Here is a 433,940-nt window from a genome sequence, read left to right on the forward strand (position 1 = left end):
TCTGTGTTCGGTGCAATGGCACCGTCTGGGAAAGGGGGTCTTGAATGGAATTCAACATAAGAGGGAGGATCGAAAAAAGATCCAAAAAAGACGTTGGCATAACTTCCGTCCTCGAGCTTGTATTGAAAACCATTCTTGCTGAGTTGTGCCTTGTCTTCTCGACTGAAAATGGATTTGATTCTGTTGTCACCCTCGTACGGATCGTTGCCCGGGATGGATTGCCCTGCTGGGACTAATCCCGTGATCTGATCTCCATTGTGCGAGCCAACGATGGCGAGGATTTCATGCCATCCCTCACCATCATGATCGAAATCTGTTGCGATTTTTCCATGCGCTCTGATCAACTGGTCATCGTCATCATTCCTTGTTTGGTAGCTCCAATCCCAGATCAGTACAGATTGAGTTAGCCATGGTGATGCTCTTAAAGCAGAAAAAACGCAGTTGATTGGAAATGTAGGTGTCTCTGGGGCATTCTTGGGCATTGTTCAATCATCCCGTGGCTCTGAAAGTGGAACTTGGGTTGGGTTCCGTTCCTGCCTGTGGAACTTGAATCCACCGCTCAGTCCTTTGAGCTCTTCTTCGGTCAGCTCTTCATGGGGCAGGTTGCTGCTGTCCGTCTCGTGTTCGGTACCTGTTTCAGACATTGCTATGGCCATGACCTCCCTAGTGATAGCAGCTTTGTCTGCTGGCAGACTCCTGTACGCACGCAGCGGCCAGAGGTAATGGCCTCATGCAGTGGTTGGGGCTCGTCTTTCCAATAGTCTTCCGCTTCTTTAGCGATGTCTCTGGACGTGTTCTCATGATCACTTTGCCTGATCTTGGCACCACTGTTGCCTACACCTCGAAGCTTTCCATTGAGCTTGAGCCTCCTGGGCGTTTGATTTCAACGGGACGAGGAAGGACCGAGGGAGGCTTTATTCATAAGCTTTTCAAAGGTCGGTGTGTTGAAGTCGGTGAATGAGTGTTTAAGGAAGTTGCTGATCATGATGATCGCGATCTGCAAAGAGTCTTACCCGCCACTGGATTAGTTCGCGACTCGATGATGTTCTTAAGTGCGTTCTTCGATAGAGGCTTGTCGATTTGCGGTTCTCGTTTTTTGTAAAGCCTTTCTGCGAAAGTCTGCCCCCTCTTTGCCACTATGAACTCCCCATAATCCTTCCCAATAAAAGCACCCCCTGAGGTGAGGAGTGCCTTCTGAACTGAAAGGGATAACCTTTTCCTCTCATTCAAGGAACATCCTCTAACACTGTTGTATCACCCATTTTTCAGGTTCTTTCTCTCCTGACTCTGCTGCTTTTCTCCAATCATCACATGCACCCTGAAGATCATTCATCAATTCTCTTGCAATGCCACGGTTTACATAAGCAGAAGTATTCTGAGGATTAATCTCTAGTGCCTTGTTGTAATCAGCAACTGCTCCCTGATAATCACCCAAATTTGACTTAGAATTGCCACGGCTCTCGTAGGCATCGCTATATCTAGGATTGATTTCAATTGACTTGTTATAATCAGCAATTGCCCCTTGATGATCTTCTAGATTGGACTTGGCATTTCCTCTATTGTAATAGGCAAGGGCAAGCTTGGGATTAATCTCTAGTGCCTTTTTGTAATCAGCAATTGCTCCCTGATCATCACCCAAAATAGACTTAGCATTACCGCGATTGTAATAAGCAACAGCATCTTTGGGATCCACTTCTATTGCCTTGTTGTAATCAGCAATTGCCCCCTGATAATCTCCTAATGCAGCCTTGGCAGCGCCGCGGTTGTGGAGCGCATAAGCATACTGAGGATTGATCTCAAGTGCCTTCGTGAAATCTGCAATGGACCCTGGATAATCTCCTGATTTAGTCTTGGCGACACCACGATTAAGGAAAGCAGAGGCATCCTGAGGATTGATCTCTATTGCCTTGCTGAAATCAGCTATTGCTCCTTGATAATCACCTTGTTCATATTTGTCTACTCCACTGTTGAACGAATTGTTTGCCAATGGGTTCGCATAAGCGGTAATCACTGACGACCCAAGCGCAAGCAAAGACAGTGCCGCAGCAATGACATTGGTTTTACGAGACATCAAATAGGTCTTCTTCTTTCACCAGGATAAGAAGGATCCTGGAACAGACATGAAAAAGGCACCCCCTGAGGAGTGCCGGCTGAACTGAGTTGAATTAGAGGATCACTCCTCTTCGCCTTCCTCATCTTCAGCTCCCATAGGAACCAGAGTTACACCCTTCTTCTTAGAAAGCTTGATAGTGAATTCATCACCCACTTGAAGGTCTAGGAGTTGGGTATAAGCCTTTCCAATCAGAAGGTTTCCATTGCCCTGAACCACTGCCTTGTAGGAGAGCTTCCTGCCTCCCTTACCCATCTTCTCTGAACCACCTAGTTCTAGGCCTTTGGCTTCTAGGAGAGCGAGATAGAAATCAGTGAAGTTGATTCTTTCGCCACCATCCTTCTTTGTGGAGACATATCCACAGGCCTTTGCCATCTCACCCTTCGAGGCATCTGAAAGTGCCTTTACCTGCGCGAGTAGATCAGCTCCAGTGAGCATTGTTTGGGTGGGTGATGGGGATATCTAAAAGGTGCCATATCCCTCATCTGAAACAAGTGTTCCTGGTGTTACTCCCCACCAAACCGAATCCCAGTAGCACTTATTGAAACTCACTATCAAGAAGAGATTTGAGTGAGATAGATTGGATTCTCAATCAGGAGTTGTCTGATTCCTGATATGAATCCATATCACTGGTTATCTGGGTTGGTTTCCCTCTCGTAGTCACCCTTCAGGCACCCTCTGTAACCCTTCCAGAATCCTCTGCAACACCCCTTTTTTGGGGGTTATGTGTTGAGTGTTGTGACCAGTTTCTTTCCGTTTTTCCGTTCCTCTTCCCTCTGGCTCCAGTGTGACTCCTCTTTTGAGTTGTTCTAAAGATATAAACAATTAGTTCTGAGAACCCAGTTGCTTTAGGGCTTTTCTCCTGTATTCAGAACCTTCTTTCCCTGAGTGAACACCCCACAATCCTTCCCAATAAAAGTAGATTACGCCGTAACCTTGTTCATTGCTCAGTCGTTTTTTCTCGGCAAGAACTGGAATTGGTGTTGTGCGTTTGCCGAAACCCGCGAGCACGCCAATTTGCACAGGAAGTCCCCACTGTCGGGCTTTGCGTATAGCAGGCTGATTCAGGTCTTTGGCAAAACCTTGCAAGGAATAGGCGTAGTTCTGAACGACCAGATCATCGATCAGTTCGCCCACAGCCCACAGCTCCCAGTCTTGGAGCCAGTGGTTGTAGGCAAAACGAAAGGGGCCCGGCGACAGGCTGATGCGCTGAGGTATGGATTCTTGTTTGAGTCGCTGGCGCAGTTCACGCAGCAAGCCGGTGAGTTGGCGTCGCCTCCATGTCATCCAGTAGCGGTTGGTGTGATCTTGTGGGGGTGGTGCTCCTGTCTCCTGTTCGTACAGGGTGGAGGTGTAAGCGTCGTAGCCAAATTCCACAGGCCACGCGAAGTGATCATCCAGCTGAAGGCCATTCACGCGACAGCGTTGCATCACTTCCATGACCAACCCGATGAAGCGTTCTCGCACGTCCGGATGCGCTGGATTCAGCCATGACATCTGCTTGCCGTGCATGGTCATGCTGCGGCTGCCGTCCGCTTTGGCGAGTACCCATTCGGGGTTGTCTTGAACCACGGCTGCGTCGGCCGGTTCCATCAGGCCATATTCGAACCAGGGAATGATCTTCATGCCTCTCTGGCGCGCTTCTTTCGCCAGGGTGCAGATGGGATCGAGCTCAATACCAGCTTTGATCAAGGCTGGTTCGACGGGGGCAAAACGGCTGCGGTGGAAGGTGGTGCCTCGACTCCAAACGTTCGGATAGATGGCGGTGAACCCTGCAGCTTGCAGTTCGTTCAAAGCCCGAGTCATTTCCGCACGGTCGTAATACAACCGGCTTGGGCTGTTGGTGAGCCAGACCCCGAGAGTTCGCTTGCGTTGAACAGTGGGCAGACCGGCTGCAACAGGTGCACCCATCCACACTGCGAGCAACCCTGCAAGCACACCCGTCAGTCGCCGATGCACATGCCGTTGAGGTCGGATTGCTGGTTCAGCGGAACATGGAGCTGACAGAACTCTCCTCATGGATGCGCCAAATGGCTTCTCCGAGCATGTTGGCGACGGAGAGCACTTGCAGCTGCGGGAATGTGCGGTCTGCAGGAATTGGAATGGAATTGGTCACCACGACCTGTTCAAACAGTCCTTCTTCCGACAGGCGCTCTGCGGCTGGAGGAGAAAACACCGGATGGGTCGCACAGGCGATCACACGGCGTGCTCCTTGCTGACGAAGCAGACGTGCGCCGGCGCAGATGGTGCCACCGGTGTCGATCATGTCGTCGATGAGGATGGCGGTACGTCCTTCCACATCACCGATCACGGTGAGACTTTCGGCCATGTTGTGGCCGGTGCGTCGTTTGTCGATGATGGCCAGCGGCGCATCATTCATCTGTTTGGCGAAGGCGCGCGCCCGCGCAACACCACCGACATCAGGAGACACCACAACCAAATCACCCAGATCCTGATCGGAGAGGTAATCCGCCAGCACAGGTGAACCGTAGATGTGATCGCAGGGGATGTCGAAATAACCCTGGATCTGAGCTGAGTGGAGGTCCATGGCCAGCACCCGGTCCACTCCGGAGGTCACCAGCAGGTTGGCCGTGAGCTTCGCAGTGATGGACTCACGTCCAGCTGTTTTGCGGTCAGCCCTGGCGTATCCGTAGTAAGGGACCACTGCGGTGATCTGCCGTGCTGAGGCGCGTCGGCAGGCATCCACCATGATCAGCAGCTCCATGAGGTGATCGTTCACCGGAGCGCAAGTGGGCTGGATCAGGAAGACATCACAGCCGCGAATGGATTCCTGGATCTGGACGTAGAGCTCGCCATCGGCAAAGCGCTTGCAGACCCTTGGACCATCCGGGACGCCCAAATAAGCGGCGATCTCACGGGAGAGTCCCGGGTTGGAAGTGCCGCTGAACAACCTCAGACGACGGGTGTCGTGCTGAATCTTCTCCTGTTCGGCGCGGGCTGCAGTCAGGAATCCGGTCACGATGCCCGCGAACGAGAAACTCGGCAACCCGATCGTAGTGCTGCGTGGTCCCGACGACCCACAGGCGCTTGTCAAACTGAGCCCCCTAGGCTGATTTCATGCTTCAGAACCTCCTGGTGGTGGTCGGTGCCGGTGCCCTGCCGGAGTTACCGATGTCAGCCGCATGCCACGACCTCGCCAGCGCCCTTGATGCCGTTCTGGTGCAAGAGGGTTGTGGTCAGCCGCCCCATCCTTTGCTGCACACGCTGACGAGCTCGTCTGCATCCGATCACATCACGCTGCTGCGGCTCAGTGGTGACGCGGCTGTCGATGAGTCGGGTCAGGGCAGCTGGCTGGACGCGCTAGCGGCTTGGCGTTGTCCAGTGTTGATGCTCGCTGAACCCCGGCCCGATGGCCGTTTTGCCGGCATCGTTCCTGCCTCTGTGGCGTTGGCTCGCGAGCTCAACCTTTCTCTGATGGGTTTGGCACAGCTAGGTGGCACTTGGTCGCCAGAGCTTCGCCGCACCGATGGACTTCCCTGGTGCGGCTGTCTACAGGGGCCAGATGATGATCCTGCAGGGCTGGTCAGTTGCCTGCGCCTTCGTTGGCAGGCAACGGCCAGAGCGGCAGTGGCTGGTCAGGCTTGAGTTCGCGAAGCAGTTGTCGAGCGGCACGCGGTGCTAGCTCGAGCTGACTGATCACCGGAGCCTGTGGGCTGCTCAGGACTGCAGCAGCGAGGCTGAGCATTTCTGAAGAGGTCAGATCCGTCTCGATCTGCATCGAGACTTCACCGATCACCGTTGGCAGCAAGGTGATGGCATTCGGTTGATTCAACTGATCGTGGATTCCACTCACCAACTTCTGCTGACGCCTGCGCCGGTCTTCTTCGTCGCCTGGACTGGGTTTATGACGCGCCAACTGCTCTGCTTGCTGACCGTTCAGGCTCTGTCGGCCCGCTTGAAGGTTGACGGTGTAGTTCTGGGCGAGATCCTTGCGCGAATAGGTCTGATTCAGGGTGACGTCCACCTCCCCCAGACCATCCACCAGGGTTCTGAGTGCTTCACGGGGCATCACCACGTAGCGATCTGGTTGCCCTGGATTGAGCCCCACCACTTCGGCAATCACATCAGCCGTGAGGGAGACACCTCCCTGGCGGTAGGCCGCTGAGAGAGCTTGAAGCTCGTCTTGACCAGGCAGGTTCACCGCCAACTCTGTCGGCAGTTGGAGCACTTGCAGGGGAGCCTTGGCACTGACGTTCAGCAGCATCAGGCTGTCAGCATTGGCGGGTCCGCGAGGCGCCGCTCGATTGCTCGGGTCATTGAGACCGTCGCTATCGAGTCCCACCACGAGCACCATCACCGACTGTTTGGGAAGCGGTGCCAGGCTGGCCGGATCATCGGCAGTCGGCGGTGTTTCCGCCATCGGATCGGGTTCAGGCCAGATGAGTCCCAAGCCTCCTGCGATCAGAGCGGCACCGCCCACAGCAGCAGAAATACGGAGGATGGTGCGGAAAGGGCGGCTACCCAGCCAGCGCTTGCGCTGTTTCGAGGACGCTTCGCTCCCCGCTGCCTCACCCTTCATTGCGATGCGTCGACCAAAACTGGCTCGCAGTCTGGCTTGGTTTTCCGCGAATAATGGGAGGTGTTGACGATATGCCAATGCTTTCAAACGACGCGTTCCGTGACCGATCGCCCGACCAGGTGCGCGTTGTGGTGTTCGGTGCCACCGGTTACATCGGACGCTTTGTGGTCAAGGAGCTAGTGCAGCGCGGCTACAACGTTGTGGCCTTCGCCCGCGAGCGCAGTGGCATTGGTGGTCGCCAGGAGCAAGAGAGCGTGGTCGCTGATTTCCCCGGCGCTGAGGTTCGCTTCGGCGATGTCACTCAGCCGGATTCATTGGCAGATCAGGCTTTTGATCAACCCACCGATGTGGTGATCAGCTGCTTGGCATCACGGACGGGTGGCCGTAAGGATTCATGGGCGATTGACTATGAAGCCACCCTGAACACCTATGAGCAGGGCCGCAAGGCGGGTATGGCTCACTTTGTGTTGTTGTCCGCCATCTGCGTGCAGAAACCGCTGCTGGAATTTCAAAAAGCGAAACTGGCGTTAGAAGCCAAGTTGCGTGAAGGCGAAGGCGTCAGTTACTCGATCGTGCGACCAACCGCCTTTTTCAAAAGCCTCGGTGCTCAGGTCGAAAGCTGTCGCAAGGGCGCTCCCTATGTGATGTTTGAGGGAGGAGAACTCGCCAGTTGCAAACCCATCAGCGAGGCCGATCTGGCCTGCTTCATCGCTGACTGCGTCACGGATCGCGACAAGGCCAATCAGGTGTTGCCGATCGGGGGACCTGGAGACGCCTTGAGTGCTCGCCAGCAGGGAGAAATGCTGTTCAAGGCTCTCGGCAAAAAGCCCTGGATGATTTCACTGCCAATCGCTCTGATGGACGTTCCCGTAGGCGTTCTGGAGTTCCTTTCACAACGGTTTCCAGCGCTGCAAGACACTGCCGAATTTGGAAAGATCGGCCGTTACTACGCCGCGGAGTCCATGTTGGTGTGGGACGAACAGCGCCAGCAGTACGACAGTGCGGCGACGCCGTCCTATGGGACAGACACCCTGGAGCAGTTCTTCGAGCGGGTTGTGCGCGATGGCATGGAAGGCCAGGATCTCGGTGATGCGGCACTGTTCTGATGACGCCAGTTCCTGGGGGTAATCAGTGATGGCGCAGCCGCAATCCACCGGCTTGCAGTCGCGCCGCAGGGTCGGCGTGCTTCTGCATCCGACCGCACTGCCCGGGAGCCCCATCTGTGGAGGTCTGGGCGCTTCGGCGCGGCAGTGGATCCAGGCGCTGGCACGGCATGGCATTGCGGTCTGGCAGGTATTGCCCCTGGCTCCCCCGGATGGCACGGGATCGCCCTACAGCTCTCCATCCAGCTTTGCCCTGAATCCCTGGTTGCTCGACGCGACGGACCTCGTGGATGAGGGGTTTTTGTCGCGCGCGGATGATGCGGCGTTGCCTGGTGCTGGCATCGTCCAACCCAAGCTCGACTTTCAGCTGGCCCAGGAGCGAGCGGTCGGCCTCGCTCGCGGCCTGCAGCGGTGCTGGTCACAGCAAGACCCTGCGAGACACCGAGCCTTTCAAATCTGGCGTAACGATCAGGCCCGTTGGCTGGAGGACCATGCGGCCTTCATGGTGCTGCGGGAGCAGCACAACCATCAGCCCTGGTGGCAGTGGTCATCAGGGTTGGCTCGTCACGATCCGGATGCGTTGCAGGCCTGGAAACGCGATCATCAGGATGCGTTGCTGGAGCAGGAGTTGCTCCAGTGGCACCTCGATCGCCAGTGGCAGCGTCTTCGCCGTCTTGGCGCGGAACTGGGTGTGGAGATCCTCGGCGATCTGCCCTTTTATGTCGCCCGCGACAGCGCCGATGTCTGGAGTCATCGCACCCTGTTTTCGATCGCAGCCGATGGATGCCTGCGTGAGCAGAGCGGTGTTCCGCCGGATTACTTCTCTGCGACCGGTCAACTCTGGGGGACGCCGGTCTACAGCTGGGGACGTCACCGGCGCACGGGATTCCGTTGGTGGCGTGATCGGCTGAAGCGTCAGTGGGCGCTGGTGGATCAACTGCGCCTGGACCATTTTCGTGCCCTGGCGTCCTACTGGTCCGTTCCCGGTCGCGATGACACCGCCATGCAGGGGCGATGGCGCCGTTCACCAGGTGCAGAGCTGCTCGCGCTGCTCAGACGTGATGCGGGGGGGCGGTTGCCACTGGTGGCTGAAGATCTGGGTGTGATCACGCCGGATGTGGAGCGGTTGCGGGATCGCTTTCACCTTCCAGGGATGAAGGTGCTGCAGTTTGCTTTTGATGGAAATTCCAATAATCCCTATTTTCCCGCCAACATTCAGGGGTCTCAGTGGGTCGTCTACCCGGGAACCCATGACAACCCCACCAGCCTGGGTTGGTGGCAGCAGCTGGATGAGGGGTCCCGACAGCGCTTTGCCGCTTGTCTGGATGCTCCAGTCGAAGCGCCTGGATGGCAATTGCTGGAGCTCGGCATGGCCTCCACCGCGCAGCTTGTGATTGCTCCGCTGCAGGACTTATTGCATCTGGATGATGCGGCCCGTTTCAACACGCCGGGCACGGTCGGTGGCAACTGGGACTGGCGGCTGGTGTCGTTGGATGAAGCCGTTGATGGTGCGCTTTTGGGCTATGGGTTGCGTGCCGAGGTTTGGTCGAGGCGATAGATCCCGGCGGCATCCTCTGTGGGCGGCTGGGGTCGTCCGTTCCATTGCACTGTGCCCTCAACGGGTGCCGGTTCCACCCTTAACTCCAGCGGCGGAAGCAGTTGCAATTTCAGTTCACCGGTCACACCGCGCAAGGTGCTGGCATCGCCACTCGCACTGCTGAGAGTGATGGTGCTGGGTTTCAGCAGGCTCAGTTCCAGCAAGCCCGGTGCCGGCAGGGATGCATCCTGCTTTTCCGGCTTCTGCAGGTTGAGGGCCACCGGGGTGAAGGATTTGGTGTTGTTGATCGCCAGTTGGCGCTGCTGCTGGTTCAACGCCAGCAGTGAGACCGTGATCACAACGCCGTACACCACGCTGCCCTGCCAGGTGGTGAAGATGTCGATGCTGCCCAGCGTGAAGCGAGTGCGCCGTTGATCTTGAGGCAGTTGTTGCTGAAAGCCGTGTTCGGGCAGCGCACCGCTCAGACTTTCCGGCTCAAGATCGAGGTATTGCTCCAACCGGTGAAGCATGGCCACCAGGTAGGCCGGCTCCGGGAGTCGATCAGACCAGCCCCGCTCCAAGGCTTCCAGCACCGGTGTGGTGATGCGCACTTCACGGGATAAATCCCGCAGGCTCAAGCCACGCTGTTCACGATGCTCTCGCAAGCGCAGCCCTGCTTCGAACAGAGGGTCAGCCGCGGGGGAGAGGTCCACGCCCGCTGACTCCTGCTTGCGCCGCCTCCACCCCATCCAGGGGAATGAACGTTGAATCAGAGCCATAGCTGCTTGGCGCCTCGCCTCATGCATTGCGGATCAGGCTGCGCCATTCTTGCTCGGGGATCTCTCTCCAGCACCCCTCTGGTAAAGATCCCAGCGAAAGGCGACCGATCGCGATCCTCTTCAGATCGATCACCGGATGTCCCAGCTTCGCTGCAGTTCTGCGGATCTGTCGGTTCCGTCCTTCTCTGAGCGTCACCTCCAGCTTGCTGTGACCACGCCGGCTGGAGATCAGGTGCACCGAGGCCGGCAGCGTGCGCGATCCATCAAGTTCGATGCCCTCTCGCCAGCGTTGCAAGCTTTCCTGGCTCGGTGTGCCTGCAACCGTCACCCGATACGTCTTCTGATGCTCGTAGCGGGGATGCGTGAGTTTCAGGGTGAGGTCGCCATGGTTGCTCAGCAGCAGTGCCCCTCGGCTGTCCGCATCTAGACGGCCCACCGGGTGCAGTCCCTGCCTCAACGCTGTCGGGATCAGTTCCAGAACGGTTGGCCGCCCCTGGGGGTCATGGCAACTGCTGATCACCCCCATCGGCTTGTGCAGCAACAGCACGCGTGACGCGGTTCCCCTCGGAAGGGGCTTGCCATCAACCGTGATCTGGTCGCAGGCGGGGTCAGCCTGATCTCCAGGTGATGCCACTTGGCCGTTCACGGCAACACGCCCCTGCAGCATCCACTCCTCCGCCCGACGTCGCGAGCAGAGTCCTGCGGAGGCGATCAGTTTCTGCAGTCGCTGTTGCATCAAGCTTCGGTTTTGCCTCAGTGCATACCGCGGGGAAGCAGCATTTCGATGGAGGTTCCACCATCCGGGTGATTTCTGGCTTGCACCCTGCCGCCGTGATTCACGGCGATTTGCTGCACGATCGAGAGACCCAGACCACTGCCGCTGCGATTGGAGCGGGCGCGGGACGGGTCGCCGCGATAGAAGCGCTGGAACATGTTGCTGAGGTCACGCTCGCTCAAGCCGGGGCCGTGATCTCGAACGGAGAGCAACCACCACCCGCCACTGGGGAGAATCTCCACCTCAACACAGTTCCCATCGGGTGAGTAACGCAGGGCGTTGTCGAGGAGGTTGAGGACGGCGCGATGCAACCGGCTCTGTTCTCCCAGCAGCGGTCCCGGCTCCTCGGTGTTGCAAATGAGCGAGACCTGGCGTTGATCCGCGAGGGGGCGAATGCTGTTCCAGGCCGCCTCCACCAGCTGATCCAGACAGACCGGTGAGTAGCTCCCCTGTTCATGCGGAAGCACGTTCTCCAGCCGGGACAACTCCAGCAGATCCTCCACCATCAGTTGCAGGCGTTTCAGTTCCCGTTGCAGCCGCTCCACTAGCACCGCGTCCTGATCGGACACGGATCCCTCAAGGCGGTCGCTGACCAGCATCAGAGCTGTGAGAGGCGTCTTCAATTCATGGGCGACATCGCTCACCCAGCGCTCCTGCTGTTGTTGCTGTGCTTCCAGGGACTGGCGACTCTGCAGGAGCACCAGCAGCCATTCATCTGAGCCCGGCAGAACAATCGCTTCGAGAGGAGCGCCTTGTTGATCCCATTCGCAGCGTTGCGGTCGCTGCTGATGGCGCACGCTGACGATCGCCTCTTCAAGCTGAGGGACGGACAACACATCGTCGAGGGGTTGGCCGCGCACCAGAAGATTGCTGGAGAAACGCAGCAGGCGTTCGGCCCTGGAATTGATGTAGCCAATGGTCAGATCCGGCGTGAGGATCAGCCATCCCTGGGTGGCGGCGTCGATCCAGGCCAGCAGCTGGGCTGTACTCAGTGAATAGCCTGAGATCACCGGTGGGGTTTGGCCGGCTTTCGATCGTTTTCGCTCTTGGCCTGGCCAGCGATCACGCAGCGCCCAGCTGCTCAAAACACCGATCGTGATGCCAACAAGAAGCGATGCGCCTGAGCTCACGGTGATCAGCCGAACCGGTAGCCGAAACCACGCACGGTTCGGATGTGGTGGGGTGCCGATGGTGTGGCTTCAATCTTTTCCCTCAGCCATCGGATGTGCACATCCACCGTTTTGGTGTCACCCACGTAGTCGATGCCCCAGATGCGCTCCAGCAGCTGGTCGCGACTCCAGACCCTCTTGGGGTTGCGCATCAGCAATTCCAAAATGCGGAATTCCTTGGGCGACAGATTCAAATCCTGGCCGTCCCGTGTGATTCGGCATTCCCTGCTGTAGAGGCAGAGATTGTCGTGTTCGATGGTTTCCTGCTCTTCCTCGGGGCTGGGTTGGTTCTGCTGTGATCGGCGCAGCAGGGCTCGGCAGCGGGCAACCAACTCTCGCAGCCCAAACGGTTTCACAAGGTAGTCATCCGCTCCAACCTCGAGTCCGAGCACGCGATCGGTTTCGCTGTCCCGGGCACTCACCACCAGGATCGGCGTGGTAATTCCGCGTTTGCGCAATTCTCTGCAAAGGTCGAGCCCGCCCATGCCCGGCAGCATCAGGTCGAGCACCAGGGCATCAATGCCTTCTTCGGCTGTTGTGGTGAGTTGCGTCAGAGCATCGCTGCCGTTCTGACAGGTGGTGACATCAAATCCCTCGGCTTTGAGGGCTTCCTGCATGGTTTCTCTGATCGAGTCATCGTCTTCAACGACCAGAAGACGCGCAGTGCTGACGGCACTGGCGGAGGCAACAGTCACCAGCAAACTCAGAATTACTCACATTCTGCCCTCATCGATTCACTTTGCGGTTGGACGGAAATCCTTTAATCAGTGGTAAATTAAGAAACACCTTGGTTTCGTAATAAGCCGATGGCGCCCTTGTCTCTGCTACCTGATGCGGACCTGGTGCGCTCTTATTTGCGGGACATCGGCCGTGTGCCGCTGCTGAGCCATCAGCAGGAGATCACCCTCGGCCGTCAGGTGCAGGAACTGATGGATCTGGAAGCGCAGGAAGCGGAGCTCAGCGATCAGCGTGGCGGCGAAGCGGTGCCTGCAGCAGAGCTGGCCAAGGCTGCTGGATTGAGCCCAGTACAACTGAAGCGCAAGCTGCAGGCGGGCCGTCGCGCCAAGGAGCGGATGGTGGCTGCGAACCTGCGCCTGGTGGTGAGCGTCGCCAAGAAATACACCAAGCGGAATATGGAACTGCTGGATCTGATCCAGGAGGGAACCATCGGTCTGGTGCGGGGTGTGGAGAAGTTCGACCCGACCCGTGGCTACAAGTTCAGCACCTATGCGTACTGGTGGATTCGTCAGGGGATCACGCGGGCGATTGCTGAGAAGAGCCGCACGATCCGGCTGCCGATTCACATCACCGAGATGCTGAACAAGCTGAAGAAAGGTCAGCGAGAGTTGAGTCAAGAACTGGGCCGCACGCCTTCAGTGACGGAACTGGCGGCATTCGTGGAACTGCCGGAAGACGACGTGAAGGACCTGATGTGCCGTGCGCGTCAGCCGGTGAGCCTGGAGATGAAGGTGGGCGACGGTGATGACACCGAGCTGCTGGATCTGCTGGCCGGTGAAGGCGAATTGCCGAGCGAACAGGTGGAGGGCGAATGCCTGAAGGGCGACCTGCGGGATCTGCTGGGTCAGCTGCCGGAACTACAGGAGCGTGTGCTGCGGATGCGTTACGGGATGGATGGCGAGGATCCGATGAGCCTCACCGCGATCGCCAAGTCGTTGAAGATGAGTCGCGATCGGACGCGCAAGCTGGAACGAGAAGGACTGGAGTTGCTGCGTCGTGGTGATGCTCAGCTCGACGCGTATGTGGTGAGCTGAAAGATCAGTTTTTCAACCCAATTCTTCCCTCGTCTCAGAAGAATTCGTCGAAGTTGTCGAAATCAACCGCCTTGAAGTTGCCTGTTTCCACCTGGGTCATCAGCCTTTCCAGCTGAACCCAGAGGGCGCCGCCCGTGAGCAGTGACAGCAGCATGGCGATTAGGTAAGCCGCACCCGAAGCGAAGCCGAACACCTGCAGGGATCCACCGATGAAGAGTGTGATGCCTAGCAGGGTTCCCGAGAAGCTGATGGTGGTTTCAGCTGTGCCTAAAGGAAGCATGGCTAGCCGGTCCGCTTTCCATCCATCAAGCCGGTTCTGCACCAATTTTGAGAAGGTCAGTCCGCAGAGAATTCCAATGGCCAGACCCAGGCCTGCCACGAGATATGGCGGTTGCTGAATCCTCGCGAACTCCAGCAGGATCTCGTCAGCGTTGAGATCACCGAAAGCTCCGGTGAGCATATCGAGCTCGGCCTGGTCGAGATCGACCGGGGCATAGTCCGGAGCAAGCGACATCGAAAGCGGTCAGAAATTGCGGATCGCCATTATGGCGATGTCATGCAGCCAGTGGATTCAGCCGCTGCAACATTCCTTCTGCGATTTTTCTTGGGCCGAAGGTTCTCCGGATCAGGGAGCTCAGCTCCCTGAGGTCCGAAATGTTCAGGCGATCGTCCTTGATCAGTGTCAGCAACAGTCGCTGTCTGAGATCACCGCCATCACGACTGAATAGCAGACGCAGTCCCGCCCCAGCCACTGGCAGCAAGTCGCCACCGCTCTGGATGCTGGTGTCGTTGCCCACCACCTCCAGCAAACTTTCCAGTCGTTCCACCCGGAGACTGCCCGACTCATCAAAGATCACATCGAGAAGCTTTTCGCGCATTTCACGGGTGTCACCCGCCAGCAATCGCTTGGCCACATAGGGGTAAGCCACCGCGATGATCCGGAAGTCAGGATCCAGCCTTAGGGCCAAACCCTCCTGGCTGACCACCGCACGGATGATCAGCGCGAAGCGCGCCGGAACCCGGAAGGGATAGTCGTACATCAACTCCGAGAAGCGATCCGTGATCGCTTTGAAGTTGAAGGAGCCCACGGAATCGCCGAGGCTGCCTCCCAGGACGTCCTCCAACGCCGGAACAATCGGCGTGAGATCGGCATCGGGTGCGAGAAACCCCATTTGCTGAAAATCGCGAGCAACGGCCTCAAAGTCGCGATTGATCAAGTGCACCACTGCGCCCGTGAGGGTGAGACGGTCGTCATCGCTGATCGAATCCATCATCCCGAAGTCCACGTAGGCCACATGGCCCAGCTCACCGGTGCGACCGCTGAGCGCAAAGAGATTGCCGGGGTGGGGATCAGCGTGGAAGTAGCCGAACTCCAGCAGTTGTTGCAGGCCGCTGATCACCCCCGTTCGGATCAGAGCTGATGGATCGAGCCGTTGAGCTTTCAGCTCCTGTGGGTCGCGCAGCTTGGTGCCTTGGATCCAGGTGGTGGTGAGCACCCGACGGCTCGAAAGACCATCGTCCACCTCAGGAATAGTGACAGCGGGATTGTCGGCAAACAGACCGGAGAAGCGTTTGGCGTTGTCCGCTTCGCAGCAGTAGTCAATCTCTTCGAACAGGCTGCGCCCGAATTCGTCGATGATTTCACCGAGGCCGAACCCCAGGTTCAGAGGCAGGAAGGGCGCTGCCAGTACGCCAAGACTGCGGATCAGCACCATGTCGCGCCGCAGGATGAAGACCAGATTGGGCCGTTGCACCTTGACCGCAACCCAGTGCTGATCGCGAACTCTGGCTTTGTAAACCTGGCCGAGGCTGGCGGCGGCCACCGGTGAATCCGGAAACTCCTCAAACAGTGCATCGACTGGAGCCCCCAGCTCCTCTTCGATCGTTTTGAGAGCAATGGCGTGCTTGAAGGCCGGCAGATCGTCCTGGAGTCGGGTCAGTTCATCCAGCCAATCGCGGCGAATCAGATCCGGACGGGTGGAGAGAGCCTGGCCGACCTTGATGAAGCACGGTCCGAGATTGGTCAGGGTACGCAGCAGGGTGCGTGCCAGGTTGCGTTGCACGCGCGGATCACTGCTGTTGCCGCGGAGCAGAACACTCAGCACCAACCCAAGTAGTGCCCAGAGAATATGAATGAGCCGCGGAATGCCGATCCAGGGACGAAGCAGCAGCCAGCGAGCGTCGCGGCCAGGGTTGTAACGAAGAGGTTCCAAGCGCAGCGGCGCTGTCAGGGGCCTGATCCTAGAAAGTCTCCACCGCGCTCGTCCCCATTGTTTTGAGATGACGTCGCTCCTTTCGCTGCTTGGCTCGATTAATGGACGGTCGCTGCATCTGCCTGTTCATGGCCGAGGCGCTGCCCTGCCACCGTCGTTGCAACGTCTGTTGCGGCAACCACCGGGCCGCTGGGATCTTCCGGAGCTTCCGGAGGTCGGCGGTCCCCTGGAGGCGGAAGGGGCGGTGGCCGCCAGTCAGGCGCGTCTGGCCGCTGCGCTGGATGTGGATCGTTGTTGGTTTGGCGTCAATGGAGCCACGGGGCTGCTTCAGGCTGCGCTTCTAGGCATCGCCCAGCCCGGTGAAGCGGTGCTGCTGCCTCGCAATACCCACCGTTCGCTCATTGCTGCCTGCGAACTTGGGGGGGTGTTGCCGGTGTTTCTACCGGTGCCGTTTCGCACCGACCGCGGCCATCCAGGCGCCATGACCGCCGCGGGTCTGCGTCGATCTCTGGACGCCTTGCCTGACCCCGGCCGTCGCATCGCCGCTGCGGTGCTGGTGCACCCCACGTATCACGGTTACGCCGCTGAGATCAGCGGCTTGCTCGAGCTGCTGCATGCGCGGGGACTGCCGGTGCTGGTGGATGAAGCCCATGGCACCCATCTGGCCTTTCCGTCGCACTCGGAGCTTCCGACCTCAGCGGTGCACGCCGGTGCGGATCTCGTGGTGCATTCCCTGCACAAGTCTGCTCCCGGCTTGGCCCAGACCGCTGTGCTCTGGCAACGCAACGGGCGCATTGATCCGGTACGGCTGCAAGCGGCCTTGCAACGACTTCAGACCACTAGCCCCAGTGCCCTGCTGCTGGCGTCCTGTGAAGCCACCCTCGATTGGATGCTGTCGCCGCGCTGGCCGCTGCTGCTGGAGGCTCGTCGTCGTGACGCCACCACCCTGGCGACGGTTCTCGCGCGTGCTGGGGTGCCACTCCATTCCAGCGACGATCCGCTGCGGCTGATCCTGGCGACAGGCCAGGCGGGGATCAGTGGTCTGCAGGCTGATGACTGGTTCATGCAGCGGGGGTTGATTGCTGAATTGCCGGAACCGCTTTGCCTCACCTTTTGCCTTGGTTTCGCGCAGCATCGAGGCCTCAGCAGGCAGTTCAGGCATCTCTGGAAGCACCTGCTTGCGGAGGCGGGGGGTGAGCCTCTGGCCCCGATTCCGGCACCGCCGTGCGATCGCGTTTCGATTCCCGTGCTTCCGCCGGATCAAGCGCTGCGCCGACCGCTCACCCCGTCTGCCTGTAGCTCGCTGCATCGATCGCATTGCAGCCGAGCTGATCTGTCCCTATCCCCCGGGCGTGCCCCTGCTCGTGCCAGGCGAGCGGATGGATGCGCAACGCTGTGCCTGGCTCGACCAGCAACATCGGCGGTGGCCCGATCAGGTGCCCGGTAAGGTGATGGTTCTGGCCTGAAAGGCCTTGGGATAAGGCCGGTGATTGCAGACGTCACAACCGGGGAAGGCCCCAGCAAACGGCGGGCTTCGGATCAAAAACGTCTGGTCAGCGGGCTGCTTGTGGGCCTGTTCGGTCTGGTGGTTGTGGGCTCGGGCGGCTGGTGGTTCACCATCGCCCTTGGCGTGATGGTGCATCTCGGCCTTCTGGAGTTTTTCCGGATGGCGCAGTTCAAGGGCATGCGACCCGCCACCAAAACGACTCTGGTGGCTTGCCAGCTGCTGTTGATCTGCACCCAGTGGTCCGTGAATGGAGGCATTGGGTTGCATCTCGCTGATGCGGTGCTGCCCTTGTCCGGAGCCGCCATCTGCGGATGGCTGTTGTTGCAGCCGATCACTGGCTCCATCGCCGATATCGCTGCCTCAATCTTCGGACTCTTCTATCTGGGCTTTCTGCCCAGCCACTGGCTGAGGCTGCGCAACCTCACCGATGTAGACCTTGCCCCAACACTCGCGCAACTGCCGGCGTGGTTGAGCGACTGGATCACACCGGGATTGGCGATCACCTTGATGGCCTGTCTGATGGTGGTGGCCACCGATATTGGTTCCTTTGTGATTGGCCGCCGTTTCGGTCGTCATCAGCTGTCTCCCGTGTCGCCGGCCAAGACGATGGAAGGGGCCTATGGCGGATTGGCCTCATCTGTGTTGCTGGGCGTGGTGGCCGGTCCGCTGCTGGGCTGGCCCTATGGAGCTCTCACTGGTGGTTGTCTCGGTGCCCTGGTCGCGTTGTTTGCGCTCGTGGGTGATCTCACCGAATCGATGATGAAACGGGATGCCGGTGTGAAAGATTCCGGTGATGCCTTACCGGGTCATGGCGGACGCGGCGCTCTGGTGAGCCGCCAAGCGGCGGTTAGGAGTTGCCGCCGTGTCCAGCGTTTCCGCCAGGCCCTGGGATTGCCGCGCCTGGATTGGGTGGTGCTCTTGGATCCTGTCGCCGCAGTTGACCCGGCTGTTGGCAGCAGTTGAGCCCGCAGGTGCAGGTGCTGCCCCGTGGTGAGCTCAGCAGTCCAGGCTTGGTTTTTCGCAGTGCGCCCAATCGCCCGGGTGTCGTGCAGCTAGAAGTGGGACGCTGCTGCTACTGCCTCGGTAACCAGGGCGTGAGCGCCAACATGGGCCTTCTTGCGGCTTGCGGCCGATGACCATCACGAAGGCAGGCCCACAAAAACTTGCGCCCAGCGCGGTCGCCCCTTTCAGTCGCGCAAAAAGTTGAAGGCCGTGTGGGATGAGGTTCGTTACTGCTCAGAGCGCTGCCGGTGCGCGAGCAAGCGCAGCGCTACTAGGCCCTAACTTGCGCCTACAGGGCTTTGCTCTGTTTGAAGAGGTGGCTGAGTGGTCGAAATCGAACGGCTCGAAATAGTTTGAAGGGCAACCCTTCGTAGGTTCGAATCCCACCCTCTCCGTTTAAGTTTTTCTAGACTAATCAAAGACTTTTATTTTCATTGTGGGGAAATTGGCCTAGATATTTTTCTTCCCTTAGGACTTCTCTCTAGAGATCCTGTCGTCTCATAAATGTGTTGGGTTCACGCCCTTCGCATTTTTTACATAAATGGGTGTTGGCATGCTTTTCCACTTTTGGAACAAGGAAGTCCTTGATAGAAGCTTGAAAGCGACCTTGAATCGCAAGCAGTGCCTCATTCATCCAGCTCGATTCATATAGCAAGGATGTGTGGAGATATTTTTAGATGTAGGGTTGGTTCTAGGGCCTGGAAAAGTCGGATTGATGTTAAGGTTCGTCTCCAAATGTAGAAGATTAAGCTAGTGCCTTTTAAGAGTAAGTTGTTAGCAGGAACGGCCTCTCCTGCAAGGAGCTAATCCAGGGATAGTGGGAGGTTCCGATACAGCTAAAGAAAGAGTATGCGCAGTAGTACAAATAAATAAAGCTCGCTTCGATGTCGATCTTTTGTTGACGTATTGGTAAGCTTTGATTCTGCATTGAAAGGATTATTTATGTGATTTCAGCCTCATTGATTTGTGCGACCCAGGCAGTCTAACGTGAAAGTTTGTGCTAATTACTCGTATTGAATTGCCTAGATAATTTTTGCCGCTATTAGCTGGAGATTGCATGCGTAAGAGTGTCTTAGCGGGAAAATTTCGCTTTTCAAAATCTTGAAACCGTTGTCCTCGAGCTTTTTAATGTAATTATGGTGGTAATTCATGTACATTCCGCCGCAATAGGGATTCATGGGGTTAACTTGTTCTGGTCGAAGTATTCTGCATGGGAAAAAGGTTTTTGCTTTTGGGAACCAAGGCTCGTTCAATACAATGAATTTTGCTGATTTTGATAACTCTGAAAAATATAAATCTAATTCTTTGTTGTTGAAAAGAATGCTTGTGGATGTCATGAAATATACATCAGCGGAAACTTCTTTCCTTTCCAGGATCTCTAGTGCGTAGCCCGATCGAAAGTTCCAGTTGCTTTTGGGGGGAAGAACAAAATGGTTGCATTGGGAGATGTTTTCTTGGAAGTCTATTGACCAAAAGTTAATCTCTGAGTACTTACTGCTTAGGTAAGAACTTATGGTGTCAAGCCTACTCCCAATGTTGGCAACGGACTTTATACTATTATGGTATTTAGACAAAGTCTGATCTAAAAGTCTTGCGCCATTGATTTGAAATGTGGAGAACTCCCTTTCTGTATCTAGTAATTCTTTATTGACTTTGGCTTTGTTTAGATATTCTTGAGCTGAATCAGGGGTGCTGAGCTTGGATTCCTGGAAGCTCTTCAATTGGCTTATATCTTGAGAGCTTAATCTGCCTTTTTGTTTGACCTTGGACTTGTTCTTGAAGCTTATTCCAAGTGAATTGTTAGTTAGTAGTCCAAGTTTTTGCCTCAAGTCAAATTTAAGCATCCTGAACCAGTCTCTCCATGAAATGCTTAAAGATGTAACCTGATCTTTTTTATCACTTTTTGGTTTCATTTTGGTTGATCTGCTAAATCTATTGCAATATTAGCACGTTTAAAAATGCAAAGTTATAAATCTCGATCTTGCTTGATGGTTTCTGCGTTTCTCCTATCGAGTTTGCTTTTGTCTGTTTTGGCTGTTTGGTTGTCCTTGAAAAGGCAAAGATGACTTCAGAATGACACTTGACTTTTTGTTAGTTCTTTCTGTGTTGCCTGGAGAATTGTTTCTGTCTCGAGTAAGGCTTTCCTTTTTGGTAAGGGATTAGATCTTAATATGGTTGGTAATGCTTCTGGTTTTGTTTCCAGTAAATAGAGTCTAAATCGGTTGGTAAATATAAGCCCCTGGCGCTCGTCCCCATTGTTTTGAGATGACGTCGCTCCTTTCGCTGCTTGGCTCGGTTGGTGGACGGTCGCTGCATCTGCCTGTTCATGGTCGAGGCGCTGCCCTGCCACCGTCGTTGCAACGTCTGTTGCGGCAACCACCGGGCCGCTGGGATCTTCCGGAGCTTCCGGAGGTCGGCGGTCCCCTGGAGGCGGAAGGGGCGGTGGCCGCCAGTCAGGCGCGTCTGGCCGCTGCGCTGGATGTGGATCGTTGTTGGTTTGGCGTCAATGGAGCCACGGGGCTGCTTCAGGCTGCGCTTCTAGGCATCGCCCAGCCCGGTGAAGCGGTGCTGCTGCCTCGCAATACCCACCGTTCGCTCATTGCTGCCTGCGAACTTGGGGGGGTGTTGCCGGTGTTTCTACCGGTGCCGTTTCGCACCGACCGCGGCCATCCAGGCGCCATGACCGCCGCGGGTCTGCGTCGATCTCTGGACGCCTTGCCTGACCCCGGCCGTCGCATCGCCGCTGCGGTGCTGGTGCACCCCACGTATCACGGTTACGCCGCTGAGATCAGCGGCTTGCTCGAGCTGCTGCATGCGCGGGGACTGCCGGTGCTGGTGGATGAAGCCCATGGCACCCATCTGGCCTTTCCGTCGCACTCGGAGCTTCCGACCTCAGCGGTGCACGCCGGTGCGGATCTCGTGGTGCATTCCCTGCACAAGTCTGCTCCCGGCTTGGCCCAGACCGCTGTGCTCTGGCAACGCAACGGGCGCATTGATCCGGTACGGCTGCAAGCGGCCTTGCAACGACTTCAGACCACTAGCCCCAGTGCCCTGCTGCTGGCGTCCTGTGAAGCCACCCTCGATTGGATGCTGTCGCCGCGCTGGCCGCTGCTGCTGGAGGCTCGTCGTCGTGACGCCACCACCCTGGCGACGGTTCTCGCGCGTGCTGGGGTGCCACTCCATTCCAGCGACGATCCGCTGCGGCTGATCCTGGCGACAGGCCAGGCGGGGATCAGTGGTCTGCAGGCTGATGACTGGTTCATGCAGCGGGGGTTGATTGCTGAATTGCCGGAACCGCTTTGCCTCACCTTTTGCCTTGGTTTCGCGCAGCATCGAGGCCTCAGCAGGCAGTTCAGGCATCTCTGGAAGCACCTGCTTGCGGAGGCGGGGGGTGAGCCTCTGGCCCCGATTCCGGCACCGCCGTGCGATCGCGTTTCGATTCCCGTGCTTCCGCCGGATCAAGCGCTGCGCCGACCGCTCACCCCGTCTGCCTGTAGCTCGCTGCATCGATCGCATTGCAGCCGAGCTGATCTGTCCCTATCCCCCGGGCGTGCCCCTGCTCGTGCCAGGCGAGCGGATGGATGCGCAACGCTGTGCCTGGCTCGACCAGCAACATCGGCGGTGGCCCGATCAGGTGCCCGGTAAGGTGATGGTTCTGGCCTGAAAGGCCTTGGGATAAGGCCGGTGATTGCAGACGTCACAACCGGGGAAGGCCCCAGCAAACGGCGGGCTTCGGATCAAAAACGTCTGGTCAGCGGGCTGCTTGTGGGCCTGTTCGGTCTGGTGGTTGTGGGCTCGGGCGGCTGGTGGTTCACCATCGCCCTTGGCGTGATGGTGCATCTCGGCCTTCTGGAGTTTTTCCGGATGGCGCAGTTCAAGGGCATGCGACCCGCCACCAAAACGACTCTGGTGGCTTGCCAGCTGCTGTTGATCTGCACCCAGTGGTCCGTGAATGGAGGCATTGGGTTGCATCTCGCTGATGCGGTGCTGCCCTTGTCCGGAGCCGCCATCTGCGGATGGCTGTTGTTGCAGCCGATCACTGGCTCCATCGCCGATATCGCTGCCTCAATCTTCGGACTCTTCTATCTGGGCTTTCTGCCCAGCCACTGGCTGAGGCTGCGCAACCTCACCGATGTAGACCTTGCCCCAACACTCGCGCAACTGCCGGCGTGGTTGAGCGACTGGATCACACCGGGATTGGCGATCACCTTGATGGCCTGTCTGATGGTGGTGGCCACCGATATTGGTTCCTTTGTGATTGGCCGCCGTTTCGGTCGTCATCAGCTGTCTCCCGTGTCGCCGGCCAAGACGATGGAAGGGGCCTATGGCGGATTGGCCTCATCTGTGTTGCTGGGCGTGGTGGCCGGTCCGCTGCTGGGCTGGCCCTATGGAGCTCTCACTGGTGGTTGTCTCGGTGCCCTGGTCGCGTTGTTTGCGCTCGTGGGTGATCTCACCGAATCGATGATGAAACGGGATGCCGGTGTGAAAGATTCCGGTGATGCCTTACCGGGCCATGGCGGCATCCTCGACCGCATCGACAGTTTTCTATTCACTCCAGCGGTGGTCTTCTACGGCGTCACCCTGCTTCTCCCGGTTCTTGGACGCAGCTGAGCTTCTCAGGGTTGAGTTTTTTTAGGGCTGAACTGTCTCAGGGCTGAACGGTGGCTTGTCCGTTGAGAACCAGTTGGCCTCCCTGCAGACGGGCTGCATTGATCTGAATGTTGGGATCCATGGGAAGCAAGAGCGATTCCTCGGCATCGCAGTGGTCGACGCGGATGGTGCCCTGGTCCGCGCACAGCCGGAACCTTCGCTTTATCGGATCCTTGCCGGTGATCACATCGGCGGTGAGGACCAGTTGGTCGTTGTCGATGACCAGTGACCGCAATGGTGTCAAACCCATCAGTTGTTCGGCCAGCAGATCCCCAAGCCAGCGCCAGCGGTCGCTTGCCAAAGCCTGATTCAGATCCTGGCCCGCCAGCACCACTTCTCCTTCGATTGAGAACGGGTCCTGCAGCTGCACGGGCTGATTGGGCTGCCCCGGCCGGAGCGTTGCTTTTAAGGCACCGCATTCGATCTCCGCGCGCATCAGGGGGAGCTGTTCAAAACTCACTTTCCTGGCCTCCAGTGAGACCCCTTGCAGTCGACCGCGCAGCAGTTCCAGGGCGGATCCCTTCAGCGCCAGGTTGATCTCTTCGGCTGAATCGCACTGACTGCGGATCCAGCGTTGAAGACCACTGGCCAGGAGCTGGAGAACAGGTCCGGAGCTGGACTGGGGCATGAACGCTTCAGGCCTCGAGGCTGGATCGACGCTGCATCATCCGATGTATTCGCGCGATCAGGCGGCCGAAGCGATCGCTTGGAACCAAGTGAGACAGCGGTCGGCGACCCTTTGGGGCTGGTCGATGTGCGGCAGGTGTCCGCAAGCGTCGAATTCTTCGACGCCATCCTTGAGGATTGCTGCTGCGGCTTGTTTCTGCGGTGCTCGCAGAATGCGGTCATTGGCTCCCCAGATCACATGCAGCGGTTGCTGGGGCAAGGGCGTTCCGCAGCCAGAGAAGCCACCGCTGCGAGCAAATGCAGCCAGGGCATCCGCCCAGCCCGGGCACTGCAGATGTAGCGAAGCGATTTGTTCTTCGGGAGCGCCGACATCAGCATCAGGATCCGCAAAGGCCTGGCGGCACAGACTTTTGCGGACTCCGGGGCGCGCCAGGAACCAGGCCCCCAGTCGATCCAGCAGGGGCGGAACCGGCATCGGGCGTCCCGTAAGACCGGCGGGGGCCAGCAACAGCAGCGCGTGAATCCGCTCCGGTTGTCGTCGTGCCATTTCCACAGCCACGGACCCACCCATGGAGGCTCCAATCACACCGACTGGTTGCGCTGGCATGCGTTGCAGCAGGGCATCCAGATGGGCGAGAACAGCATCAGGGCCATAGCTCGCTTCCATGGGGCGAGGTGAAAAGCCGAAGCCGAACAGATCGGGGATGAACAGTTGAAACCGTTCGCTCAGCAGCGGTGCCATACGCCGGTATTCAAGAAAGCTGCTGTCGAAACCATGGAGCAATAACAGGGGCTCACCTTCACCGACGACGCTGACGGGAAACGGATCCTTGACACCAAGCTCCGGCATTGACCACCACTGAAGGTCGTCGACCAGAGCTTGAGCGCTTGGATCAAGTAGCTCGGGTCTTAGCGTGTCAAGCAGTGACTTCAAGGCAGCACCGGACTGACTTCGGCTGCGCCCACAAGGGCTTCCAGCAGTGCGCCGGGTGTGACCGAGAAGGGAAGGTGGTGCAGATCCGAGCTGTCCCTGCAGGCGAACTCACACACCTGTTGAAGATCCTTGAGGCTTGCCTCGCCCAGGCCGAGATCATCCAAGCTGACTGGTAGTTCTAGCGCCTGCAACAAGGGAAGAAGCTGTCGATGAGCCTGGGCTGCCAGACGATTGCCCCCCAACCGTTCTTCCAGACGCAGTTGCACGAGCACGCCGAAGCCCACCTTCTCTCCATGGAGAACGGAGTGACAGGCTTGCAGCTGGGTCAGACCGTTGTGCACGGCATGGGCAGCTACCGTGCGGCAACGTGCTCCCCCCAGTCCGCCGATCACCCCCGCTGTGAGTCCGCAGGCCTCCACCACGCGCTGCCAGGCTTCGCCGCCAGGGTTCGCCATCGCATCGAGACTGTCGAGCAGCAATTGATCACGCAACACGCGTGCCATCTGCACAGCCTGCTGAATCAAGCCATCCGTGCTGGAGCCGCTGCTGACTGACGCTTCATACCATTTGGCCAGGGCATCGGCGATGCCGCTGGCCAAGGTTCGTGCCGGTGCGCGCAGTAATAAGTCGTGGTCGAAGATCAGTAGATCAGGGCAGCGATCGAGGGCTTGATCCCCTTCAAAAGCACCCACCGGGCTGTAGAGATTGGAGAGGGCCGTCCAACCAGCACAGGTGGCTGCACTGAGCGGAACGGTGATGCAGGCCACCCCGGCGCGGTGAGCCAACAGCTTGCCGGCATCGAGCACTTTGCCGCCACCAGCAGCAATCACAGCGTCGCATCCGTGGGAGCTCAACGCAGATTGCAAACGCTGTAAGTCCTGCTCACAGCAGTCGTGATCCAGGGTTTGAGGAATCACGCTTAGGCCGAGCTTCCTCAGGTCGCGGCTGAGTTCCTCACGCAATGGCTGGGTTGCAGCACTGCGGCCCAGAAGCAACGGACGTTGGGTGAGCGAATGAATCGCTGTTAGAGATTGATTCCAGGCTCCAGCACCACGGATGACTTGGGCTGGAGCGATGGAGTGGGTCGAAACCCTGCCGTCACGGATGGCTGATTGGATCATCCAGGTCAGAGACCGGCTCCAGCCAATTCGGGCGTCCCGCTGACTGTGCCGGTGAGGTGCTTCACCACCACCTTGCCATCTTCAACATCCACTTGCGCGGAGTCGCCGTCCTTGATGCGCCCGGAGAGAACTTCCTCGGCCAGGCTGTCTTCGAGAAGACGCATCACGGCACGACGCAGGGGGCGTGCGCCATAGGCAGGGTTGTAACCCTCCTCGACCAGACGTTCCTTGAAGGCATCGGACACGGTGAGGGTGATGCCTTTCTCTCCGATGCGATTGAACACCTCGCGCAGCATGATCTCGGCGATTTCCTTGACCTCTTCGCGATTCAGTTGCCTGAACACGATGATCTCGTCGAGACGATTCAGGAACTCTGGGCGGAAGTACTGCTTCAACTCCTCATTCACGAGGGAGCGGATGCGGTTGTACTGATTTTCTTCAGCGTTCTCTCCAGAGAACTCGAATCCGAGTCCACCGCCGCCTTTCTCAATCACCTTCGAACCGATGTTCGAGGTCATGATGATCAGCGTGTTTTTGAAGTCGACGGTACGACCTTTGGAGTCGGTCAGGCGACCGTCTTCCAGCAGCTGCAGCAACAGGTTGAAGACATCGGGGTGCGCCTTTTCGATTTCGTCGAAGAGCACCACGGTGTAAGGACGACGGCGGACAGCTTCGGTGAGCTGACCCCCCTCGTTGAAGCCCACATAGCCCGGAGGCGAACCGATCAATTTGCTGACCGTATGGCGCTCCATGAATTCCGACATGTCGAGTCGGATCATCGCTTCTTCGCTGCCGAAGAAATAAGCGGCAAGCGCTTTGGTGAGCTCGGTCTTGCCCACACCCGTCGGGCCGGAGAAGATGAAGCTGGCGATCGGGCGGTTGGGGTTCTTCAGACCGACCCGTGCACGGCGAATGGCTTTGGACACGGCTTTGACTGCTTCGTCCTGACCGATGAGGCGTTTGTGAAGCGTCTCTTCCATGTTGAGCAACTTCACCGATTCGCTTTCGGTGAGCTTCTGAACCGGCACACCAGTCCAAGACGCCACGATCTGGGCAATGTCTTCTTCGCTGACCACCGGAGTGGTGGAAGCAGAATCAGTACTGGTTGCTGTTTCAGATGTGGCAACAGCTGTTGCCTCTCCAGCCTCGGCTGTGACGGCTTGGTCGTTGGGTGCGTCCTGACGGCTGGATTGCAGCAGGGTGCGGATCTTCTCGCGAAGCTCCACCTCTTTGTCGCGCAACTCACCAGCTTTGGTGAAGTCCTGATCGCGAACGGCATCCTCCTTTTCCTTCTGGACGGAACGGAGCTCTTTGTCGACTTCCTTGGCTTCAGGCGGGAGCTTGGAGTTGAGAAGCCGCACGCGGCTACCTGCCTCATCGATCAGGTCGATGGCCTTGTCGGGAAGGAAACGATCGGAGATGTAGCGATCCCCGAGGGTTGCAGCCGCCTCAAGCGCTTCATCCGTGATCCGCAGGCGGTGATGCTGCTCGTAGCGCTCGCGCAGGCCGCGCAAGATTTCGATGGTGTCTTCAATGGAAGGCTCACCGACGTTAACCGGTTGGAAACGACGTTCCAGAGCGGCATCTCGTTCGATGTGCTTTCTGTATTCATCAAGGGTTGTGGCGCCGATGCATTGCAGTTCGCCACGTGCCAGAGCCGGCTTGAGGATGTTGGCTGCGTCGATGGCACCTTCGGCGGCACCAGCGCCAATCAGGGTGTGCACCTCGTCGATCACCAAGATCACATTGCCTGCGGCCTTGATCTCCTCCATGATCTTTTTGAGACGTTCCTCGAATTCGCCTCGGTACTTGGTGCCTGCTACAAGAAGACCGATATCAAGAGTGAGTACACGCTTGTCTTCGAGAATGTCAGGAATGTCTCCTGTCTGAATTCGTTGTGCGAGACCTTCGGCAATAGCGGTCTTGCCGACTCCAGGCTCGCCAATCAGCACTGGGTTGTTCTTGGTGCGGCGGCCGAGGATCTGAATCACCCGGTCGATTTCGTTGTGACGTCCGACGACGGGATCAAGCTTGGCTTCACTGGCAAGCTGGGTGAGGTTGTTGCCGAATTCGTCGAGGGTGGGGGTCTTGGTGGAACCCTTGGCACCAGATCCGCTGCTACCGCCAGCACCGACCTCAGCGGTCTCGCCGAGCATGCGGATCACTTGAGTACGCACCTTTGCCAGGTCGACTCCGAGATTTTCCAAAACGCGTGCGGCGACGCCCTCACCTTCCCGGATCAGACCAAGAAGAAGGTGTTCTGTACCTATGTAGTTGTGTCCCAGTTGACGGGCTTCTTCGAGAGACAGCTCCAAAACACGCTTGGCGCGCGGTGTGAAGGGGATTTCGACTGCAAAAAACCCAGAGCCCCTGCCGATGATTTTTTCGACTTCAACCCGAGCGTCCTTGAGATTGACTCCCATGGACTTGAGAACCTTGGCGGCAACCCCGGTTCCTTCGCCGATCAAGCCAAGAAGAATCTGCTCGGTGCCAACGAAGTTGTGACCCAGGCGGCGAGCCTCTTCTTGGGCCAGCATGATCACCTTGATGGCCTTCTCGGTAAACCTCTCAAACATCGTTTAGGCCGACAGCTGATGAGCACCAACCTATCAGGGCTGAAGGGCTGTTGTGGTTTCATCGAGCACAACTCACATCCCAGTGCTGCCGGGGGTTGGTTGCTTCAGAAAGTATTAAACAATGCCGAAATGTATCCCTTTATTCATTTCGATCAGTGCGGGAATCCCTACCCGATGCTGATTGGTCGCCGTTGCAACAGGGCATCGCTTCCATCGCTGTAATACCTCTTTCTCAGGCCGCAGTTCGCGAAGCCGCAGCGGTCGTAAAGCTTTTGCGCTGCCGAGTTGGTTGATGCCACCTCGAGGGTGGCTGTGAGTGCTCCACGGGTCTGGCCCAGGTGCATCAGTGCACCTAGCAGTCGTGAACCAATGCCCTGGCGCTGATGGGTTGGGGCGACGGCAACGACCATGATCTGCAGCTCGTCGACCACGAGCCAGGCCGAGGCCACGCCCGCCAAGGTTTTGTGGTCCAAGACTGCCCCCAGCACCAGTCGATCGCGATCGGCCAGCTCCCGTGCCCACTGCTCCCGGGTCCAGAAATCATCCAGTGCCTGGTGATCGAGGCTCATGCAGCCCTCGAGATCGCCGCTGTCGAGTTCGCGGATTGAGAGGTCGCCGTTGCTTAGTTCGCGGTTGACGATGCCGCGTTCACCTGTCATGCCTGCGCTGTCCCGAGGAGGTGCCTCCTTACATTGCCTACCGAGCGCGTTCAAGGTTTCATGCCCCAGCCCTACGAATCCGGCTGCGATCAGAACAGTCCGAACCGCAACCTTGCGCCAATCACGGCTGAGCTTGATGACCAGGGCCGTCTGGCGGTGGGTGGCTGCACGCTCAGTGAGCTGGCTGAACGGTATGGAACGCCGCTTTACGTTCTTGATGAATCCAGCATCCGTCAGGCCTGCCAGGCCTATCGCGAGTCGCTGGAGCGTCACTACCCAGGCGATTCCCTGGCGATCTACGCCTCCAAGGCCAATAGTTCCTTGGCGTTGACGGCTGTTGTGGCGTCCGAACAGTTGGGTTTGGATGCCGTCTCGGCCGGAGAGCTCATCACCGCGCTGGATGGCGGCATGCCGGCTGAGCGGATCGTGCTGCATGGCAACAACAAATCCGTGGACGAGCTTGCGCTCGCTTACCGCCATGGCGTGATGGTGGTGGCTGACAACCAGCACGATCTGGATCGACTCGAGGAAATTGTTCCGGCTGGAGGCGCGCCTGCTCGTCTGATGCTCCGGTTCACCCCGGGGATCGAATGCCACACGCACGAATACATCCGCACTGGACATCTCGACAGCAAATTCGGTTTCGATCCCGATCAACTGGAGCCCGTACTGCGTCAGTTGCAGAACGCCAGCTGGGCACGGGTGGAGGGCCTGCATGCCCATATCGGCTCCCAGATTTTCGAGCTGGAACCCCATCGCGATCTCGCTGCGGTGATGGCCGATGCCCTGCGCCTGGCCCGTGAGCTCGGCCATCCAGTGCGCGACCTCAACGTCGGGGGAGGCCTCGGTATTCGCTATGTCGCCAGCGATGATCCCCCGTCCATCGATGCCTGGGTGAAGGTGGTGGCGGAAGCCGTTGCCACGGCTTGCCGTGACCGCAACCTCGACCTGCCGCGTCTGATGTGCGAGCCGGGCCGATCCCTGGTGGCGCCAGCAGGGGTGACTGTTTACACGGTCGGTTCCCGCAAGGTGGTTCCCGGTGTGCGGACCTATCTCTCCGTCGACGGGGGCATGAGCGACAACCCCAGACCGATCACCTACCAGTCGCTTTACACCACCTGTCTGGTGGACCGACCCCTGGCTGCTGCCGAGGAGACCGTCACGCTCGCCGGCAAACACTGTGAGTCGGGGGACGTGCTGCTCAAGGATCTTGCGTTCCCTGCTTGCAGCAGCGGCGAAGTGCTGGCGGTGTTTGCAACAGGCGCCTACAACGCTTCGATGAGTTCCAACTACAACCGCATCCCCAGACCAGCTGCCGTGTTGGTGCACGACGGTCATGCGGAACTGGTGCAACGCCGGGAGCAGCCGGAGGATTTACTCCGTTACGACCTGCTGCCCGAACGATTGACGTCGGTAGTCTGAGGAGACTTCGGGGTGTGATTGAACGTGTTGGCGGTGTTGCAACTGCGCCTGCTCTTTGACGTTCTTTGCGCTTCACTATTTGGATTTTTACTGTTTACCCGCGTCAACGAGCAACGCACGCTCTGGCTGCTGCGCGGGTATCTATTTCTGGTGGCGTTGGCGTGGTTCGTCAAACGCTTCTTCAATCTGCCACTCACATCAACACTGATTGATGCGTTGGTGCTGGCCTGCTCGCTCTCTCTGGCCATTCTTTGGCAAGGGGAACTGCGACGGCTGATGGAGTTGCTTGGCACTGGCCGTCTGGCGGTGTTGCTTGGCAATCCGCAGAGCAAAATGCGCTCCACGGCAAGCACGGTGGCGCAGCTCACCGATGCGGCCGGTCGACTCTCGAAGAGTCGGCGAGGCGCGCTGATTGTGGTCGATCTCGGCAGCGACCTCAGACCTGAGGACTTTCTCAATCCTGGCATCACCGTCGATGCGCAATTGAGCAGTGAACTGCTGCTCAACCTGTTTGCGTCCGATACGCCGCTGCACGATGGCGCGGTGCTGATCAAGGGTAACCGGATCGTCTCGGCGGGGGTGATCCTGCCCCTGTCACGGCAGGGAATCAGTCGCTATGGAACCCGTCACCTTGCAGCGCTCGGGATCACCGAACGCTTCGATCGCTGCATTTGTGTAGTGATCTCTGAGGAGACAGGAACCCTCTCATTGGCCAATCAGGGGCGTTTGGAACGACCGATCACCAGCTCCCGTTTGCAAGATCTGCTCACGGAACTGATTGTCTCTTCTGTGTCATCGGCGCCGGTGAAATCACCATCTGCGCGTAGCGTGAACTCTGGCACTCAGGAATCCTTGCCTTGAGCCGTCGTCTGGCCATCAGTGCGGAACAACTCTCCTCACGGTGTTGTCCGCAAGGACTTGACCCCCATCGGATTCCGGCTCACGTCGCCGTGATCATGGATGGCAATGGACGCTGGGCCAAATCCCGCGGTCTTCCGCGCGTAATGGGGCACCGCGCCGGTGTGGAGGCCTTGAAGTCAACGCTCAGGCTCTGCAGTGACTGGGGGGTTGAGGCCCTGACCGCTTACGCCTTCTCCACCGAAAACTGGTCGAGGCCTGGCGATGAGGTGAACTTTTTGATGACGCTGTTCGAGAGTGTGCTGCAGCGTGAGTTGCAGGCTCTGGAACACGAGCAGGTGCGAATCCGTTTCCTCGGCGACCTGGAGGCCCTTCCCGCCAAGCTGCAGGCCTTGATTGCCGATGCCACGGAGCGCACGGCTTGCAACACAGGAATTCATTTCAACGTGTGCACCAACTACGGCGGTCGTCGCGAGCTGGTGCGTGCCAGTCAGCGATTGGCGGAACGTGTCGCCAATGGCGAGCTGATGCCGTCTCAGATCGATGAACAGGCCCTGGCCGCAGAGTTGTTCACGGCGGGTGAGCGCGATCCCGATCTGCTGATCCGTACCAGCGGTGAACGCCGCATCAGCAATTTCCTGCTCTGGCAGCTGGCCTATGCCGAGATTCATGTGACGGATCTGTTCTGGCCTGATTTCGATGCGGAAGCCCTGCGCTCTGCCATCGAGGACTACCAGGGTCGTCAGCGCCGATTCGGTGGGTTGCAAACGGTGGAGACCCACGCTCTGGGATCCTGAAGGCTGCAGAAGCGGTGGTTGGTTCGATGACGGACACGGTGGACCTTCGCCATGACTGGAGCCTGGAGGAGATCGAAGACCTCCTGACGCTTCCCCTGATGGACCTGCTCTGGCGTGCCCAGGGGGTTCATCGCGCAGCCAATCCCGGTTACCGGGTCCAGCTGGCCTCTCTGCTAAGCGTGAAGACTGGTGGATGCGAGGAAGACTGCGCTTACTGCCCGCAGTCGATGCATCACAGCAGTGATGTCACCGGCCAGCCGGATCTGGAAGTGAAAGCTGTGCTCGATCGCGCACGGGCTGCCGCCGATGCCGGAGCCGATCGTTTCTGCATGGGTTGGGCCTGGCGGGAAATCCGTGAGGGTCCGGCGTTTGAGTCGATGTTGAAGATGGTCCGCGGCGTGCGGGAGCTGGGCCTGGAAGCCTGCGTGACTGCTGGGATGCTCACCGACGACCAGGCTGAACGCCTGGCTGAAGCGGGCTTGACGGCTTACAACCACAACCTCGACACCAGTCCCGAGCATTACGACCGGATCATCACCACCCGCACCTATCAGGAGCGGCTTGAAACGCTTCAGCGGGTGCGTCGTGCCGGTGTGACGCTGTGCTGCGGGGGCATCATCGGCATGGGCGAGTCACTCAGGGATCGTGCCTCGATGCTGCAGGTGCTGGCTTGCATCGACCCGCATCCCGAGAGCGTGCCGATCAATGGCCTCGTGGCGGTGGAGGGCACGCCGCTGGAATCGCTTCCTTCCGTGGACCCCCTGGAACTGGTCCGCATGGTGGCCGTGACGCGCATCCTGATGCCCTTCAGCCGTGTGCGTCTCAGCGCCGGCCGTGAACAGTTGAACCGCGAGGCCCAGATTCTCTGCCTGCAGGCCGGTGCGGATTCCATTTTCTACGGCGACACGCTGCTCACGACCGGTAATCCCGCTGTGGAGGCCGATCGCGCTCTGCTGGCGGCGGCCGGTGTTCAGGCGCGCTGGCAGGAGACGGCTGCCGCATGACGGCCTCCCGGGAGGCCGCACCCTTTCTGGTGGCTGCGTTCTACGCCTTCACGCCTCTGGATTTGGAGCGGCTGGAGGGGTTGCTGGCGGATCTGCCGCTGATGGCACGCCACGCGGATGTGGTCGGATCGATTCTGATCGCTCCGGAGGGGGTGAATGGCACCATCAGCGGTCCCGATGCCGGGGTGCAGGAGTTACTGGATCGATTGCATGCCGATCTCTGCCTGGGAGAGGAGCATTTCGAGCGTCTGCAGGTGAAGCGCAGTCGCAGCCCGAAGCAGGTGTTTCGGCGTTTCAAGGCGCGTCGCAAGCGGGAGATCGTCACCCTTGGCCAACCCTGTGCGGATCCCCGGCAAAGCGTTGGCACCTATGTGGAGCCCAGGGACTGGAATGCCCTGGTCGATGATCCCGACACCCTCGTGATTGACACCCGCAACAGTTACGAAGTGGCGATTGGCAGCTTCAGCGGCTCTCTAGATCCAGGGACCGAGAGTTTCCGCGACTTCCCCGATTGGGTAGAAAGCGACCTGCGTCCGCTGGTGGAGCAGACCTCGCCGGCACGCATTGCCATGTTCTGTACTGGTGGCATTCGCTGTGAGAAGGCCAGCAGTTTCTTGCAACAACGGGGTTTCCCTGAGGTCCATCACCTCAAGGGCGGAATCCTCAGTTACCTCGAACAGGTGCCGGAGGACCAGAGCCGCTGGCAGGGCGAATGCTTTGTGTTCGATCAGCGTGTGGCGGTCAATCATCAGCTCGAGCCTGGTGAGCACCGGCTCTGTCATGCCTGCGGTCTGCCATTGACACCCGCCCAACGGCAACTGGAGAGTTACCTGCGTGGTGTTCAGTGCCTCCATTGCCAGGATCGATTCACGGACGCGGACCGTGCGCGTTTTGCCATGCGTCAGCGGCAGTTGGATGAGGCCCGGGGATGACAGAGGCTCCTGTGCTGTACAGCTTTCGGCGATGTCCCTACGCCATGCGTGCCCGCTGGGCGCTGCTGCAGGCTGGAGTCATCGTGCAGTGGCGGGAAGTGGCGCTCAAGGCCAAGCCGGCCGAGATGCTTGCGCGTTCTCCCAAGGGAACCGTGCCGGTGCTGGTGCTCGTTGATGGCACGGTCATCGACGAAAGCCTGGCGGTGATGGAGTGGGCTCTGGCCCAGGCCGATCCATGCGATTGGCGTCGCCAGAATTGTGCTGAGGACCAGCGTCAGATTCAGGAGCTGATCGCTTGCAACGATGGCGCGTTCAAGCATCATCTCGATCGCTTCAAATACACCGACCGCTACCCCGGCGAATCCAAGCAGGAGCATGATCAGGCGGGTCTGGCCATCCTCCGTGGCTGGTCGGACCGGATTCAGACTTGTGGTGGTTGGTTGCTGGATGGCCGTTGTTCCCTCGCGGATGCGGCACTCTGGCCCTTTGTGCGTCAGTGGCGGAATGCGGACCCTGAGGCGTTTGATGGCGATGAGTCGTTGGCACCTCTGCGCCAGTGGCTGGAGCGCTTTCTCGCGGATCCGCTCTTTGAACGTTTGATGCAGCGCGCTGATCCCTGGGATTCGGGTGGGCTGCAGCCGCATTTCCCCGCGGATGCCGTTGCTGTTCCCGCCGATCAACCCCTGTTCCATCTGGCACTCACTGAGGACTGGCATGCCGCTCAGGGAGAGGGGGTCTATGAGATCTCAACCCGAGGTTTGGCCGTTGACCAGGTGGGATTTATGCATCTCTCCTGGCAGGAGCAGGTGGCAGCCACCTATGAAAAGTTCTACGCCGATGCTGGTGCGGTGATGCTGCTCACCATTGACCCGAAGGCGCTCACGGCCCCCTTGCGCGCCGATGCCATTCCCAGCGGTGAACTGTTTCCCCATCTCTACGGCCTTCTGCCGCTGACAGCGGTGACCGCCGCGTGCCCCTACCCCGCCACAGAAAGCTGATGTTGGATCAATTGGAGAAGGAAGCGCGTGAGCGGGACCTGCTGTTGCGCCTCCAGGTCGGACGCCCATTGGGGTTGTGGAGCCTGCGCCTGGTGGTGGCCCGTTCTCAGCCTCAGAGCCTGCAGCTGCTCGGGGAGATGAAGGCCTGGGCTTACAGCGGTGCCAACGGTTTGCAGCTCGACACCATGCGCGTGCTTCCCGGCGCACCTGCGGGGTGTGGTGACCTGATCTGGGCCGCAACGATGGCCTGGGCTCTGGAGGTCACGCCATGCCGCAGGGCCAGGCTGCTGGCCATCCGCGATGACGAACGCCAGCATCGCCGCCTAGTGCGTTATTTCCAACAACGCGGCTTCGAACCCGTCCGTGAGGTGCAGGCAGCGCTGTGGGATCTGCCCCTGCGCATGGTGTGGGGCGGTGCCGGTGCACTGATGGTCGGCAGCTGTGAGCGGGTGCAGGCGCGGGCTGTGGATCGCTGGCGTCAGGTCGCTGCGTGATAACTGCTGCGCACCAGCGGTCCGCTGCGCACCACTGCAAAGCCCAGCTCGCGGGCAATGGCTCCCAGCTCGTCGAATTCATCGGGATGCCAGTAGCGATCCACGGGGAGATGGGCCAGCGATGGACGCAAGTACTGGCCGAGGGTCAGGCGCTGGCAGTCCACGCCTCTGAGATCGCGCAGGGTTGCGATCACTTCATCACGCGTCTCCCCAAGTCCCAGCATCAGCCCGCTCTTGGTCGGGATGTCGGGTGCCAGGGCCCGTGACGCTGCGAGCAGGGCAAGCGAGCGCTCGTAGGTGGCGCCGCGGCGCACGATCCCCTGGAGACGCTGCACGGTTTCCAGGTTGTGGTTGAAACACACCGGCTCCGCGTTCAGCACGGTCTGCAACCGTTGCCGCTGGGCGGAAACAGCTGCCCCGTGATCAGCATGTCCCCCCCAGAAATCGGGGGTCAGCACCTCGATGGCAATCAGCGGGTTGCGTTCCCGGATCGCTGCCATGGCGGAGGTGAACAACGAGGCCCCGTGGTCGTCGAGATCATCCCGGGCCACGGCAGTGAGCACCACGTAGCGCAGGTTCATCGCGATGACGGCATCGGCCACGCGCTCGGATTCCTGCGTGTTGACCGGCTCTGGAGCCTGGCCTTTGTCTACCTGACAGAACGCGCAGCTGCGGGTGCAGATCGCACCCCCCAATAGAAACGTGGCCGTGCCGGCTGCATAGCACTCGCCCCGGTTCGGGCAGCGACCTTCCTCACAGATGGTGTGCAAGCCATTGCGCTTCACCAGGCCCTGGACCCGTTCCACCGCGGAGGCATCTCCCAGCGGGCGGCGCAGCCATTCCGGCAGGCGTTCCTTCGGTGGAATGGCGGAGTACCGACTCATTCCACAACCCGTCGCCCTTCAAGGGCCCGGCTGAGGGTGACGTCGTCGGCGTATTCGAGCTCGCTTCCCACCGGCAGGCCGTAGGCGATCCGGCTGACCCGGGTGAAGGGCTTTAGCAGCCGGGCGACATACAGGCTGGTGGTGTCGCCTTCCACGCTGGGGGTCAGGGCCAGGATGACTTCTTCGACGTTGTCCTCGGCGACGCGTTTCACCAGGCTGCTGATCTGGAGAAGATCCGGACCGATGCCATCCATCGGCGAGATCAGGCCCCCCAGCACGTGATAGCGCCCACTGAATTCCCGGGTGCGTTCCAGGGCCAGCAAATCGCGGGAATCGGCCACCACGCAGATCTGACCATTGGAACGTTCGGGGTTTCGGCAGATCTCACAGGTGGGCTCAGCGCTGAGATGAAAGCAGGTCTGGCATTGACCCACCTGGGTCCGCGCCGCCAGCAGTGCGTCTGCAAAGCTGCGGATCTGTTCCTCCGGCTGCCTGAGCAGATGCAAGGCCAGTCGTTGTGCGGTGCGGGGACCGATCCCCGGCAATCGCTCGAACTGATCAATCAGCCGAGCCAGGGGTCGGGTGAAGCCGCTCAGAGCTCTTTGGCAGTTGGCGAAAATCTAGGCAGGGGATGGGACGGGCAGAATGCGCGCATCCGGCCCTTCTCTTCATGCGCTCCATGCTGCGACGTCCACTCCGGTCCCTACTCGTTCTGCTCTGTGTCCTCACGCTCAGTGCCTGTGGTGGTGCCGCTGCCGGTCTGAACTCGTTCAAGAGTCCTGATGGCCGTTATGCCTTCCTATATCCGACCGGTTGGACGCGTGTGGCGGTCACCGGAGGCCCCGCGGTGGTCTTTCACGATCTGATCAACAGTGATGAAACGGTGAGCCTGGTGGTTTCGGACGTCAATGCCGACGAAGACCTGGAGAGTCTCGGCAGCGCCGTGGCGGTTGGTGAGCGGCTCCGGCGGGAGGTGATCGCACCGGATGGCAGTGGGCGCGATGCCGATCTGATCGAGGCCAGCGAGCGGGATTCCGAGGGGCACACCTTCTACGACCTTGAGTTCGCTGTTCACCTGCAAGACCGTGATCGCCATGAACTGGCCACGGTGGTGGTGGATCGCGGCCGCCTTTACACGCTGGCCACCAGCACCAATGAAGAGCGCTGGCCCAAGGTGAAGGGCCTGTTCGAATCGGTGATTCATTCCTTCACCCTGCTGATCTGAATCACCGGACCGTTGCCCAGAACTGTCCTCCGCTGAACGGCAATGGCTGTCCATCGCCAGCAAGATGACGGCCATGACCACCTCTTCCCGCGTTGCGCGACTCAAGAGCCGATGGAACGGGCTCTCGGATCACCACCAGGTGGGTGCCGCGTTGGCAGGGGTTGGCGGCCTGTTCGGGGTCTGGCTGCTGTTCTGGCCCGTTCCCACGCAGGTGGAAGGCCGCGGCGTCCTGATCTATCCCGATAACGCCGGCATTCTCAATGCCCGTTCGGGCGGGCAGGTGTTGCGGATCAATACCAAAGTGGGCGATCGTGTGCGCAAGGGGCAGGTGCTGATGACCTTGTATCTCCCCGTTCTGGAACGGCAGCTGGATCAGCAGCAAGGCAATCTGCGTCAGTTGGAGCGCCAGAACGACGAGTTGAATGCGCGCGACGCGCTGCGGATTCAAACCGCCCAGGCGGCGCTCGACATTGCCCTGGCCAAGCTTGATGACGATCAGAAGCGGCTGACCAGCCTGCAGTCCACTTACAACGCCAAAGTGGAGAACCTCAGCTGGCTGGCCCAGCGCGAGGTGGTGGCACCGCTCTCCAGGGCTGTGGTGTCAGCTGAACAGGGGCTGACCACCACCAGCGTTCAGTTGGATGACATCAAAATCCAGCGCAAGGACGAGATCACAGCCTTCCAGCAGATCAAGCTGGAGATCGAGACCGAACGGTTGGATCGACGCTTCCAGATCGATGATCTCAAGCGCGAAATCGCCGTGACCGAGGCTCGCATTGCCTTCGATGGCAATGTCACCGCTGAGCGCAGTGGCGCCGTGCTGGATCTGCAGGTCATCCAGGGCCAAACCGTTAAAACCGGTGACCGCCTCGGCACCCTCGGCCGCAGTGCCAGCCCCGATGCGGATCAGAGCAAAACCGGTGGTGATCTGATGGCCGTTGCCTACTTCCCGCCCGCCGATGCCCGCCGCTTGCCGATCGGGTTGCCTGTGGAGGTGGTGCCGTTGTGGAACCAGCGCGGACGTTTCGGTGGGATTGAAGGAACGGTCAGCAGCGTGCTCAGCCTTCCCGCGACGCGAGAGGACATTGCCACCACCGTCGGCAATAGCCAGTTGGCCGAAGCCCTCGTCAAGGACGGTCCGGTGATGCGCGCCGAGATTCAATTGGATCGCGATAGTCGCAGCGACGATGGCTACCGCTGGACCCTCTCCAATGGCAGCGGGGTCTTCCCGATCCGTGACGGACTCACCATCGACACCTTCGCCTATGTGGAGTGGCGTTCACCGGTCACGTACGTCATTCCCGGTCTGCGCTCGCTCACCGGTGGCTTCCGCACCCTGCGCATCGATCGACTCTGGGATCTGCCGTTCCTGCGGCAGCCCGGAACCATTCAGTAAGCCTCTGCGCCTTCCATGACTCTTCGTCCCTTGTTGCGTCAGGAGTTGCCCTGGCTGATCGCTGAACTGGTGCTCCTGGTGATTCTTCTCAATGCCAACCCACCGGAGCTGTGGTTCTGGCTCGTCGTGTTTCTGGTGATTTTCGGCTATCGCGTCGAACGCTGGTGGGCGTCACGCCCTAATGCCTGAGACGAGAATCCTTCGAGAGTGATGGTCGTTGGCACAGCGAGCTCAGGATCCCGCGGCATCGGCAGCAATTCACGCAGCAGCTTGGCGTAGGTCACATTCACATCCACGGTGGCCGTTAACCGATTCACCAGCGCTTCCACCAGTTGGGTCTGCGTGACTGAAAGATCCACTTCATTGCTCAGCCCCGTTTTGTAACGCAGGGAGCTGTCGCGGAAGGCTTCCTTGCCAGCTCCCACCGCGCGTCGGGCCGAGACCAGCTTGGCGAGGCTGGCTTCATGGTTGAGAAAGGCGCGCTCCAGGCGAAGACGAATCTGATTGCGTGTCGCCGCATAGGCCTGGCTTGCGGCGTCCTCCTGCAGGGCTAAAGCCTTGATGGCATTGGAGGTCGCGCCGGCGTTGAAAATCATCCAGTTGAATGCCAGTCCGACCGACCAGTCGTAGCCAGCGACCTGTTCCAGGGGCAGGAAGGTGGAGCCGCAACATCCGCCTCCACTGATGGAGAGGTCGAAGAGTCGTTCCACGGATGCCAGGCCTCCCACGGAGGCAAACAGACTCAGTTGGGGCAGGAGCTGCGCTGCAGTCTCATTCTGTTGCAGAGCCAGAGCCCGCCTTGTGGCCAGGATTGCATCCAGCTCCGGATTGTTGTCGTAGGCCGCAAGCAGTGATTGCTCGAGGTTCAAGGGCCAGGCAGGTGCCAGGGTGATCGCATCCGCTGCGCTCGGTGTGACATCGGCTGGAAGATTCATCACGGTCCAGAGCGCGCGCCTGGCGATGGCACGGTTCGCCAGGGCCTGAATCAGGATTTCCTGGTCGATCGACAGGGTGGCGCTGCGGCGCAGCAGATCCACCCGTGGCACCAGGCCGGCTTGCTTGAGATTGAGGGTGTCTTCCAGCACGATCAGGTCAGTGCGCACCACGGCATCGCGGATGCGCACCAACTGCTCATCGCGCTGCAGCTGGTAGTACGCCTCACTCACCTCCAGCTGCAGGGCCCTGAGCTGGTTGGCGTATTGCTGTTGAAACTGCTCCAGCCTTGCTTCTGCTGCTCGGACCCGTGGGGTGCGGGCAAAGTCGACCACGGCGTAGCTGAGTTGCAGTCCTGCTTCGGCATCCACCCCATTGGCGACCGCATCAAGACTGCCGCCAGCGGGCACATAGAAGGGACCAGCGGATGAATTGCTGACGCTGCTGCCGTTCTCGGTGAGTGCGACGTTCTCGCCCTGCCCTTGGGCCGCAAACATCGGCCCGAAGCCGTAGGTGTTGTTGTCGTAGGGCGAATAGGTGCTGCTGCCGCTCTGGAATGCTTCGGTATCGGCAAACACACTGACGGTGGGCCAGTAAGCCCCCGACAGCGAGGCCACCGTGGCTGCTTGCGCCGCAATCTGCTTGCGTTGGATCTCCAGGTTGGGGCTGTTGCGGAAGGCGATGGCGATCGCCTGCTCCAGGCTGACCGCGCGGATGCCTCCGGCGGCTGCATCCTGCGCCGTCGGCAGTTGCAGGGGGGCATCTGGGAGGCTTTGGTCGTCGCTCAGTGATCCACTGGCCGGTTCATTGGCCCGAAGCAAACGGCCAGGAAGCTCGGGACTGCGCAGGTCATCGGAGGCATCAAGCGCAGGAGCCGGACCGAGCAGCGTATCCAGACTGTCGAGCTGCTGGTTCAACTGATTCCAGCTGCGCTCCAGCTGGCGGGTGTTGCCGCCTTCGTTCAGGCTTGGAGCCGCATCAATCTGGGTTTGTGCCTTGGCCACGACTTGGCACAGCATGCCCATCACGGGAATCACGAGGGAACCCTTGATGAGTGAGCCGATCAAGAAGTGAAGCTGCATTCTGGTTTGGCTGATCTTGCCGCTACAACCGGGCTTCAGCGATTGGCAGTGACAGGCTGCGATCCGGCCATGCCGGGCAGGCAGTCATGCAACACGGAGGCTCCATGGCGGATCAGTGAGCTGCGTTGAACGATCTGCCGCATGCGCGCCGTTGGCACTGTGCTGAGGGCTTCGCTGCCCACGCGATTCTCCAGGTTGGTGGTCATCTGTCTGGCCGCGGCTGCCAGGCTGTGATCCAGCGGCTTCAAGCCCACCAGGTCCAGCGATTGGTGTGCCCCTGGATCGAGCTGTCGCAGCAGCGCGGCTAAGCGCGATAGCAGCTCGATCTGTTGTCTGAGCACCTGTGCTTCCTCGTGGTGGAGCGTCTTGATCGCGGGCGGCGATTGGATCGGAGCCGGCAGGCCGCGCAGGCCATCCAGCACCGACATCAGCTGGGAGAGCAGCAGTTCCAGTTCAGCCCAGAGCCGATGCAGGGGATGCATCTCGGGATTCACACCGAGCTCCACTTGCGCTGTGGCCTGGAGCACTCGCACGGCATTGATTTTTGTCAGCAGCTGGGAGCGCCGCTCTCGGCGTTCCTGCATCGACAGTCGTGTGGGCACATCCGCTTCCAGGCGACCCACCTCCAGGCTGAAGTCCTGGATGATCGCGTCGATGAACGCTGCGAACTGGCGGTGCAGGGAAGGGATTGCTGCGCTGGGCCACACGTAGCGGGTCGCCCAGAGCGAAATCAGAATGCCGATCGCGGTCCAGAACAGTCGAGTGAATCCCCAGGTGGTTTCTTCAGCGCTGTGCACCAGCCAGCCCATGACCACGATGTTGCCCGCGACCTTGTAACCCACCTGCAGTCCCAGGGCTCCACCAAGCAGGCGCACGCTGGCCATGGCCAGGCCGATCCCCAGGGGGAGTGGCCACTCCAGGCCTCGGGAAAAGATGACCACGATCACCACTCCCATGAGCGATCCCAGCAAGCGCTGGATGCTCAGTCGCAGAGAGTTCCCATAGCTGCCGGAGAGCACCGCGGCGGTGGTGAGGGCGATGTAGTAGCCAAAGGGAATGCTGCTCAGCAAGCCGAATGCCGCCCCGAGGCCGGTCACCAGCGCGAGACGCAGGTCGGAGCGAACGAACCAGGGTCTAGAGGTTGGCGGAGAGGATCTCATCACAGTCCCCGTGCCCGATCCAGCCGTTGCTGGCTGTTCAGCAGCCTGCCGAATCGCGTCACCTGTTCCTCGAGGGCGATGCGTTGCGCCAGGGACAGTCCTGCTTCGTTCGAGTCGAGGCTCAAGCGGTCTGGGCTTCGAGGCTGGGCCCCTAGGTAGCGACCTAAGGCCGGGAGTTCATTGGCTGCGTGGTCTTTGTGCAGTCGCTCGATCAGCCGCTCCACCAGCATCCAGCGCACCTGTTGACAGCGCCACAGGCTCACGCACTGACGCCAGCGACCTTGATTGAGCCGCCTGACATGCCGCGGCCCCAGACTTTGTTCCACCGAGAGGATGCTCTGCATCTCGAGCACCAGCCGGGTGATCAAGGCGGGTTCGATGGGTGTGGGCGCTGCTGCTTGTCCCTGCAAAGCCAGGCTGTGGGCCTTCACGCGAGCGTGTAGGAGGGCATGCAGTTGCGCATGCACCGCTTGCAAGCGCGACATCCTGTTTTTGGGCCAGAGCAGACGGCCCACGATCAGCGCCACGAGGATGCCCACCAGGGTGTCGAGGCTGCGATTGAACACGTAGGTCCAATCGAGCTTGGTGTAAGCATCAATGCTCAGGAACATCACTGTGACCACCACAGCGGTGGACAGTCCGTTGCTCCAGCCCAGGCGTCGCAGCAGGGGGATGGTGATCAGCAGGCTCACGAGAATGCCGATCCAGCCGGACATGATCGTGTGCACCAGAAAGGTGATCAAGCCGCCGGCGATCGTTCCCAGGATCCGTCCACGTGCCGCCCGCAGACTGTTCTCATCTTGGTCGTCGATGACGAAGGTGACTGCGAGCAGCGGATACCAGGCGAAGGCAATGCGATCAAAGTGCTGCGCGATCGCACAGGTGATCAGGATGCTCAACCCGAGCCTGAGGCTCTGTTTCAGCAGATTCCCGTTCACGGATCGAGGCGGTGGATCAATACAGGAACTGCTGACGCTGACTGCTGGAATCGCTGTCGTCGCGACCACCCTGGTACACCGGCCATTCCGTGTCGAGATAACTGATGCCGTCTTCGTAGAAAGGGCGTGCGGGCAGGCGTTCAGTCTCGAGTTCCGTGATCCCCATCGCGGTGATCAGTCCACCCAGTTCCATCGCACCCAGATCGGTGTCGAGGTTCTGACCCGCGGCCTGAATCAGCGCAGGCAGGCGCACCAAGTTTTCCGGTCGGGTCATCGAGCCAAACAGACTTTTCAGCACGAGTTGCTGGCGGGCCAGGCGCCCTAAATCACCCTCCTCGTCGTGGCGCCAGCGCAGAAAACCCTCCAGGTCTTCACCCTGAAGCACCTGCGGACCTGGCTGGAGATCAATCAGCAGCCCCTGGCTTCTGTCGCGGTAATACAAACGTTTGGGGACGTCGACTTCGACGCCACCGACGAGATCGCTCAGGGTGCGAATGCCGTTGAGATTGACCAGGATGTGATGGTTGATCGGACGCCCCATCAACCGCGACAGTTCGGATTTGACGGCGTCCAAGCCGCCATAGGCATAGAGAGCGTTGGCTTTGACAGGCCCAAAGCTGTAGGAGTTGATGTAGCTGTCTCGGGGGATCTGCGTGATGGAGGTTCGGCCCCCTTCCACACGCAAAGTGAAAATGGCATCGGTGTTCCCACCACCCTCGTCGACACCAAGAACAAGAATTTCGCGGTTATCAAAAACAGACCAGGCGGAAAAGGGATTGCTTACCGGCAGCAGCGGCGGAGCATCAGCGTCTGTCGTCAAGGATCGGCTCAGCGGAATGGCCAGCAGGAAACCGCCAGTCAGCCCAATAGCAGCTGAGAGAAGGAGGGTTCCCGGGCGAACTTTTTTCGCTTGATCCATCACTTCAGGCTAGCCCAGTATTTGCGTTTTCTTAAGCATTTGGTTGCGCTGGTTTGCGGTCACGTCAATGGTTCGCTGATCACCATCGAAGCGCAATTCAGCAGCGAAACCAGGTTGCTGGTTCGATCACTGGCAGGGATCGGAAGTCCTGCCACCTGACGCCGTTGCGAGCGCAGGATCACCAGATCATGATCAAGGCTTTGGCGTTCGATCATCGTTTCCACACCCGGTCCCCGTTCCAGCTGGATCTGGATGCTGGTGCCCTGGCCATGGGTCGGTTGCCAGCGTCGTAGTTCCCGCTCGATCCTTGCCCGATCGGTGCGGTTGAACCGGGGATCAACGATGTGCAGCAAGGTGATCAGGCCGGCATCCGGTGAGGTGCTCGCCAGCACCCGCTGCGCCAGTTCGAACTGCTCTCGGGCGCTGGCGGACAGGTCTTTGATTGGAACGAGAATCCTTTGAAGATCCTCAACCTTGCGGTTGGCAAGATTGACCACGACGACAGGACAGTGCGCCGTACGACAGACACCATCCACCAGGTCGCCGAAGAACCAGCGCCTCAGGTTGTCCGGACGCCCCGCACCGATCACCAACAGGTCCGCGCTCTGTTCACGTGCACTGCGGCTCATCCCTGCGGCAATGTCTTCATCCAGGCGCAACAGGCAGCGGGTTCTGACCTTGAGCTGTTCACCGATCACTGCCGCCTGCGCGAGGCGTTCCCTGGCGGATGCCACGGCGTGGTTCACACCACCCCTGGCTTCTTCGAGGCTCGGACAGACCAGTGCCAAGGGCAGCAGACGCCCTTGCGTCTCGGCTCCGCCACTGAGCAGTCGTGAGGCGATATCCAGCAGTCCTTGTTCTGTCGAGGGATTGGCGATCGGCACCACGATGTTCAACGGTCGCCGCGCCACAGTCAGCGAGGTGTCGTCGCCGATGGCTGATGGTGCGTCGCTCAGGGGCGTTGCGTCGCGCGGACGGGTGGGTTCCACCAGCTGTCGCACGGAGCGTGCCGTCAGCAGAGGACCGAGGGTTGCCGTCACCACCATCATCGCGAGCACGGCATTGAGCACCGTTCGATCGAGCAATCCCGCTTCGTATCCGATGAAGGCTGTGGCCAGGGTCGCCGCCACCTGCGGCATAGCCAAGGACCACATCATCACCGTCTGACTGCCGTTGTAGTGAAAGGTTCGACCTGCAATCAGGCTGACCAAACCCTTGCAGGCGATCACGCCAAGCACCATCAGCAGCGGCATCTGGAAGTGGGTGATCGAGCTGCCAAGGCTGTCCAGATCAAGCAGCAGCCCGAGGTGGATGAAAAAGATGGGGATGAATAGAGAGGCTCCAACCAGGATCACTTGCTGCTTCGACTTGCCTTCCGGAAGAACCGAATTCACGGCAAGTCCAGCCAGAAATGCACCCACGATCTTTTCAACGCCCGCCACTTCCGCACCCAGCGATGCAATGAAAAGAATCAACAGAATCGTCAGGAAAATGCGACTTTCGTCATTGATGCTTCGCCTGAAAATTCGTCGCCCGACGATCCGGATCACGGTGACAATCGTGAGCGCGAAGATTCCCACGCTGGCGATCAAACCGAAGAGATTGCCCCATGAAAATGTCTGCTGGCCAAGGCCGATGGCAATGGCCAGCACCACCAGTGAGGCGATGTCCGTGAGGATCGTGCTCCCCACGCTGACCACCACGGCTTCATCGCGCTGGGCTCCATAACTGCGAACAATCGGATAGCCCAAGGGTGTGTGGGAGGCGATCAGCGTGCCGATCAGCAGGCAAGGAACTAGTGGGAAGCCAAAGACGAAACCGATGAGACCGCCTGTGGCCATGCCGAACAGGAAGTGGAGGATGCCGATGGTCAGCGATCGGCTGCGCACGCGGTTGAATTCTTCAAGGTCGATCTCCAGTCCAACGATGAACAGCAGATAAATGGCTCCGATGTCGGACACCAGCTGCAACGTTTCACCATCGGGCTGCAGCAGGTTCAGCACATCGGGTCCCATCAGGATCCCGGCCAGGAGCAGGCCAATTAGGTCAGGAAGTCCTGTGCGCCGGAAGAGAGGTGGCACCAGCATGGCGAGCGCCACGAGCAGGGCGAACGTCCCCAGGGGTTGATGAATCAGCTGCGCCAGCGACGCATGCCCCGGTGCTGCCGCCGCGAACGGTTGGATCATCAAAGGGTCAGTGCTTCATCTCGGCGCAACCCTGCCTGCACGCGCCAAAGATCGGCGTAGGCGCCGCCCTGATGCAGCAATTGGTCATGGGTGCCGTCTTCGACGATCCTTCCGTGATCCATGACAACAATGCGATCAGCATGGCGAACCGTGCTGAGGCGATGGGCAATCACCAGTGTGGTGCGGTTCTCCGTGATGTGCATCAAGGAGCGCTGAATGGCCGCCTCGGTGTCATTGTCGACGGCGGCTGTGGCCTCGTCGAGCACCAGCACTGGTGCATCTTTGAGGATCGCTCTGGCCAGAGCGATGCGCTGACGTTGGCCACCGGAGAGGCGCTGTCCGCGTTCCCCCACCACCGTGTCGAACCCTTGCGGCAAGGCTTCGATGAATGTGAGGGCTTCAGCCTGACGTGCCGCTTCGCGAACGGCTGATGCTGTCGCATCCGGTGCGCCATAGGCAATGTTGTCCCCCACGCTGCCGTGGAACAGGTAGATGTCTTGGCTCACCAGTGCAATCGCACGGCGCAGATCGCCAAGCTGCAATTGGTCAATGGCGATGCCATCCAGCAGGATCCTGCCTCGATTGAGGGGATACAGCCTCAGTAGCAATTTCACGAGAGAGCTCTTGCCCGAGCCGGTGGCGCCCACGATGCCAATGGTGTGACCCGCTGCGATGCTCAGATTGAAATTTTGCAGCAGTTCCGGACGGTCTCGATAGGCGAAGCAGACCGACTCGTAGCGAATCTCTCCCTGAATGTCTTGTGGATTCAGGCGCCGTTCTCCTCCGGCAATCAGCACCGGGGTGTCAATCAGGTCGAGCACCCGATTGGTCGAGGCCATGGAGCGCTGGTATTCGTTCAGGGTGCGGCCGAGGGTGGTGAGCGGCCAGAGCAGGCGCTGGGTGATGAAGACCAAAAAGCTGTAGGTGCCAACCCCAATGACACCGTTGAAGGCCTGCAGTCCTCCGATCAGCAGAATTGCCAGGAAGGCAAACAGGATGGCGAAGCGGATCAGTGGAATGAATGCTGCTGAGATGCGAATCGCCTGACGGTTGGATTGTCTGTAGGCCTCGCTTTCGCACCTGAGCTGTTCCAGTTCCCAGGATTCCCGAGCAAAACTCTTGATCGTGAGCATGCCTCCCAGATTGTTGGTGAGTCTGCTGGCCATGTCTCCGGCCCGTTGGCGCACTTCGCGGTACCGCGGTGCGAGCTGACGTTGAAAGCGGAGCGATCCCCAGAGAATCACTGGAATCGGCAGGAAGGCAAAGATGGCCACCTTCGGAGCCAGAACGGTCATGGCACCCCCCACCAGCAGCACTGTGGTGATCAGATGCAGCAGTTCGTTGGCCCCATGGTCGAGGAACCGCTCCAGCTGGTTGATGTCATCGTTCAACACCGTGAGCAGTCGACCACTGCTGTCCCGTTCGAAGAAATCCATCTCCAGCTTCTGGAGATGGTCATAGGCCTCCAGCCGCAGGCTGTGTTGCGCGCTCTGGGCCAGATTGCGCCAGAGGATTCCGTAGAGGTATTCGAACAACGATTCCGCTGTCCACACCAGAAACGACAGCACCGCCAGCGTGATCAGCTGGCTGGCCACCGTGGTGGCGCCAAGTTGGGAGAGCCAGGAGGTGTCCTGTTCCGCTACCACGTCAACGGCCAGTCCGATTAGCACCGGTGGAGCCAGATCAAACACCTTGTTGATCACGGAGCAGGTTGCAGCGAGCCAGACCCGCCGTCGGTAAGGCCGCAGGTGCTGAATCAGTCGTTTCAGCGGCGAAGCTGTTGTGCTCGAGACCTGAGCATTGGTTTGAAGCTTGGCTTGAACGTTTGCTGAGGCCATCCGCGCTGGTTGTCCAGGCGTTTATTCAAGCGTTGTGTTGCTGATGCACTGTTCTGACCCGTCAGAGGCGATAGACCGGAATCAGGAGCTGAGGAGTTTGTATGGCCCGAACACGCGCAATGAATCGCTTCCACCGCTATTTGGCTCGACGTCACCGCCACGATCTGCGTTGCAATGTTCCAATGCTGCGTCCCGAACTCGTCGAGTCCGAACCCCTGGACGTCAGTGGGCGTTTGATTCAGCGAGCCCTGAGTCGTGATGAACGACTGGACCTGATGCTGGTGGAGGAGCCAGCTCTCTGAGCTGACTCCCCTTGGTGATTAGATCACCAGCGGTTGCCGCCGCCACCGCCGTAGCCGCCGTCACCACCGCGACCGCCGCCGCCACCGCCGTAACCACCGCGGCCGCCACCGCCACCGGTGCGCTCACGAGGGGTGGCTTTGTTCACGCGAATCATGCGACCCATCCACTCCACGTTCTGGAGATCGTCGATGGCTTTTTGCTCATCATCATCGCTGTTCATTTCGACGAAGCCAAAGCCGCGCTTGCGACCGGTTTCGCGGTCGAGGGGAAGGCTGGCGCTCTTCACTTCGCCGTACTGGCTGAACAGGTCAAGCAGGTCTTCCTGCTCAGCCTGGAAGGAGAGGTTGCCGATGTAAATGGTCATTTCCTGTTGGGACCGAGGGGGGTGTGATCAGTGAAGCCGTGGTCCGAAAAGGAAAGTCCTTGATGCTGAAGCCAAAAAGCTGAAGCCTGGGGGAGCGAGCCGATCAGAGCCGAACGTTGATGCTGAACCTTTCCAAGCTACAGCCCTGTCGGAGCCAAACAGGGGGATGGTGGGGGCGATCTGACGAGTGACCTTTGACGCAATCAGCACTCGAAGGGCGATCTCGCCCGTGGGCTGCTGACGATTTCGGGCCAAACCCAGCCCCCTGATGAATCACATCTTGAACTGCTCGGCGGCTTTCTGCTTGCAGGTCTCCTGCGCCGTCTGGATCGAACGGCCCTCATTCACTTGCTTGAGAAAGCAGTTACAGGTGAAATCACCCATGCCTTCTGGCGGTGTCTCGCCAGCCTGGGCCATGGCGGCATGGAAACCAGCAAGGCACAGACGGGTGATGGTGCTTTCCCCTTCCGCGGCCCCGGCAGGAAGAGACGGTGTGATCAGCAGGCCGAGAGCCATGCTGATCAACGAAAGGCGGCCGACCATTGCGTTCAGGAGGCTTGGGTGATCTGGAGCTCCCGGTTCATGACCTTCAGTCGCCGGAGAGAGTTATAGACATCCTCGGGCATCCCTTTGGGAAGGTCCACAAGGCTGTGATTATCGAAAATCTGGATGCGTCCGATCATCCGGCCCTGAAGCCCTGATTCGTTGGCAATCGCACCCACAAGGTTGCCGGGTTTGACACGGTCGCGATGGCCGACTTCAACCCGGTAGCGGGTCATGTTGTCTTCCGGAGGGCGGGATTCGCGATCCACGCGGCGGCGATCACGGCCGCGATCCCCACGACGGTCGTCGCGACGATCGCCTCGGATCGGCATTTTCAGCCAGCTTTCGTCGCCCTGCACCAGCAATGGCTGATCACCGACAGCCATTTTGAGGGCGGCGACAGCCAGCTGTTCCATCCCCAGCTCATGCTCGAGACCCACGCGCTGGATCAGCTCTCTGAGCAGCTCGGTTTCTTCATTGGCTTCTGCTGTGGCTTGCTCACTGAGGCGACCGCGCAGCCGATCCAGACGGCTCTGGTTGATCTCGGCATTGTTGGGGATGTCCATCGGCTCGATGGCCTGCCCCACAGCCCGTTCGAGGTTGCCGACGAAGCGACGTTCACGCGGCGTGATGAACAAGATGGCTTCGCCGGTGCGTCCAGCGCGTCCTGTTCGTCCGATGCGGTGCACATACGCCTCGCTGTCGAAGGGCATGTCGTAGTTGATCACCAAGCCGATGCGATCAACGTCGAGTCCACGGGCTGCCACGTCGGTGGCCACCAGGATGTTCACCGTGCCCTTGCGCAGGCGGTCCACGGTCCGTTCGCGTTGGTTCTGAGGCACATCGCCGTTCAGAACCGCAACGTCGTGGCCAGCGGCCTCCAGGGATTCGGCGACGGTGAGTGTGATCGCCTTGGTGCGGGCGAAAATGATCACGCCTTCCCCAGTGACCGCCTCCAGCACACGGTTCAGTGCTTCCAGCTTGTGTGAGTTCTGGAGCGTGATCGAGCGTTGTCGAATCCGCTTCGCTTCACGATCCTTGGTCTTGATCGTGATCTCAGCAGGTTCGCTGAGGTAACGCTTGGAGAGTCGACGGATTTCATTCGGCATGGTGGCCGAGAACAGCACCACCTGACGCTCTTCGGGCAGTTGATCGAGGATCCACTCCACATCGTCGATGAAGCCCATGCGCAGCATTTCATCGGCTTCATCCAGCACCAGGCTGCGCAGTCCTGAGGTGTTCAGGGTGCCCTGGCGCATGTGATCCATCACCCGACCTGGGGTGCCGACCACCACGTCGACGCCCCGTTTGAGGGCGTGGATCTGGGAGCGGAAATCCGAGCCTCCGTAGATCGCCAGCACATTCAGATGAGGATGTCCCGCGGCATAGGCCTTGAAGGAATCAGCCACCTGCATGGCCAGCTCGCGGGTTGGGGCCAGCACCAGCACCCGCGGGTCAGGGCTGCGGCCTTCCAGGCGCTCCAGCAGCGGCAGTGCGAATGCGGCCGTCTTGCCGGTGCCGGTCTGGGCCTGTCCCACCAGATCGCGGCCCAGCATCAACTCAGGGAAGGCTGCCTTCTGAATCGGTGAAGGTTCCTTGTATCCCTTGGCTTCAAGAGTTTTCAGCAGTGCATCACTGAAGCCGAAGCCGGCAAAGCCGGATACTTCAGCAGCGTCCTGGTTGGTGTCGGAGCTGCTCGATTCGGCGCTGCTGGTGTCAACCGTGGGTTCGATCACGGTGGTGAACAGTTCCGACTCGCTCTCGGCTTTCGCGGACTCGGGGAGTTCAGAAACAGTGAGATCCACGGCGCAGGGCTCAGTGGCCTGCGATTGCATCTGGGTCATGTCGTAGAGGCTTGCCGCCTGATTGATCCTTCAAATCAGGCTTGCAACGTCCAATCGGCAAATGCCGCGCTGTATTGCTTGCCTTCTGTTCAAAGGTGAAGAGTCAAGGTATCACCCTCCCGAAGTCATCTTCCAACCGTTCGATGTCGGATTCCCGCAAAACGGTGCCGCGTTGCACTTCGATGATCAACAGATCGCCCACACCTCCACGGGCCCGATGAAGGGCACCAACGGGAATCTCGAAGGTGGTGCCAGCGCTTGCATCCAGCCATTTGCCGTCGCAGTAGAGCGACCCGTGACCGGCCGCCACCACCCAGTGCTCGCTGCGATGGCGATGCCGCTGCAGGCTGAGCCGTGCGTTCTCCTTCACCAGCAAACGTTTGACCTTGTAGCCAGGTCCTTCCGTCAGGTTTTCGTACCAGCCCCAGGGACGCTCGACCCGTGTTGTCACGTCTTGCTCCCCTGTTGAACGATGTCTCCAGGATGCCGCTGTTAAGCGTCGCTGCCAGTGACTGTGCTTCCAGTGACCGTGGCAGCCAGTCGCACGATGGTCAGATGGCGACGCGCGCGGGTCATCGCGGTGTAAAGCAGCGATGTGGTCGGCCGATCGTCCTGGGGTGGCCAGAGCAGGATCACGTCATCCGCTTCGCTCCCCTGCGCTTTGTGGATCGTCAGCGCCAGGGCGGGCTGGAGCTGTTTGACGCGCGCTGGATGTAGCAGGCGACAGGAACTGTTGCCCGCATCATCACTGCAGCGGAACAACAGCCTGCGGCTGGCGCCTTGGCCGATGCAGATTCCGAGATCACCATTGGCGAGCCCTAGTTCCGTCTGGTTGTCACTGCAGAGCACCGGCAGTCCTTCCGGCCATGCGTCTGGACCTTGGCCCGCCACCAGCTGCCGGTGCAGCGTCTCGACACCCCAGAGTCCCCGACGCCGTGGGCACAACACCATCAGGGAGTCGAGTTGCTCCAGCAGTGCATGCGCCTGGTGCGGGTCAGGCTCGCCTTCGGCGGAGATGCTCAGCGCCTGAGAGGCCTTTCTCAATGCGTTCATGTGTTGATGGAGGGCCTTCAGCACGGGGTCGGGTAGTCGCGTTGATGGCGTGAGGATCGGCTTGACGTTCGAGGCGTCATCCAGTGCCGATACGCCTTGCCAGAAGGCGTCCGGCCCGTCTTGGCAGAGCCCGTGGCTCAAACGAGCCAGATCGCCACGGTTGCGGTACACCGCTTGGAGACGGATGGATGCCTGCCCGAATCGCTGGTGGAGGCCCTCTGACTGCAGTTTCTGCCAGACCGCGCCCACCCCGATCGGTGGAAGTTGATTTTCATCGCCGACTAGCACCAGTTGTGCGCTGTCAGGCAGGGCATCCATCAGTGCCTGGGCCAGGTTGAGATCCACCATCGACATCTCATCCACCACCAGCAGATCGAGGCCTAAGGGGTGTCTGCGGTTGCGGCCGAATCCTCCCGGTCTGGACTGGAGCAATCGGTGCAGCGTGGTGCAGGGGAGTCCGGCGGTGGTCGGATCGCGTCGCACGGCCTCCTGCAGGCGGCGGGCCGCCTTGCCCGTTGGTGCGGCGAGATGGATGCGCAGCTCACCACGGTCGTGGATCGCCCGCAGCAACATGGCCTTCACGGTGCTGGTTTTGCCCGTGCCTGGACCTCCGCTGAGCAACACCAGCCGGTGACGGCTGATGGCTTCCACCGCTGCCTGCTGTTCGTTGTTGAGCTGCGCATTGCTGTTGCTGTGGGAGCTGAGGGAGCTGTGGCGTGGTGGCTGGTGCGTCGAACGCTGTCCCGTGGGGCTCAGCCGGCTTCGCTGCACAAGGCAGTTCTCCAGCGCGGTCATGCCCTGATGCCAGCGCTGCCACAGCAGCTGGTCGCCGTTCAACACCATCAGGGCGGGGTCTTCGCTGAGCCAGCCGCTGCGGTCCAGGGCCTGGCGGTGGGTGGAGGGCCACCCCGCGGCCGACAGGCCTTCGGGCTCGGGCGCACGATCGCCGAGGTTCACGCTCATTTCACCGCGACCGAGGGCGTGGGTGAGTGCCTGCACGAGATCCTGCAGCGCTGTCTGCTCTAGGGGTGTCAGTTGCTTGGGCAAGGGACGGCGGCGGGTCAGCATCGCCATCAGTCCCCGGCTGAGGGCTTGTGCTGCAGCGTTGTCCAGCGGTTGTTGGCTCACGCGTCACCTCGCAGCACAGCGTCGAGCTTCTGCAGGCGCTGCAGGGGTGCCTGTTCGAGAACGACACCGCCTCCGTGCTGTGGGGAGACTCCCCTCAGGAACACGTAGGCGTAGCCACCCAGATGGCGATCCGGCTGGTAGTCGTCCAGTCGCCATTGCAGGAATCGGTGTAGGGCGACGAGATACAGATGAGCTTGAAGCGGGTAGTGATGCAGCCGCATCTGATCCTCCATCGCGGCCTGGGTGTAATGGCGTGGACCGCAATGCAGGGGGCGTCCAGCACTGTCGCGCTCGCCGATCCAGTTGCTCTTCCAGTCAGCAACCCACCAGCGTGCGGTTCTGAGATCCTCGCCATCGGTGAACACCAGATCAATGGAGCCCGTGAGAAAGCCGCGGCTGATGAACGCAAGCTCTTCCAGGGCGTTGGCGTAGTCCGCTCCGAAACGCTGTTTGGGTTCGGTGCAGAAGGCTGCTGCGAGATGTTGAGGGCGAACGGCTCGTCCTTGGTGTGCCACCGGTAGATCGAAGCTCAGTTCATGTAGGCGGCGGCCAGGATGCAAGTCCTGGAGACGGAGGTCTCCCAGAGGACCGCCGAGCGGTGTCTGCAGCAGGGTGGTCAGTCCCTCCAGAACGGCACCTGTCAGGTCGGTGTCGAGACCGGAACGACGCAGTTCGCGCTGCACAAGTTCCTCGTTCTCGGGTCGCGCAACCGGTTGCTCGAAGGGAATCTGCTCGAGGATGCGATGCAGACAGTCCCCGGCGTTGGCACCACGGGGAAAGCTGCCGAGGGGGCTGTCCTTGCTATCGCCTTCAGGGCTGGGTGTTTCAGCAGCAAGGCTGCTGAGGTCGTCACCGGTGCGGGCATCCATATCGCGTCCCTCTTCGACACTGCGCGGGTCTTGGCGGTTGATGGGAGGGGTCGCGTGGTTGGCAATCCAGGCGGAGTAGCTGCTCCGGCCCCAGCTGCGGTCGAAGCCTCGGGTGGGGATGGGGCCGCATTCCAGATCCTGCGTGCTGACGCGTGGACGCCAGCGACCAGGCTGAGGACAGGGTTCGGCAGCATGGACGCTGATCCATGGGGACGGTGATTCCGCCTGCCCCTCCAGCCAGGGCGCGAGCGGGTTGCCGTCCTGTTGGGCCGCTTGGGCCTGGAACAGCACGAGATGCCGTTCCGCACGTGTCACGGCGACATAGGCGAGGCGTTCAGCCTCAGCGCGCTGTTCTCGCGCTTCATCCATGGCGAGACGGTGGCCCATTCCCCAGTGGGTGTTGAGCGCCACGCACCAGCCGCTGGTGGACTCATCCGCTTGGTTGCGCCACAACGGCCCTTTGGCGGGTGAGGGTGCCTCCCAGAGGTAAGGACAAATCACCACGGGGTATTGCAGCCCTTTGCTGCGGTGCACCGTGACAACGGCAATGGCGCTGGCGGCGAGATCGCTGTAGGGCTGACGTTCGTCTGGAACGGAGTCCGGGGGATGCAGGCGTTGTCGTCGCAGCCAGTCCGCACCACTGGCGGCATCGAGGCCCTGGCGATGCATGGCGTCCTGCACCAGGCGTGCGCATTGCTGCAGGTCTCCGAGCAGCCGGCCGCGGCTGGAGAGATCGGCCACGGTTTGGCCGTCTATCACTTGGGCCAGACACCCCATTAACCCGAGTGTTGGCAGCTCCTGCGCAAGCTGCTGAATCTGGGCCGCCAGCTGGTCAAGTCGACCGTTGCTCTCCGCGACGTCCAGGTCGTCATGGCGCCATTGCAGCAAGGACGACACGGCCAGTTCGCGCAGTCCGCTGGAGTGCGCCGGGCGTGCCAGGGCATCCAGGAACGTCTGGAGGTCTGTCGCGCCCTGGCTGCTGAACACGTCCCCCTGACTGACCAGACGACTGGGTAATCCCGATGCCGCCAGCTGACGGCGAATGGCCTCGGCTTGGCGATGACGGCTGACGAGAATGCAGATATCCGACGGGTCGAGCTCCGGCACGTCCGACATGGTCGTGAGGATCAGCGCAGCGGTGATGGCCGGGATGCGCTCCTCAAGCGTTGTTCGACTGGTCTGTTCTGCATCCTCTTCAGGATTGATCTCAAAAAGCTGTAGAGATTGGTTTCCCTCACTGAGCGGCAGTGGGCTGACGGAGGCTCGAGGGGTCACCGCCGGCACGTGCAGTTCCGAGTGCTGCAGTCCAGGAGCCATCAGGTCATTCATCCCCTCCATCAGGGGCGATGTGGTGCGTCGGTTGTCGAGCAAGTCATCGATGCGCTCCACAGCACGACGGGCGCGCTTGTAGGTGTTGAGATCTCCACCCCTGAAGCGATAGATCGCCTGTTTGGGGTCACCCACCATCAGCAGCAGGTGTTCCGGCGTGCTGAAGGCCGTCTGCATCAGCCTCCATTGCAGTGGATCGGTGTCTTGGAACTCGTCGATCAGAGCGACGCGGTAGCGCGCTCGCAGCGGTTGGATCCAGGCGCCCGCATGTGCCGACTGTTTGGGGTCGAGGGCATCCAGCAGACCTGAAAATCCGATCACTCCCCGTTGACGGCGTCGTTCCGTGATCTGCTGCAGCCCGCGACTCAGCAACAGTCGCCAGGTCTGCTCGGCGGGACCATCCCACAGATCGGCGATGGCCTCCTGCAGATCCGGTGCGGGGGTGCTGGGGTTGGTTTCTCCGCAGGCGCGAGCGGTTTTTTCGAAGCTCCCGGGATGAAAGTAGCTCCCTAGTAGTGCCTGACTGCGCACGTCAGCGTAACTTGGACGTTCCTGTTCTGAAACGAGAACGTGCTGAAGCCAGGTATCGAGCTCCTGGCTGCGATCCTTCCTCGGCTTCGGGCTGAAGGGTTTGGTCTCCTTGCAGCCATGGTCTCGCCATTCGGCGGCGCAGGCTCGGAAGGCTTGCTCTAAGGCACTGCCGCCGTCCCTCCACTGTTCGCAGAATCGACTCCAGCGCCGTTGCATCCACCCTTCAAAGGCTTCAGTCAGGGGCTGCTCCGCCTCGATCGGCTCCGCGTCGGAGCCGATGCTCACCGCGCAGTCTCCATCCAAGCGTTGCAGTTGCATGGTCAATGCATCGGCGTTGAGCCCCGCTTTCAGCAATCCCGCCAGATCGCCTGGGGCCAGTGCGAGAACGTGCTCTCGCCAGAGGTCATGGGCCACGTTCTGGGCCAGGGTCCAAGGATCGTCGTCAAGGCTCAGTTCCAGAGCCTGTCCGCTCTGCAAGGCCTGCCGGCGCAAGGTGCGCCGGCAAAACCCATGGATGGTGGTGATGTCTGCGCGTTCCAGGGCTTCCAGTGCTTCCAGCAACCGGCTCGCCAGAGTCCTGCGCTGACCGGAGTTGTGCCCGTGCCGCTCCAGCCATTCCGCCAGCACCGCATCTGTGCTGTTCAGCTCTGCCTGATTGCTCTCCCGTTGCAGCAGGCCCTGCAGTGCGCCATCGAGACGGCGGCCGATCCTGTCGCGTAGTTCATCGGCCGCGGCTTCGGTGAAGGTCACCACCAGCAGCTGGTCCAGAGGCAGCTGCTCTTCCACCACCAGTCGCAGCACAAGGTGTGCGAGAGCGAAGGTTTTTCCCGTGCCTGCACTCGCTTCCAGCAGGCGCACCCCAGGCGTCAGGGGATAGCTGTTGGGGTCAAAGCGCTGGTTGGCTGCCGCTGCGTTCGGACTCATCGACAGCGGGCCTCGAGCAAGGGCTGATACAGCGCCGCAAAGGCTGTTTCAAACCTTGGATCCTGCAGCAGCAGTTGCGCGTCACAACCGTCGCCGAAGCAAAGGCTCAGTTCGGACTGATCGCGCTCCGCCCAGAGGCTGAAGCCCCCTTGCCAGCGATTGGTGAAAGCCCGGTTCGCGGCGTCCTTGCCCTTCGCCAGCGACAGGGCTCGCGCCAGGCCGCTCTCTGGCGGAACGGGCCAGCACTGCTCCATGCCCTGTGTCGCCAGCCCCTGCAGCATCCCGATCTGATGCATCGCCTCGTCCGGTGTCATCGTCTGCCAGCGCATCGCGATCTGAAATTGATCCGCCTTGGCACTGCCTTCAGGCCTGCAGATCACGGCACTGCTGCAGGGGGCATCACCCAGCTGCACGCAGAGATGCTGAAGCCACGCCTGCAGCAGCGTTCTGGCGCGCAGTTTCGACGTGCTGATGTGCACGGCAATCTCGCCGGCCATCAGTTGGCTGGTGTTTAGCGGAGTGGTATCTGACTGGCGGTGATGCACCGGGCCGAGGCTGAACAGGGTTTGCTGCAGGTTCTGCCAGCGTTGTTCAAGCTTGTCCTGATCCAGTTGTGCCGCCGCGCCTGGAGGCATCAGGCCCTGGCCACAGCACCGCGCCCGCCAGTCCACGTGGTCGAGCTGCTCCCAGCGTGTGTCTGGATGGTCAGCGAGCTGATCCAGTTGTTCGGCCAACCGTTCCCTGATCAATTGATGGCGATTCAGCTCGTCCATCGACAGAGGCGAGAGATCGTCGACCGCATCGCACCATTCGCCCGCTTCGATGCCCTGCCGTTTGAGCCAGTCGCTTTGAGGTGCGTGCAGCCAAAGGTTGAGGGTTTCGATCGCTTCAGGCTTGAGCACAGCCTTGGCCTGCATCTCCGCTTGTCGCCATTGCAAGGGCATCGCCAACCCCAAGCTGGGCCGCTGGGGTTGACCTTGCAGCTGCACCTCGAGGTTTCGGCGCGCATCCAGCAGCCGACGGTCGCGAGAGATCGCAGCCGTTGTGGCTGTGGCTTGAAAATTGCCAGCATCCAGCGGATTGGCCGGTGGCTCGATCTTCAGCTCCTCCATGGCCTGGGTTCCCAGCTGCTCTTCCAGCAGGCTCAGCCACTGCTGGACGGGTGGACAAGGGGGAAGCGCGTCGCCGCGGCGTTCATCGCGACTGTTCCAGCTAATCAGCAGGTGTTGCCGCGCTGACATCAACGCCTCCAGCAACACGTAGCGGTCTTGATCGGTGCTGCTGGGATCGCCGAGTCGCCGTTGCAGTTCCAACAGATGAAAACCTGCCCGCTCCTGATGGCGTGGGAACGACGCGGCGTCCAGTCCCATCAGCACGATCGCCCGGTGGGGAATGGCCCGCATCGGCTCCAAGGCGCTCACGGTCAGGGCCCCGCTGCGATGGCCAAACCGGCCGCTGTCTGCGGAGAGCGCTTCCTCCAGCACTTGGATCACCACAGCCACATCCAAATGCAGGGAGCAATCAGCTGCCTTTTGTTGCCAGGTGTCCAGGCTTTGCTGGATCGCCTGCCATTCCCAGTCCCAATCTCCACCGTCGAGAAACAGATCCTGAAGCAGGCCCCGTAGACGTTCCACCCATACCGGACATGGCGCACTGACGCGTAATCGGCTGATCCAAGCCGCCAGGCGGTCCAGTAAGGGCCACCAGAGTTCCAGCTCCTGAAGGCTCACATCGGTTAATGCCGGTGCACAGTCACCCAAGGCCAGTCCCGGTTGCTCTGGAAGGGTGAGGCCCAGCAGCCAGCGGTCGAGGCACCATCGCAGGCTGTGGCTGTCGTCTCCCCTGCGCTCGCTGGCATCGAGGCCCCAGCGAAAGCCACTGCGCTGCAGCGCTGAGGTGATGGCCATCGCATCGTTGGAGCTGATGCTCTGCAGGGCCTGCAGCGCCGGATTGCCCAGCAGGGTTTCGAGTCCACTGGCGGTGAGCCGATCGGCACTGAGACGCAGCAGGGTCATGAAAGCCTGCTGCAGCCCTGGGCAACTCTGCTGGCTGCGGTCGGTCAAGCGCCAGGGCAGGTCCACCCCGGTGGCATCCTGATCGGAGAACACCGAGGCCAGCAGCGGTGCATAACGCTCCACATCGGGTGTCATCACCAGAACATCGCGGGGCTGAAGGGTGGGATCGTCAGCCATCCAGCCGAGGATGCGGTCACGCACCAGCTGCACTTCCCGCCAGGGTCCTGCACAGCCCATGAATTGGAGCGATTGATCACGCTCAGGCATGAACAGCTGGCTTGGCTCAGCCTCTCCAGCGGCCAGCTGGCGCTGCAGCTGCTCCAGCAGGGTTGGAGCAGCGGGATCACCGTTGTTCATGGCGGTGGGATCGGCGAAGAGATCGCCCTGCTCCCAGCTGCCGAGCATGCAGTCACCGCTGCCCTCCAGCAGTAGCTGGAATTCAGCTCCCATGCGGCCCAGGATTCCCTCCAGGCGTGGGGCTTCGATCAGCCAAGAACCATTCGGTGAGTCCGTCCAGTTGTCGCCTAGCTGACGTCGGCGCCGTTGCGAGCGCTGCCAAAGATCCGGGCAGGGGGTCAGCAGGAAGAGTTCCACGCTGATGTGGCCAGCAAGGGCCTGCAACAGATTCACCTGAACCGGCGCCAGATTGCTGACGCCGAAAAGACGCAGGCGGGGCGGCAGAGGTTGAGCCGGCTGCTGGCCATTGCGCAGTTTCAGAACCGCCTGTTGCACCTGGAGGCCAAACGGTTGGCAGGGCAACTGCTTGGCGATGGCCCGGGCCAGAACGGGTTGCCATTGCAGTCCCTCAGGCAGCGTTGTGCCGCTCTCACCAGCCAGCCATTCGGCAAGTTCCTGCGGCCTATACAGCGCATAGTCGTCCATCGCATCGGCGAGGCCCCGCGCCAGTTGCCATTGGTCTCTGTTGAGCTGTCCAGGCGCGCTGTGATGGCGTTCCCACCACTGACGCAGGCTGGCGGCACTGTCGTGCTCCAGCAGGTCTGGCAACACTTTCAGAACGGTCCATACCAGGCGTTCCGCGCGCCATGGATCGTCACTGGCTTCGTCGGCACTGAGCACGGCGTGCACCAGTTGCCGCAGCCGGCTTCCTGGGAAAGGGAAACGCACCAAGGCGCTGATGCCATTGACGGCGGCGAGCTGCTCCCCCAGCCAGCGGCTTGTGGGCCAGGTGTTCACCACCACCTCGAGTTGTTCGAAGGGCCCCGGGGCGTCAAGCCTCAGCTCATGGGCCAGCAGCTGGGCCAGCAGCTCTGCCCGATTGCTGCGGTAAACCTTCAGCAAGGCACCCCGGTGGTCAGGGGCCGCTGTGGGCGATGGACGGCTTGGTCCTCGGGCTGTCCGATCACTTGCACAACGGCACGGGTTTCAGGGCAAAACGCTGTGAGCAAGCCTCCATAGACCGCGCCCGTGTCGATCATCACGATCTGGCCACGATGTTCCACCGCAGGTCGGGGGGTATGCCCCACCACGACTGTTCCGTAACGGCCGTCGTAACGCTCCCAGAACGACTCACGCACATCCAGATCCGGTTGGCCTTGCTCGTCGAAACCGGCATGGGTGGCCACCCATCCATGGCCGCGATACACGCTTGGAAGTGTGCTGAGTCGTTGCAACCATTCCCGCGTCTGTTCCTCTCCGAGCTGGCGGTAGGTCTCGATGGTCAGCAGATCAGCGCAGCTTGCTGTTGGCCCTGCCTTGAGACTGTCGATCAAGGTCTGCTCGTGGTTGCCCCGCAGCCAGGTGGCGCGTCCACTGCTCACCAGATTCCAAACGCGATGGATGCAATCCGCGATGTTCGGGCCTCTGTTGATCACATCACCGCAGAACACCAAATGATCCGTGGTGGGAAGCACCGCCAGCAGACGCTCCAACGCGTCATCGCAACCGTGAACGTCGCCAATCACCCAGTGGTGGCCGCGGGGGGACGCCATTGCGATTGCTTCGCTCCGGAGGATCTGAACTGCCTGGCGAGGCTTTTCAGAAATATCCACTACGTTAAAGCCCCGCTAAGCCGAGCCATGGACCCTCGTTCATTGTCACCCTTGCGCCGGGTTCAGTTGCTTGTGCAAGCGCTCGACGGCGCTAAAAAAACGAACGAGGCTCTTGCACACTGCACGGACGGTGAAGAGATGCTGGACGTGCTGCTGGGCGCGTCTCAAAAGCTGGGGCTAGGTCTGACGCGGGAACAGCTGCGCAACACACCGCCAATTCGCGACTGGGTGTGGTGGAAAAACAAAGAAGCCCTGGTCACGATTGGTAATTAATCGCGCGTTCATCGGATTCAATGAATCCGATGAACAGCATCACTATCTCGTGTCGCACTCTTGCTGAAGTGCAATACATTGGCCATACTCAATAAGCTTTTTGTTTTTTGGAATGTCCAGAGAAGTTCCCATATTTGTGAAGCCTACAAATCCATACTATCTTTTGATCGAAATATATTCTGGGACCCAGATTCAGGCCGGAGAAGTTGTTGACGGCATACCGATTGGACCTGGCGTGCAGGCACAAAACCTTGATCTGAAGGGGGCTTATCTCCAAGGAGGTTTCCTTGCATTCAGTGATTTCTCCGGGAGCAATCTTGATGATGTGAACCTGCAGGCGGGTTCGATTTCTTACGGAGATTTCAGTGATGTCTCCTTTCGGAATGCCTTGTTGTCGATCACGTCATTCGCGCAGGCGGATCTCGCGGGAGCTGATCTGCGCGCAGCTCAGATGGTGTTGATGGATAACGCCAGTGTTGATCTTCGAAGTGCCGACCTCCGTGGCGCCGAAATTGTTGGAAGCACTTTTGATTTCGGTAATCTGAGGAACGCCAATTTCACTGATTCAATTATTCAGAACACTGGATTTCAATTCTCCGACCTGCGCGGGACCAGTTTTCAAGGTGTTGTGCTCAGCGGATGCACATTTTATGGGACCAAGTTTGATCGAGACACGTTCAAAGGCGCGATTTTTGATGAAACAATCCTGCCCAATGGCAGCGTTCTGAGCTCTTTCAATCATCCACAGGATCAGGTGTTGTTTGGTGCGAAAGACTCGGTTCTGGAAGTGGATCCTGACAGTGTGGTCTACACCGCCGCACTGCAAGAGCAAACACCTGGACGGTTCGCCTATGGAACCAGATTTGGCGGCCTGGAGTTGGTCTCTGGTACCAGTGCACGTGGACTCAATCTCTCTGGGCTCAACCTCAGTGATCTCTCACTCGACGGCAGCGATTTTCGTGATGTTGATCTCACTGGTGCTGATCTGGGTGGAACATCGTTTGTCGCATCACAGTTGGATGACCTAATTGCAATTGGTGCTGACTTTGTCAATGGGTCGATCTCAGGTTCTTCAGCTCAGGGCGCTGTTTTTGACGACACCAACTGGAATTTCTCCAGTCTGGCCAACGCTGATCTCGTGGACGCCAGTTTTTTAAATGCTGATCTTCGCTTCACCAACTTACTGGCCACGGATTTCAGGAATGCGGATCTCAGAGGTGCGAATCTCACAGACGCCAATGCCATCAATTGTGATTTTCGTGGCGCGGATTTGCGTGGGGCGAACCTGACCAACCTTGATTTAACTGACGCCGATCTTCGTGGTGCCTTGACGGATGCGTCGACGATCTTCTGCAATACCGTGATGCCTGACGGCTCAGTTGAGGACCCCATCAACGGTCTTTGTCCTGGTCAGCCCACCTTCGTATTTGATCCAGTTCCGATGTGAACGTTGAAGGCGCCTGATGTGGCTCTCTGATGCCATCTCCGTTGACGCCTGATGACTCATGGGCTCCCATCGGTAACCCTTGCTGATGGGAGTTTTTGTTATGGCATCCCTAGGGGGATCACATCATCTTGATGATTCTGCGTTCGGTTCAATCTGATCACGTTGTTGTCGGATCTCTTGTTTGAGCCTCCTTCGTGGTGGGCTGATGAGCAGCTGAATCCACATGGATGCATGAACCACTCCACTTCGAATCACGATGGGTTGCCTGCCGTACAGACATCAGACGTCACGGCGAGCATGCCCAGTGTTGCTTGATCGGATCTGACTGCCCTGGACTCGCTTTAGTCGCGGCGCTGGGAATTACTCGGCTGCTCCACGGATGTTGGCGCCGACTCCTCAAGCCCAAGATTCAGCTCACCAATCCAAGCGACGATCCCAATCAGGCCAAGAATGCTGCCGATCAGCACAACCAGTCGATTGACGGTCATGGTTCCTTTGTCATGGACTTGACCCTAATGGGTTGTGGACTTTGTTTGTGCTTTGTTCTTCTTGGTTGTGTTCTGGTCGCTGGACGCCGCTGAGTGCTTCGCTCATGACAACAGGGTTGGACCGTCGCGTGGATCGTTGTTGATCGGGCAAAGTTATTGGCTCGCGTGCCTGGCTCGGTTGGTCAACGACACTGATGGCGACTCAGCATGTCACTACCTTTCTTCAAGGATCTGAATAAAAAGCGTATCCACGAGATACGAAATTCCAAAAAAAATTCCAAATTCGTGCACTTGTTGATACAGAAGCACTTGCGGGCTGATGGCCCAATGTCATGTTGTTGTCGTTGATTCATTCGGCCCCCCACCCACCCACCCAATGACGACTTGCATTTATCGCGGCATTCGCTATCAAACAGCGCAAACACCCACCAAGGCTCAAGTGCTGTCTTTTGAGCGCAAGACCTATCAAGAGAATGTGGAGGCGGCTCGCCAACAGTTGACCAAGACCTACCGCATGGTCAAGTACTGATTCATCAGGTCAGAAGAGGGGGAGACTGTTCCAACCCCCTCTTCTGTCAAGGGTTTAACCCTGTCTTCAAATCAGTTGATACGCCAGAATTGTGGTTTGTCCTCTGATATTTTTGGACGTGCGTGCTGATATAAACACCTGATCCCAATCAGAATCTTTCGTTTTAGAGAGATATCTTCTCTGTTCAAGCATGCTGAGTGCATCACGTTGATTGCTTGTCTTGCTGATTTGCATTATCAATGCAGCTCAGACCTTTTTGAGCAATTAGCTCACTGTTGGTGTTCAGAGAAAGATGAAATTTCAACTTGTCGGTTTTGATTCCTGGACGTTTCAGTTGGTCTTCTGTGGGAGCTTGTTGGTTCTTGAAGCTGAACGCGATGGGGTTTTGCTCAGCACGATCCTGCAGCCGATGGACTGTACGCGCACGCGTATTCACGAGCTGATTCGCCAACCGTCGTGCACATTGGCCAATCATTGACCGCTCGACCTGTTTCCGGCCTCTGTCGCTAGGCCTCAGTTGAGCGATCAGCGATTGAGGCTCAAAGTCCGGGATACGCGTTGGCCAGCCCCCAGGTTGCAAGCGCTGTGATGCAGGCAAAGGTCAGTGCAGCCCATGCGGCCGTGCTTGAACTGGTGCTTTGCGAGAGAGGGAGCTGGAGTTTGCGTGCCATCCGTTCAAGCCTGCTCTGACTTCTTGATGTCCTAGGTAGACCGACGATGTCCACTGATGTTGGTAAATCCACACCAGTCGGTGTCTTGCTCAGACGTTTGCTTGCTTCAGAAAAATGCTTTTTTGAATGGTATTGATGAATGCTGAATTGGTATAGGTAGATATTCTCGACCAGTGCTGTTGGTTGTGATTGCTGCATCTTTTAATCAAGTTGATCGATTATCAAGAGATTTCATCGCTCTTGATCAATGGAAATGATCACGATTGCCATTCTTTCGCTTCTCGTAGGTTCCTCGTCTTTGGCTGCGTATCGCCTCACACCGAAGAAGGAGGCCAACCAATGACTTACACCGCTACCTCGCTTGCGATTGCTTTTGTCGTCACTAGTTTCTGTTACTGGTTGATGATGCCGCTGATGCGATAGCGGATGGTTCGGATAGCTTGGTCAGGATGGTTCTAATCCATGAATCATCCTGCCAATGAATCGAGGGTGTTCCCTCGGTATGTATGTCCAGTCAGTGTTCATTGAATGCAAGTGATGCATCGACTGGTTCGCTGAACTGCGCTGATCCCATCACAGAGGCCAAGATGGCGATGTGCCTTTCATTCGGATCGAGGGGAGCCGTAATGTCCGCTTGTTCTGCGCTGGTCATGCGTACTTGAAAAGCAGTTATAGAGCTCCGTTTGGACATCACGAGGCAACAGTCGTGCCTGATGTTCATCCCAGCGAATATTTAGAGAATCGTTTGCATTCATTGGCTGTGATCAAACTGAATGCCACCTGCGAGGGCTTTTGAACACAAAAAAGCCCAGTCTTTGACTGGGCTTTTAAACGGAGAGGGTGGGATTCGAACCCACGGTGCCCGTGAAGACACGCTGGTTTTCAAGACCAGAGCCATAAACCACTCGACCACCTCTCCAGGTTGCGGTGCGTTGCTGCGGTCCGTGACGCCACTTTATAAGGAGCCGCCCCTTGGGGCGACTCCATCGTGATCAGTTCTCAGGCTTCGCCAGTGGCAGCAGGCACTTGTCGGAATCGCAGCCAGCTGGTCCAGCCTCGCTGATCTCACCCATGTCGTAGCGCTGAAGCGCTTCGAAGAAGTCGGAGCTCACCCGGCGTTGCATCACGTCGGATTGCATCCGCTCGTAGGTTTCGGCATCGATCGGTTCGAAAGGCAAACGCGGGAAGGTGGCGTTGGCATCGAAACGGGCAAGCAGTGCGGCCGAGATGTAGCCCTCGCCTCTCTCGATGGTTCCGTGCAGGGCATCGGTGAGTTCCTCGATCTCGTGCTCGCGGAATTCGATCGTGGCTGAAGTGTTGTGTGCGGTGTAGTGGGTCTGCACCTGCATGTAGAAGTCGAACTGGGCCATCGCGGAGAAGGCATTGATGTCGACCGCATCGGCACCGGGCAGATTGGCCCAGCTGACTTCGGTGGGGATTTCCACCAGCCATTCGGTGCAGCGAGGATCGAATGGATCGTCCAGCAAGCGCCCCTGCTCGTCTTTATCCGACTGAGAGGGGACAATGGTGTAGCCGTAATCCATGCAAGCCATGGCCACGGGATCGTTCTTGCGGAAGGTGATCCGGCGGATGAAACGCTGGGCCTTGGGGGGATGCCAGCCCGGAGCAGCACCGGTGAGCAGGCTCTTGGTGCCTGCGGGTTGAACGGTGGTGCAGCGGTTCGGGCGACGCAGGCCGTGGCGATCGCAGTATTCCCAGACAGCCTCATTGACGGTCGCTTTCCAGCGACTCAGGTACTCCGCCTCACGCTGTTTGAACGCAACACCTTCTTCGGTGTTGGGACGACCTGCTTCCCACCACTGCAACCAGGGGGTACCGAAGGCATGCACGAAGAAGTCGAACAGTCCGGTGAAGCTCACACCAACGATGGGATCCCACGCCCGGCTCTGGCGGTACCGCTCCACTTCAAACTGGTGATTGAGGAGGCACGCCACTGAGAGGGCTCCTGCACGGAAGGCATCGCGTTGACCTTCGTCGTCGCTGGGATCGATCTGATTGAGGTGCACCTCGGCGAGGTTGCAGTGGAAATCCGCACCGAGAATTTCGCCACATGGGTTGAGGCCATAGCGGCCGAGACGATGCTCAAGCTCATCCTCAGCAATGGGGCCGTGGTTGAGGTTCAGCCAACGGCCAGCCTCCTCTTTGCCTTGATCGCAGTAGATGTCGATGAATTCGCGGCGCAGCTCGGGTGTGCTCAGCAGGTCCGCGTTGGAGCGGGCGATGGCCTCGGGGGCGAACTGGATAGCGCCTTCACCACTATGGAACTGGCGGGTCACCGCTTCCAGCAGCACCTCACGGCTAGGCCGTGTGTGATACACGCGGGTGTGATTGGCCATGCGCAAGGCGTCACGCTCAGGATCAATCCGCCAGTTGCCTTCGTCGTCTTGCTGCCAGAGGTTGTCTTTTGCTCCTGCAGCGCTGGTGTCAGCGGAAGCGAACTGACGCATGCCCGCACTGCGCCGGATGTTGCCCGCGACGATGGTCACAGCCGCTTCATCGATCAGCAGGCAGCACTCCACTGACGTGAGTTTGCGCCCAACGGCCTTGCCAAGCAGACGAGCGACCCTGGCATAGAGATCCTTCAGCTTCACAGGGTTGGCCATCCCGCCGAATCCCTTAAGCGTTTCCCCAACAGGACGGACATCCGAGAGGTCAACTTGAACCTTGACCGTGCGACCAGCGAAGCGCTCGTCGCTGCTCAGTTCAAGCATCAACTGATAGCTGTCAACCCAGCCGCGTCTGGTGTCGCCAACACGAATGGAAACAGTGTCCTCGTTAATCGTGTAGGTGGTCTTCTCCTGGCGCTGACCAGCCGGTGTCACGCCGATGTCAGAAACCCCCAGCACCTCAATGGGGTTGGTGACCACCGGTAAGCGTTCGATCAGGTGGGGCTCGATGATGGCCCCGGTTCCACACCCCATCATCGCCAGGTCCATCATCAGACCGAAGGCTTCCCAATCCACAAGATTTGTGGAGGTGCAGTTGTAGGCACCCGAGAAATTGTCCTGGCGTTCAATCCAGGGTGTGCCTCCGATCCAAAGCCAACGTCCTGAAGGCAGCGCCTTTTTTTCGGCTTGCATGCGGGCAAGCAGGGCGACTTCCTCACCGGTGAGACGACCGAGCGTCTCCAACCCACCAAGGTTGCGACGTCCCACTTCGCTCCAGCTCTCGCGTCCCGTGCTGCTGCGACGGCTGTAGGTCCGGTAGAAAACCGGGTTGGCAGCAGGTGCAGTGGCAGGGAAATCGCCGTTGCTGGACACAGCTTTGAGTGTGTCCTCGGTGCCACTGCGAGTTGGAGACAGGGTCACGTTTTGAGACAGGTCAGTGAATGCACCCTAACGCCAGCAATGGGGGTCGCAAGTGATTGAAGGCACTATCTGCAGTGTCGTTGCCTGTGGGCTTCTGTCGCTGCCACCATGCCCGCATCGTCTGAATCGGGATTCATGGCCAGCCCCCGGGCTTTGACACGAGGGATGTTTCGCCGAGTTCTCCGTCCTGGTTTGCTCGCTGCCCTTGGGCTACTCATCTGCTTCGTGACGGCATGGCCTTACCCCTCGGCGCTGGCCGGTTCATCCGCAAATGAGGAGAACTATCAACCCTTATCTAGCGCTGTGATTCCCATCGAGCAGCAGCCGTTTTATGAGGCCTTGGTCGAGAAAGCGGCAGCCTGGGATGAGGTGGTGCTTGATCACGTGGTGGGGGATAGCCCGAAAGCCACGTTGCTCAATTTCTATGCCGTGATGTCCGACGTGGCCTTGCGTGCCGATTTGCTTGGGTTTTCCGCCTCCACCGGCCAGGCGATGCGACGTGAAGCCATCGACGACACGAATCTGCTGTTCGGGTTGGCGGTCGATGCTTTGGATGCGAGTGGTTTCTCAGAAAGTGTTCGAGAAGATATGGCCGATGAGGCGGCGATTCAGTTAAAGATGGTTCTTGATTATGTCTTGTCCAATAGTCGAGAGCCAATTCATATTCCTGATCAGGCGGGAATGAAAAATCGCAATGACTCGCGATCCAATCCGACAGCCTCATGGCGTATTCCTGGTACGGCCATCACCCTCACCTCTGACATCAAAGGTGATCCAGAAAATGAAAGTTTTTATTTTTCTGCTTCAACCGTTTCGTCTGTTCGTTCGATGTATGAAGAGATCCGTGATGTTTCCAGAGTCGATCAACCGTATGCTTCACCAAATTTTTATTCAGACTTCATCTACACGCCTGGATTTCTTGTTCCTCCTGACTGGTATTTGTCGCTTCCGCTTGGTTGGAGGGCCTGGCTCGAGTGGCCGGTTGGCGATCAAACGCTATTTCAGATCGTCAGTGCTGTTCTGCTGATTTTGATTTACGCCTACATCAGTTTGCGTTTGATGCGCCTTCTGTTTAAGTCGTATCAAGAAGTTGGTGATGATGAAAATGATTATGAGTCGATGAATCGACGTCTTTTTAGTGTTGATACTTTGGCTTGGAGGCGTGTTCTGATCGTCGCTCCTGTATTGCCTACGACTTACCTAATGGAGCAGCTTGTTGACAATGTTATTAATTTCACTGGCACGCCATTGGTGGTCGCGATTTATGTGTTTTACGTGATCTGGTATGTCTCGGCAAGCGTTCTTGTTTTCTTCTTGTTCGAGGCCTTGGGGCGTAGTGCTGCCGAGTTCATGGCTCAAATTCGGCGTAATCGTTCTCCTATTCAGCTTCGTCGCATTACGAGCTTTGTAATGCCTGCAAGTCGTGCAGTGGGGATGTTGATCTCTGTGGTTTTGATTTACCGCCTGTTGTTGCTGCTTGGGTTGCCTTCGAACACTGTGCTTGCTTTTTCGGCAGTGCCTGGCCTCGCGATTGGTCTTGGTGCCACCAAGCTGATCGGGAATCTTTTCGCGGGTTTGTCGATTCAGACCGATCGTCCTCTTCGGGTCGGTGAGTTTTGCGAAGTAGACGGAAAAATTGGATTCGTGACCAAAATCGGTCTTCGCTCGATGGAGCTCCAGACCCTGGAAAGTCGCGTCACGATTCCCAATTCCGTGGCCGATGAAGCCACCATTGTGAATTATTCAAGGCGGGGCCAGAGTGTTGAGCGTCAGCCAATGCAGGGGCTTGAGCTCAGGCTGCCAATACGAGATCCAATGTCTCCGTTCCAGCTTGAGGAATTAATTCGAATTACAAAGACTATTTTGGAGTCGCCTTCTTTTCTTGATCAAGAAGTTGAACTCTATGAGCCAGTTGTGAGTCTGGAGTCACTTGAAGACGGTACTAGTCAACTGATCGTCTTTGTGATGGTGGAACTGCACGGATGGAAACCGTTCTTGAAGGTGCGTGAAAAACTCCTGGTGGCTCTAGAAGAAGTGCTTGAACGCATTTCACTCTGCGAGATTGTTGTCGGTGTCTCTTACAGCACCACTCCCGACCAACTGCAACTCATCCCTCAGTTGCTGAAAGACATTGTGAGCGAAGACGCGCAACTTGAGTTTGAGGCAGCGCGACTCGTACGAATTTCAGCCTTTAGCTACGACTATGAATTGGAAATTCGCTCACTCCACCTGGTGCATGACGCTTTCGAAGACAGTGTCCACCGGTTGAATTGCAGAATTCTTGAGGTTCTTGCGGATCATCAGATCCAGATTCCCTACCCCACGCAAACGCTTGAACTGCAATCCAACCCGACGACCTGATGATCCCGCGTGTTCTTGAACCTGAGGTCATGAATGACCCGCTGCAGGTGGATGCTTACGCCGCGGCTGATTTCAACGCTTCCGATCAGTCCGTGCTTGACCGGATTGAGCAACTGCTTGGCCTCGATGATTTCCATTTCCGCACTCAGGCGCGTCTCGTTGATCTCGGTTGTGGTCCCGGCAATATCAGCCTGCGGCTGGCCCAGCGCTGGACGGACTGCTCTGTGGTGGGGGTGGATGCTGCTGATCGCATGCTTCAAGTGGCCGAGGCCCGGCGTCGTGATGCCGGTGTGACGTCAGAGCGCTTGCGCTATCAACAGCAGGCACTGCCCTTGCCAGCGTCTTTAATCCAGGCGGATCTGGTGGTCAGCAACAGCCTGCTCCATCATCTCCATGAACCGATGCATCTCTGGTCATCGGTGAAATGTCTTGCTTCATCGCGCTGCCTCGTTCTGCATCGGGATCTCAAGCGTCCAGACAGCGAGGCCGGCATTGAAAAACTTTGCCGGGAGCATGTGGCCCATGCACCTGAGGTGCTTCAACGTGATTACCGAGCCTCCTTGCATGCGGCATTCACCGTCGCAGAGGTGAATGCGCAGCTTGCGCTTGCTGGTCTGTCCCAGCTCCAGGTGCTGGAGGTCGAGGACCGATACCTGGAAGTGTGTGGCTGGATCACGGGCTGTCAGGCTGGTGTCGATCAGCGCAGCCCATGAGCACGGAATCAGCACTTCAAGATGGACGTGAGCTGCTTGATGCAGTGGCACGTCGTCGCAATTTCGCGATCATTTCCCACCCTGACGCTGGCAAAACAACGCTGACAGAGAAGTTGTTGCTGTACGGCGGTGCCATTCAGCAGGCCGGTGCTGTGAAAGCACGAGGTGAACAACGCAAAGTCACATCTGACTGGATGGAGCTGGAGAAACAGCGCGGAATCTCCATCACTTCGACCGTTCTTCAGTTCGATTACACCGGCAACACAATCAATCTGCTTGACACTCCGGGTCACCAGGACTTTTCAGAAGACACGTATCGAACTCTGGCCGCTGCTGACAATGCTGTGATGCTCGAGGATGCCGCCAAAGGACTCGAGCCTCAGACCCGAAAACTTTTTGAGGTCTGTCGGATGCGGCAGATCCCCATTTTCACGTTCATCAACAAGATGGACCGTCCCGGTCGTGACCCGCTCTCATTGCTCGATGAAATCGAGTCTGAGCTAGAGCTCACACCTTGGGCTGTGAACTGGCCGATCGGGAGTGGTGAACAGTTCCGTGGGGTGATCGATCGCCGCACTCGCGAGGTGATTTTGTTTTCGCGGGCTGAACGTGGCCGTCAATCGGAGGAACGGCACCTGTCACTCGATGACCCTGAGTTGCTCGATCTTGTTGAAGCAGATCTGTTGGAGCAGGCGGTTGAGGAAATGGATCTGCTGGAGGCGGCAGGTGCGGAACTGGATCTGGAGTTGGTGCATGCCGGCGAGCTGACACCGGTGTTCTTCGGATCTGCGATGACCAATTTTGGTGTTCGCCCGTTCCTGAATGCATTTTTGGAAATGGCGCAGAAGCCCGTTGCACGCAATGGCCATGACGGCCCTGTGGATCCCCTGCGGCCGGACTTCAGTGGTTTTGTTTTCAAATTGCAAGCCAACATGGATCCCCGTCACCGGGACCGTGTTGCGTTTGTGCGGGTCTGTAGTGGCCGATTTGAGAAAGACATGACCGTGCGCCATGCCCGAACCGGTAAGGCGATTCGTCTGTCACGCCCGCAGAAACTGTTTGGACAAGACCGGGCCGTTGTGGAAGATGCCTATCCAGGTGACGTCATTGGTCTGAACAACCCAGGCATGTTCTCGATCGGGGACACCCTCTACACCGGAACGAAAGTTGAGTACGAGGGCATTCCATGCTTCAGCCCTGAGATCTTCAGTTGGCTGCGCAACCCCAATCCTTCCGCTTTCAAGAATTTCCGCAAAGGCGTGAATGAACTGCGTGAGGAAGGTGCGGTGCAGATCCTGTACGACACCGATGAAAGCAAGCGCGATCCCATTCTCGCGGCGGTTGGTCAGTTGCAGCTTGAGGTGGTGCAACACCGGTTGCAAAACGAATATGGCGTTGAAACGCGGCTCGAGCCACTGGGATTTCAAGTGGCTCGATGGGTGACGGGTGGTTGGTCTTCCCTCGACCAGGTGGGACGGATCTTCAATTGCAAAACCGTTAGGGATGCTTGGAATCGCCCCGTTCTGCTGTTCAAGAACGATTGGAACCTCAACCAGCTCAACGAGGAACATCCTGATTTGGAGCTCAGTGCTGTTGCACCTGTGGTGAGTGGAGTAGAGCCGATCAGCCTTTAACCGGTCATCGTCATCGGTAAGGCCAAGCCGCTTCGATCGGTCGTTGGCAACAAAAAAGCCCCACTCATTGAGTGGGGCTTTCGATTGGAGTCAATGTTCAGCACTTGCTGTTTTGAGTGCTGAGCAGTTTTCACTCTTCGCCTTCTTCGTCGGTGCCGCCAACAGGGATCAAGCGGATGGCTTTGCGGCCAAGCTTGATTTCAAACTCATCACCAGGATTGAGATCGAGCATGGCGGTGTAGGCCTTGCCAACCAAGAGGTTTCCATTGCCTTGCACTTTTGCGGTGTAGCTGAGCTTGCGGCCGCCTTTGCCAATGCCGGCAGAACCACCACCAAGTTCCACGCCTTTGGCGCTCAGCAGAGCCTCATAGAAAGCAGTGAAGTTCACTCGCTGGCCGCCATCCTTTTTGTCGGTGACATAGCCGCAAGCGGTGGCCAAATCGGTTTTGGACACATCGCCAAGCTCTTTAACCTTGGCAAGAAGATCAGATCCGGTGAGCATTGATAGTCCCTATCTCAATTCATTTATGCATTACGCCCATCGGTTCGTCAACTGTTCAATCCGTCTTTTCTGGATCAATTCTTCTCTTCGATGCTGCGCGTGTTGTTGCTCAGGGGCTGAGCGTCCTTTGTTCTGATCACAGTGAGTCCAATCCGCGTCCAATAGGCAGAGCGTTGCATTGCACTTCGCGTGGTTGTGTTCAGCGTCTTGGCTTGATCAGGAATGGGCGTGTTAGGGAAATTTTCGTCTGTTTGAGAACCGATTTGGTGGTTCGCTGTTGGCTGAAGGCGAGCGTGACTGGAGCAAGCGTTCGCTTTGAGATGTGATCACTCACGCTTTCACGCGTCTCTCTGCTGTTGCAATGAAGGTCTCAGCGGCTAGTCGGATCACGGACGCCATGTGCACCAACCATGGGCTGACTTCTTGATTGAACTCCCCTGCACCATGAGGCCCTTGATCAGGTTCAATGCTGCTGTGGGGCTTTCGCTCAATTCGAGCCTGGATCTCACGCACGACGCCATGGAAGTTGATGACACCGACAGGCATGCGAAACCTCTTTGGAATCGTTTGGCGATGCCCGGCGCACTGATGACAATGCAATGAAGTGGGAGGTCTATTCCTTCAAGCTCGGTCGTCCGACGGTGATTGTTGGTCTGCATGCAGACAATTGCCAAGAGGAGTCACTCGTTTTCCACTGCTTCAGCTGTCTCGACTCCTGGTGTGCGTCTTCCGATCGCGCGGAGTCATGTCGCGATTGGATTTGAAATGTCAGACGCTCAGAGGCTTTGGTTCGCACCTTGTGATCGCAATCGCCAGACTGTCGACCTCCAGCGGTCTGCCATGGACACTCTCTGGCTGCTTCGCCCCTGCTCTGATGGAGGGACGGATTACATCTGCTTCCGTGATCATCGTGATCATGTGGAGGTACTCGAGGGCTATCACCTGCCCCCTCAGATGCCATTGATTAAGCACCGTCAGCTTCTGCTCAGCGCAGATGTACCGCGCTGTCGGCATCGTTTTGAGCGGCAGCAGGGTTTTCGGCATGGCCCGCCGCTGTTCTAAGCACCGTCTTGCCGAAACATCCTGCGCTTTTCAATTGATAATTCCTCCTTTGGGCTCGATTTGAGGAGTCTGTCGATACGCTTGAAGAAGAACATCGACGCTTCAATGGCTGCAGGGTTGAATCCAGGACAGGATTCGGATTCTCAGGATCCTTATTCTCTGCTCGGCATTAGTCCTGATGCAGGCTTTGAAGAAGTTCAAAGGGCCCGCGAACGTGTTGTTGCTGGCTGCGGAGATGACGCCATTGCCAAAGCGCGCGTGGAAGCGGCTTACGACGCCGTGCTGATGGCGCGTCTTCGTGATCGTCAGTCGGGTCGGGTGAGTTCTGAAGCCGTCACAGCCTCGCGGATTGAACGTGAGCAGGGATCGACGGAATCGCTCCAATCCTCCAACGGTCCGGCTGCGTTGCTCACGCGTCTTCGCAGTTTCTCTCTACCAACGCCTTCCCTGAGTGGTTCAGGCGTCATGCCTGATTTTCAGTTGGTGGAAGGTCAGGGATTCACGGTGCGGTGCCTTGCAGGTGCAGCGGCATTGCTGCTGCTTTTGGTCGCTCCACTGACCGTGGAGCTCCTACTTGCACTCTCCACCATTGGTGTGTTCATCAGCCAGGTGAAACGCGGCCGTCGCCCACTCGGCTCATTGGGGTGGACATTGTTATTGCTCATCGCTGGCTTGAGCCTTGGTGCGTTGCTCAGCATGGTGATGGCTTCGACTGCGTTGCCGTTGTCGGTGGAGCAGTGGCAAGCACTGCCCGCTCTGGTGGTGCTTCTGGTGGGAGCTCTATTTCTGGCTTGAACCTGAAATCTCGTTGATCAGGTCCTGCAGTTCTGCTTCGGTGACCTGATACACCTCACTGCAGAAGTGACAGGTGAGCTCAGCGCCTTTGTCTTCCTTCAGCATGGATTGAAGCTCTTCAGGTCCCAGCAGGGTGAGGGCTCCCAGGCTGCGCTCGCGACTGCAGGGACAGAAAAACTGCACCGGCTGCATGGGTTCACTGCTCGGAATCGGCTGTGGATCGAGGTCTGGGAACACCTCCCTTAGCAATCGTTCGGGATGGTCGCCGCAGGCATGCAGCTGTTGGCTGAAGTTTTGAATCTCTCGGCAACGTTCCTCAAGCAGGGCCACCAGTGCAGGCTCTTCTGCAGCCTTTGGCAGCACTTGCACCAACAATCCGCCGCTGCTTTGCAAGCCTTCGCTGTTGATTGTTTCCCCTACAAACACAGCAGACGGTGTTTGTTCCGAGTGCACCAGATAGGACGCCACGTCTTCACCGATGCCTCCGCTCACGAGCTCAACCGTGCTGCTAAACGGTTCCCCTTTGCCGTCGTCGCGGACGACATGCAGGTAGCCCGTGCCCGCTGCACCAGCGAAGTCAAAGCTTGCTTGACCATCTGCCCCCACGATGGGGTCCAGCTCGAGAGACGGATTTCCGACGTATCCCCGAACGCGGCCATCACGACCAGCGTCAACACTCAACCCGTTGATGGGGCCATCGGAGCCCAGTCGCAGATTGACGCGTCCATGGCGCACCTTCATGGAACTGGCCAGCAGCAAGCCGGCGCTCATGGCACGTCCCAGCATCACGGTGGTGAGGTACGAAAGTCCGTGGCGGGTTCGAGCTGTGCGCGTGGTGTCGCTGGTGGTGACAGCCACCAGTCTGATTCCCCCACCTGCAGCGGTGGCCCGCACGAGGCGATCAGCCATGACGCTTCAACAATCAGGCGTCATGGTGACAGAGCGTGTAGGCGGCCGTTGTGCAGCCGCAGTTGATCGCAGTTCCAGCCATGAAACAGTTCCGGTTCATGGGTCACCACGATCAGCAGGCGGTCGCGACTGAGCTGGTCTAGGAGTTCCAGCACTTCAGTGCGAACTGACCAATCAAGACCAGCCGTTGGTTCATCCAGCAGCAGTACATCCGGTTTGCGCAGCAGCTGAACAGCGAGGGCCAATCGTCGCTGCTGTCCGCCGCTGAGACGTTCCGGAGCCTGACGTCCGTCCACCCCACTCAGGCCCACCTGACGTAGGGCTGCAGCCTGGTCTTCGCTGCTGAGACGACGATGACCCAGTTTCAGTTCCTGGCTCACGGTGAGGCCCAGAAAGTGGCGCTCCGGAAACTGAAACACAACCCCGCATAACCATCGCCGTTGTCGCTGGTTCAGCACTTTTTCCTGCCAGCAGATGCGTCCCGTGTTGGCGCTGGCCATGCCGCTGATCACATCCAGCAGGCTGGTTTTGCCGCTGCCGCTGTCACCGGAAATCAATAAGGGTCTCCCACGGGAGGCCTTCAGCTGAATGCCGTTAAGCACCAGCTGTTCTGCGGTGGCCGGCCTGTAGTGAACATCGTGCAGTTCCAGCATTCCAATCGAATGCCCTTGAGGGGGCTGCCATGGCGCTCCAGCATGGTCGATCGTTCCTTTGGCGGCGATGATGTCATCGATGCCGGTGGCTCATGCAGGTTCGTTTTCGAGAGATTGATCCTTTCAATTGCTGGATCTGGCTGCGTTTCGCTGAGGTCCCCAGCCAGGGAGAGCGAAATTACGTTGATGGCATCTTCGACAGTTGGTATGTGCTGGGGCGCTTGGGGGGATTCAACGCTGAAAACCTTCAGGTGCATGAGGAAGGCGATCAGCTCAGCTGGATGAGCTACGAGAACGACGATGCGGGCTCAGCGATGCCCGCTTTGATGCACAACATGGGGCAGCTGGAGTACCAGCAGGAGTGGGCACGGTGTTGGATTGACCTCGGGACCAGTGATGGGATCGCGCTGGATGTGTTGATCAATGCCCTGCGGCAGCTGGATTCAGACCTGGTTCAACTGGAAGAACTTCTGATCGGTGGTGCGAACGAAGACTGGCCTGTGGAAGAACACCCTGACAGTGTTTTTCCAGGCATGGGCTGATCGCGGTCGTGGCTGAACGACGACGCCTGCTCATTGATGCCAGCAGGCTTCCCCCTTCTGGGGAGCATCGCTGTTTCCATCTGAATGACCAGGAAGTGCGCTACCTGCGCAAAGTGTTGCGTCTGAAGCCTGGTGGCCAGGTGGACGTGGTGGATGGCCGCGGACATCTCTGGACTGCACTGCTGATCGCTGGTGATCAGTTGGAGCTGACCAGCGATCGTGCACAACCTCATGGAACGGAGCTGAAGCCCATGCCTCAGCTGGGCTTAGCCATGGCGCTGGTTCGTCGCGGCATGGACGATGTGATGCGCATGACGTGCGAACTGGGTGTGGATCACGTCCAGCCCCTCCAGGCTGATCGCAGTGTGCCGCAGGCGGAGCATCGGCCCGAGCGCTGGGGCGTGATTCTTCAAGAGGCTGTTGAGCAGAGCGAAAGGCTTTGGATGCCGGACCTGCAGCCCCGTCTGGTGAGCGGAGCGTGGTGGATGACACCAGCTTCAGATGACCTGCGTCTGATTGCCGTCACCCGGGATGCTGGTTGTCCTCATCTGGAAGCATGGCTCGATCAGGCTGCAGCGCTAGCACCGCGGATCTGGCTGGCGATCGGACCTGAGGGGGGCTGGAGTGAGGGCGAGGTGGCCCAAGCCCTCGCCTCCGGTTGGATTGGGGTCACGCTCGGGGACACCATTCTGCGCAGCTCAACTGCGGCGGTCGCCGGCGTCAGTGCCCTCTGCTCCTGGCGAACGCTCAGCGCTTGATGCCGTCGAGACGAAAGGCATTCATCAGTGGACGCCCCTTGACGTGCATGCGCCGCAGCAAGGTTGTTTGCACACTGATGGGTGGTTGTTTCGCCGCTATGGAGCGAGCGCGAAACAGCGACGACGGCCCTTGCAACTTCGTCGCTGATGGTTCGCTCGAAGCGGATGCCTTGCGCAAGCGGCGTCCAATCCGGCTTAACAGGCTCTTTGGACCGTTCACGAAAACCTTCCTGGGCAGGGTTGGCAGACGTCGGTTAACGCCTTATCTCACAATCCTGTCACTTCGTGCGAAAGCTCTTTTTCTTATCGGTGGCTCGATCAACTTGAACGGTTGTCCTGCTCAGTCGCTGGCACGATGACTTGCAGCACCAGAGACGGCTGTGGACGTTCTTGATCTGTTTCCGCGTTCGATCCTCAAGGGCCAGCTCCCGGATCCTCTGCTCAAGCAGCTGATTGCGCTCGGCGAGCAAGTGATGACAGCGCCGCATCACAGTCCTGATGCATCCGCCAAGCTTGCTGGCCAGTTGAGTGAGCAGCGTGAGCTAACCCCGGATTTGCCCGGAGTGCAGCAACTCATGAATGAGCAGCTTCTGCCTGCCTGCGAACGCTGGATTCGTCATGTGATCGATCGACAGCCACCGCAAGGGCGTGGCCCCTGGGTTCCGGGGCGCTACAGGCTTCAGCCCGTGGATCTGTGGTTGAACTGCCAGCGAGCTGGTGACTACAACCCGATCCACACCCATGGCGGCAGTTTTTCAGGGGTGATTTTTCTGAAGGTGCCCCCCCAGATCAATGGCAACAGTTTTGATGGCCAGCTCTGTTTTCATGGCCCCGAGGACTGGCATATCCAGTCGTTTCGTACGGGGATGTCCCAATACATGCTGCCCGTGCCTGGGGATTTTTATGTCTTTCCTGCCTGGCAACCCCATTCCGTGATGCCGTTTCGGGGTGAAGGTGAGCGCTGGTCATTGGCGTTCAACGCCATGGCGATTCCTCATCAGAAAGGTGCTGCTGCCAGAGAAGCAGCCAACCCTTCAAGCGCTGCCGCTCCGATGGGCAACGTGTCGCTGTCCAGCCAACGACCTTCGCCGAAGGGGTTTTGAGGCTTGTCGGCCTTACTTGCTCTTGAACAGCTCGGAGGCCATGGAGCGAAACCCCGACAGGTTGCTTCCAGGCCGGCGCTTGCCAGGGCGCACTGCGTTCCCGGGTGTGAAAGCGTCGGGCGCGAAATTGACGAGTTCAACTGTGGGCTTGGAGGCCTCTGCAGCCGCGAGTTCTGCTGCAATGGCTTCCGCCGTTGTCAGCGATGGTTTGACCTCGGTGCTGGTTGGGCCCGGTGCTGGTTGGTCTTTGTCGGCTTGAACAGGCTCCGCGGTCGCGGAAGCAGTCGATGGTTTTTTGCTCTCCTTCGCCGCAGCTTTGGTCCTGGCAGCGTTGGCTTCTGCGTACTTGGCTGCGACAGCGGGGTCCGGCTCTCCAAGCTCGAGGAAGAAGCCCTTGCGGTTCAGCACCATGCCGGAGAGGGGAAATCACCTGAGCTGATTATCCGCGGCAAAGCCCCCTTCAGCGTCGATGCTTAGAGCAGTGCAACACAGCCTGATGCTTTTCGCGTCCGCGGCCATTCCCGCTCAGAGTGTTTCCATCTGGATCACGGCGTTGGTTTTCAACGCCGTTTTGATTGGCTTGGCTCAGCGTCTCCCCCTGCTGACGCCAGCGGGATGGTGCCACGCTGGCATCCTCGGCACCGTTCTCTGGGGAGCTGTCGGTTGGCGCGGTTGGCTGGCTGTGGTGGCTTATCTGGCCTTTGGATCCCTCGTCACCAAGCTGGGTTTTGCACGCAAGCAGGATCTCGGTTTGGCAGAAGCGCGCGGTGGTCGTCGAGGGCCAGAAAATGTGTGGGGGTCGGCGTTGACCGGACTGGTGTTGGCCCTCTTGATCGCGGCGCGCCTGGGCCCAACCCAGGGGCTTCTGATTGGTTTCGCTGCCAGTTTTGCCGCCAAGTTGGCGGACACCTTCGGCAGTGAGATCGGGAAGCGGTGGGGGCGAACCACGCTGCTGATCACCAGTTTGCGACCGGTGCCGCCCGGAACCGAAGGTGCGGTGAGCTTGGAGGGCACGGCTGCCAGCGCCCTCGGCAGCCTGTTGATGACCCTGGTGATGGTTGCTTTGGGATTGATCCCCTCCGCTGAAGCGGCTGCAGTTGTGGTTGTGGTTGGGTTCATTGCCACCCTGCTCGAGAGCCTTTTGGGTGCTGTTGGCCAGGGCCGTTGGCCCTGGCTCAGCAATGAGCTCGTCAATGGTTTGCAGACGGCCTGGGCTGCAGGCCTGGCCATGTTTGTGGCATGGCCGCTTGGTCTTAGCTCGTAGCCGCGACCGCTTGCCTCCGCAGGTCGCGGAGGCTGTCGTTTAGGAGGCGTTGCAGCGTGCGTCGATCGATGCCTTCGAGGCGTGCGATCGCCGTGATGGACAGTCCGTCGATCCAGTGCGCACAAAGCCAGCGTCTGCGCACAGGGTCCAGGCTTTTTAAAGCTGTTTTCAGCCATGACAGCTGAAGGTCGTTGTGATGGGTTGACCGGGCTGGGAGTGACTCGAGATGTGTGCTGACTGGATGGGGGCTTGTGACCGTTGCCTGTTTCGGTGCCTGCAACGACACCAGATGACGATGCTGGTGGGCGATGCAGGCCTGTTGCCAACGCTGGGGAGTCACACCAAGTGCGTCGGCTAGGCCTGCTGCATCCAAGGCTTGCTGGCCATGCTGTATTCGATCCGTTTGGAGTCTCATTCCCTTGGCATGCAGGTCGTTCAAGCGCCAGGGAACGCGCAGGGTGCGCAGGCGATCACGCCGGTAATGCAGGATTTCGCCCGTAATTCTCGGCATGGCGTAGCTGCTGATGCGATGACCTCGCGTCGGCTCGAATCGATCGAGGGCGCGGATCAGGCCCATTCGCCCTTCTTGGATGAGATCGTCCCGCTCGCCATCGCCTCGGTTGAGTTGACGCTGAGCACCGAGGTGGGCGAGACCTAGGTGCTTGAGAACAGCGTCGTTGCGTTCAAGAATGGTCCGCGGAAGTGCTCTGCGGGCTTCGCGACGGCGATGAAGGGTGGATTGGTTTTTGCAGGATGTTGATGGAGATTGAGAGATCATGGGATTGAACCATTGAGCTGTCTTCAAACTCTCCAAATCCCTGGCTATGCCGCTTCCCCCCTGCGAGTGAAGTGTTTCCCTCCCAAGAGTGAGGTGAGCAAATCCCAGTTTGCGTTACTGCACTTGACGACATGGTTGTTGCCTACATGCAGCTGTGAACGATCGAAACTTTTTTAAAATATTGAGGTGACAATCTGTATCATTTCACTGATATTGGTGGCGGGAATCTGATGATCCTGCTTCTCAATTCAATGGATGAGAAACGGCATTTTTTTCATCAGTCTGATGGATGGATCAAAGCGAACGTAAGGAATGATCTCGTTCATCAGCCAGCAACTTGTATTGAGTCGACAATCAAGATCGATCGTTGCTTTTCAAGCGATGCCTTTGCTCTGGGAGAATCTCGCCGCACAACTGGACAGCGTGCGTGCAGGTGGTGGGTTTGACTACAGCGCTTGGGCTTCCCCTGCCGCTGCTCCGCTTCAAGGGAGCCGTGAAGAAAGACTCAAGATTGCGCTGAATGCCATTAAAGACAGTGGCAACACTCAGATGATCGAATCGCTGAATGCGGCTCTTGAGGGACGTGAGGCTTCTTTTGAGCTGCCGCCCTTGGAGAGTGGACCAGAGGCTTTTCTCAAAACGTTGAATCAAAAAGCCTTCTAAGTGCACGCGCTTTGAAGGTCATGCCTGTGAAGGCATTGCGTTTTCACAGGCGATCGGCTTCTCTCGTCGCCCTGCCGGGAAGCGTTCATCGATGACACCTGGGACCCTTGTTCTGGTGTCAGGCTGGATGATCGATCCGATTGATTGCCATCCGCCATGCTCTTCCGTTTTTCGGGGCTCGCAGCCTCTCTGTTGCTGCTTTCGGCTGGTGCGGTTCAGGCCACTCCCAAGCCAGTGATGCAGGAACTGTTCAGTTCCAGTCGCACCTTGGGTGGAAGGGTCGTGGCTTATCCGGCTGGCACGCCGGAAATGAGGATCTATCGGATCACGCTTCCTTCCGGGGCCAAAATCCCCTTGCATACCCACCCTTCCCCTGTCGTGGTTTTGGTGGAGAAGGGTGCTTTGACCAATGTTCGGGTTGTTGATGGTGTGGAAGAGACCAGTGTGGTGAAAGCTGGAGATGGCTTTTTGGAGGGGCACCCCGGTGAACCTCATTACGTGGTCAATCAGGGAGATGAGCCTGTCGTCAGCCTGGTGACCTTCGCCAGTGTCGAGGGCATGCCGAACATGATTCGGATGGAATGATTTCACCGAAGCGCTGACACCAAGCCGAAAAACACGTCATGGATGCGTATTAGTACTTATTTGCGGCTCTAAATTTCAGGCTTTCTGCCTATTTGTGTGAGTCCGCTGACTTTATGGTGCCTGATATGGGATCGCACGGATGACGGCTATGGAACGAATTGTGGCGCCTCTGTCTTGCTTGAAGTGGGGTGAGGATGGGGAGTTGTCAGCGCATGATGCTGAAATGATGGTCAACCTCCTGGCCTCTTGCGAAAAGTCGCGTCGGGGATTTAAGACTCATTTTCAGCGTCGTCGCAGGGGGCCTCTGAGCGCGCAAGGGAGACGGATGCGCAACGGTGATCTTGGCTCTCGTTGAGAGCAGGTGATTTCACGTTGGATCGATTTGCTGAGCTCAATAAGCTGTTGAGGTGAGCATGACCTGCGGGATCTCAGCATGTTTGAAATCCCTTCCCCCGTTCATCGCTGGTGGTTTCGACGGTTGGTCGGTCGGGAGCTCTTTATTCTCAAACGCAAATTGCGTTGGTATCGATCTTGGAACATCTGGGCTGATCAGCGGAGTGCATTATGTCCTGCGTTCATGAAATTCCAGCATCGTTCAGTTGTCTTGAGGCCTTTGCCAGGTGTTGATCCCATCTTGCAGCTGAATAAGCGTCGAAATTTGGAGCTGGCGATTGCTCGCATTGATCAGATCGTGATTCGCCCAGGCGAGACTTTTTCTTTTTGGAAACTTGTGGGGCGACCGACGCGGAGAAAGGGTTATTTGAAGGGATTGGTGTTGCGCCATGGGGTGATTGCTGAAGGGATTGGAGGTGGTCTTTGTCAGCTTGGCAATCTTCTTTTTTGGATCGCGGCTCACAGTCCCTTGATGATCACTGAACGATGGCGCCATGGTTACGATGTTTTTCCAGATCTCAATCGATCAGTGCCCTTTGGTGCCGGAGCGACGCTCGCCTATAACTACATCGATCTTCAGATCACCAACACAACTCCCTATTGTTTTTCACTCCGTCTTTGGCTTGATCCAACGTGCCTAAACGGAGCGCTCTACTGTGATTTTGATTATCAGTCGACCTATTCTGTTGAGGAACGGTCGCATGCAATCAAGCAACAAATTTGGGGAGGCTATTCGAGGCATAACCAGATTTATCGCGTTGAGCATGATCAACGTGGGGTGATCTCAGAGCAAATGCTGGTTGAGAATCATGCGTTGATGATGTACGAACCACTACTTCCCTCGTCGTGATCAGCACAGTCTGCGAGCTTTCTTCCTTGTGCAGCCCGCTTGTACAAGACTGACACTCGCGTTTGGGATTGCTATCTCCTTGGAGGAGAGTTGTTGCCTTCTGGATGGACTGGTTGTTTCCCGTGGTTGTTGTGGTGACCCATGTGGTCAGCGCCTGTTTTGCCAAGACCATCGCTGCACAGAAAGCTCGCAGCAGCATGAAGTGGTTCTGGGCGGGGCTGATCTTTGGTTGGTTAGGCCTGATTGCTGCTGCAGGCCTTCCCGACCGGCACCAAATCGTGTATCTGAGGTATCTGGCGGAATCTCAGGGATATCAGCCACGACATGCCTGCGGTGGCAACACAGATGATTCGATTAATTCCTGAAATCACTTTGACAGCGTTGGAAGCAGACGATGCTCCGTGTTAACCCTTTTTCTGGCCAGTTTGGCATCACACGCCAAGGCGTCTGGACCACGAGTTTGTCGCCCTCAATCAGAAAGTAGCGGGTTTGTTCTGTTCCGACCCATTGAGGGTTCCAGGCAGCATCCACACGGGTGACCCATTGATTGCCATCGAGTTGATACGTCCCTGTGTAGGCAATCATGCTGTTGAACAAATCGGCACTGTCTTGGACACACTCAGGTGCTTGCCGATTTTCAGCTGTCAGTGTGAATGAAACACGACCCTCAGGGGTGAAAATAACGTAACCACTCGGTTTCTGACCCATTGGATTGAACATCAAACCGGTGGATTTGACCTCCACTCCATAGCTCACCAGTTGCCATGCACCGTAGATCGATAAGCCCGAGACCAGTTGTCGTTGTTGCGTCGAGGATTGGCTCAAAACACTGTCAGGACCTCAAACGAAGCTAACAATCTTGCTCTGCCTGTACACCCACCTTGGGGGGTGATTCGGCTGATTCTTTCCAATTGGTCTTGTGAACCGTTGCCATGGTTACCGTTCACCGTCCACCATCTCAATGGCTTGTTCAATTGGTCGCTGATCACACATCTGCTTGATGCACGCCGCGGTGTCATGCCTGCATTCGCAACGCGTTCATGCCTGCTCCATTGCCTCCTCTGGGCTCCAGTGTTGAACCTCAGCTCAGCGCATTCTCCGGTGATCTGGTGGCGGTTCCCTTTTGGATGAATGGTTGTGCTCAGGTGGCTCACGTCAGTCGAGAGGGGCTGCGTCGTTGCCGTCAGGACCTTTTGGCCACCGGTGCCGTGTTGCTCAACTGAGGGCAGGACTGTTGCGATCGTCCCGATCATGAAGAAGCCCGCCCCGTCCTCAAGGTGATTTGCTGGGGTGTGTGTGCTTGCCGATCACTTGACCCCGCTGCTTCCTTTTGCATTGCTGTTGACCGCTGCGTTGGTCGCGGCCTGCATCGGGCTTCTGATCTTGCAGCTTGGCTTGATGCGTGTGTTTGCCGCTGCACCGTCATTGCAACCCGCGTTTGAGGCTGATGTGCCGGAGACATCGATTTGTGTGGTGATCCCCGCTTACAACGAGGCTCTCAACGTTGGACCATGCCTGACCAGTGTTCTCCGCAGTGCCACTCCCTGCCGCGACTGGCGTGTGTTGCTGGTCGATGACGCCTCTACTGACAACACGATTCAACAGGCTCAACTCACGGTTTCAGCCTTGGATGCCAATGTTTCCAGGTTTGATCTGTTGCAGGCTGGGCCGCGTCCGGACGGTGAACGTTGGGTCGGCAAGAATTGGGCCTGTGCCCGTGCCATGCAGCAGGTCCAGGCCGAATGGGTGCTGTTCCTTGATGCTGATGTTCAGTTAAGACCGCAGGCTCTTCATCGCGCCTTGCATCAGGCCATTCACGACAAGGCTGATTTGCTCAGCCTTGCCCCCCGTTTGCGGTGCGGCTGTCTTGCTGAATGGATGGTTCAGCCAATCATGGCCAGTCTGCTGGGGCTTGGTTTTCCAATCGAAGCCGCGAACGATCCTGACTCTGATGTGGCCTTCGCAGCAGGCCCCTTCATGTTGTTTCGACGGAGCGCTTACGAGCAGATCGGTGGTCATCAAGGCCTCGCCGCTGAAGTCGTGGAGGATCTCGCTTTGGCTCGGCTGATCAAACGACAGGGATTGCGTTTGCGTTATTTGCTGGGTCTTGATGCAGTGGATTTACGGATGTATGTCGACCTCGCTTCGCTGTGGGAAGGCTGGACTAAAAACTGGTTGCTCGGCTTGGATGGTGACCCGATTAAGGCGCTTGGTGCATCGGCTGTGGTGGTGCTGATGTTCAGCCTGCCTTGGTTGCTTTTGCCCGCATCACTGTTGCTGCTCAGTTTGATCCCTTCCCACGCAGTCTGGTGGTTTGCTTCCGTGATCCTTTCGGTGACGGCGATCGTTCAGCAGTTCTTGATTCGTCGTTGGAACTGTCAACGCTTCGAGATGCCGCTCACGTACTGGTGGCTGATGGGAGCAGGAGGCTTGCTCGTTGGTGCGATTGGCCCGGTCTCTGTGTGGCGCACGCTCACAGGGCGTGGTTGGACCTGGAAAGGACGTCAGCTGACATGATCCCGTGGATTCTTTTGGGATGCCTGGTGAAGCTCATGCTCTGAAGTGTGGAGTCCGGTGGTCCAGGCTTCCACCACTTCAGGGAAATGTTCTTCAATACAGCTGTCGCAGATTCCATGGGAAAAATTCAGATTGGTGCGCTGAGAGAGGAATTGATCCAGATAAATCCAATGTCCTCGTTCATCTCTGGCTTTGCGGCAGTAGCTGCAGGTGGAGATCATGCCAGGGGGCTTATCTGATGAGCAGAACGATTCCAACAACTTGATCGAACGCTTGCGCAGATCGAGAAAGACCACGACCTGGCGCGCCAGCGCCTCCATGATCTGCATCTGATCCTCAGAGAGATGGTTGGGTCTTCGGTCGATCACACACAGTGTGCCGATCCGATGCGCTTCATCGTTGTTCAGCGGAAAACCTGCATAAAAGCGGATTTTTGGATCGCCACAAACCAACGGATTATCGACAAATCGCTCATCTTTGAGTGCATCGGTCACGATCAATGGTTGGTCGTTATGGATGGCATGGGCGCAGAAGGACCAATCGCGGGGCGTTTCGTCTGCGGTGATGCCGACCTTTGATTTGAACCACTGGCGCTTGGAGTCGACAAGGCTTATCAAGGAAATCGGTGTGCGGCATACCAAGGACGCCATACGAGTGATGTCGTCATAGGACTGCTCAGGCCGCGTCCCGAGAATTCTGTATTCACTCAGTGCTTTCAAGCGCTCTTGCTCGTTCTCAGGAATGAGCGCTGGTTGCATCGATCGGGCCTTTCCTACAACCTATGCCTGAATATGGGATGCCGCTCAAGTGGCAATGGAAATTCACTTGATAGCTCAACGTGTGTAAAGATTCGATGATTTCCATTCTTCTTATGAAGTGGCCCGAAGGAACGCATTCATTCTCGACACGCGGGCTCAAGGGTTCCTAAAGCTCAGACCACATCAATGATTGAGGGTCGTTTGGTTCCTGCTTAATAGTGTGTGATATCGCAATCATGTTGTAACGAACGAACGTTGGATGCTTCTGATCTGGGATCCATCATCACGGCAAGCCATCAGGCAGATTTCAATGCAACGTGCATCTCCTGGTTTCTGCTGATCGTCATTCCATGCCAAGCAACCACCGTCATCAAGGGTGACGCGATGAGTGTTCAAAACCCGAGGTACACCGAAAGAGCATCTCAAGATCGATCAATCTCATCGTGGAGTAGTACCTCCATGATGTGGTCGATGTCGGACCTTGTTCCGCGGGTTCGCTCGAATGAACAAGAACCATTGACGTTCAAGCCAGTCAGTCTCTGATCACGCTCAAGCTTCGGTTCAACAACGTTCTTGTGATGCAGGATGTCTGAAGAACCTGCATCCATTCGCTGCGCAATTGGTGAAAGGTTGACGAGAGGACCTCTCTCAATGAGAACTCCCCTCGACGGGGAGCTGACGACCAAGCGAATGCTCGAGTCAGAACCCCAGAGGTGTGCTTCGGCCGTCTGTCTCCGCCTTATTCGTCGAAGACCTTGCACTCAGGGGAGCCGGGGTGTGTATCGCAGATCTGGTCGAGCACCTTGTCACGGTGACGGCTCTCAGGGTTGTTGACGCCCGCATCTTTTTTGGGGTCGAATTCGTCGGGAGAGTGCTTCTCGTTGGTGCCGTAGGGGAGTTCGTACTCCTCAAACTTGTGCTTTCCTTCAGTCATTGCGCAATTCCTCCGGGAGAACGAATTTCTGATGGTCTGACATTAGGAGCGCTGCTTCAAGAACGCTGCATCTTTGTCAATTTTTCGGGCCTCTCGCTTTTGAAAGGTCATGGTCGCGGTTTTTCGCCAGCGAGTGATGAGCAGCCTGGCTTTGAAGGCGGTTGTGCCGTGAAGTCGCCCGCATCAGTGCATTCAGCAAAGAGCTGCGATCGCCATGCAGTCGAACCATGGTCTTGCTCTTGAGATTCACTTGCAATAAAGCATGGTTTTGGCTTTGGTGCAACTCATTCTCAATAGGAAGGTGGTTGGTGGTGGTGGCTTGCTGCTGACCGCTTCGGCGTGGCTCAATATTTCGTTACATTGCGTTTGACGCTTAGCGCTCTCCTCGGCTGCCGCTGATGACCTTGCTTCTCCCTTCAACAGCGAAAGATCTTGAAGGAACATCCCCTTCATCGTCTGCTCCTGCATTTCTCGAGGCCAAAGACACCATTGAGGAGATGCGTTGGAGTGAGTTTGACCGAGCTGTTGCCCTTTTCGAGCAACCCGAACACTGACCCCGTTCCTCCCCTTCACAATGTCGTCGCAGTTTTTGTCCACGCAAGACATCGACAGGGTGATCGAAATGGCTTGGGAAGATCGAACTCCTTTTGAAGCCATTGAATTTCAATTTGGGCTTTCTGAATCAGCTGTCATCGCTCTAATGCGTGCGGAACTGAAGAGCGCGTCTTTTCGTGCTTGGCGGCGGCGAGTGTCTGGTCGCAAAAGCAAGCATGGACGCAGCAATATCTCGGATCGCTTCAAAGCTGCCTGTCACCGTTGATTGCGGCTTTCCTGCCATCCACTCCTTCAAACAGACTCCATTGCCATGGATTTCATGACGAGCTCTGGTCGCACAGTGTTGATCACGGGAGCTTCCAGCGGCATTGGCCTCGCAAGTGCCCACCGGTTATTGGATCGTGGCTGGCGCGTGTTTGCCGCTGCTCGCCGACTGGAGAACATGGAATCACTGCGCCAGCGTGGTGCTGAGGTTCTGCCTTTGGATGTTGCTTCAGAGGCCTCACGGCGCCAATTGGCTGATGCCATTTCCACTCGCGTTGGAGTGCTAGATGCGCTTGTCAATAATGCGGGATTCGGTGAAGTCGGACCTGTGGAGACCATGGCTCTGGATCAAGCTCGCCAGATGTTTGAAGTGAATCTTTTTGGGCTGATCGGTCTGACGCAATTGTTGCTCCCTCAGATGCGAGAGCAACGCTCTGGGCGAATCGTCAATGTGTCATCCATCGCCGGCAGGTTTGTCACTCCTGGAGCAGGTTGGTACGGCGCAAGCAAGCATGCACTCGAAGGCATCAGTGATGCGCTGAGGCTGGAAATGCATCGTTTTGGTGTTCAGGTGGTGCTTGTGGAGCCCGGTCTGATTCGGACGGGCTTTGAAGCGGTCGCTGATGACTCAATGCAAAAGCATTGCGCAGACCCGATTTGGGGTTCGATGATGCGGAACGTCTCGGCTGGATGGTCCGAGGGTTTCCTAAAGGGGTCGTCCCCGGATGTTGTGGCCAACACGATTGTGACTGCCTTGGAAGCCGATCGTCCGAAAGCGCGTTATCGATGCGGTCGGGAATCGGAGTCGGTGTTAGTGCAGCGCTTCATGCCAACGGCGGTTTGGGATGCGTTGGTGCGCAAACGCATGATTGGTTAATGGATCGATAGATCCCATTCATAGCTCCCAAGAATGGCAAGGAGCGCTCGGCTGCGGCTGTGGTGCTGGTTGAGAAGGGCAAGCATCTCGTCAAGTCGTTGACCGAAACAACCTGGGATGTGGACAGGCTCCCCGTCAGCTGTGGTTGGCTGGATCTGATTTCGAAATGATCCACCTCATGCCATCTAAAGGTCTGCATCCGTTTCCATTGATCGAAGTCACTGCCTCGGTTGTGACTTACGACGCGTGAAGCCTTCGTCACTCTTGCTGGAGGAAATTCGGGATGAGTCGAGCCTTGTAATCGCGAGGATCAACTGGGCCATGGCGTTGGATGGCATTCACCAACCCCACGCTTTCACTGGTGCGGTTGATCGCTGCATGGGGGATGCAGGGCGGGATCCTGACCCAAAGACGATCTGTGTCGCAGAGATGAATGCACTCGAAAGCTTTGTTCTGCAAAATCATCAGGTCGAGGCTGCCACGCAGAACCATCAGTTGATCGGTTTGATTGCGATAGCAATAAAGATCAGAATTGGGACTTGGTTTGACTTCGGCGGTTAGAATTTGAATTTCGATTCTGCATTGGTCTGATTATTGATGGCTCGGTTATGATGAAATTACAACCTGGAGAGATGCAATCATTGCCACGAATTGCTTTGTTTGTGAGCAATAGATGATGTGAATCATCCATTGTTGGATTGGTGATGCCGTTACGGAGCTGCGACAGGAATCAGCATTGATGGTGACATCAGCTGGAATCCCTCGTTTTTTAGCTTTGAATTGGAGACGCGGGCATTCATGTTCCGTTCGGTTTGTGATGGGGTGTGACTCCAGAGCACTGGTGGGAGTCCATCAAGATCACAAATCATCGTTGAAAGTTCTCGGCGGCTGAGTTGCATGTCATCCACCAGGTTGTAAATCCCTTCCAATTGGCGCTCGTAGGCAAAATAAATTCCCCGTGTGATGTCAACAATGTTGCTCCAGGCCGTGACTGCATTTCCATACTTCGGCACATGTTGACCAGCCGCTTGACGAATCATGGACACCATGTCTCGTCCGGGGCCGTAAATGCCCCCTAGCCTGAAAACGCAAATTTTGAGGTTGTCGCTGCTGAGATTCAAGACAAGCTCTTCGGCTGCTCCCAGCAATGCATTGACCGGCGAGTGAGCGTCTACGGCTGACTCTTCCGTTACCAACGCTCCCCCTTGGTCTCCGTAGAGTCCGGCGCTGCTGATGTAGGTGATGTGAAGAGGACTTTGCCTTGGTCGTTGGCGCAGCGCGTGGGTGAGATTCCGAATTCCGCGGGCGAACACACTGCTGTATCCCTCTCCTTTCATGGTCGGTGCCACGCTGATCAAGAGCCCGTCGAGTCGCTCTGTAAAGCTCAGATCCAGGGTGGCATCGGTGATATCTAAGAGGTGAGCGCTATGTAGAAGCTCCTGCAACTCTCCAAGTCTTGCTTTGGAGCGTGTCGTGCCGACGACGTGGTGGTTGGCGTACTTGAGGCGAATGGCAGTGTCCATGCCGACGTAGCCACAGCCGATCACTCCAAATCGCATGCTCTTCGGGCACGTTAGTCAATGAATGTTTACAGCTCTTGACCTTTGGTTGGTGCAGCGGTCCCTACCGTTCAGCGGTTCCTGTGTTCGTGGATGCTGACGCTGAGCTCGCCATGATTGGCTCGATACCAGAGGAGTCTCTGTTGGATGGATCAGGATCAGCAGTCTCAACTGGAGCGATTGCGCATCGTGTTGGATGTGGCTCGGCGCAACGGCAATCAGCTGTTCATCGAGAATATTGAAAGGGAGATTTCGGCCCTCGAGCGTGGCGCTTGTTCTCCCATCGTTGAGGAGTATTTGACGGATGAAGAGCGGGGCGGATGATCACTCCATGCGTTGCCGGCAGTGCTGTTCCAAGACGGCAAGAAAATCCTCTTTCTTGGGTTGTGTCTGGAAGCGGCTGCTGCTCTTTACGCAGAAACGAATCCATGTTTTTGCGGCTTTGTAGCCAGAGGCGATGACTTCGGCATAGGCCTGCTCGAAGTTTTGCTGAAGGCTCATTTTTGAGGCAATAGCTTGGTAAAGGTCCTCCATCCCGTCTACCTGCGGATCGGCATAGACAGCTTTGATGGATTGGCGCTCAGTGCTCACAACGTCTGGCGGGAACCACTGTCATTCCAACCGGAGCCAGGGCAATCAATGCGAGCTTGAGATGTTGAATTCCGAAAGGGATTCCAACAATGGTGATAAAGCAGGCCAGCGCTGAAGAGATGTGGCCGATGGCGAGCCACCATCCCGCCACAAGGAACCAAATGATATTGCCGATCAATCCCAGTGGACCTGTTCCTAGATCGCTGCGGCCTGAATGGTCTCTGCGGTTGATCGCTTCTTGCCCAAAAGGCCAAAGCGAGAAACGCCCGATCACAAAGCATGACCGCGCCCACGGCAGTCCAACGATGGTGATGGCACAGAGGAGGCCTGCGAGCCACCAGCCCATGGCCATCACGAGGCCGCCCAGTACCACCCACAGAATGTTGAGCAGAGAACTGATCATTCCTCCACGATCGTGTGCCATTCAGCGCCATTTTGGCTCGGTTTGAGCCTCTTTCTCCGACAGGCGATCATGAATTGCTTTCTTTCACCGGCGTGACCTCGTGACCAAGACGCCTGTTCAGCGTTTTCTGGAGCATCTGGGACGTGACCCTGTGCTCCAGGTGCAGGTTGAGGCCGCGGTGACCGCGGATGAAGTGGCTTTGCTTGCTCAGCAGCTTGGCTATGCCGTCTCAGGAAGCGACCTGTTGATGCTGTCGCGTCGCCATGCACCCGGTGTTCGTGTCACTCGCGTCGATCATCCTGGTGAATACCCAGGCCGTTACTACTGAACGCATCAGGTCAAAGCCATGGCAAGACTGTCTCGACTCGCCACGCTGGTCTCCACTACAGGAGGAAAGAGCAGGAATGCCAGGCAGGTGAGGATCTCATCCAGGCCGTCATCATCGAGAGCCTGTCGGGTGTTGTTGCCGGAAATGCAGAGCCAGGCCAACAGGGTGGATCCATCGCTGTGAATCACCCTGGTCACCTCCCCCAAACGTTCACTGCTGGGAATCGTTTCCATCCCGTGTCTGTCCTCGAGAGTCGCAACGACCCTTGCGAGTAGGTGTTGGCGGTTGAGGCCTGCTTCGGCTTCCAGTTCAACAAACAAATCCGCGCCTTCTGTTTCAAACCGCACGCTGTAGAGCTGTTGAGTCATGCACCGCTCCATCGTTGGCCCCATCAGGGTGTGCAGGCAGTATCGGCACTTGCCCTTAGCTTGCAACGGGTGAAGACCATGGGCTCACCTTTCTTGACATCGGCCCGTCATTGCGTGCTGCGAACTTCAGCTCTATGACCTGTGCGTGGCCTTGATCCCGCTCATGCACTGCTCAGGGGAGACACCTGGACGGAATACACCCCAGAATCAGTTTTCGATGCCGCGACCAATGCCGTGATGCCCGACCCCATGCAGTCGATCAGGATCGTGCGAGATGACGGCCAACAGGATGCAATCACACGTCGTCACTTCAGTCATTACGACGAGGCGTATGACGTCCTGGAACGCTTTTATGCAGATCTTTGCTGTTCGGACGAACGCATCGAGTATTCAATTGTGGATGCCGCTACGACAGCATCAGAGTCCTGAATCGAGTGGGGTTGGGCTTGAATTCTCCTGAATGAGGTATTGCTCAGTCTTCAATCAGATCGACCATGATGACGGCTTTGTGGGGGCTACCACCATTTATCAATGTCGACTTGATGTGGTGATTCAAGTGTTGTTTCAGGACTGCATGCGATCCATTTCACGCTCAATATCTTGGTCGCTGATCGGGTTGTCAGGATGCTCAAAAGACCATGCTTGATAAGCCAGGGCTAGCCCCCAGAAAGCAATCGACCAGGCCGGCCAGAAGTCGCCTTGACCTGACATCGCCCAGATCACGATCAGCGTCAAGTTTGTGATGACATAAGTTTTGAACTGTTTTTTCAGGCCTTTTCGATGTTTGAGGCGAGCGAGAGCTTCGTCTCTAAGCTTTTCGGTGCTCATGGTAAATGTTTCGTGATTTTCCCACTAATTTTGCCACGGCGATTGAAATCAAATCAAAGAGCGTTACAGGAATGAATCCGTAGGCATGAGCATTGTTGATGCATGGGTTGCTGATGCTTTTGCTCAGCAGTTAAAGAAGCTCTCTGAGCTGCTTCCGCGTTTGGGCCGGATCTATGGTTCTTGCTTAGGAGAAGATGGATTGCAGTAGCGACTCACCATGGCTCTTGAACAGCTAAAGGCGTTTCTGGTGCGCATGCAGGACGATCCCGATCTCAAGGCTCGTGTGTTGGCGGCTGCGACTGCCGATGATGTGGCCAAAATTGCGACTGGTTTGGGTTATGAGTTTGCCGGCGACGAGTTGCTTCGCTTCTCCGGGCAGAAGGTGGGGCGTGTCACCGTCTCCAAGCAGGAAACGCCCGGTGAATACAACTAATGTTGTATGCCTCATTAGCGCTAGAGCTTTGACCCTTCGCTTGAGGTGCGGATGAAGCGTCTTCCAGGCCGCAGTCGGCCTCGGTGGCTTCAGCAGCTGCTTGGATTGGGTGTGTTGGTGATCGCGACAATATGGATGATCACCTTGATCCCTCTTCTTTTGGTGGTGGGATTGATTGCTGCAGTTCTGTTGATCCCTGTCCTGCGGCAGATGCGTAAGGAGATTGATCGGTTAGAGCGAAGTCAGCGTGGTGACCCAGAACCACCACATGATGTCACTCCTTGGCATCGACGCGCTTGGAATCGATGGCAAAACCGATAAAGGCTTGGTTGAAGCTTAGGCATGACTGAAGTAATCCCAATTTTATGAATCGTTTTTGTCTGCCATTGATGCAAGCCGCTGCTATCGATTGATTGTATTTCTCCGGTCCTCCAACATCAGAAGAGCAGCTCAAGGCACTCCAAGAAGCCTTCAAGACTGATGGAGCTCTTAAGGAGAAGCTCAAAGCAGCGACTGATCCTGATGCCGTATTGACAATTGCCAAGCCTGCTTCAATCACCCCAAAAAGACCATCAATCAGCCTTTAATGCCTGGCACTATCGCCCGTACTTAGTGGTTTTTTGTGCCGATTATCCATACAGGTTGAAGCTGCTTTTTTTAATCGAAAATTGAAATAAAGCTCTATTTTATCCATGGGTATTCTGAAAGAACGCGTCGCAGAGAACACAGCATGGCAATCACATCGTGCTGTCCGATTCTTCGATTGCTACCCGCGTCCTGTGGGTGTCCCATCCAATTCCCGAAGGTCCGAACCTGGTGCATGCAACTCAGTAGCCAGGGGTCCATTCCTAAGAGTCTGAGTTGTTGGATCCCTTGATTCAGCCCGCGTAGCTCATGATCACCATGGCATCGCAAGTTATGGCTGACCAATCGTTCCAGCAGTCGTCGTGCGTGCATCCCGAGTGAGATGGGCGAGAACTCATCGCTTTCGAGCAGCCGCAGAAGTTCGCTGAGATCAGGTGTGATTCGTAGTGGTTGCAGGCTTTCATCGTCAAGGAGTCCCCTAAGCAGCCGACGGAGTTGTTCAAGGCTCGCCATGTCATTGGGGCGTTCAATCAGTGTGTGATGGGGATCCTGCCTTTGAATGGCACAGTCTATGGTTTGACCCAGCGGTCGCATCACGGCATCTTCAGCGTCGAACAGGATCAAGCGGTGCAGTTCGGGCAGATGTCGGAAGCCCTGGCGGCAAAGCTCCAGCAATCTGGAGTAATCGCGCTTTTCCTCATGGCTGGTCGGGTGCAGGCCAAATAACGGAGCAGCGACGGTGTGGCAACGAATGCCCTGCATCGGCAGGATCGCCAGCAGTGAAAACAGGCGGTTGAAGGCATCCCATGGTTTGTTGGCCTGAGGACCTGCTTCTAAACCTGCAGCGACGACAGCCACCCGTTGAAAATGGCTGCTGGTCCTTCGACCGTCTTTGTTGGTTGCCACTGGATGCAGCTTCAGCGGTTGGCTGACCCAGCTGTTCAGCAGGCTTCCGCTGAGGTCCACAGCTTTGGGGATGCTCTCAAGCTGTAGGCCAAAACTGCTCTGCAGCTCCATCATCGAGCTGTTGTGATGGCTCTCCTCATCCAGGTCAGTGGCCGAGATCGCGAGCAGATCCACATCCAGACCCATCTCGGGAAATAAGCCCGCCCTCAGTTCCAGATTGCGTGCGCCGTTGCTCGTTTCCAGATCAAACGCATTGAGGAACATGTGCGGAAGCAACCACCCGATGATCTTCGGTCAGACCGCGTTGATCCGATGCAGGATGGTTGCAGTCATCCATGCAGCGTCGCTGCCGCGAGATCCCTTGGATTCCATCGATCCTCTTCTGCAAGCAGCTTCCATTGCGGATGCAATCGAGCTTTTGTCAGACCAACTCACCCCGGCTGTGATCCGTGCAGCGCGATCGGATGCCAAGGGTCGCGCTGAGCTGGATCGGATCGAATATGCGCTTGGAACGATTGGCAAGGCGTTAATCCTCACTGATTACACCATCGATGAGGAGAAGGACATGGACAAACTCCAGGCGTTCCGGGAATCGCAGCAACGTTGATCAAGTCGCGTCCGTGACGTCTCAGGGTTGATGACAGCGACGCCTTGTTGGGTTGTGCTGGCCCTCAGCGGAGAACACCCATACCCTGAAAAACCTTGCTTCGGGTCTTATGGCAGTCCTGGGACGACAGGCCATTTTGAGCGCGATTGATCGTGGTGCGATCACGATTTCGCCTTTTGATCCAGCAAAGGTAGGCCCCGCTTCGGTTGATCTCACCCTGGCCAACAGCTTTCGGGTGTTCCGGAAGGTTCATGAAGTGGTCGATGTGGACGAGGACACCGATTACCGCTCATTTACCGACAAGGTTGATGTGAAGGATGGCGATCACATTCTGATCATGCCCGGGGAGACGATTCTTGGAATCACTCAGGAGCGCCTACGCCTCAGCCCGGGTCTTTGTGGATGGTTAGAAGGACGGAGTCGTTTTGCTCGGCTCGGCTTGATGGTTCATATCAGTGCACCATTCATGGGCCCTGGCATTGATAGCCAGCAAGTGCTCGAAATGAGCAATTTCGGGCCTGCCCCGTTGGCTGTGCATCCCGGTACGGCGATCTGTCAGTTCATCTTTCAGACGCTGGATGGAGAAGAGCACTACCAGGGCCGTTTTGCCGGTCAAAGCCAGGAGAGCTTCTGATCGGATGTGGTGTTAATTCGCCACACCGCAGGCGACACGGGCACCGCCACCGCCAAGCGACGGTGTATCGCTGTAGGTGTCGCCCCCGGCATGCACAATCAGCGCATGACCTGAGAGGTCTGCGGTGTTAAGTCGAGGTGCAACGACATCGGTACGTGTGACGCCATCTGCATCCACGATCAACCGGCTTAAATCACCGCGATGTCCTTCGCCGAACGGGCCCTGGTGTGTATTGGTCTGATCGGGATCCCAGTGGCCAAGGGCTGCGAGCCCTGCAATAGCGATCCCTTCATCATTCCGAGCGATTTCGCATGATTCACCCGCATGCAGATGGAATCCATGCTCCCCTTCGCGCAAGCCTTGAAGTGAGGGTCTGATCACCAAGCCGTCGGGTCCGTCCTCTGCCTGAATGGTTCCGATCGACTCGCCGATGCCTTGATTGCTGATGCTGTTCATCGTGATTGTGATGTTGTTCGCCATGGCGGCACTAGGCCACAGCAAAAGGCAGCACAGGGATAGGAGGGGGACGAGTCGATGCATTCGGCGCTGATCAAGTTCAAGCATTCTGAAGTGACCAAAGCATGGGTGTGACCCTGCGTGCTTAAAGCTGCCTGTGTTGTTCCGTGTGTGTGGACGTTGGTTGGTTGAGCTGCATTCCTCCCATCATTCCGTTCAAAGCCTTTGCATCTCGGTTGAACAGATTATTGTCCTTGACATTGCTGGACAATGAACCTGTAGCTCTCACGATCGGTCATGCGAATTGCTGACTTCCTGTATCGAAAGTTCGGACTCAATATTTATAAAGCTGCTCCAAACTTGCGTGCTCAACCACTTGAGCAAGATGCGCCTCCACGCTCTCAAAAGAGTGCCGAGGAGCCTGAAGTACCCAGCCAACTAGCAGTCTCGTCCTCCGAGGTCATTCATATCGGTCCGCGTGGTGGTCGTTACAAAGTTGACTCCAAAGGTCGCAAGGTCTATCTCAAGGCCAGCTGAAGCGGATGTTTTGGCTCTTGACCGCTGCATGTTGCGATCGGACTGTTGAAGTCCTGGTTTGAATGCGCAGCGGCCTGCGTCACAATCATTTGAGTTCTGACAGGCAAGATGCAGGCGATTTTTAATGGAACGGTTCTCGCCGAGAGCGATGACATCGTGGTCGTGGATGGGAATCCGTATTTCCCTCGCGAAGCAATGCGCGCGGAGTTTTTTCGTGCGTCCTCGCACTCCACAGTTTGTGGCTGGAAAGGTGAGGCTCGCTACTGGGATGTGGTGGTGGAAGGTCAAGAGCTTCCCAATGTGGTTTGGAGTTACGACTCCCCGAAGCCTGATGCTGAGCGCATCCGTGAGCGGTTCGCCTTCTACCGCGGCCGGGGAATTGTGGTGAATTGAGCCTTCAGCGATTGCGGCTTCGCCGGTTGGCCTTCCGGGTGCCGCCATATTGGTAACCCGGTTGGGACTTCAGCTTCGGCCAGCATTCAGGGCAAACCATCAACCACGTCTTCAGCCTTTGCGTTCGCACGCGGTAGTGCAACGGCCCTGAAGTCCTACAGAGCTCACAGTCGATTGTTTGGTGACTGATGTCATGTTTTGGCATGGCTCGACGTTTGTCTCCACTCAGCGTCCGAGAGCTGCATCCCGCCATGGATACCGCCCATGTCTGAGGAGACATTCTCGGTTGCGACGTGCCACATCTGCCGTCGCCTGATCCACCCATTGCTCCATCAGCGGGATGACGCGTTCCACGCGGATCAGGCACTCCGCATGCAGCTGGGGCATCAGCCAGAACTGACGCCGTGCCTTCAGGGGTTCTTGCTGCAGCCAGCCTTTCTTCAGGGCAAGGTCACTCAACTGTTGTGCGCGTGCATCACCGTTGAAGGCCTGCGCTTCATCTCGCCAGATCTGACGAGAAAACTGATCCAGAAGCAAGACCAGTGCCAGGGCTGACTCGAAATGATCTTCCCAATGTTTGAGACCGCCCGACTGTGCTGTTTCGGACAAGGCCCCAAAGCGATGACGCAGCTGCAAGTCCCGTGCATCGCTCCGCCGGAACCATTGCCATGGTTTTGACTCGTTGAACCAGAAGTTGAGGATCTCTCTGGACTGATTGCTGTTGTCAGCTGGCATCACGCACACGCTTGACGGCCAGACCGGCTTCAGTCGCTGTCACCGCAGCAAGCGCGATTAAGCCGAGCAGACCAACCCATTGGTTGCGCGTCTCAAGAGCTGTAGCAGCATTTTGGCCGAGGACGGCGCCTGCAAGGAACCACGTTGTGGCAAGCACGGACGTGATCCAGTACGCCTTCCAACGGCGTTGGTACAGATACCCGGCACCGAGACCCGGGATCACGTTCAAGACCACAGCCACCCAGCCGGCGGAGGACGCTAAGACCTGCTTTTTGGTGGGTTGGGCAGAAGTCTCTGGTGCGGAAGGCGTCATGCGTTTTTCTGACTTGCGGCGTAGGCCACGGCACCACCGGCAACCAGGGTCAGAAGACCGGTGCTCAACAGAAAACCGGTCAACATGATCAGCCCCAGGAAGGAGCCCAACAACGACATTTTCACCCGCAGTAATTTGGATTTCATCAGCATCACCAGCAAAAGCAGCACGGTGGCTTTCAGGCCTGCGATCTTGGCTGCACTGATCGGACAGAACGGAATGAGTGGTGGAAGCATGGGTGCGTTGCTGCGCAGGGGTGCGACGCTGTCACTCTGACGTTTCCAACGTTCTCCTGTGGATCAGCGTGGTCAAGAGCTGTTGAATCGGATTTCGCGTGGGCTGTTTTCACTTCTGCTGCTGAGTTCGCTTTGGCTGGGTTTCAAAGCTGAGCCCGTGGCGGCGGCATGGATCTGTGACGGTGATCGACTCACCGCAGAAACGATTCATCTGGGCCGTGATGCGATCGGCACAACCATGGAACCGATTCCCAACATCAGCGATGGCACTTCACCCGGTGATTTGATTCTGCTCACTTGGCGCGGTATGACGCTCCAGTTACCGCGTACGAACAACGCAGGGGTTCCCAGCTACACCGATGGACGTTGGTGGTGGCAGGTGGAGGATCTGGACCACCCCGATTTCCGCCAGAGGCGATCGACCATCACGCAGTACAAATGCGAAGCAGAGCCATCCTGATCGTTGGTCAGGCTGCGGATGCCAACCCTTGAAGCAGCATGTATTCATAGGCCGCTGCGGCAAGCAGCAACACACCAATCACACCGATCAGCACGCGACCATCCATGACGTCGACGGCTCTCAGCCGCAAAGTGATTGCATCAGCAAGCTAGTCGCGATCACTGCTGTTGGCTTCAGGCGTTGTTGCGTTTTCGACGTTGCTCCTCTTCTTCAAACCGATCGGTTTCTTCAAGGATCCAACCGTCATCCCTCATCATTGAGTTGATGACCTGATCGCGGTAGTCAACCTCAAGTGCGCCGTTGTTGCCAAAAGCTGCCATCACCTTGTGGCGATCGCTGATGATTTCTTCACGGAACAGCTCGTAGAGATCTGGGTTTTCGATGAGTACAGGGTCTGGCTTGCCATCCATCCGCCACAGCCATCGGTAGAAGAACGGTTTGTGCTTCGCCTTCATCTGCACGACACGCATGAGCTCGCTGGTTGACAGCAGATCACAGCGAGTTTGTGTGTCCCAGATCTCTTCGTTACTGAGCATTCCTGCTGCATGTTTGCAGTGATCGAAGAGGGCTTTGATGGTCTGCTGGGGTGTGAGCTTGAAGGACAGGGATTCAGGATCAATACCCTCTTGCACCAGATACACCATCCGGTTGAGGGCGTCTTTGCTGAATGTGCCCGTCAAGGCATAAACAGCTGCGGCCTTGCGGATGTCCCAGAACCAGCCGGGATTGTCGCGGCAGGCAGTGGCGATCAGGTCGTCAAATGCGTTCTGGGCATCTGCGCTGATGTGGATGGATAAAGCCTGGATTGCTGCAGCGAATGCATCCTCCAATTTTTGAGAAAAGTGTTGTTGATAGGTCTGGTAAGTGGAACTACTGCGCCATTCCTCTGCAGTGCTGCTCCATTGCGGCGGAGGCTCTGGGCACCGGTACATCTGAAAGCGTTCCTTGCCCTCCAGACTCCAGTTGTAAGCCCTCAGGTCTTCGGCATTCACTCCTTCCACAAGGTGAAAATCAACGTCCTGGCCAGACGTCACGAGACGCACAACCGCGAGTGTGCTTTGTGGAGGGTCGATGGTGTCGATGGCGATCACGCCTCTCCCCTCGCTCGACAGTTCAATGAAGCGTCCGTCGTTGCGGTGGCTGAAACTATGCAAGCAGTTCCCTTGCGCGCGTTCGCTTCGAAGTTTCTTGGTGATCGGATCAATGCTGGTGGTGTATGACCCGATCGGAGCGCCCTGAATGCCGTTGGGTCTCCAGGCGCTTTCATCATCCCGGCAGATGAACACAACGCGGTTGTCGATCTGCTGGCTCAAGGTCATCGTTCCGGGGGCTCAATCATGACTGTCTGTGCTGCCCCTGAATGATGTGCTCAATCCTTTACTGATCTCGGGGATGAGATTCTCTGCTCGGTCAGAGTCAGCCTGCACTCAGTCAGGCGTGCTTCAAATGCTCCATTCTAATCTTCACATTGTCAAGATTCTCTGTAGGTGTTTCTTCTTGCCCGGAAAGAAAAGCGCCAATTACAGCAATTGAAAACAGAATAATCAAGAGAAATAAATATTTCATGGATTGGATTTGGTTGGTTGATATTCGGATGTGCCTGGGCGATGATTTTCTCGGAATGCATATGCAATTAGAAAACCACGCCTAAACGGGTATTTCCTTAGACATGAAGTGTGGCTTGATTGCAAAAAGTTGCTTCTAGTGAGATGATTGATTGGTGATTTAAATTTAATCAGGATTCGATTCATTCATGACTCTTCTGTTTTTTCGGGGGCTTCGTCCACGCGGCAGAGCCATTCAGGCAAAGGCTTTCCATCCTTGTCTTTGCAGTCCTTAATGCTGTCAACATTGACGTTGCAACCTACAACGATGACGGACAAGATGAGAATGGATGAGATTCGCCGGGCCATGGGTTTATCTGCATTTCAAATCCAATTTAATTGATTTGTGGCTACCAGTCGAACGGGTTGCTTTTGATTCAATCGTTGTCCCAATAGGCTGTTGCGTGCTTTTGGCGTTGTTCTGAGCTTTGGCCATTGGGCTTCTCGGCCGTTGTGGAATGCCGATGGTTGTCCTCCCTTGTCGTTTCGGATTGCTTGCAGAGCCGTCACCGGGGCAGTTCACTCAGAGATGATGGGCCTTCAAGGGGAAAGCTTTTTGCTTGTTCCCGATCGCTAGCAGCATGAAGGCTTTGTGATGCATTGGGATGATCCGCGCTGGATTCTTGTGGCTTGGCTTGTAGTGGCTGTTGCCAGTGCGCTGCGCTTCTGGCGAATCACAGGACCATTCCGTGCTCGCTTGCGCAGTCAGCAACGGCTGGCAGAGCTCAACCCGGATCAGGCAAGACAGTCGCTCGAGCGCTCTTGGAGAAAGCGTGATGCGTCTAACCCGCACTGAATAAAATTGCTTGATGGTGAATCCCATCTCTCGAGAACAACTGGAACAGGACTTGGCCCAGGCCCAGGACCTAGGTCGTTGGCTCAGCGATGATGAACGTCTTGAACGGCAGCGCGCAGAGGAGCAGGTGCTTGTCGCTCAGCAAGAGCAAGAACAACATCGGCGCAAGCTGGTGGCGTTAACCGTAGTTTGTGTGGTGATCCCCCCGTTATGGCCACTTGCTTTTGGTCTGACCCTGCATCTTCTGTTTCCGAAGACCTTTCGTCAGTTGCTGTGGATTGCTGGCGGAAGTGCGGTGTTGTTAGCAGTGCTGACGGCCGGTGTCGGTTTGGCAATTGCGTCGCTTCTGTGGGTGCTGATTCAATAAATGGATCCGAAAACAATGTGACGTAGGGCACATAATGCGAATTATGCATGCATAATTACATTGCTCGTGCGTGTGGTGACACAGACCGCGGGCGAAGACTCGTCAGCTGATCGCGACAGCTGGATGAGTCTTCATGGCTTGTTGAAGTTCTGGATCAGACATGGAGAATGAGCCATGTCAGGGAGCAACCTATTAAGAGGGACACCAGTCCGAGGATTGCTTTCCAAAAACGTGGGTCGTTGGGCTCAAACAAAAAATGATCTGATCAACCGATCAGTCTGATGGAACCTTTGTCAACTTGGCGTAGTAGATCAGTCCTTAACTTGAGATCTTGGTCGTCAAGGTCTTGAAGCATCAAGACAGACCGATAGGCGTCGACGCTGATGCTGCTGTGGAGCTTGGCGTTGAGGTACAGCTCAACCATCCTGTTTACCAGAGTTCAATGACCCTAGTGCCCGTCGGAGGAGAGCGGGGCTCCCCGGCCTCTAATCAGTGTTTCTGGGAGAACGGAGGTTCTGGAGGTGGTGGGCTTGCGTCTGTGCTGACGTCTGGTGCTTTAGCAATCAGTGCTGTTGATCGGTGGAATCCCCTGCTTCATCACCCAGCTGGTGGCTGCCTTTTGCGTTTGCCATGCCTTCATGAGTTGTCTGGCTAGTTGACGCAGCTGTTCAGGGTCGGTTGTCGTTTCCAGGGTGCGATTGAATTGTTCGATCTGAAAGCGCTGCTCGATGGTGAGTTGAATGCTGCCGTTCATGTCGATCTCCATGAGGGAGTGATTGCAAGGTATCGGCAGAAAACAAACAATTTGTTGCAGATCGCACGGTTAAGCCGTTTTTTTAGGAACCTCTCACTTAACGCCTGCTCTTTGAACTACGTCTGTCGTTGGTGCGGAACATTCAGTAGATCAGTTGATCAGTGAATTGATCCATCTGTGGATGCCATAGGCATGCCACCAAGGCGGATGGTGGGTGGCAGGCTTCGTCGATTGTGTTTAGGCCAGGGCTTGAGAGGCCATAGCTGATTCGCTCCCAAGGCCGTGTGCCAGGGCAGACACATAACGGCGTCCGGCACGATTGGCATCCTCGACAGATCGATAATTGCCCACATGCGTGTATTCCTTTCCGTTGGTTGTCGCGGAAACGGAATAGAGGTGCTTGGTGACGCGTTGAACGCTCCAGTGCATGAAACAGGCTGGTGCTGACTCGTGGCTTGTCATGCTCACCTCGTCGCTGAATGTGTGCAATTTATGACAAACGTGGGATCCTGAGACATGGGCTTCTTGTTTCGCAAATAAGTATTTATTTTTGCTTAATAAAAATGCCTCGTTGACTTTTGCCTCAAAGCATTTTTTGTTGTTTTTCATCTCGGATTTGGGTGGCCATGGCGTCTTGACGCTTCTGGCATTGCCTTGGGCGAGACTCTTTTGCTTGCCGAGGCTGGCCATCATGGTCTACCCCTTACGTCGCAACGGCCTGGATGCGTCCAAGTGATCGCCCCACCAAGATCTGCCCCGTCTGTGGAAGGCCGTTTCAATGGCGCAAGAAATGGAAGGACGTCTGGGACGACGTTCGTTACTGCTCGGAGCGGTGCAGGCGCCATAAAAAAACCTCCGATCGAAGATCAGAGGGTTGAAAACTGGTGCCAAAGCTCCCATCACCCGGCCCGTGACAGTCAACAGGGCACTACGAAATGCGCTCTGTTCACCACACCATCAATAGGTCTGGTGTGCGGCTTTGCGCAAGCCCCAGATCTAGCGTCTCCAGTGGTGTGAAGGGGGAGTTTGTGCGGGTGCAGGGTGAGCACAGCGCGCGACAAGTTGACTTGGCAACACTAGATCTAGTGTGTGACGATCTGAAATTGTCTTTTCTTGTTTTTGCAAGAAAAGCCCCCTGCCGAAGGCGGGGGGTGGCTGAGGTGGTTCCGCAAACGTCTTGCCTTGTTTCGACGGCGCGCTCCCACCGCGTTCCTCACTCGCAGACGATCGCGAGGAAACTGTCACTGTGCCAGTTGCTCTTGGACGCTTGGTCTGCTGGCCGTAGAGGTCTTGCGTCGGTTTTGCAGTCAGCAATCGGCCCCTTTGTCATCGCCATTCAACGAAGGCCTGATGGTTCTTCCTGGCTTGGAGTCCGTGAAGGGTTGGGGCATCCCTTTCTCGGTCTCAATCCATGAAAACCCTGTGCTTCTGTTGAGCCTGCGTGAATGATGATTACGCGACGGATGATTGGGGTGCCGAACACTTTTTTCTTGTTTTTGAAGTCGTCTGTCTTCTTGTTATTCCGGTCATGTTGTGTTGAGTATTTGATGGTTTATTTCCCGCGTTGTTGTTCATTGCACCAGTCTGGAAAGCTTTGCTGGTCTAAGGTTTTATAGAGGAAGCAATCAGCACATACGATCAAGATTTAGGTGAGGAAGTTGTTTTAGGCTTTGGATTGGTTCGCCGATCGAAGCCTGGAGTTCCGAAGAATTTTGGGTTTTTGTGGTTATGGCTGTGCTCTGGCTGCCGCTTGATGGGATTTCCGCCCTGCCCTAGAGCAAGAGATTGGTTTCCTAGTGTTCTTGCCATTCATCATCCGGGAGCTTTACTGATTGGCGACGCGTCACATGCCCCTTCCCGCCGTGGTTGTTGGACTGCTGGCGCTGCTGATGGCCTGCTCAGGACCAAATCGTGTTCCCTCCACTGATCGTGACGCCACAACTGATGCTCGCCCGAAGGTTCTGACCACCTTCACCATCCTTGCCGACATGGCGAGCAATGTTGCGGGAGGTCGCCTGCAGGTGGAGTCGATTACGAAGCCTGGTGCTGAAATTCATGGCTATGAATTCACGCCCAGCGACATCGAGCGGGCCTCCGGAGCCGATCTCATTGTCGAGAACGGTTTGGGATTGGAACTGTGGGCCAGGCGGTTTACAGCTGCTGCCGGCCAGGTTCCGACTGTGACGCTGACCAATGGACTCCAACCTCTGTTGATTGAAGAGGATGCTTATGCGGGGCGCCCCAACCCCCATGCCTGGATGTCGCCCAAGACGGCTCAGCACTATGTCGATCAACTCGTGCTGGCTTTCTCTGAATTGGACCCTGAGGGCGCTGAGGCTTATCGGAGCAACGGTGAGCTCTACAAGGCCCGTCTGCGAACCCTTGATGCGGAGTTGCGCCAGAGCCTGGCGACCTTGCCTGAAAGCCAACGGTTGCTGGTCAGTTGTGAAGGTGCTTTGAGCTACCTCGCACGGGATTACGGATTGCAAGAGGCCTATCTCTGGCCGGTCAACGCGGAAAGCCAGATCACGCCACGCCGGATGGCCAGGCTGATCGATCGCGTCAAACAGGATCAGGTGCCAGCGGTGTTCTGCGAAACCACGGTGAGCGATCAGCCGCAGCGTGAGGTTGCCCGAGCCGCGGGAAGTCGCTTCGGAGGCAGTTTCTTTGTTGATTCTTTGTCAGATGACAACGGTCCAGCTCCCACTCTGCTCGATCTGCATCGCCACAATGTGAAACTCATTCGAGCTGGTCTTGGCTCCCCCGCCGATCCAACCCCATGACGATCCGGATCGCAGCAGAGCAGGTCTGCGTCGACTACAACGGCTCCGTCGCGCTGTACGACGCGTCCCTGTCCCTTCCTGCTGGTTGCATCTGCGGGCTGGTGGGCATGAATGGCGCAGGCAAATCGACGCTGTTTAAGGCCCTCACAGGATTTGTGCGTCCTTCCAGAGGTCGGATTCGCATCAATGGGGTCAAAGTGGCGGCAGCACAACGGGAGCAGGCTGTTGCTTACGTGCCCCAAAGTGAGGGCATCGACTGCGATTTCCCCGTTTCCGTCTGGGATGTCGTGATGATGGGGCGCTACGGCGCCATGAATTGCTTGCGAATCCCGCGTCAGTCGGATCGGATTGCTGTTCGTGCCGCACTGGAGCGCGTTGATCTGCTCGATTTACGCGATCGACCTCTGGCCGCACTGTCCGGTGGACAACGCAAGCGTGCCTTCCTTGCCCGCGCTATTGCCCAGCGCGCTTCGGTGTTGTTGCTCGATGAGCCTTTCAATGGCGTGGACGTTCGCACAGAAAAGCTGATGGCGGAACTCTTCTTGCAGTTCCGCCGTCAGGGTTGCTCGATTCTGATCTCCACCCATGACCTCAGTCACGTGCGTGATTTCTGCGATCTCGTTGTCTTGATCAACAAGACGGTGCTGGCCTACGGCGAGACCTCCGAAGTGTTCACTCCCGAGAACCTGTCGCTGGCATTTGGTGGTGTTCCGCCTGATCTGCTGCGTGGCCATCCGCAGTGATTGGAAGGACAGTTGTGTTCGATCAGGCGTGGTCCATGCGTCTTTCTTGCGCAATCTGCTGAGACAATGGTGGTGAACTGAGATCTCGGATTTGCTGGAGTTGCTGCTGGAACCGCTGCGCCATGACTTCATGGTGCGTGCGCTGTTGATCAGCGCACTCGTGGGTGGTGTCTGTGGATTGCTCTCTTGTTACATGACCCTCAAGGGCTGGGCCCTGATGGGGGATGCTGTTTCCCACGCCGTGCTGCCAGGAGTCGTGCTGGCTTATGCCCTCGGCTTGCCGTTTTCACTTGGTGCCTTCGTGTTCGGTGTCGGCTCGGTGGCAACGATCGGTTTTGTGAAGCAGAAATCGCGGATCAAGGAAGACACCGTGATCGGCTTGGTTTTCACAGGCTTTTTTGCGCTGGGGTTGGTGTTGGTCTCGAAGACCCGCAGCAACATTGATCTCACCCACGTGTTGTTCGGAAACGTTCTGGGCATCTCAGCGGCAGACATCAGTCAGACCTGGTGGATTTGCTCCGCCGTTGTGGCGTTGTTGTTGCTTTTCCGGCGAGACCTGCTGCTGTTCTGTTTCGACCCGACCCACGCTCGCTCGATCGGCATCAACACCGGTTTCCTTCACTACCTGCTGCTGTCTGTGTTGTCTCTCGCTGCTGTGGCCGGTTTGCAGACCGTGGGCATCATTCTGGTGGTGGCGATGCTGGTGACTCCAGGCGCGACGGCCTACCTGCTCACGGATCGCTTTGATCGCATGACCTGGCTCGCTATTGGCAGCAGTGTCTTGTCGAGTTTGGTTGGTGTGTATGTGAGCTACTGGACCGACAGTTCGACCGCTGGTTGCATCGTGCTGGTGCAGACCGGACTGTTTTTGCTGGCGTTTCTGCTGGCTCCGCAGCATGGGATTCTGCGCCGCTCCTCACCATGAACGTGTCGTCGGTTGCCGCCGGATTGGACCGTGGCTAAGGACGATTTATCGTCCCCCTCCCTTCAACTTCAAATGGTGCGTTCCTTCTGGATCGGCAGCGTCTGTGCCGTGGCGTCTCTGTTTGCAGCGCCGGTGGCAGCAGAGACCGACAAGGTTCAAATTTTCAACACTCAGATCATGCAGAGCGAGGTTGAACAGGCTCAGCAGGGGTGGTGTGATGCTCTGCTCACCATCAGCGCGGCATATCAAACCGGAGGTTTCGAGGCGGCGAAGGTTGAGGCGGCGGCTGTGATTGATACGGCCTATGCCTTTGACATTGGCCCCGTCGCGTTCAAACCCACTTACACAACAGGCCCTGAAACGTTCCGGACCACCAGAGAAGGAGCCATTGCGTATTTCGTCGGTCCGGATCCATCCATTGCACTGTTTGGAAGTGATCAAGGGTTTGCCACCTATCGCCATTGGGTCGACTGCGAGGTGGACAACTACGTGATTCAACTAATGGGCAACACGGCCAACACCATGGGTCTGTTCAGATTCAAAGATTCCAATGGGCAACGTGCGCTGGTGGAGAAGACGCTGACCTATCTGCGTGACCGTGACGGTCAGCTTGAGATCGTGCTGCATCACTCCTCAGCACCCTTCGATGCCCGCTGATGACCGACCGGTCGTCAAAGGCCGCTCCCATGGTGGAGAATGAACGCATCACCCCCTTGTTGATCAGCCTGATGCTCCTGTCCAACCGTGCCATCATCCGGGGCTCCTTGGCCGTTGCAGCTGCTTTCACCCTTGTGGGAGCACAGTCGGTGAGCGCTCACCACGTTCCCGGCGACGACCACACCGGAACACTGCTGACCGTTGATCCCTCTGCGACAGCTCAGGGTCAGAAAACCATGTTCACCACCCGCTCTGAAGCCGAAGCTGCTGCTGTCAACTTCGACTGTGAAGGCGCTCACCAGATGGGAGACATGTGGATGCCTTGCGCTGAGCACTGAGTCACTGATATCAACGCTTTTCAGAAAGCGACCCATCGACCTCAACTCCTGGATGACCGGGAGTTGAGGTTTTTTTGTCTCAGGCTCCCAAGACTGCGCCTCAGCCTGGGTAAGGGCCAGACACAACAAGAGATCAAGTTGCCTGTTTATGCAACGTTGGTGACGATGGCTGCAGAGCGGGGAAGGATCAGCCAATAATCGGTTCATTGATGTCGATGGCTATGCGCTGCCTGCTTTCGCTTGCTCTCGCTCTTCTGATCAGTTTTTGGTCTCCGGTTCAGGTGATGGCCGCTGATCTCACCCGTGGCGGTCAGCTGTTCAATCTCAACTGCGCTGCTTGCCATGCGGGTGGCGCCAATGTGCTCAAGAGCGAACGCTCCCTTAGCCAGGATGATCTTCAGGCCTACCTCCCCAACTATCTGAAGGGGCATGAAACCGCGATCGTTGCCCAGGTGACTTACGGCCGCAATGCGATGCCCGCCTTCCTGGACATTTTGAGTGAGAAGGAAATCGAAGATGTTGCTGCTTACGTTGAAGATCAGTCCATGAAGGGCTGGAGTTGAGCAGCATTTCTCCAACGGTTGGAGCTGATCCTTCGGGTCAATGACGCGTCTCGCTACCGGATGGGCCATTTTTCAAGGCCTGCTGATTGAGGCGCTTCCCTTTCTGTTGCTGGGGGTGACCATTGCTGGGCTGGCCCGCTGGCTTGTCCCCCAGTCCACCTGGGTGCGGCGTCTTCCACGCCATCCTCTGCTCGCTCCACTGGTTGGAGCTCTCTTGGGTTTTGCTTTGCCGGCCTGTGAATGCGGCAACGTTCCCGTGGCACGACGTCTTCTGGCCAGTGGTGCTCCGCTGGGCACCGGGTTTGGCTTTTTGTTTGCGGCGCCTGTTCTCAACCCGATTGTGTTAGCCAGCACCTGGGCTGCCTTCCCTGACAAGACCTGGCTGCTGTGGGCGAGGCCAGCTGGTGCCTTTTTGATCGCGCTGTCCTTAAGTGCACTTCTGGGGTTGCTACCCGAAGCCAAGCTGCTGGAAACGGCGTTGCTGGAAGAGCGCCGCATGAGTCAGCCCCTGTCCAGTGTTGGCCTGCTCGAACGTCGTGGCGGGGTGCTGGGATCTGCTCCGGTTTCGTCTGAGCAACGGGACGACACTCCAGGCATCAGTCCCCGCCTGCTGATTCAGCACAGCACCCGAGAATTCCTCAGCCTGCTCACTTTGCTGGTGTTGGGGAGTGCCTTGGCTGCGTTGGTTCAGACCTGGCTGCCGCGCAGTTGGCTGCTGGCCCTCGGTAGTGCACCGACGTTGTCGGTGATTGCGCTCATGCTCCTGGCTTTGGTGGTGTCGGTCTGCTCGAGCGTCGATGCTTTCCTGGCGCTTGGGTTTGCCGCTCAGGTCACCCCCGGGGCTCTGTTGGCCTTCCTGTTGCTTGGGCCTGTGGTGGATCTCAAGCTTGCTGGGTTGTTCACGGTGTTGCTGACGCCAAGAGCCATCGCGATCACCGCGGCATCAGCCTCGCTGATGGTGTTGTTGATCGGTCAGTGGGTGAATCTCCTTCAGCTGTGATGTCGTGATGGCCCCAATGACACGAAAGCCGCGATTTCTGCGTTCTCCTCTGCTTCCACCCCTGGTTGTGGGGCTCTGGGGATGGGTGCTGTTGTGGAGCACGCTTTCGGGACGACTTGATCTCCTCTTGAATGCGGCCTTTCATCCCGTCGTTGGCATTGCCGGGGTGGTGTTGCTTGTTCTGTCCGTCCTGCAGTTGCGCTGGGCCATCAAGCAACGCAACGTGATGGCATCCAGGGGGTGGTTGTTTTCAGGTCTGGTGGCTGTCGCGATTCTGGTGGTGCCTCCTGAACCGTCCTTCAGCGATCTGGCGGCTAGTCGTCCTGACAGTCTTCCGGAGGCACCTCAACTCAGCTTTTTCCTGCCGCCTGAACAGCGAACGCTGACGGAATGGGTGCGGTTGCTGCGCAGCCAGCCCGATCCTGAACTGCATGCGGGTGACCCGGTGCGCATCAGTGGCTTTGTGCTGAAGCGTCCTGGAGAAACTCCCGAATTGGCCCGCCTCACGGTGCGTTGCTGCCTCGCGGATGCCACACCGGCAGGGATTCCCATTCTCTGGCCGGAGGATGCCAACCCTGAAGCGGATCAGTGGCTTGAGATCGAGGGAACCTTGGTCGTGCAGGAACGTGATGGCGTGCCAGTGAATGTGGTCCAGCCCACCAGCATTGAGGAGATTCCCCGTCCAGAGAGGCCGCTGGAGCCATGACGTCACCGCGTCCGATCGCTCCCATGCGTCTGCTGTTGGGGTGTCTTGCCGCTCTATCCGCGCTGGCTGTTGTGCAACAGCAGGTTCTGTTGCGACGACCGCCTCGCTTGCAGTCGGTGGGCATTCAGCCGATTCGATCCGGAGCGGCGGCCTTGGACGTGGTGTTCAGCCGGCCGATGAATCCAGATTCTGTTGCTCAGAGTGGGTTGCTTCCTGATGTCGCTCACCGCTGGTTTGGCGTTCAGGACCGACTTCGACTGCTGGTCGCTCCAGGGCAGGCGTTGCAGAGTCCTCTGCGATTGAACCTGTTGGGCCGGGATCTCAGGCAGCTGTCGTTGCCTCCCCAGCAACTCTGGTGGGACCCGCGACCTCATCTCCTTGCTGTGGTGCCCTCGGAGGAGGGTGAGAGCCTGCAGATGCAGTTGCGAGATGGGCAGTGGCAGGCCCTGGCCCCTGCTCAGCAGACCATCCTTCAGATCGAACCGCTTGGCAATGGTGCGGGTGTTGCCTTAGTCAGTGATGACGATGAAGCGCGTCAGCGCGTGCTCTTGCGTGCGTTGGATCAGCGCGCCTTGAGTGCCCGTCGGACTGGGCTGCGTGACCCGCAGCTTGGATCCCTGGAGGAGCTTGAATCCGGCGCATCGGGGGCGTTGTTGTTTGCTCATTTGAGTAGCAACCAACGCGGAGATCTGCTGGTGCAATTGGGGGGCTTCGATCCCGTCAGCGATCGCATCTGGATTCAGTCGGCGCAGCAAAAGACGCGTGTCCTGGATCTTGAACCCAGTGGTGCCTTGCGCTTGCTTCCCGATGGAGGTGGTTTGGTGATGCCGTCGTACGACGGGTTGGAACTGCTGGCGCTTGATGCTCGCGATGCGGCATCCACCCGACAGTCCTTGCCTGGACGTCGTGAGGTCAAAGCATTCTGTTCCGGTTCCGGGCGCGCATTGTTGATCCGTCATTGGCCGGATTACAGGCGATCCATTGAGCTGGTGATTCCTTCTCGACCGCCGCGTGAAGTGTGGTTAGGCGACGCCGGCGTGATGGCAGCGGCCTGCAACACCGCGGGGGACCGGCTGTGGGTGGTGCTCAGGGAAGCGGGCCGCAGCACAGATGATCGCTTGCTGCTGTTGGATAGCGAGGGCAACCAACTCAACAGTGTGTCCCTGGGGACATGGCGTCTGACGTCAGGAGCTGAACTCGATTACGACCCGGTGAGCAACCGTCTGCTCACCGTGGTGAAACAGTCGGATGCCGCCGATGGCCGGGTGGCTTTGATCGATGCCGGCACCCTGAAGCTCGAGGTGCTCAATCAGCCGGCTGTGCTGGCGCGTTGGTTGCCGGCCGGCGGAGAGCTCACTGACGTTTCCTCCCCCTCTCGATAGGTTGAGTGGGAATCGTTCTCATGCCCTATGGGGGTTGCCCCCCTTGTTGCGCAGGGCCTGACTGTGGCCTACGGCGAGCGCACCGTTCTTGATGATGTGTCGCTCACGCTGCAGAGCGGAACGCTGACGGCGCTTGTCGGTGCCAATGGAGCCGGGAAGTCCACCTTGCTGCACTTGCTGCAGGGGCGTCTCACCCCCACTGCTGGACAGGTCGCCTGCGATGGGATGCCGATTCAGGGGTGCCGCGATCGGGTGGTGTTGATGCCTCAGCGCGGCCGGATCGACTGGTCGTTTCCCATCACCGTGCGGGAGTTCGTGGCGCTTGGAGCGATGTCGCGTCGATCGTTTGCGTGTTGCGATCGTGATGCGGCCTTGCAACGGGTCGGCCTTGGGTCCCTGGCCGACCGACGTTTGGATGCACTCTCTGGAGGCCAGCAGCAACGGGCCCTTCTGGCAAGGACGCTCGTGCAGCCCTCGCGTGTGCTGCTGTTGGATGAACCCTGTGCGGCCATTGATCCGCCAACGCGCGATCAGTTGCTCTCACTGATGCGTCAGCTTGCCGATGCGGGGCAGACCCTGCTTGTCAGTAGTCATGACTGGGGCACGGCCTTGGATCACTACGACCGGGTGATCGTTCTGGATGGCCGTGTGCTGGCCGATGGTCCCCCTGAACAAGTGCGCCAGTTGCTGGGCCAGCAGATCAATCCAGGAGCGCAATGCCATGACTGCGCTTGATCTCTGGCTGATTCCGTTGCTGATGGCGTTGCTTGTGGGCATTGTGTGTCCCGTCACTGGCACCTTGCTGGTGACGCAGCGGCGCGTGCTGCAGGCCAATTTGATTTCACACGCTGTTCTTCCTGGTGTGGCAGTCGCTGTGGCGATGGGAATTGACCCTGCCATTGGCGGAGTGGTCAGTGGTTTGTTGGGCTCCTTGATGTCTGAGCGCATGCAGCGAGCGCAACCGGCTGGACAGGAAGCCGTGATCAACACCGTGCTTGCCGGTTTCTTGGGCCTTGGGGTGCTGTTGATCCCTTTGCTGGACCTGCGCCTCGATCTCGAAGCTCTGTTGTTCGGTGATCTGCTGATCGTCGATTGGTACGACTTGGTGCGGGTGTTGGTGGCTGCGGCGGCGTTGCTGCTGCTGCTGCTCACCCGTTACTCCCAGCTCGTGTTTGTTGGGGTGGATCCCGATGGAGCCGTTGCCGCTGGCTTGCCAGTGAAGACCCTGCAGTTGGTGCAGGCGCTGGTGACCTCCATGGTGATCGTCAGCGCCATGGCAGCCGTGGGCGTGATTCTCGTGATCGGTCTGCTGTGTGCCCCAGTGCTGCCAGGGCTCTGGCGGGTGAGCAGTCTGCGGGCCGCGATGCTGCAGTCGGCGTTGGTGGGATTGGCGTTGAGCGCCGTTGGCTTTTTGCTGGCTGTGCCGCTGAATCTGCCTCCAGGGCCTCTGATCGGCGTGGTTTGCATGCTGCTGCTGTGCATACCTCGCCTCAGGCCAGCGAATTCGTAGCGTGCTGGACGACGCCGTGAGAATGATTATCATTCGTGGAGTGATAATCATTCTCATGTCTGTCGCGGTCATCACCTCAGCGGCAGGGGTGCTGCTGGCAGCGGCGACCTCCACCCCCACCATCGTTGCCGCGGATGGCATCCTTTGCGATCTCACCAAGAAGTTGGTGGCGAACGACGCCAAGGTGATCTGCTTGATCCCCGCCGGCGCGGATCCCCACACCCTGGCCTTGCGTCCGGCAGACCGCACCAGCCTGGGGAAAGCCAATCTGGTGCTTCTCAACGGTTACAACCTGACGCCGGCATTGAAAGGCGTCAAAGCGGGTGGTCCCGTGGTGTCGTTGGGTGAGATCGCTCTGCCCAACAATCCTCAGAACGATCCCCACCTGTGGCATGACCCGGCCAACGTCGCGGCGATGGCCAACGTCAGCGTGCTCAAGTTCAAGCCCTTGTTCAGCGGTCAGCAAATCGCAGCGATTAACCAGCGGCGTACGGCCATGGCTGGGGTGTTGAACTCTCTGGGGAGTTGGACGGCCCAACAGGTCGCAACGGTTCCCGAGCCCCAGAGGGTTCTGGTGACGGGGCACCGTGCCTATTCGTTTCTCTCGAAACGCTATGGCATTCGTGAGCTGCCAGTGATCGATGAGTACGCCACAGGCGGGCGCATGCGCCCCTCCAGCTTGAACGCCATCAGCAAAGCGATTAAAGCTTCGGGAACCAAGGTGATTTTTCCGGAATCCCTACCTCCTTCGAAAACCATGCGGCGCATCAGTCGTGCCAGCGGCATTCCCTTGGCGAGCAAAGCGTTGGTGGCTGACGGCCTGGCCCCTGGCAAAAGCCTGATCCAAACGGCAACCAGCAATGTCTGCACCTTCGTGGTGGCTCAGGGAGGACGCTGTGACCAGCAAGCTGCAGCGCAGCTTCAACAGCGCTGGTCTGCGATTCGCTGACTAAAGAGCACTTTTAAACCCACCACTTCTCCCCCTCTTTTGTGATGAACAGCTTCAAGTTCAAGTTGCTGAAAGCTGCCTCTTTTTTGGCCCTGCTTGCAGCCGGAGATTCAGCTCTCCAGCAGGTTCGTGCTCATGGTTCCGCCGGCGGCGAAGAGCCTTTGCCTCCCGGAGAGTTTCGTGCCATTCCTGTGATGACGATCGAGGGGCATGGAGGTTTTGAGAACAATCTGGAGGGGCACCCTGAGCATTACGCCATCGATGGGCAATTCGGTGTTGTTTTGGAGTGGGGGCTTCCCAATGAGGGAAGTTTCGCCATTGAAGCGTCTCTTGGCCCTGCGCTTGTCTGGGGAGAAGCGGAACATTTCTATGGCCGTGTTCACGTGGAGTCCGGCGATCACGATGCTCACGAAGGCAGTGATGAACACGAAGGCCACGATGATCACGAGGAGCATGAGGAACATGCGGGCGATCATGGCGACCACGACGATCACGACGAGCATGAAGACCATGCGGAAGAACATGGTGATCACGAAGGCCACGAGGATCACGACGAGCATGAAGATCATGCGGAAGAGCATGATGATCACGAGGATCACGACGATGGCCATGACGACCACGCGGGTCATGCAGGCCATGGCCATGGATCAGGGGCTCCATTCCGTCGCACGGACATCAAGGGGTATCTCCAAGCCCGATACCAACCCAACGACCGCTTGGAGTTATCCCTCGCCTGGATGCCTTACTACGTCACTGGCGAAGGCGAGGATTTCGGCACTGGTCTGAAAAATGAGGTGGGTGCCAAGGTGGTCTACGCCTTTGGCGATGGCGATGTGAATTTCGCTCTGGGTGATGGTCTTCAGGATGTGATTGACGGTGTTTTTGTGTCGGTTGAAAACCGCACGGGCTGGGAATCGGATGGCACCTACATCGGGAACTACACCGACCTGTGGCCTGGATTTGGTTTCAACATCGACCTTCTGAACATCACCCTGTCCGGTGGTCCTCGCTTCTACATGCCTGGTGATTATTCAGGATTGTCTCAGCGCACTGACTGGGGTGGTGAGATTGAGTTGGAATATCCAGTGGCTGAAAATGTTGTTCTCTTCGCTCATTGGGAACCCGTTTACAGCACTGAGGGTGGTTCAGGATGGGGCGTTGGCTTCCAGCATCATGTGGGTACAGGCGTCACGATTGCATTCTGATTGCCGCCATATTTTTGATTTGGTGATTGAACTCCCGTGACTTTTTAAGTCACTCGACTGCTTAAAGAGACGCGACCTCGATTGACCTCTTGATGGGGTTGATCGAGGTTTTTTGTTGATGCTTGATGGGTCTGGAAGGATAGTTTGCTTTGTCTGACTCGGTTTTAAAAGTTGGTTTTTGATGGTTGCTTGCCCTGGTGTGTGTGTGGGTGCAAGTGTTCAGCATTCATTTCGTTTGGAAGGCGCGTCGGACGCAAAAAAGTCCTGCCAACACCCGTTGGCAGGACTTTTGAGTGATCTCTGATCCGTTGGATGGATGTAATCGTCAGTCGACGAGAGCGACCCAGGAAAACGCCAAGCCAATACCAATCCAGATGCCGGCGCCAAGGCGTTGACCCTGGACTCCCAAGCGTTCAATTAGCCCTTTCGACCAAGCGGTGACGAGAAGCAGCAGAGCTCCCTGCCCCAGAAGAAGTCCAAGGAAATACGTGGTGAGGGGTGTGGCTTCAGCCCCCACAATCGTGCTGCCAAGCAGGAAGCCGTGCAAGGCAATCAGCGGCAGCAGCCATGCTGCGGAAAGCACCGTCAGTGCAATCAGGCCCTCCGCGGCAAGACTCAGGGACACCAGGGCTTCTGCCCAGGGTGCGATGGCTTCAGGAAGAGGAACGAATTGCGACAGCACACTGCCGAATAGGCCCACGGCGAGAAGGGGCAGCACCCAGGCCAGGGGGCGCTTCAGACCAATGAAGGCAATGGCCACCAGAAACAGCAGGTGGTCAGGGCCCAGCAGGGGATGGCCAATGCCACTCAGCAGCCCCTGCCAAGCCGACAGGTTGGCACTGTCACCCATGCCAAAGGGGTGATGAGCGCTTGCGGGAGCGGCAAGTGATGCAGCCAGCACAACAGGAAGTGCAATGGCGCTGACCCTTTTCAAGGTCTTGGGTGCATGCAAAGAGAGCAAGTCGATCCTCGTCGAGTTGTATTTCTGGCGGGCGTTCTGACTTTCTCCACCAATGGGGGAGCATCACAGCTGCGGGACAGTGACGGATTTTCACCGTGCTTTCCCCGTTTCCATCAGCGGCTGATCCCCGCTGAAACCAGACAGACACTTGTAGCACGATGGCTCGGCATCAAATTCTTCTTTTCTTTTTATCGCGATGACTAGCTGTCGTTGTTGCAGTCTTGATTTCCAGGGATTTTTGATTTACGGCTCATGAATTGCTTCGTCTTGGTGATGAAATCACCTTTCTTTTTTTTGATTCTTGAACGACTTAAGAATCCTGATGTTGACCGCTTCGATTGGTTTTGGAGTTGGTTGGGCTGCTGCGATCAGCGCGTGCCCAGCTCTTCGCTGGGGTGATGCTGCTCAGGTGGTCTCATCGCTGTTGAGAACGAATGGCCCACCAACGCTCTCCGTCTGGCTGCGGATTGGGTCTTCAGGGACAGAAGCACTCGAGAAGCGCCCTGTTGAGCGTTTCGATTCTTTGATGTTGTGGGGTTGGGAGTGGATGCGGTTTGACAGGGCGATTGCAGCAGCTTTGTCGTTCGAATCCCGCAGCAGGCCTTGCATTTAGATGCCTGTGCCCATGCATAGATCACGCGTTTGTGTTGCTGTCAGGGGGGCTTGGCTGTGCGCTTATTGCAACTGCTGCTGAGAATCGCTTGCAGCAAGCCCCGTTTTCCCTCTATAGTTGCACTCGATTCTCAATAGCAGGATGCCTGTCATCCATGACCCTCTCGGCCTACCGATTTCTGCCTGACGCTCCCGTGGCGCTGATGTCCATGCCGCGGCATCAGACCGTGCTGATCGACCCGGCATCGGCGGGTCAGGGCAGCATCCTTGAAGTGCACGAGGGTTTTTGCAGGGTGTATTGCCCCTGTGAGGACACCGAGGGCATGACTTTGGCTTTCCTCCAGGCAGGAGATCGGTTGCGTACCGATCGTCTCTGCAGTGAGGGCATCTGCGTGGAGGCCTTGACGGATCTGCGTCTTGCTCGCAGTGCCGCCTCCGATCAGGAGGTTGGGATGGATGCTGTGAATGAGTGGACGCTTCAGCTGCTTCGCATTCGTCATTACGGTCAAGCTGAAAAGCGTCTTCATGCACTCTTCGCTCTGTTGGTGAACCGGTTGGGTAAGCGCTGCAGCGATTGTTTCCAGCTGCCCTTTCGCCTCACCCATGACCGTCTTGGCGAGCTCATCGGTGCAACCCGGGTGACGACAACCCGTCAAGTGTCGAAGTGGCGAAATCTCGATGAAATGAATTGCTCAGGCGGCGAGTTCACCATGAATTTCTCCGTCGACATGATCAACTCGGCACCCTTCTCGCACCTCTGATGCCAATGAATCGTTTGGGTGGTGAGAATTTAATGGTTGCGCTGTGTCGTGACCTTGATCAGTGTCGTCGTCGTCATTTGCAAATTGAGTATCAGTGTGGTCATGCGCTGAGCCGTTGTCTTGTTGACCGTCTCAGGATTGAGCAGCGTTCTCTGGCGATGAGAGTTCGAGAGCTGCAGCGGTCCGTCGCAGAGATCAAGCGGCACGCGAGCCTCGATCCAATGTCTGTGGCCTTTCTGAGCGAAGTGGCTCGTCGTTCCTGGGGACCGATGCGCTGTTCGCTCGGTTGATCGGCTGGATTTCCCTTGTGGATCTGGGTGGCGGTCCGCTTTTGCATGCCTCGATGCAGGGTCTGAGCAGCTGCCTGGCTGCTGCAGGTGGTGGATTGCCCTTGTATCAAATGTACCTTCGTTGCTCGATTTACCAGTGATTGCTTGGTTTCTCGGGAATGATCGCTATAGAATGAGACGCATTCGCATTAAGGCGAGCCGTGCCGGTTACCCAGCCTCAGAAGAAAAAAGGGTGCAAAAAGTCGAAGTGCTCGAAGTGGAAAGGCGGCCAGTGCAAGTGCGGTCGGGGTTGACCCCGCGGTCAATCGCTCAGGGCTAAATCCGCACCTTTCCGACCTCCGCTCTCAGGGGAGCGCGCCCTGTGCCAATAAGGATGGGTTGTCGCGTGAAAATTTCGACGCGGATTCCAGAACGTGCCACTGCAATTACGGCTCTGCTGGCCACCAGCGTCGAAAGGATCACGGCAATGGGCCAGCGCCAAGCTGTGAGCAAGCTGATGGTCTCTGCCATGGCGTGTTGGGGTGTCGTTTCTTTCTGGTTAGCAAGGCTTGGCTTTGGCTTCGCCGTCGCGGGTTTCAAGGGGTGACGGATGGGTCACTTCCAGGCACGATGAATCACCCATTCCGGTTCTCATGCGACGCATCGGTTTGCTGTTGGGGCTCGTCTCGCTGGTGGCCATGCCCGTCTCAGCGGCGGGTCTGATGGAGTTGCTCGACAGCATGCAACCCGTCAGAGAGCAGAGGTTGGTTCCACAGCTGCCACCAGTTCCACGCATTCCAGGCCGCGGCAAAAACTGGACAGGCGATCGAATGCCGAAGGAAGGTGTGCCGATTCTCGTGCTTGCCGGTCATGCGGATTCGCAGCGCATGTATGGCTCCGGTACTCCAGGTCAGGCTGTTGGTGTCGCAGGTGCAGCTCCGATGCAGAGAGGCATCACTGATGAGTTGTATTGGAATCTGCTCACGGCAAAGGCTGTGGTGGCGGAAGGCACCCGGCAGGGATTGGACATCACCTTTTACGACCCGGGTGTGCGCACCATTCGCAACGAAAAGGATCCCCGCACCAACTGGTCGGTGGGATATGAGCATGCATCAAAAGGTGGCTATGCGTTTGAAATTCACTACGACGCGTATGCACCCCACGGCATCGGACCGGGGGTCATCCCCGCGGTTGCCTTTGGTTTTTCGGTGATGGATGAAGCCTTAGCCAAAGAGTTTGGTGCCTATCCCTACGACTATCGAGGCATGCTCGGTGCTCCCCGACGTGGTGTCTCCATGTTGGAAATCGGCTTGCTCGATGGTGCCCTGGAGCGGAATCTGCGTGACCCCAACCAGCGTGATGCCACGCTGAATCGCATCGCTAAGCGTGTCGTGTTTGCGTTGCGCCAGGGACTTGAGCAGGGCCCATCGCTGAAGGCCAGCTGCACCGCCTCCGCTGCCATCAACGCTGTCTGTCGATGACATCGGTATGAATCTGATCCTGCTCCGCGCCGATGATGCCTGGACAGGCGATCGGTTGGTGCGTCTGACTGATCGGCGGGCGGACCATATTCGCGCTGTGCTTCGGGCCCAAGTGGGCGATGCGCTGCGCGTGGGCTTGTTGTCGGGGAACCAAGGTCGTGCCGAGGTTCAATCCATCGATGCCGCTGGCGTCGTGCTGTCGGTGCAGCTTTCGGATCCACCTCCGTTGCGGCACCGCTTTGATGTGGTGTTGGCCTTGCCGCGTCCCAAAATGCTGCGCCGCATTCTGCGCACCGTTGCGGAGTTCGGTGTTGGACATCTGTATCTGATCAACAGTGCCCGCGTGGATAAGAGTTACTGGCAAAGTCCACTGCTTGCGGATCACAAGCTTGAAGAAGCGCTGTTGGCAGGCATGGAGAGGTCGCGCGACACGATTCAACCCGAGGTGCATCGCCATCAGCGCTTTCGCCCCTTCGTTGAGGATCAGTTGTCTTTGATTTGTGCCGGTCGGCCCTGCTGGATCGCCGATCATGGTGCGCCTCTGGCGTTGAGTCACACACCACCCGGGCCAGCAATTGTGATGATCGGTCCAGAGGGGGGGTTTGTCCCTTTCGAGATTGAATTGGCCTGCGCTATGGGTGCCCAACGCGCGCATCTGGGAGAGCGGATCCTCAGTGTGGACACGGCTGTTCCATCGGCTCTGGCCCAAGGATTGATGGCTGCTTGATGAAAAGCTGCTTGATGGAAAGCTCCTGGATCACAAGCCGCCTCCTGGAGGTCAGTCGTTAGTTCCAGTTCAGGTTGATGTCGATCTGTGGATCCAGGCTGCGTTTGACCGGGCATTGGGCGGCCACCCGCTGCAGCAATAAGCGTTGCTCGCTGTTGAGTCCGGTGGGAAGCGTCAGATTCACCGTCAGGCTCTCCACTCGGCGAGGTCCCTCCTGGGTCATGCGTTTCTCTACGTCAGCCTGGGTTCCCTCCATCGACCATCCCCTGCTTTTTGCCGTGATGCCCATGATCGTGAGGATGCAGGTGGCCAGTGCGGTGGCCAACAGATCGGTTGGAGAAAACTGCTCGCCGAGTCCTTGATTGTCGATCGGGGCATCCGTGCTCAGCAGAGCCCCCGATGCTGTGTGAATGGCTTCGCAGTGAAGGTTGCCGGTGTAACGGCAGGACACAGTGGCCATGGGCGGTTTGTCGCTGGCCCCATTCTTTCTCCTGACTCAAGTTGATTCCTGATCAAGGCTGATCGGGATGGTGTGTGCTGCGAAAATCGTCGTGGTTTCGGCTGAATATCCTTTGCTCTCACTAAAATCCGGGACCTGTCTTGTCTGTTGAATTGGACGCTGAAAGCCTCGCTGGACTCCAGGCCCTTGTTGCCGATGTGGGGACGGGCAATGTGATTGATGCTGAGTTGCTCGACGGTTGTCCCGTTGAAGCCCATGAGCTGGACGAGATGGATGAAGCTCAGGCAGCAACAGTGGCGGCCCATTGCTTTGCCGTGCTGTTTGACCATCGTGTTCAAGACAGTGTCGGCGCTGAGGCTGATCAGGTGTCCGGCATTTGGCGCGGAACCTTGGATGGTTTTGCTTACGTGATTCGGCGCGATGATCTCGGCGATTTAGTGCTCGACTTCTCTGTGCCTGCTTGATGGGAATTGATGATCTTCGGCAGGACTTGTCCGAGCGTCTCGGCAAGCGCGTCGCCACGTTGTTGACGCGTGATGGCGCTCCTGTTTCCGAGATGGTCGACCTGTATCAACCCTCTCCTGCCGGCTTTGGTGGACGTTTGGTTCTGCGCGATGGGACGGTGATGACTTGGGAGCTTTGGCATGAAGACCGTGAAGCTTGGAACTTTCATGCGTCGGTGCTGCCTGATCGTTCTGAATGATCTTTGCCTGATTGTTGGACAACAAATTCAACTCACCTGTTGATCATGTCTTCCAGGTTTTGCATGAGTGGGTTGCTGTTGGTCCAAGCCTGATTGGGTTCGCAGCAAAGGCAGGATTCACCTTCATCGCAGCCGACCGAAGCACGTTGTTCCGCATCCAGTTTCAGAAGCTCTTTGGTGTATGGCGCCCTGAGGTCCCATTCGCTCCAGGTTTTGACACCTTGCTCATCCACATCTTCTGGGAAAGCAATTTGAAGGTGAAGCCAGCGTTTCTGGCTGACTGGTTTGAAACTTACAAGCCAGTCTTGATCTGGATCTGATCCCTGGCCTCTGGCGGCATTCAACATCGCATCCATGGCGTGTTGCGCCCCTGGTTCGCGTCTTTCGCGCCACTGGCGCAGCGGTTTGATGCAGGCATCGTCGGCCGCGACCCCTACGCGTAAGAGACCATTGGATCTGTCGGCAATTTCTTGTTCAGAGGCCATCGTCCTGCGGATGCCGTTGGCATCGGCCCAGCTGGGATAGGCCATTGGTTCATAGAACTCTGCCTTGGTGAACCAGACCACCGGTTGCGTTCGCGGATCCAAACCGATGCACAATGGCTTGAGCGCGCGTGTCTTGATTAAGGGAAGTAATCGAGTGGCCGTTGTGTAGTGCCAGGCAATCTCAATCTTGCGGCCAAATCCTTTCATCTAGCCAATCTAGATCAGGCGATTCGCTGGAAAAAGAAATGAGAATCATTCTCGCATCGGTTCTTGGCTGTGCCTGCGTGAGGCAGCCCTTCAGGGATCGAATTGTATGAGAATGATTCTCGTGTTTTGTGTTGATTGGTGCGTTTGGTCTTGCAATTGGCGATGCGATATTGATGATGACGTCTGATCGTTGCCTTGAATAATGTCTCCCTCCATGCGTTGCGCTTGTCCTGAATGCGTGTGTGAAGTCGAGCACTCCACAGCTGTTGTACGGGAGGGTCAGAGCTTCTGTTCGGATGCCTGTGCAACGGGGCATCCCAACCATGAGCCCTGTCATGGAACTGGTTCCTGTGGATGCAAGTGCTCTGACTGAGGCTTCAGCAGCGCCCTATTAGGGGTGCAAACCAGCCATCCAGAACGGATGGCTGGTTGTTTTATTTGCTCTTTTATTGCTTGAAAGCTTCGATCTCCAGTGAGCAATAGGTGACATCAGGCGTCTGTCCTTGTTCTCGCAACGCCTTCACTTCCAATGCTGCTGCACGTAGATCGGCTCTGAACACAGGATCGGTGTGAAGCTGTGCCACAGCGGCCGAGCCGATGATTTGGCTGGCCTGCACATCACTGAGCCAGTGCACATTGCAGATGCTACGGCTTTTGCCGTACTCGATTCCGCGGGCCACCAATTGATCTCGCCGTTCGGGTGCCACCTCACTCAAGACCAATGCCCAAGCCCAGCCGGCTGCGGTGTGACCTGAGGGATAAGACCCATCATTTCGGAGGCCCTTTTCATCCTCAGGAGTGCACATGGGCTGATTGTTGACCGTGAAGGGGCGTGGGCGTTGGTAGTGATTTTTTGCGCTGTAGGTGGCTAGCCCGGCATCGGTGAGCACCCGACGCAACAGCGTATAAAGCCGCGGTGTCTCCTCTTTGGAGATGGGAACACCCAAGGCACAGGAATAGATGGATGCGGCAGCAGGAAAATTCAAGTTGGCATCACGTGCCGATAGCTCCCAGCGCGGTGTGCCCCGCAGCGGAAACGTGGCTTCTGCTGTTTCCACATCCAGTGCATAGGCAGTGGAGCCGGGTTTGGGTGGAGCTGGCAGCAGTTCAAGTGAATTGGGAAGTGAGCTGGGGGGCAGATAACCCTCCACCAGACCATGCTTCAGCTCTTTGAGAGTGTCTGGAGAACCAACATTGGATTCGCAGTGCTGTGCTGGCTCGGCTGCAGCTGGACCTCCCAAGAGGGTGATCGTTGCTGCGATGGCAAGCATGCTGCCGGCGATGCGGTTCAAAGCCATGGTCTGGCAATTCACTTCTGTGTAGGTAGCAATGCCTGGCTGCATTGCCTACATGTGCAGGTGAACGAGCCGAGATGCGTACAAAAAAAACGCTCCTCTGCCGAGGAGCGCCGTCCGTGTTGTGGGTGTATTTAAAGCCCTACCTCCGCATCAGCCAAGCGCTCACTCATGACCAACCATGACTCAAGCCCTGGCCTCCGGCGGTGGTACCCGTTGCCCTTCTCTACTCAGCCATCCAGCGGGTGATCACGGTGCCGTCATAGACATGGCCTGATGCTTCGACGATGGGCTTGGTTTCAGGTGCCATGAAGATGTCGTACAGCACGTTTTCGGGGCCTTGAAACATCACAGTTGCTCGGGTTGGATCGTCATGACTCACACCGATGTAGAAGATCTTGACGCCCATGGTTTTGAACATGGCTTGCTGTTCTGGCGCATGCATGTGAGCGCGATAGCTTTCGAATGTGGTGCTGAGCTTGAAGTCCAGAACCGTGGTTTCTGTCATGAGATTGTCGAGCGATAGAAAAATTGGATCACACCCTGTCAATGGATGGGCATGGGTTGGCGGGGTTGGGGCGCTAATGCTTTCGGTGTTGTTTTGGTCCTCCCCGCCCGTTATGGCGCATGGCACCAGCGGTGGACCGGAATCCATGCCCAACACGACCCATGCCGACGGTCCAGAAATCACGGTCTATCGCTCAGCCAGCTGTGGGTGTTGCGCCCAGTGGGGATCACACCTTGCCGCAGCTGGGTTCCGCATCGATGACCAGGTGACGGAAGCCATCGATGGTGTAAAGGAGCAGCACGGCATCGAACCGGATCGCGCGTCCTGTCACACGGCCATTGTTGAGGGCTACGTCATTGAGGGGCATGTACCCGTCGCTTCCATTCAACGGTTGTTGACTGAGCGTCCTGAGATTCGAGGGCTCGTGGTGCCAGGCATGCCCATGGGTTCCCCCGGCATGGAAATGGAGGGAGTGAAGGCTGAGCGCTTTGACGTGATGGCCATCGCCCATGACGGCAGCATGGCGCTGTTTGATCGCTACTGAGATCGCAGCCGCAAGTTCAACGTCAACGCTGCGGCTTCAACAACATGGCGAGGCCTGAAGCAGTCACCACGATGGTGAGTACTCCGAGCAGGATGGGATACACCGGTTGGAGATTGATCCAGCCAAACTGGCCTGTGTGCAGCTTGAGCAACCAGAAAGCATCAATCCCCTGCTCCAGCAACAAGCTGTAGATCGAACCTGTGCTGGCTGTGATCAAGAGCGGTAGGGCCGCGATCGGGACGAGCCAGCGATGCAGCTTTCGAGCTTGGCGTTGGGACGTCGCTCTTGATTTCATTGCTTTCGCAGCTGCTGGTGCAGTTCCTGTTCATTCGCACAGGGCATCCAACGATTGTTGTTTTGATGCGTGCTGCTGCAGCCCAGTTGTTCTGCGCGTTCCTGGGCTTCGGCTTCAGTGGCATACAACCCTTTGCCGTGGGTGAGGCCTGGAGAACCGCTGAGGAACAGGGCAATCAGTGACAGGACCAATGGGGAGAACGCCATGATCTCAAGACAGTGATCTCTAAGAGCCCTCGCAGAGTTCGACGGCGTCTAGATCCTCATCTTGCCTTGGCTGCTCTGACTCTGGGCATGGGCTGCGGAATTCTCCGTTTGGCTCAACCAAACCCTCGACCGCTTTGAGCGCGACTCGGGTCGACATTCAGGAACGCGAGGTGATCTGTGGCTGGGTCATAGAGGGTGTAGTGATCGCCTCCTCCAATGCCGATCACGCTGCGCTTGGGCACGGCCTGTTCGGCTTTGTGCTCACCGCTGTGATCGGTCACCTTGGATTGAATCTGACCGCCGGTCAGCTCCAGCCGGAATTGACGACCGCTGCGGGCTGTGAATAGACGGTTGACGTCGAGACGTGTGAGCCGATCCATCAGGATCAGCGGTGAAGTGGCTTCCGTCAGGCGATCAGCCACATCGGCTGAGCTGCCATGGATGAGCGCGCAGTCGAGTTCGATGAATCCGAATTGCAGTGATGCCAGCCAATCGAGATGGTCGGGATCCACGGCTGCCAACAAGTTGGACACGGAAGCCTCACCTTCTTGTTGTTTCAAGTCATCCGCCTTGCGCTCACCGCGGTAACCGCACTCGGCCAACAATTGGTCGTCTCTCCAGCCGTAGATGCAGTCCGGCGCAAGATCACTTGGCCTGGGTCGCCTCAACCGCTCCAGCAAACCGTTGCAAGACGGGTGGGCTCCCACCAGGTCACCCAACACAAACAAGCTGGCGACGCCACGCTGACGTTTGAGGTCGCGTTGGATCCGCTCATACAGATCAAGGTCTCCGTTCAGACCACTCACCAGTGCCCAGCGTTCCATCAGCGCTCACACACGTGGCTGGCATCATCGGCTCGTTCGGCATATTCAAAGCCGTGGCTGAGCCTCCAGGCAAAGACCTCTGGTAGGCCTGCATCGACGATGGCGCGGCATGTTTTGGCGACGTCGTACGCCACTTCGCGGATGCTGACTTCTCCTGTGGTGTCGTTGTGAATCACATAGGTGGCTTTGGTGCTTCCATGACGTGGTTCACCGACGGAACCTGCATTGACGATGCGGCGCATTGGCAATGTGAGTTCCTCATCCCTGACTGGTTGGTTCTCGTTTCCTTGCTGGACTCTGACGCGGATGCTGCCGCCACTGAGCTCTCGCACGTAGGGCTGATGGGTGTGCCCGCAAAACAGGGTTTCCGCTCCTGCTGTTTCCACGCGTTCCAGCGCGGCGAACGCATTCATGTCAGGCAGCAGGTATTCATGCTGGCTGTTGGGACTGCCATGAACAAACAGTGATGCTCCTCTGCGCAGCGTCATGGGTAGCTCGGCCAGAAAAGCCTTGTTGGATTCCGTCAGGGTTGCGGCTGTCCAGTGATGCGCTCGGTGACCGCGGCGTTCCGCCAATTGGGAGGGATAGCTGCATTCGCAGGCGTTTAAGCCATCGATGATGTCTTCGTCCCAACAGCCTTGGCAGGACGCAATTCCCCGCTCTCTCACGAGCTCCACCACTTCGTTGGGCTGTGGCCCGTAGCCGACCAGATCGCCCAGGCAAGTAATGGTTTGAATTCCTTGAGAGTCGATGTCTGCGAGCACCGCCTCAAGAGCCGCCAGGTTTGCGTGTAAGCAGGAGATCACTGCTTGGTTCATGGTGAATCAGCCTTGGGTTGAGGGTTCGGGGAGTTGGTGTTGCTGCATGGCCAGCACGTCATCGCTGAGCAAACAGTCGTCAATCGTGGATTGGATTCCACCTGGATCAAGCGCTTTGCCCTGGACGACCAAGGCAGAGGGGCGCTCTGGTCGTCCTGAGGCAGGAGCGACGCTGTTCAAGGGCAGAAACTGTGACTCCTGCTGGCTAACCATCCAGTTGCAGAAAAACGCTCGACCATCCGGAAGATTCATCAAGCCCTTGGCGCGATACACATCGCCGTAGGCCCCATTGACGAGCTCAAACCAGAAACTGCTGAGGCTGTTGGGATCCCAGACGATGCGCTCAAGGTTGACGTGCCAAGCCTCGAGTTTGGAGAACTCCAGAGTGTCGTGAGTGGGCAACACTGAATCCCGGCCGAAGTGCAAGATCTGATCCGGTTGCAGGTTGAGTGCATCCAATCGCTCACGGATGCTGGCTGAGAAGCCATCCAGGTCATGCGTTTCTGGAGCGCGAAACTGTTGGACCTCGATCAAGGTGAGTGGGGCCTCAGGGTGGAGCGCCTCTCCGGCTGGAGATGGCTTTAGCGCAATCAGTTCAGGGATCTGATCCTTGAGCCAAGCCAGATCGATCCCGCCATCGACACCTTGTTCCAGACCCTCAAGACGATCTCCCTCCAGGCGCAGGAAAGCGCAAGCTCCCTGGTGCTGTTTCAAGGTTTCAAGCACCCATGTGGTTTTGCCGCATCCGGGAGGACCTGAAACCAGGCACACCTGACCCATACGCCAACCTTCCTCTGGAAGTGGGAATCATTCTCATGATGGCCTGCTGGACGCTGGCCCGTCCACCCCAGTCGCGATCAGCTCCGGCAGCATCGGGCACAGGCGGGACCTGAAACCCTCGCTAGGGTCACTGCACGTCGGGTGATCTCTGATGCAGGCAATGGAACTCCTTGCTCTGGTGCTGGTGAACCTCGCTCTTTTGATTCACCTCTCCGAAAAAGCGTCCGGGTGGTGGAAAGAACGGCGTCGCTTGGACCGGCTGGTGAATGATCATCCGGAGATGAAGGGGATTCATCCCGATGAAGAAAGTCTGTTCGTCTTTGAAAGCGACGACTCTCTGAAAGCGTTGGTTCTGAGTAATGACGAGCCTGGCTCGAGTGAACCTTTTTACGTTTCTGACGAAGATTTCGATCAGGATTAAGGCTTAGTTTTTGCAGAAGTCGCTTGATTTTTATAGTTTCTCGTTTTTTGTATTCGCGACCTTTGTCTTGACAATATTTCAACCGTAGAAGTTTTGATGAATTGCTCCTTGTAGGCCTGGATGACTTGAGGGGGGCTTGTTCAGAAGGCGCCCTCATTGCCATTCGATGCTGAAGGCAGTGAAGCATCAGGTGTTGTTGTCTGATGCATGGTTTCGATGACCTCCTCGGCGAGAGGTTGACTTTCTTCAGCAGGAATCATCACCTCAAGATAGGCAGCTCCTTGATGTGCATTGATGGCGGCCAATGATTGCTCCAGTTCAGCAACGGTCGTCGCCCTTCCGCACCACCATCCTTGGCATCCCAGTGCTGCAGGAATGTCTGCATAACGCCAAGCTGGCAACACGTTGTAGGCATGCCCTGTCTCACTGATCAAGGCCTCCACCCCATAGAGCCCATTGTTGAGCACGATCACGACAGGTTTGATCTGCATGAATCCCATGACGCCCACTTCTTGCACCGTGAGTTGGTGGGCTCCATCACCCGTGACCAGTACGACGCGTCGCTCGGGGTCTGCCAGCGCACAGCCCAGCGCTGCCGGTGTGCCCCATCCAATTGAAGACCAGAGCGTTTGGCTTTCCATGTCGACGCCTGACGGTAGTCGTATGGCATTCAGTTTCAGTAGGCAGGTGCCTGTGTCTGACACCAGGACATCGTTGGGCCGAAGGAATCCCTGCAGGCGTGGATAAAAGCTCGATGAATCGGTGGGTTGATGCTGCTCTCCCTGAAGGGGAAGGATCGGATCGGGATGGACGGGGCGATGGTCATCCCATAGGCAGTGTCGTGTTGATGATTGCTCCAAACGCTTGGTGATGCCTATCAGCACATCACTGATGCTGACGCTCGTGAACACTTGATGGCCGGCTTGGACCCAGTCGGCATGCATGGCAATGATTGTCTTGGGATCGAGTGATCCACTCCAGAGCCCTGTGTTCAGATCCTCCAGAACCAACCCGCCGAAGTCGACGACAAGATCGGCGTCTTCCACCACGCCACGTAAGGCTGCGGGTGTTGACCGAGCACCGTTGTACATCCCCAAGAAGGCGGGGTGCTCTTCGCTGAGCAGTCCCTTATCCATGGGAGTTGTTGCATAGGCCAGCCCCGAGGCGTTCAAAAAGCGTTCGAAGGTCTTGACGAGTCCGAAACGCTTCAAGGTGATGGTTGGCAGCACCACCGGCTTGGATGCAGCCCTGATCCGCGTTTCGAGGAGATCGAGTACTGCTTCGAGTTCTCCTTCAACACTGGCGTGCTGATGAATCGCTCCAATCGGAGAGCCTTGAATTGGCGTGCCGGTGATGGGCATGAGTGCCAGATCCATCGGAAAGGTGAGATAAGCCGGTCTGGATTCCTCCAAGGCCTTATCGATCACGCGTTCCAATTCGACGACGACATTGTCGGGTGTGAGCCTTGCGCTGACGCAGCTGGCGGAGGCGGAGATCGCTTCGAAGCGGTCATAGGCACGATCGCCAAGGGTGTGATGGCAGATCAGCCCTTGACGCACAATCCTCAGGCTCGGTGTTCCCACGAGGTGAAACACGGGTAGACGCTCTGCCATGGCTCCCATCAGGCCATTCAGTGCACTCAGTTCACCAACTCCATAGGTGGTGCACACCACGGCAGCCCCTCGACGGCGGGCATAACCATCCGCTGCGTAAGCCGCGTTCAGCTCATTGGCTGATGGCACCCAGCTCAACCGGGGATGCACCTCCACTGCATCGTTGATGGGAAAGGAGTAATCACCTGGCACTCCAAACACGTGGCCAATGCCGAGATCAGCGAGACGATCAAGGGCGTAAGTCACCACAGATGGTGTCATTTGGCCTTTTTGAATAACCATGACTCGATTCTGAGGCGGGTCGTCTCATCGAGCCATCGACCGGCGGTTTGTGCAGTCACGAGACTCACTGTTCAGGGCGATTCGTTGAGATTGTGGTGATCAGGAGCAGCCACTGTTTTGGTCCTGGCTCGAACCATGTGTCGGACGGATCCAGTGATCGAATACGGCTTGGGCTGACCAACGAATGATGTGATTGACGCAGCCGCATGGCTCCTTGCCGGCTGGCAGAGAGGGCATTCCTACTTACTGACGCCTTTTCAAGCGCTCAATAGGTTTGAAGCGTTGGTGTCGCGCCAACACCGTTTTGATGCATTCAGGCCATGACAAAGTCCGAACAGCAGTCATCGGGTATGAGCAGGCGCCAGAGCCTTCAGCTCGGAGCCTTGTCGATGCTGGGACTGCTCACGACGGGAGGTGCAAAAGCTGCTGACGCGGCGTCTTCGGCGACGGCGACTGGCAATGGCGCCACGACCGGTGATGCTCACAAGCTCGTCCCCGACCAGGGGGTGCGTGTCACCGAACGCCCGAAGGATTACATCACACCCAAGGGGCTCAAGGTTGAGCGTGAAATTGTCAATATCAGTGATCTCAAATTCAATCTGAATGGTTACGACCTGGGCAATCGCATTCTTGTGATGCCGCAGAAGATGGGTGGAGGTGTCAATCTGCTCGATCTCGGCACTGGCCGTGCTTTGGCATCACTCTGGTATTGGAACTATGGGGATTACAACCCCATCAGTCACCATATTCAGGCTTTCCCGAGCAAGAACCCTTATCAGGAGTTTGAGTTCATCAACAGCTGCCAGGGCGGCATGAACTCCCTGATCTACGGGATGCCCACCTCGGTCACCGATCCCCCTCCCGGATTCAATATGTACCGCGTTCGCTTTAATGGCGATGTGATGGAGCTGGAGGAGAACATTTCCGAGACCACTGGACTTGGCTTGGGAGTGCACACCACCATTCGTCCCTCCGATGCGAAGAGTTACTGCATCTCCGATGGTCAGAAGGATATCTTTGCCTGGTTTGATCGCGCTTCAACCAAGGTTCTTCAAGCTTTCCGTTATGACTGGGAGGGTAGTTCCTCCGATCTGGCTGATAACTGGAGTGGTGGTGGTGTTTTGAAGATCCACCGCATTAAACCCAACCCGCTGACGGATCAATTTGATCTTCGTGGCACGAAAGGGATCAAGATCAACTGGGAAATGGTTCCCATGGGTGAACTCTTCGTGCCGGAAGGGAAAATCCCCGGACCGAATGTGCGAGCACTCACAGGTGCTGACGCATTTGTGTGGCATCCCAGTGGGAAATGGGGAGCCGAAATCATTCGAATGCTTGGTGGGTGTGTGATTCACGAGGTCGAGAATGGGATGACGCCTGTGGCCTACTGCGCCTTCCCGAGCGAGTCTCCAGACACCTACCCCGTTGAACAAATTGATGAAGACACATGGCAGGTGGTGATCGATAAGGTCTATTCACCAGGACATGAGCTTGGCTTCTCACCCGATGGCAATCATCTCGTGATGATGAATAACGGACTTGAGAACAGCGTCGGCATTTTTGACAGCTCAGATCCTGATCCCACCCAATGGAAAAAGATCAAGCAGATCATTGATCCCACCTGGGGGAAGCGCTACCCAAGCCCCTTCCATATGGCCTTCACTCCGGATAGCAAAAAGATGTACTTGGTGGTGCTGAATCCTGCACCAGGTCGCAGTGGAATCATGGTGGTGGATACAGCCACTTGGACTCCGATCAAAGAACTGCAGAACATCACGCAAGACATGCAGTCCTGCACGGTGACACCAGACGGAAAGTTTCTCCTCGTCGCTGTGGGTGGTTTCCAGCGCTACGCCTCAGGGGTGTTTGTGTTGGATGTGGAGAAGGATGAGCCTGTGGGCTTCATTCCCAACCCTGGAGGTCATCACGACCTCACCCTGGTGCCGACCAGCGTGAACCAGTTGCCCTTCTCCCGTTCCTGCGCCATGTGAACGTCGCTCGGGTGTTTTTCGTACGACTCGTTCTCCGAAACATCAGCCGCCGCCTGGTCCGATCGATGGTGTTGATCACCGCGGTCGGACTCGTGGCGGCTATGGGGTTTCTCAGCGTGCTCGATCTGGGGGGATTGCAGCAATCCATGGAGCTCGGTTTCGAGCGTCTTGGCGCCGACTTGCTGGTGGTCGATCGCACCGCCAAGGTCAATCTCACGCAAGCGCTGTTGGCTGTTGAGCCCGATACGCCTGCTTTGCCAATGGAGGTGTTGGAGGCCGCAGCGCAACTGCCGCCGTCGATCCTTTTGAGCACTCAACGCGCTGTGCGAGGCGATGCCGAGTTCGCCACCAATATGGGCTTGTCTCACGGGGCCAGCATCCCGCTCTATGGAATCGACCCGGAGCACGACAGCACTGTGCAGCCCTGGCTGAATGAGCAGCGTGGCATTGACTTTCAAGATGGCCAGGTGATTCTCGGCCACCGATTGCGGGGGCGTCTCGGAGATCGACTTCGCTTGCAGGGGCAAACATTCCAGATCTACGGCCACTTGGCAGCAAGCGGTGTTCCTTCCCACGAGCATGGCCTGTTTTTCACACTCCGCGATCTCAACAACCTTGTTCCGAGTGGTGATCCGGACACCCTCGGCATCAACGGTCTGCTGGTGCAGGCGCCTCCGGAGTTCACGATTGAGCGATTGCGTTTCAGCTTGTTAGCTCAACTTCCTGATGCCTCGGTGACAGGAGGGCGGACCCTGCTGGCGATGGTGCGCCAGGGGGGGCAGTTGAGCCTGAAGCTGGTGAGTGCTTTCAGCGTCCCTTTGCTGAGCAGCGTTTTGCTGTTGATCAGCCTTTACAGCTTTGGCATCGCCGCTGAACGGCGGCAAGAGCTGGGGTTGCTGCTCAGTCTTGGGGCGACACCTCGGCAGTTGATGGGGTTACTCACCGCTGAGACCAGTCTTCTTTGCGCTGCGGGCAGTGGGTTGGGCATCGGGCTCGCTTCGCTCCTGCGTCAGCCGCTGGAGCAACTGCTTGCACTGCGCCTGCTCGAAGCAGGTCTCACGTTGCCCCATCCCTCCCCCGCGCAACTGGTTCGCGATGGGCTTGTGATCTGGCTTTTGATCACCGCGGTTGGGACCATCGCCTCGGCGCTGTCGGCGTTGGTGTTGGTGGGTTCCGATCCGCTGCGGTTGGTGCAGAGCGATGGGTGAGTGTGTGCTGGAGGCCAGCGGTCTGCGGCGTCGTTACGACACTGTTGGTGTGCTCGATGCCAGCATCAACGTCGCCGCCTGCGAGTCGGTGGCGGTGCTCGGTCGATCAGGCTCTGGCAAGTCCACGCTTGTGGCCATGCTGGCGGGACTGTGCCGGCCGCAATCGGGAACAGTGACGCTGCACATCGATCAACCTTGTGATCTGTGGAGCCTCACAACGGCTGAGCGCTGTCGGTTAAGGCGCGGTCCCATCGGGTTTGTCAGCCAGTTCACCAGCCTGTTGCCGGCCTTCACCACGCTTGAAAACCTCATGCTCCCGGCCCAACTGGCCGGAAAGGACGGCCAATTAGACCTTCAGGCCATGGCCTTGGATGGGCTGAAGGCCGTGGGTCTCGAGCATCGGCGTGACACCTTGGCATCTCAGCTCTCCGGGGGTGAGCAGAGACGAGCCATCGTTGCTCGTGGCTTGATGGCTCGACCGCGGCTGTTGCTAGCTGATGAACCCACCAGCAACCTGGATGAAGCCAGCGAAGAAGACGTGTTTCGCTGCATACAGCAGCTTTGCACCAGCGCAGGCACGGCACTGGTGATGGTGACCCACAACCAGGAGTTGGCGAAGCGCTGTGATCGCATGTTGATCTTGGATCAAGGTGTGTTGCGCGAGCCCGGCAGCGCCTGTGTTCCTGCACCCGCCAGAGCAACCAAACACCCCGATGGAGTTCACAAGGATGTTGCCGATCCGCAGCGACGTCGTCTGCTATTGGGAGGCTTCACCGTTGCCATGGCACTGACGGGAGCCACCGGGTTGGCAACGCGTGCTCTTGAGCAGCGGAAGGAGGTGGCTCACCAAGCTGGCAATCAAATTCAGCGTTTGGCTTTCAGTGGTCTCTCCGCTGAACTGACCAGCGTGGAACGGATGGGATCCAATGGGTACCGGGGCACGATCGCGGTGGAGAACCTTGATGCTCTGCAGTCGCTCTATCTGCTGCCCTTAGACGTGCAGATCTACGTCCAGCAGGGCAACCGATGGAATCCTTTTGCGGCCACCTGGAGTGACGCCAGCCGTGGAGTTGTGCAGCTGCGTCAACCTGAAGTCCTGCAATTTGAACTGCGCGAGCTGCCGGCGCAATTCACGGAATTGGTTCCGGGCTACCTCCATGTTCGCGTCGACGTCACCTATGCCATCGCCGATGGTCCTGATCCTGAACAGAACCCCGTCGAGCGACGGGACTCGTTCTTCGTTTACCTGCTGCCACTCCGGCCTGATGCTGAAAAACTGGCCCAGAACAATTTTCCAGGGGATCCTCCACTGTTCATTCCGATGCCTCCCCATTAACCACTGGCCCAACATGCCGAGACCGTTGTCCTCGATGTGACAACGGCACCATTGACAGTTTGGGATGTCGTGATCTGCTCAGCAGTCGTTTTGCCTTCGGGTGGTTCTGTTCGGCGCCGAAGGAGTGGTTCGCCGCTGGCCTGATCCATTCCTCTGCAGGATCACTGCATTGATGGGGAGTGTGGTGGCTGGAGCTGGTGTGAATCCTGCTGATCAACGCTGGGGTTTCTGGCCGCTGCTGCCACTTAGCTCCCAGTTGCAGGAATAGGTCTGAGGGGCTTGTCCATGAGTTGTCCCTGGAATCTTGTGCAACTGGATTTGACGATGTGCAACTGAGGTTTCCTTCGCAGGTTGTTGAGTCCCATCAATCAGCCGAGAATTGGGCGTCGTCTGCTCTTTGAGCGCATGCGTGCGTTCGTTCTCAGCTGTGCAATGCTCTGCGGTGGTGTTCAGGGCTTTGTTGTTACCCCTGCCGCGCTGGGCCATTCCGGCCATGGCGATGAGTTCGTTCAGAACGGCGAGGTCGGTCAAGTGAAGGCCTCGCCTGAGCAGGATCAGCTCTTGGGCATCACCACTGCTGCACCGCAGAGCGAGCTTGATGGGCAGTTGACACTGCCGACTGTTGCCATCGTTGATGCAAATGGAAAATCACTGGTGTTCGTTCGCAGTGGCAACACCTATGACCCGGTCTTCGTCGTTCTTGGAGCTGTAAAGGGAGATCGCACGGTTGTTCTGGAGGGCGTCAGCGCCAATGAACAGGTGGTTGTTTCAGGTGCTCTCTCGCTTTATGCCGAGTCTCAGAAGAAGGATCGCGTTCCTGTTGAGGCAAGCCCAGCAAGCACCGCTTCGGCCAAGCCAGCTCAGGCTGACGATCAATCGGCACAAACCAGGACTCCGGCATGGCTACTCCCGGGAGGTGTTGGTGTTGCTGTGCTCGTGATCCTTGCTGTGGGATTGAGCCTTCGCAGCCGTGGTTCTGGATCCAAGCAAAGCTGATCGGACACCCCGATGTTGACCAGGCTGCTGAATGCCATCTTGCGTGCTTCGATTGCGCGCCGCTGGCTGGTTGTTTTCTGCTCGCTGTTGATCAGTGTTTGGGGTGTTCTGAACCTTGTTCAGATGCCCCTGGATGTGTTTCCTCCCTTCGCGCCGCCGCAGGTGGAAATCCAAACAGCTGCTCCTGGTTTGGCACCGGAGCAGGTTGAGCGGCAGATCAGTGCGCCGATTGAGGCAGCTGTGAATGGTTTGCCAGGTGTGGAGGTGGTGCGCTCAGCATCCAAACCTGGCCTCTCGATGGTGCAGGTGGTGTTCCGCGATGCCGCGCAGTTGCAGAACGCCCGCCAGTTGGTGTCTGAACGGTTGCAGCAGCTCCGCACACAGTTGCCAGCCTCGGCCGATTCGCCGGACATTTCCCCACCGCTTTCGCCCCTCGGCACCGTTCTCCAATAAGCCTTCACCCTGCCGGATTCGGCGACGGCAGATGAGCAATTGCGACTGCGCTCATTGGTTCAAACCACCTATGAGAACGCTTTGCTTGCCATCCCTGGCGTAGCCCAGGTGACGATCTACGGCGGTGACCTGCCGCAGACACAAGTGCAGCTGAACCTTGCGGCACTGCAGCAGCGCGATCTTGCTCTCGCTGATGTTGTTCAGGCGATTCGCGATTCTCTGTTCAACGGCCGCGGTGGTGTTCAGGTTGCTGGCGGTCAAGAACGTTTGATCCTTCCTCCCACCTTCAGCACGAGCAGTGCTGATCTGGAACGGGCACCGGTGCGTTCAGCAACTGGTGAGATCAGCTCGTTAGGCGATGTTGCCGAGATTCGCTCCGGTTCAGCCATGCGGCGTGGGGAAGCCACATTCAATGCCAAGCCCGCTGTGGTGTTGATGATCAACAAACAGCCCGATGTGGATACCCCGCGGCTGACGCGGGCTGTGGAACAACGGGTTGAACAGCTCAATGCATCCCTGCCGGAGGGTGTGCAGGTGCATCAGACCTTCCGGCAGGCCCAGTTCATCGACATTGCCATCCGCAATGTGAGTGAGTCACTGCTGCTCGGCGTAGTGATCGTGGCGGCCGTGTTGGTGCTGTTTCTGATGAATTGGCGCACAGCCTTGATCACCCTCAGCGCCATTCCGTTGTCGTTGTTGGTGGGTTTGTTGTTGATGCGCTGGCTCGGGCTGCAGCTCAACACCATGACCCTTGGTGGTTTGGTGGTTGCCATTGGGTCGGTGGTCGATGACGCCATCGTCGACATGGAGAACTGCTACCGGGGCCTGCGCCGCAATCGCCAGTTGCCCTCACCCCAAGACTCTTTGGAGGTGGTGTTTCGCACGTCAGTTGAGGTGCGTCAGCCGGTGCTGTTCTCCACCTTGATCATCGTGGTGGTGTTTGCCCCGATCTTCACGCTCACGGGCGTGGAAGGGCGCATTTTTATGCCGATGGGCATTGCCTACGTGCTGTCGATTGTGGCGTCGACGCTGGTGGCGCTCACCCTTTCACCAGCCCTCTGTGCTTTGTTGCTGAGTCGGGCTCCGCTGCCAGCTGAAAGCTCTTGGATTGAGCACACGGCAGCACGGCTCTACACACCGATCCTCAATCTGGCTTTGGCCACGCCGCGCCGTGTTTTGGCCCTTGCCCTGGCAACGGTGGTGGCGGCTGTCTTGATTCTCCCTGGGCTTGGGCGGGTGTTCTTGCCGGAGTTCCGCGAGCAATCCCTGGTGAACTCGATGGTGCTCTACCCGGGTGTGTCGCTCGAGATGACCAGCCGCGCCGGCACAGTTCTCTCAGAACGCCTCCAGTCCAGCGACGATGTCGACTGGATTCAGGTGCGCTCCGGGCGCGCCCCAGGAGATGCCGATGGTGCGGGCGTGAACATCGCCCATGTGGATCTTGAACTGAGTGATCAGGCCATGGCTGATCGCCCGGCTGCCATTACGCGGATCCGTGAGGCCTTTCTCGCGCTGCCTGGTGTGGCCCCCAACATCGGTGGGTTCATCTCCCATCGGATGGATGAAGTGCTTTCTGGCGTACGCAGTGCCATCGCCATCAAGATTTCCGGCCCTGATCTCAATGAACTGCGCCGTCTTGGTGAACAGGTTCGTGATGTGGTGGCGGATGTGCCAGGTGTGGTCGATCTTCAGCTTGAGCCTCTGCTGCCTGTGCCCCAGATCCAGCTGACGCTTGATCGTGAACGGGCGCTGCAGGACGGAGTCAGCCTTGCCTCGCTAGCCGAAGCGATCGACGTTGCTCTGCACGGTGCAGGCATCAGTCCAGCTGAGCCCGCCAGTGGCCGTGATCCCCTGGTTGTGACGCTCCCTCCTGAGCAACGCAGTGATTTGGATGCGTTGCGAAGCCTGCCGATTCGAACCGCCTCCGGCGTGCTCAAACCGCTTGGCGATTTCGTCTTGGTGGCCTCGACCCGTGGCCCGAATGAGATCAACCGTGAGGACGTGGCTCGCCGGATCGTGGTGTCGGCCAATGTGTCCGGCCGCCCTTTGGGCCCTGTGGTGAACGACATTCGCAGCCAGGTGGCCAAGGACATCCGGCTTCCGGTTGGCTACAGCATTCGCTACGGAGGTCAATTCGAATCAGAGCAACGCGCAACCCGTGCCTTGGTTCTCTACAGCCTTGTGGCCGCTGTGGTGATTGCGGGTTTGATGCTGGTGGCGGTGCGTTCCTGGCCGGCCACGGTGGCCATCCTGATCAATCTGCCCTTGGCCCTGGTTGGTGGGCTCGTCGCCGTTTTGATCAGTGGTGGGGTGCTGTCGGTGGCGTCCTTGATCGGTTTCATCACCTTGTTCGGAGTGGCCGTTCGCAATGGCCTGTTGCTGGTGGACAACTTCAATCGGCGTCATCAAAACGGTGAGCCACCAATGGAGTTGATCCGGAACGGCAGCCTCGAAAGGCTCAATGCGATCTTGATGACGGCACTGACCTCATCCCTTGGCATGGTGCCGTTGGCGCTTGCTTTTGGCGCCGGCAATGAAATCCTTCAGCCTCTCGCCATCGTTGTGCTCGGAGGGTTGATCACCTCAACTCTGCTCACGTTGGTGGTGATTCCGGCGTTGTATGCATCCTATGGGCGATGGCTTCTGCCTTCTGAGGCTCGTTAAACCACGGGTGCCTGCAGAATCACGGCAGTGAAAGGGCGATCTCGGTGGCTGGAGCTGGTGTAAATCCTGCTGATCAGTACTGGGGTTTTTGGCCGCTGCTGCCGTTGTATCCCTACGGCCGCCGTGCCACGCACTTTGAAGAGCTGATTCCTGGCCAGGTCTGGAGCTTCGAGCAGCTTCAGGGGGTGTATTACGTCGCCGTGCCGATTCGGCTCACAGTGGTGAAGGTGCCAGGCGGCTTGATGCTGGTGAATCCATTGCCGCCGACACGGGAACTTCGCGCTGGCATTGCTGCTCTAGAAGCTGAATATGGATCGGTGCGCACGATCGTCCTTCCCACCGCTTCAGGGTTGGAGCACAAGCTTCCCCTTGGTCCCCTGGCCCGCGCTTTCCCGAATGCGGAGGTGTGGGTGTGTCCAGGCCAGTGGAGTTTCCCGCTGCAGCTACCCCTGTCATGGCTTGGGGTGCCGGCCCGTCGCACCAAGGTGTTGCTCGACGATGGCGTTCCCCATGGCGATGTCTGCCGCTGGATCTCCCTTGGACCTCTTGATCTGGGCGTTGGTCGCTTTCAGGAGATCAGCTGTCTGCATCGCCCTTCGGGTGCCCTGCTGGTGACCGATGCCCTGGTGGGCATTGCTGCCGAACCTCCCGCTGTGTTTGATGCCGATCCCGCTCCCTTGCTGTTTCACGCCCGTGATCGGGGTGATCAACCGTTGGTTGACACACCGGCCAACAGGCAGAGGGGCTGGGCGCGCTTGGTGCTGTTTGCCTCGTATCTGCGTCCGGAACCCCTTGAGGTGCCTGGGATTCTTGATGTGATTCGCCAGGCGTTCAAGCCTGGGTTGCGTTCAGCACGGGCTCACTTCGGTTTGTATCCCTTCGCCTGGACACCGGGCTGGCAGGACGCTGCGGCCGTTCTGATCGGCGATCACAGCCCCAAACTGCAGGTGGCACCTGTGTTGGAACGGCTTGTGTTGCCGCGTGCCCGTGAAGCCCTGTTGGAGTGGCTGCTGGAGCTCGAGCAACAGCTGGATTTGCGGTGGCTGGTTCCAGCCCACTATTCAGCTCCGCTGGCCTTCACGCCGCAAGTGGTGTTTGAGCTTCGCCAACAGATTGAGGCGAGAATCTGGGCTCCCAGTGATGGCAACTGGGAATTCCTGGGGGGAATTGATCAAAAACTGCTGGATCTCGGTGTGGTTCCTCAGAATCCCCGCTAGCCGAGATCAGCGATTCGGCTCAAGTCAGAGCTTGATGTCGTCGTCGATGACCATGTCGTCATCACCAAAGAGGGTTTCCTCCAGCTCCTTGCGCTGCTCCATCTGGCGCAGGAAATAACCGGTCATCATCGCCGAGGCCAACATGTTGGCCAGGTTGTCGCGGTTGGCCGTCACCTTCACTTCAAACTGTTCGCCGGGGAGCATGCCCAGCAAGCCCTGAACGTTGTGGCGAATGATGTCTTGAATGTCGTTGCTTGCAGACTTAGCGACCCGTTGCAGCACATCAGGAGATTGATCCTGGAGGTACTGAATCAAGCCATTCACAGGCTGGCCGTCTTGGTTGTCGGTGGTCAAAAACTCAGGGTTGAACATCCCACCGCTCCGTCATGTCACAGACCTTATCGCAGCTGGGCTCATCGTCACAGTTGATGACGGTTGGGAGAACCGTATTGGACCGAACCGTTGGAGGGGCCAATAACGCCAAACCGCGGTGCCAATGACATCGTCTTCTGGCAGCGGGCCCCAAAGGTGAGAATCCAGGCTGGCATTGCGGTTGTCTCCCATCACCCACAGTTCACCCTGGGGCACTTCAACGGGAGCCATGGCGTAATCAATCGGCTCCGCGATCCACGGTTCCTCAACGAGGCTTCCGTTTCTAAACAGCTGTCCCTCTTTCACCTCCAGCTGGTCACCCGGTCGACCCACCACCCGTTTGATCAAGGCTGCGTCTGGGTCATAGCCCGCCTGCACCAGCTGTTCGGGGACGCGGAACACCACGACGCTGTTGAGCGGCAAGGCTTGATGCCGCAGGCGCTCAAGCCGTGGACGCAGTTTCTCCACCAGGATTCGGTCCTGCAGTTGCAGGGTCGGCAGCATCGAGCCGGAGGGAATCCAGCGTGGCTCCATCACCTGCCAGCGCAGCAGCAGAGCCAGCAGCACCCACACCAGCAGCGATCGCCAGCCACCGCGGTGTTGATTCGATTGCGTGGACTGATCGCTCATCAAGGGTCCTGGTTGGGCAAGGTGGTGGTGCCTGATCGAGGATCGCATCAGCACCGATGTCTGGCCTGAGCCTCGCCACCGACAACCTGAGAGCAGCCATCCGACTGTTGCTGCAACTCCAGCAGCTTGGTCTTCAACACGTGGTGCTGTGCCCTGGTAGCCGATCAGCACCGCTGGCCCTCGCCGCCGGTGGACTGGCTGAGCGGGGCTTGCTGGATCTGGTGACGGCCATTGATGAGCGCTCAGCAGGGTTTCACGCCCTGGGTTTGGCAGCGGCTTCAGGCCGGCCTGTGGCCGTGATCACCACCTCCGGCACAGCGGTCGCCAACCTGCTGCCCGCAGCAGTCGAGGCCGACCGTTCCAGCATTCCCCTGCTGTTCCTGACGGGCGATCGCCCGGAACGTCTCAAGAACTGTGGCGCCAATCAGACGGTCAATCAGGAGGACTTTCTCACCAGTGCCTGCCGTTGGATGGCGAGTGGTCCCGTCGATGGTTTGCATGGACTGCTTGCTGAGGAGCTGCGCTCTTTGACAGCCCAGGCCTGGGAGCGGTCACTCCAACCCCCCGGTCCTGTGCATCTCAATCTTCCTTTTGAGGAGCCGCTGCATCCGAGTGCAGAGCAACAGCAGCAGCTCTGGTCGAGGATGGCGATGCCAAGCGATGCCCGGGTGCCCTTGTCTCGCCCGGCCATCACCCCACATCGCTCTGGCGTTTTGAGAGGTCCCGACTGGTCCCGCCCAGGTGTGGTGGTGGCAGGTCCATGGCGGGGACTGGCTGCAGATCTGCCGGCCTACCAGCAGGCCTTGCAAGAGCTGATGGACCGCACTGGCTGGCCGCTGCTGGCGGATCCGCTGGCTGCAGTCCCTTACCAGCTCTCTGGATTGATTCGCCACTGGGATCTACTGCTGCCCACTGATCTCGGTGATCAATTCGGTTCCCTTCAGGTGCTGCGCCTCGGACCTCTTCCGGCTAGCCGCCGGCTTGAGGCCTGGCTGCGCTTTCAGGGTTCGGGGCAATGGTTGATCACAGAGGGCGACGCCCGTTGCCTCGACCCACTCGGACTCAGCCACCAAGACAGCCATGGGCTTGCGCGCTGGTGGCAGGCCAACCGTGATGGTGTTCGCTTTGCACCGCAGCGCTCTGCTGACCTGCTCCGCGGTTGGCAGCAAGCCGATCACCGCCTTCACACCAGGCTGCAATCGCTGCTGCCTCCTGCAGGCGCCATCAGCGAGCCAGCGTTGATGACTGCTCTGCCGGATTGTCTGCCGAAGCGGCTGCCAGTGATGCTCGCAGCGAGTAGCCCAGTGCGGGATTGGCAGGCTTTTGCCGCAGCCGACATCGGCGCACGTCGTTGTTACAGCTTTCGTGGTGCCTCCGGCATTGATGGCACGTTGTCGCTGGCGCTTGGGTTGGCGAAAGTTCTTGGCCCGACTCTGTTGATTAGCGGAGATCTGGCCCTCCAGCACGACAGCAACGGTTGGTTGCTGGCCAGTGCATCGGTGCTGCCGCTGGTGGTGCTGCTGATCGACAACGGTGGCGGCGGCATCTTCGGCCAGCTGCCCATCCCTGCGACATCGCCTGCTGCGTTCGATCAACTGTTTGCGATGCCGCAACGCTGCGATCCGCTGGCTCTGGCTGCCGCCCATGGTGTGCCAGGCAGGCAGATCAGCTGTCTGGATGATCTCCCTGCAGCGCTCGAGTGGGGCTTGGCGCAGCAGTCCACCGTGCTGCTGCGGGTCTGCACCGACCGTGTTGACGATGCTGAGCTTCGTCGCCATTGGCGTGATGCGCTCATCAACGCATCAGCGCGGGGGGGTACAACGGATGGCTGATCGACGTCCTCGTCATGGCTGATCCGGTCTCATCCCCTGTGCTTCCCGGCGATCCTGGTGTGATCTGGCATCCCTGGACGCAATACGAGGACATCCGGCTGGATCGCGCCGAGCCAGGCATCGCCCGTGTGGCCATCGATCGCCCCCAGAAACGCAATGCCTTCCGCCCACGCACCGTGGCTGAGCTTTGCGATGCCTTCGCGCGCATCCGTGATGACAGCAGTATCGGGGTGGTGCTGCTCACCGGGGTCGGACCCGCGGATGACGGCGGCTATGCCTTCTGTGCCGGAGGTGATCAAAGCGTTCGCGGCGATGGTGGTTACCTCGATGAGCAGGGACTGCCACGCCTAAATGTGTTGGATCTGCAGCGTCTGATCCGCAGCCTTCCCAAGGTGGTGATCGCATTAGTGGCGGGCTATGCCATCGGCGGTGGACAGGTGCTGCACCTGCTCTGTGACCTCAGCCTGGCGGCGGACAACGCTGTGTTCGGGCAGACCGGACCGCGGGTGGGAAGCTTCGATGGAGGATTCGGCGCCGGGTATTTGGCTCGGGTGGTCGGACAGCGCAAAGCGAGGGAGATCTGGTTTCTCTGCCGCCGCTACGGCGCTGAGCAAGCACTGGAGATGGGTCTGGTGAATGCGGTGGTTCCCCTTGAGCAGCTTGAGGCTGAAGGCGTGCGTTGGGCCAAAGAGGTGCTGCAACACAGTCCAACGGCCATTCGTTGCCTGAAAGCCGCCTTCAATGCGGAAACCGATGGTTTGGCCGGCATCCAGGAGTTGGCAGGACAAGCCACCCACCTCTTCTATCGAACGGAGGAGGGGCAGGAGGGACGCAATGCCTTCCTGGAAAAACGAGATCCTGACTTCTCGTCCTCACCCTGGTTGCCGTAGCTAGATAACGGTTGGGGTGTGCAATCGCATCAGAATGTCTGTCCGCAATCGTTCATGGCTTGGGCTGTCCGCTCTTGCTGCGTTGGCATGCCTGACTCCGAGTGGAGTGCTGGCTGAGACGGTCGAGCGCGAACCCGACCCCATTCCCCCCCTGGCGGAACCGGTGACCGATGCGGAATCGATGGCCAGGGTTCCCAATGATCTGCGGCTCAGTGTGGGGTTGCAGCTGGTGCTGGATCGTCAGCACCGCCAACTGCTGGTGCTCAACGATGGTGTGTTGACGCGGAGGTTCCCCGCGGCTGTTGGCACGGTGGGTTGGGAAACCCCAGCGGGGCGTTTTCGGGTCATGCAGAAGGTGAAGGAGCCGGTCTGGACCCATCCAGTGAGCGGCCAGAAACGTGGTCCTGAGGATGCGACCAATCCTCTCGGCAGCCGTTGGATTGGCTTCTATCGCGATTGCAAGGGGCGTGAAGGTTGGGATGGCGAGCAGTACCTCGATATTGAGGGCTGCACGGTGGCTGGGTTCCACGGAACGCCCTACCGCTGGACGGTGGGACGAGCGGTCTCCCACGGTTGTGTGCGTCTTTACGAGGAAAACGTTCAGGAGATTTTTGAAATGGTGCGCGTTGGCACTCCCGTGACCGTCTTGCCGTAATGCTTCTGATCCCAGGCGATTGCGCTTAAAGTCGCGCCGCCGAACGGGTTTGATCGTCCATGCGTGTGCTGTTTGCCGCCGCCGAATGTGCACCGATGGTGAAGGTTGGCGGTATGGGCGATGTGGTCGGATCCCTGCCGCCGGCCTTGGCTGCGCTCGATCACGACGTGCGGCTGATCATGCCCGGCTACAGCAAGCTCTGGAGCCAGCTCGACATTCCGCCTGAGCCCATCTGGCGTGCTCAGACCATGGGCACTGAATTTGCGGTGTTCGAAACCCGGCACCCCACCAATGGTCTTCCGCTCTATTTGGTGGGCCACCCTGTTTTCGATCCGGAGCGGATCTACGGCGGCGAAGACGAAGACTGGCGCTTCACCTTCTTTGCCAGTGCCGTTGCGGAATTCTCCTGGAACATGTGGAAGCCGCAGGTTCTGCACTGCCATGACTGGCACACCGGCATGATTCCAGTGTGGATGCATCAAGACCCTGAGATCAGCACGGTCTTCACCATCCACAACCTCAAATACCAGGGCCCCTGGCGCTGGAAGCTGGACCGCATGACTTGGTGCCCCTGGTACATGCAGGGTGATCACACCATGGCCGCGGCATTGCTTTACGCCGATCGCGTCAATGCGGTGTCCCCCACCTATGCCCAGGAGATCCGCACGTCTGAATACGGCGAAAAGCTTGAGGGATTGCTGAACTACATCTCCGGCAAGTTGCGCGGCATCCTCAACGGCATCGATCTGGAGGCCTGGAATCCAGCCACTGATAAGACCCTGCCTGCCAATTACGACGCTCAGGATCTGTCCGGCAAGGCCGTGTGCAAAAAGGTCTTGCAGGAGCGCATGGGCCTGGAGATGCGTGACGACGCCTTTGTGCTCGGCATGGTGAGCCGACTCGTCGATCAGAAAGGTGTCGATCTGCTTCTGCAGGTCGCCGATCGACTGCTTGCCTACACCGATACCCAGATCGTGGTGCTTGGCACCGGTGATCGTGGGCTCGAGTCAGGGCTCTGGCAGCTCGCCTCCCGCCATCCTGGCCGAGTGTCGGTGTTCCTCACCTACGACGATGCCCTGTCGCGCTTGATCTACGCCGGTAGTGATGCGTTCCTGATGCCCAGTCGCTTCGAGCCCTGCGGGATCAGTCAGCTCAATGCGATGCGCTACGGCTGCGTTCCGGTCGTGCGCAAAGTCGGTGGTCTGGTCGACACCGTGCCGCCCCATGACCCGCGCAACCAGGTTGGTACAGGCTTCTGCTTCGACCGTTTCGAGCCGGTGGATTTCTATACCGCCCTCGTGCGTGCCTGGGAGGCTTACCGCCATCAGGAGAGTTGGATGCAGCTGCAACGTCGCGGCATGCTCCAGGACTACAGCTGGGATCGTTCAGCGCTGGAGTACGACCGCATGTACCGGGATGTCTGCGGAATCAAGGAACCCGGACCGGACGCTGCTGAAGTGGAACAGTTCTCCCAGGGACAAGACGCAGACCCTTCGCGCAATGGAGCCCTGCCGCTTGAAGCCAGCAAGGATGCTCCCAAAGAGAAGGCTGCTCCCGAAGAGAGCTCTGAACGCAACAGCCGCAATCCCCTGGCGCGCCTCCTGCGTCAATCGAGAAAATGAGACCTGACCCCTGTCGTCTCACGCTGTCCTCGGGCAACGTGGGACGAGCAGAGCTTTCCCAGTGATGCCGGATCCGTCCTCGTCTGACGAGCGCTCTCTACCGGTGCCTTACCAGAGTCCCTGGGAGGCACTGCGGGAGGACATTCCGGCAGCTGTTGCTGACCTGCGCTTGCGTCTACAAGAGCTCTGGCGCCGCAACCGAGAGGGGGATTTGTCCACCCCGGGGTTTTGGCCCACGGATCTGGCTCCGCTGTTCTGGCCGGTGGTGCTCGCTTTGACGCTGATCGTTGCGGCCTTGGGCGTGATCCAGCTGACACTGGCCTTGCAGGCCACTGACGACACACCGGCACCGGGCATCGAGACGATTCGCACCACACCGCTCCCTGAGGCTCGCACCCTCCGGGCAGACCCTGAACCAGCTTTGGAGGCACCCCAGCTCCCTGGGCAACCCATGGCGAAGGAGCTGGATCCACCGTCGCTGAGGACTGAGCAGGCTCCTGCCGAGCCTGAATCCCCCGAACCGCAGCCATCGCCACCACCGACTCTTCAGGTGGACCCGTTGCTCAGCCTGCTGGCTCAGGCTGATGCGGATGTCTCAGTCCCTGAGGGGTTGTTGCTTGCGGCACGCCCCTTGCCTGAGCGCAACGCTGCCGTGTTGGTGCTGGATGCAGTGTTGTGGGAGGGCCTGTCCGCGGCCTCACGCCGAAGCTCTGCAGAGATGTGGTGGGACATGCTCGACGATCAGGGCTACGACGACATCTCCCTGGAAGATGCGGATCACCGTTTACTGGCGCGGCCAGCTCGCGTCGGTGGGGGCATGATCATGTTCGATCCGCCGCAATTGTGATGACGCTGCAGCTTGCCCAGCTCGCAGAGCTCTGGGGGCCGCCGGTGCTCAAAAACGGTCAGCATCCAGACCTGTCGGTAGCGGTGGGTCCGGTCTGTACGGACAGTCGTGAACTCCAGGCTGGAGCTCTGTTCATTCCGCTTCGGGGTGAACGGTTCGATGGTCATACGTTTCTGGAGCGCGCATCAGAGCTGGGTGCCCAGGCCGCCCTGGTGGCAAGCGACTGGGATCAGCCTCTGCCGGATGGATTGCTGCACTGGCGAGTCGAAAACACCCTCTGGGCTTATCAGCAACTGGCCACCTTGCATCGACGTCAGCTGGCTGCAAGGGTTGTGGCGGTGACGGGCTCAGCGGGCAAGACCACCACGCGAGAGCTGATTCGTGCTGCATTGCGCCCCCTGGGCGAAGTGCAGGCCAGCATCAGCAACAACAACAACGATGTTGGTGTGCCCCTCACCTTGATGGGTGCTGAGCCTCACCATCGAGCGGTGGTGGTGGAGATGGGCATGCGCGGCCTCGGTGAGATTGAGCGGTTGTCGCGTTGCGCCGAACCCGACATTGCTGTGATCACGAACATCGGCACGGCCCACATCGGTCGCCTTGGCAGCAGGGCTGCCATTGCCACAGCCAAGTGCGAGATCACGTCTGCTCTGGCAACTCGTGGGGTTGTGGTGATTCCAGCAGGCGATGCGCTTCTTGAGGATGCCTTGGCGCGTTGCTGGACAGGTCGCATCGTGCGTGTGGCCTTGGAGGGCGACAGACCACTGGATGGACCTGATGTGGTGGGGCTTGAGGCCAGCGCCTTACCCGCCGCCGATTGGGTCGGTGTTCACGATCCAACCGCGGGGGTGCTCGTTGTGGATGGTGTGTGCGTGAGCTGTCCTCTGGACGGTCGGCACAACGCCCGCAATCTGATGCTGGCGCTCGCGGTTGCAGCTGAATTGGGTGTGCCGCTGACGGAGCTTCAATCCATTGCGGTGGAGGTGCCGGGTGGACGCAACCGCCGTCTCAGCGTCGGCAGCCTCAAGGTGTTGGATGAGACCTACAACGCCTCTCCTGAGGCAGTGTTGGCGGCGCTGGAGCTGCTGGCGCAGCAGCCCGGTCGCCGTTTTGCTGTGCTTGGCACGATGCTTGAACTTGGCGACAGCAGTGTTGCGCTTCACCGGGCTGTGGTGGAGAGGGCCGTTGCGCTCAATCTGGATGGACTGGTGGCTGTGGCATCGGGGGCTGAGGGTGCTGCCATGGAGGTCGCTGCTGCGTCGCTGGGCTGCTTTGAGCGTGTGGATGCTCCTGAACAGGCGGCTGACCCACTGCGACGCTGGTTGCGCCCCCACGACACCGTGCTGCTCAAGGCCAGCCGAGGTGTGGCATTGGAGCGTTTGATGCCTTTATTGCCATCGCTTTAAGGCGCGCCGTCACGCCGTCATCCGCGCGGTCTGATCGTCCTCGCAGCGGATCAGATCGATGGCGTTTGGATGAGTTTTGATGAAGGGAATGCCCTCCATGGCCAGCACCCTGGCCTCAAATGCATCGCCTGCATAGAGACATTCTTCCACTCGCTGACTGCCGGCATCGCGATAGCGCACCGTGTAGCGCTTCTTGTTCGGCATGGCTCTGCAGACTGAATGCACCCAAGCTCCCGCAGTTTCAACGTCTGACCATCAGAGGTGTCTGAAGAGAATCCGTGGATTGAACGGCACCGCTTTTCCTCTACAGCGGCAGGTCGATGGTGTCCATCGCGTGTTGGGTCCATTCCTGGTCTTGACGACTCGAAACCAGCGGCGTCAAACGGATCTTCAGCGGACGACCGGAGCTGATGTCGACGCGTAGCGCGCTGTAGGCCGCCCCGCCGCCGCTCTCAGCCTGTGGCCAGCCACGGCCGATATAGAGCTCGCTGCGGGCCATCAGCTTCTGCTCACCTTGAGACTCGCTTTCTTTGATCTCAGGACCTTCCTTTCTTTGGTTGCGCAGGCTGTAACCGCTGCCACCGCAGACCACCCAGTTGGTGTGGGCATCACCGTGCCCGGTGTCGTGGGTGCGCAGCACCTCCAGGCAATGGGCATGGCCGCTCAGCACAAGATCAACGATGCGCGACTTTTCTCCCTCGCCCTCCAGTTGGGTTTGCACGTCATCGAGTACAGCTCGCAATCGATGGCGAACCGCCAACGTGTCGGCTTGAGACCACTTGGTTCGCTCCGTCACGTAGGGCGGGTGATGCAGCGTCAGGATTCGTCCGCGTGCCTGGGAGTCTCGGTGCGACGCGATCAGCCCGTCACGCAACCAATTGAGTTGTTGGCTGTCGACCGGTTGCGATGGTTGCAAGCGTCGCTGCAGATCCAGCTGTTCTTCCTGAAGTGTTTCCAGGTCTTCGAGCAAGCCATCACGCTCAGTTTCGTTCTGACTTGCATTGGAGAGGGCTTTCAGGCAGCGCAGCTGCTCGGTCTCGAGTGATTTCAGCCGCTGTTGCAGCAACCAACGATCGCCCGCCGACGTCACCGGAGCAATCAGGGTGTTGGAGTCGAGGGCAAACACGTCGACACCGGCGTGGCGAAACCGGTAGTAGCGGTTCGGAAGACGGGTATGGAGATTCGGTTGATAGCGCAGGCAGCGCTGACCATCCCATTCGGCGGTGTAGTGGTGGTCGAGATGGGCTTCCAGCTGATTGGCCGGTATGTCCGACAACACATCCAGAAAGGCTTGGGCAAAGGCCCCGCCTTGATCGGACCCTTGCCAGCCGGTGTCCACGTCATGAAGCCATTGAAGACGGGAACGCAACGGCAGAGTGATCGCTGCTACGGCCGAGATCAGAGGATGTAGGTCGTAGTAGTCGTGATTGCCCAGCACTGGCAGAAATGGCTGGTTGAACAGCAGGCCCTGTGGGCTGAGTTGCTGCCATTGCTCGCCATGGCTGAGCCATTCGCGATAGGGCCGCAGGAAGTTGTTGCGGTACTGAGCGGCAGCACCGACGAGGTAGACGACGTCTCCGGTGTGGAGCAGAAAGGCCGCGGCGCTTTTGTGCTCGAGCAGGCGTTCGGCCACGTGCCGCGGTGGACTGTGGCGTCGATGGCGGCCGGTGCCGCTGTCGCCCAGCACCAGAAAATGAAAGCCCCCCTCATCGAGGGTTCCTGCATTGGTCGAGTCCAGCACCAAGCGCGTCTGGTCGATGTTGCGGGATTGAATCGCAGGATGCCCCTGTCGGATGCGAGTCGCCATCCGCGCCATCTTGCGTGTGATTGGTGGATCGGAAGCGAGGTTCAAGGGGTCAGGCGAATCGGCGCGACGACGGTTAGCGCACCCTGGATCACCGACACCTCCAGGTGTTCCGTTTCCGTGATCTCTCCATCCACCACCATGGTTTGTGCGGTTGGCAGCTTGATGCTCAGCTGCGGTGTCCGCAGACAGAGGATGTCGGCATTGTTGGCGCTGTTCTTGAGCATGGCGGAGCGAGCCAGGCTGGAAAGCATCGAGAGGCCACCCATGCGACCGCGTGGTGAGGCGATGATCACTTCCAGCTGACCATCGTCGGGAATCACCTGCCCGAAGCCCTGTGCCATTACTGATGTGGCCGGTGCGGCATTGGCCACGGTGATGGCACTGGCGTGCACGTTCATCGCTTCGCCGTCGATGACGACATGGGCATCAAAGGGCTGCTGGGCCATCAGCTGCCTGGCACCGGAAAAGATGTAAGCCATCGGACCCAAGACATTCTTCAGTTCACGACTGGCCTTATTCACCATCCCTGCTTCAAAGCCAATGCCGGCCAGCAGGATCATGGGTGTGTCATTGCAGAGCGCCACATCCACTTGACGGGTGTTGCCCAGCAGAAGGTTCGTGCAGGCTGCTTTCAGTCCTGTGGGGATCCCTAGCGCGACCGAGAAGGCATTGGCTGTTCCGCGCGGAATGATGCCCAGGGGAATGCCGGTGCCCTGCAAGGCGCTGGCCACAGCACCAACGGTGCCGTCTCCACCTGAGGCAATAAGAATCGACTCGCCGCCCCCATCACGTTCGAAGGCTCGGATTTCCTCGATTAGTTGACGGGCCTGTTCTCCCGGATCCAGCTCCGGTTTGGTCATCCATACCTGCAGCATGATCTGGGGTTCCAGATGGCTGCGGATCTCTGCGAGTTCACTGACGGGGTCCCCTTGTCCCGAAATCGGATTGAAGATCAGATAGCCCCGCCGTGTTCCCTTGATGCCGCGCACCAGTGCCGAAGCGCTGGCCGGATTGAGAGCGATCGGCAGATTGCTCAGCAGTGCAGCGCGCAGCAGGGGTGCCGTTAAGACATCACCCGCTCGATCACCGCTGGGCGCCGGGAAATGAATCAGTCCGCTGACGTCGCCTTCGAGAATCGTTGAGGCCAGCTCGATGTCGCCACCCTCAACGATGGCTCGGGATGGGGTGACCTTGAGTTGTCCGAGCTCCCCATAGCTGTTCAGCTTGCTCAGAACATCCGAGGCGATCCTCAGTTCAAACCCTTTGAGCAGCTCTCGGTTGTTGCCGATCCAGGTTCGAAGTGCCGGGGCAACGCTGAGGTCGGCATTCAGAACGAGGTTGGACGGCATGGTTGTTCGGCGCTGACAACAGTCGTCAGGAGCCGGATGGCGCACTGCGCGAATTCCAGCCTTCTCTCACGTTCTGGCGGGCGCGACCGATGGCGAGAGATCCATCACTGACATCCTTGGTGATAGTGGATCCTGCAGCGATCGTCACCTCCTGCCCGATGCTGACGGGGGCGACAAGGACGGAATTGGCGCCTGTCTTGCTGCGCGCGCCGATCACCGTGCGGTGCTTGTTCACACCGTCGTAATTGGCGGTAATGGTGCCGGCACCCACATTGACGTGTTCACCCAGCTCGGCATCGCCGATGTAGCTGAGGTGATTCACTTTGCTGCCAGCAGCGATCGTGCTCTTCTTCACTTCAACGAAGTTGCCGATCTTGCAGTCGTCGCCGATGTTGGCGGCAGGGCGGAGATGAGCAAACGGGCCGATCGCCACCTGGTGACCGACGCACGCCTGCTGAATCACGGAGTGCAGCACGGTGACGCCATCACCGATGTCAGCGTCTTGAATCAAACTGCCGGGTCCAAGCCTGCAGTTGTTGCCCACATTGCAGACTCCTCGCAGATGAGTCTGTGGCTCGATCACCACATCACGACCGAAGCGGCAGTCTTCACTCAGCGTGCAGCTGCCTGGATCCACGAAGGTGACACCTTCATCCATCCAGTGGTCTCGAAGCCGTTGCTGAAGGAGTGCCTCGCACTGCGCCAGTTGGCGTCGGTTATTGATGCCGTTCACTTCATCAGCATCGGCCACTTCCACATGCATGGCCCGTTCGAGCATGGCCACAGTGTCGGTGAGATAAAGCTCTCCCTGGTCGTTGTCGGTGCTCAGTTGCGGTAAGACTGCGGCGAGGCGCTCCCAGTTGAAGCAGTAGATGCCTGCATTAGTGAGGTTGTTGTTGCGTTGCTGCTCACTGCAGTCGCGATGCTCAACGATGGCGCTGACGCAGCCTTCGCCATCCACAAACACACGGCCATATCCCGTTGGATCGTCCAGCCGGGCGGTTAACAAGGTGACGTCCGCGCCGCTGCTGCGATGGGTGCTGACGAGCTGATCGATGGTTTCGGCCCTTAACAGCGGCACATCCCCATTCAGCACCAGTAATTCGCCAGAAAATCCCTCCAGAGGATGCATCAACTGCTGAACAGCATGTCCGGTGCCGTTTTGCGGTTGCTGCAACACGAATTCGAGTCCTTCAACGTGGCTCAGCTGCTGTTCGACCCGCTCGGCCTGGTGGCCCACGATCAAGACCCGACGCTCTGGCTCAAGGTTGCGGGCGCTCGCCAGGACGCGTTCTACGAGGGTGGCCCCTGCCAAGGGCTGCAGCACCTTGGGGAGGGCGCTTTTCATGCGCGTGCCTTTTCCTGCGGCCAGAACGGCGACGGCGAGCATGAACACACAAGCGGAACGGCCGGAATCTACCGGGACTTGCTGACGCAGCCCAGAACTGCATGTGATCTCTTGTTCAGTGACCGAGGAGGGTGCAACTGGGTTGCCGGATCAAGGCATGGGCCCGCTGCCTAGTGCAGTCCATCGGTTGCAGCACCGTGCTGAGGCGTTCACCGTCGCGCCGCAGTGCTTCGAGGACGAGGAGGCTTCCGCAACACACGATCTGAAAGGTCCAGGCATCAAAGCCAGAGAGCGTGAATGTCATGGCTGAAATGTCCAGCACCTTCACCAGCGTGCTCCCCCACCGCTCCAATGCATGTGACCATCTGAACCTTTCTGGCTGATTCCTCGCCCAACTCAGCTGACAGTTGTGTTTTTGCTTTCTGCCTTGACCATTGTCCCGGTGAATGGACTGCTGAGCTGCGCACTTCCTGCTGATTGGCCCGAGCATGGTGCGCTTGATTGTGGATTGGAGTCTGACCAGTCATGCGATGACTTGGATCAGGATGGAGGCTGGGGGTTGATCGATGCCCGTGAGTATGTGTTTGCTCAATCATGTTGAATAGCCCACCTCAGGGACTATTCGTTTTCCATCTGGCATCGGCCTGATGTGTGCTGGCATCAGGCGATCCGTGCAGACAAGATGAATCCGGATAGCGTCGATTCGTCGTGAGCTCATTTCGAGAGAAACTTTTCCAAGCGTTGTATGGCGAGGAGGACAAGCGCAAAGCAACAGTGACTGTGCAGGTCCTGGGATTGCTGATCGGCTTCTCGATTGTTCTGGCGATTGTTGCGACTGAGCCCGTCGTTCGATCCTCACAGGGTGATCTGCTCGTCAACCTCGACATTGCAGTTGCAGTTATTTTCCTGATCGAATATTTCTCCAGGATGTGGGTTGCACCTTTGAAGAAAGGTGCAAGACGAGGCCTTCGTGGTGCTTGCGACTTTGCGCTGACGCCTTTAGCAATCCTGGATCTGATTGCCATTGCTCCAACCATCCTCGGTTTTATTACGCCTGAACTGTATTTACTCAGGATCGTTCGTTTGGTCAGAATCGGTCGTGTGGGTCGTTCAAAACGTTTTCGTCAAAGCATTAAGTACTTCAATCGGGCGATTGCCGCGAAGAAAGAAGCATTACTCATCTCCGCTGTGTATTCAGGTATTGTCATCACTATCAGCAGTATTTTGATGTTCCTGGCAGAAGGAAGCATCCAGAATGAGCAGTTCGGCTCTATCCCTCGTTGTCTCTGGTGGTCGATTATCACTGTTACTACCGTTGGCTATGGCGATACTTATCCTGTTACCGCATTAGGGAAAATCATTGCATCCTTGACAGCGATTTGCGGAATCGCTGTTATTGCAATTCCCATTGGAATTATTTCCGCAGGCTTTACGGAATCACTTGGTTCGGAGACGTGCAATGAAGAGGTATGAATCTTTCCTGACGAAAACTCAGGGTCTCACTCACGATGCTTCTCTATGAAATTGTCACACATCTTGTTAGGTTAATCCCGATCTATAGAATCTCGGCCAACTTCCTATATCTCTCTTCAATCAGTCCATCGTTGATCAGTCACTCAATAACCCTGGATCCTCACCAAATGATTGGATCATTTTGATGCACTTTGAAGTAGGCTTGCTCAATCGCTCGAAACATCTAATGCAGATAGTGCAGTATCTAAAGGATAAATTCAATCCCTCTAGGCCTATGGGGAGAAAGAATTTTGTTTGGAGCTATCTTCTTACCATATGTGTCTATGCACCCATCGCGTGGAACTTGCCTGGCATGGATGAAATGCCAGCCTCTGCTACTACGATTCTGTTGCTTCAATTGATCAGTATCCCTCAAAACTTACTGCTCTTTCGACGGTCTAGTGCTGCGGGAATTCCAACAGCACTTGTGATTTTATGTTGGTTCCTTACGCCGATTCATCTTATGGCAGAAGGAGGCTTGCTCGAATTTGCTATCCATTGGTATCAATTTGTGCTGATGCTGTTCATTTTATTTAAAAAGAACATAGTAGATCCGGTTGCTCCATGAAGCTGATTTTTTCACACATCATCCATTCAATTCTTTTATCCTCTAATATCTTTGAGGTTCTGTTCAGTAGGTTTTCAAGGTTTGGCTCTCTTGGTGGCCTGAATCTATGTCTTGCGAGTTTCATCTGAATGATCCAGGAGACTAGGCTAAGCTCCTTGGTTAATCAGCTTCTTGATGAGAACAGCTTTATATCTTTAAATGTTCCTGTCTTCAATCTCTTCTAACTTAAAGTATTGGAGACAGTGATAGTCCCGGTACTCGCGACTTCGGATGACATCAGTCAGAAAGCTCTTCCAGGTGTTCAGAATGTCTTGTACTGGATCGGTTACCATTCGATGGTTTCCAACAGGACGACGACGAGGGGTTTGAGTTGTCTGTGAGTTACTGATTTCAATACTTGTTTAGAGATCACCTAAATAACAGTGGTTATCACGATATGACGCCTACAAATCCAGGGTTGGGCTATTGGCACACAAGAGGGGGGATTGAATTTCCTCTATAGGTCAGTCCCCTTTTGTGTGTCTACATTCGGGTAGTGGTTGCTTCACAACCCTGGATCTCTAGGATGAGCTTTTGAGTAATCAAGGTTTAATGTTTGCAGTAATCCTTCTTCCTCCACTTCTCTTTGCGGTTGTGGGTGGTCTCGGTGTTTCCATCCTTGCAGTTGGGTTTTTAGGTCAAAAGAAGCCGTGGTTCGGCAAAAACGACCTGCTTTGTTTCTTGGGGATCTGTCTTGGTGCTTTTATCTGGGTGTTATTGATCGCGTTGATTCCTGTTGGTCAGGTCGGTTCAAACAGCTTGGAAGGTTATCCAGCACTGTTGCTGAAAGCTTTAATGCTTGGCCTGGCACCTGTATCTGCACTACCCGCACTTATGGCTTACGGCCCTAGAAAGAAATAACTTAATACTTTTGTGCTCCAAAGACTAGGGATATGGTTTTAACATATCAAGCAAATCGGATACAAGAAAGAATGTGGTTAGAAGAAGGCATCGAGACCTTGACGATAGTTTTGTAGAGTAGAATCAATGTTTTCCTGACTACCTGAGCGAGAAATATCCCCATTACGTTGAAGAGTCATATATGAATATTCCTCGTCATGAAGGTGGAATCCTCCACATCTGATATCAGGGCTTTAGACGATAGTCACCGGAAGTTGTGTTGTAGTAGAGAGCACCTGCTGCAACATCACCAGTCCCTGCTGTCGAGTCATCAGAATATTCACCAATACCCAAAAGGGTTCTGGTTGCCGATGCCTAGCCTCCAGCACACAATCTAGTCGACATCGCAAAACTCATACCATTCCATGCTGACTTATTTGCAGGCGTCGGGATTGCTTTCAAGGATTCCGATTGCCACTGGATCACCAAGTGATGCTGCTTTCTTGAAGTCTTTGCAGGCGTCAGTGACATTGCCTTGCCTGTTGTAGTTCTTTGCGCGATGTAGGTAAGCGCGTTCGTAATTGGGATCTATTTCTATCGCCTTGTTCAAATCGATAAGTGCTTCATCATAGTTCCCAAGCGCTGACTTCATTTCGCCTCGGTTGCTATAAGCACTTGTAAAGTTTTCATTGAGGCCAATTGCTTTATTCATGTCAAGGATTGCACCGCCTGGATTATCCAGCATTGCCTTTGCAACGCCACGCGTTTCATACGCCTCTGGGATGTTTGGATCAAGTTCTATTGCTTTGTTGGCGTCACCCAGCGCTTCTTGTGGTTTATTTAACCCTAATAGCGCTGATGCTCGTGAGAAGTATGCATACCCATTATTGGGTTCTTCCTTGATGAGTTCGTTGAAATCTTCTAGTGCACCTTGGTAGTCACCTGAGTGCCATTTCTCTTCACCGCTTATTTGCAAAGGGTTCAGTTCCTTTGAAGGGAAATTGAACCAAGGCGTTTTAATCGATGGACCCTCGAAGGTTATGGATGTATTCCCGCAACCCGTTGTGCTCAAAGTGCAGAGTGCCAGTGCGAGTGCTGCCAGGGATCTATGGAGAGGCATCTGCTTAGGTGTCCGCTGTTCCTAAGGTAGGAAGGATCTTGAATCAGGCATGCAAGTGCTCTTGAGGCGCTTTTACTCAAAGACCTCTTTCTGCGGAGCCTCGTATGCAGATTTGTTTGATGCTTCACAACTACCGCGGAAACTGCCTGAGTCTTCAATAAAGCGGTCTCTATCATTTTGGTAGATAGTTCCAACTACTCCTCCTGGAGTTTCGTATTGAAGATGTGTTGTGTATTCTTCATAGATACTTCCACTCTCCTTCACTGTTTTCCAAGCAATTTGCCTTTGGTTTATATCCGTCGTGAATTCATTTGCAACCTCTGGTTCAGTTGAGTCAAACACTACATCCTCCTTGGTGTCGATTTTGTAATGGATTACATCATCTGTCTCCCTTTTGGATATCTGTTCGCCGAGGTTCCAGTCAAATACAGTTCTCTCGATAGTTACTTCGCATTTCAGGTATAAAAAGTCATCAGCAAGCGCAGGTGATGTTGTAAGAAGCAGGGTTGTGATGAGTAGTGGGAGTTTCATTCTCAGAGTCTAGGTAAAGGAATTGGGTTTGTTTGTGGATGGATCATGCTGAACACCGTGCTTTGTCCTGTTTGAAGGAGAAAGGGGAATGCTTTAGATAGTCACATGACACCCAAGGACCAATGACATCTTGATGACCCTCTACATCTTGGAGAACTGGTTTCAGCGCAACGAGCCAATGCCCCCAGAGGCTTAAGCCCTGGCTTTCCATTGGTCGCCGAGACCTAGGGGAAACCGGCAGTGGAGGTGATAAGACTGGACTGGATCGACTCCGTGATGACCGAGGCAGAGTCAGACTGACCTACAGCCTGGAGCCTAGGAGTCTGTATGTGATCGGTATCCTCATATGGGGGATGTAGTTTTGGAGCCCCATAAGAGACAATCCACCAATGCAATTGCCTTCTGCCTTCGGTTTGAAGTGTTGCGATTCCGCCTACTAAAACTGGAAGGTTGTTTTGACGTGCACGAAACCATCATCAGGGTCTGTGACAGTGGTGGTTACTGGCAAACCATTTAACATTTTCGTATCACACATCGGCCCTATCTCTATAGGTGTTCCATCCTTTATCTCAAAAAAGATTCGCCCCCTGCACTGATAGTCAGTTCTGCGACCTTTGAAGTTGCCCTTGCTAAACACTTCGTAGAAAGTGACGGTGTTTGTCTCTGAGTTCCAAGTCGCATCATTACCTGTTGTTGTGCTGGGTTCAGAATTCAGGAAGTAATAAATGCTGACAAACGAACCCTTTACAGCTGGAACTGGATCTACTGCTACTGCAGGAGCTGATACGAGTGCCCATAGGGCAAGGAGAATTCCTGTCTTCACTGGGTTCTGCCTCAAAGACTCCTTAAGTGATACCCGCTATCTAGGGTCAGTGGGCACCAACTTCCACTGGGCGTTAGCAGGGACCTCAGGTCCAGCGTTCATGTTCTCTGGTTCCTTGAAGGTGACCCTCCAGTCAGCAACCCTGCAAGGGACGTAATCACCACGCTCAATACGGACGCCGCCCAGGACAGAAGGGGCTCCCTGGAAACCGCCGATCCATTCGCTATCAACACCCAGTCCACCACGGAACCAGACCCAGCACCTGGCGTTGGGCTGTGTTGTGGATTGCTTGGCTGCCACGTGGGCTCCCGTTGTGAGCAGACCTTAATGAGCATTAGTCAATGAGCGGTCTTTCTCAGGTATTTGTTCCCAGTCCTATGCCAGAACAAAAGGGTCCACGGTGAGTGGATTCCAAATGGGTTGGGAGGTCGACCACGGGGGTGGTCGGCTCTTTTTTATGAATTGCGGTGGTTGTCAAGGATCAATTCTGAATAGGAATTCAGACAATAAAAAAGCCCGCTAAATGCGGGCGATGGTGCCAGGTATTGACGGCTGATTGATGGGGTTAATCAGACGATTGAAGCAATAAAAACCCCTGTCAATGCAGGGGCTTTGGGAGCGTAGGATCTCAAAAACCGCCGCTGCACCTCCCCACTAGTCTCTCAGCGATCCTGCTGTCCTGGGTAGCCAGCCATAGGTAAATCAAAACACCCAAAAATCTCAACCTCCAAGACGCTTAAATGACCGCCACCAGCTGCAGCTTCCAGCTCATCGTCTGACACTTCTCCCGATTGCGATTGCATTGATTGAATATCTTCTGCGGTAATTGAAAATCCAGCTTCTTTGGCGATTTGAAGAGCAGCTTCAGGAGTGGTTGCTGCCTTGAGCTTTTCCTGCAATTCGGTATCAGATTTAACCTTTTCTGGAAATGCCTTGAGTTGCTCTTCTGGCATTGGAAGGTGTGGAGCTACAGGCTTGTCATAGCAACAGTCGGCAGCAATGTCAGTTGGCAATAAATAAGCCCGCTAAGTGCGGGCGTGTGGCACCTCTGCTACATCGTATATGGGCTTCAAAGATTTTTGTTATTTTTTATCGGGACTAATGCTGACTTCATTGACATAATTCCGATTCCGATGGTCTAATAATCCAAATACCACCAGCCGCTGCTTCTAGTTCGGCGTCAGAGACTTCTGATTGAGCCTTCTTCAAGTCATCAGCTGAAATCATAAAGCCAGCGTCTTTTGCCATCGCCACAACAGCATCGGCATCAGCAGCTGCCTTGAGCTTCTCCTGAAGACCAGTGTCTCCTTTGACTTTTTCCAGGAACGCTCTGAGTTGCTCTTCTGACATTGGAGGGCGTGGAGCTACAGCCTTGTCATAGCAACGGTCGGCAGCAGTATTCAGCCCTAGTGCGTCAATGCTCAGGCAGGAATGAGCTGATCTCCAAAACAAGGCCAAGTGCCGATATTCATGCTGCCGTCCGGGCAGGTTGTTCGGTAATAAATCGCCGAAAATGCATTACGTGCTTGACCCAAATTGAACGCACGCCACAGGTCCGCATCCCTCAGGTCTGCACGCTCCAGGTCCGCACCCCTCAGGTCCGCACTCCTCAGGTCCGCACGCCACAGGTCCGCACCCCTCAGGTCCGCCTCCCTCAGGTCCGCATGTATTAGGAACGCATTCCTCAGGTCCGCCTCCCTAAGGTCCGCCCAGCTCAGGTTTGCATCAAAGAAATTTCTCCGTGCGCCATCTGGGAACCATTCAGGTTGCCATCTCACACCAGGTCCTTGATAAGTGGTCGGAAGGCTTTCGGCACCAATGATCTCGTCGTCTTCTGCCTCTTTGCCAAAGAAGCTTTCAAGAGGCCCGATCAGGGAGTCGGTGGGGGTCCCTGGCTTATCGCAATCACAATCTTCTGCTTTCTCTATTGGCGTCGTCTCTGAAAAGGGATCCGAATCGAAGTAGTAGAACCAGTTGGCATTTGCCATAACAGGCAACAGACAATCAATAGCGATTTGATAGCAGTGTTGGATGTCTGCTGAAGCCGATTGTCAGCTAACGGGCTTGGGTCTGGCTGGCAGCGGCTGCAACGACTCAAACGCTCTGGGGTGAGCCACCAAAGAGCCATTCCCTCATCGGACGCATGCCAGGGCAACGCCCCCAGGGCTCGTCATGGGCGCATGTGATTGCTTCTCATTCGACTACCAGCCATGGCAGCGAGAGCTACAGCATTCAGCTCGTTGTCATCGCACTTGTCGTCGTCGTTCATTTGCCTGAGGAAGCCCCTCACCTCATCTGAGGTCACCGTCATCCCTTTCTCTGCAGCGATCTTCACCATGCGGCGAATCGAGGCATCAGGGTCAGCGGTCATCAGCTTGTACAGCTCACCTTGCACCGCAGTAGGCACCCCATCACGCAGTGCCTTGAACTCTTCAAGCGTTGCCATCAGTGGAACTGCAGCGGAACGGTCAGAAAGCTTGTCCTAGCTCGGACATACGACATAGAAAAAGAGCCAACCCCAACAGGTGACCCTTGGAGTACGAACATCTTTATGGCCAAAAAAAATAGGGCCAGCTCGACGCTGACCCCAAGTGCAAAATGCTTACAACGATTAGGACATCTTGGCGAAAAGCTTCTTGTGGTAATCAACCACATCCTGACAACCGATTACAGGAGTGAAGTCCATTTCAATGCCGAACTGAGCACGCCATGGCGCGAAGTGCTCAAAGATTTGAGCATCACTTTCAGCTTTGAAGAGGATGGTCACTCGGCCAGCGCCAGGGGCGTGCACGCGGAACAACATTTCAAAGCCATCAAAGTTGTCCAGCTTTGCCATTTCGCCTGAATCCCACAGCTCACAGAAGCTCTTGTAAGCAGCCAGTTGGCCTTCAATCTCAGGGAAAACGCAATCCGCGAGATACATCTGCATGGGAGCCCAAAAGATAAGGGAACAACCATGTCGTAGCCATCCCCAAGGGTTGCAACTGTTCAGGTGCTCAGGTCGTAACAGGAGGGCTATGCGATTGCGCCCTGAATCGCAGAACAGAGGCCAAAGAGGGAGGCCGCCCCTCCTGGATAGGAGAGACGGCCTAGCGCGCTCGTTTGTGCATCGTTCAACCCATCACGTTTGGAACGACAGAAAGGGTCGAAGCTTCTGGCTTGAGGCGCCCTGGGGCCATGCGCTCTAGGAATTGGGTCGTCTTCTCCGAGGGCACCTCGGGCGGTGCAAGTGGAGCGTCGATTGGCGTGGCTTACCTCTGCGTGCCTACCAAAGGACCGACCCGGATCGTTGTTGAGACTGTTGGAGCAGGGGCCAGAAAGTCAGTCTGCTTCTTTGTTCTGCTGTGTTGGACCGTCGTCTTGCATGGACGCCTCCGATCTCGTTGGGCTTACTTTCCACCCTTGAGGCGCGTGTTGGCATCGGTCAAATCGCGCATTGCCTTCTGAGGGGAAAAAGCCGAAAGTCAGAACGGCGTGCCAAACGCGGCGCCTTGAGGCCATCGATCTGCATGTCGTGCCTGCGTCTTGCCGATCTCCAATGGTTTTGGAAAACGTGACAAGTCTGCGCTGCTCAGCCATGTGCAGTTGCCACAGCAGCAATCGTGGACGCCACATCTTGTGGGCAAGTGGTCAGCGCACTTCGGTCGTGAGTTCTTCTTGGGCGGATGGAATTGATCCCTGTGTCATTCCTAAGGCAATGAGACCTGTGATCATGCAGATATTGATCAATGCGTAGCGTTTCATGGATTCGAGCATCGACCAACGGTTGTTCTAAATTACAGCCCTGAACGGAAATAGAATGTCTGATCTATTACAGCGTGCTTAGGGACGCTCGGTGATGAAACGGGTGTCGAGGCAAGGCACCCCAAGCCGTGCGCTTGATGAGCTCTGTGATCAAAATCACAGAGTGAAATAATCTCGATCACAACATGCATCATCAGTCTGGGGCATCTTGTGATGATTAACAGGACATGTTCATGGAAGATTTCAAGAATGTGATCTCGTTCGCAGCCGATTCCATCATTGTTGTGAGTCTTTCCGTTGTTGTGGGTGTTGCCTTTGGACAGGCTTACCCTCAAGCTCCAAGCCAACTTGAAATCCTTCAATATCCGATAACAACCAGTTCTGCTCATGATTGAGCCGTTCTTCAATTCACAGCAGATTGAATGATCTCTTGATCACTCGTTATTTGAGCATGTTGTTGCGCCACCTGCGCTGCCAGGCGCTGGTGCTTTCACTTCTGCAAGTTTGTTGCTCTTGTACACGTCTTATCCGAATCTGCTTTGCATCATCGTGACCATCGGGATCTCGATAGGGCACCGCTGCTCTGGTGTTGAGATGTTCTTCCTCCATCGTGCACAGCGGGTTCCATCCGGGGCCTCTGTAGGCGAGAGGTTTTGGTCCACCCGGTTTTGTGGCCAGAGTTCCGGAACTCCACTCCAGCCGTTGTCCAGGGGCTGGTTGTAAGGAGCGCAGCTCCAGCCCAGCGCGACGCAAGCTCCCTCGGATCGCCGCCGATCTGGAATACGTCAACAGCCTTCCTCCAGCGGCCAGTCGCTTGGCGAGGGCACCGAGAAACTCTTCGCTCCAGAGTTCAGGGCATCGCCCGGGCGAGAAGGCATCCATCAGGATCAAGTCTGCCTGCCACTGCTCAGGAAGGTCCTTCACGGTGCTTCGGGCATCGCCCCAGAGAACGGTTCCCTCTGATTGCCTGTCGGTCCAGCTGCTGTTCCTGTTGAGCTGCTCGAGTCGCCTCAACACTTCTGGGGACCAGAGCGTGCAAAAAGAGTGGTGAGTCAGCGCCAAAGACAGAGGGCGTGGATCCAACTCCAGTCCCCACCATTGAAGGGCTGGTGCATTCTGCTTGGGCAGTGCGTTCATCACTGCGGCGCTGTTATATCCGAGTCCGACGCACACATCGAGAACCCGCAAGCTGCCCGCTCCGCAAAACCGTTCCAGTTGGGATGGTCGGACAAATTTGGCTTCTGCTTCAGCGAGCGCGCCTACGGAACTGTGAAAGGCTTCGTCAAATCGCTCGCTATGAAGACTCAGGCTTCCATCTGCTGTCTGCAGCGCGCTGAGCTCACCGAGCGGGTGGCTCAACGGTGCAGCCTTTTGAGGTCATCCCAAAACGTGGGGTAACTCACGGCTGCGGCGTCACTGCGCATCAGGGTTGAATCACCTTCCGCCAACAATGCCGCCACCGCCAGACTCATGGCCACGCGGTGATCAGTTTCGCTGTCGAGGGATACCCCCCTCAGCGGACGGCCACCCCGGATGGTGAGCCCATCGTCGTGTTCATCGATGTCGGCACCCATCGCTTTGAGCTGTCGTGCCATCACAGCCAGTCGGTCTGTTTCCTTGACCCGCAGTTCTGAAGCGCCCGTGATGCGGCTTTCTCCGTCACAGAAGCATGCTGCAACGCTGAGGATCGGCACTTCATCCACCAGGCGGGGCATGATTTCCTCCCCGAACACGAAGGGCTTGAGGGGGCCATGGGTGACTCTGAGATCACCTACAGGTTCCCCTGCGACATCCCGCTCATTGAGCACTTCAATCTGTGCTCCCATTTGCTGAAGCACCTCGAGGACTCCAGTGCGGGTGGGATTCAAGCCCACGTTTTCGACCGTCAAATCGGCGCCGGGCACCAAAGCACCGGCCACCAGCCAGAAGGCTGCTGAACTGATGTCACCCGGTACCACAACATGCTGGCCCGTGAGGGTTGCGCCTGGCCGAACGCTGATGTGACGCCCCATTTCTCCCCCCACCTCGAGGTCCGCCCCGAAGGCTTTCAGCATCCGTTCGCTGTGGTCCCTGGAATGAGCCGGTTCGATCACGGTGGTCGCCCCATCAGCGGTCAGTGCCGCTAGCAACAACGCTGACTTCACTTGCGCACTGGCGACGGGGGTACCGACGATGGCCCCTCTCAGCTTGCGACCAGCGACTGCCAGCGGGGCGAAGTTTCCGCCTCCGCGGCCTCGGACTTCGGCTCCAAGCATGGACAGGGGCTGGCCGACCCGTTGCATGGGTCGCCGGCGCAGGGATGCATCACCGCTCAGAACGAAATGGCGGCCATCCCTGCCGGCCAGCAAACCCAGCATCAGACGCATGGTGGTGCCGGAATTTCCGCAATCGAGCACCTCCGAGGGCTCTTGCAGCCCATCAAGGCCAACCCCCTGCACGGTGATGGTTTCTCCATCTTTGATGGGGCTGATGGTCACCCCCATTGCTCTCAGGCAAGCAGCGGTGCTGATCGGGTCTTCCGCTGGCAACAAACCTTCGATCGTTGTTTGTCCTTCAGCAATGGCACCGAACAGCAATGCACGGTGTGAGATGGATTTATCCCCAGGAACTCTCACGTGACCGCTGAGGGAGCCACCGGATTTGAGTGGACGGGCCTCTTCAGTGGTTCCCGGCACAGCGTCTGAACAGATGTGAGGCGAGTCTATTCAGTCACCTGTGCCCGACTTTCCTCGGCTTGGCTCATCCTTCAATGGAGTGGCCGTAGTCCGGAGTTTTGAGCATTAATCAATTTTTCAGATCCAGGCTTTTGTTAGTGCCGTGACTCTCACTGCTGAACCAAGAGCCGATCATTCAATTTGCTTGTCTTGCGATTCCGTTGGCTGTCTCAGTGAGTGTTGCTCAACTTGGCTGTGACCGACTGAATCAATCCCAACGATTTACCTCTCTTGAAAGCTGCTGCAGAACTATCCAACAAACTGTTAAGTGTGGTGGGTTTGAATTCTTGATGGTTCAGTCATTGATGTGAGAAAGGGGCAGATGTTATTTGCAATGCGCCCTGATCGCGTTGCAATGTCTGATCAGTGTGCCTTCAGTTCTGGTCATGGATCTGGCGCAACCACTGGGAGCCATTGCCTGTTCTCCATCTCCAGGGTTAAGGGCTGGTTAGTCCAGGTAATGAAAACTTTAAGGAGCTGTAAATTGCATCTCAAGAGCTCTTGATTGTCAGCTTTTGGTTCAATTTGGGTCCACTTTTCGAGTTGACACTCGTGATGCTCGGGGTTCGCGATTCGATCAAGTGGTGATGCGGCTTTTCAGCGGTGAAATGGTGTGATCGAATGCAGTTTCGGTTGGTTTGCTCCTTTGGCGCCTTCGTTTTGTGTGGCATTCGAGCAAGTCCAGCCGCTTGAATGCCCTCGAGGTCAAAGGCCTCTTCCTCTTCTCTCGGTGTGAGGGCTTCCATGAAACTTTTCAAGCAACTGCTGGTTGCTCCCGCTGCCCTGGGTCTTCTGGCTCCTGTGGCCGCCGGTGCGACTGAAGTCAACGTTGCCGGTGTTGCCGACTACGCCTCGAGCTCTTCAGGGAGCAGCCTCGAGCAGGTCACCAGCATCACTCAGTTCTCTGATGTCTATCCGACGGACTGGGCTTATCAGGCTCTGAGCAACCTGATCGAGCGCTATGGCTGCGTCGCTGGCTATCCCAACGGCACCTACCGCGGCAACCGTGCGATGACCCGCTTTGAAGCGGCCGCACTGCTGAACGCTTGTCTCGACCGCGTCACCGAAGTGACCGATGAGCTGAAGCGCCTGATGAAGGAGTTCGAAAAGGAGCTCGCCATCCTCAAGGGCCGCGTGGACGGTCTGGAAGCGCGCGTGGGCGAACTGGAAGCAACCCAGTTCTCCACCACCACCAAGCTGAGAGGCAAGGTGGACTTCGTGATGGGTGGCGTCAGCTACACCGGTGAGGATTACGACCTGGGCGAAGGCAAGGACTATCGCGGTGAAGATGCGGTCACTTTCAACTACCGCACCACCCTGAATCTCAACACCAGCTTCACGGGTAAGGATCTGCTTTATACCCGTCTGCGCGCTGGTAACTTCGGCGAGGGTGCTTTCTCCGGTAAGGGTTACACCGGCAACCAAACGCAGTTGGATGTAGCCAAGGAAACTGGCAACACCCTCAAGGTCGACAAGCTCTGGTATCAATTCCCAGTCGGTGATGACCTTCAGGTTTTTGTTGGTCCTCTGATTGAGAACTACTACATGCTCGGTGCTGCTCCGAGTGTGTATCGCCAGATTCTCAAGCAGTTCAAGCTTGGTGGTTATTACGGCGTTTATGGCGCTTCCACAGCTCCCGGTGCTGGTGTCGTCTGGAAACCGAATAGCAACGTCAATCCTTTCGATCCCAAGTTCAGCATTTCTCTGAATTACACCGCTAAAGGGGGTGCAAGCTCAGATCCTCAAAAAGGTGGTATTGGCACCGATGCCTCCAGGGGTAAGTTCTTGGCGCAGGTGGCTTATGGCGGCCCACAGTGGTCTCTCTCTGCGGCCTATGCCTACATTCAAAACGGTGCAACGGTTGGCTACGGAACCCCTCTGGGTGCTTCGACCACCGTTGTTGGTGGCAGTGACTCCTCCTTCTCCCGTGGCTTTAAAGATGCCAACGCCGTTGCTCTGCGTGCCTGGTGGCAGCCTCAGGAGTCGGGTTGGATTCCCAGCATCAGTGCTGGTTGGGGTCTGACATCGTTCAACAGCAATGATTACGACCTGACTGAATTTGAGATTTCCCCGAAGGAAACATCGCAAGATTGGATGGTGGGTCTTGGTTGGAAGGATGCTTTCATCAAGGGCAACCTGCTGGGATTTGCCATTGGCCAGCCTCAGTTCGAGACAGCTCGCGATAGTGGTACTCCCGATGATGGTAACTACGCCATGGAGCTGTTCTATCAGTTCCAGGTGACTGACAACATCTCAGTCACTCCGGCCGCCTTCTATGTCTCCCGTCCATTCGGTGAACTGACAGGCACCAATGACAGCTACGGTGGCAAGGGTGCTGAATCTTTTGGCACCTTTGGCTATCTGGTGAAGACCTCCTTCAAGTTCTGATCGGAAGGTCCTTTCAAGTATTGGATCGGCTCCCTCAATGAGGGAGTTTTTTTATGCGCAAAAAAAAGAGGGGTGTGAACCCCCTTTTTTCGACTCTTGGCTGGTTTTAGCGAATCACCAGCAGTTCTCTCCTTCACCAATTGGGATGCAAATATCCTCTTCCGCCGCCTTGTCGGCTGCTCGTTGTGCATCAGCATCCTTCACTGCTTCAGCATCAAGATCCTGATCAGTGCTCCATTCAGTGAGGCCACCACTAGGGGTGTCGGTATCAGCCAGACTTGCAGGTGTCGTGACTGCGCTGCTGAGTGCTGCGGCACCCGCAAGAAAAATAGAAAGGGTTGTGGAGCGCTTCATCGCAGGCAATTGTTTCAACGTTATCCCCACGATTTTAGGGTGAAAGGTGCCTGTCTTCTAGGTTCCTAATGATCTCAGTAAATTTGTATACGCGAGAAACACTTGATCCAATTCATCACTGCGTCCGTGCTTGGCGAGCAGTCCACGTGCACCACTGTCGAGTTGAAACAAAGTGACGCGATCGGTCTCGCTTTTGATGTAACTCTCGATCCAGCCAACGCAGACAATTCTTTCACCGTCGGTGACCTTTTTGACTCGATGCAATGTCGTGCTGGGGTAAATCACGATCTCACCTTGCTGAAGCGCTAGCTCGGTGGAGTCGCTGATGCTATCAACTTCAAGACTTCCCCCTTTGTAGCTGTTGGCATCGGAAAGGCAGAGTGTGAAGGAGAGATCGCTTCTTCCGCTGCTCATGTAGGCGTTGTCGACATGGGTTTCATAGCCACCACCTTTACTTGTTTTACTTATCTGAAAACGATGCAGTTTTCGTGGCAAGCAGAAGCTTTTAATGGCTGGATTCTTCCACATTTCTGTTTGGGCGATGGTTTGAATTTCGATGCGTTCTGGTGATGAATGCTCGACTTGTTTGTTGATCTTTCCCGTGCTCGCTTGAGCGCCAGCTGTGGTTCGGCCATCGACCCATTCAGCTTGATTGAGCAGGTTGATGATTGATTCGCATTGCTCTCGTGAAAGTAGTGGAAGTTTGAGGTGATTCATGGCAGAGCAAGCATTGGTATCAAATGATCATGTGGCCCGTATCGGCTGCACACGACGTGTGGTCGTCGCGTGAACAGCATTGGGTGGGCTTTTGTGTTTTATGAAGTTTCTCGCTGCCTCCCTGCTCGCGTCGCTCGCCTTCATGCCGCTATCGATTCATGCACGGGAAGTTCGTGTTTATTCAGGGCGTCACTACAATACGGACCGGCAGAGTTATAAGGCTTTTACAGAACAAACAGGCATCAAGGTTCGCCTGATTGAAGCCTCGGGGATCTCGCTTGTTGAACGTCTTAAGCGTGAGGGCTCCAACACGAAGGCCGATGTGATCATCCTTGTGGATGCCGCGCGCATCAACAATGCGGCAAAAGCCGGTCTGTTTCAGCCGATTGCATCGAGCAAACTTAAATCTGAGGTCCCTTCTCGCTATCGAGATCCGGGCAATCGTTGGTTCGGCCTGACGCGCAGGGTTCGGGCGATTGTTGTCAATCCAAACGTCGTAAATCCAGCCAAGGTGCGGACCTATGCCCAGCTGGCATCCCCGGATTTGAAGGGCAAGCTCTGCCTCAGGAATCGCAAAAATGTCTACAACCAGTCCTTAGTGGCTGATCAGCTCGCACTCAGAGGTGAAGCGTCAACCAAGGCTTGGTTGAAAGGGGTGACAGCGAATGTCGCGCAGCCCTATTTCTCGGGAGATATTGGGCTGATTCGTGCGGTTGCCCAAGGCAAGTGTGGCGTGGGCGTCGTCAATCACTACTACTTGGCCCGCATGTTGTCAGGTGTGAATGGCACCAAAGATCAGCAGCTTGCGCGCCAGGTGTCGATCGTGATGCCCAATCCTGCTCACGTGAACATCAGTGCAGCAGCCGTCTCTCGCTACGCCAAAAACAAACCTGAAGCGATTCAGCTGATTGAATTTCTGGCATCGCCCAATGGCAGCGCTGGTCTTGCTGGACCGACATATGAATTTCCCCTTCGTGGCGTGGGTTCGTCGACTTACCTGAAGGGCATGACCAAATTCACGCCCGACAACGTCACCGTCTCTCAGCTGAGCGCCTTCAACCCCCAGGCGATTCGGCTCATGGCCCAGGCCGGTTGGAAATGAGTTGATCCAGCAGGTAGCCGAACAACTCTGGATTCGGCTCCTGGTTGCTGATGTCACTTAACCCGAGTTCCTCAAGGCGATCCGTCACCTTCTGCTCGAGCTCCTCAGGCCGACTCAGCGGTTCGCCCCACTCATGATTTTTCTCCGGTCCGATCTTGGTGGTGGCATCGATGGCCAACCGACCGCCGAGCCCCAGTTGTTCGCTGGCGAAATCCAGAGTGTCGAAGGGCGTGTTTTCGAGGGTGAATAGATCGCGTTGAGGATCCACCTGTGCGGCGATGGCCCACACCACCTGGCGTGGGTCTCGAACGTTGATGTGGCTGTCGACCACCACCACGAATTTGGTGTAGGTGAACTGCGGCAAGGCACTCCAGAACGCCATGGCTGCGCGTTTGGCTTGCCCTGGATAGGCCTTGTCGATGGAGATCACGGCGAGCTTGTAGCTCAAGGCTTCCATGGGCAGGAAGAAGTCCTTGATCTCGGGAATCTGCTGCCGAAGAATCGGCGTGTAGATCCTGTTCAGGGCGATCGCCAGCATTGCCTCTTCCTTGGGAGGGCGGCCGCTGAACGTGGTCAAAAACATTGGGTCGCGCCGCTGCGTCATGCAGTGAAAGCGCACTAAGGGCGAATCCTCGACGCCGCCGTAGAACCCCATGTGATCACCGAAGGGACCATCGGGGAGCACTTCTCCGGGAGTGATCGTTCCCTCCAGCACAACTTCGCTGTGGCTGGGCACTTTGAGATCCAGGGTTTTGCAACGGCTCAGCCGCACGCCCTCACCGGCATAAATTCCCGCGAACAACCATTCACTCAGTTGCACCGGGATGGGAGTCGCGGCGGCCATCACCAGCAAGGGGTGAACGCCGATGGCAACAGCTACCTCCAGTTTCTTGCCCATGGCCGCCGCTTTGCGCAGGTGGCGAGCACCGCCACGAACGCTGAGCCAGTGCACGGTCATGGTGTTGACCGATTGCTTCTGCAGTCGATACACCCCGACGTTCGGAACCCCTGTTTCGGGGTCTTTGGTGATCACAAGTCCCAGGGTGATGACACCGCCGGCATCGCCGGGCCAGGGCCTGATCAGAGGAATGTTGTTCAGGTCGACCGCGTCCCCTTCAAACACCTGCTGTCTGCAGGGAGGAAGAAGGTCCAGATCAGGTCTGGCTTTTACCAGATCCCAGAACACCCGGGCGAACTGCTTGGTCTCCCCCAAACCCTTCGGCGGTCTCGGTTGCTGCAGCAGAGCCAGCCGTTCTCCCAGTTCTTCGAGCTGTTGGGGGTGCTCCAGGCCCATGCTCCACACCACGCGTTCCACGGTGCCCAGCAGGTTCACGGCCACCGGCATGGAAGAACCGATCACGTTTTCGAACACCAGACCAGGACCACCGCTGGCCAGCACCCGGTCCGCAATGGCGGCCAGTTCGAGATCGGGGTCAACGGGGGCCGTGATGCGTCTGAGCTGTCCCCGCTCTTCCAGCAACTGGATAAAAGCGCGCAGATCCCGGGTGCCCGGGCCGGGGCTGAACAGAGCCATCAGTAAGACACCTCAGGGGGCCGTGATCTCGGTACTGTGACGCACGCTGATCGTGACCGTGGCCATGCAGGTTTCCTATTTCCACGTGGCCTCGGATGTGCCCGAGTCCGTCGGGACCGCTGATGGGCCTGATGCCGCAGTGGTGATTGATGTACTGCGGGCCACGACCACCATCGCCTGGGCCCTTCACAACGGCGCTGAGGCCGTGCAGGCGTTTGCCGATCTCGACCAATTGCGCGCCGAAGCCGATGCCTGGCCTGCCGAGCGCCGTCTTCTGGTGGGTGAACGCGGTGGCAGCAAAATTGCAGGCTTTGACCTGGGTAATTCACCGGTGGCGGTGACTCCCGAGGTGGTGCAGGGCAAGCGGCTATTCATGAGCACCACCAATGGAACGCGGGCTCTGCAACGTGTCCGAGGGGTGTCCTGCCTGCTCACGGTGTCACTCCCCAATCGACGTGCCGTTGCGGAGCGACTGCTTCAGGAACGCCATCAGCAAATCCTGATCTTGGGAAGTGGCTGGGAAGGCACCTATTCCTTGGAGGACTCTCTGGCCGCCGGTGCTCTCGCTGCCTTGCTGGTGGAGGCCGGTGCCGCTGTCGCGAACGATGAACTCCAGGCTGCCCTGGCGCTGTGGAGGCAGTGGGAGCATGACCCTGAGGCCTGTTTACGCACGGCATCTCATGGTCAGCGCCTGATGGGTCTGGGCAATCACGATGCCGATTTCAGCTGTTGTGCCGGCTTGGATCAGTTGCCGGTGGTGCCCACGCAGGTGGAGCCCGGTGTCTTACGAGCTATTCGTGTCTGACCACGCGTTGCTTGATCAGCAATACAGTTTCAGCGACTGAACTCTGACCTCTGTGCGTGATTTCCTGGCTGCGGCCGTGCAACTCACCAGCAGCTCCGATCCCGAGCGCAATTTCGCCGCTGCCGAGGAACAGATCGATCTCGCCACACGCCGTGGCGCTGAGCTGATCGGCTTGCCCGAAAACTTTGCCTTCATCGGTGATGACGCGCGGCGGCTGGAGATTGCTCCAACTCTTGCGGAACAGGCTTCGCGCTTTCTCGTCACCATGGCGCGCCGCTACCAGGTGGTGATTCTTGGCGGAGGCTTCCCTGTTCCCGTCGGGGACGATGCGCACACCTATCAGCGGGCCCAACTGGTGGGTCGTGATGGTCAGATTTTGTCCAGTTACGACAAGATCCACCTCTTCGACGTCGACCTGCCTGATGGCAGTTCCTATCGGGAGTCCGCAGGCTTCAGTTCCGGGGCTGAACTGCCACCTGTGGTGGATGTGCCAGGACTGTGCAGGGTGGGGGTGTCCATTTGCTACGACGTGCGCTTCCCTGAGCTCTACCGACATCTGATCGGAGCAGGAGCTGAGTTGCTGATGATTCCCGCCGCCTTTACGGCCTTTACGGGCAAGGATCACTGGCAGGTGCTGTTGCAGGCCCGTGCGATTGAAAACACGGCCTATGTGCTCGCACCCGCCCAGACAGGAACTCATGCCGGGCGCCGTCAGAGCCATGGTCACGCCATGGTGATTGATCCGTGGGGAACGGTTCTGGCCGATGCCGGGGTCAGTGCCGGTGCTGCGATTGCCCCGGTCGATCTTGATCATCTCCAGCGCATCCGCACGCAGATGCCCTGTCTGCAGCACCGCAGAACTGCCTTGTTCTGACCCTGATGCCTCGGCTTCCCCGTCGTCTCAGTGCTCTGCTGGTCGCTGCTGCCGTGCAGTCCACAGGATTGTTGTGGTCTTTGCCAGCCCGTGCTGCCAGTGCTTTGGCGGCCTGGTCACTGGGCAGCGACGGTGTGTTGCAGCTGCGGACGGCCACGGGTGCACGCCTGGATGCTTTTTTCGAAGCGGGTGAAGCGGGCCGGGGGCCCAGGGTCTGGATCGATTTCCCAGGGGAGCTGAGTCGACCTCGCAAACTGCGCGGTTCCGGCCCCGTTCGTGAGGTCCGTCTGGGCAAGCCCAATCCGGGCGCGACTCGGCTGGTGGTGGAGTTTCAGCCTGGGGTTCAACTCGATCCGGGGCAGCTTCGGCTGATCGGCACGTCACCAGATCGTTGGAAGTTGATGTTTGAGGGCCTGCCGACCCGGGGGTTGCGCACCATTGGCGAAGGTGATCTGAACCGTGCCAGTTCCGGTCAGTGGGGCGGCGTGCGCATCCAACCCACCAAAACGCCTGTGAATGCGGCGGGGCTTCCTGATGTGCCGCGCGGCCGTTATCGGGTGGTCATCGATCCGGGCCACGGTGGACCTGACCCTGGGGCCGTGGGAATTCGAGGCATTCGTGAGGCTGAAATTGTCCTGGATATTTCCCTGCAAGTGGCTCGCTTGCTGGAAGCCAAGGGTGTTCAGGTCACCTTGACGCGAACGGCTGAAGTGGATGTGGACTTGCCTCCGCGCGTCGCTCTGGCCAACCGCCTCGGTGCCACGGCCTTTGTGAGCATTCACGCCAATGCGATCAGCATGTCGCGCCCCGAGGTGAACGGCATTGAGACCTTCTACTTTTCTGATCCGCGCTCCGCGCGTCTGGCTGCCCACATTCAGCAGCAGGTGCTGAATGTGTCGCCCGGCAGTCCGAACCGTGGTGTTCGCAAGGGCCGCTTTTTCGTGATCCGCCGCACCACCATGCCCTCGGCCCTGGTGGAAACAGGATTTGTGACCGGAAACATCGATTCGCCGCGCCTGGCCGATCCAGCACATCGGCGTCGTTTGTCACTGGCGATCGCCACCGGCATCCTCGAGTATCTGCAGGGCCTGCGATGAGCATTCGTCTTGGCCTGTTCGACAGCGGCCTGGGAGGTCTCACCGTGCTCCGCCGTGTCCTGGAGCGGCATGGTTCCCTGCCCGTGATCTATCTCGGCGATACGGCGCGGGTGCCCTACGGCAGCCGTTCGCCATCAGAGATCCGCGCCATCGCCAGCGAAGTGGTCGGTTGGCTACGTCAACAGAACGTGTCCACGGTGGTGATGGCTTGCAACACCACCAATGCATTGGCCAGAGAAGTGACGGAAGGTCAGGCTGGCGTCCCGGTTGTGGGCCTGATCGGTGCCGCTGCGGCAATGGTGCGCGAATCGCGTGTCGGGGTTCTTGCCACCCCCGCCACGGTGGCCTCCGGTGCCTACCGCGAAAGCATTGAGGCCCTGCATCCCGGAACCCTGGTGGTGCAGCAGGCATGTCCTGATTTCGTTCCGCTGATTGAGTCAGGGGATCTGCGCTCGGATGCGCTGCGCGAAGCGGCCGTTCAGTACCTGCAGCCGCTGCTTGAGGCTTCTGTGCAATCGATTGTCTTGGGTTGTACCCACTACCCGTTGCTGGTGCCGCTGCTCACGAATCTGCTGCCGGACTCCATTCGTCTGATTGATCCAGCGCTTGGTGTTGCCAGCCAGTTGGACGCGTTACTGGGCACGCCCATCCCCGGCGGATTGGATCAGCCTCTGGCGTTGACAGAGACACGCATCTGCGTGACTGCGGATGCCGATGGCTTTGCAGACCGTGCCACCCCCTGGCTGGGGCAACGGCCGAGGGTCGAGCTGGTGGGTCTGCAGTGATCGGTCAATGCCTTCTAGGATCTCCGCACCGAGGGGATTCATGACCACCGTCACCGAGTTGTTGCAGCCGGTTGAGGCGGATCTTGAGATCCTGCTCAGCGATCTTCGGAGCCTGATCGGCGCCGGACATCCCATCCTTCAAGCTGCCGCTGAGCACCTTTTCAGTGCTGGAGGGAAAAAGCTTCGTCCCGGCATCGTTCTGTTGATCTCACGGGCTTTAGCCGCTGACGGCCAGCTGACTCCCCGTCATCGAAGGCTGGCCGAAATCACCGAGATGATCCATACGGCCTCGTTGGTTCACGATGACGTGGTCGACGAAGCCGCGACACGCCGAGGTGTTGAAACTGTCCATAGCCGCTTCAACCATCGCGTCGCTGTCCTGGCTGGCGACTTTCTGTTCGCTCAGGCCAGCTGGCATCTGGCCAATCTCGACAATCTGGATGTCGTCAAACTGCTCAGCCGAGTGATCATGGATCTGGCTGATGGTGAAGTGAAACAAGGGCTGTTCCGCTACGACACGGGCCAGACCTTCGAGTCCTATCTGGAAAAGAGCTACTGCAAAACCGCCTCTCTTGTGGCCAACAGCGCTCGGGCTGCCGGTGTTCTCAGCGGATGTACAGACCCTCAGCTCGAATCGCTGTATCGCTACGGACGCCAGCTGGGTCTGGCTTTCCAGGTGGTGGACGACATCCTTGATTTCACGGGCAATGATCAGCAGCTCGGCAAGCCTGCAGCCAGTGACCTTTCCAGTGGTTATCTAACGGCACCGGCGCTATACGCCTTGGAGCAGAACCCTTCGATGGGCGTGTTGATCGAGCGTGAATTCAGCAACGATGGTGATCTTGAAGAGGCCTTGGCCTTCATTCGCCAGTCCGATGCGATTGCCCGCACCCGTCAGCTGGCTGAAACTTTCGCGCAGGAATCCCGGGAAGCGTTGACTTGGTTGCCGGACTCCGCTTCGAAAACAGCTTTGATCGAACTGCCTGATTTTGTGCTCAGCCGTTTGTATTGATCAGCTTGTGCTGATGAGCGTTTCAAGGTGCTGACACGCTTGGTTCAAATTGCTTATCAGGGTCAAGCGATCGCCGTTTGCTTGTTGAGGGATTGATTTTTTGGGGACTTCGAGAGGTCCGGCGTTGATGAGTTTCCAGACGATGCAGCCTGCGGTGAGCGCCGACTGAGTTCCCGCTTCAGAGTCTTCAAAGGCCCAGCAGTGCTCGGTTTGGACGTTCAGCCGCTTCGCAGCCAAAAGATACGGATCGCCCTCCGGTTTGCCGGCCTTCAGTTCGGGATCGTCACCGCAAACCATGGTCATCCATGGCCCAAGCCAGGGGTGATGGGTGATTTTGTTCATCACCGATGGTTTATCGCTGCTTGTGACGAGGGCGATCGGGATGTGGAAGCGTTGCGCACTGCTGATCAAGGCTTCTGCCCCGTCGATGGCTGAGGCGTAGGGCAGCAACTTCACGGCGATGGGTTGACGCACCATCAACAGTTGATCTGGGGTGACTGATGAGTCGAGCCAGGAACACACCTGGCGTGCATTGTCGAGTCTGCGGCGGCCCTGCAGGCTCAACAGTTGTGCAGTGGTCAGTTGGGTGCCGAAATAAGCAGCTGCTTCGGACCAGGCACGCGCATGCAATGGCTCCGTATCGAGCAACAATCCATCCAGATCAAACAGACAGGCTTGGGGCGCTGCGCTGGGTCGGTTCAGATTGGGCATCTCTGCTTGCAGCAGCCGATCGAAATGTTCTTAGCCCTCAAGGATCTGGTGACGCTGGTCGGTTGGCGGAAATTCTCCTCAAACCATTGCTGATCAGACAAGCGACCCCCTCCCACCGGGCACAAGCTTCATTCTGGATCTCTCCCTAGCGTTCAACAACGTTCCGGAAAGTCCTGCAAGGCCTGACTAGGGCTCTTCATGCTGCCGAGATCCTCAAGATCAATGTCACGGAGGCTTTGATGGCACTGAGGCCCGCGATCGTCCATCCTGTAAGCGTTCCAAGGTCTGAGGACCCAACGAGAGAACTCAACAATCAAATCTCGGAGCTTCAAGCTCGAGTCGCCTTCCCTCAACATTGGAGTAGCGGGGAGCACGAAATGAATCTGTACAGGCTTCGCAAACTGCTCCACCAAAAACGTCAGTTGAGCGATGACGCTGAAAAGTGAGGATGCACCCATCAATTGTTGGTGATGCTGCCTTCAGCCTCAAGTCTCAGAAGTGGCATTGAGGTGGATGCCCTTCATGGTGTTTTTCAAGTTGGCAACATCTTGAAGACCTTCCGCGCTGAACCAAGGTGCGTGGTCCCAGCTGAACCCTTCGCCAAAGGTGTTGTCAGGAGCCACAACGTACCAATGGCAATCCACGTCAGGTGCATCCACAGAGCATTGAGACCAGTCATTGGCCCACTGCGGTACCTGGACCCACATGACCGCCGCAAAAACCAAAGAGAACAGGGATTGCAACATGAGTCCGGCGAGACAGGTTGAGACCCTAAGGGAAAGATTTGTTTTTGTGAGGAGGCAGTCCTGCATAGTGCATGCATGAAACAGCCGAACGTCAAGCAACTCAGATCGCTTCGGCTCTCCGCTTTAGCGCGGGATCATAGGGCGATTGCTGAACTGAATGCACGAATCTCCAACTCGCCTGACTACCTGGTGGAAGAGCTGATGAATCGGCACGGCTGGCCTGCCCATGAGGCCATTTGCGCCGTTCAGCAGCTGCAAGAAACAGCCCTTCGTCATACCTCAGACCAGGCGGACTGATCTTCTGTCTGATCGGTTCTCACCCCCGTTCAGGAGGTCGTGCTTCGAAAAGGTTTGAGCCAAGGTTCTGTCTGGCTGAGATGTGGCATCTATCTTTTGATCTAGGCGAAAACGGGCAATCCCGATGTGATGCGTTGCGACCGGCGTAGTGATCAGTGAAAGCTGCTCAGCATCTGCCGGCACTTGTTGACACCTGATGTCAGCGGCAATCAGTCACAGCCTGCATCCCGACTAGAACACCCCCGATGAGCAGCGAAGGATCCACCATTGAAAGCGTGCTTCATGAGCAACGCGTTTTCGCACCACCGAGCGACTTCACCCGTTCCGCCCGAATTGGTGGCATGGATGCTTACACGGCATTGGCCGAAGCCGCACGACAGGATCCAGATGCGTTCTGGGGAGATGCAGCCCGTCGGGAGCTGGAGTGGTTTCAGCCTTTTGACACCGTTCTCGACTGGTCTGATGCGCCATTCGCCCGTTGGTTCGAGGGTGGTACGACCAACATTTCCCACAACTGCCTCGACCGGCACCTGAAAACGGATCGCGCGGACAAGACAGCGCTGATTTGGGAAGGGGAGCCCGGTGATGTGCGCAAATTCACCTACCGCGAACTGCACGCTGAGGTTTGCAAGGCCGCCAATGCCCTGAAGGCCCAGGGCATTGGCAAGGGAGATCTCGTGGCGCTGTACATGCCGATGGTGCCTGAAGCGGCCATTGCCATGCTCGCCTGCGCCAGGATCGGCGCACCCCACTCGGTGGTGTTCGGTGGCTTCTCCGCCGAAGCTCTTAGAGACCGTTTGATCGATGGTGAAGCCAAGGCGGTGATCACGGCTGATGGGGGATTCCGCAAGGACAAGCCCGTGTCACTCAAGCCAGCTGTCGATGCAGCGTTGGCGGATGGTGCTTGTCCGTCTGTTCAATCAGTGCTGGTTGTGCAACGCACCAAACAGCCTGTTGAGATGGTCGATGGCCGTGACTTTTGGTGGCATGAACAGGTCGATGGGCAGGGCAGCGATTGCCCCGCCGAGCCGATGGCGAGTGAAGATCGTCTCTTCGTCCTTTACACATCGGGATCCACCGGCAAGCCCAAGGGTGTGGTGCACAGCACTGCCGGCTATAACCTCTGGGCCCATCTCACTTTCCAGTGGATCTTCGACATCCGTGAGGATGACGTCTACTGGTGCACCGCTGACGTGGGCTGGATCACCGGACACAGCTACATCGTCTACGGACCCTTGTCGAATGGTTCGACCACTGTCATGTACGAGGGAGCTCCACGACCCTCGAAGCCTGGTGCGTTCTGGGAGCTGATTCAGAAGCACGGCATCACGATCTTCTACACCGCTCCGACGGCGATCCGCGCCTTCATGAAGAACGGTCGTGAGGTGCCTGATCAGCACGACATGAGCAGTCTGCGTCTGCTCGGCACCGTGGGTGAGCCGATCAACCCGGAAGCTTGGATGTGGTACCGCGATGTGATCGGCGGTGGTCGCTGCCCCATCATCGATACCTGGTGGCAGACCGAAACCGGCGGCGTGATGATCAGTCCGCTCCCAGGCGCAACTCCTACCAAGCCGGGCTCAGCAACATTGCCGTTGCCTGGCATCGAAGCTGATGTGGTCGATGCCGAGGGCAACAGCTGCGCCGCTGATGAAGGTGGATACCTGGTGGTGCGTCGTCCCTGGCCGGGCATGATGCGCACCGTGCACGGCAACCCTCAACGCTTCCGCGAGAGCTATTGGGAGCACATCCGCCCCGCGGATGGCAGTCACATCTACTTTGCGGGCGATGGAGCTCGTCGCGATCAAGACGGCTATTTCTGGGTGATGGGTCGCGTTGATGACGTGATCAACGTTTCAGGTCATCGTCTCGGCACGATGGAAATTGAATCGGCACTGGTGAGTCACCCAGCTGTTGCAGAAGCGGCCGTGGTTGGACGACCTGATGACCTCAAGGGTGAAGGCATTGTTGCATTCGTCACGCTGGAGTCGGGTCGTGATTCCGACGATGCCCTCATCGCCGAGCTGCGTGCCCATGTGGGAGCGGAGATCGGCCCGATTGCCAAGCCGGATGAAATCCGTTGCAGTGATGCTCTGCCCAAGACGCGCAGCGGCAAAATCATGCGGCGCATCCTGCGTGCCTTGGCGGCCGGTGAGGAAGTCAGTGGCGACACCAGCACCCTCGAGGATCGCTCTGTGCTGGATCGGCTTCGGGCCTAAGCCTCGAATCAGATCCTCGCCAACAGCGCATCCGTCAGTCTGCGGATGCGCTTTTTCTTCGCTGGGTCATCGGCCCAGTCACCGAGCAGGCCCTGGCGTAGGCCAGCACTGGCGGGAGTGAGGTGATCTCCAGACATCTGCAGAAATTCACTGGCATCCTGATCTCGGCTTTGCAGAGCCTGAAGAAGATCCGGGCTTTGATCCAATGCGTCATCCCCGAACCGAACCACCAGATTGTTGGGCTGGAGGTAGTAGCGCTGGATCAGTTTCAGGGTTTCCTCAGGCCCTGGGCTGAACTCCGTCACCACCCCGAGGGCTGGGGCGACGGTACCCAGCAACGGAATCGAGCGATCAGCCTTGAAATTGTTGAAGCTCAAAGCTGCTAAGCCCAGACAGCCCCGCCCCCCATCTGGTGCCAAGAGGTGCAGTTTGCAGCCCAGGCTGTGACCGAGGCGAAGGGTTGTGAGGGGATACCCCAGGCGTTGCTCGAGGCTCTGACGGCATTGACGCAACTGTTGCCAGGCTTCTCGCGCCTGCAACTGATGGTCGAAACCGGGGACATAGCTCCAGGCATGAATGGCCAGTTGATCAGCAGCCAGTGACTCCAGCAGCCGTTTGTAACTGATCTGGGGACTGGCAGCGAGATAGCTGCCTCCAACAAATTCCACCACGCCTCGGATGGCGGTGGATGGCCACAGGCACCAGCATTGATCGCGACGCTGCCAGCGGTTCACCCTTTCGCCAGCTGTTGGACGATGGTTTCGGCTTCTTTCACATGCGCTGGACCATCGAGAAGATCGTTGAACACGTGACGGATCACGCCTTGCTGGTCAATCACGTAAGTGACGCGTGAGGGCAGCAGGCCAAAGGTTTTGGGAACCCCAAAAGCCCGACGCAGCGACTGTGTGCGATCACTCAGCAAAGGAAATGGGAGGTTGTAGCGCTGCGCAAAGCGTCGATGGCTCACCGCGTCATCGCCGCTCACGCCCCACACTTCCGCACCCAGTCGGGTGAGCTCACTGTGACGATCCCGGAACGTGCAGGCTTCAGCCGTGCATCCGGGGGTTTCATCCTTGGGGTAAAAGAACAGCACCAGAATCCGACCTTTCACGTCATCCAGGCGTCTGGTCTCACCGGATTGATCCTCCAGGGAAAAGGATGGAGCCGGGTCACCGATCTTCAGAGCCATGGGAGGTCGTGGTTCCCACAAACCCTAGGAAGTGGTCGGCGATGGCGAGAGAATGGTGGCTGGCCCATCGTTCCCTCCTCCTCACCATGAGCGAGTTCCCGCCAGTGCCCGGTCAGTTGGATCTGCTTCAGGTCTTGGGAACGCCGACTGAAGCTGCCGATCCTCCCATTGATCAGCCTCTGGCTAAGCGGCAACCCGAATCCATAGCCGCTCCAGATCGCCAGCTGAATCAACCTGCAGCCGCTCCACTGCCTAATTCCCGAAGGAAACAAGGCGATGTTTCTGAACAGCTGCTGATTGTCGACACGGAAACCACGGGCCTTGACTCGGACACGGATCAATGCCTCGAGGTGGGGGCGATCCTTTTCTCCGTGTCATCACGTCAGGTGCTGGCCCAGGTGTCCTTTCTGCTTCCTGTCGACAGCAATCCAGCAGAAGCGATCAATCGCATTCCTGCATCAGTGACGCGGATGCCACAACCCTGGCAACAGGGTCTGGCCTATTTCCAGGAGCTCATGAGCAGTGCTGATCTGCTGGTGGCACACAACGCTGCCTTCGATCGCCAATGGTTCGGCCAGGGGGTGCTGCCCCCGGCATCACGCCCCTGGTTGTGCACGCTTGAGGATGTTCGCTGGCCTGCGGAGCGACAGCTCAGGGCGCGGCCATCGGTCATTGATTTGGCCTTGGCTTACGGCGTCCCGGTTTGGGCAGCCCATCGTGCCCTGACGGATTGTCTCTACCTGGCCGAAGTGTTTCGCCGTTGTGATGATTTGGAGCTGCTGATCGAACGCGGGCTCGAGCCTCGTTGTCTGATGCGCGCTCAGGTGTCATACGACGACAGGCATCTCGCTCGAGAGGCTGGATTCCGCTGGAATGATCCGGTGAAAGGGGCTTGGGTTAGGCGTCTTTCGGAGAGGGAAGCTGAGGAGCTCGCCTTCCCTGTGGTTCCCGTCGACAACGCCATACCGATGGCGTGCTGATTTGCTTCAGCAGTCCGAAGCCTCATGGGAGGTTTGCCACGGGATGGATTCAGCTGGCCAGGCTGGGTCCATGGCCTTTGCAAAGCCTTCACTCACGGTTCGTTCACGCCTGCAGCGATGGCAGCAGGTGCGGACCTGGGCGAGGTTGATTCGAGAGGCCGAATGTCTCTGGCATGTGGATGTGCGGGAGCTCAAGCGGCTTGGAGCGCTGGAACTGGCACAGCTGTTGAAAGAGGTGCCAGTCGGGCAGCGTTCACGCGTGAATCGCTGGCTTACGCGTTATGCCGTGTCTACGCGGTTGCCCTGCCGTTGCCGTGAGTCTTCTGATCACCGGAGTTAATCTTCGGCGCCCAAGGTGCTTTTTGGTTGTTGCACCCGAGATGTTGATCGCTTGGCTGTGCTGCTGATAAATCCTGTTGATTGGTTCAGATCATGCTGATGCGGATTTGTATGAGAGGCCTCCGACTGGGTCTCGTCACATCCCTGTCTTTGGTAACGGCCACCGGATTGTCCGCTGCATCGGCGCAACGTCTGAGGATGTCTGGTGATGTCGCCCCAAAGCGCCTGTATCAGCGCTTGTTGGCTCAGTTGTCCGATTCTGGCGGTCCACGGGTTGATTACCAGGTTGGTCGCCCCGCGTCTGGGCGCCTTGGCCTAACGGCTCAGCGTGTTGATCTCGGAGTCTCGGATTCACCGATGCGGCCAGAGGACATGGCCAAGGTGAAACAGGGAGTGGTTCAGATCCCAGTGGTGGGTGAGGCGATTGCCATTGCCTACAACAAGCCAGGTTGTGATTTGAAGCTCAGCCAGGAGCAGCTCGTGCTGCTGGCCATGGGCGAAATCACCAACTGGGAGCGGTTCGGTTGTGCGTCAGGTCCGATTGCTTGGATCCACCCGGCTGATGCATCCAGTGCCACTTTGGCGTTGACGCAGTCCATGCAACTGTTTTCAACCCAATGGACGCTTGGAGTCGACAACATCGTGCTCTGGCCTGGTCGCAATGCCGTGGCTGTACGCAGCATTGCCGGGGTCGCTGAACGTCTGACTCAACAGGAGGGCTCGATGGGTTATCTCCCTGGTTCGGCGATGCAAGACTCACTCAGAGCTGCTGCAGTTCAGAACCGAAAAGGTGAATTCGTGCTGCCTTCACCTGCAGCAGGTGCGGCAGCTTTGAATGCCATTGCTCTGGATTTCAATCTGGCTGGCTTTGCCCCCAATCCCGTCGCCGAGGGTGCTTACCCGATTACACGCCTCAGCTGGTTGTTGGCTTACCGCTCAGGCAATCGAGAAAGTACAGAAGCTGTTCAAGCAGTGATCACGTTCCTGTTGAGTGATCAAGCACAGCGTGAGGCCGCAGGCTATGGATGGATTCCATTGCGTGGCCTCATCCTTGAAACAGCGCGAGCTGCAGTTGCAAAGATTGCAATTTAGTGCTCTATTGTTAATAGAACTAAGCGTGTTCGTTTACGCAATTAATCAAAGCATTGACTGGTCTTAAGCGCCTCATAAGCATCTGTTTGCCGGCTCTTGGTGACTAGCTTCAGGCAAGGCTAATAGTGTTATTTAGGACACGCTTGATGCCATGTTCAGTGCACCGAAAAAGACGTTTCATTCGTCAGATGCCTTTCGGCGGGGATTGGAATCCAATTTCCAAAAACGCCATCTGGTTCATCTTTCCTCCGGCAGCACAGTTCCTCTGCACAAATCTTGCTTGTGGATCGTTGTGCGGGGAATGGTCAGGCTGGGTGCGCTGACGGTGCATGGTGATGAGTTGATGTTGGGCCTGGCTGGGCCGAATGAATCATTCGGTGAGCCCCTGAGCAATGTGCCTGCGTTTGAAGCCATCGCCTTGAGCGACTGTGATTTGCTTTGCATCCCGATTGAGGAGATTCATGACTCTCCTGGGTTGGCTCAGGATTTGCTCAGCACGGTGATGTTGAGGCAGCGACAGGCAACTCACCTGCTTGCTGTGGTGGGTCTCCGTCGCATCGAAGAACGTGTTCGCGGTTTTCTGGAGTTGTTGGCTGTGGATTACGGACAGCCCTGTGAGCACGGATTGCGATTGCCTGTGCGGCTCACCCATCAAGATATGGCCAATGCCCTGAGCACCACAAGGGTCACGGTGACCCGGATCATCGGTCAGTTGAAGGATGAGGGTTGGCTGCTGCTGGACCAGCAACGGCATCTGGTGATGACCCATCCCAAGCGTTCTGAGCTTCGCAAGCATTGATCACAGGCGATCATTCACGAGCTGCGGTCGTGATCAACCCAAAAAAAAGACCTCTCAGGAGAGAGGTCTTCATTGGGAGATGGATCGTCAAATCGGAGCGGCGGGATTTGAACCCACGACCCCCACTACCCCAAAGTGGTGCGCTACCAAGCTGCGCCACGCCCCGACGGCGAATGCAAGCTATCACAGGGCATTGCCCCGTCTGGTGCGTCGTTTAATCCGGGTCAGAAGTCGGGTTGTGAGTTGCTCTCGGTTTTCACTCGCATAGCCCCAAACACGCAGTTCTCGCGCCAGCGCACGCAGCGAGCAGAGGTTCATCGAGGCCAGTTGGAGTTCGGGAAGCGTTCTCCAGGCCTTCGACGCCATCGGCAGGTTGGAGCGTGAGCTGGTTTCCCCGAGATTGAGCGTGCCGTCGGCGATCCACTCGGGAATCAACACCACCAGCACGGCGATCAACCCGTACAGCTCGACGAGCCCCCTTGGCAGCGGATGCAGGCGACGGGGGCCTTGCGGTTCGGCAGGGGACGGCAAGGCGCTCGAAGGAACCAGACCCTTTTGACTTTGGCAGGTCTCTCTGCCGAGAGGCGCAGGAGTGGTCAGATCGCCAGGGATCCCTCAACGGGTGACTCGATCGTCGAAGGCGGTGTTGTGTCTTTCCAGAGAAAGGGGCGGTCCTGATCGGAGCCGGGACGAAACAGAAACGCCATGCCGATCACCAGCACGATGGTCAAGGCGATCACCGCCAGAACAACTCTGTCGGGTAGCGGCTCATTCATGCCTGCAGCTGAATCGGACGGTTGTCACCACGCAGGATGCAGTGGCTGATGCTCCAGTCGTAGTGCGACCACACCTGGCGAGGCAGTCGGTACTGCGCTCCTGGAAATTCTCCCAGCGCCAGTCCGGTGGGCATGGCAGAGCAGTAGGGCCTGCTGCCGGGACGGGCCAGGTACTGCTGGTGGTAGGCCTCAGCGAAATAGAAGGTGCGGTCTGCAGCAATTTCAGTGGTGATGGTCCCCTTGCCGGCTTCCGACAACTGGCGTTGATAGGAGTCACGGCTGGCAAGGGCCAACTCCATCTGACGGGCGTTGGTGGTGTACACCGCTGAACGGTATTGACTGCCCTGGTCGTTGCCTTGGCGGTCTCCTTGGGTGGGGTCGTGGCATTCCCAGAACAGCTTGAGCAGATCACTCACATCGATGGCTGGTGCGCTCCAGACGACACGGACGACCTCGGTGTGACCTGTTCTGCCACTGCAGACCTGCTCGTAGGAGGGAGTTTCGCTCTGCCCCCCCGCATAGCCCACAGCTGTTGAGACGACTCCGGGCAGTCGCCAGAAACCTTTTTCAGCACCCCAGAAGCATCCACAACCAAAGATTATTTCCTCTTGGTCGTCCATCAAGGGTGCGTGGAGAGGAGTGCCTAGAACCACGTGGCGGGCTTCGGCGTTGTTGTTCTGTTGACCTTGCTGAGAACCCGTCAGCCAGTTGGGCAGCATGGGATTGATGTCGCGATTGCAACCCTAGGCAGATGTCTGGGGATCCAGGCGGATGTGATCCAGCAGTATTTCGCCCACCGAACTCCCCTAACTGACCGCAGCAACGAGATGGATGCGTTGTGCGCGGGTTCGGCTAGTACAGGAAATAACGCAACTTTCAAAGAAATCCTTGAGAAAATGCCTGGCAGGTTCTGCTCCAATCGGTTTTTTATCGGCAGATCTGCTTCCCGGCATCCCCATCATTCCATCCGTGAATGTGGACGGTTTTGGTTGCTTTGCTAGAGGCTGAGATATCGCGTTCCTGATAGGGGCCAATACTTGGTTGTAGTTCCATGACCTCCAATGTCAGAAGAGCAACTCAAAGCCTTTCTAGAATTGGTTAAATCTGATGTACGAGCCTTCAGGAAAAGCTCATAGCATCAGTCTTCCCTGACGCTGTGATTGATATCGCCAAAGAAACAGGGTTCCTTGTGGAGAGAGGAGCTGCAGGGTGCGGCGGCGGACGGATACGGGTGGTTAGCGAGGTGTCACGATTGATGAGATTACAGTGAGACGAAACTTACGCCTTCAAACTCCTGCGTTTTGGTAGGTGATTTTCATTGTCTCAAAAGTCTGACCAACTCTATTAATCAGCCCTCAATGCCTGGTGCCATTGCTAACAAAAAATCACTCAGCCTGTCGTCAAATTAATCCATAAAAAAATAAAACACTGTAAGTATAGTCTCACTCTTCTTTGGCGCTACATCTACTTACGGTCCCTCGACGCACTGGCTAAATACTTGCTCGCTTGCGCTACCGCTGACAATTTTTGCTTATCATTTGCAAAGAGTTTTAGGAAGCAAAAGGCGGAACATCTTGGGTTGACGGTTCTGGATTGTCCTGTTGCATGGCCTTGTGCCTTCTGCCTGTCTGCCAATGAAGATCGGCTTGTTCATGTAATGGCGGAGACGCGCCGAATGGGCAAATGCGGATATAGTTGCCAGAAGATTTGCTCCAAAGCTAAAGTTTGAATGAATTCTAGTTGCTAATATGGATATCTCTTCGCCAAGTTTATGGGATAGTAATGTATTTTCTGATCCGCCAGCTAGGCCAAATTATTTCACAGATATTCACCCATTTGGTGGCGATAATGTGCTGACTAGTCTTGCAAAAGACTACATATACGATATTTTCCAGTTAACTCCGATCAAGTCAGATAATGGATCTCATTCTACTAATGAATTTGATATCGTTTCTGATGAGACAGTAGAGTCTGATGGAAAAGATGACATCATTATCGGTACAGGCATTGGTAATCCGACGGGACCGTTAGTGCGCGTCATTGATCCAGTTACAGGTGCTGACAGATTCAATCCCTTTTTTGCGTTCGAGCCAAGCTTCAACGGTGGTGTTCGGGTGTATGGCGCGGACGTCACCGGTGACGGCGAGCCTGACATCATTACTGCTCCAGGACCGGGTCGACCGGGTGAAGTCAGGGTCTGGGAGCTCATCGACGATAGAGCTGTTGAAAACATTGCTTATAATTTCTTCCCGTTTGGAGCAGATTACACCAGTGGCTTAGAAATCTCAGTGGGATCGATTACAGCTGCCGGAAAAATTGAAATTGCTGCAGCTCAAAGTTTTGGAGGGCTTGTCAGCATCTTTGGAGTGTCATCGACTGCTGCTAACCCTAGTCTGCTAGGAAGCGCTTTCAGTGGTGACACCGACTGGGAAACGGGATTTGTCAGGCCAAGACCGCTTAGACAATTGCGACCTTTTGGATCTACGTACCTTGGCGGCGTAACAATTGAGACGGCTGATGTCGGCACTTTGAGTGGAAGCAATGTGTCATCAGTCAATCCCGATGGCATCATGGAGCTTTTCTTGGGAAGCGGCTTCGGTATTCAGGCTCAGGTGAGGGGATACAACGGAACGACAGCTGGACCGACGCTCTTCAATTCATTCAATGTGATTCGAACTGGATATAATCGGGGCGTATCAGTCGCTCGTCTGCCATCGAGCACAGCAAATGCAGCTGATCGAATTCTTGTGTCAAGTGGTTTCGATGGAAACTCGCTGGTTGAAATTTATAACGGAAGAAATTCCACACGTGATAATAGTTTCCTTGCGTATGCTGGTAGCCGAGCAGAAGTGCTTAGTGCCGCGATTGATGACGATTTAATATTTAACGTACAGGGTTTGCTCGGAAAACAAGGTGGTGTGCAAAATGCGTTCTTACCATCTGATGAATCGCAATTCACGGTCACTCGCCCGTTGCCTCAGTCAAGAGTGATCTCTCCACCACTGCAGATTGCTATTCAGAGAAATTAAGGCTGAAATCATTTCTTACTGGAATTTTTTTCATGCGCTCAAGCTAGGTTTTGTCACCGATGGACGTTGATGCGTGAAGTTCTATCTCTCGGTCGCTGAGAAATGGTGCACGCCGCTTGCTCAGTTCACCGCTGCCACCATGATCCGCAGCCAGCGAGCTTTTTATTAGCCAGCAATCTTGAATCCCGATTGACAGAAACTCCATGGGGTGAGACACGACTGATGGCGAGAAAGCCATCGGCGACGATGACATACCATTTTTTTGATCGCTTCCCTGCATTTCGGATCAATCTGTAGGCGCCGCTTAGCTTCCACCGATGTTCATCAGCTTCGTTTGTTGGTTGATCTATTCTCAGTAAATCAACCAGCAGTAATGATCGGTAATCAGTTGGCGGGGTCGAAGCGAATGTGATTGAGCAGGGTGGTCACGAATGCGAACAGCAGAAACGGCAGGCTGAGCACCAGAATCAGGCCCACGCCGACGAGCGCGAACAGCGGACGCGATGAGCCCATCAGGGCCAGTCCTGCGGCCAGGCTGACGAAGATCACAGCCATCCAGGCCAGGATCTGACCGTAGATGTCACCGAAGGTGAGGGTGCAGCGAACTGTGAACGGGGTGCCTGACGTCATGATTCGGAGGCAGTGCCTCCAGCTAAGCCACTGCGACGGAATTTGTCGCCCGTTCATTGCGCAAGCGTTGCGTCAGGCAACTGACTCCAGCCGTTCTGCAGCCTGTTCCCGCTCCCAGAGACTGCGGTACAGGCCCGGTTGTTGGATCAATTCAGCGTGATGACCCTGCTGGACCAAACGTCCTTGATCCAACACAAGGATCCGGTCACAGGCCGCGGCAGCCGAAAGCTGATGACTGATCATCACGATCGTTCGGTTGGTCTGACGGCGAACCGAGGCCAAGATTTCAGCAGCAGTGTTGTTGTCCACGCTGGCAAGGGCGTCATCAAGCACTAACACCGGGGATTTGAGCAGGAGAGCTCGTCCCAAAGCCGTGCGTTGGCGTTGACCACCGCTCAAGGTGATGCCTCGTTCACCCACGAGGGTGTTCATGCCATCAGGGAAACCGCGGACGTCACCCAGCAAACGCGCCTGTTCCGCTGCCGCTTCAACACGTTCCATCGATGCGTCGGGTTCCCCGTAGCGAAGGTTGTCGGCAAGGCTGCTGGTGAACAGATATCCCTCCTGTGGAACCAGAGCGATTTGATCGCGCAGATCATTCAGTCGCAAGCGGGTGAGGTCGTGACGATCTAGAAATAATTGACCTTCCGGAACGTCGACCATGCGGCCAAGGGCTCGGGCCAGGGTGGTCTTGCCACAGCCCACAGGTCCAACGACGGCAACCAGTTCTCCCGATCGAATCTTGAAGCTGAGACCGTTCAATGTGTCCGTTTCACTGCCGTCGTAGCGGATGTGCAGATTGCGCGCCTCAAGGTCACCCCGCACAGGAAGTTCCAGCAGTTCCGGATCGCGCGGGTTGCGGATCATCGGGCGACGGGAGAGCAGTTCTTCAACCCGCTCGAGGCTCACCTGGCCGGTCTGCAGGGTGTTGAGGGTGAATCCGAGCAGAGCCGTTGGGATGACCAGAAGCTGCACGTAAAGAATCAGAGCCACAAGGCTTCCGATCGACAGCGTGTTCTGCTGAAGCTGGACACTGCCGAGGGCTAGCACCAGCAGAACGGAAATCGAAGAAATCCCTTCCAGCAGCGGGAATAACGTGCTGCGCGTCCGTGCCAGCTGGATGGCAGCATCCCGATAACTGCGGTTGCGTTGGTTGAACGCTTCCAGTTCCTGTTGTTCTTGGCTGTAAATCTTGATAGCAGCGATGCCGGAGAGATCTTCCTGGATCAGTTCGCTGAGCCCAGCTAAAGCCTCCTGTTGACGGCGCTGCTGGCGCATCATCCTCCCGCCAAACAGGCGCACGGCTCCCAGCATCACTGGGTATGGCGCGATCGCAGCCAGCGTGAGGCCAAGATCGATCCTCAGCATGGCTGGCAGCGTGAAGGAATAGGCCAGGGCGGTGTTCGTGAGGCTGAGAACGGCGAAGCCCAGCAGCCTGCGCACGTTCTCCACGTCGCTCGTGGCACGGCTGATCACTTCGCCACTGCCTGTCTGTTGAACCCATCCGGGCTCCTGCTGCAGCATGTGATCGAACAGCTTCTGACGCAGTTCGACCTCCACCTGTCGCCCGACACCGAAGACCAGCTGCCGGGAGATCAAACGCACCACCCCCATGGTGGTGGCCAGCAGCACAATCCAGCCGGCCTGAGCCAACACGTCCCTGTAGGCGAAGCCTTCCTGCAGGTCATCAATGACCCCTTTCACTTCGAGAGGGATGGTCACACTGAGGATGTTGACCACCACCAGCGCGATCGCGCCGAGCATCACCTTGCGTCGGTGAGGCTTCAGATACCGGCCGATCAGATCGAGGCGAAAGGCGGCCATCGCGGTCCCTGTACAGCCATCAACCTAGGCACTGACCAGATCTCACCGATGGGATCTCCCCCATGGCGATGCCAATGGTCTGCGTGTTCGCACCTCAGCGAACTGGCCATCCTTTCCTTTTTGAGGGATAGTGTTGATGTCCCCATCACCCGGCCCGGAGTGCATCTGCACCCGGGCTTTTTTCTGCCTGTGGTCTGACCGGGCTCAGGCTTCTTCTCTCCACATCCATGGTCTCTTCGACTCTTTCCTGGCCTCAGGCTCTGGAGCATCTGTTGAATGGAGGTGTGCTCAGCCCCAATGACGCTTCGGCGTTGATGGAGGCCTGGTTATCGGAAGACCTCACACCCGTGCAGACCGGCGCGTTTCTGGCGGCCCTGAGGGCGCGGGGTGTGAATGGTGCTGAACTTGGGGCCATGGCCTCGGTGCTGCGCGCAGCCTGTCCTTTGCCGGGTGCGCGGCCCGATCTGCTGATGGTCGACACCTGTGGCACTGGTGGTGACGGTGCCGACACGTTCAATATTTCAACGGCTGTGGCCTTCACCGCCGCAGCATGCGGTGCCTATGTGGCCAAACATGGCAACCGCAGCGCGAGCGGCAAGGTGGGTTCAGCGGATGTGTTGGAAGGTCTGGGTCTCCATCTCAAAGCTCCTGCGCAACAAGTGGTGGAGGCCCTGCCTGAGGCTGGTGTGACCTTTCTGTTTGCCCCTGCCTGGCACCCTGCTCTCGTGAGCCTGGCGCCTTTGCGTCGCAGTCTCGGCGTACGTACCGTCTTCAATCTGCTGGGTCCGCTCGTCAATCCCCTAAGGCCCAATGGCCAGGTGCTGGGTGTTGCGACGGATGATCTGCTCGATCCCATGGCTGAAGCCCTCTGCGCGCTCGGCCAGAAGCGCGCCGTGGTAGTGCATGGAGCGGGCGGTTTGGATGAAGCTTCCCTTGCTGGCCCCAATCCGGTGCGCATTCTTGAGGATGGGGTCATTCGCAGTGAGATGCTTTCGCCTGCCGATCTCGGGCTTGAGGAGGCTCCTCTCGAGGCTTTGCGAGGAGGTGATCTCGCCTGCAATCAGGCCATCCTCAGTGATCTGCTTCAGGGCCGTGGCACCAAGGCGCAGTCTGAAGTGGTGGCTTTCAACACCGCACTCGTGCTCTGGGTCGCCGGTGTCGAGATGGATCTCAAAGCCGGAGCTCAGCAGGCGCTGTTGGTGCTGCGAGATGGCTTGGCCTGGGATCGCCTTCAGCGTTTGAGCAAGGCCCTGACCCCCGCCGAGGGAGGATGAGCACACGAGCGTTGCTGAAGGGACCGGTCTGCTCATGACTGCTGCTGCATCCAGGGAGCCGGCGTTGCTGGTGTTGTCCGATGGAACGGTGTTTACGGGGCTGGCGTGTGGAGCCCCTGGCAGCGTGGTGGGAGAGGTCGTTTTCAACACGGGAATGACCGGATATCAGGAGGTGATGACCGATCCCAGTTATTCGGGGCAACTGGTCACTTTCACCTACCCCGAGCTGGGCAACACCGGTGTCAATCCGGACGATCAGGAAGCTGACAAGCCCCATGCCAAAGGGCTGATCGCGCGTCAGATGGCTCCCTTGGCCAGCAATTGGCGCTCTCAGCAAAGTCTTCAGGACTGGTTGGCGGGCCATGGCGTGATCGGCATTCATGGCATCGACACGCGTGCTCTGGTCCGCCATCTGCGCGAGACCGGTGCCATGAATGGCGTGATCAGTTCCGATGGTCGCTCACCAGCAGAGCTGCTGGAGCAAGTGCGGTCGGCTCCGTCGATGGAAGGCCTGAACCTGGCTGACAAGGTCACGACCTCTGAGCCCTATTCCTGCAGTGAGCCCTGCGCTGTGGATTTTGACCGGCGTCTTCAGAGCGGGAGACCCCAGGATCCCTACCGCGTGGTGGCCATCGATTTCGGAATCAAGCGCGCGATTCTTGATCGCCTGGTCGGTCACGGTTGCTCGGTGATTGTTCTGCCGGCATCAACAGACCTTGACACGGTGTTGTCCCATCAGCCCGAGGGCGTGTTCCTCTCCAATGGGCCTGGAGATCCTGCAGCGGTCACCCATGGCATCGAGCTGGCCAAAGGGCTGTTGCAGCAGCAGAATCTACCGCTGTTTGGAATCTGCCTTGGCCATCAGATCCTCGGACTGGCGATGGGGGGATCCACCTTCAAGCTGGGCTACGGACATCGAGGCCTCAACCACCCTTGCGGAACCACAGGACAGGTGGAAATCACCAGCCAGAACCATGGCTTTGCCTTGGATGCGGCGACCCTGCCGGCCGACACAATCGAGGTCACGCATCTCAATCTCAATGACCGCACCGTTGCTGCGATGGCCCATCGCAGCCAGCCGATCTTTGGCGTTCAGTACCACCCCGAAGCCAGTCCTGGCCCCCACGATGCTGACCATCATTTCGCCAGGTTCGTTGCACTGATGTCAGATCGCCGCTGAACCGTGGTGCGAGGGGTGCAGCATCACTACACTTCGCACGACGCAAAGCGGGAGGTTTGGTCCCATCACTGAACTGCAGCGACTAACGGTTTCGCTCCGGGGCGGCTTTGAGCAGCAGGATTCCTGTCTGGTGTTTCATTTCACCGGTCAGTTGGATGCTTACTCCGAAAAGCAGTTCATCAGTTATGTAGGAGACGTTCTCAAGACGAACGCCTCACCGGCAGTGTTTGATCTCAGCAAGATCGACTTCCTTGATTCCTCCGGGCTTGGTGCACTGGTTCAGCTCGCCAAACAGTGCAAAGACGCCAAGCGCAGTTTCGTCGTCGTTGGCAATGCCCGCGTGCCCCAGACTGTGAAGCTGGTGCGTCTCGAGGGCTTCCTGCATCTGGTGAACGATTTGGAATCCGCTTTCACTCAACTGGCTGCTTGACCGACTGGATCCGGCTGCAGCACTCCCTTCCTGCAGGAGCGACCGATCTGGGGCCGCTCCAGCTTGCCTGGCTTGGAGATGCCGTTTGGGAGCTGCATCAACGTCTTCGACACTGCCGTCAGGCGGGAAGATCCAAAGATCTTCACCGTGCGGTGGTCTCGGAAGTTCGCGCCGATGCACAAGCGGCAGCGCTACAGCGTTTGGAGCCCTGGCTGACGGACGAGGAAAGAGATTTGGTCCGTCGAGGACGCAATCGTGCCGGTCGTGGTCCTCGCGGCGGTGACCCTGCGGCCTATGGCAAGGCCACGGGATTTGAGACAATGGTGGGCTGGCTCTTTTTGCAGAATCCAGCGCGGCTTGCCCAGCTACTGGATCGACTCGAGGAGACCGAATCAGCCCTGTCATAACCATCGATCTCATGAGCTCCCGTTTCGACCGCCGCCCACCACGTCCTTCTCGCGGTGGTGACTCAGGAGGTGGACGTCCGTCCCGTGGAGGGCCGCGTGGTCGGCGTCCGCGTCCAGAAGGTGGTTCTTCCTACGGACGTCGGCGTGATGGTGAAGACGGGGGTGGCGAGTCCTCCTGGCGAGGCTCCCGCGATGGCGGTGAGTTCCGCGGACGCCCTGCATCCCGTGGTGGGTCATTTCGAGGTTCCTCCCGCGACAGCGGCAGGCCGATGGTCCGTGGTGATCGCCGCGAGCGTCGTTTCGATGAGCGCTCAGGTGGAGACCGTCGCTTTGAATCTCGCCGCTTCGATGAGCGCCGTTCTGATGACAGGCGCTCTGATGAACGCCGTTTCGACGATCGCCGGTCCGGGGACCGTCGTTCTGGAGATCGCCGTTTTGATGAACGCCGCTCAGAGGATCGCCGGTTTGGTGATCGGCGCCCGGGTGGCCGTCGTTTCTCGGATGGAGAAGGCCGCGTCATGCGGTCAGGTCGATCGGAACGAGCTGACCAGCGTTTTGATGAACAACCCCGTGGTGAGGCCAGTGCGCATGGTTCCGAGGGTGTAGCCGATGATCTGCTTTGGGGACGTCACGCCACCCAGGCAGCATTGGAGGCCGGACGGCCCATCCATCGCATCTGGTGCACCAGTGAGATGCGAAGCGCTCCAAAGTTCATGGCGTTACTGCGGGATGCGAAAGCCTCTGGCGTCCTGGTGGAGGAAGTCACTTGGGCGCGTCTGGCTCAGATGACCGGTGGTGCGGTGCACCAGGGCATTGCCCTGCAAACGGCTGCGGCCGACACCCTGAACCTGGAGGATCTTGTGGAGGGCTGCGCTGCGTTGCAGGAAGCGCCTCTGCTGCTCGCTCTCGACGGTCTCACGGACCCCCATAACCTCGGGGCGATCGTTCGTTCCGCTGAAGCGCTTGGCGCCCATGGCGTGGTGTTGCCGCAGCGGCGCAGTGCGGGTCTGACCGGTTCAGTGGCCAAGGTGGCTGCGGGCGCCTTGGAACATCTTCCTGTGGCTCGCGTCGTCAATCTCAACCGGTCGTTGGAGACCTTGAAGGATGCCGGCTACCGGGTGATCGGTCTGGCTGAAGAAGGGGATCAGACCCTGGAGGAGGTGGATCTTGACGGTCCGTTAGTCGTGGTCACTGGCTCCGAGGGCCAAGGACTGTCGATGCTGACCCGACGCCATTGCGATCAGTTGATTCGGATCCCTCTTCGCGGTGTGACCCCGAGCCTGAATGCCTCGGTTGCCACTGCGCTCTGTCTGTATGAGGTGGCGCGTCGGGGTTGGATGAAAGGTCTGTCGGGCCAGAACCCCTCACCTCCGATTGTTCGCCCGCAGCTGTCTGTGGCCCATCTGCAGTCCCCAGAAGCGCCAGAGGCCAAGGCGGATGATGCGCAGACTCAGCCGGAGGTGGCCGACCCAGATCCAGGTGTGGACCTGCAGATGGAACGCCCCGCCGAAGCGGTGTCCACCACCTTTGACGGCAGCATTGATCTCTAGCGACCGCTGCTGATCATGACCACGGTCTCTGACGAGCGTTGGTTGGCCCGCTACCGCCAACGCTGAATCAAGGCACAATGTCGAAGTCTTCACTGCTCCGACATGAGCCCGCTGACTCGACCGATGCGCTCGCTTGCCAACGGTCTCGGACTCGCTTGGTGGGCTCGGGTTCAGACCCAAAGCCCCGATGTCACGTACTGGTTTGGTCCCTTCGTGCGGCGCTCCACCCTTGAACGAGAGCTCTCCCCCTTCCTGGACGATCTCAAATCGGAAGCTCCTGGATCGTTGGAGCACTCCGTGCTGCGCTGCCGACGCAGTGAGCCCTTCACCATCGAATCAGCATCCTGATGGGTGCTGATGGCTGGCAGCTGGCTGATTGCTTGCACCTGGCTGATAGCGTCGCATCTGCACGAAAGTCCTGACCATGGCGATCGCCGAATGGCGTCAGCAACTGGCAAACGGTGAGGTGTCCGCTCGCGAACTCACCGACCATCACCTGGCCAGGATCGAGGCGGTCGATCCCAGTCTCCATGCCTTTCTGGAGGTCACAGCTGAGCGTGCCCGTGCTGATGCTGATCGCATTGATGAAGCGCGTTGTGCTGGCGAAGAGCTGCCGCCCCTCGCTGGGGTTCCTCTCGCGATCAAGGACAATCTCTGCACCAAAGGGGTCCGCACCACCTGCTCCAGCCACATGCTTGAGCACTTTGTTCCTCCCTATGAGTCAACGGTGACCAACCGGCTCTGGGCATCTGGAGCTGTTTTGCTCGGTAAGACCAATCTCGATGAATTCGCCATGGGCGGATCCACAGAGACTTCGGCGTTCGGACCGACAGCCAATCCTTGGAACACCGACCATGTGCCAGGGGGTAGTTCCGGTGGCAGCGCGGCCGCAGTGGCGTCCGGTGAATGCTTGGCCTCGATTGGTTCCGACACCGGTGGTTCGATTCGTCAACCTGCGTCCTTCTGCGGTGTCGTGGGTCTGAAACCCACCTACGGACGCGTCAGCCGTTACGGATTGGTGGCTTTTGCCAGTTCGCTTGATCAGGTGGGCCCGTTCACCTCGACCGTTGCTGATGCAGCGGAATTGCTGCAGGTGATAGCCGGTGAGGATCCACGCGATTCCACTTGTCTCAAGGCTCCTGTTCCTGACTACAGCGCAGCACTGAACGCACCGATTGATGGATTGCGCGTCGGACTGGTTCGGGAATGTTTCGATCAGGAGGGTTTGGATCCTCAGGTGAAGGCATCGGTGCTGGCGGCTGCCGATCAGCTGCAGGCCTTGGGGGCTGAACTGGTCGACGTCTCATGTCCGCGGTTCAACGACGGCATTGCCACTTATTACGTGATTGCTCCGTCGGAGGCGTCCGCCAACCTTGCGCGTTACGACGGCGTCAAATATGGCTACAGGGCTGAGGATGCCGCTTCGCTCGCTGCAATGACGGCCAAAAGCCGTGCTGAGGGGTTTGGCAGCGAAGTGCAGCGACGGATTCTGATTGGCACCTATGCCCTGTCGGCCGGTTACGTGGACGCCTACTACAAGAAGGCGCAGCAGGTGCGCACCTTGATCCGCCGCGATTTCGACGCGGCCTTCCAAGGGGTGGACGTGCTGCTGACTCCCACGGCACCCGGCACGGCATTCCGCAATGGCTCCCATGCGGATGACCCGCTGGCGATGTATCTGGCGGATCTGCTGACGATTCCTGCCAACCTGGCTGGCCTGCCTGCTATCAGCGTTCCTTGCGGCTTCGACAACGGAGGTCTGCCAATTGGTGTTCAGCTGATCGGCAATGTGTTGGAAGAGCCTCGTCTTCTTCAGGTGGCGCATCAGTACGAACTGTCGGCGTCTGTGATGAAGTCCCGGCCAGAGGCAGCTTTCGTGCCTGCCTAAGGTCCTTTTTTGCTGCAAAACACTGCATCTGGTGTGGAGTGTCTGCTGTGACCGCTGCATCTTGCGCGGCGGCCTAGGCTGGTTCTATGGCATTTGTTCCCCTTCACAACCACAGCGACTACAGCCTGCTGGATGGTGCGTCTCAGCTGCCCCAGATGGTGGAGAGGGCAAAGGAGCTTGGAATGCCGGCTCTGGCCCTCACCGACCACGGGGTGATGTACGGCGCTGTCGAGCTGCTGAAGCTGTGTAAGGGGACGGGAGTCAAGCCGATCATCGGCAATGAGATGTATGTCATCAATGGTTCGATTGATGACCCTCAACCCAAGAAAGAGCGTCGCTACCACCTGGTGGTGCTGGCCAAGAATGCCGTCGGCTACCGCAATTTGGTCAAGCTCACCAGCATCAGTCACCTTCGGGGGATGCGAGGCCGCGGCATTTTCTCGCGCGCCTGCATCGATAAACATCTCCTGCAGCAATACAGCGAAGGGCTGATCGTCGCCACCGCTTGTCTCGGTGGAGAAATCCCGCAGGCGATCATGCGGGAACGGCCCGATGTGGCCCGAGATGTGGCCCGTTGGTATCAGGAGGTATTCGGCGACGATTTCTATCTTGAGATTCAGGATCATGGATCTCCTGAAGATCGCATCGTCAATGTCGAGATCGTCAAGATCGCGCGTGAACTGGGGATCAAGGTGGTGGCCACCAACGATGCCCACTACCTCACTCGCAATGACGTTGAGGCCCATGACGCGCTGCTCTGCGTGCTCACCGGAAAGCTGATCAGCGATGAGAAGCGTCTTCGCTACACGGGGACGGAATATCTCAAAACTGAAGAGGAGATGGGGCGCTTGTTTGCTGATCACCTCGAGCCGGATGTGGTTCAGGAGGCGATTGCCAACACGGTGGCTGTGGCCGAAAAAGTTGAGGACTACGACATCCTCGGCCGCTATCAGATGCCGCGTTTCCCGATCCCTGAAGGCCACACACCGGTCACCTATCTGCGCGAGGTGACGGAGCAGGGCCTTCGTGATCGCCTTGGTCTTTCATCGGCCGACAGCATTGACGAGGGCTATGCCGAGCGCATGGCTTATGAACTGCAGATCATGGAGCAGATGGGGTTTCCCACTTACTTCCTGGTGGTGTGGGACTACATCCGCTTCGCACGTGAACAGAACATTCCGGTTGGCCCTGGTCGTGGTTCCGCTGCCGGATCTCTTGTGGCGTATGCGCTGGGCATCACCAATATCGATCCGGTGAGTAACGGACTCCTGTTTGAGCGTTTTCTCAACCCAGAACGCAAGTCGATGCCTGATATCGACACCGACTTCTGCATTGAGCGTCGTGGTGAGGTGATCGACTACGTCACACGTCGCTACGGCGAAGAAAAGGTGGCGCAGATCATCACCTTCAACCGGATGACGTCGAAGGCGGTGTTGAAAGACGTGGCCCGGGTGCTCGACATTCCCTATGGCGATGCTGATCGCCTGGCCAAACTGATCCCAGTGGTGCGGGGCAAGCCGGCCAAGCTCAAGGCGATGATCGGGGATGAATCCCCAAACCCCGACTTCAAGGAGCGGTACGACAAAGACCCGATCGTGAAGCGTTGGGTGGATATGGCGATGCGCATCGAGGGCACCAATAAAACCTTCGGTGTTCACGCCGCTGGAGTGGTGATTGCTGCCGACCCTCTCGATGAACTGGTTCCTCTTCAGCGCAACAACGATGGCCAGGTGATCACGCAGTACTTCATGGAAGACGTGGAGTCGATGGGTCTGTTGAAGATGGATTTTCTGGGGTTGAAGAACCTCACGATGATCGACAAGACTCTGGAGCTGGTGGAGCAGAGCAGCGGTGAACGCATCGACCCCGATCAGCTACCACCGCAGGATGAGGGCACCTTTGACTTACTGGCCCGCGGCGACCTTGAAGGGATTTTCCAGCTTGAATCCACGGGGATGCGACAGATCGTGCGTGATCTGAAGCCATCGTCGCTTGAAGATATTTCCTCGATCCTGGCGCTCTACCGACCCGGTCCTCTGGATGCGGGGCTGATTCCCAAGTTCATCAACCGCAAGCACGGTCGTGAAGCCATTGACTTCGCCCACAGCACTCTGGAACCAATCCTGAGCGAGACCTACGGGATCATGGTGTATCAGGAGCAGATCATGCGCATTGCACAGGATCTAGCCGGCTATTCCCTTGGAGAAGCTGATCTTCTCCGTCGTGCCATGGGAAAGAAAAAGGTGTCAGAGATGCAGAAGCATCGCGGCATCTTCGTGAAAGGTGCAACGGAACGCGGCGTGGATGAGAAGGTCGCCGATGAATTGTTTGACCAGATGGTGCTTTTCGCTGAGTACTGCTTCAACAAGAGCCACTCCACGGCTTATGGAGCAGTTACGTATCAGACGGCCTATCTGAAGGCGCATTATCCAGTCGCTTACATGGCGGCACTGCTCACCGTGAATGCAGGTGCCAGCGACAAAGTGCAGCGCTACATCTCGAACTGCAATGCCATGGGTATCGAGGTGATGCCGCCCGATGTGAATGCTTCGGGAACGGACTTCACACCAGTGGACAACCGAATTCTGTTTGGCCTTTCGGCAGTCCGCAATTTGGGTGATGGGGCCATCCGGGCTCTGATCCGCTCCCGCCAATCCGATGGCGCGTTCCAGTCGCTGGCGGATTTGTGTGATCGTGTGCCCTCCAGTGTTGTCAATCGGCGCAGCCTGGAAGCTCTGATCCACTGTGGTGCTCTTGATGCCCTAGAGCCTCAGGCCAATCGGGCTCAGTTGATCGCGGATTTGGATCTGTTGATCGACTGGGCCGGATCCCGAGCCCGTGATCGCGCCAGTGGTCAGGGCAACCTCTTTGATCTGATGGCAGCCCCTGCCGATGATGCATCAGACGGCACGACCGATCTGAGTTTGGCTCCGAAGGCCGCTCCGGTGAAGGACTATCACCCCAGTGAAAAGCTGAAGCTGGAAAAAGATTTGGTGGGCTTTTACCTGTCTGATCATCCGCTCAAACAACTCACGGCACCGGCTCGGTTGTTGGCGCCCATCGGTTTGGGAAGCCTGGAAGAGCAGGCCGATAAAGCCAAGGTGAGTGCGATTGCCATGGTGAGTGAGATGCGTCAGGTCACCACGCGCAAGGGCGACCGGATGGCGATTCTTCAGCTCGAGGATCTCACCGGTTCCTGTGAGGCGGTGGTGTTCCCCAAGAGTTACGCGCGTCTCGCTGATCATCTGATGGCTGAGGCACGTCTGCTGATCTGGGCGGCGGTGGACCGTCGCGATGAACGCGTGCAATTGATCGTGGATGACTGCCGGGCCATCGACGACCTGCGCCTTCTGCTCGTCGAGCTCGACCCTGATCAGGCTTGTGATGTGGCGGTTCAGCACAAGCTGAGGGAATGTCTCCATGCCCATCGACCCGATCAGGACGAGCTGGGTGTCAGGGTGCCTGTGGTTGCCGCCGTGCGTCGGGGTCCAGAGGTGAAATATGTCCGCCTTGGCCCACAGTTCTGTGTGAAGGATGTGGTGGCTGCGCGCAAACACCTGCAAGACAGCTCTTTCAACGTCAGCTGCAGTGATCCGTTGCTGAATTAAACCGGAACACTCAACTCTGTTTCTTCGCTTTGATCGAGCTGCGCAGGCGTTGAAGGTTTGGTTTCAGGTGTTCCAGTCCCAGTAGGCTTCCAGGCTGGGGTTCCCAGCTGGCGGAGAGCACGCCATAGCTGAGACCGATCAGTCCAAGCAGAAAAAAGAAACCGGAGGCCACCAGCGTGATCCCTGGCGGTATATCGAGAATGCCTCGACTGACCAGTAGGTAACTGATCACAAAAACGGCCATCCCCAGCACGGAGGGGACCCCGGTGGAGATGGCGACGCGACGTGCCATACGGTCCGCAACCTCGCGGGGAATTCCTTGACTCCCACCGGAGGGTGAGGCCGAACGTCGCGGTTCGAAAGGGAGCGGATCGCGTCGTTCAGCCATGGATCGTGAAAACTGCCGGGTGCGGCTCAGCCGCGGATACCCAGTTTGGCGATCAGGCTGGTGTACCGCTGCTCGCTCTTGCCACGCACGTAGCTGAGAAGGCGCTTGCGTCGGCCGATCATCTTCAGCAGACCCTGACGGGAGGAATAGTCGTGGATGTTCTGCTGCAGGTGGCTGCTGAGCTTCGAGATGCGCTCGCTCAACATCGCCACTTGAACCTCTGCCGATCCTGTGTCGGTGGCGTGGGTTTGGTGCGTGTTGATCAGCTGCTGCTTTTCAGTGGTATCGAGCGACATGCGCGGCGTCTTGCCCAGACAGTGCAAACAACCAATTTACCTTCTCGAGGTCCCTGTCAGGCCGATTGGCTCAACCAGCGCAAGCTGGCGCGTAACCAACCCTCAGCGTCGTTGGCGTCAGGCAGGTCAGTGGCCGAGGCGACGGCACGCATGGCACGCCTGATTTCCAGGTCTTCGTAGCCGAGCGTTTCCAGAGTGAGTTGAAGTTCCTGCAGCGATTCCGGATGGATCGGCAGAGCTTGCACGTCGCTGCGATCGACGAGGGACAAGCTGGGCTCTTCACTGCTTGGAGCCCACGCACCTAAACGATCCCGCAGCTCCACGGCGATCCTCTCTGCCGTGCGCTTGCCGACGCCCTGGGCTTGTGTCAGGCGTTTCAGATCGCCATCGATGATGGCGGCCACCAAATCGGCGGCTGTGCAGCTATCGAGCAATGACAAAGCCACTTGCGGGCCGACGCCATTAACGCCGATCAAGGTCCTGAACAGATCCCGGTCCATCTGTAACGGGAATCCATACAGGTGCGAGCCGTCCTCGCGATGGACCTGATGAATCCAGAGTGTGCAGCTGTCTCCATCAACTGATGTTTGATCCCGACGGGTGAGTTGCACCTCATAGCCCACGCCTCCGCAGGCGATCACCAAGCCGTGGCGTCCACCCTGCTCCCACGTCTGGATGCGTTCGCCTTGAAGCCAACCGATCACGACGGTCTCCAGGGATGAATGGGCGAATTCACGTGGACTTCCGACTTAGGAGGGATTGACCACAACCATGATGCCGCCGCTAACACCCCAACGATGCAGCTCTGACTGGCAGCTGTTTTCGGACCTTCACCAGCGCGGGTGAGGACTCGCTCAGTCTTGATCCCGTGGAGCTTGAACATTTGATTCCTGCTCCGCTGCGAGTTCGCGAAGGTAGCGGCGATGCTGCGGCGATTCGTGGCCAGTGAGAGTCTGAATTTTGTTGTTTTTTGCAGAAAGAAATCTTCCCCTCGAAGGGGTGAATGTTGCGTGAGTCATGCAAGCTTCAAAAGGTATTTGTTTTCGCGCTTCGATCCCGATAGGGCGTCTTGCGTACCGCCATACTCTCATGGACGGAATGGCGCCGCAATCCTTGGTCATCAATTGCTGTTCTTGCCAGGTCAATCTCAGCCCTGAATCGTGCAAATCGATTGGCATCACGTCGTCATGGCGTGTGGCGACGTGATGATGTTGCTGATATGACGCCTGGAGCTCACTGATCTGAGATCAGCCTGCCAGCGTGGCCGGAGCTGCTGCTTTATCGCGCAGTTCCGCATCGATCAACAGCAGAGCTGCAGGTTGATTGGCAGCGAACTTCACGCGGCCGAGCAGATAAGCCGCCTCGTGTTCAGAAAGTCTTTGGCCTTCCACTATCGGGTCGAGAAAGACAGTGGTTCTCATGTCATTGTCTTGCTCGGCAGTTTTGTAAAGCTGCAGAACGGATGATGTGACGTCGGCTTCCATTCGGAACACATCCGAAATCACAGCTTCAGTATTGCTCCATTGCTGGCAGGGAGGTTCGATCGTGTCGAGCACCACGGTTTGGCCGCGGGAAATCAGGTAATCGGCGAACTGCGCAGCATGCTGTTGTTCTTGATTGCCTTCGTCGCGCAAGTAGTTGGCAAATCCAACAAGTTCACGTTCCGCGAACCAGATGGCCGTGGCGAAATAGGCCGCTGCAGACTGCCGTTCCATGTTGAGGTGTGCCTGCATGTGCTCGAGCAGTTCGGCCGACATCGGTTCGGCCATGGCCCGACCGGAAGGGCCTGTTGCCACGTTGCTGGATGTCTGGATGGGTGAGGTATAGGTCATGTTTTCCCCTGTGGTGTGTTCCGTAAGCGTGTGTCAATTATGCCTGAAAGATTGACTTAGTGCCAAGAAATCGACGGGCAAGTTTTGTTTTTGAGAATCATCTTCAAATGCATTTGTTGTTTTTGGTTTGATGATTGAAGTGCTTATTTTTCTTGATCTTCATTCTCAAAAAGGGTCGGGTCGTGGTGTGGCTTCCCGTTCGATCCCGTCACGCGTGCTGAGGGTGCAGCCTGTCGGCCTGGTGCCACAGTTTCGAGAGTGCTGCAACATTGCAGTGATCTCGCGTCGTGCTCTCTCTCCATGCTTTCACTGTTCAGGCTTTGGCGCAGAGCCGTTCTGTCGTTGCTGGTGATGGGACTGATCTTGGTGGGGTTGTCCGCTTGCTCCGTCAGTGATCGACCGTCTCGGGGGGTTCTGCTCAGTGCTCTGGGGCAGCAGATTCAGCTCACTCAGACCGCCATTGCCCAGTCGCTTGATCTGCAGGCCTCTGGTGTGCCGGAAGTCAGCCGGGTTCGGATCGAGGAACAGGAGAGTCTGCGCATCGGCGATCAGAAGGGCGTGCATCTCACCGGTCGTTTTGATTGGCGACTTCCAGGCGATGCCGTGAAGGTGGATAGTCCCTTCGAGCTGTTTCTGGAACGGGGGGACCGCGGCGAAAGCTGGAGATTGGCTCTTCCCAGTGGTTCTGATGACGGCAGTTCCCAGATCTGGATCACCTATCCCCTGGCGATTGATCCGGCCTGACGGGCTGCCTGGCGCTGAGGCTGATCAAGGTGGCACCCAGCACACAGAGTGCTCCCACCACCACGGTGCCGCTGATCGGTTCAGCGAAAAACAGCACACCCCAGAGCGTCGCGAAGACCACCTGCACGTAATTGATTGAGGTGGCTCGCGCTGCCGGCAGAGCTGCGAGCCCTTGCGTCAGCCACACCTGCCCCAGCTGGGTGAATAAACCAACGCCAAGCAGCCATATCCATTCGCTGCTGGTGGGTTGCACCATCGTGTTCACCAACAAAGGCAAGGTTGCTGGCACCGACACCAGCGGGAAATAAAACACGATCACTAGGGGATGCTCCCGCACAGAGAGCTGGCGCACACTCACATAGGCCAGAGCCGTCATCAGCGCTCCACCCAGGCCGATCAGTGCCGCCATGGCCGGAAGACCTTCTACATCTTGGCCAATCCATTCCGGTTGGATGACGAGCAGCACACCGATTAATCCCAGGAGGATTGCCAGGCTGATCCGCTTGCGGATCGGCTCACCCAGCAGCGCCCAGGCGCACAGAGCCGTGAAGGTGGGGTAGGTGTATTGCAGCAGGGTTGCTGCTGCCAGAGGCAGTCCCGCCAGAGCTTGAAAAAACAGCAGCAGGGCCACGGTGCCCAGCCCCCCGCGCAGAATCAGCAGTCCCTTTTGATGCCCCCAGGGAGACACCCGCAAACGCGCCAACATCGACAGTGTGATCACGATGCTGATCACGGAGCGGATCAGCACGATCTGGGCGACCGGCAAGCGGCCGCCCAGGTGTTTCACGCACACGGTCATCAAACTGAAGGCAAGAGCTGCCCCGATCAGGGCTAGCCCTGCCCTCCAGTCCTTTGTTGACTGGGACCCTCGGATGGTCGCCAGCAGGCCCTGCATCGCTCGGTCCGTGCGTATCCGGCTAACGATGCCATCCATCGGATCTGGCCGCTTTCGCCGGTGTCTTCCACAATGGGCCGATGGCTATGCCCCGCCTTCACCCCCGCACCATCGAGGCCGTCAAGGAGCGCGCTGACATCGTTGATGTGGTGGGCGAGCACGTGGTGCTCAAGAAAAAGGGCCGCGAGTTTGTCGGCATCTGTCCGTTTCATGACGACAGCAAACCGTCGATGACGGTGTCACCGGCGAAGCAGTTCTACTACTGCTTCTCTTGTGGGGCCGGGGGCAATTCCATCAAGTTTTTGATGGAGTTCCAGCGCCAGAGCTTCAGCGATGTGGTGCTGGATCTGGCACGCCGCTATCAGCTGCCGGTGGAGACCGTTGATGGACCCCAGCAGGAGCGGCTCAAACAACAGTTGTCACGCCGCGACAAACTTCACCGCGCTTTGACGCTTGCCGCGGGTTGGTTTCGTTCGCAGCTCAGAACATCAGAGGGTGCTGATGCCCTGCGCTATCTGCGCGAGGCACGCGGCTTGAATGAAGCCACCCTCGAACAGTTTGAGCTCGGGTATGCACCCGATCAATGGGACGGTCTGCTCAAACACCTTCAGCAGGTGGAGGGACTTGCCCCTGAGCTCCTGGAAGCTGCGGGTCTGGTAGTTCCGCGCAAAGGCGGCAATGGCTTCTACGACCGTTTCCGTCACCGTGTGATGGTGCCCATCCGCGACCGGCAGGGCCGTGTGATCGGTTTCGGCGGTCGCAGCCTGGATGGGGGTGAGCCCAAATATCTCAATTCTCCAGAAACGGAGGTGTTCGAGAAGGGCAAGCATCTGTTTGGACTGGATCGGGCGTCATCAGCGATTCGTAAAGACGACCGGGCTGTGGTGGTTGAGGGCTATTTCGATGTGATTGCCCTGCATGCAGCTGGGGTGACCAATGCCGTGGCCTCTCTTGGCACAGCCCTCAGTGGTCAACAGATCACGCAGCTGTGCCGATGCAGTGACGGCAAGCGCATCGTGCTCAATTTCGATGCTGATGGTGCTGGTGTCCGCGCTGCCAATCGCGCCATTGGAGAAGTGGAACAGCTTGCCCTTCAAGGGCAGCTTGAGCTGCGGGTGTTGCACCTGCCGTCCGGCAAGGATCCGGATGAATTTCTCAAGGACCATGGCGCCGGTGACTACCGCGCCTTGCTGGACCAGGCACCGCTCTGGCTGGACTGGCAGATCGAACAGGTTCTTGAGGGCAGGGATCTCACGAAGGCCGACCAGTTCCAGCGTTCGGTGTCGGCCCTGGTTGAGCTGCTCGGCAAGTTGCCGCAGTCAGCGATTCGCACCCACTACATCCAGCAAGTGGCGGAACGCCTCAGTGGTGGCCAGGGGCGCTTGGCGCTGCAGTTGGAGGAGGACCTTCGCCAACAGGTGCAGGGGCAGCGTTGGCATGGCCGTTCCACTCGCCATGAAAAAGCCGGTGAAGCCAGTCAGCGTGAGCGTTGTGAAGCGGAAATTCTGCGGCTTTATCTGCACTGTCCCTCGTATCGCGGCGCCATCCGTCAAGAACTGAGACGACGGGAGCTCGAGGATTTCGCCTTGCAGCACCATCGGCTGCTCTGGTCTGAAATCACAGATCTGGAAGAGGGCAATCTCGGCAGCGTGCGCCTGGAGTCGATCAGCCGCGGACAGGATCGCGGCGATGAGCTGGCCGATCTGGATTTACCTCGCCTGCTCACGGATCAGCTGCTGCTTGAAAACAGCGACCTGGTTGGACGGTTAACCCCTCTGCTGGAGCCAGGTGAGCTGCAGCGTGTTGCTTTGGCACGCCCCATGGAGCAGCTGCGTGGGACGGCCGCCATGCTGGAGCGGCAGAAAAGCCACAAACGCTGTCGGCATCTGCTCGAAGCCTGGACCGGTCAACGGCTGGAGACGCTCGAGCGCTGCATTGCGGTGCTGATCGACCAGGAAAGGGATCAGAAATCCACCGAAGTGATGGACATGGAACAACGCATCCAGGGCATGTTTGAGGATCTCAACGCCGAAGCGCTGCGGTTTCAGGAGCTCTATTACAGCGAGCGTCGCCACATCCAACACCTCGATCAGCAGCGTTGTGCCGGCTACACCCCGGAAGCGCAATCTCAATCTGGTTCCGATGCGGCTGTTGAACCGGCCCCGTCGGTCAACGGCTGATTCAGCTGACCGCGCACGAGTTTGGCCAGCAATGGCATCGCATCGATCGGCCACTGGTGCCTGGCTATCAGTTCTTCCAGTTCAGCCGCACGTTGCAGCACCATCTGAAAGGCCTGATGGTGCTCGCTTGGCTCCAGGGTTGAGACATAAACGTGGGCGCGTGCATCACTGTCGGGATGCGCGTGCATGGACAGTCCCAATCCTCGTCTGAACAGATCCGCATCAAAACGGCCGAGTGCTGCAGTCATCCCGAGGGCATCCGCGACCAGTTCGTCGTAGAGGTTGATCCGCATCTCACCAACCAGCCGACGGCAGGCGATGTGGGTCAGCTCATGTTCCAGCCGCCAGGTCTGAGAAAGCGCAATCCATTGGTCAGCGGAGGGCTGATCGGGAATGGAGTCGGCTGGCAGTGAGGAATAGGGCGCTCTGTGCAAGAGCAGAATCTGACAGCGCGTCCGTCGGTCCACCTCCCTGATCAGTCCCCAGTGGATCAGGCCTGAGATGGCCTGGGCATGCACGGTTGGTTGCACCGGTACTTCTTCGCAGCGGTTAGCCAGACAGCGCACCGCCAGCACGAAATCTCTGTGATCCCTGAAGCTGAGCACCGGCACGGCACCGGTGGGGTGGGGAGCCAGGCTGATCGATGGCCCTGCAGGGTCATGGAGTTGAGGCGCTTGGGCCAGATCAGCGGCTTGCGCTGGCTCACCTCGCATCACCAGCCGCTGGTAAGCCTCCCCGCTGCGCACGTTGTTGCCTGGCGTGAGTAGCAGCTGGGGCAGCAGCAGGCGAAGCGCATCCCATGGCCGTTCTGTTCGGGAGTGGTTCAGCCATTGCCTCCACCAGTGTTCTCTGGCATCAGCGCCGATGGGTAGTGACGGCCAGACGGCATTCGCCTCCTTGAAGGGTCGGCAGTACTCCGCAAGGGTCTGCATGGCCAACTGGTCCACTCTGCAAGGGGTCTAGCCATGCCCCGTTTTGGATGCCCGTCCGCTCAGCAGTCAGCGTCCCAGCCAGCCGCCGTCCACCACAAGGGTTTCCCCGTGCATGTAGCGGGACGCTTCACTCGCCAGGAACACCACCGGCCCCCTGAGGTCATCCGGTGATCCGAAGCGACCGGCTGGCACACGCTCCAGGATTTGCCGGTGGCGGATCGGGTCGGTTCGCAGCACATCGGTCATGTCCGTTTCGATGTATCCCGGTGCGATTGCATTGACCCTCACGCCTCGACCTGCCCATTCATTGGCCAGTGAGCGGGTGAGATTGGCCAGGCCAGCTTTGCTGGCGGCGTAGCTGGCCACATGCAAGCCCCCCTGATGGCTCAGCACTGAGGCGGTTGAAATGATGCTGCCCCGGCCCCGTTCAAGCATTGAGGCGCCGATGCGGCGACTGATGCGGAAGCAGGCGCTCAGGTTCACCTCCAGAACCTGATCCCACAGATCGTCACCGTGCTCTTCTGCCGGTGCCCGTTCAACGATGCCCGCGTTGTTCACGAGCACATCGATGCTGGGATGCTGCGCCAGCAGCGTGTTCAGTGTCTGGTCAACGGAGCTGCGGCTCCCTAGATCGCAGCGATAGCCCCAGAAACGTCGCCCATGGCGGCGAATGCTGGCTCCCACCGCACCGCCGTCCGTTTCCATCGATGCACTGAGCCCAATGATGTCGGCACCTGCCTCAGCCAGGGCCTCGGCCATGGCGCGTCCGATTCCACGGCGACATCCCGTGATCAGCGCCACCTGGCCATCCAGCTGGAACATTGAATCCTGCATCGCTGTGTGGCGTCCTTGGTGTGTGGAGTCCCCTGGCCCCATTGTTGGGCTTCCAGGCCCTGGGCAGCGCACCGGCTCGGGGGCATGATCAAGGCGATCGTCTGGCCACGCTGATGTCCGAATTCTTCGAAGCGATCTGGAATGACGAGGGCATCGGCGATGGCGGAGACCTGCAGGAGGCGTTGCAGGCCTATGTGGCCGTCAAACCTGACGACAACGACTGGATCGCCGCCTGTGCCACTCAGGAGGTCCCACCGCGGATCGAGCGGTTTGCCTCCTTCGATGCCTACCTCGACAATGAGGATGCCCTCGAGGTGATTCCCGTGACACCGCAGATGATTGTGGTGGCAATCGAACAACTGCCGGTCTGATGTCTGATTCTTCCGTTGATTTCGCTGCCTGTGAGCCGGTCAATGACCTCTGGCCGTCATTGGTTGAAACCCTCGGCCTCGAACGATCGCAGCGTGCCGTGCGTCAGGCGCTGGATCTCCAAGCCATGAGCGGTAGCGCAGCAACTGTGCCTGTGCTCTTCTGCGAAACCTGTGGTCTTGCCTTAGCCAGCACTGATCTTCTGCGCGAGCAGACCGGTTTAAACAGTCATGGAGATCGCTTTGTTGTGCTGTTTTCGAGCCGATCAGCGACTGTGCAGCTGGTTTGCCCCACGTAGATCGCCATGGAGAACACGGACAGCGTCTTGATTCGTCGACAAGATGATTGCTCGCGATCAGTTGCCATTTCATGACCGGTGAGCCAATCGATCCCACTGGGTTCAATCCCCTCGCCATGGTCGACATGTGGGAAGACATGCATGCCCTGGTTGCGGCGTGGGAGTCAAAGCACAGTGCCAACCCTGCTGTTGCCGCCGCAGCGCTCGAGGAGTTTGCAGCGGCGCTGGTTCAACGACCGAAGCCGTTTTAGATCCCTGTGGTCTTGAACCCGTGTTCTGGACGGTGGTCGTCGCCTGTGTTGCGCCGATCTGGTTACGGTTTGCACTGCTGACGCTGATCCATGAGTGATTACACCGTTGCTATCTGGGCCACGATCGGACTGATGGTGGTGTTCACGGTTCCCGTGGTCTGGCAGTTTCTGCAACCCAATGACGACGACTTCGGTGATCTCACCAAGCGTCCGAAATGACCCCTGGTTGATGCGCCTCAGTCCAGCTGAACGCCGACCTGCATCGAGACGCTGTTGTTGATGCGCGGTGTCTGCAGCTCGTTGTAAATCAACTGACCGTTCAACGAGGTGAACAGGCGTTCGTTGCCCATCGGGAAAATCTTGAGGCCAACCGAGAACACGTTGTTGGTTTTGATGCCATCGCTAAAAGCGCCTGTGTAGGTGTTGGTCACATTCAGGCGCAGTGCTGAGTTGGGGTTCCATTGCAGTTCGGCGCGGGCCGAGCCTGCTGCGTACGCCTGTCCGCACACTGGGTCAGCCGCACAGCCTGTACCTCCCCACGTGCTCTGCATCGATGGACCCAGTGACACCCTCACGCGTGTGCTGTCGTTCTGGAACAGGTCGTAGCCCAGGCCAATGGATCCCAGGATGGTGTCGGTGCCGATCTTGTTCAGCGTGTCGTAACTGAAGCGTGTGGCGGCATAAGCATTCAGCCGGTTGCCAAGCGATCGGGTGTAGCGCAGTTCGGCATCGCCTTCATTGGTGTCGGTGCTTGCTTTGCTTTCACCCTTGTCGCGTGACACGTCATATTCAGCACGACCCTGAAGCACCACCTCATTGGCACCCTCGGTGTAGCTCACCTTCAGTTGCCCGGTTGCGCCGCTGTCAAAGTCATCGTCGGTGTTGGAGCCCGACAGGCCACCAGACAAGCTCAGTTTCCAGGGTTTGTGTTGCGGCGGTGGGACCAACGCCGTTCTTGGAATGCTGAGACGTCCCAGCACTGGATGGTCCAAGACGATCGTGCTGTCGTTGGTGTCGGCTTCGATCAGTTCCCCGTGAAGCTTGTCGCCATTGCGCAACTCGAGTGTGACGGTCTCCGCGTGGGCCGCGGCTCCAAAGCAGATCAGGCCTGCGGTGAGAAATGCACTTGTCTTCAACACGCGTCCAGTTTTTAACTTCGGGCAGATTTTTTCATAACGCTCCATACCGTCCTGTTACGCCTGGACCACAGGGACATCACTCAGGCGCGTTGTGGCCGCTTGCCCCAGCCGCTCTCGCCGCATGCCCCAGGCGGGATGCAGGCCACAGGCGGCCCATTGCACGGTGCCGCTGCCGTAGCGGCGGTTGAGGCCATCGATCGTGCTCATCAGCGTTGCCCGTCGTTGCTGCTCGTGTTCACTGCAGGGCACGAGCAGGTGGTGCTGCAGGTGGTCGGTGCTCTGCAGGTGCTGCATCAATACACCGGCTTTCGTCAGCTGGCGATGGGGCTGAAAGATCCGCTCCACCAGGGGCAGTGCCGCATGCAGCAGCGTCTGTGTGTCATTGCTGGGTAGATCCAGATGGATGCTGGCGCTGCGGCTGTAGAAGGCGGGGACAAACGGACTGGTGCGGGTGTAGACGCTCAGCGAAGCAGCTCGCTGCTGTTGCTTGCGCAGTTTTTCGGCCGCACGCACCACGTAGGTGGCCACGGCTTCACGCAGCTCTGTGAGTGAGTTGATCGGTTGGCTGAAACTGCGGCTGACGCAGGTCTCCTGTTTTGGAGAGGGGGCCAGATCGAGGGGCAGGCAGGCGTGGCCCTGCAGTTCCCGTTGCAGGCGCAGTCCCACCACACCCGCTTTGGCGCGCAGTGGACCGCTGGCCGTGTCACGCAGTTCCCGGGCATTGCGAATGCCACGCGCTCGGCACCAGTGGGCGAGTTTTCGACCGATGCCCCACACGTCTTCAATGTCGATCGTTTCCAGCCAACGGTCTGCTTCGCTGCAATGCCCCAGATCAAACAGACCGGCATGGCCGGGATTCACTTTGGCCAAACGGTTGGCGAGTTTCGCTTGTCCTTTGCTCGCCCCTAGGCCGATGGCGATCGGCAGCCCCAGGTTGCGTCGGGCCAGGGCCCGCACCTGGCGTCCCCAGGGCAGCAGATCCAGCGTCGACGGTCGACTGATCTGGGCGAAGGCTTCATCGATGGAATACACCTCAAGGTCTTCCACCTGGCTCTCCAGCAGACTCATCAATCGCTGGCTCATGTCGGCGTAGAGGGCGTAGTTGGAGCTGCGTACCACGACGCCTTGCTGCTCCAGATCGCTTCTCACCTTGAAATAAGGCGTTCCCATTTTGATGCCGAGAGCCCGGGCTTCGGCGCTGCGGGCCACGATGCAGCCGTCGTTGTTGGAGAGCACGACCACCGGTCGGCCGAGTAGAGCCGGGTCGAGGCTCTGCTCGCAGGAGGCATAGAAGTTGTTGGCGTCGATCAGGGCCGTCACCCGGGCCATGGCGTTCAGAGCGGGTGGATCACATGCACGGCCACGCCCCAGATCTGCACGTCACTACAGGTCTGTAGTTCCAGGGGCGGGTAGTCGGGATTGGCCGCTTCCAGGCGCAGGCGGCCCTGATGACGCACCAGTCGTTTCAGGGTGAAACCGCCGTCGAGAACAGCCACTACGACGCGGCCTGGTCGAGGGTTGAGGCTGCGGTCCACCACCAGCAGATCGCCGTCATGAATGCCGGCACCGGTCATGGAATCACCGCTGACCCGGAGAAAGAACGTGCTGGTGGGATGACGGATGAGTTGATCGTTGAGGTCGATGCCCACATCCACGTAGTCCTCTGCAGGAGAGGGAAAGCCAGCGGCGACCTGTTCACCGGCGAGGGGCAGCTGCAAGGGTGTCCGCTGCGCTCGCAGGGGTTGCGGTGGATGAAGGCAAGGGCGATCGATCGCCATGGCAACAGACCCCACTGATGAAACGCATTAGATAGTACAGCTGTTCTAGTTCATGGGTGGGTCTGGTGCAGCGTTTGCAGAATGCAAGTGGTCAGCGCGTCAGCGATGGCGGACTGGGCGTCGCTGTCGAAATGCACGCCATCAAGAGGAGAAGGGGCCGCGACGCGCTGAACATCGAAGCTGGCCACCTGCAGCTCCTCAGCGAGGCTCAGGTAGCGCGCTGCGACAGCCTTCGATTTCGTATCAGCCCCAGCAAATCCCCAGGTCAACGATTGCGGCGTGATCCTCATCAAAGGCGGTGTCATCAACACGATGTGGGGTGTGCGTTTGGGACGATCACGCGGCCCGCAATGGACTGCCTGGCGGATGTCGTGAATGAGGATGCTGGCGCCGGCAGCGATCTGTTCAGCGGCCAGGTTGAGGTAGTGCTTGCAGTCGTTGCAGCCCAACGCCAGCACCACGACATCGATCGGTTTGTGGGAGTGCAGAGCTGTCTTCAAATGGGAGCGTCCACTGCAGCTGTAGTCCGCGCCATAGCTGACGGCACCGATGGGGTCATCCAGCAGCCAGGTGCGGGAATTCAGACCGTCTTCCACCGTGCGCCAGAGGGGCCCTGTGGAAGCCTCATTGAGGCGGTGTTCCAGTTGATTCGGCCAGCGCGTTGCATAGGGCAGTCGACCGCTGCCATCAGGGTTGAACCCCCAAGTGTTCGAGTCGCCGAAGCAGAGCACCGTCTTCGGCTCTTGACGCGCTGGAGTCATGGCAGGGATGGCGGTTGCGCACTCTCAGTTCAGCGATGAATCAAGGCTGCGGCCATTCCGGCTGGAATCGGGGGAGGATGCGGCGAATGATGTTGTCTTAATGGCGGACGCTCCGTACCTCGTGGCTCTTGCGCTGGTGGAGCAGGAGGGGCGTCGCGCCCTCCCGCTGACCGGTCGCACCCTCCCTGCCGAGGCTGTTGCGACAGAGCCGACGACCATCGCTCATGCGCTGGCTCTGGAACTGTTGCTGCGCCTTTGGCAACGCAGTGATGAGGGGGCGTTGCAGCGGGCTTGTGGTGTGGAGAGTCTGTTGCTGGTGGAGTTGCCGATGGAAGCGCTGCCTGAAGCGCTGCCCACCCTCAAGGCCGCTTGGTTGAACAGCGGTGATGTTGAGGCCTTTCAGCACGGCCTTCGGGCGATCTGCGGTCGCGCCTGGACGATGCGCATCGCCAAATTTGAGCCCGTCACCCTGACGCCTTGGCCCGCTTGATCAAAGAACAATCCTGTGATGTTCGACCTGGTAGTGCTCGAGGTGTTGCGTGCTGGACTGCTCTGACGTCGCGATGGCTGAGCATGAGGTCAGGCGAAGTGTTCAAGCCATGCCCGACAACCCGTTTGTGACCCCAGAACAGGTCATGGGTGCTGCGCAACAGAGTGCGCAGGGGCATCGCAAGGGAACCACGTCGGCCTTTTTCTTGAATGCCGAATGGGCGCTGCGCCGTCAGTTGATCACGGACCACGACCAACGACAGGCGGCTGCTTGTGAGCGGATGCTGCGACTGCAGATGGTGGACATCGTTCGTTCCAATGGCGTCGGTGATTTGTTTGCTTGGCGCGATGAAGACATCGCCAAGATCTGTCGCGAAGAAATGACGGCACGGAGCGATGAGGTGGTGCAGGCTTTTGATGACGACAACCGTGCAGCGCTGGCAGCGGGTGAGGTGTGCGGATTCACCGGTGAGGATCTGCTGCCGGGATCACAGGATTTCGGTGCATCCGCTGCAGAAACCGCGGATCACACCCATCGCAACGATCCACTGCTGCTGGAACATCTCGAGCGTCAGCGCGGGGTGCGCAAGGGAACATTTGGTGCGTTCTGTGCCAACTACCGGCTGGCTCGTCAGCAAGCCGATCCAAGTTATTCAGCCGCTGCGGACATGATGCGTGAGTTGATGCCCCATATACGCCAGCTGGGCTATTTCCAGTGGTGGCGTTGTTGTGATGATTGGGCGGAGGCTTTGGTGGCTGAACCTTAATCAGTCCGGCAAACTACCCATGCTTATCAAAGACATAACGGAAAAGAAGTTGTGAATCGTGTGGCATTGCTGCTAGTTGTAGGGATTAGTTTAAAATGGTAAAAAGATATTATTTCACTCTGGGTGGTAATTATGAGAGATGATTACTCGCCCATGTCATTGACCATGTCCGTCATTTTTTGAGGACATTGTTTTCCAAGGGCGAGCATGATGGCCATGCTCATTTCGGTTGAATCCTGATCGCTGATCTCATCGGACATCACGAGCTTCAGGATTTCGGGATCGGCCGTCATGGCGACAACGGTGGCAGCCTCCAAGGACTCAATCCGTTGCTCCTTGCTTGCGTTCTTGCTGTAAGAGGCGCAGGCCTCCTTCGCAAACGAGTCACCAAAGGCACTCCAGACAGGCGCTGCAGGTGCATCCGGTGTTGTTGCAATCAAACAAGTGCCGAAGACAACGCTTGAAGCAATCGATCTGAGCACTCTCATTGTTTGATTGATTTGCCGGCACTGTAAAGCGCGCGTTTTAACAGCGCTTGGGCCCCGCCCGTTGCCATCACCAACCTCATGCACGGTGATAAGGGCTCCCCTGCAGGATCGCCTGAGCCCGATACAACTGCTCCAGCAACAGCAGCCGGGCTAGTTCGTGAGGAAATGTCATCGGCGACAAGCTCATTTGCCAGCGCGCCGATTCTTTGAGTTCATCGGTCAGTCCGTCTGCTCCACCGATCACGAATGCCAGCCGCTCTGAGCCAAAGTCCTGCAGCCGCTGAGCAAAGTCGATGGATGTCAGGGTTTTGCCCTGTTCCATCAGCAGAACAGGTTGCTCATCAGGACGCAGGGCCTGGCGAATGGCATCAGCTTCTTTGTGGCGCGAGCTGTCACGCAGTTCGGTCACGCTCAGTCCCGGAAGGCGCTTGAGATAAAGCTCAATGCCTTCCTGCACCCAGCGTTTGCGCACTTTGCCGATGGCGATGATCCGGTATCGAGAGATGTTCATGAACCTGTGATCGCAGCGAGATTCAACAGATCAGAGCGCCTCAATCGTCGTCGTCGTCTTCCAGCAGCAACTGGCTGAAGGCCACATAAAGGCTGTCTTCTTCGCTGCCGGCAGGCACGTTGGGTCGTTGTGGACGCGTGTTCTTGCCTTTCCCTGTGGATCGTGCCGGTGGTGACGGCAAACCCGTTGCGGATCTCTGCGTCGACTGACTGGGTGGTGAAACCTGGCGCTGGCGACGCTCATCCTCCAGGCGCTGCTCCGTGGAACGCAATCGGCTCATCAGATGCTCCGGCACGGTTCCGTCCTGGCTGACCTTCATCAGCTCATGGAACAAGGCCTCGGGATTCTGCTCAGTCTCGACCTTGTGTTTCGGGCGGTTGCTCCTGGTGGATGGCTTGGTCTCCGTCTCCGGATTGGGGAGGGCCTTGGGGAGTTGGCGACCCAGTTCCTTGAGGCGTTCGAGACTGCGGGGATCGAAGCTCATCAGCAGCCGAGGGTGTCACTGGTCAGACGACCGGTCACTGGATTGGTGCCTTCAGCGGCAGCGCAGAGTGTTTTCAGCGCATCCCCACGAAAGGGCACATTGGTGAAATCAGCTCCGGTGATCGTCACATTGATGAACCGGGTGTTGAACGCGAAGGCGTCCTCCAAAATGGCATTAGTGAGGTTGGTGCCATCCAATACGGCCGAATCGAGGGTGGCGTCGCGGAGGTTGGTGCCGGTGAGATTGGCATCCTGCAATTTGGCGCCATACAGGCTGGCGCCCTGGAGGTCGCTGCCAGAGAGATCGGCTTCACGCAGATTGGTGAGGTTGAAAGTGACGCCCTGCATCTCGCGATTGGAAAAATCGGCACCGATCAACACCTGTTTGGCGTAATCCATCGCGGCCTGAACAGGAGCCATCGCCAAGCCGAACACCAGCATCAGTGCGAGCAGAGGGGCCAGCAGCTGTCGTCTCATCACCAGGCGAAAACGTTTCGGCAACCCTAGGGCTCTTCACTGCCCAAAAAGCGGCTCTGGTCGCGCTGTCTTCCGCTTTGAACTCTCACCGAGGGGAATGTTGAGTTCAGCCCTTGGGCCGGAGTGGTCGTCATTGATGTGCATGAGAACCCTGGCCGATGGGCGGAACAGCACGCTCGGCAGCTCTTGGTTGGCAATGGTTGGCACTGTTGTGCTGAACGATGGCGGTGTCGCCATGGGGAAATCGATCTGCTGATGATCAAGACAGCACCAGATGGTTTTCGTTTGCTCGCGGTTGAAGTGAAAGCGCGTCGACAGAAGGGCCTTGATGGTTGGGGGCTGAAGGCGTTCAACAGGACCAAGCGACAGCGGCTAAAACGCGCCTTGGTGTGCTGGCAAATGCAGCAGCCTTGGAGCTGGGATCTGGGCTTTGAAGTGGTGCTCGCGTTGGTTCCTTTGCCGCCGGCTTCATGCCCGGTGCGCTGGATTCGTGTTGCCGACCTTGGGGCGGATCCTGATTGAAGCAATGCATGCCGTTATGAATTGGGTGTTGAAGGCATTGGTGCTGCAATCAATCAACTGTGTTGCCAGTCGATTCCTGATGACGCTCTTATTGGCTGCATGGATCTTTCACTGGCCAGAATCATCCAGCCAGAACCTGAGCCTTCAATCTCCCACCGGCTCCTGAATTGATCGCGGTTATAGAGCACTTGGTCACCTGCATTCCCCCCGATCTCGAGATAGTCACCTGTTAGGAGATCGGCTTCGCCAAAGTGATCGCAGATCACGAGATCGCTATTTTCGACTCCAGTAATCACAGACCAATGACCTCCTCCAGAGGGACCTTCATGGCGTAAATCTCCTTTGTGTAGCCAGCCGACCGGTACAGGAATTACCTTTTCAATCTGTTGCTCCACAAGCGCGAAGCTGCCGTTGGTGATGAAGTCGCACCGCACACCGAACGAGCAAAGTGCTTCAACATGCGCAAAGGGATCTGTGGTGTCCCCAAACTGTTCCAACACTGCTAAATAATCGAGATCCCCATTGGCCTCGGAAAGCACGCTGGACTGCAAAAAAAACCAACAGTCCCAGGCTTGCTGGGCAGTCATGACCATGATTCAACTGCGTCTCGCATTGAGTCTGCAGTGATTGAGAGCAGGACTGGTTGGCTTCAGCGAACTGGTTCCTTTAAACTCGTCAGCGATGGTTATGGGCCTGCCCTTGAACTTGCCATCGTCCCACTCACCGCTGATTAATGGATTTTGACATTGTCATTCTTTCGGAGAATGTTTCCTCTTATCCGAAGATTGAGTGGTCAGAATGGAAGGATCAACTTTCAAGAAAAATGACCAGCGAAGGTGATTGTTGGTCTCGGTCTGTGCTTGCAGGGCAAAATATCTGGGAATGTCTTGATTCGCATCGCATCGATTCCTGTCATTTGGTGGCTTGGAAGCCTGTGACGGATACGCTGTATAAAGTCAGTCTTCCGGCGCATCCGCATCCCTCGGATCAGAATTGAGGACGCTGAATAATTGATGGCTCTGCTCCTTGCTCGCTGCTCCATCGATTGATCACGGTTTCGAGATCTTTTTTCGGGTTGCGGATGATCACATCTGCTTGCTGCTTCAACGGCTGAATGAAATCACGTTCACCCGGAATCATGTTGTTCCACGTTTGATTCAAGATCGAGACGATCGATCGATTCCGCTCGCGCGTGTCACGCAACAATCGGCGCAGGATTCGAAGTGAGAGGGATGTGTCGACATAAAGCAGAAGGTCTGGAGGCATGCGTTCCATCAAGACCTGTGGGCCGAAGGCACCCTCCAGGATCACCAGGTCCCAGCCGGGAGGCATGTCGGTCCAACTCACGGCCTTGGTGCCCATGTCGTATTGACGGCGTTGCTGCAGGTTTCCCTGTGAAAGCCCCTCCAGGTCGCTGATCAGTGCCTCCGTGTCAATCGCGGCAATGGTGTCGTAGCCGTAAAGGGGATCTGGAACCCAGTCTTTGCGGTAGTAGTCATCGGCTGCGATGACGACAGGCCGGTGCCCCAGCTGATTCAAGGCTTTGGCGAGGCAGCGGCTGAAATGCGTTTTGCCTGCTGCCGATGTTCCCGTGATGAAGATCAGCGGGATCCTGGCGCTCATCCCAGAACGGCGTCGTTGTTGCGCTCATCATCCCGTGCTTAGTGCCTCGCTGGGGCACAGTGATTTTGTGGCGTGAATCGCATGAGCTTCGGAGGACATACCGCCCGCAAACGCTTTGGTCAGCACTGGCTGCGAGATGAACGTGTGCTGGACAGCATTCTTGACGCTGCTGAGCTGCAAGACGATGACCGTGTCCTGGAGGTGGGGCCTGGGCGAGGCGCGCTGACGGAGCGACTGTTGCGCAGCGCAGCAGCCGCTGTTCACGCTGTTGAGTTGGATCGTGATCTGGTCGCGGGTCTTCGGGAGCGCTTCGCTGCAGACCCGCGTTTTTCGTTGAGCGAAGGCGATGTGCTCGAGGATCCGCTCACCTTTCCTGACGGCGGACGGGCTTCCAAGGTGGTGGCCAACATCCCGTACAACATCACGGGGCCGCTTCTGGAGCGGTTGATCGGTCGGCTGGATCGTCCGGTGGACCCTCCCTACGGATCGTTGGTGTTGCTGGTGCAACAGGAGGTCGCTCAACGGATTCGTGCCCGTCCCGGACACACCAGCTTCAGTGCGCTCAGTGTGCGCATGCAGCTGTTGGCGCGCTGCGAAAGCGTCTGCCCAGTGCCTCCCCGCTGCTTTCAGCCCCCACCGAAAGTGCAGTCGGAAGTGATTCGCTTGGATCCTCTGCCTGCGGATCAGCGCCCAGCCCCTGAGCTTTGTCGACGCGTGGAAACCCTTCTGAAACAGGCTTTTCTTGCCCGCCGCAAGATGCTTCGGAACACATTGGGCGGACTGTTGCCTCCTGATCAACTGCAGGAGCTGGCGGCGGCGGCAGGCATTGATCTTCAGCAGAGACCTCAGGAAGTGGCCCCTCAGTGCTGGGTGGCTCTGGCCAGGGGTTTGAATCAAGCCGATTCCGCTGCGTCTCGCTCATGACGGCTCCGGTCTGCGTCAGCGCTCCGGCCAAGATCAACCTTCACCTCGAAGTGCTCGGGTTGCGGAGCGATGGCTTCCACGAGTTGGCCATGGTTATGCAGAGCATTGATCTGGCTGATGAGCTCCGCTGTGAAAACACAGCAGATGGGTCCATCACCCTCTCCTGTGATCAGCCTGGTCTGAGCTGTGGTGATGACAATCTGATCATTCGTGCAGCGCAGCTTCTGCGGGCCCGGTCAGGTTTCGCTGAGCTTGGCGTGCGTATGCACTTGAGCAAGCGCATCCCGATTGGCGCGGGTCTGGCTGGAGGGTCCAGTGACGGTGCTGCAGCACTTGTGGCTTTGAACCGTCTCTGGGGCTTGGGGCAAAGCCAGGCTCAACTTGAAGCGCTGGCAGCCGACCTGGGATCGGATATGCCCTTCTGCGTGGCGGGTGGAACCCAGCTCTGCTTCGGTCGTGGTGAACGGCTGGAATCCCTGCCTCCCATCAGTCATCCCCTCGGCGTGCTGTTGGTCAAGAACCCTGAGGTGAGTGTGTCGACGCCCTGGGCTTACGGCGAATGTCGCAAGGTTCGTTCCGATCACTACCTCGACGGGGAGGAGGCGTTCGAACAGCGGCGTCAGGTCCTCCGAGCTGCTGATTGGCTGCATCCATTGCAGGCCAGCACTCCACCGCCGCTGCGCAACGATTTGCAGGCGGTGGTGGCACCGCAGACGCCATCCGTCCGAAAGGCGCTGGACATCCTCGATCCGTTGCCAGGGCGTTTGCGCGTCGCAATGAGCGGTTCAGGTCCCAGCTGTTTCGCGCTGTTTTCCAATCAGGCTGCGGCGGATCAGGCCAGGCAGCAAGTGGAAGCTGCTCTGGCTTCTGAAGGTCTCAAGGCCTGGAGTTGCTCTCTGCTCCCCCACGGCGTCAAGCTGGCGGCATGAGCGACAGCACTCCTCCAACCGAAGAACCCCGCAAGGGCCCGCTGAGTTTTCTCTCCGGTTCAGTCACCAGCCTTCTCCTGTCCTGGTTGAGCTTCGGATTGAGCAAAGGTCTGGTGGCGTATTTCGCAGCGCACCCCCCCACCTTCAGCAATGCCATCGGTCAGAGCATTGCCTCAGCCTTGAAAACACTGTTCATCGGAATGGGTTTTCTGGCCACCTTCAGTTTTGCCTTCATCGGCCTGGGATTGTTTCTGGTGTTTCTTCGCAGTCTTTTCACGAAAGACGAGGTGGACGCTGCCTAGCGTGAGTTGTGTGCAATCCGGACCATGACGCTTCACGATCTCGGTCAGCTCGTGCTGCTGCTCTCTCCAGGACTGCTTCTTTCGGTACTGCTCCTCTCTACCTTTGCCGCCGGGGGCTGAACCCGCCTGGACTGAGATAGCTTGGCCGCTGACGCCGGCATGGCCGGGATTGCAGCAACGCCGTGGCAGGGACGCTTCTCTTCAACGCACTTCGCGAGGCCATCGATGAGGAAATGGCCCGTGATCCTCACGTTTGTGTGATGGGTGAGGACGTCGGCCAATACGGCGGCTCCTACAAAGTCACCAAGGATCTCTACGAGAAATACGGCGAACTCCGCGTGCTGGACACTCCGATTGCGGAGAACAGCTTCACCGGGATGGCCGTGGGTGCTGCGATGACGGGCCTGCGGCCCATCGTCGAAGGCATGAACATGGGCTTCCTGCTCCTGGCCTTCAATCAGATCTCCAACAACATGGGGATGCTGCGGTACACCAGCGGCGGCAATTTCACGATTCCCACAGTGGTGCGCGGCCCTGGTGGTGTGGGACGGCAGTTGGGTGCTGAGCACAGCCAACGGCTGGAGGCTTATTTCCATGCAGTGCCTGGAATCAAGATCGTCGCCTGCAGCACGCCGACCAATGCCAAAGGTCTGATGAAGGCCGCGATCCGTGACAACAATCCAGTGCTCTTCTTCGAGCACGTTCTCCTCTACAACCTCACCGAAGAACTGCCGGACGGTGATTACACCTGCGCCCTGGATCAAGCTGACCTGGTGAAGGAGGGGAGTGATGTCACGATCCTCACTTACTCACGCATGCGTCACCACTGCCTGAAGGCCGTCGAGCAGCTGGAAGCGGATGGGATCAATGTCGAACTGATTGATCTGATCAGCCTCAAGCCCTTCGACATGGAGACGATCGCCCGTTCCATCCGCAAGACCCACAAAGTGATTGTGGTGGAGGAATGCATGAAGACCGGTGGCATCGGAGCGGAACTGATCGCCTTGATCACCGAGCAGTGCTTCGATGATCTCGATGCTCGTCCGGTGCGCCTGTCCAGCCAGGACATTCCGACCCCATACAACGGCAACCTCGAGAATCTGACGATCATCCAGCCGCATCAGATTGTGGAAGCGGCTCAGACCATCGTTCGCCAGGGGCTCTGATTCATGGCCCGACAACAGGGCTGGTTTGCCCTCATCCTGGCGTTGGCGATTGCCTCAGCGGCTGTGCTGACGAGTTTTCCGCTCCAGCTTGGCTTGGATCTTCGTGGTGGCAGTCAGCTCACCCTTGAGGTGCAGCCTTCAGGCGAGATCACCAAGGTGCGCGCCGAACAGCTGGAAGCGGTCAAGGCGGTGCTCGATCGACGCGTCAATGGATTGGGCGTGGCGGAATCCACCCTGCAGACCGTTGGCGAGAACCAGCTGGTTCTTCAGTTGCCCGGGGTGACCGATCCCACGCGCGCTGCGCGGGTGCTGGGAACCACAGCCCTGTTGGAGTTCCGTGCGCAAAAGCCCGGCACTGAAGAAGAAGTGCAGAGCCTCAGGCAGTTGCGTGGACAGCTACGCAGTGTTCTCGCCGCTCGCTCAACGGCCGACGATTCTGACGATGAGGGCCTCGATCAGGAGGCACTCAATCAGGTGCAGAACGAGTTGGGTCTCGAGGGCACTGCCTCCTCTGAACAGGAACAACTGGAACAGCTCTTGGAACGCACCAATCGCGAGATTGCTGATCGCTTCGAGCCCACCGATCTGACAGGCAAGGATCTCGTCGGTGCTGGACGTCAGCAGCAGCAGAACAGCCCCGGTTGGGAGGTCACCCTCAATTTCAACGCCGAAGGAGGCGAGAAATTCGCTGAACTCACCAAGTCGATTGCCGGAACGGGGCGTTTACTGGGCATCGTTCTCGATGGTGCTCCCATCAGTGAAGCCACGGTGGGACCTCAATACAAAGCCGCAGGAATTTCCGGAGGGACCGCTTCGATCACGGGCAACTTCACCGCAGAGGAAGCCCGTGATCTCGAAGTTCAGCTGCGTGGCGGTTCGCTACCACTGCCGGTGGACATTCTTGAAGTGCGCACGATCGGCCCATCGCTGGGTGCCGAGAATGTGCGTCGAAGCCTGATTGCGGCGCTTTCCGGTCTGGTGCTGGTGGGTCTGTTCATGCTGGTGGTGTACCGACTGGCTGGATTTGTGGCAGTGCTGGCACTCAGCCTTTACGCGCTGTTCAACCTGGCGGTCTACGCCTTGATTCCGGTCACACTCACTCTGCCGGGCATTGCCGGTTTCATCCTCAGCATCGGCATGGCCGTCGATGCGAATGTGCTCATTTTCGAGAGGATCAAAGACGAGCTCAGGCGCGGCAACACCCTGATCCGCTCCATTGAAACGGGCTTTGCTACGGCCTTTTCCTCGATCGTCGATGGCCACCTCACCACCCTGATCAGCTGTGCAGCTTTGTTCTTCCTCGGAACTGGTCTGGTGAAAGGTTTTGCTGCCACCCTCGGCATCGGCGTGTTGCTGAGCCTATTCACTGCCCTCACCTGCACGCGCACGCTTCTGCGTTTCTTGATGGGGTATCAGGGCCTGCGACGCCCGACCAATTTCCTGCCCGCACGGCAACTGCCCACGACTGCGTCCTGAACCATGCCCATCACGTCTTCAGGCGCTGACGAGCGTCCTCTTCGTTTTCCACTCACAAGCCGTCGACGACAGGTCTGGATCGTGTCCGCGGTCGTTCTCCTGTTCAGCTTGCTCGGCATCATCCTCAGCTGGACGGATCCCCAGATCGGTTTCCCCCTGAGGCCCGGGCTCGATTTCACCGGCGGCACCCAGATCCAGTTGGAACGGCAATGCGGTGATCGCTGCGATCAGCTCAAAACACCTGATGTGGAATCGGTGCTTCAGCAGATCAAGCTGCCGACGGAAGCCACTGAAACCTCTGTGCCCAAGTTGGACAACGCCAGGGTGCAGCTGCTTGACGGTGGTGAATCGCTGGTGCTGCGCATGCCAGCGCTTTCGGCAGGGCAGGGGCAATCCGTCATCGATGCGATGGAACCTGTCGCGGGCCCATTTCTTGCCGGTGGTCAGTCCGTGGACACCATCGGTCCCAGCTTGGGCGGTCAGCTGTTGCGCAGCAGTTTGATCTCCCTCCTGGTGGCCTTCACCGGCATTGCCCTCTACATCTCAGTTCGCTATGACCGACGCTTCGCTTTGCTGGCACTGGTTGCCCTGGCGCACGACGTCGTGATCGTTTGCGGGGTGTTCGCCTGGCTCGGCCTCAGCAATGGATTGGAAGTCGACAGTTTGTTCGCCGTGGCCTTGTTGACGATTGCCGGTTACTCGGTCAACGACACGGTTGTGGTGTTCGACCGAATTCGAGAGCGTCAACGCGAAGATGCCGAGCTGCCACTCACCGTTCAAGTCGACCGTGCGGTGTCAGCGACACTCACGCGAACGCTCTACACCAGTGGCACCACCTTGCTGCCTTTGTTGGCGTTGATCTTTTTTGGTGGGTCCACCCTGTTCTGGTTTGCGATTGCTCTCGCCCTCGGCGTCGTTGTCGGAAGCTGGTCCAGCATTGCTCTGGCTCCCTCCTTGCTGAGCCTGTGGCCCTCACGTTCCAGTGCTGCCGCCAGTGCCTGAGTCCGCCGCTTCCGCAAGGACTGTGTCCCAGCGGTGGATCCCGTTGCTGCTGTTGATCCTGGCTCTGGTCGATCTCAGAACAGAACTGCGTCTGTTGGCGGATCAACTGACGATCACCTCACTGATCTTCGCGGTGCGCCATCACACTCTGGCCGTGGTGGTGCTGGTGCTGCAGCCTTCGCTTTGGAGCCATTACGGCCCCAGACGGACTCGGTTGGTCAGAAGCGGAACTGCCGGTAAGCCTTGATTTTGAGGGTGGTCTGCTCATCGGATGTGATTTCTGCACCTGCATTCACATCGAACTCAACGCAGTTGAAGCGTCGATAGTCCTGCACTAGCGTGCAGGTCCGTCTGGGCTGATTCTTTCGCGCCACGCGGACCGTTTCGATCAGCTTGGTGTTCGGGATCTCACTGGCAGCGCTCAGACCGGGAACGGCCGATCCGGCAATGTCAGGTGTCTGCTGGAACGAGCAAAGCTCCTTGGCGAGATCACTTGCCGCCTTGTTCAAGCAGGCTTCATAGGACGCCTCGATTTTGGCTCTCCGCTGTTCATCCGCCAGCAACTCAAGCTTGCGACGTTCTTGGGGGGTCAAAGGCACAGACCGTTGGATCCTCTGGGTGGTGGTCACGGTGTAGGTCCCACCGTTGTGGATCCATTGGTCGACTTCCCGTTGTGCCTGCTGTTGCGTGTCAAAGACAGGTGAGACCACATCGGCTGCGCCGCTGGTGTTGACGCGGCGAAGATTGGCGTAGAACAGGCCTGCGTAGATCAAAAGACCGACGACGCCGCTGGCGGCAACCGTGGCAAAGACAGCCAGGGATGAGGGCCGCTCCAAGGCGTTCAATTCAGGTCAGGCGAAAGTTAGCAGTCATTTACGGATGTCCGCCCCCGCTGCCTGCAGCCCCTTGCTGAGGATGTTCGTAGGCTGGCGACATCCTCGGGATGGACGGCCATGTCTCTTGATTTGGATGCTAAGAAAACACTGCTGCGCAAGATTCCCCACGGTCTGTTCATCTGTGGCGTCGCTGAAGGCGATGCAGTGAACGGCTTCACAGCCAGCTGGGTCACGCAGGGGTCCTTCGAACCTCCACTGGTGGTGATGGGGGTGCGGGCTGACAGCACCAGCAACGGCATGATCCAGCGCACGCGACGTTTTTCCCTCAATGTTCTGGCTGCCGATCAGAAGGATCTGGCAGCAACGTTCTTCAAACCACAGGCTGCAGTGGGTGGGCGCTTTGAAGCTGCCCCCTTCGAACTGGGATCGATGGGCCTGCCGATTCTCAAGGACGCGCTGGGTGGCGTGGAGTGTGAACTGGTGGGCGAGTTGGCGCATGGTGATCACACCGTGTTTGTCGGTGAGGTCAAGTCAGCCGTTCTGCACCGCGATGGTGATGCTCTTGAACTCAGCACCACCGGTTGGCAGTACGGCGGCTGAATGGGCTAGGTCCAGCGGTCCATGACCTCTCGGACCACCACCTGCTCAATTCCCACTTGAAGCACCACCACCAATGGCAGTGCCAGCAGCACTCCAGGCAGTCCCAGCAGAGCGCCGAGGCTCAGCTGGGAGGTGAGTGCAACGGTGGGCAGCAGATTGACGGTTCGCCTGAGCAGCAGTGGGGTCAGCACAAACGCTTCGAGGTTCTGCAGGACTAGTCGCAGCACCAGCACCTGCAGCATCAAGCCTGGTGAAATCAGCAGCGAGACGCCCATTGGCAGCAGCGTTGCGGCCGTCGGTCCAATGGTGGGAACAAACGTCAGCAAGCCGCATACCAGGGCACTCAGCAGCGCCAGAGGCACTCCAAGGGCAGCGAGGCCAGCCCAGGTCAGCAGAAACACGGCGGAAGCTGAGAGCGTCATGCCGGCCAACCACCCACCCAGCGCTTTGCGGCACTGATCGAGTAGCTCGGCCACCGAGGTTCTTGCCGGACGAGGCGTCAGCGCAATCACCATGCGTCGGTGGGATGTCGGGTCGAGAGCCAGAAGGACAGCCAGCAGACTCATCAACATCACCTGAACAACGCCGTTGGCGGCTCCGCCTGCAACCCCAAGCAGCTGAAAACCCACAGGCTGGATTCGCTCCCAGCTGAATTGATCTGGCAGGTTGCTTTCCAAATCAGCGAACAGCGGCTGATTGGCCAGCAAGGTCCGGAATGTGGCAAATAGAGAAGGCAGCAGTGTTGTGAGTTGTTCGAACTGGGTGATCAGCTGTGGCAGGAGCACCTGCACGATGACCAGTCCAGCGATCAGAACCATCAGCAGCACGATCAGCAGCGCTAACGGCCGGGGAATTCTCCAGCGCACGATCAGAGGCTTCACCGGTACATCGAGGGCGACCGCCAGCACCACGGCACCAAAAAGCACCAACAGCACCCAGCGCAGCTGCCAGATCAGCAGTGCCAACACGATCAGGCTGAGGCTGATCAGCAGATTGCGTGGATTCATGCCAGTGCCCGACGCTTCTTCCAGGGATCGAGAACGTCATGGATGACGATTTCCCGGATCAGCACCTGCATCACCACCGCCAGCGGCAGGGCCATGAGCAGACCCAAAGGGCCGAAAAGCACCGTGAAAATGAATTGCGCTGTGAGGGTCAGGCCTGGAAGAAGATTCACTTGGTGCTGCATGACCGAGGGAGTGATCACGTAGCTCTCGATGTTTTGAATCACCACATAAAGCCCAAGCACTGCGACCGCTTTCCAAGGCGCATCAAGAAGGGCCACAGACATGGGGAAGACCGTGCTCAAGGTTGGCCCCACGTTGGGAATGACGTTCAACAGTCCGGCCAGCAATGCATTGGCCATCACCAGTTTCACGCCCAGCAGGGACAGTCCGATGCCTGCCAGCACAGCGACGCACAGAGAACTGATCAGCACCCCAACCATCCAACTGCTTAGTGCTTCGCCGCACTGCGAAAGAATCACACGGGCACGACGTCGGTAGAACGACGGCACCATCAGGATGGCGACATTGCGATAGGCCTCCGGTTGGATCGCCACCATCAGGGCCACAGCGATCACGAACAGCAACTGAACAAGACCGCCGCCGAGATTCCCGGCCAGTCCAAGCAGACCTTTAAGTCCGCCGCTGACGCCGGAAGCCAGGGCGCTGCTGTTCGGAAGTGCTGTCAGGCCGCTGGAAATTGCGGTGCTGGAACCGTTGCTCAATCCTGTTCCTGACACCAGAGAAGAGGCATGGTTGATCCAGCCCATCACGATTTGCTGGAGTTCCCGAGCAGCCGCCGGAAGCTGCTGGATCAGCTGCTGAAACTCGCTGAAGAAGGGCGGAATGATCACCGAAACCGCCACGGCGACGATCAGCAGCAGGCAACTCAGGCAGAGGATCAAAGCCAGAGGACGGGCCATGTTCCAGCGCTGGCGAAGAACACCCACAAGGGTGCAAAGCGCCATAGACAGCACCACTGCTGCAAACAGATGGATCAGGACCTCACGCAGGTTCCAGAGCAAAAGCCCGGATGTCAGCAACGCCGCCAGTCCGAGCCAGTGCTGAAATTTCAACCTTCAGAGCTTTCTTCGCTCGCCGCATTCTCGCCGTTGTTTTGGGAATAACCCATTCCGTTCGCATCTGCATACCTTTGAGCGAAACGCATGAAGCGCTCGAAATCCGCTTCGCTCTTCCAGGTGTAGGTGGCTTCGAGGGCGAAGGGCTTGCCGTTAACGAAGCGTCCATTCACCTCGCGGGTGACCATCTCACCCTCCTCATCGACCATCCACATTCCGGCGATATTTCCCATGGTTTCCGGTGCGAGAGCTTCAGGCTGCTCAAACACGAATGTCGCCTGTCCGGTGCGACCGTCCCGACTGCGGGTCATGCGGATATCGGGAACCACGGGCTCGTCGGTTCCGCGGAAGAACTGAATCGCCGCCTTGTCGCCTTCTGCCATGGGTCGTCCGCTTTGGGATTGGATATTAAGAGCAGATCATGGGTGTGACGCAGCCTTTGCTGAGAAGGCACTTTGCTGAGTCTTCGGTGCTCAAGCCTTCTAGGTTCACGGTGTCTCGTGCTGGAGAACGCTCCAGCTCCTTGTCGTAGCAACGGTCGTAGTAATCGAGCATGGCCTGACAGGCTTCAGCCCAGTTCTGTTGATCGATGGCATCAAGGGCCTTTTGGGTGCGCTGGGGGCCTAGTCGTTTACTAATGCGTTGCGTCGCCTCCCGTAAGTCCTGCTGTTGGTGGCAGCCGTAAACCTGCACGAGTCGTTCCACGCGTTCTTGCTCGCTGCGTTGAATCTCCAGGACCGGTGCTGTTTGCATCTGGCTGAACAGGCCCTTGGGAATCCGGCAGCGGCCGACCTGGATGCTTTCGGCTTCCAGCCAGATCTCTGGCGCCTGGCTGATGTTCAACGTATCCAGTCGTTCAGCCAACTTGTTTTCGTAGTGCTCACTGCTGGGTTGTGCTGGAAGTCCGAGATTTCCGAAACTGCTGCCGCGGTGATGCGCCAGTCCTTCGAGGTCTACGACGCCAACCCCATCACGCTCCAGTTGCAGCAGGAGATCTGTTTTGCCTGTGCCTGTGCGACCCCCGAGCACACGCAATGGCCAGGCAGCCTCAAACTGTGCCAAAACCCAGCGGCGATATCGCTTGTAGCCCCCCTCCAGCACTGTGACCGGGTGATCGCTCAAGCTCGCTAACCAGGCCATGCTGTTGGAGCGCATGCCGCCACGCCAGCAATACAGACGAAGAGGCTTCCCATGTCCGCCTGCCGCCTCCCTGAGGGCCACTGAGAGCTTGGCGAGGGAGGGTCCACAGAGTTCCAGCCCTAGTTCGATCGCCTCCAGGCGACCCTGCTGTTTGTAGGTCAGCCCTACCTGATGGCGCTCTTCGTTGCTGAACAACGGAACATTGATGGCCCCTGGCCAGTGCCCTTGTTGGAATTCCGCTGGCGTTCGGGCATCGATCACGGGGCCTGCCGCCGAGCGGAAGCTTTCAAGATCGATCACGATGGTTTGGCCCATGCCTGACATAGTGGGCCAACGCCGAGCTCGTGAGCACCGGCTCGACACCATGCTTTCCGGACGACCTCCCTCCACTCAACTCGACCTTGACCAGCTGCTTGACCGCCTGGCCACGGGTTCCGCTCGTCAGAAGCGCTCAACGGCTGCTGCGCTTGAAAAGGCAGCCGATGAACTCTCAGGCAAGGCCTCGGAGGCTTTGAAGGGCTACTCCAGGGATGGTGATGACTGGGGAGCTGGCTGGATCCTTCAGATTCTTCAGCGTCATCATCCAGAAACCCTTGCGGCCATTCCTGCGGCCAGTTCGGGATGGTTCAACACGCCATCGGCTTGTGGCATTGACTTCAGCGGCCTGCAGGTGGCTCTGCTGCAGGAAGACTTTGAAGAAGCTGATCGTCTCACCAGCTGCGTTCTGCGTGAGCTCGCTGGGGATCAAGCGGTGCAGCGGGGTTATGTCTATTTCAGTGAGGTCCCTCGGATGCAGGCATTGGATCTCACCACTCTGGACCGGTTGTGGATTGCCTACTCCCAGGGACGCTTTGGATTCACGGTGCAGTCGCGCTTGCTGAATGCTCTTGATGGGCGTTACGACCGGCTTTGGCCCCGTATCGGCTGGAAAATCGATGGAAACTGGACCCGATACCCAGGGGCGTTTCAGTGGTCGATGGAGGCGCCTGAAGGTCATATGCCACTGGTGAATCAACTCCGCGGTGTTCGTCTGATGGATGCGTTGCTGCAGCACCCGGGACTGGCTCACCGATCCTGATCGTCCGTAACGCTGGCAGAAGTCGCCTGGGCCGGTAAGGTCAACTGAGGATGAAGCGGTCTTGATGCTGACCCGATTTCTGCCTTCGATGCGATGGGCTGATTTCATCCTGCCGTCGACCTTCCAGCTCACTCCGCTGATGGAGCTGTTGCTTGAACCGGTGGAGTGCGAGGAAACCTCCTGCAGGCTGCAGCTGGGTCTCCAGGAAGCGCTGGTGAATGCCGTTCGCCATGGCAATGACGCTGACCCTCGTAAGTGTTTGAGGATCCGCCGCATTCTCACCCCGAACTGGTTGATCTGGCAGATCCAAGACGAGGGAGATGGCCTGCCACTGCAGGCCCGCGTGGGGATATTGCCTGAGCAGTTGGATGCCGATCAGGGGCGTGGGTTGTTCCTGATGCACCAGTGCTTTGACGACATCCGCTGGAGCTCCCGTGGCAATCGCGTGCAGCTGGCCTGTCGCCGGCCTGGAACCTCCGTTGGCGTCAGTGATGCGGACAGCCTGGATCTTTCAATTCCCGCTTGATCCAGCCAAGTGCCTGCTGTGTGAGAGCCTCCACATCCTCGCGGCGACCGTTTTGAACCAGCTGCGAGAGCGCAGCGGCAAGCAATTCGGCTCCGCGACGGTCGGCATTGGTTTTGAGTTTGTGCCAATCGCGATCGCCAATGCTCAGGTTCTGGTGAAGATCCCTGGCTTGTTCAATGGCCTGTTCTGGCCAGTTCGTCGGCGACACGTGGTGATCTCAAGCGCGTTGTCTCACTATCGTGACCGATAACAGCCGAGGGCGGCATGGGCAGACAACATCGCCGCCGAGCCCCATTGCATGCGCTTCAAGACCTGTTGCGACTTGAACCCAGGGCCTGGGAAACCGGAGACCTTCGATCTCGGCGACGATCCCAACAGCGACGGATGCTTCGAGAACTCACAACCATGAATTCCGACGGATTGGCGTGGTTGCAGTCCAGAGAGCGGGGTTCACGTTTCTGGAGAGCCTTGCGCTGGGGAGGGCCGGGGCTACTGCTCGGATGGTGGCTCGGGCGATGAGACTCAGGCCGCTGCCACGGGCTCGTTGACGACAACCAGGGAGTCGGGTGCGTCTGAGAGAGCGTCATCCAGAGGGGGAGTGTCGAGCCCTTGCGTTGGCATGGTTTGGCCATTGATCCAGGCCTGGTGCAAGGCCCGGCGTCGACGATCCTCTGCCAGGACTAGGCGGTCAGCTGCTGCCTGAGGGCTTTCACCAGGTTCCATGGCTGTCCTGAGACAGATGCCGAAGCCATGGGCTTCTACCTGCACCTTGCCTTCCATCAACACCACCTGGAAGGTCCAGCCCCGCAACCAGCGGATCCGGAATGGATTCGTCATGGACGAAGGGACGTAATGCCAGCACCCTATGGGGTTCCCCATTGGATGCAAGGGCATGTGTCAGGGAATCACTGCTCAGGTGAGTTCAGGTTTTGTCGCGGTCCAAACGCGCGTCATGAAATGCGATTCGGCGTTGATATCGCTGAATCCGGCGTCGATCAGACGTTGATTGATGTCATCGCTGATGAAATCGCGGTAGTAGGGCTCATGGAACACCCGTCGGAAGTTCTCCATCGCGATATCGAACTGGGGTGAATCGGCCAGTTGCACGGAATCAGCCAGCACGAGCACACCACCTGGTTCCAGCAAGCGATAGCAGTCCTGAAGCACCGCTTGCCGTGCATCACCAGGAAGCTCATGGAACAGGAACACGCAGGTCACCGCTTGGAAACCGCCGTCGTCAAACGGCATTCGCTCGGCATTGCCTTGCACGAGTTGAACCAACGGACCTCGCGCGTTATTCAGCCATTTGTTGGCCTGTCTGAGATAGGCCTCAGACAGATCAACACCCACAAGCGTGGCCTGGGGCACAGCTGCTCTGATCTGATGCAAGGTGCGGCCAGTACCGGTGGCAACGTCGAGAATCCTCAGGCTGCTCTCGCCCCGTTCTGAAAATCGCTGCAGACCTTGCTTGAGGCCTGGCAGGATGCGACGGCGCATGGCATCCGCTGCTCCGTTGAACAGGATGTCCACCTGCAGGTCGTAAAGCTCTGCGGAGTGATCACTCAGGTAGCCATCGGTTTGATGATGGAAGTTCTGAAGGTAATAGTCGGGGTAGAGGTCCCGATTGTTCAGATCAGGAAGGTCCTGAACATCTCTTGCCCGCCGTCTGGCCCAGTTGGAGGGGAGGTCTAGCCAAACACGTGGATATCGCTCTGCCCATTCAAGCCAGGGAATATCAAACAAAAGCGACTCTGGGTAGAAACCAGCTTGCGCGTCGTTCCAGTCGAGTTCGTGCAGGGCATCAAGCGACTGCCGCAGCTCGTTCATCATGGCGTCTGGAACAGGCTGGGTCTGCGGAACCACATCGGGCGCGACCACTTCCATCACCTTGGTGCTCAGTTCCTTGTGCACCAGCCCAGCGAGACTCCGGCCCTGTTGCATGGTCCGGTAGGCAAGTTCGGTGATGCTGGGCGCCATGAAGAGGGTCTCAGTTCCAAGCTGCACCATTCCAATCGATTCGAGCCTCTGCTGTGGACTGCGCTCAGAACGTTGCGAAAAGAACTGTGAAGACCTGGGCAAAATGGTAGCCGTTGTTACAGAATTGACTCACTGAGCCGCAGGAGGCCGCCATGAAACAGCAAGCCGCTCCCGTTGCAATTCCCCTTCGTTACTCGGGCAATGTGCTCGAGCGACGCCAGCACGCTGCCGCTGAATTCATGGCCTGGGCTGACCATCACGCTCACGATGTTCTGCGTCGGGAAGCTTTGCAGGTTCAGGTGGAGGACCATGTCGATCATTTCGATCGGCGTAGTGCTCTGGCGCAGCAGCAGGTGTATGCCCGTCGTCGCAGCCATCAGCGCCACCTGCATGACAGTGCAATGGCCCAGTTGCGGCACGTTTGAAATTGCTTAAAAGTTGAAAACTGCTTGCTCGAGGCGCTTTTGAATCAGATGAGAAGTGCGTTGTTGCGGGTGGTTCGTTGGCGAGGCAGATCTTTGCAAACTGCCTTGACCTTTAGGGGTGCGATGATTCGATTTCATCATCCTGATCTGTGCTGCTGTTAATGAACAGCAGCTCCTGACTTGCTCATAGGCATTTTTTCTAAGTGCCTGGTGGCGTCTGGATTAAAAGGTAGGCGACAGGCTCTAGACGCAAGAGCTAGCTGTTTTCGGGTCGACCTGCTTTGTAGACCGTTAGGACATAGCCATTGTGTTCGAAGGTTGCTGTTTCGGAGGTATCTTGTCGTTTGTAATTTTTATCTTTGTTTGAATTGGGAAAAATAAAACTGTAATCCTGGCTGTAAAAGCTGATAGAGGTGTCTTCGTCAGCTCCACTCTTGTCTTCAAAAAGGCATTTCCCTGCGAGTTCTTCCTTGTTTGTATCCGGCCATTCGAGTGTGCACCAGGCAGTGTCTTTGCTGGAGCAGGAAGATAGCAATGCGGCAGTTATTGCAAGAGCTGTAATAGCGGTCGATTTTTTCATTGAATGATCGTTTTGACTACTTTAGTTGTTCCTCTCAGGATTTTGTTGCTGTTTTGTTGTCTGTCTGTAACTAAATCTGACTGAATTGGCAATAAAAAAAGGGCCTCGCTAAAGACCCTCTGGAATGCATTGGTTTAAGTGTGATCGACGTCTGATATCAGGCGTCGTAATACATGGTGAATTCGTGGGGATGCGGGCGCTGGCGCAGTTGCTGGACTTCTTCGTATTTGAGGTCAATCCAGTTGTCGATGAAGTCCTTGGTGAACACACCACCTTCCAGAAGGTAGTGATGATCAGCATTGAGGGCTTCCAGTGCTCCGTTCAGGGAAGCGGGCACCGTGGCGATCTGCTTGAGCTGCTCGGCAGGGAGTTCGAACAGATCGACGTCCACGCCTTCGCCGGGGTCGATCTGATTCTTGATACCGTCAATGCCAGCCATCATCATGGCGCTGAAGGCCAGATAAGGGTTGGCGAGGGCATCGCCTGAGCGGAATTCGAGGCGCTTGGCCTTGGGGCTTGGCCCTGTCAGTGGAATGCGCACAGCAGCCGAACGGTTGCCTTCGGAATACACGAGATTCACCGGCGCTTCAAAGCCCGGCACCAGTCGCTTGTAGCTGTTGGTGGTGGGGTTGGTAAAGGCGAGGAAGGATGGGGCGTGCTTGAGGATGCCGCCGATGTACCAACGAGCAGTCTGGGACAGGTTGGCGTAGGTGCCTTCACCGAAGAACAGCGGCTGGCCACCCTTCCAGAGGCTCTGGTGCACGTGCATGCCGGAGCCGTTGTCATTGAAGACCGGCTTGGGCATAAATGTGGCTGTTTTGCCGTACTGCTTGGCCACGTTGCGCACGACGTACTTGTATGTCATCACGTTGTCGGCGGCCTGAATCAGTTCGGCGAACTTCATGCCGAGCTCGTGTTGGCCTGCACCAGCCACTTCGTGGTGGTGCTTTTCGATGGGGATGCCCAGCTCAGCCATCTTCAGGAGCATTTCCGAACGGATGTCCTGGGCTGTGTCGTTGGGGGCAACTGGGAAGTAACCCTCTTTCTCTTGAATCTTGTAAGCGAGGTTTCCGCCCTCTTCCACTCGACCGGTGTTCCAAGCCGCTTCGATGGTGTCAACGCTGTAGAAGCTGCCGCCTTCGGCCGAGTTGTAACGAACGTCGTCAAACAGGAAGAATTCCGGCTCAGGGCCGAAGAAAGCCATATCGGCCAAGCCTGTGCTGGAGAGATAGGCCAGGGCTTTCTGCGCCAGGGCACGAGGGCAGCGCTCGTAGGGCTCGCCGGTGCGCGGGTCCTGGATCGAACAGATCAGGCTGAGGGTCTTATGGCGATAGAAAGGATCGATCCATGCGGTTGAAGGATCGGGGACCATCGCCATATCCGAGGCGTTGATGGCCTTCCAGCCGCGGATGGAGGAACCGTCGAACGCCAGGCCTTCAGTGAACGACTCAGGCTCGATCAGGTCTTGGCAGACGGTGAGGTGCTGCCACTTGCCATGCAGGTCCGTGAACTTCAGGTCGATCAGCTCAATGCCTTCTTCCTTGATCAGACGAAGGACGTCCTGTGCTGTTTTGGCCATAGCGGGGGCGTGTTCCCGGAATTCGGTACGACCGTAAATATCGCTCAGTACCCGCTTTGTATCAAGGGGCACCTTTTTCATTTCTGTGTGCATGGCTTCGACCGTCTGTCGTGTTGGTAACCGTTTCTGTCAGATTCACGTGATCCCCTTTGCTGGCACGGTTTCGCGCGGTTGCCGGTGTTAGCTTCCGGCCAAAGTGAACAGGGCCCCGCATGCGCGATGCCATCACCGGTTTGATCGGCCAGTACGACCAGCTCGGTCGTTATCTCGATCGCTCCGCCATCGATCGCATCGAGAGCTATCTCGAAGAAGCGGACGTGCGTGTTTTGGCCGTCGAGATCATCAATCGGGAAGCAGCCGAGTTGGTGCGTGAAGCCAGCCAGCGTCTGTTTCAGGCTGATCCTGAATTGCTTCTGCCCGGAGGGAATGCCTACACGACGCGGCGCCTTGCGGCCTGCCTGCGCGATATGGATTACTTCCTTCGCTACGCCAGCTACTCCTTGATTGCTGGCGACAGCACGATCCTCAATGAGCGAGTCCTCAACGGACTCGATGACACCTACAAAAGCCTCGGAGTTCCCACCGGTCCCACCGTGCGCAGCATGGTTTTGCTCGCTGATGTTCTTTGTGAGCGCCTTCTGAATGAGGGTGTGTCCCAGGCCAGCTGCGCTTTGGTGCGCCAGCCGTTTGAGCACATGGCGTCCGGTCTGGCCGCCAGCGACGTGCGTCAGCGCTGAGACCACTCCTGCAAATCATTTCAAGCGGCATCGGACTGGCACCGTCGTCCTCTCGGCTGCCCGATCGATGCGTAGGCTTTTCGCCATTGATTCCTAACCCGGCTTCGCCGATGACGCACTCACACCTTCCGGTTGACTCGTCCCATCGGCGCTCCATTGGTCCCATTGCAACGCCTGATCGTCTGTTGCTCGGACCAGGACCTTCCAATGCCCACCCCACCGTTCTAAAAGCTCTTTCCCGGACTCCGATCGGTCATCTCGACCCGCTTTATGTCGAATTGATGGGTGAGGTGCAGGAGCTGCTGCGTTACGCCTGGCAAACCGATAATCGCCTCACGTTGCCCATGAGTGGCACCGGCAGTGCTGCGATGGAGGCCACATTGGCCAATACCGTCGAGCCTGGTGACACCGTGTTGGTGGCGGTGAAGGGGTACTTCGGCAACCGGTTGATGGACATGGCCGGCCGCTATCGGGCCAATGTTCAGGTGATTGAAAAAGCCTGGGGTGAAGCCTTCAGTCTCGACGAACTGGAAGCAGCCCTGAAGCAGCACAAGCCCGCCATCCTGGCGATGGTGCACGCCGAGACCTCCACAGGGGTATGTCAGCCCATGGACGGTATCGGTGACCTTTGCCGTGAGCACGACTGCCTGCTGCTGCTTGACACCGTCACCTCCCTGGGCGGCGTTCCACTTCACCTGGATGCCTGGAAGGTCGACATGGCCTACAGCTGCAGCCAGAAAGGCCTGAGCTGTCCTCCTGGCTTGGGTCCCTTCACTATGGGCCCGCGTGCCGAAGCCAAGCTCGCAGCGCGCAAGGACAAGGTGCCGAACTGGTACCTGGATGTCTCTCTGTTGAACCAGTACTGGGGAAGCGATCGCGTTTACCACCACACCGCGCCAGTGAATATGAACTTCGGCATGCGCGAAGCCCTGCGTTTGCTGTCCGATGAAGGTCTTGAGAACGCTTGGGCACGTCACCGCAAGAATGCTGAGGCTCTCTGGAGCGGTCTCGAATCCCTTGGCCTTGAGCTTCACGTTCCTGAAGAGCTCCGCCTTCCGACCCTCACCACCGTCCGCATCCCCTCCGACGTCGACGGCAAGGCCTTCTCCTCCCATCTGCTCAACACCCACGGCATCGAAGTTGGCGGTGGTCTCGGAGTGCTCGCCGGCAAGATCTGGAGAATCGGCCTGATGGGCTACAACTCCACACCCGAGAACGTTGCACGACTGCTCAATCTCTTCGAGACCGAGTTGCCCCGTTTCCGTCAGGGAGTCGCCGTCGCTGCCTGAACCATCGGGCCAGTAGGTCCGATGCTTCGGTTTCCATCACGCCGCCCAGTACATCCATGTGATGGTGGGCGCTTGGATGGTTCGCGAGGTCAACTGTTCCTCCAAGTCCTCCACGTTTGCGGTCAAAAGCGCCGTAGATCACGCGTCCGACCCTGGCCTGCACGAGGGCTCCGGCGCACATTGGACAGGGTTCCAGGGTCACGATCAACGTGCATTGATTCATCCGCCAATCACCAGTGATCCAGGCTGCCTGACGCAATGCCACCAGCTCCGCATGCCCCATGGGGTCTGAGGCCCATTCGCGTCGGTTGCTGCCGTGACCGATGCATCGCCCTCTTTCATCAAGCACGACTGCGCTGACAGGGATTTCCCCCGTCTCTCCCAGCCGTTCAGCCCTCACCAGCAACCGCTGCATCCAGGCATGGATCTGATGCTCCTCCAAGGCGACTGGTGTCAGCCGAACACCCATGCCATTCGCTCACGTTCGTCCAATGTGCCATCGCAGGCGAGAATGACTATTCCTTCCGCTGAGTCCTTGTTCGGATCCACTAGAGACTCATCGGCGTCGACGGATCTGTCTGCGTTTGCCTCACCCGAGGCTTTGGATCCGCAGCTTCAGCGGTTTCTCGAAGAAGCCAGTGGTCGACTCTGTCAATGGCTTGGGTCAGCATCGCAACGCGCACCCTTGCCATCCCTGCGACTGCTGCCCGAGGCATACCCGGAAGCGACTGGGCTGGGAGCAGCCCGCCTTCTGGAAGATCTGCAGCAGGTGATGGATGGTGCTTATCAGCCCACCCATCCCGGTGCTCTGGCGCATCTGGATCCACCACCAAACACGGCCTCGATCGCTGCAGAGCTGATCTGCGCTGGCCTCAATAACAATTTGCTCGCCGAGGAACTGTCTCCCAGCCTGAGTCAGCTCGAACGTCAGCTTTGTGGTTGGTTTGCGTCCCGATTTGATCTGCCGGAAGGGGCTGGTGGGGTTGCGGCCAGTGGTGGTTCGCTCAGCAATCTCACGGCTCTGGTGACAGCGCGTCATCGCATGGGCCTCGATCAGGCTGCCGATGCTGTGGTGCTGGTCAGCGACGATTCTCATGTTTCGCTCGTGAAAGCGGCTCGGATCATGGGGCTCCGCCCGGATGGAATCCGTCCAATTCCTGTGGATGCCGCTGGGCGCATGCAAGTGGCTGCGCTGGAGTCGGAACTAGACCGTTTGCAAGATCAGCAACGCCCTTGTTTGGCGGTCGTGGCGACTGCTGGCACCACTGTGCGAGGTGCCATCGATCCACTCCAGGCTTTGGCCAAGGTCTGCCGGGAGCGCAGTCTCTGGCTGCATGTGGATGGAGCCATTGGTGCTGTATTCGGGTTGTGCGACAGCACGGCACCTCTGCTGGATGGGATCGCCGCTGCCGACTCCATCACCGTCAACCCCCAGAAGCTTCTCGGCATCGCCAAGACGTCATCGCTCCTGCTGGTTCGTGATCAGACCGCTTTGCAGGAGACCTTCCACACGGGATTGCCCTACATGGAGCCCGCTTTAACGGGTGTTCACGGTGGTGAACTGGGTCTTCAAGGCAGCCGCCCTGCAGAGATCCTCAAGCTCTGGTTAGGACTGCGGCAACTGGGAGAAAACGGCATCGCCAGCGTGCTTCAGCAGGCTTTGGCCCGACGCCATCGCTTGGAGAGTCGTCTTGACACGTCCCGGCTCGAGATCATCTCTGGACCGCTGCATCTGCTGGCCTGCACGCCCTGCGGAGCCGATGCGGAGCGCAGCGCGCGTTGGTCTGCCTTGATGCGCCAGCGACTTCTTGATCAGCAGATCATGGTGTCGCGTCCTTTGCATCACGGTCGTCACCTCATCAAGGTTGTGCTGGGCAACCCCCACACGTCTGACGCGTTGATCGATCGGCTGGGAGCTCTGCTCAACGACACCAGCGAGGAGGATCTCTGATGGCGGCACAACCACCCACCCGAGGCCGTTGGGTCGCCATTGTCACCGGGGCAATGTCGGTGCTGATCGGCGTGATCTACCTGGTGCTGATCACTGTTCTCGATAGCCGCGGCCCGATGCGTCCTCCTCCGCCCGAAGCCCTGGCTGGGGCGGAAGCCGTTTCTTCGCCTCCTGCTGAAGAGGTTCGACCACCCGCCGCAATGCTGCGTCCAGAAACTCTTTTAGGGAGCGATCGCGACGGTTGAGTTCGAAGTGGTGTTGCACCACATCCTGGATTCCGCCATCTCCCCAGTCTTGATCCTGTTGGAAGTAGGTGATGAAGCTTGAGCCAGCAATTCGCGTGAGCCACCCTGCCGCAACACCCTGCACGGCTCGTCCCAGCAGCAGGGTGGGGAGATTCACGCTCAGAGCAGTTCCGATCAAGGCAACTCCTCCTTTGACCACGCCAAGACCGGCCAGCGTCCGGCCGACGGAGACCGCCAGTTCCTGGGCCCGGTTACGCGTCAGTTGGATGCCGTACACAGCTCCCAGCTCCATCACCATCTGGGCATTCACCGCAGCGGTGCCGAGCAGATCTACCCCCGGTAACGGAGTTGCCGCCACCACCCCAGCACTGATCCAGGTGTAGCGATCGACGATGCGGCGGGCTTCCTGCGACCGCTGACGATCCAGCAGATCACGGCCTGCGGCACCAAGGTCCTTGCATTGCAGAAGGATGTTGTCGGCCAGCAGCTCGTCGCCATCGGCATGGAGCACCGCCGCCAGACGTCGCACCAACAAGCCGATCTCTGGAGGTGGTTGCAGCGGCCGCTGCCCTGGTCTTGGCAGGGATTGCGGGCAGGCGCTGGTGGGAATCACATCGTCGGCCTGCAACCAGCCAGCACAACGCTGCCTCAGCAGCAGCAGCAGACGCCGTTCTTCCTCCTCACCGCGCAGATCGCATTTGTTCAGCACCAAGAGCAAGCGCTTGCCGAGTCCGGAGAGGCTGTGCACCACGTCCAGTTCGCTGCGTCGCAGGTCCCCGTCCACCACCACGATCATCAGATCCGCCCGACTGGCGTGCTGCCGGGCTTCCTGTTCTCGGCTGCGTCCATCCATGCCGGATTCCAGGATTCCTGGCGTATCGACCAGTTGCACGCCCCGGTCCAGACCACGCAACCGCAGGCGATAACGCTGACTCTCACTGGTAGAACCCATGGCGGCACCGACATCGCCGACGATGTCGCGCAGCAGGGCGCGGATCAGGGATGTTTTGCCACTGGATCCAGTGCCGAAGACCACCACCACCAGATCACCGCGTTCCAGTTCTCGCGCGACCCGCTCCCGTTCCTTCTGCAGTGATTGCCGGGCCACATCGTCTTGAAGCCGCTCTAAGAGTCGGTCGACGCTGCCGAGGCTGCGCTCCGCTGCTTCCCGTCGGCTGGTCGGAGCAGGCATGGCCGCGTCGTTGAGCTGCGAGCCTGGTTTCGAGCGTTGTCTCCATTGCCGAAACCAGGGCAATCCGACCTGCATGACGGCGGCAACGATCAAAATTGCTCCGATCAGCAGCACAGGACCCACGAGCCAGGCCGGCAGCCAGTAGCTCAGATCCCAGAGCAGATTGCGAATTCCCTGAAGCACCAGTCCAATGACCATCAGTGCGATCAGAGCTGCGGCACCGATCAGGATCCAGCGGGTTGAACCTTTCATGCGCCGTTCAAACCTCCACGCCCTGCCGCGCGGATGATGTCAGCCCAGAGCGAAGCTGCAAGCGCACTGGATCCAGCTGAGGGGCTGTTGTCATCGTTTCCTAGCCAGATGCCCAGAACCCATTGGCGTTTGGGCTCGAAGCCCACGAAGAGAAGATCCCGGCCGTCATTGGTGGTTCCTGTTTTTCCACCTTCTTGGCCACCCAGAAAGGCTGCGCGTCCTGTGCCGTTTTGTACGACAGCCCTGAGCAGACTCTGCATCTGCTGAGCACTGTTCTGGCTGATGGCTTGGCGCCCCCTGTGGTTTGCACGGTCAAGGTTTCTGCATCCGCGCAGACTTTCTTCGCGGCAGGTTTCCCCATCCATCAGGCGACGGATGGTGCTGGGTGTCCGCCATTCCCCCTGATTGACCACGGCGGCATAGGCGCCGGTGAGTTCCAGCAGTCGCACTTCGCTCTGACCGAGGGCGAGACCTGGCACCGGATCCAGCGGACTGGTGATGCCAAGTGCCTTCGCCTGACGCACCACTTGATCCAGCCCCACGCGCTGGGCCAGGCGCAGAGCGGCTGGATTGTTGCTGGTGGCAAAGGCACGACTGAGGCTGAGACGACCTTTGCAAGTGCTGTCAAAACGCTGACCGCGCCAGGTGAGTGGGCTGCAGTCAATGGTGTCTGTCGGTTGGATGCCAGCTTCTAGAGCCGCCAGATACGTCATCAACTTGAAGGTGCTGCCTGGTTGACGGAGCGCCATGGACGCCCGGTTGAACTGACTGAACTCGTAGTCACGGCCTCCAGCGATGGCCAGCACACCGCCGCTGCGGCTGTCGATCACTACTGCGGCCCCTTCGCTGATCCCCAGGTCCTTGGTGGTGCTGAGCAGGTTGCGCAACTGCCGCTCCAGCACCGACTGCAGCACGGGGTCGAGATGGGTTTCGATTAGAAAATTGCCTTCAGCGGCCACTTCCGGACCCACCAGTGCCGTGAGATCCCGGCGCACTTGATCGGTGTAGAAGGGCGCATCACGACCTGCGGCCGTGCCGCTGCAGGCACCAGAGGCAAGTTGAATCGGCTGCCGACGCGCGGTTCTTGCCTGATCCAGGGACAGTCGACCAGCGTCGGCCATCTTGTTGATCACCCGGTTGCGTGCTTCGAGGGCACGTTGCGGACTGACGCACGGATCGTGGCCGTTGGGCGAGGGCAGCAGACCCACAAGCAAAGCTGCTTGCTCGATGTTCAGATCTCCAGCGGAGCGGTCGAAATAGGTGCGGGCCGCATCTTCGAAGCCCCAGCCCACGCCGAGGTACACCCGGTTGAGATAGCTGAGCAACAGCTCGCCTTTGCTGAAGCGGCTCTCCAGCTGCAGGGCCACCAGCAGCTCGCGCCATTTGCGGCCAAGCGTGTCGCCCTGGCCCACCAGCTCGGGATAAAGGCTGCGAGCTAGTTGTTGGGTGAGGCTGCTGCCTCCTTCCAGCACGCGTCCTCCAGTCAGGTTGGCGGAAAAGGCTCGCAGCGTTCCGATCGGATCGACGCCTGGATGCCACCAGAAGCGATTGTCTTCACTGCTGAGCAGGGCATCCACCAGAACCGGAGCAAAGGCGTCGAGTTGATCCAGTTCGCGGTGACGGCTGGAGTCCACCGAATTCAGGGGTTGATTGTTGCCGTCGTAGATGGCCAAAGGTCCACGCACGCTGGCCAGCCGTCCGCGCACGGGGACTTGCATGGCCGCCATCGCTAGCACCAGCACTGCGCCGCCAAGGCCAGAAAGAAGGCCATAGCCAAGGACGCGCTTCACGCGAAGGCCCAACCGTTGGCTGTCAAAACGGAAGCTGAGCGAGGGTGGATCGTCAGTGCTGTCTGGCGCCAGGCTGACGCAGTCCCCGTCCTGCAATTCAAGTTCTTGGATGCGTCGCCCTCGCCACCACAAGCCATTGGTGGAGTCGAGATCGCGGATCAGCCAATGGCGACCGCGTCGTTCCAGCAGTGCATGCCGGCGGCTGACTGCACTGTGGTCAATGCAGATTTCCAGGGCGGTGTCACGCCCAATCCGGTAACCCTCGCCCAGCAGGGGAATGGTGCGGACTCCCTGGTCGTTTTGATGAACAGTGAGCTGGGCTGGCCCCCGCTGGTCAGGCATCGCTGGGCCCCTTCCTTTGGGTCAGTGCGTCGATGGCGAAACACAGCACCGCGAGGTTGATGGCGATGTCGGCCCAGTTGAAGATCGGGAACTGGATCGGCACCAGCTCCAGGAAATCAGTGACGTGGCCAAGCCGCAGGCGGTCAATCCCGTTGCCGATCGTTCCTCCCAGCAGGAAGCCGAGGGCTAGGCCCATCCAAAGATCGTGGCGTGGTTCTCGCCAGATCCAGATGGCGACGCCGATGGCCACCACCACACTGAGACTTCCCAGCATCGTGGTGGCATCGGTGAACAAGCTGAATGCTGCACCGGTGTTTCGCACCAGATGCAGTTGCAGCAGCCCTGGGATGAACGGTGCTGTTTCACCCGGCCGCATCACGCTGGTGATCCAGTGTTTGCTCAGTTGATCGAGGATGATCATCAAGGCGCTCAGGACCAGCACAGTTCCGCGGCGCAGGAGTGCTCCTGAACGTCTTGGTTGTCCGACCTGACGACTCATTCGATCAACAACACGCGACGGGTGACGCGGGCAATCAAGCCCGCCGCACAACAGAGTGCAAGCTGGGCGGCCAGTGGCCCGAGGCTGAAGCTGACGATCAGCTCTACAAGCGGTGCATTCCATCGGTTGAGTAGGGCACCCAGCAGGAGATTCAACAGACCGCAGGCCTGGATGGTGAGCAGGCCGGCGATGGCGGCCAGTGTCAGGCGAGGAATGTCATTCATGCCGCTCTGCTGCCCCAAACGTCCGGTGAGCCAGGAGGCCGGGATGAAACCCGCGAGGTAGCCAAATCCAGGTGTCAGCACGTAGGCGATACCGCCTCCCCCATGGAATACCGGAAGATCCACCAGGCCAATGGTGAGATACGCCACCGAAGCGATAACACCGGCTCTGGGGCCGGCAACCAGGGCACAGATGAGCAGGGCAGGCACCTGCCAGGTGCTGGGAAGGCTTAGCAGGCTCGGGGGAAGATCAGGTTGCGGCAGAACGAGGGCAGACGGAATCAGGCTCCCGACCAAAATCAGCAGCAATCCGGCGAGTGCGCCGCTCCAGGTGGCCAGTGCCCGCACGGGCAAACGTCAGCTCGCACCATCCTGCTGTAAGAGAGAGGCGTTGCCCAGCTGTGATGACCGTTTCCATTGGTGACCAGGTGCGACTGATCCGCACCCAGACCTTTCTCAAGACGGCAGACCCCATGCCGATGTTGCGTCCTCCTGACCTGGTCACCACCGATGAGATCGGCTTGGTGACGGCGCTTCATCCTGCTGAAACAGCGGCGGTGCGCTTCCCCAGGGGCTCCTTTCTGATTTCTCTTGACCAGCTCACTTCCGCTGATGCGACAACGGGTGATTGATCATCCTGGCGTCCCTGCCAAAACGTCCTGCATCCAGAAACGTTCCAGTTTGGCCAGGGTGTCGGACGGTCCGCAGAGGCTCAGCTGAGGCTTTTGCAGATGACGCTGAGCGGCAGCGAGCAGATCGCCCGATTGCAGCGTCTCAAGTTCCTGCAGGCATTGCTGGTCGTGTTGATCAGGAAGGCCGAGACCGCGAAGCTGAGCCCGTCGTTCGGCTCGCTGACCCGTGGTCTGGGATGCGTGGGCCAAGTGACCACGGAATTTGGCTGCAGCCAGGTGAAGATCAGCCGCATCGATGCAGTCCTCGAGTAACTCGCTCCAGCTCGCCATCAGCAGCTCCAGCGTGAGTGCGGCGCGGTCCACGCCGGTGGAGGCATGCATCACAAATGGCGCAGCGCCGGCTCGTGCTGGGTGATGCACGCCGACGTCGTAGGCCACACCATGCTCTTCCCGCAGCCGGCGGAACAGCAGGCTCGACATGCCGGATCCCAGGTGCGCCTGCAGAAGCCTCAGAGCCAGGTCATCGGGATGGCCATGGGGGAGTGATGCACGTCCCAGCATCAGCACCACCTGTTCCGTCGCCAGGGACTGGAGACTGATGGACGATCGATCACTCGTCTTCGCAGATGCGTCATCTGCAGAAGCGGAATACGCCGGAACCTCCCACGCTTTGGTCTGGTCCCCAGGGGACTGGGACGAGCTTGGTCCAAACCACTTCTCTAGCTGCTCGCTCGCGTCAGTGGGAATGGCCCCTGAGAGGGCCAACACGGACCCTTCACTTTCAAGGTCATCAGCCAGGCGCCGCAGCTGCGGTCGCGACAACTGCTCCAGGTCCTGGGCGATGCCCAGCGGGTCGTGGCCGTACGGTCCCTGGCCGTAGGCGATCTGTCGCCATCCATCAAAGGCGCGATGGAAGGGGTCTTCGCGTTGACGCTGCAGAGCCTGCAGGCTCAGCTCGCGTTCCAGGGCGATCTGGCTCTCATCTAGGTGCGGTTGACGCACCATCCAGCCCACGGCAGGCAGGAGCCGATCGGCATCCAGATCGCGGCACTTGAGACTGATCAGGATGCCGTCTTCGTGGGTGTCACAGCGCAGTCCGGCACCGCAACCTTCCACGAGATCAGCTAGCTCCAGGTGATCAAGCGGGCCACAGCCGCGGCTGAGGACGGATCCCAGCAGTTGATGCCCGCCGCGCTGACCCTGTTGATCGCGGCCGCTGCCACGGCGAATCCACAACTTGGCGGAGAGCACCCCGGGGGTGACCACCGGATCGAGGACCAGATCACTGCGGTGTGTCAAGCGATTTCCTCCGGTCGGGCGATCAGGGTGAAGGCGTTCTGCGGTTGGAGGAGCGGCATCACGCCCGCGCTGAGCGATGCAGCATCCCACTGCGCCAAATCCTCAAGGGGTGCCAGCAAATCCCGGTGCCGACCCCACAACATCTGCGTGCCGACACTGGCGGCCACAGCCCCAGGCGCTTCGAGGCTGAAGCGATGGCCATTACCAACCAATTGGAGGGCCCTGTCAAATTCCTCGGCGGTGACCGGTTCGCTCAGGGTTCGTTGCAGCTGGCTGTGCACTTCCTGTTCGACCATCTCCAAGTGCTCCTCGGGGCAACAGGCCTCAAGCATCACCAGGCTTCCCTGTTCGAGGGTGGTCACATCCATGTCGATGGTTTCGACAATCTGCAGGTCTTCACGCAGGCGCTCCACCAGTCGGCTGCGCCGTCCCTCCGCCAGAACCGTCGTGGCTAGATCAGCACCCGCGATGGCCAATTGATCCGCTGCTGCCGCCACGGGCCAGATCATCAGCAACCGTGCCGCTTCAAGGCGTTGAAACTGGCGACTGTCGCGGCCACATTGAAAAGGCAAAGAACTGGTTTCAGCGGTTGAGGGGGGTGCCTCGCTGCGTTCCAGCCCCATCAAGGGGCTGTCCAGCACTTGCTTGATCAGATCTTCCTGCAGGTGGCCCGCCAATGACAGGCAGCAGTTGCCACCGCGGTAACGCCGCTGGTGGTAGGCCTTCATTCCGTTCGGATTCATCGCCCGAAGACTGGATTCCCAGCCAAGGATCGGTCGTCCATAGGCATGAGGTGCAAGGCAGAGCCCGAGGGCTGTCTGAAGCACCTGATCGTCCGGTTGATCGCTGTACTGGGCAATTTCCTCCAGCACCACGTCCCGTTCCATGTCGAAGCAGTCCTGGTCCAGTGCGGGGTTCAGCACCAGGTCAAGAAGGAGATGGAGGGCTTCGCCGGCTTCCTGGGTGGGGACGAGCACGTGGAAGTGCACATCGTCAAAGCCCGTGGCTGCATTGCTGCTACCACCGAGCGCCTCGATTCTTCGGTCGAATTCACCGGGGCCAAACGCGCGGCTGCCTTTGAACACCATGTGTTCTAGGAAGTGAGCGATCCCTTCCTCTCCATCGTGTTCCCAGGCGCTGCCTCCGCGGCACCAGAAATCGAGGCAGGTGAGGGCCGCATCCGGCATGGAGGCCGTGACAAGGCTGCTGCCGTTCCGGAGCGTGCGGTGGTCAAGCAGCGGACTGGATGGGATCGCAGTCAGGGTCCCGTGGCAAAGTCCCATTCTGTGCAATCACGGATCGAATTGATGCCTGCGTCCACGAGCGGTCGGGAGATGCATCCGCTGGTGGTCGCTTTGGCCTCCCGCATCCGTGACTGGCGCGAGGATCTTCCACAGCTCAGTCCGCTCGCAGTTTCGGGTGATCTGGAGGAGATCATCGGCACTCTCGATGGCGAGGATCTGTTCATCCGCAATGAAGTGCACTGCTGCCGCGGCTTGCGCAAGTTGCACCTGGAAACAGCCCGTCTTGGGTTGGGGCTCCAGATCCTTCATTGCGTCATCTTTCCTGATCCGCGCTTTGATCTGCCGGTGTTTGGTGCTGACATCGTCGCTAGCCCAGCAGGCATCTCGGCCGCCATCGTCGACCTCTCACCCGTTGGGGATCAACTGCCGGAGCGAATTGGTCGTGCTTTGGAACGCACCCCTACGCCGGCGTTCGAACAGGTGCGGGAGCTCCCCACATGGGGAACGATCTTTTCTCCCTTTGTGCGCTTCATCCGACCCACCAGCGACCAGGAACAGGACTGGTTCGTTGATCTGGTGGGCGCCTATCTAACGGTCCTGGGGGATGCGGTGCGGACGACGTCCCCCGATCCGAAGGATGCCTCTTCTACTCTGTCGCGATACCACGGACAGGTGTCCTATTGCCGGCAACAGAAACGCAACGACAAGACACGGCGCGTTCTGGAGAAGGCCTTCGGGACGACCTGGGCAGATCGCTACATCGAGGAGATGCTGTTCGACGAACCGGCACCACTGTGAAGCAGGGCCGCGGGATCTGGATCGGAGCCAGCCTGCTTGCTGTCCTGGTGATTGCTGGTGCCGCAACCATGCTGCGAAAGCCCGAGGCGGTCGAAAGCCCTGCCTCTGTCACCACGATTGAACAGCCTCGCCAAACCGAAGCTGTGGCAGCACTCGGCCAGTTGCAGCCGGCCGGCGAGGTGCGCCGCCTGGCAGCACCAGCAAGTGGGATGGCCGGATCCCCCAGGGTGACATCCCTGCGCGTCAAGGAAGGCGATGTCGTGACCCGAGGCCAAGTGCTGGCCGTCTTTGATAACCGTCCCCAGATTGAGGCGGATTTGGCTGCTCAGGACGAGCGCATCCGCAGTGTCGACATCGAAATCCCTTTGCGTCGCCGTGAGGTGGCCCGTTACGCACAGGCTGCTCGTGTCGGGGCAGCCACCGCTGTTCTGTTGGAGGAAAAGCAGGATGAATTGACCCTGCTGCAACGCAAGCGGGTGGAGCTCCTTGCTGAACGCCGCTCGTTGCAAGCTGATTTGAACGACAGCGAACTTCGTTCCCCAATTAATGGAGTCGTCCTGAAGGTCCACACACGCGAGGGCGAGCGCCCAGATACCGATGGTGTTCTGGAGGTCGGGGCGAGCCAATCCATGGAAGCGTTGATTGAGGTCTATGAATCCGATATCAATCGCATCGCGATGGATGAAAGGGTCACGCTCATCAGCGAAAACGGTGGTTTTGAGGGTGAACTTGAGGGACAGGTGGCTCAGATCAGCCCTCAGGTGCGTCAGCGCCAAGTGCTTTCCACTGACCCCACCGGTGATGCCGACGCGCGCGTCGTGGAGGTGTTGGTTCGGCTTGATGCCGCATCCGCGGAGCGCGTGGCCCGATTGGCGGGCCTCAAGGTGATCGCACGCTTTCAGTCCTGATGATCCGTCGGTTCTGGAATGGACGAAGAATTCCTTTGGCTTCGCTGATGTTGGTGCGTCAGCCGGTTCGTCTGGCTGTTGCATTGGCGGGCATCAGCTTCGCCGGGATTCTGATGTTCATGCAGCTGGGGTTCCGCGATGGACTGTTTGATGCCAGCGTCACGGTGCATCGTCTTTTTGATGCAGACATCGTGCTGATCAGTCCGCGCTCCACCAGCTCGGTGAGCATGGCCGGATTTCCGCGTCGCCGGCTGGTCCAGGCCATGGCGCTGCCGGAGGTGGAAGGCATCACCCCGGTGAACTGGAATCTGCTCCTGTGGCGAAATCCTGAAACGCGCGGAACTCGTTCAATCTTGGCTTTGGGATTTGAACCAGGGGATCCACTGTTTGTTGATCCAACCCTGGCTCCCAAGGCGCAGCTCCTGACCCAGAAAGGTCGTGTTCTCTTCGATGAAAAGTCACGACCGGAATTCGGACCTGTGGCGGAGTGGTTCAAGGACGGCCGCGTTGTTGAAAGTGAGATCTCTGGAAAGCGTGTTCGTGTTGCCGGTTTGATCGGCCTTGGAACCTCCTTCGGCGCCGACGGCAACATGCTGACCAGCCGTGAAACATTCAGAGAGCTGCTTCCGAACACACCCCCGGGGAGCATTGAAGTTGGCCTCGTTCGTCTGAAAGCCGGTGCTGATCCTGAGGCAGTGGTGCAGCAACTGAATGCCTTGCTTCCTGATGACGTCACCGTGCTGACCAAAGACGGTTTCATCGATTTCGAACAGAACTACTGGCGATCCAGCACCTCGATCGGCTTCATCTTCACTCTTGGTGCAGCCATGGGGTTCGTCGTCGGCTGCGTGATCGTGTATCAGGTTCTCTATTCCGACGTCAGTGATCACCTGCCGGAATACGCCACCTTGATGGCCATGGGATACAAACTCACCACATTGTTGGGGGTGGTGGTTCGTGAAGGCCTCCTGCTGGCTCTGTTTGGCTACTTGCCGGCTTATGCAGCTGGCCAGGGGCTCTATTGGTTGGTGCGAAGTGCCACGCAATTGCCGGTTGGCATGGATCTCACCAGAGCAACGACGGTCTTTTCCATGATCCTGGTGATGTGCATGGCATCCGCAGGACTGGCCATGCGTCGTCTAGTCGATGCGGATCCAGCGGAGATTTTCTGAGGCGATGACAGTTCTCTCCAATGCAGCTAGATCGCCAGGGGCCCAAGTGGCCAGCACGGTGAATATCACTGATCTATGTCATTGGTATGGCCGTGGATCCACCCGACGTCAGGTTCTCCAGTCGGTTGATCTTCAGATTGCCCCGGGTGAGGTGGTGCTCCTGACCGGTCCGTCCGGTTGCGGCAAAACCACTCTTCTGACCTTGATCGGTGCCCTCCGACAAGTGCAGCATGGTGACGTACGTGTGTTTGGTCAGCAGCTGCATGGGGCTGGTCGCCGTCAGCGGCAGCAGCTGCGTCGCAGCATTGGGATGATTTTTCAGGGCCACAATCTGTTGCGCTGCCTGACGGCGGAGCAGAACGTTCAAATGGGTGCTGATCTCCTGGAAGGTTTCAGCTACCGGGGACGTCGTGATCAAGCCAGAGAGTGGCTGAGGGCTGTGGGTCTAGAAGACCATCTCAACAAGCTGCCCCAGGATCTTTCCGGCGGACAGAAGCAACGTGTGGCCATTGCCCGTGCGTTGGCAGCCCGTCCTCGCTTGCTTCTCGCGGATGAACCCACCGCAGCACTCGACAGCACCACGGGTCGTGAAGTGGTGGAACTGCTGAAACGTCTGGCCCGAGATCAATCCTGTTCTGTGCTGATGGTCACCCACGATCCGCGAATTCTCGATGTGGCAGACAGGCTGGTGAAAATGGAGGACGGTCGACTCATCCAGGCTATTGAGTAAGTTGGACAAAGTTCAACTGAACCCTCAAGTTCCGCATGGCCAAGCGCAGAAACCTCAAGAAGGAAAAGCAGGAGCGCAACCGCGCCTATGCGCGCAAGTTCAAGAAGCGCAAGATGCGCAATGACGGCCGCGGCGAAGGTGCCGGTAATGGCGTGACTGGCACTGCCAACAACGGTGGTGCTGCTGACTGATTGCGGTCACATCTGTCTTCTTGGGGCCTTCGGGCCCCTTTTTTCATGCCTTTAGGCTGATCACCTTCGGTTTTGTCCAGCGCGGATGTTCATCAGCGTCGTCATTCCCACCTACAACCGACGCGCCATCCTGGAGAAGTGCCTGAGCGCTCTTGAGCTTCAGGACGCCTGCGGCGAACTTGATGAGTACGAAGTGGTGGTGGTCGACGATGGCTCCACTGACGGCACACCCGATTGGCTGCGATCCAATGCCGATCGGTTCCCCAGGGTGCGATTGTTCGAGCAGATCCATGGTGGACCTGCCGAGGGCCGCAACCGCGGCGTTGCTAACGCCCGGGGTGACGTCATCGTCTTCATTGACAGTGACCTTGTGGTCACGCCTACGTTTCTTGGCTGTCATGCCAGGGCGCTGTCCAAGCAATGGGCCAGGTCCGGCTCCCGTCTCTGCTTCACCTATGGAGCTGTCATCAACACGGCAGATTTCGACCACCCCACAGGTGAGCGTCACAAACTGCGCGATCTGTCATGGGCCTATTTCGCGACGGGAAATGTCGCGATCGACCGTGCCGTGTTGGAACAATCCGGTCTGTTTGATCAAGGCTTCAGGCTCTATGGCTGGGAAGACCTTGAGCTTGGGGAGCGGCTGCGTCAGATGGGGGTTGAGCTGATTCGCTGCCCCGAAGCCGTCGGCTACCACTGGCATCCTGCCTTCCGGCTTGAGCAGATTCCTGATCTGATCAGGGTTGAAGGGGAGCGAGCCCGAATGGGATTGGTTTTTTACAGGAAGCACCCCAGTCGGCGCGTGCGCATGATCATTCAGTTCACTTGGATGCACCGTTTGCTCTGGGGACTGCTCACCCTGGGTGGACTTCTCAACGAACGCAGTCTTCGGCCGTTGCTCGCTTGGCTGGTCCGTCGCGGTCAACCCTCCCTGGCCCTCGAACTGCTGCGCTTGCCTCTCAATCGGATCGGCGTGGAAGCGCTCTACCGAGAGGCTCGTGTTCAGGGCCTGCGCTGAACGGCGCTTTGTTAAGTTCACAAGGTCCTTTCAAACCGCACACCTGTCTGTTTCGGGTGCTGGATGTGACCTGAACTCCTGTTCATCACACCATCCCTGACAGGTGGAGGCGAACCCGAAACCCAACAACAACCATGGCTGTCGTCACTCTCTCCGAGATGATGGAGGCTGGTGCCCACTTCGGACACCAGACCCGTCGCTGGAACCCCAAGATGTCGCGCTACATCTACTGCGCGCGCAATGGGGTGCACATCATTGACCTCGTGCAGACTGCTGTCTGCATGAACAACGCCTACAAGTGGACGCGTTCTGCAGCCCGCAGTGGCAAGCGTTTCCTCTTCGTTGGTACCAAGAAGCAGGCTTCCGAAGTGGTGGCCCATGAAGCAGCCCGTTGCGGTGCTTCCTACGTGAACCAGCGCTGGCTGGGCGGAATGCTCACCAACTGGACCACCATGAAGGCCAGGATCGATCGTCTGAAGGATCTGGAGCGCATGGAGTCCAGTGGCGCTATTGCCATGCGCCCGAAGAAAGAAGGTGCGGTGCTTCGCCGCGAGCTCGATCGTCTGCAGAAATACCTCGGCGGTCTGAAGAACATGCGCCGTCTTCCCGATGTGGTGGTTCTTGTGGACCAACGTCGTGAAACCAACGCTGTGCTTGAGGCGCGCAAGCTCGATATTCCTTTGGTTTCCATGCTGGATACCAACTGCGATCCCGACCTCTGTGAGGTGCCCATCCCCTGCAACGACGATGCCGTTCGCTCTGTGCAGCTGGTGCTGAGCCGTCTGGCAGATGCCATCAACGAGGGTCGTCACGGCTCCAATGAGCAGCGTGGTGACGACGGCCAAGGCTGAGTCAAACCACCTCTAGATCCATGCCGCCCTCCTGCCGATGCGGGAAGGCGGCTCTTCTTATTCCCCCCACTCTTCACCCGTTCATCCGATGGCTGTTGCCGTATCCGCCAAGCTCGTCAAGGAACTCCGCGACAAGACCGGCGCTGGAATGATGGACTGCAAGAAAGCCCTTGCAGCCACCGAAGGTGATGCCGAAAAAGCCATCGAATGGCTGCGTCAGAAGGGCATCGCCAGTGCAGAGAAAAAGTCCGGTCGTACCGCTGCAGAAGGTGCCATCGGTAGTTACATCCACACCGGTGCCCGAGTTGGTGTTCTGGTTGAAGTCAACTGCGAAACAGATTTCGTGGCTCGTGGCGACATGTTCCAGGAATTGCTTCGCGACGTCGCGATGCAGGTGGCTGCTTGTCCTGGAGTTGAGTACGTGACGACCGCCGAGATCCCCTCTGAAATCCGTGAACGGGAGAAGTCCATCGAGATGGGGCGTGACGATCTCGAAGGCAAGCCTGAGCAGATGAAAGAGAAGATCGTTGAGGGTCGAATCAACAAGCGCCTCAAGGAATTGGCTCTAATGGAACAGCCCTTCATTAAGGACAGCTCACTCACCGTTGCCGAGCTCGTCAAGCAAACTGCGGGCAAGATCGGTGAGAACGTCAAAGTGCGTCGTTTCACCCGCTACACCCTTGGTGAAGGCATCGAAGTCGAGGAGAACGACTTCGCGGCAGAGGTCGCTTCCATGACCAAGTCCTGATCTTGATCACGGTGTCGGAACGTCCTCAGGGCCATGACCCCGATGTGCAGTTGGCACGTCTGGGTCAGCGTTGTCGATCCCTGGCACCAACCCTCTATCGGGAGCAAGCTCTTTACCTTCAACGGGTGCGGAGCTTGCTTCCGTCAGCAGTGAAAACTGCGATTCAAAATCTTCTTTGTACGCTTCCATCGGACCAGACAGAGGCGTTGGATGAGCATCAGCTGCAGTTCCAAAAGCGCATTGATGCGCTGCTGCAGCGGTCCTCTTCACTGATCACGGTCGAGCAACTTCTGGTGCTGTCAGCTCGGCTCAAGAAGGAGGATCGACGTCTGCGCATGCAGCAGCTTCAGGCGTTCACAGAACGCGGATCTGAGCGCGCGGACGCTACAGAATTGGATGACGCGACGTCCACACCACCCGCAGCATCGGTGGGAGTCGAATTAAGTCTGGATCTTCCGCTTGAGCGTCCTGATCTGATTGAGGGATTGCTGCCTGTCGATCCTGCATTGATGCCATCGGAGCCGACCTCTCACTCAGAGTCTCTGGACCTTGCCGCGTCATCGTCGTTGGATCCTGGATCGGAGCCGTCCGAACTGGATGTGTTGCGTTCGCTGTTTGTGATGGCTGGGGATTCTCTGGAATCCACAGAGGCTGAATCAGATCGACGCCCTGCTCTTGATCCTCAGGAGAGCAATGCCGTTGACCCTCTGGACACCAATGATCAGCTGATGCCTGAGACCGCGAGTGGTTTGTTGCATTGGTTGGATTGCTTGGACGCCGCTTTGATCCGTCGACTGCGCAATCTCTCCCATGCCGTCAATGTGGAGCTGATGCGTGCCGGGATCAATCGCAGTCTTCTGCCCATTCAGCTGCTCGACGCTGTGATCAGTGGTCAGCTTCCTTCCCAATCGGCACCCTCCAACCTGTTGAAGCTGACCCTGCCTCTGACGTTGATGACAGAGGAGCAGTCAATGCAGACGCTTTGTGTGTTGGTGAGACCCGCTGATCTCGAATTCGATGATCACGGCTTGCGGCGAATTCGTGCTCGTCTTCGTTTTCAACGCGGGGAACTCGGCAGTTGGCTTCTGAAAGAGCGACACTGGCAGCGTCGTGCGCGAGTTCGGGAGGTCCAAACCCATTGGTGGCCCAACCAGCCGGAGACGCCTCCTTCCAGGTAGCACCGGGTCTGGACCGCCAGGCTCTGGAACGTTTTTTGGTGTGGATCCGACCGCTTCAGCAGGCGCTCTCCTTAGAGGCTGATCGCGGTTTCGCTGACCTACAGGGCCGCAAGGAGCATTTCCACAGTTTCATGGCCCGGGAACTGGCGTCCCCGCCAGACATCCCCTTGCCTGGGGATGTGCCGGAGCGACTGCGAGTCTTGGCGGAGGGTTTCGCTGACTATCACACTCACAACGATGCAGCCCGGCGTCGTCAGGTCACGGTGGCCCGTCAGTGGTTGCATGCTCTACGTCAGCGACTTGAGCCTTCCGCACCGATGGCACCGCCACGGTTGAAGGTGGCGCAGCCATCGCCAACAGCTTCAGGACCCAGCGGGTCATCACCGTCCCTGGATGCGCCATTGGCTCAGGTCCGTGGGATTGGCCCCAAGTTGGCTGAGCGTCTGGCCAGCCTCGGATTGCTGCTGGTGCGCGATCTGCTGCTCCACTATCCACGCGATTACGTGGACTATTCCGCGTTGCGTCGGATTGAGGCGTTGGTGCCAGGTGAGACGGCCACGATCGTGGCCACCGTCCGTCGTTGCCATGGCTTCACCAGTCCACGCAATCCCAATCTCTCGATCATCGAATTGCAGCTTCAGGATCCGACGGGACGGATCAAGGTGACGCGTTTCTTGGCTGGTAAGCGTTTCAGCAATCCCTCCTACCTGCATGGCCAGACCCGGCAATACCCCAATGGCGCCACGGTTGCCGTGAGTGGACTGGTGAAGGACGGACCCTATGGGCTCAGTTTTCAGGACCCCCTCATCGAGGTGATGGAAAGTGCCCAGTCTCCATTGCGTTCCAGCCGGATCGGTCGCTTATTGCCTGTGTACCCGCTCACCGAAGGATTGACTGCGGATCGTTTCCGCTCGCTGGTGTCGCGCGTGCTCCCGGCGGTGCGTCTTTGGCCTGAACCGCTTCCGCGAGAGCGCCGGCAGGCTCGACAGCTCCTCAGTCGCGACAAGGCCCTGGTGGCGATTCATCGGCCGGAATCATCGGAGCAGCTTCAGCGAGCCAGGCATCGTCTTGTGTTTGATGAGTTTCTGCTGTTGCAGCTTGGGTTGATGCAGCGACGGGCGGCGTTGCGACAGCGCTCGGCGCCCTCCTTGCGCTGTGCCTCGGACCGTGATGGCCTGATGGGGCAGTTCCTGGAGCTGTTGCCGTTTGAGCTCACGGGCGCGCAACAAAGGGTTCTCGCGGAGATTGAGCTGGATTTGGATCGGCCTGAGCCAATGGCCCGTCTGGTGCAGGGAGATGTCGGCAGCGGCAAGACCGTCGTTGCTGTGGCAGCGCTGCTGAAGGCCATCCAGGCCGGATGGCAGGGGGCGATGATGGCCCCGACGGAGGTGCTGGCAGAACAGCATTACCGCAGTCTGTGCACCTGGATGCCGCCGTTGCACGTAACGGTGGAGCTGCTCACCGGATCGACCCCCCAGAAACAACGCCGCCGCATCCTGGCGGATGTGGCATCAGGAGCCTGCAAGATCCTTGTGGGGACCCATGCGCTGCTGGAAGATCCCGTTGGTTTTGAGCGGTTGGGTCTTGTCGTGGTTGATGAGCAACACCGCTTTGGTGTGCGTCAGCGCAATCGATTGTTGGGGAAGGGCTTGCAGCCTCATCTACTCACCATGACTGCCACGCCGATCCCCAGAACCTTGGCGTTATCACTCCATGGCGATCTGGATGTCAGCCAGATCGATGAACTGCCGCCGGGCCGCACGCCGATCAAGACGGCGATGCTTTCTGGTTCCAGCCGCGACGAGGCTTACCAGCTGATCCGTGACGAGGTGAACAAAGGCCAGCGTGCCTATGTCGTGCTTCCTTTGGTCGAAGACTCAGAAAAGATGGATCTGCGATCGGCGGTGGAGGTGCATCGCCAGCTGGCGGAGGAGGTGTTCCCCGATCTTCAGGTGGGTCTGCTGCATGGTCGGCTGGCCAGTGCGGACAAACAGGCCGTGATTCGCAGTTTTGCCGCGGGAGAGTCGCAGGTGCTGGTCTCCACCACGGTTGTGGAAGTCGGTGTCGATGTGCCGGAGGCCAGTGTGATGGTGATCGATCACGCCGATCGCTTTGGACTTGCGCAGCTCCACCAGCTGCGTGGTCGCGTTGGACGCGGTGCTGCGGCGTCTCACTGTCTGCTGATCAATGACAGTCGCAATCCCTTGGCGCGGCAGCGGTTGGAGGTCCTGGTGCGATCCACCGATGGCTTTGAGATTGCCGAAATGGACCTCCGTCTTCGCGGTCCAGGTCAGGTGCTGGGCACTCGTCAATCGGGTCTGCCTGATCTGGCTCTGGCCAGCCTTGCCGATGATGGATCCGTGCTGGAAGAAGCGCGGGAGGAAGCCGCAGACATTCTCTTGCAGGATCCAGAGCTTCAAGACCATGCCGTGTTGAAGCGGTTGCTAGAGGAACAACGCAGTCGTGTGACCGCTGCCGCACAGCTCAATTGAGCGGCCCTTGAGACTCCATCCCATCGCTCATACGATTCTTGAGCTCTGGTGAGTTGTCGGATGCGTCGTCCCTGGAACGATGTGGTGATTGCAGACTGCGGTGAGTCCCTGGCATCGCTCAAGACTCATTTCCTTTGCCTGGAACCGCATCCTTATGCGCGGGTGGGAGCTCCCTATGGCGAGGGTGCGGATCCCTACAGGCTTCGATCCGGCGTGCTGGAGCGATTGCAGAGGGCTCAGGATCAGCTGTCGCTTGCAAACGATCCCGTTGCAGGACCTCTGCAGTTGGCCATCTTTGATGCCTGGAGACCGGTGCAGGTGCAGGCCTACATGGTTCAGCATGCAGTGGCAGAGCTTTGCCAGCAACGGGAAATTGACCCCCTCGATCCGGCCCAGTCCGAAGCGCTGGCGCTGGCTCAGTCTGACGTGAGTCGATTTTGGGCACCGCCAAGTCGTGATCCCGGGATGCCACCCCCCCACAGCACAGGTGCGGCAGTGGATCTCACCCTTGCTGACACCGCCGGGACGGTGTTGCCGATGGGGGGTGAGATTGATGCCATTGGTGAGGAGTCGATCCCGGATGTTCATGCATCAGCAGCGGAGCAGGATTCATCGAGTGATGCTGCTCTCTGGCATAGGAGGCGATGCCTGCTGCATGACGTGATGCGTTCAGCAGGCTTTGTCCGGCACCCGAACGAATGGTGGCATTTCAGTCACGGAGACCAGCTGTGGGCCTGGTCGGTGAAAGCTAAACGGGCGATCTACGCCTCGGTTCCCAGCAGCTGATGCACCGATTGATCTCCCAAGCGGTTGACGTGAGCTCCGAAACTGCGACGAACTCCGCACTGTTTCCAATCGATCAGCAGCGGTTCAAGGGTTGATTCCAGCTGATCGAGGGGCATTTTCTGCAGGAACGGACGCGCCAGTGTCTGGAGGTTCGGTGTGCCTCCAAGCCACAACTGGTATTGATTGACGCCACTCCCCACCAGGCCGAGTTCGGCCATGTAGGGACGGGCACAACCATTCGGGCAGCCAGTCATGCGCACCAGCAAGGATTGGTCGATCTCCAGACGTTGCAGCAGGGCATCCAGGCGGTCAAGCACAGAAGGAAGCGCCCGTTCCGCTTCGGTAATGGCCAAGCCGCAGGTGGGCAGTGCTGGACATGCAATCGCATGCCGCGCCAGCGGTGCAGGTTCACCTGGGAGTTCAAATCCCAGGGTTGCCAGTGCAGCTTTGATGGCGGGTTTCTGGGGCGCCCCGATGTTGCACAGCAACAGATCCTGATTGGCGGTCAGACGCACTTCCAGCTGATAGGTCTGAACAAGCTTGCGCAATCCGGATTTGACCTCACCTGCGAGCCGTCCGCAGGTCAGGGGGAGCCCCACAAACCACAGGCCCTTCTTTTGACGATGCCATCCCAAGTAATCCTCCAGCTTGGGACGCGCCTCCAGGCGAAGGCCCTTCAATTCACCTTTGAAATAGGTCGATTTGAGGGTGGAGCGGAACCAACTGATCCCCTTGTTGTGGAGCAGGTATTTCATCCGCGCGTGCTTGCGCACCTCACGGTCACCGTGATCACGCTGCAAGGCCATGATCGACTGCAGCAGATCAAAAATGTCATCCGCTTTCACGTAGCCGAGGGCATCGGCGGTTCGCGCAAAGGTGTCGTCTTGGTTGTGGGTTCGGCCCATGCCACCACCCACATAGACGTTGCAGCCTTTCAAGGCACCGGAGGGGTCAGCAAAGGCGACTAGACCGATGTCTTGGGTCAGTAGATCGACTGAGTTGTCACCAGGAACGGTGACAGCCACCTTGAATTTGCGCGGTAGGTAGGTGTCGCCGTAGAGCGGTTCGGCATCACTGCCTGAATACACCCCACCATCCCTTTGCCGGGACCGCGCTTTGCGCACGGCTGAAGTGGGTTGGAACCTGTAGCTGTGGTCGCCATCGATCCACATGTCGAGGTAAGACCCCTCTGCGGCTTCAGGGCTGAGCAGATCCGCAATTTCATCGGCGAGCTTGCGAGCCGCTGGGTATGCACCTTTCTCAAACGGGGCCGGAGGTGCCATCACGTTGCGGTTGATGTCTCCGCAGGCCGCCAGTGTTGAACCCAAATTGCTGATGATCGTGCCGATCACCGTTTTGAGATCTGCCTTGGGCACGCCGTGCATCTGGAAGGCCTGGCGCGTGGTGGCGCGAAGCGTTCCGTCGCCGTAGCGATCGGAGAGATCATCCAGGGCAACAAACAGGTCGGCAGGGATTCGTCCACCTGGGTTCCGCAGCCGCAGCATCATCTGCCAGCAGCGAACCTTGTCGGTTTTGCGCAGCTCGCGATGGTTCTGCTGGTAGCTGCCGTGGAACTTCAGCAGTTGAACGGCGTCTTCACTGAAGCGGATCTCTTCGTTGCCAAGTTCCGTGAGCAGAGGTTCGCGCAGATGGCCGCTGTAGAGCTTGCGTTTTTCTGCTTTTGACAGGGCCGTGTCAATCGACTCTGTCCGATCGGCAGGACCATCTAATGCCGTGTCGAGGGCAACTGCCTGCTTATTGGAGGTAGCTGTCACACCTTGGCTCACACGTGCGCTGTCGTTCTATTTGAAACTAGCGAAGCGGCGTCCAATAAAGTCGCCACCTGCATTGGCACGTGGTTTGGCGAACACGTTTCTGCTCGAGATCGGTACCGAGGAACTCCCGGCAGATTTTGTGCGCTCAGCTCTTCAGCAATTGGAGCGACGTGTTCGCACCGATCTGAAGGAGCTGCGGCTCGATCACGGTGCGCTGACGGTCACGGGAACGCCTCGCCGTCTTCTGGTGGAAGTGAGTGATCTGATCGACGCACAGCCGGATCTTGAGGAAGATCGCAAAGGTCCCCCTGTCTCCCAGGCACTGGTGGATGGCCAGCCAGGGCCTGCGGCCATCGGCTTCGCTAAACGCTGTGGGGTCGATCCTCAGGACCTTGAACCCCGTGACACGCCGAAGGGCCCTTGTCTGTTCGCACGCGTCTGCACGCCTGGTCAGGACAGCTCCGCGCTGCTTCAGTCCTGCATCCCCCAATGGATTGATGCGCTGCAGGGCCGGCGATTCATGCGCTGGGGTAGCGGTGAGCAGCGATTCAGTCGCCCTGTGCGTTGGCTTGTCGCCTTGCTGGGTGATGCCGTGGTTCCCGTCACACTGGCGTCCTCTGATCCTGTTGTTCACAGTGGCCGTCGCAGTCGTGGCCATCGTCTGCATCAGGAACTGGATGAGGTTCGTTCAGCGGATGACTTGCGGTCCCAGCTGGCAGCAGCGGGCGTCGTGGTGGATCGTCAGGAGCGTGCCCAAAGCATCCGATCCGCGATCGCCGATCAAGCAGTCGCCTGCGGCGGCGAAGCGGATTGTCCTCAGGGCTTGTTTGAGGAGCTGGTGGATCTGGTCGAATCGCCCCGTGTGCTCAAGGGTGAAATCGCTGACCAATATCTCGATCTCCCCCCAGAAGTGATCGTCACCGTGATGCAGTCGCACCAGCGCTATGTGCCGCTCAAGCGCCCGCAGGCCAGCGCCGATCCGTTGCAGCTTGAGGCGCGCAGTGTGCTGCTGTCCGACTACCTGCTGGTGAGCAACGGGCTGCCGGATGCCTCCGCAACGATCGTGAGTGGCAATCAGCGCGTGCTGGGGGCCCGTCTCGCCGATGCGGAGTTTTTCCTCACAGTGGATCGCAGGCAGCCGAGCGAAGACCGTCGCCAGGCGCTGGATCGTGTCACGTTTGCCGAAGGCCTCGGCAGTCTTCTGAACCGCAGCGAGCGGATCAGTTGGGTGATGAATCAGCTGGTGAAGGCACTCGGCATCGACGAGACCCTTGCCGGCCATGCGCGGCGTGCGGCTCATCTCTGCAAGCACGATCTGGTTAGCCAGATGGTGGGTGAATTTCCTGAACTGCAGGGACTGATGGGTGGGAAGTACCTGCTGGAAGAAGGCGAGCCCCGTGAGGTGGCCCTTGCTGTGGCGGAGCACTACCAACCAGCAGGGGCTGGCGAAGCTCCGCCATCCAGTGATGCCGGAGCCCTGCTGGCACTGGCTGAGCGCTTTGAGCTGCTCCTCAGCATCTTTGCCAAGGGCCAGCGGCCGACGGGATCGTCGGATCCCTACGCGTTGCGTCGTGCTGGCAACGGCATTGTTCAGATTCTCTGGGATCGCAGTTGGCGTTTGCCGCTGCAGACCTTGTTCAGTCAGGCTGCAAGCCACTGGGCAGAACTCTTCCCGGCTTTCAAGGTTGAAGCGGCGTCGCTTGCTGAGGATCTCGGCCAGCTGTTGCGCCAGCGCATGGTGTCCCAGTTTGAGGAGGATGGCTTCCCGATTGATTTGGTGCAGGCCGTCAGCGGGGAGGGCGTCACCAGTGAGCGCTTGCTGCAGGACCCTGTTGATGCACGTGAGCGGCTGCTGCTGCTTCAGCAGCTGCGATCCGATGGTCAACTTCAGGCTGTTCAGGCGGTGGTGCAGCGTGCTTCGCGTCTGGCAGAGAAAGGTGATCTGCTCGCAACGCAATTGACGACCGCTGAGGTGATTGATGCCGGTCTGTTCGATTCCCCCAGCGAAGCGGGTCTGTTGGCTGAACTCGAATCACTCAGCCCCCTGGCTGAAGCCTGTGATTACAGCGGTTTGGCCGCTGGTCTTCAGGCTGCGGCCGTCGCCCTCGAGGCCTTCTTCGATGGTGACAAAAGCGTGATGGTGATGGCGGACGATGCGTCTGTGCGTCGCAATCGTCTGAATCTGCTGGGAGTGTTGAGGAATCAAGCATCGGTGCTGGCGCGTTTCGACAACATCCAGGCCTGACCAAAGCTGAGAGTGACCTTGTTCTCCAATCAAAAACCCCGGCTGGACCGAAGTCAGCCGGGGTTTCGCAGCGAGCTGCTGGAAGCGGATTCAGCTGGTGGTCACCGTGGAGCGCTCTTCACTGCTGGCCGTGGCGTCATTGTCGTTGGATGAATCGCCACTCTGCGCCTGCGCTTTGATCGCTTGAGCGGCTTCCTCTGCAAGGAAGTCACCGTCCGAACGGCCAACGGCCGAGGGCACAGCGTCGTAGTCGGCCGGTGCGAGGGCCTGACCGCGCAGAAGGCTTCCCAGGGTCCGCAGGGTGAGTTTGATCTGCTGCCAGGGATTCATCATCACCACCCGCTTGTAGAGGTAGCTGTCGAACGTCAGTTTCTGGACATCACGGTCATCGCACATTTCCACGAAGGCTTCTCGAGCCGCGTCGTTGCGATAGAAAATCCTCTGGAGAATGTCCAGAACGGCGTAAGTGGCACCGTATTTGCGATCCCAGCGCTTCAAATAGGTGGATTTGATCTCCTTCTCCGTTGGAATCTTGGAGCCGTTGGCTGAGATTTCAACGATCGCTTCGGCACACATGCGGCCACTCTTGGCAGCAAAGTAAATGCCCTCTCCAGAGCTTTTGGTCACATAACCGGCGGCATCACCCACGAGGGCCATGCGGCCGACGACACGACGGGGCCTGGGATGCTCTGGAATCGGGTGGGCTTCGACCTTGATCACTTCGCCCTTGAACAGACGCTTACGCGCCCGTTCACGGATTCCTTTCTGGAGGCCCTTGATCAGGGACTGGTTTTGCTGCATCGTGCCGGTGCCAACGGCCACGTGGTCGAACTTGGGGAAGACCCAGGCATAGAAATCGGGAGAGACGTCCGTACCGACGTACATCTCAGCCAGATCTTCGTAGTAGGTCATCTCTTCGGCAGGAAGCTTGATGCGTTCCTGGAAGGCGATCGCCACGTTGTAGTCACCAGCGTCCATCGCCTTGGCAACACGGGAGTTGGCCCCGTCCGCTCCGATGATCAGATCCACATCAAGGGTCTTCAGCTCACCGGTGGGGCCGCCAGAGCTGTAGTCGGCGTAATGAAGGGTGTAGGGACCCTCACGGTTGGTGCCGGTGTCGATCTTCTGAACGAGACCATTGATGAGGGTGGTGCCGAGGTCTGCAGCACGGTTACGCAAGAAGGCGTCGAACACCTCGCGGCGACACATGCCGATGTAGGCGTCGTTGTCGTAGCCCAGGGGATCAAGTTTGATATCCACCTCTTTATTGGAGGGGGAAATCATCTTCATGTTCCGCACTTTGCGGTCGATGATGGATTCCGGAAGCTCGAACTCCTCGACCATGCACAGGGGGATGGCGCCACCACAGGGTTTGGCGTTGTCCAGCTTGCGCTCAAACAACCAGGTGCTGATCCCAGCTTTGGCCAGAATTTCGGCTGCGCAAGATCCGCTCGGACCTCCACCGATGACGGCAACTCTCAGCATCTCAGCCCACTCCGCTGGATCATTAATTTGAAAGCTACCACTGCTGAGTGCGGTTCTGCTGCCTGATCTGGCGCCCCGCCTTACGATCGAAACAACATTGAATTGATGGTGTGTCGAGGGCTGTCGCCACCCGCAGCAGGAAGCGTGACAACAGCCGCGACGACATTCCTGTTGCTCGCCGCAGTCCATCGTCCCGCCCTCGCAAAAGAAGTGGGATGGGGCTGGGCATCCTGATCGGCTTCGGATTGCTGGCTTCAGCGTCCGTGGCAGCCCTGCTGTTGATCCCCGATCTTCTTCCCTTCCGCCAGTTGCCACCTGTTGTGGAAGGCATCGATGAGCAACCAGGAGTGGATGGACGCTTGCTCGGACATTTCCCTTACGACGAGGCCACCATCGAGCAGCTCGTGCCAGTGGAGGCAGGGATTGAACTGCACCGGGATGCAGCGCGATCGCTTTCAGCCATGACACGTGCGGCGTCCGCCGACGGTGTTGATCTGAGGCTGTTGAGCGGTTATCGCTCCCAAGATCTTCAGAAAAGCATCTTTTTTGATGTGAAGTCTGAGCGCAATCAGACCGCAATGGAACGGGCCAAGGTCTCGGCTCCCCCTGGATATTCCGAACACAGCACCGGTTATGCCGTGGATCTTGGAGACGGCGACGATCCTGCAACCAATCTGTCCGAAAGCTTCGAGCAGACCAGGGCCTTCCGCTGGCTTCAGGATCATGCCGCCAGTTATCACTTCACGCTGTCGTTTCCTGCTGTCAATCCCCAGGGGGTGAGCTACGAGCCTTGGCACTGGCGTTTTGAAGGTTCTGCGGATGCCTTGCGCCTGTTTGAACCAGCCAGGCGTCTTTCCATTGGGGGTTGATCGTGAGCATCCTCCCGGAACTGCTTGCGCCCGCTGGTGATTGGGCAGCCCTCAAAGCCGCTGTGGCTGAGGGTGCCGATGCGGTCTATTTCGGGGTTGAAGCGTTCAACGCACGACTGCGGGCCGAAAACTTCCGTCAGGACGAACTCCCGCAGATCATGCGCTGGCTTCATGCCAGGGGTGTGAAGGGGTTTCTGACCCTCAACGTGCTCATCTTCACTGCCGAACTGCAAGACGCCGCTGAGCTGCTCGACAACGCATGGCGTTCAGGCGTGGATGCCCTCATCGTTCAAGACCTGGGGCTTTGTCTGCTGGCGCAGCAACTGGTCCCTGAGTTGGGTCTGCATGCATCCACCCAGATGTCCATCACCAGCGCTGCAGGTGTGGCTCAGGCCGCCGCTGCCGGTTGCGACCGGGTGGTGATGGCAAGAGAGCTGACCCTCAAGGATCTGGAACGACTTCAGGGACAGCTGCAGAAGCGCCAACTCGCCATGCCTCTGGAGGTGTTTGTGCATGGTGCGTTGTGCGTGGCTTACTCCGGTCAGTGCCTCACCAGTGAATCCCTGGGACAGCGCAGTGCCAATCGTGGTGAGTGTGCACAGGCCTGTCGTCTGCCTTATCAACTGGTGGTTGATGGCATCGAACGCGATCTTGATGATCAGCGTTATCTGCTTTCACCCCAGGATCTGGCGGCCTGGTCGCTGGTCCCAGAGTTGGTGCGGATCGGGATCAGCAGCTTCAAGATCGAGGGACGTCTCAAGGACGCCAAGTATGTGGCGGCTGTCACCGATGTATATCGGCGCTGCCTTGATGGCGCTGTCGTGGATCCTGAGGCGACCGAACAGCAGCTCGAACTTGGTTTCTCACGGGGTCTCAGCACCGGCTGGTTAGAGGGAATCGACCATCCAGCTCTTGTGCATGGTCGTTGGAGCAAAAAGCGCGGGCCGTTGATCGGACACCTCAGTGCTGTTCAGGCGCGGGGTTGGCTGGAGGTGAACACCGATGTCCAGCCGCAGCGCGGACAGGGTCTCGTGCTGGAGGTGTCGGCTGCTGACGATGGTCCCTTTCAACCGCCCCGGGAGGTGGGTGGACGAATCATGGATGTGCAGCCGTCAGGACGTCATCGCTGGAGGCTGAGACTGGGTCCTGGCCGAATCCGTCTGGATGGTCTCCGGCCAGGTGCATCCATTTGGCTTACCAGTGATCCGCAATGGGAGACCACCTGGCAGCGACGCGCAGACCGTGAGACATCACCCAACGACACCCCGCTTGCGCTGAAGGTGCATGGGCGTTGTGGAGAACCACTTTCTCTGGAGCTGGTCTCACCGATACCTCCGGATGGCGTTCCTCTGCAGGTCAGCAGCGATGTCTGCCTTGAGCCGGCCCGGGACCATGGATTGGATCAGAGACGGCTTGACACTCAGCTCGGCCGTTTGGGGGGCACGGGATGGCGGCTCGAGCGGGTCACTGTTGATCTGGATCCGGGCCTGTTTCTGCCGCTGGCGGCGCTCAATCGCTTGCGTCGATCTTTGTTGCAACGCATGGCGGACGTCGGCATCGTGCCCGATCCGACGGTTCAGCCGTCCACCACGCTGGCTGAACTCTCGACGGACAGGCGGGATGCAGTCTTGGCGTCCTGCCTGCCCGGAGTGCCGGATGCGGAGCCTCAGGAGACTTCCGACCTGGTGGTGATGGTGCGCAGCCTGGAGCAACTGAAGGCGCTGCAGACCCTTGATAAGGCCGTGCCGCTGCGCGCTGTTGTGGCTGACTTGGAACAACCACGTGAATTGCGTGAGGCGGTGGCCATCGGCCGGGGCTGCTGGCCCGATGGTCTTTGGCTGACGGGGCCAAAGATGGTGCGTCCTGATGAACGTTGGACCCTTGAACCCCTGCTGCGGGCCTCTCCTGATGGCTTTCTGGTCCGCAATGCTGACCAGCTCGAGCTTTTGAAGGGAGTTGCCCCATGTCGGGGTGATTTCAGCCTCAATGTGGCGAACCCCCTGGCGCTGCGTTGGTTTCTCGAGCACTGGGGACTGGAACGCGTCACCGTCAGTTGCGATCTGAACCTGCAGCAGTTGCTTGATCTCAGCGATGCCTCACCCTGCGATCGCTTGGAGGTCGTGCTGCATCAGCACATGCCGCTGTTTCACATGGAACACTGCCTGTTCTGCGCGTTGCTGTCCGACGGGCATGACCACACCGACTGCGGCAGACCGTGTGAACAGCACACTGTTCACCTGCGCGACCGCAGCGGGGTGGATCATGCGCTCAAGGCCGATCTCGGCTGCCGCAACACCTTGTTCAACGGCACAGCACAGACGGGCGTTGAAGCCCTGCCTGTGATGCAAGGGGCTGGATTGCGTCACTTCCGACTTGATCTTCTTGATGAGGATGCTGATGCCACCCGTCGACGGGTTCGTCTCTACGGAGAGGCGTTGCAAGGTCGCATTCCTTCTGAGGCGGTATGGCGCCAGGAACAGATCGAGCATCGCCTTGGTGTCACGCGCGGCAGTCTTCAGATTGACCGTCCACGCAGCACCGGATCGATCTCACGTTGAGATAGGGTGCATCCGTTGCGCCAATTGGCGCCGTAGAGACTGCCCGCCCCTTTTTACCGACACTCATGAGCGCCCAGCAAAAGGCGATTCGCAACATCGCGATCATCGCCCACGTTGACCATGGCAAGACGACCCTGGTCGACTCGTTGCTGGCTCAATCAGGCATCTTTCGTGACAACGAAGCGGTGCCCACTTGCGTCATGGACTCCAACGATTTGGAGCGTGAGCGTGGAATCACCATTCTGTCCAAAAACACCGCTGTCACCTACAACGACACGCGGATCAACATCGTTGACACCCCTGGCCACGCTGATTTCGGTGGTGAGGTCGAGCGTGTGCTCGGCATGGTGGATGGCTGTCTGCTGATTGTTGATGCCAATGAGGGGCCTATGCCCCAGACCCGCTTCGTGCTGAAGAAGGCCCTGGAGCAGGGCCTGCGCCCGATCGTGTTCGTGAACAAAATCGACCGGGCGCGGGTGGATCCTGAAACTGCCGTCGACAAGGTTTTGGATCTCTTCCTTGAGCTGGGCGCTGACGACGATCAGTGTGATTTCCCTTACCTATTCGGCAGTGGCCTGGGTGGTTTCGCCAAGCCCGACATGAAGACGGACAGCGACAACATGCGTCCGCTGTTCGATGCGATTCTGCGCCATGTTCCGCCCCCGGTTGGCGACGCAGACAAGCCCCTGCAACTTCAGATCACCACCCTTGATTATTCCGATTTCCTCGGTCGGATCATCATCGGCCGTGTTCACAACGGTGTGATCAAGCAGGGGCAAAGCGCCTCATTGATCAAAGATGATGGCAGCGTCAAAAAAGGTCGAATCAGCAAACTTCTCGGTTTTGAGGGTTTACAGCGGGTCGAAATTGAGCAGGCATCCGCAGGTGATCTGGTGGCTGTCGCAGGCTTTGACGATGTCAACATCGGCGAAACCATTGCTTGTCCGGACGAGCCCAAGGCTCTGCCTCTGATCAAGGTGGACGAACCCACTCTGCAAATGACCTTCGTGGTCAATGACTCACCTTTTGCAGGCAAGGAAGGCAAATTCGTCACCAGCCGCCAAGTGCGTGATCGCCTGCAACGGGAGCTGCTCACCAACGTGGCCCTGCGTGTGGAAGACACGGATTCGCCGGATCGCTTTGCTGTGAGCGGTCGTGGGGAGCTTCACCTCGGCATTCTCATCGAAACCATGCGTCGTGAGGGTTACGAGTTCCAGGTGTCCCAGCCTCAGGTGATCTACCGCACCATTGACGGCACTCCTTGTGAGCCCGTTGAAACGCTCGTGATGGATGTGCCGGAAGCGGCCGTCGGCAGCTGTATCGAAAAGCTTGGAACCCGCAAAGCTGAGATGCAGAACATGGAAACAAGCGCGGACGGTCGGACGCAGCTGGAATTCGTTGTGCCCTCACGCGGGCTGATCGGTTTCCGCGGCGAGTTCATTCGCGCCACGCGCGGTGAAGGAATCATGAGCCATTCCTTTTTCGAATACCGTCCGATGTTGGGTGAATTTGAGACCCGTCGGAATGGTGTGCTGATCGCTTTCGAAGAAGGCACGGCCACGTTCTATGCCCTGAAGAATGCCGAAGATCGCGGTCAGTTCTTCATCTCTCCCGGCACCAAGGTTTACAAGGGCATGATCATCGGCGAATACAACCGCCCGCAGGATCTGGAAATCAACGTCTGCAAGACCAAGCAGCTCACCAACATGCGTTCCGCCGGTGCGGAAGAACTCGACACACTTCAGGCTCCTGTTCAGATGACGCTCGAGCGAGCACTGGAGTACATCGGCCCTGGCGAGATGCTCGAGGTCACTCCTGAATCCATCCGTCTGCGCAAGCTGCCGGCTAAGAAAATGGCCAAGCGTTGAGCCTGGTTGACGACCCTCGTTTCCCTCAAGCCTTGGAGTTATTCAACTCCGGGGCTTGGTACGAAGCGCATGATGCCTTTGAGGAGTTGTGGCACGAACAGATGGATCCGGAGCGAAAGTTGCTCCAAGCCATTGTTCAGATTGCTGTCGCTCACGTGCATTTAGAGCGAGGCAACACGCGCGGATGCACCATCCTTCTGGGTGAAGGCCTCGGTCGTCTTCAACCCTCGTTGCCGGTCGCACTTGGTCTTGACTTGACGACGCTTCACACCGTTGTTTCAGATCGCTTGTCGGCACTGCAATCCGGTCAGGACCCGGAGGTTTTTCCGCCACCCCGCTTGCTCCCCGCGAACTGATTCCGTGGGACGATGCATCCACGTTTGATCATTTGGTCCACGGTCGTGTCTCATTTGTTTCCACGATCTATGGCCATGCTTCATCGGTGCGCAGCTCTGATCGCTGGATTGTCATTTTCCTTGGCAGCGGCGACCAGCGCTCAGGAGCTCATGGCTCCCCAAAGTGATGCTCCCGCCGATGACGGGTTGATCACCATCGAATCCGACAGTCAGAGTGCCGACAATGTCACTGGAGTGGTGACGGCCACTGGCAATGTTCGCATCGTTTATCCGACGCGTGGCATGGTAGCTACGTCAAGGCAAGCCCAATATTTCAGTCGAGAAGGACGATTGGTGCTCAGTGGTGATGTGGATGTTGTCCAGAACGATGGCAATTCCATCAGCGCTGAGCGGGTGACTTATGACCTGAATGATGAGCGGGCGTTGGCCATGCCCAGCATTGGTGGTCAGGTGCGTTCAACCATGATGATTCGCCCTGACAACACGGCGAGGACTCCTCTCACACCATGAGTCTTAGTTTGAATCGTGTGTCGCTCACTTTGGGTGGGCGCCCGCTGGTGAAAGATCTGACACTCACCCTGGAACCAGGTGAGGTGATCGGTCTGCTTGGACCTAACGGTGCGGGCAAGACCACCAGTTTCAATCTGGTGATTGGTTTACTCAAGCCTGATCAAGGCGAAGTGTTGATGGATGGTCATCCGGTGGCCAGCTTGTCGATGCCACAACGGGCTCGTCTTGGCATTGGCTATCTCCCGCAGGAGCCGAGTGTGTTTCGCCAGCTCACAGTGCAAGAAAACCTTGAGTTGGTGTTAGCGCAGAGTGGCCTTGCCCGTGCACAAACGCGAGAACGACTGCATCAGTTAATCGATGATTTTCATCTTGAGCCGTTTCTGAATCGTCGTGGTTTTCAGCTCTCAGGTGGTGAGCGGCGTCGCTGTGAAGTGGCCCGTGCCTTGGCAGTGGGTCTTGAAGGGCCGCGGTACCTACTGCTCGATGAACCGTTTGCGGGTGTTGATCCCCTCGCTGTGGCTGACCTTCAGCAACTCATTCATGCGCTGAGGCAACGTGGCATGGGAATTCTGATCACGGATCACAACGTCAGAGAAACCCTTGCCATCACAGACCGGGCCTATATCCTCACCGACGGCAGCATTTTGGCGTCGGGACTTTCTGAAGAAGTGGCTTCGGATCCTTTGGTCCGACGTCACTACCTGGGCGAGGGGTTTCAACTGTGATGGACATGTGGTTGCAACAGATTCGTGCCTGGATGCGACGGATTCCGCTGCTTGATCGCTGGTTACTCGGTGAACTGATCGGGCCGCTTCTCTTCGCTGTTGCGGCGTTCACGGTGGTGTCACTTTCTTTGGGGGTGATGTTTGAGCTGGTCCGCAAAATCGTGGAGTCGGGCCTGCCGGTTTTGATTGCCATTCAGGTGCTTCTGCAGCGCTTGCCCAGTTTTCTGGTCATCTCATTCCCGATGGCAACGCTGATGGCCACATTGCTTGCTTACAGCCGTCTTTCTGCCAACAGTGAGTTGACTGCCTTGCGCAGCGTTGGTGTGACGGCAACACGCATGATCGCTCCTGCGTTGGTGCTGGCCGTGCTGATGACCAGTCTCACCTTTGTTTTCAATGACGTGGTGGTTCCTCGGGCTAATCGTGCCGCCGAAGTCACGTTGCGCAGAGCTCTGGGTAAGGCCGTTGCAACCGAAAAGGGCGACAACATTGTCTATTCACGTTTCGGCAGGGTCGAACAACCCGATGGTTCCACGAGCAAGGGATTGGTTCAATTGTTTTATGCCCGTCAGTTTCGTGATGGGACGATGAATGGTGTGACTGTCCTCGATTTTTCTCGTCCTGGATTTACCCAGATGCTGGTGTCCAAGAGTGCGCAATGGAGCAAGCAAGATGCCAAATGGGAATTCCTCAATGGCCAGATTCTTACTCTGACTCCTTCGGGCAGCACCACTTCAGCTGATTTCGACCGCTATCTCTATCCACTCAGTGCAGCGCCGATTCGCATCGCCAAGCTTCCGAAAGATGCCAATGACATGACTGTTGCAGAGGCTTTGCAGGCCGAAGAGTTGTTGCGACAGGCTGGTGATATCAAGGAAGCTCGGCGTCTGCAGGTGCGGATTCAAGAGAAGTTCACGTTGCCGACTGCGTGTTTGGTGTTCGCCTTGATTGGGGCGAGCCTTGGTGCCAAACCCAACAACCGCACCAGCCGTAGCCAGGGATTCGGCATCAGTGTTGTTTTGATTCTTGTGTACTACGTGTTGAGCTTCAGCTTCAGTTCCCTTGGCGTGAAGGGCACCCTTCCACCACTGCTGGCCGCCTGGTCGCCTGTGCTGATTTCGCTTGCGGGTGGAGGATTCCTACTGCGGCAAGCCAGTCGATGACGCAACCCTGCAGAATTGGTGTCATCTTCTATCGCAGCCCTGGTGTCTGATTTGGGATTCACCGGTCTTGAAGCGTTCGTCTCCGAGCCTGTGCTTTTGCTGGGTTTGCTTGCGTTTGGATTGCTTCTGACGGCTCTCCCATGGAGTTTTTGGGCGCTGTCCAATGGTCAAAGTTCAAGCGGAGTGCGTTCGTTGATCGCCCTCTCGAATCTGCTTCTGACTGCGCAGCTGGTGTTGCGTTGGTGGCAGTCAGGTCATTTCCCGATCAGCAACCTCTATGAGTCGCTTTGCTTTCTTGCCTGGGCCTGCACGTTGACGCAGTTATTGGTGGAGCGGAACTGGCCGTCTCCTCTGGTCGCGGCTTCAGCGACACCGATGGGGTTGGGTTGCATCGCTTTTGCCAGCTTTGCCTTGCCTGACCAACTTCAGCAAGCGTCTCCTTTAGTGCCTGCGCTGCGCAGCAGCTGGTTGGTGATGCATGTGAGCGTGATCATGGTCAGCTACGCCGCTTTGATGATTGGTTCACTTTTGTCTGTGGCCGTGTTGCTGACTGATCGAAGTGATGCGCTTGAACTGCGCAGCAGCTCGATTGGTTCCGGTGCTTTCCGTCGTTCGTCTCTTCTCGCCACTGACGGCGGTGTTGCGATTCAATCCTCCGAGTCGCTTGAATTGTCTTCGGTTGCCTTCAGCCGTACAGAGCAGCTCGATAGCCTCAGTTACCGCACAATCACCGTTGGTTTTCTGCTGCTTACCGTCGGGATCATTAGTGGAGCCGTTTGGGCTAATGAAGCCTGGGGTAGCTGGTGGAGCTGGGATCCAAAGGAAACCTGGGCTTTGATCTGCTGGCTTGTTTATGCCGCTTATCTTCATACGCGTCTGAGTCGTGGTTGGCAAGGACGGCGCCCAGCGTTAGTGGCTTCAGCAGGTCTTGTCGTGATTGTTGTCTGCTATATCGGAGTCAATCTTCTTGGCATTGGTTTGCACAGCTATGGTTGGTTCTTCGATAGCTAGTTCTTTTGCTATGAGCCTTTTTTAGAATCTCTCTCTTCACTGAAAACTCGAAAATTTCTCCGGTGAATATCTTGGTGATTGCTGTATTACAGATCGATTTCATTGGGTTTGATGGGTAAAGCACGATTTCGCGGTTTATACCTTCAAAACACGGGTCACCCACTGTGTTTTTCGTTTGTTACTTATACACCTCAAACTCGAGAGCAGATGGTTGCCTGTGGGGATTTGGGTCAAGATGAGGAGTACTTCAATCCTGTTATTTTTGATTTCCTCCTATTTGTTTCAGAAGGGATACTGGGATGGTCCTATGCTGATCTTTTCCCCATTGGATATGATGATGTCAAAATTGTTGCTTCGCGGATAAGAGGGGCTGGCATACAGCATGAATATCTGATTGGCATTAAACAGGATTGTTGGAATGAATCGATGGATTCCGCGTTGAGTCATTTGCGGATTGTGATGTCAGACGCGTCCTGGAAGGGAAGCCCGATCTAACATCTTAAGTGAATCAGTCGCGTCGACTCTGGTTTTCATCACAGTTCCAGTTCCTGTCATCTGTCTTTAATGTTATAATGTCGAATTTTTTGCTACATATATACGATGATTGTCTATTCACGATTTAGTTATATAGTATCATTTAATGGGTGCTGAAATGATGGGATTAAATACTTAGATGATGCCAGATTGATTAATCTGGCATCGACCTCATTAGAGAAGAAACAGGAAGATCACGATAAACGAGGATCCGATGAGAAAAAACTTATCTGGACCGTTATCAATATCGAAAGGCTCGTAGGGTTCAGGAATCATGAAAAGCTGTTGATCAAGGTTCAATCTAGTCAATCGCTGAACGGTTCTGTGGTCGAGAGAGTGATCTTTGCCTTAACTCCTTTGCCTATAGAGAAGGGTTTTGAGTTCACCAGCTTTTGTCAGAGCTCCTCACGTCAGGCTATGGGATTACAAGATGATGTTTCCTGATCAATCTATATTCATCAGTCGTTTGACGATATGACGATGCCTTGTCAGCTTGGGGATCTAAGTGTTAAGGGTCTTGTGTCCGACTGTCTCTCATTGAGGCTTTTTGCTTGAAAAATTGATTCTGTATAACAATGATTTTTGCTTTTATTGATCAACGGACGCCAGCTTTGATTACGCAAGGTCTCATTTTGATTGAATTGCTGATCTGACTATCGAAATCCGAAATTGGTCTCGGCCTTGTTGTGTAATCGAACACGTTCTTCGGCCATGGCATCCAGCAAGAGAGAAACGTACCTGTCATCCGCGCCGATCTCTTGTTTCAAACTTTCCAAGAGCGCGTTGATGGATTGAACAGCTTCAGGAATTTGCTTTGAAAGATGCTCTTTTGTTGGTTTGTATTTCACGTCAAAAAAATAATAAGTCTGAATTTATCTCGTGACTCGCTTTGGTTCTGTCTCAGGGCTGACGTTTTGCAGTGCCAGGGGCCATCGTCGCCTTGTCCGCTTTCTGCGATTGTTCGGTTTCTGTTTGCGTGTGTCTGAGGCCTGTGGCTGGAGTTTGTGGCTTGATGATGGCGTCAAGAGTGCTGATCAGCTTTGCTTGCTTTGGTCGTGATGGTCACTCTTTTGCATTTTTTTATTTTTTGAGCTGATTCTGCGACAGTATCACGAAAAAACTAGGCTATTTTAAAGGGCCATTTTCGATTTTGATGTCACCCGCCGACCTGTCGTCTTTGAAGTGGGAGGCCGATGGTGAGATGTCAGCTCAGGATACGTTTGCTCTTGTTCGCCGGCTCGCCAAGGTTGAGCAACAGGATAATGCATCGTCTCTGTTGCACTTGTCTTCAAAGCACAGTCACTCGAAGCGAAAGATCAAGCCTGAATGAGTTTTTAGTATCAACGACCGAACTCATTCTTTGTTTTTTGCTCAAAGCCACGTTCTCCATCGCATCTGAGCTGCAGTCTGAGCTTTTGGTACTGAAGGATGGCTTTTTCTCGTTCCAGATGAGGAAAAAGCTCCATGGCTTCAGATTCATTCAAAGGCTCCAGGAGCCAATCTTCTGTTGCTTCAGGTGCGACTGCTTTGGCTGAGCGTTCCCATTGTGGCTTAATCGGAAGCCATTTGATCATGGATCTCCTCCATTGATCCAGAAGCTGGAGGGGATGAATCATGTTTGGGCTTCAGGCTTGAAAGCTCACACGTTGATAGCAGAACCAAAGCCACTGTTGAAATAACAAATTGCGATGGGATCTCCATAACGTTTGGGGATGATCTGCGTCAAAGTTTTCTGGTGGTGGCACGTCACCACGCGCTTTATCCCGTTCCATTTCGGCCACAATTCTGCCGACGGTGTACTCGGGGTGTCCGAGATGCATGAGTTGCCGTTGATCCGGGGTCTCAAAGATGGTGTACCCAACCGATTCGCCATGGGCCAGTAATCGCAGTCTTCCCTGTCGTTGCGCTGCTTCCATAGCTGCGTCGGGTAAGGCTGCATGTCGACTCTGTGGACACAGAAACTCATCGTTCTGAGTCCCCATCAGTGAATGGCCTGGGACCAAACTTCGCATCGGAAATACGCCAAACAATTTTTTCTCAAGAGCAACCTTGTTGACTCCTGCCAGGTAGGCCATAGCGAAACCTGCCCAACAGAGGCCGAGTGTGCTGGCACACATGTCTTTGGCCTCGTTGATCAGTTTGACAAGTTCCGGCCAGTAGCGAACCTCTTCAAAATCGAGGTGCTCAACAGGGGCGCCTGTAATGATTAAACCATCCAGAGGCCGTTCTGCATTGGCCTCTTCCCAGCTCATATAGAGTTCATTGAGGTGGGATTGGTCCCAGCTTTTGTAGGCATGAGACTTCAGACGAATCCAAATTGGTTCAATCTGAAGCACAGACAACCCAAGCGGATGCAGCAAATTAAATTCGTATTGTTTGCCCAAAGGCATGATATTGAGAATTCCAATTCGTAATGGTCTTATGTCTTGCCTCTCCGCTTGCTCTGGTTTGATCCAGGAGATTCGGTTTCTTTCGACAGCGGTGATCTTGTGGTAATTCGGTGGCAGGATCAGTGCCATTAAGTTCAACCTCCCTTTCTTTAGCTTCCAGACGACAAAGCCTGATCAAAATCAGCTTTGATGTCATCGATGTGTTCGAGTCCGACAGAAACTCTGACCATGGTTGGTGTGACCCCTGCAGAGGCTTGCTCGTCCTCACTTAACTGTTGATGCGTTGTTGATGCAGGATGAATCACCAGTGTTTTTGCGTCGCCCACATTGGCCAAGTGGCTTGCCAATTTGAGGCTATCGATGAAGCGAACGGCGTCATCGTAACCACCTTTCAATGAGAACATCAACATGCAACCCATCCCACGTCCAGTCAGATATTTTTTAGCTGCTGAGTGATACGGATCACCCGAGAGGCCTGGATAGCTCACGTGGCTCACCATTGAGTGATTGTTCAACCAGCTCGCAAGTTCCATCGCATTTTGAGCGTGACGCTCGACACGGAGGCTCAGTGTTTCGAGACCCTGCAGCAACAAGAAGCTATTGAATGGGCTCACGGCAGGACCCCAATCGCGAAGTCCTTCGACGCGAGCTCTCAATGCGAAGGCAATGTTTCGATCATCAGGCAAACCAAGCATTTTGCAGATATCACTGCCAAAACCAAACGCATCCCAGTGCACTAGCCCGTGGTATGCAGCACTGGGTTGACTCATCAATGGAAACTTTCCGTTCCCCCAGTTGAAGGTTCCAGCATCAACAATGACCCCGCCAAGGCTGGTTCCGTGGCCTCCAATCCATTTTGTGGCGCTTTCCACGACAACGTCAGCGCCGTGCTCGATTGGACGCAATAAGGCTCCGCATGCACCAAGTGTGTTGTCGACGATCAAGGGAATCCCGTGCTTTTTGGCTAAGGCCGACAATCCCTCAAAATCAGGGATGTTGAAGCGTGGATTTCCCATCGCTTCGACGTAAATCGCTTTTGTTCCTTCATCAATTTGTTTCGCAAAGCTTTCGACGTCATCGCCGTCGGCGAATTTCACGTTGATGCCCAATCGTGGGAATTGAACCTTGAATTGGTTGTAGGTTCCTCCATACAGATATGAGGTGGAGACAAAGTTGTCACCAGCCTGCATGCAGTTGGTAATGGCCAGGAACTGGGCCGATTGACCAGATGCTGTTGCCAAGGCAGCGACACCACCCTCCAAAGCTGCTACACGCTTTTCGAAGACATCCGTCGTCGGATTCATCAAGCGTGTGTAGATGTTGCCGAATTCCTTCAGTCCGAAAAGGTTGGCACCGTGCTCAGCGTCGTTGAAGACATAAGAGCTGGTTTGGTAAATCGGAACCGCTCTCGCGTTGGTGGTTGGATCAGGCACCTGACCGGCATGGAGCTGCAGAGTCTCGAAGCGCTGATCTGTCACGGCGTTGGAGAGCGAGTTGTCTTCGTTCTAGCGTTCAGTTGACCAAGTCGGCTTCAAACAGCATCGGGTTCAGGCTTTTCGCTGTCAGCGAGCGACGGCAGCGTTTGACGCAGCAGGGGCGTCAGCTGAGTGCGAACCTCGTTTCGAAAGGATTCAGCGGTGGCTCCAACCAACACGGGATAGGGCTGCTCTCCACTGTCCTCAACGAGGTGCCGCCATTTGCTGTTCTCCTTCTCCTTCAACGTGATCAGTGCTGACTGGAAGTCGTAGCGACTTGCATGCATCTGATCAGCAGGCAAGGCCGCAGCCTGAGCTGTCATCTGGGTCCGGAAGCTATCGAAGGCCTTCGCCTTCAAGGTGTCAGGCAAGCCAAGCACGGGTTCGTAATAATCGAGAAGTCGTAGTTCCTCCTCGAGCAAAATCGGCCAAGCCCCTCGGTCTCCTTCATTCAGCGTCATGGCAGCCTCGGCTTCCGTCATCGCATCCAGGTGGAAGCGCAGCCAGCGGTAATAGGACTTTTCCTGAGTGCTTTTCTTGGTCGCTGCTTTTCCTGTGACCAACGCTGGTAGTGCTGCCTCGGCCTTCCGCAGAAACAGGCGGTCTTCCCGCTCAAGATTCATGGCACCCCAGCGCTGCCGGTAGTCCCAGAGTTCCGCGTAGCGATTCACATCCTCGGCAGACCAGCCGAGACCAGCCAGTTCATCGGCACGATGGGTGAGTTCCTTAGCCACGCAGCTTGATCAGTCCTGTATTCAGAAGCGTAGATGGCAGAGGCTTGAGCAATGCTTCGTGGATGGCCGGTCCAATGAAATGGTCGTTACCGGTTCGGTGGAGCACTGTGAGGGTGCTGTTCGAGATAGGTCTCGACCGGCATTGGACGGTCACTGGCGTAGCCCTCATTGAGCCAAAGATCACCGGCTGACGAGGCGTAATGAATTTGCCATTGATGCAGGCTGCGATACCTGAGGGGGTTCTGCTTGAGCAGAGCGGAATAGTGGAGAACGGCCTTGCCGTAATGATCGCTGTTGTTGTAGCCCCACAATCCTTTGCGGATGTCGTCGAGTCCCCCTCTGCGGACGAGGTAGCGCGCTGCTGCATGGATGGAGTCCCAAGGATCGCGAATGTCCCCTCCTTGGCCGATTCCTGGCTCTGCCCAGGTGGTGGGAAGGAACTGCATGGGGCCCTGGGCATTGGCCACTGAAACTCCGTCGATGCGCCCCATCCCTGTTTCCACCAGATTCACAGCTGCCAGAACTTCCCAGTCAATGCCTGTGGCTGTTGATGCGCTGCGGTAAGCCTTGAGCAGGTCTTCCGCGGGTGCCGGAGCTTGGATTCTCCAGGCCGGAAGCAGGCTCGATGCTGGTCCTCGATGCATGGCCAGAAATTCTCGACGGGCGGCGACGTGGTGATCAAAGACCCAGTGCCATTGAGGGGCGAGTTGATTTCGCACCGCCTCACTCAAGCTGGGGTCGCGCGACAGCACCCGATAAATCACCTGTTGCTGATGTGCAAGCTCCTCAACCTTCTCGGATGGGATTTCGGGGTTGATGGCAGCCGATTCAACAACCGCGATCAGCTCGGCGATCTGCACGGGGTGCGACGGAACCGTTGGGTACTGCCGGCCATTGGGCGCAAAGGGCAGTTCGTCTCGCGTTGGTAACTCAGCAGCCACGTCCATGGTCTGCGTGCCTGCATCACGCTGACCATGGGTGTTCAAGGTCTGGCATGACACGGTGAGTGGTGCGAGCAACAGGGGCATTCCCACCAGAACAGGCATCCAGTTTTTGCTTAGTGGCTTCAGATCCATCACCACTGCAAAAAGCTCCTGCGATCGTGAAAGTCTGGTTTGTCCCCGGGGTGTTGCAGTGCCCAATAACTCAGCGCACCTGTGCTTGTTTCCAAAACAGCTGTGATGGCTAACTCCGGAAGCCGAGGTTCCGTCCACCAAGGTGCCAAGTTCAGTGTGATGCCGCAGCAACACTCCCGATCATTTTGTTTCCAGGTCGTTGTCGGGGTGACAGCTTCAGGCTCTTCCCTTCCACCGCTGCGATATGCATCGAAGTGATAGAGATTCCAGTGGCCTGAAGGCGCCACATTCAGCTCCCAGTACTGCTCAGAGTCTGGTCTGGCGAAAAAAGCTTCAAAGCAGGTGTGCTTCCAGAGATTGTCTTGCCTCTCTTCGCTTAATTCGCTCCCTGGCGAGGCTTTCAGGTTTTTGAGGGCATTGCTCTCGTGATTGGCCTGAAGGTTGAACGTCAGTTCCAGCAATCCTGTCTCCAGCCAAAGCACCTCGGCAACCATTCGCAGCGAAGGCTGTGGATCCGACTCAAATGGATGAAGCCTGCAGACCTGCCTCACCATCACGGGGTGTCTACCCATTGTTCAAGATCCCTGCTGTGAACGTGCTGGTCCGCATCAATGTCCTGTTTGGACTGGGGTGGTTATGGGCGGGTGGACCCCTCTTTACATAAGCACCTTCGGTTGTGGTTGTCTGCTGGTGCTGCAGCCGTACTGATCAAATCGCAAGCTTTGTCTTGCCTTGCTTGAGTTGCCCTGGTTCATTTGTTGATGCAGGACTTGGTTTTGATGGATGGAGACAGCGGTGAAGTCCTTGTCTTTTCAGTGCGATGAATGAATGATGAAAGACATCTGACAGTGTGTTTTCTGCCAGACTCCAAAATTCATCAGCGGACCTTATTTGATGACTGCCCTCGATCCTTACTTCTTTCTTGAGTGGTTGTCTGCCTGGTTGGTGCTCAATTGGGGTGCGCATTTGGCTTTGAGACAGAATGCTGAAGAACCTGGGCGGGTTCGGCAATCCTGGCCTCGTTTGGCTGAGCAGTTCCCATACATTCTCCACGCCGCTGTGATCGGCTGGCTGATCCAATGGAGCTGGCAGTTGATTCCTCCGATTGGATAGGGATTGTCAAGAATCAATGGTTGTGGTCATGGCCGCTGTGGTCATCGTTGCCGACGTTGTCTTCCTCGCAGGGGAGCCAGATTCCTTCCCATTCATACGCACCTTCACAGCCAAGCTCCTGAGCTTTGGTTAAAGCTTCTGCCTTGGTGGCATATCCGAAGTCATCCTCTGCAGCCACTGACGATGCCGACAACAGTCCAACAACGGTGACGCTGGCGCCCATCAGCAGATGGATGAGAGGTGTCATGGGATGTCTGCGCTCTAAACAATTGAAAGCAGCTGTAGCTGTTGTGCTGGTGACCCTTTGCTTTGACGCGGTTTAACGCTGTCGTGACAGCTCACTGACCAGAGTCTGAATGGCCGGCCACTGCGCTTCGATTGATTCAGTTAAGGCGAACTGAACCCGCGCGCGATCCAAGTTCTGGTTAGCTCGTTCCGTTCGGAAATAGCGATCGCCATTGAGGTGATCCGTGAGAAAACGCAGGCCGAGTTCAAGAGGGATCAGGCGAATGCAGTCGGGCAGATAGTGGAAATCTTCCGATGTGAGAAAGGAACGCCCGATGCTGAGATACCCCTCAAGTATCGCTCGGCACAGCTGGAGATCAAACGACACCTGATCGAGCGTCAGTGTTTCCTCTCCGAGTCGGTTGCAACCGGAACGCAGGCAGTCACCAATGTCGTAGTGCACAAGCCCAGGCTTCACAGTGTCGAGATCGATCAGGCCGACTGCTTGACCGCTGTCTTCATCGATCATCACGTTATTGATCTTGGGATCTCCGTGAATCGGTCGACGATGAAGCGCCCCTAATTCGCAGGCCTTTTCGAGCACATCAAGGCCCTCTCTCCGTGCGTTTACAAAATCGACAGCTGCGTTCAGGTGATCGTCAGTGCCGGGGGTCGCGTTTGCCAAGACTGCATCAAACTCAGCCAGATAGGCGGGCGTGACATGGAAGTTTTCCAGGGTGTCTGCCAATTCCTTGGTTGGCAGATCACTGATCAAGTGATGGAACATTCCCAAGCCGTAACCCAGTTCACGGGCCTGGGTGGCGTTTTCAATCACATCGCTTGTGGTGGCTGCTCCGATGTAGCTGATTGACCTCCAGAATTCGCCTTGATGTTCCACCCAATGTCCATCGTCATCCAGGGTGGGTAACACTTTCGGGACTTCCCAGCGCCTGCCTGTGAGTTCGGGAGGTTGAGCGGCGAGTTTTTGCTCGACGTGATCGCCCAAACGGAGAAGATTGCGCATCACCAGTTCTGGTTGTTCAAACACCTCTGTGTTCAGGCGTTGCATGACAAAGGCCTGGCGAGTGGCACTGTCGGCAAGCGTCACCAAAAACGTGTCATTCACATTGCCGGATCCCAGCTGCTGGATCCCGGCAATTTGTTCAGGCGGATGAAAAAGCCCAGCAATGGTCTGCAGGATCGAAGCGGAACCTGAAGCGGGTGCAGACACGTCTTATCGCATGGGTCTCAATGCGAAACATCGCGCCTTTTGAGGTGTATGCCAGCAAAGAGTGTGCGGAAAATCAGCCGGGAAGGCGGCAGCATGGGTGCCGATCGCTCAACGGCGCTGGTGCCAAGGATTCTCCATACGGCTGATTGGCAGATCGGCAAGCCTTACCGCTGGGTCGACGATGGTCAGAAACAGGCGCGTCTGCAGCAGGAGCGCGTTGAGGTGGTTGGCCGAATCGCCGAGATCGTGCGTCAGGAGCAGGTAGACGCGGTCTTGGTGGCAGGGGATCTGTTTGATTCCAGCACCGTTCCCGCGGCCACAGTGATGGAGGTGTTGGAGGTGGTGGGCTCCATGTCCTGCCCTGTTCTTGTGATTCCCGGGAATCACGATCACGGGGGTGTCGGAGGGATCTGGCGACGTGAAGACCTTCAGCGTCAGATGCAGGACCGTGCACCCAACCTTCAGCTCCTGCTCTCCTCTGAGCCAGTTTTGGTGGCGGGAATCACGGTGCTGCCGTGTCCACTGTTGCGTCAGCACGAAAGCCGCAACCCATTGCTCTGGCTTGAACAACTCGATTGGCAGGCGCTTGATTCATCAGCACCCAGGGTGGTTCTTGCCCACGGATCGGTTCAGGGGTTTGGTGGTGATGATTCCGTCAATCGGTTGGCCTTGGATCGATTGCCATCGGATGAACTCGATTACGTGGCGCTCGGTGATTGGCATGGGTTGATGTCGGTGAATCGAAAGGTCTGGTACGCCGGAACGCCCGAACCTGATCGCTTCCCTAATGGTCCTGATGACAAGCGTTCACAAGTGTTGTTGGTTGACTTGGAACGTGGTCTCCCCGCGGGGGTGAAACCTCACGCGACAGGTCGGTTCCAGTGGCATCGCATCACGATGACGCTCAAGAGTGATGGTGATCTGGCAAGGCTTGAGCAGCGCATGAGCGACTGCTTTGGCCGACGTGTTGGGCGTGATCTGTTGCGTCTTGAACTGAACGGACAGTTGGGTTGGTCTGCTCACCAGAACCTTCAGAATCGGTTGGAGGATCTGCAACAACAGTTGTTGCATTTACGCCTGCGAGGGGAGTTGCATCGTCTCCCGACAGCGCATGAACGTGATCAATTTCTAGATGGCTTGGAGAGTCCTCTGGTCAGTGCGATTGCAAGCGATCTCCAAGAGGAGCTCGAGCAAGCCGTCGATCCTGTTGCCGAGCAGGCTCTGATCGAACTTCAGCGTCTTTGTGCCATCGACCCATGCGCTTGATTCGCTGCCGACTGGAGAGTGTTCGCCGGCATCGAGCCTTGGAGCTCAGCTTTGCCCCGGGATTGACGTTGGTCGGCGGTTCGAATGAATCCGGCAAGAGTTCATTGGTGGAGGCGATGCATCGCGCCCTGTTCGTCAAAGCCACCGCCACAGGAGCCGCCATTCGAGACCTTCGGTCGCTGACCCATGCAGGGCACCCCCTGGTGGAGCTGGATTTCGAGTCCAAGGGGCACTGCTGGTCACTGCAGAAGTGCTTTCGCGGAGCGGGTGGAACCAGCCGACTCAGTCGAACTGGGCAAGCTGCTTTGCTCGGTGCGGATGCGGAAGATCATTTGGCCACCTTGCTGGGTGTTGATGAGACCATCGGCAGCCGTCAGGCGAACCGAATTCTTCCCACGCGTTGGTCCCATCTATGGGTGATGCAGGGTCTGGCGGGTAGAAATCTTCTCGCGCTGGATGCGGAGTACTACGACCTGAATGGCTTGATTGCAGCGCTGGAAACTCAGGCGGAAGAGTCCCTCCAGTCGCCACTGGACCAGCATGTCTACGAACAACTGGAGTCGTTAGTCGCAGCAAGCCTCACCAGTCGAGGGGTCAAGCAGAACAGCGACCTTTGGAAGCGGCGTCAGGAACTCAAGCAAGCGATCGAGGCGCGAAACGAGGCCCAAGAACGATTGACGGCCTATGAACATGCCTGTCGTGACCTGGATGGGAATGAACAAGCTCTCAGTGATCTGGAGCATCAAGCTCCTGAACTGCAGCGTCTTCGCGACCAACACACAGCTCTGAAGGATCTTCAGCAGCGCCTGGCTCCTCTGCGCCTGCAACAGCAGCAATGGGCTCAGGAGCTCAGTGGGCTGACAGGTCTGACCAAGGCCATCAAGACGGCAGAGATCGCCATGGTTGAAGCCCGCCGTGAGCTTGAAAGTCAGGTTCAATCCTCTCAGGACCGCATTCAAGACTTGAAGTCACAGCAGACGAAGCTGGATCAACAGGATTGTCAGCGTCAACGCCTAGAAGAACGAGGTCAATCCCTGCGGCGACGTCAGGATCAACAACGCCTATGCGCCAGCATTAATCAGATTCAACGCCGCCGTGAGCAACAGCTAAAACTCGAAAAGCAGCAGGTTGAGCTCCGGCGTGCTTTGCAGAGAATGCCTGGTGGGGATGCCAAAGCCCTGTCTGATCTGCAAGCCCAGCATCGTCAATTGCGAGAGCTGGAGATCCGTCTTCAAAGCATGGCGTCGCGCATTGAGGTGCTCTCCTCAGATCTCGTGGTGACTGTTGATGGTGAATCCATTGTCACCGGCGAGGTTCTTCAGCGGGCAGGGGCCTTTCGTATTGCCGTTGGTGATGACGTTGAGATCGCAGTGAGCCCAGGAGAAGGCACAGGTTGTTCAGAGTTGATTGCAGAACAGGAGCGTGCTCGGACGCAATTGCAAGCTGCATTGACGCTTTGGGGAGTTGACAGTGTGGAGGCTGCCGAAGCTCAGTTCCGCAGCCGTGAGCATCAGCAGCAGGCGTTGTCATTGACGGATGCACGTCTGCGTCAACTGGTGGAGCAAGACGGCTCAGCGGAAGGTTCTGAAGCTCTTGAGAAATTGCAGGCCCAGCTCGATGCTCTGCAGCAGCAGGATGCCGAGCTTGAGCCTGAGGACATGGCTGGCGAGATTGTTGATCTTGATCAAGCGCTCGCAGAATGCCGCCAGCAATACCGCGCTGTGCAGGAGCTACTGCGCTCCTTGAAACAGCGTCTGGATCAGTCCGATCAAGCCCATCAGCGCAACGAGCGTCAGTTGCAGGAGCACCGACTGCAACTGGAGCGCCTGCGGGTGGAGCACCGCCAGAAGATGGATCAGAAACAGGCGATTGAGGAACGGCTGGGATCGCCCGATCAGATCCGCACCCGCCTTGAGGCCGTTACTCAGGAGTGTGACCAGCTTCAACAGAGACTGCATCAGCTTTGTGAGGCCAGCGGGTTGGCTGGGGGTCTGGATGCTTCGCAGGCATTGATTGCCCTGGATGAGCAAGAACAACGTCTCAATCGACAACTTGCGGATCTCAATCGCGAACGAGGTGCTCTGCTGGAGCGGTGCGAGCGACTCGGCAACCGCGAGCTCCATGCTGAGTTGGAGGAAGCCATTCAGCGGCAGGAGGTGGCTGTTCAGGCCGAAAAGCAGGAGACACAACTTGTGGATGCGCGCGTGATGCTGCTGAAGCGTTTTCAATCGGCCCGGTCCGACCTGTCGCAGCGTTATTCCGCGCCGCTCAGCACCAGCATTGATGGCTTCCTTGCTCCACTGCTGCAGAAGTCCGGCGATCGTTCCGAACTTCGTTTTGATGCAAAGGAGGGATTCAGTGATCTGCGCTTGCAGCGTTCAGGTCAAAGCATGGATTTTGCTCAGCTCAGTGGAGGCCTGAAAGAACAATTGAATGCAGCCGTTCGAATGGCCATGGCACACACCTTGTCTGAGGCCCATGACGGTTGTTTGCCTTTGCTGTTCGATGACGCGTTCACCAACACAGACCCTGTGCGCCTGAAGGTGGTGAAAAGCATGTTGCGTCAGGCTGTGGATCTCGGTCTTCAAGTCGTGGTGTTGAGCTGTGATCCTGATCCCTATGTTGAGATTGCTGATCACGTGGTTTCGCTGTAGCCCCGAGCGCATAGCGCTTGGTGTTAGAGCGCGTTCTCAATCACATTCATGGCTCTGAGATAGGCAGGTGTTTCGTTGGCACCGTCTTGTTCCTCCAAGCCGTTGTCATCACCGATCAGTCGTCGTGCATTGTCAGCGACCACGGCGTTCACTAGCAGATCCATCGCTTCGTTTTGTTCGAGATTCTGCAGTGCTTCGGCGTAGCGACGGCTGTGGGTTGGTCGCACTGATTCTTGGCAATAGTTCGACAATTCACGGCTTTCTGTCATCACCGAAAAAGCCACATCCTTGGTTGCTGAATTTCCGTAAATAGCCATGTAGAGAAGATTCACCATGGATGCATCGTGAACAGGAATGGCATATTTGCGGGCAATCTGAGGCCAATATCTCAAGGCCTTGAGACCTTCAAGGCCGCCTTTGCGAAGCCCCTCGTCTTCACACCATCGCTCCAGTTCTTCCATGGATTGAGGGCAGCGCTGTTCCCTGCGCATTCGTTCCGCCATCACCTGACCGGCTTGGAAATTACGGGTGGGTTTGCCTGAAACGGGCTGCATCATGCTGCCGCGCACATCCGCAACCATGGCGGTGAGTTGAGCAAAAGTGTGGTCGCGAACTTTCTCCATGTCGCCACCACGCACCAAAGCCGCTTCGATGCGCTGCACCCCGTAGCCCAGCTCAGTCAGGGCGAAGGGCTGACGGTTGTAAAGGCTTTGTCTGTTGCGACGGGCCATCGACACGGTGGCGGCCTGGTCTAGACACTGATCCAGCAGAAGCGTCAGCAAGGTCGGCAAGACCCCGGGATTGTCTTGGTGATAGGCATACCCGAATCCTGCGAACACCGAGGACATGTTCTTAGCGGCCTTGATGTATTGGCCTTCAACGTTGTGCACTCCAGCAGACACCTGAATGTTTGGGGAGAGGCGGTCGAGCATGCGTGCTCCCAAGAGTGCTGTCAGGGCATTGGGATGACAGAAATTGGCCGTGAAACTGTCGAGGGGATTGCGCAGAGCTCCATGCCGATGGAACCCGGAGAAAAATCCCAGACTGGGCACCTTTTCACAGAGCACATAGGACTCGTTGGCGATGTTGTCATGACCAAATGAGCCGGCGAGACAGGCCAACACCACGTGCTGCCGTCCGAGTTCTTCCCTCAATCGGCAAGCTTCATGAAGATCCTCTTCCACATGGTTACTGTTCGCACTCAGCACCACCAGCTCACAACGTTTCAGCAGGTCGGCCAGAGAGTTGACGCGTCGCCCTCCTTCGTGGGCGTGCGTTCCCATGCGTTCCACGGAAGCGACATGTTGGGGATCCATTCCATCCAGAGCGGATTGGGCAAAGGCTCCAAGTAGATCGCGTCCGGGCCGAGGTGCGAGCAGAAGATTGTCTTCATCCCTTTGCTGCATCGCGCAGTTGTAAGCAAGGGATGCTGGATAAAGGCCAACGCTGTAGAAGCCCACCTTGCCCCGCTCCAGTTCCCAGACCCGTTGACGGACCTGATTGCGATCCAGGCTGTGTGGGAAGAAGCCGTTGGATTGCATTTGCTCAGAAAGGCTGAGACTCATTCCAATAACAGGATGGGTGTGGGTGGAGGGTGGTCGTACTTCCAGTCTGCTTCACCAGCTTGCCCCTCTCTCCGCCGTCAATGATGGTTTGGGAGGGCTGCGATTTGGCTGCAGAGGCGTGATTTGACGATCAAATTGTTCGGAGGGCCAAAAACACGTGCCTCCATGCCGCTCTGGTACATGGAGGAGAAGCAGATTCCTTATGAGTTGCTCGAGCTGGATCTGCGTGCCAATAAGCATCGTCAGCCTGATTTTCTTGCGATCAATCCATTTGGAAAGCTGCCGGTGCTTGTGGATTCAGGCGTGCTGACTCCAGGCGGTGAGCTTCTGACGTTGTTCGAAAGCGGCGCGATTCTTCTGCACCTCGCGGAGCGCTACACCGACGACATCAGCACAGCTGCCGAGAAGGCGCTCACCAACCAGTGGTTGCTGTTTGCCAACTCCACGTTGTCGATCGCGCTGTTTGTGCCGACCAGTCGTGAGCGCGATTTTCCTCGGCTGATGGCGGTGCTCGACCAACAGCTGGATCCTGATCGTCCCTTGGTCGGTCACTGCTGGGGGGCTGCAGATTGTGCTGTGCAAGCCCATCTGGCCTATTTGCCTCTGTTTTACCCAGAGATGGATTTATCGGCCTATCCAGTGATTCAGGAGGTCATTCGTCGCACCCATGCCCGCCCCGCCTATCGGCAGGTGATGGGCTTGGGGTGATTGGCGATCCACGCCGTGCATGGGAAGGTGATCACCAGTGCTGGCAAGAAGCAACACCGATGGATCTTGACGCGTTGCATCAGGAGCTGGTCTCCAGCCCAGATCTGCTGATTGTTCAAGACCTGGATGGTGTCTGCATGCCTTTGGTGCGGGACCCATTAACGCGCCAGTTGCCAGCTGATTACGTTCAGGCCGCCTCAAGCTTGCGTGGCAGTTTCTCGGTGCTGACCAATGGTGAGCATGAAGGCCGACGCGGTGTGAATCGCCTGGTGGAGCAGGGGCTGGATGATCCGGGTCGAGCGAAGCGGGATGGCTTGTATCTACCGGGATTGGCGGCCGGTGGTGTTCAGCTGCAAGACGAATTTGGTCGCTTGTCCCACCCAGGGGTGAGTGATGAAGAAATGGCGTTTTTGGCCGCAGTCCCCGATCACATGGCATCTCTGCTCGCTCAGGCCCTGCCGGAGCTGATGCCCGAGCTCGGCCCTGATGAGCTTCAGACCGAAATCGATCGCGCCATTCTCGATATGCAGGTGGCGCCGACGATCAATCTCAACAGCCTTTACTCCAGGGTTGCTGGAGATGTGCTCCGTCAGCGTGCGCTACAGGGGATGTTGGAAAGCGTGATGCAGAAGTTGATGGCGATGGCTGCAGCCCAGGGGTTGTCGGAGTCTTTCTTTCTGCATGTCGCTCCGAACTTGGGTCGTGATGCTCAAGGGAAAGAGCGCTTGAAACCCGCCACGGAGGGTGATGTCGGCAGTACGGATATCCAGTTCATGCTGCGTGGCTCGATCAAGGAGGTGGGCTTGCTGGTGTTGATCAATCGCCACATCGCCGCACGCACGGGTACGGCTCCGTTGGGTGATGACTTCAACGTCCGCACTGCACCCCACGATCACGACTCCCTGATTGAACTCTGCAAGCAGAGGATCGCCCGTGATCAGATGCCTCATCTTGTTGGGGTCGGTGACACGGTCACATCCACACCCTGCCCATCCGGTGAGGGGTGGTTGAGAGGTGGGAGTGATCGAGGTTTCCTCACGCTCCTTCAGGAGCTGGGAGCGACCTTCGGACAATCCAATCGTGTGGTGCTTGTCGACAGCAGTGGCGGTGAAGTGGACCGACCGTCGTTGTCGGATGGAACGCTTGCAGGAATTAGTGACCCTGACGATCTGCTCCAATTTGACGTCTGCATGCCGGGTGGCCCGGATCAATATGTTGCGTGGTTTGTGGACATGGCGAGAGCGCGAAGCTTGGCGGGCTTAGGCCGTTGACATCGTCAGAATCAACACCAGCTGCGTCCGCCAAGCTGACCATTTCAACGCCACCGTTCAGTCCGGAATCGCCGTCCTTTCCTCCGCTTCGTCGTCAGCGCTTGTCGACCTTGCAGGTGAATCTGGGATACCGCTGCAATCAGTCCTGCAGCCATTGCCATGTGAATGCAGGCCCTTGGCGCCAGGAAATGATGGCCCAGGACTTGATTGAGCTGATCCCCAAGGTGCTCTCAGCTCAGAATTTGGCCTGTTTGGACCTCACCGGTGGGGCCCCAGAACTCCACCCACAGTTTCGGTGGCTTGTGACTGCCGCGCGTGCCTTGGGTGTGACCGTGATTGATCGCTGCAATCTGACGATTCTGAGTGAACCCGGCCAGGAGGATCTGGCTCGTTTTCTTGCTGATGAAGGTGTTCGCGTCGTGGCATCACTGCCCTGTTATGAGCAGGAGCGTGTTGACTTGCAGAGGGGGCAGGGGGTGTATGAACGCAGCATTGCCGGGCTCAAGCTGTTGAATCAGCTTGGTTATGCCCAGCCTGGTTCATCGCTGGAGCTGGATCTGGTGTTCAATCCGTTGGGTGTTGCATTGCCACCCCCGCAAGCCTCATTAGAGGAGCAGTACCGAGAGGCCTTGTGGCAGACCCATGGCATCCGCTTCTCCCATCTGCTCACGATCACCAACATGCCGATTCAACGCTTTGCGCGGGATCTCCAACATCAGGGTGCCCTGGAGAGCTATATGACGACCCTGAAGGCAGCGCATCGTCCCGACAACCTGAGCCAAGTGATGTGCCGGAGTTTGATCAGCGTCAGTTGGACGGGATCACTCTTCGACTGTGATTTCAATCAGCAACTCGACCTGCCGACTGCTGGAACCGCGCGTCAGCTGATTGATCTTCTTGATGAAGACGATGCCCTGGTGGAGCAGCCCATTGCCGTGGCTGATCACTGTTTTGGCTGCACGGCTGGAGGTGGATCCTCTTGCGGGGGTGCCCTCAGCTCTGGGTGACTCTTGTGGTGGCTGGGGTGAACAGGAACACCAGCTCTCCCAACCGATACTGCTGACCGTCAAGGGCGCGCACCCCACCGGAGACGAAATCGGCAGTTCGTTGGGCTGTGTTCGCATCCATCTTGCTCAGATCCAGCACCACGGTCTGTTGCTCGCGCACCGCCAACACGGCTGACATGCCTTCATCGATGGAATGAGGACAGATCAGAATGAACGTATGCGAACCGTTGGCAGCTTGAGGATTCATCACTGCCAGCCTGCCAATCTTTGAGCTCGGCTGCACGAAGCGTCATCATGCGCCCATGACTGAATCTTCAACACCTGATTCCTCACCAGCGCATTGCGGGAGTAAGCCCAAGCGTTTTGCTGTGGGGATTGCTCCACTGGGAACAGTTTCCATCGGCATTGTCCCGATGGGCGTCGTCTGCATTGGTGTGGTGCCGATGGGGGTGGTCTCCATCGGAGTGGTTGCGATGGGAGTGATCAACCTGTCTATCGTCGGGATGGGCTTGTTGGCAGTTGGTGTCAACACGATGGGTGTTTGGACAGCTGGTCCGATGAGCATGGGGCTGGTCCGCTTGGGTGGATCGAGCCAGGGTCATGACCACAGCGCTCACCACGGATCAGACCGATCAGAGGATCCGCGTTACTTGGCTTACCCAACTCGCGCTGAGGCGGAGGTGCAGGCGAAATTGATCGGTTGTGAGGGGGTGCATCAGATGGGCAGCCACTGGATGGCCTGTTCAGAGCATCCAGCCGATCACCACTAGAACTTCAACGGCAATCTGGACAGATGCCTCGCACATTCAGGCTCGAATCAATCAGTTCGAAATCGAATTGATCACAGGAGTCCCTTCCGGCTTGAAGCACTGCTTCGCTTTCAAACTCTTCGGTTCGACCGCAGCGGACACAGACCAGGTGGTGGTGATGAATATGCTCCTCGTCGGCCAGTTCAAATCGACTGCCTCCCTCGCGCAGCTCCAGCTCCTGCAGGAAATCCATCTCCACCAGCAACCTCAGCGTTCGATAGATGGTGGCCAGGGACACCTTGGACTGTTGATCCACTAATTGGCGGTGCACCTCTTCTGCACTGAGATGACTGCCGCTGCCGATCTCCTCGAACAGATCCAGCACAAGCCGACGCTGAGGGGTCATGCGTCTCCCGTCCTGGTGCAGACCCTTTTTCAGGGTTCCATTCGCTTCAGCCGGTGAGCTTGCTGGCGACATGGAGAACGAAGGCATCGTTTCTCAATAGTACGCACTATTGAGACTCAAGAACAAGGGGTGTTCCAAAGCAGGCGCATGGTTGGGTGGATGATCATCGAATGCATGGAAAAGTGAACCCGATATGGTGGGTCGGTTCTTGCTGAGATGAGTGTCAGTCCCCTGGACCGTGACGATGCGCTTTATCGCAAGCGGTCTGTTTCTGATCGCTCATGGTCTGCTTGTGTTGGAACACATCGCATTGGGGACAGCACTGCACGGTGTCGCTGAGGTGTTCCTAGCTCCCTGGGCTCTGCGTCATCGAGCCTGGGACCTGATCGTGATCGGTTTGATTTTCTGTATTTTCGATTTATGGGGCACGCTGCGCTTGGTCAACGTGATTGGTTGATCGGTAGCGATTCCATCCACCAGCGGTAGACACGTCCAGCACGGTCTTGACGGCTCGCGGGAATGGTGACGACAACAAGCTTTTGATCGTTCATCCGGTAGTCGTATCGACAGAAGCCAACCCCTGTTCCAGAGCAAGAAGCCAACGACGAGAGGCTGTTCCCAGCAAGCGCATACTCAAAAGGCTTGGCTTGATCCTCAGGCGCAGGTTGCCAACCCGATGCTGTCAGCGTCTGGTCAACAAGCAGGATGGATTGCCCTGCTGAGAGGTTGGGTGACAGCGTGTCGGCAGTCGCTGCGGATATCAGGTTGGTCACCGCAAGTCCAAACAGGACAAGGAAGCAGCGCATGCCAGTCGCGATCGCTCTTCAGGCTTAGCCATGGAGCTGCGTTTGGTGCCACAACTCACGCCTGCTCGTCTTCCGCTTCACGGGCTCCGACCACCAGAGCTGCAAGAAAGGGAAGGATCGCTAGAGCCGTGAGAATTTCCATGATGATCTGTCGATGACTGATCATCACGGGTTGATCCACAAGCCTGCCGTTGTCATTGTTACTGCACAGGGTCAGCTTTGCTGTGCTGGTTTTGTTCATTGGATTGCGTCCTGGTCTGTGGAACAGCAGGCGTGGATTCAGGATCCGTGAAATGTCTTCCACTCGCGGTCATTCTCTTTTCCTAACGGCACTTTGCGATCTTCTGTTGTGATCTGCAGAGTTGCTCTTGTTGAACCAAGACAAATCAGTTGTTGAACGATGATTTTTGCTTTAGTGTCGTTGAAATTATTTGTTCTGATGTCGATCGGTGGAACGCGAATTGGCTAATCCAGCAAAGAAGCGACAGACACGGAATGAGCAACTGATGCTCTCTGCCCAATTGGCATTGGGAGCATTACTGGCCTACTGGATTGGCTTTCATTTTACGAGTTTATTTCCTGATTATCTTCCGAAGATTGGAGGTTTGTGGTCAGCTATCTCAGTGGTCGTGGTGATTCAGGCAACTCGGCGCGAAACCACCAGCTCCGCATTCCTCAGGATCATCGGATCTGCTATTGGTGCTCTGGTCAGCGGTCTATATCTTTCATTCTTTAAATTTAGCGCCATTGGATTGGGTCTTTCTGTTCTGATCACTGGTCTCATCTGCACAACATTGAACAGGCCGAGCTCCAGCCGACTGTCCGCTATCACGGTTCTTGTGGTGATGGTGACAGCAAGTCTGGATTCAGCATTGAATCCCATGGTCAATGCCTTGCTTCGTTTGACTGAGTCATTCATTGGCTCGATCATTGCTTTTTTGGTTGTTGTGTTATGGCCTCGGCCTTGGGGCCGACGCTCAGTCGATTCCTAAGAAGCCTGTGACTCTTTTCTATCCCCAAGATTGAGACCCTCTGATGCCTTCCAAGCCAAGAAACCGTGTCGGCGAAATCTATGGTCGTCTTACTGTGGTGAGGCCATCAGATCGCAGAACGAAGGGTGGTAATGCCTATTGGTGGTGTCGTTGTGTTTGTGGTCGAGAAAGAGAAGTCCCCAGTGACAAGCTTTCACACAACACAACGCGGCGTAAGCCTGTGGTGACGGCCTGTCTCGAATGTTCAAAAGAACTGCAGGTTGAAGGTGTCTATGCGAAGAACGATCGTGAGGAGGCAGAGCGTCGCGAACAGGCAAAACGGAACCGAGAACAGCTGATTGGTCAGGTTCCTAGTACCTGGTTGAGGATGCCGTTAACGGATGCCCATGCCCGGGAACTGGGAGAGGTTCTGTTTTTCCGAGGCACCCGTTGCTTGCGAAATCACCTCGCTCCTTATCGGATCAATGGAGGATGTTTGGCCTGTGCCGGGCAGGTTCCTTCTGCCGTTGTCACAAATCCCCATCAGGAATTGATCTGATCAATCTTAATTGAGCATTAAGGTGCGTTATAGATTTTCTATCTAAAATGTCAATATTTATTGATTAAATCACTGAGAGTCGTCCCACAATGTCCCTGATTCTCTCAACGGTCGTTCATGAGCCAAGATCTCAGGCTTTTTGGGCCGAGCAATGCCAAGATGATAAGAAAATGCAACCGACTAAAACTAGGCACATGCTTTCTAGAGTCAATTTGCACGGATTGTCGGGAATGAAACAAAACAATCCTTAATTAAATCAAGAGATGAGCCATTCGTAATTGATTTCGATTGAACTGCAAGATGAACTGTTGCAGAAGGTCGGGTCATTTGGCCGCAATGAATTCAGATCTAGATGCTGAATAGACGAATCAGAAGATTAAGACCGTTTGCTTGGCTCATTTTTATGAGTCGACCTTGTGGTTGTTAGGTCTATTCGTTTTTGCTGCTGGGTGCGAGCTCAAATGGCAAAAGATCACACCAAGGTGTCAGATTCTGTACTCGGTTAATCGCGTTGTCACGTCTTGGCCATTATTCAACCAGATTTGTTGATTTGGATGTGCTCTTTTTGAGTCTCAGAATTTCCGCAGTTCCCGTTGTGGCGATGCTGGATTTCTTCCTGATGCTGCCGGCGCTGATGGTGCATTTGATGCATTCACTTCATTCGACGGATTCACGCAATCTCTTGGTTCTTTGATTGCTAACACAATCACAGCCATCGCCAATAGAGCAATGGCTACTGAGTGAATCGGTGATTGAAAGGACTGATTCATGTTGGCATGCTCATGTCACTTTGACTGGAATATCTTGGAACAGTGGTGATCGTTTGATCAGTGAGATCAAGCGTTGAGTTTCAACTGGTTTGATCGAATAATGGCAGATTGATGCAAAAACGAAGTGATTAGCTTTAAACTTCACTGCCTAAAAGGTTTGTGTAATTATTGAAACCCAGCTTAGGCTGTCTTTTTTTTCATCCAGCCCAGCAACATTTCCACCACTTCCCCTCTGCTGCTAGTCCCCCACTCACGCTGTCGCTTGTCCAGCATTGCCACCAATTCAGGGCTGAGTTCAACAAGGTTGTCTTGTTCGTCGCGAGACTCCATAACCATCGGTCAGTGCAAAGCTTTTTTAGCTCTGGTCAGACCATTTGTCCTGTTGTCCGCCGTGCTGCTTTGCTCTAGCCAATGCCAGCGTGTACAGCGTGACGCATCTCTGTGTTAATTGGATGGCCGCCTTGGAATGGTCAATGCACCAGTCTCGGTTGGTGCATTGACTGGAGTATTGCCGCTAACGGTGAGCCTTGCGCAGACAGATCTGCGTCGTTTCAGCTGACCGATGCCAGCGGATCAGGGATTGCATCCGTGGGTGCTTCGAATTTCCCTTCAAGCACAAACTCAAGTCGCAGCTTCATGAAGGTGATGAAGTTGGCATCTGTGGATACGACTGCTGCAGCCGGTTGGGGTAGTTGGTCCTTGATTCCAGACAACGCTGGACTGTTCAGGAATGCAGGTTGCCGAACCAGCCAGAAATCAATCTCCTTGTTCTCTTCGGCGTAATGGCGACGTCGTTCTTTTAGAACTTCCTCAAGCGGCTCTTCCTGAGTCAGAAAGCGTTCGCTTGCGGCAACGAAGTGATAGGTGGTCATGGCGCTCAGCTTCCAAACAAGGGCTCACGACGGGGATTCTGTATCAAAGCCCGCATTTCACTCACAGCAGCTTTCAGGCCTACAGCCAGGGCCCTCGCAATGATGGTGTGACCGATGTTCAGCTCCTCCATCCCCTCGATGGCCGCGATGGGTTCCACGTTCTGATAAGTCAGGCCATGGCCCGCGTTCACCCTCAGTCCCATTGACCGAGCCGATGCAGTGGCCTCTGTCAGTCTTGCCAATTCCTGCGGTTGTTTTTGCCATTCGGCTTCCGCGTAGGTGCCTGTGTGGAGTTCAACCCAGCGTGCGCCTGTCTCAGCACAGGCTTTCAGTTGGACTGGATCGGGATCCACGAACAGGCTTACAGGGATTCCAGCCGTCTGCAGTCGCTGGATCATCTTGCTGAGAGTTCCCAGCTGCGTTGCTACATCGAGGCCGCCTTCGGTTGTGACTTCCTCGCGTCGTTCCGGCACGAGCGTCACCATGTCGGGTTGGATGCGCAGCGCAATCGAGACCATCTCCTCTGTCGCAGCCATTTCGAGGTTCAAACGGCTGCGCACCGTTTGCTTCAGCAGTTCAACGTCTCTGTCTTGGATGTGGCGCCTGTCTTCACGCAGGTGAACGGTGATGCCATCGGCTCCCCCTAGTTCCGCAAGGAGTGCCATGGGAACTGGATCAGGTTCGACGGTGCGCCTGGCCTGGCGCACGTTGGCGATATGGTCAATATTCACCCCAAGGCTGGCCACGACGCGTTTCCGACTGGCTCTGAATCCTATTCAGTTCCACCTGTGTGACGGCCGCAGGATCAACTGCCCAGCCGATTGGATCCAGCCGGATTCTCACCGGTACTTTTTAAGGAGTGGAAGTTCGGACCGCGGCGGTGTCCAGCAGCCTGGCGACACGTGCATCAGCCCTTGAAACGGATATCAATCCGTTCTGGGCCCCTTTGGCCATGTTCCTCACTCAGGACGTGGCTTTGCATTACCTGCGTGATCGCATCGTGCTCGGTGCTGAAAATCTCCCGAAACAAGGTCCCGTTTTGTTGGCGCCTACCCATCGAGCTCGTTGGGACGCGCTGATGATCCCGATGGCTGCTGGGCGTCGAGTGACCGGTCGTGATTGTCGTTTCATGGTCACGCGCACCGAAATGTCAGGACTGCAGGGATGGTTTCTCCACCGCCTGGGTTGTTTCGCCGTGGATCAACAGAAACCTTCGCTAACCACCCTTCGTTTTGCCCTGGATCTGCTCGAAAGCGGACAGCAACTGGTGGTCTTTCCCGAAGGTCGGATCAATCGCACTGATGAACCGATCAAGCTCGAACAAGGCTTGGTGCGTCTTGCTCAGCTGGCGCATCGCCATGGTGTGAACGTGCAGGTTGTGCCAGTGGGACTTGCCTACAACCCTGCACGACCTGGTCCGCGTAGTCGTTCGGCCATCTGCTTCGGTCCTGCACTGACTGTGCAAGGAAAAGGGAAAGAAGAGACCCTCCGTTTCAACCACGAACTGGCGGCCAGCATGCATACGGCTGAACAAGCGGCCCGGGAGTGCATCAATCGACCACTCCATTGCACGTAAAGTCCGCGCAATGAAAATTGGTTCCATGCGTTCACGCCTTTTCTGTTCAGCGTTAGCCCTGACGGCAGGCTTGATCGCCAGTCCAGCCATGGCGCAGTCGGCGTCGGACGCCTCCAATTCAGCCACCAAGGTCCTTGCTTCGACTGGCTCTGGTTTCAACGTTTCAGCTGTTGAGGCCTTGATCGAACGCGGTGATGCCGCCGTGGCAGCGGGCAACCTTGCGCAAGCCAAGAAGGACTACGACAACGCCAGAACAGCCTCCAAGCAGTTGCTGGCCTTTTATCGCGATTTATCCGGTGCTTTCCGAGGCCTCGATGCCCGGATTCCGCGCGAGATGGATACCAAAGGTCGTGAAGCGCTTGCCCTTTTGGCCCAGTCCAATCTCCGTCTTGCAGCCCTCTTCCGCCGCCAAGGCCAACCGGAAATCGCTGTCCCAGTGTTGGTCGAGGTTGTTCGTCTGATGACTCCCGCCAAACCGGAAGGCCAAAAGGCTTACCAGAGCTTGATTGAACTTGGATTTGTTGAAACCCCATACCGTGGGGCCAGTGCTCAGCCGTGATGCCAGGCGGCATTGGCCACCATCTGCCAGCATCAGGGCAGTTCACTCAGTGAGTTCATGGTCCAGCCGGACGCCGTCTGCTCCGCGATCCGTCGTGCCATCCCGGACGCTCAAGTGAGCGTTGAGGATCTCACAGGTGGCGGAGATCACCTCCAGGTCAGTGTGGTGTCCGCGGCTTTTGATGGTCTGAACAAAATCCGTCAGCACCAGTTGGTGTACCGGGCTCTTAAGGAAGAGCTTGCTACGGAAGCGATTCATGCTTTGGCATTGAACACTTCGACACCGTCCTGAATTCTTCACCCTAAAACTTTTTCAAAATGGACACTCAGACGAAAACCCGAATTGAAAGCCTGATCAAGTCGAGCCCTGTCTTCGTCTTCATGAAGGGGACCAAGTTGATGCCGCAGTGTGGGTTTTCGAACAATGTGGTTCAGATCCTCAATGCGCTGGGCATCAGCTTTGAAACCTTTGATGTTCTCTCAGATATGGAGATTCGCCAGGGGATCAAAGAATTTTCTGATTGGCCCACCATTCCTCAGGTTTACGTTCAAGGTGAATTTATGGGGGGTTCAGACATTCTCATTGAGATGTATAACGACGGTACCCTCAAGGAAAAGCTCGACATTGCTCTTGCGAGCTAATCTCTGAACTCAGGAATTTGCTGACTGCATCAATGTATTCATCATTGCCGTCGATGTAGGTCTTATGGCCTGCATCAGGCAAGATTGTCAGTTGTGCTTCGTTTCCTATCTGAACTTTCGCATCTTGCAAAGTTCCTGGTGTTGCTGTGTCGTGCTCACCGCATATCAATAGGGTCGGAACTGAGAGTTGACTCAAATTCGGGAAGAGATCAAGATCTCCAAGTACGCCTGAATGCTCAAATTCACTCTGCCCCCACATCTGGTTGTAGAGGGATCCGTTGGTTCGCCGACGTTCTGCATTCAGTGTGTTAGTTGAATGACTTTTCCTTGAAAAATGCCGCTTGTCGAATTCAGTGCCGACGTCATCGATAACGCCCAATTCCGCATGAATTTCATCGACAAGCGCATTGCAATCTTCAACCCAGCGCCGTGTTGATAGCAGGGGAGACGAGAGCACCAAAGCACTGACGCGTTCGGGATGATTCAGGCAAAACTGCGCCATCACACTTCCTCCCCAGGAATGACCCAGCAGTGCGGCTCGCTCAATTCCGAGCTGATTGAGAATCGCTAAGGGCTCAGAAGCGAAGCGGTTCAGCGTCATCTGCTCAGGCAACAGTGCTGCCGGAGACGTAAACGACCCCAGTTGGTCGTAAAAAATCAGAGGCCTCTGGTCGGCCAGTTCGTGCAGGGCGTCATAGAGACCGATACTGGAACCCCCTGGTCCGCCGTGGGTCAGCAGCAATGCCGTTCGCGATCGCTCTGGATCTGTATGGGGTATGTAGAGCCTGATTTCGATATCACCGCCTTCGACTGGGACGCTCAGGACCCTTTCGAGCGAATGGCGATTGATGGCCATGCCGAATGCAGAGATCAGTACTGGTTGGGATGCTCGTAGAGGGTTCTGACGTCTCCATCGGGTCCGATGAAGCTGGATGGATCAAGGATCCAACGTTCGATCAGCAGTTCCAACTTGCCCATTTCCCTTGGATCCAGATCACCGGTTCTGCGTAATGCATGCAGGTAGCCATCTGCGTAGAGTCGCAGTTCTGACGGGCCGTGGTAGCGCGTGGTCAGCTCCTGGCAGGCATCACACAGTGCCTGGAAGTGGCGGATTGCTTCCGGGTGCTGAAGGAATGTCATCTTTGTTGAGGACGGCAGCCTCTGCTACCAGCGTGCCAGAGGAATGGGCTTAGCGTAAGGCGACATTTGGATGCCGTGTGACCTCTTCCTCCCACGATCTTCTGATTCATGGATCCGGTCAGGCTCCGGTACAGCAGCAAAGTGCGCCTTCCCCCGCGGCTCGCGAACCTGCAAGGATCCTCGTGGTTGAACCCCATCCGACCTTGAGGACGGTTCTGGTTCAGCGCCTTCGCCAGGATGGCCACCTCACGGCAGCTGTTTCGTCTTGCGCAGAAGCTCTTGAGCTCTGTCAGGAACAGGCTCCAGACCTGCTTGTAAGCGCAGAACTGCTTGAACAAAGTTCAGCTCTGAGGCTTGGTCAGCAGTTGCGTTGTCCCGTGATTGTGCTGACGGCACGGAGCGGTGCTGAGCCCGTTGTGGGTCTACTCGACGATGGCGCGGACGACGTCTTGCGCAAACCGTTTGGTCTTGAGGAACTGGCAGCACGTTGTCGCACGCTGCTCAAGCGTGGTCGGAGTGGCCTTCAGGAGCGAGTGACTGTTGGGCCACTTGAAGTGCACGTCTTGCTTCGGCAAGTCACCTTGCGTGAGCAGCCCGTTGAACTCAGCCCACGCGAATTCGCACTGCTGTGCGCTCTCTTGATGCCGCCGGGGATGGTTCGGAGTCGTCAGGAACTGCTGCGCATGGCCTGGCCTCCGTTCAGTGGCGGTCCCCGTTCCGTCGACACCCAGGTCTTAACTTTGCGTCGCAAGCTTGAGCAGGCTGGTCTCGGTGAAGGTGGCGGGATCACCACGGTTCGACAGCAGGGTTACCGATTCAGTCTTGACAACCTTCCCGAATAAATAGCCACAGGGCGGTCTTTTTGAACGTCAAGCCTGGCCAGCTGGTGATTGTGCAGAACGAGGCCATGCTTGGAGTCCAGTGCAGCCAGGATTGGTGGATGGGACAGGTTCTCCATTGCACCGATGGCGCGGAACCTCTAAGCAACCACAACCTTTTTCAAATCATCGATGTCAACCCAGCGGTAGATCCGAGCATTGGCTTGATCAGCCTGGAATGCCCATGGGAATGACCAGCCACTTCAACTGAAGTGCCAGAGCAACGGCCACTTCGGTCGCAAGCATGGCCAAGGCAAGACTGAACAACAGCTGGTAGGTCCAGGGTGGTGTCAGCCGACCAATCGAAGCGGTATCGAGGCCAGTCTGTTTTTGAAGAATCGAGAGGAATTGGTCAAACCGTTCCAGGCGTTGAGGAAGCAGTCGATGACCATGTCCCAAGGTTTTGATGTAGTAAACCGTTCCTCCCTGGCTAGTGCCGACAGGCACCAGGCGTTTGACCTCTTCCCAGCGCAGCGACCAGCCTCGACGCAGCAACCAGCGGCACCAGACCGGATGCCCCACATGAATTCCAGATTGATCCACAGAGACTTGTTCACTGAGCATGGCCAACACCAAGGCCAAACCAATGGGGGCTGCAATCCAAAGCATGGGTTGCAGATCGACGGGGGCCATCAAGGGCAGAGGAAAGACCAGTGCCAGATACACACACACCAAGGTTCCACGAATCAAGGGTGAAAGTCGGAACTGGTCTTTAACAGATTCAGCCATGGTTCAGCGGTCGTCTGGAGAGCCTGGCAAGGGCTCAATCACGTCATTCGGTCGATAGTCGCCATTGAAAACTTCGGCTTCTCGCCCTTTCCAAAAATCACCGAGACGCATCAGATCTGCATGCGCTTCCTGCAGGGCTTGAAGGTATTTCTCAGGGGTCATCTGATCTCGCGACTCCTTGAGCTTGGTCAGGCGGAGCATCTGAAGCATCCAAGGTTTGCTTAGCTCACCACGACTTTCCAGATAACGGGCTAAATCAGCAGAACTGGGTTGTGGTGCCGAAGACATGATGTTCAATCCTTCAACGAAACCTTAAGCAGACCAGTTGCAAGGATGCGGTGGTCATTCAGGCAGGAAGCGCCCACGCGTTCAGACCGAGATCAGCTCCAATGCGGTGGCTGCAGGCATAACCACTGAAGGCAACGGCATTAAGCCCTTGACCCGGAAAACAGGAATCACCGACGCAATACAAACCGCTGAGACCGGTTCGATTGAAGGGCATCGGAAGTAAGCCGGGCAATTGCGTTGCTGGGATTGGTCCGTAAGTTCCACCCATCCGACCAAGGAACCGACGGTGGGTGCGAGGCGTGCCAATTTCCTGGAGCTCAACCGCCTCGCCAAGACCCGGCAAGATGGCTTCAAGTCGTTTGATCAAACGCGCGGCATCCTGGTGTTTCTTGCGCTTGTAGTCCGTCGGTGACAACTGGGACCAGGGGTTGATATCACTCATCGTGAAGGTGTGGACGATGTGTCGGCCTTCGGGTGCAAGAGAAGGATCAAGCAACGTCGGGATTGAAACGAAGATCACCCCCTGCTCAGCCTCAAGATCGTCCCAGTCCTCGAGCAGTAAGTGATGACAGTGGAATCCTTCAGGAATCACATCGGCGCGCACGCCCAAATGGAGTGAAAGAAACGAGCTCGACGGTTGATAGCGCCTGCGCCAGGTGGATTCAGCTTTGGGCGTGTCTTGTTGGCCCACAAGGGTGCGTTTTGGGGAGCCTTCTCCCGCAAACGTGTCCCAGCGGGTGGCATTGCTGACAATGCGTTTTGCCTGGATCGTTTCTCCGTCAGCGAGCTGAACGCCGACAGCCCTGCCGTTCTCCACAATCACGTCCGTCACACGGGATCCATAGCGAATGGATCCGCCGTGAGCTTCAAGGCCGGCAACCAATTTCTCGGCGATTCTGCCGACACCACCCTTTGGATAGTTGATTCCACCCGCGTGGCGATCCGAAAAGACCATTCCGGCATTGATCATCGGCGTTCGATCAGCCGGCATCACGGACCAACAGAAACACTCCATATCGATCAGGCGCAGCAATTCCTGGTCTTGGATGTGCTTTCGCGCCACGTCGCCAACATTGAATGGCAACCAGCGCGCCAGCCCTAGGCAGGCGAGCGGCGCTTTGAAGAACACCTTGGCGAGATAGGCCGGATCTTCCAGCGAGAGCAATGGCATGGCATCCAAACAGCGGAAAACCTGCCAACAGGTGTCGTAAAAAGCTTGGATGCCCTCGGCTTCGTGGGGAAAACGATCGCTCATGCGGGCGATGAAGCTGTCGTAATCCCGGTCCACAGCCATGGTGAGCCCATTGGGCAAGTGGTATTCCAGTTGCACAGGGTCGGGAATGGTTTCACACGACTGCCCTACGTCCGCAAGCGCGCGTGTGAGCAGGTTGGTGTGTCCATGCTCGCCGAAGCCAAAGATCATGGAAGCGCCGACATCAAACGTGAAGCCATCACGCTTGAAGCTGCCTCCCGAACCACCGGGGATCAGATAGCGCTCAAGAACCAGCGTTTTGGCACCTTTTGCGGCCAACTGAGAGGCGGTGACCAATCCTCCAATACCTGACCCGATGACGATCACATCCCATTCAGGGTTCGCACTCACGGTCACGCGTTAGCTCTTTCTTGAGGTTTAAACCCTAGGAAACTCCAGCAGCAGCGAAGGGTGGTGTCGCCGTCAGGATCACCTCTGTCCGGACAGGTTGAGCCAGCAGGTCCTGGCAACGTTCCTGGATTCGATCGCGAATCAGGTCAATGGCTCCACCATCCATGGGCTGACTCGGGTTGAGATACACCACAACAAAGGCGGTGCGGCCAACCTGATAAACAGTGAGATCGAGCAGCCAGCAGGACAATCCCGCAAGAAGATCCTCCAGGGCTAAGCGCGTGCTGCGAATCAATTCGGTTTCCGCCGAAGCTCCAGCAGCCTGGCTCAGGGCTGTGATGAATCCCTGAAGCGGTTCTCGCAACACCACAAGACTCACCACCAGCACGAGGAGTGAATCCGTGATGGGAATCAGGTCGGACAGCATGGTTCCCGTGAGCAGCGGGGCCCCAAGCAGGGCCAGGCCTGTGAGTCCGCTGATCAAACCGTCCAGTCGTGCTGCCTTGGCCTCTGTCAAAAGAATCTGTGATTGACAGCCCGTCCGTTGCCAATCGCGGTGATGACGCCATGCCAAACCCCAGCAACTGGCAACCATGGCAATGGAATACCAGGCAACTGGACCAAGGCGAACCGTTGTCACGGGTTGGCCAAAGCTGTAGTCGATCACTGTGCTGAATGCTGAAACAGCCGCGAACGAAAGAACCCCAATTAACAACAACGACCGGAACAGGACATACAGGGCTTCCTGACCGTCATAGCCATAGGGATAAGCACGATCTGGAGGCCGCACCACATTGCGGCTGATTCTTGCGGCGACCAGTCCAGAGCCGACCATCACCGCGGAATAGAGACCATCCAAGAGCAGCGCATAGGAGCCTGAGATCACATGGACAGCGATGCCTGCGACTGCCATCAGTGCGCTGGCGAGAACACCGATCCTGAGGGAGCGATGCTCAATCAAACGATCTTCAGGCCGGACAGGCGACATGAACAGAGCCTTGCTTCTCCGTTGCTAGCAGGAGATCCTGCAGAGCCCTGTCCCGGTAGGCCCCATAGCGTCGCCTTTTATCCCGAATCCGTTCCGGCAACGCAGGCAGTAGGCCGAAATTGGGAGGCATCGGTTGAAACTTGCCGGATGGCGCTTCGCTGATGAAATGCGTCAACGCGCCAATCATGCAGGTTGGTGGAAGGTCGATCGGTGCTTGCCCTTTGGCCAGCCGTGCAGCGTTGGTCCCAGCCAGCCACCCCCCAGCTACAGCCGCAGCGTACCCCTCGGTGCCCGTGATCTGGCCGGCGGCGAGCAGTCGCTCTCGGCGTTTGAACTGAAGTGTGGGCTGCAGCAGTTCTGGTGCTTCCAGAAACGTATTGCGGTGCATCACACCAAAGCGAACGAACTCGGCCTGTTCGAGTCCTGGAATCATGCGAAGCACACGTTTCTGCTCGCCCCACTTGAGATTCGTCTGAAAACCCACAAGGTTCCAAAGGCGACCGTCCTTGTCTTCCTGCCGTAACTGCACGACGGCATAGGCACGCTTGGCACGCCGGACATCTCGGTCATTGACGTCGCCCCAGCGTGGGTCCCACAAGCCGATCGGTTTCAGAGGGCCGTAGCGCATGGTGTCCTCGCCACGACGGGCGAGTTCTTCGATCGGTAAACAGCCTTCGAAGAACGTTGCATTGTCCTTCTCAAAATCCTTCAGTTCGGCTTGCTCCGCAGCAAGCAGTGCATCACGAAAGGCGTGATACTCAGCCGGATTCATCGGGCAGTTGATGTAGTCCGCATCGCCCTTGTCGTAGCGACTGGCGCGGAATGCCCTTTCCATGTCGATGGTTTCGCCATCAACGATTGGACTGGCTGCATCAAAGAAGTGACAGTCATCACGTCCCGTGAAGGCGCGCAGGTCTTCGGCCAGGTTTTCACTGGTGAGTGGTCCTGTCGCCAAGACTGTGATCTGGCTTGGATCCGGCAAGGCCATCTGCTCGCGCCGCTCAACAGAGACAAGCGGATGCTGTTCGAGCGCTGCCGTTAGAGCAGCGCTGTAGCGCCCGCGGTCAACAGCCAAAGCTCCGCCAGCAGGAACAGCATGGGTATCTGCTGTTCGGATGACCAGAGATCCGAGGCGCCGAAGCTCTTCTTGCAGCAAACCTGCAGCCCGGTCACTGCTTAATGCTCCGAAGCTGTTGCTGCACACAAGCTCCGCGAATTCACTGCTGTGATGGGCCGGTGAGCGCTTCTGTGGACGCATCTCAACGAGATGGACACGAACACCAGCTTGTGCAACTTGCCAGGCCGCTTCCGTGCCAGCAAGACCGGCACCGATGACAACAACCGAAGTTTCGTCCAAGGCGAGCGATGACAACCAATCTCAACCCTATCGATCGGTTGAGAATGCGTTCCGAATTCAGGCGCGGCTGCGCTTCAGCATCATCTGAAGCTGACCCACTGCAGCCCTGCTGATGTTGAAGGCTGCCCAGCCCAGTGCCAGAAGGATGGGGGAAGCCACGAGGACGAGCCGGAGATCCATGGTTTGTAGGGATGGTGGGGTGATCTTAAGGACTGCGGGCGCCGCTCACGACAGACACGGTCAGTCCGTTTGGTTTTGCAGCAATTGTGACCAAGCTCGGGCTAAGTCGGCGTAATGCGCTGCATGGTCGCGTTGGTCGTTCACTTCTTGGTCTGTGAGGACTCGTTTCACAGTGGCTGGCACACCTGCCACAAGGGAGCGAGCCGGAACATCGCGGGTCACAACAGCCCCGGCAGCCACAAGGGACCCCTCACCAACCGTCACTCCATTCAGCACGATCGCTCCAATTCCCACAAGGCAGCCGTCTTGCAGCGTGCATCCATGCACGACAGCACGATGCCCAATTGTGACGTCGGAGCCAATCAACACTCCCTGGCCAGGATCGCCGTGCAGAACAGCACCGTCCTGAACGTTGCTGCGTTGACCAATCGCGATGGGCGCCATGTCGGCTCTGGCCACTGCTGTTGGCCAAAGGCTGGAACCTGCCGCCATTTGAACGTCACCCATGACGACCGCTGTCTCCGCCACCCAAGCGGTGGGATCGATGCGTGGTGATGTGGCCAGAGAGTTGGCTTGAGCGGATGGAACGGTCATAGGACGGGCTCTGGATGCACGAAAAGAATTCAAGAGGAGACTGTGCAGGCCTCATCGACAGCATTCACTGCTGCTCGCCGGTGCGGAAGCCAAAGCATTCATCAGGTCAGAACGGCATTTCGAGGGTGTCTCGAGCGTTGCTGTGAACCGTTCAATGCCGATCCTCTTGGACGAAGGATCGTCTGGGTGATACTTTTTTGAGGTGCCTGATGGCACACCCTGACGCGGAACACTGTTCCGTTCGGCAGGCGGGTCGCTAGCTCAGCGGTAGAGCACTCGGCTTTTAACCGATTGGTCCTGAGTTCGAATCTCAGGCGACCCATACGCCCAACCATTGCTTCATCATGGAGGGAGCCTTCGATCTGGCTGATGGACGGTTGTGCACGTGTTGCTGTGGTTGATGATGACCACCGCCTGCGAACTCTGATTCAGGAAGAACTCGTCGATGAGGGTGTGCACCCGGTCCCATGCACATCCGCTGAGGAGCTGCTCGAGTTGATCAAACATGATCAGTTTGATCTCATTCTTCTCGACTTGATGATGCCTGGCATGGATGGCATGAGTTGCTTAAAAGCACTTGAAGACATACCTTGCAGAGCTCCAATTCTCGTTGTGACGGCTTTGAGTGACGAGCTCAAACGTCAAGAGGTAATGAGGCATGGGGCATCGGAGTACATCTTGAAGCCGGATCTTTTTGAGCGTTTACCCGAACTGCTCAATCAATATCTTCCTGATCGGAAGCCAAATCAGGACTGAGGGTTTGAGCGGTTGGAAAAATCATTGAAATCTTGATACCACTGTAAGTTTCATGCCCTCGATTGGTTTTTGGTCTTGCTGTAATCGTTCCATTCATTCCTGTTACGAGAGCTTTGACAACGGCAAGGCCCAGTCCACTACCCTCCCCACGACTGGGATTTCTGTTTTCTTCAAGTTTCACAAACCGATCAAAGAGGTTGTCAGTAAAAAGATCAGAAGTAGTTGTTGAGCCTCCGTCGGTCACAAGGAGTTCTATGCAGTCGTTTGTCATGTTTCCGTGGAGCACGAAACGATGATCGTTTTTGCTAAATCGCAGAGTGTTATCCAGTAACTGATTCATAACTTTGCTAAAAGCAGAATGATCAAGTTCGATTTCGCACGATAGGCATTGCTCTGGTATCGAAACCAGTACAAAACGTCTTCTTGTGCTGTCTAAAGAACCAAGCCATTGCTCTATGAATACACGTAATGGATGGTGTTCAAAAGACCATGAGAACTGATCAGTATCGAGTTCGGAAAGGACTACAAGCTTGTCCACGAGGCTGACCATTCTTCTGGTCTCGTTGCGAACGTCCTCAAGTGGTCGAGGCAATGTATCGGTAGAGCCAGAGCGTGAAAGTCGTTTCAGACTTCCACTAATAATTGCAAGAGGGGTGCGCAGCTCATGCGCGAGTTTATTGATGAAGGATCTTTGTTGCTGCAATGCTTTTTCAAGCGGATCTAGGTCGCGAAAAATGATTAATAGATATGGCTCGCTGATCTCAGAGATTGGCTTCCAACTCACCATTCGTTGAACATTCGATGTTTGAAGTGCATCATTGACCAACAAAGGTTGAATGGATAGCAGCATTTGGCCATCTCCGCGTCTGGCTTGGGACAATGGATGCTGAGGATCTTCGTAGGGCAGATCTCGTTGATCGGGGTGACGAAAAGATGCGACCTGTTGAATAGGCTTTCCAATGAGTCGCAACGCGAGGCCATTGCCGAGCCATTGAGCGGAAGCGCGGTTCACCCATCGAACTTGTTGATGCTCGTCAAGAATGAGCATGGCTTCTTCGGTGGCATCAAAAGCCACACGAAGTAGACCCAATGACTGGCGCAACTGCGCAACGAGTTCATTGGGTTCCTGGTTCGATTGATTGGAGTGATCAGCAGCCATGGGGGCCTTCCAAAGGCCTCAAAGTTGCTGCAAAACTCCAACCCTCTTGATCATCTTTTTCAGCTACAATGAAATGTTCGCTGCGTATAACAGAGCCGTCAGCACAGATCGTTGCTAACTCCAAGGGATGATTCACAACTTCTGATGACTCGGTGAGTTTGAAGCGAGCAAAACCAGCATGGTGGAGTTCCCTGAATTGCTGAGGGAGGATCAATCCGATGGTTTGACCAACAAGTTTGGTGTCCCATCCATAAATCAATTCGAAGCGCTGGTTGAATTCCACCACCAAACCATTTGAGTCTGCCCTGACGAAAGGCAGGTCGTGTCGCTCACGTAAAGCGGCTACAGCACCTGGGGTCCAATCCATGGAAAGCGACTCGCTCGACTCAGGCTAGGCACTGAAAGCCAACTCTTCTACCGACGAGCCCGTGAAGCTCTACAATGAACTGGACGGGGCGTGGCGCAGTTTGGTAGCGCGGGTGCTTTGGGAGCACTAGGTCGCAGGTTCGAATCCTGTCGCCCCGATTCGAGAAAAAATGTCTTGGGTTGTGAATCGTGTTTTACGACCGCATTTCGAGATTGTTCAAGGCGACTAATAAGTCTTCAACAGGCTATTTCAATGATTTGAACGGTTCCTTCTTTGTGATGATTCAATTGGTCTATAGCCAACGACAATGGGTGAATTGAGTTTTTCTTGATTCATAGCTGATGAATTGATTGCAAATTTACATGGTAATCAAAGAGAATTGTTGATCTGTTTTCTTCTGATCAGCTTCTTTGCCGTTTTATTGATGTGTTCTTCTTAAGGCCATGGTTATTTTGATGCGTTATTCGCTGTTAGCGTTGACCAAAGTCGCTTATAAGCTACCCGCTGAGCCCATTGTGACGGAATAGGCGGTTGAGAGCCCTATTGCCCTGGTATGGCGACCAGTTGCTCCTCGAGCAACATATTGAATGTCAGTAATTGTTCATCGCTTAATTGTTGTCTTGACGTTGCTTGAAAATTCTGATTAAGGAACTCTCTGGCTTGTTCCTGCTGCCAATTCAGTCGTTGAAGGATTTCATCACTTTGTTTCACGAGGTCGGATCTTCGCAGTGGCACAGAAGTCTGTTGCGGATCACTGCCCGGTGGCAAGTCACGTAAGCGTTTGAGGTAAGCGACTAAATCGTTGAATCGCGTCAGTCGATGCCTGCTGCCATGGCCAAAAGCTCGCTCCAGGTAAATGCGTTCCTTATCCCTATCCCATCCGATTCTTTGCAGTTCCAAGTCGATTGCAGTCAGTTCTTCACTCCAGTCGTCTGGATCTGTTGGCGCTTCACTGGGTGGCAACGGCCTTGTGGCGCTAGTTGAATGCCCTTGGGGTGTTGGGTTCGCTTCCCCCACATGTTCCTCGGCTTGTTCCTGTGTCGACATCTGCGAAGTCGTCGACGAAATGTTCTCCTGTGCCTCACCTGCTGGAGCCGGTGGCTGTCTCACGATCGGATTTTTTCTGATTGCTGTGTGCTTTCTGGATTCACCTTGATGTTCGACTGAAGGCTCAGCTGACGGTGGATGCCCCTGCGCGTTACCCGTTGTTCCAGCGCAACGGTGCTGCAACCGAGCTATGGCGAGATCTTCGGCCTCCATCACCGTCCTCCCCTCGCCCAGAGCGCTTCCAAGGGACCGATCTCCTTCAAAGCCTTCCACCAGCACCACGCATCGGGCCTGATCGAGGTGGCAAAGCTTGGATTGGGTCTGCATTCCGCTGTTGAAGGTCCAATATTTCTAGGCTGCATCCATGGATACAGCTGCTCTCCCTTCTCTCACCGCCTGGATGGACGGTGTCGATCAGCTGAGTGAGCTGCTACCGCTGCTGCCTGTTCTCGTCAGTCTGGAGCTTCTGCTCTCCGCGGACAACGCCATCGCGTTGGCGGCTATCGCACGTGGCCAGAAGGACCCGACCCTGGAGAGACGCGCCCTCAACCTTGGCATTGGCATGGCTTTTGGTTTGCGGGTTGCATTGATTCTTTTGGCTCAATTTGTTCTTGCTTTTCCACCCATTCAGCTCATTGCAGGGCTTTATTTACTTTGGCTTTGTATTCGTTATTTTCAGAGTCTTTCAGACCAGGCAGCTGATGCCGATCAGGTATCTACGACGGGCAGCGTGAGCTTTGGGCGAACAGTACTCACCTTGGCAATCACAGACCTGGCATTTTCTATCGACAGTGTTGCCGCAGCTGTCGCGATCAGCGATCAGATTTTGTTGGTTGTGACCGGGGCTTTAATCGGAGTGGTTGCGTTGAGATTTACCTCTGGTCTGTTCATCCGGTGGCTACAGATTTACCCGCGCCTTGAAACAGCAGGCTTTCTCGCTGTTGGTTTTGTGGGATTGAAACTCTTGGTGTTGCTTCTATGGCCCACCCTGCATCCATCCGAGTTGTTCACTTTTCTGTCTGTGATGTCCCTGTTGATCTGGGGGTTTTCACGTCGCGATTCATTACCAGCTGAAGAGGTGTAATCAATGTTGGTGGAGTTACGACAATCTGGCAGCGAACACGTTCTTGATCGCGTCGAACTTGATGAGCCACCTCAACCCGGACGATGGTTTCTGCATGGTGACACCAGTTATTTCGTGATGCAGCGACGGCATCGCTACCGACTTCACTCTGGGGTTTACCAATTGAGTTCTGTGATCTTGATGGTCAAAGCTCAGGCTCAACCCAATGATGCTCGTTGGTTCCGTCATGGTTGGGTCATCGGTGATCCCCACTGCCGTTTCAATGCACGTAGCCCATTGATTCGCTGTGCAGTTCTCCCTGACGGTCCGTGCGAACGTTGCACCCATCGGTCTTCTGTTCATCCATGAAGCGAGAGCGCTGTTGGGTTTGGTTTCGTGGTGGCTTAAACGAACCCTCACATTGGGTGAGCGGGTTTTATGCCACCACCGATGAACAGGAAGGTGTGTTGATCCAGCACGGCAGCTACCGAGACACACGGGTGCCTGAGTGGCGCATCACGCAACAGGAGCCTGTGGACCTTCACGCAGCTCCGGCCATTCCTGACGATGCGGTTTGGCAAATCAGTTAGATGGAAGCGCCGCCGATTACGACTGTTCAGGCACGTGCGAAGGCCGTTTTGCTTGAGTTCCTGAAGTTCAGGGTGCTCGCCGCCGAAGACGGCTTCTTTGTTAACAACGATCGCCAACAACGGCGTGAGTGGCTGTCTGTGATGCATCCACAGTCTCTTGTCCTCACCGATGAGCAGCTTGATCAGGTCTGGATCCAGGCGCATGCGCTCTACGGCTCTCATTAAGGGCGTCTGCGCCGCCCCCTAGGGTGAAGGATTCAGGAGCACGACGATCAGCCAAGCCCCTATCGCCACATCCGCTCAGGCCTGTTTCGATGACCTCGGATTGGGTGAACCCCTGCTCAAGGCTTTACGCGAGAAGGGCTATAGCCACCCATCCCCGATTCAGGAGCAAGCCATTCCAGCCGTGATCAAGGGTCGCGACGTGATGGCAGCTGCACAGACTGGCACCGGCAAGACAGCTGGCTTCACGCTTCCTTTGCTGGAACGGTTACGACATGGGCGTCGCGCTACACGCCGGCAAGTGAGAGTTTTGGTGCTGACGCCGACGCGTGAGCTGGCTGCGCAAGTGCTTGAGAATGTGCGTGCTTACAGCCGACACCTGCCTTTGCGTAGTGATGTGGTGTTTGGAGGGGTCAAAATCAATCCACAAATTGCCCGTCTTAAAGATGGGGTTGATGTTCTTGTTGCGACGCCTGGCCGATTGCTTGATTTGCACCAGCAGGGAATGGTGGCGTTTGATCGGCTCGAATCTCTTGTCTTGGACGAAGCAGACCGCATGCTGGACATGGGCTTCATCCATGACATTCGTAAGTTGATTCGCTTACTGCCTGAGCATCGTCAAACTCTTTTGTTTTCTGCGACATTCAGTGCACCGATCCGCAAGCTTGCGACAGGCTTGCTTCACAAGCCACTGCAAATTCAGGTTGCACCAGAAAACCAGACCGCCCGTTCAGTTGATCAGGTCGTTCACCCTTGCGATATGAAGCGCAAGCCTGATCTGTTGAGTCACCTTATTCGCTCCGGTGGTTGGCAGCAGGTCCTCGTTTTTTCTCGCACCAAGTATGGAGCGAATCGTGTGGCAGAACGATTGAATAAGGAGGGATTGGCTGCTGCTGCGATTCACGGCAATAAAAGTCAAGGTGCGAGAACTCGTGCACTCCAAGGTTTCAAACAAGGTGATGTGCGTGTTCTTGTTGCTACGGACATTGCCGCTCGCGGCATTGATATTCAACAACTGCCCCATGTCGTGAATCTCGACCTCCCCAATGTTGCTGAGGATTATGTTCATCGCATCGGCCGCACAGGCAGAGCTGGGGAGACTGGTCATGCAATTTCGCTGGTGGCAGCTGAAGAAGCTCTGTTGCTCAAGGCGATTGAACGATTAACCGGAGAAGCTCTACGTAAGGAAACAGTCAATGGATTCGAACCGACTGTTCTCACGGCACCACCATTGGATCTCAGCGGTGGACGCCGCAACCATGGCAGCAATCCAAGACGGCGTCCGGGATCCAGCACCAATCGACGCTCTTCTCAATCTCCGTCTCGAAAACGCAGCCGCTGATGTTTGAGCGGCTGATGACGTCTTGAACGTCAGCCCATCTGGTCGCCAGTGTTTGCATTGAGTTGTTGACCAAGGACCTTTCCAATGCTCCTGCTTTTCCCTTCCAATTGCGCTTCGCGGATCAACAGAGGACAACCTGAACTGCTGACGACAACACCAGCTGCATTTACATCCAGAACTTTGCCGGGCTGCTGCTGACCTGTTGGCCAACGGCCAACCAGTGCCTTGGCATCATCGCTGAGATTTTCTCTCAACCTTTCGATTAATGGTTCTGTAGCCATCAGTTTCAAACGTTTGCCTCGCCATTGCGTGACAGCTCCTGGGTATAGGCCCATCACTTTTCGATGAATGGAGAGTGCCGAATCCGACCAATCCACAACGAAGTCTTCTTTTTTGAGCATGCGTGCGTAGCAGGCCTGGTCTTCGGTTTGTCGCCGCACGTTGAGCTTCGCTAAACGTTCTGATTCACAGCCCAATCCAGCCGACTCAATCAAGGGAATGGCATCCAACATCATTGATGCTGTGAGCTTGCTCAGGCGCTCTGCCAGAACCTGCGCATCATCAAGCAACCCGATCTCAATCGATCGCTCGATCAAGACGGGCCCTGTGTCCAAGCCTTCTTCCATGGCCATGACTCCAACACCGGTGCGCTCATCGCCTTCGAGCAATGCCCATTGGATTGGTCCTGCCCCACGCCATCTGGGCAGCAACGAACCATGTCCGTTCCAGCATCCCCGCGGGGGTTGTTCAAGAACACTTGCCGGCAGGATTTGACCGAAGGCAACAACAACCGACAGATCAGCACCGAGTGCTGCGAGCTCCTGCTGACACTGAACGTCTTTCCTAATCCTTTCGGGTGTGAATACCTCTAGGCCTAACTCGAGCGCTCTTGCTTTGACCGGTGAAGGGATCAGTTGCTTACCGCGACCACGTCGACGGTCAGGCTGAGTGACGACCCCGACAATCTCATGTCCCGCTGAGCAAAGAGCGTCAAGGGTGGGCACTGCGTAGGTCGGAGTGCCCCAGAACAGGATCTTCATCGCTGTGTCGCAGTAGTTAGCTCGAGCTCAGGCGTCACCTGTGATTGCAAGACCATCCACCCAGATATGCGGACAAACGCCTTCGTGGGTGACAACGGGTGTGCGCTCAATTTGAACGATTGACTTCAGCACATCGCGGATATCACCTGCGATTGTGGCTGCTTCGATGGACGTTCGTTCTCCATTGTTGACAAGCCATCCATCGAATGGAAGTGAGAACGCCCCTTGGCTTGCTTTCACCCCTGCATGCAGAGCGTTGAGACTTTCCACCAAGACGAATGTGTCTGACGTGTTGGTGTGATCGAGATGGTCTGCGTCTGTGGTCGTGCCGGGTGCACGCGTAATTTCAAACCAATCAGGCCCTACTGAGACCTTGGCCCCCATACCTGCATGACCGGTTGGTGTGACACCAAAACGGCGCGCTGTTGCCTCTGAGTGGAGGAAGTTTTTCAGTTCTCCGTTGCCGATCAAAGGCAATGGACGTGTAGGTGTTCCTTCTCCGTCAAATGGCATTGCCCCGATATGGGCCGGATGCAGACCGTTGTCAGTGAGATTGAAGAACGGAACTGCAAGTTGTTCCCCGATGGAATCTTGTTTACTGAGACTCACACCGTCGAGAACAGCACGAGCATTGAACATGCTGCTAAAAGAACCAATCAGATCGAGAAATGCTTCTGGTGTGAAGCACACCAGATAACGACCGGTGTCAATCGGTTTGTAATTCAAATGGCTGATCGTGCGCTCTGCTGCCTCATCAATGCAGCCACTCAAGTCGAGCTCGCGACTTCCCAGTGCAAGCCGTACTGCTCCACCACTCCTTGGTTTTCGTCCATTTTCTTCAGCACGAGCCATCAAGTAAACGGTGGCTTGTGTGCGCTGAGCTTGGCGGAGAGCACCGTCACTGTTCAGATAGATCCGCTCACTGCTTCCTTCATTAAGAGCGTTGTAAGGAAGAGTATTGATGGCGGGATGGCGTCCAAGCAGATCCTTTTCGGCATCAAGCAATTGCTCGAGCAAGACTTGAATCCCTTGAGACTCCTTCATGGGCCGATCCAGCTCAGGCACGTCAGCTTTTGCTAGCGGGGAGAATCCTGGTACGTCATCGGGATTGCCAAATGCACTGGCTTGATGTGCACCCATCAGTGCTTTCTCGAGCCCTGAATCTGATAAATCAGATGTGCTGGTGATCCCTACTAGTCCCTGCTGATTCCACACACGAACCGTGATGGAGCTTCGTTGTGAGGCTTTTAACTGCTTTGGTTCTCCACGATCGACTTGGACCGATGCGCTGGAGCTGCGACTAGCGCCGAGATCCCATTGAGAAATGCCCTCGCGTTTCGCCAGTGAGTTGAGTTGGTCTTGGAGTGCTTGTACGTTGATCGGTGAATTGGACATGATCAACGGCCTCCAACAGTGATGGAGTCAACTTTGACGTGAGGTTGACCGACGGTGACGAAAACGCTGCCACTCACGGATCCGCAGTAACCAGCGGCAAGGTCAAGATCATCGGCGCACATGGAGATCTTCGGCATCACTTCCTTAGCATCACCAATGAGAGTGGCACCTTTAACTGGTTGACCAAGTTTTCCATTGTTAATCAGATAGCCCTCCTCAACAGAAAAATTGAATTGTCCAGTTGCGCCGACGCTACCTGCACCCATTGATTTGCAATAGAGCCCTGTTTCCACGGAACTAATCAGATCATCAACGCTGTGGGGGCCTGCGGCGATATAGGTGTTTCGCATCCTGCTAGCTGCTGCAAAACCGTGGTTTTGGCGACGACCGCTGCCAGTACGTTCATGACCAGTTCGCATTTCACCTGCGCGATCACTGATGAATCGCTTCAACACGCCGTTCTCAATCAGAACCGTGCGTTGTGGTTCCATGCCTTCATCATCCATGGAGAGCGATCCAAAGGCGCCTTCACTAAGGCCTTCATCAATTGCGGTCACTGCAGGGTGTGCGATGGATTCACCGATGCTCTCCGCGAATGGTGTTGATCCGCGTTCCACCTGAGTCGTTTCGAGAAGGTGTCCACAGGCTTCGTGGAAAATCACACCACCGAAACGGTTGGCCAGTACAACTGGCATCTGACCTCCGTCGACATAATCGGCCCGAAGCATGGTTGCTGCGCTTTCACAAACGTCTTCTGCCGAAGCGTTGATGTCCCAGTTGCGCAGATCATGGGGACGATCGGCACTTCCGTACCGACGGGAGATGCTCGAACGATGCTCACCATCGGCAGCGAGAACACTCAGTCCTGATGATTGATGCAGACGGATATCCCTGGCAAAAGTTCCGTCGCTCGCAGCTACCAAAACTTCTTGCCAATCCCGCGAAAAGCTGCCACGCCGAACTTCTAGATGTTTCCCACACTTCTGCAGGCACTGAGTGCCCTCGAGCAGACGTTGCGTAATGGTGTCCAGCTCAGGTGTTTGTCCAAGCCAATCTTCTTTGCTTTGACCGTAGTCACGAAGCTTGCCAAGGCCATCGAAACCGTGTTCGGCAGTGAGTGTTGCGGGGTTGAGCTAAAGCATGGCTAAGGCTTGCTCAAGAGCCTGATGAAGACCTTGGTCGCTCAGGTCATTGGTGCTGACGAAGCCGTCCTGCCCACCTCGAAACACACGAATGCCTGCACCCATTCCAAAAGCAGGACTGACACTGGTGATTTTGTCTTGTTCCGCCAAAACACCCAGATGATCAGTCCTTTCCAGGAAAATCTCCACGAGATCAGCACCAGAACGAGCACCAAAGTTCAGCAACGTATCGAGACGTTGCCGCCAGGGGCTATGGCCTGGGTTCAGATCGGAGAACAAGGCCATAACATTCAGATTGGAGGTTTGCATCAGCGCACGCTGGGCTGATAGTTCTCGCTGCGCACCGGAGACATCAAGAACAAAGAGGCCATCTGTCCACCATTGGCAATCCAGTGGGGCAGTTTGCGCAGGAACTTGAGTGGAGCAGGAGATGAACTTGCGTCCACCGATTCCAATGCAGCATTGTTCGTGACCAGATTCTCCAGACCGTCATAGAAACGAGGATTCTTAACGTCGAGAACTACAGGGAAGACCCTCGCTGAAGTTTCGTTGGTCTTGTCAATCACCATCCGGTCGTACTCACGCGCATCGAGACCAAGAGCTTCATAGAACTCTTTGCGTGCCACATCACGCACATACATGGTGGCGAAAACAGCCAACAGGAAGAAGCGACACCACAATCTTGCACGCAGACCACGAACGGTTTTGGGTTGCGACTTCATCAGAGCGTCAAAGAAATCTCCATGACGGTTTTCGTCTTGGCACCAATTTTCAAAGAAGTTGAAAATCGGGAAAATTTTACTTTCGGGATTCTTTTCGAGATGACGGAAGATCGCAATGTAGCGCCAATAACCAATCTTTTCGGAAAGGTAGGTCGCGTAAAAGATGAACTTGGGTTGGAAGAAGGTGTATTTCTTGTTGGCTGTGAGGAAACCGAGGTCGAGTTGCAACCCGAAATCACTCATTGACTTGTTGAGGAAACCTGCATGACGGGCTTCGTCGCGAGCCATGTGTGCAAAACACTCGGCCAGCAGGGGGTTGCTGTTCTTGATGCGGCGGCTCAGTTCCTTGTAAAGCAGGAAGCCTGAAAACTCCGATGTGCAGCTTTGCTCAAGAAATTCGACAAAAACACGTCGCGTTTCTGGGTCAAGCTTGTCAGCTGCGCCATCAAACTCGTCATTGCGCACGAAGTGATGGCGGTTGTAGTCCTTGCGGAATTCTTCGCAAATGGCCTCAAGCTCCGCCTCGTTCGGGCGAAGGTCCATCGCGGCCATCGCTTCGAAATCCGTCGTGTAGAAGCGTGGGGTGAGGATTGTGTCCTTCACCGGGTCCTTCACCGCAACGGCTGAGTCGGCGGATTTCGCGTCAGTGACGGCGGTGGGGGGCACCATCGGATCTAGCGTGTCTTGCAGACCAATGTAAGTGCCCCGGTGGCTTCTTCGGGGCCGGTGTAACGCAGCTGATCAGTTGCCACCAAACCACTTTTGTCCGTTTAAGCGCTGAAGCAGTCGCGACTGCAGCAGTGCCAGGTTGATTCGCTTCTCATCAATCAGAAATGATTCCAGCAGGCTGGGATCACTACCGGTTTCAGCCAGGGCAATGGTTTTCCCAGATGTGATGGAGTCGCTTTCAAAGCAAAGCCAGAAGCGCCGGTCGGACGGCAGGACCCCTTGGACCATCCAGCAATTTCCTCCGACTACGGGACGATCTCCTTCGACCAGCTCCAGGCTGATCGGCGCTTGATGGCGTTCCGTCAGTGATTGCTTCAGGGCAGGGAGCAGATCGTCGTTGATGAATGCCGCGAAGGGTTTGTCCTCCGGTTTGGGTTTCGGTGCTGGTTTTGCTGGTTTAGCTGCCGAGTTGGCTTTGTCAGTCGCGGCAGGTTGTGCTGCTTGAGATGATTTGCTTGCCTTGGCAGATTTCTCGGGGGTTTCGCTCACCGGACGTCAATCGCTGGCCGGACTGTAGTCATGCCCGGGTGCTCGACACCAGCCTCACCACTCATCCGACAGGGCTTGATTCCAGTCGTTGGGTGCTCCTGATGTTCTGACGTCTTGAGCAACGGTGTCATTGGATGACGCCTTGACCTGAACACTGGTGTCTGTGGGCGCCTTCGCTCCAGTTCGGATGACGCGGAATGGCACCGAAACCGTGGGTGAAGGATCACGCACATCCCTTTCAGGCCAGAGGATGGTGGTCTGACCACCCGACGTTTGACGTTCCTCGTCCTGCGAAGTGTTTTGTGCTGTTCCTCCGTACGAATGGCGAACCTCACGCTGCAGCGGACGCCGATTGGTCCGAGTGACTGCTGATAAGGCACCACCTGAACCGAGCACAGCTCCAGTTGTTGCAGCAACAGTCATCCACACGCCAATGGGCAAAGCAGGGAGCTCCCACGTGAGGATCCGAAGACTGCCTGACTTACCCAGATTCATTCCGCCAACAAGCAGTGTGAGCAGTAGCGGTGACAGGCAGGGGATCAGCAGAAGCCGCTGGAGGGGTGTCATCGGCGAGGCCCCTGCCAACGTTGTTGGTCCGTCAGGGATTCACCCAGCGAGTCGAACAACCGCATCACCAGGAAATCGAGCATGTCGTCAATGCTTTCCGGCTGGGTGTACCAGGCAGGAATCGGTGGAGCAATCCTGGCACCGGCTTCCGCCAGTGTCGTGAGGTTGCGCAAGTGAAGCAAATTCCAAGGCATTTCCCTGGGTGCGATCACAAGCGGACGACCTTCCTTCAGGTGCACGTCAGCACAACGTTCGAGAAGATCTCCCGCTAACCCAGCCGCCATCCGCCCGACAGTTCCCATCGAGCACGGAACAACCACCATTCCGCTGGTGGCGAAACTGCCGCTTGCAACAACTGCCGACTGGTCATCCCATCGATGGCAGATCAGGGTTCCTGTTTCGATTTGGAAGCGGTCTCTCCAGAACTGCTCCTGAAGCTTGGGGTCAACGGGAACCGAGATGGACCGTTCTGCACGCCAGACCTCATGGGCACCACGGCTCACGATCACGTGCACCGTGCGGTCTCGGCGCATCAACCACTCGAGTGTGCGCTCAGCAAGCTGCTGAGCGGATGCCCCGCTGATCCCGATCACATAAGGATTCATTCCTCGCTCACAGACACGGGAAGAGGCTCAGACACTGCTGGCGTTTCCGAAGGAACCACCTCAAGGTCAATTTGATTCCTGAGAACATCAACTTTGAGCACCTTCACATCCACGGGATCACCGAGTTGATACACACGCCTGCTGCGACGGCCCACCAGTCGGTTTTGCCTTGATCGGTATTCATACCAGTCGTCGTTGAGGGAGCTGACGTGCACAAGCCCTTCGACCATGGACGGTGGAATTTCGACAAAGAAGCCGTAGCTCTGAACGCCACTGATGATTCCGGCCTGCACCTGATCGATCATTGGTTCGGCGCTACGCGCTTTGGCCATGGCAACCACGTCTCGCTTGAGTTCGTGTACCTGGCGCCGACGGGCGTTCAACCGTTGCACGGTGCGTTCCCGCAGCACATCCGACAGCTTTTGGTCCTGGGATGGAGTGAACAAGGGCCAATCGATTGTTGACGCAGCGCCACGATGTCCGAGCTGGGCTTTTTCCTTTTGACGAACGGTTGGCCTGTCTTTGCCTTCATTTAAGAGTTGACAGAGCACGTGCTGATTGACCAGATCAGCCTGATGGAGTGTTGGGCAGCACCATGGAGCCTGTGGGGTCAGCCGGTCCATCGCGTTCGTGACGCCCGTTGTTGCAGCCAGGTCGCCGGTGCTCGTTTGATTGTCTTCACCGGAATCTGCAGGAGTCGACAGGGAGCTTGCATCAACGACTGCCAAGTTTTCGACACCGGTCTCACTCGCCAGTGAATAGGAGCTTTCCGGAAGTGCCTGACGCAGTTGCATGCTGAGCACCCTGCTTGATGCAAGCCCTGAGAGTGCAGTTGCAAGTTCAGATGCCGACGGCGCTCCATCTTCATCCAACTCGAGAGGGACATCGAGTGCGATGGCGGCCTTGGCGACATCATTCAGTGCGGACTCCTCGGGCTGAGCAGCATCGAGAACGATCGCCGGCAGTCCGAGAGATCGCCGATGGTCTTCCCAGACGCGGTGAGCCTGACGAACGAAAACGGACAGCAAGGAGTGGGCACAGGCCACATTCAACGGTGTGGTCCAACGGTGACCGTCGCCATCCGGCGAGATCAAATTCAGATCAGAGAGCCCCTCGATCAGTGGGGGCTGAAGATCGAGTTCGATCCTTCCTTCCTCTCGCTCAGCCTGATGCAGCGTGCGAGCACAGAACACCACTGTTTCCAGTTGCCCAATCTGGTCTTTGTGAGGTTTGAGTGCTGCTGGAATTGCACGAGACTTGGGTTTTCTGTCATCCAGCGCTTGCAGAGCGTCAGCACCCACTTCGGCGACCGGTTTGATCCTGCTCAAACAGAATTCCCAGTCACGCCACTCACCCTCGCTGCTCAGATCAAGCCGCATTGAAACAGCCTCTTGCTCGACGCCCACAGCGAAGTTGCTGGCTTTGGTTAACGGCGCGCTGAGCAAAGGCAACCACTTCTCACCGAGACAGACAGATTCCGCCTGATTCATCAGCCATTGATCAAGACTGTTGCCAGGGGTGAGGCGTTCAGCGACTGCAGGAGCGTGGATCCAAAGACGGGTTCCGCCGTTGTGAGGCGCGACATGAATGGCTGGCAGACACGGTGAATCAGCTGCGGTCCAGCCACGCAATAACAGCGCCGGCTGTTCGATCAGATTGACCCTCTTTTTGGCAGAAGGTGCTTTCAGGCTGGCCCTTGGCGCTGTTGAACGCTGATGAAGATTGGCCTTGGTGAGCATCAGCTCGCGATCGACCTCACCGCCTCCATCAAGGGGGAGTGATCGCGCGACATGACCCCGAGCGGGGAACTGGGCAACGGGGTAGCGGTCGAGGACGACTTCAGCAACGGAAGGCCCCTTGTCGTGTTCGGCGTGGGCAGCGTCATCCGGAGACAACTCGATTGATGCGAGCAGGCGGTCATCCAGCGGTACCGCTACCAAACGATCATCCTGATGTTCCACGGAGGCCAAAAGGCTTGTTGTGGAGCGCTCGAGAATGCACTGAACACCACCTTCGGGAGAACGGCGTCGACCACCCTCTCGTGTCAATCGGACGAGCACACGATCGCCGTTCCAAGCGTGATTCAACTGGTGGTCGCGGATGTAAATGTCGTCTCCACCGTCGTCGCGGATCGCGAAGCAAAACCCTTTGCTGCTGCAGCGAAGGCGCGCCTCGACGAGGTCGTTGGAATCGCCGCGACTGACCCCACCTTCCTCATCAATGGTGAGAATCCCAAGACGATTCAGGCCCTGCAAAGCCAAGTCGAGAGTTTGTTTTTCTGAACGATTGGTCAGCCGGAGAATCTTCTCGAGTTTGGCTGTCTCCAGACTTCCCTCAGCAGGAACCTGGTCGAGCAGATCGGCGACCGTGAATTTCATCAGAACGGAAATGAAAACCGGTCTTCAGGACCGGGAGGATGCATCGTTCGAGCGCGTGCAGCGAAAGACCGCGCTAACTCACGATTTGATCAGTTTACGGGCCGGTGGAGGTGGACCAGACAGCCTCACTCCTCGGGTGATGCCAACGAGCCACTTCCATTCAGCATCGGCCAGAGCAGCTTGATGCCGATGATCAAGAAACCCAGCGATGCCGCGAGTTGCAACCAATCGGCTGGCACAACAGTTGAGAGAGATCCCCCAGCCAAAGCCCCGATCAGGCTTGCCAGCACAAGGGCACTGGACGAACCGATGAACACGGCGAGCGGCCGGTCTGATGTGCCGCTGATGGCCACGGTTGCCAGTTGGGTTTTGTCGCCGAGTTCAGCAAGGAACACCGTGACGAATGTGGAGATCAGCAGCGCAAAATTCATTGGGCGAATGGCAGAGGGACAAGGGGGATCAAACGCGTGACATCACGCAGCTGATGCATTCAGGAGTGACTGCAACGCTTGTGAACCAAGCCACAGACCCAAACCCAGCATCAAGAGCCCTGCCATCTGCTCCAACCGTTCCGGTGGCATCAACTTGGACAGCCAGCGTCCGACAAGAACTCCCACCAGACTGGAGCAGATCAAGGCCAGAGCCGCACCTCCGAACACCAACCAAGGTTCACCGGATTGTGCTGACAGCAACAGTGTTGCCAGCTGCGTCTTGTCACCGAGCTCGGCAAGAAACACCGTGGTGAATGTTGTCACCAGAACCGCTGAGAAGCCTGGACGCTGGGAATTGCCGGCTTCAGTCATCGCACGGTTCGAGAAGATCGGATTTGGCTTTCGAACTTACGCAGTTCTCGGCTGCGGCCGCCATGCACCGAACGAATCTGCTGTCGGCAACAGCTGATTGCAAACGCATCCGCCTCTGCATCGTCAACGCCAAACAAGCTGCACAAGCTGCTGACGCGACAGAAGTCAGGTCGCGTGTCGTAGATCCGACAACGCCTGGATCCCGTATCGAAATGGAGGCACCAACCATCAGGGCCCACCATGCTCAGATAAATCTCCTGTTGCTCAGGGCTTAAGGCTTCAAGCGCCTCTGGCCGCTCATCCGGGGCCAGACGACAACAGGCTCCGCAATGGTCCATGCAGGACCAGATGGGATCGGGTCGTGTCATGACACAGCCTCGACCATCGGCAAAAAGGGTGATGGCTGTGACAACCCATCACAGAGGATCACTCTGATCCAGTCACCTGGGCTTGAAGACCCGTAGCCTTGCTCAGGCATCATGCCGCTCATCCGCTTTCCATCCATGGGTCTTGATTTCCACTTGATCGCCAATTTCGCGGCACTGGCCCTGATCACACTTGCCGGTCCGGCCGTGATCTTCATCCTGTTTTACAAGCGCGGCGCGCTCTGAAGCTTGCTTAGGCCGTGATACACCGGATCCCTGCACACCAGTCGTCCGGTGTAGGCGGCAAGCACTGCGGCCAAGACAACACCAGCAAAAAGCTGTTGGTCTCCGGCCAGCCTCCAGGAAAAAATGATCGAGACCAGGGGAAGCTGTGTGGCTCCAGAAAGCCCTGCGGCGAGCCCCAGGCCGATTCCCATCTGAGTGCTCACACCGACGATGGCGCAGATCGTGTAGCCGAGAACGGCACCGAACGTCAGTGACGGATCGATTAGACCTCCCGGGACACCAGGGCTGAGGGCCAGCATCGGACCAATCACTCGCACAATAGTGATCCACAGGGATGTCACACCGCTGACCAGTTTTTGATCAGATGAAAAGGCATTGGGCATGCCTTGATCGATCAATTGACGCACCAGTGCCTCACCGTCGGACGTTGAGGTTCCCCAGCTCAGAAGAGCCAAAACACTCAATCCGGCTCCAAGGCACAGCCCTGTCTTGACGGGGCGAGCACGCACCATCGGAGCAAGACGCTTTGTCAGCCAAACCAGACCTTTGTTGAACACACCGCCGATCAATCCGCAGACAATCCCGATCGGGATGGCCATCAGCAACTGTTCTGATTCAGGTGCGGCGATGTTGAGAACTCCTAGCCCAAACATGGGCTCACCACCGATGTTGGAGAAACCAGCGGCTGCCACGCTGATCACCAGGGCTGGCCAGATCGTGACGATGGCGTAATCAGCTGTCAGCTCTTCCAGCATGAAAACGGCACCCAGCAGCGGTGTGTTGAATCCACCCGCGAGTCCAGCGCCTCCACCGATTGCCACCATCTGTCGCTCGCTGAGTGAAGGCAGCCAAGAGCCGAATCGACGATGACAGGCCCGAGCCACGGCGGCACCGAATTGAACAACAGGACCTTCGCGTCCCAACGGAAACATCGCGACAGTGGCGATGGACCACAACACACCGCGTTGCACGGTTCCAGCTGCAGCCATTGCTTTGGGGAGGCGTGACGGGTCCTCCAGAGAGTTCATGGTGGATGGAATGCCCGAACCCGCTCCGGCTTGCCAGGGCCCCCGCTGCAGAAGCAACAGCACAGGCATCACCACCAGAGGCAGCAACGCGATGATCAGTCCCTGCCCTCCCCAACCAGTCGTCGCTGAAGTGGGCAGCAAGGCGTAGAGCTGTTCCTGAACACGATCAACCAGGTTCAAAGGCAGACAGGCCAGGCCGATCAGCACACCAACGATCACCAGACCGAAGAAGTGCCTGACAACAGCTTTGAGACGTCCTTGATAAGGAAGCGTTCCTGGGATCAGAACGGATTCATGGCGTGTGTCCGGACTCATGGGCGCAAGCCGAGGCCTACACAGGCCTCCTTCAACAGACCCGCAACGTAAGGGTGTTCCGCACGACTGTCTTCGCTGTCCAGCACACCCTCCTGATTGACCCGGCAGACCAGAACATCTCCACTTGGATTCACAAGCTTCAGGCCATCGGGCTCAAGTCGTTCCACCCGGTATCGGCCCTGAGGGCGATGCAATTCCATCACGTTGTGATGCGCTCGCAAGGATTTGACTTCCAACTGGAATCGGGTCTCACCACGCCAATGGTTTTGTGTGAGATGGAAGGCCACATCAACAGTTTGAGGAAGAACAGCATGATCAGGCCAACGCCAGACGATGGCCTGCCGTTCAACGTTGTTCTGTTCGAGGGTCAAGCGCAGATGACCGCCTCGAAGGGCTTGCTGGTCAGCGACGCGACATCCTCTTGCCCAGAACAACGGTTTGGGGTGACCAGCACCAAATGGTTCCAGTTGTTGGAGATCCTTCCAAAACTCGTGATTGATCTGCTGTAGCTCCAGCAGAGCCTCAGGCTCCACGAGCAGCGAGTCTCCTCGATGGATCAGCCAATCGGCAGCCAGGTCATTGAGCTTCTCGTGCAAAGCACTGACAGCGTCGATCCGCACGGTGAATCCGCCTGCTGCCGGGTGCCCTCCATGGCGTTCCAGCAGAGCAGTGCAGTGTTGAAGCGCCTGATCAACGGCAAACCCCTCCGGTGCTCGCACTGAAGCCCGCATCAGCCCATCGGAATCGCTTGCCAGCAGAGCTGCCGGACGCTGATATCGCTCCACCAAGCGAGCCGCAACGATGCCGATCACTCCGTGATGCCAGTGACTCTGCGCCAGGAGTAAAAATGCCGGCAAGGGAGATGGATCGCTGTCCAGCAGGGCAATCGCCTCCGCTTCGATGGCGTCACAGAGTTCCCGGCGCTGTCGATTCAGGGCATCGCAGCGACGTCCCAGTTCAAAGGCTTGATTGGGATCATCTGCCGTCAACAGATCGACGACGAGCGCTGGTTCGCCGATCCGGCCCACTGCATTGATTCTGGGCGCCAGTTGAAAGCCGATGTCGTCAGCTCGCAGTGGACGATCTCCAAGACCAGCAAGTTGCTGAAGCGCCTGAACGCCAGCACAGCGACTGCGGTGTAGGTGTTTCAGCCCGTCCTTCAGGAGAACACGATTGGCGCCAGTGAGCGGAGCCATGTCCGCCACTGTTCCAATGCAAAACAGATCACGTGCCGTTCTGATTGCCTCAGGTTTGTTCAACTCAGCTGCCAGCTCTCGTGCCAGCACATAGGCCAGTCCCACACCGGCGAGGCCCGCGTACGGCGATCCTTCGGGTGTGGTGGCTGGATGAATCAGTGCCAGGGCTTTGGGTCGCGATGCGGGCAGTGTGTGGTGATCCGTCAGGATCACTTCAACGTTGAGTTCTTCGGCTCTGGTCAGCGCTTCATGGGCTGCCACACCGTTGTCGACAGTGACGAGAAGACCCACCCCCGCTGTGTGCAACTCCTCCACCATTCCAGGATTCAGTCCGTAGCCATCGGCCATGCGACTGGGGATTGCGGCTTGGGGTGCGGCGCCCATCGCTGCGAAGGCCCGCATCAGCAACGCAGTGCTGGTCATGCCATCGGCGTCGTAATCGCCGCAAATGGCGATCGCCTCATGGTCATGACAAGCCTTTTTCAGACGCTGGAGCGCTGCTTCCAACTCAGGAAAGTGGTCATGTGCTGCCGGGAGCGGCTGGTCACTCAGCAAGGCCTCGAGGCTTGCGTTGGTGTGAAGCCCTCTTCGGAACAGAACAGCTTTCAGTGCTGGCGGCAGATTCACCGGATGCAGAGGGTCTCCCTCGATCGGCGCGGGAAGTTGCCATTGCTGTTCCCTCTGCCCGGCCAATCTGTTTGCAATCGATCGATGGCTGCATTGTGATGCTTTTGCACAGCTCAGAGATCCACCAAGCTGGAGATTGGTTTGATCCGTTGTTATGCCCAGCCTGCAAGCAGTGTTTTGGGATGTGGATGGGACGCTTGCTGAGACGGAACTCCAGGGCCATCGCCTGGCCTACAACCGTGCATTCAAGGAGTTCGGGCTGGATTGGATCTGGGATGAGGATCTCTACACCGATCTGCTGACCATTCCAGGCGGCCGACAACGGATGCAGAGTTACAGCGAGCGGCTGGGACAACGCCTGAATGATGCTTCGCTCGATCGACTGCGGGTGATCAAACAACGCCATTACCTTGATGTGGTGGCATCGGGTGCTGTTCAGCTCAGGCCAGGAGTTCCAGATCTTCTTGTGGAGCTCAACGCTTCAGGTGTGCAGCAGTGGATTGTGACCAGCAGTGGAAAGGCTTCCGTTAAAGCGCTGCTGCGTTCGCTGAGCACTGACATCAAGGATGTCTTTCAGGGCATGGTCACCGCCGACGATGTCGAGCACCACAAACCAAACCCTCATCCCTATCTGCGCGCTCTGGAATGGAGTGATGTCTCTTCTGACCATGCATTGGCCGTTGAGGATTCAGCAGCTGGCCTTCAGTCGGCCTGCAGTGCACGTCTTCGTTGTCTGATGACCCCTTCAGCCTGGGATCAGGATTGGCAGTTGTTTTCTGAACGGGCGCAGGCGGTTGTGGACCATCTCGGAGGTGAGCAAGCTCCGACCGTCCATCACGGACCCACTTGTGCTGAAGGCAGGATCACGCTGGAGTACCTGCAATCGCTGCTCTCATTTCCGCTTCGATGACGGTTCAGATCACCCGCTACGAGCAACTGCAGAGACGGGTCGGGGTCCATATGGCTCAGGCTCTTGTGGGACCCTGGCGGCGTCGCAGTGTGGGTGTTCTCTCCCTGCTGATTGGTTTCATCATCGGCAGCAACGTGACAATGTATTGGTTTCAACGTTCTGGTCAGAATCGACCTGCTGCGGTGTTGGCCATGGTGGTCATCCTCGAAGTGATGGTGAGACTGAGAAGCACCGTCAGACGCGAACCCTGGCCCTTGTCATGGCTGGCGCTGGATAACCTCCGAATTGGAACGGTGTACGCCGTCGTTTTGGAGGCGTTCAAACTTGGGTCTTAACCATCAGAGTGCCTGGCTTCCGCATCCAGCCCCAGAGGGGTTTGAGACGTTTGTGAATTCCCTGGGTTGGACCTCGAACCATGCCTGGTGTGAACACTGGGATGCACTGGGTGGTCTGTCCTTCGCGCGGGAGTCGTGGCCTGTTCCTGTGGATGATTCATGGGTGGCCTTCCTCGCTTTGCCGCTCCTCAGCCGTATCGAACAGGCTCTTGCCTGTGGGCGTCCCACCCTGTTGGGTGTGAGTGCCTTGCCAGGCTGTGGAAAATCCACGCTATGCAGCTGGGTCAAGACGGCGTCGGTTCAGCTCGGCTGGCGTGTGGAACATCTATCGCTGGATGACTTCTATTGGCCCGCAGAAGCTCTCGAACGGAGCATGGCAGGAAATCCATGGAAGGTTCCTCGAGCCCTTCCGGGTAGTCATGACCTCATCCGCATGGATGACGCTCTGCGCCAATGGCGCCGATCTGGCGTGATTGCAGCACCACGATTCGACAAAGCGTTGCGTCAGGGCCGTGGTGATCGCAGCGGCTCCACGACGGCAGATGCCGACGTTGTGCTTCTTGAAGGGTGGTTTCTTGGTGTTGCGGAAGGCAAGAATCCAGCGCAACTGGAGGATCCAAGCCTTTCAGAGGCTGAACGGTCTTGGAGACCGAAAGCGATTGATGCTTTGCGCCAATACGAGACGATCTGGAGCCAACTCGATGACCTCTGGCATCTCCGAGCCACTCGGACCGAAGCCTCATCCCATTGGAAAGAACAGCAACTGATCACGCTGAAACATCACAGCGGAGTCGATTTCAGCCGCGGCGATCTGTCCGATTTCAACCGCATGGTGCAAACCGCTCTGCCTCCCACTTGGATGCAGCAGCTTGACCAAGCCAATGTGGTGGTGGATCTCAGCAACAGCCGATGCGTTGAAAAGATCCACCGAAACGACGATCAGCTCTCTGCTTCGTCTGCTTCAGCCACTGGGTAGACAAATCCTTGAGCGCGACCGCTCAACACGGATTTACCGATGGAAAGAGCACGTTGTGCAGCGGTGGCAGCTTTGGCTTTCCACACCGCATGACGCTGGTTGCGCTTGCTTTTCGAGGTTTTCTTCTTCGGGACGGCCATCTCGGGCGGATCTCTGCCAAACAGCCATGATCTACTTCCAAGAGCCCACTCGTCAAATCGCTAGTCTTTGCGGAACGCAGCAGCGGTGTGAGCCCAGAGCAGCCGACCCAGTCAGAACAGGGTGTTCCCGCATCCAAAACCGCTTCTGAAGAGCGCCCGAGCGGTCCTTTTGCGAGGTTTCGTCCTGAACCTCCCCCGAGTTACAGCACACTCCTGAAGGAGATCAATTCAGGATCCGTTCAAGACCTGGTGTTGATCCCGGGTCGCCGGGAAGTGATTGCGACCTTTTCTGATGGCCGCAAAGTCACCGTTCCAATCCTGGCCAACGATCAACAGATTCTGCGCATTGCTGAAGCATCCGGGACTCCGCTCAATGTCAAGGATGTTCGTCAGGAACAGGCTCTAGCAGGTCTGGCAGGCAATTTTGCATTGGTCGCCTTGATTGTGATCGGGCTGTCATTGCTGTTGCGCCGTTCTGCGCAAATGGCCAACAAAACCATGGGGTTTGGTCGCAGTCAGCCTCGAACAAGTGCTCAAGACGACGTCACTGTTCGATTCGAGGATGTGGCCGGCATTGGCGAAGCGAAGGAAGAACTCCAGGAAGTGGTGACCTTCCTCAAGCAGCCTGAAACATTCATCAAGTTGGGTGCGCGCATCCCTAGAGGAGTGCTGCTAGTTGGTCCACCAGGGACGGGAAAAACTCTTTTGGCAAAAGCGATCGCTGGCGAAGCCGGGGTTCCGTTTTTCTCGATTGCAGCTTCCGAGTTTGTTGAGCTGTTTGTGGGGGTCGGTGCAAGCCGTGTCCGGGATCTGTTCCGGCAGGCCAAAGAGAAATCACCGTGCATTGTGTTCATTGATGAGATTGATGCCGTGGGCCGTCAGCGCGGCGCGGGCATCGGTGGGGGCAATGACGAACGGGAACAGACGTTGAACCAACTGTTAACGGAGATGGATGGGTTCGCGGACAATTCCGGAGTGATCTTGCTTGCTGCGACCAACCGCGCAGATGTGCTCGATACAGCTCTGATGCGTCCCGGCCGATTTGATCGCCGCATCCAGGTGGGTCTACCGGATCGTCGCGGTCGTGAAGCGATTTTGTCCGTTCATGCCAGAACGCGACCGTTAAGTGATGACGTCTCGCTGGCTGACTGGGCTAGGCGCACTCCAGGATTTTCTGGCGCTGATCTGGCCAACCTCCTCAATGAAGCTGCGATCCTCACAGCGCGACACGAAGTGTCTTTTTTAGGCAACAGGCAACTAGAGGAAGCGCTTGAGCGCATCACCATGGGACTGACAGCCGCACCTCTCCAGGACGGGGCCAAAAAACGACTGATTGCTTATCACGAAATTGGTCATGCCCTGGTGGCAGCCTTGACGCCTCATGCTGATCCGGTTGACAAGGTCACCTTGTTGCCACGCAGCGGAGGTGTCGGGGGATTCACCCGTTTTTTCCCCGATGAAGAAATCATCGATTCCGGCCTGGTGACCAGGGCCTATCTGCAGGCTCGCTTAGTGATGGCCCTCGGTGGACGTGCCGCTGAGATCGTCGTGTTTGGAGATTCCGAGGTCACGCAAGGGGCCAGCGGAGATCTGCAGATGGTGACGCAACTCGCCCGCGAAATGGTGACACGATTCGGATTCTCGGATCTGGGTCCTGTCGCTCTTGAAGGACAAGATCAGGAGGTCTTTCTGGGTCGCGATTTGATGCAGACCCGTCAGGCCTACGCGGAAAGCACCGGACGGGAGATTGATCGGCGAATCCGTGAATTGGCGAGCCAATCGTTGCAACAGGCCATTGCATTGCTGACCCCAAGGCGAGAATTGATGGACCTGTTGGTGGAGGCGTTAATTGAGGAGGAAACGCTGCAGTCGGATCGTTTCCATGCACTGGCAGGGATCGACGCAACGGCGGATCGCCCTAGCCTGGATCAGCTGCCTGCTAAGGCTTGAGCCGGCTGAATCAAGGCGTTCATAGGTCGTCGGGAACATGGGCGCGTTGGACGCTGCTGTTGATCCCTGGTCTCTGGTTGCTGGCCAGACTCCAGGTCGAACAGGCCTGGTTTGCTCAGTTCGACCTGGCGCATCTCTACAGCCAGCGGCTTGGATATCAGCTGATAGGAGGAGCGGTGTCGCTTCTCTTGGTTTGCATCTGCGCCATCTGGAGACATCACTGGATGCGTGCCTACGTGCCGACACCGCAGGGAGATATTCCGACCCTGCGCGGTGGCACTTACACGTTGTCGCTGCTGGCCTGCCTCACGGTTCTGTTGTCGGTGTTGGGCGTCTCCACACGGCTTGCTTGGCTCGCCTGGACGGACCCGATGCATCTGGGGCAGTGGTGGAGCGTTCCTTTCGACCCAGGGTGGCCATTGCTGAGCTTCAGCATTGTGTTGCTCCTGCTTGTGACTCTCGGGTTGACGCGGATCCGTCGCCTGAGCCTCGCGTTCCTCTACAGCAGCGTCTGCATTTGTCTCGTTGCCGCCCGCAGCTGGGCGCTCTGGACTCTGGCGATTGCGATTCCCGATTCTGGCCGGATTGAATCTGTTCTCGGTGCAGATTTGAGTTTTGGGCTGGGTCGGTTTTCTGCCATCGCACTGGCGATTGAGCTGTTGTTGATCCTGCTCTTGCTAACCCTCAGCACGTCGCTATGGAGTCGCCTAACGCGTCCACCTTGTCTGAGTGATTGGGGTTTTCCCGGTTGGCACCCCCGTGAACGTCAGCTGCTCAGACCAGCTTTCGCTCTGCTGTTGTTGGTTTTGGCTGCTCTGGTGTGGCTGTCGCGTCATCAGTTGCTCTGGACTGAGAGCGGACTGGTAGCTGGCGCAGGTTGGGTGGATGTTCACCTCGTGCTGCCTTTACGGGCTGGGGTCGCGTTACTGCTGGTCCTGTTGGCAGTCGCTTTCGTGCCCTGGCCCAACATCATTCAGCGGCATCGCAGACGGTTGAGGATCACGTTCTTTGGTCTCGCCTGCTTGGCACTGATCACTGAACTTTTGCTGGCTCCGGCGCTTCAGTGGATGGTGGTCCGTCCACGCGAATTGAGGTTGGAGACGCCTTATTTCGAGCAATCGATTAAGGCCACAAGACATGCCTATCAATTGGATGCTATCCGCACCACCGAAAACAGGCCCAATCAGAAGCTAACTACTGAAGACCTGGAGAAAGGACAAAGCACACTTGGGAATATCCGCCTCTGGGACAGTCAACCCCTTCTGGCATCCAACCGACAACTGCAACAGCTTCGCGTTTATTACCAGTTCGCGAATGCATCCGTCGATCGCTATCCACTCAGTGCAGAGCGTGCTGAGAACCAGCAGGTGATCATGTCTGCACGTGAACTCGATCAGGCGGCTCTTCCTGCAGGCTCCAGAACGTGGCAGAACAGGCATTTCGTGTTCACCCATGGGTTCGGTTTCACCCTGAATCCTGTCAACATCCAGGAACCCGATGGTCTTCCTGCCTACTTCATCCGAGATCTTGGTCGATCCACGCAGATTGAAGGCAATGAAACACTCGGAATTACACAGGATGATGTCAAGCGCGAAGTCCCAATCGGTCGTGCAGCCCTCTATTTCGGCACTCTGTCATCTCCCTATGCAATTGCACCGTCAAGGATTGAAGAGTTTGATTATCCGGAGGGGGATAAGAACACCTACAACCACTATTCAGGCAAAGCCGGAGTGCCTCTCCGACAACTCTGGCAGCGTATTACGGCCTCGATCTATCTCGCTGAACCACGTCTGTTAATTACGAGTGCCTTGACTTCGGAATCACGTCTGCAGCTGCGACGTGATGTCAAGCAACGCGTCAGAGCCCTAGCGCCCTTCCTTGAGTTTATGGGTGATCCATACCTTGTTTCAGTTCCGCTTGAGCAAGGGTCAGCTGGTTATCAACAGGATCAGCATCAATACTGGATTGTGGATGGTTTCACCACGTCACGCACGGTTCCCTATGCATCGACGTTGCCTGATGGCCGTCCGATTCGTTATTTGCGTAATTCAGTAAAGGCAGTTGTCGATGCTTACAACGGATCGGTGCATCTTTACGTCAGTGAACCTGATGATCCCATGATTCAGGGATGGGCTCAGTTGTTCCCCGACCTGCTACGCCCACTGGACGAAATGCCGAAGAAATTGAAATCACATCTTATGGTTCCCCAAGCTCAATTCGAGCTTCAGGTGCAACAACTTCTTCGTTATCACGTCACCGACGTTAGGACTTTTTACAACGGAGATGATGTTTGGCAGGTGCCGAAAGAGCTGTATGGAACCAAGCAAATCCCTGTTGCACCGTATCACATAACAGCTCAGCTTCCATCCAGCGATGAATCTGAATTTTTGTTGTTGCAGCCCTTGTCCCCACTTGCTCGTCCCAATCTGTCGGCATGGTTAACTGCTCGCAGTGATGGTGAAAACTATGGGAAGCTTGAGTTGATTCGTTTCCCCAGTGATGTCGCAATTTTTGGTCCTGAGCAAATTCAGGCATTGATTAACCAGAATCCGCGGATTAGTTCACAATTTGGATTGTGGGATCGTGCTGGTTCACAGGTGATTCAGGGGAATCTACTGGTTTTACCGGTTGGCGATTCATTGTTGTATGTCGAACCTATTTATATCAAAGCCAGGCAAGGTGGGCTGCCGACATTGGCGCGAGTCGTTGTCAGTGATGGAAGCAATGTGGCGATGGCTAGTGACCTCGCTTCAGCACTCGATAGTCTGCGCAACGACCGCAGCATCGTGGTGACTGATACGCCATAAAAAAGGCCCATCGATATGGGCCTCCTGAATGGACTCAATGCTGAACTGAATTGTTCGAAGTGATCAACCGATCGCAGAGAAGTAATCCTTCGATCCCTTGGGATCTTCCAGCATCGTGGCAGCACCGGGCGTCCAGTTGGCAGGGCAAACCTCGTCGGGGTTGGACTGCACGTATTGGAATGCCTGCAGAAGACGCAGGGTTTCATCAACGTTCCGGCCCACGGGCAGGTTGTTGATGGTGGCGTGCACAATCACACCGTCGGGGTCGATCAGATACAAGCCACGCAGTGCCTTGCCTTCGTCATCGAGGATGTTGAAGGAGTTGCCGATCTCCTTGTTGAGATCAGCGACGAGGGGATAGTTGATATCACCAATGCCACCCTCATTGCGTGGGGTCTGGATCCAAGCCAGGTGGCTGAACTTGCTGTCGACGGAAACGCCGAGGATTTCGCAGTTCTTGCTGGAGAAATCGGCATAACGGTCGCTGAAAGCCGTGATCTCCGTGGGGCACACGAAGGTGAAATCCAGGGGATAGAAGAACAGCACCACGTATTTGCCGCGGTACTGGGACAGGGAGATCTCCTTGAACTCCTGATCCACCACAGCGGTGGCGGTGAAATCGGGGGCCTGATGGCCCACGCGCAGCGAGGACATGTTTGTGATGCGAGAGTTGGCAGGAAAGCGAACGGAGCTAGGTCGTAGTCGTTCCGACTTCCACTTGCGCTAATCAAGCTATCACGGCTGCTTGGGCGACTGCGTGGCCAGGTTCTGCGGGATTGCTGCCCGAGCTCGTAAAGTTGTCGAATGATTCAGTCATCAATGTCCTGGGATCCTGCCCTTCTCAGGAAGTTCAGCAGCACAGGGCATTTCCGCTTGCTCAACCAGGTGCGCAGTGAGCTCAGCACCCAGCCTCTTGAGCGGGATCCGCAAACGAGAGCTCTGTTGCTCAAAGCACGTCCTCATCGTGGTCAGCCGGTTCGACAACAACGACGGCCCAATGCAATTCCTGATGGGCGTGTGTCCCTCAACGATGATCATGGCGAGCAATCATCACCTAAATCGTTCCGGGAACGACTCAACGCCATCGAGATGCGCTGAGCGTTTGGGACACACCAAGTTGTATGATTACGCCTGGCCAAAAGGCCTTTCGTCAGAGTAGCTCAGCTGGTTAGAGCACAGGATTCATAACCCTGAGGTCGAGAGTTCAAGTCTCTCCTCTGACATTTTATTCCACTTGATTGACGACGAGTGAGTCGAACAAAAGTGGAACGTAGATATGAAAAGGCTGACCAATGTCTAGCCATTTCAATTTCAGATTGATGGATTTCGGAGCCTTTGATTCAAGCGCGCCGGGAAGGTAGCAGAGCCATGGGATCCAAAGCTGCACCTCCAGCGCGGCGAATCTCAAAGTGAAGATGAGGGCCGGTACTTCGTCCTGTGCTTCCCATCAAGGAGATCTTGGAACCCTGAGGAACCAGCTGACCCTTTTTCACCAAGAGTCTGCTGTTATGCGCGTATCGGGTTGAAGAACCATCGGGGTGGGCAATTTCCACCATGTATCCATAACCGCCGCTGCTCCAGCCCGAAAACGTGATTAAGCCGCTTTTTGCAGCATGGATAGGTGTACCAACATTGTTGGCAATGTCGATGCCTTTGTGCATGCGTCCCCAGCGCCATCCGTAGCCAGACGTGAACACACCTTTGGTTGGCCAGGCATAAGACTGGTTCTCACCAAATCCTTCAAGATCGGCAAAACTTGGTAGTTGCGGCCAGCTGGCACCGCCTGATTGCAGTGGGCGAACAGCCAGCAATGACTGGGCGTTCGCGACACGGACTTTGCTGCCAATTGTCAATTTGCTGAGCTCGATGCCTGGATTGAGGCTCCTGAGCTTTTCAATGGAAATGCCATGGTCGCGAACCAGGCTGGCAAGACTCTGATTCGGTTGAATTTCAACAGTGTCCTGGGGGGCAGGAGGCGCACTCAATGGCGCTGACGCGCGAAGGTTGTCCCCAAGAAATCTCGACGAGACAAGAACCTGTTCCTGGCTCGTCTTGGGCAACACAACCCAGGATCCAGCTTTCAACAGCACTGAGGACGACTTGTCGTTGATCTCAGCAAGTTCAAGCAGAGAAAGATCCAACTCTCTGGAAATGCTGCTCAGTTCGCTGTCTGCGGCCAGAGGGACCCAGATGTATTCAGGAGTGGTGGAGACGGCTGCCAACAAGGGCGGTGGCGGCACATGCTGCGAGTCGGCGTAGCCAGACAGCTGCGACACTGTGAAGAGAGCACTGCTTGAGGTCAGAGCGGTGACAACGAAGAGCAGTGGCTTCATCAAACAATGCGTGAGGAACAGTCCCGAAGAAGCCGCCACAACCCGGGATCGGGCTGAAGGTAGCGAGCGGAACAGGTTGGTGCAAGGGCTGGCGTGGCAGCTCGCCGATCACCACAGCTGGAGGCGCACACCCGCCTGAAAACAGACGATCGCGCACGCTACGGAAAGGTTCAGGCTGCGGACACCGCCTTGGCCATCCTCCGCGGCACTGCAAGGCATCGGAATCGTAAGTATTTTCTCACATTGGTCTCGGATTGGATCTGGGAGACCTGTGTCTTCCCTGCCGAACAGGAGCACGTCGCCCTCGTGAAAGGTCATGTGCTGCAAAGGTTCACCACCGCGTCGGCTGCATCCGATCAGCCTTGACGGCTGAGTCAGGTCAGAGCGGAATTGCTCGAAATTCGAATGCACGGAGAGATCCACGTGCGGCCAGTAATCGAGTCCTGCCCGTTTGAGCTGGCGGTCATCGATCGAGAAGCCAAGTGGTTCAATCAGGGAAAGGGGAAGCCCGAAGGCAGCACAGGTTCGGGCGATGTTCCCGGTGTTGGGTGGAATGCGCGGTTCAAACAGAGCCACCCTGAGGGGAGGAGTGATTTGATCGGTCATTGAGGAACAGCGACTCCGACGGAATGCAGGTCAACTGCACGTCCCTGTACAACAAGCCAGCTGGCATCGGCATGACGTTCGAGCACTTGAGCCAGCTCTCCTTGACGGTCACGGAATGTACCGCCGATCGCTGTCGCTGGAACCACGCCCCATCCCGTTTCCTCAATCACGATCACGACAGGTTGCGAGCGCTCCGATAAGGCTCGCAGCAGGGTGTCGATCACGGTGAGCCACTGATCAGAATCGAGGTCGAGATGGGAGGCCGTGAAGCCGCCCAGGGCATCGATCAGCAGGGTCTGGTTTGGGGGGATTGAGTGCATTGCACCAGACAGATCCGCTCCACACTCCACAACGCTCCAGTGTTCGGGACGTCGCTGCTGATGGCGAGCGATGCGTTGTTGCCAACGCGCGTCGTTGGGCCGTGGTGCCGAGGTGGCGATGTAGGTCACCTCGGGTTGTTGTTCAACGAGATGTTCAGCCCAGCGGCTCTTGCCACTGCGACTGGGACCGGTGACCAGGACCAAACCAGGAACCAGATCAACCACCACCATTCATGCCACGCAACGTGGCTACGGAGGATGGGCTCACGCGGTTGAGGTAGCGGAAAATCCAGTATTTGAAGATGGTCGCCAGGATCACTGGGAACGTGGCGATAAAGAGCAAGATGAAATTCTCACGAGCGGGGAATCCAAAATGGTTGGCAATACCGTCGAGCAGAACAGTCCAGCCTTCGGGGCTGTGAAAACCAACAAAAATATCTGTGAAAAGGATGATCGCGAAAGCTTTGGCCGAATCGCTTAAGCCATAAACAGCTTCATCAAAGAATCCGCGCAGAACGCGTAATTCTTCCCTGCTCAAGATGCAAACCACGACAAAGGCGATGGTGGCAGCCAAATCCGCCAGCACATTCTTGATTGCATGGGTGCTTTCCGAATCAGCTTCTTCTTTCAGTTCTGCGGCTTTGACGGCCAACTTCTGCTGGAGCTCATCCTGGCTTGGAATCGAGTCTCCTCGGAGCAGTGCATCAAATTCGATTTCTGCCTTGTAAACCCTCAGTTTTTCGACAGCTTGTTCTTCAAGCTGGGGTTTGGGGTAACTCAGAAAGGGAAGATCAGGAGCAAAATGATCAACAGCAGGACTGATGATGTAGGTGCGGCTGACCTGCTGAACCAGCAGGGGCACGAGGATCAACAGCAGCAGCACCTTCAATGAAATCAGCGTCGAATCCCTCCTTCGGCGGAAGCCAGCGACCAACGTTGCTTCTGCTGCAGGGTTCAGTTGACGACGCAGAGTGTCAAAAATGCCAAGAAGAGACCTTGGCAGTGGATCCGGCGACCGGCTGATCGTGGGCGCGTTACTGGCTCGGCGGGGGTTATAGCGGTTGACGACGCTTTCAATCAGCTGCAGCTGCCTCAGCTCCTGGGGATCGAACTGGGCACGTTGATATTCGAGCTTGTCGAGGGATGAGCGAGCGACGTTGATCGCAGCTCTGAATTTGCGTAAAACTGTGGCCTGAACAGAGCTCGGGACGGAGAGCTCGAGATCAGGCCGGATCGGGCGGTCGCCGTAATACTCGAGCTCAAGACTCTGGATCAACAGCGCAGCTTCATAGCCGCGATCAAGATCAGCATTGGCATTCAGGGCTTTCGCCTTGCCGAAGGTGTCAAGCCAGTTGCGTCCTGCCATCGTGTCGTCAGCGGGAGAAGATCCACCAGGTAGCCATCGGAACTATGGTGCCGACCACCAAGAGAACGACAACCCATGTGAAGGCGTTGCTGTCTTGGGTTTCCTCAGCTGTTGGCACGTTGGTCGGGAGCGCTACACGTTCGACCTGCACCGGTGGGCCTGGATCTTCACCACCGTTCAGAACGGTTTCGATGCGCTCCACACCATCCAGGGTGGCCTGACGGAAACGATCTCCATCGCGCAGTGGTTGGCTCATCGTGGTCCGACCGGTGCTGCGCAGCAACGATTCAGGCAACTGTTCCAAAAGCTCCGGCGATGCGACCACCGCAGCCTGTTTGCTTTGACTTTCTTCCAGGAAAATCAGCAAAGGACGGTCGGTCTGACGGGTTTCGGCTTCCCACCGCCCTAGTAATTCTTCGCCGAAGGCTGGCAGGCTCAAGCCGTAATCCAAACGGCGCACGGTGACCAGACGCGCGTCGACATGAAACTGATCCAACTCCTGCAGGCGTGCGGTGATTTCGTTGCGACTGGCACGACTCAGAACATCAGCTGAATCCACAACAGATTCCTCTGGAGGTGCGGATGGAAAGTCTTGAGCTGAAACGGCCATGGCCGTCGGGGCCACGAGCAAGAAACAGAGAAGAGTTGCTAGCAACCCGCCTGTGAGCTTGGTGATTCGGTTCATGAGCCGCCTCGTTGTCGTGACAGTCTGCACTCAGCTGGACAAGCTGTCGCGGTGCAGAGACATGATCGCCCCCATCACCGCTTCAGCGCGACCCTCCGGCAGAGACACACGCTCGCAGAGTTGCTTCAGGAAAGTGTTCTCTTCAGGGGTGACCTTGCGATCGGCATAAGCAAGCTGAACAGCGAGTGCAAGGGCTGTTTCCTGCTGGAGAGAAGTCAAGGCCGGTAAAGCCTCATCGACCAGCTTGTTCACTCCGGATTCTCGGAGTGTGTGCAACAGGCGATCGAACAGGGAACCCATCTCCTGATCTGTGCAGTTTTTGTAGGGCGTCCGAAATTCCAGTGAGCGTCTTAGGGCGTGCGCTTCCTCGCGACCGAGGGCTCCATCACAGGCGACAGCTGCAAGAGCAATGGCGGCAAAAGCATCTGCGTCGGTCATACCGGCTCGTCGGTCCTGACCCATTTGAGCAAGAGTGATCCGATCTGACTGCACCTTGCCGTTCACCATGCCCGGCTCTGCACGCCTCTGTTTGTTCTCTGGCCTTCTTGTGCTGGGCTTGGCCGTGTTCAATGCACTTTCAGCTGACACATTCCCACCAGCGCTCCAGAGAGCCGAAGTCCTAGCGGGCATGGCTGGCGTTGGCTTGATGCTTGTCGCGGTGTTGTGGACCCGCGCTGTGCCCCTGAACCCTGAGGCTGTGAAGCTTGAGGGTGATCAGGGTCTGGTGATCGCGGAGGGGCTGACGAATGAACTGCGGACAGAGCTCGCCTGGGGTAGTCACCAATTTCTGACGGCCACATCAGCAGCGTCGATGCTTGTGTACTGGGATGACACCGTTCTGATTCGACGAGGGTTGATCACTGACCGCGTGTTTCACCCCGGTGAAATCTGTCGCCGCTGCATGAAGCGTCAGGAATTGATTTCGCTGGTCAAGACAGCGTTGTATCCCGGCCGAGAGGAATTTGATGCTGTCTTGCCCGGCTTGCCTGCGGTCATGGTGCAACCTTTGGGAGAACGGGGCTGGATCGTGTTGGGTGGCTGGTCGGAACGTTGCTTCACCCTTGCTGATGAGCGCTGGCTCAAAGGATGGGCTGAGCGACTCAGAACTGAACTGGAGCGGACTGCTGCCGACGGTCCGGCGGTGAATCCTGCTCTTCAGCCTGGAACCTGACCTGAGATTCCACCTTGCCTCCAGGGTTGGTGAACGTGATCAATCCCTTCTCACCCACACGACCTTCCAATCGACTGGCCCGTGTGATCTGGTTATTCGCCTCCCGCTGAAGTTGAACATTGCCTTCTGCGAGAACCTCTGCTGATTCCCAGTTCCACAGGCATCGATCGGCACTCAGCCTTTCACCTGGTTGTTCAATCCTGCAATCCGACAAAACATCGACCGTGGTGTCGTTGAGATTCGCTTTGAATCGCCCACCAAAAATCTGCGCTTCATCCAGATCAGCCTCAAAGGATTGCTCGCTGCGGATGGTCTGTTCACGGAAGTTCCATGTGGTGTCTTGAGCGCGAAGCACGCCCTTTTCACGAGGAATTTGGACGTTGACCGGTGCTTGCACAGTGATATCGCCTTGGATGGTGTTACCAACCAGGTTCAGACCTTCCAGTTGTTCCAGAACCGTTCCTTCTTCATCACGACGCTGACCGAGCACTGGACCCTTCGCCTGCAAAATGCCGCTGTCGAGATTCCACTGGGCTTGACCGGTTCGCAACGTCGTGTCCGCGTTGGATGCGTCCGCATCCTTGTCCCAGCGTTCCAGCTCGACCACACCATTGAGCGTGAGGTCGTTGGTCCGTTGCTGCAGCTCCGCTTCAGTGGCCACAATCCGTGAGGTGCCATCCGTGGCCCGAGGACGCTGCTCGATCAGCAGCACTCCTTGTTCCGGTTTCCAGCGCAAGCGGTCTCCCTGGATTAACAATTTCGTTCCGTTCAACTGCTGAAGCCGGACGTCACCTTCCAGCAGGATCTGTTCTCCGTCGTTGACAACAAGCGCTAAATCCGATTGCACTCGAAATGATGGTTTGCCGTCTTTGTAGAGCAGAGCAATCGGTTGTCGGGCGCGGACCAGTTGTCGGCTGAGTTCATAACGCGCTTCTGGACTGTTGAGACTCCAATCCATCAAGCCGTCGGGCTTTTTCTGATCAAGCTTCAGCGAGCGAAACACGAACGGAGGTGCTGCGCTCGTGGTGCCGGACCCTCCATCAGCGCATCCGCTCAACGCGGTCATGACCGCCAGTGCAGCCACCCCCAGCGCGCCTCTGGACTGCATCTTCACCATCACAACGGCGCGTCGAGTTCGAGACGCTGCATCACTGGTTCAGGCTTTGGCAGTGAATCTCCAGGGGTCAGCTGACCCCAGACAAGGACATTCTTCCAATTCTCTTGAATCGGTTCAAGGTTCAGCTGGCTGAGAATCCTGGCGCTTAGATCGGGAACGATGGGGCGGAGAAGAGTCCCGACGAAACGGGCGCATTCGAGAACGGCATAGAGGTCCTCGCCCACCTGTTTCTCCTGACCGGGTTGTTTCATACGGCTCCAAGGAGCCTGTTCATTGAGAAAACCATTGGCGTCGATGGCCAGCTGGAGAATGGCCTCGCAGGCTTTATGGAACGCAAGATCCCGAATCGAATCACGAACAACCGCCGTGGTTTGCTCAGCTTTATCGCGCAGCACGTGGGTTGAGCGAACAGCGTCAACATCCACAGGCAGGGAATCATCAAACCATTTTCGTGACATGGAAGAGGTTCGGTTCAGCAGATTGCCGATGGTGTTAGCCAAATCGTTGTTGACCAGATCTAAAAAGCGTTGCTGTTGGAAATCGCCGTCTTCACCGAATTGGATATCGCGCAGCAAATACCAGCGCACAGCATCGGTGCCACATTCTTGAAGGAGATGTTCGGGGTCGAGAACATTGCCAAGTGACTTGCCCATCTTCTGGCCTTCCCGAGTGAGGAAGCCATGACCGAAGACCCTTCTGGGCACGGGCAAACCTGCGGACAGGAGCATTGCCGGCCAATACACAGCATGAAAACGAAGGATGTCCTTTCCAATCACGTGCACATCGGCAGGCCATCCGACTGAGGCCAGTCGATCGAGGTCGACTGGACCACCGTCGTCGAGCAGAGCCGTTAAGTACCCGAGCAGAGCATCGAACCACACATAAAAGGTATGGCCTGGATGCCCCGGTACTGGCAAACCCCACGACACATTGACGCGGGAGATTGAAAAGTCGCGTAGGCCTCCGGCCACAAAGTTCTCCACTTCACGCTTGCGACTGCCTGGGGCAATAAATCCCGGTTGAGCGATGAGGGATTCGATTTGTTCCTGAAACTGCGACAGGCAGAAGAAAAGGTTCTCTTCATCGCGCCACTCCAGGGGCTTGCGATGGATCGGACAGTCAGGTGATTCCGCATCGGCTGGATCATCCTTGAATTCCTCGCAATCAACGCAGTACCAACCCTCCTGGTGGCCTGTGCGGATATGACCAGCCGCCTCACAGCGGCGGAAAAACTCCTGAACCAGGGGGAGGTGTCGCTCACTGGTGGTGCGCACGAACCGGTCGTTGCTGATGCCCCAGTCCGTCCACAGCTGGGTGTATTGGCGTGAGATCAGATCGCAGTGGTCCTGTGGACTGATCTGCTGCGATTCCGCTGTGCGCTGAATCTTTTGACCGTGCTCATCAACACCAGTGATGAACACCACGGCGTTTCCTTCCAAGCGTTGGAACCGCGCTAGGGCATCACAGGCGATCGTGGTGTAGGTGCTGCCAAGGTGAGGCTTGGCGTTGACGTAATAAAGCGGAGTTGTGAGGCTGTAGGTCATCGCTTCGGCGTTCTCCTGTGGCCCCTTGCTCAAGGGTGGGATCTTAACGACACCCTTCCCAGCTCACCTCATTGATTGCCACCTGAAATCGGCGGTTTGTTTGATGCGTTAGCCATTCCGGTTCCACCGACCCGTGTTCTGATCGCTTTTGGGAATTCGCCATGACCCTCAATATCGATGCGGTGGACGTGCTGGTGTGGGGAGGAGGGACTGGAGGCGTCGCTGCGGCACTCCAGGCAGCACGTGGAGGGGCATCCACCCTTCTATTAACCCCCGGCGCCTGGTTGGGGGGGATGGTCAGTGCCGCTGGTGTGTGTTGTCCGGATGGAAACGAACTCACGCCCTGGCAGACGGGACTTTGGGGAGCATTCCTTCGCGAGCTGGAACGCCGTGAACCGGAAGGTCTTGATCACAACTGGGTGAGTTGCTTCGGCTACCGACCGACGACCGCTGAATGCGTTCTGCAGGATTGGGTGCGCAGTGAACCACGCCTGCAGTGGTGGTCTGGTTGTTCGTTGAAGGAGGTGGAGCGCCAGGGAGCACGAATTCATGCGGTTCAGGTGGCTGTTGAGAACCACCTCCAACGGATTGCTTGTCAGGTTGTGATCGATGGCAGTGATCGCGGTGATCTCCTGCCTCTGGCGGGTGCGGCCTATCGCTTCGGCTGGGAAGCCCAGGAGCAGTGGGACGAACCCAGCGCGCCAACACTGCAGAGACTGCAATCAGACCCTTTCTTCATCAACCAGCCCGTTCAGTCGCCCACCTGGGTGGTGATGGGGCAGCTTCAAAGCGACCCCTTGGCGTGGCCGGACCAAGGCTTCACCGCTGGTCACTCGTCTGGGCGATTGCCAGCTCCCTTTGAACTGGCCTGTTCAGCCTTTGGTTTGACCAAGACCCTGACCTACGGGCGTCTGCCCTCAGGGTTGGTGATGCTCAATTGGCCCTTGCATGGCAATGACTGGCATCAGGATCTGGGCCGTGCCTATGCCAGTGATGCACAGGCTGAGGCGTCATTGTTCCGCGACATGCAGGACCACAGTCTTCAGTTCGCCGCAGCTCTGAAAGACGCCACTGACGGTCGACTGTCGTTGGCGCATGCCTTTCCGAGCGAATCTGGTTGTCCCTCTCCCTGGTTGGCTCCGATGCCCTACTGGCGTGAGGGCCGGCGCATGGTGGGCCAAAGCACGGTGATCGAACAGCACCTGCTACCGCAGGACAGCCAACGCATGGTTGCGATGCCACCCGCGGATGATTCGGGGACGCTGCAAACCATTGCCATCGGGAATTACGCCAATGATCACCACTATCCAGGAGAGGACTGGCCATTGGCTCCCAAAAGTTGTCGATGGGGCGGCCGCTGGACCGGGACACCTTTTTCCATTCCCTATGGCGCTCTCGTGAGTGCAGACATCGACAATCTGCTTGCAGCAGACAAGGCCTTCAGCACCAGCCATATGGCCAATGGTGCAACGCGACTGCAACCATTGATTTTGAATGTCGGTCAAGCTGCAGGCATGGCAGCAGCTCTCGCCGTAGAGACGGCGACTCAGCCATCGGCGTTGTCTGTCCGCGATCTGCAGATGCGCCTGATCAACGATGCCCATGCTCCTTCAGCTGCAGTTCCTCTCTGGGACACGCCTTGGCATCACTCGCAATGGCGTCAACGCCAGATTCGAGCGCTGGACTCCGATGCGCTTGAGCCAGCATCAGCTCAAACCCATCGCGCGGGTGCCGTCAGGCAAGGGTGGATCCACCGGGATGATCAGGGTGGTTTCCGGTTTGAGCAGACGGGGCTGCAAGCCCTTCCCTTGATCACCCTTGAGCCGGCTGTTCACGCCAGACTCGAGCAGATCGAAGCATCGCAGTCAGTGACGCTTCACGGTGTCCATAACCCCTGGGGACCCTGGCTTCGGGTCACCAGCCTTGACTGATCACGCTCAGGCTTCTCTGGCGACGAGTTGGAGTTGATCGCGTTGTGAGTCAACGTGGTGGACTGTTAATGCCAACGCGTCTCCAGGGTTAGACCCTTGTGGACATTCGGCAGCCAGATCCATGGCGAGAGCCTCGATGCGGACTAACCCCAGACGATCCTGCGGTCTCAGCCAGCGCAGAAAATCGGCGCTCCAGCTCTGATCCTGGTGCTGTTCGAACCAGATCTGTTGCCAGTGGCGCTGGTCTTCCCTGGCAATGGAGATCCCTTCGCGAACGGCTCCGTCGAACTGCTCCAGCAGTGCTTGAAGATCTTCTTCGGAACGGGGTTCCAGGCCATCGAGCACAGCGGCGATCTGCCGTTGCACCACGAGATCGCCATAGCGGCGGATGGGTGAGGTGGCCTGCGCGTAGGCCGGTAACCCGAGGCTGAAATGGGCCGCAGGTTGGGTTCCCATCAGTCCTCGGCTGAGACCGCGTTTGATCGCTGCAAAACGCACGGCGCCTTCCGGGAGATCTTCGAGTTGGGCCGGTGAGGGCAGATCTCCAGGTAACTGACTGCGGTAAGGGAGCGCCAGGTCATGATCCAGACCAAATTGAGCCGCGACAGCTCCCGCCAGGATCATCGCTTCAGCCACCATCGAACGGGCGGGTCCCGGCTCGGTGATCTGCACGCTCAATGCCTCATCACGGCAGCGAATGCGTCCCTCTGGAAGATCCATCACCAAAGCTCCTTGCGACACACGCCACTGCCGCCGCCGTTCCAGCAAGGCATGCAGGTCCGCCAGATCGGCTTCTTCCGGCGGCGCAAAATCGATCAGCTCGTCTGCATCCTCATAAGTGAGTCGATAGCGCGGCTTCACCCAGCTTCTTTGGATGCCGTAATTCGCGATGTCACCGTGATCATCGAGTTCAACCCAGGTGCTCCAGGCAGGATTGCGTTGACCGGCAAGAAGGCTGAACGGTCCTGTGGAGAGTTCCGAGGGAAACATGGGAAGAATTCCCCTCGAGAGATACAGGCTGCTGCCACGTCGGCGAGCTTCCTGATCCAACAGTGAGTCTTCGTCAATCAGCCGGCCAGGGTCGGCAATGTGGATCCAAAGACGTTGGGAGCCGTCGTCCCGACGTTCCAGTGCGACCGCATCATCAATGTCGCGTGTCTCGGCATCATCAATCGTGAAGCTGGCTTGCCCTGTGAGATCAAGACGCTTGTCATCACCGGGTCGGGGGCTCTCATGGTCTGCCATGAGCAGTTCCACCTGTTGGACCAGCGCGTCGCTGAAACCGTTGCTCCAGGTGGTGCCGCCCATCGCGGAGATCTGATGAGGATCCCACTGATCGAGGTCGATCAGAAGAGCGCGCAGTTCATGGCGTTCTGGCAGCACGCGGGCTGACTTCAGCGTCTGAACCAGCTGATCGTTCAAGTCTTGGGGCTCTCTTTCACCGGCCACAACGCTTTGAAGTTCCTTAATCCAGCGCTGATGGCCCGGATCCAGAGCACTGAACATCAAGGGGTTTCGAGACTTCAGCTGGTCAATCCATTGCCGGCTTCGCTGCGCTTCAAGCGACTGTTTTCGCCGCTCGCCCCGTCTTTGCTTGATCTCACTGCCTGGCCGGGCCTGGACCATGCCCTGCTTCCAACGAAACAAATCCTGCTCAGTTTTCAGCGCGAGCCAGCACGCCGCGCGCTGGATTGGCTGGTCAGAACCACAGGCGAGCTCAGCGAAGCCGGCAAGATCAATCGTCTCAGCTGATTCTGAGAGTAAGACCCATAATTGGCCCCATTCGCGACGATTGGGACTGAATTTGTTGAGGTCGTTGAGATCAAAAGACCAAGGAGAAACCCCCAGGCGAGTGGGTTCCTCGGAACCACTCATCTGGGGGTGAATGAGCTCAACCTGTCGAGAAGGAACAACCTGTTCCTTGGCTTTGAAGCCGACTCGCAGACGCCGTTTGCTGCCTTGAAGGGCAACAACAACAGCAAGCTGAGCAGATTTAGCGTCGCTGATGCCGACCAGATCTCCCGGTTTGCAGTCAGCGTTGGCCAGAAATCAACCCTCGGGATTCACGAAGGGAAGAAGAGCCACAATGCGAGCTCGCTTCACAGCATTGGTGAGATCGCGTTGCTGCTTAGCGGTAAGTCCGGTAAGACGACGTGGAAGAATCTTGCCGCGCTCAGTGATGAACTTCTTGAGCAGATCCACATCCTTGTAATCGATGGGATCGCCAGGCTTGATCGGCGAAAGACGCTTCTTGAAGAAAGAGCTGGACATGGAAGATCAGGAACGGTGGGAAGACGAAAAGGCCTGCAAGATCACTTGATCTCCTTGTGGAGAGTCATCTTGTTGCAGTGGGGACAGAACTTTTTGATCTCCAGCCGTTCGGTGGTGTTCCGGCGGTTCTTCTCGGTCGTGTAACGGGACACGCCGGGGGAACGCTTGGCGGGATTGGACCGGCATTCGGTGCACTCGAGAGTGATCACGATCCGGACGCCCTTGTTCTTGGCCATAAAGGACGTTGCGCCGCAGGTGCGAAGCGAAGTGACAAACATCCACCTTACAGGTCCACCTCACCACCAATTCCTTTCACCCGGGTGGATGGGAGTTCGTAGGATCACGCGCCGAGTTCCACCTCCCGATGCGGGTTTCTCTCTCCTGGCTACAGGATCTTGTGCAGGTGAATGAACCCGCTGATGAGCTGGGTGAACGGCTGTCGATGGCCGGTTTCGAAGTCGAGGAACTCGACGATCTTTCGAGCCTGGCGCAGGGTGTCGTGGTCGGTCACGTCCTGGAACGTGAAAAGCATCCCAATGCCGACAAGCTGAGTGTCTGCAAAGTGAATGTCGGTGCAGGCGAGCCGTTGCAGATTGTCTGTGGTGCCAGAAATGTGCGTGCAGGGATTCATGTTCCTGTCGCCACTGTGGGTGCTGTACTCCCGGCGGTGAATCTCACCATCAAGGCGGGTGAGCTCCGCGGCGTCAGTAGTGAGGGAATGATCTGCTCCCTGTCTGAACTTGGACAGAGCAGCGATGTGGATGGGATTGCCATCCTCGAGGATCTGGCCAACGACCTGCCAGCACCTGGTTCACCCATTGCTCCTGTGCTCGGTCTCGATGACACGGTGCTGGAGCTTGCAATCACGGCGAATCGTCCGGATGGTCTCTCCATGACAGGGATCGCCAGGGAAGTGGCGGCCTTAACGGGAGCTGCTCTCTCCCTGCCGGAAGCGAAGGCTCCCCAGCCGATCGAATCCCTTCAACCTGACGCCGCGTCGGCGGTAGCGATGACATCCGGAGGGATCTATGCCCTCACGGAAGTTCAGGGCGTTGATGGTTCAGCGCGCTCTCCTCAGTGGCTGCAGCAGCGACTGCAACGGGGAGGGGTCAAGCCCGTCAATGCCGTGGTGGACATCACCAACCTGGTGATGCTTGAGCAGGGTCAGCCGCTGCATGCATTCGATGCCGACGCTCTGGAATCTCTCTGCGGTCAAGGCATCCAGGCCTCTGACTTTGGGTTGCGACAGGCCCACAGGGATGAACTGTTCACAGGTCTCGATGGCCGCGAAATCAAGCTCGACGAACGCGTGCAGGTGGTGACCTGTCGCGATCGTGCTGTGGCCGTCGCGGGTGTGATGGGCAGTACTGAGAGTGGTGTGACCGACAGCACCAAGCGCATCTGGCTGGAATCTGCACTGTTCACGCCCACATCGGTGCGTAACAGCAGTCGTGCCACCGGGCAACGAACAGACGCCAGCACCCGTTACGAGAAAGGTCTGCCCCGGGAGGTCACCTTGTTGGCCGCCGGTCGGGCTCTGTCGTTGTTGGCTGAGATGCAGGGAGCGCAGGTCGGAACGTGCTGGCAATGTGCTGCCGAGCAGGGGCCGGAACCGATCGTGACGCTGCGGAGGAGTGCACTGCACCGCCTGCTGGGTCCTTTGGCGGCGACGGACGAGACGAACCCTGCCGTTGATCTTTCTGACGACCAAGTCGAAGCCTGTCTGTCTGCTCTCGGCTGTGCACTGACCCCCTGCGAAGAGGGATGGGCGGTGGTTGTACCTCCGTCCAGGCGGATGGATCTCCTGCGCGAGGTGGACCTGATTGAAGAGGTGGCCCGGCTCGTGGGCTTTGATCGATTCCAGTCCCACCTGCCGGATCCCATCCGACCAGGTCATCTCACCTTGACGCAGCAGGCGGAACGTCGCCTGCGTCAGCGCTTCTCCGCCATTGGTCTTCAGGAGATCACCACGCTGTCACTCACCAGTGCTGATGAGACAGATCCCAATCGCATCGGGATCAGCAACCCGTTGCTCGCGGAGACCAGCCACCTGCGCACCTCGCTCTGGCAGGAGCATCTCCAGGTCTGTCGACGCAATCTGCAGGCATCACAACCGGGTTGCTGGCTGTTTGAAATCGGCCATGTGTTTCGCCCCGAAGGAGAGTCGATTGCTCAGGACTCGCGACTCAGCGGTGTCATCTGCGGAGAGCGACGCCTGTCCCGTTGGCAGACGAGCGGCAAGCCACAACCGCTGAGTTACCACCAGGCCCGCGGTGTTCTGGCATCAGTGCTGGCGTCCCTGGGGATTGACGTGCAAGACAAGCGACTGAGCGACGATCAGCGCTTGCACCCCGGTCGTGCCGCCAGCCTTGTCGTGGAGGGGCGCCCACTGGGATGTTTTGGGCAACTCCATCCAGCGCTGTGTGAGAGCGAGCAGTTGCCTGCTGAGACCTACCTGTTTGATCTGGATCTGGCGCGCTTGCTGGCTGCAGCAACGCGCAGCAACCGTTGGAGCCCTCAATTCAAGGCCTACTCCACGCTGCCTGCTTCAGAACGCGATTTGGCCATGGTGGTGCCGCGCAGTCTCGCTTCAGGTGATCTGCTGCAGGCCATCCGCAAAGCGGGCAAGCCTTTGCTGGAATCCGTGGAACTGATCGATCGCTTCGAAGGCGGTCAACTCAGTGAAGATCAATGCAGCCAGGCATTCCGTCTGCGCTATCGCGGCAAAGACAGCACACTCACCGATGAGCAGATTCAACCGGTGCATGACAAGGTGCGCCAAGCCCTGGTCAAGCAATTCCAGGTTGAGCTGCGCAGTTGATGGTCTCCATGAACACCAGACATTCCAAATGGGATGTCTGGGGGAAGAAGTCGATTGGCTGGATCGCTTCGATTCTGTAGGGACCCTGATCACCGGCTAAATCATGGAGATCCCTTGCCAGGGTTGCGGGATCGCAACTGAGATAGGCCATCCGCTTGGGTGGTTGCTGGAGGATCATTGCCAACACGTCGGGGCTCAAACCCTTGCGAGGAGGGTCCACCACCAATGCGTCGTGGTGTGGAAGCAGCTGTTGTAGATGCTGGACCACGTCTCCATCCATGAATTCCGTGTTGTGCAGATTGTTTCTTGATGCATTGCGCTGGGCATGACGAACGGAGGCCGAACTGAGCTCCAACCCGGTCACGCTGTGGCCTTGAGCAGCCATCGGCAGCGCAATCGTTCCAATTCCGCAGTAAGCATCAATCACGTTCAAGTATTCCCCTGATCTGGAGAGCCAGTCACAAATCAACTCCACTGCTCGTTCAGCACGGGCTGTGTTCACCTGAAAAAAAGTGGTGGTTCCCAGTTCGAGCTTGAGTCCGCAGAACTGTTCGTCAATCGCATCTTTCCCCTGCAGACAGACGGTTGTTTCACCAAGCACGGTGTTGGAGCGACGGGGTTGCAGGTTGAGGGTCACGCCTTTCACCTGGGGCCAACGTTTCATCCATCGCTCACTTAAGGCATCGATTCCAGGCAAAACTTCTGTCGCTGAGACCAGAGAAATCAAGACTTCACCGGTGCGGACGCCAATCCGAAGCCCGAGATGGCGGAGTCCCGCTTCGCCCCGGAAATCAGAATCGATGACCCAGCTAGTGGATTCCAGATCCGACTTGATCTCCGGAATCAAGGCATCCAGCCTTGGATCGAGAACCGGACAATGGTTGAGGTTGACGATGCGATGACTGCCGCGTCGGTAATACCCAAGTCGAAGTTTGCTGTCCTCCATCAAGAGAGGAATTAGTGCACGATTGCGGTAGCCCAGCGATTCAGCTTCAGGGCTGATCAGAGGGCTGAAGTTGGCACTGAGCTTGCCAATCCTGGTGAGTGTGTTGTGAAGACGCTCTTGTTTCCAAGCGTTCTGCCCATCCACGGAGAGATGTTGAAGGGAACAGCCACCGCATTTGTGGGCGAGAATGCAAGGAGGCCGACGCGCATCGGGCGACGGCTTGAGCGTTTCCAGGCGACGGGCCAACCACATTCGCCGTTGGCGTTGCTGGATCTGGACCTTGGCCTCTTCCCCTGGAAGCAGTTCCGGGACAGTGATGATCCAGCCATTCCAGCGTGCGAGTCCGCGCCCTTGCTGGTCCAGGTCTTCGCCGAGCACCGTGATGATGAGGCCCGGATGTGGCGTGTCCTTGATCGCTGTCATTGCAATGGCGTAACACCCCACGGCACCCAGCCATGACAGGGGTTGAAGCGCTTTAAACTCTCCACAGCATGCCAGCCGTCATGAGCGTTGTAAGGGATCTGATCCTCCAGGCCGATGACGACCTGCGTTACCCCAGCAGTGGTGAGCTGCGCTCCATGGTGGAGTACCTCAGCCAGGGATCTGTGCGCCTGTCGGTCGTGAAGATCCTCACCGACAGCGAAAAGAAGATCATTGATGAATCGGCCAAGCAGCTGTTCAGCTTGCGTCCGGAATATGTGGCTCCGGGCGGTAACGCTTACGGCCAGAAACAACGGGCCCAGTGCCTGCGGGATTACAGCTGGTACCTGCGCTTGGTGACCTACGGCGTTCTCGCTGGAAGCACCGAGATGATTGAACAGATTGGTCTGATCGGTGCCCGTGAGATGTACAACAGCCTTGGTGTTCCGATGCCGGGCATGGTGGATGCGATGCGTTGCATGCGTGAAGCAGCGCTGGTCCTCCTCTCTGAAGAGCAGAAATCCATTGCTGCTCCCTATTTCGACTATCTGATTCAGGGCATGCAGACCAGCACCTGATTGGTTTTTGCCCAAGATTGCACTGGCCCTGCTTGAAGGGCCTTTTGTTGGCTTACATGTCTCACCTAAGACGCAATATCAGTCTCAACTTGCGTCTCTTATTGGTTGCGTTGCTCCTGTTTGGATAGATTCAGTGATCTACTGTCTTGCGAGGGCGGGCAGGCCCTTTTCTGTTCTTTCGCTGTTGTCGACGCATCGCGGCATCTGTGGTCACGCAGCAGAGGCCGCCGACTTAAGTCGCAAGCGTCTTACTTGGTAAGCGTGATGGGTCTCTTGCAGTGTCTCGCGTGAGAACATTGGTTTTTGCGCAGGCGGTTCAAAGTGCTGCTGTGACGCTGTTGGTCAAAGTTGGAAGACTTTGGCTTCTCATTGATGTTGTTGTCGTTCGCCTCTGCCGAAAGTCGCATTGAGCGATGTCCAGAGTTTGCGTCACTGTGTCAACAGCAGAGACGCAAACAAAAGAAGTGCCTCGAAGACTGGCTTTTGATCAGGTCCTAACCTTCTTGGACATGGACAGAGCACGTCTGGACACTGCTTTGACGCCTCTGCTTGTAGTTCTGTCGACTGCGCATCGATCCATGGAGCGATCGCGAAACACCATATTCAGGTTTTTCCAGCCTTGTCAGTGTCAGGACTCAGTGCTCGCTCCATGCAAATGAAACCATTGAAAAATTCGATTTTGATGCAAACAGGACAAGTGCTTCGTTGGGCCAGTCTCTGCAAGTGATCATTCAGAAGTCCTGGATCAGCCGTCAATGAGACTGTCTCATTATTCTGCTATGAGACCATTGCTTGGTCTTAGGTCATGTCGCGCTCTGGACGACTGACACGGCTTTTTTCGTGTTTCTTGGGTCTTTGTTGGTCGTGAGTCGATGCTGGATCGCCAGCTTTTTAAACCCATTCGCTTTGTTGAACGGTGGCGCTCAGTGCGTTGCTTGTGATCAATGCTCAATGTCTCGTTGGTTATGCATGAGACGCAATATGTGTCTCATGTCACGACTTGCCTAGGATTAATTGGATGCTTCTTTTTGTCTGTAAAGCTCCTTCAGCATCTGGTACGCCTCGTTCAATCGACGCATCGCTTCGGTGGAACCACCTGAGTCAGGATGCACCTCGATTGCTTTGCGTTTGTACGCATCGCGAATGGAGCGAAGCGTGAGCGATTGACCTGCCTGGGTTGGTAGATCCAGTTGCTTCAAGGCTCCATGCAGGGTCATCGTCGACTCCAGCGTCTCGAATGAGGTCACTTTGCGACTCCGTTTGAAACGACTCACAAAGCGACGAATGAGCGTTGGGATTCGATCGGGGACGGATCCGCTTGCGAACGGATCTTCCAAGACAGCTGCGGCCACGATCACCTGTTCGAATCGTGGCGATGGAACCATCCATTCGGGGCAGTACTGCTGCATGGAGTGATTCACCTGACTCCAAGTGAAGGTTCGTCCTTCGCTGCCATCGATATGAGGCCAGATGTCACGGGCCATCCAAAGCATCACCGCTTCCATCACGGTGGCTCCTGGGGCTGAGCCATAGAGATTGATCCAGTGATTCAGGGCCACCTCAAACCATTGCTGCAGTTCTGATTCGCGGACCACCGGTACAACAGGAATTTCTGTGCTGGCTTGAGGGGGAGTGCTGAGACTCTCGCGAATGGCACTGCTGCGCTTGCGCACAAAACCGGGAAGATCAATGCCACCGCTAGCGACCGATGAACGCTTAGGAGGATCATTGAGATTGGGCTCTGACCAGTTGGAATCGTTTGCTGTTACGGGGTCAATGGCGCCGTTGGACCCCACCAGCACAATCGCTCGGTCTTCGTCATATTGAGGATGAATGGGTTGTGCTTCTGCAGAACCAATCGGTGATGCTGCTGTTGTGTTGTCACCAAGGGAAGTGTCCCTGTTCTCCTTCCTCTCGGGCGGTGCCAGATGCTCAGTCTCGGCAGCTGAAAGCACCTGGTCTTCATCGTCCGGCTGAAAAATCTCTTCGAGAAGGCGGCGTAAGCACTCACCTCTGGATCGAATTTTCCAATCCTTGCGAAGGCAGTCGATCTGATCGACAAGCTCTTCCGGCAATTCCAGGCTGATGCGTTTGCCGCTCATGAACGCGCGCTTACCAAATCCACAAACAACCGGTCATTGGCCCTGCAGGCGACGCAGCCACTCCTGCTGAGCGCGGATGGCTTCACGGTATCGCTGCTCCAACGAAGTGTTCACCCTCTGGGGCATGATCATTGCCGGTGGCATCAATGATGAGCCTCCGGCTCGCGGTGACACGATCATTGGGGGCTGCACCGGTTGTGTGGCGGGTTCGGCCTGTGGTGCTGGCGTGGTGGTTGGCTCAACACGCAGATTGACCGCTGGAGGTGCCTGCTGGGGAGTCACCGTTCGGGTCTTGGCTTCGCTTTCAGCCTTGCGCGCTGCCTCCAGCATCTGTTCGCGTTGACGAAGCATCGCCAGTTGCGTCACGGGCACAACACTGAGCAAATGTCCCGGCGTGGCATCTGCTGGATACACAAGACTGACTTTGACAGGATTAATCGACCCTTTTTTGAGATTTAGATCAGAAATTGAGAGGCTTTGTCCCGAACGCATCCCGACATGAACCTCCTTGTATCCCTCATCCGTTTGGATACCGATGGACCCACGGAATGCTGTGAAGGGTGAGCGTCCTGTGGCAACTGGATGACTGAGCACCAACTCATGGGCACCATCTCCAGAAAGATTCATTTCTACATCAAATCTCACTCCATAAGTACCAACATTATTGACTGCTGAATCAATCATCCGTGTGCTGAGTTGATTCACCTGGATATCTCGTGTCCCGAAATGATGTTTGCGTGTGCTGGTTAAAGGCACATGCAACGGTCCTTGTCCTAGATCATGTTGGATGACTGCTTCATATTGATCACCGAGTGCAACACCTGCCACTCGCGAGAACACTTTTCCTGTTTCGATTTCTCGTATGCGATTCAAATAGATTCGGCCTGGAGCTAATCGACCTCGATCGAGAACGGCGATAAGTTCATGTTCCTGTTGCGTTTCTTCAGCAGCTACAACAGCCATATGGAAAGGACCATTGCTCGTTCCACGCAGCAATCCATTCATGATTCCCCTGGCTGGGAGAACCGTGCTGACAATGACTTTACGGCTATTGGGTGGAATGACAATCTCTTTGGACAGCTTGCGGTCAAGCTCACCTCGCAGAATCTGAACGGCTGTTGCATCTCCAGGGCCAGTATTCCAAGGCCTGGGGCCTAAGGGTTTGACACCCATCAATTTGTTGGGGTGATAAGGAGCCTCAAAGCTGTTCTTTACAGAACCTTCTGTGAACGTCAGGGTGACTGGTTTTGATCCTGGATTAATCGCGATTGCAGCAACCGTCAGCAGGCCACGATCTCTTCTTCCACCCAGTTTGCTTGAATCTTGAGGATAGTATTTATGGTGCATATGCACACCAAATGCACCGTTGAAGGTGAACGTTGCATTGTTGAGAGGCTGGTTATTTTCGGATGCGATTCCGCTGCCTGGTGCGGTGTTCACCAGGATTCCCGGTCCCTTCACAATCTCCGGCTGATTGGAGTGCAGAACGGGAATGTTGTTGAAGTTTCCATTGAGCGCTCTCGCGCTTTGACCCGCCATCAGAGGCACGTAGGCATACGCCGGACGCATCAAGGCAGTCCCGGCTGTCGCGAGAGAGACGCCTGCCAGGACCAGTGCTGGGAAATTTTGAGACATTTGCGACCAGCCAGGGCGCCCTAAGGGGCTCAAGTTCCAAACTTAATCGTCAGATGAAAAACCGCCAAGTCGGGATCAAAGGCACACCTGCAGCTGTCTTCTCGCCAGGATGGTGCCCCTTGAGACTTCGAAGTCATGTTCCCTCCTTTTGCCTGTGTTCCCTGCGCTGACGGAGACTGGGAACGTCATCACAAAGACAGGAAACTGCGGATGCTCCGCTTTTGGCGCGATGGTCTGGAGCGTCAGATCGCAGCTGTGTCAGCAGCGATCTCAACCTTGGAGCAACAGATCGAGCGTGATCAACCTGGCCAGGGTTGAGTTCTGAGCTCGTGTCTCAAGCTGTTGAGACCCCTTTTCAGTCGCCGCTGAACCGTCATGGCGCTCACACCGATGCAGCGTCCGGCTTGTCTGAGACTCTGCCCTTTCAGAATCACATGAGTGACTGCCTGACGTTCCGGCCTGTCCAGGTCGGCAAGGGCAGTCATTACTTCCATGCTGTGTTCAAGCTGCTCGTGCTCTGTTCCCACGGGTTCCATTGACTGCAGATGATCCAGGTCATTGGTGATCAACGATCGGCGTTGCTTTGCCGCGTTCATTAAGGCGGATTCATCTGACTCAACTGCCTGATCCCGACGGGGAATGCGCACCAGGGCCGCACCATCTCTGAGGTAGTGCAGGATTGCTCCTCGAATGTGGGGTTTTGCAAATGCTGCAAACGGCACCGACCTGTTGGGTTCAAAGCGTTCCGCAGCTCGCAGAAGACCGAGTAAGCCCACTTGTCTGAGGTCCTCCTGATCCTGTCCGCTGTTCGCGGAGTAATACCTCGCAACGGGGTCAACGATGCTCAGGTGTTGTTCAACCCTGGCGTTGCGGCTTTTGTTCATTGTGTCCATTGGTCTGTCGATTCAGAACTCCTCAAAGGGGGTGTCCTCTCAGACAGTCACCGTTCACACCTGAATGTCATCGGTGGGATCACCAAGAGCTGGGACAACCTGACGGAGCAGTGCTTCGGCACCGTTGTGCTGGATCCAGTTCTGATCGGATTGTTCGGTGGCCAAGAGATACCCCGCAAATCCGAGAGCATTGATGCTGAATCCGTTGGCCTGTTCGCATCGCCGCCGGATCAAAGCCATCCAGGATCGCGTCAGTAAGAGGTTGTAGGGCGCCTGTGGGAGCTCACAGGACTCTTTGTTCCCCAACCTCAATGCATTGGCCAGGTGGCGATACAGCGCGTGCAGTTCCCGGGCTTCGTCATGTGGATCCATGCAGCTTGGTCGCCTGGCGATCATGCAGCTGCGTGTGAGTGGGTCATTGTTCAGGTCCCGCTTGGCTGACCTGGCATCAAGCAGTCGCTCGAACCATTCGACACGTGGACAACTGCGTGCATCGGACTCTCTAGGCAGCAATTGAAGGTGCCGATGCGGTTGACTCGCGCCAGCCAAGGGTCCGCTGTTCAGAAACCAAAGGCCTGTGCTGTCGTTGTCCACGCTGACCAGAGCCCGCCAGTCCTTGAGCGTGAGCCAGTCCACCTGGGAAGCCCACTCCCGCGTGATCAAGAGCATGTGCCCTGTTTGGACGGGATATTTGTTGAGGATCAGAACGTGATCGTTGCCAACGTTGTCAATCGCCAGCTCGGGATCCCAGGGGCGAAATGGATTGATCTTGGGACCTTCGCTGCGGTGATGTTTGGGCAATCGATCGTTCAACTCCCGCAGTTCAAATTGGTCTGCGTTGGGTCCCTGGATCTCGACTCTTGAGGTGCTCAGTGGCACCAAGGCTTGCTGCCTCAGAGCCTGTTCCGATCGCTCCAAGGCTTTTTTCCAGTAGATCTGATCAGCCATCCCGACGGATCCTCGCAAGCGTCGCGCCGTTGTAATACCTGTCAAGAATTTGGTTGTACGTCAGTCCCTGTTGCGCCAGCTTCTGTGCACCGTGCTGACTCATGCTCGCTCCGAGATGACTGTGGGCTTCATCCACGATGGCCTGCGTGGCTGCATACAGCGATTCCACCAATCCACCTTGATGACTCAACACCAGCCCTCTGGTGGCCTCTGTGGCCTTGCGTGTCTGCGCGGTTGAACTGGCCTGTCCTGCGTAGGCCTGCCAACGGGTCGTATCACCAAGGTTCCAATCCGAGCTGGCAGGACGGATCAGATGCACTAAGCCGTAGGAGCGGGCAGCAACGGCTTGCGCTTTCAGGGCCTCTTCATTCCAGGCACTAGGCATTTCGGCACCCACCACGGAGGAGACATAGCGCTCCATGTTGATCTCATTTACTGCAATCCAGCCTTGTCCCCGGTTGAACAGATGGATGATCCCCTGATAGGTCCGCCCGTTCACTTTGACGGTTCCCTCAGGTGTTCCGCAGCGCACTCGCGTTCTTGAGACTGCTGTCAGCAGGCTTTTGAGACTTGCTGGTGCCACCGGCTCTCCTGCCATCGTGCTGCAGGTGGATAGACCCTGTGGCTGAACGACACGAATAGGTTGCTGACTCAGCAAAGCAACCCGCAGGAGTGGATCGATCGTGGTGTCGTCTGGCGCGACTGCAGTGGCCTGGTTTGGTTCTTGTTCGCCCGCTTGATCGGTGGAGTGTTGCGGAAAGCGACTTGCGCTGTGATCGCCTTCAAGCAGGGCACTGAGTAGCGCCTCGGTCTCCGATGTCGTTGAACTGGAGAACCCTCCCGTGAGCGAAGCGACCGTTGCCGCAGTGCTCACACTCGCGATCAGCGTTAGCAACAGTGGTCGGAGAAGACGCATATCCGCTGCAGCGGCGTTGGAATCATGCCTCAACTGAGCTCAGCTGGCTGGCAAGGACGCGCACTCGTTGTGGGTGGTGGGGGGATCGGACGTGCTGTTCGTCAGCATTTGGCAGAGCGGTGTCCCGATCTCGATGTGTCCCTGGCCACGCGCTGCCCAGCGACCCATGACGAGTGGCTTCTCGATCTGGAGTCCGATGACAGCCTCGCAGCGCTCACGGAACGTCTCTGTGACGCCTCACAGCCTTTACGTTTGCTGTTCAACGCCACGGGTCGTTTGCATGGCCCCTCGATCCAACCTGAAAAACGGTTGAAGCAGGTTCAGTCGGCCGCGTTGATCGAGTCGTTCCGGATCAACGCAGCAGCTCCGCTTCTGCTTGCGAAAGCTGTTGAGCCGGCTCTGGATCGAAGCCAACCCTTCCATTTCGCAAGCCTGAGTGCTCGTGTCGGGAGCATCGGCGACAACCGTAGTGGTGGTTGGTACGCCTACCGCAGCGCAAAGGCTGCACAGAACATGATGCTTCGTTGCCTGAGTTTGGAATGGGCACGACGGTTTCCTTTGGCAACTGTGACGCTGCTGCATCCCGGAACCACCGACACCAACTTGTCCAAACCGTTTCAAAGCTTTGTGCCCAAGGAGCAGCTGTTCACTCCTGAACGCGCTGCCGGTCATCTGATTGATGTGCTGCTCGCGCAGGCTCCTGAGCACACCGGCCGGTTTCTGGCCTGGGACGGTCAGGTCATCCCCTGGTAAGCGCAGGCTTTCAACAACTCCAGAGGAATCACATCCGTTGCACTGAACGCTGTGGCTTCAAGCCTCACGGGTGGGGCCATCCCATCGTCGTGGGCCTGTTTCCAACGTGGAGCGCAGACGCACCAGTGATCGCCGGGTCGAAGCCCTGGGAATGAAAAGGCCGGCACCGGCGTACTGAGATCGTTGCCCTGGGCTTTGCTGTAGCTGAGAAAGCTTTCGGTCATCACACAGCAGACGCTGTGTTGTCCGAGATCTGCAACATCTGAGCGACAGAAGCCATCGCGGAACCATCCGGTCATCGGTTCACAGCTGCAGAGCTCGAGAGGGGAGCCAAGAACGTTCAGATCGCTGTTCTGGTCAGCATTCTGGGCAGATGACTCGGAGCTCATGATGAAGCAGAAACCCCCAGGAGTCTGCCGAAGGAGTGGCACATTGCGCGACAAGGTGGTTGACGGATCCCGGGGGCTAGGCGTTAAAGGTCAATCAGTCATGCCTCCTCGATGGATTGGGAGTTCACTGAAGACGCGGCGTTCCTCGCCCTCTGCGATGCCTTCCGCGAGAGCGGAGAGTCCTCGGCCATTGAGTTCTTGGCCAACGGGGAAGGCGCATTCCATTTCCAGGATCTTGCGCAAAATGCGGCAGGGGAAGGAATTGACCTGAGCGAGTCAAGTGCTCTTGAGGAGTTTCAGCAAGAAGTGATCGACACGATGGAGAAGCTCTGCCAAGACTGATCGGCAGAGCTCCATCCAATTCGCGGCTCGGGTCAGCCGTAGAAGAAGCTGATTTCCTTGTCTTTCAGACCCTCCCAGCCTGCAGCGATCAGTCGCCCATTCAGGGTGTCCTGATCGAAATGCTTCGCGCCTGTGCGAACCACGCGATTGCGCATCGATTTGCGCACACCGCTGCGTTTGCGCTGGCCCTCGAGATCCATCACCTCCCGGTAAAGCATCAGCATCTCTGCGGGCAGCGCAGAACCGTCGAGATCGATGCCGGCAGCAATGGCCTTGTCGATGGCGTCAGGCCCACTCAGATCCATGGTGGTTGAACAGTTGATGGCCGCAGCAGTCTGCAGCAGCCACCTCACTGGGTCGGGACCGATGTATCAGGCACTGAAGTAGCGAGCTGTGCTGTGCAGGGCCACTAGGGCAGTGGTGCTCTGCTCCGGATGGAGCTGGTCGCTTTCATCCATGCTGAGTCCGATCCGCTCGGCGCCCAGCCAAAGCAGCTGTTGACGCGAATCGGAAACATTGGGGCACGCCGGATAACCAAAGGAATAACGACTGCCCCTGTAACGCTGGGCCAGAACATCGCGCAGTGGCATTCCCTGAGCGTCCGCAAAGCCGCATTCACGGCGGATGCGGGCATGGGTCCATTCGGCCAGTGCTTCGGCCATCTGAACCGCTAATCCATGGAAGTAGAGGTAATCGCTGTAGGAATCGGCTTCGAACAGGCGCTGAGCAAATAGCGAGGCCTGCTCACCCATGGTCACCGCCTGCATGGGGAGCACGTCAGTGGGGCGTCCGTTGTCGAGATCGCGATAGAAATCCGCGATGCAATATCTGTTTCCGCTTCGTTGGCGGGGAAGTGCGAAGCGTCCGAGCTCACGGGAACCTTCCGGATTGAAGACCACCACCTCATTGCCATCGCGACCGCAGGGGAAATAGCCGTAGGCCACTGCCGGGTGCAGCAGTTGTTCTTCGACCGATCGCTTCAGCCACTGTTGGAGCACCGGCTCTGCCTTGGCCTCCAGGTCAGCCTCATAGGCTTCGCGCGATTGGCCTTTGGCCTTGCGCATCTGCCACTGCCCTGCAAACAGAGCCTGCCGATCGAGATAAGCGATCACCTCTTCGAGGGGAATCTCAGATTCACCCTGCAAAACTTTTGACCCCAGGAAGACCGGCTGAACAGCCACCTCCTCTGGAACTGTGGCTGAGCGCTCGCTACTGAACGGTTCTGATGCAGCTGCTTCGTCTTGATCGGTTTCACTGCTGCTGGCAGACGGTGACGCGGCGCTGTCGTCTTCGCCATTAGTTTCACCGCCGAGGGAGATGCCGTCGGGTGTGCCGTTCTTGAACCCCTGGATGTTGTCCCAACTGTCGGACTGTTGTGCATCCACGTAGGCATCCATGAACCGGAGGTCAGTGAAGGCATCGCGGCCGTAAATCACTTTTCCGTCATAGACCTCACTGCAGTCTTTATTGACAAATCGAGGAGTTAAAGCAGCTCCTCCAAGAATCACAGGAACGTTGATGCCGGCGTCATTAAATGCCGATAAATTATCTTTCATGAAAGCTGTTGATTTCACCAAAAGGCCGCTCATAGCGATGCAGTCAGCCTGATGCTCTTGTTGTGCAGCAATAATGGCGCCAACGTCCTGCTTGATCCCGAGATTGATCACCTCATAGCCGTTATTGGTGAGGATAATATCAACAAGATTTTTGCCGATGTCGTGAACATCCCCCTTGACAGTGGCAATTAGGAATTTTGCTTTCGCAGATCGTTCCCCTTCAGATTTCTCCATGTGGGGTTCAAGAAAAGCCACAGCGGCTTTCATTGTTTCTGCCGACTGCAAAACGAAAGGAAGCTGCATTTGGCCTGAGCCAAACAGTTCTCCAACCACCTTCATGCCATCGAGAAGGTAGGTGTTGACAATTTGAAGAGGTTTGTAGTGACCCAGTCCCTCGGTGAGGGCATCCTCAAGGCCAATCCGTTCTCCATCAATAATGTGTTGCTTCAGGCGCTCTTCCACCGGCAGGTCGGCCAGCGATGGTCCAGAGGACCGTGCGTCCTTGGTTGAGACACCTTCAAACAGCTTTGTGAGCTCTGTCAGTGGATCGTAAGAGCACACATCACCATCAAAGCGCCGGGCATCATTGATGAGATCCCGGCAAACCTGCTGATGAGCTTCATCGATCTTGATCAGGGGAAGAATCTTGGCCGGTGAGACAATCGCTGCGTCCATTCCTGCTTCGCAGCAGTCGTGGAGGAACACTGAATTGAGTGTGATGCGTGCCGCAGGGGAAAGGCCAAAGCTCACATTGGACACACCAAGAACCACATGCACGCCTGGCAGTTCATTGCGGATTCTGCGAATGGATTCAATGGTTTCGATGCCGTTGCGGCGGTCTTCCTCAATGCCTGTTGAGATTGGTAATGCCAGAGGGTCATAGAAAATTTCCCTGGCGGGGATACCAAACTCCACAGCGTCGCGGTAGGCACGCTTGGCGATCGCAACTTTCTTCTCGGCCGTTCTCGCCATGCCATCTTCATCGATGGTGCCGATGACGACGCCAGCACCGTATCGACGTGCGATTTCTAAAACTTTGAAAAATCGTTCATCGCCATCTTCATAGTTGGTGGAGTTGAGAATGCACTTTCCACCAGCAACTTTCAGACCTGCTTCCATTTTTTGCCACTCCGTGGAGTCAAGCATCAGAGGAAGATTCACGTTGGTGACCACCCGGCTCACCAATGCGTGCATGTCTTTTTCACCATCGCGGCCGACATAGTCAACGTTGACATCGAGGACGTGGGCATTTTCCTTGACCTGTCCTCGCGCGACAGCCACAAGTCCGTCCCAGTCCTCTTCGTTAAGCAACTCACGAACTTTTTTCGATCCGCTGGCGTTCAGCCGTTCTCCAATGATCAGGAATGAATTGTCCTGAAGATAAGGAGTGGCACCGTAGATCGAGGATGCGGCTGGCTCGTAGCTGAATTTTTGGCGTTCAAGATGATGCTTTCTCACATCTCTATGCGCCGGCGTCAATTCGGTGGAGATCTCTGAAAGCGATTGGATGTGGGCAGGGGTGGTGCCACAGCATCCACCGATTACCTGCACGCCCAGATCTTGCACGAAGTGCATCAACTGCATCTTCAGCTCGATCGGCGTGAGTCGGTAGTGCGCCACCCCGCCGATGTTTTCCGGCAGTCCTGCATTGGGGATGCAACTCACCACAAAGGGTGAATGTTCCGACAGATATTTGATGTGCTCCTTCATCTGCTCCGGTCCCGTGGCGCAGTTCAGACCGAGAACGTCAATCGGGAACGGTTCCAGGATGGAGACAACCGCTGCAATGTCGGAACCCACCAGCATCGTGCCGGTGGTTTCCATCGTCACAGAGACCATCAGGGGTCGACGTTCACCACTGGCTTCAAATGCATCCTCGACGCCCTGCAGCGCCGCCTTGATCTGAAGAACGTCCTGACAGGTCTCAATGATGAACAGATCTACGTCGCCAGCAAGCAGTCCGGCGGCCTGATCGCGGAATGACGCGCGCAGGGTGTCGAAATCGATGTGTCCCAGCGTCGGCAGCTTGGTCGTCGGCCCCATGGACCCTGCGACGAAACGCGGTTTGTCAGCCGTGCTGTATTCATCGGCCAACTCCCGGGCCAGTTCCGCGGCCCGCTTGTTCAAGGCGTAGGCGTGCTCTTCGAGGCCGTACTCCGCCAGCACTACCGATGCTGCACCAAAGGTGTCCGTTTCGATCACATCGCAGCCAGCATCGAGGAACTGTCGATGCACCGCCTGCACTGCATCAGGCTTGGTGATCACCAGATTTTCGTTGCAACCCTCCAGGGCTTCTCCACCAAAATCATCGGCACTGAGGTCCAACTGCTGCAGGGAGGTGCCCGTAGCTCCGTCGAACACCAGCACCGGTCGACTTGGGTCGTGAAGTCGCGTCAGGAAGCGGGAGGACTCGGTGATGGTGTTGTTCTGGACTGCCTGCATCACCACGCTTTAGATCCCACCATCCTAGGAACCGTCGGTGCTCAAGCTCGTGGACTAAGGCCTTCCTGGATGGTGTGAGGCCCCCTCAGCCGTCCAACTCAATTCGGGTCACCCAATGGGCGAATTGCTCGTCCCGGCCCTCGGTAATGGCCACCAGCTTGGTTCTCAGCGCCTCCATTAATGGACGACGGTCCGAGAGCACGGTGGATTCCAGTTGGCGGATCGGACTGATCTTGGCCGCTGTGCCGGTGAGAAAGACCTCATCCGCGATGAACAACTCGGTTTTGTCGACAGGACGTTCGATCACTTCGATGCCCATGGTCTTGGCTAGCTCGATCACGCTGGCTCGCGTGATGCCCTCAAGGATGTCCTGATCCACACCGGGAGTGATCAGCTTTCCATCGCGCACGATGAACAGGTTCATGCCGCTGGCTTCACTCACCTTGCCCCGGGTGTTCATCAGCAAGGCCTCATCGAAGCCGCTGGCAACCGCTTCAGTTTTGGCCAGTGAGCTGGTGATGTAGGCACCACTGATCTTTCCGCGCAATGGCAAGGAACGATCCTCCTGTCGTGTCCAACTGCTGATGCGGCAGCTCACCCCCTCGGGTGAGAGGTAATCCCCGAGCTCCAATCCATAAATCAGAAAATCGGTCTCGATGTTGTGGAGCCTCGGGGCGATGCCGAGATCACTGGTGTAAACGAACGGACGTAGATAAATCGGTGTGGTCGGCTTGTTGGCTCGCAGCATGGCCGTGAGGGCCTCCATCACGGTCTCTTCCGTGAGCTCCGCCATCAGCAGACGGGCGCTCTGTGACAGGCGCCGGGCATGCCGATCGGCTCGGAATAGCAGCATCCCTCCGGGCTTTCTTGGATCAGGAATGGCGCGCATTCCACCAAAGGCTCCAGTTCCGTAATGGAGGGCATGGGTCGCCACTGAGACCTTGGCGTCCTCGAACGGAACGCAGCGTCCCTGGAACCAGGCGTATGGGAGGAACTGATGCATCGCAGTGGATCCGTTGACCAGATCTTCTCACCCGTCAGTTCCCCATCGCTGTCTGCTCTGGAGAATGGAGGGATGCATCGCCTCAGCAGCCTCCCAGGAGCCGACACCGACGGGCCCATCGCCTTTGTGGAACAACCGAGTGCGTCGGTGATGTTTCTCACCAGCGCCAGTTCCGACATCTCTGCTCTGGCAAGGGTTCTGGATGATGCCAGCGACGGTCGCTGGGTCGATGCGATCAGAGCCTTACCCCTGGATGCGCTCACCCATCAAGCACAAATTGATCACTACTTGTCGGAATGCACTCAGGCCACCCAATTGATCGTGGTGCGACTGCTGGGTGGTCGAGGTCACTGGTCCTATGGACTGGAGCAGTGTCGTCTTTGGCAGCAAGCCTCCCCCAATCGTCATTTGCTCGTTCTGGCCGGCACCACTGACCAGGAGCGGGATCTGCATGCACTTGGCAGTGTCCCCTTGCCCCTGGCTCGTTCCATGGCATGCCTGTTGCGCGAGGGTGGTGCGGAGAATCTGCGCAGCTGGCTGAAGGGAGTCGACTGGGTCCTCAGTTCGCGGTCACCCGATTCCGCGGCTGCTGATGGCAATACATCTGATGGTCCCGATCTGCGAGTGATTGCATCACCGGATCCTGATCCGTTTGATTGGCGCGATGAACCCGGCCCCCGTGTGGGCGTTCTGCTCTATCGCGCTCATCGTCAGTCTGCGGATGTTCAGTGGTGTGAAGCCCTGCTCTCATCGCTGCGCCATCGCGGCCTGGCACCACGGGCCCTCTGGGTGAGCAGCCTTCGTGATGCGGCGGTTCAGGAGGCCGTTCAGCGGCTCTATCGACAGCAGTCGGTGGAGGTGGTGATCACGGCCACATCATTCGCCTCGGTTCAGTTTTCCGAAGCTGGTTTCGGCGCGCCGCTCTGGGATCAACTGGATCGTCCTGTGTTGCAGATGCTCAGTTCCGGACGACCACGCGATCGCTGGCTGAATTCATTTCAGGGCCTCGATCCGGTTGACCTGTCCCTTCAGGTGGTGCTCCCTGAGCTCGATGGGCGAGTCACCACACGCATTGGCGCTTTTCGTGAGGTGGACCATGCCGACCCACAGCTGTGCACAGCTGTGAAACGGCTGGAGCCAGATCCAGATGGCCTGGCCTGGATTGCCGATCACGTCAGGGCCTGGAGTGAGCTCAGATCCACCCCGGTTCAGGAGCGTCGACTCGGGCTTGTGCTGGCCAATTACCCACTTCGTAACGGACGCCTGGCCAACGGCGTCGGTTTGGACACCCCGGCGAGTTGTTTAAACATCCTGCGCTGGCTCAAGCACGCCGGCTTCAACCTCGGGCCGCGATCGCTGCCCGAGAACTCCGACGCGCTGATGGCGCTTCTTCTCGCCGGCCGGACCAATGACCCTGAAAGTGATCACAGACCTCCGCTGACCCATCTACCACTGGAGGACTATCTGGTGTGGTGGAACGGCTTGCCTGAAGCGGCGAGGGTGCCGATCCAAGCCCGTTGGGGTGCTCCGGAGTCAGCCGAGGATCTGGAACCGAAGGGATTTGCCATTCATGGCGTCGCTTTCGGGCACGTGGTGGTTTTAGTGCAGCCCAGTCGGGGTTACGACCCGGATCAACTCAGTGATCTGCATTCCCCGGATCTCCCACCACCGCATCGCTATCTCGCGCAGTACCTCTGGCTTCGCCAGAAGCACCATTGCCAGCTGATGGTGCATGTGGGCAAACACGGTAGTGCTGAGTGGCTTCCTGGCAAATCCATCGGCTTGAGTTCGGCCTGTGCGCCTGCCCTGGCTTTGGGATCCATTCCCAATGTCTATCCCTTCATCGTCAATGATCCAGGCGAGGGGTCTCAGGCCAAGCGACGCGGTCAGGCGGTGATCGTCGATCACCTCACACCACCGTTGGGACGTGCGGGACTGCACGGAGATTTGCTGGCGCTGGAAACACTGCTCGATGAGTACATCGAAGCGCGTCAGCTGGGTGCATCCCGTTGTGAACTGCTGGAATGCCAGCTCGTGGAGTTGTTAAGGCGGCTGGAGTGGCCATCGTTGGCAGAACAACGACCTGACGCTGATCAGCAAGCGGATTTCGCGTCACTGCTTGAGCAGGTGGAGACCTACCTCTGCGAACTCAAGGAAGCCCAGATCCGCACGGGTCTGCACCGTCTTGGAGAAGCAGTCGAGTCATCAAAACTGGCTGAACTGTTGTTGGCCATTGCACGCTCGCCGGCAACGGATCGCCCTGGGCTTACCCAGTGGATGGCGTCGCATCTTGGTCTTCGCTGCGATCCATGGTGTGACGAGGACGGCAAGCGTCTCGAACCGGAGGACGTTCGCCTCCTGGAGCGCTACGGCTGTGCATCCCCGCGTCGTTTGAGCGATGCCGTCGCGTGGATCGAGGTGCAGGCCACGGAACTTCTTTTGCTGATCACGCAGGGCATGGATGGCGCAGACGGTGTGGATTCCTCATCACTGCTCCCCTGTTTCCGTGAACAACTCCAATCCAGTCCTTTGCCGGAGCCTCTGCAGTTCATCAAGGCTGATCTCTGGCCCCGTCTTACGGCCTGCGCACAACGGGAACGGGATGCAGTGCTTGCGGCTGCCAACGGTCAGCGGATACCGGCTGGTCCATCGGGTGCGCCCACCCGTGGACGAGACGATGTGCTCCCGACAGGCCGCAATTTTTACTCTGTGGATCTGCGTGGCCTGCCCACGGAAGCCGCCTGGGATCTTGGTCGGCGCAGCGCGGAGCAATTGATCGAGCTGTACGAGCTGGAGGAAGGCGAACCGCTTCGTCACCTTGCCCTGTCCGTCTGGGGAACAGCCACCATGCGCAACGGTGGCGAAGACATTGCCCAGATGTTCGCTCTGCTTGGCGTCCGACCGGTCTGGGATGGTCCGACCCGACGCATGGTGGATCTGGAGGTGATTCCGGTTTCGCTGCTTGATCGTCCGCGCGTGGATGTGACCCTGCGCATGTCAGGCCTGTTCCGTGACGCCTTTCCCCAGTTGCTGGGGTGGGTGGACCGCGCACTGGAGATGGTGGCAGCATTGGATGAATCTGACCAGGACAATCCCCTGGCCGGCCTGACCCGTGTTGAGGGTCCTCAGTCCCGGTTGTTTGGCTCAGCCCCAGGTGCCTACGGGGCAGGCCTCCAGGCTTTGATCGATTCCGGCCAGTGGGAGCAGCGCGATGACCTGGGAGAGGCTTACGTGGCGTGGAGTGCCTGGCGCTACGACGGCACTGCTAATGCCCATCGTGATCGCGATGGCTTGGAATCGGCCCTGAAATCCGTACAGGTGGTTCTGCACAACCAGGACAACCGTGAGCACGACCTGCTCGACTCCGACGATTACTACCAGTTTCAGGGAGGTCTATCGGCTGCTGTGTCCAAGGTCAGCGGTCAAACGCCCAGCCTGATGTTTGCAGATCATTCCCGTCGGGAACGGTTACGCATCCATGCATTGGACCGAGAGATCGACAAGGTGGTGCGCAGCCGCTTGCTCAACCCCCGTTGGATTGAGGGCATGAAACAACACGGTTACAAGGGTGCGTTTGAGATGGGGGCCAGCCTGGATTATCTGTTCGCCTACGACGCCACCACAGGAGCAGTGCCCGACTGGTGCTACGAACAGATTGCTGAGCGCTGGCTCTTGAATCCAGACGTTCGGGCCTTTCTGCTCAACTGCAACCCCTGGGTGCTGAGGGATATGGCAGAGCGCTGTCTCGAAGCCTCAACACGCCAGCTTTGGAGTGACGCCGATCCAACCCAGCTCGATGCGATCCGCACAGTGCTGTTGGAATCAGAACGCGCCGTTGAAGCCGGGGGCTTGAACGGATAACGGCAGCTTCAGTTGTTCAGATCCCGCACCATCGCCCGGAATGGATCAATGGATCCAGCAGCCGTGCTCTTGCTGCTGGAGGTGGGAGTAGACGCTGTGGCTTCTTCCGTGGGCTTCAACTCCTCTTTGCGCGCCACAGGGGCGGCATCCTTCGCTGAGGGTGTGTTCACACCGGCCTGGGTCAGCGCGCTTCCCTTGAGCTTCTGATCCAGCTCAGTCTGGGTCATCGTCTCGGCAAAGGTCTTCTTCACGGGTTTGGGAATCCCGTCCTTGATGAGGCTGTTGTCCTCCTGGATCACTTTGACGTCGCCAAGGCCTTCACTGCGCTTGTCGACTTTGAGGTCCATGGCATCCACCTCGGTGACCAGCTCCTTGCCACCAGGACTGTCGAGGGTGCCGGGAAAGGTGCGACGAATGGTCTTGGCTTCGCGCATGTAATCGCGGTTGCCAAGGGAGGACGAGCTGTCGCTGTCGAGGAAAAAGGCTTCAGGCTTGGGTTTCTCTGCCTTCGGGCCACTGGATGGCTCGTTTTGATCCGAATTGGAGTTGAGCAGACGATCGAGGAAACCCATACCCACGGTCAGGGACGTTCGTCGAACTTAGCGACCTTCCAGGTCAACACCGTGGGTGTCGGTGCCACACGTACGCAAAAGGCCAAGGTTCTTCAAGCGTTGGTCAATGGCTTCGCAGACCACCGGAGACCAGTTCCAACGGGGCTGCATGTCGTAGTCATACCAAGCTTCTCCGCCATCAAAACCAAGGTCTGCCGCAGCATCAATCAGCTCTGGAAAGCCCAGTCGATAGCGGGCTGGATGGGCAAGGATCGCCAATCCACCGGCGTCATGGATGGCGCGACAGACACTGTCAGCCCGCAGTGCTTCTCCAACAGCAGCATCTCCGCGGTTGTAAACCGCCAACGCCGGATGGCCGTGTTCAAAGCCAAGCGCCAGCACGTGCACGAGACAACCACGGAGAATTGCGCTGATCTCCATGCCCGTCCACAGGGTTGGGACAGGGTTGCCCTGGTTTTGCTGTTCGGCAAGCCAGCGCTGCATGGGGCTGTAGGCCGCACTCGAATGGTGATCCGTCACCGCCAGGTGCCTCAGGCCGTTGGCACTGGCCTGGCGAATGAGATCGAGAGGCTCGAGGCTGCCGTCGCTGCAGAGCGTGTGGCAGTGGAAATTCAAGCGGCTCGGACAGCTCTCCGGCCCGATCGTTTCCAGAACTGAGGTCAGTGGGTGGGGATTCGTGACCATGGGCTGGTTCAGCTGGATGGTTCTGCAGCAGCGGCTTCAGCGCGCAGACGACGCCAGCGGGCATAGAACTGAATCGAGGCTGCCATGAACACCACCAGAGCCACGATGAACCAGGTGGCGGCACTGGTGGGGAATTGCGTCTTGAACACCACCAGCATCACCACGATCACCAGCAGCAGCGTGGGAAGTTCATTGAGTGCACGCAGTTGCTTGCCGTTCCATTGACAGCTCCCCGCTTGGAGTTGCCCCATCAACCGGTAACAGAAGACGTGATAGGCCAGAAGCGCGGCCACAAAGGCGAGCTTGGCGTGCATCCAACCCTGTTGCAGCCAGGATGGCTGAGCAATGAGCAGTCCGATCGCCATGGACACCGCGACCACCATTCCTGGAGTGGTGATGATGTTCGCGAGTCGCTTCTCCATCAGCCCGTATTGCTGCTGAAAGGCGATGCGCAGTTCAGGAGTCAGCTCTTCAGCTTCGACGTGATAGATGAACAACCTCACCAGATAGAACAGACCGGCGAACCAAACCACCACACCGACGATGTGGAGCGTTTTGAACCAGAGATAGGCCTCAGGGGGGAGCGTCATCAGATCGATCGAGGTGGGTGACCTTGGACAGGCTTCAGGTCAGGGATTCAAGGAACATCCCTGCACGGTGCTGATGGGTGTTGAGCACCTCGGGAGCCATCCGATCCAGGTTGCGAGCCATCATCGCCAGCCGGTACTGGCCACGGAAAAAGCTCTCGTGCCTCTTGATGAAACTCCAAAACAACCCATCCCAGACCTCACACCATTCGCCCTTGCGGTAATCCGACATCTTGCGGACGTAGTTGGATCCTGAGAGATAGGGCTTGGTAGTGAACAAACCTCCGTCAGCGAACTGGCTCATGCCATACACATTGGGAACCATCACCCAGTCGTAGGCATCCACGAATAACTCCATGAACCAGGTGTAGACCCGGTTCGGATGAAAGCCACACAACAACATCACATTGCCAACCAGCATCAGCCGTTCGATGTGATGGCAATAGCCGGTGTCGAGCGCGTGTCGGATGGCGTCGTCGATTGGCGGTAGTCCCGTGGTTCCCAGGTAGAACGCTTGGGGAATGGGCCGATCTTCAAATTCCCAGAAATTGCCGTTGCGCATCACAACGCCATGGCGCTTGTACATCGCCGCCATGAATTCCCTCCAACCAATGATCTGACGGATGAATCCCTCCAGTGAGTTGAGGGGCACGTCACCGTCTGAAGCCCGTTCGAGGGTTCGGTCCAGCACCTGTTGCGGTGTTACCAGGCCGATGTTGAGCATGGGAGTGAGCACGCTGTGCCACATCACACGGTGCTCGGTGCTGATGGCGTCCTCATAGGCCCCGAATTGCTTGAACCTGACGTCCAGAAAAGTCTGCAACCAACGATCGGCCTGGTGGTGATCGAGGGGGTATGCGAATCGTGTCCACGATCCAATCAATGGCAGCTGCTCAGCTTCGAGTTGTTCACGGGCCAGATCAACGCGTGAATCAGAACCAGCGTCCGGCTCCACCGGCACCACGATGCCCTTGGGCAGTTTCTTGCGATTGTCCGCATCAAAGCTCCATCGGCCTCCAACGGGATTGCCGTCGGCATCCATCAACACACCGAGGCGTCGACGCTGCATCTCATAGAACTTGGCCATGAAAGGCCTGCGACCGTTGTTGAAGTGCTCCTCAACAACGGCATCGGGCGTCAGCAACATCGGCGTGGCGCTCACCTCCAGAGCACAGGAATGGGAGGCGACAAAGCTCTGCAGTCGCTTCGACAGCAGATCGTCGATGGGATCAGCGAGGTGAAAGCTGCGAAATCCCTGCTTGAGCAAAGCCTGGAGATGCTCTGCAGTGTCTCTGGCCTGGTGATGAAGGCGCTGCTGGACGTTGAAGCCTCGCTCTCGCAACGTGTCGGCGTAGGCCGACATCGAGGCGCGGTGCAGCAGAGCACGTTGACGATGCACCTGCATCGGCCATCGAGGATCTGTACCGAAAAACAGCGGATCTTCGACCAGAGCCACCGGTCGACCTGATTTCAGGCACGGATGATCAGCGAAGAGCTGATGCGGAAAGATCAGCGTCAGTTCCATCGTCAGCCTTCACCGGCAAGTCGACAGGCGCGACGTCCAATGGCTGTGGCGTAGGCACGATCCACAGGACCCGACATCGGACTGAGCTGACCAGCTCGGCAGTTCATCACCACCTTTTCGCGATGGCCGAGCTGATCATTCAGTTTGAGCACCAGCTGCCAGTGGTTCTTGGCACTTCGAGTGATGTCATCGGCGCAGACAGGACCGGTGCAAAGACCTGGAGAGGCTTCAACACGCAGGGGCGAGACCAGTCCCGTGAGCAGACCAAACAACAGTGCGGCCAAGGTGAGGACTCGCATCATGGCTGTGACGATCCTGGGTCGTGAGTGGGCCCATCCTGCTCTGCATCCTCATCGGGGTGAAAAAAACGGCGAATATCCCGTGCCAAGGCCAAGCCGACTCCTGGAGCCTGAGCGAGGGTTTCAACTGTGGCCAGTTGGATGGCATCAATCGAATGAAAGTGGGCAAGCAGGTCTTTGACCCGCTTGGGACCAACGCCGGGGATGTCTGATAACCGCGAACGCTTCATGCGCTCACCCCGCTGCTGACGGTGAAAACTCACAGCGAACCGGTGCGCTTCATCTCGCAGGCGCCGGAGCAGAGCCACCCCAAGTTGATCGGGCTCACTGTCGAGCGGCTGACTTTCCCCTGGCATGAAGATCTCTTCACGCTGCTTGGCCAGGGAACACACATTGAGATCTTGATGCAGGTCGAGCTCCCGCAACGCCTCCATCACGGCAGACAACTGACCCTTGCCACCGTCGATCATCACCACATCAGGCCAGTCGTTGAGGCCATCGGTCTGCAGGGCACTACCGCCCTTGTGACGCAGTGCACCGAGATCAACGCCATCAGCCTTCGCCCTGGCCCAACGCCGGAAACGACGGCGCATGATCTCCGCCATCGCCATGAAGTCATCGCTGTGTCCGGCTCGGATGCTGCTGCTGCGGATCTTGTATTTGCGGTAGTGCTGCTTGGCAGGAAGCCCATCGATAAACACCACTTGGGATGCCACTGCGTCGCTGCCTTGGATGTGACTGATGTCGTAGCCCTCGATTCGACGCGGTGGAATGGGGAGTTCCAACAATTGCGCTAGATCCTCCGTGGCCAGGGCCTGCTGTTCCTGACTCTGCTTGGCACGCTGAAGCTCGTAGTCGGCATTGCGCTGCACCAGATCGATCAGATCCGCTTTCTGACGTTGCTTGGGGCAATGGATCTGCACCCTGCGCTCTCGCTGCTCAGTGAGCCACTCCTCCAGCAGGAGTTGCTGATGGAGTGGATGTTGCACCAGCAATTCCGGTGGAATTTCCACCGCATCCACCTGGCTGTAGTGCTCTTCAATCACCCTCTGAAGAATCAGGCCAGGTTCCTGACCCGAGGCATCGGCCATGTATCCCAGTCGGCCGACAAGCTTGCCGGCTCGCATCTGAAACAACTGAACAGCCGCGAGCCGCTCATCCGCAGCCATGGCAATCACATCCCGACTGACCGATGAGTCGGCGATACTCATCTTCTGATCTGCGGTGAGTTGATCCAGTCCCTGCAGTTGATCACGCACCTTTGCGGCGGCTTCGAAATCCAGCCGCTCGGCATAGCGATCCATTTGTTCATGCAAAAGGGTCTGCAGTTCATCACTGCGGCCCTGAAACACCATGGCCACCTTGCGCAGGGTGCGGTGATAGTCCTCGGAGCTGATTTTCTCCTGGCAAACCCCTGGACACCGGCCGATGTTGTAGTTCAGACAGGTGCGGTCCTGGTGCAGTGGTCGAGGTCGCTGCCTCAGCGGAAACACTCGCTTCACAAGGAACAAGGTGCGCCGCAAAAGCCCTACATCGACATAGGGCCCGTAAAAGCGATCGAGTGGACTGCGAAACCGTCGGCGCCGGGTGATGAAGATCCTTGGATAAGCCTCGCTCCAGGTGATGCAGAGATAGGGATATTTTTTGTCGTCTTTCAACAGCACATTGAAGTGGGGCTGCTGGTTTTTGATCAGATTGGCCTCCAACGCGAGGGCTTCGGCCTCGCTATCAGTGACGATGAATTCAATCTCACAGATCTGACGCACCATCAAACGAATGCGCGGGCTCAGGTCATGCCGGCTTCGGAAGTAGCTGCGCACACGGCTGCGCAGGCTTTTGGATTTGCCCACGTACAGCAGACGATCCTCGGCATCCCGCATCAGGTAACACCCCGGTTCCGTCGGGATTTCCTTCAGGCGTCGTTCGAGGCGATCCGGTTGCTCGAGCAAAGGGGACTGCATGCCGAGAATCTAGAGATGCCGGGGTGCATAGGATCCGGCCAGCTCGACCTGCTGATCTCGGGATGAAAGCGCTTTATCCAGGCAGCTTCGATCCGCTGACGCTGGGGCATCTTGATCTGATTGAACGGGGTGCCTCTCTCGTGGATGAGCTGGTAGTGGCTGTCTTGCAGAACCCTGGGAAATCACCCACTTTCCCCTTGGAACAGCGTCTCCACCAGATCCGTGTATCAACGGCCCATCTCAGCAATGTCACGGTGACAAGCTTTGACGGACTGACCGTTGAGTGCGCACGTCGTCATCGTGCTCGGCTGATTCTGCGCGGACTTCGCGCCATGAGCGATTTCGAGTACGAACTTCAAATTGCCCACACCAACCGATCTCTCGACCCGGATTTCGAAACAATTTTCCTCAGCACCGCTGCCCACTACAGCTTTTTGAGCAGTTCAGTGGTCAAGGAAGTGGCACGATTTGGTGGATCTGTGGATCACATGGTGCCTCCGGTGGTGGCGGAGGACCTCGGAAGGTTCTTTAATTCGGCTTTCCATCCCCCGTCGCGATGAGCGAGATCCGGTTCTCCGTAATCGACCAGCTCGATCAGCTCGAGGAAATCGTGCTGGAGGGTAGTCGCATTCCCTTCAGTGGCGGGAGGCTCGTCAACGAGCAGGACGCCGTTGAGCTTCTTGATGCCGTCCGTGAAGCGATGCCGGGTCAGGTGGCTGAAGCCGATCAACTGCTGCAGAAGCGCGATGACTTCATCGCCACAGCCCGCAGTCAGGCGGATGAGATCGTCAACACAGCGCAGCAGCAGCGTGACCAACTGCTTGCCCAGGCCTCCATCCGTCAGGAAGCGGAACGTCAGGCCGCCGAAATGCGCGAACAGATCCGGCAGCAGTGTGAGCAACTGCTCCAGACCACCCGTCAGCAGGCTGCGCAGATGGAACAAGAGATGCAGACCAAGCAGGCTCAGCTTGAACAGCAGTTCTCCACACGCCGTCAGCAACTAGAGCAGGAAGCTCTGCAGCGCAGGCAGCAGCTCGATCAGGAGGCGATCGAACTCAAACGCCAGTTAAGCGAGCAGCATGAACGCAACCGTCAGCAATCACTCCAGGAGCTCGAGCTCATTCGTCAGGAAGGTCTGAGGATTCAGAAGGAAGCCCAGGCTGAAGCTGAGCGGCTCCAGCAGGATGCTTTGCAATTCCGTCAACAGACTCAGCAGCAGTGTGAATCGCTGATCCAACGCAGCCGAAAAGAAGCCTCCACGGTTCAGGAAGGGGCCAATCGCTACGCCGAACAAACGTTGGGAGAACTGGAGCAGCGACTCAAGGAGATGGCTCAGGTTGTGTTGGCCGGACGGCAGGAACTGATCAAGATCCAGACCGGTCAGACAGTGTCCAGCACTGCTGAAACCAATGACAGCAAAACCGTGCCGATCAGCCGGGCACGTCGGGCTGCATCTCGGCTGCGTCAGATGAAGGGCACGGGCTGAACCGTTGTACGGATCGGAGGATCTGCCCCATCACCGTGTTGGGGTAACTCGATCCGTTGGAAATCATCGCCACGTAGCGCGGCCCATCCTGCGTTTGCAGAAATCCGGAGATGCTGCGCACACCACTGATGGTTCCAGTCTTTCCGCGGAATTTTCCATCCAAAATGGTTCCGCGATAGAGATTGCGGAGGGTTCCCCGTTGTCCTGCAATGGCCATGGACGCCTGGTAGTAGGGCGCGAAAGGATGTTGGTCCATGCGCATCAGCAGGGCTGCGATGGTGCGACTGGTGACCCTGTTGTTGCGAGACAGGCCACTTCCGTCAGCCACCCGCAGTCCTTGGATTGGCAGCCCCTGCTCGAACATCCAGCGTTCGGTGGCTCTGGACGCTGCATTCACATCCCAGAGGCCGGAAGCCTGTCGCATCAACACTTCTGCGGTGAAGTTGTGGCTTTCCGTGTTGGCCAGGCTGAGCAGCGCGTGCATGGGTGCGGAGGCTTCCTCATGCAAAACCACGCTGTTGTCGTCATCCATTGACAGGGGCTCAGCCATGGGTTGCCCCCTTTCGATGCTCACTGAGCCACCACGGCGTGAAACCTCTTTGCGAAACAGAACCTGGAGACGGTTGTAGGGGTCGCTGACGGCTCCACCCACGGCATTGCTGGTTAAGGCGAGACGTGTGATCGGAGCGCCGTAGGCATAACCACGATCGGCCGGATGCCAGTCCGCTGGCCACCAGTTGGCACGTGGTTCCTCACGGACCATCAACTTGACGTCTAGTGGAGATCCACCCATGGATCCGCCCTGACGCAGAGCTGCCATCGCAAAACGCTGCAAGCCGGCGATTCCGAGGTCTGGATCACCCTCTCCGTTCAGTTCAAGGGATCCATCAGGACGCTGGATTAAGCGGGTCTTGAGACGGAAGTCGGGGCCCAGACGATCGAGCGCAAAGGCGGTACTGATCAACTTCTGATTGGAGGCCGGAATCCTGGGAACGCCACCATTCACATCACCCAGGATGTCGCCGTCACTGTTGAGCACCGTGACGGACCACACACGGGCTTCAGCACCTAGATCAGCACGAAGGGCTTCGGCAAGGGCCGGACAGGGTCTCCCCGGTTGAAGAGTTGGAAGCGGTTGCTCGGTTTCCGGCGGCGGCGGCGCAATCAACGGCAAACCCTCGGCGCGCACCGTTTGGGCTGCCAGCGGCAGCAGCAGGGCCAGTGAAAAGCCGAGCGACTTCATTGAATCGTCACCCCACTCACGGTTCCATTCACGCGGTAGGTGCGCCCTTCCAACTCCACAGGAATTCCCACCTTGAGCTTGGTCCCAGCCATCACCACCCCCGATGGAGTCACCGTGGCATCGCCCTTGAGCACAAAACGGGCATTGAGCATGCCGTAGATGTCTTTGTTGGGATCGTCAGCCACCACCACACGGCCATCGGGTTGAACCGCAGTCAGACGCCGTCGGATGTCATCGACACGCACCAGTTCAGCGGTTCCTGCAGGCTGATTTCTGATCACCAGGGTGGTCCGCCCAGCATCTAGCGCTTCTCGCACTAGGCCATCCGGATCTGCGGCACTGGTATTGCGAACGTCCACCATCACTTCAACGGGCTTGAGTGCACCGGTGGCCTTGGCCACCGCAGTGCTCAGTTTCGGGCTCCACAACACGCCTCCGGCCGCTGCAACGACCACGAGAACCGCCGCCGCGTCGACAACTGACAGCGATCGCAAGCGGTCCTTGAAGGTCATAAACAGTCACTTTCTGGCAACACTAAAAGTGAAGTGGCTGAGGATCAACCACGGAGATCGTCAATGAAGCGATCCACCGCACCCAACTTTTGACGTAAGCCATCAGTCGATGAGGCCAGTGCGTCATCGATTTGTTCCTGATCTGGCCGCGCTTCAAACTGCTGGACCCAGCGATAGCCAGCGGGGTCTAGCCGAAACAGCTCCCATTCTTTCAAGTGCTCCTGCATGAGTGCTCCCTGTACAAAAGGCTCAAGATGAAAGGCCGATTGCCAGGTGGAGACAAATCCCCGTCGCCGGGTGCGGGCCACGCTGCCGATCCCGACCGCGGCATCTTCCAGCCGTCCGTTGAGCAACACAACAGGTTCCATCCACTGGTTGCAGACCGCTTCAACAGTGTCGTAATCGCTGGGTTGTGCACCAACGATCAGCAGGAGATCCCCCCGCTGGGCCCAGGCTGGATCGCGTTGGAGCTGCATGAGATCCACACAGCAATCGGCCAGCTCCGGTCCGTCCCGTTTGGCCAGTGCAGCAGCACCAGCATCGGGCCAGGCCAACAGAAGACTGCGGCCGCTTTCCTTCAGCGCCGTTGCCAATCGCAAGGAAGGACCGAGCAGACGCAGGCCCTCAAATTTCCAGGTGATCTGCCAACGACCGCGTCGCTTTGAGCCCAGAGCCTCCTGGAGCGCGACGAGCGTGCGCTCTTCAGCTTCGAATAGATCTGCAGGAAGAACTGCGCTCACGGGGGACTGGAAGTCGGCTTGGGGCGGAGCGTAGAACCCTCACCCTGTCAGCTGTGCAGTGCCATCTCCAGACCGGCCTGGAAGCGTTCAACAATGGGCTCCAGATCATCTGCACTCAGCCAGTGTCCAAGGCTGATGCGAATGCCCGAGCGCCTGAAGGCTTGGGGTAGCCCCATGGCGGTCAAGACCGCACTGTCGCTGTCCTTTCCCGACGAGCAGGCACTGCCACTGCTCACGGCCAGCCCCACACGATCCAGGCAACGCACAAAATGCCGTGCCGAAATGGGCTGGTGCTGATCATCACGCACCAGGAGCGATAGATGGTGCGGAAGACGATCGTGCGGGTCTCCACAGATCTCCAGGCGGGGATCGGTGGCAAGTCGTTCACGGATGGCATCGCGCAGATGGGCAATTCCGTTGCCGGAATGGGCCATAGCGGATGGATCGACTCGCTCTACCTGGTCAATGGCGCTGGCCATCCCGGCGGCAAGCACGGCTGACGGTGTACCGCTGCGCAGGCCTCCCTCCTGACCACCGCCCAACAACTGAGGCGTCATCGCAGCGCGCCACTCCGGTCGAACCAACAACAGACCGATGCCACGCGGACCACCGCATTTGTGGGCTGAAGCGGTCAGTAGATCAACGGGCAGGTCACACCAGCTAGGGATTCCTTGACTGACGACCTGGGTCGCATCGGTGTGCAGCGGAATCGCGCGCGCACGACAGGCTTCAGCAACCTCCAGTAAGGGTTGCAACGTTCCCACTTCGCTTTGTCCCCAGATCAGTGACACCAAACGGGTCGGAGGAGCGAGAAGTTCATCTATCAGGTCAAGCCGGATCCTTCCGAGATGATCCACCGGCCATTCCTGCACGTCCCATCCCTGGTGGCTTAGCTGCTGTGCAGCACCGGCGACGGCTGGATGCTCAACGGCGGAAATCAGCAGCCTCCCTGTGGCCTGGCGTCCTGCGAGCCCATGAAGCGCAAGATGCACCGATTCCGTTGCGCTGGAGGTGAACACCAGCTCATCCGGCAATGCAGTGAATCGACTGGCGATCTGAAAACGGGCACGTTCGAGTGCTTCGGCTGCTGCAATGCCGTCCTGGTGAAGGCTGGAAGGGTTGGCCCAGGCTTGAGCTTGCACCTCGGCCATACGTTCGAACACCCCGGGGCGAAGCGGTGCCGTGGCACAGGCATCGAGGTAGAAGCGATTGGTCTCAGGCCTGGCCATCGCGCTGGAACCGCGAAAGGGTGCGTTGCTCCAGAGACTCCGTGGCGATGTTGATCATCGAATCAAGTGATGTTGACTCCAGGAAAGCCTGAACTCTGGCCTGGGCCTCCGCTTCAGAGCAGTCATCATCAACAGGCTGGGTGGCCGGCTCGGCAGATGCCGCTCCAACAGGAACTTGCTCCTGCTGCCGTTCCAGTGAATCGAGGGTGTCATTCAGTCCTGCAGGCATCAGCTCCGGATTGATCACCCCGTCGAAGACAGCCTCAGCGGGACCGGTCATGAACACCGACTCCGTCGGACCAGCCCAGCTGATTTCCAGGGGGCCACCTGGCAGCACCACAGTGGCCGCACGGTCGCTGAGACCTAGAAGCACGGCTGCCACGAGGGTGGCGCAGGCTCCCGTACCACAGGCGAGTGTGGGGCCTGCACCGCGTTCCCAGACGCGGATCTCCAGCTGCGAACGACTGTGAACCTGCAGGAAATGCACATTGGTTTTGGCTGGAAATGCTGGATCGATTTCCAGGGACGATCCCCATTCTTCAAAGGGGATGGTCGCGAGGTCTGAGACCGGAACCACCACGTGTGGATTGCCCATGCCCACGGCAGCCACCGGCAAGCTGGCTCCGCCCACTTGTAGTTCTCCTGCCGGCAACCCTGCCTCGTTCGCATGGAGAGTTGTAGGCACTGAGCTTGGCTCGAGGAACGGTGCCCCCATGTCAACGCGGATCTGACCATCCGCCTGTAGTTCCGGAACGATCATCCCGGCGGGCGTTTCGATCGGCCAGCACCGACCTGCCGCATCTCCATCACTGTCCGCAAGGAACCGTGCCAGACAACGGATGCCATTTCCGCACATTTCAGCCTCTGATCCATCGGCATTGAAGATGCGCATGCGCAACTCACCGGAGGCCTGCGGCGGTAGCGCCAGGATCAGCCCATCCCCTCCGATCCCGAAACGGCGATCACAAATTCGCTGCACCCAGGCTGGATCTGGACTGTGGATCGCCGCTGGAAGCTGGCCACCACGACCTTCCATGAGGATGAAGTCATTACCGAGCCCCTGATATTTACTAAAGGCCAACATCCCTTCTGGTGCCTGAGTTTGAGTCATTTTAAGCGTTGCTCTGGCAACAGAACGCATGCTGGTTTTTGATTGACGCTGACCTTTCCACTTGCTGGACTGCAGCTGTCACCCGAGTCGACCAGCGGTCATGGATGCAGCTGGCTTTGATCCAACCCTCCCGGGTTTTCGCCTGATTCAGAGCTGGATGCGAGAGAAGCGCGTGCTCAGCATCGAACTTGTTGATGGTCGCCGGCTTGATGGGCGACTCGACTGGCAAGACCCCGAGTACCTCGCTCTGCGTCGCGACGAGAGCATCGATCCGATCTTGATTGCGCGTCGTGCCGTGATCACGGTTCGGCCCCTGATCTGAGCGTTTCAGCTGGGTGCCTTCCATACGTGGCCACCAGCTGTGTCACGATCGCCGCAGGTGTTTTCCAGACGTGACGGCCCCTCAGACCTCCTCCAATTCCGAGATCGCTTCGGGGCTGTCCGAGCGCTATGAGCCATCAGCGCTCGAAGAACGCTGGCAACAGAACTGGGTTGATCAGAACCTCTATGCGACGGAGGAACCCAAGCCAGGCCAGAAGGCGTTTTACGCCCTCTCGATGTTTCCCTATCCCTCGGGAAGCTTGCACATGGGGCATGTGCGCAACTACGTGATCACTGATGTGATCGCACGCACCCAACGCATGCGCGGTGACGCCGTGTTGCATCCAATGGGATGGGATGCGTTTGGACTCCCGGCTGAAAATGCAGCGATTGAGCGCAAGATCGATCCAGGGATCTGGACGGATCGCAACATCGACCAGATGCGCGATCAACTGGGTCGACTGGGGCTGTCCATCGACTGGACGCGTGAGCAGGCCACCTGCCATGAGGACTACTACCGCTGGACGCAGTGGCTGTTCCTGCAGTTGCACGCAGCTGACCTGGCCTATCAGAAGGAAGCCACGGTCAACTGGGATCCGGTTGATCAGACCGTGCTAGCCAACGAGCAGGTGGATTCAGAAGGACGGTCCTGGAGATCAGGCGCTGTGGTGGAGCAGAAAAATCTGCGCCAGTGGTTTCTCAAGATCACCGACTACGCCGATGCTCTGCTCGATGATCTGACCTTGCTGGAAGGCTGGCCGGAACGGGTTCGGACCATGCAGGCGAACTGGATAGGCCGTTCGAAGGGCGCGGAAATCGATTTTCAGGTGGTGGGCCATGAAAAGGCCACCGTCACCGTGTTCACCACCCGGGCTGACACCCTTTTTGGTGTCAGTTATGTGGTTCTGGCCCCAGAACATCCCCTGGTGGATGTGATCACCACCTCCGAGCATCGCAACGCCGTGGAAGCGTTCCGGGATCTGGTGAATGACCTCTCCGCCGATGAACGGACCGCTGAGGATCGTCCCAAGCGGGGCGTGTCCACTGGAGCCGTTGCGATCAACCCGGCCAACGGGCAACAGGTGCCGATTTGGATCGCTGATTACGTGCTTGGTGGATATGGCACCGGTGCCGTGATGGGGGTGCCGGCGCATGACGAGCGTGACTTCCGCTTTGCCCGCACCTATGAGCTGCCGGTGCAACGGGTCATTCAGGTTGAGGGTGCTGATGAGCACCTCAACGACGGAGAGGCCTGGACAGGACCCGGCACCTTGGTGAACAGCGGCAGCTTCGATGGTCAGGCCAGCGATCAGGCCAAGCAATCGATCACCGATCACGGAAACTCCGAAGGCTGGGCCCGTGCGAAACGCCAGTATCGACTGCGCGATTGGTTGATTTCCCGTCAACGCTATTGGGGATGTCCCATCCCGATCATTCACTGTGATCACTGCGGCGCAGTCCCGGTCCCTTCCGATCAGTTGCCGGTGGCCTTGCCGAAGAACATCGATCTGCAAGGAAAGGGTGGATCGCCCCTGGCGTCCCTCGAGGACTGGGTGCAGGTGCCATGCCCCAGCTGCGGCAAACCGGCGCGGCGTGAGACGGACACCATGGACACCTTCATGTGTTCGTCCTGGTATTTCCTGCGCTTCGCGGATCCCCACAATCAGGATCTGCCCTTCGCTTCAGAGGCCGTGAAGCGTTGGATGCCGGTTCAGCAGTACGTGGGCGGCATTGAACACGCCATCCTTCACCTGCTCTACTCCCGTTTCTTCACCAAGGCCTTGAAGGACCGCGGTCTGTTGGAGGCCCGTGAACCATTTGAACGCCTGCTCACCCAAGGCATGGTGCAAGGGGTGACCTATCGCAACCCGCGCACCAGTCGCTACGTGGCTCCAGCCAAAGTGGCCGACCCCAATCAACCGACGGACCCTGACGATGGCGGGGAGCTCGAAGTGCTCTTCGAAAAAATGTCGAAGTCGAAGCACAACGGTGTGGATCCTGCCGCCGTGATTGATCGCTACGGCGCCGACACAGCGCGCATGTTCATCCTTTTCAAGGCACCTCCTGAAAAAGATCTGGAATGGGACGACGCTGATGTGGAAGGCCAATTCCGCTTTCTCCAGCGGTTGTGGCGACTGGTTGAGAACGTGTCAGGCGCCTCCGAGGAACCGCTGCTTGCTGGAGATCCCCCAACACTGCCTGAGACGATTTCCGAGTCGGACGCAGACATCAGACGTGCTGTGCACTTGGCGATCGAAGCGGTGAGTGATGATCTCAGCGGCGATTTCCAGTTCAACACCGCAATTTCCGAATTGATGAAGCTTTCGAACAGTCTTTCGGGGGCTGTGCTGAACGCATCTCGACCTGTGCAGGTTGAAGCGATCTCAGCGCTGGTGCGCTTGCTTGCACCGTTTGCTCCTCATCTGGCGGAGGAGTTTTGGTCGCGCCTCGGCGGTGCGGGAAGTGTTCATCGTCAGCCCTGGCCGACCCATGACCCAGCTGCACTGGTGCAGGACAGCGTTGAACTGGTCATTCAAGTGAAAGGAAAAGTGCGCGGAAGCATTCGTGTTCCAGCTGAATGCGACAAAGCCGAACTGGAGCGTTTAGCCCTAGCGAGTGACGTTGCTGAACGTTGGTTGGAAGGGAAACCTCCCAGGCGGGTGATCGTCGTGCCTGGGAAGTTGGTGAACCTGGTGCCCTCCTGATTCGCAGGCTGGAGATCAGCCCTTGCTGAACCGCATGGACGCAGGGCTGTCCCATTGGCCTTGTGCCTGGTATCCGCGCTTGTTGCCCGTGAGATGGCGCAGGATCCAGAACACCGATTCATCCGACCCCTCACCGATGGCCTGCTGAATTTCCACCACGGACCTCGGAAGCCCATCACTCAAAACAGCCTCAACTTTGCCCTGCAGGGTGAGGATCGCGGCGGCTGCCTTCTTACCAGCCTCCACACCAGGCTGGTGGTAAGCATTGATGTTTACCAACTCGCCATAGAGGCCAACAGCACGTTCAAACAGTGCAATCAAGGCACCCAGGCGGCGGGCGTCAAACTCGCGCATGCTGATGCTGAGGCTCTGTCGCCCACCTTCTGTCAATGCTGAACGCGTTCCCTGCAAGAAGCCATCGAGGAAATCGCCGGGCCGCTCATCGTTGATCACCGGAATGTCCTCGCTGTCGCGAAGCACCTCAATGAAGGTGACGAAGAAGTTATCGATTCCGTCGCGCAATTGCTGCACGTAGGCGTGTTGATCGGTTGAACCTTTGTTGCCGTAGACAGCGATGCCTTGATGGACGACCGTGCCATCGCGATCCAGACGCTTGCCGAGCGACTCCATCACCAGCTGTTGCAGATAGCGGCTGAACACCTCAAGGCGGTCGCGATAGGGCAGCACCACCATGTCGCGCTTGCCCTGACCATCCCCTGCGGCATACCAGGCCGCAGCCATCAAGGCCGCAGGATTGCGCCTGACATCGACCTCGCGGGTGGCCTCATCCATCTGTGCAGCCCCGGCCAGGAAGCTGCGAATGTCGGAGCCAATCAAGGCACCGGGCACCAAGCCCACAGCGCTGGTGATGCTGGTGCGACCGCCGACCCAGTCGAACATGTCAAAGCGCTTGAGCCACTGTTCCTGACTGGCTTGTTGGTCGAGCTTGCTGTCGGCCATTGTGATGGCGACGGCCTGTGCGGCCCAGCTGCCCCCGACGGCTTCGAGCCGATGTCGAGCCTGTTCCATCCCCAGATGCGGTTCCGGTGTTCCACCGGACTTACTCACGGTCACCACCAACGTGGTGCGCAGAGTCTCCCCCAACTGAGCAAGCACACGGCTCATGCCGTTGGGATCAACGTTGTCAAAAAAGTGGAAGGGCAGTCCCTTGCCGTTCTCCTGCAAGGCTCGGATCATCAGCAGGGGACCGAGGCCGCTGCCACCGATTCCGATCCACAGCACATCCGTGAAGGGTTGACCCGTGGGTGACTTGATCTCCCCAGACACGATCGCCTGGCCGAAGGCTTCGATGTCGTCGATTTCGGCGGCGATGTGCCGGCTCACCTCAGGATCTGGCGCCAGCTGTGGCTGTCTCAACCAATAATGGCCGACCTGTCTGGACTCATCGGCATTGGCAATCGATCCTGCTTCAAGTGCCTGCATGGCTTGAAACGCCTTCTCCAAACTGGGAGATAGGGCTTCGAGATCACTGCTGTTGAGGTGCATGCGGCTGATGTCGAGCCACAGGCCAAGGTCATCGTGATACCAGAGGAGATCACAGAAGCGCTGCCACTGAACCTGGCTGTCCGTCGCGCTGAAATCCGGGAAACTCATCTCGATGAGCGCACTCACTCCCGTGAAGTTATCCAGGATCTGACGGAATGCCCATGAACAGGGACACCACAGCTAGTCTCCGCCCATGGCACCACATCGGCTTGGTTTCTGCTCATCGATGGTTCCAGATGCGCTGAAGAGCGTCTCGGCGGTGGCAATCGCCTCAGTGGTGTTGGCAATCGGTGTCCGTCTTGGACTCCAGCAGACCGATGCGGCAGGAGACCTGGCTGACTCTGGAAGTCAGACCACCCAGGAGATCGCGCCGAATCCCGCGGATTTCAGCGCCGAAGAATTGGAGCATCTGCAACGTCGTTTCGGTGTCCACGGCCCACAGACACCTTTGGCCCAGCTGTTTACCCGTGGCGTCGATCAGCTCGAGCCTCTCCGAGCCAACACGCTCTCGCGATTGCGCTCGCTCAAACCGATGATCTGGCGAGAAGCCAAACATCATCAGATCAACCCCATGTTGATCACGGCAATTCTTTTCGACGAAATTCAACACTCCAAGCCCGGTGAGGATCTTCCTTTCGTTGTTCACTCAGGTTTAGTTGACACCCACGGACCAGCCCAATTGGGCATCAGCGAATTGGTGCATCAGGGCCGCCTACCCAACAACCCTTCATCGCGGGAGATTGCTGAAGCACGTGATCTGTTGATGGATCCCGCCGCCAATGTGGAGCTATTAGCGGCGAAACTCTCTCGCTTGAAAGGTGCACTGGGTCTGGATCGCAGCTCGATTTTGATCGCTAGCCGTTCATACGTGGATGCCAAAGCGATTGCCACCCTGGCCTATCTCCACAACGGCAAGCTCGACTATCCAGCTCGAGTCCTCCGCTACATGCAGGATCCTGCGTTGCATGGACTGATCTATTCCTCCGTTCGTCCAGCGCTTGCGCCTCTGATCTAAATCAGAGAACCAAGTTCGGTCTAGGCATCGCAGAGGCGTCCAAGTGCAGCAAGCCGCACCTGGAGCTCCTCCCAGGAAAAGCTGCGCGGATCGCCCCGTTCACCGCCGAGGTCGACATGCCGGTGGGTGGTAATTGCAGAAGCTGGAAACTGAAAGCGCTCGAGCCAGTCATCAAGCACCAGAGCCAGGGCGTCGTACTGACGAGGTGTATAGCCACTGTGGCGTCCCGCGCTGTTCTGGCCATCTCCAGGTGTCTCGAGGCTGAGGTGCAGCGCGAAATTATTCACGGATCCCTGAAACTCCGCATTGGTTACAGCCCATTCACCGTGAAAAGCCGAATAACCAGCGCCATAGGCCCGCTTGAGTGGATCAACCACATCCACGATTGAGCCATCAAGGCCAACAAGTGTGTGATAACTCACCTGATCTTCATCACGCGGATGAGGGGTCAGGAAGGTGTTCAACGCTGAATTCAGGGAGTAAACAGTTTCGTGCAAAACAACAACCCTGGGAACTGGATTCAACTTCTCTCCCCAGGGATTGCTGCGCCATCGGTCTCCGAAGTTGCTGTCATCCGCAGGAACAGACCGCCGCAATTGAGCCAGCTGGCTGCGTTGGGTTTGCAATCTCTGCTGCAACGACACATCAATGTTGGAACACTGCCGCTTTAAAGGTGAAACCCAAGCTGTCGCTTCAGGTGGTTGGGGAGCATCACCCTGCAAAGTTGTGGATCGTGGTCGATCTCGGCCCACTTCTTCCAACAAATCCAACAGCGATGGCTGACGCGCGATCGGTTCGTTGGTTTTTTCCAGAGTGAAGCCGACGAGAGCCAGCACCACAGCGAGTGTGGACGTGCCTACCAACAGCGGCCCCGTACGAGAGCGACGGGTCAAGCTGGAAGCCTTCGATAACAGACGGTTCAGACGACCTGAAACCATTGATCGCGGAGCAAGCGAGCCTTCCTGACAGCGCCAGGGTCCCAGGTCAGTCGGTGACGATCAACGCCGGGCTTCTCAAGGGATAGCTGCGTGTGGCCGATCAGGCCACGACGGCTGTAAGTCACCTGACATTGCTCAGGACCATCCAGCAGGTGTTGTGTTCGCTTGAGTGTGCGGCAACGCCAGTCGCGCAGAGCCACGATTTCATCGCCAGGCACCAAACCAGCGCGTTCAGCAGCTCCGCCCGCCACGGTGCGATCAATCCAGACGCTGCCGTCCACTTCACGCAGGGTCCAACCGGCGCTGGCCTGGGTCTCCATCACTGGATCAAGCATCAGCCCCAGTGATGCAAGCGACGCTTCGATGGGCAGCACACCACGGCCATCAAGCCATCCCGGCAATTGCTCCGCTAAGGCTGAACTGGTGTCGGCAATGGCAGCCATCAGGTCCTGACGGCCATAACCGCGTCCGTGGCGACCCAACCGTTCCCAAAGCAGCCGCAGGGTGGCTGCCAATGATCCTCCCGCCTGACGCAGGCCCACATCCAGGCAGAACGCGAGTGCAGTGCCCAGTCTGTAGTAGCTGACCTGACTGCGCGCGTTGGCGGGGGTCTGTTTGTAGAGGCGAACCCATGCTTCTCGGGAACTGTCGGCCAATGACTGAAGCTGCGTTCCCGGGTTCAGCAGCACATGAGAGAGATCGGCCGCCAGGTCCTCCAGCAAGTCGAGACGACTGGAGTAACCCGAGAGCAAGGGCAGAAACAGGTCGAAGTAACTGGTAACCCCTTCGGCGAACCACAGGCCCTCACTGACAACCGGCTTGTCGTAGCGATAGGGGACGTAATCCCTCGGCCTGAGCCGGCGCACATTCCACTGATGCAAATACTCGTGGCCGATTAACTGCAGAAGGCTTCGCATCCCACCCGGCTCCTGCAAACGGGTCCAGGGAAATTGCATCACGGATGCGTTGTCGTGCTCGAGTCCCCCGTACCCCTGATCCAGAAGTTGCAGCACCAACTGATAGGGCGCTCGTGAGGGTGGGTCCGACTGCATGAGATCGCAGACGGCTTCACAGATCAATTCAATCTGACCCGGCAGATCGTTCGACCAGCCGCAGGGTGGTGCACCGATCAGCACCAGCTCATGGGCTTGCCTTCGCACCGTCAGGGAACGGGTGTCCATGACGCCGGCATGCACTGGGGCATCGACCAAATGATCAAAATCTTCGGCGATGTATTCATCGTCATGATTCGGCAGTGGACACGCCACAGACCAGTGGGACGGTGCCGACACCTTCAGCAGATGTTGCGACCAACGTTGGCCCTCCACCAGCATCACGACGGCGGAGAGGCAGAGGGAGGCAAAAGACGGGTCGAGCAGGTTGGTGCGGACGGTGAGTTGTCGCGCCTCCAGGGCATAACGCAGGGTGAGTTCTTGATTGCACTCACAATCCACTTGCCAACTGGAGGGCGAGCGCCGGGAGGGTGTAAGGGCTTGGCCTGCTTGTTCAAGACTGAGGCTGTGCAGGTGCTGCGATGGATCCCGAACCGTGTAGGAGCCTGGAGTCCAGACCGGCAAAGTCCAACTCTGAACAGGCTGTTCAGGCAGCCAGCGCATCTCGACCCAGAGCGTCTGCGAAGCGGGCGATCCGAGATCGAGGACGACATGCACCTCGTGCATCAGACAGCGCCGGTGACCGTTTCGGCGTCGAACTGACCAGCTTCGCGGAGGGCCGTGTTGAGGGCGTAGCGCCTGAGAACACGACGAAGCGCTGATTCGGTGCGACCGGACCCTGCCGGTGCTGAGAGATCAGCAATGAGATCCAACTGATCCTGGTCGCCAGTGCGTCTCCAACCCAGTTGCAAGCCGGATGGGTGATAAGCGGCCAAGTCGACAGCCTGATGACGGTCGAATGACGAAACAATGCCTCCGCACTGCACACGGAAGCCCTCTGCATGCAGGGCGATCTCGAGCAAATCGAGATCCGTCACCAGTGTGGGCAGGATGGAGAGATGGGACATGAAACTCGGAATGCCCGCGCCCACCGACACTAGCCAGATCAATGGCGAGCGCTATCCCACGCTCACGTTTCCCACCATCGGGCCATGGCCGAAATTTCAGCGCCCCTTGTGCCTCGGTGTGATGGCGTCTGGATCAGGCACAAACTTTGAGGCTCTGCAGGAATCGATCCATGCAGGCGATCTGGATGCCGAGCTGCGTCTTTTGGTGGTCAATCGTCCGGGATGTGGTGCCAAAGCGAGAGCAGAACGCCTCGGCATTGCCTGCGAGCTCCGTGATCATCGACAGTTCGACAGCCGTGAAGCTCTGGATCACGAACTGGTTCGCACTTTCCAAGATGCGGGTGTGGAAGCTGTGGTGATGGCGGGCTGGATGCGGATTGTCACCCCTGTGCTCATCGAGGCCTTTCCGGGAAAACTGATCAACATTCACCCATCCCTACTGCCAGCGTTCAAAGGCATGGATGCGGTCGGTCAATCCCTGCAGGCAGGTGTGCGCATTGCCGGGTGCAGCGTCCATGAAGTGCTCAAGGATGTGGATGCCGGACCGATCCTGGCTCAGGCAGCGGTCCCGGTCCTGCCTGGAGATGATCGCGATTCCCTGGCTGCTCGCATCCAACGGGAGGAGCACCGACTGCTTCCCTGGGCAACGGCTCTGGCCGGACAACGCTGGCGGGCCGCCGCCGACGATCAGGGATAAAACGGTTCGAGGGGCAACCCTTCAGCAATCGGCAGACCTGCCATCAAGTTGAGGCACTGCACTCCTTGACCGGCTTGACCCTTCATGAGGTTGTCCACCGCACTCATCAGCACCAGCTGTCCTGTGCGTCCATCCACTTGAACCGACATCAGTGCTTGGTTGGTGTGCTTGGCCCATTTCGTGGCCGGATAGGTCCCCACCGGCAGCACACGCACACATGGATGGTTGCGGTACACCGTCTCCAGCACCGTGGTGCAGTCTTCAGCGGTCAGGCCTGGATCGCGCAGGCGTGCATACACCGTGGACAACAGCCCCCGCACCATGGGAACGAGGTGCGGCGTGAACTGCAGCTGAATCGGACAACCCGCGACCGCGCTGGCCAGCTGCTCGATTTCTGAGGTGTGGCGATGCCCCACCACGCCGTAAGGAGCGATGGATTCCGAGGCTTCAGCCAGCAGGAGGTTTTCCTTTGCAGCACGTCCTCCACCGGAAGTGCCCGTTTTGGCGTCAATGATCAAACCCTCGGTTTCGATCAAGCCCTGCTTGAGAAACGGGAGCAGCGGCAGGAGGCTTGTGGTGGGGAAACAGCCTGGTGCCGCAACCAGCCTGGCCTTAGCGATGGCATCACCGTGCCATTCAGCGAGTCCATACACCGCCTCCTGGCAGAGATCAGCATCGACGCGTTTGTGCGTTCTGGCTTCGTGCACATACACCGACGCCCATTGCTCAAGGCTGCGGTAGCGATAGTCCGCCGACAGATCCACCACCCGCACACCACGCTCCAGCAAAGGGGGAACGAGGCCACTTGCCAGCCCATTGGGGAGGCTCAACACTGCGAAATCGGCCTGATCAGCGATGCGATCCGGATCAGGGCTCTCAACGACAAGATCCTGTTGTAGGGGTAGGAACGGACAGAGTTCACTCCAGGCCCGTCCCGCTGAACGCTCACCCCCGAGAAAGGTGACCTCGAAGCTCGAGTGCACGTTCAACAGGCGAAGCGTCTGCAGTCCTCCGTACCCGGAGGCACCCACCACTGCGACCCGTTGATTCCCCATTCCCGCGACGGCACATCACCTAATCGTACCGACGTCGATAATGGTGAAAGCTTGCAAGACGTCGAGACCGCTGTCTGAATCCGTTGCTCAATCCGAGGGGATGTCGCCGCTCTTCAATTCCATTCCAGACGCCTTGGCAGCCATCCGCAACGGCGAGTGTGTGGTGGTTGTCGACGATGAACGCCGAGAGAATGAAGGGGATCTGATCTGTGCGGCTCAATTCGCCACACCAGAACAGATCAATTTCATGGCCACCGAAGCCAGGGGGCTGATCTGCCTGGCCATGGAGGGATCACGGCTGGACGCGCTGGATCTTCCCTTGATGGTGGATCGCAACACCGATGCCAATCAGACCGCGTTCACGGTGAGCATTGATGCCGGTCCAGAGCATGGCGTCTCAACGGGGATCTCGGCCGATGACCGATCGCGCACAATCCAGGTTGCGATTCAACCCGGCGCCAAACCTGCCGATCTGCGCCGTCCAGGGCATATTTTTCCGCTGCGGGCCCGTCCTGGTGGTGTGCTCAAGCGCGCAGGTCACACCGAAGCCGCCGTTGATCTTGCCCAGATGTCGGGTCTTTACCCCTCGGGTGTGATCTGCGAGATCCAGAACCCTGACGGTTCCATGGCCAGGCTTCCAGAACTGCAGGTTTACGCCAGAGAGAAAGGGCTGAAGCTGATCAGCATTGAAGACCTGATTCGCTACCGGCTGGAGAACGAACGCTTTGTGGTGCGTTCCGCCCAATGCTCCCTCCCCACTGAATTCGGCTCCTTTCAAGCCATCGGTTACTCCAACCAGCTCGATGGCAGCGAGCATGTGGCGCTGGTCAAAGGCGACCCCAGCAATCTGCGCGAACCGGTGTTGGTGCGCATGCACTCGGAATGCCTGACCGGCGATGCTTTCGGCTCGCTGCGATGCGATTGCCGTGCGCAATTGCACAGCGCCCTCAAGTGCATCGAAACGGAAGGGGAAGGAGTCGTGGTGTATCTGCGTCAGGAAGGCCGCGGAATCGGCCTGATTAACAAGTTCAAGGCCTACAGCCTGCAGGAGGGAGGCCTAGACACTGTTGAAGCCAATGAAAAGCTCGGCTTTGCCCCGGATCTACGCAACTACGGCGTTGGTGCACAGATCCTCAGCGATCTCGGCATTCACCGCTTGAATCTGCTGACCAACAACCCAAGGAAAATCGCTGGTCTAGGGGGCTATGGCCTTGAAGTGGTGAATCGGGTGCCAATGAAGCCGGCCCTCGGTGACTTCAACGCTGATTATCTCGCGACCAAACGGGACAAGCTGGGGCATCTGATGGATGCGTCCCACCAGCATTCCCATTGGGTGCTCTGTCTTGATAGCGCTTCCACAGACGATGGAGATCTATCGGAGCTGTTGCATCGGGTTGAAAAGCTGAGTCAGAAGCACGGACTACAGCTGCAGGCGGAACAAGCGCCACGCTTGCTGGCGCTCTGGGAACGCCCCCGATTCGTCTGGTCCCTGCAGGGGGCTGAACCGGAAGCAGCGGCAATCAAAACTTTGCTGGCGACTATCGCCGGTTGGACCGACACCTCACGCCTAGGGCTGCTCCATGCGGTGAACCCTGATCAGATCGCTCATCCACCACAAACGCTGGAACGCGAAGAACGCCAACTTTCATCGCTTGCAAGCAGTGAACAAGACTGGGGCTGGTTCCCCTCAGGAAACCAGCCCGCCTTGATTCACTGGTCCTGAACGGTGACCTTGTTGATGCGGGAACCGTTCTTGAGGGCCAGCACCACATCCATGTTTCCGGTCAGGCCGAACACGGTGTGCACGCCATCGAGATGGGGTTGGGCTTCATGCACGATGAAGAACTGGCTGCCTCCGGTGTTCTTGCCAGCGTGTGCCATCGACAGCGCACCGGGGACGTGCTTCTTGCTGTTGATTTCACAGTCGATCGTGTAACCGGGGCCACCGGTTCCAGGCATGCCACGGGATCCTTCGCGACTGTTGGGGCAACCGCCCTGAGCCATGAAACCGTCGATCACGCGATGAAAGGCCAGCCCGTCATAGAACCCGTCTTTTGCCAGCTTGACGAAGTTGGCCACGGTGTTGGGAGCGTCCTGATCGAACATCTCCAAGGTGATGTCGCCGGCGTCCGTGGACATGAGAACGGTCGTCAAGACGTCAATTCCAAAACACCATGCTAGGCAAGTGCCATCAGCGGCGGTCTTCGCAGCATCCATGAGCAAGACACCACCCATGCCTGATCTGGACACGGCCCGTATCGGCGTGATCGGAGGGAGCGGGCTCTACGCCATCGACAACCTGGACTCGATCGAGGAAGTCAGCCTGGAGACTCCCTTCGGGACACCCTCGGATGCATTCCGCATCGGCCGACTCAATGGAGTGGAGGTGGTTTTCCTGGCGCGACATGGTCGCCAGCACCACCTGCTTCCCACAGAGGTGCCTTACCGCGCCAACATCTGGGCCATGCGTTCACTGGGGGTGCGCTGGTTGATTTCCATATCAGCTGTTGGCTCCCTGCAGGAACATCTGCGTCCCCGCGACATGGTGGTGCCCGATCAATTCATCGATCGCACCACGCAGCGTCCCATCACGTTCTTCGGTGAGGGCTGTGTGGCCCACGTGAGCCTGGCAGATCCGTTCTGCGGCACCTTGAGTGAATGGCTGGCAGCGTCGGCTTCAGCGGCGATGCCTACTGGTCACCATCTGCACCGAGGCGGCACTTATCTATGCATGGAAGGTCCTGCCTTCTCGACGCGTGCCGAAAGCGAGCTCTACCGGCAGTGGGGGTGCGACGTAATTGGCATGACCAATCACAGCGAAGCTCGCCTGGCCAGGGAAGCGGAAATCGCCTATGCCTCTCTGAGCATGGTCACCGATTTCGATTGCTGGCACAACGATCACGACGCGGTCACGGTGGAGATGGTGATCGGCAATCTGAAGGCCAACGCCGCTGCGACGGGCCCCATCCTGGAGGGGTTGATGGAGAAGTTCAGATCTGGACGGCCCGTTTCAAGCGCCCATCGTGCGCTCGCTGATGCCCTGATGACTCCGAAGGAAGCCGTTCCGCCAAAGACACGTCAGAAACTGGATCTGTTCACCAGTCCCTACTGGGGTGCCTACGAAGCCTGAACAGGCAGAGAAAGCCCCTGACTCATGAGCGCCGCCCGCAGATCGGCCCCGTGGGTTTCCAGAACGGCATCGGCTTCAACAGCCTGAAGTGAACAGCTGCCCATCAGCAGGGCACGCTTGACCGACCCTCCAGCCTGGTCGAGGAGTGCGAGGGCTGACTCACGTTCCAAGCCCAGCAGATCCTGCAGGATGCGCATCGAACGATCCACAAGCTTGCTGTTACTGGCAGCCACATCCACCATGCGGTTTCCATAGACCTTGCCCAGTCGCACCATCACCCCGGTGGACAAGATGTTGAGGGCCATTTTGGTGGCGGTACCCGCCTTGAGACGGGTTGAACCGGTGAGCAGTTCCGGACCGGTCAGCAATCGGATGTCGATGCTGCATGGCAGTGGTGCTTGATCAGTCGGAACGCAGGCCATGGCGATGGCCAGAGCTCCCAACTGCTGAGCCCAGGCCAGGCCACCACGCACGTAGGGCGTTGTTCCACCGGCCGCAATCCCGACGAGGCAATCACGTTGATTGAATTGACGAGCCTTGAGGTCAGTGACGGCAGCCTCCTCCAGATCTTCCAATCCCTCGGAACTTCGCAACAGAGCCGGTGCGCCGCCGGCAAGCACGCCTTGCACCAGCTCCGGGGGACTACAGAAGGTGGGTGGACATTCGGCGGCATCCAGCACACCAAGACGACCTGACGTCCCGGCTCCGAGATAAAACAGGCGCCCGCCATCTCGAAGGCGCTTGGCGATGCCATCCACAGCCTGTGAAAGGGCCACGCGGGCTCCATAGACCGCCTGCTGAGGACGCCGGTCCTCCTCGATGAACAGATCCACCAGATCCGATGTCGGCAGCTGATCAAGCGTTTGGCTCGCGGGATTGACCTGTTCCGTCAGGAGATGACCGCGGTCATCGGAGGGTGCCACCAGATCTGCCATGGTCAGAGCAGTCCTTCGAGACGACGACGCACGGCATCGAGATCCGCGATGGACTCGTCGGCGTTGTGATCCATGTCAGTGTCGCTAGCGCTTTCGCTGGACGGCTGCGTCATCTCCTGGTCTTGCCAGTTGGAAACATCCTGATTGGCGCGAGGGGGCGCCAGCAACAGACGATCGTCGGCACTTTTGGGTCGGAAGTCTCGGGCTACAAATCGCGCTTCATACCCCGCCTCACGGCAGAACAGTTCAATTTCTTCGCGATCAAGCTCCTCCACAGAAGGAGTGGGGAAATCCTGGGCTTCGAGGAGGCCCGCATAACGCTCAGCGTCATCGCGGTTTTCAAACATCAGCACCACGGTCTGCCCGGCAAGTTCCAGGGAGTGGATGCCCTCGCTGTCCTGTCCTGCGTCATACAGGAGCACGTGAACCAACATGCTGATCAATCGCCAGGGTCAGTCTGTCACCGCCCGAAGCGTTCAGTAACCGCCGGCCCGTTCAAGACTGAGCTCCTGAAGGCGTTGATAGAGGGCGCGCTCATCGTCGGCCAACTCTGCTGGAATCACAATCACAATTTCCACCAGCTGATCACCACGGTCATTGTCGAGCTGGAGGCCACGCCCGCGCAGGCGCAGCAACCGTCCACTCGATGATCCCGGTGGCACCTGCAGTGTGACCGGGCCGCTCAGGGTCGGCACATCCACAGCACAACCGAGGGCAGCATCGGGAGGAAGCAGTTCAAGGCGGTAGTGCACGCGCAGACCATCGATGCGCAGACCGTCGTCTGTGATCACCCGCAGGTGGAGGAAATGATCCTTGCCACCAGGGGCGACCCCTTCGAGCCTCAACCGCCAGCCATCACCGGCCCGAGCAGGTGTGCCCACTTCAACAAGGGTGCCATCGCCAAGTTCAAGCTCAACTGTGGTGCCATGAAGCGCTTGATCGGGGGAGAGTGCAACCACCGTTTCCAGATCATCCTCTGTGCGCACCGGTGGTGGTGGGGGTGGTGCGGCCTCAGGCCAGTGAGATTCGGACGCAGCTTCGGGTGCTGGTTCATCCCCGACGAACGGAGACCTTCGGATCGGATCCTGTTCCAGGCCCAGCACCACCGCTAGATACTCCTCAAAAGCGGGAAAACCGGAACTGAAGGGATCAGCGGAGACTGCAGAACCCTGACGTCCTGACTGCCACTCCTTGCGTCGATCAGGATTGCTGAGAACGGCGTAAGCCTCGTTGACGAGCTTGAATCGTTCCTCCGCGTGGCTGTCGTTGCCATTCAGATCTGGATGCCAGCGGCGTGCTTCGCGCCGGAAGGCGCGCTTGAGGGCTTCTGGATCAGCATCGGGATCCAACCCCAGCAGAGACCAGTAATCCGGTTCAGCGGAAGTTGTCATCGTCCCAGGGGTCCATGCCGCGGCGACTGCTTCTCACGGGCTGGTCGTAACGCGATTGCGGTGATGCCCAGGGGTCATCCTCCCAATCGTCTTCTGCGAAAAGCTCATCTTTCAAGGTGCCGAGTGTGCTCTTCAGTCCTTGCAACGGTCCAGCTTCAACCTGGCGTTCAGCGGTGAGACGCCGGTTGAGACCGAACAGGGCTTCCTGGAGGCCACTGACGGCCAGCTCCAGTTCCTGCAGATCATCCTGAGCCAGAAGATCCTGGACATCACGCACGCACATCTCAACGGCACGTTGCTGGCGTTCAGCGCCATATGGGCCAAGCTCAAGCGCGGCATCACGCAGCCTGCGCTCAGCCTGTGCCACCAGCGTCATTGCCGAATTGCGCCGTTCGATGGAGGCCCGCTTGCGCCGATCCTCATCAGCCCGCGCCTCGGCTTCCGCCAGCAGCCCCTGAATTTCATCTTCACTCAGGGTTGATCCACCCTGAATGGTCACCGACTGTTTGCGACCGGTGGTGCGATCCGTGGCGCTGACCTGAAGGATTCCGTTGGCATCGATGTCGAAGGCCACCTGAATCTGGGGAACACCGCGCGGTGCAGGAGGGATGCCTGAAAGGCGGAAACGTCCTAGGGATTTGTTGTCCGCAGCCATCTGGCGCTCCCCTTGCCAGACGTGGATTTCAACCGACGATTGATTGGGCTCCGAGGTGCTGAACACGTCGGACTGACGCACCGGAATCTGGGTATTGCGTGGAATCAACACCTTCATCAGCCCACCGATCGTTTCAAGTCCAAGGGACAGCGGAGTGACGTCATTCAGCAACAGGTCCCTCAATTCACCGGTGATGATTCCGGCCTGAACGGCAGCACCGACAGCCACCACCTCATCGGGATTGACCGATTGGCAAGGATCATTCGGAATCAGGGTGCGCACCAGTTGCTGCACCATCGGCATCCGGGTGCTGCCACCCACCAGCACCACATCATCAATGTCTTCCGCCGTCCAGCCGGAATCACGCAGGGCTGACTGAACAGGAACGAGCAACCGATCGAGAAGATCCGGGCAAAGCCCTTCGAAAGTCTCGCGATCGAGGGTTGTTTCAATGTGAAGGGGACCATCAGCACCGGTGGCGATGAAAGGAAGCGACACCGGCGTGGTGGTGACACCAGAAAGTTCTTGCTTAGCTTTCTCCGCTGCTTCGGTCAGGCGCTGGAGTGCCTGTCGATCCCGCCGCAGATCAATGGCGTGTTCTTTCAGGAACGCTTCCGCCAGCCAATCAACAATGCGTTGGTCGAAATCATTGCCGCCGAGTTGTGTATCTCCATTGGTGGCTTTGACGTCGAACACTCCGTTTGCAATGCGAAGCAACGACACATCGAAGGTGCCACCACCGAGATCAAAAACCAGCGCACGGCGTACCGCACTGCGGTCAAAGCCATAGGCCAGTGCCGCAGCAGTGGGTTCATTGAGAATCCGCTCGACGTTGATGCCAGCGAGGCGACCGGCATCCCGGGTGGCTTGACGCTGTGCGTCATTGAAGTAAGCCGGCACGGTGATCACCGCGGATTCCACCTCTTCTCCCAGGTATGTGGAGGCGTCATCCACCAGTTTGCGCAGGATGCTGGCGATCAATTCTTCCGGGGCATACTCCCGTTCGGTCTGCGGGCAAGCGACTCGAACGTTCCCCTGACTGTTGGCACGCACCGTGTACGGCACCGTGAGCGAACCGTCATCGAGCTCATCCCAAGCGCGACCCACAAAACGCTTGAGGTTGGAAAAAGTATTTCTGGGGTTGAGAACAAGCTGGCGTCGCGCTGGCTGTCCCACCAGAAGATCGTTGTCTTTGGTGTAGCCCAGCACAGAAGGCGTGGTCCGCGTGCCCTCGGCATTGGCAATCACCACTGGCCGCCCGGCCTCCAACACAGCCACGACGGAATTGGTGGTACCCAGGTCGATTCCGACGATCCGGCCCATAAACGCCTGTGGGGAATCCCACGGTAACGGCCCAAACCCGTCTCTCCCAGTCCCAGCGGCGATGACGGACCAAGAAAAGGGCTTTTAAAGCTCTCTTAGTGATGGATTGACTGACCTGCCGGTACGTTCAAAGGAACGGCCGTTTGGCATGGCAAGCCCAGAAGACCTGTATCTGTTGCGGCGCCGTCCAACAGTTGAGAAAGCGATCGACGGTGGTTTCAAGCTCACATCGGCACTGCTGGCGACCGTTGTGGCCGTTGTGTTGTTGTTCATCCTCTACGTGGTGTTCTCGGGTGCCCTCGATTCGATGGGCCGTTACGGCTGGAAATTTCTGGTGACCTCCAACTGGAACCCGGTGAAGGACGAGTACGGCGCCTTCACCGCCATCTACGGAACACTGATCACCTCATTGCTGTCGCTGTTGATCGCTGTTCCCCTTGGTGTAGGAACGGCGATTTTCATCACAGAGAACATCATTCCGCGCCGGATCCGCTCGGTGATCGGGCTGATGGTGGAACTTCTGGCAGCGATCCCTTCCGTGGTGTTGGGGCTCTGGGCGATTTTCGTGATGGAGCCGTTCATTCGCCCAGGCCTGGAATTTCTGCATGCCGTTCTGGGGTGGCTGCCCTTTTTCTCGACGACGCCACAGGGCCCCGGTATCGCTCCTGCGGTGCTGATTCTTGTTGTGATGATCCTGCCGATCATCACAGCCATCTCGCGGGATGCTCTCAATCAGGTTCCAATGAAACTGAGACAGGCGGCTTATGGAGTGGGAACGACCCGGTGGGGAGCCATCATGAATGTGATGTTGCCAGCTGCGATCTCAGGCATCGTGGGAGGCGTGATGCTGGCTTTGGGGCGTGCCATGGGGGAAACGCTCGCCGTCACCATGATCATTGGCAACTCCAACACATTCAGTTGGTCACTACTCGCACCGGGAAATACGATTTCGGCCATGCTCGCCAACCAGTTCGGTGAGGCGGATGGAAGTCAAGTGTCATCGCTGATGTATGCCGCTTTTGTGCTGATGCTGCTCACGTTGGCGGTGAATGTTCTGGCCCAGTGGCTGGTGAAACGACTGAGCCTGAAGTACTGACCATGGCCTATCCCACATCATCAGCGTCGATCAATGGCATGCCGGATTTGTCCTACCGGCATGGATTAAGACGCAATCTGATCAGTCGCTTGTTGAGCGTCCTCGCAGCGTTGTTTTCTGCCATCGCCGTGCTGCCTTTGGTGGCCGTTTTGGCCTATGTGCTGATCAAAGGCGGCAGCATGCTCAGCCCGAGCTTGTTCACAGAGTTGCCGCCTGCTCCGGGGCTCTCAGGTGGTGGAATCGGCAACGCCATTCTCGGCAGCATCCTCGTGACGGTGATCGCTGCGTTGATCGCCATCCCAGTGGGCGTCGGAGGAGGGATCTACGTCGCTGAATATTCCAGGGGTGGAACATTCGCTCAGTTCATCCGCTTCGGCACCAATGTGATGTCGGGTGTTCCTTCGATCATCGCGGGCGTTTTTGTTTACTCCACAATCGTTGCAACGCGAATCTTTTTCGGGAATTCATATAGCGCGCTCGCGGGTGGGATCGCACTTTCTGTGCTGATGCTCCCCACCGTGATCAAGACCACTGACGAGGGGTTGAAGCTGGTTCCAAACGATCTTCGGCGGGCAGCACTGGGGGTTGGAGCCTCCAAATTCGTCACGATCATCCGGATCACACTGCCATCAGCCTTCACGCCGATAGCCACAGGGGTGGTGTTGTCCATCGCCAGGGCGGCTGGAGAGACGGCTCCGCTCATCTTCACAGCGTTGTTCTCTCCCTTCTGGCCGGGGGGTGTGGATGCGGTGTTCAATCCGATTGCAACCCTGTCGGTGCTCATTTACAACTTCGCGACGCTTCCCTATGAACCGCAGATCGAGCTCGCCTGGGCTGCGTCTTTCGTGCTTCTGATGTTCATTTTGGTCATCAACCTGTTCGCGCGCTGGCTGGGACGGCTCGCCACGCGTTAACCCCCCCGAAGAGTCCTGATCATTTCCGTCGACTTCACCCGTTTCCTTTGCCGCCATGACGTTCACCAGCGCGCCTCCTTCTGAAGTTTCTGCAGACACCTGCATCTCGATTCAGAACGCCACCATCAGCTATGGCAACTATGAAGCGGTGAAAAATGTTTACTGCGACATCCCTCGAGGACAGGTCACAGCCTTTATCGGTCCTTCTGGTTGCGGCAAATCAACCGTGTTGAGAGCCTTGAATCGCATGAATGACTTGATCGAGAACTGCTCGCTCAAAGGTCGTGTGCTGTTCGATGGTGTTGATCTGTATGCACCAAATGTTGATCCTGTTGAGGTGAGACGTCGTATCGGCATGGTGTTTCAACAGCCTAATCCCTTCCCGAAAAGCATTTACGAAAACATTGCATTCGGCGCTCGGATCAATGGATACAGCGGAGACATGGATGAACTCGTTGAGCGCTCGCTTCGACAGGCAGCTGTCTGGGACGAATGCAAGGACAAGCTCAACGAAAGCGGCTATTCCCTGTCGGGCGGTCAACAACAGCGTCTCTGCATTGCTCGGACCATCGCCATTCAACCGGAGGTCATCCTGATGGATGAACCCTGTTCAGCACTGGATCCGATCTCCACCTTGAAAATCGAGGAAACAATGCACGAGTTGAAAAAAAGTTTCACCATTGTGATCGTCACCCATAACATGCAGCAGGCCGTTCGTGTCAGCGACATGACGGCATTTTTCAATGCTGAGGCGGTTGAAGGGGGTTCAGGAAAAGTCGGATATCTGGTTGAGTTCAACAAAACAGATACGATTTTCAACGCGCCAACACAACAGACCACACAGGATTACGTTTCAGGCCGCTTCGGTTAATTGTTAGTTGTTCCTCTGGAATCAACCAGAAAACCAATCGCGATTGGGCAATAAAAAACCGGCCTGAAGGCCGGTATGGAACGGAGAGGGAGGGATTCGAACCCTCGATAGAGTTGCCCCTATACAGCATTTCCAGTGCTGCGCCTTCGACCACTCGGCCACCTCTCCAGGGGCATCGTGGGGCACGGGTGAGAATGTAGCAGGGCGTTTCACAAGCACTGCATGAGGCCGAGTCATCGGGTCACCATTCACTGGCGCCAGGAGGGTCGGGTGATCTCCCATGAGGTGCCTGAAGGGGATTACATCCTGCAGAGCTTTGAACAGCAGGGCGATCCCCTGCCCTTTTCCTGCCGGAACGGCTGTTGCACCAGCTGTGCTGTGCGCGTCCAGGAGGGGGAACTGGATCAACGCGAGGCGATGGGGCTCTCGAGAGAATTGCGTGCCCAGGGTTACGGACTGTTGTGCGTTGCCCGAGCCATCGGTCCTCTGGTGGCGGAAACACAGGATGAAGATGAGGTCTATGAACTTCAGTTCGGACGTCACTTCGGTCGTGGTCAGGTGACTTCAGGTCTCCCGCTAGACGAGGAATGATGCACGCTCCACTCGATTGTTCAGCTGTGGCCAGCGAGGCGGGACTCAGCCCCTCACGGCTGGAAGAGCTCAGCCAGGTGGCGCGCACGGCAGCGGACCTGGGGGGCACGGTGTTGATGCAGCACTACGGACGTCTGGACAGCATCCAACAGAAGGCCCGAGCGGGAGACCTGGTCACCAGCGCGGATCTAGCCGCAGAAGAAGCCGTGCTCGAATCACTGAAGGCAGCCACCTCCAACATTCCCGTTCTGGCCGAGGAATCAGGCTCCAGCGGTGACACTTCCTGTCTCTGCTGGTGTGTGGACCCCTTGGATGGCACCACCAACTTCGCTCACGGCTATCCCTTCTTTGCCACCTCTGTTGGGCTGCTTTGGCAGGGTCAGCCCATCCTCGGTGCCATCGCGGTCCCCTTCCTCAAGGAGCTGTTTTGGTGCTGCCCAGGCGTCGGCGCTTATCTGCATGACCAGCGCATTGCTGTCACCGACTGCAATGCGCTAGAGGACAGCCTTCTGGTGACCGGGTTCGCCTATGACCGTCGAGAACTTGAAGACAACAATTACGCAGAGTTCTGTCGGCTGACCCACCGCACCCACGGCGTACGCAGAGGTGGAGCTGCGGCAGTGGACCTGGCCTACGTGGCTGCCGGGCGTCTCGACGGTTACTGGGAGCGGGGACTATCGCCATGGGACCTGACCGCGGGTGCTGCTCTGGTCGTCATGGCAGGGGGCCGCGTCAGTGACTACAAGGCGGCGTCGTACTCCGTGAGCACAGGCCGCATCCTGGCCACCGGACCGGCGCTGCATGACCACCTTCAGGCGGAGCTCGACACCACCCACCCCTTACCGGAGCATCTCTACGCCAGCTGAACCCCTGGCCGTGGGATCCTGATCGGATCAGCGACGTGCGTGATGGCCCTGCAACCCGCCTCTGGCGTGAGAGATCTCAATCCTCAGCAGGTGCAGCGCAACCAGGAGCTCAGAGAAACCCTGGCAGGCGTCTTCCGACTCTGGGGTTTTGAAGAGGTCACCCCACCACGGATCGAGCGCATGGACACGCTCAAGGCTGGAGGTGCCATTGACAGCAGAGACATTGTTCGACTGGTGGCTGATGAACCGCTGGGGCTGCGACCGGAATTGACGGCATCCATCGCCAGAGCAGCCTGCACCCGACTGCAGGAACGTCACCGGCCCTTGAGGCTTTGGAGTTGCGGAACAGTCTTTGAGTCAAGAGTGGCCGATGAAGGCGGCCAGTGCATCGAGGAAATTCTCCATTGCGGCGTTGAGCTGTTCGGTGGTGTAGGCGTTGAAGCGGAGCTGGAACTGTTCAGCCTGTTGATGGCTTCGATGGGCGCCTTGCAACTCGAACCCCGACATCAGCCCAAGCTGCTGATCGGTCACACCGATCTATTGAATCTGCTGTTGAAACCCTTTGAGGGCACGCTTCGCGATCGAATCAGAAGTTGCCTCAGCCAGTACGACCGTCTGGGTCTCCGGGAGCTGGTGACAGACACCGAAGAACTGAACCTGTTGTGTTCCTGGCTTGACCAGCGCGGAACAGCACAAGACATCCTGGCGAGGCTGCAGCGTGACTACCCCGATCAACCAGTTCTGAACCGACTGAAGCGACTGATCGATCACTTGATTCCACTGGCTCAGGCCTCAGGTGTGCAGCTCCAACTGGATCCCACCTTCCAACCCCACTACGAGCTCTATGACGGCATCGTGCTTCAACTGGTCTGTCAGGGATCTTCTGCACCGGTGGTGATTGCCCGCGGAGGTCGTTACGACGCTCTGGTGCAACGTCTGGGCGGTGAAGGAACCGACGCGACAGGCATGGGCTTCAGCTACTGCGTCGATCACATCCGCAATCTCCCTGGCGACACAGCAAAGGCAGCCGATGAAGTGTCATCCGCACTGGTCTGCTTCAGCAACCAGCAAAGCCTGGAACAAGCGTTAAACCATCAGGCGACCTTGCATGCGGCTGACAGGGTGTCGCTGCTGGATCACAGGCCATGCCAGAACCGCGATGAAGCCGAACGTCGACTGGCGCATTCGGGATGCCAGACCCTCGAATGGATCGGTGACTAGGATCGCTCGACCCAGATCGGAGTTATGGCTCACACCATCGTTACGGATGTCTGCGAAGGGGTCTCCGACTGTGTTGATGCCTGCCCGGTGGCATGCATCAACCCTGGTAAAGGCAAAAACAAGAAGGGCACTGATTTTTTCTGGATCGACTTCGACACCTGCATCGACTGCGGCATCTGTCTTCAGGTCTGCCCTGTTGATGGCGCGATCCTGCCTGAAGAACGCGCCGATCTTCAGCGAAGCTGACACGAGAACGTTCGGGAAACTCACCAGACAAGCTCTTGATGCGGGGATGAGGCCCTGACTAATTTTCAGCAAGCTCATGCTTGCTGATGTCGGTGCTCGAACAGGGTCAGATTCAGATCCACACGGAAAATATCTTCCCGATCATCAAGAAGGCCGTTTATTCCGGCCATGAAGTGTTCCTCAGGGAACTCGTCAGCAACGGCACCGATGCCATCAGCAAGCGCCGCATGGCAGCCATGGCTGGTGACTGTGCCGAAGGAGATGAAGGTCGCATCAATATCACTGTGGATAGGGAAGCCAAAACCCTGACCATTAGTGACAACGGGATCGGCATGTCGGCCGACGAGGTGAAACGCTATATCAACCAGGTTGCCTTCTCCAGTGCAGAGGATTTTCTAGAGAAATACAAGCAAGAGTCAGACGCGATCATTGGTCATTTCGGACTGGGGTTTTACTCCAGTTTCATGGTGGCCAAGGAGGTTGAGCTGATCACCCAGTCAGCCCGACCGGATGAATCCGCAGTTCGCTGGGTCTGCGATGGATCTCCGGCCTTCAAACTTGAAAGCCATGAACGCCCGGAACCCGGTACAGATGTAATCCTGCATCTGATGGATGAAGAGCTGGAATATCTAGAACCGGCACGGATTCGCACGCTGATCACTCAGTACTGCGACTTCATGCCCGTTGACGTCCAACTCGAGGGAGAAAGCGTCAACAAACGTGATCCTGCATGGCGCAAAAGTCCTCGCGACATGACGGATCAGGACTATATCGATCTGTACCGATACTTGTATCCCTTCCAGGGTGATCCTTTGCTCTGGGTGCACCTCAATACGGACTACCCCTACACCCTTCAGGGGATCCTTTATTTCCCGCAAGCTCTTGGTCGTGCTGACTGGGAAAAGGGAGACATCCGCTTGTATTGCAACCAGGTGTATGTCAGTGACTCAATTAAAGAGATCGTTCCCCGCTATCTACTGCCTTTACGAGGGGTGATCGACTCCCCTGACATTCCTTTGAACGTGAGCAGAAGTGCGCTTCAGACTGATCGCAAAGTGCGTTCCATCGGCAACTTTGTTGCCAAAAAAGTTGCTGATCGTCTGAAGAGCCTCAAACGTGATGAGCCGGAGAACTACGCAAAGGCTTGGGAAGCCCTGGCACCGTTCGTGAAGATCGGCGCCATGGAAGACGAGAAATTCGCAGAACAGGTCTCAGAACTGATTCTTTTCGCCACAACCGCCGATCCAGTGGATGGTGAGGATGGTCCCATCAGGGCTAGCGAGCGGTCTTACACAACGATTGCCTCCTATCAGTCGCGACAGGCTGACCCGCAATCGAAGCTGATTCTGTACTGCACCGATGAGGTGGCACAGGCAGGTGCCTTATCCCTCTGGAAAAGCCAGGGTGCAGAAATCCTGTTTGCAGAAACCGTGATCGACAGCCAATTCATTCCTTGGCTGGAGTCGAACAATGATCAATACCAGTTCCAGCGCGTGGATGCTGAGCTGGACGAAAGCCTGAGGGATGAACAACCTGAAATCAGTGACCAAGACGGGGAAACCCAGAGCGAAGCGATCCGATCTCTGATCAAAGAGGCTCTGGATAACGACAAGGTCACCGTTCAGGTTCAGGCTCTGAAGGGTGGTGAGGAGGCGCCGGCGGCCATGATTCTTCTTCCTGAACAGATGCGCCGAATGAACGACATCGGCGCGTTGATGGATCAGCGGTTACCGGGACTACCCGACCATCACGTTCTGCTGATCAATCGCAGCCACCCAATGGTCGAAGGTCTGCAAAAGCTCTCAGCAGGCAGTGTTCTGGTCGGGACCGCACAAGCCTCACCCAGCAAAGCCCTGGCCAGTGAACTGGCGCGTCATCTCTACGACATGGCCCGACTGGGTGTGGGCGGATTGGAACCCAATGAACTGGCCGGCTTTCAAACACGCAGTTCCAAGCTGATGTCCGAGCTAATGGCGAGAGGCCAATGAGTCACTCAATTTGCTAGGTTGGATGCTTGGCCATTGGCCAGTGATTCAGAGGATCAACATCATGTCTCGGGTGTGTCAACTCACCGGTACGCGTGCCAACAACGGAATGGCGGTGAGCCACTCCCATATCCGCACCAAAAAACTGCAGCAGGCCAATCTGCAGCAGCGTCGTCTTTGGTGGGCTGAGGGGAACCGTTGGGTGAACCTGCGGATCACCACTCGCGCGCTCAAGACCATCCAAAAGAAGGGTCTGGGTGCCTACGCCAAGTCCCTTGGCATCAATCTCGCCAAGATCTGAACCTTCCATGCCCCGGATCACAGTGAATCGTCGAGAGTTTCTTGGGATCTCACTAGCCGGGGCTTTGACTTGGTTCTGGAAGCCTCAAACTGCCAGAGCATTGGGCGGCAAACTCCCTGAGCTTGGGGTTGCCGCACCAGATTTCAATCTCCCTGGAACCATCGGCGGAACCACCACACCGAATCTTTCATTGGATTCGTGGAGGGGTCAATGGTTGGTGCTTTATTTCTACCCAAGAGATTTCACCTCAGGATGCACCATTGAAGCCCACGGTTTTCAGGATGCATTGGCTGACTTCAAAGGTCGCAACTGCGAAATTGCTGCCATCAGCGCAGACAGTGTTGATGACCATGAATCCTTCTGCACCAGTGAGGGGCTTGGTTTCACGCTTCTATCAGACCCTGACGGTGTTGTGAGTCGCGACTATGGATCGTGGATGGCTCCCTATTCGCTGCGCCATACCTTCCTGATTGATCCTGAAGGTCTTCTGCGAGCCCGTTGGACCGGTGTCAGACCCGTCGGGCATGCCCAGGAAGTGCTCAGCACATTGATCGCCGAGCAGAACAGCTGAGCTGTTTGACAGATGGAATGATCTGTTGAATGGTGGTGTGGAGACAACCGGGACAGGACTGGAATGGATGAGAGAGAAGGCGGAAGTCACTTCATTATTCTCTACCATCGCACTCCATTTGACGAAGCACGCGATGATTCCGGCGCCAGAGTCTGGAGAGACCAGAAAAGTCCTAATGGCATTATTCCGACACTAAGAAATCTCTTCAGAGATCAAAAATACGGGACCTGGATTGCCTGGCGGCAGGTTGAAGATTTAAACGGTGCGGAAGATGAGCGCATTGCCATGCGCGATCCAGCAGACTTCACGCTGAGACGAATTCCTCTCGAACAAGAGCAGATTTCAAGCTTTTACCATGTCACTTCCAAGGAATCTTTTTGGCCCATTCTTCATACGTTTCCAAATTATTTCGATATCAACAATGCTAATTGGAGCATCTTTGAGGAAGTGAATCAGCGCTTTGCTGATGCAGCCTGTGCTGAAGCAGCTCCTGGAGCAACGGTCTGGATCCATGATTACAACCTATGGCTAGCACCGGGGTACATCCGAGATAAGCGCAAAGATCTGAAGATTGCTTTTTTCCATCACACCCCATTCCCAGCCAGTGATGTTTTTTCAATCTTGCCTTGGCGAAAACAAATCGTCGAAAGTCTTCTGAGTTGTGATGTCGTCGGATTTCATATCCCTCGATATACAGAGAATTTTGCGCGAGCGGCGAACTGCCTTCTCGGTGTTGAGAAAGGTCCAAAAACACCTGTCAACTTGCGATTCCTGGGATGCGGCTCCGCATTGACGGAACCTTCGGAAACACCATGGTTGAACTACCGGGGTCGCAAGGTGAAATTGCTTTCATCGCCCGTTGGTACATCACCCGATGTGATTCAGTCTCTTGCCAAAGACTCCCACGTCTGCGATCTTGCCGAACGCATTGATGAAGACACCAAGAAAGGGCGCAAACTCATTCTTTCGGCAAGCCGTGTCGACTACACCAAAGGAAACGAAGAGCTGTTGTTGGCCTACGAACGCTTATTAGAACGCAGGCCAGAACTGCACGGCAAAGTGGTGTTGATGCTTGCCTGCGTCGCTGCAGCATCAGGGATGAAAATCTACGAGGACACCCAACGGTTGATTGAAGAAACAATCGGACGAATCAATGGGCGATTTAGCCAGATTGATTGGGTGCCAATTCGTTTTTCAACACGCAGGATTCCCTATGAAGAGATGGTGGCGTGGTTCTCCCAGGCTGACATCTGTTGGATCACCCCCCTGAGAGATGGACTCAATCTGGTCGCCAAAGAATATGCGGCCACGAGGAAAGGTCGAGATGGTGTGCTTGTTCTGTCTGAATTTACCGGTGCCTCTGTGGTTCTGGATGGTGCCGTTCTTACCAATCCCAACTCCCACAAGCAGATGGACAATGCCATCGATGCCGCGATCGACATGCCCAATTCAGAACAACTGGAGAGAATGGCGCGCATGAGTTCCGCAGTGGAAACATTCACGGTGTCGGACTGGGCTGCAGAACAGATGCATTCACTGGAAACTCCGGATTGATCTGATGAATTGGATGAGACGCACGAGCAGCCGGTTAATCCTGGTGATTGTCAGCCTCGTTGCTTCAACGCTGCTCGGTGTTTCAACCCTCGCGCGTCAATCCGAAACTGTTTCGATCCTGATGCCGGCTCCCTTTGCCGACGCCACCGCTGAACTTGTTCGTTCTTTCAATCAAGAACACAAGGGGCGCATTCATCTGAATGTCATCCGTGGCCCACTCGAAACGGAATCCATCTCCGATCTCGCAATCAGCAGTTTGTTGCTGGGCGACACGCCTTTTGATGGGCTCTTGATGGACGTCACTTGGGTCGCGAAATACGCCAAGGCGGGTTGGTTGGCTCCACTGGATGCCTACTTCACTGAACAAGACTTCGCCTCTCTGGCCCCTGGAGCCAGTGAAGGCAATCATGCAGAAGGAGCGCTCCAACGCTGGCCGCTCACCTCAGATCTGGGCTTGCTGTATTGGCGCACAGATCTGATGGAAGAACCACCACGCACCCCACAAGAACTCGAAACCATCAGCAGAAGGCTGCAAACCAGTGGTCAAGTGCCTTTTGGCTATGTGTGGCAAGGGCGTCAATACGAAGGGCTGAGCTGTGTGTTTCTGGAAGTGATTGATGGATTCGGTGGAGAGTGGTACGAACCCCAAACTGGTGCCATCGGTCTCGATGAACCAGCAGGCACTGCTGCTGCAACATGGTTGCAGGATCTGATCGCGAAAGGCATCAGCCCGAGAGCCGTCACCAATTACGCCGAATCGGAATCCCTGCAGAGCTTCAAATCTGGTGAGTCAGCCTTCATGCGCAACTGGCCTTACGCCTGGGCTGAACTACAAAAGGATGACAGCCCTGTTAAAGGGAAGGTTGGCATCACCACCATGGTGGCCGAATCCAATCAACGTCCAGCGGCAACGATCGGAAGCTGGGGTTTAAGCCTTCTCCAAGGTTCAGACCATCCTCAATCCACCATCGAGGCCATTAAATATCTGACCAACGAACAATCACAGCGATATCTGTTCACCAATTTTGGATACACACCCACGCAGGCTGCCTTATTCAAGGACCCACAACTCACCAACGCCTATCCATCCTTGGTCGCCATCGGTGAAGCGTTGCCCTACGCCCGCCCCAGACCGCAAACACCGCTGTATGCCCAGATGAGTGACGTGCTGCAACGGAATCTCAGCAGCACCCTCACCGGAGTGACGCCGCCGCCTGCCGCGATGAAACAAGCCCAGGACACCACAGAGCAAGTGCTGATCGCTGCGGGAGCCACGCCGTGATGACCACGCTTCTGCTGCTGCTTTTGCCTTCGTTGCTCTTCCTGGCAGGTGTCTTTGCACTCCCTCTAGTTCGATACCTGTGGTTGAGTTTTCACGCTGATTCGGTCATGACCGGTTTGGTGGCGATCCCCAACAATGGTGCCAACTGGCAACGGTTTTTTAATGACCTTCGCTATTGGCAGGACCTTGGTCAAACCCTTCGTTTCGCTGTGGCATCGGTCACGCTCGAACTACTGCTCGGATTGGCCATCGCGTTGATGCTCAACCAGCCACAGCGTGGCCGAGCCTTGATCCGAACCACATCACTGATTCCCTGGGCGCTCCCCACAACTGTGATGGCGTTGGGCTGGCGTTGGATCTTCAACACACCCTATGGCCCGGTCAATCGAATGTTTGAGAGAGCTTTTGGACATTCACTCAATGCCCTGGGTGAACCATCACTGGCCTGGATCACCACGGTGTACGCCGACGTCTGGAAAACAACCCCTTTCGTTGCACTGATTCTGTTGGCAGGGCTCCAGACCATTCCATCCGATCTTTATGAAGCCGCCCGACTAGAGGGTGCGGGAGCTTGGACCTGCCTGAAACGGATCACGCTTCCCTTGCTGCTTCCCTATCTCGGACTCGCGTTGATGTTTCGTTTGGCACAGGCCTTCGGAGTGTTTGATTTGATTCAGGTGATGACCGGAGGTGGACCGGCCAGCAGCACCGAAAGCATCGCCCTCTATGCCTATTGGAATGCTCTGCGGTTCCTCGATTTCGGATATAGCGCAACGATCATGATCGGCAGCTTCATCATTCTCACGCTATTAGTGGCCATTGCCTGGATGGTGATCGCAACAGCAAGACGCCGAACAGCTATGGGGGCACCATCATGAAAATGAATCGATCCATAATCCTGCTGCTCATCATCTGGTCTCTGGCACCACTGGTTTGGCAGGTGTACACATCCTTCTGCACCGATCAAGCCCTAGTGATGCCATTCGCCGAAAACGCACAACGATGGACGCTGGCTCACTACCAAAGTGTGCTGAACAGTGACCCACCCTTCCTGAAATATCTATTCAACAGTCTGTTCGCAGGAGTGCTCTCCACATTGCTGACATTGATCCTGGCATTACCAGCCAGTTATAGCCTGAGTAAACTCAATCAAAAAACAGCCACATTGATTAAAGGGATGCTAATTGGCTGTGCTTTGTTCCCTTATGTATTGCTTTTCCTGGCCTTATTGGAAGTTGCTCGGTTCTTTCAACTGGGTAATAGCCTGATTGCACTGGCCATTCCCTATGCCGCTTTGTCGCAACCCTTGGCTGTTTTGCTTCTGACCAATGCCTTCGCTGACTTACCCACAGAGCTTGAAGATGCAGCCAGAGTGGAAGGATTGTCGTTACTGCAAAGATTCCGCTGGATTCTTCTGCCATTGATTGCTCCGGCGATTGCCAGCACATCCATTCTTGTATTTCTGTTTTCATGGAATGAATACCCCATTGCCCTCACCTGGATCAGTGACTCCAGCAAATTGACCCTGCCGGTAGCGATGGCGAGGATTGCGGGGTCTTCCATTCATTCGGTGCCATACGGTCCCTATGCAGCCGCTACAGTGCTTGGTTCAATCCCCTTAATTCTGCTGGTGATGGCATTTCAAAAGCCCATCGTTTCAGGTTTGACCAGTGGAGCCGTCAAGGGATGACGCTTAACCTCCAAAACGTTGGACGATGCATCGCCAATCAATGGATTGTCAGACATCTTTCCTTTCAGATCGGCAACGATGAATGCTTGGCCCTTGTCGGGCCTAGCGGATGCGGAAAAAGCACAACGTTGCGCTTGATTGCCGGCCTTGATCCTGTCAGTGAAGGCTCGATTGGGATCGGAGGACGTGATGTGACACAGCTCACACCTGCTGAACGAAGCATTGGCATGGTGTTCCAGAGCTATGCGTTGCTCCCGCATTTATCCGTTTTTGAAAACCTTGAACTGGGGCTGAAGATCCGCAACGTCCAACCCAGAGATCGATCGATCAAGATCCAAAGAGTTCTCGATCTCGTGCAACTCTCTGATCGAGCGTCCCATCGGCCTGCTCAACTGTCCGGGGGCCAGCGCCAGCGAGTCGCTCTAGCGCGTGCCTTGATTCGCGATCCCGAGATTTATCTCCTCGATGAACCGATGAGCAATCTCGATGCTCAGCTTCGAGAAGACATTCGGCCTGAACTGAGACGTCTGGTCCTCGAGCAGCAGAAACCAACCATCTACGTCACCCATGATCAACATGAGGCTATGGCGATGGCACAGAAAATCGCAGTGCTGAATCAAGGCAAGATTGAACAAATTGACACGCCATACACCCTTTACACCAACCCCTCCACGTTGTTTGTGGCACGGTTTATCGGCAGGCCCCAGATCAACTGTTTGCGTCCCCAACATGGTCGTATTCGTGCAATCAGGCCTGAGAACGTTCGTTTCAGCTCTTCAGGTCTTCGTTGCAAGGTGCAGTCAAGAGAATGGTTGGGAAATTCGCAATTGTTGTTTCTCGAAAGTGAAGAAGGCATCTTGCGCATGTTGACCCAACCCGATGCATCCGTTCCCGACAGTGGTCAGATCACCTGGGATCAGAGCGATGTGTTGCACTTCGATGCAACCTCTGGTGCCAGATTTGCTTCTAGCAACCCTTCAAAAGGCTCTTAACTGACGACTGGGATGCATTCACTGCAAGTGTTGATGGATCTCCTGCAGATGTTCCAAAAGCAGTGTGCGATGCACATCTGCTGTTTCACGCAGCTGTTGGATGGTTGACCTTGACGCTGGATGTTGTCTTGCGGCAGTCCATTGGCGCGTCATTGCTTGGACGTCGAGTGGATCTGCCAGGTTCAACCAAGGCAAATCGGCCAATTGAGCAGCGGCCTTCACTTTTGGGTCATAGCTGAGTGCTGCTGTTGGGCATCCCGTTGTGGCAGCAAGAATCAATGCATGCAATCGCATGGCGATCACAAGCGCTGACTGACTGAACAGATGCTGAACCTGGTCGAGTGAATCAGCGCGCATTTGCAGCGAACGTTCGCGCAGATCGACTGGAATGAGACCTTGCTGATCGAGCTCATTCCATAACGCTGCATCCTGATCCCCATGGAAAGCAAGCCAGATCACCTTTGCGTCTGATTGGGCGCTGAAGTGATCCAAGGCTTGCAACAACACCTGCCAACCCTGCGTGTTCAGCAGCGGAGTGGGTCTGAGGCAAAGAACCAGGTCCTGGCCACCCGACCAGACGGGTGCCGGATGGCACCAGACCGGATCCGGCCCCATCACCATCGGCATGCCCAATCGCCATTGTTGGGCTTGATGCAACGAGGCGGGGTCTCTCCAGGAGACCGCGCGGATTCTGCTCAACGTTGCCCGAACACACCATCGGCTCCACTGGCGGCGCAAAGGACCCAGTCCTTGTCCCCAAAGAATGATCGGGATGCGCTTCCAGCGGGCTGACCACAGAACGATCAGGTAATACAGAAGGCTTTTGAAACTGGTGCCGTCCTGCAACAAGCTTCCGCCTCCCAGCACGAGCGCATCAACGTGCTTGAGAGCGCGAATGGTTTCTGACAGGGAGCGGCGATTGACGATGGACGCTCCCGGAACCAGGGCAGCAGCAGCTTGGTGATCTCTTGCCGTGATCACCGGATGCCATGCGTCCGGAAGTTGGGAGACGAGCACCTGAAGGAGGGCATCATCGCCAAGGTTGTGCTCACCGTAATAACCACAAAGGAGCACCTTCGCCTTGTCCGCAACGCGAAGCGCTACCACCAGTCATCAACAACGATTCGACCCATTATCCAAGTGTTCACCCGTTACGGTGAAGTCCCCACTGGATTGACATGCACGCGCTCTCGCTGGGCACCTGGTGGATTCATTGGGCCTCAGTGGCTGAATGGTTAGTCGCCATCGTGTTGATCCAACGCTTCCGATCCGAGACAACCGGAACCTCAACGCAGCGCATCGCCTGGGCCATGTTGCCTGCGTTGATCAGCGCAATGGCAGCCTGCACCTGGCATCTCTACGACAACAGCGAAAGTCTGCGCTGGCTGGTGACAGTGCAAGCCTCGCTCACGCTTTTGGGGAATGTGCTGCTGGCGTGGGCTGCCTGGACTCTTCCGGCTCCTTCCGTGCATGAGGAGCAGTCTTGATGCCGGATTTCGATCCCTCTCCCTTATTCGCCCTCTCGCTCTTTCCCTATCTGGTGTTTCTCTATCACCTCGGGAAAAAGCGTTTGCTTCCAGCACTCAGCCGTCGTGGTTTTCAATTGACCCTGCTGTTTGTTGCCGTCACCATCGTGGCTGCTGTGATTGCTGAGCTTCGCTTTGGCGCCGAACTTGTGGCCATTGATCCGCTCCATGGCGGTGCCGAGGCTTTTCTCACCCTCAGCAACGCTGTGATTGTCGCCGGACTGGTCAAACCCCAAAAGGTGCAGTGATGAACATCTTTTACGAGAGGTGGGCCCGGGTTCACGAGCGGCGGAAAATGGATCGTTGCCTCTGATATTCATGCTCACTCCTCTTCTGGCCATTGCGCCCGCCACGGTTTCCTGGTCTCCGAAAGTGGGCCTTGTCATGATTGCCTGCAACGTGATTGCCATCGGTATTGGCAAGGCCACGATCAAGCACCCGAATGTTGGCGCGAAGCTGCCTAACGATGCCTTTTTCGGGGGCATGAGCCACGCTTCATTGCTGGCCACCACAAGCCTTGGTCACATGATCGGCATTGGAGCGATTCTCGGACTCGCAACCCGCGGCGTCCTCTGAATCTTTGGATCGTTGATCTTCAAGGAGTGGTGATGCCACTCCTTTTTTTATGTCCTTCAGGTCGCGACGGACGACACTTGCGCATTGGACTCTGCGGTGTCTTGGGAGCTGGATGCTGAAAGCTTGAAGCGAAGTTTGATGCGTTCAGCCATCTGATCCGGCAACAGCCCGAGGGCCTCAAAACTCTGTTGTGGCGTCGCGTGATCAACCATCACATCGGGAATGCCAATGCGCATCACAGGCAGCTGAAGATCCGCATCTTGCAGAGATTCAAGAACAGCAGACCCAAAGCCGCCTTGAATCGCTCCCTCTTCCATGGTCACAACACGACCGATGCGTTGGGCCAGTGGATGAATCAATGCCGTGTCGAGAGGCCTCAGGAAACGAGCATTAACCACCGTGCACTTAATGCCCTGTTGCTGCAGAAGCTCAGCGGTTGCCAACGCTTTGGCATTCATGGCGCCATAGGCCACGATCAGGAGGTCATCGCCACTGCGGAGGACTTCACCGCAACCGATTGGTAGGGGTTCCCAGCCCTCCTCCATCAACGGCATCCCTTCACCAGGACCGCGAGGAATGCGGATCGCGCAGGGACCATCGTGCTGAAGTGAACTCACCAGCATGCGCTGTAGTTCCGCTTCATCCTTGGGAGCCATCACCGTGAAATTGGGGATGGCTCGCATGTAGCTGATGTCGTACTGACCCTGATGCGTGGGGCCGTCAGCACCGACGATGCCGGCTCGATCGAGCACAAAGGTGACAGGCAGCTTCTGGATGCCGACGTCGTGAATGAGCTGATCAAAAGCACGCTGCAGGAACGTGCTGTAGATGGCCACCACAGGGCGCAGACCATCGCAGGCCATTCCTGCAGCCAAGGTGACGGCATGCTGCTCGGCGATTCCCACATCCACGTATTGATCTGGGAGAGCCTTCTGAAGGAGATCCAGACCGGTGCCTGTGGCCATCGCCGCCGTGATGCCGATCACTTTCGGATCCTGCTCACAGATCTTGACCAACGTCTGTCCGAACACCTTGCTGTAACTGGGTGGCTTGGGTGTTTTGCTGGGGCGGGCTTTGCCGGTACTCAAATCAAATGCCGATTGCGCGTGATAGCCGACCTGGTCAGCCTCGGCATAGGGGTAACCCTTGCCCTTGGTGGTGAGGACATGCACCAAAACTGGACCGCCCACGCGATGGGCCTCCTGGAAGGTGCGAGTCATCTCGGAGATGTCGTGTCCGTCGATGGGACCCATGTAGGTGAAGCCCAGTTCTTCAAACACCGCCCCGACCTTGGGCACAGCCAAACGGCGCATGCTGCCCTTGAGACGGTTCAATTCGGCAGGAAGATCACCACCCATGAAAGGGAGATGCCGCATGCTCTCCTCAACGCTGCCTGAAATAAATTGCATGGGCGGACTCAGCCGCATGCGATTCAAATGACTGGACAGAGCACCCACTGGAGGTGAGATCGACATGTCGTTGTCGTTGAGCACCACCAGCAAGGGTGTATCCGGCATGTGGCCGGCATGGTTGATGGCCTCCAAGGCCATGCCACCGGTGAGGGCACCATCACCAATGACAGCAACGCACTTGTAGTTGTCACCTTGACGGTCTCGGGCCATGGCCATACCCAGGGCCGCCGAAATGGATGTGCTGGCGTGGCCTGCACCGAAATGATCAAAGCTGCTTTCGCAACGTTTTAGGTAACCGGCGACCCCTCCTTTTTGTCTCAGGGAATCGAAATTGCCGTAGCGGCCAGTGATCAATTTGTGGGGATAGGCCTGGTGGCCGACGTCCCAGACCACACGATCACGATCCAGATCAAGCGTCTGATACAGAGCAAGGGTGAGTTCAACCACCCCGAGGCCCGGCCCGAGATGGCCTCCGCTGTTCGACACAACTTCGAGATGACGCTGTCGGATCTGCGCCGCGACCTCTTCCAGCTCGCTTGCGCTGAGGCCATGCAGCTGGTTGGGATGCGACAGATCGCGCAGGTGCATGGTCCCTCGACGGATTTAGTCAATCTACGGGCCTTACCTGCCGTCCGCGGCAGCGTTCGGTTGTCAAACTGAACTGATGGACGATTACCTGCCCAGGATCCTGCGCGCGAGGGTTTACGACGTAGCCCGGGAAAGCCCGCTTGAGTTAGCCGGCAATCTCAGCCGTCGGCTGAACAATCACGTCTGGCTGAAACGTGAAGACCTCCAGCCGGTTTTCTCGTTCAAGTTGCGTGGTGCTTACAACCGCATGGTGCAGCTCTCTGAGCAGGAGCGCGAGCGGGGTGTGATTGCAGCGAGCGCTGGCAACCATGCCCAGGGCGTGGCCCTCAGTGCCTCCCATTTGCAGTGCCGCGCTGTAATCGTGATGCCGATGACCACCCCCAGCGTGAAGGTCGATGCGGTGCGCCAGCTCGGAGGCGAGGTGGTTCTGCATGGAGAGACCTACGACGAGGCCTGCGCCGAAGCAACCCGTCGCAGTGAAGACGAGGGGCTGTGTTTCATCCATCCCTTCGATGACCCGGAAGTGATTGCCGGCCAGGGAACGGTGGGTATGGAGATCCTGCGCCAGTGCCAGGACCCCCCTGACGCGATTTACGTGGCCATTGGCGGTGGGGGGCTGATCGGTGGGATTGCTGCCTACGTCAAGAGCTTGTGGCCCGACGTGGAGGTGATCGGGGTTGAACCCCATGACGCCGCTGCCATGACCCTGTCGCTCGAGGCTGGCGAACGGATCCGACTGCCCCAGGTGGGATTGTTTGCCGACGGAGTCGCCGTCCGGGAAGTGGGGGAAAACACCTTCCGCCTGGCCCAGCGTTATGTGGATTCAATCGTCACCGTGAGCACGGACGAGATCTGTGCTGCGATCAAAGACGTGTTTGAAGACACGCGCTCCATCCTTGAGCCGGCAGGAGCCCTCGCCATTGCAGGTCTCAAAGCCGACGTGTCCAGACGCCAATTGCAGGGACGACAGCTGGTGGCGGTGGCCTGTGGCGCCAACATGAATTTTGATCGCCTGCGGTTTGTCGCCGAACGTGCTGAGCTCGGCGAAGAGCGTGAAGCGATGCTGGCCGTCGAGATTCCAGAACAGCCCGGCAGTCTGCGCCAGCTCTGTGAGCTGCTGCAGAAACGCAGCCTTACGGAATTTAGTTACCGCATGAGGGCAGGCGATCGAGCCCACATCTTTATGGGGGTGCAGGTCAAGGGTCAGCAGGATCGTGCTGACCTTCTGGCATCACTGCGCAGCAACGGTTACGACTGCCTTGACCTCAGTGACGACGAACTCTCCAAGGTGCATCTCAGGCACATGGTGGGAGGGCGACTTCCGCAGCAGACCGACGACTCTGACTCGCCCAGGCAGGAACTGCTGTACCGATTTGAGTTCCCCGAAAGGCCTGGTGCGCTGATGCGCTTCGTGAGTGCATTGCACTCCAACTGGAGCATCAGCATTTTTCATTACCGGAATCACGGCGCTGACGTTGGTCGGATCGTGGTTGGCGTGCTGGTCAGCCCGGATGATCTGGAGTCATGGCAGGCCGTCCTGCGGGATCTTGGATACCCCAGCTGGGAAGAAACCTCCAACCCCGCCTATCGGATCTTCCTGGGCTCCTGATGGCTCCAACGCAGATGAGCGTTACGTTGGCGTGTCGGATCCTGGGTGCTGGCGGTGAGTAAACAACGTGAGGGCCAGCAGGAGCAACACCTGAGCGTTGTGGAATCGACTGTGTCGTTACCGGCTCGTCTTGAGGCGATTCTCTACCTGAAGGGACGTCCGATGTCGCTCAGGGAACTGTCAGAGCTCGTCAATGAATCAGAGGCAAACACCGAGCAGGGGATGCTCATCCTGATCGCCGGGTACGCCCAGAGGGACACAGCGCTTGAGATCCATGAGAGCAACGGGCGTTACAGCCTGCAGCTGCGGGCTGGACTGGGGGAATTGGTTCGCGATCTGCTGCCCGTCAATCTCTCCACTGCAACGTTGCGGACGTTGGCGACGATCGCGCTGAAAAAGCGGATCCTGCAATCCGATCTGGTCGACCTACGCGGCTCCGGTGCCTATGACCACATCAAGGAGCTTGTGAATCAGAACTTCATTGAACGCAAGCGTCAAAGCGAGGGGCGTTCGTACTGGATCACCCTCTCCGAAAAGTTTCACCGAACCTTTTCTGTGCTTCCCGAGCTCAGCGGGAGCTCCGAACCGACACAAGCTGCATAGAGTTCAGAGAATTCCACGGTTTCCATGGCCATCGAGCTTGTGTCCACCGTTCTTCAAGTGCTGGCTCAGACCCTGCAGATTTACTCGTTGGTTCTGATCGTTCGTGTGCTGCTGAGCTGGTTCCCCAACCTTGACTGGAGCAATCCGGTTCTGAGCACGGTCAGTTCAATCACCGATCCATATTTGAATGCCTTTCGCGGTCTGATCCCGCCTTTGGGTGGTTTGGATCTCTCCGCGATTCTGGCCTTCGTTGCGTTGAACCTGATGCAGCAGCTTCTGGTGTCTGCCTCCATCTCTTTTGCCGGTGGTTTCGGCGTTTACGGCTGAAGCAGGGTTCGATCAGCGGTGATCTCCCTCCCCCTGGAGGGTTCCCCGCTCAGCCCGACTTCCCAGTTTGCGCAGATTGCCTTCGGCCACCGCGTCGAGATCGAGCCCGAGCTCAGTGGCCAGCTGGGCGATGTACCAGAGCACATCGCCTAATTCCAGTGCGATGTCAGCAGTGAACTGGTCATCGATCACACCGCCGCGATCCCGGATCAGTTTCTTGACCTTGTCGGCCACTTCACCGGCCTCTCCCGTCAGCCCCAGGGTTGGGTAGATCAGATTCCGCCCTGCATCCGGATAGCGAGCCGTGCTGCGGGATTCCCGTTGGTAGTCGTTCAGCTGCACGGAGAGTCAGAAGCGGGTTGAGGTCATGACGGTAGATTCCGCAGGTTATTGGCGCCAAGGATGGCCGAGCTCGATCTGACCCGTAGAACCAAGATCGTCGCCACGATCGGCCCAGCCACAGAAAGTCCCGAACGAATTCGGGAACTGATCCAGGCAGGAGCGACAACATTCCGCCTGAACTTTTCCCACGGTGATCACAGCGAACATGCCACGCGAATCGCCACCATCCGACAGGTAGCGCATGAGCTGGGGGTTCACATCGGCATCCTTCAGGATCTTCAGGGGCCGAAGATCCGCCTAGGACGCTTTGAAGAAGGGCCGATCACGCTCAGCAAGGGTGACCATTTCGCGCTGACCTCCAAGCAAGTGCGTTGCAACCAGACCGTTGCAACGGTCACCTACGACAAACTGGCTGAAGAGGTCACAGATGGAAGCCGAATTCTTCTGGACGACGGCCGCGTTGAAATGAAGGTCGACCGCGTCGACGAGGTCGATCAGACCCTTCATTGCGTGGTCACCGTGGGTGGTGTGCTCTCCAACAACAAAGGAGTGAACTTCCCCGATGTTCAGCTGTCGGTGCGTGCACTCACCACAAAAGACCGTCAGGATCTGGCTTTCGGTCTGCAGCAGGGTGTGGATTGGGTCGCCCTGAGCTTCGTGCGCAATCCCTCCGACATGCAGGAGATTCGCGAGCTGATCCGCAAGCATGGCTTCTCGACTCCGGTGGTGGCCAAGATCGAAAAATTCGAAGCCATCGACCAGATCGACGCGATCCTGCCTCTCTGTGACGGCGTAATGGTGGCCCGCGGCGATCTCGGCGTTGAGATGCCCGCGGAAGAGGTTCCTCTGTTGCAGAAGGATCTGATCCACAAGGCCAACAGCCTGGGTATTCCGATCATCACGGCCACCCAAATGCTGGATTCCATGGCCTCCAGTCCACGCCCCACTCGCGCGGAAGTGAGTGACGTCGCCAACGCGATTCTGGATGGAACTGATGCAGTGATGCTCTCCAATGAGACCGCTGTGGGTGACTACCCGGTGGAAGCTGTCGAAACGATGGCAACCATCGCTCGTCGCATCGAGCGCGACTATCCCCAACGTCCCACCGACACACACCTGCCCAGCACGATTCCAAACGCGATTAGTGGTGCCGTGAGCAGCATTGCGCGCCAGCTCAATGCCGCAGCAATTCTTCCGCTCACCAAAAGCGGAGCAACGGCTCACAACGTCAGCAAGTTCCGTCCCTCCACGCCGATCCTCGCGATCACCTCGGAAGTGGGTGTGGCAAGGAAACTCCAGCTGGTCTGGGGCGTAACACCGCTGCTGATCGAAACACAGAAGAGCACCACCGCCACCTTCACACTGGCCATGGGCGTTGCCCAGGAAATGGGGGTGCTCAAGGACGGCGACCTCTGTGTTCAGACCGCCGGAACATTGGCAGGCGTCAGCGGCTCAACAGATTTGATCAAGGTAGGCATCGTCAGTGCAGTGCTGGGCCGAGGCACTGGATTTGGCACCGGATCCATCAGCGGCAAGGTGCGGATCGCCACATCAGCGAGCGACTGTGCACGGCTGGAACCCGGTGAAGTGTTAGTGGCCACCGACACGAATGCTGACTATCTCGACGCCATTCGTGATGCTGCGGCAGTCATCACGGAAACACCTGCAGAAACGTCCCATGCAGCCGTGATCGCCCAGAGGCTCGGAATCCCCGTCATTGCCGGCGTGGCGAATGCCACCCGCGATCTACTGGAAGGGGAAGTGATCACCCTCAATGTGAAAGACGGAGCCGTTCACCGCGGCACCGGCAGCAACACGGCCATGAAACTCGACACGATGCTCTGATTCAGAGCTTCAGCCCATGGCTAGCAACCTGCCACTCGCCGAAACAGTCGGCATGGCTCTCAACACCCTGAAAGCCAATCGACTGCGAAGCCTGCTCACGATGCTGGGGATCGTGATCGGAAATGCCTCCGTGATCACTCTGGTTGGCGTTGGAAGAGGTGCTCAGAACCTGGCAGAAAATCAGCTCAGCAATCTGGGTGCCAACGTTCTATTCGTTGTTCCTGGCAGCAACGACACTCGCCGTCAGGGCGTCGCCTTTCCGCGCACCCTGGTGTTGGAAGACGCAGAAGCGATCGCCGAACAGGTGCCCAGCGTGAAGCGCGTGGCACCACAGATCAACGCCAACGAAGTGGTGCAGGCGGGAGCGCGCAGCAGCACCTCACCTATCTTCGGCGTGACACCGGAATTTCTTCCAGTGAGAAGTTTTGAAGTGGCTCGTGGTCGCTTCATCACCGAACAGGACGTTCAGGCGGCACGAACAGTTGTGGTGATCGGGCCTGACCTACGCGACAAACTGTTTCCCAATGGCGGTGCAATCGGCAGTTCGCTGCGCATTCGTGACCAGAGCTTCAGTGTGGTCGGCGTTCTTGCACCCAAAGGTGCAGTGTTCGGCTCCAATCAAGACGAAAACGCTTATATCCCACTCAGCACGATGGTGAGTCGGCTGACAGGCAGGGACCCCACCTACGGCATCAGTCTCAGTTTCATCAGTGCTGAAGCCAATGATGAAAACAGCACAAGTGCGGCCAAGTTTCAGATTTCCAATCTGCTTCGACAACGGCACCGAATTCTCCGCAACGATGATTTCGCTGTGCGCTCGCAGCAGGACGCACTGACCATCGTTGGCACGATCACCGGCGGACTCACGCTGATGCTGGGCGCGATTGGCGGCGTCTCGTTGTTGGTGGGCGGAATCGGGATCATGAACATCATGCTGGTGTCTGTGAGTGAACGAACGGAAGAAATCGGTCTAAGAAAAGCGCTTGGTGCCCGCAGCTCCGATGTGTTGCGACAATTCCTTGTGGAATCACTTGTGTTGGCAAGCCTGGGCGGGGTCATTGGTACCGCAACGGGGTACGGCGCGATCGCAGCTGTGGCCGTGTTCACTCCACTTCCGGCTGCGATTGGGGTCACCACGGTGCTGGTGACGGTTGGACTTTCAGGCTCAATTGGTTTGTTTTTTGGGGTCGTGCCGGCACGCCGTGCTGCGCGACTGGATCCGATCACGGCGCTACGCAGCCTGTAGGCCTGAAATAGGCACAGTTTTTCACCTCAGCTCTTAGATTCGTCGGATCTTCTTTGAAGTCATGAATCAACGCTGGCGGCAGATTCTTCTCTGGGGACTCCCCATCACAGTTGCACTGCTGCTGGCGTGGCAATTCCTTGGCAATGGTGGTGTCAACAACCTCAAGCCTGGTGGTCCCACCGTTGCTCCCCGCAACACTGCCGTCGCCCGCATGAGTTACGGACGCTTCCTCGACTACGTGGAAGCTGGTCGTGTCACCGCAGTCGATATCTATGACGGTGGAAGGGATGCTGTTGTAGAAGCAGTCGATCCCGATCTCGATAACCGCGTGCAGCGCCTGCGGGTCGATCTCCCGGGACTGGCGCCCGAGCTGATCAACACGTTGAAGTCGGAAGGGATCAGCTTTGACATTCACCCACCGAAAACAGCTCCTCCAGCACTGGGGATCCTCGGCAATCTGCTCTTCCCCCTGCTGTTGATCGGTTCCCTGATTTTCTTGGCACGTCGATCCAACAACATGCCTGGCGGTCCTGGTCAGGCCATGCAATTCGGCAAGACCAAGGCCCGTTTTGCCATGGAAGCTGAAACCGGTGTGATGTTTGACGACGTCGCCGGCGTGAACGAAGCCAAGCAGGATCTTCAGGAGGTGGTCACCTTCCTCAAGCAGCCTGAGAAATTCACCTCTGTTGGTGCACAGATCCCCAAGGGTGTTTTGCTTGTTGGCCCCCCAGGCACTGGCAAAACCTTGCTTGCCAAAGCCATTGCTGGCGAAGCGGGTGTGCCGTTCTTCTCCTTGTCCGGTTCGGAGTTTGTGGAGATGTTCGTGGGTGTCGGCGCCAGCCGTGTGCGCGACCTCTTTAAGAAAGCCAAGGAAAACAGCCCCTGTCTGATCTTCATTGATGAGATTGACGCCGTTGGTCGTCAGCGTGGTGCCGGCATTGGTGGTGGCAACGATGAGCGTGAGCAGACCCTGAACCAGCTGCTCACCGAAATGGATGGTTTTGAGGGCAACAGCGGCATCATCATCATTGCTGCCACAAACAGGCCGGATGTGCTCGACTCAGCCTTGATGCGTCCCGGCCGCTTCGATCGTCAGGTCACGGTCGATGCTCCCGACATCAAGGGACGTCTGTCCATTCTTGAAGTTCATGCGCGCAACAAGAAGCTCGCTCCTGAGCTTTCCCTCGACAGCATTGCCCGTCGGACTCCTGGTTTTACAGGAGCAGACCTGGCCAACCTTCTGAATGAGGCGGCCATCCTTACGGCGCGGCGCCGCAAAGACACCATCAGCCTTTCTGAAATTGATGATGCCGTCGACCGCATCATCGCCGGTCTCGAAGGTCAGCCTCTGACCGATGGCCGCAGCAAGCGACTGATCGCTTATCACGAAGTTGGCCACGCACTGGTGGGATCTCTGGTCAAGGACCATGACCCCGTCCAGAAAGTCACCCTGATCCCCCGTGGCCAAGCCCAGGGATTGACCTGGTTCTCCCCCGATGAAGAGCAAATGCTCGTGTCGCGGGCACAGCTCAAAGCGCGCATCATGGGCGCCCTCGGCGGCAGAGCTGCTGAAGATGTGGTCTTCGGTCGCGCTGAAGTCACCACAGGTGCGGGCGGTGACATTCAGCAAGTCGCGTCCATTGCAAGACAGATGGTCACGCGCTTTGGCATGAGCAATCTGGGTCAGATGTCACTAGAGGGTGGCGGTCAGGAAGTTTTCCTGGGTCGCGATCTGATGAACCGCAGTGAAGTTTCTGAGTCCATCTCGAAGCAAATTGATGAGCAGGTGCGTGCCATTGTGATGCAGTGCTACGAGGAAACCCTTGCGCTGGTGCAGGGACAACGCGAAGCCATGGACCAACTGGTTGAGCTCTTGATTGAGAAAGAGACCATGGACGGTGACGAATTCCGCGAGATTCTCTCCAACTTCACTGCCATTCCCGAGAAGGAACGTTTCGTTCCAGTTCTGAATTGAGCTTCAAAATATCGCTATAAACATGAGGCCAGCGATGCTGGCCTTTTTTAATGCACAAAAAAACCCCTCTCGTCATGCGAGAGGGGCTGAACAGACAAAAATCGATGAGCCAGGATGGTTAAACAGAATGCACAGGACGCTTATCGATGACGCTGTCAATGAGGCCATAATCCTTGGCTTCAGTCGGAGACATAAAGAAGTCCCGATCCGTATCCAGTTGAATCTTGTCCAGAGGTTGACCGGTTCGATCAGCTAATTCATTGTTGAGACGATCTTTGAGGAAGAGAATTTCATCGGCTTGAATGCGAATATCGCTGGCTTGACCACGCGCTCCACCCAGAGGCTGGTGAATCATGATCCTGGAATGCTGCAGGCTGCTGCGCTTTCCTTTGGTGCCCGCGCACAGCAGGAAGGCTCCCATGCTGGCGGCAAGGCCGACACAGACCGTGTGCACATCGGGTTTGATGTGCTGCATGGTGTCAAAAATTCCTAGGCCGTCATACACCGAACCACCAGGTGAATTGATGTAGAGGTAAATGTCCTTTTCGGGATCCTCGGCCTCAAGAAAAAGAAGCTGAGCAACAATCCTGTTGGCCGACTCACTTGTCACAGCTTCGCCGAGGAAGATGATCCGCTCGCGCAGCAGGCGTGAGTAGATATCAAACGCCCTTTCCCCGCGCCCGGATTCCTCGATCACGATGGGGATCATGCTGAACCTGCTCACTGGAGGAATCTTAACGGCGGCAAGAGCGGCGCTATGGTTTTCACTTCAAGACAGCAGACCAAGACCTTGACTGGGTTTCCGACAATCTCTGACAGCAAGAAAGCGTTTCACACTGCCTTTCCGTATGTGATTCCTTCGCTGTACAGACGGATTGCTGATGAACTGCTGGTGGAGCTGCACCTGCTCAGCCATCAAACCAATTTCCAGGTCAACGCATTGTTTGCTGTCGGCCTGCGCCAGGTGTTTCGCGCGTTTACCAAGGGGTATCGCCCGGAAGAACAGGTCGAACCCATGTTCGCAGCTCTCTGCAGCTGCAATGGCTTCGATGCGGAGGATTTGAAGGCACTGGCGGAAGGCAGCACCAAAGCAGTGCAGGGTCACAGTGTGGAGGACGTCCAGGCATGGCTCAATGCCAAAGGTGACAAGGCTCCTGAACCACTGGCATCAGGCCTGGCTGCGCTTGGTGGCGAGAATTTTCACTACTCACGACTGATGGCTGTCGGCCTGTTCAGTCTGCTGTCAGATGCACAGGGGAGCGAAAGTGACGATCCCGAGGCACTGAGTGCAACAGCTCATGCCCTTGGCGAGCAAATTGGCCTCTCGCGCCCCCGCCTTGAAAAGGATCTCAGTCTCTATCGCAGCAACCTCGACAAGATGACCCAAGCTGTCGAGCTGATGGAAGAAACGCTGGCAGCGGAACGTCGCAAGCGGGAGCGTCAGCAAGCGGAAAAGGTCTCTCAAGGCTGAGGCGCCAACTGCAGCTCCCCGTTCATGCGCCACCAAGTCTTCTGGGTTTGCTGGCTCTGAAGCGGTTGGAGACGGAAGCGCAATACCGATGCACGTTCAACGGGTTGCGGCCAGAGACCACCAAGCAGATTTAGTTGTTTGAGTGTCTCTGGCAATACCTCCACGGTGAGGTCTGCATCACCATCGACGCCGCGTGACAAAAACGCATCGTTCGCTGGTTCAATGCCAAAACCAATGCTGAGCACATTGAACTCACCCTCACGCAACCACTGCCAGCCACCAACAAGGTCACGTTCGTCATCGTCACGACGACCCCAGAATCTTGGATCTTCTCCAGTTGCCGTTAAGGCTATTGAGGACAAACGTTCAAAGCCTGTGGATTGCATGCGCTCAGCAACGACCTGAAGCACGGTCTGCCATGCCTCACGGTCTCCATTCAGTTCCAGCTGAACCTGCAGTCCGGCTTGGTAACCACCGCTCTCACGTTGTTGCAGTCTTAAGGCGAAGGGTCGATTCGCAAGGAGCGTGCGCATGGAAGCGTTCAGGCCGTAATGCGTCTCCAAAGGAGCCTGAATGATCTGCCGAGACAGCAGTGTTCCCAGAATCAAGTCAAGGCGGCGCCCCTCAACGCTTAACAACGAGGAGGGTGACTCTGAGACCGGGCTTGCAGCAGGCAGGGTGAATCCATCTGTGATGGAGACGCGCTGGCTGACGGCACTCAGGGGACGTTCACCGATCACGCCATTCCAGCGAAGACGGTCGGATGTCAGCTGAAGCCGAATGCATCCCTCGCGACCCTGCTGGAGCAGTGGTGCCAGGGTTCCACTGAGGGAGGCAACCGCATCAGACCTCCAATACACAGACGGACCGCGATCAAGGCTGATCAGACATGAGGCCAACAGCGTGTGGGGTTGAACAACAGGCTGAACTGACGAATCGGCGTCTAAGAGTCTTTCCAGTTGCTGTCGATGCAGCGCATCAGATCCCAGCAGCACCAGCGCCCCGACCCGGTGTTGATGCACCGCGGTGAGATTGGTTGGCAATGCTGCCGCTGAAAGCACTAGATAGGCCTCTCCATCCTGAGACCAGGCTTGCCACCAGACAGAACTACCGTATCTCAGCCAAAGATCACTGGCCGGCTGAACCCCGAGACGATCGCTCCAGAGCCGTGGAGGCGTCCGTGCAGGATCACCCCTGAAGCTCTGAATCATGATCAGAGCGCGTGAGAGACGCGCCAATGCACCGACCGATGTGTCGTCATTGAATGCACGACTGGACGTGAGCTTCAAGCCCACACATCCGGCGACGAGCAAAGTTGCGATGCCCAAGGCTGTGCAACCAAATCTCAGGGCACCGAATCGAGATAATCGAAACCAGTGGCGCAGATGTTCAGCTGCGGCCACTGGTGGAACGGCGACGACGTCGGTCTTTCCACTCCACAGTGGAGAGATAGATCACTGCACCGCTGACAAACACAAGGAGCGACGCAGCAGCGATCGCGAGAACCTGATTCAAGAGAGGAGACTGAAGGGTCTCAGACACGTCAGAAGTTCAGCGTGCCGTCACCATTACGACCCCACACCACCATGGCGATCGAGAAGCTGAAACAAGCAGCCAGAGCAGCCCATCCGAGGGTGAAAAGCATTGAGGTGTCGTTGCGATGTGGGAACTTTACCTAAGGTTCAAGTCCAACACTTGCTGTTCGTTCACGAGATCACATGACTTCGTCATCAAGCGGGACCTCAACGGTTCTCGAGCGTGAACGTTCAACCCTGCGTTATCCACAGGCGAGGGTCATCGTTCTGGACGATGACATCAATACTTTTGAGCATGTGGTCGAGTGTCTCTGCAAGATCGTCCCCGGAATGAACGCAGACCGTGCCTGGGCATTGGCGCGTCGTATTGATGGAGAGGGAGCAGCTGAAGTGTGGTGTGGCCCTCTCGAACAGGCAGAGCTCTACCACCAACTACTGGGCGCCCAGGGCTTGACGATGGCTCCAGTCGAACGGTGTTGATCTAGCCACTAGGGTCTGGCGACGCTTCCGACCGTTCCGTGGGATCAGCTCGCTTTATCGCACTTTCCTTACGCCTGGGCTTGTTCCAGGCATGTCTGGGTGCGCTGTCTGTCCTCACACTGGGCATCTTCAACCGATTGCTGATCGACGAATTTGAGGTTCCTGCTGCTCTGACCGCACTTGCTCTGGGCAGTCAACAGCTCGTGGCCTTTACGCGCGTCTGGTTCGGACAACGATCGGACCGCTGTCGGTGGAGAGGACTTCGCCGAACTCCATTCATCCTTGGAGGAGCAGCGGCCTTCTGCACGCTCACCTGGGTGGCAGGGCGCACTGTGCTGTGGATCGCTGAAGCGTCGCAACAGGGCGACAGCAGCAGTGTGGTGATCAGGGGTTTAGTTCTTGCCGTGGTGTTCCTGTTGTATGGCCTCGCCATTTCGGCCAGCTCCACACCTTTCGCTGCTCTATTGGTGGATGTCAGCACCGAGAAGCAACGTCCAGCGCTGGTGTCTGTGGTCTGGTCGATGTTGATGGTGGGCATTGTGGCGGGAGCCATTCTGTTAAGTGCCTTCCTTGGATCGTCATGCGCGAGTGCCGGCATCGATGCCGTGATCAGCGGCGTGGACCGACTTGTGAGCGTGGCCCCTTGGGTGATCTTCACTCTGGTTGTGGTGTCGATTGCAGGTGTTGAACCGCGGCAGAGCAGCCAGTTGACCAATGCTGAAACAGGCAAAAGCACGGAACAGGAGATCTCTCTGGGAGCTGCTTGGCAGGTGCTTCGCTCATCACCACAAGTGGGGTATTTCTTCGCCGTGCTCTCCTTGTTCACCTTTTCACTGTTCTTGCAGGAAGCGGTGCTGGAGCCCTACGGAGGTGCGGTTTTTGGCATGGACGTTTGCACTACGACACGACTGAATGCCATCTGGGGTGTTGGCACCCTGGTGGGGATCGCCAGCACTGGTTTTTTGCTCACACCGCGGCTGGGCGCACAACGCACAGCCCTGCTGGGTGGACTGTTATCTGCATGCTTTGTGTTGGGGATCGTGGTTGCAGGAGCCTTGGACTCCGAAGCACTCTTCCGAACAGCACTGTTTCTGTTTGGTGCCGCAGCAGGGATCAGCACCAATGCAAGCCTCACCCTGATGCTGGGTCTCACGTCACCGTTGATGGCTGGAACGTTTATTGGTGTTTGGGGATTGGCGCAGGCCTATGCGCGGGGTCTGGCCACGATCAGTGGTGGCGCCCTCCTCAGTGGGTTTGGAACTTTGATGGGATCCCAGAACAGCTTCGCTGCCTATGCCGGGGTGTTCATCATTCAGGCGATCGGTCTACTGGTGGCAGGTTTGTTGTTGCTGCGCGTCGATACCAAGATGTTTCAGCGCAAAGTCGAGACAGCACTCAGCTCAATCCTTGCCAATGAACTGGACTGATCAACGACGTGATTGCTGTTGCTCAAGCCGCTGGTTGACGACTGCTGCGGGCCAATCGCAGGAGAGCTGTAGTTTTCAGACGACGGTTCTCGGCTTCGAGTACGTAGCGCAACACCTTTCCAGGGCAAAACGCCAAGCCGCGAACTTCATCACCGTGGACCTCAGCAGTCAAAACTCTGGCTTGAGGTCCACATCGGTCCTGCAGTGGACCGATCACCTCGCGGCAAAGCCTGTCAACAGATCGAAGCATGGGCGATGTGATCGCTCTCTTCTCTGTAGCCAGATCCACTAGCTTCAACCAACGCTTGTACAGAAGGTCTTCAGAAGGTCGTGGGTCGTCTGGTCATCACGCACAGCACCTACGTGGAGGGATTGATTCCCTGGCTGAAGGTTCTTGCCAGAGACCCTGAGATTCAGACCATCACACCTGGCGTCATTGCACGGGTCCGCGGACGGTGCTCTGGTCTTCAACTGCGTGTGTCTACACCCGTGTGTGGGGGGTACAAGGTCATGGCCCGACGTGGCACCACTGCACAGGAGGTGTTCGTGGTCACGCAGTTGGAACGCGATGAACTGCGCAAGCGAATTGACCATTGCAGCCCCTAGTCGAATTAGGTGTCGTTAACGGCCCATTGACATGGCACTCGGCGGCAAACTTTCGCGATTCTTCGGTTTTGACCTCTAGCCGCAAGGAGACAGCTGGATACGTTGCGCGTATCCGCAAGGTTGAGATGGAAACGATCGATCGAGAGGTGGTGAGCGTGCTTCTCTTTCAGCAATGGCTGGAAGCCACTGAACACGCCCATTGGGATGAAGCCGCGATGGCGCTCTACAAACTTCAAGCCATCGAACACGGTGAGACATTCAAGGATCTAACAATCCATGAGACTGGATCAGACACAGCCATTGGCGAGCTGAAAGCTGCGTAGAAAGCCAATCTTGCATTTGAATTGCAATGCAGTGCAAGACTTCCACATCCGAACCTGATCAACAGCTTCTAAGAGGTGAGTTGCAAAACTAATGACGCATTCACGGACGGCGATCCGTTCGAGTGCTAATAAAGAAAAATCTGCTGTGCAAAAGATGGCTGACCATCAGGAACAGACACTCACACCCCGCGAGATGGTACGCGCTCACTTGCCGATTGTGCTGGATCTGATCAAGACAGCGTCCCTCGTGGTGGTGGCCGTGAGCGGAATGTTGGTCAGCCATCACACCCATGAAATGTCATTAGAGATCAAGAGCGCGAACAATCAGACCACACCCATGATTGATCCGATGCCGTAAACCGTTGAAAACAGAATATCAAAAGAGAAGACTTTGGCTTTTGTTTGATCAATGCATCCTCGATCTCTTTGAAACAAGCATTGACAGCACCACTTCGCCGACGATGACGACTCTTATGAGAGCGTCAAAGCGCATGCCTGTAATCAAGCTCAAACCTGTCACATAGGTTTGATATTTTTTTCTACAGCCAAAATCGCAGAAGTCCCCGCTGAGGCGCTTGGCCTGAACACGATGAAAGAGGTAGATCGCAGGATATTCGCGCACTTGAACGCATTCAACATCATCCAGCGCCGCCTCCCAAAGAATCCTTTACTGCACATCAAAGGCTGCAATCTATCCGGCAAATATTGCTTCAACCAATGTCGCTTGCAAAAAACAATGATTCGCTGATTCATAATCCCCCAGCTGAGCTACCTCGTTTGGTCCGGGCAAATGCAGTGGCGCTGTGCACCACTGCAAACTGTTACTAAAAACAATTGCAGCTCCACAACTTCCAATGTCAGATGGGCACGAGAAACTCAAAGCAGCAACCACTCCTGAAGCTGCTGATGAAATCGCAAAAGAAGCAGGGTTTGCAATGCCCGCAGAAGATATTCAATCAATGCAATCGCAATCTTGAGAATTGACAGACGAGGAGCTGGAAGGTGCAGCTGGTGGCCATGTGCTCAGCTTTATCTGTCGTCAGGAGACCCCTCGGCAAGATTGTCAACTCACTACGTGAGATGGTGGAAAACTCCCAGTGGTGGTGCGAGTAGCGCGTTGCCAGAGCCGGAAGCAGCGAAGAAGTGTTTTTAGTCTCGCACTTTTAAAAGCCCCTTCGACCTCAAGCACTCTGCATTGACAGTGACCGTTGTGCGCTTGCAGGCATCGCTAACGACCTTTGCTATGAAAAGGCTGTAGCTACGTGCCCTCCAATGTCCCTAGAACAACTCAAGGCATTTATCTCCAAAGTCAGAGGAGATTCAAATCATCAGGAAAGACTAAAAGCAGCAAAGTCACCTGAAGATGTTATAGATATCACTAAAGAACATGGACATGAATTTACTGCTGATAAGATCATTCAGCTCAGCAAAAAAGTTCTAGAAACGTGTTTGGAGGTATGGATACTTCCTTCTTTGACTCGGCATGCTATGAGGACTCAAAGCCTCTGCAGTGACAGGGATTTTTTACTGCTTCAACAGCCTGATTAATCCGATCAATCAGCATTTGATATCTGGCATAATTGAGTGCATTTAATATCAATTAGTGCATTGAATGTAAGATTACAAACCAGTCTTTGAACCTGAACACAAAGCAATTTAACTACGACTGTGGTGTGTCTGCTGCACGTGGTTCTTTCTATGACAGGTGGAAGGTAAAAAACAAGCAAACTCGACCCGCATAAACACTGGCATCTCAGCTGCTTGTGTTTCCCTACAAGGCTCTGGAAGGCACCTCTAATTGATCTTAGGTGTATTGACATCATTACTGGCTAGAACGGCCTCTGAGATGATTCTGGAGCCATTGTCGAGAGACTTGTTGGATTCATGCTGATTTAGTGACTCAAAGGCTTGATTTGATGCTATGGTTTTGTGAGTTGCTTAGATTAAATGCCACTTCCCTGGCCGATTCCGTTACCTCGTCCTCTTTCCTTGGAGAACGTTGATACTTTAACTGGTACGCCAGAAGCAGATAACTTTAAACTTGAACCACCTGGGTTTGAGACACAATCTTTAGATGATGATTTCATCCCGGTGGACATAGACTTTGCAAACAATCTTATTGCTCTCGGCATTCCAACAATTGTTGATTTGTCTGAAGACACTGAGGTTGATCTTCTTGTTTATCAAGAAGCAGACGGTCCAGAGTACTTTCCTGGATTCACCGATCCTCTTGCACGATCCTACACCTTAATCGAAAACTTTGATCCTGTTGAAGATCAAATCCTTGTTGACGGTGGTAGAGGAGGTTTTATTACAATAATGAGTGATGAAAACGATATACCCATGCTCAATGATGTTATTGAGCCTTCCCTTGAGTTACCTCCATTTGAATATGATCCATTTAATCCAATAGTTGCGTTTGGTGAGTGATTAAATAAATACTTGGGAGGTCATTTGGTTTGACCTCTCATTGCTTTTTCAGAGCTGCCAAATGATTGATCTCTTGCTATGACCAGGCATTAGCTCCACGTCCTCCAATGTCAGAAGAGCAACTAAAAGCCTTTCTAGAAAAGGTCAAAGGTGACACCAGTCTTCAGGAGAAGCTCAAAGCCGCTGCTGATTCAGACGCAGTTCTTGCGATTGCAAAAGAGGCTGGGTTTAGTATTTCTGCTGATGACATGAAAAAGGCTCAATCAGAGATTGAAGACGTAGAGCTGGAAGGCGCGGCTGGAGGGCAACAGCGAAGGGGTTGTGAACCTTGCTCGACCTGGGGCTGGCATCACACTTCTACGGAATCTGCTCGAGAACCTTGCAGAATGTAGATTCTCTCAATGTTGTCTCTCTGCTGAGGGGTCTCCTCACTGCTGATGACAAATGCTAGAAATGATTTCCAGGCTTTTTTGTTGATCAAGGCGCACCTGCATTAACAGGAGCTTTTTTGCTTCAATCGTCTGACTAACCCCATCAATCAGCCTTCAATAACTGGCACCATCATTAGCTAATCGCCAGCATTAGTCTCGATAAAAAATGACAGAAATTAGAGAAGCCTATTTATACGACCATGACGAGCCACATCCCCCGTATGCCCCCCCTCTGATTCTGAGCAAGGTGGAGGGGGTGCCTAGTTGATAATTGCAGACAACCTATTTCTGCTGTCTTGGGGAGACAATATCACTCTGACTGTCACTCCAAACCATTGCAGCCGTAGAGAATATCTAGGATTGACTTAGGATTCTGGATTGGCAGCATGGTCAGATGCATTGCTATGACTAGGGACTCTGTCTTTTTTATGTCAACTCTGTCTGCACGGTAGATGAGATATCTACAGCAGTGTGGGGCACCAGTGTTCCAGAAGGACTAACCAAACTGCTCCACAAACATAGCCTTGAGCCTTTGATTGATTGATTGCTGGCGTTGATATCGATTGAGGTCTTTATTTTTTATCTCATTCTAAGACTTATTGCGTCTCACCCCCTCTTTATTGTTCCGATCTGTCTCGGCTCTCTCTAAATATGCTGATTCCGACCGAGACCAAACAACAAACTATCTGCAAAGAGCTTCAGGAGCTTCAAGACCTGTAGGAGACCAGTGGCAAGTCCCTCAGCCAACTCGCTGGAGAGCTTTTCATTGATGGTCTGAATGCAAGGAGAGTCAGCAACCCTGACGCTTCTGCTGTGGACCTTCTGAAGCGTGCTCTGGTGATGCTGGAAGCGTCTTGAGTGTGTGGCAACTGTGTAGCAATTGCCCATTCAACCGATATTCGCCATTCCTTCTAAATCCCAGTCTCTGACTAGGATTTTGAATAGGTGGACCCCTTGACCGTGCGAGCCCCAGTGTTCGACCTGGAGTTACCAGAAGGGGCAACAAAGTGGGGATTCGTTTCCGGCTACGAGGCCGGTTTACGGCACCATCACGACAGTCGCCCCAAGTCGAAAGAGAGTCAGATCAGAGCACTAGAGAAAGGCTGTCACCAATCAGGGAGTCCTTGTTCAATTTAGAGGATTCGGCCAGACCGACCGAATGTTTGTCAGCACGTCTCTGGCTTCACCATCACGAGCATCAGCATCAGGTTGCTGAAGCAGCACGGTGACATGGCCCATCTTGCGACCCGGCATTTCCTCCTTTCCATACCAGTGGAGATGTGAACCAGGAATGGTCTGCAAAGCCGTCAGCCGCTCGTCAAGTGGAAGCTCAGCATCCGATCCAAGGCCAAGCAAGTTGACCATCAGAGCACCAGGAGCCACCAGCTCCGTTGAAGGAACGGGCAAACCGGCAGTGATGCACAACTGTTGATCGAACTGACTGCTATTGCAAGCTTCGATGGAGAAATGGCCCGAATTGTGCGTGCGAGGGGCTACTTCATTCACCATCAAACCTTGCGGTCCATAGAAGTATTCCAGTGCCATCACACCCACGTAATTCAGATGCGTGAGCAGAGAGGCTGCGATGTTGTATGCAGTGGCCTCCAGCAGTTGATCCGCCGGTGCAGGGGCCAGAACCCAGTCACAGACCTGGCTGCTCTGATGCGTTTCAACCAAAGGGAACGAACGAATCCGACCCTGTTGATCCCTGCTCAACACCAGAGCAAGTTCACGGTCGTATGGCACCCAGGCTTCAAGCAACCAGTCCTTGGCAACAACGCTGCTGAGCAGCTCGCTTAAAGCAAGACGATCCTTGATCACACGGGTGCCCTTGCCGTCATAACCGCCATGGCCTGCCTTGGCCATCACGGGGAACCGCCAATCGTCCGGCAGTGCCAACGTTTTTAGGTCAATCTCATCCAAGCCAACCCAATCAGGACTAGGTAGATCAAGGTCATCCAGCAAGCGACGCTGCGACAACTTGTTGACCAGAGGCTTCAGGCTCTGGATTGATGGCTTGAACAACACACCATCCTGCTCAAGACTCTGCAAAGCCTCAACAGGAATC

At 57.3% G+C, this 433,940-nt stretch carries 473 protein-coding genes, 6 tRNA genes, 1 other RNA gene, 5 pseudogenes and 1 riboswitch (2 of these 486 only partly in view); of the genes and pseudogenes, 243 read left to right on the forward strand and 242 right to left on the reverse strand.

From position 1 onward, the window contains the following. The 5 genes from SynNOUM97013_RS04530 to SynNOUM97013_RS04550 form a co-directional block, all read right to left on the reverse strand. On the reverse strand, nt 1-482 hold the 5' portion of the coding sequence (locus tag SynNOUM97013_RS04530; RefSeq protein WP_186480957.1) for a hypothetical protein. 40 nt of this gene lie to the left of the window's left edge; only the first 482 of its 522 coding nucleotides appear in the window; it begins with the start codon at nt 480-482; the stop codon falls past the left edge of the window. Between the two features lie 758 nt (nt 483-1,240). Next, on the reverse strand, nt 1,241-2,071 hold the full coding sequence (locus tag SynNOUM97013_RS04535; protein WP_186480958.1) for a tetratricopeptide repeat protein: 831 nt from the start codon (nt 2,069-2,071) through the stop codon (nt 1,241-1,243). 102 nt (nt 2,072-2,173) lie between these two features. After that, entirely contained in the window at nt 2,174-2,548 is a 375-nt protein-coding gene (locus SynNOUM97013_RS04540) for an AbrB family transcriptional regulator (protein ID WP_186480959.1), read from the reverse strand. 387 nt (nt 2,549-2,935) lie between these two features. Next, nucleotides 2,936-4,021 carry a glycoside hydrolase family 10 protein gene (locus SynNOUM97013_RS04545; RefSeq protein WP_255442981.1) on the reverse strand — a complete coding sequence of 362 codons (1,086 nt, stop codon included), beginning with the start codon at nt 4,019-4,021 and terminating at the stop codon, nt 2,936-2,938. Between the two features lie 73 nt (nt 4,022-4,094). Beyond that, nucleotides 4,095-5,090 (reverse strand): ribose-phosphate pyrophosphokinase, encoded by a 996-nt coding sequence (locus SynNOUM97013_RS04550; RefSeq protein ID WP_186480961.1) that lies wholly within the window; start codon nt 5,088-5,090, stop codon nt 4,095-4,097. A gap of 98 nt (nt 5,091-5,188) precedes the next feature. Here SynNOUM97013_RS04550 and SynNOUM97013_RS04555 point away from each other — a divergent pair, with 98 nt between their 5' ends. After that, entirely contained in the window at nt 5,189-5,716 is a 528-nt protein-coding gene (locus tag SynNOUM97013_RS04555) for a hypothetical protein (protein ID WP_186480962.1), read from the forward strand. On the opposite strand, the gene SynNOUM97013_RS04560 is transcribed toward SynNOUM97013_RS04555, so the two are convergent. Then, nucleotides 5,655-6,650 (reverse strand): LCP family protein, encoded by a 996-nt coding sequence (locus SynNOUM97013_RS04560; protein ID WP_186480963.1) that lies wholly within the window; start codon nt 6,648-6,650, stop codon nt 5,655-5,657. The two genes, SynNOUM97013_RS04555 and SynNOUM97013_RS04560, sit on opposite strands and share 62 nt — an antisense overlap. A 71-nt stretch (nt 6,651-6,721) precedes the next feature. Here SynNOUM97013_RS04560 and SynNOUM97013_RS04565 point away from each other — a divergent pair, with 71 nt between their 5' ends. Together SynNOUM97013_RS04565 and malQ are read left to right on the forward strand one after the other, a co-directional pair. Continuing rightward, the gene (locus SynNOUM97013_RS04565) at nt 6,722-7,756 is read left to right on the forward strand and encodes an NAD(P)-dependent oxidoreductase (protein ID WP_186480964.1); all 1,035 of its coding nucleotides are present in this window, start codon (nt 6,722-6,724) and stop codon (nt 7,754-7,756) included. 28 nt (nt 7,757-7,784) lie between these two features. Continuing rightward, a complete protein-coding gene (gene malQ / locus SynNOUM97013_RS04570) occupies nt 7,785-9,311 on the forward strand; it encodes a 4-alpha-glucanotransferase (protein WP_186480965.1) in 1,527 nt (508 codons plus the stop codon). On the opposite strand, the gene SynNOUM97013_RS04575 is transcribed toward malQ, so the two are convergent. From SynNOUM97013_RS04575 to SynNOUM97013_RS04590, 4 genes are read right to left on the reverse strand one after another with little or no spacing between them, the layout of a single operon-like run. Then, complete coding sequence (locus SynNOUM97013_RS04575) at nt 9,275-10,069, reverse strand: RodZ family helix-turn-helix domain-containing protein (RefSeq protein ID WP_186480966.1); 795 nt, start codon at nt 10,067-10,069, stop codon at nt 9,275-9,277. The genes malQ and SynNOUM97013_RS04575 overlap by 37 nt on opposite strands. A 19-nt stretch (nt 10,070-10,088) precedes the next feature. Beyond that, nucleotides 10,089-10,808: a pseudouridine synthase gene (locus SynNOUM97013_RS04580; RefSeq protein ID WP_186480967.1), complete on the reverse strand. Its 720-nt coding sequence runs from the start codon at nt 10,806-10,808 to the stop codon at nt 10,089-10,091. A gap of 14 nt (nt 10,809-10,822) precedes the next feature. Further along, the gene (locus tag SynNOUM97013_RS04585; protein WP_370586463.1) at nt 10,823-11,980 is read right to left on the reverse strand and encodes a sensor histidine kinase; all 1,158 of its coding nucleotides are present in this window, start codon (nt 11,978-11,980) and stop codon (nt 10,823-10,825) included. Continuing rightward, nucleotides 11,980-12,714, reverse strand: a complete 735-nt coding sequence (locus SynNOUM97013_RS04590; RefSeq protein WP_255442986.1) for a response regulator transcription factor — start codon at nt 12,712-12,714, stop codon at nt 11,980-11,982. The genes SynNOUM97013_RS04585 and SynNOUM97013_RS04590 overlap by 1 nt, the downstream gene beginning before the upstream one ends. 105 nt (nt 12,715-12,819) lie before the next feature. Here SynNOUM97013_RS04590 and SynNOUM97013_RS04595 point away from each other — a divergent pair, with 105 nt between their 5' ends. After that, nucleotides 12,820-13,785, forward strand: a complete 966-nt coding sequence (locus SynNOUM97013_RS04595) for an RpoD/SigA family RNA polymerase sigma factor (RefSeq protein WP_186480969.1) — start codon at nt 12,820-12,822, stop codon at nt 13,783-13,785. A gap of 34 nt (nt 13,786-13,819) precedes the next feature. Here the strand turns inward: SynNOUM97013_RS04595 and SynNOUM97013_RS04600 are convergent, their stop codons facing one another. Together SynNOUM97013_RS04600 and SynNOUM97013_RS04605 are read right to left on the reverse strand one after the other, a co-directional pair. Beyond that, nucleotides 13,820-14,299 carry a hypothetical protein gene (locus SynNOUM97013_RS04600; RefSeq protein ID WP_186480970.1) on the reverse strand — a complete coding sequence of 160 codons (480 nt, stop codon included), beginning with the start codon at nt 14,297-14,299 and terminating at the stop codon, nt 13,820-13,822. A 40-nt stretch (nt 14,300-14,339) separates the two neighbouring features. Further along, nucleotides 14,340-15,998, reverse strand: coding sequence for an AarF/ABC1/UbiB kinase family protein (locus SynNOUM97013_RS04605; RefSeq protein WP_186480971.1), 1,659 nt, complete (start codon nt 15,996-15,998; stop codon nt 14,340-14,342). A 67-nt stretch (nt 15,999-16,065) separates the two neighbouring features. Here SynNOUM97013_RS04605 and SynNOUM97013_RS13830 point away from each other — a divergent pair. The 5 genes and pseudogenes from SynNOUM97013_RS13830 to SynNOUM97013_RS04625 form a co-directional block, all read left to right on the forward strand. Further along, nucleotides 16,066-16,818: pseudogene (locus tag SynNOUM97013_RS13830) on the forward strand (aminotransferase class I/II-fold pyridoxal phosphate-dependent enzyme); the annotation flags it as partial. Between the two features lie 373 nt (nt 16,819-17,191). Then, the gene (locus SynNOUM97013_RS13835; RefSeq protein WP_370586464.1) at nt 17,192-17,464 is read left to right on the forward strand and encodes a hypothetical protein; all 273 of its coding nucleotides are present in this window, start codon (nt 17,192-17,194) and stop codon (nt 17,462-17,464) included. A 20-nt stretch (nt 17,465-17,484) separates the two neighbouring features. Further along, on the forward strand, nt 17,485-18,468 hold the full coding sequence (locus tag SynNOUM97013_RS04615) for a phosphatidate cytidylyltransferase (RefSeq protein ID WP_186480972.1): 984 nt from the start codon (nt 17,485-17,487) through the stop codon (nt 18,466-18,468). Nucleotides 18,469-18,476: 8 nt separating this feature from the next. Beyond that, on the forward strand, nt 18,477-18,641 hold the full coding sequence (locus SynNOUM97013_RS04620) for a hypothetical protein (RefSeq protein WP_222929835.1): 165 nt from the start codon (nt 18,477-18,479) through the stop codon (nt 18,639-18,641). Next, the gene (locus tag SynNOUM97013_RS04625; RefSeq protein ID WP_186480973.1) at nt 18,622-18,789 is read left to right on the forward strand and encodes a DUF2256 domain-containing protein; all 168 of its coding nucleotides are present in this window, start codon (nt 18,622-18,624) and stop codon (nt 18,787-18,789) included. Before SynNOUM97013_RS04620 ends, SynNOUM97013_RS04625 begins: the two co-directional genes overlap by 20 nt. A gap of 740 nt (nt 18,790-19,529) precedes the next feature. Here the strand turns inward: SynNOUM97013_RS04625 and SynNOUM97013_RS04630 are convergent. After that, nucleotides 19,530-20,420, reverse strand: coding sequence for a hypothetical protein (locus SynNOUM97013_RS04630; RefSeq protein WP_186480974.1), 891 nt, complete (start codon nt 20,418-20,420; stop codon nt 19,530-19,532). A gap of 352 nt (nt 20,421-20,772) precedes the next feature. On the opposite strand from SynNOUM97013_RS04630, the pseudogene SynNOUM97013_RS13840 reads away from it, so the two are divergent. The 3 genes and pseudogenes from SynNOUM97013_RS13840 to SynNOUM97013_RS04640 form a co-directional block, all read left to right on the forward strand. Then, nucleotides 20,773-21,525, forward strand: a pseudogene (locus tag SynNOUM97013_RS13840) (aminotransferase class I/II-fold pyridoxal phosphate-dependent enzyme); the annotation flags it as partial. A gap of 373 nt (nt 21,526-21,898) precedes the next feature. Beyond that, on the forward strand, nt 21,899-22,171 hold the full coding sequence (locus SynNOUM97013_RS13845; protein ID WP_370586464.1) for a hypothetical protein: 273 nt from the start codon (nt 21,899-21,901) through the stop codon (nt 22,169-22,171). 20 nt (nt 22,172-22,191) lie between these two features. After that, nucleotides 22,192-23,118 carry a phosphatidate cytidylyltransferase gene (locus tag SynNOUM97013_RS04640; RefSeq protein WP_186480975.1) on the forward strand — a complete coding sequence of 309 codons (927 nt, stop codon included), beginning with the start codon at nt 22,192-22,194 and terminating at the stop codon, nt 23,116-23,118. A gap of 37 nt (nt 23,119-23,155) precedes the next feature. On the opposite strand, the gene SynNOUM97013_RS04645 is transcribed toward SynNOUM97013_RS04640, so the two are convergent. From SynNOUM97013_RS04645 to rimI, 5 genes are all read right to left on the reverse strand, one after another. Further along, the gene (locus tag SynNOUM97013_RS04645) at nt 23,156-23,785 is read right to left on the reverse strand and encodes a DUF2993 domain-containing protein (RefSeq protein WP_186480976.1); all 630 of its coding nucleotides are present in this window, start codon (nt 23,783-23,785) and stop codon (nt 23,156-23,158) included. Nucleotides 23,786-23,842: 57 nt separating this feature from the next. Further along, nucleotides 23,843-24,718 carry an alpha/beta fold hydrolase gene (locus SynNOUM97013_RS04650; RefSeq protein WP_186480977.1) on the reverse strand — a complete coding sequence of 292 codons (876 nt, stop codon included), beginning with the start codon at nt 24,716-24,718 and terminating at the stop codon, nt 23,843-23,845. Continuing rightward, nucleotides 24,715-25,839 (reverse strand): iron-containing alcohol dehydrogenase family protein, encoded by a 1,125-nt coding sequence (locus SynNOUM97013_RS04655; protein WP_186480978.1) that lies wholly within the window; start codon nt 25,837-25,839, stop codon nt 24,715-24,717. Before SynNOUM97013_RS04655 ends, SynNOUM97013_RS04650 begins: the two co-directional genes overlap by 4 nt. 5 nt (nt 25,840-25,844) lie before the next feature. Further along, entirely contained in the window at nt 25,845-28,415 is a 2,571-nt protein-coding gene (locus tag SynNOUM97013_RS04660; RefSeq protein WP_186480979.1) for an ATP-dependent Clp protease ATP-binding subunit, read from the reverse strand. A gap of 167 nt (nt 28,416-28,582) precedes the next feature. Continuing rightward, nucleotides 28,583-29,074 (reverse strand): ribosomal protein S18-alanine N-acetyltransferase, encoded by a 492-nt coding sequence (rimI, locus tag SynNOUM97013_RS04665; RefSeq protein ID WP_186480980.1) that lies wholly within the window; start codon nt 29,072-29,074, stop codon nt 28,583-28,585. A 60-nt stretch (nt 29,075-29,134) separates the two neighbouring features. On the opposite strand from rimI, the gene lysA reads away from it, so the two are divergent. From lysA to SynNOUM97013_RS04700, 7 genes are read left to right on the forward strand one after another with little or no spacing between them, the layout of a single operon-like run. Further along, nucleotides 29,135-30,496, forward strand: a complete 1,362-nt coding sequence (lysA, locus tag SynNOUM97013_RS04670) for a diaminopimelate decarboxylase (protein ID WP_186480981.1) — start codon at nt 29,135-29,137, stop codon at nt 30,494-30,496. An 18-nt stretch (nt 30,497-30,514) separates the two neighbouring features. Next, on the forward strand, nt 30,515-31,357 hold the full coding sequence (cdaA, locus tag SynNOUM97013_RS04675; RefSeq protein ID WP_186480982.1) for a diadenylate cyclase CdaA: 843 nt from the start codon (nt 30,515-30,517) through the stop codon (nt 31,355-31,357). Beyond that, on the forward strand, nt 31,354-32,151 hold the full coding sequence (locus SynNOUM97013_RS04680) for an isoprenyl transferase (protein WP_186480983.1): 798 nt from the start codon (nt 31,354-31,356) through the stop codon (nt 32,149-32,151). Before cdaA ends, SynNOUM97013_RS04680 begins: the two co-directional genes overlap by 4 nt. Before the next feature lie 26 nt (nt 32,152-32,177). Continuing rightward, nucleotides 32,178-33,155, forward strand: a complete 978-nt coding sequence (gene bioB / locus SynNOUM97013_RS04685) for a biotin synthase BioB (protein WP_186480984.1) — start codon at nt 32,178-32,180, stop codon at nt 33,153-33,155. Continuing rightward, nucleotides 33,152-34,087 carry a rhodanese-related sulfurtransferase gene (locus SynNOUM97013_RS04690; RefSeq protein ID WP_186480985.1) on the forward strand — a complete coding sequence of 312 codons (936 nt, stop codon included), beginning with the start codon at nt 33,152-33,154 and terminating at the stop codon, nt 34,085-34,087. The genes bioB and SynNOUM97013_RS04690 overlap by 4 nt, the downstream gene beginning before the upstream one ends. Continuing rightward, nucleotides 34,084-35,085 (forward strand): DUF952 domain-containing protein, encoded by a 1,002-nt coding sequence (locus SynNOUM97013_RS04695; protein ID WP_186480986.1) that lies wholly within the window; start codon nt 34,084-34,086, stop codon nt 35,083-35,085. The genes SynNOUM97013_RS04690 and SynNOUM97013_RS04695 overlap by 4 nt, the downstream gene beginning before the upstream one ends. Continuing rightward, nucleotides 35,085-35,579 (forward strand): hypothetical protein, encoded by a 495-nt coding sequence (locus tag SynNOUM97013_RS04700; RefSeq protein WP_186481432.1) that lies wholly within the window; start codon nt 35,085-35,087, stop codon nt 35,577-35,579. The genes SynNOUM97013_RS04695 and SynNOUM97013_RS04700 overlap by 1 nt, the downstream gene beginning before the upstream one ends. Here SynNOUM97013_RS04700 and lipA read toward each other — a convergent pair. Beyond that, the gene (gene lipA / locus SynNOUM97013_RS04705) at nt 35,564-36,463 is read right to left on the reverse strand and encodes a lipoyl synthase (RefSeq protein ID WP_186480987.1); all 900 of its coding nucleotides are present in this window, start codon (nt 36,461-36,463) and stop codon (nt 35,564-35,566) included. The two genes, SynNOUM97013_RS04700 and lipA, sit on opposite strands and share 16 nt — an antisense overlap. Next, nucleotides 36,460-37,029 (reverse strand): recombination mediator RecR, encoded by a 570-nt coding sequence (recR, locus tag SynNOUM97013_RS04710; protein ID WP_304623133.1) that lies wholly within the window; start codon nt 37,027-37,029, stop codon nt 36,460-36,462. Before recR ends, lipA begins: the two co-directional genes overlap by 4 nt. Before the next feature lie 104 nt (nt 37,030-37,133). On the opposite strand from recR, the gene psbP reads away from it, so the two are divergent. From psbP to SynNOUM97013_RS04725, 3 genes are all read left to right on the forward strand, one after another. Then, nucleotides 37,134-37,688 (forward strand): photosystem II reaction center PsbP, encoded by a 555-nt coding sequence (gene psbP / locus SynNOUM97013_RS04715; RefSeq protein ID WP_186480988.1) that lies wholly within the window; start codon nt 37,134-37,136, stop codon nt 37,686-37,688. A gap of 73 nt (nt 37,689-37,761) precedes the next feature. Further along, nucleotides 37,762-39,084 (forward strand): NHLP bacteriocin system secretion protein, encoded by a 1,323-nt coding sequence (locus SynNOUM97013_RS04720; RefSeq protein WP_186480989.1) that lies wholly within the window; start codon nt 37,762-37,764, stop codon nt 39,082-39,084. Nucleotides 39,085-39,099: 15 nt separating this feature from the next. Beyond that, on the forward strand, nt 39,100-39,273 hold the full coding sequence (locus SynNOUM97013_RS04725) for a hypothetical protein (RefSeq protein WP_186480990.1): 174 nt from the start codon (nt 39,100-39,102) through the stop codon (nt 39,271-39,273). On the opposite strand, the gene SynNOUM97013_RS04730 is transcribed toward SynNOUM97013_RS04725, so the two are convergent. From SynNOUM97013_RS04730 to SynNOUM97013_RS04755, 6 genes are read right to left on the reverse strand one after another with little or no spacing between them, the layout of a single operon-like run. Next, nucleotides 39,231-41,084, reverse strand: coding sequence for a TolC family protein (locus SynNOUM97013_RS04730; RefSeq protein WP_255442989.1), 1,854 nt, complete (start codon nt 41,082-41,084; stop codon nt 39,231-39,233). The genes SynNOUM97013_RS04725 and SynNOUM97013_RS04730 overlap by 43 nt on opposite strands. A 50-nt stretch (nt 41,085-41,134) precedes the next feature. Next, nucleotides 41,135-42,259, reverse strand: coding sequence for an FUSC family protein (locus SynNOUM97013_RS04735; protein ID WP_186480992.1), 1,125 nt, complete (start codon nt 42,257-42,259; stop codon nt 41,135-41,137). Then, the gene (locus SynNOUM97013_RS04740) at nt 42,259-43,197 is read right to left on the reverse strand and encodes an aromatic acid exporter family protein (RefSeq protein WP_186480993.1); all 939 of its coding nucleotides are present in this window, start codon (nt 43,195-43,197) and stop codon (nt 42,259-42,261) included. Before SynNOUM97013_RS04740 ends, SynNOUM97013_RS04735 begins: the two co-directional genes overlap by 1 nt. Before the next feature lie 16 nt (nt 43,198-43,213). Further along, on the reverse strand, nt 43,214-44,116 hold the full coding sequence (locus SynNOUM97013_RS04745) for an LCP family protein (protein ID WP_186480994.1): 903 nt from the start codon (nt 44,114-44,116) through the stop codon (nt 43,214-43,216). A gap of 59 nt (nt 44,117-44,175) precedes the next feature. Continuing rightward, nucleotides 44,176-46,302: a cation:proton antiporter gene (locus tag SynNOUM97013_RS04750; RefSeq protein WP_186480995.1), complete on the reverse strand. Its 2,127-nt coding sequence runs from the start codon at nt 46,300-46,302 to the stop codon at nt 44,176-44,178. After that, nucleotides 46,302-48,140, reverse strand: a complete 1,839-nt coding sequence (locus SynNOUM97013_RS04755) for an ABC transporter ATP-binding protein (protein WP_186480996.1) — start codon at nt 48,138-48,140, stop codon at nt 46,302-46,304. The genes SynNOUM97013_RS04750 and SynNOUM97013_RS04755 overlap by 1 nt, the downstream gene beginning before the upstream one ends. 101 nt (nt 48,141-48,241) lie before the next feature. Between SynNOUM97013_RS04755 and SynNOUM97013_RS04760 the strand changes: the two genes are divergently transcribed. Beyond that, the gene (locus tag SynNOUM97013_RS04760) at nt 48,242-48,442 is read left to right on the forward strand and encodes a hypothetical protein (protein ID WP_186480997.1); all 201 of its coding nucleotides are present in this window, start codon (nt 48,242-48,244) and stop codon (nt 48,440-48,442) included. Nucleotides 48,443-48,465: 23 nt separating this feature from the next. Here the strand turns inward: SynNOUM97013_RS04760 and SynNOUM97013_RS04765 are convergent, their stop codons facing one another. From SynNOUM97013_RS04765 to SynNOUM97013_RS04800, 8 genes and pseudogenes are all read right to left on the reverse strand, one after another. Next, nucleotides 48,466-48,807 (reverse strand): RNA-binding protein, encoded by a 342-nt coding sequence (locus tag SynNOUM97013_RS04765; protein WP_186480998.1) that lies wholly within the window; start codon nt 48,805-48,807, stop codon nt 48,466-48,468. Between the two features lie 273 nt (nt 48,808-49,080). After that, on the reverse strand, nt 49,081-49,350 hold the full coding sequence (locus SynNOUM97013_RS04770) for a hypothetical protein (RefSeq protein WP_186480999.1): 270 nt from the start codon (nt 49,348-49,350) through the stop codon (nt 49,081-49,083). 5 nt (nt 49,351-49,355) lie between these two features. Then, complete coding sequence (locus tag SynNOUM97013_RS04775; RefSeq protein WP_186481000.1) at nt 49,356-51,194, reverse strand: DEAD/DEAH box helicase; 1,839 nt, start codon at nt 51,192-51,194, stop codon at nt 49,356-49,358. 103 nt (nt 51,195-51,297) lie between these two features. After that, nucleotides 51,298-51,648, reverse strand: a pseudogene (locus tag SynNOUM97013_RS04780) (phosphomannose isomerase type II C-terminal cupin domain); the annotation flags it as partial. A 38-nt stretch (nt 51,649-51,686) separates the two neighbouring features. Further along, entirely contained in the window at nt 51,687-53,375 is a 1,689-nt protein-coding gene (locus SynNOUM97013_RS04785; RefSeq protein ID WP_255442990.1) for an ATP-dependent RecD-like DNA helicase, read from the reverse strand. Further along, nucleotides 53,372-57,028 carry a UvrD-helicase domain-containing protein gene (locus tag SynNOUM97013_RS04790; protein WP_186481002.1) on the reverse strand — a complete coding sequence of 1,219 codons (3,657 nt, stop codon included), beginning with the start codon at nt 57,026-57,028 and terminating at the stop codon, nt 53,372-53,374. Before SynNOUM97013_RS04790 ends, SynNOUM97013_RS04785 begins: the two co-directional genes overlap by 4 nt. After that, nucleotides 57,025-60,342 (reverse strand): exodeoxyribonuclease V subunit gamma, encoded by a 3,318-nt coding sequence (locus tag SynNOUM97013_RS04795; RefSeq protein WP_186481003.1) that lies wholly within the window; start codon nt 60,340-60,342, stop codon nt 57,025-57,027. The genes SynNOUM97013_RS04790 and SynNOUM97013_RS04795 overlap by 4 nt, the downstream gene beginning before the upstream one ends. After that, a complete protein-coding gene (locus SynNOUM97013_RS04800) occupies nt 60,336-60,992 on the reverse strand; it encodes a metallophosphoesterase (protein WP_186481004.1) in 657 nt (218 codons plus the stop codon). Before SynNOUM97013_RS04800 ends, SynNOUM97013_RS04795 begins: the two co-directional genes overlap by 7 nt. 111 nt (nt 60,993-61,103) lie before the next feature. Here SynNOUM97013_RS04800 and SynNOUM97013_RS04805 point away from each other — a divergent pair, with 111 nt between their 5' ends. Together SynNOUM97013_RS04805 and SynNOUM97013_RS04810 are read left to right on the forward strand one after the other, a co-directional pair. Then, nucleotides 61,104-61,325 carry a hypothetical protein gene (locus SynNOUM97013_RS04805; protein ID WP_255442991.1) on the forward strand — a complete coding sequence of 74 codons (222 nt, stop codon included), beginning with the start codon at nt 61,104-61,106 and terminating at the stop codon, nt 61,323-61,325. Between the two features lie 112 nt (nt 61,326-61,437). After that, on the forward strand, nt 61,438-62,772 hold the full coding sequence (locus tag SynNOUM97013_RS04810; RefSeq protein WP_186481006.1) for a pentapeptide repeat-containing protein: 1,335 nt from the start codon (nt 61,438-61,440) through the stop codon (nt 62,770-62,772). Nucleotides 62,773-63,113: 341 nt separating this feature from the next. On the opposite strand, the gene SynNOUM97013_RS04815 is transcribed toward SynNOUM97013_RS04810, so the two are convergent. Then, nucleotides 63,114-63,260 carry a hypothetical protein gene (locus SynNOUM97013_RS04815; protein ID WP_186481007.1) on the reverse strand — a complete coding sequence of 49 codons (147 nt, stop codon included), beginning with the start codon at nt 63,258-63,260 and terminating at the stop codon, nt 63,114-63,116. Between the two features lie 376 nt (nt 63,261-63,636). Here SynNOUM97013_RS04815 and SynNOUM97013_RS04820 point away from each other — a divergent pair, with 376 nt between their 5' ends. Continuing rightward, on the forward strand, nt 63,637-63,789 hold the full coding sequence (locus tag SynNOUM97013_RS04820) for a hypothetical protein (RefSeq protein ID WP_186481008.1): 153 nt from the start codon (nt 63,637-63,639) through the stop codon (nt 63,787-63,789). Nucleotides 63,790-63,991: 202 nt separating this feature from the next. Here SynNOUM97013_RS04820 and SynNOUM97013_RS04825 read toward each other — a convergent pair whose 3' ends face one another. The 4 genes from SynNOUM97013_RS04825 to nrdJ form a co-directional block, all read right to left on the reverse strand. Then, the gene (locus tag SynNOUM97013_RS04825; RefSeq protein WP_186481009.1) at nt 63,992-64,240 is read right to left on the reverse strand and encodes a hypothetical protein; all 249 of its coding nucleotides are present in this window, start codon (nt 64,238-64,240) and stop codon (nt 63,992-63,994) included. Between the two features lie 88 nt (nt 64,241-64,328). Further along, nucleotides 64,329-64,658, reverse strand: coding sequence for a hypothetical protein (locus SynNOUM97013_RS04830; protein ID WP_186481010.1), 330 nt, complete (start codon nt 64,656-64,658; stop codon nt 64,329-64,331). Between the two features lie 634 nt (nt 64,659-65,292). Next, a tRNA-Ser gene (locus tag SynNOUM97013_RS04835) sits at nt 65,293-65,379 on the reverse strand. A 73-nt stretch (nt 65,380-65,452) separates the two neighbouring features. Continuing rightward, the gene (nrdJ, locus tag SynNOUM97013_RS04840) at nt 65,453-67,789 is read right to left on the reverse strand and encodes a ribonucleoside-triphosphate reductase, adenosylcobalamin-dependent (RefSeq protein WP_186481011.1); all 2,337 of its coding nucleotides are present in this window, start codon (nt 67,787-67,789) and stop codon (nt 65,453-65,455) included. Nucleotides 67,790-67,924: 135 nt separating this feature from the next. Between nrdJ and SynNOUM97013_RS04845 the strand changes: the two genes are divergently transcribed. From SynNOUM97013_RS04845 to SynNOUM97013_RS04855, 3 genes are read left to right on the forward strand one after another with little or no spacing between them, the layout of a single operon-like run. Continuing rightward, nucleotides 67,925-70,150, forward strand: coding sequence for a mechanosensitive ion channel family protein (locus SynNOUM97013_RS04845; RefSeq protein ID WP_255442992.1), 2,226 nt, complete (start codon nt 67,925-67,927; stop codon nt 70,148-70,150). Between the two features lie 29 nt (nt 70,151-70,179). Beyond that, nucleotides 70,180-70,863, forward strand: coding sequence for a trans-aconitate 2-methyltransferase (locus SynNOUM97013_RS04850; RefSeq protein ID WP_255442993.1), 684 nt, complete (start codon nt 70,180-70,182; stop codon nt 70,861-70,863). Further along, nucleotides 70,860-72,497, forward strand: a complete 1,638-nt coding sequence (locus SynNOUM97013_RS04855; RefSeq protein WP_186481013.1) for a peptide chain release factor 3 — start codon at nt 70,860-70,862, stop codon at nt 72,495-72,497. The genes SynNOUM97013_RS04850 and SynNOUM97013_RS04855 overlap by 4 nt, the downstream gene beginning before the upstream one ends. Nucleotides 72,498-72,627: 130 nt before the next feature. Here the strand turns inward: SynNOUM97013_RS04855 and SynNOUM97013_RS04860 are convergent, their stop codons facing one another. Together SynNOUM97013_RS04860 and SynNOUM97013_RS04865 are read right to left on the reverse strand one after the other, a co-directional pair. After that, a complete protein-coding gene (locus tag SynNOUM97013_RS04860; protein WP_186481014.1) occupies nt 72,628-72,999 on the reverse strand; it encodes an AbrB family transcriptional regulator in 372 nt (123 codons plus the stop codon). 330 nt (nt 73,000-73,329) lie between these two features. Further along, nucleotides 73,330-73,545, reverse strand: coding sequence for a hypothetical protein (locus SynNOUM97013_RS04865; protein ID WP_186481015.1), 216 nt, complete (start codon nt 73,543-73,545; stop codon nt 73,330-73,332). 294 nt (nt 73,546-73,839) lie between these two features. Between SynNOUM97013_RS04865 and SynNOUM97013_RS04870 the strand changes: the two genes are divergently transcribed. Together SynNOUM97013_RS04870 and SynNOUM97013_RS04875 are read left to right on the forward strand one after the other, a co-directional pair. After that, nucleotides 73,840-74,061 (forward strand): hypothetical protein, encoded by a 222-nt coding sequence (locus SynNOUM97013_RS04870; RefSeq protein ID WP_186481016.1) that lies wholly within the window; start codon nt 73,840-73,842, stop codon nt 74,059-74,061. A gap of 105 nt (nt 74,062-74,166) precedes the next feature. After that, nucleotides 74,167-74,856, forward strand: coding sequence for a CPP1-like family protein (locus tag SynNOUM97013_RS04875; protein ID WP_186481436.1), 690 nt, complete (start codon nt 74,167-74,169; stop codon nt 74,854-74,856). Here the strand turns inward: SynNOUM97013_RS04875 and hslO are convergent. Further along, entirely contained in the window at nt 74,842-75,765 is a 924-nt protein-coding gene (gene hslO, locus SynNOUM97013_RS04880) for an Hsp33 family molecular chaperone HslO (protein ID WP_186481017.1), read from the reverse strand. The genes SynNOUM97013_RS04875 and hslO overlap by 15 nt on opposite strands. A 20-nt stretch (nt 75,766-75,785) precedes the next feature. After that, complete coding sequence (locus SynNOUM97013_RS04885) at nt 75,786-76,418, reverse strand: ABC transporter ATP-binding protein (protein ID WP_186481018.1); 633 nt, start codon at nt 76,416-76,418, stop codon at nt 75,786-75,788. A gap of 92 nt (nt 76,419-76,510) precedes the next feature. On the opposite strand from SynNOUM97013_RS04885, the gene SynNOUM97013_RS04890 reads away from it, so the two are divergent. Next, nucleotides 76,511-76,960, forward strand: a complete 450-nt coding sequence (locus SynNOUM97013_RS04890) for a DUF3531 family protein (protein WP_186481019.1) — start codon at nt 76,511-76,513, stop codon at nt 76,958-76,960. Between the two features lie 8 nt (nt 76,961-76,968). After that, a complete protein-coding gene (locus tag SynNOUM97013_RS04895) occupies nt 76,969-77,718 on the forward strand; it encodes a 16S rRNA (uracil(1498)-N(3))-methyltransferase (RefSeq protein ID WP_186481020.1) in 750 nt (249 codons plus the stop codon). On the opposite strand, the gene SynNOUM97013_RS04900 is transcribed toward SynNOUM97013_RS04895, so the two are convergent. Further along, nucleotides 77,708-77,938, reverse strand: a complete 231-nt coding sequence (locus tag SynNOUM97013_RS04900; protein WP_186481021.1) for a hypothetical protein — start codon at nt 77,936-77,938, stop codon at nt 77,708-77,710. The genes SynNOUM97013_RS04895 and SynNOUM97013_RS04900 overlap by 11 nt on opposite strands. Nucleotides 77,939-78,098: 160 nt before the next feature. Here SynNOUM97013_RS04900 and SynNOUM97013_RS04905 point away from each other — a divergent pair, with 160 nt between their 5' ends. Continuing rightward, on the forward strand, nt 78,099-78,821 hold the full coding sequence (locus tag SynNOUM97013_RS04905; RefSeq protein ID WP_186481022.1) for a putative 2OG-Fe(II) oxygenase: 723 nt from the start codon (nt 78,099-78,101) through the stop codon (nt 78,819-78,821). A gap of 12 nt (nt 78,822-78,833) precedes the next feature. On the opposite strand, the gene SynNOUM97013_RS04910 is transcribed toward SynNOUM97013_RS04905, so the two are convergent. Then, nucleotides 78,834-79,232, reverse strand: coding sequence for a hypothetical protein (locus tag SynNOUM97013_RS04910; protein WP_186481023.1), 399 nt, complete (start codon nt 79,230-79,232; stop codon nt 78,834-78,836). Between the two features lie 85 nt (nt 79,233-79,317). Here SynNOUM97013_RS04910 and SynNOUM97013_RS04915 point away from each other — a divergent pair, with 85 nt between their 5' ends. Next, nucleotides 79,318-80,085 (forward strand): TIGR00297 family protein, encoded by a 768-nt coding sequence (locus SynNOUM97013_RS04915; RefSeq protein WP_255442995.1) that lies wholly within the window; start codon nt 79,318-79,320, stop codon nt 80,083-80,085. Here the strand turns inward: SynNOUM97013_RS04915 and SynNOUM97013_RS04920 are convergent. Next, entirely contained in the window at nt 80,075-80,863 is a 789-nt protein-coding gene (locus tag SynNOUM97013_RS04920) for a sigma-70 family RNA polymerase sigma factor (RefSeq protein WP_186481025.1), read from the reverse strand. The two genes, SynNOUM97013_RS04915 and SynNOUM97013_RS04920, sit on opposite strands and share 11 nt — an antisense overlap. A gap of 381 nt (nt 80,864-81,244) precedes the next feature. Here SynNOUM97013_RS04920 and SynNOUM97013_RS04925 point away from each other — a divergent pair, with 381 nt between their 5' ends. The 4 genes from SynNOUM97013_RS04925 to SynNOUM97013_RS04940 all read left to right on the forward strand — a co-directional run bounded on the left by SynNOUM97013_RS04925 (nt 81,245) and on the right by SynNOUM97013_RS04940 (nt 83,719). After that, a complete protein-coding gene (locus SynNOUM97013_RS04925) occupies nt 81,245-81,526 on the forward strand; it encodes a hypothetical protein (protein ID WP_186481026.1) in 282 nt (93 codons plus the stop codon). Nucleotides 81,527-81,682: 156 nt separating this feature from the next. Further along, on the forward strand, nt 81,683-82,111 hold the full coding sequence (locus tag SynNOUM97013_RS04930) for a cupin domain-containing protein (protein ID WP_186481027.1): 429 nt from the start codon (nt 81,683-81,685) through the stop codon (nt 82,109-82,111). 577 nt (nt 82,112-82,688) lie between these two features. Next, entirely contained in the window at nt 82,689-83,354 is a 666-nt protein-coding gene (locus SynNOUM97013_RS04935) for a VanW family protein (RefSeq protein ID WP_255442996.1), read from the forward strand. Nucleotides 83,355-83,458: 104 nt separating this feature from the next. Beyond that, nucleotides 83,459-83,719 carry a hypothetical protein gene (locus tag SynNOUM97013_RS04940; RefSeq protein WP_186481029.1) on the forward strand — a complete coding sequence of 87 codons (261 nt, stop codon included), beginning with the start codon at nt 83,459-83,461 and terminating at the stop codon, nt 83,717-83,719. Here SynNOUM97013_RS04940 and SynNOUM97013_RS04945 read toward each other — a convergent pair. Beyond that, nucleotides 83,709-84,179 (reverse strand): lipocalin-like domain-containing protein, encoded by a 471-nt coding sequence (locus tag SynNOUM97013_RS04945; RefSeq protein ID WP_186481030.1) that lies wholly within the window; start codon nt 84,177-84,179, stop codon nt 83,709-83,711. The genes SynNOUM97013_RS04940 and SynNOUM97013_RS04945 overlap by 11 nt on opposite strands. Nucleotides 84,180-84,394: 215 nt before the next feature. Between SynNOUM97013_RS04945 and SynNOUM97013_RS04950 the strand changes: the two genes are divergently transcribed. After that, nucleotides 84,395-84,577 (forward strand): hypothetical protein, encoded by a 183-nt coding sequence (locus SynNOUM97013_RS04950; RefSeq protein ID WP_186481031.1) that lies wholly within the window; start codon nt 84,395-84,397, stop codon nt 84,575-84,577. A gap of 88 nt (nt 84,578-84,665) precedes the next feature. After that, nucleotides 84,666-85,871, forward strand: a complete 1,206-nt coding sequence (locus SynNOUM97013_RS04955) for a glycosyltransferase family 2 protein (protein WP_255442997.1) — start codon at nt 84,666-84,668, stop codon at nt 85,869-85,871. On the opposite strand, the gene SynNOUM97013_RS04960 is transcribed toward SynNOUM97013_RS04955, so the two are convergent. The 3 genes from SynNOUM97013_RS04960 to SynNOUM97013_RS04970 form a co-directional block, all read right to left on the reverse strand. After that, nucleotides 85,859-86,629, reverse strand: a complete 771-nt coding sequence (locus tag SynNOUM97013_RS04960; protein WP_186481032.1) for a GAF domain-containing protein — start codon at nt 86,627-86,629, stop codon at nt 85,859-85,861. The two genes, SynNOUM97013_RS04955 and SynNOUM97013_RS04960, sit on opposite strands and share 13 nt — an antisense overlap. A 739-nt stretch (nt 86,630-87,368) precedes the next feature. Further along, nucleotides 87,369-87,563 carry a hypothetical protein gene (locus SynNOUM97013_RS04965; protein ID WP_186481033.1) on the reverse strand — a complete coding sequence of 65 codons (195 nt, stop codon included), beginning with the start codon at nt 87,561-87,563 and terminating at the stop codon, nt 87,369-87,371. A gap of 246 nt (nt 87,564-87,809) precedes the next feature. Further along, nucleotides 87,810-88,031: a hypothetical protein gene (locus tag SynNOUM97013_RS04970; protein ID WP_186481034.1), complete on the reverse strand. Its 222-nt coding sequence runs from the start codon at nt 88,029-88,031 to the stop codon at nt 87,810-87,812. A gap of 106 nt (nt 88,032-88,137) precedes the next feature. Here SynNOUM97013_RS04970 and SynNOUM97013_RS04975 point away from each other — a divergent pair, with 106 nt between their 5' ends. Continuing rightward, complete coding sequence (locus SynNOUM97013_RS04975) at nt 88,138-88,383, forward strand: TIGR03643 family protein (RefSeq protein WP_186481035.1); 246 nt, start codon at nt 88,138-88,140, stop codon at nt 88,381-88,383. Nucleotides 88,384-88,437: 54 nt separating this feature from the next. After that, nucleotides 88,438-89,259, forward strand: coding sequence for an SDR family NAD(P)-dependent oxidoreductase (locus SynNOUM97013_RS04980; protein WP_186481036.1), 822 nt, complete (start codon nt 88,438-88,440; stop codon nt 89,257-89,259). A 258-nt stretch (nt 89,260-89,517) separates the two neighbouring features. Here SynNOUM97013_RS04980 and SynNOUM97013_RS04985 read toward each other — a convergent pair whose 3' ends face one another. Both SynNOUM97013_RS04985 and SynNOUM97013_RS04990 read right to left on the reverse strand, forming a co-directional pair. After that, nucleotides 89,518-89,751, reverse strand: coding sequence for a hypothetical protein (locus SynNOUM97013_RS04985; RefSeq protein WP_255442999.1), 234 nt, complete (start codon nt 89,749-89,751; stop codon nt 89,518-89,520). A 218-nt stretch (nt 89,752-89,969) separates the two neighbouring features. After that, entirely contained in the window at nt 89,970-90,818 is an 849-nt protein-coding gene (locus SynNOUM97013_RS04990; RefSeq protein WP_186481037.1) for an NAD-dependent epimerase/dehydratase family protein, read from the reverse strand. Nucleotides 90,819-90,965: 147 nt separating this feature from the next. On the opposite strand from SynNOUM97013_RS04990, the gene SynNOUM97013_RS04995 reads away from it, so the two are divergent. Beyond that, a complete protein-coding gene (locus SynNOUM97013_RS04995; protein ID WP_186481038.1) occupies nt 90,966-91,142 on the forward strand; it encodes a hypothetical protein in 177 nt (58 codons plus the stop codon). On the opposite strand, the gene SynNOUM97013_RS05000 is transcribed toward SynNOUM97013_RS04995, so the two are convergent. Then, nucleotides 91,143-91,409 (reverse strand): hypothetical protein, encoded by a 267-nt coding sequence (locus SynNOUM97013_RS05000; protein WP_255443001.1) that lies wholly within the window; start codon nt 91,407-91,409, stop codon nt 91,143-91,145. It lies immediately after the preceding gene. Continuing rightward, nucleotides 91,399-91,812, reverse strand: a complete 414-nt coding sequence (locus SynNOUM97013_RS05005; protein ID WP_186481440.1) for a YccF domain-containing protein — start codon at nt 91,810-91,812, stop codon at nt 91,399-91,401. The genes SynNOUM97013_RS05000 and SynNOUM97013_RS05005 overlap by 11 nt, the downstream gene beginning before the upstream one ends. Before the next feature lie 100 nt (nt 91,813-91,912). Here SynNOUM97013_RS05005 and SynNOUM97013_RS05010 point away from each other — a divergent pair, with 100 nt between their 5' ends. Next, a complete protein-coding gene (locus SynNOUM97013_RS05010) occupies nt 91,913-92,140 on the forward strand; it encodes a Nif11-like leader peptide family natural product precursor (RefSeq protein ID WP_186481039.1) in 228 nt (75 codons plus the stop codon). A 5-nt stretch (nt 92,141-92,145) separates the two neighbouring features. Here the strand turns inward: SynNOUM97013_RS05010 and SynNOUM97013_RS05015 are convergent, their stop codons facing one another. Then, nucleotides 92,146-92,508, reverse strand: a complete 363-nt coding sequence (locus tag SynNOUM97013_RS05015; RefSeq protein ID WP_186481040.1) for a hypothetical protein — start codon at nt 92,506-92,508, stop codon at nt 92,146-92,148. Nucleotides 92,509-92,649: 141 nt separating this feature from the next. Between SynNOUM97013_RS05015 and SynNOUM97013_RS05020 the strand changes: the two genes are divergently transcribed. After that, nucleotides 92,650-92,937: a hypothetical protein gene (locus tag SynNOUM97013_RS05020; protein WP_370586449.1), complete on the forward strand. Its 288-nt coding sequence runs from the start codon at nt 92,650-92,652 to the stop codon at nt 92,935-92,937. Nucleotides 92,938-93,072: 135 nt separating this feature from the next. Here SynNOUM97013_RS05020 and SynNOUM97013_RS05025 read toward each other — a convergent pair whose 3' ends face one another. Beyond that, entirely contained in the window at nt 93,073-93,336 is a 264-nt protein-coding gene (locus SynNOUM97013_RS05025; RefSeq protein WP_186481041.1) for a 2TM domain-containing protein, read from the reverse strand. 217 nt (nt 93,337-93,553) lie between these two features. Between SynNOUM97013_RS05025 and SynNOUM97013_RS05030 the strand changes: the two genes are divergently transcribed. After that, entirely contained in the window at nt 93,554-93,769 is a 216-nt protein-coding gene (locus SynNOUM97013_RS05030) for a Nif11-like leader peptide family natural product precursor (RefSeq protein ID WP_186481042.1), read from the forward strand. Nucleotides 93,770-94,182: 413 nt separating this feature from the next. Then, nucleotides 94,183-94,356, forward strand: coding sequence for a Nif11-like leader peptide family RiPP precursor (locus tag SynNOUM97013_RS05035; RefSeq protein ID WP_186481043.1), 174 nt, complete (start codon nt 94,183-94,185; stop codon nt 94,354-94,356). A 94-nt stretch (nt 94,357-94,450) separates the two neighbouring features. On the opposite strand, the gene SynNOUM97013_RS05040 is transcribed toward SynNOUM97013_RS05035, so the two are convergent. Further along, on the reverse strand, nt 94,451-95,524 hold the full coding sequence (locus SynNOUM97013_RS05040; protein WP_186481044.1) for a DUF4145 domain-containing protein: 1,074 nt from the start codon (nt 95,522-95,524) through the stop codon (nt 94,451-94,453). A gap of 55 nt (nt 95,525-95,579) precedes the next feature. Between SynNOUM97013_RS05040 and SynNOUM97013_RS05045 the strand changes: the two genes are divergently transcribed. Together SynNOUM97013_RS05045 and dcd are read left to right on the forward strand one after the other, a co-directional pair. Next, on the forward strand, nt 95,580-95,867 hold the full coding sequence (locus tag SynNOUM97013_RS05045) for a hypothetical protein (protein WP_255443002.1): 288 nt from the start codon (nt 95,580-95,582) through the stop codon (nt 95,865-95,867). Nucleotides 95,868-95,976: 109 nt separating this feature from the next. Continuing rightward, nucleotides 95,977-96,501 carry a dCTP deaminase gene (gene dcd / locus SynNOUM97013_RS05050; protein ID WP_186481045.1) on the forward strand — a complete coding sequence of 175 codons (525 nt, stop codon included), beginning with the start codon at nt 95,977-95,979 and terminating at the stop codon, nt 96,499-96,501. Between the two features lie 12 nt (nt 96,502-96,513). On the opposite strand, the gene SynNOUM97013_RS05055 is transcribed toward dcd, so the two are convergent. Continuing rightward, entirely contained in the window at nt 96,514-97,041 is a 528-nt protein-coding gene (locus SynNOUM97013_RS05055) for a superoxide dismutase family protein (protein WP_186481046.1), read from the reverse strand. A gap of 213 nt (nt 97,042-97,254) precedes the next feature. On the opposite strand from SynNOUM97013_RS05055, the gene SynNOUM97013_RS05060 reads away from it, so the two are divergent. Both SynNOUM97013_RS05060 and SynNOUM97013_RS05065 read left to right on the forward strand, forming a co-directional pair. Next, entirely contained in the window at nt 97,255-97,494 is a 240-nt protein-coding gene (locus SynNOUM97013_RS05060; protein ID WP_186481047.1) for a hypothetical protein, read from the forward strand. 108 nt (nt 97,495-97,602) lie between these two features. Further along, nucleotides 97,603-97,887: a DUF427 domain-containing protein gene (locus tag SynNOUM97013_RS05065; protein ID WP_186481048.1), complete on the forward strand. Its 285-nt coding sequence runs from the start codon at nt 97,603-97,605 to the stop codon at nt 97,885-97,887. A gap of 225 nt (nt 97,888-98,112) precedes the next feature. Here the strand turns inward: SynNOUM97013_RS05065 and SynNOUM97013_RS05070 are convergent, their stop codons facing one another. From SynNOUM97013_RS05070 to SynNOUM97013_RS05080, 3 genes are read right to left on the reverse strand one after another with little or no spacing between them, the layout of a single operon-like run. Next, entirely contained in the window at nt 98,113-98,622 is a 510-nt protein-coding gene (locus SynNOUM97013_RS05070; protein ID WP_186481049.1) for a DUF924 family protein, read from the reverse strand. Next, nucleotides 98,612-98,935: a hypothetical protein gene (locus tag SynNOUM97013_RS05075; RefSeq protein ID WP_186481050.1), complete on the reverse strand. Its 324-nt coding sequence runs from the start codon at nt 98,933-98,935 to the stop codon at nt 98,612-98,614. Before SynNOUM97013_RS05075 ends, SynNOUM97013_RS05070 begins: the two co-directional genes overlap by 11 nt. Next, complete coding sequence (locus tag SynNOUM97013_RS05080) at nt 98,932-99,171, reverse strand: hypothetical protein (protein ID WP_186481051.1); 240 nt, start codon at nt 99,169-99,171, stop codon at nt 98,932-98,934. Before SynNOUM97013_RS05080 ends, SynNOUM97013_RS05075 begins: the two co-directional genes overlap by 4 nt. A gap of 82 nt (nt 99,172-99,253) precedes the next feature. On the opposite strand from SynNOUM97013_RS05080, the gene SynNOUM97013_RS05085 reads away from it, so the two are divergent. Continuing rightward, nucleotides 99,254-99,631, forward strand: a complete 378-nt coding sequence (locus SynNOUM97013_RS05085) for a hypothetical protein (protein ID WP_370586450.1) — start codon at nt 99,254-99,256, stop codon at nt 99,629-99,631. A gap of 173 nt (nt 99,632-99,804) precedes the next feature. Here SynNOUM97013_RS05085 and SynNOUM97013_RS05090 read toward each other — a convergent pair whose 3' ends face one another. Both SynNOUM97013_RS05090 and SynNOUM97013_RS13630 read right to left on the reverse strand, forming a co-directional pair. Beyond that, nucleotides 99,805-100,950: a hypothetical protein gene (locus SynNOUM97013_RS05090; protein WP_186481052.1), complete on the reverse strand. Its 1,146-nt coding sequence runs from the start codon at nt 100,948-100,950 to the stop codon at nt 99,805-99,807. 432 nt (nt 100,951-101,382) lie between these two features. Continuing rightward, the gene (locus SynNOUM97013_RS13630; protein WP_222929836.1) at nt 101,383-101,544 is read right to left on the reverse strand and encodes a hypothetical protein; all 162 of its coding nucleotides are present in this window, start codon (nt 101,542-101,544) and stop codon (nt 101,383-101,385) included. Between the two features lie 286 nt (nt 101,545-101,830). Between SynNOUM97013_RS13630 and SynNOUM97013_RS05095 the strand changes: the two genes are divergently transcribed. Both SynNOUM97013_RS05095 and SynNOUM97013_RS05100 read left to right on the forward strand, forming a co-directional pair. Then, nucleotides 101,831-102,031 (forward strand): hypothetical protein, encoded by a 201-nt coding sequence (locus SynNOUM97013_RS05095; RefSeq protein WP_186481053.1) that lies wholly within the window; start codon nt 101,831-101,833, stop codon nt 102,029-102,031. 13 nt (nt 102,032-102,044) lie between these two features. After that, nucleotides 102,045-102,398, forward strand: a complete 354-nt coding sequence (locus SynNOUM97013_RS05100; protein WP_255443005.1) for a hypothetical protein — start codon at nt 102,045-102,047, stop codon at nt 102,396-102,398. 556 nt (nt 102,399-102,954) lie between these two features. On the opposite strand, the gene SynNOUM97013_RS05105 is transcribed toward SynNOUM97013_RS05100, so the two are convergent. Further along, entirely contained in the window at nt 102,955-103,152 is a 198-nt protein-coding gene (locus tag SynNOUM97013_RS05105) for a hypothetical protein (RefSeq protein WP_186481054.1), read from the reverse strand. Between the two features lie 237 nt (nt 103,153-103,389). After that, a complete protein-coding gene (locus tag SynNOUM97013_RS13745; RefSeq protein ID WP_255443006.1) occupies nt 103,390-103,842 on the reverse strand; it encodes a hypothetical protein in 453 nt (150 codons plus the stop codon). Nucleotides 103,843-103,874: 32 nt separating this feature from the next. On the opposite strand from SynNOUM97013_RS13745, the gene SynNOUM97013_RS05115 reads away from it, so the two are divergent. The 14 genes from SynNOUM97013_RS05115 (at nt 103,875) to SynNOUM97013_RS05180 (ending at nt 115,913) form a co-directional block, all read left to right on the forward strand. Then, the gene (locus SynNOUM97013_RS05115; protein ID WP_186481055.1) at nt 103,875-104,030 is read left to right on the forward strand and encodes a DUF2256 domain-containing protein; all 156 of its coding nucleotides are present in this window, start codon (nt 103,875-103,877) and stop codon (nt 104,028-104,030) included. Nucleotides 104,031-104,999: 969 nt separating this feature from the next. Then, nucleotides 105,000-105,935, forward strand: a complete 936-nt coding sequence (locus SynNOUM97013_RS05120; RefSeq protein WP_186481056.1) for a metal ABC transporter substrate-binding protein — start codon at nt 105,000-105,002, stop codon at nt 105,933-105,935. Between the two features lie 2 nt (nt 105,936-105,937). Beyond that, nucleotides 105,938-106,678, forward strand: a complete 741-nt coding sequence (locus tag SynNOUM97013_RS05125; RefSeq protein ID WP_186481446.1) for a metal ABC transporter ATP-binding protein — start codon at nt 105,938-105,940, stop codon at nt 106,676-106,678. A gap of 94 nt (nt 106,679-106,772) precedes the next feature. Next, the gene (locus SynNOUM97013_RS05130) at nt 106,773-107,603 is read left to right on the forward strand and encodes a metal ABC transporter permease (protein ID WP_304623134.1); all 831 of its coding nucleotides are present in this window, start codon (nt 106,773-106,775) and stop codon (nt 107,601-107,603) included. Between the two features lie 72 nt (nt 107,604-107,675). Then, complete coding sequence (locus tag SynNOUM97013_RS05135) at nt 107,676-108,260, forward strand: hypothetical protein (protein ID WP_186481058.1); 585 nt, start codon at nt 107,676-107,678, stop codon at nt 108,258-108,260. Further along, nucleotides 108,260-108,598 carry a DUF3721 domain-containing protein gene (locus tag SynNOUM97013_RS05140; protein ID WP_255443007.1) on the forward strand — a complete coding sequence of 113 codons (339 nt, stop codon included), beginning with the start codon at nt 108,260-108,262 and terminating at the stop codon, nt 108,596-108,598. The genes SynNOUM97013_RS05135 and SynNOUM97013_RS05140 overlap by 1 nt, the downstream gene beginning before the upstream one ends. Before the next feature lie 209 nt (nt 108,599-108,807). After that, nucleotides 108,808-109,161, forward strand: coding sequence for a c-type cytochrome (locus SynNOUM97013_RS05145; protein WP_370586451.1), 354 nt, complete (start codon nt 108,808-108,810; stop codon nt 109,159-109,161). Nucleotides 109,162-109,201: 40 nt separating this feature from the next. Next, entirely contained in the window at nt 109,202-110,161 is a 960-nt protein-coding gene (locus SynNOUM97013_RS05150; RefSeq protein WP_186481059.1) for a permease, read from the forward strand. A gap of 16 nt (nt 110,162-110,177) precedes the next feature. After that, nucleotides 110,178-110,867 (forward strand): TIGR03943 family protein, encoded by a 690-nt coding sequence (locus SynNOUM97013_RS05155; RefSeq protein WP_186481060.1) that lies wholly within the window; start codon nt 110,178-110,180, stop codon nt 110,865-110,867. Continuing rightward, a complete protein-coding gene (locus SynNOUM97013_RS05160) occupies nt 110,864-112,249 on the forward strand; it encodes a hypothetical protein (protein ID WP_255443008.1) in 1,386 nt (461 codons plus the stop codon). The genes SynNOUM97013_RS05155 and SynNOUM97013_RS05160 overlap by 4 nt, the downstream gene beginning before the upstream one ends. 27 nt (nt 112,250-112,276) lie before the next feature. Further along, nucleotides 112,277-112,984, forward strand: a complete 708-nt coding sequence (locus SynNOUM97013_RS05165) for a metal ABC transporter ATP-binding protein (RefSeq protein WP_186481061.1) — start codon at nt 112,277-112,279, stop codon at nt 112,982-112,984. Continuing rightward, nucleotides 112,971-113,759: a metal ABC transporter permease gene (locus SynNOUM97013_RS05170; protein ID WP_186481062.1), complete on the forward strand. Its 789-nt coding sequence runs from the start codon at nt 112,971-112,973 to the stop codon at nt 113,757-113,759. Before SynNOUM97013_RS05165 ends, SynNOUM97013_RS05170 begins: the two co-directional genes overlap by 14 nt. A gap of 55 nt (nt 113,760-113,814) precedes the next feature. Continuing rightward, entirely contained in the window at nt 113,815-114,708 is an 894-nt protein-coding gene (locus SynNOUM97013_RS05175) for a metal ABC transporter substrate-binding protein (RefSeq protein WP_186481063.1), read from the forward strand. 44 nt (nt 114,709-114,752) lie between these two features. After that, nucleotides 114,753-115,913 carry a hypothetical protein gene (locus SynNOUM97013_RS05180; RefSeq protein WP_255443011.1) on the forward strand — a complete coding sequence of 387 codons (1,161 nt, stop codon included), beginning with the start codon at nt 114,753-114,755 and terminating at the stop codon, nt 115,911-115,913. Nucleotides 115,914-116,238: 325 nt separating this feature from the next. On the opposite strand, the gene SynNOUM97013_RS05185 is transcribed toward SynNOUM97013_RS05180, so the two are convergent. Beyond that, nucleotides 116,239-116,763, reverse strand: coding sequence for a HupE/UreJ family protein (locus SynNOUM97013_RS05185; protein ID WP_370586465.1), 525 nt, complete (start codon nt 116,761-116,763; stop codon nt 116,239-116,241). Between the two features lie 119 nt (nt 116,764-116,882). Beyond that, a riboswitch (cobalamin riboswitch) is annotated at nt 116,883-117,030 on the reverse strand. Nucleotides 117,031-117,641: 611 nt separating this feature from the next. Here SynNOUM97013_RS05185 and SynNOUM97013_RS05190 point away from each other — a divergent pair. After that, nucleotides 117,642-118,247 carry a Crp/Fnr family transcriptional regulator gene (locus SynNOUM97013_RS05190; protein WP_255443012.1) on the forward strand — a complete coding sequence of 202 codons (606 nt, stop codon included), beginning with the start codon at nt 117,642-117,644 and terminating at the stop codon, nt 118,245-118,247. 29 nt (nt 118,248-118,276) lie between these two features. Here the strand turns inward: SynNOUM97013_RS05190 and SynNOUM97013_RS05195 are convergent, their stop codons facing one another. Then, nucleotides 118,277-118,453, reverse strand: a complete 177-nt coding sequence (locus SynNOUM97013_RS05195; RefSeq protein WP_186481065.1) for a hypothetical protein — start codon at nt 118,451-118,453, stop codon at nt 118,277-118,279. Nucleotides 118,454-119,169: 716 nt separating this feature from the next. Here SynNOUM97013_RS05195 and SynNOUM97013_RS05200 point away from each other — a divergent pair. Together SynNOUM97013_RS05200 and SynNOUM97013_RS05205 are read left to right on the forward strand one after the other, a co-directional pair. Then, complete coding sequence (locus SynNOUM97013_RS05200; protein ID WP_186481066.1) at nt 119,170-119,997, forward strand: dehydrogenase; 828 nt, start codon at nt 119,170-119,172, stop codon at nt 119,995-119,997. 7 nt (nt 119,998-120,004) lie between these two features. Continuing rightward, a complete protein-coding gene (locus SynNOUM97013_RS05205) occupies nt 120,005-120,724 on the forward strand; it encodes a 16S rRNA (uracil(1498)-N(3))-methyltransferase (RefSeq protein ID WP_186481067.1) in 720 nt (239 codons plus the stop codon). A 58-nt stretch (nt 120,725-120,782) separates the two neighbouring features. Here the strand turns inward: SynNOUM97013_RS05205 and SynNOUM97013_RS05210 are convergent, their stop codons facing one another. Continuing rightward, nucleotides 120,783-121,184, reverse strand: a complete 402-nt coding sequence (locus SynNOUM97013_RS05210; RefSeq protein WP_186481068.1) for an OsmC family protein — start codon at nt 121,182-121,184, stop codon at nt 120,783-120,785. A 152-nt stretch (nt 121,185-121,336) separates the two neighbouring features. Between SynNOUM97013_RS05210 and SynNOUM97013_RS05215 the strand changes: the two genes are divergently transcribed. Beyond that, complete coding sequence (locus tag SynNOUM97013_RS05215) at nt 121,337-121,648, forward strand: hypothetical protein (RefSeq protein ID WP_186481452.1); 312 nt, start codon at nt 121,337-121,339, stop codon at nt 121,646-121,648. Then, nucleotides 121,648-121,887, forward strand: a complete 240-nt coding sequence (locus tag SynNOUM97013_RS05220) for a hypothetical protein (protein ID WP_186481069.1) — start codon at nt 121,648-121,650, stop codon at nt 121,885-121,887. The genes SynNOUM97013_RS05215 and SynNOUM97013_RS05220 overlap by 1 nt, the downstream gene beginning before the upstream one ends. Nucleotides 121,888-121,919: 32 nt before the next feature. On the opposite strand, the gene SynNOUM97013_RS05225 is transcribed toward SynNOUM97013_RS05220, so the two are convergent. Continuing rightward, nucleotides 121,920-122,579 carry a hypothetical protein gene (locus tag SynNOUM97013_RS05225; protein WP_186481070.1) on the reverse strand — a complete coding sequence of 220 codons (660 nt, stop codon included), beginning with the start codon at nt 122,577-122,579 and terminating at the stop codon, nt 121,920-121,922. A gap of 214 nt (nt 122,580-122,793) precedes the next feature. Here SynNOUM97013_RS05225 and SynNOUM97013_RS05230 point away from each other — a divergent pair, with 214 nt between their 5' ends. Then, nucleotides 122,794-122,952, forward strand: coding sequence for a conjugal transfer protein TrbI (locus SynNOUM97013_RS05230; RefSeq protein ID WP_370586466.1), 159 nt, complete (start codon nt 122,794-122,796; stop codon nt 122,950-122,952). Nucleotides 122,953-123,025: 73 nt separating this feature from the next. Here SynNOUM97013_RS05230 and SynNOUM97013_RS05235 read toward each other — a convergent pair whose 3' ends face one another. Continuing rightward, nucleotides 123,026-123,877: a phosphatase PAP2 family protein gene (locus SynNOUM97013_RS05235; RefSeq protein WP_255443013.1), complete on the reverse strand. Its 852-nt coding sequence runs from the start codon at nt 123,875-123,877 to the stop codon at nt 123,026-123,028. Between the two features lie 223 nt (nt 123,878-124,100). Then, nucleotides 124,101-124,382 carry a DUF3764 family protein gene (locus tag SynNOUM97013_RS05240; protein ID WP_186481073.1) on the reverse strand — a complete coding sequence of 94 codons (282 nt, stop codon included), beginning with the start codon at nt 124,380-124,382 and terminating at the stop codon, nt 124,101-124,103. A gap of 85 nt (nt 124,383-124,467) precedes the next feature. Here SynNOUM97013_RS05240 and SynNOUM97013_RS05245 point away from each other — a divergent pair, with 85 nt between their 5' ends. Next, a complete protein-coding gene (locus SynNOUM97013_RS05245; protein WP_370586467.1) occupies nt 124,468-124,926 on the forward strand; it encodes a DUF411 domain-containing protein in 459 nt (152 codons plus the stop codon). A gap of 22 nt (nt 124,927-124,948) precedes the next feature. On the opposite strand, the gene SynNOUM97013_RS05250 is transcribed toward SynNOUM97013_RS05245, so the two are convergent. From SynNOUM97013_RS05250 to SynNOUM97013_RS05270, 5 genes are all read right to left on the reverse strand, one after another. Next, the gene (locus tag SynNOUM97013_RS05250) at nt 124,949-125,221 is read right to left on the reverse strand and encodes a hypothetical protein (protein ID WP_186481075.1); all 273 of its coding nucleotides are present in this window, start codon (nt 125,219-125,221) and stop codon (nt 124,949-124,951) included. Further along, nucleotides 125,218-125,427, reverse strand: a complete 210-nt coding sequence (locus SynNOUM97013_RS05255) for a DUF3721 domain-containing protein (protein ID WP_186481076.1) — start codon at nt 125,425-125,427, stop codon at nt 125,218-125,220. Before SynNOUM97013_RS05255 ends, SynNOUM97013_RS05250 begins: the two co-directional genes overlap by 4 nt. A gap of 113 nt (nt 125,428-125,540) precedes the next feature. Beyond that, nucleotides 125,541-126,251, reverse strand: coding sequence for a phosphoesterase (locus SynNOUM97013_RS05260; RefSeq protein WP_186481077.1), 711 nt, complete (start codon nt 126,249-126,251; stop codon nt 125,541-125,543). Beyond that, nucleotides 126,251-127,069, reverse strand: a complete 819-nt coding sequence (locus SynNOUM97013_RS05265) for a metallophosphoesterase (RefSeq protein WP_186481078.1) — start codon at nt 127,067-127,069, stop codon at nt 126,251-126,253. The genes SynNOUM97013_RS05260 and SynNOUM97013_RS05265 overlap by 1 nt, the downstream gene beginning before the upstream one ends. Before the next feature lie 6 nt (nt 127,070-127,075). After that, nucleotides 127,076-127,849 (reverse strand): GTP-binding protein, encoded by a 774-nt coding sequence (locus SynNOUM97013_RS05270; protein ID WP_186481079.1) that lies wholly within the window; start codon nt 127,847-127,849, stop codon nt 127,076-127,078. Between the two features lie 178 nt (nt 127,850-128,027). Here SynNOUM97013_RS05270 and SynNOUM97013_RS05275 point away from each other — a divergent pair, with 178 nt between their 5' ends. Further along, nucleotides 128,028-128,270, forward strand: a complete 243-nt coding sequence (locus SynNOUM97013_RS05275) for a hypothetical protein (protein WP_255443015.1) — start codon at nt 128,028-128,030, stop codon at nt 128,268-128,270. A gap of 140 nt (nt 128,271-128,410) precedes the next feature. Here SynNOUM97013_RS05275 and SynNOUM97013_RS05280 read toward each other — a convergent pair whose 3' ends face one another. Next, the gene (locus SynNOUM97013_RS05280) at nt 128,411-130,144 is read right to left on the reverse strand and encodes an alpha-keto acid decarboxylase family protein (protein WP_186481081.1); all 1,734 of its coding nucleotides are present in this window, start codon (nt 130,142-130,144) and stop codon (nt 128,411-128,413) included. Between the two features lie 341 nt (nt 130,145-130,485). Here SynNOUM97013_RS05280 and SynNOUM97013_RS05285 point away from each other — a divergent pair, with 341 nt between their 5' ends. The 7 genes and pseudogenes from SynNOUM97013_RS05285 to SynNOUM97013_RS05315 all read left to right on the forward strand — a co-directional run bounded on the left by SynNOUM97013_RS05285 (nt 130,486) and on the right by SynNOUM97013_RS05315 (nt 140,030). Continuing rightward, entirely contained in the window at nt 130,486-132,156 is a 1,671-nt protein-coding gene (locus SynNOUM97013_RS05285) for a YncE family protein (RefSeq protein WP_186481082.1), read from the forward strand. Beyond that, on the forward strand, nt 132,153-133,364 hold the full coding sequence (locus tag SynNOUM97013_RS05290) for an FtsX-like permease family protein (protein WP_186481083.1): 1,212 nt from the start codon (nt 132,153-132,155) through the stop codon (nt 133,362-133,364). Before SynNOUM97013_RS05285 ends, SynNOUM97013_RS05290 begins: the two co-directional genes overlap by 4 nt. After that, the gene (locus tag SynNOUM97013_RS05295) at nt 133,285-134,700 is read left to right on the forward strand and encodes an ABC transporter ATP-binding protein (protein WP_186481084.1); all 1,416 of its coding nucleotides are present in this window, start codon (nt 133,285-133,287) and stop codon (nt 134,698-134,700) included. The genes SynNOUM97013_RS05290 and SynNOUM97013_RS05295 overlap by 80 nt, the downstream gene beginning before the upstream one ends. A gap of 100 nt (nt 134,701-134,800) precedes the next feature. Further along, complete coding sequence (locus SynNOUM97013_RS05300) at nt 134,801-134,968, forward strand: hypothetical protein (RefSeq protein WP_186481678.1); 168 nt, start codon at nt 134,801-134,803, stop codon at nt 134,966-134,968. A gap of 137 nt (nt 134,969-135,105) precedes the next feature. Beyond that, nucleotides 135,106-135,696, forward strand: coding sequence for an efflux RND transporter periplasmic adaptor subunit (locus SynNOUM97013_RS05305; RefSeq protein WP_186481085.1), 591 nt, complete (start codon nt 135,106-135,108; stop codon nt 135,694-135,696). Nucleotides 135,697-135,708: 12 nt separating this feature from the next. Continuing rightward, nucleotides 135,709-138,813, forward strand: a pseudogene (locus tag SynNOUM97013_RS05310) (efflux RND transporter permease subunit). Nucleotides 138,814-138,857: 44 nt separating this feature from the next. Further along, complete coding sequence (locus SynNOUM97013_RS05315) at nt 138,858-140,030, forward strand: DUF4336 domain-containing protein (RefSeq protein WP_255443016.1); 1,173 nt, start codon at nt 138,858-138,860, stop codon at nt 140,028-140,030. Nucleotides 140,031-140,054: 24 nt separating this feature from the next. Here the strand turns inward: SynNOUM97013_RS05315 and SynNOUM97013_RS05320 are convergent, their stop codons facing one another. Together SynNOUM97013_RS05320 and lepB are read right to left on the reverse strand one after the other, a co-directional pair. Next, nucleotides 140,055-140,402, reverse strand: coding sequence for a DUF760 domain-containing protein (locus SynNOUM97013_RS05320; RefSeq protein ID WP_186481086.1), 348 nt, complete (start codon nt 140,400-140,402; stop codon nt 140,055-140,057). A 12-nt stretch (nt 140,403-140,414) separates the two neighbouring features. Beyond that, nucleotides 140,415-141,032 (reverse strand): signal peptidase I, encoded by a 618-nt coding sequence (gene lepB, locus SynNOUM97013_RS05325; RefSeq protein WP_186481087.1) that lies wholly within the window; start codon nt 141,030-141,032, stop codon nt 140,415-140,417. A gap of 56 nt (nt 141,033-141,088) precedes the next feature. Here lepB and menD point away from each other — a divergent pair, with 56 nt between their 5' ends. The 6 genes from menD (at nt 141,089) to murF (ending at nt 148,284) form a co-directional block, all read left to right on the forward strand. Next, nucleotides 141,089-142,864, forward strand: coding sequence for a 2-succinyl-5-enolpyruvyl-6-hydroxy-3-cyclohexene-1-carboxylic-acid synthase (gene menD / locus SynNOUM97013_RS05330; RefSeq protein WP_186481088.1), 1,776 nt, complete (start codon nt 141,089-141,091; stop codon nt 142,862-142,864). Nucleotides 142,865-142,878: 14 nt separating this feature from the next. Beyond that, a complete protein-coding gene (gene menB, locus SynNOUM97013_RS05335) occupies nt 142,879-143,754 on the forward strand; it encodes a 1,4-dihydroxy-2-naphthoyl-CoA synthase (RefSeq protein WP_186481089.1) in 876 nt (291 codons plus the stop codon). Nucleotides 143,755-143,788: 34 nt separating this feature from the next. Then, nucleotides 143,789-144,409 (forward strand): L,D-transpeptidase, encoded by a 621-nt coding sequence (locus SynNOUM97013_RS05340; protein ID WP_186481090.1) that lies wholly within the window; start codon nt 143,789-143,791, stop codon nt 144,407-144,409. A 59-nt stretch (nt 144,410-144,468) separates the two neighbouring features. Continuing rightward, entirely contained in the window at nt 144,469-146,031 is a 1,563-nt protein-coding gene (gene glgA, locus SynNOUM97013_RS05345; protein WP_186481091.1) for a glycogen synthase GlgA, read from the forward strand. Nucleotides 146,032-146,095: 64 nt separating this feature from the next. Next, complete coding sequence (locus SynNOUM97013_RS05350; RefSeq protein WP_186481092.1) at nt 146,096-146,878, forward strand: hypothetical protein; 783 nt, start codon at nt 146,096-146,098, stop codon at nt 146,876-146,878. Then, the gene (murF, locus tag SynNOUM97013_RS05355) at nt 146,878-148,284 is read left to right on the forward strand and encodes a UDP-N-acetylmuramoyl-tripeptide--D-alanyl-D-alanine ligase (RefSeq protein ID WP_186481093.1); all 1,407 of its coding nucleotides are present in this window, start codon (nt 146,878-146,880) and stop codon (nt 148,282-148,284) included. The genes SynNOUM97013_RS05350 and murF overlap by 1 nt, the downstream gene beginning before the upstream one ends. Before the next feature lie 9 nt (nt 148,285-148,293). On the opposite strand, the gene SynNOUM97013_RS05360 is transcribed toward murF, so the two are convergent. The 5 genes from SynNOUM97013_RS05360 to SynNOUM97013_RS05380 form a co-directional block, all read right to left on the reverse strand. Further along, the gene (locus tag SynNOUM97013_RS05360) at nt 148,294-148,488 is read right to left on the reverse strand and encodes a hypothetical protein (protein ID WP_186481094.1); all 195 of its coding nucleotides are present in this window, start codon (nt 148,486-148,488) and stop codon (nt 148,294-148,296) included. A gap of 100 nt (nt 148,489-148,588) precedes the next feature. Continuing rightward, the gene (locus tag SynNOUM97013_RS05365) at nt 148,589-150,091 is read right to left on the reverse strand and encodes a metallophosphoesterase (RefSeq protein WP_255443018.1); all 1,503 of its coding nucleotides are present in this window, start codon (nt 150,089-150,091) and stop codon (nt 148,589-148,591) included. A gap of 41 nt (nt 150,092-150,132) precedes the next feature. Further along, the gene (locus tag SynNOUM97013_RS05370; protein WP_186481096.1) at nt 150,133-151,440 is read right to left on the reverse strand and encodes a diacylglycerol kinase family protein; all 1,308 of its coding nucleotides are present in this window, start codon (nt 151,438-151,440) and stop codon (nt 150,133-150,135) included. A gap of 25 nt (nt 151,441-151,465) precedes the next feature. Then, nucleotides 151,466-152,830, reverse strand: a complete 1,365-nt coding sequence (gene glmU, locus SynNOUM97013_RS05375) for a bifunctional UDP-N-acetylglucosamine diphosphorylase/glucosamine-1-phosphate N-acetyltransferase GlmU (protein WP_186481097.1) — start codon at nt 152,828-152,830, stop codon at nt 151,466-151,468. A gap of 73 nt (nt 152,831-152,903) precedes the next feature. Then, nucleotides 152,904-153,092, reverse strand: a complete 189-nt coding sequence (locus SynNOUM97013_RS05380; protein ID WP_186481098.1) for a hypothetical protein — start codon at nt 153,090-153,092, stop codon at nt 152,904-152,906. Nucleotides 153,093-153,496: 404 nt separating this feature from the next. Here SynNOUM97013_RS05380 and SynNOUM97013_RS05385 point away from each other — a divergent pair, with 404 nt between their 5' ends. The 3 genes from SynNOUM97013_RS05385 (at nt 153,497) to SynNOUM97013_RS05395 (ending at nt 155,768) form a co-directional block, all read left to right on the forward strand. Then, nucleotides 153,497-154,261: an ion transporter gene (locus tag SynNOUM97013_RS05385; protein WP_255443019.1), complete on the forward strand. Its 765-nt coding sequence runs from the start codon at nt 153,497-153,499 to the stop codon at nt 154,259-154,261. Nucleotides 154,262-154,445: 184 nt separating this feature from the next. Continuing rightward, nucleotides 154,446-154,868 (forward strand): hypothetical protein, encoded by a 423-nt coding sequence (locus SynNOUM97013_RS05390; protein ID WP_186481099.1) that lies wholly within the window; start codon nt 154,446-154,448, stop codon nt 154,866-154,868. A 573-nt stretch (nt 154,869-155,441) separates the two neighbouring features. Continuing rightward, complete coding sequence (locus SynNOUM97013_RS05395) at nt 155,442-155,768, forward strand: hypothetical protein (RefSeq protein WP_186481100.1); 327 nt, start codon at nt 155,442-155,444, stop codon at nt 155,766-155,768. Between the two features lie 412 nt (nt 155,769-156,180). Here SynNOUM97013_RS05395 and SynNOUM97013_RS05400 read toward each other — a convergent pair whose 3' ends face one another. From SynNOUM97013_RS05400 to aroA, 10 genes are all read right to left on the reverse strand, one after another. Then, nucleotides 156,181-156,819, reverse strand: coding sequence for a tetratricopeptide repeat protein (locus tag SynNOUM97013_RS05400; RefSeq protein ID WP_186481101.1), 639 nt, complete (start codon nt 156,817-156,819; stop codon nt 156,181-156,183). 120 nt (nt 156,820-156,939) lie between these two features. After that, complete coding sequence (locus tag SynNOUM97013_RS05405; RefSeq protein WP_186481102.1) at nt 156,940-157,398, reverse strand: hypothetical protein; 459 nt, start codon at nt 157,396-157,398, stop codon at nt 156,940-156,942. Nucleotides 157,399-157,834: 436 nt separating this feature from the next. Beyond that, on the reverse strand, nt 157,835-158,221 hold the full coding sequence (locus tag SynNOUM97013_RS05410) for a hypothetical protein (RefSeq protein WP_186481103.1): 387 nt from the start codon (nt 158,219-158,221) through the stop codon (nt 157,835-157,837). A 662-nt stretch (nt 158,222-158,883) separates the two neighbouring features. Beyond that, nucleotides 158,884-159,174 carry a Nif11-like leader peptide family natural product precursor gene (locus tag SynNOUM97013_RS05415; RefSeq protein ID WP_186481104.1) on the reverse strand — a complete coding sequence of 97 codons (291 nt, stop codon included), beginning with the start codon at nt 159,172-159,174 and terminating at the stop codon, nt 158,884-158,886. Between the two features lie 157 nt (nt 159,175-159,331). Next, a complete protein-coding gene (locus SynNOUM97013_RS05420) occupies nt 159,332-159,571 on the reverse strand; it encodes a Nif11-like leader peptide family natural product precursor (protein WP_186481105.1) in 240 nt (79 codons plus the stop codon). A gap of 71 nt (nt 159,572-159,642) precedes the next feature. After that, nucleotides 159,643-160,209 (reverse strand): pentapeptide repeat-containing protein, encoded by a 567-nt coding sequence (locus SynNOUM97013_RS05425; protein WP_186481106.1) that lies wholly within the window; start codon nt 160,207-160,209, stop codon nt 159,643-159,645. Nucleotides 160,210-160,391: 182 nt separating this feature from the next. Continuing rightward, nucleotides 160,392-160,667 (reverse strand): hypothetical protein, encoded by a 276-nt coding sequence (locus SynNOUM97013_RS05430; protein ID WP_186481107.1) that lies wholly within the window; start codon nt 160,665-160,667, stop codon nt 160,392-160,394. A 165-nt stretch (nt 160,668-160,832) separates the two neighbouring features. Further along, nucleotides 160,833-161,150, reverse strand: coding sequence for a DUF3303 domain-containing protein (locus tag SynNOUM97013_RS05435; protein WP_011364204.1), 318 nt, complete (start codon nt 161,148-161,150; stop codon nt 160,833-160,835). Between the two features lie 1,256 nt (nt 161,151-162,406). After that, a complete protein-coding gene (locus SynNOUM97013_RS05445; protein WP_186481109.1) occupies nt 162,407-163,324 on the reverse strand; it encodes a tRNA (5-methylaminomethyl-2-thiouridine)(34)-methyltransferase MnmD in 918 nt (305 codons plus the stop codon). Beyond that, nucleotides 163,321-164,640: a 3-phosphoshikimate 1-carboxyvinyltransferase gene (gene aroA / locus SynNOUM97013_RS05450; RefSeq protein WP_186481110.1), complete on the reverse strand. Its 1,320-nt coding sequence runs from the start codon at nt 164,638-164,640 to the stop codon at nt 163,321-163,323. The genes SynNOUM97013_RS05445 and aroA overlap by 4 nt, the downstream gene beginning before the upstream one ends. A 783-nt stretch (nt 164,641-165,423) precedes the next feature. On the opposite strand from aroA, the gene SynNOUM97013_RS05455 reads away from it, so the two are divergent. Continuing rightward, nucleotides 165,424-167,067, forward strand: a complete 1,644-nt coding sequence (locus SynNOUM97013_RS05455) for an iron uptake porin (protein ID WP_186481111.1) — start codon at nt 165,424-165,426, stop codon at nt 167,065-167,067. Between the two features lie 114 nt (nt 167,068-167,181). Here SynNOUM97013_RS05455 and SynNOUM97013_RS05460 read toward each other — a convergent pair whose 3' ends face one another. Then, complete coding sequence (locus SynNOUM97013_RS05460) at nt 167,182-167,421, reverse strand: hypothetical protein (RefSeq protein ID WP_186481112.1); 240 nt, start codon at nt 167,419-167,421, stop codon at nt 167,182-167,184. Nucleotides 167,422-167,478: 57 nt separating this feature from the next. Further along, nucleotides 167,479-168,138, reverse strand: a complete 660-nt coding sequence (locus SynNOUM97013_RS05465) for a Fe2+-dependent dioxygenase (RefSeq protein ID WP_186481113.1) — start codon at nt 168,136-168,138, stop codon at nt 167,479-167,481. A 100-nt stretch (nt 168,139-168,238) separates the two neighbouring features. Here SynNOUM97013_RS05465 and SynNOUM97013_RS05470 point away from each other — a divergent pair, with 100 nt between their 5' ends. Then, nucleotides 168,239-169,240, forward strand: a complete 1,002-nt coding sequence (locus tag SynNOUM97013_RS05470) for an extracellular solute-binding protein (protein ID WP_186481455.1) — start codon at nt 168,239-168,241, stop codon at nt 169,238-169,240. Here SynNOUM97013_RS05470 and SynNOUM97013_RS05475 read toward each other — a convergent pair. Next, nucleotides 169,215-170,774 (reverse strand): UbiD family decarboxylase, encoded by a 1,560-nt coding sequence (locus SynNOUM97013_RS05475; RefSeq protein WP_186481114.1) that lies wholly within the window; start codon nt 170,772-170,774, stop codon nt 169,215-169,217. The two genes, SynNOUM97013_RS05470 and SynNOUM97013_RS05475, sit on opposite strands and share 26 nt — an antisense overlap. 64 nt (nt 170,775-170,838) lie before the next feature. Here SynNOUM97013_RS05475 and SynNOUM97013_RS05480 point away from each other — a divergent pair, with 64 nt between their 5' ends. The 5 genes from SynNOUM97013_RS05480 to sds are packed head-to-tail and all read left to right on the forward strand — an operon-like array spanning nt 170,839 to nt 175,347. Next, complete coding sequence (locus tag SynNOUM97013_RS05480; protein WP_186481456.1) at nt 170,839-171,579, forward strand: 2-phosphosulfolactate phosphatase family protein; 741 nt, start codon at nt 170,839-170,841, stop codon at nt 171,577-171,579. 52 nt (nt 171,580-171,631) lie between these two features. Next, nucleotides 171,632-172,453, forward strand: coding sequence for a carbon-nitrogen hydrolase family protein (locus SynNOUM97013_RS05485; protein ID WP_186481115.1), 822 nt, complete (start codon nt 171,632-171,634; stop codon nt 172,451-172,453). 5 nt (nt 172,454-172,458) lie between these two features. Beyond that, on the forward strand, nt 172,459-173,550 hold the full coding sequence (locus SynNOUM97013_RS05490; protein ID WP_186481116.1) for an N-acetylmuramoyl-L-alanine amidase: 1,092 nt from the start codon (nt 172,459-172,461) through the stop codon (nt 173,548-173,550). After that, entirely contained in the window at nt 173,547-174,335 is a 789-nt protein-coding gene (gene murI / locus SynNOUM97013_RS05495; protein ID WP_186481117.1) for a glutamate racemase, read from the forward strand. The genes SynNOUM97013_RS05490 and murI overlap by 4 nt, the downstream gene beginning before the upstream one ends. A gap of 40 nt (nt 174,336-174,375) precedes the next feature. Continuing rightward, the gene (sds, locus tag SynNOUM97013_RS05500) at nt 174,376-175,347 is read left to right on the forward strand and encodes a solanesyl diphosphate synthase (protein ID WP_186481118.1); all 972 of its coding nucleotides are present in this window, start codon (nt 174,376-174,378) and stop codon (nt 175,345-175,347) included. Here sds and SynNOUM97013_RS05505 read toward each other — a convergent pair whose 3' ends face one another. Then, the gene (locus SynNOUM97013_RS05505; protein ID WP_186481119.1) at nt 175,348-176,058 is read right to left on the reverse strand and encodes an HAD family phosphatase; all 711 of its coding nucleotides are present in this window, start codon (nt 176,056-176,058) and stop codon (nt 175,348-175,350) included. Between the two features lie 485 nt (nt 176,059-176,543). Next, nucleotides 176,544-176,804, reverse strand: coding sequence for a hypothetical protein (locus tag SynNOUM97013_RS05510; protein ID WP_186481120.1), 261 nt, complete (start codon nt 176,802-176,804; stop codon nt 176,544-176,546). 542 nt (nt 176,805-177,346) lie between these two features. Between SynNOUM97013_RS05510 and acs the strand changes: the two genes are divergently transcribed. Further along, the gene (gene acs / locus SynNOUM97013_RS05515) at nt 177,347-179,320 is read left to right on the forward strand and encodes an acetate--CoA ligase (RefSeq protein WP_186481121.1); all 1,974 of its coding nucleotides are present in this window, start codon (nt 177,347-177,349) and stop codon (nt 179,318-179,320) included. A gap of 8 nt (nt 179,321-179,328) precedes the next feature. Here acs and SynNOUM97013_RS05520 read toward each other — a convergent pair whose 3' ends face one another. Continuing rightward, nucleotides 179,329-180,054 (reverse strand): DUF1350 family protein, encoded by a 726-nt coding sequence (locus SynNOUM97013_RS05520; RefSeq protein ID WP_186481122.1) that lies wholly within the window; start codon nt 180,052-180,054, stop codon nt 179,329-179,331. After that, on the reverse strand, nt 180,051-180,509 hold the full coding sequence (locus SynNOUM97013_RS05525) for a peroxiredoxin (protein ID WP_186481123.1): 459 nt from the start codon (nt 180,507-180,509) through the stop codon (nt 180,051-180,053). The genes SynNOUM97013_RS05520 and SynNOUM97013_RS05525 overlap by 4 nt, the downstream gene beginning before the upstream one ends. 86 nt (nt 180,510-180,595) lie before the next feature. Here SynNOUM97013_RS05525 and SynNOUM97013_RS05530 point away from each other — a divergent pair, with 86 nt between their 5' ends. The 4 genes from SynNOUM97013_RS05530 to SynNOUM97013_RS05545 all read left to right on the forward strand — a co-directional run bounded on the left by SynNOUM97013_RS05530 (nt 180,596) and on the right by SynNOUM97013_RS05545 (nt 183,719). Next, nucleotides 180,596-181,489, forward strand: coding sequence for a 3'-5' exonuclease (locus tag SynNOUM97013_RS05530; protein ID WP_186481124.1), 894 nt, complete (start codon nt 180,596-180,598; stop codon nt 181,487-181,489). 70 nt (nt 181,490-181,559) lie between these two features. Next, nucleotides 181,560-181,829, forward strand: a complete 270-nt coding sequence (locus SynNOUM97013_RS05535) for a hypothetical protein (RefSeq protein WP_186481125.1) — start codon at nt 181,560-181,562, stop codon at nt 181,827-181,829. A 110-nt stretch (nt 181,830-181,939) separates the two neighbouring features. Beyond that, the gene (locus tag SynNOUM97013_RS05540) at nt 181,940-182,920 is read left to right on the forward strand and encodes a PstS family phosphate ABC transporter substrate-binding protein (protein ID WP_186481126.1); all 981 of its coding nucleotides are present in this window, start codon (nt 181,940-181,942) and stop codon (nt 182,918-182,920) included. A gap of 151 nt (nt 182,921-183,071) precedes the next feature. Then, on the forward strand, nt 183,072-183,719 hold the full coding sequence (locus SynNOUM97013_RS05545; RefSeq protein WP_186481127.1) for a Crp/Fnr family transcriptional regulator: 648 nt from the start codon (nt 183,072-183,074) through the stop codon (nt 183,717-183,719). A 92-nt stretch (nt 183,720-183,811) separates the two neighbouring features. Here SynNOUM97013_RS05545 and SynNOUM97013_RS05550 read toward each other — a convergent pair. The 4 genes from SynNOUM97013_RS05550 to msrA form a co-directional block, all read right to left on the reverse strand. Continuing rightward, a tRNA-Pro gene (locus SynNOUM97013_RS05550) sits at nt 183,812-183,885 on the reverse strand. A gap of 17 nt (nt 183,886-183,902) precedes the next feature. Then, the gene (locus tag SynNOUM97013_RS05555; protein ID WP_186481128.1) at nt 183,903-184,250 is read right to left on the reverse strand and encodes a hypothetical protein; all 348 of its coding nucleotides are present in this window, start codon (nt 184,248-184,250) and stop codon (nt 183,903-183,905) included. Nucleotides 184,251-184,315: 65 nt separating this feature from the next. Further along, the gene (locus SynNOUM97013_RS05560) at nt 184,316-184,495 is read right to left on the reverse strand and encodes a hypothetical protein (protein WP_186481129.1); all 180 of its coding nucleotides are present in this window, start codon (nt 184,493-184,495) and stop codon (nt 184,316-184,318) included. Next, nucleotides 184,492-185,214, reverse strand: coding sequence for a peptide-methionine (S)-S-oxide reductase MsrA (msrA, locus tag SynNOUM97013_RS05565; RefSeq protein ID WP_186481130.1), 723 nt, complete (start codon nt 185,212-185,214; stop codon nt 184,492-184,494). Before msrA ends, SynNOUM97013_RS05560 begins: the two co-directional genes overlap by 4 nt. Nucleotides 185,215-186,243: 1,029 nt before the next feature. On the opposite strand from msrA, the gene SynNOUM97013_RS05570 reads away from it, so the two are divergent. Then, nucleotides 186,244-187,524 (forward strand): hypothetical protein, encoded by a 1,281-nt coding sequence (locus tag SynNOUM97013_RS05570; RefSeq protein WP_186481131.1) that lies wholly within the window; start codon nt 186,244-186,246, stop codon nt 187,522-187,524. A gap of 384 nt (nt 187,525-187,908) precedes the next feature. On the opposite strand, the gene SynNOUM97013_RS05575 is transcribed toward SynNOUM97013_RS05570, so the two are convergent. Both SynNOUM97013_RS05575 and SynNOUM97013_RS05580 read right to left on the reverse strand, forming a co-directional pair. Continuing rightward, nucleotides 187,909-188,154, reverse strand: coding sequence for a hypothetical protein (locus SynNOUM97013_RS05575; protein ID WP_186481132.1), 246 nt, complete (start codon nt 188,152-188,154; stop codon nt 187,909-187,911). Nucleotides 188,155-188,226: 72 nt separating this feature from the next. Next, on the reverse strand, nt 188,227-189,978 hold the full coding sequence (locus SynNOUM97013_RS05580; protein ID WP_186481133.1) for an ABC transporter ATP-binding protein: 1,752 nt from the start codon (nt 189,976-189,978) through the stop codon (nt 188,227-188,229). 227 nt (nt 189,979-190,205) lie between these two features. Between SynNOUM97013_RS05580 and trpD the strand changes: the two genes are divergently transcribed. The 8 genes from trpD (at nt 190,206) to SynNOUM97013_RS05620 (ending at nt 200,315) form a co-directional block, all read left to right on the forward strand. Further along, nucleotides 190,206-191,252 (forward strand): anthranilate phosphoribosyltransferase, encoded by a 1,047-nt coding sequence (trpD, locus tag SynNOUM97013_RS05585; RefSeq protein ID WP_186481134.1) that lies wholly within the window; start codon nt 190,206-190,208, stop codon nt 191,250-191,252. A gap of 34 nt (nt 191,253-191,286) precedes the next feature. After that, nucleotides 191,287-192,432, forward strand: coding sequence for a glutamine-hydrolyzing carbamoyl-phosphate synthase small subunit (carA, locus tag SynNOUM97013_RS05590; protein WP_186481135.1), 1,146 nt, complete (start codon nt 191,287-191,289; stop codon nt 192,430-192,432). 73 nt (nt 192,433-192,505) lie between these two features. Continuing rightward, nucleotides 192,506-192,862 carry an STAS domain-containing protein gene (locus SynNOUM97013_RS05595; protein WP_186481457.1) on the forward strand — a complete coding sequence of 119 codons (357 nt, stop codon included), beginning with the start codon at nt 192,506-192,508 and terminating at the stop codon, nt 192,860-192,862. Next, complete coding sequence (locus tag SynNOUM97013_RS05600; RefSeq protein ID WP_186481136.1) at nt 192,859-193,269, forward strand: ribonuclease III domain-containing protein; 411 nt, start codon at nt 192,859-192,861, stop codon at nt 193,267-193,269. Before SynNOUM97013_RS05595 ends, SynNOUM97013_RS05600 begins: the two co-directional genes overlap by 4 nt. Nucleotides 193,270-193,280: 11 nt before the next feature. Next, nucleotides 193,281-194,819 carry a 23S rRNA (guanosine(2251)-2'-O)-methyltransferase RlmB gene (gene rlmB, locus SynNOUM97013_RS05605; protein WP_186481137.1) on the forward strand — a complete coding sequence of 513 codons (1,539 nt, stop codon included), beginning with the start codon at nt 193,281-193,283 and terminating at the stop codon, nt 194,817-194,819. 102 nt (nt 194,820-194,921) lie between these two features. Continuing rightward, a complete protein-coding gene (locus SynNOUM97013_RS05610) occupies nt 194,922-195,167 on the forward strand; it encodes a DUF1816 domain-containing protein (protein ID WP_186481138.1) in 246 nt (81 codons plus the stop codon). Nucleotides 195,168-195,243: 76 nt separating this feature from the next. Further along, complete coding sequence (gene gatA, locus SynNOUM97013_RS05615) at nt 195,244-196,707, forward strand: Asp-tRNA(Asn)/Glu-tRNA(Gln) amidotransferase subunit GatA (RefSeq protein ID WP_186481139.1); 1,464 nt, start codon at nt 195,244-195,246, stop codon at nt 196,705-196,707. Between the two features lie 86 nt (nt 196,708-196,793). Beyond that, nucleotides 196,794-200,315 (forward strand): DNA polymerase III subunit alpha, encoded by a 3,522-nt coding sequence (locus SynNOUM97013_RS05620; RefSeq protein ID WP_186481140.1) that lies wholly within the window; start codon nt 196,794-196,796, stop codon nt 200,313-200,315. Between the two features lie 10 nt (nt 200,316-200,325). On the opposite strand, the gene SynNOUM97013_RS05625 is transcribed toward SynNOUM97013_RS05620, so the two are convergent. The 4 genes from SynNOUM97013_RS05625 to SynNOUM97013_RS05640 form a co-directional block, all read right to left on the reverse strand. Next, nucleotides 200,326-200,703, reverse strand: coding sequence for a PAM68 family protein (locus SynNOUM97013_RS05625; RefSeq protein WP_186481141.1), 378 nt, complete (start codon nt 200,701-200,703; stop codon nt 200,326-200,328). Between the two features lie 26 nt (nt 200,704-200,729). Further along, nucleotides 200,730-200,999: a 30S ribosomal protein S15 gene (rpsO, locus tag SynNOUM97013_RS05630; protein ID WP_186468943.1), complete on the reverse strand. Its 270-nt coding sequence runs from the start codon at nt 200,997-200,999 to the stop codon at nt 200,730-200,732. A 56-nt stretch (nt 201,000-201,055) separates the two neighbouring features. After that, nucleotides 201,056-201,703 carry a Holliday junction branch migration protein RuvA gene (gene ruvA / locus SynNOUM97013_RS05635; RefSeq protein WP_186481142.1) on the reverse strand — a complete coding sequence of 216 codons (648 nt, stop codon included), beginning with the start codon at nt 201,701-201,703 and terminating at the stop codon, nt 201,056-201,058. Between the two features lie 543 nt (nt 201,704-202,246). Further along, on the reverse strand, nt 202,247-202,831 hold the full coding sequence (locus tag SynNOUM97013_RS05640; protein WP_186481143.1) for a ferritin: 585 nt from the start codon (nt 202,829-202,831) through the stop codon (nt 202,247-202,249). A 300-nt stretch (nt 202,832-203,131) separates the two neighbouring features. Here SynNOUM97013_RS05640 and SynNOUM97013_RS05645 point away from each other — a divergent pair, with 300 nt between their 5' ends. Further along, nucleotides 203,132-203,575 (forward strand): hypothetical protein, encoded by a 444-nt coding sequence (locus tag SynNOUM97013_RS05645; protein WP_186481144.1) that lies wholly within the window; start codon nt 203,132-203,134, stop codon nt 203,573-203,575. On the opposite strand, the gene SynNOUM97013_RS05650 is transcribed toward SynNOUM97013_RS05645, so the two are convergent. After that, complete coding sequence (locus SynNOUM97013_RS05650; RefSeq protein WP_255443020.1) at nt 203,544-204,509, reverse strand: DMT family transporter; 966 nt, start codon at nt 204,507-204,509, stop codon at nt 203,544-203,546. The two genes, SynNOUM97013_RS05645 and SynNOUM97013_RS05650, sit on opposite strands and share 32 nt — an antisense overlap. A gap of 41 nt (nt 204,510-204,550) precedes the next feature. Between SynNOUM97013_RS05650 and dnaG the strand changes: the two genes are divergently transcribed. Beyond that, nucleotides 204,551-206,650, forward strand: a complete 2,100-nt coding sequence (gene dnaG / locus SynNOUM97013_RS05655; RefSeq protein WP_186481145.1) for a DNA primase — start codon at nt 204,551-204,553, stop codon at nt 206,648-206,650. On the opposite strand, the gene SynNOUM97013_RS05660 is transcribed toward dnaG, so the two are convergent. Then, nucleotides 206,599-207,582 (reverse strand): hypothetical protein, encoded by a 984-nt coding sequence (locus SynNOUM97013_RS05660; RefSeq protein ID WP_186481146.1) that lies wholly within the window; start codon nt 207,580-207,582, stop codon nt 206,599-206,601. The genes dnaG and SynNOUM97013_RS05660 overlap by 52 nt on opposite strands. A 66-nt stretch (nt 207,583-207,648) precedes the next feature. Next, a complete protein-coding gene (locus tag SynNOUM97013_RS05665) occupies nt 207,649-208,416 on the reverse strand; it encodes an SDR family oxidoreductase (RefSeq protein ID WP_255443021.1) in 768 nt (255 codons plus the stop codon). Nucleotides 208,417-208,529: 113 nt separating this feature from the next. Here SynNOUM97013_RS05665 and SynNOUM97013_RS05670 point away from each other — a divergent pair, with 113 nt between their 5' ends. The 4 genes from SynNOUM97013_RS05670 (at nt 208,530) to SynNOUM97013_RS13750 (ending at nt 209,553) form a co-directional block, all read left to right on the forward strand. After that, nucleotides 208,530-208,787, forward strand: a complete 258-nt coding sequence (locus SynNOUM97013_RS05670) for a hypothetical protein (protein WP_186481460.1) — start codon at nt 208,530-208,532, stop codon at nt 208,785-208,787. Beyond that, entirely contained in the window at nt 208,787-209,083 is a 297-nt protein-coding gene (locus tag SynNOUM97013_RS05675) for a hypothetical protein (RefSeq protein ID WP_186481147.1), read from the forward strand. Before SynNOUM97013_RS05670 ends, SynNOUM97013_RS05675 begins: the two co-directional genes overlap by 1 nt. 71 nt (nt 209,084-209,154) lie before the next feature. Continuing rightward, entirely contained in the window at nt 209,155-209,334 is a 180-nt protein-coding gene (locus SynNOUM97013_RS05680) for a hypothetical protein (protein WP_186481148.1), read from the forward strand. Between the two features lie 90 nt (nt 209,335-209,424). Beyond that, nucleotides 209,425-209,553, forward strand: coding sequence for a hypothetical protein (locus SynNOUM97013_RS13750; protein WP_255443022.1), 129 nt, complete (start codon nt 209,425-209,427; stop codon nt 209,551-209,553). Nucleotides 209,554-209,570: 17 nt separating this feature from the next. Here the strand turns inward: SynNOUM97013_RS13750 and SynNOUM97013_RS05685 are convergent, their stop codons facing one another. Genes SynNOUM97013_RS05685 through SynNOUM97013_RS05700 form a run of 4 tightly spaced genes read right to left on the reverse strand, consistent with a single transcriptional unit; the run spans nt 209,571 to nt 213,012 of the window. Then, entirely contained in the window at nt 209,571-210,473 is a 903-nt protein-coding gene (locus SynNOUM97013_RS05685; protein ID WP_255443023.1) for a DUF481 domain-containing protein, read from the reverse strand. A gap of 54 nt (nt 210,474-210,527) precedes the next feature. Next, the gene (locus tag SynNOUM97013_RS05690; RefSeq protein ID WP_186481150.1) at nt 210,528-211,802 is read right to left on the reverse strand and encodes a Y-family DNA polymerase; all 1,275 of its coding nucleotides are present in this window, start codon (nt 211,800-211,802) and stop codon (nt 210,528-210,530) included. 5 nt (nt 211,803-211,807) lie between these two features. Continuing rightward, entirely contained in the window at nt 211,808-212,251 is a 444-nt protein-coding gene (locus tag SynNOUM97013_RS05695) for a LexA family transcriptional regulator (protein ID WP_186481151.1), read from the reverse strand. A gap of 50 nt (nt 212,252-212,301) precedes the next feature. Further along, entirely contained in the window at nt 212,302-213,012 is a 711-nt protein-coding gene (locus SynNOUM97013_RS05700) for an SGNH/GDSL hydrolase family protein (protein WP_186481152.1), read from the reverse strand. A 100-nt stretch (nt 213,013-213,112) separates the two neighbouring features. Between SynNOUM97013_RS05700 and SynNOUM97013_RS05705 the strand changes: the two genes are divergently transcribed. Both SynNOUM97013_RS05705 and SynNOUM97013_RS05710 read left to right on the forward strand, forming a co-directional pair. Continuing rightward, nucleotides 213,113-213,502: a hypothetical protein gene (locus tag SynNOUM97013_RS05705; RefSeq protein WP_186481153.1), complete on the forward strand. Its 390-nt coding sequence runs from the start codon at nt 213,113-213,115 to the stop codon at nt 213,500-213,502. Between the two features lie 109 nt (nt 213,503-213,611). Further along, nucleotides 213,612-214,268 carry a hypothetical protein gene (locus SynNOUM97013_RS05710; protein ID WP_186481154.1) on the forward strand — a complete coding sequence of 219 codons (657 nt, stop codon included), beginning with the start codon at nt 213,612-213,614 and terminating at the stop codon, nt 214,266-214,268. Between the two features lie 143 nt (nt 214,269-214,411). On the opposite strand, the gene SynNOUM97013_RS05715 is transcribed toward SynNOUM97013_RS05710, so the two are convergent. The 4 genes from SynNOUM97013_RS05715 to SynNOUM97013_RS05730 are packed head-to-tail and all read right to left on the reverse strand — an operon-like array spanning nt 214,412 to nt 216,227. Next, on the reverse strand, nt 214,412-214,840 hold the full coding sequence (locus SynNOUM97013_RS05715) for a hypothetical protein (RefSeq protein WP_186481155.1): 429 nt from the start codon (nt 214,838-214,840) through the stop codon (nt 214,412-214,414). Then, on the reverse strand, nt 214,833-215,267 hold the full coding sequence (locus tag SynNOUM97013_RS05720; protein ID WP_186481156.1) for a 23S rRNA (pseudouridine(1915)-N(3))-methyltransferase RlmH: 435 nt from the start codon (nt 215,265-215,267) through the stop codon (nt 214,833-214,835). The genes SynNOUM97013_RS05715 and SynNOUM97013_RS05720 overlap by 8 nt, the downstream gene beginning before the upstream one ends. A gap of 40 nt (nt 215,268-215,307) precedes the next feature. Further along, on the reverse strand, nt 215,308-215,751 hold the full coding sequence (locus SynNOUM97013_RS05725; protein WP_186481157.1) for a hypothetical protein: 444 nt from the start codon (nt 215,749-215,751) through the stop codon (nt 215,308-215,310). Next, the gene (locus SynNOUM97013_RS05730; RefSeq protein WP_186481158.1) at nt 215,751-216,227 is read right to left on the reverse strand and encodes a pentapeptide repeat-containing protein; all 477 of its coding nucleotides are present in this window, start codon (nt 216,225-216,227) and stop codon (nt 215,751-215,753) included. Before SynNOUM97013_RS05730 ends, SynNOUM97013_RS05725 begins: the two co-directional genes overlap by 1 nt. A 123-nt stretch (nt 216,228-216,350) precedes the next feature. Between SynNOUM97013_RS05730 and SynNOUM97013_RS05735 the strand changes: the two genes are divergently transcribed. Beyond that, entirely contained in the window at nt 216,351-216,749 is a 399-nt protein-coding gene (locus SynNOUM97013_RS05735) for a YraN family protein (protein ID WP_255443024.1), read from the forward strand. A gap of 53 nt (nt 216,750-216,802) precedes the next feature. Here the strand turns inward: SynNOUM97013_RS05735 and SynNOUM97013_RS05740 are convergent, their stop codons facing one another. Then, nucleotides 216,803-217,342 (reverse strand): hypothetical protein, encoded by a 540-nt coding sequence (locus tag SynNOUM97013_RS05740; protein ID WP_186481159.1) that lies wholly within the window; start codon nt 217,340-217,342, stop codon nt 216,803-216,805. Nucleotides 217,343-217,482: 140 nt separating this feature from the next. Here SynNOUM97013_RS05740 and SynNOUM97013_RS05745 point away from each other — a divergent pair, with 140 nt between their 5' ends. Continuing rightward, nucleotides 217,483-217,746, forward strand: coding sequence for a hypothetical protein (locus tag SynNOUM97013_RS05745; RefSeq protein ID WP_186481160.1), 264 nt, complete (start codon nt 217,483-217,485; stop codon nt 217,744-217,746). Here SynNOUM97013_RS05745 and SynNOUM97013_RS05750 read toward each other — a convergent pair. After that, nucleotides 217,737-218,372 carry a uridine kinase gene (locus SynNOUM97013_RS05750; protein WP_255443025.1) on the reverse strand — a complete coding sequence of 212 codons (636 nt, stop codon included), beginning with the start codon at nt 218,370-218,372 and terminating at the stop codon, nt 217,737-217,739. The two genes, SynNOUM97013_RS05745 and SynNOUM97013_RS05750, sit on opposite strands and share 10 nt — an antisense overlap. An 81-nt stretch (nt 218,373-218,453) precedes the next feature. Here SynNOUM97013_RS05750 and rsmA point away from each other — a divergent pair, with 81 nt between their 5' ends. The 7 genes from rsmA to SynNOUM97013_RS05785 all read left to right on the forward strand — a co-directional run bounded on the left by rsmA (nt 218,454) and on the right by SynNOUM97013_RS05785 (nt 224,418). Further along, on the forward strand, nt 218,454-219,296 hold the full coding sequence (rsmA, locus tag SynNOUM97013_RS05755; protein ID WP_186481161.1) for a 16S rRNA (adenine(1518)-N(6)/adenine(1519)-N(6))-dimethyltransferase RsmA: 843 nt from the start codon (nt 218,454-218,456) through the stop codon (nt 219,294-219,296). After that, a complete protein-coding gene (gene ispE / locus SynNOUM97013_RS05760; RefSeq protein ID WP_186481162.1) occupies nt 219,293-220,225 on the forward strand; it encodes a 4-(cytidine 5'-diphospho)-2-C-methyl-D-erythritol kinase in 933 nt (310 codons plus the stop codon). The genes rsmA and ispE overlap by 4 nt, the downstream gene beginning before the upstream one ends. Next, a complete protein-coding gene (locus SynNOUM97013_RS05765) occupies nt 220,222-220,527 on the forward strand; it encodes a DUF3082 domain-containing protein (RefSeq protein ID WP_186481163.1) in 306 nt (101 codons plus the stop codon). The genes ispE and SynNOUM97013_RS05765 overlap by 4 nt, the downstream gene beginning before the upstream one ends. A 182-nt stretch (nt 220,528-220,709) precedes the next feature. Then, entirely contained in the window at nt 220,710-221,693 is a 984-nt protein-coding gene (locus SynNOUM97013_RS05770; protein WP_186481164.1) for a pyruvate dehydrogenase complex E1 component subunit beta, read from the forward strand. A gap of 3 nt (nt 221,694-221,696) precedes the next feature. Then, complete coding sequence (gene secD, locus SynNOUM97013_RS05775; protein WP_186481165.1) at nt 221,697-223,169, forward strand: protein translocase subunit SecD; 1,473 nt, start codon at nt 221,697-221,699, stop codon at nt 223,167-223,169. Between the two features lie 3 nt (nt 223,170-223,172). Beyond that, on the forward strand, nt 223,173-224,171 hold the full coding sequence (gene secF, locus SynNOUM97013_RS05780; protein WP_186481166.1) for a protein translocase subunit SecF: 999 nt from the start codon (nt 223,173-223,175) through the stop codon (nt 224,169-224,171). A gap of 22 nt (nt 224,172-224,193) precedes the next feature. Beyond that, a complete protein-coding gene (locus tag SynNOUM97013_RS05785; protein ID WP_370586453.1) occupies nt 224,194-224,418 on the forward strand; it encodes a hypothetical protein in 225 nt (74 codons plus the stop codon). Here the strand turns inward: SynNOUM97013_RS05785 and SynNOUM97013_RS05790 are convergent. Continuing rightward, nucleotides 224,390-225,007: a hypothetical protein gene (locus SynNOUM97013_RS05790; RefSeq protein WP_186481168.1), complete on the reverse strand. Its 618-nt coding sequence runs from the start codon at nt 225,005-225,007 to the stop codon at nt 224,390-224,392. The two genes, SynNOUM97013_RS05785 and SynNOUM97013_RS05790, sit on opposite strands and share 29 nt — an antisense overlap. 117 nt (nt 225,008-225,124) lie before the next feature. Here SynNOUM97013_RS05790 and SynNOUM97013_RS05795 point away from each other — a divergent pair, with 117 nt between their 5' ends. Then, the gene (locus tag SynNOUM97013_RS05795; protein ID WP_186481169.1) at nt 225,125-225,607 is read left to right on the forward strand and encodes a flavin reductase family protein; all 483 of its coding nucleotides are present in this window, start codon (nt 225,125-225,127) and stop codon (nt 225,605-225,607) included. A gap of 5 nt (nt 225,608-225,612) precedes the next feature. On the opposite strand, the gene SynNOUM97013_RS05800 is transcribed toward SynNOUM97013_RS05795, so the two are convergent. Genes SynNOUM97013_RS05800 through mnmH form a run of 4 tightly spaced genes read right to left on the reverse strand, consistent with a single transcriptional unit; the run spans nt 225,613 to nt 229,154 of the window. Further along, nucleotides 225,613-226,614, reverse strand: coding sequence for an AI-2E family transporter (locus tag SynNOUM97013_RS05800; protein WP_186481170.1), 1,002 nt, complete (start codon nt 226,612-226,614; stop codon nt 225,613-225,615). After that, on the reverse strand, nt 226,611-227,687 hold the full coding sequence (locus SynNOUM97013_RS05805; protein WP_186481171.1) for an AI-2E family transporter: 1,077 nt from the start codon (nt 227,685-227,687) through the stop codon (nt 226,611-226,613). Before SynNOUM97013_RS05805 ends, SynNOUM97013_RS05800 begins: the two co-directional genes overlap by 4 nt. Continuing rightward, nucleotides 227,684-228,073 (reverse strand): photosystem II reaction center protein Psb28, encoded by a 390-nt coding sequence (gene psb28, locus SynNOUM97013_RS05810; protein ID WP_186481172.1) that lies wholly within the window; start codon nt 228,071-228,073, stop codon nt 227,684-227,686. The genes SynNOUM97013_RS05805 and psb28 overlap by 4 nt, the downstream gene beginning before the upstream one ends. 25 nt (nt 228,074-228,098) lie before the next feature. Further along, entirely contained in the window at nt 228,099-229,154 is a 1,056-nt protein-coding gene (gene mnmH / locus SynNOUM97013_RS05815) for a tRNA 2-selenouridine(34) synthase MnmH (RefSeq protein ID WP_186481173.1), read from the reverse strand. A gap of 40 nt (nt 229,155-229,194) precedes the next feature. On the opposite strand from mnmH, the gene SynNOUM97013_RS05820 reads away from it, so the two are divergent. Together SynNOUM97013_RS05820 and SynNOUM97013_RS05825 are read left to right on the forward strand one after the other, a co-directional pair. Further along, on the forward strand, nt 229,195-229,908 hold the full coding sequence (locus tag SynNOUM97013_RS05820) for a GUN4 domain-containing protein (RefSeq protein ID WP_186481463.1): 714 nt from the start codon (nt 229,195-229,197) through the stop codon (nt 229,906-229,908). Nucleotides 229,909-229,972: 64 nt separating this feature from the next. Further along, the gene (locus SynNOUM97013_RS05825) at nt 229,973-230,434 is read left to right on the forward strand and encodes an ATP-binding protein (protein ID WP_186481174.1); all 462 of its coding nucleotides are present in this window, start codon (nt 229,973-229,975) and stop codon (nt 230,432-230,434) included. On the opposite strand, the gene SynNOUM97013_RS05830 is transcribed toward SynNOUM97013_RS05825, so the two are convergent. The 3 genes from SynNOUM97013_RS05830 to SynNOUM97013_RS05840 all read right to left on the reverse strand — a co-directional run bounded on the left by SynNOUM97013_RS05830 (nt 230,394) and on the right by SynNOUM97013_RS05840 (nt 232,411). Next, complete coding sequence (locus SynNOUM97013_RS05830) at nt 230,394-230,642, reverse strand: DUF6439 family protein (protein ID WP_186481175.1); 249 nt, start codon at nt 230,640-230,642, stop codon at nt 230,394-230,396. The genes SynNOUM97013_RS05825 and SynNOUM97013_RS05830 overlap by 41 nt on opposite strands. A 314-nt stretch (nt 230,643-230,956) precedes the next feature. After that, nucleotides 230,957-231,271 carry a copper-binding protein gene (locus tag SynNOUM97013_RS05835; protein WP_186481176.1) on the reverse strand — a complete coding sequence of 105 codons (315 nt, stop codon included), beginning with the start codon at nt 231,269-231,271 and terminating at the stop codon, nt 230,957-230,959. A gap of 75 nt (nt 231,272-231,346) precedes the next feature. After that, nucleotides 231,347-232,411: a class I SAM-dependent methyltransferase gene (locus SynNOUM97013_RS05840; RefSeq protein WP_186481177.1), complete on the reverse strand. Its 1,065-nt coding sequence runs from the start codon at nt 232,409-232,411 to the stop codon at nt 231,347-231,349. A gap of 152 nt (nt 232,412-232,563) precedes the next feature. Here SynNOUM97013_RS05840 and SynNOUM97013_RS05845 point away from each other — a divergent pair, with 152 nt between their 5' ends. After that, nucleotides 232,564-232,836 carry a hypothetical protein gene (locus SynNOUM97013_RS05845; RefSeq protein WP_186481178.1) on the forward strand — a complete coding sequence of 91 codons (273 nt, stop codon included), beginning with the start codon at nt 232,564-232,566 and terminating at the stop codon, nt 232,834-232,836. 256 nt (nt 232,837-233,092) lie between these two features. Here the strand turns inward: SynNOUM97013_RS05845 and SynNOUM97013_RS05850 are convergent, their stop codons facing one another. Together SynNOUM97013_RS05850 and glnA are read right to left on the reverse strand one after the other, a co-directional pair. After that, a complete protein-coding gene (locus SynNOUM97013_RS05850) occupies nt 233,093-233,416 on the reverse strand; it encodes a hypothetical protein (protein ID WP_186481179.1) in 324 nt (107 codons plus the stop codon). A 157-nt stretch (nt 233,417-233,573) separates the two neighbouring features. Then, the gene (gene glnA / locus SynNOUM97013_RS05855; RefSeq protein WP_186481464.1) at nt 233,574-234,995 is read right to left on the reverse strand and encodes a type I glutamate--ammonia ligase; all 1,422 of its coding nucleotides are present in this window, start codon (nt 234,993-234,995) and stop codon (nt 233,574-233,576) included. 212 nt (nt 234,996-235,207) lie between these two features. Between glnA and SynNOUM97013_RS05860 the strand changes: the two genes are divergently transcribed. Beyond that, complete coding sequence (locus SynNOUM97013_RS05860) at nt 235,208-235,732, forward strand: allophycocyanin subunit beta (RefSeq protein WP_186468907.1); 525 nt, start codon at nt 235,208-235,210, stop codon at nt 235,730-235,732. A 110-nt stretch (nt 235,733-235,842) separates the two neighbouring features. After that, entirely contained in the window at nt 235,843-237,021 is a 1,179-nt protein-coding gene (locus SynNOUM97013_RS05865) for an alanine--glyoxylate aminotransferase family protein (protein WP_186481180.1), read from the forward strand. Here the strand turns inward: SynNOUM97013_RS05865 and SynNOUM97013_RS05870 are convergent. Beyond that, nucleotides 236,963-237,490, reverse strand: coding sequence for a nucleoside deaminase (locus tag SynNOUM97013_RS05870; protein ID WP_186481181.1), 528 nt, complete (start codon nt 237,488-237,490; stop codon nt 236,963-236,965). The two genes, SynNOUM97013_RS05865 and SynNOUM97013_RS05870, sit on opposite strands and share 59 nt — an antisense overlap. A 42-nt stretch (nt 237,491-237,532) precedes the next feature. Between SynNOUM97013_RS05870 and SynNOUM97013_RS05875 the strand changes: the two genes are divergently transcribed. Continuing rightward, nucleotides 237,533-238,972 (forward strand): aminotransferase class V-fold PLP-dependent enzyme, encoded by a 1,440-nt coding sequence (locus tag SynNOUM97013_RS05875; RefSeq protein ID WP_186481182.1) that lies wholly within the window; start codon nt 237,533-237,535, stop codon nt 238,970-238,972. A gap of 90 nt (nt 238,973-239,062) precedes the next feature. Here SynNOUM97013_RS05875 and SynNOUM97013_RS05880 read toward each other — a convergent pair whose 3' ends face one another. The 4 genes from SynNOUM97013_RS05880 to SynNOUM97013_RS05895 are packed head-to-tail and all read right to left on the reverse strand — an operon-like array spanning nt 239,063 to nt 243,861. Beyond that, a complete protein-coding gene (locus SynNOUM97013_RS05880; RefSeq protein ID WP_186481183.1) occupies nt 239,063-240,661 on the reverse strand; it encodes a YcjF family protein in 1,599 nt (532 codons plus the stop codon). Then, nucleotides 240,658-242,793, reverse strand: coding sequence for a transglycosylase domain-containing protein (locus tag SynNOUM97013_RS05885; protein ID WP_186481184.1), 2,136 nt, complete (start codon nt 242,791-242,793; stop codon nt 240,658-240,660). Before SynNOUM97013_RS05885 ends, SynNOUM97013_RS05880 begins: the two co-directional genes overlap by 4 nt. After that, the gene (gene lspA / locus SynNOUM97013_RS05890; protein WP_186481185.1) at nt 242,786-243,292 is read right to left on the reverse strand and encodes a signal peptidase II; all 507 of its coding nucleotides are present in this window, start codon (nt 243,290-243,292) and stop codon (nt 242,786-242,788) included. The genes SynNOUM97013_RS05885 and lspA overlap by 8 nt, the downstream gene beginning before the upstream one ends. Then, nucleotides 243,289-243,861 (reverse strand): biotin transporter BioY, encoded by a 573-nt coding sequence (locus tag SynNOUM97013_RS05895; protein WP_186481186.1) that lies wholly within the window; start codon nt 243,859-243,861, stop codon nt 243,289-243,291. The genes lspA and SynNOUM97013_RS05895 overlap by 4 nt, the downstream gene beginning before the upstream one ends. A 56-nt stretch (nt 243,862-243,917) precedes the next feature. Here SynNOUM97013_RS05895 and SynNOUM97013_RS05900 point away from each other — a divergent pair, with 56 nt between their 5' ends. Beyond that, the gene (locus SynNOUM97013_RS05900; RefSeq protein WP_186481187.1) at nt 243,918-244,145 is read left to right on the forward strand and encodes an NAD(P)H dehydrogenase assembly family protein; all 228 of its coding nucleotides are present in this window, start codon (nt 243,918-243,920) and stop codon (nt 244,143-244,145) included. Here SynNOUM97013_RS05900 and SynNOUM97013_RS05905 read toward each other — a convergent pair whose 3' ends face one another. Together SynNOUM97013_RS05905 and SynNOUM97013_RS05910 are read right to left on the reverse strand one after the other, a co-directional pair. Next, nucleotides 244,146-245,444 carry a pitrilysin family protein gene (locus tag SynNOUM97013_RS05905; RefSeq protein WP_186481188.1) on the reverse strand — a complete coding sequence of 433 codons (1,299 nt, stop codon included), beginning with the start codon at nt 245,442-245,444 and terminating at the stop codon, nt 244,146-244,148. After that, nucleotides 245,441-246,727, reverse strand: coding sequence for a pitrilysin family protein (locus tag SynNOUM97013_RS05910; protein WP_186481189.1), 1,287 nt, complete (start codon nt 246,725-246,727; stop codon nt 245,441-245,443). Before SynNOUM97013_RS05910 ends, SynNOUM97013_RS05905 begins: the two co-directional genes overlap by 4 nt. A 24-nt stretch (nt 246,728-246,751) precedes the next feature. Between SynNOUM97013_RS05910 and SynNOUM97013_RS05915 the strand changes: the two genes are divergently transcribed. The 11 genes from SynNOUM97013_RS05915 to SynNOUM97013_RS05965 all read left to right on the forward strand — a co-directional run bounded on the left by SynNOUM97013_RS05915 (nt 246,752) and on the right by SynNOUM97013_RS05965 (nt 257,560). Then, complete coding sequence (locus SynNOUM97013_RS05915; RefSeq protein ID WP_186481190.1) at nt 246,752-247,486, forward strand: phycocyanobilin:ferredoxin oxidoreductase; 735 nt, start codon at nt 246,752-246,754, stop codon at nt 247,484-247,486. Between the two features lie 68 nt (nt 247,487-247,554). Further along, nucleotides 247,555-248,394, forward strand: coding sequence for an HlyD family efflux transporter periplasmic adaptor subunit (locus SynNOUM97013_RS05920; RefSeq protein ID WP_186481191.1), 840 nt, complete (start codon nt 247,555-247,557; stop codon nt 248,392-248,394). Beyond that, complete coding sequence (devC, locus tag SynNOUM97013_RS05925) at nt 248,394-249,566, forward strand: ABC transporter permease DevC (protein ID WP_186481192.1); 1,173 nt, start codon at nt 248,394-248,396, stop codon at nt 249,564-249,566. The genes SynNOUM97013_RS05920 and devC overlap by 1 nt, the downstream gene beginning before the upstream one ends. Before the next feature lie 4 nt (nt 249,567-249,570). After that, a complete protein-coding gene (locus SynNOUM97013_RS05930) occupies nt 249,571-250,296 on the forward strand; it encodes a DevA family ABC transporter ATP-binding protein (protein ID WP_186481193.1) in 726 nt (241 codons plus the stop codon). A gap of 35 nt (nt 250,297-250,331) precedes the next feature. Next, entirely contained in the window at nt 250,332-250,487 is a 156-nt protein-coding gene (locus tag SynNOUM97013_RS05935; protein WP_006850288.1) for a hypothetical protein, read from the forward strand. A gap of 85 nt (nt 250,488-250,572) precedes the next feature. Continuing rightward, complete coding sequence (locus SynNOUM97013_RS05940; RefSeq protein WP_186481194.1) at nt 250,573-251,505, forward strand: glycosyltransferase family 2 protein; 933 nt, start codon at nt 250,573-250,575, stop codon at nt 251,503-251,505. Between the two features lie 134 nt (nt 251,506-251,639). Further along, on the forward strand, nt 251,640-252,356 hold the full coding sequence (gene rpsB, locus SynNOUM97013_RS05945) for a 30S ribosomal protein S2 (protein ID WP_186481195.1): 717 nt from the start codon (nt 251,640-251,642) through the stop codon (nt 252,354-252,356). An 88-nt stretch (nt 252,357-252,444) separates the two neighbouring features. Further along, nucleotides 252,445-253,104 (forward strand): translation elongation factor Ts, encoded by a 660-nt coding sequence (tsf, locus tag SynNOUM97013_RS05950; RefSeq protein WP_186481196.1) that lies wholly within the window; start codon nt 252,445-252,447, stop codon nt 253,102-253,104. An 11-nt stretch (nt 253,105-253,115) separates the two neighbouring features. Next, the gene (locus tag SynNOUM97013_RS05955; protein WP_255443027.1) at nt 253,116-254,282 is read left to right on the forward strand and encodes a hypothetical protein; all 1,167 of its coding nucleotides are present in this window, start codon (nt 253,116-253,118) and stop codon (nt 254,280-254,282) included. Beyond that, entirely contained in the window at nt 254,243-256,774 is a 2,532-nt protein-coding gene (gene recG / locus SynNOUM97013_RS05960) for an ATP-dependent DNA helicase RecG (RefSeq protein WP_186481197.1), read from the forward strand. Before SynNOUM97013_RS05955 ends, recG begins: the two co-directional genes overlap by 40 nt. 60 nt (nt 256,775-256,834) lie before the next feature. Next, the gene (locus SynNOUM97013_RS05965) at nt 256,835-257,560 is read left to right on the forward strand and encodes a M15 family metallopeptidase (protein ID WP_186481198.1); all 726 of its coding nucleotides are present in this window, start codon (nt 256,835-256,837) and stop codon (nt 257,558-257,560) included. On the opposite strand, the gene SynNOUM97013_RS05970 is transcribed toward SynNOUM97013_RS05965, so the two are convergent. Next, nucleotides 257,536-259,260, reverse strand: coding sequence for an NADPH-dependent assimilatory sulfite reductase hemoprotein subunit (locus tag SynNOUM97013_RS05970; RefSeq protein ID WP_186481466.1), 1,725 nt, complete (start codon nt 259,258-259,260; stop codon nt 257,536-257,538). The two genes, SynNOUM97013_RS05965 and SynNOUM97013_RS05970, sit on opposite strands and share 25 nt — an antisense overlap. A gap of 160 nt (nt 259,261-259,420) precedes the next feature. On the opposite strand from SynNOUM97013_RS05970, the gene glyS reads away from it, so the two are divergent. Further along, the gene (glyS, locus tag SynNOUM97013_RS05975) at nt 259,421-261,580 is read left to right on the forward strand and encodes a glycine--tRNA ligase subunit beta (protein ID WP_186481199.1); all 2,160 of its coding nucleotides are present in this window, start codon (nt 259,421-259,423) and stop codon (nt 261,578-261,580) included. Between the two features lie 90 nt (nt 261,581-261,670). Here glyS and chlP read toward each other — a convergent pair whose 3' ends face one another. Then, complete coding sequence (gene chlP, locus SynNOUM97013_RS05980) at nt 261,671-263,065, reverse strand: geranylgeranyl reductase (RefSeq protein WP_186481200.1); 1,395 nt, start codon at nt 263,063-263,065, stop codon at nt 261,671-261,673. Between the two features lie 110 nt (nt 263,066-263,175). Here chlP and SynNOUM97013_RS05985 point away from each other — a divergent pair, with 110 nt between their 5' ends. From SynNOUM97013_RS05985 to SynNOUM97013_RS06030, 10 genes are all read left to right on the forward strand, one after another. Continuing rightward, complete coding sequence (locus SynNOUM97013_RS05985; protein ID WP_186481201.1) at nt 263,176-263,934, forward strand: D-alanyl-D-alanine carboxypeptidase family protein; 759 nt, start codon at nt 263,176-263,178, stop codon at nt 263,932-263,934. A 2-nt stretch (nt 263,935-263,936) separates the two neighbouring features. Continuing rightward, the gene (locus tag SynNOUM97013_RS05990; RefSeq protein WP_255443028.1) at nt 263,937-266,492 is read left to right on the forward strand and encodes a U32 family peptidase; all 2,556 of its coding nucleotides are present in this window, start codon (nt 263,937-263,939) and stop codon (nt 266,490-266,492) included. Between the two features lie 65 nt (nt 266,493-266,557). Beyond that, entirely contained in the window at nt 266,558-268,360 is a 1,803-nt protein-coding gene (gene typA, locus SynNOUM97013_RS05995; protein WP_186481203.1) for a translational GTPase TypA, read from the forward strand. Nucleotides 268,361-268,392: 32 nt separating this feature from the next. Next, nucleotides 268,393-268,716 carry a DUF309 domain-containing protein gene (locus tag SynNOUM97013_RS06000; RefSeq protein ID WP_370586454.1) on the forward strand — a complete coding sequence of 108 codons (324 nt, stop codon included), beginning with the start codon at nt 268,393-268,395 and terminating at the stop codon, nt 268,714-268,716. 150 nt (nt 268,717-268,866) lie between these two features. Beyond that, a complete protein-coding gene (locus SynNOUM97013_RS06005) occupies nt 268,867-269,226 on the forward strand; it encodes an LptA/OstA family protein (protein ID WP_255443030.1) in 360 nt (119 codons plus the stop codon). Then, nucleotides 269,223-269,951 (forward strand): LPS export ABC transporter ATP-binding protein, encoded by a 729-nt coding sequence (lptB, locus tag SynNOUM97013_RS06010; RefSeq protein WP_186481205.1) that lies wholly within the window; start codon nt 269,223-269,225, stop codon nt 269,949-269,951. Before SynNOUM97013_RS06005 ends, lptB begins: the two co-directional genes overlap by 4 nt. 5 nt (nt 269,952-269,956) lie before the next feature. Beyond that, nucleotides 269,957-271,114, forward strand: a complete 1,158-nt coding sequence (locus tag SynNOUM97013_RS06015) for an LptF/LptG family permease (RefSeq protein ID WP_255443031.1) — start codon at nt 269,957-269,959, stop codon at nt 271,112-271,114. A gap of 42 nt (nt 271,115-271,156) precedes the next feature. Then, complete coding sequence (gene ccsB, locus SynNOUM97013_RS06020; protein WP_370586468.1) at nt 271,157-272,125, forward strand: c-type cytochrome biogenesis protein CcsB; 969 nt, start codon at nt 271,157-271,159, stop codon at nt 272,123-272,125. Between the two features lie 111 nt (nt 272,126-272,236). Next, nucleotides 272,237-272,620 (forward strand): hypothetical protein, encoded by a 384-nt coding sequence (locus SynNOUM97013_RS06025; protein WP_186481207.1) that lies wholly within the window; start codon nt 272,237-272,239, stop codon nt 272,618-272,620. Between the two features lie 189 nt (nt 272,621-272,809). Continuing rightward, complete coding sequence (locus SynNOUM97013_RS06030; protein WP_186481208.1) at nt 272,810-273,103, forward strand: hypothetical protein; 294 nt, start codon at nt 272,810-272,812, stop codon at nt 273,101-273,103. Nucleotides 273,104-273,312: 209 nt separating this feature from the next. Here SynNOUM97013_RS06030 and SynNOUM97013_RS06035 read toward each other — a convergent pair whose 3' ends face one another. The 10 genes from SynNOUM97013_RS06035 to SynNOUM97013_RS06080 form a co-directional block, all read right to left on the reverse strand. After that, entirely contained in the window at nt 273,313-273,507 is a 195-nt protein-coding gene (locus SynNOUM97013_RS06035; protein WP_186481209.1) for a hypothetical protein, read from the reverse strand. Nucleotides 273,508-273,999: 492 nt separating this feature from the next. Next, nucleotides 274,000-274,275 carry a hypothetical protein gene (locus SynNOUM97013_RS06040; RefSeq protein WP_255443032.1) on the reverse strand — a complete coding sequence of 92 codons (276 nt, stop codon included), beginning with the start codon at nt 274,273-274,275 and terminating at the stop codon, nt 274,000-274,002. 9 nt (nt 274,276-274,284) lie between these two features. Further along, nucleotides 274,285-275,178 (reverse strand): homoserine O-succinyltransferase, encoded by an 894-nt coding sequence (locus tag SynNOUM97013_RS06045; protein ID WP_186481210.1) that lies wholly within the window; start codon nt 275,176-275,178, stop codon nt 274,285-274,287. 20 nt (nt 275,179-275,198) lie between these two features. Continuing rightward, a complete protein-coding gene (locus tag SynNOUM97013_RS06050) occupies nt 275,199-276,527 on the reverse strand; it encodes an O-acetylhomoserine aminocarboxypropyltransferase/cysteine synthase family protein (protein WP_186481211.1) in 1,329 nt (442 codons plus the stop codon). A 53-nt stretch (nt 276,528-276,580) separates the two neighbouring features. Next, nucleotides 276,581-277,258: a hypothetical protein gene (locus SynNOUM97013_RS06055; protein WP_186481212.1), complete on the reverse strand. Its 678-nt coding sequence runs from the start codon at nt 277,256-277,258 to the stop codon at nt 276,581-276,583. Between the two features lie 86 nt (nt 277,259-277,344). Continuing rightward, nucleotides 277,345-278,334, reverse strand: a complete 990-nt coding sequence (locus SynNOUM97013_RS06060; RefSeq protein ID WP_255443034.1) for a lytic transglycosylase domain-containing protein — start codon at nt 278,332-278,334, stop codon at nt 277,345-277,347. Further along, entirely contained in the window at nt 278,334-278,828 is a 495-nt protein-coding gene (locus SynNOUM97013_RS06065; protein WP_255443035.1) for a DOMON-like domain-containing protein, read from the reverse strand. The genes SynNOUM97013_RS06060 and SynNOUM97013_RS06065 overlap by 1 nt, the downstream gene beginning before the upstream one ends. Before the next feature lie 214 nt (nt 278,829-279,042). After that, a complete protein-coding gene (locus SynNOUM97013_RS06070; RefSeq protein ID WP_186481214.1) occupies nt 279,043-279,414 on the reverse strand; it encodes a hypothetical protein in 372 nt (123 codons plus the stop codon). Nucleotides 279,415-279,460: 46 nt separating this feature from the next. Then, complete coding sequence (locus SynNOUM97013_RS06075; RefSeq protein WP_186481215.1) at nt 279,461-279,694, reverse strand: hypothetical protein; 234 nt, start codon at nt 279,692-279,694, stop codon at nt 279,461-279,463. Nucleotides 279,695-279,766: 72 nt separating this feature from the next. Then, on the reverse strand, nt 279,767-280,903 hold the full coding sequence (locus SynNOUM97013_RS06080; RefSeq protein WP_186481216.1) for a phosphotransferase enzyme family protein: 1,137 nt from the start codon (nt 280,901-280,903) through the stop codon (nt 279,767-279,769). A 48-nt stretch (nt 280,904-280,951) separates the two neighbouring features. Between SynNOUM97013_RS06080 and SynNOUM97013_RS06085 the strand changes: the two genes are divergently transcribed. Both SynNOUM97013_RS06085 and SynNOUM97013_RS06090 read left to right on the forward strand, forming a co-directional pair. Then, the gene (locus SynNOUM97013_RS06085) at nt 280,952-282,169 is read left to right on the forward strand and encodes a DNA repair exonuclease (protein ID WP_255443036.1); all 1,218 of its coding nucleotides are present in this window, start codon (nt 280,952-280,954) and stop codon (nt 282,167-282,169) included. Further along, nucleotides 282,160-284,823, forward strand: coding sequence for an AAA family ATPase (locus SynNOUM97013_RS06090; RefSeq protein WP_186481217.1), 2,664 nt, complete (start codon nt 282,160-282,162; stop codon nt 284,821-284,823). Before SynNOUM97013_RS06085 ends, SynNOUM97013_RS06090 begins: the two co-directional genes overlap by 10 nt. A gap of 23 nt (nt 284,824-284,846) precedes the next feature. Here the strand turns inward: SynNOUM97013_RS06090 and SynNOUM97013_RS06095 are convergent, their stop codons facing one another. Further along, complete coding sequence (locus SynNOUM97013_RS06095; protein WP_255443037.1) at nt 284,847-286,364, reverse strand: hypothetical protein; 1,518 nt, start codon at nt 286,362-286,364, stop codon at nt 284,847-284,849. A gap of 147 nt (nt 286,365-286,511) precedes the next feature. Between SynNOUM97013_RS06095 and SynNOUM97013_RS06100 the strand changes: the two genes are divergently transcribed. Genes SynNOUM97013_RS06100 through arsS form a run of 3 tightly spaced genes read left to right on the forward strand, consistent with a single transcriptional unit; the run spans nt 286,512 to nt 289,374 of the window. Then, nucleotides 286,512-287,096 (forward strand): glutathione S-transferase family protein, encoded by a 585-nt coding sequence (locus SynNOUM97013_RS06100; RefSeq protein WP_186481219.1) that lies wholly within the window; start codon nt 286,512-286,514, stop codon nt 287,094-287,096. Between the two features lie 59 nt (nt 287,097-287,155). Next, nucleotides 287,156-288,367 (forward strand): glucosylglycerol 3-phosphatase, encoded by a 1,212-nt coding sequence (gene stpA, locus SynNOUM97013_RS06105; RefSeq protein WP_186481472.1) that lies wholly within the window; start codon nt 287,156-287,158, stop codon nt 288,365-288,367. Nucleotides 288,368-288,408: 41 nt separating this feature from the next. Next, nucleotides 288,409-289,374: an arsenosugar biosynthesis radical SAM (seleno)protein ArsS gene (gene arsS / locus SynNOUM97013_RS06110; protein ID WP_370586469.1), complete on the forward strand. Its 966-nt coding sequence runs from the start codon at nt 288,409-288,411 to the stop codon at nt 289,372-289,374. Here arsS and sepF read toward each other — a convergent pair. Continuing rightward, nucleotides 289,361-289,621 carry a cell division protein SepF gene (gene sepF / locus SynNOUM97013_RS06115; protein WP_186481220.1) on the reverse strand — a complete coding sequence of 87 codons (261 nt, stop codon included), beginning with the start codon at nt 289,619-289,621 and terminating at the stop codon, nt 289,361-289,363. The two genes, arsS and sepF, sit on opposite strands and share 14 nt — an antisense overlap. Before the next feature lie 55 nt (nt 289,622-289,676). On the opposite strand from sepF, the gene SynNOUM97013_RS06120 reads away from it, so the two are divergent. Further along, nucleotides 289,677-290,144 carry a hypothetical protein gene (locus tag SynNOUM97013_RS06120; RefSeq protein WP_186481221.1) on the forward strand — a complete coding sequence of 156 codons (468 nt, stop codon included), beginning with the start codon at nt 289,677-289,679 and terminating at the stop codon, nt 290,142-290,144. 4 nt (nt 290,145-290,148) lie between these two features. On the opposite strand, the gene SynNOUM97013_RS06125 is transcribed toward SynNOUM97013_RS06120, so the two are convergent. After that, nucleotides 290,149-290,601 (reverse strand): Fur family transcriptional regulator, encoded by a 453-nt coding sequence (locus tag SynNOUM97013_RS06125; RefSeq protein WP_186481474.1) that lies wholly within the window; start codon nt 290,599-290,601, stop codon nt 290,149-290,151. A 172-nt stretch (nt 290,602-290,773) separates the two neighbouring features. Here SynNOUM97013_RS06125 and SynNOUM97013_RS06130 point away from each other — a divergent pair, with 172 nt between their 5' ends. After that, the gene (locus tag SynNOUM97013_RS06130; RefSeq protein WP_186481475.1) at nt 290,774-290,986 is read left to right on the forward strand and encodes a hypothetical protein; all 213 of its coding nucleotides are present in this window, start codon (nt 290,774-290,776) and stop codon (nt 290,984-290,986) included. Here the strand turns inward: SynNOUM97013_RS06130 and SynNOUM97013_RS06135 are convergent. Together SynNOUM97013_RS06135 and SynNOUM97013_RS06140 are read right to left on the reverse strand one after the other, a co-directional pair. Further along, nucleotides 290,970-291,335: a hypothetical protein gene (locus SynNOUM97013_RS06135; RefSeq protein WP_186481222.1), complete on the reverse strand. Its 366-nt coding sequence runs from the start codon at nt 291,333-291,335 to the stop codon at nt 290,970-290,972. The genes SynNOUM97013_RS06130 and SynNOUM97013_RS06135 overlap by 17 nt on opposite strands. 55 nt (nt 291,336-291,390) lie before the next feature. After that, a complete protein-coding gene (locus SynNOUM97013_RS06140; RefSeq protein ID WP_222929837.1) occupies nt 291,391-291,576 on the reverse strand; it encodes a hypothetical protein in 186 nt (61 codons plus the stop codon). A 208-nt stretch (nt 291,577-291,784) separates the two neighbouring features. On the opposite strand from SynNOUM97013_RS06140, the gene SynNOUM97013_RS06145 reads away from it, so the two are divergent. Together SynNOUM97013_RS06145 and SynNOUM97013_RS13635 are read left to right on the forward strand one after the other, a co-directional pair. After that, the gene (locus SynNOUM97013_RS06145) at nt 291,785-292,327 is read left to right on the forward strand and encodes an aromatic acid exporter family protein (protein ID WP_222929838.1); all 543 of its coding nucleotides are present in this window, start codon (nt 291,785-291,787) and stop codon (nt 292,325-292,327) included. Nucleotides 292,328-292,370: 43 nt separating this feature from the next. Beyond that, complete coding sequence (locus SynNOUM97013_RS13635) at nt 292,371-292,865, forward strand: early protein (E6) (protein WP_222929839.1); 495 nt, start codon at nt 292,371-292,373, stop codon at nt 292,863-292,865. A gap of 572 nt (nt 292,866-293,437) precedes the next feature. On the opposite strand, the gene SynNOUM97013_RS06150 is transcribed toward SynNOUM97013_RS13635, so the two are convergent. The 3 genes from SynNOUM97013_RS06150 to SynNOUM97013_RS06160 form a co-directional block, all read right to left on the reverse strand. Next, complete coding sequence (locus SynNOUM97013_RS06150) at nt 293,438-293,635, reverse strand: hypothetical protein (RefSeq protein ID WP_186481223.1); 198 nt, start codon at nt 293,633-293,635, stop codon at nt 293,438-293,440. Between the two features lie 551 nt (nt 293,636-294,186). Next, the gene (locus SynNOUM97013_RS06155; protein WP_186481224.1) at nt 294,187-294,507 is read right to left on the reverse strand and encodes an MgPME-cyclase complex family protein; all 321 of its coding nucleotides are present in this window, start codon (nt 294,505-294,507) and stop codon (nt 294,187-294,189) included. 5 nt (nt 294,508-294,512) lie between these two features. After that, on the reverse strand, nt 294,513-295,253 hold the full coding sequence (locus SynNOUM97013_RS06160) for a pyridoxine 5'-phosphate synthase (protein WP_186481225.1): 741 nt from the start codon (nt 295,251-295,253) through the stop codon (nt 294,513-294,515). 134 nt (nt 295,254-295,387) lie between these two features. On the opposite strand from SynNOUM97013_RS06160, the gene SynNOUM97013_RS06165 reads away from it, so the two are divergent. From SynNOUM97013_RS06165 to grxD, 4 genes are read left to right on the forward strand one after another with little or no spacing between them, the layout of a single operon-like run. After that, nucleotides 295,388-296,083: a 1-acyl-sn-glycerol-3-phosphate acyltransferase gene (locus SynNOUM97013_RS06165; RefSeq protein WP_255443080.1), complete on the forward strand. Its 696-nt coding sequence runs from the start codon at nt 295,388-295,390 to the stop codon at nt 296,081-296,083. Between the two features lie 25 nt (nt 296,084-296,108). After that, on the forward strand, nt 296,109-296,642 hold the full coding sequence (locus tag SynNOUM97013_RS06170) for a hypothetical protein (protein WP_186481226.1): 534 nt from the start codon (nt 296,109-296,111) through the stop codon (nt 296,640-296,642). A 57-nt stretch (nt 296,643-296,699) separates the two neighbouring features. Further along, the gene (locus tag SynNOUM97013_RS06175; protein WP_186481227.1) at nt 296,700-296,933 is read left to right on the forward strand and encodes a BolA family protein; all 234 of its coding nucleotides are present in this window, start codon (nt 296,700-296,702) and stop codon (nt 296,931-296,933) included. A gap of 26 nt (nt 296,934-296,959) precedes the next feature. Further along, nucleotides 296,960-297,283 carry a Grx4 family monothiol glutaredoxin gene (gene grxD / locus SynNOUM97013_RS06180; RefSeq protein WP_186481228.1) on the forward strand — a complete coding sequence of 108 codons (324 nt, stop codon included), beginning with the start codon at nt 296,960-296,962 and terminating at the stop codon, nt 297,281-297,283. Here the strand turns inward: grxD and SynNOUM97013_RS06185 are convergent. Together SynNOUM97013_RS06185 and SynNOUM97013_RS06190 are read right to left on the reverse strand one after the other, a co-directional pair. After that, entirely contained in the window at nt 297,249-298,139 is an 891-nt protein-coding gene (locus tag SynNOUM97013_RS06185; protein WP_186481229.1) for an alpha/beta fold hydrolase, read from the reverse strand. The genes grxD and SynNOUM97013_RS06185 overlap by 35 nt on opposite strands. Nucleotides 298,140-298,153: 14 nt before the next feature. Next, nucleotides 298,154-298,423 carry a DUF6761 family protein gene (locus SynNOUM97013_RS06190; protein WP_186481230.1) on the reverse strand — a complete coding sequence of 90 codons (270 nt, stop codon included), beginning with the start codon at nt 298,421-298,423 and terminating at the stop codon, nt 298,154-298,156. A 77-nt stretch (nt 298,424-298,500) separates the two neighbouring features. Here SynNOUM97013_RS06190 and SynNOUM97013_RS06195 point away from each other — a divergent pair, with 77 nt between their 5' ends. Then, nucleotides 298,501-299,265 (forward strand): response regulator transcription factor, encoded by a 765-nt coding sequence (locus SynNOUM97013_RS06195; protein WP_370586455.1) that lies wholly within the window; start codon nt 298,501-298,503, stop codon nt 299,263-299,265. A 20-nt stretch (nt 299,266-299,285) separates the two neighbouring features. Beyond that, complete coding sequence (locus tag SynNOUM97013_RS13850) at nt 299,286-299,495, forward strand: DUF3104 domain-containing protein (RefSeq protein WP_186481231.1); 210 nt, start codon at nt 299,286-299,288, stop codon at nt 299,493-299,495. Here the strand turns inward: SynNOUM97013_RS13850 and SynNOUM97013_RS06205 are convergent. Genes SynNOUM97013_RS06205 through SynNOUM97013_RS06235 form a run of 7 tightly spaced genes read right to left on the reverse strand, consistent with a single transcriptional unit; the run spans nt 299,470 to nt 305,040 of the window. After that, nucleotides 299,470-300,030: a hypothetical protein gene (locus SynNOUM97013_RS06205; protein ID WP_186481232.1), complete on the reverse strand. Its 561-nt coding sequence runs from the start codon at nt 300,028-300,030 to the stop codon at nt 299,470-299,472. The genes SynNOUM97013_RS13850 and SynNOUM97013_RS06205 overlap by 26 nt on opposite strands. Before the next feature lie 3 nt (nt 300,031-300,033). After that, nucleotides 300,034-300,318, reverse strand: coding sequence for a hypothetical protein (locus SynNOUM97013_RS06210; protein WP_186481233.1), 285 nt, complete (start codon nt 300,316-300,318; stop codon nt 300,034-300,036). Between the two features lie 58 nt (nt 300,319-300,376). After that, nucleotides 300,377-301,927 (reverse strand): carotenoid isomerase, encoded by a 1,551-nt coding sequence (crtH, locus tag SynNOUM97013_RS06215; protein WP_255443040.1) that lies wholly within the window; start codon nt 301,925-301,927, stop codon nt 300,377-300,379. Between the two features lie 28 nt (nt 301,928-301,955). Then, entirely contained in the window at nt 301,956-302,909 is a 954-nt protein-coding gene (locus tag SynNOUM97013_RS06220) for a cation transporter (protein WP_186481234.1), read from the reverse strand. Beyond that, nucleotides 302,890-304,266: an FADH(2)-oxidizing methylenetetrahydrofolate--tRNA-(uracil(54)-C(5))-methyltransferase TrmFO gene (trmFO, locus tag SynNOUM97013_RS06225; RefSeq protein WP_186481235.1), complete on the reverse strand. Its 1,377-nt coding sequence runs from the start codon at nt 304,264-304,266 to the stop codon at nt 302,890-302,892. The genes SynNOUM97013_RS06220 and trmFO overlap by 20 nt, the downstream gene beginning before the upstream one ends. 57 nt (nt 304,267-304,323) lie before the next feature. Then, complete coding sequence (locus SynNOUM97013_RS06230) at nt 304,324-304,446, reverse strand: photosystem II protein Y (RefSeq protein ID WP_186468849.1); 123 nt, start codon at nt 304,444-304,446, stop codon at nt 304,324-304,326. Nucleotides 304,447-304,506: 60 nt separating this feature from the next. Then, nucleotides 304,507-305,040 (reverse strand): gamma carbonic anhydrase family protein, encoded by a 534-nt coding sequence (locus SynNOUM97013_RS06235; RefSeq protein ID WP_186481236.1) that lies wholly within the window; start codon nt 305,038-305,040, stop codon nt 304,507-304,509. A 250-nt stretch (nt 305,041-305,290) separates the two neighbouring features. On the opposite strand from SynNOUM97013_RS06235, the gene SynNOUM97013_RS06240 reads away from it, so the two are divergent. Beyond that, nucleotides 305,291-305,362, forward strand: a tRNA-Lys gene (locus SynNOUM97013_RS06240). A gap of 47 nt (nt 305,363-305,409) precedes the next feature. Next, nucleotides 305,410-305,796, forward strand: coding sequence for a response regulator (locus SynNOUM97013_RS06245; RefSeq protein WP_186481237.1), 387 nt, complete (start codon nt 305,410-305,412; stop codon nt 305,794-305,796). Here SynNOUM97013_RS06245 and SynNOUM97013_RS06250 read toward each other — a convergent pair. Both SynNOUM97013_RS06250 and SynNOUM97013_RS06255 read right to left on the reverse strand, forming a co-directional pair. After that, nucleotides 305,756-306,955 carry a histidine kinase dimerization/phospho-acceptor domain-containing protein gene (locus SynNOUM97013_RS06250; RefSeq protein ID WP_186481238.1) on the reverse strand — a complete coding sequence of 400 codons (1,200 nt, stop codon included), beginning with the start codon at nt 306,953-306,955 and terminating at the stop codon, nt 305,756-305,758. The two genes, SynNOUM97013_RS06245 and SynNOUM97013_RS06250, sit on opposite strands and share 41 nt — an antisense overlap. Continuing rightward, on the reverse strand, nt 306,945-307,322 hold the full coding sequence (locus SynNOUM97013_RS06255; protein ID WP_186481239.1) for a PAS domain S-box protein: 378 nt from the start codon (nt 307,320-307,322) through the stop codon (nt 306,945-306,947). The genes SynNOUM97013_RS06250 and SynNOUM97013_RS06255 overlap by 11 nt, the downstream gene beginning before the upstream one ends. Before the next feature lie 84 nt (nt 307,323-307,406). On the opposite strand from SynNOUM97013_RS06255, the gene SynNOUM97013_RS06260 reads away from it, so the two are divergent. Next, nucleotides 307,407-307,480 (forward strand) — tRNA-Pro (locus SynNOUM97013_RS06260). A gap of 382 nt (nt 307,481-307,862) precedes the next feature. Here SynNOUM97013_RS06260 and SynNOUM97013_RS06265 read toward each other — a convergent pair. After that, the gene (locus tag SynNOUM97013_RS06265) at nt 307,863-308,696 is read right to left on the reverse strand and encodes a hypothetical protein (RefSeq protein ID WP_186481240.1); all 834 of its coding nucleotides are present in this window, start codon (nt 308,694-308,696) and stop codon (nt 307,863-307,865) included. A gap of 37 nt (nt 308,697-308,733) precedes the next feature. Here SynNOUM97013_RS06265 and SynNOUM97013_RS06270 point away from each other — a divergent pair, with 37 nt between their 5' ends. The 5 genes from SynNOUM97013_RS06270 to SynNOUM97013_RS06285 all read left to right on the forward strand — a co-directional run bounded on the left by SynNOUM97013_RS06270 (nt 308,734) and on the right by SynNOUM97013_RS06285 (nt 311,586). Then, the gene (locus tag SynNOUM97013_RS06270; RefSeq protein ID WP_186481241.1) at nt 308,734-309,453 is read left to right on the forward strand and encodes a DUF475 domain-containing protein; all 720 of its coding nucleotides are present in this window, start codon (nt 308,734-308,736) and stop codon (nt 309,451-309,453) included. Nucleotides 309,454-309,456: 3 nt separating this feature from the next. Further along, nucleotides 309,457-309,801 carry a DUF6464 family protein gene (locus SynNOUM97013_RS13640; RefSeq protein WP_222929840.1) on the forward strand — a complete coding sequence of 115 codons (345 nt, stop codon included), beginning with the start codon at nt 309,457-309,459 and terminating at the stop codon, nt 309,799-309,801. Then, a complete protein-coding gene (locus tag SynNOUM97013_RS06275; protein ID WP_186481242.1) occupies nt 309,798-310,022 on the forward strand; it encodes a hypothetical protein in 225 nt (74 codons plus the stop codon). The genes SynNOUM97013_RS13640 and SynNOUM97013_RS06275 overlap by 4 nt, the downstream gene beginning before the upstream one ends. Beyond that, a complete protein-coding gene (locus SynNOUM97013_RS06280) occupies nt 310,023-310,247 on the forward strand; it encodes a hypothetical protein (RefSeq protein ID WP_186481243.1) in 225 nt (74 codons plus the stop codon). A gap of 202 nt (nt 310,248-310,449) precedes the next feature. Continuing rightward, entirely contained in the window at nt 310,450-311,586 is a 1,137-nt protein-coding gene (locus SynNOUM97013_RS06285) for a DEAD/DEAH box helicase (protein ID WP_370586456.1), read from the forward strand. A 29-nt stretch (nt 311,587-311,615) separates the two neighbouring features. Here SynNOUM97013_RS06285 and fmt read toward each other — a convergent pair whose 3' ends face one another. The 11 genes and pseudogenes from fmt to SynNOUM97013_RS06340 all read right to left on the reverse strand — a co-directional run bounded on the left by fmt (nt 311,616) and on the right by SynNOUM97013_RS06340 (nt 321,824). Then, on the reverse strand, nt 311,616-312,626 hold the full coding sequence (fmt, locus tag SynNOUM97013_RS06290) for a methionyl-tRNA formyltransferase (RefSeq protein ID WP_186481245.1): 1,011 nt from the start codon (nt 312,624-312,626) through the stop codon (nt 311,616-311,618). A 27-nt stretch (nt 312,627-312,653) separates the two neighbouring features. Continuing rightward, entirely contained in the window at nt 312,654-314,021 is a 1,368-nt protein-coding gene (locus tag SynNOUM97013_RS06295) for a TldD/PmbA family protein (RefSeq protein ID WP_186481246.1), read from the reverse strand. Nucleotides 314,022-314,023: 2 nt separating this feature from the next. Continuing rightward, nucleotides 314,024-315,448 (reverse strand): annotated as a pseudogene (locus SynNOUM97013_RS06300) (TldD/PmbA family protein). Nucleotides 315,449-315,471: 23 nt separating this feature from the next. Beyond that, nucleotides 315,472-316,554, reverse strand: a complete 1,083-nt coding sequence (acsF, locus tag SynNOUM97013_RS06305) for a magnesium-protoporphyrin IX monomethyl ester (oxidative) cyclase (protein ID WP_186481247.1) — start codon at nt 316,552-316,554, stop codon at nt 315,472-315,474. Between the two features lie 72 nt (nt 316,555-316,626). After that, a complete protein-coding gene (locus tag SynNOUM97013_RS06310; protein WP_186481248.1) occupies nt 316,627-317,103 on the reverse strand; it encodes a DUF2996 domain-containing protein in 477 nt (158 codons plus the stop codon). A 54-nt stretch (nt 317,104-317,157) separates the two neighbouring features. Next, nucleotides 317,158-317,670, reverse strand: coding sequence for a hypothetical protein (locus tag SynNOUM97013_RS06315; RefSeq protein ID WP_186481249.1), 513 nt, complete (start codon nt 317,668-317,670; stop codon nt 317,158-317,160). Then, nucleotides 317,667-318,275, reverse strand: coding sequence for a flavin prenyltransferase UbiX (locus tag SynNOUM97013_RS06320; RefSeq protein ID WP_186481250.1), 609 nt, complete (start codon nt 318,273-318,275; stop codon nt 317,667-317,669). The genes SynNOUM97013_RS06315 and SynNOUM97013_RS06320 overlap by 4 nt, the downstream gene beginning before the upstream one ends. Beyond that, complete coding sequence (locus SynNOUM97013_RS06325; RefSeq protein WP_186481251.1) at nt 318,272-320,653, reverse strand: RNB domain-containing ribonuclease; 2,382 nt, start codon at nt 320,651-320,653, stop codon at nt 318,272-318,274. The genes SynNOUM97013_RS06320 and SynNOUM97013_RS06325 overlap by 4 nt, the downstream gene beginning before the upstream one ends. A gap of 125 nt (nt 320,654-320,778) precedes the next feature. After that, nucleotides 320,779-321,084, reverse strand: a complete 306-nt coding sequence (locus tag SynNOUM97013_RS06330; RefSeq protein WP_186481252.1) for a TMEM165/GDT1 family protein — start codon at nt 321,082-321,084, stop codon at nt 320,779-320,781. Nucleotides 321,085-321,126: 42 nt separating this feature from the next. Then, nucleotides 321,127-321,456 (reverse strand): TMEM165/GDT1 family protein, encoded by a 330-nt coding sequence (locus tag SynNOUM97013_RS06335; protein WP_186481253.1) that lies wholly within the window; start codon nt 321,454-321,456, stop codon nt 321,127-321,129. After that, a complete protein-coding gene (locus SynNOUM97013_RS06340; protein ID WP_186481254.1) occupies nt 321,453-321,824 on the reverse strand; it encodes a YkgJ family cysteine cluster protein in 372 nt (123 codons plus the stop codon). The genes SynNOUM97013_RS06335 and SynNOUM97013_RS06340 overlap by 4 nt, the downstream gene beginning before the upstream one ends. Nucleotides 321,825-321,935: 111 nt before the next feature. On the opposite strand from SynNOUM97013_RS06340, the gene psb30 reads away from it, so the two are divergent. Then, entirely contained in the window at nt 321,936-322,067 is a 132-nt protein-coding gene (psb30, locus tag SynNOUM97013_RS06345; RefSeq protein WP_255443041.1) for a photosystem II reaction center protein Ycf12/Psb30, read from the forward strand. Here psb30 and SynNOUM97013_RS06350 read toward each other — a convergent pair. Continuing rightward, nucleotides 322,046-323,410, reverse strand: coding sequence for a chloride channel protein (locus tag SynNOUM97013_RS06350; protein WP_186481255.1), 1,365 nt, complete (start codon nt 323,408-323,410; stop codon nt 322,046-322,048). The genes psb30 and SynNOUM97013_RS06350 overlap by 22 nt on opposite strands. Then, the gene (gene recJ, locus SynNOUM97013_RS06355) at nt 323,407-325,299 is read right to left on the reverse strand and encodes a single-stranded-DNA-specific exonuclease RecJ (RefSeq protein ID WP_186481256.1); all 1,893 of its coding nucleotides are present in this window, start codon (nt 325,297-325,299) and stop codon (nt 323,407-323,409) included. The genes SynNOUM97013_RS06350 and recJ overlap by 4 nt, the downstream gene beginning before the upstream one ends. A gap of 88 nt (nt 325,300-325,387) precedes the next feature. Between recJ and SynNOUM97013_RS06360 the strand changes: the two genes are divergently transcribed. The 3 genes from SynNOUM97013_RS06360 to SynNOUM97013_RS06370 are packed head-to-tail and all read left to right on the forward strand — an operon-like array spanning nt 325,388 to nt 327,454. Continuing rightward, nucleotides 325,388-326,143 (forward strand): HAD-IA family hydrolase, encoded by a 756-nt coding sequence (locus SynNOUM97013_RS06360; RefSeq protein ID WP_186481257.1) that lies wholly within the window; start codon nt 325,388-325,390, stop codon nt 326,141-326,143. After that, complete coding sequence (locus SynNOUM97013_RS06365; RefSeq protein WP_186481258.1) at nt 326,140-326,478, forward strand: DUF565 domain-containing protein; 339 nt, start codon at nt 326,140-326,142, stop codon at nt 326,476-326,478. The genes SynNOUM97013_RS06360 and SynNOUM97013_RS06365 overlap by 4 nt, the downstream gene beginning before the upstream one ends. Continuing rightward, nucleotides 326,468-327,454 (forward strand): kinase, encoded by a 987-nt coding sequence (locus SynNOUM97013_RS06370; protein WP_186481259.1) that lies wholly within the window; start codon nt 326,468-326,470, stop codon nt 327,452-327,454. The genes SynNOUM97013_RS06365 and SynNOUM97013_RS06370 overlap by 11 nt, the downstream gene beginning before the upstream one ends. On the opposite strand, the gene rpmF is transcribed toward SynNOUM97013_RS06370, so the two are convergent. After that, nucleotides 327,418-327,594: a 50S ribosomal protein L32 gene (rpmF, locus tag SynNOUM97013_RS06375; RefSeq protein ID WP_186481260.1), complete on the reverse strand. Its 177-nt coding sequence runs from the start codon at nt 327,592-327,594 to the stop codon at nt 327,418-327,420. The genes SynNOUM97013_RS06370 and rpmF overlap by 37 nt on opposite strands. 87 nt (nt 327,595-327,681) lie before the next feature. On the opposite strand from rpmF, the gene ftsH (SynNOUM97013_RS06380) reads away from it, so the two are divergent. Next, nucleotides 327,682-329,544: an ATP-dependent zinc metalloprotease FtsH gene (ftsH, locus tag SynNOUM97013_RS06380; protein ID WP_186481261.1), complete on the forward strand. Its 1,863-nt coding sequence runs from the start codon at nt 327,682-327,684 to the stop codon at nt 329,542-329,544. Nucleotides 329,545-329,603: 59 nt separating this feature from the next. Beyond that, complete coding sequence (locus tag SynNOUM97013_RS06385) at nt 329,604-332,351, forward strand: UPF0182 family protein (protein WP_370586470.1); 2,748 nt, start codon at nt 329,604-329,606, stop codon at nt 332,349-332,351. 63 nt (nt 332,352-332,414) lie between these two features. Here SynNOUM97013_RS06385 and SynNOUM97013_RS06390 read toward each other — a convergent pair whose 3' ends face one another. Continuing rightward, nucleotides 332,415-333,005, reverse strand: coding sequence for a peroxiredoxin (locus tag SynNOUM97013_RS06390; RefSeq protein WP_186481262.1), 591 nt, complete (start codon nt 333,003-333,005; stop codon nt 332,415-332,417). Between the two features lie 150 nt (nt 333,006-333,155). Here SynNOUM97013_RS06390 and SynNOUM97013_RS06395 point away from each other — a divergent pair, with 150 nt between their 5' ends. Then, nucleotides 333,156-333,449: a hypothetical protein gene (locus tag SynNOUM97013_RS06395; RefSeq protein ID WP_186481263.1), complete on the forward strand. Its 294-nt coding sequence runs from the start codon at nt 333,156-333,158 to the stop codon at nt 333,447-333,449. Nucleotides 333,450-333,500: 51 nt separating this feature from the next. After that, nucleotides 333,501-333,574 (forward strand) — tRNA-Met (locus SynNOUM97013_RS06400). 117 nt (nt 333,575-333,691) lie between these two features. Here the strand turns inward: SynNOUM97013_RS06400 and SynNOUM97013_RS06405 are convergent. From SynNOUM97013_RS06405 to SynNOUM97013_RS06430, 6 genes are all read right to left on the reverse strand, one after another. Beyond that, nucleotides 333,692-334,684 carry a M23 family metallopeptidase gene (locus SynNOUM97013_RS06405; RefSeq protein WP_186481264.1) on the reverse strand — a complete coding sequence of 331 codons (993 nt, stop codon included), beginning with the start codon at nt 334,682-334,684 and terminating at the stop codon, nt 333,692-333,694. A gap of 108 nt (nt 334,685-334,792) precedes the next feature. Then, nucleotides 334,793-335,290 carry a tRNA (cytidine(34)-2'-O)-methyltransferase gene (locus SynNOUM97013_RS06410; protein ID WP_186481265.1) on the reverse strand — a complete coding sequence of 166 codons (498 nt, stop codon included), beginning with the start codon at nt 335,288-335,290 and terminating at the stop codon, nt 334,793-334,795. Next, on the reverse strand, nt 335,287-335,841 hold the full coding sequence (gene cobU / locus SynNOUM97013_RS06415) for a bifunctional adenosylcobinamide kinase/adenosylcobinamide-phosphate guanylyltransferase (RefSeq protein ID WP_186481266.1): 555 nt from the start codon (nt 335,839-335,841) through the stop codon (nt 335,287-335,289). The genes SynNOUM97013_RS06410 and cobU overlap by 4 nt, the downstream gene beginning before the upstream one ends. Then, a complete protein-coding gene (gene pxcA, locus SynNOUM97013_RS06420; RefSeq protein ID WP_186481267.1) occupies nt 335,828-336,976 on the reverse strand; it encodes a proton extrusion protein PcxA in 1,149 nt (382 codons plus the stop codon). The genes cobU and pxcA overlap by 14 nt, the downstream gene beginning before the upstream one ends. Before the next feature lie 7 nt (nt 336,977-336,983). Continuing rightward, nucleotides 336,984-337,661: a photosystem II repair protein Psb32 gene (gene psb32 / locus SynNOUM97013_RS06425; RefSeq protein WP_186481268.1), complete on the reverse strand. Its 678-nt coding sequence runs from the start codon at nt 337,659-337,661 to the stop codon at nt 336,984-336,986. Between the two features lie 30 nt (nt 337,662-337,691). Beyond that, nucleotides 337,692-338,099 (reverse strand): tellurite resistance TerB family protein, encoded by a 408-nt coding sequence (locus SynNOUM97013_RS06430; protein WP_186481269.1) that lies wholly within the window; start codon nt 338,097-338,099, stop codon nt 337,692-337,694. 67 nt (nt 338,100-338,166) lie between these two features. On the opposite strand from SynNOUM97013_RS06430, the gene SynNOUM97013_RS06435 reads away from it, so the two are divergent. Then, entirely contained in the window at nt 338,167-338,832 is a 666-nt protein-coding gene (locus SynNOUM97013_RS06435; protein ID WP_186481270.1) for a cofactor assembly of complex C subunit B, read from the forward strand. Here the strand turns inward: SynNOUM97013_RS06435 and lptC are convergent. Continuing rightward, nucleotides 338,762-339,940: an LPS export ABC transporter periplasmic protein LptC gene (gene lptC / locus SynNOUM97013_RS06440; RefSeq protein ID WP_255443042.1), complete on the reverse strand. Its 1,179-nt coding sequence runs from the start codon at nt 339,938-339,940 to the stop codon at nt 338,762-338,764. The genes SynNOUM97013_RS06435 and lptC overlap by 71 nt on opposite strands. Before the next feature lie 8 nt (nt 339,941-339,948). After that, on the reverse strand, nt 339,949-341,493 hold the full coding sequence (metG, locus tag SynNOUM97013_RS06445; RefSeq protein ID WP_186481481.1) for a methionine--tRNA ligase: 1,545 nt from the start codon (nt 341,491-341,493) through the stop codon (nt 339,949-339,951). Between the two features lie 161 nt (nt 341,494-341,654). Here metG and SynNOUM97013_RS06450 point away from each other — a divergent pair, with 161 nt between their 5' ends. Next, on the forward strand, nt 341,655-343,424 hold the full coding sequence (locus tag SynNOUM97013_RS06450; RefSeq protein WP_186481272.1) for an FAD-dependent oxidoreductase: 1,770 nt from the start codon (nt 341,655-341,657) through the stop codon (nt 343,422-343,424). A 6-nt stretch (nt 343,425-343,430) separates the two neighbouring features. Here SynNOUM97013_RS06450 and SynNOUM97013_RS06455 read toward each other — a convergent pair whose 3' ends face one another. Further along, a complete protein-coding gene (locus tag SynNOUM97013_RS06455; protein ID WP_370586457.1) occupies nt 343,431-344,846 on the reverse strand; it encodes a ribonuclease catalytic domain-containing protein in 1,416 nt (471 codons plus the stop codon). Nucleotides 344,847-344,849: 3 nt separating this feature from the next. On the opposite strand from SynNOUM97013_RS06455, the gene SynNOUM97013_RS13855 reads away from it, so the two are divergent. Further along, entirely contained in the window at nt 344,850-345,176 is a 327-nt protein-coding gene (locus SynNOUM97013_RS13855; RefSeq protein WP_370586458.1) for a hypothetical protein, read from the forward strand. 297 nt (nt 345,177-345,473) lie between these two features. On the opposite strand, the gene rpsR is transcribed toward SynNOUM97013_RS13855, so the two are convergent. Next, the gene (gene rpsR, locus SynNOUM97013_RS06460; RefSeq protein WP_006041316.1) at nt 345,474-345,695 is read right to left on the reverse strand and encodes a 30S ribosomal protein S18; all 222 of its coding nucleotides are present in this window, start codon (nt 345,693-345,695) and stop codon (nt 345,474-345,476) included. A gap of 41 nt (nt 345,696-345,736) precedes the next feature. Then, a complete protein-coding gene (gene rpmG / locus SynNOUM97013_RS06465; protein ID WP_186468802.1) occupies nt 345,737-345,931 on the reverse strand; it encodes a 50S ribosomal protein L33 in 195 nt (64 codons plus the stop codon). Nucleotides 345,932-346,059: 128 nt separating this feature from the next. On the opposite strand from rpmG, the gene pheT reads away from it, so the two are divergent. Next, a complete protein-coding gene (pheT, locus tag SynNOUM97013_RS06470) occupies nt 346,060-348,516 on the forward strand; it encodes a phenylalanine--tRNA ligase subunit beta (RefSeq protein WP_186481273.1) in 2,457 nt (818 codons plus the stop codon). Here the strand turns inward: pheT and rlmD are convergent. Further along, nucleotides 348,485-349,885, reverse strand: coding sequence for a 23S rRNA (uracil(1939)-C(5))-methyltransferase RlmD (gene rlmD, locus SynNOUM97013_RS06475; RefSeq protein ID WP_186481274.1), 1,401 nt, complete (start codon nt 349,883-349,885; stop codon nt 348,485-348,487). The two genes, pheT and rlmD, sit on opposite strands and share 32 nt — an antisense overlap. Before the next feature lie 80 nt (nt 349,886-349,965). Here rlmD and SynNOUM97013_RS06480 point away from each other — a divergent pair, with 80 nt between their 5' ends. Further along, nucleotides 349,966-350,460, forward strand: a complete 495-nt coding sequence (locus SynNOUM97013_RS06480; protein ID WP_186481483.1) for an allophycocyanin subunit alpha-B — start codon at nt 349,966-349,968, stop codon at nt 350,458-350,460. Nucleotides 350,461-351,470: 1,010 nt separating this feature from the next. Here SynNOUM97013_RS06480 and SynNOUM97013_RS06485 read toward each other — a convergent pair. Both SynNOUM97013_RS06485 and SynNOUM97013_RS06490 read right to left on the reverse strand, forming a co-directional pair. Then, entirely contained in the window at nt 351,471-352,562 is a 1,092-nt protein-coding gene (locus SynNOUM97013_RS06485; RefSeq protein ID WP_186481275.1) for a ribbon-helix-helix protein, CopG family, read from the reverse strand. Between the two features lie 33 nt (nt 352,563-352,595). Beyond that, entirely contained in the window at nt 352,596-354,131 is a 1,536-nt protein-coding gene (locus tag SynNOUM97013_RS06490) for a DUF3370 family protein (protein ID WP_186481276.1), read from the reverse strand. Between the two features lie 201 nt (nt 354,132-354,332). Here SynNOUM97013_RS06490 and SynNOUM97013_RS06495 point away from each other — a divergent pair, with 201 nt between their 5' ends. Beyond that, complete coding sequence (locus tag SynNOUM97013_RS06495; protein WP_186481277.1) at nt 354,333-354,515, forward strand: hypothetical protein; 183 nt, start codon at nt 354,333-354,335, stop codon at nt 354,513-354,515. Here the strand turns inward: SynNOUM97013_RS06495 and SynNOUM97013_RS06500 are convergent. Genes SynNOUM97013_RS06500 through SynNOUM97013_RS06510 form a run of 3 tightly spaced genes read right to left on the reverse strand, consistent with a single transcriptional unit; the run spans nt 354,497 to nt 356,954 of the window. Next, a complete protein-coding gene (locus tag SynNOUM97013_RS06500) occupies nt 354,497-355,090 on the reverse strand; it encodes a sigma-70 family RNA polymerase sigma factor (protein ID WP_186481278.1) in 594 nt (197 codons plus the stop codon). The genes SynNOUM97013_RS06495 and SynNOUM97013_RS06500 overlap by 19 nt on opposite strands. A gap of 54 nt (nt 355,091-355,144) precedes the next feature. Continuing rightward, on the reverse strand, nt 355,145-356,038 hold the full coding sequence (locus tag SynNOUM97013_RS06505; RefSeq protein ID WP_186481279.1) for an ATP adenylyltransferase: 894 nt from the start codon (nt 356,036-356,038) through the stop codon (nt 355,145-355,147). Beyond that, a complete protein-coding gene (locus SynNOUM97013_RS06510; RefSeq protein WP_186481280.1) occupies nt 356,031-356,954 on the reverse strand; it encodes a SpoIID/LytB domain-containing protein in 924 nt (307 codons plus the stop codon). The genes SynNOUM97013_RS06505 and SynNOUM97013_RS06510 overlap by 8 nt, the downstream gene beginning before the upstream one ends. A 24-nt stretch (nt 356,955-356,978) precedes the next feature. Here SynNOUM97013_RS06510 and SynNOUM97013_RS06515 point away from each other — a divergent pair, with 24 nt between their 5' ends. Then, the gene (locus SynNOUM97013_RS06515) at nt 356,979-357,707 is read left to right on the forward strand and encodes an SDR family NAD(P)-dependent oxidoreductase (RefSeq protein WP_186481281.1); all 729 of its coding nucleotides are present in this window, start codon (nt 356,979-356,981) and stop codon (nt 357,705-357,707) included. Here the strand turns inward: SynNOUM97013_RS06515 and SynNOUM97013_RS06520 are convergent. Further along, nucleotides 357,689-358,096, reverse strand: coding sequence for a DUF2237 family protein (locus tag SynNOUM97013_RS06520; protein ID WP_186481282.1), 408 nt, complete (start codon nt 358,094-358,096; stop codon nt 357,689-357,691). The two genes, SynNOUM97013_RS06515 and SynNOUM97013_RS06520, sit on opposite strands and share 19 nt — an antisense overlap. A 111-nt stretch (nt 358,097-358,207) precedes the next feature. Here SynNOUM97013_RS06520 and SynNOUM97013_RS06525 point away from each other — a divergent pair, with 111 nt between their 5' ends. Continuing rightward, the gene (locus SynNOUM97013_RS06525; protein WP_186481283.1) at nt 358,208-358,438 is read left to right on the forward strand and encodes a hypothetical protein; all 231 of its coding nucleotides are present in this window, start codon (nt 358,208-358,210) and stop codon (nt 358,436-358,438) included. 32 nt (nt 358,439-358,470) lie between these two features. On the opposite strand, the gene SynNOUM97013_RS06530 is transcribed toward SynNOUM97013_RS06525, so the two are convergent. The 3 genes from SynNOUM97013_RS06530 to SynNOUM97013_RS06540 form a co-directional block, all read right to left on the reverse strand. Then, entirely contained in the window at nt 358,471-358,743 is a 273-nt protein-coding gene (locus tag SynNOUM97013_RS06530) for a DUF4090 family protein (protein ID WP_186481284.1), read from the reverse strand. A gap of 66 nt (nt 358,744-358,809) precedes the next feature. Continuing rightward, nucleotides 358,810-362,436, reverse strand: coding sequence for a methionine synthase (gene metH, locus SynNOUM97013_RS06535; RefSeq protein ID WP_186481285.1), 3,627 nt, complete (start codon nt 362,434-362,436; stop codon nt 358,810-358,812). A gap of 85 nt (nt 362,437-362,521) precedes the next feature. Continuing rightward, nucleotides 362,522-363,439 carry a branched-chain amino acid transaminase gene (locus tag SynNOUM97013_RS06540; RefSeq protein WP_186481286.1) on the reverse strand — a complete coding sequence of 306 codons (918 nt, stop codon included), beginning with the start codon at nt 363,437-363,439 and terminating at the stop codon, nt 362,522-362,524. A gap of 72 nt (nt 363,440-363,511) precedes the next feature. Here SynNOUM97013_RS06540 and cobN point away from each other — a divergent pair, with 72 nt between their 5' ends. Further along, on the forward strand, nt 363,512-367,300 hold the full coding sequence (gene cobN, locus SynNOUM97013_RS06545; protein ID WP_186481484.1) for a cobaltochelatase subunit CobN: 3,789 nt from the start codon (nt 363,512-363,514) through the stop codon (nt 367,298-367,300). A gap of 8 nt (nt 367,301-367,308) precedes the next feature. On the opposite strand, the gene SynNOUM97013_RS06550 is transcribed toward cobN, so the two are convergent. Genes SynNOUM97013_RS06550 through uvrC form a run of 6 tightly spaced genes read right to left on the reverse strand, consistent with a single transcriptional unit; the run spans nt 367,309 to nt 372,928 of the window. After that, complete coding sequence (locus SynNOUM97013_RS06550; RefSeq protein ID WP_186481287.1) at nt 367,309-367,872, reverse strand: hypothetical protein; 564 nt, start codon at nt 367,870-367,872, stop codon at nt 367,309-367,311. Between the two features lie 27 nt (nt 367,873-367,899). Beyond that, nucleotides 367,900-368,556 carry a PHP domain-containing protein gene (locus SynNOUM97013_RS06555; RefSeq protein ID WP_186481288.1) on the reverse strand — a complete coding sequence of 219 codons (657 nt, stop codon included), beginning with the start codon at nt 368,554-368,556 and terminating at the stop codon, nt 367,900-367,902. A gap of 8 nt (nt 368,557-368,564) precedes the next feature. Next, nucleotides 368,565-369,146 carry a protoporphyrinogen oxidase HemJ gene (hemJ, locus tag SynNOUM97013_RS06560; RefSeq protein WP_186481289.1) on the reverse strand — a complete coding sequence of 194 codons (582 nt, stop codon included), beginning with the start codon at nt 369,144-369,146 and terminating at the stop codon, nt 368,565-368,567. Nucleotides 369,147-369,180: 34 nt separating this feature from the next. Next, on the reverse strand, nt 369,181-370,668 hold the full coding sequence (locus tag SynNOUM97013_RS06565) for a cryptochrome/photolyase family protein (protein WP_186481290.1): 1,488 nt from the start codon (nt 370,666-370,668) through the stop codon (nt 369,181-369,183). 2 nt (nt 370,669-370,670) lie between these two features. Further along, complete coding sequence (locus SynNOUM97013_RS06570; RefSeq protein ID WP_186481291.1) at nt 370,671-370,970, reverse strand: hypothetical protein; 300 nt, start codon at nt 370,968-370,970, stop codon at nt 370,671-370,673. Further along, nucleotides 370,967-372,928, reverse strand: coding sequence for an excinuclease ABC subunit UvrC (uvrC, locus tag SynNOUM97013_RS06575; protein WP_186481292.1), 1,962 nt, complete (start codon nt 372,926-372,928; stop codon nt 370,967-370,969). Before uvrC ends, SynNOUM97013_RS06570 begins: the two co-directional genes overlap by 4 nt. A gap of 62 nt (nt 372,929-372,990) precedes the next feature. Here uvrC and coaD point away from each other — a divergent pair, with 62 nt between their 5' ends. Next, a complete protein-coding gene (gene coaD / locus SynNOUM97013_RS06580) occupies nt 372,991-373,488 on the forward strand; it encodes a pantetheine-phosphate adenylyltransferase (RefSeq protein ID WP_186481293.1) in 498 nt (165 codons plus the stop codon). Next, nucleotides 373,485-374,414 (forward strand): hypothetical protein, encoded by a 930-nt coding sequence (locus SynNOUM97013_RS06585; protein WP_186481294.1) that lies wholly within the window; start codon nt 373,485-373,487, stop codon nt 374,412-374,414. The genes coaD and SynNOUM97013_RS06585 overlap by 4 nt, the downstream gene beginning before the upstream one ends. Here the strand turns inward: SynNOUM97013_RS06585 and SynNOUM97013_RS06590 are convergent. The 5 genes from SynNOUM97013_RS06590 to dapF are packed head-to-tail and all read right to left on the reverse strand — an operon-like array spanning nt 374,359 to nt 379,222. Further along, nucleotides 374,359-375,657 carry a D-alanyl-D-alanine carboxypeptidase/D-alanyl-D-alanine-endopeptidase gene (locus SynNOUM97013_RS06590; protein ID WP_186481295.1) on the reverse strand — a complete coding sequence of 433 codons (1,299 nt, stop codon included), beginning with the start codon at nt 375,655-375,657 and terminating at the stop codon, nt 374,359-374,361. The genes SynNOUM97013_RS06585 and SynNOUM97013_RS06590 overlap by 56 nt on opposite strands. After that, on the reverse strand, nt 375,654-376,169 hold the full coding sequence (locus tag SynNOUM97013_RS06595) for a DUF4330 domain-containing protein (protein ID WP_186481296.1): 516 nt from the start codon (nt 376,167-376,169) through the stop codon (nt 375,654-375,656). Before SynNOUM97013_RS06595 ends, SynNOUM97013_RS06590 begins: the two co-directional genes overlap by 4 nt. 44 nt (nt 376,170-376,213) lie before the next feature. Further along, a complete protein-coding gene (locus SynNOUM97013_RS06600) occupies nt 376,214-376,909 on the reverse strand; it encodes a DUF1995 family protein (RefSeq protein WP_186481297.1) in 696 nt (231 codons plus the stop codon). A gap of 47 nt (nt 376,910-376,956) precedes the next feature. Next, nucleotides 376,957-378,138, reverse strand: coding sequence for a cysteine desulfurase family protein (locus SynNOUM97013_RS06605; protein ID WP_186481298.1), 1,182 nt, complete (start codon nt 378,136-378,138; stop codon nt 376,957-376,959). Then, nucleotides 378,125-379,222, reverse strand: a complete 1,098-nt coding sequence (gene dapF, locus SynNOUM97013_RS06610) for a diaminopimelate epimerase (protein ID WP_186481485.1) — start codon at nt 379,220-379,222, stop codon at nt 378,125-378,127. Before dapF ends, SynNOUM97013_RS06605 begins: the two co-directional genes overlap by 14 nt. A gap of 127 nt (nt 379,223-379,349) precedes the next feature. Between dapF and SynNOUM97013_RS06615 the strand changes: the two genes are divergently transcribed. Both SynNOUM97013_RS06615 and leuS read left to right on the forward strand, forming a co-directional pair. Then, complete coding sequence (locus SynNOUM97013_RS06615) at nt 379,350-379,571, forward strand: hypothetical protein (RefSeq protein WP_186481299.1); 222 nt, start codon at nt 379,350-379,352, stop codon at nt 379,569-379,571. Between the two features lie 70 nt (nt 379,572-379,641). After that, on the forward strand, nt 379,642-382,275 hold the full coding sequence (gene leuS / locus SynNOUM97013_RS06620) for a leucine--tRNA ligase (RefSeq protein ID WP_186481300.1): 2,634 nt from the start codon (nt 379,642-379,644) through the stop codon (nt 382,273-382,275). A 15-nt stretch (nt 382,276-382,290) separates the two neighbouring features. Here the strand turns inward: leuS and SynNOUM97013_RS06625 are convergent, their stop codons facing one another. Further along, nucleotides 382,291-383,889, reverse strand: coding sequence for a glucose-6-phosphate isomerase (locus SynNOUM97013_RS06625; RefSeq protein WP_186481301.1), 1,599 nt, complete (start codon nt 383,887-383,889; stop codon nt 382,291-382,293). 118 nt (nt 383,890-384,007) lie between these two features. Here SynNOUM97013_RS06625 and SynNOUM97013_RS06630 point away from each other — a divergent pair, with 118 nt between their 5' ends. After that, nucleotides 384,008-384,796: a helicase DnaB gene (locus tag SynNOUM97013_RS06630; RefSeq protein WP_186481302.1), complete on the forward strand. Its 789-nt coding sequence runs from the start codon at nt 384,008-384,010 to the stop codon at nt 384,794-384,796. A gap of 20 nt (nt 384,797-384,816) precedes the next feature. On the opposite strand, the gene SynNOUM97013_RS06635 is transcribed toward SynNOUM97013_RS06630, so the two are convergent. The 3 genes from SynNOUM97013_RS06635 to SynNOUM97013_RS06645 are packed head-to-tail and all read right to left on the reverse strand — an operon-like array spanning nt 384,817 to nt 387,754. After that, nucleotides 384,817-385,734: a peptidoglycan recognition family protein gene (locus SynNOUM97013_RS06635; RefSeq protein WP_186481303.1), complete on the reverse strand. Its 918-nt coding sequence runs from the start codon at nt 385,732-385,734 to the stop codon at nt 384,817-384,819. Next, a complete protein-coding gene (locus tag SynNOUM97013_RS06640) occupies nt 385,716-387,413 on the reverse strand; it encodes a M61 family metallopeptidase (RefSeq protein WP_186481304.1) in 1,698 nt (565 codons plus the stop codon). The genes SynNOUM97013_RS06635 and SynNOUM97013_RS06640 overlap by 19 nt, the downstream gene beginning before the upstream one ends. Continuing rightward, complete coding sequence (locus SynNOUM97013_RS06645; RefSeq protein ID WP_186481305.1) at nt 387,413-387,754, reverse strand: DUF1257 domain-containing protein; 342 nt, start codon at nt 387,752-387,754, stop codon at nt 387,413-387,415. Before SynNOUM97013_RS06645 ends, SynNOUM97013_RS06640 begins: the two co-directional genes overlap by 1 nt. Nucleotides 387,755-387,764: 10 nt before the next feature. On the opposite strand from SynNOUM97013_RS06645, the gene purN reads away from it, so the two are divergent. Next, nucleotides 387,765-388,451 carry a phosphoribosylglycinamide formyltransferase gene (gene purN, locus SynNOUM97013_RS06650; protein ID WP_186481306.1) on the forward strand — a complete coding sequence of 229 codons (687 nt, stop codon included), beginning with the start codon at nt 387,765-387,767 and terminating at the stop codon, nt 388,449-388,451. Here purN and argC read toward each other — a convergent pair. Next, entirely contained in the window at nt 388,442-389,506 is a 1,065-nt protein-coding gene (gene argC, locus SynNOUM97013_RS06655) for an N-acetyl-gamma-glutamyl-phosphate reductase (protein WP_186481307.1), read from the reverse strand. The two genes, purN and argC, sit on opposite strands and share 10 nt — an antisense overlap. A gap of 100 nt (nt 389,507-389,606) precedes the next feature. Between argC and ribBA the strand changes: the two genes are divergently transcribed. Further along, nucleotides 389,607-391,229, forward strand: a complete 1,623-nt coding sequence (gene ribBA / locus SynNOUM97013_RS06660; protein ID WP_255443045.1) for a bifunctional 3,4-dihydroxy-2-butanone-4-phosphate synthase/GTP cyclohydrolase II — start codon at nt 389,607-389,609, stop codon at nt 391,227-391,229. On the opposite strand, the gene SynNOUM97013_RS06665 is transcribed toward ribBA, so the two are convergent. Continuing rightward, nucleotides 391,217-391,645 (reverse strand): peptidylprolyl isomerase, encoded by a 429-nt coding sequence (locus SynNOUM97013_RS06665; RefSeq protein ID WP_370586471.1) that lies wholly within the window; start codon nt 391,643-391,645, stop codon nt 391,217-391,219. The genes ribBA and SynNOUM97013_RS06665 overlap by 13 nt on opposite strands. 94 nt (nt 391,646-391,739) lie before the next feature. Here SynNOUM97013_RS06665 and mtnP point away from each other — a divergent pair, with 94 nt between their 5' ends. Beyond that, nucleotides 391,740-392,636, forward strand: a complete 897-nt coding sequence (gene mtnP, locus SynNOUM97013_RS06670) for an S-methyl-5'-thioadenosine phosphorylase (RefSeq protein ID WP_186481310.1) — start codon at nt 391,740-391,742, stop codon at nt 392,634-392,636. Here mtnP and murQ read toward each other — a convergent pair. The 4 genes from murQ to dnaK are packed head-to-tail and all read right to left on the reverse strand — an operon-like array spanning nt 392,624 to nt 396,940. Then, nucleotides 392,624-393,571 carry an N-acetylmuramic acid 6-phosphate etherase gene (gene murQ, locus SynNOUM97013_RS06675; RefSeq protein WP_186481311.1) on the reverse strand — a complete coding sequence of 316 codons (948 nt, stop codon included), beginning with the start codon at nt 393,569-393,571 and terminating at the stop codon, nt 392,624-392,626. The two genes, mtnP and murQ, sit on opposite strands and share 13 nt — an antisense overlap. 2 nt (nt 393,572-393,573) lie before the next feature. Continuing rightward, nucleotides 393,574-394,005, reverse strand: coding sequence for a DUF3110 domain-containing protein (locus SynNOUM97013_RS06680; RefSeq protein WP_186481312.1), 432 nt, complete (start codon nt 394,003-394,005; stop codon nt 393,574-393,576). A 42-nt stretch (nt 394,006-394,047) separates the two neighbouring features. Then, nucleotides 394,048-394,962, reverse strand: a complete 915-nt coding sequence (locus tag SynNOUM97013_RS06685) for a DnaJ C-terminal domain-containing protein (protein WP_186479048.1) — start codon at nt 394,960-394,962, stop codon at nt 394,048-394,050. Further along, nucleotides 394,946-396,940 (reverse strand): molecular chaperone DnaK, encoded by a 1,995-nt coding sequence (dnaK, locus tag SynNOUM97013_RS06690; protein WP_186479049.1) that lies wholly within the window; start codon nt 396,938-396,940, stop codon nt 394,946-394,948. Before dnaK ends, SynNOUM97013_RS06685 begins: the two co-directional genes overlap by 17 nt. A gap of 148 nt (nt 396,941-397,088) precedes the next feature. Between dnaK and pstC the strand changes: the two genes are divergently transcribed. The 3 genes from pstC to pstB are packed head-to-tail and all read left to right on the forward strand — an operon-like array spanning nt 397,089 to nt 399,821. Next, on the forward strand, nt 397,089-398,036 hold the full coding sequence (gene pstC / locus SynNOUM97013_RS06695) for a phosphate ABC transporter permease subunit PstC (RefSeq protein ID WP_186479050.1): 948 nt from the start codon (nt 397,089-397,091) through the stop codon (nt 398,034-398,036). Between the two features lie 2 nt (nt 398,037-398,038). Further along, nucleotides 398,039-398,950, forward strand: coding sequence for a phosphate ABC transporter permease PstA (gene pstA, locus SynNOUM97013_RS06700; protein ID WP_186479051.1), 912 nt, complete (start codon nt 398,039-398,041; stop codon nt 398,948-398,950). A 55-nt stretch (nt 398,951-399,005) separates the two neighbouring features. After that, on the forward strand, nt 399,006-399,821 hold the full coding sequence (pstB, locus tag SynNOUM97013_RS06705; protein ID WP_186479052.1) for a phosphate ABC transporter ATP-binding protein PstB: 816 nt from the start codon (nt 399,006-399,008) through the stop codon (nt 399,819-399,821). Between the two features lie 81 nt (nt 399,822-399,902). Here pstB and SynNOUM97013_RS06710 read toward each other — a convergent pair. Next, nucleotides 399,903-399,989: transfer RNA gene (locus SynNOUM97013_RS06710), tRNA-Ser, on the reverse strand. A 54-nt stretch (nt 399,990-400,043) separates the two neighbouring features. Between SynNOUM97013_RS06710 and SynNOUM97013_RS06715 the strand changes: the two genes are divergently transcribed. From SynNOUM97013_RS06715 to SynNOUM97013_RS06770, 12 genes are all read left to right on the forward strand, one after another. Continuing rightward, nucleotides 400,044-400,412 carry a 2Fe-2S iron-sulfur cluster-binding protein gene (locus SynNOUM97013_RS06715; RefSeq protein ID WP_186479053.1) on the forward strand — a complete coding sequence of 123 codons (369 nt, stop codon included), beginning with the start codon at nt 400,044-400,046 and terminating at the stop codon, nt 400,410-400,412. Continuing rightward, nucleotides 400,412-401,278 carry an inositol monophosphatase family protein gene (locus SynNOUM97013_RS06720; RefSeq protein WP_186479054.1) on the forward strand — a complete coding sequence of 289 codons (867 nt, stop codon included), beginning with the start codon at nt 400,412-400,414 and terminating at the stop codon, nt 401,276-401,278. The genes SynNOUM97013_RS06715 and SynNOUM97013_RS06720 overlap by 1 nt, the downstream gene beginning before the upstream one ends. 42 nt (nt 401,279-401,320) lie before the next feature. Continuing rightward, nucleotides 401,321-402,499, forward strand: a complete 1,179-nt coding sequence (locus SynNOUM97013_RS06725) for an ATP phosphoribosyltransferase regulatory subunit (protein ID WP_186479055.1) — start codon at nt 401,321-401,323, stop codon at nt 402,497-402,499. A 24-nt stretch (nt 402,500-402,523) separates the two neighbouring features. Continuing rightward, the gene (locus SynNOUM97013_RS06730) at nt 402,524-402,745 is read left to right on the forward strand and encodes a ferredoxin family protein (protein ID WP_186479056.1); all 222 of its coding nucleotides are present in this window, start codon (nt 402,524-402,526) and stop codon (nt 402,743-402,745) included. A gap of 86 nt (nt 402,746-402,831) precedes the next feature. Next, nucleotides 402,832-404,733 carry a molecular chaperone HtpG gene (htpG, locus tag SynNOUM97013_RS06735; RefSeq protein WP_186479057.1) on the forward strand — a complete coding sequence of 634 codons (1,902 nt, stop codon included), beginning with the start codon at nt 402,832-402,834 and terminating at the stop codon, nt 404,731-404,733. Between the two features lie 61 nt (nt 404,734-404,794). Further along, complete coding sequence (rpmB, locus tag SynNOUM97013_RS06740; RefSeq protein ID WP_186479058.1) at nt 404,795-405,031, forward strand: 50S ribosomal protein L28; 237 nt, start codon at nt 404,795-404,797, stop codon at nt 405,029-405,031. A 7-nt stretch (nt 405,032-405,038) separates the two neighbouring features. Then, complete coding sequence (locus SynNOUM97013_RS06745) at nt 405,039-405,602, forward strand: peroxiredoxin (RefSeq protein ID WP_186479059.1); 564 nt, start codon at nt 405,039-405,041, stop codon at nt 405,600-405,602. Between the two features lie 63 nt (nt 405,603-405,665). Next, entirely contained in the window at nt 405,666-407,156 is a 1,491-nt protein-coding gene (ggpS, locus tag SynNOUM97013_RS06750; RefSeq protein WP_186479060.1) for a glucosylglycerol-phosphate synthase, read from the forward strand. Between the two features lie 13 nt (nt 407,157-407,169). After that, entirely contained in the window at nt 407,170-408,438 is a 1,269-nt protein-coding gene (locus SynNOUM97013_RS06755) for an ABC transporter substrate-binding protein (protein WP_186479061.1), read from the forward strand. Next, nucleotides 408,438-409,316 carry a carbohydrate ABC transporter permease gene (locus tag SynNOUM97013_RS06760; protein WP_186479062.1) on the forward strand — a complete coding sequence of 293 codons (879 nt, stop codon included), beginning with the start codon at nt 408,438-408,440 and terminating at the stop codon, nt 409,314-409,316. The genes SynNOUM97013_RS06755 and SynNOUM97013_RS06760 overlap by 1 nt, the downstream gene beginning before the upstream one ends. After that, nucleotides 409,313-410,128: a carbohydrate ABC transporter permease gene (locus SynNOUM97013_RS06765; protein WP_370586407.1), complete on the forward strand. Its 816-nt coding sequence runs from the start codon at nt 409,313-409,315 to the stop codon at nt 410,126-410,128. The genes SynNOUM97013_RS06760 and SynNOUM97013_RS06765 overlap by 4 nt, the downstream gene beginning before the upstream one ends. Next, nucleotides 410,125-411,120, forward strand: coding sequence for an ABC transporter ATP-binding protein (locus tag SynNOUM97013_RS06770; protein ID WP_186479063.1), 996 nt, complete (start codon nt 410,125-410,127; stop codon nt 411,118-411,120). Before SynNOUM97013_RS06765 ends, SynNOUM97013_RS06770 begins: the two co-directional genes overlap by 4 nt. An 18-nt stretch (nt 411,121-411,138) precedes the next feature. On the opposite strand, the gene csaB is transcribed toward SynNOUM97013_RS06770, so the two are convergent. Further along, on the reverse strand, nt 411,139-412,227 hold the full coding sequence (csaB, locus tag SynNOUM97013_RS06775; RefSeq protein ID WP_255442607.1) for a polysaccharide pyruvyl transferase CsaB: 1,089 nt from the start codon (nt 412,225-412,227) through the stop codon (nt 411,139-411,141). 71 nt (nt 412,228-412,298) lie between these two features. Between csaB and SynNOUM97013_RS06780 the strand changes: the two genes are divergently transcribed. The 3 genes from SynNOUM97013_RS06780 (at nt 412,299) to psaK (ending at nt 413,222) form a co-directional block, all read left to right on the forward strand. Continuing rightward, complete coding sequence (locus tag SynNOUM97013_RS06780) at nt 412,299-412,607, forward strand: DUF2499 domain-containing protein (protein ID WP_186479064.1); 309 nt, start codon at nt 412,299-412,301, stop codon at nt 412,605-412,607. After that, a complete protein-coding gene (locus SynNOUM97013_RS06785) occupies nt 412,607-412,894 on the forward strand; it encodes a DUF3593 domain-containing protein (protein ID WP_186479065.1) in 288 nt (95 codons plus the stop codon). The genes SynNOUM97013_RS06780 and SynNOUM97013_RS06785 overlap by 1 nt, the downstream gene beginning before the upstream one ends. Before the next feature lie 70 nt (nt 412,895-412,964). Then, a complete protein-coding gene (gene psaK / locus SynNOUM97013_RS06790; protein WP_186479066.1) occupies nt 412,965-413,222 on the forward strand; it encodes a photosystem I reaction center subunit PsaK in 258 nt (85 codons plus the stop codon). A gap of 56 nt (nt 413,223-413,278) precedes the next feature. Here the strand turns inward: psaK and dxs are convergent, their stop codons facing one another. Then, entirely contained in the window at nt 413,279-415,222 is a 1,944-nt protein-coding gene (gene dxs / locus SynNOUM97013_RS06795) for a 1-deoxy-D-xylulose-5-phosphate synthase (protein ID WP_186479067.1), read from the reverse strand. Between the two features lie 76 nt (nt 415,223-415,298). On the opposite strand from dxs, the gene ilvA reads away from it, so the two are divergent. From ilvA to SynNOUM97013_RS06810, 3 genes are read left to right on the forward strand one after another with little or no spacing between them, the layout of a single operon-like run. Beyond that, entirely contained in the window at nt 415,299-416,831 is a 1,533-nt protein-coding gene (gene ilvA, locus SynNOUM97013_RS06800; RefSeq protein WP_186479068.1) for a threonine ammonia-lyase, biosynthetic, read from the forward strand. Between the two features lie 54 nt (nt 416,832-416,885). After that, nucleotides 416,886-417,434, forward strand: coding sequence for an SMC-Scp complex subunit ScpB (scpB, locus tag SynNOUM97013_RS06805; protein WP_186479069.1), 549 nt, complete (start codon nt 416,886-416,888; stop codon nt 417,432-417,434). A 24-nt stretch (nt 417,435-417,458) separates the two neighbouring features. Further along, nucleotides 417,459-417,761: a YggT family protein gene (locus tag SynNOUM97013_RS06810; RefSeq protein WP_186468742.1), complete on the forward strand. Its 303-nt coding sequence runs from the start codon at nt 417,459-417,461 to the stop codon at nt 417,759-417,761. 12 nt (nt 417,762-417,773) lie between these two features. On the opposite strand, the gene SynNOUM97013_RS06815 is transcribed toward SynNOUM97013_RS06810, so the two are convergent. Next, entirely contained in the window at nt 417,774-418,103 is a 330-nt protein-coding gene (locus SynNOUM97013_RS06815; protein WP_186479070.1) for a nucleoside triphosphate pyrophosphohydrolase family protein, read from the reverse strand. Between the two features lie 60 nt (nt 418,104-418,163). Between SynNOUM97013_RS06815 and pyk the strand changes: the two genes are divergently transcribed. From pyk to ftsH (SynNOUM97013_RS06830), 3 genes are all read left to right on the forward strand, one after another. After that, nucleotides 418,164-419,948, forward strand: a complete 1,785-nt coding sequence (gene pyk, locus SynNOUM97013_RS06820; RefSeq protein ID WP_186479071.1) for a pyruvate kinase — start codon at nt 418,164-418,166, stop codon at nt 419,946-419,948. A 16-nt stretch (nt 419,949-419,964) separates the two neighbouring features. Beyond that, nucleotides 419,965-421,194: an ABC transporter permease gene (locus tag SynNOUM97013_RS06825; RefSeq protein WP_186479072.1), complete on the forward strand. Its 1,230-nt coding sequence runs from the start codon at nt 419,965-419,967 to the stop codon at nt 421,192-421,194. Nucleotides 421,195-421,255: 61 nt separating this feature from the next. Further along, the gene (ftsH, locus tag SynNOUM97013_RS06830; RefSeq protein WP_186479073.1) at nt 421,256-423,169 is read left to right on the forward strand and encodes an ATP-dependent zinc metalloprotease FtsH; all 1,914 of its coding nucleotides are present in this window, start codon (nt 421,256-421,258) and stop codon (nt 423,167-423,169) included. Between the two features lie 118 nt (nt 423,170-423,287). Here ftsH (SynNOUM97013_RS06830) and clpP read toward each other — a convergent pair whose 3' ends face one another. Next, complete coding sequence (clpP, locus tag SynNOUM97013_RS06835; RefSeq protein ID WP_186479074.1) at nt 423,288-423,878, reverse strand: ATP-dependent Clp endopeptidase proteolytic subunit ClpP; 591 nt, start codon at nt 423,876-423,878, stop codon at nt 423,288-423,290. 81 nt (nt 423,879-423,959) lie between these two features. On the opposite strand from clpP, the gene psb29 reads away from it, so the two are divergent. After that, entirely contained in the window at nt 423,960-424,640 is a 681-nt protein-coding gene (gene psb29, locus SynNOUM97013_RS06840) for a photosystem II biogenesis protein Psp29 (protein ID WP_255442610.1), read from the forward strand. Here psb29 and SynNOUM97013_RS06845 read toward each other — a convergent pair. From SynNOUM97013_RS06845 to petN, 3 genes are all read right to left on the reverse strand, one after another. Continuing rightward, a complete protein-coding gene (locus SynNOUM97013_RS06845; protein ID WP_222929814.1) occupies nt 424,631-425,929 on the reverse strand; it encodes a hypothetical protein in 1,299 nt (432 codons plus the stop codon). The genes psb29 and SynNOUM97013_RS06845 overlap by 10 nt on opposite strands. A 100-nt stretch (nt 425,930-426,029) precedes the next feature. Beyond that, entirely contained in the window at nt 426,030-426,182 is a 153-nt protein-coding gene (locus SynNOUM97013_RS06850; RefSeq protein WP_186479077.1) for a hypothetical protein, read from the reverse strand. A gap of 1 nt (nt 426,183) precedes the next feature. After that, nucleotides 426,184-426,285: a cytochrome b6-f complex subunit PetN gene (petN, locus tag SynNOUM97013_RS06855; RefSeq protein WP_186468733.1), complete on the reverse strand. Its 102-nt coding sequence runs from the start codon at nt 426,283-426,285 to the stop codon at nt 426,184-426,186. A gap of 73 nt (nt 426,286-426,358) precedes the next feature. On the opposite strand from petN, the gene clpS reads away from it, so the two are divergent. Further along, entirely contained in the window at nt 426,359-426,655 is a 297-nt protein-coding gene (gene clpS / locus SynNOUM97013_RS06860; RefSeq protein ID WP_186479078.1) for an ATP-dependent Clp protease adapter ClpS, read from the forward strand. Nucleotides 426,656-426,693: 38 nt separating this feature from the next. Next, nucleotides 426,694-428,082 (forward strand): BCD family MFS transporter, encoded by a 1,389-nt coding sequence (locus SynNOUM97013_RS06865; protein WP_186479079.1) that lies wholly within the window; start codon nt 426,694-426,696, stop codon nt 428,080-428,082. A 22-nt stretch (nt 428,083-428,104) separates the two neighbouring features. Here the strand turns inward: SynNOUM97013_RS06865 and SynNOUM97013_RS06870 are convergent, their stop codons facing one another. Then, a complete protein-coding gene (locus tag SynNOUM97013_RS06870) occupies nt 428,105-428,332 on the reverse strand; it encodes a hypothetical protein (RefSeq protein ID WP_186479080.1) in 228 nt (75 codons plus the stop codon). Nucleotides 428,333-428,412: 80 nt separating this feature from the next. Here SynNOUM97013_RS06870 and SynNOUM97013_RS06875 point away from each other — a divergent pair, with 80 nt between their 5' ends. The 3 genes from SynNOUM97013_RS06875 (at nt 428,413) to SynNOUM97013_RS06885 (ending at nt 429,369) form a co-directional block, all read left to right on the forward strand. Further along, a complete protein-coding gene (locus SynNOUM97013_RS06875; RefSeq protein WP_186479081.1) occupies nt 428,413-428,688 on the forward strand; it encodes a DUF2103 domain-containing protein in 276 nt (91 codons plus the stop codon). Between the two features lie 125 nt (nt 428,689-428,813). Continuing rightward, nucleotides 428,814-429,011, forward strand: coding sequence for a hypothetical protein (locus tag SynNOUM97013_RS06880; protein WP_186479082.1), 198 nt, complete (start codon nt 428,814-428,816; stop codon nt 429,009-429,011). A gap of 154 nt (nt 429,012-429,165) precedes the next feature. Then, nucleotides 429,166-429,369, forward strand: coding sequence for a hypothetical protein (locus tag SynNOUM97013_RS06885; RefSeq protein ID WP_186479083.1), 204 nt, complete (start codon nt 429,166-429,168; stop codon nt 429,367-429,369). 48 nt (nt 429,370-429,417) lie between these two features. Here the strand turns inward: SynNOUM97013_RS06885 and SynNOUM97013_RS06890 are convergent, their stop codons facing one another. Then, a complete protein-coding gene (locus SynNOUM97013_RS06890; protein WP_186479084.1) occupies nt 429,418-429,633 on the reverse strand; it encodes a hypothetical protein in 216 nt (71 codons plus the stop codon). Nucleotides 429,634-429,865: 232 nt separating this feature from the next. Between SynNOUM97013_RS06890 and SynNOUM97013_RS13755 the strand changes: the two genes are divergently transcribed. The 4 genes from SynNOUM97013_RS13755 to SynNOUM97013_RS06905 all read left to right on the forward strand — a co-directional run bounded on the left by SynNOUM97013_RS13755 (nt 429,866) and on the right by SynNOUM97013_RS06905 (nt 431,833). Further along, entirely contained in the window at nt 429,866-429,988 is a 123-nt protein-coding gene (locus SynNOUM97013_RS13755; protein WP_255442612.1) for a Nif11 family protein, read from the forward strand. A 295-nt stretch (nt 429,989-430,283) separates the two neighbouring features. Beyond that, nucleotides 430,284-430,559, forward strand: coding sequence for a Nif11-like leader peptide family natural product precursor (locus SynNOUM97013_RS06895; RefSeq protein WP_186479085.1), 276 nt, complete (start codon nt 430,284-430,286; stop codon nt 430,557-430,559). Between the two features lie 399 nt (nt 430,560-430,958). Next, nucleotides 430,959-431,441, forward strand: coding sequence for a hypothetical protein (locus SynNOUM97013_RS06900; RefSeq protein ID WP_186479086.1), 483 nt, complete (start codon nt 430,959-430,961; stop codon nt 431,439-431,441). Nucleotides 431,442-431,548: 107 nt separating this feature from the next. Beyond that, nucleotides 431,549-431,833 (forward strand): Nif11-like leader peptide family natural product precursor, encoded by a 285-nt coding sequence (locus SynNOUM97013_RS06905; RefSeq protein ID WP_186479087.1) that lies wholly within the window; start codon nt 431,549-431,551, stop codon nt 431,831-431,833. A gap of 982 nt (nt 431,834-432,815) precedes the next feature. Here SynNOUM97013_RS06905 and ssrS read toward each other — a convergent pair. Both ssrS and SynNOUM97013_RS06915 read right to left on the reverse strand, forming a co-directional pair. Further along, a non-coding RNA gene (ssrS, locus tag SynNOUM97013_RS06910) (6S RNA) lies at nt 432,816-432,999 on the reverse strand. A gap of 1 nt (nt 433,000) precedes the next feature. Next, nucleotides 433,001-433,940, reverse strand: partial view of a 5-(carboxyamino)imidazole ribonucleotide synthase gene (locus SynNOUM97013_RS06915; protein WP_186479088.1) — the 3' portion only. The gene runs 227 nt beyond the window's last position; the window shows 940 of its 1,167 coding nt (coding positions 228-1,167); the start codon falls outside the window, past its right edge; its stop codon occupies nt 433,001-433,003.

Source organism: Synechococcus sp. NOUM97013 (genome assembly GCF_014279815.1).
Classification (GTDB): Bacteria; Cyanobacteriota; Cyanobacteriia; order PCC-6307; family Cyanobiaceae; genus Synechococcus_C.

Bases quoted from the DNA above. Each gene is read 5' to 3' on its own strand.
- SynNOUM97013_RS04535 (WP_186480958.1), bottom strand. From the start codon at position 2,071: ATGTCTCGTAAAACCAATGTCATTGCTGCGGCACTGTCTTTGCTTGCG.
- SynNOUM97013_RS04540 (WP_186480959.1), bottom strand. From the start codon at position 2,548: ATGCTCACTGGAGCTGATCTACTCGCGCAGGTAAAGGCACTTTCAGAT.
- SynNOUM97013_RS04545 (WP_255442981.1), bottom strand. From the start codon at position 4,021: ATGGGTGCACCTGTTGCAGCCGGTCTGCCCACTGTTCAACGCAAGCGA.
- SynNOUM97013_RS04555 (WP_186480962.1), top strand. From the start codon at position 5,189: ATGCTTCAGAACCTCCTGGTGGTGGTCGGTGCCGGTGCCCTGCCGGAG.
- SynNOUM97013_RS04560 (WP_186480963.1), bottom strand. From the start codon at position 6,650: ATGAAGGGTGAGGCAGCGGGGAGCGAAGCGTCCTCGAAACAGCGCAAG.
- SynNOUM97013_RS04565 (WP_186480964.1), top strand. From the start codon at position 6,722: ATGCCAATGCTTTCAAACGACGCGTTCCGTGACCGATCGCCCGACCAG.
- malQ (WP_186480965.1), top strand. From the start codon at position 7,785: ATGGCGCAGCCGCAATCCACCGGCTTGCAGTCGCGCCGCAGGGTCGGC.
- SynNOUM97013_RS04575 (WP_186480966.1), bottom strand. From the start codon at position 10,069: ATGGCTCTGATTCAACGTTCATTCCCCTGGATGGGGTGGAGGCGGCGC.
- SynNOUM97013_RS04595 (WP_186480969.1), top strand. From the start codon at position 12,820: ATGGCGCCCTTGTCTCTGCTACCTGATGCGGACCTGGTGCGCTCTTAT.
- SynNOUM97013_RS04600 (WP_186480970.1), bottom strand. From the start codon at position 14,299: ATGTCGCTTGCTCCGGACTATGCCCCGGTCGATCTCGACCAGGCCGAG.
- SynNOUM97013_RS04630 (WP_186480974.1), bottom strand. From the start codon at position 20,420: ATGAAACCAAAAAGTGATAAAAAAGATCAGGTTACATCTTTAAGCATT.
- SynNOUM97013_RS04645 (WP_186480976.1), bottom strand. From the start codon at position 23,785: ATGCCCCAGTCCAGCTCCGGACCTGTTCTCCAGCTCCTGGCCAGTGGT.
- SynNOUM97013_RS04655 (WP_186480978.1), bottom strand. From the start codon at position 25,839: ATGATCCAATCAGCCATCCGTGACGGCAGGGTTTCGACCCACTCCATC.
- SynNOUM97013_RS04660 (WP_186480979.1), bottom strand. From the start codon at position 28,415: ATGTTTGAGAGGTTTACCGAGAAGGCCATCAAGGTGATCATGCTGGCC.
- rimI (WP_186480980.1), bottom strand. From the start codon at position 29,074: ATGACAGGTGAACGCGGCATCGTCAACCGCGAACTAAGCAACGGCGAC.
- lysA (WP_186480981.1), top strand. From the start codon at position 29,135: ATGCCCCAGCCCTACGAATCCGGCTGCGATCAGAACAGTCCGAACCGC.
- bioB (WP_186480984.1), top strand. From the start codon at position 32,178: ATGACGGACACGGTGGACCTTCGCCATGACTGGAGCCTGGAGGAGATC.
- SynNOUM97013_RS04690 (WP_186480985.1), top strand. From the start codon at position 33,152: ATGACGGCCTCCCGGGAGGCCGCACCCTTTCTGGTGGCTGCGTTCTAC.
- SynNOUM97013_RS04695 (WP_186480986.1), top strand. From the start codon at position 34,084: ATGACAGAGGCTCCTGTGCTGTACAGCTTTCGGCGATGTCCCTACGCC.
- SynNOUM97013_RS04700 (WP_186481432.1), top strand. From the start codon at position 35,085: ATGTTGGATCAATTGGAGAAGGAAGCGCGTGAGCGGGACCTGCTGTTG.
- lipA (WP_186480987.1), bottom strand. From the start codon at position 36,463: ATGAGTCGGTACTCCGCCATTCCACCGAAGGAACGCCTGCCGGAATGG.
- psbP (WP_186480988.1), top strand. From the start codon at position 37,134: ATGCGCTCCATGCTGCGACGTCCACTCCGGTCCCTACTCGTTCTGCTC.
- SynNOUM97013_RS04720 (WP_186480989.1), top strand. From the start codon at position 37,762: ATGACCACCTCTTCCCGCGTTGCGCGACTCAAGAGCCGATGGAACGGG.
- SynNOUM97013_RS04725 (WP_186480990.1), top strand. From the start codon at position 39,100: ATGACTCTTCGTCCCTTGTTGCGTCAGGAGTTGCCCTGGCTGATCGCT.
- SynNOUM97013_RS04735 (WP_186480992.1), bottom strand. From the start codon at position 42,259: ATGAGATCCTCTCCGCCAACCTCTAGACCCTGGTTCGTTCGCTCCGAC.
- SynNOUM97013_RS04745 (WP_186480994.1), bottom strand. From the start codon at position 44,116: ATGGATCAAGCGAAAAAAGTTCGCCCGGGAACCCTCCTTCTCTCAGCT.
- SynNOUM97013_RS04750 (WP_186480995.1), bottom strand. From the start codon at position 46,302: ATGATCCAACCGTTCGCGGCGGCAGCACCGGGGCATGCGTCGCTGGCG.
- SynNOUM97013_RS04755 (WP_186480996.1), bottom strand. From the start codon at position 48,140: ATGGCCTCAGCAAACGTTCAAGCCAAGCTTCAAACCAATGCTCAGGTC.
- SynNOUM97013_RS04760 (WP_186480997.1), top strand. From the start codon at position 48,242: ATGGCCCGAACACGCGCAATGAATCGCTTCCACCGCTATTTGGCTCGA.
- SynNOUM97013_RS04765 (WP_186480998.1), bottom strand. From the start codon at position 48,807: ATGACCATTTACATCGGCAACCTCTCCTTCCAGGCTGAGCAGGAAGAC.
- SynNOUM97013_RS04770 (WP_186480999.1), bottom strand. From the start codon at position 49,350: ATGGTCGGCCGCCTTTCGTTGATCAGCATGGCTCTCGGCCTGCTGATC.
- SynNOUM97013_RS04775 (WP_186481000.1), bottom strand. From the start codon at position 51,194: ATGACCCAGATGCAATCGCAGGCCACTGAGCCCTGCGCCGTGGATCTC.
- SynNOUM97013_RS04790 (WP_186481002.1), bottom strand. From the start codon at position 57,028: ATGAGTCCGAACGCAGCGGCAGCCAACCAGCGCTTTGACCCCAACAGC.
- SynNOUM97013_RS04800 (WP_186481004.1), bottom strand. From the start codon at position 60,992: ATGGCGTCCCCCCGCGGCCACCACTGGGTGATTGGCGACGTTCACGGT.
- SynNOUM97013_RS04810 (WP_186481006.1), top strand. From the start codon at position 61,438: ATGTCCAGAGAAGTTCCCATATTTGTGAAGCCTACAAATCCATACTAT.
- SynNOUM97013_RS04815 (WP_186481007.1), bottom strand. From the start codon at position 63,260: ATGACCGTCAATCGACTGGTTGTGCTGATCGGCAGCATTCTTGGCCTG.
- SynNOUM97013_RS04820 (WP_186481008.1), top strand. From the start codon at position 63,637: ATGACGACTTGCATTTATCGCGGCATTCGCTATCAAACAGCGCAAACA.
- SynNOUM97013_RS04830 (WP_186481010.1), bottom strand. From the start codon at position 64,658: ATGCAGCAATCACAACCAACAGCACTGGTCGAGAATATCTACCTATAC.
- SynNOUM97013_RS04845 (WP_255442992.1), top strand. From the start codon at position 67,925: ATGGCCAGCCCCCGGGCTTTGACACGAGGGATGTTTCGCCGAGTTCTC.
- SynNOUM97013_RS04850 (WP_255442993.1), top strand. From the start codon at position 70,180: ATGAATGACCCGCTGCAGGTGGATGCTTACGCCGCGGCTGATTTCAAC.
- SynNOUM97013_RS04855 (WP_186481013.1), top strand. From the start codon at position 70,860: ATGAGCACGGAATCAGCACTTCAAGATGGACGTGAGCTGCTTGATGCA.
- SynNOUM97013_RS04860 (WP_186481014.1), bottom strand. From the start codon at position 72,999: ATGCTCACCGGATCTGATCTTCTTGCCAAGGTTAAAGAGCTTGGCGAT.
- SynNOUM97013_RS04865 (WP_186481015.1), bottom strand. From the start codon at position 73,545: ATGCCTGTCGGTGTCATCAACTTCCATGGCGTCGTGCGTGAGATCCAG.
- SynNOUM97013_RS04870 (WP_186481016.1), top strand. From the start codon at position 73,840: ATGGACACTCTCTGGCTGCTTCGCCCCTGCTCTGATGGAGGGACGGAT.
- SynNOUM97013_RS04875 (WP_186481436.1), top strand. From the start codon at position 74,167: ATGGCTGCAGGGTTGAATCCAGGACAGGATTCGGATTCTCAGGATCCT.
- hslO (WP_186481017.1), bottom strand. From the start codon at position 75,765: ATGGCTGATCGCCTCGTGCGGGCCACCGCTGCAGGTGGGGGAATCAGA.
- SynNOUM97013_RS04885 (WP_186481018.1), bottom strand. From the start codon at position 76,418: ATGCTGGAACTGCACGATGTTCACTACAGGCCGGCCACCGCAGAACAG.
- SynNOUM97013_RS04890 (WP_186481019.1), top strand. From the start codon at position 76,511: ATGCAGGTTCGTTTTCGAGAGATTGATCCTTTCAATTGCTGGATCTGG.
- SynNOUM97013_RS04910 (WP_186481023.1), bottom strand. From the start codon at position 79,232: ATGGTGCTGAACCGCAAGGGCTTCTTCCTCGAGCTTGGAGAGCCGGAC.
- SynNOUM97013_RS04915 (WP_255442995.1), top strand. From the start codon at position 79,318: ATGCTTTTCGCGTCCGCGGCCATTCCCGCTCAGAGTGTTTCCATCTGG.
- SynNOUM97013_RS04920 (WP_186481025.1), bottom strand. From the start codon at position 80,863: ATGATCTCTCAATCTCCATCAACATCCTGCAAAAACCAATCCACCCTT.
- SynNOUM97013_RS04925 (WP_186481026.1), top strand. From the start codon at position 81,245: ATGCCTTTGCTCTGGGAGAATCTCGCCGCACAACTGGACAGCGTGCGT.
- SynNOUM97013_RS04930 (WP_186481027.1), top strand. From the start codon at position 81,683: ATGCTCTTCCGTTTTTCGGGGCTCGCAGCCTCTCTGTTGCTGCTTTCG.
- SynNOUM97013_RS04935 (WP_255442996.1), top strand. From the start codon at position 82,689: ATGAAATTCCAGCATCGTTCAGTTGTCTTGAGGCCTTTGCCAGGTGTT.
- SynNOUM97013_RS04940 (WP_186481029.1), top strand. From the start codon at position 83,459: ATGGACTGGTTGTTTCCCGTGGTTGTTGTGGTGACCCATGTGGTCAGC.
- SynNOUM97013_RS04950 (WP_186481031.1), top strand. From the start codon at position 84,395: ATGCCTGCTCCATTGCCTCCTCTGGGCTCCAGTGTTGAACCTCAGCTC.
- SynNOUM97013_RS04960 (WP_186481032.1), bottom strand. From the start codon at position 86,629: ATGCAACCAGCGCTCATTCCTGAGAACGAGCAAGAGCGCTTGAAAGCA.
- SynNOUM97013_RS04965 (WP_186481033.1), bottom strand. From the start codon at position 87,563: ATGACTGAAGGAAAGCACAAGTTTGAGGAGTACGAACTCCCCTACGGC.
- SynNOUM97013_RS04970 (WP_186481034.1), bottom strand. From the start codon at position 88,031: ATGCAGGAGCAGACGATGAAGGGGATGTTCCTTCAAGATCTTTCGCTG.
- SynNOUM97013_RS04975 (WP_186481035.1), top strand. From the start codon at position 88,138: ATGTCGTCGCAGTTTTTGTCCACGCAAGACATCGACAGGGTGATCGAA.
- SynNOUM97013_RS04980 (WP_186481036.1), top strand. From the start codon at position 88,438: ATGACGAGCTCTGGTCGCACAGTGTTGATCACGGGAGCTTCCAGCGGC.
- SynNOUM97013_RS04985 (WP_255442999.1), bottom strand. From the start codon at position 89,751: ATGGTTCTGCGTGGCAGCCTCGACCTGATGATTTTGCAGAACAAAGCT.
- SynNOUM97013_RS04990 (WP_186481037.1), bottom strand. From the start codon at position 90,818: ATGCGATTTGGAGTGATCGGCTGTGGCTACGTCGGCATGGACACTGCC.
- SynNOUM97013_RS04995 (WP_186481038.1), top strand. From the start codon at position 90,966: ATGGATCAGGATCAGCAGTCTCAACTGGAGCGATTGCGCATCGTGTTG.
- SynNOUM97013_RS05005 (WP_186481440.1), bottom strand. From the start codon at position 91,812: ATGATCAGTTCTCTGCTCAACATTCTGTGGGTGGTACTGGGCGGCCTC.
- SynNOUM97013_RS05015 (WP_186481040.1), bottom strand. From the start codon at position 92,508: ATGACTCAACAGCTCTACAGCGTGCGGTTTGAAACAGAAGGCGCGGAT.
- SynNOUM97013_RS05025 (WP_186481041.1), bottom strand. From the start codon at position 93,336: ATGAGCACCGAAAAGCTTAGAGACGAAGCTCTCGCTCGCCTCAAACAT.
- SynNOUM97013_RS05030 (WP_186481042.1), top strand. From the start codon at position 93,554: ATGGCTCTTGAACAGCTAAAGGCGTTTCTGGTGCGCATGCAGGACGAT.
- SynNOUM97013_RS05040 (WP_186481044.1), bottom strand. From the start codon at position 95,524: ATGTTCCTCAATGCGTTTGATCTGGAAACGAGCAACGGCGCACGCAAT.
- SynNOUM97013_RS05045 (WP_255443002.1), top strand. From the start codon at position 95,580: ATGGTTGCAGTCATCCATGCAGCGTCGCTGCCGCGAGATCCCTTGGAT.
- dcd (WP_186481045.1), top strand. From the start codon at position 95,977: ATGGCAGTCCTGGGACGACAGGCCATTTTGAGCGCGATTGATCGTGGT.
- SynNOUM97013_RS05055 (WP_186481046.1), bottom strand. From the start codon at position 97,041: ATGCATCGACTCGTCCCCCTCCTATCCCTGTGCTGCCTTTTGCTGTGG.
- SynNOUM97013_RS05060 (WP_186481047.1), top strand. From the start codon at position 97,255: ATGCGAATTGCTGACTTCCTGTATCGAAAGTTCGGACTCAATATTTAT.
- SynNOUM97013_RS05065 (WP_186481048.1), top strand. From the start codon at position 97,603: ATGCAGGCGATTTTTAATGGAACGGTTCTCGCCGAGAGCGATGACATC.
- SynNOUM97013_RS05070 (WP_186481049.1), bottom strand. From the start codon at position 98,622: ATGCCAGCTGACAACAGCAATCAGTCCAGAGAGATCCTCAACTTCTGG.
- SynNOUM97013_RS05075 (WP_186481050.1), bottom strand. From the start codon at position 98,935: ATGACGCCTTCCGCACCAGAGACTTCTGCCCAACCCACCAAAAAGCAG.
- SynNOUM97013_RS05080 (WP_186481051.1), bottom strand. From the start codon at position 99,171: ATGCTTCCACCACTCATTCCGTTCTGTCCGATCAGTGCAGCCAAGATC.
- SynNOUM97013_RS05090 (WP_186481052.1), bottom strand. From the start codon at position 100,950: ATGACCTTGAGCCAGCAGATCGACAACCGCGTTGTGTTCATCTGCCGG.
- SynNOUM97013_RS13630 (WP_222929836.1), bottom strand. From the start codon at position 101,544: ATGGCCCGGCGAATCTCATCCATTCTCATCTTGTCCGTCATCGTTGTA.
- SynNOUM97013_RS05095 (WP_186481053.1), top strand. From the start codon at position 101,831: ATGCATTGGGATGATCCGCGCTGGATTCTTGTGGCTTGGCTTGTAGTG.
- SynNOUM97013_RS05100 (WP_255443005.1), top strand. From the start codon at position 102,045: ATGGTGAATCCCATCTCTCGAGAACAACTGGAACAGGACTTGGCCCAG.
- SynNOUM97013_RS05105 (WP_186481054.1), bottom strand. From the start codon at position 103,152: ATGAACGGCAGCATTCAACTCACCATCGAGCAGCGCTTTCAGATCGAA.
- SynNOUM97013_RS13745 (WP_255443006.1), bottom strand. From the start codon at position 103,842: ATGGCCAGCCTCGGCAAGCAAAAGAGTCTCGCCCAAGGCAATGCCAGA.
- SynNOUM97013_RS05115 (WP_186481055.1), top strand. From the start codon at position 103,875: ATGCGTCCAAGTGATCGCCCCACCAAGATCTGCCCCGTCTGTGGAAGG.
- SynNOUM97013_RS05120 (WP_186481056.1), top strand. From the start codon at position 105,000: ATGCCCCTTCCCGCCGTGGTTGTTGGACTGCTGGCGCTGCTGATGGCC.
- SynNOUM97013_RS05135 (WP_186481058.1), top strand. From the start codon at position 107,676: ATGGTGCGTTCCTTCTGGATCGGCAGCGTCTGTGCCGTGGCGTCTCTG.
- SynNOUM97013_RS05140 (WP_255443007.1), top strand. From the start codon at position 108,260: ATGACCGACCGGTCGTCAAAGGCCGCTCCCATGGTGGAGAATGAACGC.
- SynNOUM97013_RS05145 (WP_370586451.1), top strand. From the start codon at position 108,808: ATGTCGATGGCTATGCGCTGCCTGCTTTCGCTTGCTCTCGCTCTTCTG.
- SynNOUM97013_RS05150 (WP_186481059.1), top strand. From the start codon at position 109,202: ATGACGCGTCTCGCTACCGGATGGGCCATTTTTCAAGGCCTGCTGATT.
- SynNOUM97013_RS05155 (WP_186481060.1), top strand. From the start codon at position 110,178: ATGACACGAAAGCCGCGATTTCTGCGTTCTCCTCTGCTTCCACCCCTG.
- SynNOUM97013_RS05160 (WP_255443008.1), top strand. From the start codon at position 110,864: ATGACGTCACCGCGTCCGATCGCTCCCATGCGTCTGCTGTTGGGGTGT.
- SynNOUM97013_RS05165 (WP_186481061.1), top strand. From the start codon at position 112,277: ATGGGGGTTGCCCCCCTTGTTGCGCAGGGCCTGACTGTGGCCTACGGC.
- SynNOUM97013_RS05170 (WP_186481062.1), top strand. From the start codon at position 112,971: ATGACTGCGCTTGATCTCTGGCTGATTCCGTTGCTGATGGCGTTGCTT.
- SynNOUM97013_RS05175 (WP_186481063.1), top strand. From the start codon at position 113,815: ATGTCTGTCGCGGTCATCACCTCAGCGGCAGGGGTGCTGCTGGCAGCG.
- SynNOUM97013_RS05180 (WP_255443011.1), top strand. From the start codon at position 114,753: ATGAACAGCTTCAAGTTCAAGTTGCTGAAAGCTGCCTCTTTTTTGGCC.
- SynNOUM97013_RS05185 (WP_370586465.1), bottom strand. From the start codon at position 116,763: ATGGGTGACAGTGCCAACCTGTCGGCTTGGCAGGGGCTGCTGAGTGGC.
- SynNOUM97013_RS05190 (WP_255443012.1), top strand. From the start codon at position 117,642: ATGACCCTCTCGGCCTACCGATTTCTGCCTGACGCTCCCGTGGCGCTG.
- SynNOUM97013_RS05200 (WP_186481066.1), top strand. From the start codon at position 119,170: ATGCGACGCATCGGTTTGCTGTTGGGGCTCGTCTCGCTGGTGGCCATG.
- SynNOUM97013_RS05205 (WP_186481067.1), top strand. From the start codon at position 120,005: ATGAATCTGATCCTGCTCCGCGCCGATGATGCCTGGACAGGCGATCGG.
- SynNOUM97013_RS05210 (WP_186481068.1), bottom strand. From the start codon at position 121,184: ATGGCCACTGTGTCCTGCCGTTACACCGGCAACCTTCACTGCGAAGCC.
- SynNOUM97013_RS05220 (WP_186481069.1), top strand. From the start codon at position 121,648: ATGGGAATTGATGATCTTCGGCAGGACTTGTCCGAGCGTCTCGGCAAG.
- SynNOUM97013_RS05225 (WP_186481070.1), bottom strand. From the start codon at position 122,579: ATGAAAGGATTTGGCCGCAAGATTGAGATTGCCTGGCACTACACAACG.
- SynNOUM97013_RS05230 (WP_370586466.1), top strand. From the start codon at position 122,794: ATGCGTTGCGCTTGTCCTGAATGCGTGTGTGAAGTCGAGCACTCCACA.
- SynNOUM97013_RS05235 (WP_255443013.1), bottom strand. From the start codon at position 123,877: ATGGCTTTGAACCGCATCGCCGGCAGCATGCTTGCCATCGCAGCAACG.
- SynNOUM97013_RS05240 (WP_186481073.1), bottom strand. From the start codon at position 124,382: ATGACAGAAACCACGGTTCTGGACTTCAAGCTCAGCACCACATTCGAA.
- SynNOUM97013_RS05250 (WP_186481075.1), bottom strand. From the start codon at position 125,221: ATGAAATCAAGAGCGACGTCCCAACGCCAAGCTCGAAAGCTGCATCGC.
- SynNOUM97013_RS05255 (WP_186481076.1), bottom strand. From the start codon at position 125,427: ATGGCGTTCTCCCCATTGGTCCTGTCACTGATTGCCCTGTTCCTCAGC.
- SynNOUM97013_RS05260 (WP_186481077.1), bottom strand. From the start codon at position 126,251: ATGGAACGCTGGGCACTGGTGAGTGGTCTGAACGGAGACCTTGATCTG.
- SynNOUM97013_RS05265 (WP_186481078.1), bottom strand. From the start codon at position 127,069: ATGAACCAAGCAGTGATCTCCTGCTTACACGCAAACCTGGCGGCTCTT.
- SynNOUM97013_RS05270 (WP_186481079.1), bottom strand. From the start codon at position 127,849: ATGGGTCAGGTGTGCCTGGTTTCAGGTCCTCCCGGATGCGGCAAAACC.
- SynNOUM97013_RS05280 (WP_186481081.1), bottom strand. From the start codon at position 130,144: ATGACACCATCTGTGGTGACTTACGCCCTTGATCGTCTCGCTGATCTC.
- SynNOUM97013_RS05285 (WP_186481082.1), top strand. From the start codon at position 130,486: ATGACAAAGTCCGAACAGCAGTCATCGGGTATGAGCAGGCGCCAGAGC.
- SynNOUM97013_RS05305 (WP_186481085.1), top strand. From the start codon at position 135,106: ATGCGTGCGTTCGTTCTCAGCTGTGCAATGCTCTGCGGTGGTGTTCAG.
- SynNOUM97013_RS05320 (WP_186481086.1), bottom strand. From the start codon at position 140,402: ATGTTCAACCCTGAGTTTTTGACCACCGACAACCAAGACGGCCAGCCT.
- lepB (WP_186481087.1), bottom strand. From the start codon at position 141,032: ATGAGCGATCAGTCCACGCAATCGAATCAACACCGCGGTGGCTGGCGA.
- menD (WP_186481088.1), top strand. From the start codon at position 141,089: ATGTCTGGCCTGAGCCTCGCCACCGACAACCTGAGAGCAGCCATCCGA.
- menB (WP_186481089.1), top strand. From the start codon at position 142,879: ATGGCTGATCCGGTCTCATCCCCTGTGCTTCCCGGCGATCCTGGTGTG.
- SynNOUM97013_RS05340 (WP_186481090.1), top strand. From the start codon at position 143,789: ATGTCTGTCCGCAATCGTTCATGGCTTGGGCTGTCCGCTCTTGCTGCG.
- glgA (WP_186481091.1), top strand. From the start codon at position 144,469: ATGCGTGTGCTGTTTGCCGCCGCCGAATGTGCACCGATGGTGAAGGTT.
- SynNOUM97013_RS05350 (WP_186481092.1), top strand. From the start codon at position 146,096: ATGCCGGATCCGTCCTCGTCTGACGAGCGCTCTCTACCGGTGCCTTAC.
- murF (WP_186481093.1), top strand. From the start codon at position 146,878: ATGACGCTGCAGCTTGCCCAGCTCGCAGAGCTCTGGGGGCCGCCGGTG.
- SynNOUM97013_RS05360 (WP_186481094.1), bottom strand. From the start codon at position 148,488: ATGCCGAACAAGAAGCGCTACACGGTGCGCTATCGCGATGCCGGCAGT.
- SynNOUM97013_RS05365 (WP_255443018.1), bottom strand. From the start codon at position 150,091: ATGGCGACTCGCATCCGACAGGGGCATCCTGCGATTCAATCCCGCAAC.
- SynNOUM97013_RS05370 (WP_186481096.1), bottom strand. From the start codon at position 151,440: ATGCCGTCCAACCTCGTTCTGAATGCCGACCTCAGCGTTGCCCCGGCA.
- glmU (WP_186481097.1), bottom strand. From the start codon at position 152,830: ATGCTCGCCGTCGCCGTTCTGGCCGCAGGAAAAGGCACGCGCATGAAA.
- SynNOUM97013_RS05380 (WP_186481098.1), bottom strand. From the start codon at position 153,092: ATGACATTCACGCTCTCTGGCTTTGATGCCTGGACCTTTCAGATCGTG.
- SynNOUM97013_RS05390 (WP_186481099.1), top strand. From the start codon at position 154,446: ATGCACTTTGAAGTAGGCTTGCTCAATCGCTCGAAACATCTAATGCAG.
- SynNOUM97013_RS05405 (WP_186481102.1), bottom strand. From the start codon at position 157,398: ATGAAACTCCCACTACTCATCACAACCCTGCTTCTTACAACATCACCT.
- SynNOUM97013_RS05415 (WP_186481104.1), bottom strand. From the start codon at position 159,174: ATGCCAGAAGAGCAACTCAAGGCATTTCCAGAAAAGGTTAAATCTGAT.
- SynNOUM97013_RS05420 (WP_186481105.1), bottom strand. From the start codon at position 159,571: ATGTCAGAAGAGCAACTCAGAGCGTTCCTGGAAAAAGTCAAAGGAGAC.
- SynNOUM97013_RS05425 (WP_186481106.1), bottom strand. From the start codon at position 160,209: ATGGCAAATGCCAACTGGTTCTACTACTTCGATTCGGATCCCTTTTCA.
- SynNOUM97013_RS05430 (WP_186481107.1), bottom strand. From the start codon at position 160,667: ATGGCAACGCTTGAAGAGTTCAAGGCACTGCGTGATGGGGTGCCTACT.
- SynNOUM97013_RS05435 (WP_011364204.1), bottom strand. From the start codon at position 161,150: ATGCAGATGTATCTCGCGGATTGCGTTTTCCCTGAGATTGAAGGCCAA.
- SynNOUM97013_RS05455 (WP_186481111.1), top strand. From the start codon at position 165,424: ATGAAACTTTTCAAGCAACTGCTGGTTGCTCCCGCTGCCCTGGGTCTT.
- SynNOUM97013_RS05460 (WP_186481112.1), bottom strand. From the start codon at position 167,421: ATGAAGCGCTCCACAACCCTTTCTATTTTTCTTGCGGGTGCCGCAGCA.
- SynNOUM97013_RS05465 (WP_186481113.1), bottom strand. From the start codon at position 168,138: ATGAATCACCTCAAACTTCCACTACTTTCACGAGAGCAATGCGAATCA.
- SynNOUM97013_RS05470 (WP_186481455.1), top strand. From the start codon at position 168,239: ATGAAGTTTCTCGCTGCCTCCCTGCTCGCGTCGCTCGCCTTCATGCCG.
- SynNOUM97013_RS05475 (WP_186481114.1), bottom strand. From the start codon at position 170,774: ATGGCTCTGTTCAGCCCCGGCCCGGGCACCCGGGATCTGCGCGCTTTT.
- SynNOUM97013_RS05480 (WP_186481456.1), top strand. From the start codon at position 170,839: ATGCAGGTTTCCTATTTCCACGTGGCCTCGGATGTGCCCGAGTCCGTC.
- SynNOUM97013_RS05490 (WP_186481116.1), top strand. From the start codon at position 172,459: ATGCCTCGGCTTCCCCGTCGTCTCAGTGCTCTGCTGGTCGCTGCTGCC.
- murI (WP_186481117.1), top strand. From the start codon at position 173,547: ATGAGCATTCGTCTTGGCCTGTTCGACAGCGGCCTGGGAGGTCTCACC.
- sds (WP_186481118.1), top strand. From the start codon at position 174,376: ATGACCACCGTCACCGAGTTGTTGCAGCCGGTTGAGGCGGATCTTGAG.
- SynNOUM97013_RS05505 (WP_186481119.1), bottom strand. From the start codon at position 176,058: ATGCCCAATCTGAACCGACCCAGCGCAGCGCCCCAAGCCTGTCTGTTT.
- SynNOUM97013_RS05510 (WP_186481120.1), bottom strand. From the start codon at position 176,804: ATGTTGCAATCCCTGTTCTCTTTGGTTTTTGCGGCGGTCATGTGGGTC.
- acs (WP_186481121.1), top strand. From the start codon at position 177,347: ATGAGCAGCGAAGGATCCACCATTGAAAGCGTGCTTCATGAGCAACGC.
- SynNOUM97013_RS05525 (WP_186481123.1), bottom strand. From the start codon at position 180,509: ATGGCTCTGAAGATCGGTGACCCGGCTCCATCCTTTTCCCTGGAGGAT.
- SynNOUM97013_RS05530 (WP_186481124.1), top strand. From the start codon at position 180,596: ATGAGCGAGTTCCCGCCAGTGCCCGGTCAGTTGGATCTGCTTCAGGTC.
- SynNOUM97013_RS05535 (WP_186481125.1), top strand. From the start codon at position 181,560: ATGGCCTTTGCAAAGCCTTCACTCACGGTTCGTTCACGCCTGCAGCGA.
- SynNOUM97013_RS05540 (WP_186481126.1), top strand. From the start codon at position 181,940: ATGAGAGGCCTCCGACTGGGTCTCGTCACATCCCTGTCTTTGGTAACG.
- SynNOUM97013_RS05545 (WP_186481127.1), top strand. From the start codon at position 183,072: ATGTTCAGTGCACCGAAAAAGACGTTTCATTCGTCAGATGCCTTTCGG.
- SynNOUM97013_RS05560 (WP_186481129.1), bottom strand. From the start codon at position 184,495: ATGAATGAGCCGCTACCCGACAGAGTTGTTCTGGCGGTGATCGCCTTG.
- msrA (WP_186481130.1), bottom strand. From the start codon at position 185,214: ATGCTGCCCAACTGGCTGACGGGTTCTCAGCAAGGTCAACAGAACAAC.
- SynNOUM97013_RS05570 (WP_186481131.1), top strand. From the start codon at position 186,244: ATGGATATCTCTTCGCCAAGTTTATGGGATAGTAATGTATTTTCTGAT.
- SynNOUM97013_RS05575 (WP_186481132.1), bottom strand. From the start codon at position 188,154: ATGACGTCAGGCACCCCGTTCACAGTTCGCTGCACCCTCACCTTCGGT.
- SynNOUM97013_RS05580 (WP_186481133.1), bottom strand. From the start codon at position 189,978: ATGGCCGCCTTTCGCCTCGATCTGATCGGCCGGTATCTGAAGCCTCAC.
- trpD (WP_186481134.1), top strand. From the start codon at position 190,206: ATGGTCTCTTCGACTCTTTCCTGGCCTCAGGCTCTGGAGCATCTGTTG.
- carA (WP_186481135.1), top strand. From the start codon at position 191,287: ATGACTGCTGCTGCATCCAGGGAGCCGGCGTTGCTGGTGTTGTCCGAT.
- rlmB (WP_186481137.1), top strand. From the start codon at position 193,281: ATGAGCTCCCGTTTCGACCGCCGCCCACCACGTCCTTCTCGCGGTGGT.
- SynNOUM97013_RS05610 (WP_186481138.1), top strand. From the start codon at position 194,922: ATGAGCCCGCTGACTCGACCGATGCGCTCGCTTGCCAACGGTCTCGGA.
- gatA (WP_186481139.1), top strand. From the start codon at position 195,244: ATGGCGATCGCCGAATGGCGTCAGCAACTGGCAAACGGTGAGGTGTCC.
- SynNOUM97013_RS05620 (WP_186481140.1), top strand. From the start codon at position 196,794: ATGGCATTTGTTCCCCTTCACAACCACAGCGACTACAGCCTGCTGGAT.
- SynNOUM97013_RS05625 (WP_186481141.1), bottom strand. From the start codon at position 200,703: ATGGCTGAACGACGCGATCCGCTCCCTTTCGAACCGCGACGTTCGGCC.
- rpsO (WP_186468943.1), bottom strand. From the start codon at position 200,999: ATGTCGCTCGATACCACTGAAAAGCAGCAGCTGATCAACACGCACCAA.
- SynNOUM97013_RS05640 (WP_186481143.1), bottom strand. From the start codon at position 202,831: ATGACCTATACCTCACCCATCCAGACATCCAGCAACGTGGCAACAGGC.
- SynNOUM97013_RS05645 (WP_186481144.1), top strand. From the start codon at position 203,132: ATGCTTTCACTGTTCAGGCTTTGGCGCAGAGCCGTTCTGTCGTTGCTG.
- SynNOUM97013_RS05650 (WP_255443020.1), bottom strand. From the start codon at position 204,509: ATGGATGGCATCGTTAGCCGGATACGCACGGACCGAGCGATGCAGGGC.
- dnaG (WP_186481145.1), top strand. From the start codon at position 204,551: ATGGCTATGCCCCGCCTTCACCCCCGCACCATCGAGGCCGTCAAGGAG.
- SynNOUM97013_RS05660 (WP_186481146.1), bottom strand. From the start codon at position 207,582: ATGCAGACCCTTGCGGAGTACTGCCGACCCTTCAAGGAGGCGAATGCC.
- SynNOUM97013_RS05665 (WP_255443021.1), bottom strand. From the start codon at position 208,416: ATGCAGGATTCAATGTTCCAGCTGGATGGCCAGGTGGCGCTGATCACG.
- SynNOUM97013_RS05670 (WP_186481460.1), top strand. From the start codon at position 208,530: ATGTCCGAATTCTTCGAAGCGATCTGGAATGACGAGGGCATCGGCGAT.
- SynNOUM97013_RS05675 (WP_186481147.1), top strand. From the start codon at position 208,787: ATGTCTGATTCTTCCGTTGATTTCGCTGCCTGTGAGCCGGTCAATGAC.
- SynNOUM97013_RS05680 (WP_186481148.1), top strand. From the start codon at position 209,155: ATGACCGGTGAGCCAATCGATCCCACTGGGTTCAATCCCCTCGCCATG.
- SynNOUM97013_RS13750 (WP_255443022.1), top strand. From the start codon at position 209,425: ATGAGTGATTACACCGTTGCTATCTGGGCCACGATCGGACTGATGGTG.
- SynNOUM97013_RS05690 (WP_186481150.1), bottom strand. From the start codon at position 211,802: ATGGCCCGGGTGACGGCCCTGATCGACGCCAACAACTTCTATGCCTCC.
- SynNOUM97013_RS05695 (WP_186481151.1), bottom strand. From the start codon at position 212,251: ATGGCGATCGATCGCCCTTGCCTTCATCCACCGCAACCCCTGCGAGCG.
- SynNOUM97013_RS05700 (WP_186481152.1), bottom strand. From the start codon at position 213,012: ATGACTCCAGCGCGTCAAGAGCCGAAGACGGTGCTCTGCTTCGGCGAC.
- SynNOUM97013_RS05705 (WP_186481153.1), top strand. From the start codon at position 213,113: ATGGCGGACGCTCCGTACCTCGTGGCTCTTGCGCTGGTGGAGCAGGAG.
- SynNOUM97013_RS05710 (WP_186481154.1), top strand. From the start codon at position 213,612: ATGCCCGACAACCCGTTTGTGACCCCAGAACAGGTCATGGGTGCTGCG.
- SynNOUM97013_RS05720 (WP_186481156.1), bottom strand. From the start codon at position 215,267: ATGAACATCTCTCGATACCGGATCATCGCCATCGGCAAAGTGCGCAAA.
- SynNOUM97013_RS05725 (WP_186481157.1), bottom strand. From the start codon at position 215,751: ATGAGCTTCGATCCCCGCAGTCTCGAACGCCTCAAGGAACTGGGTCGC.
- SynNOUM97013_RS05730 (WP_186481158.1), bottom strand. From the start codon at position 216,227: ATGAGACGACAGCTGCTGGCCCCTCTGCTCGCACTGATGCTGGTGTTC.
- SynNOUM97013_RS05740 (WP_186481159.1), bottom strand. From the start codon at position 217,342: ATGGTCATGACTGCCCAGCAAGCCTGGGACTGTTGGTTTTTTTTGCAG.
- SynNOUM97013_RS05745 (WP_186481160.1), top strand. From the start codon at position 217,483: ATGGATTTTGACATTGTCATTCTTTCGGAGAATGTTTCCTCTTATCCG.
- SynNOUM97013_RS05750 (WP_255443025.1), bottom strand. From the start codon at position 218,372: ATGAGCGCCAGGATCCCGCTGATCTTCATCACGGGAACATCGGCAGCA.
- rsmA (WP_186481161.1), top strand. From the start codon at position 218,454: ATGAGCTTCGGAGGACATACCGCCCGCAAACGCTTTGGTCAGCACTGG.
- ispE (WP_186481162.1), top strand. From the start codon at position 219,293: ATGACGGCTCCGGTCTGCGTCAGCGCTCCGGCCAAGATCAACCTTCAC.
- SynNOUM97013_RS05765 (WP_186481163.1), top strand. From the start codon at position 220,222: ATGAGCGACAGCACTCCTCCAACCGAAGAACCCCGCAAGGGCCCGCTG.
- secD (WP_186481165.1), top strand. From the start codon at position 221,697: ATGGCCCGACAACAGGGCTGGTTTGCCCTCATCCTGGCGTTGGCGATT.
- secF (WP_186481166.1), top strand. From the start codon at position 223,173: ATGCCCATCACGTCTTCAGGCGCTGACGAGCGTCCTCTTCGTTTTCCA.
- SynNOUM97013_RS05795 (WP_186481169.1), top strand. From the start codon at position 225,125: ATGTCTCTTGATTTGGATGCTAAGAAAACACTGCTGCGCAAGATTCCC.
- SynNOUM97013_RS05800 (WP_186481170.1), bottom strand. From the start codon at position 226,614: ATGAATCCACGCAATCTGCTGATCAGCCTCAGCCTGATCGTGTTGGCA.
- psb28 (WP_186481172.1), bottom strand. From the start codon at position 228,073: ATGGCAGAAGGCGACAAGGCGGCGATTCAGTTCTTCCGCGGAACCGAC.
- mnmH (WP_186481173.1), bottom strand. From the start codon at position 229,154: ATGTCAGGCATGGGCCAAACCATCGTGATCGATCTTGAAAGCTTCCGC.
- SynNOUM97013_RS05820 (WP_186481463.1), top strand. From the start codon at position 229,195: ATGCTTTCCGGACGACCTCCCTCCACTCAACTCGACCTTGACCAGCTG.
- SynNOUM97013_RS05825 (WP_186481174.1), top strand. From the start codon at position 229,973: ATGCTGACCCGATTTCTGCCTTCGATGCGATGGGCTGATTTCATCCTG.
- SynNOUM97013_RS05835 (WP_186481176.1), bottom strand. From the start codon at position 231,271: ATGACGAATCCATTCCGGATCCGCTGGTTGCGGGGCTGGACCTTCCAG.
- SynNOUM97013_RS05840 (WP_186481177.1), bottom strand. From the start codon at position 232,411: ATGGCGCCCAGCATCACCGAACTTGCCTACCGGACCATGCAACAGGGC.
- SynNOUM97013_RS05845 (WP_186481178.1), top strand. From the start codon at position 232,564: ATGAAACAGCAAGCCGCTCCCGTTGCAATTCCCCTTCGTTACTCGGGC.
- SynNOUM97013_RS05850 (WP_186481179.1), bottom strand. From the start codon at position 233,416: ATGAAAAAATCGACCGCTATTACAGCTCTTGCAATAACTGCCGCATTG.
- glnA (WP_186481464.1), bottom strand. From the start codon at position 234,995: ATGGCCAAAACAGCACAGGACGTCCTTCGTCTGATCAAGGAAGAAGGC.
- SynNOUM97013_RS05860 (WP_186468907.1), top strand. From the start codon at position 235,208: ATGCGCGATGCCATCACCGGTTTGATCGGCCAGTACGACCAGCTCGGT.
- SynNOUM97013_RS05865 (WP_186481180.1), top strand. From the start codon at position 235,843: ATGACGCACTCACACCTTCCGGTTGACTCGTCCCATCGGCGCTCCATT.
- SynNOUM97013_RS05870 (WP_186481181.1), bottom strand. From the start codon at position 237,490: ATGGGTGTTCGGCTGACACCAGTCGCCTTGGAGGAGCATCAGATCCAT.
- SynNOUM97013_RS05875 (WP_186481182.1), top strand. From the start codon at position 237,533: ATGACTATTCCTTCCGCTGAGTCCTTGTTCGGATCCACTAGAGACTCA.
- SynNOUM97013_RS05880 (WP_186481183.1), bottom strand. From the start codon at position 240,661: ATGAAAGGTTCAACCCGCTGGATCCTGATCGGTGCCGCAGCTCTGATC.
- SynNOUM97013_RS05885 (WP_186481184.1), bottom strand. From the start codon at position 242,793: ATGCCTGACCAGCGGGGGCCAGCCCAGCTCACTGTTCATCAAAACGAC.
- lspA (WP_186481185.1), bottom strand. From the start codon at position 243,292: ATGAGTCGTCAGGTCGGACAACCAAGACGTTCAGGAGCACTCCTGCGC.
- SynNOUM97013_RS05900 (WP_186481187.1), top strand. From the start codon at position 243,918: ATGACCGTTTCCATTGGTGACCAGGTGCGACTGATCCGCACCCAGACC.
- SynNOUM97013_RS05910 (WP_186481189.1), bottom strand. From the start codon at position 246,727: ATGGGACTTTGCCACGGGACCCTGACTGCGATCCCATCCAGTCCGCTG.
- SynNOUM97013_RS05915 (WP_186481190.1), top strand. From the start codon at position 246,752: ATGCCTGCGTCCACGAGCGGTCGGGAGATGCATCCGCTGGTGGTCGCT.
- SynNOUM97013_RS05920 (WP_186481191.1), top strand. From the start codon at position 247,555: ATGCTGCGAAAGCCCGAGGCGGTCGAAAGCCCTGCCTCTGTCACCACG.
- devC (WP_186481192.1), top strand. From the start codon at position 248,394: ATGATCCGTCGGTTCTGGAATGGACGAAGAATTCCTTTGGCTTCGCTG.
- SynNOUM97013_RS05930 (WP_186481193.1), top strand. From the start codon at position 249,571: ATGACAGTTCTCTCCAATGCAGCTAGATCGCCAGGGGCCCAAGTGGCC.
- SynNOUM97013_RS05935 (WP_006850288.1), top strand. From the start codon at position 250,332: ATGGCCAAGCGCAGAAACCTCAAGAAGGAAAAGCAGGAGCGCAACCGC.
- SynNOUM97013_RS05940 (WP_186481194.1), top strand. From the start codon at position 250,573: ATGTTCATCAGCGTCGTCATTCCCACCTACAACCGACGCGCCATCCTG.
- rpsB (WP_186481195.1), top strand. From the start codon at position 251,640: ATGGCTGTCGTCACTCTCTCCGAGATGATGGAGGCTGGTGCCCACTTC.
- tsf (WP_186481196.1), top strand. From the start codon at position 252,445: ATGGCTGTTGCCGTATCCGCCAAGCTCGTCAAGGAACTCCGCGACAAG.
- SynNOUM97013_RS05965 (WP_186481198.1), top strand. From the start codon at position 256,835: ATGCGTCGTCCCTGGAACGATGTGGTGATTGCAGACTGCGGTGAGTCC.
- chlP (WP_186481200.1), bottom strand. From the start codon at position 263,065: ATGCTGAGAGTTGCCGTCATCGGTGGAGGTCCGAGCGGATCTTGCGCA.
- typA (WP_186481203.1), top strand. From the start codon at position 266,558: ATGAGCGCCCAGCAAAAGGCGATTCGCAACATCGCGATCATCGCCCAC.
- SynNOUM97013_RS06005 (WP_255443030.1), top strand. From the start codon at position 268,867: ATGGCTCCCCAAAGTGATGCTCCCGCCGATGACGGGTTGATCACCATC.
- lptB (WP_186481205.1), top strand. From the start codon at position 269,223: ATGAGTCTTAGTTTGAATCGTGTGTCGCTCACTTTGGGTGGGCGCCCG.
- SynNOUM97013_RS06015 (WP_255443031.1), top strand. From the start codon at position 269,957: ATGTGGTTGCAACAGATTCGTGCCTGGATGCGACGGATTCCGCTGCTT.
- SynNOUM97013_RS06025 (WP_186481207.1), top strand. From the start codon at position 272,237: ATGGGTAAAGCACGATTTCGCGGTTTATACCTTCAAAACACGGGTCAC.
- SynNOUM97013_RS06040 (WP_255443032.1), bottom strand. From the start codon at position 274,275: ATGATTCATCCCCTCCAGCTTCTGGATCAATGGAGGAGATCCATGATC.
- SynNOUM97013_RS06045 (WP_186481210.1), bottom strand. From the start codon at position 275,178: ATGGCACTGATCCTGCCACCGAATTACCACAAGATCACCGCTGTCGAA.
- SynNOUM97013_RS06060 (WP_255443034.1), bottom strand. From the start codon at position 278,334: ATGGATCTGAAGCCACTAAGCAAAAACTGGATGCCTGTTCTGGTGGGA.
- SynNOUM97013_RS06065 (WP_255443035.1), bottom strand. From the start codon at position 278,828: ATGGTTGCCGAGGTGCTTTGGCTGGAGACAGGATTGCTGGAACTGACG.
- SynNOUM97013_RS06075 (WP_186481215.1), bottom strand. From the start codon at position 279,694: ATGACACCTCTCATCCATCTGCTGATGGGCGCCAGCGTCACCGTTGTT.
- SynNOUM97013_RS06085 (WP_255443036.1), top strand. From the start codon at position 280,952: ATGCCAGCAAAGAGTGTGCGGAAAATCAGCCGGGAAGGCGGCAGCATG.
- SynNOUM97013_RS06090 (WP_186481217.1), top strand. From the start codon at position 282,160: ATGCGCTTGATTCGCTGCCGACTGGAGAGTGTTCGCCGGCATCGAGCC.
- SynNOUM97013_RS06095 (WP_255443037.1), bottom strand. From the start codon at position 286,364: ATGCAATCCAACGGCTTCTTCCCACACAGCCTGGATCGCAATCAGGTC.
- stpA (WP_186481472.1), top strand. From the start codon at position 287,156: ATGGATCTTGACGCGTTGCATCAGGAGCTGGTCTCCAGCCCAGATCTG.
- sepF (WP_186481220.1), bottom strand. From the start codon at position 289,621: ATGAATCCTCAAGCTGCCAACGGTTCGCATACGTTCATTCTGATCTGT.
- SynNOUM97013_RS06120 (WP_186481221.1), top strand. From the start codon at position 289,677: ATGACTGAATCTTCAACACCTGATTCCTCACCAGCGCATTGCGGGAGT.
- SynNOUM97013_RS06125 (WP_186481474.1), bottom strand. From the start codon at position 290,601: ATGTCGCCAGCAAGCTCACCGGCTGAAGCGAATGGAACCCTGAAAAAG.
- SynNOUM97013_RS06130 (WP_186481475.1), top strand. From the start codon at position 290,774: ATGCGCTTTATCGCAAGCGGTCTGTTTCTGATCGCTCATGGTCTGCTT.
- SynNOUM97013_RS06135 (WP_186481222.1), bottom strand. From the start codon at position 291,335: ATGCGCTGCTTCCTTGTCCTGTTTGGACTTGCGGTGACCAACCTGATA.
- SynNOUM97013_RS06140 (WP_222929837.1), bottom strand. From the start codon at position 291,576: ATGAACAAAACCAGCACAGCAAAGCTGACCCTGTGCAGTAACAATGAC.
- SynNOUM97013_RS13635 (WP_222929839.1), top strand. From the start codon at position 292,371: ATGCCTTCCAAGCCAAGAAACCGTGTCGGCGAAATCTATGGTCGTCTT.
- SynNOUM97013_RS06150 (WP_186481223.1), bottom strand. From the start codon at position 293,635: ATGAATCAGTCCTTTCAATCACCGATTCACTCAGTAGCCATTGCTCTA.
- SynNOUM97013_RS06155 (WP_186481224.1), bottom strand. From the start codon at position 294,507: ATGACCACCTATCACTTCGTTGCCGCAAGCGAACGCTTTCTGACTCAG.
- SynNOUM97013_RS06170 (WP_186481226.1), top strand. From the start codon at position 296,109: ATGCGTTCACGCCTTTTCTGTTCAGCGTTAGCCCTGACGGCAGGCTTG.
- SynNOUM97013_RS06175 (WP_186481227.1), top strand. From the start codon at position 296,700: ATGGTCCAGCCGGACGCCGTCTGCTCCGCGATCCGTCGTGCCATCCCG.
- grxD (WP_186481228.1), top strand. From the start codon at position 296,960: ATGGACACTCAGACGAAAACCCGAATTGAAAGCCTGATCAAGTCGAGC.
- SynNOUM97013_RS06185 (WP_186481229.1), bottom strand. From the start codon at position 298,139: ATGGCCATCAATCGCCATTCGCTCGAAAGGGTCCTGAGCGTCCCAGTC.
- SynNOUM97013_RS06190 (WP_186481230.1), bottom strand. From the start codon at position 298,423: ATGACATTCCTTCAGCACCCGGAAGCAATCCGCCACTTCCAGGCACTG.
- SynNOUM97013_RS06205 (WP_186481232.1), bottom strand. From the start codon at position 300,030: ATGGCTGAATCTGTTAAAGACCAGTTCCGACTTTCACCCTTGATTCGT.
- SynNOUM97013_RS06210 (WP_186481233.1), bottom strand. From the start codon at position 300,318: ATGTCTTCGGCACCACAACCCAGTTCTGCTGATTTAGCCCGTTATCTG.
- SynNOUM97013_RS06220 (WP_186481234.1), bottom strand. From the start codon at position 302,909: ATGTCGCCTGTCCGGCCTGAAGATCGTTTGATTGAGCATCGCTCCCTC.
- SynNOUM97013_RS06230 (WP_186468849.1), bottom strand. From the start codon at position 304,446: ATGGATCTCCGGCTCGTCCTCGTGGCTTCCCCCATCCTTCTGGCACTG.
- SynNOUM97013_RS06235 (WP_186481236.1), bottom strand. From the start codon at position 305,040: ATGACCGTTCCATCCGCTCAAGCCAACTCTCTGGCCACATCACCACGC.
- SynNOUM97013_RS06245 (WP_186481237.1), top strand. From the start codon at position 305,410: ATGGACGGTTGTGCACGTGTTGCTGTGGTTGATGATGACCACCGCCTG.
- SynNOUM97013_RS06250 (WP_186481238.1), bottom strand. From the start codon at position 306,955: ATGGCTGCTGATCACTCCAATCAATCGAACCAGGAACCCAATGAACTC.
- SynNOUM97013_RS06255 (WP_186481239.1), bottom strand. From the start codon at position 307,322: ATGGATTGGACCCCAGGTGCTGTAGCCGCTTTACGTGAGCGACACGAC.
- SynNOUM97013_RS06265 (WP_186481240.1), bottom strand. From the start codon at position 308,696: ATGCAGACCCAATCCAAGCTTTGCCACCTCGATCAGGCCCGATGCGTG.
- SynNOUM97013_RS06270 (WP_186481241.1), top strand. From the start codon at position 308,734: ATGGATACAGCTGCTCTCCCTTCTCTCACCGCCTGGATGGACGGTGTC.
- SynNOUM97013_RS13640 (WP_222929840.1), top strand. From the start codon at position 309,457: ATGTTGGTGGAGTTACGACAATCTGGCAGCGAACACGTTCTTGATCGC.
- SynNOUM97013_RS06275 (WP_186481242.1), top strand. From the start codon at position 309,798: ATGAAGCGAGAGCGCTGTTGGGTTTGGTTTCGTGGTGGCTTAAACGAA.
- SynNOUM97013_RS06280 (WP_186481243.1), top strand. From the start codon at position 310,023: ATGGAAGCGCCGCCGATTACGACTGTTCAGGCACGTGCGAAGGCCGTT.
- SynNOUM97013_RS06285 (WP_370586456.1), top strand. From the start codon at position 310,450: ATGGCAGCTGCACAGACTGGCACCGGCAAGACAGCTGGCTTCACGCTT.
- fmt (WP_186481245.1), bottom strand. From the start codon at position 312,626: ATGAAGATCCTGTTCTGGGGCACTCCGACCTACGCAGTGCCCACCCTT.
- SynNOUM97013_RS06295 (WP_186481246.1), bottom strand. From the start codon at position 314,021: ATGTCCAATTCACCGATCAACGTACAAGCACTCCAAGACCAACTCAAC.
- acsF (WP_186481247.1), bottom strand. From the start codon at position 316,554: ATGGTGCCCCCCACCGCCGTCACTGACGCGAAATCCGCCGACTCAGCC.
- SynNOUM97013_RS06315 (WP_186481249.1), bottom strand. From the start codon at position 317,670: ATGACACCCCTCCAGCGGCTTCTGCTGATCCCCTGCCTGTCACCGCTA.
- SynNOUM97013_RS06320 (WP_186481250.1), bottom strand. From the start codon at position 318,275: ATGAATCCTTATGTGATCGGGATCAGCGGGGCATCCGCTCAGCAGCTT.
- SynNOUM97013_RS06325 (WP_186481251.1), bottom strand. From the start codon at position 320,653: ATGAAATTCACGGTCGCCGATCTGCTCGACCAGGTTCCTGCTGAGGGA.
- SynNOUM97013_RS06330 (WP_186481252.1), bottom strand. From the start codon at position 321,084: ATGAATTTTGCGCTGCTGATCTCCACATTCGTCACGGTGTTCCTTGCT.
- SynNOUM97013_RS06335 (WP_186481253.1), bottom strand. From the start codon at position 321,456: ATGACTGAAGCCGGCAATTCCCAGCGTCCAGGCTTCTCAGCGGTTCTG.
- SynNOUM97013_RS06340 (WP_186481254.1), bottom strand. From the start codon at position 321,824: ATGACACGACCCGATCCCATCTGGTCCTGCATGGACCATTGCGGAGCC.
- psb30 (WP_255443041.1), top strand. From the start codon at position 321,936: ATGCCGCTCATCCGCTTTCCATCCATGGGTCTTGATTTCCACTTGATC.
- SynNOUM97013_RS06350 (WP_186481255.1), bottom strand. From the start codon at position 323,410: ATGAGTCCGGACACACGCCATGAATCCGTTCTGATCCCAGGAACGCTT.
- SynNOUM97013_RS06360 (WP_186481257.1), top strand. From the start codon at position 325,388: ATGCCCAGCCTGCAAGCAGTGTTTTGGGATGTGGATGGGACGCTTGCT.
- SynNOUM97013_RS06365 (WP_186481258.1), top strand. From the start codon at position 326,140: ATGACGGTTCAGATCACCCGCTACGAGCAACTGCAGAGACGGGTCGGG.
- rpmF (WP_186481260.1), bottom strand. From the start codon at position 327,594: ATGGCCGTCCCGAAGAAGAAAACCTCGAAAAGCAAGCGCAACCAGCGT.
- SynNOUM97013_RS06390 (WP_186481262.1), bottom strand. From the start codon at position 333,005: ATGTCCTCGCTGCGCGTGGGCCATCAGGCCCCCGATTTCACCGCCACC.
- SynNOUM97013_RS06395 (WP_186481263.1), top strand. From the start codon at position 333,156: ATGATTCAGTCATCAATGTCCTGGGATCCTGCCCTTCTCAGGAAGTTC.
- SynNOUM97013_RS06405 (WP_186481264.1), bottom strand. From the start codon at position 334,684: ATGAAGCCACTGCTCTTCGTTGTCACCGCTCTGACCTCAAGCAGTGCT.
- SynNOUM97013_RS06410 (WP_186481265.1), bottom strand. From the start codon at position 335,290: ATGACCGATCAAATCACTCCTCCCCTCAGGGTGGCTCTGTTTGAACCG.
- cobU (WP_186481266.1), bottom strand. From the start codon at position 335,841: ATGGTGGTGGTTGATCTGGTTCCTGGTTTGGTCCTGGTCACCGGTCCC.
- pxcA (WP_186481267.1), bottom strand. From the start codon at position 336,976: ATGGCAGGACGCAACTGGCTTGACACCTTCGGCAAGGCGAAAGCCCTG.
- psb32 (WP_186481268.1), bottom strand. From the start codon at position 337,661: ATGAACCGAATCACCAAGCTCACAGGCGGGTTGCTAGCAACTCTTCTC.
- SynNOUM97013_RS06430 (WP_186481269.1), bottom strand. From the start codon at position 338,099: ATGACCGACGCAGATGCTTTTGCCGCCATTGCTCTTGCAGCTGTCGCC.
- SynNOUM97013_RS06435 (WP_186481270.1), top strand. From the start codon at position 338,167: ATGCCCGGCTCTGCACGCCTCTGTTTGTTCTCTGGCCTTCTTGTGCTG.
- lptC (WP_255443042.1), bottom strand. From the start codon at position 339,940: ATGCAGTCCAGAGGCGCGCTGGGGGTGGCTGCACTGGCGGTCATGACC.
- metG (WP_186481481.1), bottom strand. From the start codon at position 341,493: ATGACCTACAGCCTCACAACTCCGCTTTATTACGTCAACGCCAAGCCT.
- SynNOUM97013_RS06450 (WP_186481272.1), top strand. From the start codon at position 341,655: ATGACCCTCAATATCGATGCGGTGGACGTGCTGGTGTGGGGAGGAGGG.
- rpsR (WP_006041316.1), bottom strand. From the start codon at position 345,695: ATGTCCAGCTCTTTCTTCAAGAAGCGTCTTTCGCCGATCAAGCCTGGC.
- rpmG (WP_186468802.1), bottom strand. From the start codon at position 345,931: ATGGCCAAGAACAAGGGCGTCCGGATCGTGATCACTCTCGAGTGCACC.
- pheT (WP_186481273.1), top strand. From the start codon at position 346,060: ATGCGGGTTTCTCTCTCCTGGCTACAGGATCTTGTGCAGGTGAATGAA.
- rlmD (WP_186481274.1), bottom strand. From the start codon at position 349,885: ATGACAGCGATCAAGGACACGCCACATCCGGGCCTCATCATCACGGTG.
- SynNOUM97013_RS06480 (WP_186481483.1), top strand. From the start codon at position 349,966: ATGAGCGTTGTAAGGGATCTGATCCTCCAGGCCGATGACGACCTGCGT.
- SynNOUM97013_RS06485 (WP_186481275.1), bottom strand. From the start codon at position 352,562: ATGAGCGGCAAACGCATCAGCCTGGAATTGCCGGAAGAGCTTGTCGAT.
- SynNOUM97013_RS06490 (WP_186481276.1), bottom strand. From the start codon at position 354,131: ATGCGTCCGGCGTATGCCTACGTGCCTCTGATGGCGGGTCAAAGCGCG.
- SynNOUM97013_RS06495 (WP_186481277.1), top strand. From the start codon at position 354,333: ATGTTCCCTCCTTTTGCCTGTGTTCCCTGCGCTGACGGAGACTGGGAA.
- SynNOUM97013_RS06500 (WP_186481278.1), bottom strand. From the start codon at position 355,090: ATGGACACAATGAACAAAAGCCGCAACGCCAGGGTTGAACAACACCTG.
- SynNOUM97013_RS06505 (WP_186481279.1), bottom strand. From the start codon at position 356,038: ATGGCTGATCAGATCTACTGGAAAAAAGCCTTGGAGCGATCGGAACAG.
- SynNOUM97013_RS06510 (WP_186481280.1), bottom strand. From the start codon at position 356,954: ATGCGTCTTCTCCGACCACTGTTGCTAACGCTGATCGCGAGTGTGAGC.
- SynNOUM97013_RS06515 (WP_186481281.1), top strand. From the start codon at position 356,979: ATGCCTCAACTGAGCTCAGCTGGCTGGCAAGGACGCGCACTCGTTGTG.
- SynNOUM97013_RS06520 (WP_186481282.1), bottom strand. From the start codon at position 358,096: ATGAGCTCCGAGTCATCTGCCCAGAATGCTGACCAGAACAGCGATCTG.
- SynNOUM97013_RS06525 (WP_186481283.1), top strand. From the start codon at position 358,208: ATGGATTGGGAGTTCACTGAAGACGCGGCGTTCCTCGCCCTCTGCGAT.
- SynNOUM97013_RS06530 (WP_186481284.1), bottom strand. From the start codon at position 358,743: ATGGATCTGAGTGGGCCTGACGCCATCGACAAGGCCATTGCTGCCGGC.
- metH (WP_186481285.1), bottom strand. From the start codon at position 362,436: ATGCAGGCAGTCCAGAACAACACCATCACCGAGTCCTCCCGCTTCCTG.
- SynNOUM97013_RS06540 (WP_186481286.1), bottom strand. From the start codon at position 363,439: ATGCATCAGTTCCTCCCATACGCCTGGTTCCAGGGACGCTGCGTTCCG.
- cobN (WP_186481484.1), top strand. From the start codon at position 363,512: ATGCATCGCCTCAGCAGCCTCCCAGGAGCCGACACCGACGGGCCCATC.
- SynNOUM97013_RS06550 (WP_186481287.1), bottom strand. From the start codon at position 367,872: ATGGGTTTCCTCGATCGTCTGCTCAACTCCAATTCGGATCAAAACGAG.
- SynNOUM97013_RS06555 (WP_186481288.1), bottom strand. From the start codon at position 368,556: ATGGTCACGAATCCCCACCCACTGACCTCAGTTCTGGAAACGATCGGG.
- hemJ (WP_186481289.1), bottom strand. From the start codon at position 369,146: ATGACGCTCCCCCCTGAGGCCTATCTCTGGTTCAAAACGCTCCACATC.
- SynNOUM97013_RS06565 (WP_186481290.1), bottom strand. From the start codon at position 370,668: ATGGAACTGACGCTGATCTTTCCGCATCAGCTCTTCGCTGATCATCCG.
- SynNOUM97013_RS06570 (WP_186481291.1), bottom strand. From the start codon at position 370,970: ATGATGCGAGTCCTCACCTTGGCCGCACTGTTGTTTGGTCTGCTCACG.
- uvrC (WP_186481292.1), bottom strand. From the start codon at position 372,928: ATGCAGTCCCCTTTGCTCGAGCAACCGGATCGCCTCGAACGACGCCTG.
- coaD (WP_186481293.1), top strand. From the start codon at position 372,991: ATGAAAGCGCTTTATCCAGGCAGCTTCGATCCGCTGACGCTGGGGCAT.
- SynNOUM97013_RS06585 (WP_186481294.1), top strand. From the start codon at position 373,485: ATGAGCGAGATCCGGTTCTCCGTAATCGACCAGCTCGATCAGCTCGAG.
- SynNOUM97013_RS06590 (WP_186481295.1), bottom strand. From the start codon at position 375,657: ATGAAGTCGCTCGGCTTTTCACTGGCCCTGCTGCTGCCGCTGGCAGCC.
- SynNOUM97013_RS06595 (WP_186481296.1), bottom strand. From the start codon at position 376,169: ATGACCTTCAAGGACCGCTTGCGATCGCTGTCAGTTGTCGACGCGGCG.
- SynNOUM97013_RS06605 (WP_186481298.1), bottom strand. From the start codon at position 378,138: ATGGCCAGGCCTGAGACCAATCGCTTCTACCTCGATGCCTGTGCCACG.
- dapF (WP_186481485.1), bottom strand. From the start codon at position 379,222: ATGTTGGCCTTTAGTAAATATCAGGGGCTCGGTAATGACTTCATCCTC.
- SynNOUM97013_RS06615 (WP_186481299.1), top strand. From the start codon at position 379,350: ATGGATGCAGCTGGCTTTGATCCAACCCTCCCGGGTTTTCGCCTGATT.
- SynNOUM97013_RS06625 (WP_186481301.1), bottom strand. From the start codon at position 383,889: ATGAGTTTCCCGGATTTCAGCGCGACGGACAGCCAGGTTCAGTGGCAG.
- SynNOUM97013_RS06630 (WP_186481302.1), top strand. From the start codon at position 384,008: ATGGTTCCAGATGCGCTGAAGAGCGTCTCGGCGGTGGCAATCGCCTCA.
- SynNOUM97013_RS06635 (WP_186481303.1), bottom strand. From the start codon at position 385,734: ATGGTTTCAGGTCGTCTGAACCGTCTGTTATCGAAGGCTTCCAGCTTG.
- SynNOUM97013_RS06640 (WP_186481304.1), bottom strand. From the start codon at position 387,413: ATGCACGAGGTGCATGTCGTCCTCGATCTCGGATCGCCCGCTTCGCAG.
- SynNOUM97013_RS06645 (WP_186481305.1), bottom strand. From the start codon at position 387,754: ATGTCCCATCTCTCCATCCTGCCCACACTGGTGACGGATCTCGATTTG.
- purN (WP_186481306.1), top strand. From the start codon at position 387,765: ATGCCCGCGCCCACCGACACTAGCCAGATCAATGGCGAGCGCTATCCC.
- argC (WP_186481307.1), bottom strand. From the start codon at position 389,506: ATGGGGAATCAACGGGTCGCAGTGGTGGGTGCCTCCGGGTACGGAGGA.
- ribBA (WP_255443045.1), top strand. From the start codon at position 389,607: ATGTCGCCGCTCTTCAATTCCATTCCAGACGCCTTGGCAGCCATCCGC.
- SynNOUM97013_RS06665 (WP_370586471.1), bottom strand. From the start codon at position 391,645: ATGTCCACGGACGCCGGCGACATCACCTTGGAGATGTTCGATCAGGAC.
- mtnP (WP_186481310.1), top strand. From the start codon at position 391,740: ATGCCTGATCTGGACACGGCCCGTATCGGCGTGATCGGAGGGAGCGGG.
- murQ (WP_186481311.1), bottom strand. From the start codon at position 393,571: ATGGCAGATCTGGTGGCACCCTCCGATGACCGCGGTCATCTCCTGACG.
- SynNOUM97013_RS06680 (WP_186481312.1), bottom strand. From the start codon at position 394,005: ATGTTGGTTCACGTGCTCCTGTATGACGCAGGACAGGACAGCGAGGGC.
- SynNOUM97013_RS06685 (WP_186479048.1), bottom strand. From the start codon at position 394,962: ATGACAACTTCCGCTGAACCGGATTACTGGTCTCTGCTGGGGTTGGAT.
- dnaK (WP_186479049.1), bottom strand. From the start codon at position 396,940: ATGGGCCGGATCGTCGGAATCGACCTGGGTACCACCAATTCCGTCGTG.
- pstC (WP_186479050.1), top strand. From the start codon at position 397,089: ATGGCAAGCCCAGAAGACCTGTATCTGTTGCGGCGCCGTCCAACAGTT.
- pstA (WP_186479051.1), top strand. From the start codon at position 398,039: ATGGCCTATCCCACATCATCAGCGTCGATCAATGGCATGCCGGATTTG.
- pstB (WP_186479052.1), top strand. From the start codon at position 399,006: ATGACGTTCACCAGCGCGCCTCCTTCTGAAGTTTCTGCAGACACCTGC.
- SynNOUM97013_RS06715 (WP_186479053.1), top strand. From the start codon at position 400,044: ATGAGGCCGAGTCATCGGGTCACCATTCACTGGCGCCAGGAGGGTCGG.
- SynNOUM97013_RS06720 (WP_186479054.1), top strand. From the start codon at position 400,412: ATGCACGCTCCACTCGATTGTTCAGCTGTGGCCAGCGAGGCGGGACTC.
- SynNOUM97013_RS06725 (WP_186479055.1), top strand. From the start codon at position 401,321: ATGGCCCTGCAACCCGCCTCTGGCGTGAGAGATCTCAATCCTCAGCAG.
- SynNOUM97013_RS06730 (WP_186479056.1), top strand. From the start codon at position 402,524: ATGGCTCACACCATCGTTACGGATGTCTGCGAAGGGGTCTCCGACTGT.
- htpG (WP_186479057.1), top strand. From the start codon at position 402,832: ATGTCGGTGCTCGAACAGGGTCAGATTCAGATCCACACGGAAAATATC.
- rpmB (WP_186479058.1), top strand. From the start codon at position 404,795: ATGTCTCGGGTGTGTCAACTCACCGGTACGCGTGCCAACAACGGAATG.
- SynNOUM97013_RS06745 (WP_186479059.1), top strand. From the start codon at position 405,039: ATGCCCCGGATCACAGTGAATCGTCGAGAGTTTCTTGGGATCTCACTA.
- ggpS (WP_186479060.1), top strand. From the start codon at position 405,666: ATGGATGAGAGAGAAGGCGGAAGTCACTTCATTATTCTCTACCATCGC.
- SynNOUM97013_RS06755 (WP_186479061.1), top strand. From the start codon at position 407,170: ATGAGACGCACGAGCAGCCGGTTAATCCTGGTGATTGTCAGCCTCGTT.
- SynNOUM97013_RS06760 (WP_186479062.1), top strand. From the start codon at position 408,438: ATGACCACGCTTCTGCTGCTGCTTTTGCCTTCGTTGCTCTTCCTGGCA.
- SynNOUM97013_RS06765 (WP_370586407.1), top strand. From the start codon at position 409,313: ATGAAAATGAATCGATCCATAATCCTGCTGCTCATCATCTGGTCTCTG.
- SynNOUM97013_RS06770 (WP_186479063.1), top strand. From the start codon at position 410,125: ATGACGCTTAACCTCCAAAACGTTGGACGATGCATCGCCAATCAATGG.
- SynNOUM97013_RS06780 (WP_186479064.1), top strand. From the start codon at position 412,299: ATGCACGCGCTCTCGCTGGGCACCTGGTGGATTCATTGGGCCTCAGTG.
- SynNOUM97013_RS06785 (WP_186479065.1), top strand. From the start codon at position 412,607: ATGCCGGATTTCGATCCCTCTCCCTTATTCGCCCTCTCGCTCTTTCCC.
- psaK (WP_186479066.1), top strand. From the start codon at position 412,965: ATGCTCACTCCTCTTCTGGCCATTGCGCCCGCCACGGTTTCCTGGTCT.
- dxs (WP_186479067.1), bottom strand. From the start codon at position 415,222: ATGCACCTGCGCGATCTGTCGCATCCCAACCAGCTGCATGGCCTCAGC.
- ilvA (WP_186479068.1), top strand. From the start codon at position 415,299: ATGGACGATTACCTGCCCAGGATCCTGCGCGCGAGGGTTTACGACGTA.
- SynNOUM97013_RS06810 (WP_186468742.1), top strand. From the start codon at position 417,459: ATGGCCATCGAGCTTGTGTCCACCGTTCTTCAAGTGCTGGCTCAGACC.
- pyk (WP_186479071.1), top strand. From the start codon at position 418,164: ATGGCCGAGCTCGATCTGACCCGTAGAACCAAGATCGTCGCCACGATC.
- SynNOUM97013_RS06825 (WP_186479072.1), top strand. From the start codon at position 419,965: ATGGCTAGCAACCTGCCACTCGCCGAAACAGTCGGCATGGCTCTCAAC.
- ftsH (WP_186479073.1), top strand. From the start codon at position 421,256: ATGAATCAACGCTGGCGGCAGATTCTTCTCTGGGGACTCCCCATCACA.
- clpP (WP_186479074.1), bottom strand. From the start codon at position 423,878: ATGATCCCCATCGTGATCGAGGAATCCGGGCGCGGGGAAAGGGCGTTT.
- petN (WP_186468733.1), bottom strand. From the start codon at position 426,285: ATGCTTTTCACCCTCGGATGGGCTGCTCTGGCTGCTTGTTTCAGCTTC.
- clpS (WP_186479078.1), top strand. From the start codon at position 426,359: ATGACTTCGTCATCAAGCGGGACCTCAACGGTTCTCGAGCGTGAACGT.
- SynNOUM97013_RS06870 (WP_186479080.1), bottom strand. From the start codon at position 428,332: ATGCTTCGATCTGTTGACAGGCTTTGCCGCGAGGTGATCGGTCCACTG.
- SynNOUM97013_RS06880 (WP_186479082.1), top strand. From the start codon at position 428,814: ATGGAAACGATCGATCGAGAGGTGGTGAGCGTGCTTCTCTTTCAGCAA.
- SynNOUM97013_RS06885 (WP_186479083.1), top strand. From the start codon at position 429,166: ATGGCTGACCATCAGGAACAGACACTCACACCCCGCGAGATGGTACGC.
- SynNOUM97013_RS13755 (WP_255442612.1), top strand. From the start codon at position 429,866: ATGTCAGATGGGCACGAGAAACTCAAAGCAGCAACCACTCCTGAAGCT.
- SynNOUM97013_RS06895 (WP_186479085.1), top strand. From the start codon at position 430,284: ATGTCCCTAGAACAACTCAAGGCATTTATCTCCAAAGTCAGAGGAGAT.
- SynNOUM97013_RS06900 (WP_186479086.1), top strand. From the start codon at position 430,959: ATGCCACTTCCCTGGCCGATTCCGTTACCTCGTCCTCTTTCCTTGGAG.
- SynNOUM97013_RS06905 (WP_186479087.1), top strand. From the start codon at position 431,549: ATGTCAGAAGAGCAACTAAAAGCCTTTCTAGAAAAGGTCAAAGGTGAC.